This window comes from Hydrogenophaga sp. BPS33, from assembly GCF_009859475.1.
Taxonomy (GTDB): domain Bacteria; phylum Pseudomonadota; class Gammaproteobacteria; order Burkholderiales; family Burkholderiaceae_C; genus Hydrogenophaga.
Genome location: NZ_CP044549.1, coordinates 4,197,210 through 4,658,582 on the forward strand (window position 1 = coordinate 4,197,210; position 461,373 = coordinate 4,658,582).

The 461,373-nt window shown below is 63.7% G+C and carries 381 protein-coding genes, 2 tRNA genes, 1 other RNA gene, 5 pseudogenes and 2 other annotated features (2 of these 391 running past the window's edge); of the genes and pseudogenes, 212 read left to right on the top strand and 177 right to left on the bottom strand.

Translation table 11 applies throughout. From position 1 onward, the window contains the following. A protein-coding gene (locus F9K07_RS19460; RefSeq protein ID WP_159594997.1) for an Ivy family c-type lysozyme inhibitor crosses the window boundary here: on the bottom strand, positions 1-73 show its 5' portion. The gene continues 767 nt to the left of window position 1, outside the view; the window shows 73 of its 840 coding nt (coding positions 1-73); the start codon lies at positions 71-73; the stop codon falls past the left edge of the window. A gap of 121 nt (positions 74-194) precedes the next feature. Between F9K07_RS19460 and F9K07_RS19465 the strand changes: the two genes are divergently transcribed. Next, a complete protein-coding gene (locus F9K07_RS19465; protein WP_159594998.1) occupies positions 195-2,132 on the top strand; it encodes a B12-binding domain-containing radical SAM protein in 1,938 nt (645 codons plus the stop codon). Positions 2,133-2,748: 616 nt separating this feature from the next. Then, on the top strand, positions 2,749-5,160 hold the full coding sequence (locus tag F9K07_RS19470) for a hypothetical protein (RefSeq protein WP_159594999.1): 2,412 nt from the start codon (positions 2,749-2,751) through the stop codon (positions 5,158-5,160). Between the two features lie 182 nt (positions 5,161-5,342). On the opposite strand, the gene F9K07_RS19475 is transcribed toward F9K07_RS19470, so the two are convergent. Both F9K07_RS19475 and F9K07_RS31930 read right to left on the bottom strand, forming a co-directional pair. Next, positions 5,343-6,356 carry an IS3 family transposase gene (locus F9K07_RS19475; protein WP_236581364.1) on the bottom strand — a complete coding sequence of 338 codons (1,014 nt, stop codon included), beginning with the start codon at positions 6,354-6,356 and terminating at the stop codon, positions 5,343-5,345. Then, positions 6,284-6,433 (bottom strand): annotated as a pseudogene (locus F9K07_RS31930) (transposase); the annotation flags it as partial. The gene F9K07_RS19475 and the pseudogene F9K07_RS31930, both read right to left, overlap by 73 nt. Before the next feature lie 145 nt (positions 6,434-6,578). Between F9K07_RS31930 and F9K07_RS19480 the strand changes: the two are divergent. Then, positions 6,579-7,895, top strand: coding sequence for a hypothetical protein (locus F9K07_RS19480; RefSeq protein WP_159595001.1), 1,317 nt, complete (start codon positions 6,579-6,581; stop codon positions 7,893-7,895). Here F9K07_RS19480 and F9K07_RS19485 read toward each other — a convergent pair. Continuing rightward, positions 7,818-8,987: an IS4 family transposase gene (locus F9K07_RS19485; RefSeq protein WP_159590777.1), complete on the bottom strand. Its 1,170-nt coding sequence runs from the start codon at positions 8,985-8,987 to the stop codon at positions 7,818-7,820. The two genes, F9K07_RS19480 and F9K07_RS19485, sit on opposite strands and share 78 nt — an antisense overlap. Before the next feature lie 149 nt (positions 8,988-9,136). On the opposite strand from F9K07_RS19485, the gene F9K07_RS19490 reads away from it, so the two are divergent. Further along, positions 9,137-9,475 carry a hypothetical protein gene (locus F9K07_RS19490; RefSeq protein WP_159595002.1) on the top strand — a complete coding sequence of 113 codons (339 nt, stop codon included), beginning with the start codon at positions 9,137-9,139 and terminating at the stop codon, positions 9,473-9,475. Here the strand turns inward: F9K07_RS19490 and F9K07_RS19495 are convergent. Together F9K07_RS19495 and F9K07_RS19500 are read right to left on the bottom strand one after the other, a co-directional pair. Beyond that, positions 9,440-10,711 carry a CaiB/BaiF CoA transferase family protein gene (locus tag F9K07_RS19495; protein ID WP_159595003.1) on the bottom strand — a complete coding sequence of 424 codons (1,272 nt, stop codon included), beginning with the start codon at positions 10,709-10,711 and terminating at the stop codon, positions 9,440-9,442. The genes F9K07_RS19490 and F9K07_RS19495 overlap by 36 nt on opposite strands. 14 nt (positions 10,712-10,725) lie before the next feature. Continuing rightward, positions 10,726-11,754 carry a Bug family tripartite tricarboxylate transporter substrate binding protein gene (locus tag F9K07_RS19500; RefSeq protein ID WP_201451454.1) on the bottom strand — a complete coding sequence of 343 codons (1,029 nt, stop codon included), beginning with the start codon at positions 11,752-11,754 and terminating at the stop codon, positions 10,726-10,728. Positions 11,755-11,842: 88 nt separating this feature from the next. On the opposite strand from F9K07_RS19500, the gene F9K07_RS19505 reads away from it, so the two are divergent. From F9K07_RS19505 to F9K07_RS19520, 4 genes are all read left to right on the top strand, one after another. Further along, positions 11,843-12,763: a LysR substrate-binding domain-containing protein gene (locus F9K07_RS19505; protein WP_159595004.1), complete on the top strand. Its 921-nt coding sequence runs from the start codon at positions 11,843-11,845 to the stop codon at positions 12,761-12,763. Positions 12,764-12,840: 77 nt separating this feature from the next. Continuing rightward, positions 12,841-13,083 carry a hypothetical protein gene (locus F9K07_RS19510; RefSeq protein ID WP_159595005.1) on the top strand — a complete coding sequence of 81 codons (243 nt, stop codon included), beginning with the start codon at positions 12,841-12,843 and terminating at the stop codon, positions 13,081-13,083. A gap of 17 nt (positions 13,084-13,100) precedes the next feature. Further along, the gene (locus tag F9K07_RS19515) at positions 13,101-13,268 is read left to right on the top strand and encodes a hypothetical protein (protein WP_159595006.1); all 168 of its coding nucleotides are present in this window, start codon (positions 13,101-13,103) and stop codon (positions 13,266-13,268) included. A 49-nt stretch (positions 13,269-13,317) separates the two neighbouring features. After that, positions 13,318-15,177 carry a hypothetical protein gene (locus F9K07_RS19520; protein ID WP_159595007.1) on the top strand — a complete coding sequence of 620 codons (1,860 nt, stop codon included), beginning with the start codon at positions 13,318-13,320 and terminating at the stop codon, positions 15,175-15,177. 13 nt (positions 15,178-15,190) lie between these two features. On the opposite strand, the gene F9K07_RS19525 is transcribed toward F9K07_RS19520, so the two are convergent. Next, positions 15,191-16,201, bottom strand: a complete 1,011-nt coding sequence (locus F9K07_RS19525; protein ID WP_159595008.1) for a LacI family DNA-binding transcriptional regulator — start codon at positions 16,199-16,201, stop codon at positions 15,191-15,193. 173 nt (positions 16,202-16,374) lie between these two features. On the opposite strand from F9K07_RS19525, the gene F9K07_RS19530 reads away from it, so the two are divergent. From F9K07_RS19530 to F9K07_RS19545, 3 genes are all read left to right on the top strand, one after another. Next, entirely contained in the window at positions 16,375-17,346 is a 972-nt protein-coding gene (locus F9K07_RS19530) for a Bug family tripartite tricarboxylate transporter substrate binding protein (protein ID WP_159595009.1), read from the top strand. Positions 17,347-17,364: 18 nt separating this feature from the next. Next, positions 17,365-18,681: an amidohydrolase family protein gene (locus F9K07_RS19535; protein WP_159595010.1), complete on the top strand. Its 1,317-nt coding sequence runs from the start codon at positions 17,365-17,367 to the stop codon at positions 18,679-18,681. A gap of 642 nt (positions 18,682-19,323) precedes the next feature. Next, positions 19,324-19,833, top strand: coding sequence for a hypothetical protein (locus tag F9K07_RS19545; RefSeq protein WP_159595011.1), 510 nt, complete (start codon positions 19,324-19,326; stop codon positions 19,831-19,833). A gap of 33 nt (positions 19,834-19,866) precedes the next feature. Here F9K07_RS19545 and F9K07_RS19550 read toward each other — a convergent pair whose 3' ends face one another. Beyond that, positions 19,867-20,541, bottom strand: coding sequence for a DsbA family oxidoreductase (locus tag F9K07_RS19550; protein WP_159595012.1), 675 nt, complete (start codon positions 20,539-20,541; stop codon positions 19,867-19,869). 97 nt (positions 20,542-20,638) lie between these two features. On the opposite strand from F9K07_RS19550, the gene aroE reads away from it, so the two are divergent. From aroE to F9K07_RS19570, 4 genes are read left to right on the top strand one after another with little or no spacing between them, the layout of a single operon-like run. Further along, positions 20,639-21,463 (top strand): shikimate dehydrogenase, encoded by an 825-nt coding sequence (gene aroE / locus F9K07_RS19555; protein WP_159597012.1) that lies wholly within the window; start codon positions 20,639-20,641, stop codon positions 21,461-21,463. Between the two features lie 51 nt (positions 21,464-21,514). Beyond that, positions 21,515-21,976 (top strand): type II 3-dehydroquinate dehydratase, encoded by a 462-nt coding sequence (gene aroQ, locus F9K07_RS19560; protein ID WP_159595013.1) that lies wholly within the window; start codon positions 21,515-21,517, stop codon positions 21,974-21,976. 9 nt (positions 21,977-21,985) lie between these two features. Next, entirely contained in the window at positions 21,986-22,876 is an 891-nt protein-coding gene (locus tag F9K07_RS19565) for a DMT family transporter (RefSeq protein ID WP_159595014.1), read from the top strand. Between the two features lie 37 nt (positions 22,877-22,913). After that, positions 22,914-23,618 (top strand): TetR/AcrR family transcriptional regulator, encoded by a 705-nt coding sequence (locus F9K07_RS19570; protein ID WP_159595015.1) that lies wholly within the window; start codon positions 22,914-22,916, stop codon positions 23,616-23,618. Here F9K07_RS19570 and F9K07_RS19575 read toward each other — a convergent pair. Further along, positions 23,579-25,117, bottom strand: coding sequence for a methyl-accepting chemotaxis protein (locus F9K07_RS19575; protein ID WP_159595016.1), 1,539 nt, complete (start codon positions 25,115-25,117; stop codon positions 23,579-23,581). The two genes, F9K07_RS19570 and F9K07_RS19575, sit on opposite strands and share 40 nt — an antisense overlap. A 228-nt stretch (positions 25,118-25,345) precedes the next feature. Between F9K07_RS19575 and F9K07_RS19580 the strand changes: the two genes are divergently transcribed. From F9K07_RS19580 to F9K07_RS19610, 7 genes are all read left to right on the top strand, one after another. Continuing rightward, on the top strand, positions 25,346-25,879 hold the full coding sequence (locus tag F9K07_RS19580) for a TRAP transporter small permease (RefSeq protein ID WP_236581365.1): 534 nt from the start codon (positions 25,346-25,348) through the stop codon (positions 25,877-25,879). Positions 25,880-25,897: 18 nt separating this feature from the next. Next, positions 25,898-27,178, top strand: a complete 1,281-nt coding sequence (locus tag F9K07_RS19585) for a TRAP transporter large permease subunit (RefSeq protein ID WP_159595017.1) — start codon at positions 25,898-25,900, stop codon at positions 27,176-27,178. Between the two features lie 95 nt (positions 27,179-27,273). Continuing rightward, positions 27,274-28,272: a TRAP transporter substrate-binding protein gene (locus F9K07_RS19590; protein WP_159595018.1), complete on the top strand. Its 999-nt coding sequence runs from the start codon at positions 27,274-27,276 to the stop codon at positions 28,270-28,272. 148 nt (positions 28,273-28,420) lie between these two features. Then, positions 28,421-29,467 (top strand): Gfo/Idh/MocA family protein, encoded by a 1,047-nt coding sequence (locus F9K07_RS19595; RefSeq protein ID WP_159595019.1) that lies wholly within the window; start codon positions 28,421-28,423, stop codon positions 29,465-29,467. 31 nt (positions 29,468-29,498) lie between these two features. Next, the gene (aroQ, locus tag F9K07_RS19600) at positions 29,499-29,945 is read left to right on the top strand and encodes a type II 3-dehydroquinate dehydratase (protein WP_159595020.1); all 447 of its coding nucleotides are present in this window, start codon (positions 29,499-29,501) and stop codon (positions 29,943-29,945) included. Between the two features lie 21 nt (positions 29,946-29,966). Beyond that, positions 29,967-30,800 carry a shikimate dehydrogenase family protein gene (locus F9K07_RS19605; protein ID WP_159595021.1) on the top strand — a complete coding sequence of 278 codons (834 nt, stop codon included), beginning with the start codon at positions 29,967-29,969 and terminating at the stop codon, positions 30,798-30,800. Positions 30,801-30,806: 6 nt separating this feature from the next. After that, positions 30,807-31,685, top strand: a complete 879-nt coding sequence (locus F9K07_RS19610) for a DMT family transporter (protein ID WP_159595022.1) — start codon at positions 30,807-30,809, stop codon at positions 31,683-31,685. A gap of 510 nt (positions 31,686-32,195) precedes the next feature. Here the strand turns inward: F9K07_RS19610 and aroC are convergent. Further along, positions 32,196-33,296, bottom strand: coding sequence for a chorismate synthase (aroC, locus tag F9K07_RS19615; protein ID WP_159595023.1), 1,101 nt, complete (start codon positions 33,294-33,296; stop codon positions 32,196-32,198). A 155-nt stretch (positions 33,297-33,451) separates the two neighbouring features. On the opposite strand from aroC, the gene F9K07_RS19620 reads away from it, so the two are divergent. Next, positions 33,452-33,877, top strand: coding sequence for a cupin domain-containing protein (locus F9K07_RS19620; RefSeq protein WP_159595024.1), 426 nt, complete (start codon positions 33,452-33,454; stop codon positions 33,875-33,877). A 433-nt stretch (positions 33,878-34,310) separates the two neighbouring features. Here the strand turns inward: F9K07_RS19620 and F9K07_RS19625 are convergent, their stop codons facing one another. Continuing rightward, positions 34,311-34,967 (bottom strand): glutathione S-transferase, encoded by a 657-nt coding sequence (locus F9K07_RS19625; RefSeq protein ID WP_159595025.1) that lies wholly within the window; start codon positions 34,965-34,967, stop codon positions 34,311-34,313. A 134-nt stretch (positions 34,968-35,101) separates the two neighbouring features. Here F9K07_RS19625 and F9K07_RS19630 point away from each other — a divergent pair, with 134 nt between their 5' ends. From F9K07_RS19630 to map, 3 genes are all read left to right on the top strand, one after another. Then, positions 35,102-36,310: a polyhydroxyalkanoate depolymerase gene (locus tag F9K07_RS19630; protein ID WP_159595026.1), complete on the top strand. Its 1,209-nt coding sequence runs from the start codon at positions 35,102-35,104 to the stop codon at positions 36,308-36,310. A gap of 76 nt (positions 36,311-36,386) precedes the next feature. Next, positions 36,387-36,641, top strand: coding sequence for a ParD-like family protein (locus F9K07_RS19635; protein WP_159595027.1), 255 nt, complete (start codon positions 36,387-36,389; stop codon positions 36,639-36,641). Next, positions 36,641-37,432: a type I methionyl aminopeptidase gene (gene map, locus F9K07_RS19640; RefSeq protein ID WP_159595028.1), complete on the top strand. Its 792-nt coding sequence runs from the start codon at positions 36,641-36,643 to the stop codon at positions 37,430-37,432. The genes F9K07_RS19635 and map overlap by 1 nt, the downstream gene beginning before the upstream one ends. A 64-nt stretch (positions 37,433-37,496) precedes the next feature. Here map and F9K07_RS19645 read toward each other — a convergent pair whose 3' ends face one another. Continuing rightward, a complete protein-coding gene (locus F9K07_RS19645; RefSeq protein ID WP_159595029.1) occupies positions 37,497-37,964 on the bottom strand; it encodes a CBS domain-containing protein in 468 nt (155 codons plus the stop codon). Between the two features lie 213 nt (positions 37,965-38,177). Between F9K07_RS19645 and F9K07_RS19650 the strand changes: the two genes are divergently transcribed. From F9K07_RS19650 to F9K07_RS19675, 6 genes are all read left to right on the top strand, one after another. Then, the gene (locus F9K07_RS19650; RefSeq protein WP_159595030.1) at positions 38,178-39,488 is read left to right on the top strand and encodes an O-acetylhomoserine aminocarboxypropyltransferase; all 1,311 of its coding nucleotides are present in this window, start codon (positions 38,178-38,180) and stop codon (positions 39,486-39,488) included. Positions 39,489-39,490: 2 nt separating this feature from the next. Continuing rightward, positions 39,491-40,309 carry an alpha/beta fold hydrolase gene (locus tag F9K07_RS19655; protein ID WP_159595031.1) on the top strand — a complete coding sequence of 273 codons (819 nt, stop codon included), beginning with the start codon at positions 39,491-39,493 and terminating at the stop codon, positions 40,307-40,309. A 10-nt stretch (positions 40,310-40,319) separates the two neighbouring features. Further along, the gene (locus F9K07_RS19660; RefSeq protein WP_159595032.1) at positions 40,320-41,612 is read left to right on the top strand and encodes a cytochrome P450; all 1,293 of its coding nucleotides are present in this window, start codon (positions 40,320-40,322) and stop codon (positions 41,610-41,612) included. Between the two features lie 82 nt (positions 41,613-41,694). Next, positions 41,695-42,264, top strand: a complete 570-nt coding sequence (locus F9K07_RS19665) for a hypothetical protein (protein ID WP_159595033.1) — start codon at positions 41,695-41,697, stop codon at positions 42,262-42,264. 240 nt (positions 42,265-42,504) lie between these two features. After that, complete coding sequence (locus F9K07_RS19670; protein ID WP_159595034.1) at positions 42,505-44,034, top strand: hypothetical protein; 1,530 nt, start codon at positions 42,505-42,507, stop codon at positions 44,032-44,034. A gap of 226 nt (positions 44,035-44,260) precedes the next feature. Beyond that, entirely contained in the window at positions 44,261-44,587 is a 327-nt protein-coding gene (locus F9K07_RS19675; RefSeq protein WP_159595035.1) for a hypothetical protein, read from the top strand. Positions 44,588-44,590: 3 nt separating this feature from the next. Here the strand turns inward: F9K07_RS19675 and F9K07_RS19680 are convergent, their stop codons facing one another. After that, on the bottom strand, positions 44,591-45,859 hold the full coding sequence (locus F9K07_RS19680; protein ID WP_159595036.1) for a YihY family inner membrane protein: 1,269 nt from the start codon (positions 45,857-45,859) through the stop codon (positions 44,591-44,593). Positions 45,860-45,895: 36 nt separating this feature from the next. Here F9K07_RS19680 and F9K07_RS19685 point away from each other — a divergent pair, with 36 nt between their 5' ends. From F9K07_RS19685 to F9K07_RS19735, 11 genes are all read left to right on the top strand, one after another. Further along, positions 45,896-46,342, top strand: coding sequence for a DUF2069 domain-containing protein (locus F9K07_RS19685; RefSeq protein WP_159595037.1), 447 nt, complete (start codon positions 45,896-45,898; stop codon positions 46,340-46,342). 31 nt (positions 46,343-46,373) lie between these two features. Then, positions 46,374-47,804, top strand: coding sequence for an FAD-binding oxidoreductase (locus tag F9K07_RS19690; protein WP_159595038.1), 1,431 nt, complete (start codon positions 46,374-46,376; stop codon positions 47,802-47,804). Then, a complete protein-coding gene (locus tag F9K07_RS19695; protein ID WP_159595039.1) occupies positions 47,801-48,739 on the top strand; it encodes a transglycosylase SLT domain-containing protein in 939 nt (312 codons plus the stop codon). Before F9K07_RS19690 ends, F9K07_RS19695 begins: the two co-directional genes overlap by 4 nt. A gap of 130 nt (positions 48,740-48,869) precedes the next feature. Further along, positions 48,870-50,399 carry a class I adenylate-forming enzyme family protein gene (locus tag F9K07_RS19700; RefSeq protein WP_159595040.1) on the top strand — a complete coding sequence of 510 codons (1,530 nt, stop codon included), beginning with the start codon at positions 48,870-48,872 and terminating at the stop codon, positions 50,397-50,399. Beyond that, positions 50,396-51,334 carry a fumarylacetoacetate hydrolase family protein gene (locus tag F9K07_RS19705; protein ID WP_159595041.1) on the top strand — a complete coding sequence of 313 codons (939 nt, stop codon included), beginning with the start codon at positions 50,396-50,398 and terminating at the stop codon, positions 51,332-51,334. The genes F9K07_RS19700 and F9K07_RS19705 overlap by 4 nt, the downstream gene beginning before the upstream one ends. Before the next feature lie 40 nt (positions 51,335-51,374). Then, on the top strand, positions 51,375-52,322 hold the full coding sequence (locus F9K07_RS19710) for an ABC transporter substrate-binding protein (RefSeq protein ID WP_159595042.1): 948 nt from the start codon (positions 51,375-51,377) through the stop codon (positions 52,320-52,322). A gap of 34 nt (positions 52,323-52,356) precedes the next feature. Next, positions 52,357-53,190, top strand: coding sequence for an ABC transporter ATP-binding protein (locus F9K07_RS19715; protein WP_159595043.1), 834 nt, complete (start codon positions 52,357-52,359; stop codon positions 53,188-53,190). A gap of 142 nt (positions 53,191-53,332) precedes the next feature. Then, complete coding sequence (locus tag F9K07_RS19720) at positions 53,333-54,097, top strand: ABC transporter permease (protein ID WP_159595044.1); 765 nt, start codon at positions 53,333-53,335, stop codon at positions 54,095-54,097. Next, positions 54,094-54,858 (top strand): ABC transporter permease, encoded by a 765-nt coding sequence (locus tag F9K07_RS19725; protein WP_159595045.1) that lies wholly within the window; start codon positions 54,094-54,096, stop codon positions 54,856-54,858. Before F9K07_RS19720 ends, F9K07_RS19725 begins: the two co-directional genes overlap by 4 nt. 32 nt (positions 54,859-54,890) lie before the next feature. Continuing rightward, positions 54,891-55,907 (top strand): MBL fold metallo-hydrolase, encoded by a 1,017-nt coding sequence (locus F9K07_RS19730; protein WP_159595046.1) that lies wholly within the window; start codon positions 54,891-54,893, stop codon positions 55,905-55,907. A 30-nt stretch (positions 55,908-55,937) separates the two neighbouring features. Then, positions 55,938-56,468 carry a cupin domain-containing protein gene (locus F9K07_RS19735; RefSeq protein ID WP_159595047.1) on the top strand — a complete coding sequence of 177 codons (531 nt, stop codon included), beginning with the start codon at positions 55,938-55,940 and terminating at the stop codon, positions 56,466-56,468. Positions 56,469-56,471: 3 nt separating this feature from the next. Here F9K07_RS19735 and F9K07_RS19740 read toward each other — a convergent pair whose 3' ends face one another. After that, the gene (locus tag F9K07_RS19740) at positions 56,472-57,050 is read right to left on the bottom strand and encodes a PAS and helix-turn-helix domain-containing protein (protein ID WP_159595048.1); all 579 of its coding nucleotides are present in this window, start codon (positions 57,048-57,050) and stop codon (positions 56,472-56,474) included. A 127-nt stretch (positions 57,051-57,177) separates the two neighbouring features. Here F9K07_RS19740 and F9K07_RS19745 point away from each other — a divergent pair, with 127 nt between their 5' ends. Genes F9K07_RS19745 through xth form a run of 6 tightly spaced genes read left to right on the top strand, consistent with a single transcriptional unit; the run spans position 57,178 to position 61,241 of the window. Continuing rightward, the gene (locus tag F9K07_RS19745) at positions 57,178-57,990 is read left to right on the top strand and encodes a thymidylate synthase (protein ID WP_159595049.1); all 813 of its coding nucleotides are present in this window, start codon (positions 57,178-57,180) and stop codon (positions 57,988-57,990) included. After that, positions 57,987-58,907, top strand: a complete 921-nt coding sequence (locus F9K07_RS19750) for a DMT family transporter (RefSeq protein WP_159595050.1) — start codon at positions 57,987-57,989, stop codon at positions 58,905-58,907. The genes F9K07_RS19745 and F9K07_RS19750 overlap by 4 nt, the downstream gene beginning before the upstream one ends. 4 nt (positions 58,908-58,911) lie before the next feature. After that, positions 58,912-59,427 (top strand): dihydrofolate reductase, encoded by a 516-nt coding sequence (locus tag F9K07_RS19755; RefSeq protein ID WP_159595051.1) that lies wholly within the window; start codon positions 58,912-58,914, stop codon positions 59,425-59,427. 6 nt (positions 59,428-59,433) lie between these two features. Beyond that, positions 59,434-60,075: a 7-carboxy-7-deazaguanine synthase gene (gene queE / locus F9K07_RS19760; RefSeq protein WP_159595052.1), complete on the top strand. Its 642-nt coding sequence runs from the start codon at positions 59,434-59,436 to the stop codon at positions 60,073-60,075. Then, positions 60,072-60,449 carry a 6-carboxytetrahydropterin synthase gene (locus F9K07_RS19765; RefSeq protein WP_159595053.1) on the top strand — a complete coding sequence of 126 codons (378 nt, stop codon included), beginning with the start codon at positions 60,072-60,074 and terminating at the stop codon, positions 60,447-60,449. Before queE ends, F9K07_RS19765 begins: the two co-directional genes overlap by 4 nt. A gap of 15 nt (positions 60,450-60,464) precedes the next feature. Further along, positions 60,465-61,241 (top strand): exodeoxyribonuclease III, encoded by a 777-nt coding sequence (gene xth, locus F9K07_RS19770; protein ID WP_159595054.1) that lies wholly within the window; start codon positions 60,465-60,467, stop codon positions 61,239-61,241. Between the two features lie 7 nt (positions 61,242-61,248). On the opposite strand, the gene ntrC is transcribed toward xth, so the two are convergent. The 6 genes from ntrC to F9K07_RS19800 form a co-directional block, all read right to left on the bottom strand. Continuing rightward, the gene (gene ntrC, locus F9K07_RS19775) at positions 61,249-62,793 is read right to left on the bottom strand and encodes a nitrogen regulation protein NR(I) (RefSeq protein WP_159595055.1); all 1,545 of its coding nucleotides are present in this window, start codon (positions 62,791-62,793) and stop codon (positions 61,249-61,251) included. A gap of 48 nt (positions 62,794-62,841) precedes the next feature. Then, entirely contained in the window at positions 62,842-63,897 is a 1,056-nt protein-coding gene (glnL, locus tag F9K07_RS19780; protein WP_159597014.1) for a nitrogen regulation protein NR(II), read from the bottom strand. A gap of 95 nt (positions 63,898-63,992) precedes the next feature. Further along, positions 63,993-64,520 (bottom strand): hypothetical protein, encoded by a 528-nt coding sequence (locus F9K07_RS19785; protein ID WP_201451592.1) that lies wholly within the window; start codon positions 64,518-64,520, stop codon positions 63,993-63,995. A 205-nt stretch (positions 64,521-64,725) separates the two neighbouring features. After that, a complete protein-coding gene (gene glnA / locus F9K07_RS19790; RefSeq protein ID WP_159595056.1) occupies positions 64,726-66,141 on the bottom strand; it encodes a type I glutamate--ammonia ligase in 1,416 nt (471 codons plus the stop codon). A gap of 256 nt (positions 66,142-66,397) precedes the next feature. Next, positions 66,398-67,213: a competence/damage-inducible protein A gene (locus F9K07_RS19795; protein WP_159595057.1), complete on the bottom strand. Its 816-nt coding sequence runs from the start codon at positions 67,211-67,213 to the stop codon at positions 66,398-66,400. Further along, positions 67,210-68,097, bottom strand: a complete 888-nt coding sequence (locus tag F9K07_RS19800) for an EI24 domain-containing protein (protein ID WP_159595058.1) — start codon at positions 68,095-68,097, stop codon at positions 67,210-67,212. Before F9K07_RS19800 ends, F9K07_RS19795 begins: the two co-directional genes overlap by 4 nt. Positions 68,098-68,173: 76 nt before the next feature. Here F9K07_RS19800 and F9K07_RS19805 point away from each other — a divergent pair, with 76 nt between their 5' ends. Next, on the top strand, positions 68,174-68,986 hold the full coding sequence (locus F9K07_RS19805) for an alpha/beta fold hydrolase (RefSeq protein ID WP_159595059.1): 813 nt from the start codon (positions 68,174-68,176) through the stop codon (positions 68,984-68,986). A gap of 235 nt (positions 68,987-69,221) precedes the next feature. Continuing rightward, positions 69,222-69,950, top strand: coding sequence for a DUF2726 domain-containing protein (locus F9K07_RS19810; RefSeq protein WP_159595060.1), 729 nt, complete (start codon positions 69,222-69,224; stop codon positions 69,948-69,950). A gap of 38 nt (positions 69,951-69,988) precedes the next feature. Here F9K07_RS19810 and F9K07_RS19815 read toward each other — a convergent pair whose 3' ends face one another. From F9K07_RS19815 to ompA, 5 genes are all read right to left on the bottom strand, one after another. After that, positions 69,989-70,735: a 16S rRNA pseudouridine(516) synthase gene (locus tag F9K07_RS19815; RefSeq protein WP_159597016.1), complete on the bottom strand. Its 747-nt coding sequence runs from the start codon at positions 70,733-70,735 to the stop codon at positions 69,989-69,991. Positions 70,736-70,808: 73 nt separating this feature from the next. Then, positions 70,809-71,185: a transfer-messenger RNA gene (gene ssrA / locus F9K07_RS19820) on the bottom strand. A 12-nt stretch (positions 71,186-71,197) separates the two neighbouring features. Further along, complete coding sequence (gene gph, locus F9K07_RS19825; protein ID WP_159595061.1) at positions 71,198-71,872, bottom strand: phosphoglycolate phosphatase; 675 nt, start codon at positions 71,870-71,872, stop codon at positions 71,198-71,200. Then, entirely contained in the window at positions 71,869-72,576 is a 708-nt protein-coding gene (gene ubiG / locus F9K07_RS19830) for a bifunctional 2-polyprenyl-6-hydroxyphenol methylase/3-demethylubiquinol 3-O-methyltransferase UbiG (RefSeq protein WP_159595062.1), read from the bottom strand. The genes gph and ubiG overlap by 4 nt, the downstream gene beginning before the upstream one ends. Positions 72,577-72,644: 68 nt before the next feature. Continuing rightward, positions 72,645-73,295, bottom strand: a complete 651-nt coding sequence (ompA, locus tag F9K07_RS19835; protein ID WP_159595063.1) for an outer membrane protein OmpA — start codon at positions 73,293-73,295, stop codon at positions 72,645-72,647. Positions 73,296-73,555: 260 nt separating this feature from the next. Here ompA and gyrA point away from each other — a divergent pair, with 260 nt between their 5' ends. From gyrA to lapB, 9 genes are all read left to right on the top strand, one after another. Then, a complete protein-coding gene (gene gyrA, locus F9K07_RS19840; RefSeq protein WP_159595064.1) occupies positions 73,556-76,204 on the top strand; it encodes a DNA gyrase subunit A in 2,649 nt (882 codons plus the stop codon). After that, positions 76,204-77,310 (top strand): 3-phosphoserine/phosphohydroxythreonine transaminase, encoded by a 1,107-nt coding sequence (gene serC / locus F9K07_RS19845; protein ID WP_159595065.1) that lies wholly within the window; start codon positions 76,204-76,206, stop codon positions 77,308-77,310. Before gyrA ends, serC begins: the two co-directional genes overlap by 1 nt. A gap of 4 nt (positions 77,311-77,314) precedes the next feature. Next, positions 77,315-78,412, top strand: coding sequence for a prephenate dehydratase (gene pheA, locus F9K07_RS19850; protein WP_159595066.1), 1,098 nt, complete (start codon positions 77,315-77,317; stop codon positions 78,410-78,412). Beyond that, on the top strand, positions 78,412-79,290 hold the full coding sequence (locus F9K07_RS19855) for a prephenate dehydrogenase (RefSeq protein WP_159597017.1): 879 nt from the start codon (positions 78,412-78,414) through the stop codon (positions 79,288-79,290). The genes pheA and F9K07_RS19855 overlap by 1 nt, the downstream gene beginning before the upstream one ends. 34 nt (positions 79,291-79,324) lie before the next feature. Continuing rightward, complete coding sequence (locus F9K07_RS19860; RefSeq protein WP_159595067.1) at positions 79,325-81,376, top strand: bifunctional 3-phosphoshikimate 1-carboxyvinyltransferase/cytidylate kinase; 2,052 nt, start codon at positions 79,325-79,327, stop codon at positions 81,374-81,376. Between the two features lie 181 nt (positions 81,377-81,557). After that, positions 81,558-83,243: a 30S ribosomal protein S1 gene (rpsA, locus tag F9K07_RS19865; protein ID WP_159595068.1), complete on the top strand. Its 1,686-nt coding sequence runs from the start codon at positions 81,558-81,560 to the stop codon at positions 83,241-83,243. A gap of 91 nt (positions 83,244-83,334) precedes the next feature. Beyond that, positions 83,335-83,655: an integration host factor subunit beta gene (locus F9K07_RS19870; RefSeq protein ID WP_159595069.1), complete on the top strand. Its 321-nt coding sequence runs from the start codon at positions 83,335-83,337 to the stop codon at positions 83,653-83,655. Between the two features lie 46 nt (positions 83,656-83,701). Continuing rightward, the gene (locus F9K07_RS19875; RefSeq protein ID WP_159595070.1) at positions 83,702-84,019 is read left to right on the top strand and encodes a LapA family protein; all 318 of its coding nucleotides are present in this window, start codon (positions 83,702-83,704) and stop codon (positions 84,017-84,019) included. After that, the gene (gene lapB / locus F9K07_RS19880) at positions 84,009-85,154 is read left to right on the top strand and encodes a lipopolysaccharide assembly protein LapB (RefSeq protein WP_159595071.1); all 1,146 of its coding nucleotides are present in this window, start codon (positions 84,009-84,011) and stop codon (positions 85,152-85,154) included. The genes F9K07_RS19875 and lapB overlap by 11 nt, the downstream gene beginning before the upstream one ends. Here lapB and F9K07_RS19885 read toward each other — a convergent pair. Then, positions 85,124-88,855: a hydantoinase B/oxoprolinase family protein gene (locus F9K07_RS19885; protein ID WP_159595072.1), complete on the bottom strand. Its 3,732-nt coding sequence runs from the start codon at positions 88,853-88,855 to the stop codon at positions 85,124-85,126. The two genes, lapB and F9K07_RS19885, sit on opposite strands and share 31 nt — an antisense overlap. A gap of 104 nt (positions 88,856-88,959) precedes the next feature. On the opposite strand from F9K07_RS19885, the gene F9K07_RS19890 reads away from it, so the two are divergent. The 3 genes from F9K07_RS19890 (at position 88,960) to F9K07_RS19900 (ending at position 90,615) form a co-directional block, all read left to right on the top strand. Next, positions 88,960-89,946: a recombination-associated protein RdgC gene (locus F9K07_RS19890; RefSeq protein WP_159595073.1), complete on the top strand. Its 987-nt coding sequence runs from the start codon at positions 88,960-88,962 to the stop codon at positions 89,944-89,946. 25 nt (positions 89,947-89,971) lie between these two features. After that, on the top strand, positions 89,972-90,355 hold the full coding sequence (gene crcB, locus F9K07_RS19895; RefSeq protein ID WP_159595074.1) for a fluoride efflux transporter CrcB: 384 nt from the start codon (positions 89,972-89,974) through the stop codon (positions 90,353-90,355). An 83-nt stretch (positions 90,356-90,438) separates the two neighbouring features. Continuing rightward, entirely contained in the window at positions 90,439-90,615 is a 177-nt protein-coding gene (locus F9K07_RS19900; protein ID WP_159595075.1) for a hypothetical protein, read from the top strand. Here F9K07_RS19900 and F9K07_RS19905 read toward each other — a convergent pair. Then, positions 90,612-91,697 (bottom strand): alpha/beta fold hydrolase, encoded by a 1,086-nt coding sequence (locus F9K07_RS19905; RefSeq protein ID WP_159595076.1) that lies wholly within the window; start codon positions 91,695-91,697, stop codon positions 90,612-90,614. The genes F9K07_RS19900 and F9K07_RS19905 overlap by 4 nt on opposite strands. Positions 91,698-91,855: 158 nt before the next feature. Here F9K07_RS19905 and F9K07_RS19910 point away from each other — a divergent pair, with 158 nt between their 5' ends. Then, the gene (locus F9K07_RS19910) at positions 91,856-92,848 is read left to right on the top strand and encodes a hypothetical protein (protein WP_159595077.1); all 993 of its coding nucleotides are present in this window, start codon (positions 91,856-91,858) and stop codon (positions 92,846-92,848) included. 4 nt (positions 92,849-92,852) lie between these two features. Here F9K07_RS19910 and F9K07_RS19915 read toward each other — a convergent pair whose 3' ends face one another. After that, a complete protein-coding gene (locus F9K07_RS19915; RefSeq protein ID WP_159595078.1) occupies positions 92,853-93,542 on the bottom strand; it encodes a glutathione S-transferase family protein in 690 nt (229 codons plus the stop codon). Positions 93,543-93,698: 156 nt separating this feature from the next. On the opposite strand from F9K07_RS19915, the gene F9K07_RS19920 reads away from it, so the two are divergent. From F9K07_RS19920 to F9K07_RS19970, 11 genes are all read left to right on the top strand, one after another. Beyond that, a complete protein-coding gene (locus tag F9K07_RS19920; protein WP_159595079.1) occupies positions 93,699-94,769 on the top strand; it encodes a flavodoxin family protein in 1,071 nt (356 codons plus the stop codon). Positions 94,770-94,883: 114 nt separating this feature from the next. After that, positions 94,884-95,384 carry a hypothetical protein gene (locus F9K07_RS19925; RefSeq protein ID WP_159595080.1) on the top strand — a complete coding sequence of 167 codons (501 nt, stop codon included), beginning with the start codon at positions 94,884-94,886 and terminating at the stop codon, positions 95,382-95,384. 121 nt (positions 95,385-95,505) lie between these two features. After that, entirely contained in the window at positions 95,506-95,973 is a 468-nt protein-coding gene (locus F9K07_RS19930; protein WP_159595081.1) for a (2Fe-2S)-binding protein, read from the top strand. 10 nt (positions 95,974-95,983) lie between these two features. Next, the gene (locus F9K07_RS19935; protein WP_159595082.1) at positions 95,984-98,365 is read left to right on the top strand and encodes a xanthine dehydrogenase family protein molybdopterin-binding subunit; all 2,382 of its coding nucleotides are present in this window, start codon (positions 95,984-95,986) and stop codon (positions 98,363-98,365) included. Positions 98,366-98,376: 11 nt separating this feature from the next. Continuing rightward, the gene (locus F9K07_RS19940; protein ID WP_159595083.1) at positions 98,377-99,171 is read left to right on the top strand and encodes an FAD binding domain-containing protein; all 795 of its coding nucleotides are present in this window, start codon (positions 98,377-98,379) and stop codon (positions 99,169-99,171) included. Then, positions 99,168-100,073: an AAA family ATPase gene (locus tag F9K07_RS19945; RefSeq protein ID WP_159595084.1), complete on the top strand. Its 906-nt coding sequence runs from the start codon at positions 99,168-99,170 to the stop codon at positions 100,071-100,073. The genes F9K07_RS19940 and F9K07_RS19945 overlap by 4 nt, the downstream gene beginning before the upstream one ends. 519 nt (positions 100,074-100,592) lie before the next feature. Beyond that, complete coding sequence (locus F9K07_RS19950) at positions 100,593-101,768, top strand: vWA domain-containing protein (RefSeq protein ID WP_159595085.1); 1,176 nt, start codon at positions 100,593-100,595, stop codon at positions 101,766-101,768. A 43-nt stretch (positions 101,769-101,811) separates the two neighbouring features. Further along, positions 101,812-102,393, top strand: coding sequence for a CoxG family protein (locus tag F9K07_RS19955; RefSeq protein ID WP_159595086.1), 582 nt, complete (start codon positions 101,812-101,814; stop codon positions 102,391-102,393). 5 nt (positions 102,394-102,398) lie between these two features. Next, complete coding sequence (locus F9K07_RS19960) at positions 102,399-103,475, top strand: XdhC family protein (RefSeq protein ID WP_159595087.1); 1,077 nt, start codon at positions 102,399-102,401, stop codon at positions 103,473-103,475. Then, positions 103,472-104,110: a nucleotidyltransferase family protein gene (locus tag F9K07_RS19965; protein ID WP_159595088.1), complete on the top strand. Its 639-nt coding sequence runs from the start codon at positions 103,472-103,474 to the stop codon at positions 104,108-104,110. The genes F9K07_RS19960 and F9K07_RS19965 overlap by 4 nt, the downstream gene beginning before the upstream one ends. A gap of 109 nt (positions 104,111-104,219) precedes the next feature. Beyond that, a complete protein-coding gene (locus tag F9K07_RS19970; RefSeq protein ID WP_236581368.1) occupies positions 104,220-105,338 on the top strand; it encodes a sigma-54-dependent Fis family transcriptional regulator in 1,119 nt (372 codons plus the stop codon). A gap of 40 nt (positions 105,339-105,378) precedes the next feature. Here F9K07_RS19970 and F9K07_RS19975 read toward each other — a convergent pair whose 3' ends face one another. Then, positions 105,379-106,170 (bottom strand): TOBE domain-containing protein, encoded by a 792-nt coding sequence (locus F9K07_RS19975; protein WP_159595090.1) that lies wholly within the window; start codon positions 106,168-106,170, stop codon positions 105,379-105,381. Between the two features lie 74 nt (positions 106,171-106,244). Here F9K07_RS19975 and modA point away from each other — a divergent pair, with 74 nt between their 5' ends. From modA to F9K07_RS19995, 4 genes are all read left to right on the top strand, one after another. Next, positions 106,245-107,000 carry a molybdate ABC transporter substrate-binding protein gene (gene modA / locus F9K07_RS19980; RefSeq protein ID WP_159595091.1) on the top strand — a complete coding sequence of 252 codons (756 nt, stop codon included), beginning with the start codon at positions 106,245-106,247 and terminating at the stop codon, positions 106,998-107,000. Positions 107,001-107,025: 25 nt separating this feature from the next. Continuing rightward, a complete protein-coding gene (gene modB / locus F9K07_RS19985; protein ID WP_159595092.1) occupies positions 107,026-107,709 on the top strand; it encodes a molybdate ABC transporter permease subunit in 684 nt (227 codons plus the stop codon). Positions 107,710-107,770: 61 nt separating this feature from the next. Then, on the top strand, positions 107,771-108,868 hold the full coding sequence (gene modC, locus F9K07_RS19990) for a molybdenum ABC transporter ATP-binding protein (protein ID WP_236581369.1): 1,098 nt from the start codon (positions 107,771-107,773) through the stop codon (positions 108,866-108,868). A 97-nt stretch (positions 108,869-108,965) separates the two neighbouring features. Beyond that, complete coding sequence (locus F9K07_RS19995; protein WP_159595094.1) at positions 108,966-109,412, top strand: CHRD domain-containing protein; 447 nt, start codon at positions 108,966-108,968, stop codon at positions 109,410-109,412. Between the two features lie 74 nt (positions 109,413-109,486). Here the strand turns inward: F9K07_RS19995 and F9K07_RS20000 are convergent, their stop codons facing one another. After that, the gene (locus tag F9K07_RS20000; RefSeq protein ID WP_159595095.1) at positions 109,487-109,897 is read right to left on the bottom strand and encodes a DUF3597 family protein; all 411 of its coding nucleotides are present in this window, start codon (positions 109,895-109,897) and stop codon (positions 109,487-109,489) included. Between the two features lie 109 nt (positions 109,898-110,006). Between F9K07_RS20000 and F9K07_RS20005 the strand changes: the two genes are divergently transcribed. Genes F9K07_RS20005 through F9K07_RS20010 form a run of 3 tightly spaced genes read left to right on the top strand, consistent with a single transcriptional unit; the run spans position 110,007 to position 111,078 of the window. Next, complete coding sequence (locus F9K07_RS20005) at positions 110,007-110,162, top strand: hypothetical protein (RefSeq protein ID WP_159595096.1); 156 nt, start codon at positions 110,007-110,009, stop codon at positions 110,160-110,162. Between the two features lies 1 nt (position 110,163). Continuing rightward, positions 110,164-110,439, top strand: a complete 276-nt coding sequence (locus F9K07_RS31935) for a hypothetical protein (protein ID WP_236581370.1) — start codon at positions 110,164-110,166, stop codon at positions 110,437-110,439. 39 nt (positions 110,440-110,478) lie between these two features. Then, complete coding sequence (locus F9K07_RS20010) at positions 110,479-111,078, top strand: hypothetical protein (RefSeq protein ID WP_159595097.1); 600 nt, start codon at positions 110,479-110,481, stop codon at positions 111,076-111,078. 25 nt (positions 111,079-111,103) lie between these two features. On the opposite strand, the gene F9K07_RS20015 is transcribed toward F9K07_RS20010, so the two are convergent. Together F9K07_RS20015 and coaBC are read right to left on the bottom strand one after the other, a co-directional pair. Beyond that, a complete protein-coding gene (locus F9K07_RS20015) occupies positions 111,104-111,691 on the bottom strand; it encodes a nitroreductase family protein (protein WP_159595098.1) in 588 nt (195 codons plus the stop codon). Beyond that, the gene (coaBC, locus tag F9K07_RS20020) at positions 111,688-112,914 is read right to left on the bottom strand and encodes a bifunctional phosphopantothenoylcysteine decarboxylase/phosphopantothenate--cysteine ligase CoaBC (protein ID WP_159595099.1); all 1,227 of its coding nucleotides are present in this window, start codon (positions 112,912-112,914) and stop codon (positions 111,688-111,690) included. The genes F9K07_RS20015 and coaBC overlap by 4 nt, the downstream gene beginning before the upstream one ends. Before the next feature lie 105 nt (positions 112,915-113,019). On the opposite strand from coaBC, the gene F9K07_RS20025 reads away from it, so the two are divergent. Genes F9K07_RS20025 through F9K07_RS20045 form a run of 5 tightly spaced genes read left to right on the top strand, consistent with a single transcriptional unit; the run spans position 113,020 to position 117,860 of the window. Continuing rightward, positions 113,020-114,693 carry a CTP synthase gene (locus F9K07_RS20025; RefSeq protein WP_159595100.1) on the top strand — a complete coding sequence of 558 codons (1,674 nt, stop codon included), beginning with the start codon at positions 113,020-113,022 and terminating at the stop codon, positions 114,691-114,693. Between the two features lie 26 nt (positions 114,694-114,719). Further along, positions 114,720-115,577: a 3-deoxy-8-phosphooctulonate synthase gene (kdsA, locus tag F9K07_RS20030; protein ID WP_159595101.1), complete on the top strand. Its 858-nt coding sequence runs from the start codon at positions 114,720-114,722 to the stop codon at positions 115,575-115,577. A gap of 49 nt (positions 115,578-115,626) precedes the next feature. Then, positions 115,627-116,910, top strand: a complete 1,284-nt coding sequence (gene eno / locus F9K07_RS20035) for a phosphopyruvate hydratase (RefSeq protein WP_159595102.1) — start codon at positions 115,627-115,629, stop codon at positions 116,908-116,910. Positions 116,911-116,919: 9 nt separating this feature from the next. Next, positions 116,920-117,204 (top strand): septum formation initiator family protein, encoded by a 285-nt coding sequence (locus F9K07_RS20040; protein ID WP_159595103.1) that lies wholly within the window; start codon positions 116,920-116,922, stop codon positions 117,202-117,204. Beyond that, positions 117,201-117,860 (top strand): AAA family ATPase, encoded by a 660-nt coding sequence (locus F9K07_RS20045; protein ID WP_236581372.1) that lies wholly within the window; start codon positions 117,201-117,203, stop codon positions 117,858-117,860. Before F9K07_RS20040 ends, F9K07_RS20045 begins: the two co-directional genes overlap by 4 nt. Before the next feature lie 26 nt (positions 117,861-117,886). Here the strand turns inward: F9K07_RS20045 and hslO are convergent, their stop codons facing one another. Both hslO and F9K07_RS20055 read right to left on the bottom strand, forming a co-directional pair. Then, complete coding sequence (gene hslO, locus F9K07_RS20050; RefSeq protein ID WP_159595104.1) at positions 117,887-118,864, bottom strand: Hsp33 family molecular chaperone HslO; 978 nt, start codon at positions 118,862-118,864, stop codon at positions 117,887-117,889. A gap of 51 nt (positions 118,865-118,915) precedes the next feature. Beyond that, entirely contained in the window at positions 118,916-119,440 is a 525-nt protein-coding gene (locus tag F9K07_RS20055) for a gamma carbonic anhydrase family protein (protein WP_159595105.1), read from the bottom strand. Positions 119,441-119,489: 49 nt separating this feature from the next. On the opposite strand from F9K07_RS20055, the gene F9K07_RS20060 reads away from it, so the two are divergent. The 4 genes from F9K07_RS20060 (at position 119,490) to dbpA (ending at position 124,733) form a co-directional block, all read left to right on the top strand. Continuing rightward, the gene (locus F9K07_RS20060; protein ID WP_159595106.1) at positions 119,490-120,347 is read left to right on the top strand and encodes a ferritin-like domain-containing protein; all 858 of its coding nucleotides are present in this window, start codon (positions 119,490-119,492) and stop codon (positions 120,345-120,347) included. A gap of 247 nt (positions 120,348-120,594) precedes the next feature. Beyond that, positions 120,595-121,620 (top strand): sensor histidine kinase, encoded by a 1,026-nt coding sequence (locus F9K07_RS20065; RefSeq protein ID WP_159595107.1) that lies wholly within the window; start codon positions 120,595-120,597, stop codon positions 121,618-121,620. Next, the gene (locus F9K07_RS20070; RefSeq protein WP_159595108.1) at positions 121,617-123,104 is read left to right on the top strand and encodes a sensor histidine kinase; all 1,488 of its coding nucleotides are present in this window, start codon (positions 121,617-121,619) and stop codon (positions 123,102-123,104) included. The genes F9K07_RS20065 and F9K07_RS20070 overlap by 4 nt, the downstream gene beginning before the upstream one ends. A gap of 234 nt (positions 123,105-123,338) precedes the next feature. Continuing rightward, on the top strand, positions 123,339-124,733 hold the full coding sequence (dbpA, locus tag F9K07_RS20075; RefSeq protein WP_159595109.1) for an ATP-dependent RNA helicase DbpA: 1,395 nt from the start codon (positions 123,339-123,341) through the stop codon (positions 124,731-124,733). Positions 124,734-125,003: 270 nt separating this feature from the next. Here dbpA and F9K07_RS20080 read toward each other — a convergent pair whose 3' ends face one another. Further along, complete coding sequence (locus F9K07_RS20080; protein ID WP_159595110.1) at positions 125,004-125,432, bottom strand: VOC family protein; 429 nt, start codon at positions 125,430-125,432, stop codon at positions 125,004-125,006. 67 nt (positions 125,433-125,499) lie between these two features. Here F9K07_RS20080 and F9K07_RS20085 point away from each other — a divergent pair, with 67 nt between their 5' ends. Genes F9K07_RS20085 through F9K07_RS20095 form a run of 3 tightly spaced genes read left to right on the top strand, consistent with a single transcriptional unit; the run spans position 125,500 to position 127,451 of the window. After that, on the top strand, positions 125,500-126,417 hold the full coding sequence (locus tag F9K07_RS20085) for an SdiA-regulated domain-containing protein (protein WP_159595111.1): 918 nt from the start codon (positions 125,500-125,502) through the stop codon (positions 126,415-126,417). Between the two features lie 32 nt (positions 126,418-126,449). Beyond that, the gene (locus tag F9K07_RS20090; protein WP_159595112.1) at positions 126,450-127,163 is read left to right on the top strand and encodes a YebC/PmpR family DNA-binding transcriptional regulator; all 714 of its coding nucleotides are present in this window, start codon (positions 126,450-126,452) and stop codon (positions 127,161-127,163) included. 33 nt (positions 127,164-127,196) lie between these two features. Continuing rightward, a complete protein-coding gene (locus F9K07_RS20095; RefSeq protein WP_159595113.1) occupies positions 127,197-127,451 on the top strand; it encodes a DUF3297 family protein in 255 nt (84 codons plus the stop codon). 10 nt (positions 127,452-127,461) lie between these two features. On the opposite strand, the gene F9K07_RS20100 is transcribed toward F9K07_RS20095, so the two are convergent. Genes F9K07_RS20100 through F9K07_RS20110 form a run of 3 tightly spaced genes read right to left on the bottom strand, consistent with a single transcriptional unit; the run spans position 127,462 to position 131,089 of the window. Then, complete coding sequence (locus F9K07_RS20100; RefSeq protein WP_159595114.1) at positions 127,462-128,286, bottom strand: enoyl-CoA hydratase-related protein; 825 nt, start codon at positions 128,284-128,286, stop codon at positions 127,462-127,464. Further along, positions 128,283-130,097, bottom strand: a complete 1,815-nt coding sequence (locus tag F9K07_RS20105) for an acyclic terpene utilization AtuA family protein (protein ID WP_159595115.1) — start codon at positions 130,095-130,097, stop codon at positions 128,283-128,285. The genes F9K07_RS20100 and F9K07_RS20105 overlap by 4 nt, the downstream gene beginning before the upstream one ends. A gap of 8 nt (positions 130,098-130,105) precedes the next feature. Next, positions 130,106-131,089 carry a Bug family tripartite tricarboxylate transporter substrate binding protein gene (locus F9K07_RS20110; RefSeq protein ID WP_159595116.1) on the bottom strand — a complete coding sequence of 328 codons (984 nt, stop codon included), beginning with the start codon at positions 131,087-131,089 and terminating at the stop codon, positions 130,106-130,108. Positions 131,090-131,259: 170 nt separating this feature from the next. Between F9K07_RS20110 and F9K07_RS20115 the strand changes: the two genes are divergently transcribed. The 4 genes from F9K07_RS20115 (at position 131,260) to F9K07_RS20130 (ending at position 134,757) form a co-directional block, all read left to right on the top strand. Next, a complete protein-coding gene (locus F9K07_RS20115) occupies positions 131,260-132,504 on the top strand; it encodes a CaiB/BaiF CoA transferase family protein (protein ID WP_159595117.1) in 1,245 nt (414 codons plus the stop codon). Between the two features lie 8 nt (positions 132,505-132,512). Then, positions 132,513-133,319 carry an enoyl-CoA hydratase/isomerase family protein gene (locus F9K07_RS20120; RefSeq protein WP_159595118.1) on the top strand — a complete coding sequence of 269 codons (807 nt, stop codon included), beginning with the start codon at positions 132,513-132,515 and terminating at the stop codon, positions 133,317-133,319. Positions 133,320-133,347: 28 nt separating this feature from the next. Next, positions 133,348-134,133 (top strand): IclR family transcriptional regulator, encoded by a 786-nt coding sequence (locus F9K07_RS20125; RefSeq protein ID WP_159595119.1) that lies wholly within the window; start codon positions 133,348-133,350, stop codon positions 134,131-134,133. Positions 134,134-134,229: 96 nt separating this feature from the next. Next, positions 134,230-134,757, top strand: a complete 528-nt coding sequence (locus F9K07_RS20130; protein ID WP_236581374.1) for a DUF1439 domain-containing protein — start codon at positions 134,230-134,232, stop codon at positions 134,755-134,757. Positions 134,758-134,772: 15 nt separating this feature from the next. Here the strand turns inward: F9K07_RS20130 and xerD are convergent, their stop codons facing one another. After that, positions 134,773-135,693, bottom strand: coding sequence for a site-specific tyrosine recombinase XerD (xerD, locus tag F9K07_RS20135; RefSeq protein ID WP_442907338.1), 921 nt, complete (start codon positions 135,691-135,693; stop codon positions 134,773-134,775). After that, complete coding sequence (locus F9K07_RS20140) at positions 135,690-136,664, bottom strand: tripartite tricarboxylate transporter substrate binding protein BugE (protein WP_159597020.1); 975 nt, start codon at positions 136,662-136,664, stop codon at positions 135,690-135,692. The genes xerD and F9K07_RS20140 overlap by 4 nt, the downstream gene beginning before the upstream one ends. 263 nt (positions 136,665-136,927) lie before the next feature. On the opposite strand from F9K07_RS20140, the gene F9K07_RS20145 reads away from it, so the two are divergent. The 5 genes from F9K07_RS20145 (at position 136,928) to F9K07_RS20165 (ending at position 142,806) form a co-directional block, all read left to right on the top strand. After that, complete coding sequence (locus F9K07_RS20145; RefSeq protein WP_159595121.1) at positions 136,928-137,887, top strand: TAXI family TRAP transporter solute-binding subunit; 960 nt, start codon at positions 136,928-136,930, stop codon at positions 137,885-137,887. A gap of 85 nt (positions 137,888-137,972) precedes the next feature. After that, positions 137,973-140,012, top strand: coding sequence for a TRAP transporter permease (locus F9K07_RS20150; RefSeq protein ID WP_159595122.1), 2,040 nt, complete (start codon positions 137,973-137,975; stop codon positions 140,010-140,012). A gap of 12 nt (positions 140,013-140,024) precedes the next feature. Beyond that, entirely contained in the window at positions 140,025-140,450 is a 426-nt protein-coding gene (locus F9K07_RS20155) for a DUF1850 domain-containing protein (protein ID WP_159595123.1), read from the top strand. Positions 140,451-140,471: 21 nt separating this feature from the next. Next, complete coding sequence (locus tag F9K07_RS20160) at positions 140,472-141,386, top strand: AEC family transporter (protein ID WP_159595124.1); 915 nt, start codon at positions 140,472-140,474, stop codon at positions 141,384-141,386. Positions 141,387-141,444: 58 nt separating this feature from the next. Further along, entirely contained in the window at positions 141,445-142,806 is a 1,362-nt protein-coding gene (locus F9K07_RS20165; RefSeq protein WP_159595125.1) for a chloride channel protein, read from the top strand. Here F9K07_RS20165 and F9K07_RS20170 read toward each other — a convergent pair whose 3' ends face one another. Genes F9K07_RS20170 through F9K07_RS20190 form a run of 5 tightly spaced genes read right to left on the bottom strand, consistent with a single transcriptional unit; the run spans position 142,807 to position 146,665 of the window. Beyond that, positions 142,807-143,244, bottom strand: a complete 438-nt coding sequence (locus F9K07_RS20170) for an SRPBCC family protein (RefSeq protein WP_159595126.1) — start codon at positions 143,242-143,244, stop codon at positions 142,807-142,809. It lies immediately after the preceding gene. Positions 143,245-143,302: 58 nt separating this feature from the next. After that, positions 143,303-143,977 (bottom strand): hypothetical protein, encoded by a 675-nt coding sequence (locus F9K07_RS20175; RefSeq protein ID WP_159595127.1) that lies wholly within the window; start codon positions 143,975-143,977, stop codon positions 143,303-143,305. Beyond that, positions 143,974-144,978, bottom strand: a complete 1,005-nt coding sequence (locus tag F9K07_RS20180) for an MlaD family protein (protein WP_159595128.1) — start codon at positions 144,976-144,978, stop codon at positions 143,974-143,976. Before F9K07_RS20180 ends, F9K07_RS20175 begins: the two co-directional genes overlap by 4 nt. A gap of 22 nt (positions 144,979-145,000) precedes the next feature. Continuing rightward, entirely contained in the window at positions 145,001-145,807 is an 807-nt protein-coding gene (locus tag F9K07_RS20185) for an ABC transporter permease (protein WP_159595129.1), read from the bottom strand. A gap of 42 nt (positions 145,808-145,849) precedes the next feature. Beyond that, the gene (locus F9K07_RS20190; protein ID WP_159595130.1) at positions 145,850-146,665 is read right to left on the bottom strand and encodes a siderophore-interacting protein; all 816 of its coding nucleotides are present in this window, start codon (positions 146,663-146,665) and stop codon (positions 145,850-145,852) included. Positions 146,666-146,739: 74 nt separating this feature from the next. On the opposite strand from F9K07_RS20190, the gene F9K07_RS20195 reads away from it, so the two are divergent. After that, positions 146,740-147,174, top strand: coding sequence for a MarR family winged helix-turn-helix transcriptional regulator (locus tag F9K07_RS20195; protein ID WP_159595131.1), 435 nt, complete (start codon positions 146,740-146,742; stop codon positions 147,172-147,174). A gap of 2 nt (positions 147,175-147,176) precedes the next feature. On the opposite strand, the gene queG is transcribed toward F9K07_RS20195, so the two are convergent. Beyond that, positions 147,177-148,256 (bottom strand): tRNA epoxyqueuosine(34) reductase QueG, encoded by a 1,080-nt coding sequence (gene queG, locus F9K07_RS20200; RefSeq protein WP_236581377.1) that lies wholly within the window; start codon positions 148,254-148,256, stop codon positions 147,177-147,179. A 9-nt stretch (positions 148,257-148,265) separates the two neighbouring features. Between queG and tsaE the strand changes: the two genes are divergently transcribed. Together tsaE and F9K07_RS20210 are read left to right on the top strand one after the other, a co-directional pair. Further along, on the top strand, positions 148,266-148,832 hold the full coding sequence (tsaE, locus tag F9K07_RS20205) for a tRNA (adenosine(37)-N6)-threonylcarbamoyltransferase complex ATPase subunit type 1 TsaE (RefSeq protein ID WP_236582037.1): 567 nt from the start codon (positions 148,266-148,268) through the stop codon (positions 148,830-148,832). Beyond that, complete coding sequence (locus F9K07_RS20210; protein WP_159595132.1) at positions 148,829-150,277, top strand: N-acetylmuramoyl-L-alanine amidase; 1,449 nt, start codon at positions 148,829-148,831, stop codon at positions 150,275-150,277. Before tsaE ends, F9K07_RS20210 begins: the two co-directional genes overlap by 4 nt. A 100-nt stretch (positions 150,278-150,377) precedes the next feature. Here F9K07_RS20210 and F9K07_RS20215 read toward each other — a convergent pair whose 3' ends face one another. Continuing rightward, a complete protein-coding gene (locus tag F9K07_RS20215) occupies positions 150,378-151,031 on the bottom strand; it encodes a DedA family protein (RefSeq protein ID WP_159595133.1) in 654 nt (217 codons plus the stop codon). Between the two features lie 48 nt (positions 151,032-151,079). Between F9K07_RS20215 and mutL the strand changes: the two genes are divergently transcribed. The 15 genes from mutL (at position 151,080) to F9K07_RS20290 (ending at position 166,908) form a co-directional block, all read left to right on the top strand. Continuing rightward, on the top strand, positions 151,080-153,008 hold the full coding sequence (gene mutL / locus F9K07_RS20220; protein WP_201451593.1) for a DNA mismatch repair endonuclease MutL: 1,929 nt from the start codon (positions 151,080-151,082) through the stop codon (positions 153,006-153,008). A 184-nt stretch (positions 153,009-153,192) separates the two neighbouring features. Next, positions 153,193-154,536, top strand: coding sequence for an NADP-specific glutamate dehydrogenase (gene gdhA, locus F9K07_RS20225; protein ID WP_159595135.1), 1,344 nt, complete (start codon positions 153,193-153,195; stop codon positions 154,534-154,536). Between the two features lie 43 nt (positions 154,537-154,579). Continuing rightward, on the top strand, positions 154,580-155,515 hold the full coding sequence (locus tag F9K07_RS20230; RefSeq protein WP_159595136.1) for a M23 family metallopeptidase: 936 nt from the start codon (positions 154,580-154,582) through the stop codon (positions 155,513-155,515). 103 nt (positions 155,516-155,618) lie between these two features. Continuing rightward, positions 155,619-156,503 carry an alpha/beta hydrolase gene (locus F9K07_RS20235; protein WP_159595137.1) on the top strand — a complete coding sequence of 295 codons (885 nt, stop codon included), beginning with the start codon at positions 155,619-155,621 and terminating at the stop codon, positions 156,501-156,503. A gap of 57 nt (positions 156,504-156,560) precedes the next feature. After that, the gene (locus F9K07_RS20240; protein WP_159595138.1) at positions 156,561-157,829 is read left to right on the top strand and encodes a multidrug effflux MFS transporter; all 1,269 of its coding nucleotides are present in this window, start codon (positions 156,561-156,563) and stop codon (positions 157,827-157,829) included. Beyond that, positions 157,826-158,797 (top strand): tRNA (adenosine(37)-N6)-dimethylallyltransferase MiaA, encoded by a 972-nt coding sequence (gene miaA, locus F9K07_RS20245; RefSeq protein ID WP_159595139.1) that lies wholly within the window; start codon positions 157,826-157,828, stop codon positions 158,795-158,797. The genes F9K07_RS20240 and miaA overlap by 4 nt, the downstream gene beginning before the upstream one ends. After that, positions 158,794-159,456: an ABC transporter ATP-binding protein gene (locus F9K07_RS20250; RefSeq protein ID WP_159595140.1), complete on the top strand. Its 663-nt coding sequence runs from the start codon at positions 158,794-158,796 to the stop codon at positions 159,454-159,456. The genes miaA and F9K07_RS20250 overlap by 4 nt, the downstream gene beginning before the upstream one ends. 145 nt (positions 159,457-159,601) lie before the next feature. Then, positions 159,602-161,086 carry a glucose-6-phosphate dehydrogenase gene (gene zwf / locus F9K07_RS20255; RefSeq protein ID WP_159595141.1) on the top strand — a complete coding sequence of 495 codons (1,485 nt, stop codon included), beginning with the start codon at positions 159,602-159,604 and terminating at the stop codon, positions 161,084-161,086. 2 nt (positions 161,087-161,088) lie between these two features. Next, positions 161,089-161,826 carry a 6-phosphogluconolactonase gene (gene pgl / locus F9K07_RS20260; RefSeq protein ID WP_159595142.1) on the top strand — a complete coding sequence of 246 codons (738 nt, stop codon included), beginning with the start codon at positions 161,089-161,091 and terminating at the stop codon, positions 161,824-161,826. 17 nt (positions 161,827-161,843) lie between these two features. Continuing rightward, positions 161,844-163,682: a phosphogluconate dehydratase gene (edd, locus tag F9K07_RS20265; protein WP_159595143.1), complete on the top strand. Its 1,839-nt coding sequence runs from the start codon at positions 161,844-161,846 to the stop codon at positions 163,680-163,682. Between the two features lie 13 nt (positions 163,683-163,695). Next, positions 163,696-164,337, top strand: a complete 642-nt coding sequence (eda, locus tag F9K07_RS20270) for a bifunctional 4-hydroxy-2-oxoglutarate aldolase/2-dehydro-3-deoxy-phosphogluconate aldolase (RefSeq protein ID WP_159595144.1) — start codon at positions 163,696-163,698, stop codon at positions 164,335-164,337. Between the two features lie 33 nt (positions 164,338-164,370). Further along, positions 164,371-165,942, top strand: a complete 1,572-nt coding sequence (gene pgi, locus F9K07_RS20275) for a glucose-6-phosphate isomerase (RefSeq protein ID WP_159595145.1) — start codon at positions 164,371-164,373, stop codon at positions 165,940-165,942. A 191-nt stretch (positions 165,943-166,133) separates the two neighbouring features. After that, a complete protein-coding gene (locus F9K07_RS20280) occupies positions 166,134-166,505 on the top strand; it encodes a hypothetical protein (protein WP_159595146.1) in 372 nt (123 codons plus the stop codon). Positions 166,506-166,531: 26 nt separating this feature from the next. Then, positions 166,532-166,786, top strand: coding sequence for a DUF6691 family protein (locus F9K07_RS20285; protein WP_159595147.1), 255 nt, complete (start codon positions 166,532-166,534; stop codon positions 166,784-166,786). Positions 166,787-166,831: 45 nt separating this feature from the next. Further along, positions 166,832-166,908: transfer RNA gene (locus F9K07_RS20290), tRNA-Ile, on the top strand. A 7-nt stretch (positions 166,909-166,915) separates the two neighbouring features. Here the strand turns inward: F9K07_RS20290 and hrcA are convergent. Further along, complete coding sequence (hrcA, locus tag F9K07_RS20295; protein WP_159595148.1) at positions 166,916-167,935, bottom strand: heat-inducible transcriptional repressor HrcA; 1,020 nt, start codon at positions 167,933-167,935, stop codon at positions 166,916-166,918. Positions 167,936-168,030: 95 nt separating this feature from the next. On the opposite strand from hrcA, the gene F9K07_RS20300 reads away from it, so the two are divergent. The 3 genes from F9K07_RS20300 to rapZ are packed head-to-tail and all read left to right on the top strand — an operon-like array spanning position 168,031 to position 171,576. Then, positions 168,031-168,948 carry an NAD kinase gene (locus tag F9K07_RS20300; RefSeq protein ID WP_159595149.1) on the top strand — a complete coding sequence of 306 codons (918 nt, stop codon included), beginning with the start codon at positions 168,031-168,033 and terminating at the stop codon, positions 168,946-168,948. A 55-nt stretch (positions 168,949-169,003) separates the two neighbouring features. Continuing rightward, positions 169,004-170,647 (top strand): DNA repair protein RecN, encoded by a 1,644-nt coding sequence (gene recN, locus F9K07_RS20305; RefSeq protein ID WP_159595150.1) that lies wholly within the window; start codon positions 169,004-169,006, stop codon positions 170,645-170,647. An 11-nt stretch (positions 170,648-170,658) separates the two neighbouring features. Further along, positions 170,659-171,576, top strand: a complete 918-nt coding sequence (rapZ, locus tag F9K07_RS20310; protein ID WP_159595151.1) for an RNase adapter RapZ — start codon at positions 170,659-170,661, stop codon at positions 171,574-171,576. A 39-nt stretch (positions 171,577-171,615) separates the two neighbouring features. Here the strand turns inward: rapZ and mutY are convergent, their stop codons facing one another. From mutY to mutM, 3 genes are all read right to left on the bottom strand, one after another. Then, positions 171,616-172,716: an A/G-specific adenine glycosylase gene (gene mutY / locus F9K07_RS20315; RefSeq protein WP_159595152.1), complete on the bottom strand. Its 1,101-nt coding sequence runs from the start codon at positions 172,714-172,716 to the stop codon at positions 171,616-171,618. Then, positions 172,713-174,662, bottom strand: a complete 1,950-nt coding sequence (locus F9K07_RS20320) for a dynamin family protein (protein ID WP_159595153.1) — start codon at positions 174,660-174,662, stop codon at positions 172,713-172,715. The genes mutY and F9K07_RS20320 overlap by 4 nt, the downstream gene beginning before the upstream one ends. A gap of 103 nt (positions 174,663-174,765) precedes the next feature. After that, entirely contained in the window at positions 174,766-175,581 is an 816-nt protein-coding gene (mutM, locus tag F9K07_RS20325; protein WP_159595154.1) for a bifunctional DNA-formamidopyrimidine glycosylase/DNA-(apurinic or apyrimidinic site) lyase, read from the bottom strand. A gap of 1,078 nt (positions 175,582-176,659) precedes the next feature. On the opposite strand from mutM, the gene ltrA reads away from it, so the two are divergent. The 8 genes from ltrA (at position 176,660) to pth (ending at position 184,330) form a co-directional block, all read left to right on the top strand. Further along, positions 176,660-178,366: a group II intron reverse transcriptase/maturase gene (gene ltrA, locus F9K07_RS20330; RefSeq protein ID WP_159595155.1), complete on the top strand. Its 1,707-nt coding sequence runs from the start codon at positions 176,660-176,662 to the stop codon at positions 178,364-178,366. Positions 178,367-178,489: 123 nt separating this feature from the next. Continuing rightward, entirely contained in the window at positions 178,490-180,262 is a 1,773-nt protein-coding gene (locus tag F9K07_RS20335; protein WP_236581378.1) for a tetratricopeptide repeat protein, read from the top strand. Further along, a complete protein-coding gene (locus tag F9K07_RS20340; RefSeq protein ID WP_236581380.1) occupies positions 180,259-180,759 on the top strand; it encodes a lipoprotein insertase outer membrane protein LolB in 501 nt (166 codons plus the stop codon). Before F9K07_RS20335 ends, F9K07_RS20340 begins: the two co-directional genes overlap by 4 nt. An 11-nt stretch (positions 180,760-180,770) precedes the next feature. After that, positions 180,771-181,649 carry a 4-(cytidine 5'-diphospho)-2-C-methyl-D-erythritol kinase gene (locus F9K07_RS20345; RefSeq protein ID WP_159597025.1) on the top strand — a complete coding sequence of 293 codons (879 nt, stop codon included), beginning with the start codon at positions 180,771-180,773 and terminating at the stop codon, positions 181,647-181,649. 91 nt (positions 181,650-181,740) lie between these two features. After that, a tRNA-Gln gene (locus F9K07_RS20350) sits at positions 181,741-181,817 on the top strand. A 96-nt stretch (positions 181,818-181,913) separates the two neighbouring features. Beyond that, positions 181,914-182,888, top strand: a complete 975-nt coding sequence (locus F9K07_RS20355) for a ribose-phosphate pyrophosphokinase (RefSeq protein ID WP_159595156.1) — start codon at positions 181,914-181,916, stop codon at positions 182,886-182,888. An 89-nt stretch (positions 182,889-182,977) separates the two neighbouring features. Beyond that, positions 182,978-183,607: a 50S ribosomal protein L25/general stress protein Ctc gene (locus F9K07_RS20360; RefSeq protein WP_159595157.1), complete on the top strand. Its 630-nt coding sequence runs from the start codon at positions 182,978-182,980 to the stop codon at positions 183,605-183,607. Between the two features lie 69 nt (positions 183,608-183,676). Next, complete coding sequence (gene pth, locus F9K07_RS20365) at positions 183,677-184,330, top strand: aminoacyl-tRNA hydrolase (protein ID WP_159595158.1); 654 nt, start codon at positions 183,677-183,679, stop codon at positions 184,328-184,330. On the opposite strand, the gene F9K07_RS20370 is transcribed toward pth, so the two are convergent. The 5 genes from F9K07_RS20370 to F9K07_RS20390 are packed head-to-tail and all read right to left on the bottom strand — an operon-like array spanning position 184,285 to position 188,587. After that, positions 184,285-184,578 carry a YfhL family 4Fe-4S dicluster ferredoxin gene (locus F9K07_RS20370; protein WP_159595159.1) on the bottom strand — a complete coding sequence of 98 codons (294 nt, stop codon included), beginning with the start codon at positions 184,576-184,578 and terminating at the stop codon, positions 184,285-184,287. The two genes, pth and F9K07_RS20370, sit on opposite strands and share 46 nt — an antisense overlap. A gap of 12 nt (positions 184,579-184,590) precedes the next feature. Beyond that, entirely contained in the window at positions 184,591-185,109 is a 519-nt protein-coding gene (gene coaD, locus F9K07_RS20375) for a pantetheine-phosphate adenylyltransferase (protein ID WP_159595160.1), read from the bottom strand. A gap of 36 nt (positions 185,110-185,145) precedes the next feature. Next, positions 185,146-185,760: a 16S rRNA (guanine(966)-N(2))-methyltransferase RsmD gene (rsmD, locus tag F9K07_RS20380; protein ID WP_159595161.1), complete on the bottom strand. Its 615-nt coding sequence runs from the start codon at positions 185,758-185,760 to the stop codon at positions 185,146-185,148. Positions 185,761-185,784: 24 nt separating this feature from the next. Next, positions 185,785-187,143, bottom strand: coding sequence for a M16 family metallopeptidase (locus tag F9K07_RS20385; protein ID WP_159595162.1), 1,359 nt, complete (start codon positions 187,141-187,143; stop codon positions 185,785-185,787). A 13-nt stretch (positions 187,144-187,156) separates the two neighbouring features. Continuing rightward, the gene (locus F9K07_RS20390; protein ID WP_159595163.1) at positions 187,157-188,587 is read right to left on the bottom strand and encodes a M16 family metallopeptidase; all 1,431 of its coding nucleotides are present in this window, start codon (positions 188,585-188,587) and stop codon (positions 187,157-187,159) included. A gap of 41 nt (positions 188,588-188,628) precedes the next feature. Between F9K07_RS20390 and ftsY the strand changes: the two genes are divergently transcribed. Further along, complete coding sequence (gene ftsY / locus F9K07_RS20395) at positions 188,629-189,684, top strand: signal recognition particle-docking protein FtsY (protein ID WP_159595164.1); 1,056 nt, start codon at positions 188,629-188,631, stop codon at positions 189,682-189,684. Continuing rightward, entirely contained in the window at positions 189,681-190,520 is an 840-nt protein-coding gene (locus F9K07_RS20400; protein ID WP_159595165.1) for an undecaprenyl-diphosphate phosphatase, read from the top strand. Before ftsY ends, F9K07_RS20400 begins: the two co-directional genes overlap by 4 nt. A gap of 182 nt (positions 190,521-190,702) precedes the next feature. Here F9K07_RS20400 and creD read toward each other — a convergent pair whose 3' ends face one another. From creD to creB, 3 genes are all read right to left on the bottom strand, one after another. Next, on the bottom strand, positions 190,703-192,016 hold the full coding sequence (gene creD / locus F9K07_RS20405; RefSeq protein WP_159595166.1) for a cell envelope integrity protein CreD: 1,314 nt from the start codon (positions 192,014-192,016) through the stop codon (positions 190,703-190,705). 94 nt (positions 192,017-192,110) lie between these two features. After that, positions 192,111-193,550, bottom strand: coding sequence for a two-component system sensor histidine kinase CreC (creC, locus tag F9K07_RS20410; RefSeq protein ID WP_159595167.1), 1,440 nt, complete (start codon positions 193,548-193,550; stop codon positions 192,111-192,113). Between the two features lie 18 nt (positions 193,551-193,568). Beyond that, the gene (creB, locus tag F9K07_RS20415; protein WP_159595168.1) at positions 193,569-194,276 is read right to left on the bottom strand and encodes a two-component system response regulator CreB; all 708 of its coding nucleotides are present in this window, start codon (positions 194,274-194,276) and stop codon (positions 193,569-193,571) included. Between the two features lie 140 nt (positions 194,277-194,416). Here creB and F9K07_RS20420 point away from each other — a divergent pair, with 140 nt between their 5' ends. Next, positions 194,417-196,735 (top strand): penicillin-binding protein 1A, encoded by a 2,319-nt coding sequence (locus F9K07_RS20420; protein ID WP_159595169.1) that lies wholly within the window; start codon positions 194,417-194,419, stop codon positions 196,733-196,735. Between the two features lie 10 nt (positions 196,736-196,745). Here the strand turns inward: F9K07_RS20420 and F9K07_RS20425 are convergent, their stop codons facing one another. From F9K07_RS20425 to F9K07_RS20445, 5 genes are read right to left on the bottom strand one after another with little or no spacing between them, the layout of a single operon-like run. Beyond that, on the bottom strand, positions 196,746-197,471 hold the full coding sequence (locus tag F9K07_RS20425; protein ID WP_159595170.1) for a GntR family transcriptional regulator: 726 nt from the start codon (positions 197,469-197,471) through the stop codon (positions 196,746-196,748). Positions 197,472-197,510: 39 nt separating this feature from the next. Then, on the bottom strand, positions 197,511-199,640 hold the full coding sequence (locus F9K07_RS20430; protein ID WP_159595171.1) for an acetate--CoA ligase family protein: 2,130 nt from the start codon (positions 199,638-199,640) through the stop codon (positions 197,511-197,513). 40 nt (positions 199,641-199,680) lie between these two features. Next, positions 199,681-200,781, bottom strand: a complete 1,101-nt coding sequence (locus F9K07_RS20435) for an MBL fold metallo-hydrolase (protein ID WP_159595172.1) — start codon at positions 200,779-200,781, stop codon at positions 199,681-199,683. Then, positions 200,782-201,927 (bottom strand): acyl-CoA dehydrogenase family protein, encoded by a 1,146-nt coding sequence (locus tag F9K07_RS20440; protein ID WP_159595173.1) that lies wholly within the window; start codon positions 201,925-201,927, stop codon positions 200,782-200,784. A gap of 28 nt (positions 201,928-201,955) precedes the next feature. Beyond that, the gene (locus tag F9K07_RS20445) at positions 201,956-202,771 is read right to left on the bottom strand and encodes an enoyl-CoA hydratase/isomerase family protein (RefSeq protein WP_159595174.1); all 816 of its coding nucleotides are present in this window, start codon (positions 202,769-202,771) and stop codon (positions 201,956-201,958) included. Between the two features lie 203 nt (positions 202,772-202,974). Here F9K07_RS20445 and F9K07_RS20450 point away from each other — a divergent pair, with 203 nt between their 5' ends. Continuing rightward, positions 202,975-203,946 carry a Bug family tripartite tricarboxylate transporter substrate binding protein gene (locus F9K07_RS20450; protein WP_159595175.1) on the top strand — a complete coding sequence of 324 codons (972 nt, stop codon included), beginning with the start codon at positions 202,975-202,977 and terminating at the stop codon, positions 203,944-203,946. Between the two features lie 95 nt (positions 203,947-204,041). Here the strand turns inward: F9K07_RS20450 and F9K07_RS20455 are convergent, their stop codons facing one another. The 11 genes from F9K07_RS20455 to F9K07_RS20505 all read right to left on the bottom strand — a co-directional run bounded on the left by F9K07_RS20455 (position 204,042) and on the right by F9K07_RS20505 (position 213,799). Beyond that, on the bottom strand, positions 204,042-205,010 hold the full coding sequence (locus F9K07_RS20455) for a Bug family tripartite tricarboxylate transporter substrate binding protein (protein WP_159595176.1): 969 nt from the start codon (positions 205,008-205,010) through the stop codon (positions 204,042-204,044). Positions 205,011-205,045: 35 nt separating this feature from the next. Next, positions 205,046-205,846 carry a DUF169 domain-containing protein gene (locus F9K07_RS20460; RefSeq protein ID WP_236581382.1) on the bottom strand — a complete coding sequence of 267 codons (801 nt, stop codon included), beginning with the start codon at positions 205,844-205,846 and terminating at the stop codon, positions 205,046-205,048. Further along, a complete protein-coding gene (locus tag F9K07_RS20465; protein ID WP_159595177.1) occupies positions 205,839-206,495 on the bottom strand; it encodes a UbiX family flavin prenyltransferase in 657 nt (218 codons plus the stop codon). The genes F9K07_RS20460 and F9K07_RS20465 overlap by 8 nt, the downstream gene beginning before the upstream one ends. Then, positions 206,492-206,920 carry a hypothetical protein gene (locus F9K07_RS20470; RefSeq protein WP_159595178.1) on the bottom strand — a complete coding sequence of 143 codons (429 nt, stop codon included), beginning with the start codon at positions 206,918-206,920 and terminating at the stop codon, positions 206,492-206,494. Before F9K07_RS20470 ends, F9K07_RS20465 begins: the two co-directional genes overlap by 4 nt. 47 nt (positions 206,921-206,967) lie before the next feature. Continuing rightward, a complete protein-coding gene (locus tag F9K07_RS20475; protein ID WP_159595179.1) occupies positions 206,968-208,440 on the bottom strand; it encodes a UbiD family decarboxylase in 1,473 nt (490 codons plus the stop codon). Between the two features lie 246 nt (positions 208,441-208,686). Further along, positions 208,687-208,950, bottom strand: a complete 264-nt coding sequence (locus F9K07_RS20480; protein ID WP_159595180.1) for a hypothetical protein — start codon at positions 208,948-208,950, stop codon at positions 208,687-208,689. After that, the gene (locus tag F9K07_RS20485) at positions 208,917-209,207 is read right to left on the bottom strand and encodes a TIGR02444 family protein (RefSeq protein WP_159595181.1); all 291 of its coding nucleotides are present in this window, start codon (positions 209,205-209,207) and stop codon (positions 208,917-208,919) included. Before F9K07_RS20485 ends, F9K07_RS20480 begins: the two co-directional genes overlap by 34 nt. Positions 209,208-209,233: 26 nt before the next feature. After that, positions 209,234-210,214: an NAD(P)H-dependent flavin oxidoreductase gene (locus F9K07_RS20490; RefSeq protein WP_159595182.1), complete on the bottom strand. Its 981-nt coding sequence runs from the start codon at positions 210,212-210,214 to the stop codon at positions 209,234-209,236. A 22-nt stretch (positions 210,215-210,236) separates the two neighbouring features. Further along, positions 210,237-212,027 carry an acyl-CoA dehydrogenase gene (locus F9K07_RS20495; protein WP_159595183.1) on the bottom strand — a complete coding sequence of 597 codons (1,791 nt, stop codon included), beginning with the start codon at positions 212,025-212,027 and terminating at the stop codon, positions 210,237-210,239. 77 nt (positions 212,028-212,104) lie between these two features. After that, on the bottom strand, positions 212,105-213,037 hold the full coding sequence (locus tag F9K07_RS20500; RefSeq protein WP_159595184.1) for an electron transfer flavoprotein subunit alpha/FixB family protein: 933 nt from the start codon (positions 213,035-213,037) through the stop codon (positions 212,105-212,107). A gap of 12 nt (positions 213,038-213,049) precedes the next feature. Further along, positions 213,050-213,799 carry an electron transfer flavoprotein subunit beta/FixA family protein gene (locus tag F9K07_RS20505; RefSeq protein ID WP_159595185.1) on the bottom strand — a complete coding sequence of 250 codons (750 nt, stop codon included), beginning with the start codon at positions 213,797-213,799 and terminating at the stop codon, positions 213,050-213,052. 331 nt (positions 213,800-214,130) lie between these two features. Here F9K07_RS20505 and F9K07_RS20510 point away from each other — a divergent pair, with 331 nt between their 5' ends. From F9K07_RS20510 to F9K07_RS20540, 7 genes are all read left to right on the top strand, one after another. Then, positions 214,131-214,850: a response regulator transcription factor gene (locus F9K07_RS20510; RefSeq protein ID WP_159595186.1), complete on the top strand. Its 720-nt coding sequence runs from the start codon at positions 214,131-214,133 to the stop codon at positions 214,848-214,850. Positions 214,851-214,911: 61 nt separating this feature from the next. Next, positions 214,912-216,594, top strand: a complete 1,683-nt coding sequence (locus F9K07_RS20515; protein WP_159595187.1) for a FecR domain-containing protein — start codon at positions 214,912-214,914, stop codon at positions 216,592-216,594. Positions 216,595-216,601: 7 nt separating this feature from the next. Then, positions 216,602-218,992 (top strand): CHASE2 domain-containing protein, encoded by a 2,391-nt coding sequence (locus F9K07_RS20520; protein WP_159595188.1) that lies wholly within the window; start codon positions 216,602-216,604, stop codon positions 218,990-218,992. A gap of 119 nt (positions 218,993-219,111) precedes the next feature. Then, positions 219,112-219,831 (top strand): hypothetical protein, encoded by a 720-nt coding sequence (locus tag F9K07_RS20525; protein ID WP_159595189.1) that lies wholly within the window; start codon positions 219,112-219,114, stop codon positions 219,829-219,831. Between the two features lie 140 nt (positions 219,832-219,971). Further along, positions 219,972-220,985: a TRAP transporter substrate-binding protein gene (locus F9K07_RS20530; RefSeq protein ID WP_159595190.1), complete on the top strand. Its 1,014-nt coding sequence runs from the start codon at positions 219,972-219,974 to the stop codon at positions 220,983-220,985. Positions 220,986-221,064: 79 nt separating this feature from the next. After that, on the top strand, positions 221,065-221,589 hold the full coding sequence (locus F9K07_RS20535; RefSeq protein WP_159595191.1) for a TRAP transporter small permease: 525 nt from the start codon (positions 221,065-221,067) through the stop codon (positions 221,587-221,589). Beyond that, positions 221,586-222,881 (top strand): TRAP transporter large permease, encoded by a 1,296-nt coding sequence (locus F9K07_RS20540; RefSeq protein WP_159595192.1) that lies wholly within the window; start codon positions 221,586-221,588, stop codon positions 222,879-222,881. The genes F9K07_RS20535 and F9K07_RS20540 overlap by 4 nt, the downstream gene beginning before the upstream one ends. Here F9K07_RS20540 and F9K07_RS20545 read toward each other — a convergent pair. Genes F9K07_RS20545 through F9K07_RS20555 form a run of 3 tightly spaced genes read right to left on the bottom strand, consistent with a single transcriptional unit; the run spans position 222,858 to position 226,016 of the window. Beyond that, the gene (locus F9K07_RS20545) at positions 222,858-224,186 is read right to left on the bottom strand and encodes a mechanosensitive ion channel family protein (protein ID WP_159595193.1); all 1,329 of its coding nucleotides are present in this window, start codon (positions 224,184-224,186) and stop codon (positions 222,858-222,860) included. The genes F9K07_RS20540 and F9K07_RS20545 overlap by 24 nt on opposite strands. Before the next feature lie 43 nt (positions 224,187-224,229). Further along, the gene (locus F9K07_RS20550) at positions 224,230-225,039 is read right to left on the bottom strand and encodes an enoyl-CoA hydratase (RefSeq protein WP_159595194.1); all 810 of its coding nucleotides are present in this window, start codon (positions 225,037-225,039) and stop codon (positions 224,230-224,232) included. 23 nt (positions 225,040-225,062) lie between these two features. Further along, the gene (locus tag F9K07_RS20555) at positions 225,063-226,016 is read right to left on the bottom strand and encodes a histone deacetylase family protein (RefSeq protein ID WP_159595195.1); all 954 of its coding nucleotides are present in this window, start codon (positions 226,014-226,016) and stop codon (positions 225,063-225,065) included. Positions 226,017-226,042: 26 nt separating this feature from the next. On the opposite strand from F9K07_RS20555, the gene F9K07_RS20560 reads away from it, so the two are divergent. The 4 genes from F9K07_RS20560 to mltB are packed head-to-tail and all read left to right on the top strand — an operon-like array spanning position 226,043 to position 231,025. Then, entirely contained in the window at positions 226,043-226,963 is a 921-nt protein-coding gene (locus F9K07_RS20560) for an AAA family ATPase (protein WP_159595196.1), read from the top strand. Continuing rightward, complete coding sequence (locus tag F9K07_RS20565) at positions 226,960-227,931, top strand: DUF58 domain-containing protein (protein ID WP_159595197.1); 972 nt, start codon at positions 226,960-226,962, stop codon at positions 227,929-227,931. The genes F9K07_RS20560 and F9K07_RS20565 overlap by 4 nt, the downstream gene beginning before the upstream one ends. Beyond that, complete coding sequence (locus F9K07_RS20570; protein ID WP_442907339.1) at positions 227,925-229,946, top strand: transglutaminase family protein; 2,022 nt, start codon at positions 227,925-227,927, stop codon at positions 229,944-229,946. The genes F9K07_RS20565 and F9K07_RS20570 overlap by 7 nt, the downstream gene beginning before the upstream one ends. Further along, positions 229,943-231,025, top strand: coding sequence for a lytic murein transglycosylase B (mltB, locus tag F9K07_RS20575; RefSeq protein ID WP_201451611.1), 1,083 nt, complete (start codon positions 229,943-229,945; stop codon positions 231,023-231,025). Before F9K07_RS20570 ends, mltB begins: the two co-directional genes overlap by 4 nt. Positions 231,026-231,049: 24 nt before the next feature. Here mltB and F9K07_RS20580 read toward each other — a convergent pair whose 3' ends face one another. Then, positions 231,050-231,745, bottom strand: coding sequence for a hypothetical protein (locus F9K07_RS20580; protein ID WP_159595199.1), 696 nt, complete (start codon positions 231,743-231,745; stop codon positions 231,050-231,052). 124 nt (positions 231,746-231,869) lie between these two features. Between F9K07_RS20580 and F9K07_RS20585 the strand changes: the two genes are divergently transcribed. Together F9K07_RS20585 and F9K07_RS20590 are read left to right on the top strand one after the other, a co-directional pair. Continuing rightward, positions 231,870-233,390 (top strand): ATPase domain-containing protein, encoded by a 1,521-nt coding sequence (locus tag F9K07_RS20585; protein WP_159595200.1) that lies wholly within the window; start codon positions 231,870-231,872, stop codon positions 233,388-233,390. Next, entirely contained in the window at positions 233,387-234,934 is a 1,548-nt protein-coding gene (locus tag F9K07_RS20590) for an ATP-binding protein (RefSeq protein WP_236581385.1), read from the top strand. Before F9K07_RS20585 ends, F9K07_RS20590 begins: the two co-directional genes overlap by 4 nt. Here the strand turns inward: F9K07_RS20590 and F9K07_RS20595 are convergent. The 5 genes from F9K07_RS20595 to F9K07_RS20615 form a co-directional block, all read right to left on the bottom strand. Next, a complete protein-coding gene (locus F9K07_RS20595) occupies positions 234,927-237,347 on the bottom strand; it encodes a catalase (protein ID WP_159595201.1) in 2,421 nt (806 codons plus the stop codon). The two genes, F9K07_RS20590 and F9K07_RS20595, sit on opposite strands and share 8 nt — an antisense overlap. Positions 237,348-237,384: 37 nt before the next feature. Continuing rightward, positions 237,385-237,867, bottom strand: coding sequence for a hemerythrin domain-containing protein (locus tag F9K07_RS20600; protein ID WP_159595202.1), 483 nt, complete (start codon positions 237,865-237,867; stop codon positions 237,385-237,387). Between the two features lie 101 nt (positions 237,868-237,968). Beyond that, entirely contained in the window at positions 237,969-238,310 is a 342-nt protein-coding gene (locus F9K07_RS20605) for a hypothetical protein (protein ID WP_159595203.1), read from the bottom strand. Between the two features lie 81 nt (positions 238,311-238,391). Further along, positions 238,392-238,961, bottom strand: a complete 570-nt coding sequence (locus F9K07_RS20610; RefSeq protein WP_159595204.1) for a cysteine hydrolase family protein — start codon at positions 238,959-238,961, stop codon at positions 238,392-238,394. After that, the gene (locus tag F9K07_RS20615) at positions 238,954-239,451 is read right to left on the bottom strand and encodes a DUF421 domain-containing protein (RefSeq protein WP_159595205.1); all 498 of its coding nucleotides are present in this window, start codon (positions 239,449-239,451) and stop codon (positions 238,954-238,956) included. Before F9K07_RS20615 ends, F9K07_RS20610 begins: the two co-directional genes overlap by 8 nt. Before the next feature lie 201 nt (positions 239,452-239,652). On the opposite strand from F9K07_RS20615, the gene F9K07_RS20620 reads away from it, so the two are divergent. Further along, entirely contained in the window at positions 239,653-239,892 is a 240-nt protein-coding gene (locus F9K07_RS20620; protein WP_159595206.1) for a hypothetical protein, read from the top strand. Positions 239,893-239,921: 29 nt separating this feature from the next. On the opposite strand, the gene F9K07_RS20625 is transcribed toward F9K07_RS20620, so the two are convergent. The 13 genes from F9K07_RS20625 to F9K07_RS20685 all read right to left on the bottom strand — a co-directional run bounded on the left by F9K07_RS20625 (position 239,922) and on the right by F9K07_RS20685 (position 253,792). Beyond that, complete coding sequence (locus F9K07_RS20625; RefSeq protein ID WP_159595207.1) at positions 239,922-240,401, bottom strand: VOC family protein; 480 nt, start codon at positions 240,399-240,401, stop codon at positions 239,922-239,924. 129 nt (positions 240,402-240,530) lie between these two features. Then, complete coding sequence (locus F9K07_RS20630; RefSeq protein WP_159597029.1) at positions 240,531-241,334, bottom strand: ABC transporter permease; 804 nt, start codon at positions 241,332-241,334, stop codon at positions 240,531-240,533. An 11-nt stretch (positions 241,335-241,345) separates the two neighbouring features. After that, the gene (locus F9K07_RS20635) at positions 241,346-242,182 is read right to left on the bottom strand and encodes an ABC transporter permease (protein WP_159595208.1); all 837 of its coding nucleotides are present in this window, start codon (positions 242,180-242,182) and stop codon (positions 241,346-241,348) included. Positions 242,183-242,195: 13 nt separating this feature from the next. Continuing rightward, positions 242,196-243,053, bottom strand: a complete 858-nt coding sequence (locus F9K07_RS20640) for an ABC transporter ATP-binding protein (RefSeq protein WP_159597030.1) — start codon at positions 243,051-243,053, stop codon at positions 242,196-242,198. A 240-nt stretch (positions 243,054-243,293) separates the two neighbouring features. Further along, positions 243,294-244,154: a hypothetical protein gene (locus F9K07_RS20645; protein WP_159595209.1), complete on the bottom strand. Its 861-nt coding sequence runs from the start codon at positions 244,152-244,154 to the stop codon at positions 243,294-243,296. A 334-nt stretch (positions 244,155-244,488) separates the two neighbouring features. Beyond that, a complete protein-coding gene (locus F9K07_RS20650; protein WP_159595210.1) occupies positions 244,489-245,448 on the bottom strand; it encodes an alpha-E domain-containing protein in 960 nt (319 codons plus the stop codon). A 1-nt stretch (position 245,449) separates the two neighbouring features. After that, positions 245,450-246,889, bottom strand: coding sequence for a circularly permuted type 2 ATP-grasp protein (locus tag F9K07_RS20655; protein ID WP_159595211.1), 1,440 nt, complete (start codon positions 246,887-246,889; stop codon positions 245,450-245,452). A 50-nt stretch (positions 246,890-246,939) separates the two neighbouring features. Continuing rightward, complete coding sequence (locus tag F9K07_RS20660; protein WP_159595212.1) at positions 246,940-248,241, bottom strand: type II toxin-antitoxin system HipA family toxin; 1,302 nt, start codon at positions 248,239-248,241, stop codon at positions 246,940-246,942. Next, positions 248,238-248,552, bottom strand: coding sequence for a helix-turn-helix domain-containing protein (locus F9K07_RS20665; RefSeq protein ID WP_159595213.1), 315 nt, complete (start codon positions 248,550-248,552; stop codon positions 248,238-248,240). The genes F9K07_RS20660 and F9K07_RS20665 overlap by 4 nt, the downstream gene beginning before the upstream one ends. Before the next feature lie 100 nt (positions 248,553-248,652). Next, positions 248,653-250,326 carry a DNA internalization-related competence protein ComEC/Rec2 gene (locus tag F9K07_RS20670; RefSeq protein WP_159597031.1) on the bottom strand — a complete coding sequence of 558 codons (1,674 nt, stop codon included), beginning with the start codon at positions 250,324-250,326 and terminating at the stop codon, positions 248,653-248,655. A 1,036-nt stretch (positions 250,327-251,362) separates the two neighbouring features. After that, entirely contained in the window at positions 251,363-251,770 is a 408-nt protein-coding gene (locus F9K07_RS20675; RefSeq protein WP_159595214.1) for a hypothetical protein, read from the bottom strand. A 62-nt stretch (positions 251,771-251,832) separates the two neighbouring features. Beyond that, entirely contained in the window at positions 251,833-252,186 is a 354-nt protein-coding gene (locus F9K07_RS20680) for a DUF6471 domain-containing protein (RefSeq protein WP_159595215.1), read from the bottom strand. A gap of 374 nt (positions 252,187-252,560) precedes the next feature. Continuing rightward, positions 252,561-253,792, bottom strand: a protein-coding gene (locus F9K07_RS20685; RefSeq protein ID WP_442907340.1) for an IS3 family transposase whose coding sequence is annotated in 2 segments (ribosomal slippage) — positions 252,561-253,501 and positions 253,501-253,792 — 1,233 coding nt in all. Because the reading frame shifts where the segments join, the coding sequence is not laid out codon by codon here. Next, positions 253,398-253,514, bottom strand: a sequence feature (AL1L pseudoknot). Its footprint overlaps the gene before it by 117 nt. Before the next feature lie 81 nt (positions 253,793-253,873). On the opposite strand from F9K07_RS20685, the gene F9K07_RS20690 reads away from it, so the two are divergent. From F9K07_RS20690 to F9K07_RS20725, 8 genes are all read left to right on the top strand, one after another. Then, positions 253,874-254,500, top strand: a complete 627-nt coding sequence (locus tag F9K07_RS20690) for a TnsA endonuclease N-terminal domain-containing protein (RefSeq protein ID WP_159595216.1) — start codon at positions 253,874-253,876, stop codon at positions 254,498-254,500. After that, the gene (locus F9K07_RS20695; protein WP_159595217.1) at positions 254,497-256,857 is read left to right on the top strand and encodes a hypothetical protein; all 2,361 of its coding nucleotides are present in this window, start codon (positions 254,497-254,499) and stop codon (positions 256,855-256,857) included. Before F9K07_RS20690 ends, F9K07_RS20695 begins: the two co-directional genes overlap by 4 nt. Positions 256,858-256,925: 68 nt before the next feature. Continuing rightward, a complete protein-coding gene (locus F9K07_RS20700) occupies positions 256,926-258,539 on the top strand; it encodes an ATP-binding protein (protein WP_159595218.1) in 1,614 nt (537 codons plus the stop codon). Between the two features lie 14 nt (positions 258,540-258,553). Then, complete coding sequence (locus tag F9K07_RS20705) at positions 258,554-258,781, top strand: hypothetical protein (RefSeq protein ID WP_159595219.1); 228 nt, start codon at positions 258,554-258,556, stop codon at positions 258,779-258,781. Positions 258,782-258,813: 32 nt separating this feature from the next. Further along, a protein-coding gene (locus tag F9K07_RS20710) for an IS3 family transposase (RefSeq protein WP_159590482.1) occupies positions 258,814-259,901 on the top strand; the annotation gives its coding sequence in 2 pieces (ribosomal slippage) (positions 258,814-259,066 and positions 259,066-259,901; 1,089 coding nt in all). A 47-nt stretch (positions 259,902-259,948) separates the two neighbouring features. Next, positions 259,949-260,467: a hypothetical protein gene (locus tag F9K07_RS20715; protein WP_159595220.1), complete on the top strand. Its 519-nt coding sequence runs from the start codon at positions 259,949-259,951 to the stop codon at positions 260,465-260,467. A 99-nt stretch (positions 260,468-260,566) separates the two neighbouring features. Continuing rightward, positions 260,567-261,847 (top strand): RES family NAD+ phosphorylase, encoded by a 1,281-nt coding sequence (locus F9K07_RS20720; RefSeq protein ID WP_159595221.1) that lies wholly within the window; start codon positions 260,567-260,569, stop codon positions 261,845-261,847. A gap of 148 nt (positions 261,848-261,995) precedes the next feature. Continuing rightward, on the top strand, positions 261,996-262,745 hold the full coding sequence (locus F9K07_RS20725) for a hypothetical protein (protein ID WP_159595222.1): 750 nt from the start codon (positions 261,996-261,998) through the stop codon (positions 262,743-262,745). A 13-nt stretch (positions 262,746-262,758) separates the two neighbouring features. On the opposite strand, the gene F9K07_RS20730 is transcribed toward F9K07_RS20725, so the two are convergent. From F9K07_RS20730 to F9K07_RS20745, 4 genes are read right to left on the bottom strand one after another with little or no spacing between them, the layout of a single operon-like run. Further along, positions 262,759-264,051, bottom strand: a complete 1,293-nt coding sequence (locus tag F9K07_RS20730; RefSeq protein WP_159595223.1) for a Wadjet anti-phage system protein JetD domain-containing protein — start codon at positions 264,049-264,051, stop codon at positions 262,759-262,761. Between the two features lie 4 nt (positions 264,052-264,055). Next, the gene (locus tag F9K07_RS20735; protein ID WP_159595224.1) at positions 264,056-267,634 is read right to left on the bottom strand and encodes an ATP-binding protein; all 3,579 of its coding nucleotides are present in this window, start codon (positions 267,632-267,634) and stop codon (positions 264,056-264,058) included. Then, positions 267,631-268,344: a DUF4194 domain-containing protein gene (locus tag F9K07_RS20740; protein WP_159595225.1), complete on the bottom strand. Its 714-nt coding sequence runs from the start codon at positions 268,342-268,344 to the stop codon at positions 267,631-267,633. Before F9K07_RS20740 ends, F9K07_RS20735 begins: the two co-directional genes overlap by 4 nt. After that, positions 268,328-269,803 (bottom strand): DUF3375 domain-containing protein, encoded by a 1,476-nt coding sequence (locus F9K07_RS20745; RefSeq protein ID WP_159595226.1) that lies wholly within the window; start codon positions 269,801-269,803, stop codon positions 268,328-268,330. Before F9K07_RS20745 ends, F9K07_RS20740 begins: the two co-directional genes overlap by 17 nt. Before the next feature lie 582 nt (positions 269,804-270,385). Here F9K07_RS20745 and F9K07_RS20750 point away from each other — a divergent pair. After that, positions 270,386-270,526, top strand: a complete 141-nt coding sequence (locus tag F9K07_RS20750) for a hypothetical protein (protein ID WP_159595227.1) — start codon at positions 270,386-270,388, stop codon at positions 270,524-270,526. A 4-nt stretch (positions 270,527-270,530) separates the two neighbouring features. On the opposite strand, the gene F9K07_RS20755 is transcribed toward F9K07_RS20750, so the two are convergent. The 7 genes from F9K07_RS20755 to F9K07_RS20785 all read right to left on the bottom strand — a co-directional run bounded on the left by F9K07_RS20755 (position 270,531) and on the right by F9K07_RS20785 (position 277,037). Then, positions 270,531-270,914, bottom strand: a complete 384-nt coding sequence (locus F9K07_RS20755; protein ID WP_159595228.1) for a hypothetical protein — start codon at positions 270,912-270,914, stop codon at positions 270,531-270,533. Positions 270,915-270,948: 34 nt separating this feature from the next. Beyond that, positions 270,949-272,547: a transposase gene (locus F9K07_RS20760; protein WP_159595229.1), complete on the bottom strand. Its 1,599-nt coding sequence runs from the start codon at positions 272,545-272,547 to the stop codon at positions 270,949-270,951. Between the two features lie 9 nt (positions 272,548-272,556). Further along, a complete protein-coding gene (locus tag F9K07_RS20765; protein WP_159595230.1) occupies positions 272,557-273,120 on the bottom strand; it encodes an IS607 family transposase in 564 nt (187 codons plus the stop codon). Positions 273,121-273,579: 459 nt separating this feature from the next. After that, entirely contained in the window at positions 273,580-274,539 is a 960-nt protein-coding gene (locus tag F9K07_RS20770; RefSeq protein WP_442907341.1) for a succinylglutamate desuccinylase, read from the bottom strand. 8 nt (positions 274,540-274,547) lie between these two features. Further along, entirely contained in the window at positions 274,548-275,528 is a 981-nt protein-coding gene (locus F9K07_RS20775; RefSeq protein WP_159595232.1) for a Bug family tripartite tricarboxylate transporter substrate binding protein, read from the bottom strand. A 94-nt stretch (positions 275,529-275,622) separates the two neighbouring features. Further along, positions 275,623-276,516 carry a LysR family transcriptional regulator gene (locus tag F9K07_RS20780; RefSeq protein ID WP_159595233.1) on the bottom strand — a complete coding sequence of 298 codons (894 nt, stop codon included), beginning with the start codon at positions 276,514-276,516 and terminating at the stop codon, positions 275,623-275,625. Positions 276,517-276,704: 188 nt separating this feature from the next. After that, entirely contained in the window at positions 276,705-277,037 is a 333-nt protein-coding gene (locus tag F9K07_RS20785; protein WP_159595234.1) for a hypothetical protein, read from the bottom strand. A gap of 140 nt (positions 277,038-277,177) precedes the next feature. On the opposite strand from F9K07_RS20785, the gene F9K07_RS20790 reads away from it, so the two are divergent. The 5 genes from F9K07_RS20790 (at position 277,178) to F9K07_RS20810 (ending at position 283,232) form a co-directional block, all read left to right on the top strand. After that, positions 277,178-277,708, top strand: coding sequence for a hypothetical protein (locus tag F9K07_RS20790; RefSeq protein WP_159595235.1), 531 nt, complete (start codon positions 277,178-277,180; stop codon positions 277,706-277,708). 166 nt (positions 277,709-277,874) lie between these two features. Beyond that, complete coding sequence (locus F9K07_RS20795) at positions 277,875-278,396, top strand: sigma-70 family RNA polymerase sigma factor (protein WP_159595236.1); 522 nt, start codon at positions 277,875-277,877, stop codon at positions 278,394-278,396. A 2-nt stretch (positions 278,397-278,398) separates the two neighbouring features. Beyond that, entirely contained in the window at positions 278,399-279,424 is a 1,026-nt protein-coding gene (locus F9K07_RS20800; RefSeq protein ID WP_159595237.1) for a FecR domain-containing protein, read from the top strand. Positions 279,425-279,517: 93 nt separating this feature from the next. Further along, the gene (locus F9K07_RS20805; protein WP_159595238.1) at positions 279,518-282,046 is read left to right on the top strand and encodes a TonB-dependent siderophore receptor; all 2,529 of its coding nucleotides are present in this window, start codon (positions 279,518-279,520) and stop codon (positions 282,044-282,046) included. 22 nt (positions 282,047-282,068) lie between these two features. Continuing rightward, positions 282,069-283,232, top strand: coding sequence for a PepSY-associated TM helix domain-containing protein (locus F9K07_RS20810; RefSeq protein ID WP_159595239.1), 1,164 nt, complete (start codon positions 282,069-282,071; stop codon positions 283,230-283,232). Between the two features lie 166 nt (positions 283,233-283,398). On the opposite strand, the gene F9K07_RS20815 is transcribed toward F9K07_RS20810, so the two are convergent. Further along, a protein-coding gene (locus F9K07_RS20815) for an IS3 family transposase (protein WP_159590482.1) occupies positions 283,399-284,486 on the bottom strand; the annotation gives its coding sequence in 2 pieces (ribosomal slippage) (positions 283,399-284,234 and positions 284,234-284,486; 1,089 coding nt in all). Between the two features lie 440 nt (positions 284,487-284,926). Continuing rightward, the gene (locus tag F9K07_RS20820; RefSeq protein WP_159595240.1) at positions 284,927-285,514 is read right to left on the bottom strand and encodes a response regulator; all 588 of its coding nucleotides are present in this window, start codon (positions 285,512-285,514) and stop codon (positions 284,927-284,929) included. Between the two features lie 270 nt (positions 285,515-285,784). Here F9K07_RS20820 and F9K07_RS20825 point away from each other — a divergent pair, with 270 nt between their 5' ends. Continuing rightward, complete coding sequence (locus tag F9K07_RS20825; protein WP_159595241.1) at positions 285,785-286,183, top strand: hypothetical protein; 399 nt, start codon at positions 285,785-285,787, stop codon at positions 286,181-286,183. Between the two features lie 1,315 nt (positions 286,184-287,498). Here the strand turns inward: F9K07_RS20825 and F9K07_RS20830 are convergent. The 18 genes from F9K07_RS20830 to F9K07_RS20910 all read right to left on the bottom strand — a co-directional run bounded on the left by F9K07_RS20830 (position 287,499) and on the right by F9K07_RS20910 (position 319,678). Then, positions 287,499-288,311, bottom strand: a complete 813-nt coding sequence (locus F9K07_RS20830) for a glycosyltransferase (protein WP_159595242.1) — start codon at positions 288,309-288,311, stop codon at positions 287,499-287,501. Continuing rightward, positions 288,308-289,300, bottom strand: coding sequence for an NAD-dependent epimerase/dehydratase family protein (locus F9K07_RS20835; protein ID WP_159595243.1), 993 nt, complete (start codon positions 289,298-289,300; stop codon positions 288,308-288,310). Before F9K07_RS20835 ends, F9K07_RS20830 begins: the two co-directional genes overlap by 4 nt. Before the next feature lie 17 nt (positions 289,301-289,317). After that, positions 289,318-290,097, bottom strand: a complete 780-nt coding sequence (locus F9K07_RS20840; protein ID WP_159595244.1) for an undecaprenyl diphosphate synthase family protein — start codon at positions 290,095-290,097, stop codon at positions 289,318-289,320. Between the two features lie 226 nt (positions 290,098-290,323). Continuing rightward, entirely contained in the window at positions 290,324-292,375 is a 2,052-nt protein-coding gene (locus F9K07_RS20845; RefSeq protein WP_159595245.1) for a PAS domain-containing hybrid sensor histidine kinase/response regulator, read from the bottom strand. A gap of 735 nt (positions 292,376-293,110) precedes the next feature. Beyond that, positions 293,111-293,419: a transposase gene (locus tag F9K07_RS32310; protein ID WP_236581389.1), complete on the bottom strand. Its 309-nt coding sequence runs from the start codon at positions 293,417-293,419 to the stop codon at positions 293,111-293,113. Then, positions 293,329-294,312: an RNA-guided endonuclease InsQ/TnpB family protein gene (locus tag F9K07_RS31945; protein ID WP_236581395.1), complete on the bottom strand. Its 984-nt coding sequence runs from the start codon at positions 294,310-294,312 to the stop codon at positions 293,329-293,331. The genes F9K07_RS32310 and F9K07_RS31945 overlap by 91 nt, the downstream gene beginning before the upstream one ends. Positions 294,313-294,463: 151 nt before the next feature. Continuing rightward, positions 294,464-296,248 carry an ATP-grasp domain-containing protein gene (locus F9K07_RS20855; RefSeq protein WP_159595246.1) on the bottom strand — a complete coding sequence of 595 codons (1,785 nt, stop codon included), beginning with the start codon at positions 296,246-296,248 and terminating at the stop codon, positions 294,464-294,466. Then, a complete protein-coding gene (locus tag F9K07_RS20860) occupies positions 296,241-298,871 on the bottom strand; it encodes a Mur ligase family protein (protein WP_159595247.1) in 2,631 nt (876 codons plus the stop codon). The genes F9K07_RS20855 and F9K07_RS20860 overlap by 8 nt, the downstream gene beginning before the upstream one ends. A gap of 29 nt (positions 298,872-298,900) precedes the next feature. Beyond that, positions 298,901-299,596, bottom strand: a complete 696-nt coding sequence (locus tag F9K07_RS20865) for a SapC family protein (protein WP_159595248.1) — start codon at positions 299,594-299,596, stop codon at positions 298,901-298,903. A 114-nt stretch (positions 299,597-299,710) separates the two neighbouring features. Beyond that, the gene (locus tag F9K07_RS20870; RefSeq protein ID WP_159595249.1) at positions 299,711-309,550 is read right to left on the bottom strand and encodes a hypothetical protein; all 9,840 of its coding nucleotides are present in this window, start codon (positions 309,548-309,550) and stop codon (positions 299,711-299,713) included. 1,566 nt (positions 309,551-311,116) lie between these two features. Further along, entirely contained in the window at positions 311,117-311,482 is a 366-nt protein-coding gene (locus tag F9K07_RS20875; protein WP_268894723.1) for a sensor histidine kinase, read from the bottom strand. Positions 311,483-311,702: 220 nt separating this feature from the next. Then, positions 311,703-312,248 carry a PAS domain-containing protein gene (locus F9K07_RS32315; RefSeq protein WP_159595251.1) on the bottom strand — a complete coding sequence of 182 codons (546 nt, stop codon included), beginning with the start codon at positions 312,246-312,248 and terminating at the stop codon, positions 311,703-311,705. A 781-nt stretch (positions 312,249-313,029) separates the two neighbouring features. After that, positions 313,030-314,235, bottom strand: a complete 1,206-nt coding sequence (locus F9K07_RS20885; protein ID WP_159595252.1) for an HlyD family type I secretion periplasmic adaptor subunit — start codon at positions 314,233-314,235, stop codon at positions 313,030-313,032. Continuing rightward, positions 314,232-316,442 carry a type I secretion system permease/ATPase gene (locus F9K07_RS20890; RefSeq protein ID WP_159595253.1) on the bottom strand — a complete coding sequence of 737 codons (2,211 nt, stop codon included), beginning with the start codon at positions 316,440-316,442 and terminating at the stop codon, positions 314,232-314,234. The genes F9K07_RS20885 and F9K07_RS20890 overlap by 4 nt, the downstream gene beginning before the upstream one ends. Continuing rightward, on the bottom strand, positions 316,432-317,580 hold the full coding sequence (locus F9K07_RS20895; RefSeq protein WP_236581403.1) for a TolC family protein: 1,149 nt from the start codon (positions 317,578-317,580) through the stop codon (positions 316,432-316,434). The genes F9K07_RS20890 and F9K07_RS20895 overlap by 11 nt, the downstream gene beginning before the upstream one ends. Positions 317,581-317,766: 186 nt before the next feature. After that, positions 317,767-318,216 (bottom strand): bactofilin family protein, encoded by a 450-nt coding sequence (locus F9K07_RS20900; protein WP_159595255.1) that lies wholly within the window; start codon positions 318,214-318,216, stop codon positions 317,767-317,769. Then, positions 318,194-319,237 (bottom strand): M23 family metallopeptidase, encoded by a 1,044-nt coding sequence (locus tag F9K07_RS20905; protein WP_159595256.1) that lies wholly within the window; start codon positions 319,235-319,237, stop codon positions 318,194-318,196. The genes F9K07_RS20900 and F9K07_RS20905 overlap by 23 nt, the downstream gene beginning before the upstream one ends. Before the next feature lie 15 nt (positions 319,238-319,252). Continuing rightward, positions 319,253-319,678, bottom strand: coding sequence for a bactofilin family protein (locus F9K07_RS20910; protein WP_159595257.1), 426 nt, complete (start codon positions 319,676-319,678; stop codon positions 319,253-319,255). A gap of 454 nt (positions 319,679-320,132) precedes the next feature. Here F9K07_RS20910 and F9K07_RS20915 point away from each other — a divergent pair, with 454 nt between their 5' ends. Together F9K07_RS20915 and F9K07_RS20920 are read left to right on the top strand one after the other, a co-directional pair. Beyond that, positions 320,133-320,969 (top strand): response regulator, encoded by an 837-nt coding sequence (locus F9K07_RS20915; RefSeq protein WP_159595258.1) that lies wholly within the window; start codon positions 320,133-320,135, stop codon positions 320,967-320,969. Between the two features lie 184 nt (positions 320,970-321,153). Then, the gene (locus F9K07_RS20920; RefSeq protein WP_201451457.1) at positions 321,154-322,365 is read left to right on the top strand and encodes an RNA-guided endonuclease InsQ/TnpB family protein; all 1,212 of its coding nucleotides are present in this window, start codon (positions 321,154-321,156) and stop codon (positions 322,363-322,365) included. A 1,017-nt stretch (positions 322,366-323,382) separates the two neighbouring features. Here F9K07_RS20920 and F9K07_RS20930 read toward each other — a convergent pair. After that, positions 323,383-323,763 carry a hypothetical protein gene (locus F9K07_RS20930; RefSeq protein ID WP_159595260.1) on the bottom strand — a complete coding sequence of 127 codons (381 nt, stop codon included), beginning with the start codon at positions 323,761-323,763 and terminating at the stop codon, positions 323,383-323,385. 494 nt (positions 323,764-324,257) lie between these two features. Here F9K07_RS20930 and F9K07_RS20935 point away from each other — a divergent pair, with 494 nt between their 5' ends. After that, on the top strand, positions 324,258-324,590 hold the full coding sequence (locus F9K07_RS20935) for an integration host factor subunit alpha (protein WP_236581406.1): 333 nt from the start codon (positions 324,258-324,260) through the stop codon (positions 324,588-324,590). 54 nt (positions 324,591-324,644) lie between these two features. On the opposite strand, the gene F9K07_RS20940 is transcribed toward F9K07_RS20935, so the two are convergent. Next, positions 324,645-325,643, bottom strand: a complete 999-nt coding sequence (locus F9K07_RS20940; RefSeq protein WP_159595261.1) for a ParA family protein — start codon at positions 325,641-325,643, stop codon at positions 324,645-324,647. Positions 325,644-326,009: 366 nt separating this feature from the next. Between F9K07_RS20940 and F9K07_RS20945 the strand changes: the two genes are divergently transcribed. From F9K07_RS20945 to F9K07_RS20985, 9 genes are all read left to right on the top strand, one after another. Beyond that, positions 326,010-326,537: a spore coat protein U domain-containing protein gene (locus F9K07_RS20945; RefSeq protein WP_159595262.1), complete on the top strand. Its 528-nt coding sequence runs from the start codon at positions 326,010-326,012 to the stop codon at positions 326,535-326,537. 13 nt (positions 326,538-326,550) lie between these two features. Continuing rightward, on the top strand, positions 326,551-327,387 hold the full coding sequence (locus F9K07_RS20950) for a fimbrial biogenesis chaperone (protein ID WP_159595263.1): 837 nt from the start codon (positions 326,551-326,553) through the stop codon (positions 327,385-327,387). 118 nt (positions 327,388-327,505) lie between these two features. After that, positions 327,506-329,914: a fimbria/pilus outer membrane usher protein gene (locus tag F9K07_RS20955; protein WP_159595264.1), complete on the top strand. Its 2,409-nt coding sequence runs from the start codon at positions 327,506-327,508 to the stop codon at positions 329,912-329,914. Next, the gene (locus F9K07_RS20960; protein ID WP_159595265.1) at positions 329,911-330,465 is read left to right on the top strand and encodes a Csu type fimbrial protein; all 555 of its coding nucleotides are present in this window, start codon (positions 329,911-329,913) and stop codon (positions 330,463-330,465) included. The genes F9K07_RS20955 and F9K07_RS20960 overlap by 4 nt, the downstream gene beginning before the upstream one ends. A gap of 136 nt (positions 330,466-330,601) precedes the next feature. Next, entirely contained in the window at positions 330,602-332,668 is a 2,067-nt protein-coding gene (locus F9K07_RS20965) for a hypothetical protein (protein WP_159595266.1), read from the top strand. Positions 332,669-332,810: 142 nt separating this feature from the next. Next, positions 332,811-334,052 carry an RNA-guided endonuclease InsQ/TnpB family protein gene (locus F9K07_RS20970; protein WP_201451458.1) on the top strand — a complete coding sequence of 414 codons (1,242 nt, stop codon included), beginning with the start codon at positions 332,811-332,813 and terminating at the stop codon, positions 334,050-334,052. Positions 334,053-334,292: 240 nt separating this feature from the next. After that, entirely contained in the window at positions 334,293-334,775 is a 483-nt protein-coding gene (locus F9K07_RS20975) for a hypothetical protein (RefSeq protein WP_159595267.1), read from the top strand. A gap of 188 nt (positions 334,776-334,963) precedes the next feature. After that, positions 334,964-335,194 (top strand): hypothetical protein, encoded by a 231-nt coding sequence (locus tag F9K07_RS20980; RefSeq protein WP_159595268.1) that lies wholly within the window; start codon positions 334,964-334,966, stop codon positions 335,192-335,194. 12 nt (positions 335,195-335,206) lie between these two features. Further along, positions 335,207-335,710 carry a hypothetical protein gene (locus F9K07_RS20985; protein WP_159595269.1) on the top strand — a complete coding sequence of 168 codons (504 nt, stop codon included), beginning with the start codon at positions 335,207-335,209 and terminating at the stop codon, positions 335,708-335,710. 287 nt (positions 335,711-335,997) lie between these two features. Here F9K07_RS20985 and F9K07_RS20990 read toward each other — a convergent pair whose 3' ends face one another. From F9K07_RS20990 to F9K07_RS21025, 8 genes are all read right to left on the bottom strand, one after another. Beyond that, positions 335,998-336,570 carry a hypothetical protein gene (locus F9K07_RS20990; protein WP_159595270.1) on the bottom strand — a complete coding sequence of 191 codons (573 nt, stop codon included), beginning with the start codon at positions 336,568-336,570 and terminating at the stop codon, positions 335,998-336,000. Positions 336,571-336,669: 99 nt separating this feature from the next. After that, positions 336,670-337,488, bottom strand: a complete 819-nt coding sequence (locus tag F9K07_RS20995) for a peptidylprolyl isomerase (protein WP_159595271.1) — start codon at positions 337,486-337,488, stop codon at positions 336,670-336,672. 51 nt (positions 337,489-337,539) lie between these two features. Beyond that, complete coding sequence (locus tag F9K07_RS21000) at positions 337,540-355,602, bottom strand: leukotoxin LktA family filamentous adhesin (RefSeq protein ID WP_159595272.1); 18,063 nt, start codon at positions 355,600-355,602, stop codon at positions 337,540-337,542. A gap of 66 nt (positions 355,603-355,668) precedes the next feature. Further along, on the bottom strand, positions 355,669-356,490 hold the full coding sequence (locus tag F9K07_RS21005; RefSeq protein ID WP_159595273.1) for a SapC family protein: 822 nt from the start codon (positions 356,488-356,490) through the stop codon (positions 355,669-355,671). A gap of 61 nt (positions 356,491-356,551) precedes the next feature. Beyond that, positions 356,552-358,243: a POTRA domain-containing protein gene (locus tag F9K07_RS21010; protein ID WP_159595274.1), complete on the bottom strand. Its 1,692-nt coding sequence runs from the start codon at positions 358,241-358,243 to the stop codon at positions 356,552-356,554. Positions 358,244-358,391: 148 nt separating this feature from the next. Beyond that, complete coding sequence (locus F9K07_RS21015) at positions 358,392-363,062, bottom strand: beta strand repeat-containing protein (protein WP_159595275.1); 4,671 nt, start codon at positions 363,060-363,062, stop codon at positions 358,392-358,394. Between the two features lie 87 nt (positions 363,063-363,149). Further along, the gene (locus F9K07_RS21020; protein WP_159595276.1) at positions 363,150-364,517 is read right to left on the bottom strand and encodes a CsgG/HfaB family protein; all 1,368 of its coding nucleotides are present in this window, start codon (positions 364,515-364,517) and stop codon (positions 363,150-363,152) included. A gap of 15 nt (positions 364,518-364,532) precedes the next feature. Then, positions 364,533-365,105 (bottom strand): hypothetical protein, encoded by a 573-nt coding sequence (locus tag F9K07_RS21025; protein ID WP_236581407.1) that lies wholly within the window; start codon positions 365,103-365,105, stop codon positions 364,533-364,535. A 1,190-nt stretch (positions 365,106-366,295) separates the two neighbouring features. Between F9K07_RS21025 and F9K07_RS21030 the strand changes: the two genes are divergently transcribed. Then, the gene (locus tag F9K07_RS21030; RefSeq protein WP_236581408.1) at positions 366,296-367,498 is read left to right on the top strand and encodes a hypothetical protein; all 1,203 of its coding nucleotides are present in this window, start codon (positions 366,296-366,298) and stop codon (positions 367,496-367,498) included. Between the two features lie 136 nt (positions 367,499-367,634). Here F9K07_RS21030 and F9K07_RS21035 read toward each other — a convergent pair. Next, a protein-coding gene (locus F9K07_RS21035; protein ID WP_201451459.1) for an IS3 family transposase occupies positions 367,635-368,770 on the bottom strand; the annotation gives its coding sequence in 2 pieces (ribosomal slippage) (positions 367,635-368,518 and positions 368,518-368,770; 1,137 coding nt in all). Between the two features lie 130 nt (positions 368,771-368,900). Here F9K07_RS21035 and F9K07_RS21045 point away from each other — a divergent pair. Further along, on the top strand, positions 368,901-369,950 hold the full coding sequence (locus F9K07_RS21045; RefSeq protein WP_159595279.1) for an NAD-dependent epimerase/dehydratase family protein: 1,050 nt from the start codon (positions 368,901-368,903) through the stop codon (positions 369,948-369,950). Between the two features lie 285 nt (positions 369,951-370,235). Here F9K07_RS21045 and F9K07_RS21050 read toward each other — a convergent pair whose 3' ends face one another. Next, complete coding sequence (locus F9K07_RS21050; RefSeq protein WP_159595280.1) at positions 370,236-371,075, bottom strand: response regulator; 840 nt, start codon at positions 371,073-371,075, stop codon at positions 370,236-370,238. Further along, positions 371,075-375,148 (bottom strand): PAS domain-containing protein, encoded by a 4,074-nt coding sequence (locus tag F9K07_RS21055; RefSeq protein ID WP_159595281.1) that lies wholly within the window; start codon positions 375,146-375,148, stop codon positions 371,075-371,077. The genes F9K07_RS21050 and F9K07_RS21055 overlap by 1 nt, the downstream gene beginning before the upstream one ends. Positions 375,149-376,086: 938 nt before the next feature. On the opposite strand from F9K07_RS21055, the gene F9K07_RS21060 reads away from it, so the two are divergent. Together F9K07_RS21060 and F9K07_RS21065 are read left to right on the top strand one after the other, a co-directional pair. Next, the gene (locus F9K07_RS21060) at positions 376,087-377,976 is read left to right on the top strand and encodes a cold-shock protein (RefSeq protein ID WP_159595282.1); all 1,890 of its coding nucleotides are present in this window, start codon (positions 376,087-376,089) and stop codon (positions 377,974-377,976) included. 109 nt (positions 377,977-378,085) lie between these two features. Beyond that, positions 378,086-378,538 carry a helix-turn-helix domain-containing protein gene (locus F9K07_RS21065; protein WP_236581411.1) on the top strand — a complete coding sequence of 151 codons (453 nt, stop codon included), beginning with the start codon at positions 378,086-378,088 and terminating at the stop codon, positions 378,536-378,538. Positions 378,539-378,689: 151 nt separating this feature from the next. Here the strand turns inward: F9K07_RS21065 and F9K07_RS21070 are convergent, their stop codons facing one another. Both F9K07_RS21070 and F9K07_RS21075 read right to left on the bottom strand, forming a co-directional pair. Continuing rightward, entirely contained in the window at positions 378,690-379,118 is a 429-nt protein-coding gene (locus tag F9K07_RS21070; protein ID WP_159595283.1) for an HU family DNA-binding protein, read from the bottom strand. A gap of 268 nt (positions 379,119-379,386) precedes the next feature. After that, positions 379,387-380,109: a hypothetical protein gene (locus F9K07_RS21075; protein WP_159595284.1), complete on the bottom strand. Its 723-nt coding sequence runs from the start codon at positions 380,107-380,109 to the stop codon at positions 379,387-379,389. Positions 380,110-380,293: 184 nt separating this feature from the next. Between F9K07_RS21075 and F9K07_RS21080 the strand changes: the two genes are divergently transcribed. Then, positions 380,294-381,516, top strand: a protein-coding gene (locus F9K07_RS21080; protein ID WP_159591368.1) for an IS3 family transposase whose coding sequence is annotated in 2 segments (ribosomal slippage) — positions 380,294-380,561 and positions 380,561-381,516 — 1,224 coding nt in all. Because the reading frame shifts where the segments join, the coding sequence is not laid out codon by codon here. Between the two features lie 274 nt (positions 381,517-381,790). Here F9K07_RS21080 and F9K07_RS21085 read toward each other — a convergent pair. The 3 genes from F9K07_RS21085 to F9K07_RS21095 all read right to left on the bottom strand — a co-directional run bounded on the left by F9K07_RS21085 (position 381,791) and on the right by F9K07_RS21095 (position 387,889). Next, the gene (locus tag F9K07_RS21085) at positions 381,791-382,366 is read right to left on the bottom strand and encodes a hypothetical protein (protein ID WP_159595285.1); all 576 of its coding nucleotides are present in this window, start codon (positions 382,364-382,366) and stop codon (positions 381,791-381,793) included. Between the two features lie 105 nt (positions 382,367-382,471). Next, complete coding sequence (locus F9K07_RS21090; RefSeq protein WP_201451460.1) at positions 382,472-383,683, bottom strand: RNA-guided endonuclease InsQ/TnpB family protein; 1,212 nt, start codon at positions 383,681-383,683, stop codon at positions 382,472-382,474. A 600-nt stretch (positions 383,684-384,283) separates the two neighbouring features. After that, on the bottom strand, positions 384,284-387,889 hold the full coding sequence (locus F9K07_RS21095) for a hypothetical protein (RefSeq protein ID WP_159595286.1): 3,606 nt from the start codon (positions 387,887-387,889) through the stop codon (positions 384,284-384,286). Positions 387,890-388,202: 313 nt separating this feature from the next. Here F9K07_RS21095 and F9K07_RS21100 point away from each other — a divergent pair, with 313 nt between their 5' ends. Next, on the top strand, positions 388,203-389,126 hold the full coding sequence (locus F9K07_RS21100; RefSeq protein WP_159595287.1) for a DUF4238 domain-containing protein: 924 nt from the start codon (positions 388,203-388,205) through the stop codon (positions 389,124-389,126). A gap of 24 nt (positions 389,127-389,150) precedes the next feature. Here F9K07_RS21100 and F9K07_RS21105 read toward each other — a convergent pair whose 3' ends face one another. Further along, a complete protein-coding gene (locus F9K07_RS21105; protein ID WP_159595288.1) occupies positions 389,151-389,339 on the bottom strand; it encodes a hypothetical protein in 189 nt (62 codons plus the stop codon). Between the two features lies 1 nt (position 389,340). Next, on the bottom strand, positions 389,341-389,772 hold the full coding sequence (locus F9K07_RS21110) for an HAD domain-containing protein (RefSeq protein WP_159595289.1): 432 nt from the start codon (positions 389,770-389,772) through the stop codon (positions 389,341-389,343). 113 nt (positions 389,773-389,885) lie between these two features. Here F9K07_RS21110 and F9K07_RS21115 point away from each other — a divergent pair, with 113 nt between their 5' ends. Next, the gene (locus tag F9K07_RS21115; protein ID WP_159595290.1) at positions 389,886-390,431 is read left to right on the top strand and encodes an HAD domain-containing protein; all 546 of its coding nucleotides are present in this window, start codon (positions 389,886-389,888) and stop codon (positions 390,429-390,431) included. 183 nt (positions 390,432-390,614) lie between these two features. Next, complete coding sequence (locus tag F9K07_RS21120) at positions 390,615-391,058, top strand: hypothetical protein (protein WP_159595291.1); 444 nt, start codon at positions 390,615-390,617, stop codon at positions 391,056-391,058. A 91-nt stretch (positions 391,059-391,149) separates the two neighbouring features. Here F9K07_RS21120 and F9K07_RS21125 read toward each other — a convergent pair whose 3' ends face one another. Continuing rightward, positions 391,150-391,986 carry a DNA adenine methylase gene (locus F9K07_RS21125; protein WP_159595292.1) on the bottom strand — a complete coding sequence of 279 codons (837 nt, stop codon included), beginning with the start codon at positions 391,984-391,986 and terminating at the stop codon, positions 391,150-391,152. Positions 391,987-392,406: 420 nt separating this feature from the next. Between F9K07_RS21125 and F9K07_RS21130 the strand changes: the two genes are divergently transcribed. Further along, positions 392,407-395,208 (top strand): UvrD-helicase domain-containing protein, encoded by a 2,802-nt coding sequence (locus tag F9K07_RS21130; RefSeq protein ID WP_159595293.1) that lies wholly within the window; start codon positions 392,407-392,409, stop codon positions 395,206-395,208. Here the strand turns inward: F9K07_RS21130 and F9K07_RS21135 are convergent. From F9K07_RS21135 to F9K07_RS21155, 5 genes are read right to left on the bottom strand one after another with little or no spacing between them, the layout of a single operon-like run. Then, positions 395,205-396,536, bottom strand: coding sequence for a hypothetical protein (locus F9K07_RS21135; RefSeq protein ID WP_159595294.1), 1,332 nt, complete (start codon positions 396,534-396,536; stop codon positions 395,205-395,207). The two genes, F9K07_RS21130 and F9K07_RS21135, sit on opposite strands and share 4 nt — an antisense overlap. Further along, complete coding sequence (locus tag F9K07_RS21140; protein ID WP_159595295.1) at positions 396,533-402,799, bottom strand: AAA domain-containing protein; 6,267 nt, start codon at positions 402,797-402,799, stop codon at positions 396,533-396,535. The genes F9K07_RS21135 and F9K07_RS21140 overlap by 4 nt, the downstream gene beginning before the upstream one ends. Continuing rightward, a complete protein-coding gene (locus tag F9K07_RS21145) occupies positions 402,796-403,431 on the bottom strand; it encodes a 4Fe-4S cluster-binding domain-containing protein (protein WP_159595296.1) in 636 nt (211 codons plus the stop codon). The genes F9K07_RS21140 and F9K07_RS21145 overlap by 4 nt, the downstream gene beginning before the upstream one ends. Beyond that, a complete protein-coding gene (locus tag F9K07_RS21150; RefSeq protein ID WP_159595297.1) occupies positions 403,428-405,236 on the bottom strand; it encodes an AAA family ATPase in 1,809 nt (602 codons plus the stop codon). The genes F9K07_RS21145 and F9K07_RS21150 overlap by 4 nt, the downstream gene beginning before the upstream one ends. Before the next feature lie 29 nt (positions 405,237-405,265). Beyond that, positions 405,266-406,378, bottom strand: coding sequence for a DUF4236 domain-containing protein (locus F9K07_RS21155; protein WP_159595298.1), 1,113 nt, complete (start codon positions 406,376-406,378; stop codon positions 405,266-405,268). A gap of 186 nt (positions 406,379-406,564) precedes the next feature. On the opposite strand from F9K07_RS21155, the pseudogene F9K07_RS32320 reads away from it, so the two are divergent. The 5 genes and pseudogenes from F9K07_RS32320 to F9K07_RS21180 all read left to right on the top strand — a co-directional run. After that, positions 406,565-406,826: pseudogene (locus tag F9K07_RS32320) on the top strand (IS3 family transposase); the annotation flags it as partial. Between the two features lie 460 nt (positions 406,827-407,286). Continuing rightward, the gene (locus F9K07_RS21165; RefSeq protein WP_159595299.1) at positions 407,287-408,897 is read left to right on the top strand and encodes a hypothetical protein; all 1,611 of its coding nucleotides are present in this window, start codon (positions 407,287-407,289) and stop codon (positions 408,895-408,897) included. Then, positions 408,839-409,519: a helix-turn-helix domain-containing protein gene (locus F9K07_RS21170; RefSeq protein WP_159595300.1), complete on the top strand. Its 681-nt coding sequence runs from the start codon at positions 408,839-408,841 to the stop codon at positions 409,517-409,519. Before F9K07_RS21165 ends, F9K07_RS21170 begins: the two co-directional genes overlap by 59 nt. 3 nt (positions 409,520-409,522) lie before the next feature. Beyond that, complete coding sequence (locus tag F9K07_RS21175) at positions 409,523-410,386, top strand: ubiquinol-cytochrome C chaperone family protein (RefSeq protein WP_159595301.1); 864 nt, start codon at positions 409,523-409,525, stop codon at positions 410,384-410,386. A gap of 180 nt (positions 410,387-410,566) precedes the next feature. Further along, positions 410,567-410,797 (top strand): annotated as a pseudogene (locus tag F9K07_RS21180) (IS3 family transposase); the annotation flags it as partial. A gap of 259 nt (positions 410,798-411,056) precedes the next feature. On the opposite strand, the gene F9K07_RS21185 reads toward F9K07_RS21180, so the two are convergent. Beyond that, on the bottom strand, positions 411,057-411,629 hold the full coding sequence (locus tag F9K07_RS21185) for a hypothetical protein (protein WP_159595302.1): 573 nt from the start codon (positions 411,627-411,629) through the stop codon (positions 411,057-411,059). Between the two features lie 396 nt (positions 411,630-412,025). Beyond that, a protein-coding gene (locus F9K07_RS21190) for an IS3 family transposase (RefSeq protein WP_159590482.1) occupies positions 412,026-413,113 on the bottom strand; the annotation gives its coding sequence in 2 pieces (ribosomal slippage) (positions 412,026-412,861 and positions 412,861-413,113; 1,089 coding nt in all). A gap of 1,052 nt (positions 413,114-414,165) precedes the next feature. Between F9K07_RS21190 and F9K07_RS21195 the strand changes: the two genes are divergently transcribed. The 7 genes and pseudogenes from F9K07_RS21195 to F9K07_RS21225 all read left to right on the top strand — a co-directional run. Continuing rightward, positions 414,166-414,654 carry a hypothetical protein gene (locus tag F9K07_RS21195; protein ID WP_159595303.1) on the top strand — a complete coding sequence of 163 codons (489 nt, stop codon included), beginning with the start codon at positions 414,166-414,168 and terminating at the stop codon, positions 414,652-414,654. Between the two features lie 368 nt (positions 414,655-415,022). Further along, positions 415,023-416,003 (top strand): IS5 family transposase, encoded by a 981-nt coding sequence (locus F9K07_RS21200; protein WP_159597035.1) that lies wholly within the window; start codon positions 415,023-415,025, stop codon positions 416,001-416,003. 300 nt (positions 416,004-416,303) lie between these two features. After that, positions 416,304-419,813 (top strand): hypothetical protein, encoded by a 3,510-nt coding sequence (locus F9K07_RS21205; RefSeq protein ID WP_159595304.1) that lies wholly within the window; start codon positions 416,304-416,306, stop codon positions 419,811-419,813. Further along, the gene (locus tag F9K07_RS21210) at positions 419,806-420,276 is read left to right on the top strand and encodes a response regulator (protein ID WP_159595305.1); all 471 of its coding nucleotides are present in this window, start codon (positions 419,806-419,808) and stop codon (positions 420,274-420,276) included. Before F9K07_RS21205 ends, F9K07_RS21210 begins: the two co-directional genes overlap by 8 nt. Then, complete coding sequence (locus tag F9K07_RS21215) at positions 420,273-421,520, top strand: phosphorylase family protein (protein ID WP_159595306.1); 1,248 nt, start codon at positions 420,273-420,275, stop codon at positions 421,518-421,520. The genes F9K07_RS21210 and F9K07_RS21215 overlap by 4 nt, the downstream gene beginning before the upstream one ends. Before the next feature lie 46 nt (positions 421,521-421,566). Further along, positions 421,567-422,028, top strand: a complete 462-nt coding sequence (locus F9K07_RS21220; protein ID WP_159595307.1) for a hypothetical protein — start codon at positions 421,567-421,569, stop codon at positions 422,026-422,028. A gap of 341 nt (positions 422,029-422,369) precedes the next feature. After that, a pseudogene (locus F9K07_RS21225) lies at positions 422,370-422,591 on the top strand (IS3 family transposase); the annotation flags it as partial. 214 nt (positions 422,592-422,805) lie between these two features. Here the strand turns inward: F9K07_RS21225 and F9K07_RS21230 are convergent. Continuing rightward, positions 422,806-423,000, bottom strand: a pseudogene (locus tag F9K07_RS21230) (IS3 family transposase); the annotation flags it as partial. 311 nt (positions 423,001-423,311) lie between these two features. Here F9K07_RS21230 and F9K07_RS21235 point away from each other — a divergent pair. The 3 genes from F9K07_RS21235 to F9K07_RS21245 are packed head-to-tail and all read left to right on the top strand — an operon-like array spanning position 423,312 to position 425,911. Then, positions 423,312-424,088: an ABC-three component system protein gene (locus F9K07_RS21235; RefSeq protein WP_159595308.1), complete on the top strand. Its 777-nt coding sequence runs from the start codon at positions 423,312-423,314 to the stop codon at positions 424,086-424,088. Positions 424,089-424,137: 49 nt separating this feature from the next. Next, the gene (locus F9K07_RS21240) at positions 424,138-424,296 is read left to right on the top strand and encodes an ABC-three component system middle component 7 (RefSeq protein ID WP_201451461.1); all 159 of its coding nucleotides are present in this window, start codon (positions 424,138-424,140) and stop codon (positions 424,294-424,296) included. Continuing rightward, entirely contained in the window at positions 424,289-425,911 is a 1,623-nt protein-coding gene (locus F9K07_RS21245; RefSeq protein ID WP_159595310.1) for a DUF2326 domain-containing protein, read from the top strand. The genes F9K07_RS21240 and F9K07_RS21245 overlap by 8 nt, the downstream gene beginning before the upstream one ends. Positions 425,912-426,139: 228 nt before the next feature. On the opposite strand, the gene F9K07_RS21250 is transcribed toward F9K07_RS21245, so the two are convergent. From F9K07_RS21250 to F9K07_RS21290, 9 genes are all read right to left on the bottom strand, one after another. After that, a protein-coding gene (locus tag F9K07_RS21250; RefSeq protein ID WP_442907340.1) for an IS3 family transposase occupies positions 426,140-427,371 on the bottom strand; the annotation gives its coding sequence in 2 pieces (ribosomal slippage) (positions 426,140-427,080 and positions 427,080-427,371; 1,233 coding nt in all). After that, positions 426,977-427,093 (bottom strand) — a sequence feature (AL1L pseudoknot). (Overlaps the previous gene by 117 nt.) Positions 427,372-427,560: 189 nt before the next feature. Beyond that, positions 427,561-428,364 carry a ComEC/Rec2 family competence protein gene (locus F9K07_RS21255; protein ID WP_159595311.1) on the bottom strand — a complete coding sequence of 268 codons (804 nt, stop codon included), beginning with the start codon at positions 428,362-428,364 and terminating at the stop codon, positions 427,561-427,563. Next, entirely contained in the window at positions 428,361-429,752 is a 1,392-nt protein-coding gene (locus tag F9K07_RS21260; RefSeq protein ID WP_159595312.1) for an MFS transporter, read from the bottom strand. Before F9K07_RS21260 ends, F9K07_RS21255 begins: the two co-directional genes overlap by 4 nt. 171 nt (positions 429,753-429,923) lie before the next feature. Continuing rightward, positions 429,924-430,451, bottom strand: a complete 528-nt coding sequence (locus F9K07_RS21265) for a DUF6714 family protein (RefSeq protein WP_159595313.1) — start codon at positions 430,449-430,451, stop codon at positions 429,924-429,926. Positions 430,452-430,729: 278 nt separating this feature from the next. Next, positions 430,730-430,978, bottom strand: coding sequence for a hypothetical protein (locus F9K07_RS21270; RefSeq protein WP_159595314.1), 249 nt, complete (start codon positions 430,976-430,978; stop codon positions 430,730-430,732). After that, entirely contained in the window at positions 430,938-431,495 is a 558-nt protein-coding gene (locus F9K07_RS21275; RefSeq protein WP_159595315.1) for a DUF6714 family protein, read from the bottom strand. Before F9K07_RS21275 ends, F9K07_RS21270 begins: the two co-directional genes overlap by 41 nt. Then, entirely contained in the window at positions 431,492-434,191 is a 2,700-nt protein-coding gene (locus F9K07_RS21280; protein ID WP_159595316.1) for a hypothetical protein, read from the bottom strand. Before F9K07_RS21280 ends, F9K07_RS21275 begins: the two co-directional genes overlap by 4 nt. 305 nt (positions 434,192-434,496) lie before the next feature. Beyond that, entirely contained in the window at positions 434,497-436,752 is a 2,256-nt protein-coding gene (locus tag F9K07_RS21285) for a PhoX family protein (RefSeq protein ID WP_159595317.1), read from the bottom strand. A 117-nt stretch (positions 436,753-436,869) separates the two neighbouring features. Next, entirely contained in the window at positions 436,870-438,063 is a 1,194-nt protein-coding gene (locus F9K07_RS21290; protein ID WP_159595318.1) for a glycosyltransferase family 4 protein, read from the bottom strand. Between the two features lie 124 nt (positions 438,064-438,187). Here F9K07_RS21290 and F9K07_RS21295 point away from each other — a divergent pair, with 124 nt between their 5' ends. Continuing rightward, positions 438,188-438,793, top strand: a complete 606-nt coding sequence (locus F9K07_RS21295) for a hypothetical protein (RefSeq protein WP_159595319.1) — start codon at positions 438,188-438,190, stop codon at positions 438,791-438,793. On the opposite strand, the gene F9K07_RS21300 is transcribed toward F9K07_RS21295, so the two are convergent. Then, a complete protein-coding gene (locus F9K07_RS21300; RefSeq protein ID WP_159595320.1) occupies positions 438,781-440,424 on the bottom strand; it encodes an aminotransferase class III-fold pyridoxal phosphate-dependent enzyme in 1,644 nt (547 codons plus the stop codon). The genes F9K07_RS21295 and F9K07_RS21300 overlap by 13 nt on opposite strands. Positions 440,425-440,485: 61 nt before the next feature. Here F9K07_RS21300 and asd point away from each other — a divergent pair, with 61 nt between their 5' ends. Then, entirely contained in the window at positions 440,486-441,376 is an 891-nt protein-coding gene (gene asd, locus F9K07_RS21305; protein ID WP_159595321.1) for an archaetidylserine decarboxylase, read from the top strand. A gap of 76 nt (positions 441,377-441,452) precedes the next feature. Further along, the gene (locus F9K07_RS21310; RefSeq protein WP_159595322.1) at positions 441,453-443,606 is read left to right on the top strand and encodes a PhoX family protein; all 2,154 of its coding nucleotides are present in this window, start codon (positions 441,453-441,455) and stop codon (positions 443,604-443,606) included. A gap of 132 nt (positions 443,607-443,738) precedes the next feature. Here the strand turns inward: F9K07_RS21310 and F9K07_RS21315 are convergent, their stop codons facing one another. Further along, the gene (locus F9K07_RS21315) at positions 443,739-446,156 is read right to left on the bottom strand and encodes a UvrD-helicase domain-containing protein (RefSeq protein WP_159595323.1); all 2,418 of its coding nucleotides are present in this window, start codon (positions 446,154-446,156) and stop codon (positions 443,739-443,741) included. A gap of 228 nt (positions 446,157-446,384) precedes the next feature. On the opposite strand from F9K07_RS21315, the gene F9K07_RS21320 reads away from it, so the two are divergent. Then, positions 446,385-447,362 carry a GMP reductase gene (locus tag F9K07_RS21320; protein WP_159595324.1) on the top strand — a complete coding sequence of 326 codons (978 nt, stop codon included), beginning with the start codon at positions 446,385-446,387 and terminating at the stop codon, positions 447,360-447,362. A gap of 339 nt (positions 447,363-447,701) precedes the next feature. On the opposite strand, the gene F9K07_RS21325 is transcribed toward F9K07_RS21320, so the two are convergent. After that, on the bottom strand, positions 447,702-448,589 hold the full coding sequence (locus F9K07_RS21325; RefSeq protein WP_159595325.1) for an alpha/beta hydrolase: 888 nt from the start codon (positions 448,587-448,589) through the stop codon (positions 447,702-447,704). Positions 448,590-448,681: 92 nt separating this feature from the next. Here F9K07_RS21325 and F9K07_RS21330 point away from each other — a divergent pair, with 92 nt between their 5' ends. Next, a complete protein-coding gene (locus F9K07_RS21330) occupies positions 448,682-449,596 on the top strand; it encodes an NAD(P)-dependent oxidoreductase (RefSeq protein ID WP_159595326.1) in 915 nt (304 codons plus the stop codon). Positions 449,597-449,629: 33 nt separating this feature from the next. Continuing rightward, positions 449,630-450,460 carry a phosphatase PAP2 family protein gene (locus F9K07_RS21335; protein ID WP_159595327.1) on the top strand — a complete coding sequence of 277 codons (831 nt, stop codon included), beginning with the start codon at positions 449,630-449,632 and terminating at the stop codon, positions 450,458-450,460. A gap of 6 nt (positions 450,461-450,466) precedes the next feature. Here F9K07_RS21335 and F9K07_RS21340 read toward each other — a convergent pair whose 3' ends face one another. Continuing rightward, entirely contained in the window at positions 450,467-451,429 is a 963-nt protein-coding gene (locus F9K07_RS21340) for a Bug family tripartite tricarboxylate transporter substrate binding protein (protein WP_236581413.1), read from the bottom strand. Positions 451,430-451,575: 146 nt separating this feature from the next. Further along, positions 451,576-452,478: a LysR substrate-binding domain-containing protein gene (locus tag F9K07_RS21345; protein WP_159595329.1), complete on the bottom strand. Its 903-nt coding sequence runs from the start codon at positions 452,476-452,478 to the stop codon at positions 451,576-451,578. A 134-nt stretch (positions 452,479-452,612) separates the two neighbouring features. Here F9K07_RS21345 and F9K07_RS21350 point away from each other — a divergent pair, with 134 nt between their 5' ends. The 5 genes from F9K07_RS21350 (at position 452,613) to F9K07_RS21370 (ending at position 456,350) form a co-directional block, all read left to right on the top strand. Further along, a complete protein-coding gene (locus tag F9K07_RS21350) occupies positions 452,613-453,521 on the top strand; it encodes a hypothetical protein (RefSeq protein ID WP_159595330.1) in 909 nt (302 codons plus the stop codon). Positions 453,522-453,526: 5 nt separating this feature from the next. Further along, entirely contained in the window at positions 453,527-453,922 is a 396-nt protein-coding gene (locus F9K07_RS21355; protein ID WP_159595331.1) for a RidA family protein, read from the top strand. 5 nt (positions 453,923-453,927) lie between these two features. Beyond that, positions 453,928-454,830, top strand: a complete 903-nt coding sequence (locus tag F9K07_RS21360) for an alpha/beta hydrolase (RefSeq protein ID WP_159595332.1) — start codon at positions 453,928-453,930, stop codon at positions 454,828-454,830. 88 nt (positions 454,831-454,918) lie between these two features. Further along, entirely contained in the window at positions 454,919-455,290 is a 372-nt protein-coding gene (locus F9K07_RS21365) for a VOC family protein (RefSeq protein ID WP_159595333.1), read from the top strand. Positions 455,291-455,372: 82 nt separating this feature from the next. After that, positions 455,373-456,350 (top strand): SDR family oxidoreductase, encoded by a 978-nt coding sequence (locus tag F9K07_RS21370; protein ID WP_159595334.1) that lies wholly within the window; start codon positions 455,373-455,375, stop codon positions 456,348-456,350. 67 nt (positions 456,351-456,417) lie between these two features. On the opposite strand, the gene F9K07_RS21375 is transcribed toward F9K07_RS21370, so the two are convergent. From F9K07_RS21375 to F9K07_RS21400, 6 genes are all read right to left on the bottom strand, one after another. Then, entirely contained in the window at positions 456,418-457,179 is a 762-nt protein-coding gene (locus F9K07_RS21375; protein WP_159595335.1) for a hypothetical protein, read from the bottom strand. Positions 457,180-457,288: 109 nt separating this feature from the next. Continuing rightward, on the bottom strand, positions 457,289-457,468 hold the full coding sequence (locus F9K07_RS21380) for a DUF6496 domain-containing protein (RefSeq protein ID WP_159595336.1): 180 nt from the start codon (positions 457,466-457,468) through the stop codon (positions 457,289-457,291). A gap of 114 nt (positions 457,469-457,582) precedes the next feature. Beyond that, a complete protein-coding gene (locus tag F9K07_RS21385; protein ID WP_159595337.1) occupies positions 457,583-458,563 on the bottom strand; it encodes a lysylphosphatidylglycerol synthase domain-containing protein in 981 nt (326 codons plus the stop codon). A gap of 28 nt (positions 458,564-458,591) precedes the next feature. Then, the gene (gene clsB / locus F9K07_RS21390; RefSeq protein WP_159595338.1) at positions 458,592-459,803 is read right to left on the bottom strand and encodes a cardiolipin synthase ClsB; all 1,212 of its coding nucleotides are present in this window, start codon (positions 459,801-459,803) and stop codon (positions 458,592-458,594) included. Beyond that, on the bottom strand, positions 459,800-460,519 hold the full coding sequence (locus F9K07_RS21395; protein ID WP_159595339.1) for an endonuclease/exonuclease/phosphatase family protein: 720 nt from the start codon (positions 460,517-460,519) through the stop codon (positions 459,800-459,802). Before F9K07_RS21395 ends, clsB begins: the two co-directional genes overlap by 4 nt. Before the next feature lie 90 nt (positions 460,520-460,609). Then, positions 460,610-461,373 carry the 3' portion of an Hsp70 family protein gene (locus F9K07_RS21400; RefSeq protein WP_159595340.1) on the bottom strand. The gene runs 493 nt beyond the window's last position, so the window shows 764 of its 1,257 coding nt (coding positions 494-1,257); its start codon lies beyond the right edge, outside the window — the gene reads right to left on this strand; it ends in the stop codon at positions 460,610-460,612.

The following is a 461,373-nucleotide window of genomic DNA, read 5'->3' on the forward strand; positions in this document are numbered from 1 at the left end:
GGCCTTGCGCGCCCGCCGTCGCGGCGAGAACAGCCCAGATTCCCGACACCACCCAGTGCTTGCCATGTGCCATGGTCATCTCCTGCCCGATCTGCCACCAGACCGTCTGCGCATGCTAGGCCGGCGCAAGCCCCTCGTCCACTCCCCCGTGGCATTGGGCGACTAAGATCACCCCAGCCCCATTGCCTTGCCCCATGACCACCCACGCCCTGCGCGTGCTGAGCCTCATCCCGCCGATGACGCAGCTCAACACGCCCTACCCCTCCACCGCGTACATCACCGGCTTTCTGCGCTCGCGCGGCGTGGACGCCGTGCAGGCTGACCTGGCCCTCGCGCTGGTGCTGAAACTCTTCACACCTCAAGGTCTTGAGGCCGTTCGCGAGCGCGCGCTAGCGCAGCCCGAAGCCGAGCGCAGCGCCAGCGTGCACGCCTTCCTGGACCAGTTCACGCGCTACCGTCACACCATTGCGCCTGTCATCCGCTTCCTGCAGGGTGGCGACTCCACCCTGGCGCACCGCATCGCCGCGCGCGAACTGCTGCCCGAAGGCCCGCGCTTCCAGTCGCTGGAAGCCTATGTGGACCCGAACTTCGGCGGCGACGAAGGCGGTGACCCACTGGCCTGGGCCTTTGGCGCGCTCGGCGTGCAAGACAAGGCACGCCACCTCGCCACGCTGTACCTGAACGACCTGGCCGACGTGCTGCGCGACGCGGTGGACGAGCGCTTTGCCTTCGTGCGCTACGCCGAATCCCTCGCCAGCAGCCAACCCAGCTTCGACCCCATGGGCAACGCCCTCGCCGCGCCCTTCACCTTGGTAGACGAACTGCTGCACGGCCTCACGCTCGCCACACTGGCCGAGCACCAGCCCGACGTGGTGCTGCTCTCCGTGCCCTTTCCTGGCGCGCTGTACGCCGCGCTGCGCATCGCGCAGACCATCAAGGCGCACCACCCGACGATCACCATTGCCCTGGGTGGTGGCTTCGTCAACACCGAGCTGCGCGAACTGGCCGAGCCGCGATTGTTCGACTTCGTGGATTACGTGACGCTGGATGCCGGGGAGCGGCCCCTGCTCGCGCTGCTGGAGCACTTGCAAGGCAAGCGGTCAAAGCAAAGGCTGGTGCGCAGCTTCGTGCGCGAAGACAGCGCGGTGCGTTACATCAACTTCGTCGAACCCGACGTACCGTTCGAAGACGTGGGCACCCCCACCTGGGACGGCCTGCCGCTCGACAAATACCTGAGCCTGCTCGACATGCTCAACCCCATGCACCGCCTCTGGAGCGACGGGCGCTGGAACAAGCTCACTGTGGCGCACGGTTGCTACTGGAAGAAGTGCAGCTTCTGCGACGTGAGCCTGGACTACATCAGCCGCTACGAAACCGCGTCGGCGTCCACCCTGGCCGACCGCATGGAAGCCATCGTCGAAGAAACCGGCCAGACCGGCTTCCACTTCGTCGACGAAGCCGCGCCGCCAAAGGCACTCAAGGCCCTGGCCGAAGAACTGCAACGCCGGCAACTGCCCGTTTCGTGGTGGGGCAACATCCGCTTCGAAAAAACCTTCACGCCCGAGCTGTGCCAACTGCTCGCCGACAGCGGCTGCATCGCCATGAGCGGCGGCCTCGAAGTGGCGAGCGACCGGCTGTTGACGCTGATGAAGAAAGGCGTGTCCGTCGAACAGGTGGCGCGCGTCACCAAAGGGTTTTCGGACGCGGGCATTCTGGTGCACGCGTACCTCATGTACGGCTTCCCGACGCAGACCGTGCAAGACACGGTAGACGCGCTGGAATACGTGCGGCAACTGTTCGAGAACGGTTGCATCCAGAGCGGCTTCTTCCACCGCTTCTCGTGCACCGTGCACTCACCGGTGGGGCTGGACCCGACGGCCTACGGCATCGAATTGATTCCCCTGCCCGAAGTGACCTTCGCCAAGAACGACATCGGCTTCATCGACCCCACCGGCGTGGACCACGACGCACTGGGCATCGGCCTGCGCAAGGCGATCTACAACTACATGCACGGGATCGGGCTGGACGAGGATGTGCGGGGGTGGTTCAGTCACCTGAGCGACCCTGTGCCCAAAACGCGGGTGAAGCGGCACGTCATTGCACGCGCTCTGGAGCGCAACGAACGGGTCTGAAGCGCGTTGGCCCCGTGCTGCGCGCATGGGTGCGGCCGGCGGAAAGGGAACCGAATACTGGGGAGGGCTACTCAGCATCAGCGCGCTACAACCAGGATTCGCCATGAGAACGTCCACCTCCTCGACCGAAATCCGGCCCCTGCCCCAAAGACCCAAGAGCCCACCTCCCACCGAGATCCCGATTTGGAAGCACGGGCAAGGCAGAAGCGTGCAGGTCACGACTGCACGGTCTCCCACCGAGAAGTCAGTGGACGGGGATGGGAAAAGCGTTCGCCGAAGTTCCACGGAAAAAGTTGACGTATCAGATGGCGGGGATGGGAAAAGCGTTCCCCCCTCTTTCACGGAAATATTTCACACACTACCGTTTACGGCCCATGAGATCGAAGTCACGCCCGCCAATCCTCCGCGCACTCGGCAGGAGGTTCGTGATGCACTGAAGGCGGCAGACAAGGCGCTGCGCAACGTCATACTGGCAACGAGGAGCAAAGCGCCCAATGCCGTTGCGCTAGCCAGCCAAGAGCTCCGATACACACTGAACTCACTTGTCGGAAAAAAGCAAAACGATCTAGACGCCTCGGAACTTCTGGGCACGCGTTTGTGCAGGTGCATCCCAGACATGAATCTGCTCCATCTCCAGGCATTGGACAAGGCCCTGGACGCTCTCCTGAACGATCCCCAAAAGCAGCATGCGAAAGACTCTGTCCTCAACCACCTTGCCTTTGCGGTCAAGGCGGAACTTCTGAAGCGCCAGTCGGACGCGAGCGGCTGGGCGCAGGCAGCACCTCTTGGCACGGGCAAATTGCCCATGACCCCGTCGCGCATCGCGCACCTGCGCCAGCTGAGCGACCTTCGAAAGTCCGTCCAGGAATTGTCGGCGTTGATGCCGACCCACAAAAACGCAGACACAGGGCCACGACCACTCACGGGTACGAACAAGCAGGGGCAGGTTGAAGGCGCGCTGCCCGGAACACGGCTCACGCGCCAGCATCTGGAACACATCGAGAAACTGGCCAATGATGCGGCAAACCAACTGAACATTCATGCGCTTGAGTTGGCGGCAGACGCAGTCCATGACCTGGTGCCGAAAAAGGTCACGCAGGCATCGATGGACAAGCTGAAACAAACGTACGAAGCGGTTGCCTGGCTCAAGCAGGAGCAGGGCGGCTTCAAAACCGGGAGCGATTTGGAGCATGTACACAACGCGATCGAAACATTCATCAAGAAGACCGACCTCGCCATCGTTGACAGCCTTATCGGCGAGGCGCGTCCCATCACGGTGACCGCCTTGAAAGATTGGGAACTTATCGGTCTGAAGCAGAGAATCGGCGCGCAAGACTACAAGCCGGATTTGCTCTTGTCCGTATGTGAAATGGTGGAGATGGAAATCTCCACCCACAAAGGAAGATTGTTCAAAAACTTCAGTCCCGACCTAGGTGAATCGATCAAAAGGGCGGCTGAAGAAACCGACGCGGAGGGCTTGCTCAACTGCCTCCTGCGTGAAGCCATGCACACCCACGCAGCCGTGACGGCATTGGCCCCCATGGGCAAATCTATGAGCGACGAAGAGCTCACTGGACACTTGCGCACAGCGCTGAGGGGCTCTCCATTTGTAAAAGGCCTCGCGAATGCACAAAGTTTGCACCGATGCTTGAACAGCGGTGATGGCAAGCTCATGCGCGAGCTGCTGTCACCGGCGGCTTCAAATCCACAAGCGGCATTTGCCGCCCGTTTTCTGAATCTGTTGGATACCGCTCTCAATGCGTGGCTTCCTGTGCAGCAAGCGCCATCGCAACAAACGCCTAGAAACGTAAAGCAGCTGACACCCGCTGGCGTCGTAGCATTGCGCACCATCCTGCAACTGGATATCAATAAAAGCGCGAAGACCCCTGAAACCAGGTTCAAGGACCTCGGTCCACGCATCATGCTCTACAAGGGCATCCTAGCGAGGGCTACAGCACAAGCCTCTAATCCCAGGAAAGTGCTCGACGCCATCTCGTTCATGCTCACAGTGACCAGCGATGCCACCGGGTTGATGGAGCTACAGATGGCGAACGCGCCCATGCTCAAGAGCACCGACGCAAGCGTGAAGCTTCGAGCCAAGAAGCTGGCCGAAGCATTGGAACCGGCGCTGCTGCAGGCCACAACACCCGGCACCATCGCCGAAATGCTGCTCGACGAATTGCAGGAGTTTGACGCGCTGCTGAAAAAACGCGTGACGCTCGCCACACCGGATCCCAAACACACCCGGTTGCGCACAGCCGTGGATGCCCAGATCCGCCTGCGCATAGGCCGAGCGAAGACCGAGTTTCAAGCCGCGTTGCGTGCAGCGATTGCCGAACCCAAGGCGAGCCAGTTGCCAGCCAGACTGCTGCACTCCTCAAACCAGGCACATGCGGCCGCAAAAACCTTCGCAAGCTTGAACAATCCGTTCGACGACACGGTACTTGACCAGTGGATCAGCGAGGTCGTTCAAAGCACGAACCCCAGCAATACCACGGCCTTGCAGCGCGACCTGACCCATGGGCAGGGACGCCGGATTATCCAGGGCCTGACGAATCGCAAACAACTTCGGCAAGCCAATCCCAGGGCGCAGTTCGCCTTCAACTACCTGGAAAAGCTGGCCGCAACTGTCAACACCCACCTGGGACCGCTCGACACCACGGCAGATAAACAGCCAAATCCTCCCACGAAGGCCTCGACCCAAGTTGCGCTGAGGCGCTACCTTCACATCGGCGTTCAGAAAGCAGGCAATGTCGTCAAGTACTTCGACTTGCAGCCGGCCATTCTCGACGCCAGGGCCGCGGTGGCCCAGGCAAGCGGCCGTGACTTGAAGGCGATCGGGATCGATGAGGAAAAGGCGTTGAAAGCGCAGTGTGCGCTGTTGCTGGACACCACGATCGACATCCAGGAGCTGCAAGGTTTGCAGACTGTCGTCCGTGGCTTGGACAACAGCACGGCAAAGGACGGGCTTCCCCAAATGGCGGAAGACGCATTGGCATACGCCAAACTGCACCACCCCATTGCGTAAAGCCGCGTCCGTACCGCTTGCGCCCACCCCAACGGGCCACCGGCTTGTTCAACGCTGGTGGTACCCAGCTGAAATGGGCGATAGGAGAAGCAAACTCTGTGGATGAACGAACGCCTTCTGGGCATTCTTCTGGACACCGACGTCCCCCCGTTTTCAGTAGCACTGGGCTTTGGAGTCCGGGGTTAATTTAACTGGCTTTTCATCAACGTCTTGGCGTAGGCCGCCGGGGTCAATCCGCCAAGGGACTTCTTGGGTCGCTCATCGTTATATTCACGGCGCCAAGCCTCGACGACCACACGGGCATGTGCCAAGCTAGTGAACCAGTGCTCGTTCAGGCATTCATCACGGAATCGCCCGTTGAATGATTCGATGTACGCGTTCTGGTTGGGCTTGCCTGGCTCGATCAGGAACAGTTGCACGCCCCGCGCATGCGCCCAAGTCAGCATGGCGCGGCCGCAGAACTCCTTGCCGTTATCGGTCCGAATCGCTTTGGGAAGACCCCTTGAGCTGGCGAGCTGCTCCAAGATTCGCACCAGTTGATTGCCGCCCAGTGCACGCTCCGACACGATGGCCACCGCTTCATGCGTTGCGCCATCGACCACCGTCAAGTTCTTGATGCTGCGCCCCTCGGCTGTGCGGTCAAATACAAAGTCCATCGACCACACCTGGTTGGCCTGCGTCGGCCGCTCCAATGGATGTCGCTGCGCCAGCGGGATCTTCTTGCGCTTGCGCTTCTTCACCTGCAGTCCGGCTTCGGCGTACAGGCGATCCACTCGCTTATGGTTGACGATCTCGCCGGCCTGGCGCAGCTTCAGATAGATCATCTCAGCGCCATAGCGGCGGTGGCGCTGCGCCAGGGCGATGATCTTGGCCTTGAGTGCGCAGTTTCGGTCTGAAGCAGGCTCGTAGCGGTAGGCGCTGGCGCTCATGCCAATGACGCGCAGCGAGCGCCGCTCGCTCAGTCCATGGTCAACCATGTGGCGCACCAGCTCCCGCCTTGCCGGTGCGCTCACCACTTTTTTCTCAAGGCTTCTTTCGTCACCTCGTTCTCCAGCATGGCTTCGGCCAACAGTCGCTTGAGCCGCCCGTTCTCTGCTTCCAGCTCTTTGAGCCGCTTGGCGTCCGAGACGCTCATGCCGCCGAACTTGCTGCGCCAGAGGTAGTAGCTGGCCTCGGAGAAGCCGTGCCGCCGGCACAGCTCCGCCACCGGCAAACCCGATTCCGCCTCCCGCAGAAAGCCAATGATCTGTTCTTCCGTAAATCGCTTCTTCACGTCCAATCTCCTATCGTTGGGGATTGGACTCCAAGCTCAGTCGCTACTCAAATCCGGGGGGACGTCGACGACACACGTATGGAACCCGATTGGATTTGCGCCCACTCACGATTGGGCAAGACATGCCCCCTCAAAGGATTCCAACATGCTCGCAGCGACCACCTTCGCCAAATTCATCAAGCGTCACCTGCACACAGAAGAGTCCGGCCCCCAAGAGCAGACAAGAACCAGGCGAAGTGCTCAGACCCAAGCACCCAGGTCTTCGTCTTCGAATGACCGCCACATTCAGCCACAGACCGCAAATTCTCCCAAGGCCACAATTCAACAAGAGGTTCGCCAAGCACTGGCAGACGCAAACAAGAACCTATCCAACGTGTTCCAGGCTGTGCTGTTTGACGAGGAGAACGATGTCACGCAGCGTTTGAATGAACTCGTCAACACGTTGAAGCCCTTGGGTACCAAGCTCGCACAAGAAGCCGGCCGCGGGAAAGGCAACCCAATTGACGATGCATCCAAAGCAAAAGAGGCTCAAAAAGCGCTTGAAGGAAAAGCCATGTTCAACGTAGTCGCGCGGCTTGTTCGCGAGCGAGTCTGCGGCGTGGAGCCGAGTCCAGGTATGCAACCGAAGGAGCTGGAAGTCCTGAGCAACAGGCTGCAAAAACTGGAGAAACCCGCTCCAGAAGGAGACGGCAGGATTGATTTTCTTGCGTACGCGGTTCGTGCCGCCCAGCTGATGCAGCAGGCTGACGCGGTGGAGTCTGGTGGTACGAAGTTCCAAGGAACACAAAACTTGGATCTGAGCAATCACGACCTTGCAGAACTGCGCGAGCTCTCCGAATTGAAGGGCCTTGCAGATAAAGTCGATGGGTACTTCGACAACTCCAGGGCCCAAGGAAAATGGCTTCCAGGCACAAAGCTCACACCAGCAAGGCTGAAGGCCATTCAGACGATGGGCAGCGCAGCCGACAACGCAATATCCAAACGCGCACAACAGCTGACCTCCGATCTGCGGGCCGCGTTGGGTAGGAAGCTGCAGCGAAGCGAACTCATGAAGTTGGACGAGGCGTTGAAAGATTGGCTGGCCGCGTTTCCGTCCGACGACAACCTGAAGGGGGCCAAGAAAACGATCGACGCACGGCTCAAAGCCCTTGACGACAAGATCACCAAGGACGTTATCGGTTCTGCGGATGTGCCCAATCTACAAAAAATGACGGAGCAAGAACTGGTAAAACTGAGAAACAAGATCGCTAAACGGCAGTACTTGCCTCCAGCGCTTGTGCACGCCAAGGGCGTGGTCGAGGGCGTCATCGCGCAGCGAAAGACTGCTGCAGAACACAAGGCCAGGGACGAATTTCAAAGTTCACTCTTGGCCACTACTGTCCGGTTAAAAGTCGAACAAATTCAATTGGTTAACGGCGTCGGGCATATCGGTCTGGGACGCGTCGGCCTGCAAGGCGCATGAAATCTCGGTTTTCTCGAAGACCGACACCGACAAGATCTGTAGACATGTGTAAAGCGAGACATCGAGTTGAAGCTCCTTCTTGACGATGGCAATGAGCACGTAGGTGGCCACGGCACACCACACCTGCGTCTTCACGGCGTTCTCGCTGTTGCCGAGAAACTTCTTGATGCGCAGATGCTGCTTGATCCATTTGAAGAACAGCTCGACTCGCCAGCGGCTCTTGTACAGCGCGGCGATCGTCAGCGCCGGCAGCGCCGTGTTGTTGGTCAGGAAGATCAGTGTTTTGCCGGACTCGGGATCCTTGAATCGCACACGCCGCAAATGCTCGGGATACTTCTTGGCCGAGTAGTGACCGTTGAGCATGACCTGCTGGTCGCTGATGACGCCAGTGCTGCGGTCGGTGGGTGCCGAGTAGACACGTCTGGCATCCATCGGCGACTTCGCGCGCGTAACGAAGAAGGCGCCAGCCTGGTGCAGCGCATACAGCCGTGCGAAGTCCACATAGCCGCGATCCATCACGTAGAACGCACCGGCCTCGAAACTCAGCATGTCCAGCACGTTCACGTCGTGCAGCTTGCCATCGCTGATGTGGATGAAGGCCGGGATAGCGCCGCGCAGATCCAGCAGCGTGTGCAGCTTGATGGCCGCCTTGGTCGATCGAAACGGTGCCCAGTCGAACAGGCTCAAGCACAGATCGATGGTGCTGGAGTCCAGCGCATAGACCGTGTTGTCCAAGTCGACGCCGAGCGCATCGTTCGCGTACAGCTTGCGTGCGCGCCGGATCAGCAAGGCAGCCAGGTCCGACCAGATGCGCCAGTCGCGCGATTCGTTGGCGTCGGCCAGCGTGGAGCGCTTGACCGCCGAGCGAAACCCCATCGCATACAGCTTGCCGGCATTGGCCGACAAGCTGGCCTCGATGTCGCGCAGACTCTCTCGCCAAGTCAGCTGCGCGAAGGCCATCGCCCGGAACTGCTCGGCGCACGACAGCGCTCGCACACCCGAGTTGCCTCCATGGCGCTGCACGATGCGCGCGAAGCTGGTCCATGGGACGAACTCCATGATCTGAGAAAACAAGGTCTTGCCGATGTGCACGCGCTTCCCCAGAGACAGTCAAGCCCGGGAAAGTACGCGGTTTTGGAAGAGCGAAGTTCAAATCGGCACCAAACGAAATCGGTCTGCAACCCGCGCCAATGCTTGATCTCAGGCTCGGCGCGGACCATTTAACCGGACAGTAGTGACTCTTGGCTGCCGTTCAAGTGACCGACGCGGACGAGATGCGGCTAAAACTCGTGGCCTGCGCGAAGCCATTGCGAGAGTGCACGAAGATGTTGCAGACGCTTGGCGAAGAATTGGAACCAGCAAACACCACTCTATGGATCGGGCAGGCTTTGCGCAACGTAGACGTTGCGCAGTTGGAGACCGTGCACGAGGCCCTGACCGAGCCAGAAGGCAAAGCATTTCTAGCGGATATTTCAAGTAGCAAGATCGCCTCTTCGAAACTGGCTTCTCAATACATGGGTCTTTTGGGCAATTACCTCGACGCGCTATTTCGAGGCAATCAAACGCCCCGGCGAAGCTGACCAAGCGGCTGCGGATTTGGCGATACCAGCACGTTCCAACGCAGCGATCGCATCCTCCCCCAACCCAGCCCGGGCCAACACGGCCCGGCTGTTCTCCCCCAACGCCGGCGCGCCCGCATCCGTCGCGCCGCCGTCGTGCTTTGCCGAGAAGCCGATGCCCCGCGTGCGCACCTCCCGCGTTCCCTGGCGGAAGCGGTAGTCGGGCAGGTTCACGCAGCCGGTATCGTCCACTTCCTTCAAAAACTCCTCCAGCTTGCGCACCCGCCCTGCGGGCACGCCGGCAGCGGCCAGGGCTTCTTCCAGTGGTGCGGCATGGCGCTGCGCGAAGGCGGCGCGCAGGCGTGCCGAGACGTACTCGCGGTCATTGGGCACCACGAAGCCGTTGGGTGCGTTGAAGGCGGTGAGGTCGAGCGCGCGCGCGTCGTCGCACAGGGCTTCGATGCCGAGCGCCGCCGCCAGCCGCCGAAACTGCGCCGGGGTGTTGGCCGCCACGGCGATCCAGCCGTCCGCACAGCGATACGTGTCGGCCGCAGGACTGCCGGTGTAGCCCCGGTTGCCGACGCGCCGGGTTTCGGTGCCGTCGGTGAGGTAGGCGCAGGCGTTGGGGTACATGAGCATCAACGAGGCCTGCACCATGGACGCATCGATGTACTGGCCAGCACCGTCGCGCGCCTTGCGGTGCAGTGCGGCCACGATGGAGAGCGCACCCAGCATGCCGACCGCCACGTCGATCACGGGGAAGCCGACCTTGAGCGGCGGCGCGTCGTCGCCCTCGCCGGACATCATCATCATGCCGGTGAGTGCCTGCACCACGTGGTCGTAGGCGCCACGCTGCGCCCAGTTGCCTTCCTGTCCAAAGCCGGAGATGGAGCAATAGACGATGTCCTGCTTCACGGCCTGGATGGATGCGTAGTCCAGGCCGTAGCGCGCCACCACGCCGGGGCGGAAGTTTTCGATGAAGACGTCGGTCGACGCGGCCAGTGAGCGGATGAGCTCGGCGCCAGCGGGCGTGCGAATGTCCAGCGCGAGGGACTGTTTGCCAGCGTTGATGGCGGCGAAGCCCGTGGGCGTGTCGGTGTCTTCACCGCCCTTCATGGAACGCATCACTTCGCCGGAAACCGGTGGCTCCACCTTGATCACTTCGGCACCGAGCTGGGCCAGGTAGAACGACGTGAGAGGCCCGGCGATGACGTGCGACAGGTCGAGCACGCGGATGCCTTCGAGTGGCTTGGACATGGTGTCTCTTTGGCTTAACCAGCGGTGACGCCGGTGAGTTTGATGATGTCGGCCCACTTGCGGTATTCACGGCGCACGAAGGCCGCGTCGGCCTGCGGGCTCGCGCTCTGGGTCACGCTGTTGCCCGACGCCTCGAACAGCGGCGCCACGGCGGGCAGCTTGAGCGCCTGCGTGGTGGCGGAGAAAAGCTTGTTCACCGCCTCGGCTGGCGACTTGACCGGTAGCCACAGGCCGAACCAGAACTCCTGCACGGCGAGGTCGCTGCGCAGCACGGACTGCAAGGTGGGCACCTGCGGCAGTTGCGCCATGGGCGCCGCGCTGGTGACGGCCAGCGCGCGCAGCTTGCCACCCTTGACCTGCGGAATCGCGGTGCCGGCGATGGTGAAGGCGAAGGCGGTGTCGCCACGCAGCAGGGAAAGCGGAATTTCCACCGAACCCTTGAGTGGCACATGCACGGCACTGGCGCGCAGCAGCGACACCAGCGTGGCGCCGCCCAGGTGGGCCGCGGAGCCAACGCCGCCCGAGGCGTAGTTCAGCTGGCCGGGCTGGGCATGCAGCGCGGCCATGAGGTCTTGCACGGTGCGGTAAGGCGAATCGGCCGCGACCACAAGCACGCTGGGCGAGGTGCCGATGACCGTGACGGGCGTGAAGTCGTTGACCGGATCGAACTTGAGATGGGGCTGCAATGCCTTCTGGATCAGGTGCGAGTTGGAGCCCATCAGCACGGTGTAGCCGTCGGCCGGTTGATGGGCCACGTACTGCGCCGCGAGCACGCCGCCGGCGCCCACCTTGTTCTCCACCACGATGGGCTGGCCCAGGGCTTCACCGAGCGAGGGGGCGAACTGGCGCATGAGCACGTCGGGTCCACCGCCCGCGGCGTAGGGCACGACGGCTCGCACCGGTCGGGATGGGTAGGGATCTGCCGCGCGCGCCATGCCGCTGGCCAGGAGGCCGCCGGTGCCGAGGGTGCTCGTCGCACCCAAGGCGCCCAGGGTGCGCAGGCAGAACCGGCGCCGTTGCTGGAAGTCAAGCTTCGTGGTCATCTTGTCTCCTGGTGGTTGTGACGAGATCGTAGGCACGCCGCCCATAATCTGGAAATATCCAATACGAAACTGGCCATTCGGATCCGATATGACAACTTCCACGCGCATCAACCGCTTGCAGATACGGCATCTGCAGTTGCTGGACCACATCGTCCGGCTGGGCTCCTTGAGCGCGGCCGCCGCCGGCATCGGAGTGAGCCAGCCGCGTGCCACCAACATGCTGCGGGAAATGGAAGACGCCTTTGGTTGCGCGCTGCTGGAGCGTTCATCGCGTGGCGCGCGGTTGAATGCCGCAGGCGTGGTCGCACTGGAGCGCCTGCGCATCGCCTTGGGCGCGCTGGACGCGGCCTGCATCGCGCTGCAGCATCGCCAACCCCGACCCGTGGTGCGACTGGGCGTTCTGCCCCTGGTGGGCATCGACCGGCTCAGCCGCCTCGTGGCCCAGCTCGAAGCCGACGACACGCTGCCCCGGCTGGTGCTGCGGGTGGGCACAGTGGGCGAGCTGCTGGCCATGCTGCAAGCCGGTGAGGTGGACGCAGCGATCTGCAGCCTGGACACCAGTCGCGCCAACTTGCCCGACGGCGATCGCCTGCACATGGTGAACCTGTGGGAAGAACAGGTGCTGATCGTGGCGGCCAAGAACAACCCGCTCACCCGACGCCGCCGAGTGAGCTTGAAGGATCTGCTGCAGCACCCCTGGTTGCTGATGGCCGGGCAAAGCGCCAACCGCCAGGCGCTGGAGCGCAAGTTCCTGCAGGCCGGGTTGATCCCGCCCGAGCCTCAAGTGCAAACCGATTCGCCGCACATCTGCCTCGCGCTGGTGGGCGCCAGCCGGATGGTGGCGGCGGTGCCCGAGAGCGCCTACCGCCAGGCCGCAGACCGCGTGCGCCGTGTGCGGGTGGACTGCGTGTTTCCCTCGTCGTGGATCAACCTGATCACCTTGCGCGACGTGCCGGTGCTGCCTTTTGTGAATGAGCTTGCGAGAAGACTGTTGAATACAGCGCGGTAACGGGCGTGGCTGGCAGCATCCGAGGAACTCGGTGTGTGGCCATGGTACTTATGGGGCAACAGCCCAAAGGATCGACCATGGCCATCATCGCCAGCCTCGCACGCAAGATTCTTAACAAGAAGCACGAACAAGAGCCGAAGGCGCCAAAGGAGACGTACGTCCAACAAACGTCCGCCAAGCAGCGCGTTCCCTGTGGCAGAACCGAGCGCCCCCCCATCGTGAGCGGGCGTGCCATCGAGAAGGAAGACGCCAGCCCTGCTCGCGCGCACATCGATCGCGTCTACCCACAGCGCTTGATGACGTCAAGCAACGGCAGTTGAAGATGGCGCGAGAGAGCTTGAACGACCAGGAAGGCAAGCAGATCCGAAAAGATCTTCTGGACAAGAAGAGCTTGGCCGCTGCACAGCAACAGGATCCTCAAAAGTTGAAGACTTACAAGTTTGATTCCGAACAGGACCTTCGGTACGTGGAGCTGTTGAGCAAGCACCTCGATGGATGGGTGTGACTTGAAGCGCTGGCGCAGCCCCTAAGGCCAAATCTGCAAAGGAATGGTTTTGTCACAAGCTTCCTCTTCCTCCTCCCGAAACTCCCTCACGGGCAACGACGTCGACAACTTCGCTCCGCTCAGCGCCACCACCAAAACCACCAAAAAAGAAAGCACGAAACGCAGCGGTAGCACAGGCCGCACCGCCGACAACCTTCCCGCCCCACCGCGCCCCTTGGCGACCCGCGTGATCCAGGTGCTGCTGCCCAAAAAGAACTTCGCCGCATGGGAGAAAAGAAGCGCCCTGAGAACGGCGGACAAGCACTTGTTCGCGACCCTTCGGGCCGTCAAATCCAAAGACCCCCAGGCCGCGACAGACGCCTGCGCAAAGGTGCGGGCGGCACTGGATCCGCTCACCCGGCATTCAGACACCCCCGACGCGGATTTCCAAGACATTTGCGGCCGGCATTTCTTGAAGTACGTGCCCAAGCTTTCCGACGACAATCTCGAGCGCCTGGACAGGCTCCTGGAACAGCAGACAAAGAGCCATTCAAACGACGCGATTCGGCTCATGCAGTTCTCGGTCAAGGCCGAGCGGCTGAAACGCAAGACCGATGACGTGCAACAGAACCTCACCGACCTGAGCGGCCCGAAGAAGGTGTCCATCATGGAACTGAAGGCGGGGGAACTGGGCGGCTTGGCGGACCTGCAACCCCTCGCGGACGAACTGGTGGATATGCTGCCCATGCTGGCGGACACGGACGGTGCGCTTCCTGGAACACAGTTCAACAAGGACGAACTGTTCGATATCCAGCACCATGCCACCGATGCCGCGAACGCATACCGGAGCGTCACGACGGATGCCGCCCAGTTGCTGAAAGCAACGCCGGCCAGCGTCTCGACCATGCAGGTCGACATGCTCAGGAAGCTGTACGCAGCGCTGGACTTGGAAGGCGCATTCGGGGACACGCCCGACCCCACGCATGTGCCGCTGCGGGAAGCGGTACAGGCGCGGTTCGAGGTCCTCACGAACGCGGGCGCCGAGACCGTGGTGGGTCCGTTGGCCGGATTCAAGGTGGATCGGCTGACGAACGACCAACTCGCCACGGCCAGGGACCGGATCGAAGCGCTACCGCTGCGCCCCATCGAAGTCGCGAAGACCATCCACGACCAAATCGCCTCCCGCAAGAACAAGGCCAGACGCGAGTTCCAAGCGGCGCTGCGTGCAATTGAAGGTGCCGCCCCGAGCAATGTGCCAGAAGGACTGCTGCAGTCCGCCACCAAGGCACAAGTGGCCGTCCACACCCACCAATTGTTCGACGGCCCATTCGATCCCCCGGAGCTGGGCGATTGGATCGGCACCGCGCTTCAACAATCTCGTTTGAAGAACTTGCAGCAGAGCCTGGCCACCGGCCAGGGCCGCTTGATCCACGTCGCGTTGATCAACAGCGCACAAACCCGACAGAGCAGCGAAAGAGCGGCCTTCGCCTTCGACTACCTGAACACGTTGAACAACGCGTTCCATGCCGCCGAGCCCCGTCCCTCGGGCCGAAAAGCACCCATGGCCGTAGAACCGGTGGCTGTGCATGCGTTCACCCATGTTGCGTTGGCGCGCCACCTGCATCTCCAAGTCAAGGCAGGCACCTCACCGCTCGAACTCGACGACATGACACCGTCCATCGATGCCGCCAGGAGGTTTCTGGACCAGGCGGGCAAAGGCTCCGTATCTGTGAAGGAGCTGATCACGCACGTCGAGCTGCTGTTGAGCGCCTCGCCCGACACCGAAGAACTGGAGAAGATGAAGCTGGCGATCGAAGGGGCGATCAAAACACCTGTCGACCAGGGCGACCGCACGAGGCTGAACAGCCTGCTCAAGCGGATGAACTTTGAACTGCGCCCACGCCAAGCGCCCTCCACGCCGTCCACCTGAAGAGCCCCGAACGCTACAGGCTGTGCCGGATGACGAGCTCGTACGGAATGCGGCGTGTCAACGCGTCGATTTCGCCGGTCTCGATCTTCTGAACCAGCATCTCCCCCGCCGCCCGGCCCAGCTCCACGCCGTTTGTTTTCACGGTGGTGAGGCCCGGCGGCACTTCGGCCGCAATTTCATAGTCACCCCAGCCGGCCACGGCGAAGCGCTCGGGCACGCTCCATCCCCGGCGCATGCATTCGAACAGCGCGCCTGCGGCCATCACGTCGGTGATGCAGCACAGGCCTTGCAGCTTCGGCTCCTGGCGCAACAAGGCTTCCATGGCCAGGCGGCCGCCCGCGAAGCCGGCGGACTCTGGCGCGAGGAAGATCAGGTCGCTGCGCAGCCCGCCGTCTTCCATGGCTTGCTGGAATCCCCGCTGGCGTTGCAGATAGCGTTCGCTGTTCGGCTCGTCGTGCCCGGCCCAGCCGATGTGGCGCAAGCCTTTGCGAACCATCAGCTGTGCCATGTCGCGCGACGCGTCGAACAGGGAGAATCCCACAGCCATATCCAGGTTGGGTGATGCATCGCGCCAGGTTTCGACAACGGCCACGCCCGATTGGCGGATCAGCTCCAGGCTCAAGGGGCTGTGCTCGCCATCGGTCAGCACGATGCCGGCCGGCCGGCGCCCGAGCAGTCCCCGCAGCACCTTCTCTTCGCGCTCCATGTTGTCGGTCTCGGCGAGCAGCAGCTCGTAGCCACGGGTGTGCAGGTAGTCGCCCAGGCCCTTGAGGGTGCGGGCGTAGTTCGAATTGCGCAGCGAAGGCACCAGGGCCGCGATCATGCGGCTGTTGCCCGATGCCAGGCTGCTGGCGATGAGGTTGGGCACATAGCCCAGGGCGGCAGCCACTTCCAGCACCTTCTTGCGCGTGGCGGGCTGCACGCGCTGCGGATGCTTGAAACAGTTGGACACCGTCATGGGCGAAACGCCCGCGGCAGCGGCCAGGTCGGCCATGGTGGCTTTCGCGCGGCGCTCGCTCTTCATGTCGCGAACGCTTGCATTACAGGAAATTGTAGCGCTACAATTTGCCTGTCTATCCGGTTTGACAACTTCATCCGTGCCTCTAGTCGTGTGTGGATCTTGCCATGTTCATTGAAAGCAAGATTTTATAGCGCAACAAAAGGGCACGTTCCGCCACCCCTGCCTTGTCACGAGCCATGAAACCTTTCGTCCATCTTGCGGCGCTGTGCGCGCTCACCTTTTCCATGCTGTCCCATGCGGACACCTTTCCCAACAGACTGATCAAGATCGTGGTGCCCTTCCCGGCCGGCAGCGACCTGGACCCGATCGCGCGTGGCCTGGGCGAGCACTTCCGCGCCACGTGGGGACAGCCATACATCGTCGAGAATCGCGCCGGTGCCAGCGCCCAGATCGGCACTGGCCACGTGGCCAAGCAGCCCGCCGACGGCCACACCTTGCTGATCTGCTCGCCCGGTCCGATCACCATCAACCCGGGTCTCTACCCCAAGCTGCCCTACACGGTCGGCAAGGACATCGTGCCCGTGGCCCAGCTCGGCACGACGTCGATGGTGCTGGTGGCCAGCAAGCGCATGCCGGTGCGCACGTACCCCGAGTTCGCCGCGTACGCCAAGGCCAACCCCGAGAAGATCTTCTATGCGTCGGCCGGCGCCGGCAATCTCACGCATCTGACGGCGGAGTTGTTCTTGCGCCAGGCGGGTCTCACCGCGCTGCACACGCCCTACAAGGGCGGGCAGGCGGCCATCAACGACCTGCTCGGTGGCCACGTCGACCTGTACTTCAACCCCTTGCCGTCGGCGCGCGGCTATATCCAGGCGCAGAGCGACAAAGTGACGGCGCTGGCGGTCACGTCGCTGGAACGCTCGCCCTTTCTGCCCGAGGTTCCCACGCTGAACGAGCTGGGGCTCAAGGGGTTCGATGTCTCCTCCTGGTATGGCCTGTGCGTCCACGGCGATACGCCGCGCGACATCGTGGAGAAGCTGAGCAAGGAAAGCGCCCGCGCCCTGGCCGGCCCGGAGCTGCAGGAACGCCTGCGCGCCGTGGGCACGACGCCGAGCACCCTGACCAGCGCGCAGTTCGGCGAGCAGGTGCGACGTGAGAGCGCCAAGTGGGCGGCGATCATCAAGGAAAAAGACATCAAGGCCGATTGATCGAAAGCGCCGCGCACCATGACGATCCCCGACATCGCCGGTGGCCTGCCGGCCATCGACCACCACTCCCACGCCTCGATGGCGCGGTTTCGCACCGTCGAGCAGATCGAGCGGCATTTCTCCACGGCGCATCTGGAAGCCAACGTGCCAGCCGAGGTATACGACCAATACATCGGCGCGCGCAACCAGGGCGACACCGCCACGCTGGAGCGCTTGCAGGCCGAACACGGCACCGAGACGCTGATGCAGAAGGGCGTGGAGTTTCGTTCGACCACCTTCTTCTCGCGCGCCCTGCGCGATGGCAGCCGTGCGCTGTACGGGTCCGAAGGCGACTGGGACTCGCTGATGGAACGGGCGCGCGACTGGGGCACGCGCGAACCCTGCTACGCCTACGACCAGGCGGCGCGCGTGGCCAACACGCCCGTGGTGCTGACCGACGTACCGCGCATCGACCGCACGCTGTGGGACCCGAAACGCTACCGCCAGATCATGCGCATCGACGGTTATGTCTACCCATTCCACAGCGGCCAGACCCGCGCCTTGCGCGGCACCGAGTTCCAGCGCTTTCACGCAGGATTTGATGCGGTGCTGCGCGCCGAGTTGGCGCGGGATGGCATGGACGCGCCGCCACCCACCTTCGATGCGTACATCCAGTTCATGGACGCTTCGTTGGAGCGGCGCGTGCGCGAGGGCGTGGTAGGCCTCAAGATCGCATCCGCCTATGTACGCCCCATCGACTTCCAGCCTGTGGACACGGCAAAGGCGGCCACCACCTACGAAGCGCTGGCCGCCGGGCGCGAGGTGGACCGCCGGCCGTTCGAAGACTTCGTGGTGCGCCGCTGCGCGCAATACGCCGCCGACCATAAGCTGCCCATGCAGATCCACGTCGGCATGGGCCACCCGGAACCCGGCATGCTGGTGTCCAACAGCGGCCCTCTGTTGCTCGAGACCTTCCTCAACATCCGTTCGCTCAACCGTTTGCAGGTCACGCTGCTGCATGGCGGGTATCCGTTCTCCAGCCAGGTCGCGTCGTTGGTGCAGACCTACGGCAACGTCTTCCTCGATTTCTCGTGGATGCCCTACCTGCACCACTTCTACCTGCGCCAAAAGCTCACCGAGTGGCTGGAGATCTTGCCGGCCAACAAGCTGCTCTACGGCTCGGATGCGGGGGCACCCGAATTCCACGTGGCCGCGGCGCACCACGCGCGACAGGCGCTCAACGAGGTGCTGAGCGACGGGCACCGACGCGGGGTCTGGAGCGGCCGTCAGGTGGAGTGGCTGGCGCAACGGGTGCTGTGGGACAACGCTGCCGACCTGTACGGGATCGAGGACTGAGCACCGAAGCCCCCGCGAAACGACGACAGCACCGCGCCCGGCATGCCGGGCAACGCGGCCTTCACACCCCACCGCGAACTATTCGAGAGCGCCAACAGCGGGTTCGCGCTCGAATGCTGACCCCGCTGTAGCGCTCGGAACCCGGCACCCCCAGGGGTTACGCAGCGTCCTCTCCACCACGAAAGGACGATCCATGCGCCCCACAAACCCAACTCCAAAAAACCTCAACACATCATCCACCCAGGACACCAAAGAATCGGGGTCTTCCAGCGGCAAGTCTGTCGAGAAGGAAAGGCCAACGGCAATGTCCTCAAAGTCAAGTTTGCCAAACACTTCGAATCGGCGAGCCGTCTGATCACCCAGATAAGCCCCAGAGGCAAACGCGCAGCCAAAGCAGAAAAGAATGCTGCCAGCGCAGATGCCCAGGAACATCCGGACAAAGCCGGCAAGCCGCAGTCGGCACCCACCACCACCACGACGACATCAACAGGGCAGCTGGGGACCACAACGACCACCACCACAGCAACGACAACCCACACCAACACCACGACGACGCTGGCGGGCTATACGGCAGCGCCCGCCGACGCCAGCAAAGTCTTGAAGGCCCTGGTGGATGCGCTTCAACAGCCCACCCCAGCAGGCTTGGACTCCGTCGCAGTGCGCGGCGCGTTTTTGAGCCAGCAGATCCCGGGCATGGACCACACCGAACTCGACGCGTTGAACCGCCACCTGGACCAGTTGAGCGCGGATGATCTGCAAGATCCGGCCATCGCCCATCTCACCGTATCCGTGAAAGCCACGCTTCTGGACAGGCATGTGCGCTCGAATCCCATGCTGAGCGACGCGCTGGATCCGAACACCACTATCAAACTCTCGAACTTGAGCGCGCCCGACCTGGCCGCACTCGTCGGGCTGCAACAGGATGCCCAGAACCTCAGCCGTCCCCTGAATTTCAGCCAGATCTACCTGTCTCAGACCGACGATGAACCCACAGGCCTCATACCGGGCACGAAGGACTTCAGCTTCGAAAGATTGAACCACATCGAAGCCACTGGCAAGGCAGCCAAGGAACAGCTTCTCGATCGCGAGTACGCTGGAGATTCGGCCGCCAAGCAGGCCCTTCAAAACATGAGCGTGCGAGACGACGAATAGGTGAGATGCGCACGCGCCTGACGCGCCAAGGCTTCAGGCGCTGGCCTCACCCGCAATCTGCCGCAATGCCTGCTCGAACACCGCCGCCGGTTGCCCGCCCGAGATCAGGTGGCGGTCGTTGATGATCACCGCCGGCACGGAGCGGATGCCGTGCCCCTGGTAGAAGGCTTCGCGTTCGCGCACGTCCTGCGCGAATTCGTCGCTGCTCAGAATCGCTTGGGCGCGGGCCTCGTCCAAACCGGCTTCGCGCACACAGGCGAGCAGCACGTCGTGGTGCCCCATGGCTTCGCTGCGGGTGTGGCAGGCCGCCATCAAGGCCTTCTTCAATGCATGCTGTTGGCCGGGCGCTCCCTCCTCGTCGGCCCAGTGCAGCAGGCGGTGCGCATCGAAGGTGTTCCAGATGCGGCCGCGCCCTTCGGGGTTGAAGGCGAAGCCTACTTCCGCACCGCGCGCGCGGATGGTGTTGCGGATCTGCGCCTGCTGTTCGGGCGTGGAGCCGTACTTTTCCGCAAGGTGTTCGCCGATGTCCTGGCCGCCGGGGCCCATCTGCGGGTTGAGTTCGAAGGGTTGGAAATGCAGCTCGGCGCTCACGTGGTCGCGCTGGAGGGTCTGCAAGGCCTCTTCGAGCGCGCCCAGGCCCACGGCGCACCAGGGGCAGGAAACGTCGGACACGAAATCGATCTTGAGGGGGGTGGTGGAGGTGTTCATGGAGGCGATGGTAGGCCGGCTCCCAAGCCCGCAGGCGCGCCAGGGACTCCCGAAGGCCTTGGGCCACAATGTCGGCTTCCCCAACGCAACGCCGCCCATGACCGACCGCTACGCCGTGATTGGCCACCCCATTGGCCACAGCAAGTCCCCCCTGATCCACGCCATGTTCGCCCGCGCCAGCGGCCAGGACATGGCATACACCGCCATCGAAGCGCCGCTGGACGGTTTTGCCGACACGGTGCACGCGTTTCGCGCCAGCGGCGGGCGCGGGGTGAACGTGACCCTGCCTTTCAAATTGCAGGCCTGTGAAATGGCCACCGAGCCGACCGCGCGCGCGCGTCTGGCCGGCGCGGCGAATTGCCTGAAGTTCGAAGAAGGCGGTCGCACCCTTGCGGACAACTTCGATGGCGTGGGGCTGGTGAACGACATCCAGCGCAATCTGGCTTGCCCGATCGCGGGCAAGCGCGTGCTGCTGTTGGGCGCGGGCGGCGCCACGCGCGGCGCGCTGCAGCCGATCGCGGCCGAACGCCCGGCCCTGCTGGCCGTGGCCAACCGCACGCCCGAGAAGGCGCACCAGTTGCGACACGACTTCGCTGCCCACGCACCGTTGCAGACCGGTGGCTACGAGACGCTGCTCGGCCAGTCGTTCGATGTGGTGATCAACGCCACGTCGACCGGCCTTTCACAGGACCGCCTGCCATTGCCCGAAGGCCTGTTCGCACCCGGTGCGCTGGCCTATGAGATGGTGTACGGCAAGGGCCTCACGCCCTTCCTGAAGCAGGCGCAGGCGGCTGGCGTGGCACGCGTGGCCGACGGCGTGGGCATGCTGGTGGAACAGGCGGCCGAGGCTTTCCTGTGGTGGCGCGGCATGCGACCCGACACCGGCCCCGCACTCACCACCCTGACCGTGCCGCTGGTCTGAGCCAGACCACGATTTCACCCCACCACCTCCCACGAAAGACCCGAGAGACCCATGCCCACCTTGCTGCTGCTCAATGGCCCCAACCTCAACCTGCTGGGCACCCGCGAACCGGGCATCTACGGTGCGACCACACTGGCCGATGTGGAGGAACAGGCCCGCGCCACGGCGCAGCGCCTGGGCTACGGGCTGGAAGCTTTCCAAAGCAACCACGAAGGCGCCCTGATCGACAAGATCCACGAAGCCGGCCGCCGCTTCAAGGACGGCGACGTGGCCGGCGTGGTGTTCAACCCCGGCGCGTTCACGCACACCTCGGTGGCGATCTTCGACGCCATCAGCGGCGTGAAGCCCTTGCCGGTGATCGAGATCCACATTTCCAACGTGCACACACGCGAGGCCTTCCGCCACCATTCCTATGTGTCGCCGGCAGCGGCCGGCATCGTGGTGGGCTTCGGCACCGACGGCTACACCCTGGCCATCGAAGGCCTGGTGCGCAAGCTCAAGGTCAGCGCCTGAGCGCCACCGGTGCAGAGCCGCCAGTTCGTCCAGATCGTCGCGCTCTCTGCGCTGTGGGGCGCGTCGTTCATGTTCATCCGCATCGCCGTGCCGCTGATGGGGTCGATGGTGGTGGCCGGCCTGCGCGCGGCACTGGCCAGCCTCACCCTGGTGATCATCATGGCCGCGATGCGCGAGCCGTGGCCTTGGCGCCATTGGCGCGAACTGCTGCTGCTGGGCACGACTTCGGTGGCCGCGCCGTTCCTGCTGTACTCCTGGGCCGGGCTGCACCTGCCTTCGGGCTACGGCGCGCTGCTGAACACCACGGCGGTGATCTTCGGCATGCTGGCCGCCGCCTGGACGAAGGAAGACACGATCACACCGCGCAAGCTGCTGGGCTGCGTGTGCGGCTTCGTGGGCATCGCCCTGATCGTGCAACTGGGTCCGGTGCAGATCACCACCACCACGCTCGCCGCAGCCCTGGCTTGCGTGTTCGGTTCGTTCTGCTACGGCGTGTCCACGCCGCTGATGAAGCGTGCCACCACGCGCATGCAGCCGCTGGCCATCGCGGCCGGCCTGCACCTGGCCGCCATGCTCCTGCTGTTGCCCGGCAGCCTGTGGGCACTGCCGCAGGCGCGGTTCACGCCGGGCGCCGTGGCCGCCGTGGTGGTCATGGGCATGCTCACCTCGGGCGTGGCCTATTGGGTGCACCTGCGCATCATCCGCGTCGTGTCGCCGGTGGCGGCGATGAGCCCGATTTTTCTGATCCCCGTCTTCGGCGTGACCTGGGGCCATCTCTTCCTGGGCGAGGCCCTGTCCTCGGGCATCTTCCTGGGCGGCGCGCTGGTGCTGCTGGCCGCGGCACTGGTGACCGGCTTCAACCCCTTGCGGCGATGGTGGCCCGGCACGCCCCCACTCTGAAGCTGACGCGCGCGGTGGTCCGGCCTATACTGCACAAATGAACGAAACGGTACATTCCAGACGGCGCAGCGCCCGCAACGCCGCGCCCGCGAAGGAACCCACCCGCACCAACGACCCGGAGCGAACCATGGCCAACATCATGGAAGTAGCCATTGCCGAGTTCGCGGAGAAGGGACTGGCGGGCGCGCGCATCGACGAGATCGCCGCCGCGACGCAGACCAGCAAGCGAATGATCTACTACTACTTCGGCAGCAAGGAGGGCCTGTACCTGGCCGTGCTCGAAGAGTCGTACCGGCAGATGCGCGAGATCGAAAGCCAGCAGCACCTCGAGGACCTGGAACCCGAGGCCGCGCTGCGCAAACTGGTCGAGTTCACGTTCGACCACCACGCCACGCACGAGAACTACATCCGGGTGGTGATGTCGGAGAACATGAACCGCGGCCAGTACCTGGCGCAGAGCCAGACCATCCAGCAGCTCAACGTGCCGGCGATCTCGTCCATCCGCAAGCTGTACCAGCGCGGCGTGGCTGCGGGCGTGTTCCGCCCCGGGCTTGACGCGATCGACATCCACGCGTCGATCTCGGCCTTGACGTTCTTCAATGTGTCCAACCGCCACACCTTCGGCCTGATCTTCAAGCGCGACCCGAGCGAGCCCAAGGCCGCCGCCGCGCGGCGCGCGGCCATCACCGAGATGGTGGTGCGCTATGTGAGCTTGAACACGGCCACCGCGTCCACCATCTGAGCCGCCTGCGACTTCAGGCTGGAGGCGGCTGCGGCGCTCTGCTCCACCAGCGCCGCGTTCTGCTGCGTGGCCTGGTCCATCTGCGTCACGGCCTCGCCCACCTGGGCCACACCGGAACTCTGTTCGACGCTGGCCGCGCTGATCTCGCCCATGATGTCGGTCACGCGTTGGATCGAACCCACCACTTCGGCCATGGTCACGCCCGCCTGGTCGACCAGGGCGGCGCCCTGCTCCACGCGGCCCACGCTGGCGGTGATGAGCTCCTTGATCTCCTTGGCGGCCTGCGCGCTGCGTTGCGCCAGGTTGCGCACTTCACCCGCCACCACCGCGAATCCACGGCCTTGCTCGCCGGCGCGCGCGGCTTCCACCGCCGCGTTGAGCGCCAGGATGTTGGTCTGGAAGGCGATGCCGTCGATCACGCTGATGATGTCGGCGATCTGGCGCGAGCTGTCGTTGATGCCCTTCATGGTGTTCACCACCTGCGCCACCACTTCACCCCCCTGGATCGCCACGGTGGACGCGCTCTTGGCGAGCTGGTTGGCCTGCTGGGCGTTGTCGGCGTTCTGCCGCACGGTGGAGCTCAACTCTTCCATGGACGCGGCGGTTTCTTCCAGCGCGCTGGCCTGCTGCTCGGTGCGCGCGGACAGGTCGTTGTTGCCCTGCGAGATTTCGGCGCTGGCGCTGGCCACGCTCTCGGCGTTGCCGCGCACGTTGGCCACCACGCGCACCAGGCTCTCGCGCATGGTGCCCAGGGCCTGCAGCAGCTGGGCGGCTTCGTCGCGGCCCTCGGCTTCGATGCGGTGGGTCAGGTCGCCGTCGGCGATGCGGCGCGCGTTCTCGGCAGCCTGGCGCAGCGGCAGGGTGATGGAGCGGGACAGCACGAAGGCGGCAGCCGCGCCGAGCAGCAGGGCCAACACGCCACCCACGATCAGGATGGTGCGGCCATAGGCGGCCTTTTCTTCCGCCTCCTTCAGCGCGTCCGCGAATAGGCCCTTCTGCCGCTCCTCGAGTTTGAAGATGGTGTTGATGTAGGTTTCGGCCAGGGGTTTGAGGTCGCGGTCGAGTGCGCCGCTCACGTCTTCGCCGGCCAGCCGCGCTTTCATCACGGTGGCGCGCGGCGTGCGATAGCCCTCGCGCGCGGCGTCGATGTCGGCGATCAGCTTCTTGCCGGTGTCCGAGTGCACCAGCTCCACCATGCGATCGCGCGAAGCCTGCGAGATCTTGGACGTCTCGTCCATGGCGGCCTGCCAGGTCGGGATGCGGCTGGTGTCCGAATCGAGAAGCGCGGCACGGGTACGGACCCAGTTGATGTCGATGGTGTTGCGCCAGCGCTCGGCCAGCTGCAGTTTCTCGCTCTCGGTCGTGGCGAGCCTGCGCGTGGTGTCGACCAGTTCCTGCAGCCGCCAGATGCCGATACCGGCCATGAGCGCGGTGATGAGCAGCACGAGTCCAAAAGCAAGGGCCAGGCGGCTGCCGACCTTGATGTCATTGAGTTTCATAGGGGAAGTTGGAGGTCGAAAACAGGAACCGCACGAAGGGCTGGAAGCATGGACGGCAACGCCTCGCGTGCGGTGCCGTGTGAACCTGCTGTGACATCGGCGGCTCCTGCCCGATCTTGAGCCATGGCACGGCGACAACCGGTCGCTTCACCTAGGGTAATTACCGATTCTTGTAAAACTAACCAGTTCGTACATTACAAAAAACAAACGGAAACCCAGGAGACACGCGTGATCCAGAAACTCATCAACGCCTACTGCCGGCTGCTCGCCTGGCTGATGGTGGCGGCCCTGGCCCTCATGGTGCTCATGGTGTTTGGCAACGTCGTCATGCGCTACGGCTTCAATTCCGGCATCACCTTGTCCGAGGAGCTGTCGCGCTGGCTCTTCGTGTGGATGACCTTCATGGGCGCCATCGTGGCGCTCAACGAGCGCGCCCACCTCGGCACCGATTCGCTCGTCTCGCGCCTGCCGGTGCTGGGCCGCAAGCTGTGCCTGGCCGCGAGCCTGGCACTGATGCTCTACGTGTGCTGGTTGATCTACCAGGGCGGCTGGGAGCAGGTGAAGATCAACTGGGACACCACCAGCGCGGTGATGGAAACCTCCATGGGCTACTTCTACGCCAGCGGCGTTCTATTCGCGGTGCTGGCTGCGCCGATCCTGCTGGCGCAGCTGGCGCGCCTGCTGAGCGGACGCATGAGCGAAGGCGAACTCGTGGGCATTCGCGAGTCCGAAGACGCGCCGCACAGCAATGCCCAACCCTGAGGCGCAGGAAGAACGACCATGACCATCGTGATTTTCCTGGGCTCCTTGCTGGCCGCCATGGCCATCGGCGTTCCTATTTCCTTTGCCCTGTTGCTCAGCGGTGCCGCACTGATGTGGCATCTGGGCATGTTCGATGCGCAGATCCTGGCGCAGAACCTGATCGAGGGTTCCAACAGCTTCCCCCTGCTGGCTGTGCCGTTCTTCATGTTGGCGGGCGAGATCATGAACGCGGGCGGCCTGTCGCGGCGCATCGTGAGCTTCGCGATGGCGCTGGTGGGCCATGTGCGCGGGGGCTTGGGCTATGTCGGCATCATGGCGGCGGTGTTCATGGCCGCGCTCTCGGGTTCGGCGGTGGCCGACGCGGCCGCCCTCTCCGCCCTGCTGCTGCCAATGATGGTGCACGCGGGTCACGACAAGGCGCGCTCCGCGGGCCTGCTGGCCTCGGCAAGCATCATCGCGCCCATCATTCCGCCGAGTATCGGCTTCGTGATCTTCGGCGTGGCAGCCAACGTCTCCATCTCCAAGTTGTTCCTGGCCGGCATCGCGCCGGGCGTCCTGCTGGGTGTCGCGCTGTGCTTCACCTGGTGGTATGTGGCACGCAAGGAAATGGTCGCGCCGCCAGGGCGCAAGACCCGCCGCGAGATCCTGGCCGCGCTGAAAGACGCGCTGTTTGCCCTGGGCCTGCCCCTCATCGTGGTGGTGGGCCTGAAGTTCGGCGTGTTCACGCCGACCGAGGCGGCGGTGGTGGCCGCGGTGTATGCACTGGTGATCTCCCTGTTCGTCTACCGCGAACTCAAACTCAACCAGTTGTTCGACCTGTTTCTCGCGGCGGCAAAAACCACGGCCGTCATCATGTTCCTGGTGGCCGCTGCCATGGTCTCGGCCTGGCTGATCACCGTGGCCCAACTGCCCGACCAGCTGGTGGCTCTGCTGGAGCCCCTTCTGGAGCACCCCCGCCTGCTGATGGCCGCCATCATGGTGCTGGTGATCGTGGTGGGCACAGCCATGGACATGACGCCCACCATCCTGATCCTCACCCCGGTGCTGATGCCGATCGTGAAGGCGGCGGGGATCGACCCGGTGTACTTCGGTGTGCTCTTCATCATGAACAACGCCATCGGCCTGATCACGCCGCCGGTGGGCACGGTGCTCAACACCGTCGCAGGCGTGGGCAAGGTCAGCATGGACGACGTCACCAAGGGTGTATGGCCTTTCATGGCGGCGCAGTTCGCCCTGATGTTCCTGATGGTGATGTTCCCGCAGATCGTCATGATCCCGGCGCGTTGGCTGGCGGGCTGAATCCGCTTCGCTTCCCCAGCCTGGCTTGTGCGTGGTGCGCCACGGCCGAGGTTCCCAGATTCCCGCGCACTGCCTCTTTACCCATTGGAGACACCATGAAACGCCTGATGCTCAAGACCCTCGTTGCCGCGCTCGCCGTGACCGCCTTTGGCGCCGTGCACGCGCAGGACAAGACCATCAAGTTCGCGACCCAGAACCCCAAGGGCCACCCGATCGTGATGGGCATGGAGAAATTCGCCGAGATCGTGGCGGCCAAATCGGGCGGCAAGATCAAGGTCAACCTGTTCCCCGGCGGCACGCTGGGCAGTGACCAGGCCAATGTGTCGGCCATCCAGGGTGGCACGCTGGAGATGGCCTCGATGAACTCGGGCATCTTCGCCAACCAGGTCAAGGAATTCGCGATCTACGACTTCCCCTTCATGTTCGCGAACTCCAAGGAAGCCGATGCCGTGGTCGACGGCCCCTTCGGCAAGAAGCTGCACGACAAGCTGCAGGAGAAAGGCCTGATCGGCCTGGCCTACTACGAGCTGGGCTTTCGCACCATCACCAACAGCAAGCGGCCCATCACCAAGGCGGACGACCTCGAAGGCCTGAAGCTGCGCGTGATCCCCAACCCGATCAACGTGGACTGGGTCAAGGCCTTGGGCGCCAACCCCACGCCCCTGCCCTTCCCCGAGGTGTACGCCGCGCTGGAGCAAAAGGCGATCGACGGCCAGGAGAACCCGCTCACCGTGATCAACGCCAACAAGTTCTACGAAGTGCAGAAGCACGTGGTGCTGAGCAACCACCAGTACAACCCGCAGTCGGTGATCATCAGCAAGAAGTTCTGGGACACGCTGGACGCGGCACAGAAGAAGATCATTGCCGACGCCGCGCAGGAATCGGCCAAGTACCAGCGCGAGCAGGCGCGTGGCCAGGTGGCCTCGGCGCTGGACAACATGAAGAAGGGCGGCATGCAGGTGACCGAGCTCTCGCCCGCCGAAACCGACAAGCTGCTCGACAAGCTGCGCCCGGTGATCGCCAAGTACGCGGTGGCGGTGGGGCAGGAGACGGTGCAGAGCCTGCAGGCCGAACTCGCAAAGGTCCGGAAGTAGGCCCACCCCCGCGCCGGCCCGATGCTCGGGCCGTCACCCCCTCAAGGGGGCCCACCCGGGGACCGGCAAAGCCAGATCCTCGGGTGCTCTGGATGAGGCGCGTCGCTTCGAGCGCACCTCCCACCCACCTCTTGCGTTTCGCCTCACCATGTCCAAGACCCGCATTGCCGTTGCCGGTGCCGGCCTGATCGGCCAGGCCCACATCCGCGTGCTGCAAGCCAGCCCGATGTGCGCCTTGTCCGCCGTGGTGGACCCCTCGCCCGCCGCCGCGACGCTAGCGGCACAAGCGGGTGTGCCGCTGTTCGCCTCGCTCGACCAACTGCTCGCGCAGAACCGGCCCGATGGCGTGCTGCTCGCCACGCCCAATGCGCTGCATGTGCCGCAGGCGCTGCAGTGCATCGCGGCGGGTTTGCCGACCCTGGTGGAGAAGCCGATCGCCACCACCGTGGCCGATGCACAGGCGCTGGTGGACGCCACGGAGAACGTCGGCGCCAAAGTGCTCATCGGCCACCACCGCGCGCACAGCCCCATCATGGCCAAGGCCCGCGAGGTGATCGCCTCCGGCCGCCTGGGTCGGCTGGTCGGCGTGATGGGCAGCGCCACCTTCTTCAAGCCCGACCACTATTTCGACGACAGCCCGTGGCGCCGCGAGATCGGCGGCGGCCCGATCCTCATCAACATGATCCATGAGGTGCACAACCTGCGCATGCTCTGCGGCGAGATCGTGTCGCTGCAGGCCATCGCGTCCAGCGCCACGCGGGGTTTCCCGGTGGAAGACACCGTCGCCATCAACCTGCGTTTTGCCAACGGCACGCTTGGCAGCTTCATGCTCAGCGACACCGCCGCCTGCGCGCGCAGCTGGGAGCAAACCTCGCAGGAGAACACGGCCTACCCGAGCCACGGCGACGAAGACTGCTATGTGATTGCGGGCACCCACGGCAGCCTCTCGGTGCCGACCATGCGCCTCAAAAGCTACCCGCGCGACGAAGACCGTTCGTGGTGGAAACCGTTTGAAGAATGCACCGTGGACATGGTCCGCGACGACCCGCTGAAGCTGCAGATCGAACACTTCGGCGCGGTGGTGCGCGGCGAAGCCCCGCCCCTGGTGAGCGCGCGCGACGGGCTGCAGAACCTGAAGGTCACCGATGCCATTTCTCAAGCCGTGCGCAGCGGTGGCGTGGTGGAAGTGTGCTGAACCTCTTTTTTGTTTTTCGACAGGAGCCCCGATGAAAGTCCTCATGCTGCACGGCATCAACCACAACATGTTCGGCAAACGCGACCCGAAGCAGTACGGCACGATCACGCTCGACCAGATCAACGAGCAACTGAGCATGCTCGGCGGGGAAATGGACGTGGAGGTGCAGAACTTCCAGACCAACTTCGAGGGCGCGATGTGCGAGCGCATCCACCAGGCCTACCTCGACAACGTGGACGCGGTGCTGATCAACGCCGGCGCGTGGACGCACTACAGCTACGGCATCCGCGACGCGCTGGCCATCCTGACCTGTCCCATCGTGGAACTGCACATGTCCAACATCCATGCGCGCGAGCCGTTCCGCCACGTCTCGGTTTTCGCCGAGATCGTGCAAGGCCAGGTTGCCGGCTTCGGCGTCGACAGCTACCTGCTGGCCCTGCGCACCGCAGTGAACCACGCCCGCGCGCGCAAACCCTGACCCCCCTACCCGGCCCGCACCATGATCAACGGCACCACCGAACTCATCGCCCACATCGGCTACCCGACGCACACCTTCAAGTCGCCAATGATCTACAACCCCTATTTCGAGCACGTGGGGGTGAATGCGGTCGTGGTGCCCATGGGCTGCCAGCCGCGCGACTACCCGGCATTTCTGCAGTCGGTGTTCACGCTCAGCAACATCCGTGGCGCGCTCATCACCATGCCGCACAAGGTCGTCACCGTGGGCCTGCTCGACGACGTCACACCCACGGTGCGCGTGGCCGGAGCGTGCAACGCGGTCAAGCGCACCTCGGAAGGCCGGCTGGTAGGCGACATGTTCGACGGTGCGGGCTTTGTGCGCGGCGTGCAGCGCAAAGGGTTGAACCTGCAAGGCGCGCGCGTGCTGGTGGTGGGCAGCGGCGGCGTGGGTTGTGCCATCGCGGCCTCACTGGCGGGCGCGGGCATTGCCTCCATCGCGCTGTACGACGTGAACAGTGCCTCGGCCGAAGCCCTGGGCCAGCGCATCCGGGCCAGCTACCCGGAGATCGAGGTGGGCACCGGAAGCAACGACCCCGCCGGCCTGGACCTGGTGGTCAACGCCACGCCCATGGGAATGAACGAAGGCGATCCGCTGCCGCTGGACGTGTCCCGGCTGGACCCGCGCACGTTCGTGGGCGAGGTGGTGATGCGCACCGAGATGACGGCCTTTCTGCTGGCCGCGCAGGCGCGCGGTTGCCGCGTGCAGGTGGGCTCGGACATGCTGTTCGAGCAGATCCCGGCGTATCTGGAATACTTCGGCCTGCCCACCACCACCGCCGAGGTCTTGCGCTCGGTGGCGCGGCTGAGCTACTAAGGCCATGTGAACCCAGACCCTGCCCATCCTTCCTCGCGCCGCACCGCTCTGGGCATCGCGCTGCTGGTCACCGCGACGCTGTGTTTCGCGCTGCTGGACACCACGTCACAGTACGTGGGGCCGGCTGTGCCGGTGGTGATGGCGGTGTGGCTGCGCTACCTCACCCAGACGCTGATGACCACCGCGCTGCTCTGGCCGCAACGCGGGCGCAGCTTGCTGCACACGCACGCGCCGGGCTGGCAGTTGTTCCGAGGGGTGTTGATGATGGGCTCCAGCGTCATCGCCTACATGGCGCTGCGCCACGTGCCGGTGGGCGAATTCACCGCCATCATGATGCTGGTGCCCCTGGCCGTCACGCTGTTGGCCGCCTGGATGTTGCGAGAGCGCGTGTCGGCGCTGACCTGGGCCTTGGTGGCCGGTGGACTGACCGGGGCGCTGATCGTGGTGCGGCCCAAGGGCAGCGATTTTCACGGGGCGATGTTGCTGCCCTTGTTGCTGGTGTTCATCAACGCCAGCTACCAGATCCTGACCAGCCGTATGGTGCGCACGGAAGACCCCGGCACCATGCATTTCTACACCGGCTTGCTGGGCCTGGCCTGCTGCTCGCTGCTGCTGCCCTGGGGCTGGGCGCCCATGGCGGATGCGAAGCTGTGGGCGCTGGCGGGCCTGCTGGGCGTGTTCGGCTCGATCGGGCACTACCTGCTGATCCAGGCCTACCACCACGCGCCGGCCTCGCGCCTCACGCCCTACCTGTACGCGCAGATCGCCTTCGCCACGTTGGCCGGCTGGATGGTGTTCGGCCACGCACCCGATGCCTGGACGGTGGCCGGCATCGGGCTGATTGCGCTGTGCGGCTGGCTCGGGACGCGTCTGCGCAGCGGCTGAGTCACTTGCGGTGCGCCAAGGGGGAGCCGCCCGCACCTCGAGCTGGCGGCTGGCGTGCCTCTGTTTCATGCTTGCGCCTCGCGCTGACGGCTGGCGTGGTCCGCGTTCTCCGGCGCACCTCTCGGTCGGATGCCCGTGCACGCCTTCTCTCCTTCGTCAACACCGCATGCAGCACGCCCCCGTGCAGGCAACCGCGAATGGCGCCTGCGCCCGCGAACCCCACCATCCGTCGAGATTGGCAGGGTGGCACACATCGGGTTTTCTCCGGCCCCCGATCCCTCGGTCCTCCGGTGGTACGCCCACGTGCTACTGGGGTCGATGGTGTGGGTGTCCGGGCGCAGGCGCCATTCGCGGTTGCCACAGAGCTTGCGTGCAAACCACGGTGTTGACGCCAGGGTTTTTGAGCGCACGGGTATCCGACCGAGAGGTGCGCCGGAGAACGGGCACACGCACCAGCGGCCCGGAGGAAACCCATGCCAGCAAGGACCTCGAATTCAGGCGGAGGTCGCGTCAAATCCTCGACTTCGCCGCGATGTCGGGCGTGGGCAACTGCACGTCGCCGCACTGCGCACGCTGCAGCAGCACGTGGTCCATCACCACCAAGGCCAACAGCGCCTCGGCGATCGGCGTGGCGCGGATGCCCACGCAGGGGTCGTGGCGGCCCTTGGTAATGACTTCGGTGGATTCCCCGGCAATGTTGATGCTCTCGCGCGGCACGAGGATGGAGCTGGTGGGTTTGATGGCGATCTGCACCTCCAGGTCCTGCCCGGTGCTGATGCCCCCGAGCACGCCGCCGGCGTTGTTGCCCTTGAAGCCTTCGGGCGAGAGGCTGTCGCCATGGGTGCTGCCCTTGTGCGCCACGCTGGCGAAGCCGGCCCCGATCTCCACGCCCTTGACGGCGTTGAGGCCCATCATGGCGTAGGCGATGTCGGCGTCGAGCCGGTCGTACAGTGGCTGGCCCAGGCCTACAGGCATGCCTTGTGCGGTTACGCGCAGACGCGCGCCGCACGAGTCGCCACTCTTGCGCAGTTCGTTCATGTAGCCCTCGATGGCGGACACGTCGGCCACCGGGGCGAAGAAGGGGTTGTTGGGCACGTGTTCCCAGCTTTCGAAGGGAATGGCGAGCTCGCCCACTTGCGTCATGTGGCCGCGAAAGCTGACGCCATAGCGTTCCTTGAGCCACTTTCTGGCCACCGCACCCGCGGCCACGGTGGGCGCGGTGAGGCGCGCCGAGCTGCGTCCGCCGCCGCGCGGGTCGCGGATGCCGAATTTCTGCCAGTAGGTGTAGTCGGCGTGGCCGGGGCGGAAGGTCTGCAGGATGTCGCCGTAGTCCTTGCTGCGCTGGTTGGTGTTGCGGATCAGCAGGGCGATGGGGGTGCCGGTGGTCTTGCCTTCGTAGATGCCGCTGAGGATTTCCACCGTGTCGGGTTCGTTGCGCTGGGTGACGAACTTGCTGGTGCCGGGGCGACGGCGGTCCAGGTCACCCTGGATGTCGGCTTCGCTCAGTTCCATGCCCGGGGGGCAGCCGTCGATGACGCAGCCGATGGCCGGGCCGTGGGATTCACCGAAGTTGGTGACGCAAAACAGGTTTCCGAAGGTGTTTCCGCTCATAGGAGGGCGATTATCCCCGAGGCATGGCGGTGCGTCCGTGGGCCACTCTGGTGCATGGCTTGGGCCCATGGGGCGGCGCGGGCGACGGGAACATTTTGTGCTTGGTGCTGCGCCGCAGCAAATGGTTGCTGCGCTTCACCTGAAAGGGGCGTCCCATGCTCGACCGAACCTCCACGCTGTTTTCACACCTCAAGGGCGATCAAGGCGACTACGTGAGCGGTGGCCTGCGCGATTTCTTCCTCTACCGCGACCTCGGCATTGCCGCCGCCACGCACGGCAAGGTGATCGCGCACCTGGTCAAGGCCAACATGCCGCCGGACGAGGGCACGGGCTGGCACCGGCACGAGGCGGACTTCCAGATCGTGATCATGCTCAAGGGCTGGGCGCGCTTCATGTACGAGGACCAGGACACCCTGGTGCAGGCCGGTGACTGTGTGCACCAGCGCCCGGGCATTTCGCATTTTCTGTTCGACTATTCGCCGGATATGGAGTACCTGGAGATCGTGTCGCCAGCGGATTTCAAGTCGATCGATGTGGAGCCGGTTTGCGAGGTGCCGAAGCCTGTTCCTTGGACGTCTTGAATTCGGGGTCCTTGCTGGCGTGGGCTTCTTCCAGGCCGCTGGTGCGTGTGCCCGTTCTCCGGCGCACGCTCGCGGTCGGATGCCCGAGCGCTCAAGAACCCTCGCATCAATACCGCATGCAGCACGCCCCCGTGCACGCAACCGCGAATGGCGCCTGCGCCCGGACACCCACACCATCGACCCCAGTAGCACCTGGGCGCACCACCGGAGGGGCCGGAGAAAACCCGAGGTGTGCCACCCTGCCACTCTCGACGGATGGTGGGGTTCGCGGGCGCAGGCGCCATTCGCGGTTGCCTGCACGGATGCGTCATGCATGCGGTGTTGACGAAGGGGTGAAGGCTTGCATAGGTATGCGACCGAGAGGTGCGCCGGAGAACGCGGACCACGCCAGCCGTCAGCGCGAGGCGCGGGCATGAAACGGCATGGAAGGGCCCTAGAACTCCGCCTCCAACTCATCGATATCGTCCGGCTCCGCTTCCGCCGCCGCCACCCATTCCCGCATCGCCGGCAGCGCCATGATGGTGTCGCAGTAGGCCACGCAACGGTTGTCGATCGGCACCTGGTAGGTGATGAAGCGCGTGACCACCGGCGCGAACATGGCGTCCGCCATGCAAGGACGCGATCCGAACAGGTAGGGCCCGCCATAGGCCTGCAGGCACTCGATCCAGATGGTCTCGATGCGATCGATGTCCGTCTGCGCCCGCGACCAGAGCTTGAAGTTGGGAAAGGATGCCTTGATGTTCATCGGCAACGACGAACGCAGCACCGAAAAACCCGAATGCATCTCACCGCAGATCGCGCGGCAGTGCGCCCGCGCCGCGCGATCGGCCGGCAACAAGCCTGCCTTGGGCTTGACCTCGTTGAGGTATTCGCCGATCGCCAGCGTGTCCCACACGTGGACGCCCTCGTGCTCCAGCGCGGGCACCCGCATCGAAGCCGAGAGCAGCAACATCTCGGCCCTCATCGCCGGGTCGTCGGGCGAGATCACATGCTCGGTGAAGTCCAGCCGGGCCAGCCGCGCCATCAACCAGCCCCGCAGGGCCCAGGCACCATAGTTCTTGCTGCTGATCGTGAGTACCGCTTTGGACATGACATGCTCCTCTAGGGCCTGCGTACAGCAAGGGCTGTGCCATCGCTGTGCGCCCCTCGCGCACCGCACCGGTGCAAGGCGTAGCTGGCCCACAACTTGCCTGCCATGCGACACGTTGACTCAGGAACAGAACGATGCTGTACCAGGCCTACCAACTCCAGTCCGACCTGCTCTCACCGTTGCGCCTGGCGGCCCAGCACCTGAGCGCATCGCTCTGGCTGAGCGACACCGAAGGCAGCCTGCTGCGCAAGGTATCCGCCGCCTGCGATGTGGTCTCCCGCCTGCGCCTCACCCACACGCGCCCGCCCTACCAGATCACATCGGTCGCGGTCGGCGAACAGGTGCACCCGGTGGTCGAAGAAGCCACGCTCACCCTGCCCTTCGGCACCCTGCTGCACTTCCGAAAGATCGGCGCCGAGCCGCAACCCAAGGTACTGCTCGTGGCGCCGCTCTCGGGCCACTTCGCCACCTTGCTGCGCGAAACTGCGCGCACCCTGCTGCTAGACCACGACGTCTACATCACCGACTGGCATAACGCGCGCGACGTCGCGCTGCACCACGGCGCCTTCGGACTGGACGACTACATCCGCTACATGATCCGCTTCACCGAAACCATCGGAACGGGCGTGCACATGGTCGCGGTATGCCAGCCCTGCGTGGCCGCACTCGCCGCCACCGCCCTCATGGCAGAGGACGACCACCCCGCCCAGCCGCGCAGCCTCACCCTGATGGCCGGGCCGGTGGACTGCCGCGTCAACCCCACCGAGGTCAACAAGCTCGCCACCAGCCAACCGATCGAATGGTTCGAGAAAAACCTCATCAGCCACGTGCCGTTCCCGCACGCCGGCATGATGCGCCGCGTCTACCCCGGCTTCGTGCAGCTCACCGCCTTCATGAGCATGAACCCGGACCGCCACAAACAGTCCTTGCGCCACATCTACGACCACCTGGAAGCGGGCCGCACCGAAGAGGCCGGCGTGATCCAGGCCTTCTACGAGGAATACCTCGCGGTCAACGACCTGCCCGCCGAGTTCTACCTGGAGACGGTGGAGAAAGTGTTCCAGACCTACGACCTGCCGCGCGGCGTGCTCACCTGGAACGGCCGCACCGTGAACCCGGGCGCCATCCGCCGCACCGCGCTCATGACCGTGGAAGGCGAGCGCGACGACATCTGCTCGGTCGGCCAGACCGTGGCCGCGCTGGACCTGTGCAGCAGCGTGCGCCCTTACCTCAAGACACACCACGTGCAGACCGGCGTGGGCCACTACGGCGTGTTCAGTGGAAGGCGCTGGAACCAGCAGATCTATCCCAGGGTGCGCGAGATGATCCACAGCATGTCTTGACCCTTCTGGGCCAACGCCCTTTCGGGCGAAATATGAAACGCATACAATTCATATACGTTTCATATAAAGTCAATCCATGGGCATCGTCAAGATTTCGGACCTCATGCACGAAAACCTGCGGGTAGCGGGCAACGCGCTCAGCCGCTCCATCAATGCGCAGGCCGAGCACTGGATGCGGGTGGGCATGCTGGCCGAGATGCACCCGGCGCTCAACCTCCACGAGATCAGCCAGATGCTGGTGCGGGCCGAGCTCGACGGCGGCCTGGACATTGCCGTGGCGCTGAACGCGGCGGCCGCCCCGCCGCGCGCGGCCTCGGGAGGGAAGCGCTGATGGCGCGCGGCATCACCCTCAAGACGGCCGAAGACCTGGCAAAGTCCCGGCGCGCGGCCCAGCTCGCCGCCGAGGTGCTCGCCATGATCGAACCGCACGTGCTGCCCGGGGTCAGCACCGAAGCGCTGGACCGCCTGTGCCATGACCACATCGTGAAGGTGCAGAGCGCCATACCTGCCAACGTCGGCTACCAGGGCTATCCCAAGACCATCCTCACTTCGGTCAACCACGTGGTGTGCCACGGCATCCCCTCTCCCGAAAAGATCCTGAAGAAGGGCGACATCGTGAACATCGATGTCGCCGTCATCCAGGACGGCTGGTTCGGCGACACCAGCCGCATGTTCTGCGTCGGCACGCCCTCCCCGCTGGCCCGCCGGCTGGTGGAGACCACCTATGAAGCCATGGTGGCCGGCATCCACCAGGTGCGGCCTGGCGCGACGCTGGGCGACATCGGCCATGCGATCCAGTCGGTCGCGCACCGCGAACACTTTTCGGTCGTGCGCGAGTACTGCGGGCACGGCATCGGCCGCGTGTACCACGAAGACCCGAACGTGCTGCACTATGGCCGGCGCGGTGAAGGCATGGCCCTGGTGCCGGGCATGGTGTTCACCATCGAGCCCATGCTCAACGCCGGCAAGCGCGAAACGCGCCTGTTGGCCGACGGCTGGACCGTCGTCACCCGGGACCGCTCGCTGTCCGCGCAATGGGAGCACATGGTGGCCGTCACGCCCACCGGCTACGAGGTGCTGACCACCTGGCCCGGCGGCACCGGGGCCTACGCGCCGATCTGACGCCTCCCCGCGCCCCAAGCAAAACGCCCCGGCAGGCGGGGCGTTGGACGGACCTGGCCGAGGCTCAGGGGAAGTTCGGCTCGCTCTTGCCGGTTTCCTCTTCCGGCCAGTCGCGGATGTAGGCCTTGAGCATCTTGTTCTCGAAGTTCTGGCTGTCCACCACGGCCTTGGCCACGTCGTAGAAGCTGATCACGCCCATGAGCATCTTGTTGTCCATCACCGGCATGTAGCGGGTATGGCGCTCCAGCATCATGGGGCGCACCTGCTCCAGCTCGGTCTCGGGGGTGCAGGTCATGGGGTGGTCGTCCATCACGCTGCGCACGCTCTTGCCGCCCAGCGAGCCGCCGTTCTGCGCCAGGGTGTGGATGACCTCGCGGAAGGTGAGCATGCCCACCAGTTCGCCGTGGTCCATCACGGCGAGCGAGCCAATGTCGAACTGCGACATGGTTTCGATCGCGCGCTCCAGGGATTCCTGGGGTTGGATGGTGTAAAGGGTGCCGCCCTTCAAACGCATGATGTCGCTGACTTTCATGGCCGTTCTCCTCAGTGTCTGTCTGTCTCCAGCGGGGCTGGCGTTCGTGCAATATAGCCCACAATCGCGGGAGTTGGTCCCCCCGCGCTCCACCGCTGCGCGGGTCGCTGCCCCCAGGGGCTGACCCGCCTTGGGGCGGCCCGGCGGCGAGTCGTTTTGGTCCCCGCGCCGACGGCGCGTCGGTTCAGAACCTTTTTCGAGGAGAGACACCCCATGCCCGGCTATTCCGACCCCGGTTTCGACACGCTGGCCCTGCACGCTGGCGCCGCGCCCGACCCCGCCACCGGCGCGCGCGCCGTGCCGATCCACCTCACGACCTCGTTCGTCTTCGAGTCCAGCGACCACGCTGCCGCCCTGTTCAACCTGGAGCGCGCGGGCCACGTCTACAGCCGCATCAGCAACCCCACCAACGCGGTGTTCGAGCAGCGCATGGCCGCGCTGGAAGGCGGCATCGGCGCCATCGCCACGGCCAGCGGCCAGGCCGCGCTGCACCTCTCGGTGGCCACGCTCATGGGCACGGGCGCGCACATCGTCGCCAGCACCGCGCTCTACGGCGGCAGCCAGAACCTGCTGCACTACACGATGCGCCGCTTCGGCATCGAGACCACCTTCGTCAAACCCGGCGATATCGACGGCTGGCGCGCCGCGGTGCGGCCGAACACCAAACTGTTCTTCGGTGAGACCGTCGGCAACCCGGGCCTGGACGTGCTGGACATTCCCACCATCGCCCAGATCGCGCACGAGTCCGGCGCGCCCCTGCTGGTGGACTCCACGCTCACCACGCCCTACCTCATCAAACCCTTCGAGCTCGGTGCCGACATCGTCTACCACTCGGCCACCAAGTTCCTGAGCGGCCACGGCACGGTCATCGGCGGCGTGGTGGTCGACGCGGGCAGTTTCGACTGGGAGCGCGCCGGCAAATTCCCCGAACTCACCGAAGCCTACGAGGGCTTTCACAACATGGTGTTCAGCGAAGAGAGCACGGTGGGCGCGTTCCTGCTGCGCGCGCGCCGCGAAGGCCTGCGCGACTTCGGCGCCTGCATGAGTCCGCACAGCGCCTGGCTGATCCTGCAGGGCATCGAGACGCTGTCCCTGCGCATGGACCGCCACATGGCCAACACCGAGAAAGTGGTGCAATTCCTCGCCAGCCACCCGATGGTGGGCCGCGTGGGCCACCCGCTGCTGGACACGCACCCCAGCCACGCGCTGGCCGAGAAGCTGCTGCGCTTTGGCGCCCGGGGCGCGGGCTCGGTGTTCAGCTTCGACATCCGGGGCAGCCGCGCGCAGGGCAAGGCCTTCATCGAAGCACTCAAGGTCTTCAGCCACCTGGCCAACGTGGGCGACTGCCGCTCCCTGGTGATCCACCCCGCCAGCACCACACACTTCCGCATGAGCGACGAGGCGCTGGCGGCAGGTGGTATCGGGCCGGGGACCATTCGCTTGTCGATCGGCCTGGAAGACGCGGACGACTTGATCGACGACTTGAAACGCGCCTTGAAGGCCGCCGAGAAAGCGGGGGCCTGACCATGTTCCTTCAAGTCAATGGCGCCCCCACCTATTGCTACACCGGCGGCAAGCCCTTCGACGCCGCCAAGCCCACCGTGGTCTTCATCCACGGCGTGCTCAACGACCACAGCGTCTGGATCCTGCAAAGCCGCTACCTCGCGCACCACGGCTGGAACGTGCTGGCGCTCGACCTGCCCGGCCACTGCAAGAGCGAAGGCGAAGCGCCCGCCTCGGTGGAAGCCGCGGCCGACTTCATCGCCGCGCTGCTCGATGCCGCGGGCGTGCGCACGGCCGCGCTGGTCGGCCACAGCTGGGGCTCGTTGATCGCGCTCGAAGCGGCGGCACGCCTGAAAGAGCGCGTGAGCCACCTGGTGCTGGTGGGCACGGCCTACCCCATGAAGGTCTCGCCCGCGCTGATCGACGCCGCGCTCCACGCACCCGAAAAGGGTTTGCAGATGATCAATGTGTTCTCGCGCAGCACACTGGCCGCGCCACCCTCGGCGCTGGGCCCGGGCACCTGGGTGTACGGGTCGAGCCTGGCCCTGGGCCGCCGCGTGCTGCGCAGCAATGCCCAGGTCAACGTGTTCCACCGTGGCTTCGTGGCCTGCGACAGCTACACCGGTGGCGAGGCCGCCATCGCGGCCATCACCTGCCCGGTGCTGTTCCTGCTCGGCGGGCTGGACCAGATGACGCAGGCCAAGGCGGCGCAGCCGCTCATCCAGGCGGCACAGGCCAGCGGCAAGGCGGTGAGCACGGTCACGCTGCCGGTCGGCCACCACCAGATGACCGAGACGCCCGACGCCACGCTGTTCGCGATCCGCGATTTCCTGGCCTGTTAGACCACGCACCATGAGCCTCTTGCGCGACGCGATCACCCCACCCATGAGCGCGGCGCGCGCGCAGGCGATTGCCCAGAGCTTCGACCTGCGCGCCCTGCCTGCCGATTTCCTCGCCAACCCCTACCCGGTCTACGCCGCGCTGCGCGAGGCGCAACCGGTGCGGTGCATGCCCGATGGCTCGGTGTTCCTCACGCGCTCTTCCGACCTGGTGGCGGTGTACCGCGACGCGCAGTCCTTCAGCTCGGACAAGCACGTCGAGTTCGCGCCGAAATACGGCGAAGGCTCGCCCCTGTTCGAGCACCACACCACCAGCCTGGTGTTCAACGACCCGCCCTTGCACACGCGGGTGCGTGGACTCATCATGGGCGCGCTCACGCGCCGCGCCATCGCCGCGATGGAGCCGGGCCTGACCATGCTGGTGGACGGCCTGCTCGACGAGATGGACGCGCGCGGCGGCGGCGACCTGATCGAGGACTTCGCCTCGGCCATTCCCGTGGAGATCATCGGCAACCTGCTCAACGTGCCGCACGCAGACCGGGGCCCGCTGCGCGCCTGGTCGCTCGCCATCCTGGGCGCCCTGGAACCCACGCTCACAGCGCAACAGCAGGCCGATGGCAATCAGGCCGTGAGCGAGATGACCGCTTACCTGCGCACCCTGGTGGCCGAGCGCCGCCGACGCCCCGGCGACCCCGAGCACGACGTGCTCACGCGGCTGATCCAGGGTGAGGCCGGTGGCGAGCAACTCCGCGAGGTGGAGCTGCTGCAGAACTGCATCTTCCTGCTCAACGCGGGGCACGAGACCACCACCAACCTGATCGGCAACGGGTTGATCCTGCTGCAGGAATTCCCCGAGGCGCGTGCCGGCTTGCTGCACGCCCTGCGGGAAACCGCGGGCGATGCGGCCGCGCAAGAAGCCGTGCTGGGCCGTGCGGTGGACGAGTTCCTGCGCTTCGAATCTTCCAACCAGTTGGGCAACCGGCGCGCCGTGAAAGACACGCAGGTCGGCGGCGTGGACCTGCCAGCCGGCACGCTGGTCACACTGTGCATCGGCGCGGCCAACCGCGACCCGGCGCAGTTTGCCGAACCCGACGTGTTGAACCTTGCGCGCGAAGGCAACAAGCACCTGGCGTTCGGTTTCGGCATCCACCAGTGCGCGGGCCTGAGCCTGGCGCGACTCGAAGGGCGCATTGCGATCGGGCGCTTCCTGCAGCGCTTTCCCCACTTCCGTCTCAGCGATGCGCCCACGCGCGGCGGACGGGCGCGGTTCCGGGGATTCCTGCGGGCCCCTTTCCTTCTGGTCTGAAGCGCGCGACCTCGCGCGGAACCCGGAGATATGGCCCGGTACTGAGCAGCGTCAGAGCGCCTTCGCGCTCAGGAACTGAACCATGGACCTGCGCCACCTCCTCAACCCATCGAAGTCCAAGCCTCTACAAACCTCTGTTCAGAATCCAACCACCGAGCCAGCACCTACCCCCGTCGAGTCGCCGCTCACCATTGCGGATCGGGTGGGCAGGGAAGCCAAAAAATTCGAAGGCCTTTGGAAGCGCACCACGCTGGACAGCTTCGAGGCCACGCCCAAGTGGCTGAAGCCGTCCCAGCGAGCTCGCTTGCGCAAGATCGACAGGAACGCAGGTGCCGAACTCTTCCTATCCAGCGACGGGCTGCCGCGCAAGGAACAAGCAGGCGATCTATCGCTCGCTGGCGTCTCGGCGGGCACCAAACGGGGAACAGACGAAGTTCGTGGCAAAGACGATGACGAGGAACATCCTTCGAAGCGGTTCAAGCCCATTGAACAGCCGCGGACCGGCCTGTCTGCGGTCGCGCCGCCGCCACTGGCAATACCACCGGCCTCGGTAGTGTTCACCATTGCGCCCACCCGACAAGGCCGTGCGAAGAGCGGTGTCTCATCAACCTCGCGGAGGTGCGCGCGGTGCTGGGCAACCCAGGTGCATTGACCCTGGAAGCGATTCGCATGGCCTACAGCAGGGCGCAAAGCAAGACCATCGCCAGCAACAACACCGTGTCCACGGCCATCCTCGATTTGCTGGAGATGGCCGGGCAACACCGATCTGGCCCACCCATCCACAAACGGACGGACCTAGATCCAGCAACCTGAGCCCGGCGACGCTCCGCACGGCGGCTCCTGTTGCGACCGCGATACCTGTTCGAACCGAACGCCTTCACCGGACCCTCCCATGAAAATCAGCGACCTTGTCCATCCCACCAACCAGCCGACCACGCAACACCATGCAAACGGCTCGCCCGCGTCAACGCCAAAGTCAACGCCAGTCACCACCCATTCGCCCATCGCAGAAACTTTGGCGCCGGGTGCGGCTCCGGGCTTGCCGATTCCCACCCACCGGCTTCAACAACGGCTCGAGTCGCAACTTTCCGTGCCCGCCTTCTATACGATACCGCCCACAGAAGCTCCGCCCCGGTCGCAGCAGCCTCCTGTCGAGATCGCCACGGCGCGCTCCGCCGTCATCACCCTCCCGACGACGATCGGGCCGATCCCTCTGCGGATGATCCCGGCCGAGCTAGCGGAGCGGGTTCGGGCAACTGCCGCCGACTTCCACAAGTTGTGGCTGAACGGGGAATGGGCCGCGGCTCACGAGCAACTGCGGTTGCTGGGAAAGACATACCCGAAGTGCGGCCCCATAGAGCTGTTGCCCGAACTGAGCGAGGCGAACAAGGCCATCGGCAAGCTCAAAACCGTTGTCGGCTGCTTCCTCAGGGGAAGCGGCCATTACCACTGCAACAGCACCCCAGCCTCGGCGTGGAAGCGCGTGCTGCGTTACCAGACGGCTTCAGGTCAGGATGCCTCCAGCATGGACAACGTCGTCACGAACGACGCCATGCGTCAAGCCACCCCACAGACCATGCCTGCGGCCATCAAAGGGACGATGGTGCATCTCAGTTGGTTGTTGCCCGACTGGAAGCTCATGGGAGGCACCACCCAGCAGCATGAAAAACGCATCGCAAAGGCCCTGGGCCTGCTGTTCAAACGCCTGGATGAGATACACAAGGAGTGGCAGCGGAGTTCGCCACCCGACGAGCTTCTTCCTCACGTACTGAACGCCGTCAAACCCGGCTATTGCTCTCCTCAATTGCGCGCCACCCTGAAATCGTTCAGCGATGTCCCGGACTGGCTGAAAGAACCATTGCACCTGCATTTGGACAGCATCGCCAAAGACAAGGGCGCAGAGCTCTTCCCACCGAACGAATTGCCACAAGTTCATCACGCCATCGAATCACCAGCCCGGGTCATTCAGGGCGTCAACGCGACGCCGAACGGCGGTGGAACGAAGCGCTCGCACGACGAGATGCGCCGCGACAGCGCCAGCGACGAACCCGCGCCGCAGTACATGCGGTCAGATGCACCGCCACACATGCCGCCAGGGCACGGACCGCGCAGTGCATTCACACGGCCGCGCCCCCTGGCTTCCACGCCATTCGTCATTCCAGGTATTGAGACCAGGAACGCCCCGCCCGAATCCCCGACGCGGAGCCTGCTGAAGGCCATCGAATCGCAGCAGATCGCGGCGGTCGAACTCGCGTTGATGCAGCCGGGCGCGTGGACCAACCGGGCACTGGCGCTTGCGCAATCGATGGCCGGGTCCCGCAACAACAACATGGCCTACACCATTCTCCAGTCGCTCACCAACGCGACGCCAGCGGCAGGGGCGGTCAGCGAAGAGGCCGATCCGCGCAATCAAGACACCTGACGCCCTCGCAACCCCTCTCGTTTCGCCACAGCTTCGACCATTCGGCGTTCACCACATGAGTGAAATCACGAATACCCCACCCAGACCGATGCCGCCGGCCGCTTCATCGGAACAGCGTCAGGCGTCGGCGTCGACCAGCAACACCACAAGCTTCTCCGCCACGCCCACGCCTCTGCCCACGCTGCCAGCCACACCGCTGGCCAGCTCCCCAAAGCCCGGCGGGGACATGGTGTCTCCCGGCATCTCCCCCCATCTCGCGCCACTGACCGTCGCCCAGCAGATGTTCACCATTCCCGGCGCCGTGCACGCCATCATCATGACGGAAGAACCGCCCTCTTTGCTGCCGGGCGTCACCAACATGGCCACACCGCTTGCCGCCGAGGTGCTTGCGCCTCCACAGGCGCTCGCGCAAAACATGGTGAGCGACACAGTGCGTGTAGACAAAAAGCGGCCGCCAGAAGGTGCGCCGGACGCCTCCGACGCGCAGGCTCACCGAGACAAGCGCTCGCGGCTCGACAAGACCGCATCGAATGGAGACGAGCATTCCACTTGAGCGTCAGTCCATCCACCGCCCGCCCTGCTCGCTGGAAAGGGTTGCCACCCCCAACGCCTGCGCCACGGACATATCCATCCACCGGCTCTCGGTCCAGAAGCGCGCGGTGTGCGGCTGGTGCGCGAGCAGCAAGCGTTCGACCAGTGGGGCCACCGGCGTCATGGCCGGGTCGATCAAAAGCACATAACGCTCGCCGTCTTCGTCCAGTCGGCCGAGCCAGTCCAGGCGCACCATCACCGCCACCGGCTCTTCCAGTTGCAGCGCGTCCACACGCAGCACCTGGGCCAAAGCCTCCAGGCTCAAGCCCTTGGGAGCGGCGTGGCGCGCGGCCTGCAACTGGTAGAGCAATTCCAGCGCGAGCTGAAACGGCCAGCCCGGCGTGTCACCCCGCCGCGCCACGCCCGACCGCAGGCTGGGCATGTAGGCCGCCACCACCGCGCCCAGCAGCAGGATCACCCAGGCCACGTAGAACCACACCAGCAGGATCGGCACGGTAGCGAAGGTGCCGTAGACCACCGAGTAGGTCGGCACCTGCGCGAGGTACCAGGCCAGCACCTTCTTCGCCACCTCCAGCCCCGCGCCCACGAACAGCGCGCCGAGCAAAGCGTGGCTCCAGCGCACCCGCGTGTTGGGCACATACCGGTACAGCGCCGCGATGCCACCGGTCAGCAACGAGAATTGCACCGCTTCCAGCAGAAAACGCACACCGCCCGGCAGCGCCGAGACGACGCCGCGCGATGCCGTCACCAGGTACGAGGTCACCGTGAGGCTGCCCGCCAGCAGCAGCGGTCCCAGCGTGAGAACGGCCCAGTACACCAGCACGCGCTGGGTCAGCGAACGGGCCTGGCGCACGCGCCAGATGTCGTTGAGCTTGCGGTCGATCGTCAAGATCAAGGCGAGCGCGGTCACCAGCAACACCAACGCGCCGGCCCATCCCATCTGCCCGGCCTTGCTGGCGAACTGGTTGAGGTAGCTGAACACCTGCTTGGCGATGTCGGGCGGCACCAGGCTTTGCACCAGCCAGCGCTGCAGCGTGACCTGCAGCCGGTCGAACATCGGAAAGGCGCTGAAGATGGCCAGCGCCACGGTGAACAGCGGCACCAGCGAGATCGTGGTGGTGAAGGTCAGGCTGCTGGCGGTCACGCCCAGGCGGTCTTCTCGGAAGCGCTCGCGCAGCGTGAGCGCGGTGGTGTGCCACGGAAAGTTCAGGGCATCGCGCCACAGGTCGCGGGCCAGGGATTCAAGTGCCCGCAGGCGCTCTTGGAAGGTCATGCCGGTATCATGCCACCCTGTTTTTCTCGCCCTGCCATGCCCACCTCTCCCCCCTCTGGCGCACCCGCCGCCGCCCCTTTGAGCGCGCCCTCCTTCGCGGTGCGCGGCACACGCTGGCTCGCGGTGGCAAGCCTCATCGGCCTGATCGTGCTGGGCCTGGCCTGGGAACTCTGGCTCGCGCCCCTGCGCGAAGGCGGCTCGTGGTGGGCCCTCAAGGTGCTGCCGCTGACGATTCCGCTGGCCGGCCTGCTGAAGAACCGCATGTACACCTACCGCTGGGTGAGCCTGCTGGTGTGGCTGTATTTCACCGAAGGCGTGGTGCGCGCCACCAGCGAGTCGGGCACCTCGGCCTGGCTGGCCGCGCTCGAAGTGCTGCTGTGCATCGCCTTGTTCGTCGCCTGCGCGCTGCACGTGCGCATGCGCCTGCGCGCCGCCGGCCAGGAAGCCGTAGCGGCCGACGTGGCCCGCAACGTTCGCCCCTGAACGCGACGCTGCGTCGCACGGAGGTTTTTGAATGACAACCGAACTGCTGACGGCGCTGCGCAACGCGGTGGGACCGTCCCACGTGCTCACGCACGACGACCCGAAAGCCGACCTCTCCGCCTGGGAGAACGACTGGCGCAAACGCGCCTTCGGCCGCGCGCTGGCCGTGGTGCGCCCGGGCAGCACGCAGGAAGTCGCTGCCGTGGTGCGCGCCTGCGCGGCGGCGGGCGCGGGCCTCGTGCCGCAAGGCGGCAACACCGGCCTGGTGGTGGGCTCGGTGCCCGACGGCTCGGGCACCCAGGTGGTGCTGAGCCTGACCCGCATGAACGCGGTGCGCCACATCGACCCGGCCAACCTCACCTTCACCGTGGAAGCCGGCTGCGTGCTGCAGGCGCTGCAGGAGGCCGCTGAGAAGGCCGGCTTTCTGTTTCCGCTGAGCCTGGCGGCCGAAGGCAGCTGCACCATCGGCGGCAACCTGGCCACCAACGCCGGCGGCACCCAGGTGCTGCGCTATGGCAACGCGCGCGAACTCTGCCTGGGCCTGGAGGTGGTGACCGCCCAGGGCGAGGTGTGGAACGGTCTGACCGGGCTGCGCAAGGACAACACCGGCTACGACCTGCGCGACCTGTTCATCGGCAGCGAAGGCACGCTGGGCGTGATCACGGCGGCCACCTTGAAGCTCTACCCGCAACCTGCCGCGCAGCTCACCGCCTGGGCCGCCGTGCCCACGCTGGAGGCCGCCGTGGCACTCCTGGGCATGGCACAGCAGCACCTGGGCGCCGGGCTCACCGGCTTCGAGGTCATGGGCCAGTTCGCGCTGAGCCTGGTGGACAAGCACTTCCCCGAGCTGCGCGTGCCCTTGTGGCAAACCTCGCCGTATTGCGTGCTCCTGGAGAACAGCGACAACGAGTCTGAAGCCCATGCGCGCGGCCAGTTCGAGCGCCTGCTGGAAACCGCTTTGGAACAGGAACTGGTGAGCGACGCCGTGGTGGCCGAGAGCCTGGCGCAGGCGCACGGCCTGTGGCACATACGCGAGAGCATTCCGCTGGCGCAGTCCGAAGAAGGGCTGAACATCAAGCACGACATCAGCATTCCCGTTTCGCGCATCCCGGCCTTCTGCGCCGAGACGGACGCCTTGCTGCAGTGCAGCATGCCGGGGGTGCAGCTGGTGAACTTTGGTCATCTGGGCGATGGCAATTTGCATTACAACGTTCAAGCTCCAGCCGGCGTTGATGCCAAAAAGTTCCTGATTGAGCAGGAAAAACGGGTGAACGATCTGGTGTTCGAGGCAGTGGCTCGCTACGATGGCTCCATCAGTGCCGAGCACGGTGTTGGCAGCCTCAAAGCCGACCATCTGCCCCACTACAAAGACCCGGTGGCCCTGGGTCTGATGCGGTCCATCAAACAAGCGCTGGATCCCCACAACCTCATGAACCCAGGCCGCGTGCTCACCGTCCCATGAAGCTTCGCCCTCTCGCCGTCCGCTGTGTGTTCGCCCTGGCCCTGGCCGGCGCGGCATCGGCGCATGCGGCGGAGATCGACGCCGCGCAGCGCCAGGCCTGGCGCGAGCAGGCCCGGTGGCTGGAACATGGTGAAGGTGTGCCGCGCGACACCGACGCCGCCATCGCGCTGTACTGCCGTGCCGCGCTCGCGGGCGACGCCGACTCGGCCTACAACCTGGGCTGGATCTACGCCAACGGCCGGGGCACGCCGCGCCACGACGGCTACGCCGCGCATTGGTTCGCGCGCGCCGCGCTGCTGGGCGACACGCAGGCCGAAGCCATGTTCAAACGCATGGATGCGCCAGCGGAGAAGCCCAACTGCGTGTTGCAAGCCGAGCGCGTCGAACAGCAGTTGGCCGAGCAGACCGCCAAGGCCGCGGCCGAAGCGGCCGAGACCGAAGCGCTGACCACGCGCTACCGCGAATGGGTGAACACGCCCGAGCAGCAGCGCATCATGAAGATCGTCTACAAGCTCGCGCCGCAGTTCGGCATCGAGCCTGGTCTGGCGTTCGCGGTGATCCGCGCCGAGTCCAACTTCAACGTCAACGCCCTCTCCGACAAGAACGCGCAGGGCCTGATGCAATTGATTCCCGAAACCGCCGCACGCTTCGCGGTGCGCAAGCCCTTCGATGCGGAGCAGAACATCCGTGGCGGCCTGTCCTACCTGCGCTGGCTGCTGGCCTACTTCAAGGGCAACGTGCCGCTGGTACTGGCCGCCTACAACGCCGGCGAAGGCACCGTGGAGCGCTACAAGGGCGTGCCGCCTTTTCCTGAGACGCAGGGCTACATCAAGCGCATCCAGCAGGTCTTCTCCCTGCAGACGCATCCCTTCGACGAGCGCGTGACCGCACCGTCGCCGGTGGTGGGCCGCGTCACCGCCACCATCGGCCACTGAGCCCCCGAATCGGTAGTAACCCCATGAGGTAGTCATACGACTATCACGCGCCGCGCTGCGTTCCTAGAATTTTTGAAACCACCCGCCCCGAGTTGCAACGCAACGCAGCGGCCACAGGAGACAAAGTTCCATGAATGTTGCTCGACTGCTCACGCGCTCGGCCAGAACGTTCCCTGAACAGGACGCGGTGCTGGTAGGCACGCGTGTGTGGTGCAACTACCGCGAGCTGGCACGCCGCGCGGGCGCGCTGGGCCGCGGCCTGACCGAGCGCATGGGACTGCAGCCGGGCGATCGCGTGGCGCTGCTGCTGCACAACTGCCCGCAATACCTGGAAATCCTGTACGGCGCCTGGGCCGCCGGGCTGGTGGTGGTGCCGATCAACCACAAGCTGCATGCGCGCGAGGTCGAGTACATCCTGAGCGACAGTGGCGCGCAAGCCTTGTTCACCTCGGTCGACCTCGGCGCCGATCTGCGGCTGGATGCCCGCCTCGCGGCGATCGACGTGGGCACCACCGACTACAGCGCCCTGCTCACGGGCGAGGTGCTGTCGCCGCTGCAACGCGCGCCCGACGACATCGCCTGGCTGTTCTACACCTCGGGCACCACCGGCCGCCCCAAGGGCGTGATGCAGACGCACCGCAACCTGCTCTCGATGGGCTTGTGCTACTTCGCCGACGTGGACCCGGTGCAGCGCGGCGACGCGAGCCTTTACGCCGCGCCCATGTCGCACGGCGCGGGCCTCTACAACCTGCCGCACGTCATGGCCGCTGCACGCCATGTGATTCCCGAGTCCGGCGGATTCGATCCCGACGAGATCCTCTCGCTCGCCAGCCGCCTGCGCGACGTGTCCCTGTTCGCCGCGCCCACCATGGTCAAGCGCCTGGTGGAGCGTGCCATGGCGCGTGGCCTGGATGGCGATGGCATCAAGACCATCGTCTACGGCGGCGGGCCGATGTACGCTGCCGACATCGAACAGGCCATTGCTGTGATGGGGCCGCGTTTCGTGCAGATCTACGGCCAGGGCGAGTGCCCCATGGCGATCACCGCGCTCTCGCGCGACCACCTCATGAACCGCACGCACCCGCGCCATGCACAGCGCATGGGTTCGGTCGGCGTGGCGCAGAGCAGCGTGGAGATCCGCGTCGCGCAGCCCGACGGCACACCGCTGCCCTTCGGTGAGATCGGCGAAATCCTGGTGCGCGGCGACCCGGTGATGTCGGGCTACTGGGGCAACCTGGAAGCCACGGGCCAGACCCTGCGCGACGGCTGGCTGCACACCGGCGACATCGGTGAACTCGATGCCGACGGTTTTCTCTCGCTCAAGGACCGCTCCAAGGACATGATCATCAGCGGCGGCTCCAACATCTACCCGCGCGAGGTCGAGGAGGTGTTGTTGCGCCACCCCTGCGTGCGCGAAGTCGCGGTGATCGGCCGCCCGCACGGCGAGTGGGGCGAGGAAGTGGTGGCGTATGTGGTGCCACGCCCCGGGCAAGCGCTGGACACGGATGAGCTCGACGCGCTGTGCCTGGCCCACATCGCGCGCTTCAAGCGCCCGCGCCAGTACCGGCTGATCGACGAACTGCCCAAGAACAGCTACGGCAAGGTGCTCAAGACCGCCTTGCGCGAGCTCACACTCAACGACAGGAGACAACCCACATGAAACTGGTGACATTCGACTTGCCCGGCGGCCAACGCCACATCGGCGCCATGCTCGCGGGCGAACAGCGGGTGGTGGACTTCACCGCGTCCTCCACCTCGCCCGCCATGCGCGACATGCTGGCGCTGATCGATGGCGGCGAAGCGGCCTTGAAGGAAGCGCGGCAGCTGCTGGAGCGCGCCACGGTGACGCATGGCCTGGCCGACGTGAAGCTGGCCGCGCCGCTGCCCGAGCCGCGCCAGATGCGCGACTTCCTGTGCTTCGAAAAACACTTCCGGCAAGCGCGCGCCAACCGCCACTTGTTCGGCGCCACCGACGGCGAACGCGACCCCGCCAAGGTGGAGATTCCAGCCGTCTGGTACCAGGAGCCGATCTACTACAAGTGCAACCGCTTCTCGGTGGTGGGCACGGGGACCGACATCGTCAACCCGGCCTATTGCCAGATGCTGGACTACGAACTGGAGTTCGCCGCCATCCTGGGCAAGGGCGGCAAGAACATCCGCAAGGAAGACGCCCGCTCGCACATCTTCGGCTACCTGATCTTCAACGACGTGAGCGCACGCGACCAGCAGATGAAGGAAATGGGCGGCTCGCTCGGCCCCACCAAGGGCAAGGACTTCGACACCGGCAACGTGCTCGGCCCCTGGCTCGTCACCGCCGACGAGGTGGGCGACCCCTACAACCTGACCATGCTCGCGCGCGTCAACGGCGAGGAATGGTCGCGCGGCAACAGTGGCGAGATGCACCACCGCTTCGAGGACGTGCTGGTCCATGCGTCGAAAGACGAGACTCTGCACGCGGGCGAGTTTTTCGGTTCGGGCACGGTCGGCAACGGATGCGGACTGGAACTGGGCCGATTCCTGAAACACGGCGATGTCGTCGAGCTGGAGATTCAGAAGCTCGGCGTGCTGAAGAACCGTGTCGTGTTCCGTCAGTGACGGTGTTCGTTCCCCAACTGAAAACCAACTGGAGACAACCATGCGCCTCTTTCCCGTGACCTTGCGCTCCCTCGCGCGCACCCTGGCGGCGGCCACGCTGCTGAGCGCCGCCGCCGCCCCCGTGTGGGCCCAGAAGATCGTCTATGGCTTCTCGGCGTCCACGGCGTTCGCCAACGCCTTCGTCGCCGCCAACGAAGGCATCTTCAAGAAACACGGCCTGGATGTGGAGATGAAGCTGGTGCCGAACTCGGCCACCACGCCGGCCGCGCTCATGGCCGGCAGCCTGCAGATCGCCACGCCGACCGCGCCCAACACCATGCAAGCCGTCGAACAAGGGCTGGACCTGGTGGTGCTGGCCGGTGGCGGCTACTACACCAAGGGCATGGAAGACGTGGCCATCATGGTGCAGCCCAACAGCCCCATCAAGACCGCCAAGGACTTCGAAGGCAAGCGCGTCTCCACCCCCGGCCTCAACGCCTTCTTGCACGTGCTGTTCCGCAAATGGATGGCCGAGAACGGCGGCGACTACAAGAAGGTGACCTTCACCGAGAACGCCTTTGCGCAGTCGGTGGACGTGCTGCGCAACGGCCAGGTCGACGGCATCCTGGCAGTGCAACCCTTCCTCGCGCGCGCGCTGGAAACCAACGCGGGCCGGGTGGTCGCCTACTACATCGCCGCGCTCGAAGGCGAAGTGCAGTCGGGCTGGCACGTGGCCAACCGCAAGTGGGCCGACGCGAACCCCAAGCAGGTCGCCGCCTTCCGCGCCGCCATCGAGGAAGCCTCGGCGCTGGCCGCGAAAGACCCGGCCGTGGTGCGCAAGGCCAACCTGGTCTACATCCCGTTCCCGGCCGAAGTGCAGGCCAAGTTCCCGGATCCCAAGTTCCGCCCGGTGATCACGCCCGACGTCGTGCAGAACTGGAACAAGATCATGATGGACCAGGACATGTTGAAGAAGCCGATCGATCCGGCCAAGCTGATCTACAAGTGACGCGCGTCTTTCTCCACCCGGACCCACTCTCTGCATGAGCGCCGCGCCGGGCCGCCCCAAGCAAGCTCGCACCGCAGGCGAAGCCGAAGGTACAACAGTGACACAAGCCAACGCCCCCGTCCTGTCCGTGAACGGACTGGATTTCACCGTGGGCTCCCTCAACATCCTGAGCGACATCTCGCTCACGGTGCACGAGAAGGAGTTCGTCTGCATCGTCGGCGCCTCGGGCTGCGGCAAGACCACACTGCTGCGCCTGATGGGGGGCTTGCTCAGTCCCACCCAGGGCCAGGTGCAATACCGCGGCCGCACCGTCGACGGCCCCAGCCCGGAACTGGCGGTGGTGTTCCAGGACTACGGCCGCGCGCTGCTGCCCTGGCGCACCGTGGCGGGCAATGTGGAGCTGGCGCTGGAGGCGCGGCGTGTGCCCAAGGGCGAGCGCGCGCCCATCATCCGCGACATGCTGGAACGCGTGGGCCTGGCCGAGCGGGCCGACGCCTACCCGATCCAGCTCTCCGGCGGCATGCAGCAGCGCCTGCAGATCGCGCGCTGCATGGCGCAGGCGCCGCAGGTGCTGCTCATGGACGAACCCTTCGGCGCGCTCGACGCGATGACGCGGCAGACCTTGCAGGACGAAGTGGCGCGCCTGTGTGCAGATGCGGGCGTGACCGTCGTCTTCATCACGCACGACCTGGAAGAGGCGATCTACCTGGGCGACCGCGTGATTTCGATGGACAAGCACCCGGGACGCCTGTCCGAGACGCTCACCATCGATCTGGAACGCCCGCGCAACCAGCTCACGACGCGCGAGGACGCGCGCTTCCTGGCGTACCGGCACCGTCTGTTCAACCTGCTCCCCCCTGGACACTAGATGAATCACCCCCTGCGCCGCTGCGCGGCTTCCCCCTCTCTCGCCTGCGGCGGGAGGGGGACGACATCTGGGGCCGGCAAAGCCGGACCCTCGATGCCCCTGGATGGGCGCTTCTTCATGCGCAATTGATATGCACCCGACCATGACCCGTGTGTTCAAGGGCCTGCTGTTTCCCGCAGCGGTCCTCATCTTCTGGGAGTTCGCGGCGCGCTCGGGCTACCTCAAGGCCGAGAGCCTGTCCTCGCCGAGCGCGATCTTCCTGGCGGCGGTGGGCGTGGTGGCCGATGGCAGCCTGTTCAAGGCGGCGCTGGAGACCTTCGGCGGTGCGGTCGGCGGCCTGGCTGTGGGCGCGAGCGCCGGCATTCTGGTGGGCATCGCCTTCGGCTTGTCGCAAGTGACCTCGCAACTCATGCGCGTGTCCACCGAAGCGCTGCGGCCCATTCCCTCGGTGGCGCTGATTCCGCTGGCGCTGCTGATCCATGGCTACGGCTTCAAGATGGAGAGCAGCGTCGTGGCCTTCTCCTGCTTCTGGCCCTTGCTCATCATCACCGAGAGCGCGGTGCGCGGTATCGAACCGCGCCTGCTGGAAGTGGCGCGCGTGCTGAACTTCGGTTTGCGCGAGCGTGTGACCAAGATCATCCTGCCGGCCGCGCTGCCGCGCATCTTCGTCGGCCTGCGGCTGGCGGCGGCCATCTCGCTGGTGGTGGCAGTCACCGTGGAGATCACCGCCAATCCCATGGGCCTGGGCTATGCGCTCATCGTCGCGCAGGAAAGCATGCGGCCCGACCGCGTGTTCGCCTTCATCGGCTGGATCGGCCTCATCGGCTGGGCGCTCAATGCCTCGCTGCTGCGCGCGCAGCAGCGCTGGTTCGGACGCATGGGCAACTGGGCGGAGCAATCGTCATGAAACGACCCTACGGCATCCTGATGTGGCTGGCCAGCCTGGGCGTGCTCGCCGCGCTGGTGGGCCTGTGGCAGCTCGCCGCCCATCTCGAACTGGTCTCGCCGGTGTTCTTCCCGGCCCCGATGCGCAGTTTCGAATCGCTGTGGGACCAGATGGGCACGGCCGACTTCTGGCTGGCGTTTCGCGAAACGCTCTCGCGCATGGCCATGGGCTTCGTCACCGCGTCGATCGCCGGCGTGGCGCTGGGTGCGGTGATCGGCCTGTCGCCCCGGTTGCGCGCCTACATCGAGCCCACGCTGGAGCTCATCCGCCCGCTGCCGGCCTCCGCCATGATCCCGGTGTTCGTGCTGCTGATCGGCCTGAACGACCGCATGATCGTGACCGCCATCGCGTTCTCCTCGCTCTGGCCGGTGCTGCTCAACACGGTGCACGGCTTCAAGACGGTGGAGCCTCGGCTGCTGGAGGTGGCGCGCATCCTGCGCCTCTCGCGGCTGGAGATGGTGTGGAAGATCGCCTTGCCCAACGCCATGCCCGACATCTTTGCGGGCCTGCGGCTGGCGCTGACCGTCTCGCTGATCCTCGCGGTGGTGGCCGAAATGCTGGCCGGCACCATTGGCCTGGGACAGAACATCACGCTGGCCGCGCGCTCGTTCCGCAGTGCCGACCTCTACGCCGGGATCATCGTGCTCGGCGCCATCGGCTACGTCACCAACATCGTGCTGCAGCGCGCCGAGCAATACCTGCTGCGCTGGCGCACGCCCTGAACCCGTTCCCCCTCAACGACAGGAGACAACCCATGAAGAAGTGGCAATACACCAAAGGCCTGCACGACATCGGCAACGGCAACTACGCCTGGCTGCTGCCCGACGGCACCTGGGGCTGGAGCAACGCCGGCCTGGTGACCGACAGCGGCGAGTCGCTGCTGGTCGACACCCTGTTCGACCTCAAGCTCACCCGCGAGATGCTGCACGCCATGCGCAACGCCGTGCCCTCGGCACTGGAGATCGGCCAGGTGGTGAACACCCACGCCAACGGCGACCACTACTTCGGCAACCAGCTCGTGGCCGATTCCGAGATCATCGTCTCGCAGGCCTGCGCCGACGAGATGCGCGAACACCCGCCGGAGAAATTGATCGACCGCTTCCGCAACTACAAGGAGCTGGGCGACGGCGGCGAATTTCTCATGAAAGCCATGGGGCGCGTGTTCGACTTCCGCGGCATCGTCTACACCCCGCCCACCAAGACCTTCAGTGGCGAGATCGACCTGAAGGTGGGCAACAAGACAGTGAAGCTGGTGGAAGTGGGACCTGCACACACCAAGGGTGACGTGCTGGCCTACATCCCGGAAGACAAGATCGTCTACACCGGTGACATTCTGTTCAACGGCGGCCACCCCATCGTGTGGGCCGGCCCGGTGGACAACTGGATCCGCGCCTGCGACCTCATGCTCGGCTGGGACGTGGAGGTGGTCGTGCCCGGCCATGGCCCGATCACCGACAAATCTGGCGTGCGCGCGCTCAAGCACTACCTGGAATACGTGAAGGCCGAAGCGCGCAAGCGCTACGACCAGGGCATGACGCTGGAGCAGGCGGTGGACGACATCTCGCTCAAGGAATTCAACTCCTGGACCGACGCCGAGCGCATCTACGTCACGGTGAACAACCTGTTCCAGGAATTCAGCGGCGACAAATCGCCCCCGGACAGCATCAAGCTCTTCGGCCTGATGGCGCACTACGAAGAGCGCCAACGCCAGTTGCACGGCAACGTGATCGGCTGCGGCCCGAACTGCAACCACGCGGGCCACCAACACTGATCCCGTCATTCACCTTCGAGGAGACAAACCATGGCCTGGAGAATCCGCCGCGTCGTCACCGGGCACGACGCACAAGGTCGCTCGACCTTCATCATGGACGGGCTCGCGCCCAACATCAAAGAGATGGCGTCGATGCCCGGTGTGGCCTTGACCGACCTGTGGGAAACCACCACCGCGCCCGCCGACAACACCGGCACGGCCGATGCGGCCGGGCGACCCGTGAAGCTCGAACCGCCGGAAGTGGGCAGCATCCTTCGCATCGTCGAGTTTCCGCCCGACACAATGTGGCAGGGCGCGGACGCGGCCAAGGCGTTCGAATCGATCGGCGCCGGCCACGCGCCCGACAAGCATTCTGACGACCCGATGCGCCACAAGACCAGCACGATCGACTACATCATCGTGCTCAAGGGCGAGATCCACGCCATTCTGGACACCGGTGAAACGCTGCTCAAGGCCGGCGACATCCTGGTGCAGCGCGGCACCATGCATTCCTGGAGCGTGCGCGGCACCGAGCCCTGCATCGTGGCGGCCATCCTGATCGGCGCGACGCCGCACGCTTGACGTTCAAGGCGAGGGCGGCATGCCCAGGATGCGGGCAATCAGCTCGCCGGTGGAGTTCACCTCGAGCTTGCGCATCAGCCGCAGGCGGTGCGCCTCCACCGTGCGGTGGCTGACGTTGAGGTCCTTGGCGATCTGCTTGCTGGTCAGGCCTTCGATGACGCGCGCGGCGATCTCGCGTTCCCGAGCGGTCAGCGGCGCACTCATCGGCCGCGTGTCGCTGATGTCGTCGAACACCCAGATCACCGAGGCAAAGGGCGATTCCGGCGTGAAGGAGCGGCCCGAGACCGAACACCAGAACATGCGCCCATCGGCGTGCCGCATGATGCGCTGGTCGCGGTGGTTGCCGGTCTGGCGCATGCTGGCGACCCAGGTCTCGCCGATGTGCTCGAACTCCTCGTGCGAGGGATAGAGCATTTCCGTCGATTGCCCGACCAGCGCGCTGACCGGATAGCCGAACATCGCCGACATGGCCCGGTTGCAGCGCTGGATGATGCGTTGGTGGGTCACCATCAGCCCCACCGGTGCGAACTCGAAGATCATTTGCGGCTCGGCAATCGAGTCCGCCAGGGTCTTTTCGGTCATGGGTCCTTGGAAGTGTTGCGAGATGATGGGTGTGGGGATTCACGGCGGGGGTCACGCCTGGGACAGCCGATGCGGGCACAATTCCCCCTTTCGCCCTCGCCTGCGTGCCTGCCTCGCCGCCCCCACCATGACCCAACGCCCCATCCGTTCCCAGTACGAAGACTTCATGCGCCACGTGTTCACCACGGGCGTGCAGAAAACCGATCGCACCGGCACCGGCACGACCAGCGTATTCGGCCATCAGATGCGCTTCGACCTCAACGAGGGCTTTCCCTTGGTGACCACCAAGAAAGTATTCACCAAGGCCATCATCGTCGAACTGCTGTGGTTCCTGCGCGGCGACAGCAATGTGCAATGGCTGCAGGAACGCGGCTGCACCATCTGGGACGAATGGGCGCGCGAAGACGGTGACCTCGGCCCGGTGTACGGCGTGCAATGGCGCAACTGGCCCGCGCCCGACGGCCGCCACATCGACCAGATCGCCGAGGTGGTGAAACAGCTCAAGACCAACCCCGACTCGCGCCGCATCATCGTGAGCGCCTGGAACGTGGCCGACCTGGACAAGATGGCGCTCATGCCCTGCCACGCCTTCTTCCAGTTCTACGTGGCCGACGGCAAGCTCAGTTGCCAGCTCTACCAGCGCAGCGCCGACATCTTCCTGGGCGTGCCGTTCAACATCGCCAGCTACGCCCTGCTCACCCACATGCTCGCGCAGCAATGCGACCTGCAAGTGGGCGAGTTCATCTGGACCGGCGGCGACTGCCACATCTACAGCAACCACCACGAGCAGGTGCAAACCCAGCTCGCGCGCGCCCCCCACCCTTACCCCACGCTGCGCATCAAGCGCCGCCCGGCGTCGATCTTCGACTACGAACTCGACGACTTCGAGATCCTGGACTACCAGCACCACCCGGCCATCAAAGCCCCGGTCGCGGTGTGATCAACCGCCGCCAGCTCTGGGCCCTGCTCGCGCTCACGCTGATGTGGGGCGTGAACTGGCCCATGATGAAGCTCTCGCTGCAGGAGATCACGCCGCTGTACTTCCGCGCCGCCACCATGGTGCTGGGAGCGGCCTGGCTGTTCGTCTACGTGGCGCGCAAGGGCGAACGCATGCGCCCGAGCCGCGCGGAATGGGCCACCATCGCCTGGCTCTGCCTGCCCAACGTGCTGGCCTGGCACACGTTCTCCATCTTCGGCGTGCGCGAGCTCGCCTCGGGCCGGGCCGCCATCCTGGGCTTCACCATGCCGATCTTCACCGTGCTGATCGGCGCGGCCTTTTTTGGTGAGCGCATCACGCCACGTGTGCGCCTGGCAGTGGTATGCGCGGCCATCGCCATCGGCCTGCTGCTGTGGCACGAACTGCAAAGTCTGAGCGGGCGCCCGGTGGGCATCGCCTGGATGCTCGGCGCCGCCTTTTGCTGGGGCCTGGGCACGCTGCTGTTCCGCCGCGCCAGCTTCGCGCTTTCTCCCATGGTGGTCACGGTCTGGATGCTGCTGCTGGGCAGTGCGGTGGTGTGGGTGCTGGCGATCGCCTTGGAGCCCGTGCCTCAGCCCGCGCGCTTCTCAGTGCCGATGTGGATCAGCCTGGCCTATGGCGTGTTCATCAACTACGGCTTCTCCCAGCTGATCTGGTTCGGCATGGCGCGCGACCTGCCACCGGCCACCAGCGCCATGAGCGTGATGGCAATTCCCCTGGTGGGCACGCTCAGCGCCACCTTCATCGTGGGCGAAGTGCCGCACTGGCAGGACTGGGTGGCCATCGCCTTCGTGATGGTGGCGATCGCCAGCGTGCTGTGGCCCTCGCCTGCCGCAGGTGCCGCTGCACGGGCGGCACGGGCGGCACGGACGGCACAATAGGCGCATGCTTTCTTCTCCATCGCACCCCACACGGCTGCACCTCATCTTCGCCCGCGCCGCCAACGGCGTGATCGGCAAGGACAACGCCCTGCCCTGGCACCTGCCGGAGGACATGGCTCACTTCAAGCGCACCACGCTGGGCCACCCGGTGATCATGGGGCGCAAGACCTGGGACTCCCTGCCACCGAAGTTTCGACCGCTGCCGGGCAGGCTCAACATCGTCGTCACGCGCGACCCCAGCTGGCAGGCCGACGGCGCCTCCCGCGCGAATTCGCTGCAGGAGGCGGCCTCGCTGTGCCCGGCGGGCTCGGACGCCTGGGTGATCGGTGGCGCGCAGATCTACGCCGCGGCCCTGCCGCTGGCGCAGAGCGCCGTGGTGACGGAAATCGCGCAGAACTTCGAGGGCGATGCGTTCGCACCCGCCTTCGGCGCGGACTGGGCGGAGACCGCGCGCGAAACCCATGTGGCGGCCAACGGCTTGCCGTACGCCTTCGTCACGCTGGAGCGCCCCGCGCGCTGACCTGCCATGGGCTACGCCGTCAAGGAAGTGTTCTACACGCTGCAAGGCGAGGGCTTGCGCGCGGGCCGCCCGGCCGTGTTCTGCCGCTTTGCCGGCTGCAACCTCTGGAGCGGACGCGAGGAAGACCGCGAGCGCGCCGTCTGCCGGTTCTGCGACACCGACTTCGTGGGCACCGACGGTGTGCGCGGCGGCAAATTCGCCGATGCCACCCAGGTTGCGGCATTGGCGGCATCGCTCTGGCCCGTGGGCGAAGGCCACCGCTACATCGTGCTCACCGGCGGCGAGCCGATGCTGCAGGTGGACGCCGCCCTGATCGACGCGCTGCATGCCGAAGGCTTCGAAATCGCCGTGGAAACCAACGGCAGCCTGCCCGTGCCCGAAGGCATCGACTGGATCTGCGTGAGCCCCAAGGCCGGCGCCGACTGGGTGCAACGCAGCGGCAACGAGCTCAAGCTCGTGTGGCCGCAACCCGATCTGCTGCCGGGGGATGTGCAAGCCCTGGACGAACTGCGCTTCGACCATTGGCTGCTGCAACCCATGGACAGCCCACAACGCGCGGCCCACACCCGCAGCGCCATTCACTTCTGCCAGCAACACCCGCGCTGGCGCCTGTGCCTGCAGACACACAAGATTCTGGACATTCCATGAACACCCCCGCCACCGCGCTGCACGAGCTGTCGCAGCGCTTCTACTTTGAATCGGCGCACACCTTGCGCCGCGAGCTCGAAGCCGAAGGCAGCCGCCGCGTGCACGGCCACACCTACGAGGCCGAGGTCACCGTTCGCGGCACGCCCAACGCAGCGGGCATGGTGATAGACCTCGCCTTGCTGCGCGCCGAAATCGCCCGCGTGCGCGACCGCCTCGACCACCACTTCCTCGACGAGGTGGCGGACCTGGGCATTCCCACGCTCGAAAACCTCTGCAGCTTCATCCGCGCACAACTCGCGCCCACCGTGCCCGGGCTGTGCGCCGTTACGATCGAACGCCGCGCCAGCGGCGACCGCTGCGCCCTGCGCTGGTAACAAGGACATCCCACCATGCAACTCGCCACCTGGAACATCAACTCCCTCTCCGTGCGCCTGCCGCAGGTGCTCGACTGGCTGGCCGCCAACCCGGTCGACGCACTCGGCCTGCAGGAGCTCAAACTCGTCGACGAGAAGTTCCCGTACGACGCCCTGAAGGAAGCCGGCTACCACGCGGCGGTCTTCGGCCAGAAAACCTACAACGGTGTGGCTATCCTCAGCCGCACGCCGGTGACAGATGTGGTGCGCAATATTCCCCAACACAGCGACGACCAGTCGCGCGTGATTGCCGGCACGCTGGACACACCCGAAGGTCCGCTGCGGTTGGTGAACTGCTACTTCGTCAACGGCCAGGCGCCGGGCACCGAGAAGTTCGCCTACAAGATGCAATGGCTCGAAGCCCTGCACCGCTGGCTGGTAGAGGAACTGAAGGTGCATTCGCGCCTGGTGCTGATGGGGGACTTCAACGTCGCGCCCGAAGACCGCGACTCGTTCGACCCCGTCGGCCTGAAAGACACCATCCACCACACGGTGGAGGAGCGCCAGCATTTCCAGGCCTTGATCCAGCTGGGCCTGACGGACAGCTACCGCATGTTCGAGCAACCCGAAAAAAGCTATTCGTGGTGGGACTACCGCATGCTCGGCTTCCAGAAGAACCGCGGGCTGCGCATCGACCACATCCTGGTCAGCGAAGCCCTGCGCGGCAGCGTCACCGCCTGCCACATAGACCGCGCGCCGCGCAAGAACCAGCAGCCCAGCGACCACGCGCCGGTAGTCGTAACGCTGGGCTGAAACGGCGCTAATCCAGGTTCAATTCCTGGATCTTGCGCGTGATCGTGTTGCGCCCGATGCCGAGCTTGTGCGCGGCCTCGATGCGGCGACCACGGGTGTTGGCCAGCGCGGTCTGGATCAGACGGGTCTCGAAGCGGCGCGTCAAGACGTCCCACACGTCCGTGCGACCCTCTTCCAGCAAGGCCCGAGCCTCGGCTTGCAGCCCGCTCTCCCACGCCTGCGCTCCCGCGCCGACGGCCACGCTGGCGACCTCGGCCAGGTTCGCAACGGCTGCGCTGCTGTGGACGGCCGCGGGCTCGGGCATGGCCGTCGTTGCCATGGGCGACAAGCCGAACCCGGCGGGCGGCAGGGCGGGCGCCGTCGTGGCGTCGGTGCCCGAGGGGTGCAGCGCCGACAGCACTTCAGGCGGCAGGTCCTTGACCTCGATCACCTGGGCCGGCGCCATCACCGTGAGCCAGTGGCACACGTTCTCGAGTTGCCGCACGTTGCCTGGAAAATCGAACGTACCAAGCAGCCTCAGCGCGGCCTCCGAAATGCGCTTGGGCTCCACCCCCAGTTGCTTCGCGCTTTGCTGCAGGAAGAAGCGCGTGAGCATGGGCACATCTTCGCGCCGCTCGCGCAAGGCAGGCAGGCGCAAGCGGATCACGTTGAGGCGGTGGAACAGATCTTCACGGAACACGCCATCCTTGACGCGCTGCTCCAGGTTCTGGTGCGTGGCCGCGATCACGCGAACATTCGCGCGCACCGCGCTGTGCCCCCCCACACGGTAGAAGTGGCCATCGGACAACACGCGCAGCAAACGCGTCTGCAGGTCGAACGGCATATCGCCGATTTCATCGAGGAACAGCGTGCCGCCATCGGCCTGCTCGAAGCGGCCGCGCCGTGCGGTCTGCGCGCCGGTGAAGGCACCGCGCTCGTGACCGAACAGTTCGCTCTCCAGCAGATCCTTGGGAATCGCGGCGGTGTTGATCGCCACGAAGGGCCCCGCCGACCGCGGTGAATGCTTGTGCAGCGCGCGCGCCACCAGCTCCTTGCCGGAGCCGGATTCGCCCGTGATCAGCACGGTCACCTGGCTTTGGCTCAGGCGGCCGATCGCACGGAACACGTCCTGCATGGCCGGTGCCTGTCCGAGCATTTCGGGCGCGGCACTCATGCGCTCTTCGGCCACTTCCTCGCGCAGACTTTCCTCCACCGCGCGGTGAATCAACTCCACCGCCTTGGGCAGATCGAAAGGCTTGGGCAGGTACTCGAACGCGCCGCCTTGGAAGGCCGAGACGGCGCTGTCCAGATCGGAGAACGCGGTCATGATGATGACCGGCAAGCCCGGCAGCTTCTCCTTCACCTTCTCGAGCAACTCCAGCCCCGATCCGCCAGGCATGCGAATGTCGCTCACCAGGATCTGCGGACCTTCCTGGTCCGGCGTGTCGATCAAGGCCTTGAGCACATCTTGCGGGTTCGTGAAGCTGCGCGTGGGCAGGTTCTCGCGCAGCAGCGCCTTTTCGAGCACAAAGCGGATCGACTGATCGTCGTCCACTATCCAGATCGGCTTCATTGCGTTGTCATCCCTTCTTGTGGCGCGGCGTTCAAATGTCGGTGGCGGCTAGGGCAACGGAATCAAGATCTTGAAGTCCGTCTCGTTCGGCACGCTCTCACACTCGATCAGGCCATGGTGTTGCTGCACGAAGGTTTGAGCCAACGTCAGCCCCAGGCCGGATCCACCATCGCGCCCCGACACCAGCGGGAAAAAGATGCGGTCCTTGATCGAGTCTGGAACGCCAGGCCCGTTGTCGATCACATGCAATTCCAGTGCCAGCCGATAGCGCTGCTTACCAAACGTCACTTGTCGGCCGATGCGCGTGCGAAACACGATGCGCGCATCGCCCGCTGCGATGCGTTCGTGCAGCGCCTGCGCCGCGTTGTGCGCGATGTTGAGCACCGCCTGAATGAGCTGTTCGCGATCGCCGCGAAACTCGGGGATGGACGTGTCGTAGTCGCGCACGACTTTCAAGCCCTTGGGAAACTCGGCCAGGATCAACGAACGCACGCGCTCACAGACCTCGTGGATGTTCACGTCGCCCACGACGTGTGGACGTCGGTGCGGTGCGAGCAGCCGGTCCACCAAAGATTGCAGCCGGTCCGCTTCGTGGATGATGACCTGCGTGTACTCGATCAGCTCACGCGACTCCAAGTCCATCTGCAGCAACTGAGCCGCGCCGCGAATGCCTCCCAGCGGGTTCTTGATTTCGTGCGCGAGGTTGCGGATGAGCTCCTTGTTCGCCTGCGCCTGGTCGATCAACCGCTCTTCGCGTTCCTGCCGCGTCTGCTGCTCCAGCGGCAGCAGCTCCACGATCACTTCACCGGGGTTGTCCGTCTGCGCCACCACCACGTGCACGGGCAAGGTGTCGTGGTTCAGCCGCTTGAGCCAGGCGTCATAGCGCAGCGCGGCGAACTGGTTGCCACTGGCGCCCACCAGGGCACTTTCCAGCAGCGCAGGTTCCGTGAAACAAGCTTGCAGCATGGACCCCGCGATGCTGCGGCGTGACATGCCCAGGGCGTCTTCCAACGCCGCGTTGGCAAACAGCACGCGGCCTTGCGAATCCACCACGGCCACGAGCGTGGCGAGCAGGTCGAGCGCCTGGAATTGCGAAGGAGCCAGAGACTTGCGCGCCGCCGCCGCGAGGCCGTGCGGGTGGGCAGAGACGCGCTGGGGAGCGGCAGGGGATGGGGGAGCGTTGGGCTTTTTCAAGCCACTTATTTTGCGGCAGAACCGCCGGGGCTGGCCGAACCTGGCAGGCGGCTGAGTTCACGCTGAAGGCCCGCAACGTCGCTTTCAGCCCGCCCCACCGCGGCCTTGAGTTCGGCCACACGGTCCAGGTAGCGCTGGTAGTTGCGCGATTCAATGCCCTGCTTCTCGGGCTCGCCGTTGGCGTATTCCTTGCGCGCCTGCGCAAGACGTTCCTCGGCCTTGCGCATTTCGGCTTCGAGAATGGCGCGGGCGTCGCTGTCGCGCGCGCGTTGCGCCGCAGGATCGACCCGTTCGTTGCCGCTGCTGCTGCGGGCCGCCGCCACGGGTGTGCTGCTGCGAGCAGGGGCAGGCTTCGTGCCCTCGATGACGGTGATGTTGCCGCCCTCCATCACGTTGCAACCCTTGGCCTTGGCCACCAGGGGATCGTTCGTGTACTCGTTGCCGCAGCGGTAGATGCGACCCTGCGCATGCGCCTGCAGGACGCACGAGGCCAAGGCGACCAGAGCAAGCGAGCGAATCATGGGCAAAGGCATCGGGTTCAAGGTGACATCCACTCCAACAGGCATTTCGAGAGGGGCACGCACCCCGGCAAAGGCTTTTCAGTATGACCGAAAAGCCTCACAAAAGTGCCGCGCCAGCCCCTCAGCGGTGGCAATGGCCCGCTCGAATACCCAAGAAAAGGGCCGCTTGCGCGGCCCTTGTGTCAATCTGGAAACTGCCCGGCAAGCCGGGCATGCCTCACAGGCTGTAGTACATGTCGAACTCGACCGGGTGCGGCGCCATGCGGAAACGCGTGACCTCGCCCATCTTGAGCTCGATGTAGGCGTCCAGCATGGAGTCGGTGAAAACGCCACCCTTGGTCAGGAAGCTGCGGTCCTTGTCGAGGTATTCCAGCGCCTGGTCGAGGCTGTGGCAGACGGTCGGCACCAACTTGTCTTCTTCGGGCGGGAGGTGGTAGAGATCCTTGGTGGCGGCTTCGCCCGGATGGATCTTGTTTTCCACGCCGTCAAGGCCCGCCATCATGAGGGCGGAGAACGCCAGGTAGGGGTTGGCCGAAGGATCGGGGAAGCGCGCTTCGATGCGGCGGCCCTTGGGGTTCGCCACATAGGGAATGCGGATCGAGGCCGAGCGGTTGCGCGCCGAATAGGCCAGCTTCACGGGAGCCTCGAAGCCGGGCACCAGGCGCTTGTACGAGTTCGTGCCGGGGTTGGTGATGGCGTTGAGTGCGCGGGCGTGCTTGATGATGCCGCCGACGTAATACAGCGCGAAGTCGCTCAGGCCGGCATAGCCGTCGCCAGCGAACAGGTTCTTGCCGTCCTTCCAGATCGACTGGTGCACGTGCATGCCGCTGCCGTTATCGCCCGCGTAGGGCTTGGGCATGAAGGTCGCGGTCTTGCCGTAGGCGTTGGCCACGTTCCACACCACGTACTTGAGCACCTGCGTCCAGTCGGCGCGTTCGACCAGCGTGCTGAACTTGGTGCCGATTTCGTTCTGGCCTGCGCCGGCCACTTCGTGGTGGAACACCTCCACAGGAATGCCCAGCGATTCGAGGATCAGGGACATCTCCGCGCGCATGTCTTGCGTGCTGTCGACCGGGGGCACGGGGAAATAGCCGCCCTTCACGGTGGGGCGGTGGCCTCGGTTGCCGCCTTCGAGCTTGGCGCCGCTGTTCCAGGGCGCTTCGTACTCTTCGATCTCGCACATCACGCGACCGGGCTCATTGCTCCAACGCACGCCGTCGAAGATGAAGAATTCGGGCTCCGGTCCGAAGAAGGCGGTGTCGCCCAGACCGGACGCCTTCAGGTAGGCTTCGGCGCGCTTGGCGATGGAGCGCGGATCGCGGTCATAAGCCTTGCCGTCACCCGGCTCGATCACGTCGCACTGAAGGTAGAGCGTGGTTTCTTCGAAGAACGGGTCGATATTGGCGGTGTTCGGGTCGGGCATGAGCTGCATGTCCGAGGCTTCAATGCCCTTCCAGCCCGCCACCGAAGAACCGTCGAACGCGTGGCCCGAGCTGAATTTGTCTTCGTCGAAGTGAGACACGGGCACGGTGACGTGCTGTTCCTTGCCTCGGGTGTCGGTGAAACGGAAGTCAACGAATTTCACTTCGTTGTCTTTCACCATTTGCATCACGTCTGCGACGGTCTTGGCCATCAAAAATACTCCTGTAGCTGGGTGAGTGAAAACTGAAATCGACGCGGGTGACAAGCAGAATGTGTGCCACAGGATGGTTCACGCGCCTGCGAACGCATCACCCACAGAACGCGGACGGCGGGATTATGGCGCAGCCCATGCGCCAGAAAGGGTCAGAAGAGGCCTTCTTGCCCCTGCAAGGCGCTTGCAGCACGAAGTTGACCCGTGGCATTGCTCGCATTTGGTGCAATCTTGAGAGGCACCAACTTGGTGCAACTCAAGGACGCACCATCTCGGGGCCCAGTTGAGCCCCATGCTCGGCCAACCCGGCGATCAACTGCGCATAGGCGATGGACACCCCCTCCGACGCGCCTTTGACGCCCAGTTCGATGTGGCGCCCGAACGTCGGATGGTCGACGCTGGGCAAACTGAAGACCTTGACCGGATGGTCGCGTTCGATCTGCTCCATCAGCGGCGTCAGCAAGGCCTCCATCGCGCCAAACACGATCACCGACCGTTCCTGCCAGGTACCTTGGCCGTGCAGATGCGCGTATTGCGTGTCGAGCACACCTTCAATCATGGGCCACGCCATGACAGGAAAACCCGGCACGAAATGCACCTGCCCGCCGCCCGCGCCATCGCAGGTGAAGCCGGGGATGCGGTTGTAGGGGTTGGGGATGATGCGTGCGCCCACCGGAAACACGCCCATGTTGAATCGGTGGACGTTGTCGGCGCGATCTGGCTCGAACACTTCGCCTCGCTCGGCCGCCGTGTCGCGCATGCGGGCCTCGATCAACAGCTTGGCTTGCGGGTGCAGAGCGAGGTCCACGCCCAGTGCCGCGGCGGCGCATTGGCGGGTATGGTCGTCGGGCGTGGCGCCAATGCCCCCACAGCAGAACACCACATCATCGCCAGCGAAGGCATCGCGAAGCGCCGAAGTGATGCGCTCACGGTCGTCGCCCACCAGCCGCATCCAGGACAGCGACAGCCCCCGTTGCGCCAGCAGCTCGATGACTTTGGGCAGGTGCTTGTCGCTGCGTTTGCCAGAAAGGATTTCGTCGCCAACGATGATCAGGCCGAATGCACGCGTCATGTTTGAGAGGGAGGCAAATGGTGGGAGGAATCCAGGGAGGGCGATTCGAGCGCTTCGACCACAGGAGCCGACGTGCGCGCGTTGGGCGCGGCATGCGCCCTCAGGCGCTGCAGCTGCGCGAGCGCGAAGTGCGCGAACCACAGGGACGCAAAAGCAAACACCAGGGTATAGATCCAGATCGCCACCGGAATCAACAAGGGCGCCAGCGCGATGAACATGGCGCCAGACGCCCACAGGAGGCTGGGCGCCGCGCCCAGATAGCCACAGAGCACCCCCATGAGTAGCAAGCTGCCGCGGTGCTGGCGCACGATGCTTTTTCGCTCGTCGGGGCTGGCGTGCGCAGCCAGGGCGTCAAAGGCAAACACGCGGTAGGTCAGCCACCCCCAGATCAGCGGCGGCAGGATCAGAACCAAAGGCGGCACAAGCCACAGCGGCATGGACAGGACCAGCGCCACCACCGCCAGCAAGGTCGAGCCCAGCGACCACAACACGCTGGCGACCCACGTGCCCCCCTTCTTGCGCTCCAGGCTCGGGAAGCGCCGCTGCCCGACCAAATCCACCATGAACGGCGTCATGAACATGGCCACCAGCAGCAGACACAGCAGCACGATCACGGGTGTGGCCATCACCAGCACCAACAGCGGTGCGAACACCGTGCGCAGAGACCCCAGGCCCAGGCGCTCGAGCCAGCCCAGAAACGCCTGCAGAAGATCGAACGCATCCAACCAGGACGCCACCCCTGCCACGGCCGCGTCCCAGAAAAAGTAGCCCAGGCCGAACGACAGCAGGACCATCAAGATGAGCGGCAGAAACGAAAGCGCGATCACCCGCGGGTGAACGCAATACGCGACGGCTCGCCAAAAGGAATCGAACAACTGCGACATGGCGACGAGAATACATCCAATCCCGCCGAGCAACCCGACGCACGCAGGCCGGCTGGCGCGGCGATAGGATGGCCGCATGAACCGCATCGACATCGCAGGTATCGGCCTCGAAGTGGCCCATGTTCCAGGCGCCACCGACAAAGCCCCGTTGGTTTTTCTGCACGAGGGTCTGGGCAGCGTTGCCATGTGGCAGCAACGCGATCGGCACTGGCCCACCGAACTGTGCGCGGCCACGCAGCGGACCGGCTGGCTCTTCTCGCGTCGGGGCTACGGGCAATCCGATCCCGTGGTGGATGTGCGCGGCGAGCCGCGCTGGAGCGGCGAATGGCACATCGGGCGCCACGAGCCAGACTACATGCACCACGAAGCGTGGTGGGTCCTGCCACAGCTGTTGGAGCGCCTGAACATTTCCGAACCGATCCTCGTCGGGCATTCGGACGGCGCCACCATTGCACTGCTGCACGCCAGCCGCCATGCGGTCACAGCGTGCGTGGCCATCGCACCCCACGTGTTCGTGGAAGACGTATCGGTACACGCCATCACACAAGCCAAGGCCGCGTATGAAAGTCCCGAGAGCCCCTTGCGACAGCGTTTGAGCCGTTACCACGCGGATGTCGACAACGCATTCTGGCAATGGAACGACGTCTGGCTGAGCCGCGCCTTCCGCGGGTTTGACATGCGAGCGCAATGCCGCACCATCACAGCCCCGCTGCTGCTGGTGCAAGGTGCCGAGGACGAATATGGCACGCTGGCGCAACTGCGGGACATCGCACGCGAAGTCTCCCACGCTCAACAGCTTGAATTGCCCCACTGCGGCCACAGTCCACACCGCGATCAACCGCTCATGCTGACCGACGCCCTCACGCGATTCATGGGCGAACTCCGCTGATTCCACCGATGTGGGATAGCTGACATGCAACAGCCCGGGCACAATTGAGCGCTATCGAACGGCATGTCGCACGCCCAAAAGCAGGCCTTTCGAATTCATTTCCCAATCAAACATCGCAAAACCGTTCAAAAACCCAAGAAGTTCACGCCAGAGATAAGTCCATAGAAGGACGAGCCGACCGAACGGGCAACGGCAATCTACACTTTGATACAAATCGACCCACCTAGCCTTTCACATGAACCATTTGCTCAATCCATGGCTGCTGGCCGTGCTGGCGCTGGCGCTCCTCGCGCTGGGAGCGTTTCTGCACGGCATGTGGGTTGACAGGCAGACTCGGGAACGGCGCCGCATTCCCAAGCACTGGCCCCTGAGCACGCGCGCATTGGCCAACAGCGAAGAGGCCCGCGTCTGGCACTGGTTGGCGCGGGCGTTCTACGACCATCACATCATGATCAAGCTGCCGGTCACGCGCTTCACGCTTCCGCGCGATCGTGAACAAAGCATGAACTGGTACAAGCTGCTGGGCAGTGTTTACTGCACTTTCACCGTGTGCCGTCCGGACGGGCGCGTGATCGGCTGCCTGGATGTGCCAGGGAGTGCGGGACTGCCGCGCAGCACCCGCACGCTCAAGCATTCACTGCTCACCCAATGCGGACTCCCCTACTGGGTCGTGCGCTCCAACAGCCTGCCCACCGTCGCGGAAATTCGCGCGGAGTTCCTGGGCGAATCGGCCTTGAACCACTCGGGGCGCGAGCGCGAAATGGAAGAGCGTGCCATCGTCGCCGCACAAGCCAATCTGCGCACCGCCCTGACCCGCCAACGCAACAACCGACACAGCGACTTCGGTCCCTTGTCGAACTGGCCCAACAGCACCACAGGCGATCCTCGCAGCGACTTCAACTCCCAGTGGCAGGAAAACTCCTTCCTCATGCCACTGGACAGCCGCCGGGGCGATCTGCTCTGAACGGGCGCAGGTAGTCTCCCCCAGAGGCGAGGACCACGCTACTCGATCGTCGCGCCCGCTTTCTGCGTCAAGGCCTGCACTTCATCCGAGGTCAGCCAACGCCATTGCCCGGGCGGAAGTTCGGGGCCCAGCACGAGGCTGCCCATGGACGATCGGTGCAGCGACTCGACCCGATTGCCCACCGCGGCCACCATGCGCTTGACCTGGTGGTACTTGCCTTCGGTCAGCGTCATCCGCAAATGCAGAGCACTCGGCGCTTCACAAGCCTGGGCCCGCACCGGCCGGGGATCGTCGTCCAGCACCACGCCCGCCAACAGACGCTCGAGCTGCGTCGGCTCCAGCGGGTGTTTGACGCCGACCTCGTACACCTTGGGCACATGGTGACGAGGAGACGTCATGCGGTGGATGAACTTACCATCGTCCGACAGCAGCAGAAGTCCCGTGGTGTCGTGGTCCAGCCGACCGACCGCCTGCACGCCGGCGGCGGCGCCGCCCCCGCGCTGCCGCAGCGGCCCGGGCAACAAGGTATAGACGCTGGGATGCGCCCCGGGCTTGTGCGAGCACTCGAAACCAGCGGGTTTGTGCAACATGAGATAGGCCCGAGCGTGGTACGCCCAGCTTTCGCCTTGCACCTCAAAGGCAAGTCCCTCTTCTTCAAACATTTCGGTCGCATCGGTGCATGGCGTTCTGTCTTTCCCGACGAACACCAACCCTTGCTGCACCAAGCCGCTGCAAATGCGGCGCGTGCCAAAGCCCTGGGTGAAAAGAATGTCCTGCAGTTGCATCATCGTGAGGCAGGCGCTGCGGCGAGCGCGGTAAAAAGCCCGCCCGACGGAGCGCCGGGCGGGCTTATAAGGATGGTGGAGCTGGGGGGATTCGAACCCCCGTCCGCAAGCCTTCTTCGAGCAGTTCTACATGTGTAGCCGTCTGTTTTGAGTCTCGCCGCCCAAGTCGCGCAGTGGCACGCTAAATGGGAAGCCAGCATCCTTGAATCTCACTCTGCGCCAAGGTGCCCGACGCAGAGCCAGCCGATGTGAATGTCCTCGCAGCCGGGAGATCTTGCGATCCCCTTGCCCAGCCCATCGGCCTGCTGTTGCGAGGCTCACCGGTGTTTAAGCGGCGAGTGCGAAACGTTCGTCGTTTGCAGTTGGTTTTTTTCTGCGGATTAACGAGGTGACAGAACCTCGACATGCCCTGCTGCGCGTCCGAACCCACGTCGAAACCGGTGCAGCCCCGGACCAGAGAGTTTAAGGCAGTTCCAACAATTTCAAGACCTGCATCGGAGAAGAAACCATGGCATCCGCACCCCATGTCGCCACATCCGCTCCTGCACCCAGGTATCCGTAACAGGCGGCGACCGTGCGCATGCCGGCGGCTTTGCCCGCCCGAATGTCGCGTTCGTCATCCCCCACATACGCACAGGCATGCGGCGGCAACCCCATTCTGCGGGCCGCCTCCAGCAGCGGTTGTGGATGAGGCTTCGCGTGGGGCGTCGTATCGCCGCTGATGACAACGGCAGCGGTCTTGAAGAGTGCCATCGAGCGGGCAATCGGCGCAGTGAACCGCTCTGCCTTGTTGGTGACGACACCCCAGGGCATCCCTACCGCAACCAGCAAGTCCAGCATGTCCACGACTTCATCGAATGGCAGCGTGCGCTGCGTAAGGCAACTGGCGTACTCGGTGAAGAATTCCTCCTTGAGCAGATCGTACCCATCGTCTTCTGATGCGACATCGAATGCCGCGCGCAACATGCCGCGCGCACCAGATCCGGTAAAGGGCCTGTAGTGATCCAGCGGGAGGGACGCCAAGCCTCGACGCACACGCATGGCGTCGACCGCGGCACCGAGATCGGGCGCACTGTCGATCAGGGTGCCATCCAGATCAAACAGAACGGCGCGAATGCCCTCACACGTCCAGGTCATGGCTTGCGCGTGGCAAACAAGTAATTCACGCTGGTATCGCCACTCAACCAATAGCGCTGTGTGACCGGGTTGTATTCCATGCCACGGGTGCACTCGAGGTCCAGGTTCGCAGCCCGACAATAGCCAGCCAATTCGCTCGGACGAATGAACTTGGCGTACTCGTGCGTGCCTTTGGGCAGCAGCTGGAGCACGTACTCCGCGCCCAGCACCGCAAACAAGAAGGCCTTCGGATTGCGGTTGAGGGTCGACAGGAACACCCACCCCCCAGGCTTGACCAATGTCGAACAGGCTTGCACCACGGAGGCGGGGTCCGGCACATGCTCCAACATCTCCATGCAGGTGACGACGTCAAAAGCCCCAGGCTGGGCCAGCGCCATCGCCTCCGCACTGATCTCCTCGTATCGCACGTCCGGGGTGTTCGCCTCCAAGGCATGCAACTGGGCCACTCTCAGGGCCTTGCTGGCCAAATCGATACCCACCACCCGAGCACCTTTTCGCGCCATCGAGTCGGAAAGAATGCCGCCGCCACAGCCGACGTCCAAAACATCTTTGCCCGCCAGACTGGCAAGTCCGTCGATCCAGTTCAATCGCAATGGGTTGATTTGATGCAATGGACGGAATTCGCTCTCGGGATCCCACCAACGATGGGCTAGATCGGAAAACTTGGCCAATTCGGCCGGATCGGCATTGAGCGTCGGGTTCATGGATTCATTATCGTCAACACAATAAAAAAACCGCGCCGAAGCGCGGTTTTTTGGCAAAGCTGAGTCAATCAGTTCTTGCGGGTACCCACCACTTCAACTTCCACGCGGCGGTTCTTTGCACGACCTTCCTTGGTCTTGTTGTCCGCCACAGGCTGGGTCAGGCCCTTGCCTTCGGTGTAGATGCGGTTGCTTTCAATGCCCTTGCTCACCAGATAGGCCTTCACGGCTTCAGCGCGGCGGACCGACAGCTTCTGGTTGTAGGTGGCAGCACCAGTGGAGTCGGTGTGGCCCACCGCAATCACCACTTCAAGTGCAATGCCGGACACCTTACCAGCCAGATCGTCCAGCTTGGCTTTGCCTTCAGGCTTCAGCACGGCTTTGTCGAAATCGAAGAAAGCGTCAGCAGCGTAGGTGACCTTCGAAGCAACTGGGGCAGGCGCAGGTGCTGGTGCGGGGGCACGAGCCGGAGCCGCTGCAGGAGCAGGAGCCGGCGCGGGGGCAGCGGGAGCCGGAGCTGCCACCGGAACGATGGCGCCGTCGCAACCTTTTGCGGCCGTCGCAGGCGTCCAGTTGGCATCGCGCCAGCAGAGTTCGTTGGTGCCGTTTTTCCAGACCAACTCGCTGGTGCCATTGCGCCAGTTGTCGATCGTTTGAGCGCCAGCGGCGGTCGCCATGGCGGCGGTTGCCAACAGCATTGCCACTTTGTTGAGTTTTTTCATGGTTTTCCTCTATATAAGCCGCAGAGAACTGCGTGACAAAAGACGACGCTTCAAGTGACCACCACTAAAAACGCTGGAATTTATTGTGCCACAAGGAGGGAATGGCCAAGCGCTGGAGCAATGCGGCCCGGGCGAGGGACACAGCGCCTCGCAGCATTCGTTGCTCATGCACAACAAATGCCTCCAACAGGCCCCCAGAGTTCAGGCCCTTAAAATCCCGGGTTGCCTTTCAGGTCCATTCACGCACATCGCCGCCGCTCATGACACAGTTTGCCAAAGAGACCCTGCCTATCAGCCTTGAAGAGGAGATGCGGCGAAGCTACCTCGACTACGCAATGAGCGTGATCGTCGGCCGTGCGCTGCCCGACGCGCGCGACGGACTCAAGCCCGTGCATCGGCGGGTGCTGTTTGCCATGCATGAGCTGAACAACGATTGGAACAGGCCCTATAAAAAGTCTGCACGTATCGTGGGTGATGTGATTGGTAAGTACCACCCGCACGGCGACAGCGCGGTCTACGACACGATCGTCCGCATGGCGCAGGATTTCTCGCTGCGCCACATGCTGGTCGATGGACAGGGCAATTTCGGGTCGGTCGACGGCGACAACGCTGCCGCCATGCGCTACACGGAAATCCGGCTATCCAAGATCGCCCACGAGATGCTGGGCGACATTGACAAGGAGACCGTCAATTTCGGCCCGAACTACGACGGCTCGGAGAAAGAGCCGCTGGTGCTGCCCTCGAGGCTGCCCAATCTGCTCGTCAACGGTTCAGCCGGCATCGCGGTCGGTATGGCGACCAACATTCCGCCGCACAACCTGAACGAAGTGGTCGACGCCTGCCTGCACTTGCTCAAAAGTCCGCAAGCCTCGATCGACGATCTCATGGAGATCATCCCGGCGCCCGACTTTCCCACCGCCGGCATCATCTATGGCATCAGCGGCGTCAAGGACGGATACCGCACGGGGCGTGGCCGTGTCGTCATGCGCGCCAAATGCCATTTCGAGGACATCGACCGAGGCCAGCGCCAAGCCATCATTGTCGACGAGTTGCCCTACCAGGTGAACAAGAAAACGCTGCAGGAGCGTATTGCCGAGCTGGTGCACGAAAAGAAGATCGAGGGCATCAGCCACATTCAAGACGAGTCGGACAAATCGGGCATGCGCCTGGTGATCGAACTCAAGCGTGGCGAAGTACCGGAGGTGGTGCTCAACAACCTGTACAAGCAAACGCAACTGCAGGACACCTTCGGCATCAACATGGTGGCCCTGGTGGATGGCCAGCCTCGCCTGTGCAACCTGAAAGACTTGATCCAGGTGTTCCTGGAGCACCGCCGCGAGGTGGTGACCCGCCGCACCGTTTTCAACCTACGCAAGGCACGCGAGCGTGGCCACGTGCTGGAAGGCCTGGCCGTCGCGCTGGCCAACATCGACGATTTCATCCGCATCATCCGCGAGTCGCCCACGCCACCGGTGGCGAAAGCCGAACTCATGTCCCGGCCCTGGGACAGCCAGCTGGTGCGCGAAATGCTCACCCGAACGCGCGCCGACGGCGGTGTGATCAATGCCGACGACTACCGCCCGGACGGATTGGAAAAAGCCTTTGGCATGGGCGGCGACGGTCTGTACCGCCTCTCCGAAACCCAGGCGCAGGAGATTTTGCAGATGCGTCTGCAACGCCTGACGGGGCTGGAGCAGGACAAGATCGTCGCGGAATACAAGGAGGTCATGGGCGAGATCGACGATCTGCTGGACATACTCGCCAAGCCAGAACGTGTGTCGACCATCATCGGCGACGAGCTGACGATCGTGAAGCAGGAGTTCGGCCAGACCAAGCTGGGCGCGCGCCGAAGCGAGATCGAGCACAACGCGCAGGACTTGGCCACCGAAGACCTGATCACCCCCACCGACATGGTCGTGACACTCAGCCACAGCGGCTACATCAAGAGCCAGCCCCTGTCGGAGTACCGATCGCAAAAGCGCGGTGGGCGTGGCAAGCAGGCCACCGCCACCAAGGAAGACGACTGGATCGACCAGCTCTTCATTGCCAACACGCACGACTACATCCTGTGCTTCTCCAACCGCGGGCGGCTGTATTGGCTCAAGGTATGGGAGGTGCCAGCGGGTTCGCGCGGCTCGCGCGGTCGTCCGATCGTGAACATGTTCCCCTTGCAAGAAGGTGAAAAGATCAACGTGGTCCTGCCTCTGACGGGGGAGATGCGCGCATTCCCGGCCGATCGCTATGTGTTCATGTCCACCAGCATGGGCACGGTCAAGAAGACGGCGCTGGACGAGTTCAGCAATCCGCGCAAGGCCGGCATCATCGCGGTGGACCTGGACGAAGGAGACTTCCTGGTCGGTGCCGCGCTGACCGACGGTGCGCACGATGTCATGTTGTTCAGCGATGGCGGCAAGGCGGTGCGGTTCGACGAGAACGACGTTCGACCGATGGGCCGCAATGCGCGCGGCGTGCGCGGCATGATGATCGAAGACGGTCAAAGCGTGATCGCCATGCTGGTGGCCGAAGACGAGGAGCAAAGCGTCCTGACCGCCACCATCAACGGTTATGGCAAGCGCACGCCCATCGCCGAATACACCCGCCACGGCCGCGGCACCAAGGGGATGATCGCGATCCAGCAAAGCGAACGCAACGGCAAGGTGGTGGCGGCCACGCTGGTGCACAACGACGACGAGATCATGCTGATCACCGACAAGGGCGTGCTGGTGCGCACCCGTGTGTCGGAGATTCGCGAAATGGGTCGGGCCACGCAGGGTGTCACGCTGATCGCGCTGGACGAAGGCGCCGAGCTTTCGGGCTTGCAGCGGATTGTGGAAAACGATGCCAACGCACCGGACGTGGGTGAAGGCGACGACACGGGCGAAGCCGACGCGCCGGGCACCGCAGCGTGATGGCGCGACCCTACAACTTCTCCGCAGGTCCGGCGGCGATGCCGGCCGAGGTGTTGCAGCAAGCCGCTTCCGAGATGCTGGACTGGCACGGCAGCGGCATGAGCGTGATGGAAATGAGCCACCGTGGCCAGGAGTTCGGCGCCATCCTGGAGTCGGCAGAGCGGGACTTTCGCGAGCTCCTCGCGGTGCCCGATCATTTCCGCATCCTTTTCATGCAGGGTGGCGGCTTGGCGGAAAACGCGATCGTGCCCTTGAACCTGTCGCGCGGCGAAACGGTGGACTTCGTGGTCACCGGCAGTTGGAGCCAGAAATCCTTCAAGGAAGCAGGCCGCTACTGTGCGGCACGCATCGCCGCCAGCAACGCGGATGACGGGCACACCACGCTTCCCGAACCGGCCTCCTGGCAGCTGTCCAGCAACGCGCAGTATGTCCACCTATGCAGCAACGAAACCATCAACGGCATCGAGGTGCACGAACTGCCCGATCTCAAGTCGCTCGGCTCCAACGCGCCTCTGGTGATCGATTTTTCATCGCATGTGGCCTCGCGTTCGGTGGATTGGTCGCGCGTGGGTCTGGCCTTCGGGGGGGCCCAGAAAAACCTGGGGCCAGCCGGCCTCACGCTGGTGGTCGTGCGCGAAGACCTGCTGGGACATGCTTTGAAAATCTGCCCCAGCGCGTTCGACTACAAGACCGTGGCCGAAAACCACTCGATGTACAACACGCCTCCCACGTTCGCGATCTACATGGCCGGGCTGACGTTCCAATGGCTCAAGCGCCAGACCGAAGGTGGGCTGACCGGCATTGCGGCCATGGAGGCACGCAACATCGCCAAGGCAGACCTGCTCTACAACTACATTGACCGATCGGCGTTCTACGTCAACAAGGTGGCCGCCAACTGCCGCTCGCGCATGAACGTGCCTTTCTTCCTGCGCGACGAGTCGCGCAACCAGGCGTTCCTGACCGGAGCGAAGGCCGCGGGTCTTCTGCAGCTCAAGGGTCACAAGTCGGTCGGTGGCATGCGCGCCAGCATCTACAACGCCATACCCCTTGAAGGTGTGCAAGCGCTCGTGGCCTACATGCGCGACTTCGAAAAACAACACGCTTGAACCCATGACCGAACCTTCACAGTCAGCCCCCCTCGCCGACCTTCGTGTCCGGATCGATGCGCTGGATCAGCAATTGCTCACCCTGCTCAACGAGCGCGCGCACGTGGCCGAGCAAGTCGGCGACATCAAGCGCGCAGAAGGCTCGCCCTTCTTCCGACCGGATCGCGTGGCCCAGGTCATCGAGAAGATTCAGGGTGCCAACAAGGGCCCTCTTCTCAACCAGCACGTGGCGTCCATCTGGCGCGAGATCATGTCGGCCTGCCTGGCGCTTGAGGCGCCCCAACGCGTCGCGGTGCTCGGCCCTCAAGGCACCTTCTGCGAAGAAGCGGCGATCGAGTTCTTTGGCAGCGCGGCCAATCTGATCCACTGCGCCAACTTCGACGAAGTCTTCCACGCCACCGCCGCCGGGACCGCGCAGTACGGCGTGGTGGGCATGGAAAACTCCACCGAAGGGGTGGTGGCACGCTCCCTCGACCTGTTCCTGCGATCGCCCGTGCATGTGGTGGGTGAGGTCAGCCTGCTGATCCGCCACAACCTGCTGCGCCAGGTGAACAACCTCGAGAACGTTGAAGTGGTCATGGCGCACCCACAGGCGTTGGCGCAATGCCAGAACTGGCTCACGCAGCACCTGCCCCAGGCCGAGCGCCGCGCGGTGTCCAGCAATGCCGAAGGCGCGCGCCTGGCCGCCACCAACCCTCGGTGGGCGGGTATCGCCAGCGAGCGCGCGGCCGCGCAGTTCGGGCTGCACATCGTCTCCCATGCCATCCAGGACGAGGCATACAACCGCACGCGTTTTGCCGTCATCGCCCTGCCGCAGACGATGGCGATGCCACCGGCTTCCGGCCGCGATTGCACGAGCCTGGTCGTCTCGGTCCCCAACCGCCCCGGCGCCGTACACGACCTGCTGGTGCCGCTCAAGAACAACGGCGTTTCGATGACGCGCTTCGAATCGCGCCCCGCCAAGTCCGGGCAATGGGAGTACTACTTCTACATCGACCTGGCCGGCCACCCATCTCAACCCCATGTGGCGGCCGCTCTGAAAGAGCTGCAGGGACTGTGTGCGTTCTACAAGGTGCTGGGTGCCTACCCGGTGGGCGAATGATGTTTGAACAATTGGGCCTGATCGGCTGCGGCCTGATGGGCGGCTCCTTCGCCCTGGCCCTCAAGCGGGCCGGACTGGTCAAGCGGGTGGTCGGTTACAGCAAGTCACCCTCCACCACCGAACGGGCACGCCAACTCGGCGTGATCGACGTCGAGGCGCCGTCCGCACTGCTCGCGGTGTCGGGTGCCGATCTGGTCTTGCTCGCCGTACCGGTCGCCGCCACGGAGGCCACCTTCAAGGCCATACGCCATCTGGTGCGCGGCAATGTGCTGATCATGGACGTCGGCTCCACCAAACGCGACGTGATCGACGCGGCCCGCCGCGTCCTCAAGGATCAGGTCGGCGTGTTCGTTCCCGCGCATCCGATCACGGGCAAGGAAGTGGCCGGCGTCGAGCACGCCGATGCCGATCTCTACCAGGGCCGGCAGGTGATCCTGACGCCCATCGAGCGCACCTTGACGGCCAACCTGGAGAAGGCCGAGCAACTCTGGACGGCGCTGGGGTGCCACGTCAAGCAGATGTCGCCCGAGGCGCACGACGCGGCCTTCGCAGCGGTCAGCCACTTGCCGCACATGGTGGCCTTCGCGCTGATGAACGCCATCCAGGGCCAAAGCACCGGGGCGGAGTTCCTCTCATTGGCCGGGCCAGGCTTCCGCGATTTCACACGCATCGCGGCCAGCGATCCCACGATGTGGCGCGACGTGCTCATGTCCAACCGCGAAGAGCTGCTGGCCCAATCGCGGCATTTCCAGCGCGCCCTTCATGCCCTGGAGACCGCCATCAGCGCGGGCAATCCCGACGCGCTGGAGGCGTTGATCGAACAGGCCAGCGGCGCGCGCGCGCGCTGGCGCATGACCGCCATCAAGCCCAGAAGCTGAGCGTCGTCACCCACGGCGTGGATCTCTACCCCCCATGTTCGCCATCCCTCATCTCGACATTCCCCCGCTGTCCACCGCCGGTGGCACCGTCCACCTGCCGGGCTCCAAGAGCATTTCCAACCGTGTCCTGCTGCTGGCCGCGCTGAGTGCGGGCCACACCGACATCCACGACCTGCTCGACTCCGACGACACCCGCGTGATGCTCGCGGCCCTGTCGCAACTGGGCTGCCGAACCGAACCCCAGCCCCACGGCGCCTTGCGCGTCCATGGCCTGGGTGGCGAACTGCCCATCCGGCAGGCGCAATTGTTCCTGGGCAATGCGGGAACGGCGATGCGCCCTCTCGCCGCCTCGCTGGCCCTGCTCGCCGCGCGGCATGGAGGCCAGTTCGAACTCAGCGGTGTGGCGCGCATGCACGAGCGCCCGATCGGCGATCTGGTGGACGCTCTGCGCCAGCTGGGTTGCCCGGTGACCTCTCTGGCCCACGAGGGATATCCCCCGCTGAAGCTCGGCGATGGTCAGACCCACACACTTCAACTGGGCCAGGCCATCCAGGTGCGAGGCGATGTCTCCAGCCAGTTCCTCACCGCCCTGCTGCTGGCCTTGCCTTTGGTGGCGCAGCACAGAGAGGTGGTGATCGAAGTCGTGGGCGAGCTCATTTCCCGGCCCTACATCGAGATCACGCTCAATCTGCTGGCGCGCTTTGGCGTGGAGGTGCGCAACGAGCATTGGCAGCGCTTTGTCATCCCCGCGGGCAGCATCTACCGCTCGCCGGGGTCCATCGCCGTGGAAGGGGACGCCTCCTCGGCGAGCTACTTCATCGCGCTGGGCGCACTGGCACCCGCCACGCCCGGTACCGATGGCATCACCATCGAAGGCGTGGGCCTGGCCTCGATCCAGGGTGACATCCGTTTCGTCGAGGCGGCGCGGCTCATGGGTGCACAGGTCTTCGGTGAAAACAACCGCCTGCACATCCGGCGCGGTGCCTGGCCGCTCAAGGCCATCGACCTGGATTGCAACCACATCCCAGACGCTGCCATGACGCTGGCGGTGATGGCGCTGTACGCGGACGGCACGACCACGCTGCGCAACATCGCCAGCTGGCGCGTGAAAGAAACCGACCGCATCGCTGCGATGGCCAACGAATGCCGCAAGCTCGGCGCCACGGTGGAAGAAGGCGCGGATTTCATCCGCATCACGCCACCGCGCGACACACAGGACTGGCAATCGGCGTCGATTCACACCTACGACGACCACCGTGTCGCCATGTGTTTTTCGCTCGCCGCCTTCAATCCTGCGGGCGTGCCCGTGCGGATCGAAGATCCCAAATGCGTGGCCAAGACCTTCCCCGACTACTTCGAGACCCTGTTTGACGTGTGCGCCACGCCACCGGCCCACATACCGGTGATCTGCATCGATGGACCCACCGCGTCGGGCAAAGGCACTTTGTCGGCCGAAGTGGCCACCCGTCTGGGCTACCACTTGCTGGATTCGGGCGTTCTGTACCGCCTGGTCGGTCTGGCCGCCGAGAAAGCCGGGCTCTCCACTCAGGAGGAAGCGCTTCAGGACAACGCGCACGCTCAGCGCCTGGGCGATCTTGCAGCGCGTCTGCCGGTCCGGTTCGTGGGCCTGAAGACCCTGCTCGATGGGCAAGACGTGAGCGACGCCGTGCGCACCGAAGCCGCAGGCATGGCCGCCTCCCGCGTCTCGGCCGTTCCCGCCGTGCGCCAAGCCTTGCTGGAACTGCAGCACGCGTTCCGACAGGTCCCAGGCCTGGTCGCCGATGGACGCGACATGGGCACCGTGATCTTTCCAGACGCCGCTCTCAAGGTGTTTCTCACCGCGAGTGCCGAACAAAGGGCCCAGCGGCGGCATAAGCAATTGATTTCAAAGGGGATTGCTGCTAACATCCCCGGTCTTTTGGCCGACCTGAGGGCGCGGGACTTGCGGGATTCTTCTCGCTTGCATGCGCCTCTCAAGCCAGCCGAAGATGCCTTGCAACTGGACAACTCCGGCATGGACATCGAGCAATCGGTGCAGCTGGTGTTGAACTGGTGGCAAGACAAAGCGCCGTTTTCAGGCCACTGAAAACGCGCTCTTGATGGCCCTGACGGCACCGCCGGGCGTTCACAGCCCGCAGGCCCGAAGGTTCTTTTCACTTAACCCCGCGGTGTCACGCACCGCACGTCAACGCCGCCCTCCGTCGATCGCCGCACAGTCCGGGTCTTTCCCGTGGACCGTGCCGACGTTGAGTGGTTTAGGAAATTCAATGTCTGAATCTTTTGCCGCCCTATTCGAAGAGTCCCTGAAACGCGCCGAAATGCGCTCGGGCGAAGTCATCACCGCCGAGGTCGTGCGCATCGAGCACAGCCACGTCGTGGTCAACGCCGGCCTGAAGTCCGAAGCCTACGTGCCGCTGGCCGAGTTCAAGAACGATCAGGGCGAGCTCGAAGTGCAAGTGGGCGACTTCGTGGCCGTTGCCATCGACTCCGTGGAAAACGGCTTCGGCGACACCCTCCTGTCGCGTGACAAAGCCAAGCGCCTGGCCTCCTGGATGTCGCTGGAAAAGGCCCTGGAGTCCGGCGAGTTCGTCACCGGCACGACCTCCAGCAAGGTCAAGGGCGGCCTCAAGGTCATGGTCAACGGCATCAGTGCCTTCCTGCCGGGTTCGCTGGTCGACAGCCGTCCGACCAAGGACCTGACCCCGTACGAAAACAAGACCCTGGAATTCAAGGTCATCAAGCTCGACCGCAAGCGCAACAACGTGGTGCTGAGCCGCCGCGCCGTGGTGGAAGCCTCCATGGGCGAAGAGCGCGCCAAGCTGATGGACACGCTCAAGGAAGGCGCCATCGTGCATGGCGTGGTCAAGAACATCACCGAATACGGTGCGTTCGTGGACCTCGGTGGCATCGACGGCCTGCTGCACATCACCGACATGGCATGGCGCCGCGTGCGCCACCCGAGCGAAGTGGTCACGGCCGGTCAGGAAATCACCGCCAAGATCCTCAAGTTCGACACCGAGAAGCACCGCGTCTCGCTGGGCCTGAAGCAGATGGGCGACGACCCGTGGATGGGCGTTTCGCGCCGCTACCCGCAAGGCACCCGCATGTTCGGCAAGATCACCAACATCGCCGACTACGGCGCGTTCGTGGAACTCGAGCCCGGCATCGAAGGCCTGGTGCACGTCTCCGAAATGGACTGGACCAACAAGAACGTGGCCCCGTCCAAGCTGGTGTCGCTGGGCGACGAAGTCGAAGTCATGGTGCTTGACATCGACGAAGACAAGCGCCGCATCTCGCTGGGCATGAAGCAATGCCGCGCCAACCCCTGGCACGAATTCGCCGAAGCCACCAAGCGCGGCGACCGCGTCAAGGGCCCGATCAAGTCGATCACCGACTTCGGCGTGTTCGTGGGCCTGGCTGCCGGCATCGACGGCCTGGTGCACCTGTCCGACCTGTCCTGGAACGAAACCGGCGAAGCCGCCGTGCGCAACTACAAGAAGGGCCAGGAAGTCGACGCCATCGTGTTGGCCATCGACGTCGAGCGCGAGCGCATCTCCCTGGGCATCAAGCAGCTCGATGGCGACCCGTTCACCACCTTCGTGTCGGTGAATGACAAGGGTTCCATCGTGACCGGCAAGGTCAAGACGGTGGATGCCAAGGGCGCCGAGATCGACCTGGGCGAAGACGTGCTGGGTTACCTGCGCGCCAGCGAGATCAGCCGCGACCGCGTGGAAGATGCGCGCAACGTGCTCAAGGAAGGCGACGAAGTCAACGCCGTGGTGGTGAACGTGGATCGCAAGACCCGCAACATCCAGTTGTCGATCAAGGCCAAGGACGCTGCCGACCAGCAAGAAGCCATGGCTTCGCTGAGCCAGCAGTCGGCCCGCGAAAACGCAGGCACGACCAGCCTGGGTGCTCTGCTGCGCGCCAAGCTGGACAACAACCAGAACTGATCGAAACCGGTTTGGCGCTGGTCGACTTGCATGCCCCGAAGGGGATGCGAGTCGGCCGGTGCCAACGCCTTCTTGCCCCATCAAACCCGACATGACCCGTAGCGACCTCGTTGAAGCGCTGGCCAGCCAGTTTGGCCAGTTGACCCACCGCGATGCAGAATTTGCCGTCAAGGCGATCCTGGATGCGATGGGCGACGCGCTGGTCAAAGGTCACCGCATCGAGATCCGGGGCTTTGGCAGCTTTTCTGTGAACCGCCGTTCTCCCCGCATCGGCCGCAATCCGCGGTCGGGCGAGAGTGTGATGATTCCGGAGAAGCGCGTGCCGCACTTCAAACCCGGCAAGGCCCTGCGAGAAGCGGTCGACAAGAAGACGGCCGAGATCCTGGGTCGCGATACCCAGAAGCGCGCCTGACGCCGGAACCCGATCGGTACAATCGCCCCACCACAAAGGGGACGACATGAAATACCTGATGTGGCTGCTCAATGCAGCCATTTTTTTTGTGCTCTTCGCCTTCGCGTTGAACAACCAGGACAGCGTCACGCTTCATCTGTTCTTCGGCGCCAGCTGGCAGGCGCCGTTGGTGCTGGTGATCCTGATCGCGCTCGTACTGGGCGTGTTCCTGGGCGTTGTCGTCATGCTGCCTTTGTGGTTGCGTGCACACCGCGCACGCCGCCAGCATGGCGCCTCAGCCTCCATGCTGGGCAACACCTCATTTGACGGCGACACCAGCTTGATGCCACCCCCTACACCGCACGGCCGCCGGCATGGACTTTGATTTCACCTGGCTGCTCTGGGGTCTACCCATTGCCTTCGCGCTCGGTTGGGGTGCTTCACGCCTGGATCTGCGGCAATGGCGCCTGGAGAACCGTCAAGCCCCCAAAGCCTATTTTCGCGGACTGAACCACCTGCTCAACGAGCAGCAGGACCAGGCCATCGATGCGTTCATCGAGGCGGTACAAGGTGACCCCGACACGGCCGAGCTGCACTTCGCGCTGGGCAACCTGTTTCGCCGCCGCGGCGACTACGACCGTGCCGTGCGGGTGCATGAGCATCTGCTGTCACGGGCGGACATCGGGCGCAAGGACCGCGATCGCGCTCAGCACGCCCTGGCACTGGATTTCCTCAAGGCCGGTCTGCTCGACCGCGCCGAGTCCGCGCTCCACAAGCTCGAAGGCTCGGAATTCGAAGGCGAGGCACTGCTCGCGCTGCTCGGGATTTGCGAACGTTCCCGCGACTGGCCGAAGGCGCAGCAGATTGCGCAGCGGCTCGAGAAGGCGGAACAAGGCAGCTTCGCCACCCGCCTGGCCCACTACCAATGCGAAGAGGCGGAGCTGGCATTGCGCGCCAATGACACGGGCCGCGCACAGGGCCTGCTCGAAGCGGCCGTTCGGCAATCGCCGCAACTCGCCCGCGGCTGGATGGCGCTGGCGGCCCTCAAGGCCCAAAGCGGAGATGCCATGGGCGCCTTTGACGCCCTGCTCCATTTGAACCGGCACGCACCACAAAGCTTGCCGCTGGCGGCCAAGATGCTCGCCGATCTCGCGCAGACCACGGGCAGACAGGCCGAGGCCGTGCAAGTGCTGGAAGCCGGTCACGCGCGGGTCCCGTCGATGGACGTCACCGAAGCGCTGGCCAGTCTGGACCAGGACCCGATCCAGGCGCGCAACCGGTACATGGAGCACCTGAAACGCGAACCCTCACTGGTCATTGCGGCTCGGTGGATGGCCGGAGAGACCTTGTCCAGCACCACCGCCCAGGAGCGGGTGCAGGCGACGCTCGACAACGCCAGCGCACCGCTCAAGCGCTACCGCTGTGCCGCTTGCGGCTTCGAAGCACGCCAGCACTTCTGGCAGTGCCCCGGGTGCCAGACCTGGGACAGTTACCCGGCAAGACGGGTCGAAGAACTGTGACCAGGCGTCCCCCCGCGCCACGCCTGCGGCGTGTCACCCCCTGAAGGGGGCAACACCTGCGGCCTGGCAAAGCCAGTTCCGCGGTGTTCTTGATGGGTCACTTCGCTAGGGCCTGTTCCGTACCCGCCGCCTCCCGGCGTGTGGACCTCGAAGATGTCACCCGGTTGCATCTCGGATTGCCCGATATGGCCGAGCTCCTCCTTCGACCCGTCCGCACGCACCACGCGGTTGATGCCCACTTGTCCCGGCTGGCCACCGGCCATGCCGAAGGCGCCGTACAGGCGGCCATTGGAAAGAATGCTGGCCGTCATGGCCTCCAGAAACCGGACTCGCCGCACGCCGCCGTGTCCGCCCTGCCAGCGCCCTGAGCCACCGGATCCGCTGCGGATCTCGTAGCTTTCGAGCCGCACGGGGAAACGGAATTCCAGCACCTCGGGGTCGGTCAATCGGGAGTTGGTCATGTGCGTCTGCACCACGCTCGTTCCATCGAAACCCTCGCCCGCGCCACTGCCGCCAGCGATGGTTTCGTAGTACTGATGCGCCGCGTTACCGAAGGTGAAGTTGTTCATCGTGCACTGGCTGGCGGCCATCACGCCCAACGCGCCATACAGGGCATTGGTGATGCAACTCGATGTCTCCACATTGCCCGCCACCACGGATGCGGGCGGATCGGGGTTGAGCATGGAGCCCTTCGGAATGAAGACGTTGAGCGGCTTGAGACACCCCGCGTTCAAGGGAATGTCGTCGTCCACCAGCGTGCGGAACACGTACAGCACGGCCGCCATGCAGACGGCCGTGGGCGCATTGAAGTTGTTGGCCTGTTGGGCCGATGTGCCGGTGAAGTCGATGTCCGCGCTGCGCCGCGCCGCATCCACGCGCACCGACACCTGGATCTGCGCGCCATTGTCCAAGGGCAGCGTGTACGAGCCGTCCTTCAGGCGCGTGATCACGCGGCGCACCGACTCTTCGGCGTTGTCCTGGACGTGGCGCATATAGGCCTGCACCATCTCCAGGCCAAACCGATCCAACATCTTGCGCAGCTCCTGCACACCCTTCTCGTTGGCCGCGATCTGCGCCCGGAGATCGGCCATGTTCTGCTCGGGATTGCGCGACGGAAACTCGCCACTGCGAAGCAAGGCCATCATCTCGGCTTCCCGCAGCACGCCCCGGTCCACCAGCTTCACATTGTTGAGCTGCACGCCCTCCTCTTCGATGCGCGTCGAGAACGGGGGCATCGAGCCTGGCGTCGTGCCCCCGATGTCCGCGTGATGTCCGCGGGAACCCACGTAGAAGGTGGGTTCGTCGCCGTGGTACACCGGTGTGATCACGGTCACGTCCGGCAAATGCGTGCCACCGTGGTACGGGTCGTTGAGCACGTAGACGTCGCCCGGCCGCATCGTGCCCTTGTTCTCTCGAATCACGGTCTTGATGCTCTCGCCCATGGACCCCAGGTGCACCGGCATGTGCGGTGCATTGGCGATCAAGTGGCCTTCGGCATCAAACAGGGCGCAGGAAAAATCGAGCCTCTCTTTGATGTTGACCGAGTACGCCGTGTTCTGCAGCTGCAGCCCCATCTGCTCGGCAATGTTCATGAAGAGGTTGTTGAACACCTCCAGCAACACGGGATCCACCACCGTGCCCACCGCATAGGTCTGCGGGCGCGCAACCCGCCGCTCCAGCACCAGATGGTCCATGGCGGTCAGCACAGCCTCCCAGCCGGGCTCCACCACGGTGGTGGCGTTCTTCTCGGCGATGATCGCCGGACCGGGAATCACGTCGCCCGCACGCAGGTCTTCCCGCACCACCAGGGCGGCATCGAGCCACTGGCCACCGGCGACCATGCGCACGGTCTCGCGGCGGGGCGCTTCGCGTGGTCCATGCGTGTCATGGCATTGCTCGTCGGGCACATCGCCCGCCACCACGGCTTCGACGGAGACCGCCTCCACCACCAGGCCCTTGCCTTCCATCAAGAAGGCGAAGCGTTGCCGGTAAGCGGCTTCGAAGGCCGCCTGGATCGACGCCATGTCGCCGAAGGGCAGTACCAAGGCTGAGTCACTGCCTTCGTAGCGCACGTGCACGCGCCGGTGCACCACGGAGGTCCCCGTGTTGACCTGTTGGCGCACCAACGCCGTCTCGGCGGCCAGAGCCAGCGCGTCGAGTGTTTCAGCGACGGGGGACATGGAAGCGGCCGCCAATGGCAATTCGATCGCCTGCTCGCGTATCACGCTCTGGTCCGCCAAACCCATGCCATACGCGCTGAGAACCCCTGCCAGGGGATGGATGAAAACGCGCGTCATGCCCAACGCGTCCGCCACCAGGCACGCGTGTTGTCCGCCCGCGCCGCCGAAGCATTGCAGCGTGTAGCGGGTGACGTCGTAGCCGCGTGCGACCGAAATCTTCTTGATCGCGTTGGCCATCTGCTGCACCGCGATCTGGATGAAGCCTTCGGCCACTTCCTGCGCCGAGAGACCGGTTTGCATGGCCAAGGCCTCGAACTTCGTCTTCACGGCCTCATAGCTCAAGGCTTCGTCCGCCTTGGGGCCGAACACCTTGGGGAAATGGTTCGGCTGGATCTTGCCCAGCATCACGTTCGCATCGGTCAGCGCCAAGGGCCCGCCACGGCGGTAACTGGCCGGACCCGGGTTGGCGCCCGCGCTCTCGGGGCCGACGCGAAAACGCGAACCATCGTACGACAGGATGGACCCGCCGCCTGCGGCGACGGTGTGGATGCTCATCATGGGCGCGCGCATGCGGACCCCGGCCACCTGGGTCTCGAACTCGCGCTCGAACTGCCCGGCATAGTGCGACACGTCGGTGGAGGTGCCGCCCATGTCAAACCCGATGACCTGGTGCTGGCCTGCGAGACCGGCCGTGCGTGCCATGCCGACAATGCCGCCGGCCGGGCCCGAGAGGATGGCGTCCTTGCCCTGAAACGTCCGCGCATCCGTCAAACCGCCCGAGGACTGCATGAAGAACAATTTGACGCCCGGCATCTCGCCGGCCACCTGCTCGACATACCGCCTCAAGATGGGCGAGAGGTAGGCGTCCACCACGGTCGTATCGCCACGGCTGACGAACTTCATCATCGGGCTGGTTCCGCTCGAGGTGCTCACCTGCGTGAACCCCACCTCGCGCGCCAGGCGCGCGGCGGACCGTTCGTGCGCCGTGAAGCGGTAGCCGTGCATGAAGACAATCGCCACGCTGCGCAGGCCACGGCCATACGCGGCTTGCAACTCGGCGCGCAGGCCTTGTTCGTCCAGGGGCTGCAGCACGTCGCCATGGGCCGCCACGCGCTCCTGTGCCTCGACCACCTCGCAGTACAACAGCTCGGGCAAGGCGATACGGCGGTCGAACAGGCGCGGGCGGTTCTGATAGGCGATGCGCAGCGCGTCGCGAAAGCCCCGCGTGGTCACCAGCAGGGTGGGCTCGCCCTTGCGCTCCAGCAGTGCATTGGTGGCCACCGTGGTGCCCATCTTCACGCATTCCACCAGGGCCGAGGTCACCGCTTCACCGGGCTTCAAGCCCAGCAGATGGCGAATGCCCGCCACGGCCGCATCGCGGTAGTGCTCCGGGTTTTCCGACAGCAGCTTGTGCGTGATCAAGCTGCCATCGGGCCGCTTGGCCACGATGTCGGTGAAGGTGCCGCCACGGTCGACCCAGAATTGCCAGCGCTGGCTTGGAGGAGAGGGTTCGATTTGCATGTCCTGGAGACTTTAGCGTTGAATCCGGCCACCCGGCGGCATCCTCTACACTGCCGTATTCCCGCCGCCGCCCTGCGGCGGTTTGCTTTTCTCAGAGGATTCCCGTGTTCAAGAATGTGACGATCTACCGCATCGCGCCCGGCTGGGCCGCGTCGCTGGAAGACATGGAGGCCGCGCTGGACGCGGCCCGTTTCGTGCCCTGTGCGGCCTCGCAGGACAAATCCGTGGGTTGGGTCGAGCCGCGTGGCGAGGCCCATGGTCCGCTGGTGGAGTCGGTGGCGGGCCAGCGCATCCTGAAGTTCCAGATCGAGACCAAGGGCGTGCCCGGTGCGGTCGTCAAGAAAAAGGCCCAGGAAGAAGCCGACCACATCGAGGCCACCACCGGCCGCAAACCCGGCAAGAAGGAGACCAAGGCATTGCGCGAAGATGCCTTGCTGTCCCTGTTGCCGCAAGCCTTCGCGCGCCAGATGAGTTCGTGGGTCTGGATCGACCTGCAAAATGGCTGGCTGGTCACCGATGCCAGCAGCCAGGGCAAACTCGATGAGCTGGTGACCGCGCTCGTGCGCGCCTTCGACGGCCTGGCCATTACGCTGCTGCAAACCGCGGTGACGCCGCAGACCGCAATGACGCAATGGCTCTCGGCCACCACGCCGGACGAATGGCCGGGTGGCTTCGCGGTGGAACGCGAATGCGAACTCAAGTCGGGCGACGAGGAGAAGTCGGCGGTGAAGTTCACACGCCACAACCTGGCGACGGACGAGGTGCGCAAGCACATCACGGAAGGCAAGCTGCCCACGCGGCTGGCCATGAGCTGGGAGGGCCGCATCGGCTTCATGCTCACCGAGTCGCTGCAGTTGAAGAAAATCAGCTTTCTCGAAGGCGTGTTCGATGGCCGGCCCGAGGAAGGCGAAAACGGTTTCGACACCGATGTGGCCCTGTCCACGGGTGAACTGCAAAAACTCATTCCCGAGCTGATCGAAGCGCTCGGTGGCGAAATGGCCTTCGGTGCCGCCTCGGGCGACAGCGAGGCGACGCCCGCACCGCGCGAAGCTGTCACCGCGGACGCGGACGACGACGGCCCACCGTTCTGATCGACACTGACCCACGGACCGCGCCATGCACAGCGTCATCGCCATCAGCCTGGGCGCCGTGCTGGGCGCGCTCGCACGCTGGCGCCTGAGCCTGTGGCTCAACCAGAGCGCGGCGGTATTGCCATGGGGCACGCTGGCGGCGAACTGGATCGGCGCCTACGTGGTGGGCGTGGCCGTGGTGTTCTTCCAAAGCCAGACGCAGTTCGACCCCGTCTGGCGGCTTGCCGCCATTACCGGCTTCCTGGGTGCGCTCACCACCTTCTCGACGTTCTCGGCCGAAGTCCTGTCCATGCTGCAGCATGGCCGTGTGCTGCTGGCCATCGGCACCACCAGCCTGCATGTGTTCGGCTCCTTGCTGCTGACCTGGCTGGGCATGCGCACCGCCTCGATCTGGTTCACACCGGCATAAGCCAGCGGCGGTTCTGTTCGCCAACGAACAGACGCCGTCATGCGGCCGCGGCAAGCTGAAACACAAGGCCACAGGAGACCGCGATGCCCTTCATTCCCAGCACAAGCCGTCCTCTGCGCAAAGGTCGGATCCCCACACCGCTCTCGCACCTGGAGCGCCAACGGCAACAGCAGTCCCGCATGGTCCGGGAGCAACCGGATGACACACCGCGGGACCAGCGTGCACCCGGCATCCCGCTGGGCGAGCGTCAAATGGGCTAACCCCGGTCGCGCGCGTACACGATCGCCTCCGCGCGCGTGTGCACGCCCAGCTTGTCGAAGATGCTCGACACCTGGTTGCGCACGGTCTTCTCGCTCTTCTTCAGTTGCCGCGCGATGCTCAGGTTGTCCAGGCCCTGGGCCACGAGGCGCAGCACCTCGCGTTCTGCGGCGGTGAGCGTCACTGCGGCAGCTTCTTCGCGCGCATCGGACGGCGCGGGTCTCAGAAACCCACGCAATTCGCACAGAAACAGGGGCCACGCGGGCTCGCTGTCGAGCAGGACATGGTTGTCGCTCTCCAGCGGCACGAAGCGCGCTCCCGGGATCAACGCCGCCAGCCGCACGCCTTCGTCGAACGGCACGCGGGCATCGCCGCGCGCATGCAGCACCAGCGTGTTCACCCGCAACTGGCGCGCCAGTCCGGTCACGTCGACGCGGTGAAATGCATCGAGCGTGCGCGCGGCGTTCTCGGGGCTCGCGGTCAGTCGCTCCAGCTCGTTCCACCATTGGTGCTGGGCCGGTGTGCCCTCCGGAATGAATTGGTTGGTGAACACCTGGCGGAAGGCGGCGTTGTCGCGCCCCCAGCCGAGCCGGATCAGGTTGACCAGGGTCTCGGCCTCCAAGCGCTCCGCATCGCTGGTGGCCCGCTGCAATGCGCCGCGCGCGTACGCACCGTGCAGCACCAGATGCGACACCCGCTCAGGATGTCGCACGGCGTAGGCGATCGCCACGGCGCCACCCTGCGACATGCCGATCAGCGCGAAGCGGCGCAGGCCCAGGCTGTCGACCACCGCCTCCAGATCGCCCACCCAGGCATCGAGTGAAAAATCCGCCACGGTGCTGTCGGACAGCCCGCAGCCACGCTGGTCGTAACGGATGTACTGGTGATCGCGCGCCAGCTCGGTCAGCCAAGGCCGCCAGACCGGGCTTTTCAGGTCGTGTTCGACGTGGCTGAGCCAGTGCGCGGCGCGCAGCAGGGGCGGGCCGGCGCCGATGGACGCGATCGCGATGCGTGTGCCATCGCCTGCTGTGCAGAAACGCAAGTTCTGGCGCAAGTTCGGGGGCGAACGCTGAACAGCGGACATGCGCCATTCTCGCGCGCCTGGGCCTCGCGTCCTACGGCCGGGAGCCCGAAATGTCGCCCCGTGGGCGAACACGGGACATCTGCCCCATGCGCGCCGGCGCGCGGCGGTGAATCCTGGGTTCACGTCGACACGACGGAACCCCATCGAAAGGAATTGCCATGCACACCACGACCACCAGCGCCACCGCGCCACTCGACACCGCACGTTACGCCAAGACCATCGAAGTGTCCAAACGCATCCGCTGGGACATCGACCGGGACGTGATCCGCGAGCGCCGCTTCGACCTGGCCCACACCTTCCTGCCCGACGGGCTGTCGCTGGCCAACGAGCTGGCCTTCCTGAGCGCGGCCGAACACCGCTTTCTGAGCCAGGTGCAGGGCCGCACCTACGCCCACATGTTCGGCCTCGTCGAGCGCTTCATCGGCGCGAAGATGCTGGATGTCAGCCGCGACCATTGGCTCGGCGACCAGACCGCGCTGGAAGCGATCGTGCGCTTCACCGACGAGGAGTTGAAACACCAGGAGCTGTTTCGCCGCATCGAACAGCTGGCGGCCGCTGACATGCCAGCGGGCTACCGCTTCGACATCTCGCCCAACGACGTGGCCGCGTTCGTGCTGGGCAAATGCACCTGGGCCGTGCTGGCCCTCACCTGCCACATCGAGCTGTTCTCGCAGGCCCACTACCGTGCCAGCATCGAAGCCGCTCAGGGCCTGTCGCCGCTCTTCAAGGATGTGTTTCTCTTCCACTGGAAAGAGGAATCGCAGCACGCCATCATCGACGAGTTGGAGTGGGCGCGCGAAGACGCGAAACTTCAGTCGGACGCCGAGCGCGACGCGGCCGTGGACGATCTGATCGCCCTGGTCGTCGGCGTGGACGGCCTTTTGCAGGCCCAGGCCAGTGCCGACGCGGCCTACTTCCTCACTGTCTGCGGCATGGCGGAGGACAGCCCGCGCGCCGAAGCCGTGCAGGGCACGGTGCTCAAGGCCTACCGCTGGCAATACATCGTTTCCGGCACGCTGGAGCCGCGGTTTCAGAAGCAGCTGGGCCAACTCGTCAGCGGCGCTCAGATGGCGCGCATTCAGGCGGCACTGGCGCCACTGAGCTACGCCGTGCCCACGCGCGTGGACGCTGTGACGGCGACCACACACTGAGGCGCTAGGCTGCGGCCGGGTCCCAGAAGCGGCGCGACAGGCCTTGCCGCCCGGGAAAGAACTTGAAGAAGGGCCGGGCCGCGTCGACGGTGCGCGCCACCGACGCCCGTGCCTGCAGGCGCTCGAAGTAGTCCGCCAGGCGTTCGTGCCCGGCCGGCAGCGGCACATAGGCCAAGGCATAGAACAAGGCGGGTGCGGCGGCGCAATCGGCCATGCTGAACGCGCTGCCCGCCACCCAGTTGCGGCCCTCCAGATGGCGGTCGATCATCGCGTAGGACGACAACAGCATCTCCCGGGCCGGGGCCACGTTGAGCGCGTCGCGGTCGGCTTCGGCGCGCAGCAGGTCGGTGGTGAAGGCATTCATCGGGGTCATCACGTACTGGTCGAAGAGGCGGTCCCACAGGCGCACTTCCAGGGCCTGCTCGGCGTCGTTCGGAATGAGCGTGCGACCGGGGGCGGCATGTTTGCGCTGCAGGTATTCGATGATGATGCTGGTCTCGGCCACCGGCTCGCCCTGGTCGACCAGCAGGGGCATCTTGCCGGTTGGCCACAGGGCCCGGAAGGCGGCACGTTGCGCGGGATCGCCCAGGTTGAGCAGGCGTTTTTCCACCGGGACGGCGAGTTCTTCGAGCGCGATCAGCACCTTGTGGCAGTAGGAAGACAGCGGGTGGTAGTGCAAGGTGAGCGCGGTCATGCGGATGGTCCGAGGTTGCCAAGGGCCGCAGTATTGACGATGCCGTTGCGATCGCCAAGCCGGCATCTGCAGGGCGCAAACAACGGTGCGCTGGCGAACAGACGCCCGGGTGCGCCGCTTCCATATTGGCTACCCGCCCCCACGCCCGTCCATCCCATGATCCAGATCCGCAAAGGACAAGCCCCCGCGCCGCTCCAGCGCGAACAGTTCGGCGAACGCTTTCGAGCCCTTTTCATGGACCCGGCGTTCCGCGCCGAGGACGAGAGCATCGAACGCCTCGAAGGAATTGCCTGGGACGCCTACATCGAAGGCCGCAAGGCGCCGCAGACGCAGAAGGCGGGCCCGGGATACGCCGACCCGGACTACGACCTGTCGTCCGAATGGATCGCGACCCGCCAGCGCATCGACGCCGCGCAAGCGCGCTGGTCTGAAGCTGGCACGCCGTCCCGCGTGCTGCTGATCTGCGGCGCAGCACGCAATGACGGCACCTGTCCGGGCGAAATGTCCAAGACCTTCCGATTGACCCAGATCGCGCAAAAGGCGCTGCAAGCCCAGGGCATCGAGGTCGACCTGCTGGACCTGAGCCTGCTCACCTCGTCCTACGCCCTGCACATCCACCCCTGCAAAGGCTGTGTGTCCACCGCCATGCCGCTGTGCCACTGGCCCTGCAGCTGCTACCCCAACCACGCCTTGAACCAGGCGAACGACTGGATGGCCGAGATCTACGAACGCTGGACCGCCGCGCACGCCGTGCTCATCGTCACCCCGGTCTACTGGTACCAGGCCCCCAGCCCGCTCAAACTCATGATCGACCGCCTCGTGTGCGCGGACGGAGGCAACCCCGACCCCACCTCCACCGGCGGCAAGAAGCCGGACAAGGCCAAGGCGCTGGAGATGGCGGGCTGGGACTATCCCCAGCACCTCGCCGGGCGCGCGTACGGCGTGGTGGTGCACGGCGACGTGGCCGGCATCGAAGGCGCGCGCCGTGCGCTGTGCGACTGGCTGGACTGGATGGGCTTCATCGACGCCGGCCCGCAAGCCCGGCTGGACCGCTTCATCGGCTACTACGAACCCTACGCCAACAGCCACGAAACGCTGGACGACGACACCGCTGTGCAGGACGAAACGCGCAACGCGGCGCTGGCCGTGGCCAAGGCGGTGGTGGAGTTGCGCGCCGGCCGGCTGCAGGCGCTGCAGCCCAGGCTGCAGCGCCCACGGCCCAAATAAGCCAGCGCGGAGGGCGCACGCCGGCCCGGGGTATTCTGCGAGGAACACCCGCGCCTCTGGCGCGCAGGGTGAGCCCCATGAACTCCGTGGCGCCCTGGGCGTCCAACCGCCCACATGAAACACTTGCTCCTTTGCACGGCCTTGCTTCTGCTGTCCTCGAACGCATCGGCACAGGCGCTCTGGCGGGGCGTGCCTTCGGGTGCCACACCAGCGGAGGTGAGCGCACTGGTTCCGGAGGCGGTCCCGGTCCCACCGGCCGGCGTGGCGACGGAGGACGGCCAGGTCCGGCTTCGCATCCCGGCCCAGGAACTCGTGGGCACCGACTTCGAGGTGGCCTTCGGCTTCGAGCAGGACAAGCTGCAAACCGTGGTGCTGCGCGCGCGCGGCGCTTCGCCGCAACAAGCGCGCGCCATCGCCGAGCGGCTGACGGCCTCGCTGCGGTCCCAGTACGGGCTGGAGATCAGCACCAAGAGCCGCCGCGAGCCGGTGCTCGCCGGTGTCGACCGCAAGTGGTCCTACCGCCGGACGAGCATGCACCTGCAAGTGGTCGAAGGCTCGGTGGTCCAGCTGCGTTACCGCGCCGAAATCCCCAGGTCGGCGAACCCGCAACTCTGATCACGTCTCAATTTGAGAATGATTGGCGCAGCTGCAGCGTTTTGAGGGTAAACCCGCAAATCACCGACCCAGCGCCGTGCTCAACTTGTTGTGCCCCACCACCACAACAAGGAGACAAACCATGCAGGTTCAACTCACGGTCAACGGCAAACCCGTGACGCTCGACGTGCCGCCGCACACGCTCTTGGTCCAGGCGATCCGCGAACACCTCCGACTCACCGGCACCCATGTGGGTTGCGACACCGCCCAGTGCGGCGCCTGCACGGTGTTGCTCGACGGCATGGCGGTGAAGTCCTGCAATATGCTCCTGGCTCAGGTGGCGGGCCGCGAGGTGACCACCATCGAAGGCCTGGCCGCCGCCGACGGCACCATGCACCCGATGCAGGCCGCGTTCAAGGAGTGCCATGGCCTGCAATGCGGCTTCTGCACGCCGGGCATGGTAATGAGTTCGATGAGCCTGTGCCAATCGAACCCGGGCGCGAGCGCGGGCGAGATCCGCGAACTGCTCGAAGGCAACCTGTGCCGCTGCACGGGCTACCAGAACATCATCAAAGCCGTGCAGCAGGGTGCTGCGAACATGAAAGCCTGAGGAGAATCACATGGGTGCATCCGACTTCTCCAAACTCCCGCACATCGGCGAATCGCTCAAGCGCAAGGAAGACTACCGCTTCCTCACCGGCGCGGGCCAGTACACCGACGACATCGTGCTGCCCAACATGCACCACGCGGTCTTCGTGCGCTCGCCGCACGCGCACGCCAACATCCGCAAGATCGACAAGAGCGCCGCGCTCAAGGCCCCAGGCGTGATCGGCGTGTTCGACGGCGACGACGTCGCGGCCGACAAGATCGGCGGCCTGCCCTGTGGCTGGCTCATCACCGACACCGCCGGCCAGCCGATGAAGGAGCCGCCCCACCCCATCCTCGCGGCCGGCAAGGTGCGCTACGTGGGCGACCACGTCGCCATGGTCGTGGCCGACACGCTGGAGAACGCGAAGAACGCGGCCGAACTGGTGGACGTGGACTACGACCCGTTGCCCGCCGTGGTCGACGTGCGCGACGCCATGAAACCGGGCGCGCCGGCGCTGCACGAGGCCGCCGCCGACAACCACTGCTACAAGTGGGCCATCGGCGACAAGTCCCAGGTGGACGCCGCCTTCGCCAACGCCGCTCACGTGACGAAACTCGACCTGATCAACAACCGCCTCGCGCCCAACCCGATGGAGCCGCGCGCGGCCATCGCGTCGTACAACCGCGCCGGTGACGACTACACGCTCTACGTGGCCAACCAGAACCCGCACGTCGAACGCCTGTTGATGACGGCCTTCGTGATGGGCCTGCCCGAGCACAAGGTGCGCGTGATCGCGCCCGACGTGGGCGGTGGCTTCGGCGCCAAGATCTACCTCTACGCCGAAGACGTCTGCCTCACCTGGGCCTCGAAAAAACTGAACTGCGCGATCAAGTGGACCTGCGACCGTTCCGAGGCCTTCCTGTGCGACGCGCACGGGCGCGACCACGTGACGCACGCCGAAATGGCGCTGGACAAGGACGGTCACTTCCTCGCCTTGCGGGTCCACACCGACGCCAACCTCGGCGCCTACCTCTCCACCTTCTCCACCGCCGTCCCCACCATCCTCTACGCCACGCTGCTCGCGGGCCAGTACAAGACGCCGCAGGTGTACGTGGAGGTCGATGCGTGGTTCACCAACACGTCACCGGTGGACGCCTACCGCGGCGCGGGCCGCCCCGAGGCGACCTATCTGCTCGAACGCATCGTGAGCCGTTGCGCCTGGGAAACCGGCCTGTCGCAAGACGAGATCCGCCGCCGCAACTTCATCACCGAGTTCCCGTACCAGACGCCGGTGGCGCTGCAGTACGACACCGGCGACTTCCCGGCCTGCATGGCCAAGGCGAACGAGCTGGCCGAGATGTCGAGCTTCGAGCAGCGCAAGGCCGCCTCCAAGGCCAAGGGACTGCTGCGCGGCGTCGGCTACAGCAGCTACATCGAAGCCTGCGGCCTGGCGCCGAGCAACATCGCGGGCGCACTCGGTGCGCGCGCCGGCCTGTTCGAATGTGGTGAAGTGCGCGTGCACCCGACGGGCAGCGTCACCGTGTTCACCGGCTCGCACAGCCACGGCCAGGGGCACGAAACCACGTTCGCGCAAGTCGTGGCTTCGCGCCTGGGGCTGGACCCGTCGCAGGTCGACATCGTGCACGGCGACACCGGCCGCGTGCCCTTCGGCATGGGCACCTATGGCTCACGCTCCATCTCGGTGGGCGGCGCGGCCATCATGCGCGCACTCGACAAGATCGAGGCCAAGGCCAAGAAGATCGCCGCCCACCTGATGGAGGCGGGCGATGCCGACGTGGACTTCGCCAACGGCGAGTTCACCGTCAAGGGCACCGACAAAAAGGTCACCTTCGGACAGGTCGCGCTGACCGCCTACGTGCCGCACAACTACCCGCTGGACAAGCTGGAACCAGGCCTGAACGAAACCGCGTTCTACGACCCGACCAACTTCACCTTCCCGGCCGGCACCCACATCTGCGAGGTCGAGATCGACCCCAACACCGGCGTGGTGCGCGTGGACCGCTTCACCGCCGTGGACGACTTCGGCACCATCATCAACCCGATGATCGTCGAGGGCCAGGTGCACGGCGGGCTGGTGCAAGGCATCGGCCAGGCGCTGCTGGAACACTGCATCTACGACCGCGACACCGGCCAGTTGCTCACCGGCACTTTCATGGACTACGCGATGCCACGCGCCGACGACGTGCCCGACTTCCGCCTGGGCCACGTGGTCACGCCCTGCACCACCAACCCGCTGGGCACCAAGGGCTGCGGCGAGGCCGGGGCCATCGGTTCGCCGCCGGCGGTGATCAACGCCGTGCTGGATGCGCTCGCGCCCCTGGGCGTGAAGGACTTCGACATGCCGGCCAGCCCGCACCGCGTGTGGGAAGCCATCCGCGCGGCCAAGCCATAAGGAGTGACACCATGTACGCATTCACCCTGGAACAACCCAAGACACTGGCCGATGCAAAGCGCTTCACCTCGGGCGGCGCAATGGCGCTGGCCGGCGGCCAGACCCTGATCGCCTCGATGAAGCAGCGGCTGAGCCGACCGGAAAACCTGGTCGATCTCGGCGGTATCGCCGAGCTGCGCGGCGTGAAGATGGAAGGGCAAAACCTCGTCATCGGCGCCATGACCTGCCACCAGGACGTGGCCAACAACGCCGACGTGCGAAAGCACATTCCCGGGCTGGCCGCGCTGGCCGGTGGCATTGGCGACCGGCAGGTGCGCGCGCGCGGCACCCTGGGTGGCTCGGTGGCCAACGACGACCCGGCAGCCTGCTACCCCAGTGCGGTGCTGGGCCTCGGAGCCACAGTGGTCACCGACCGGCGCGAGATCGCGGCCGACGACTTCTTCCAGGGCCTGTTCACCACCGCGCTGGAACCGGGCGAGCTCATCACCGCGATCCGTTTTCCGATCCCCCAGAAGGCGGCCTACGCCAAGTTCCGCCAGCCGGCCTCGCGCTTCGCGCTGGTGGGCGTGTTCGTGGCGCAAACCGCCAGCGGTGTGCGCGTGGCCGTCACCGGCACCGGCAGCGGCGTGTTCCGCCACGCGGGGCTGGAAGTGGCGCTGGGCAAGAGCTTCACGCCCGAGGCGGTGGACGGCGTGGCCATCGACGGCGCTGATTTCAGCGGCGATCTGCACGCCAGCGCCGCCTACCGGGCGCATCTGGTGACGGTGCAGACGCAGGCCGCGGTGCGCCAGGCCAACGGCGGATGACACGGGTGCCCGACGACACCCGCAGCATCGACGGCCTGACCCGGGCCCTGCAAGGCGTGGGTTACCACGCACCCCGGCGGCTGGCCACCGCCGTCTTCCTGGCCATGCGCCTGCAACGCCCGCTGCTGCTCGAAGGTGAGCCCGGCGTAGGCAAGACCGAGCTCGCCAAGGCGCTCGCCAAAGTGCTCGGCCGTCCACTCGTGCGCCTGCAGTGCTACGACGGCATGGAGCAACGCGAAGCGCTCTACGAATGGAACCACACGGCGCAACTGCTGCACATGCGCGCGGTGCAGAACACCGCCACGCCCGACGAGATCGAACGCGAGGTGTACCAGGCGCGTTACCTGATCCGCCGGCCCTTGCTGCAGGCGCTGCAGACGCCCGAACCGGGCGCGGTGCTGCTGATCGACGAAGTGGACCGCGCCGACGAGCCGTTCGAAGCCTTTCTACTGGAGTACCTGGGCGAATACCAGGTGAGCATTCCCGAGCTCGGCACCATCCGGGCGGTGGCCGCGCCGCTGACCATTCTCACCAGCAACCGCACGCGCGATTTGAACGACGCGGTGAAGCGGCGCTGTCTGTACCAGTGGCTGGACTACCCGGACCGCGAACGCGAACTGGCCATCGTGCGCAGCCAGGTGCCCGAAGCAAGTGCGGCCCTCACCGAGCAGGTCACGCGTTTTGTCTCGCGGCTGCGCAACCAGCCGTTTGCCAATGCGTTTCAGCGCAGCCCCGGTATCGCGGAGAGCGTTGAGTGGGCCAAGGCATTGGTGGCACTGGACACGCTCACGCTCGACCCCGAGGTGATCCAGGACACGGCAGGCATCCTGTTCAAGCAACGCGAAGATGTGGCGGCCTTGTTGCCGATGCTGGACCAGTTGCTGGCGCCGGAGCCTGTATGAATTCGGGGTCCTCTCTGGCCTGCGTTTCTTCCGGGCCGTTGGTGTGTGTTTGTGAATTCGGGGTCCTTGCTCGCATAGGTTTCCTCCAGGCCGCTGGTGCGTGTGCCCGTTCTCCGGCGCACGCTCGCGGTCGTATACCCGTGCACGCCTTCACCCCTTCGTCAACACCGTGTTGGGCACGCAAACACCCAGGCAACCGCGAATGGCACCTGCGCCCGGACACCCACACCATCGACCCTAGTGGCACCTGGGCGCACCAGCGAGGGGCCGGCGAAAACCCGGTGCGAGCCACCCTGCCACTCTCGACGGATGGTGGGGTTCGTGGGCGCAGGCGCCATTCGCGGTTGCCTGCACGGGGGCGTACTGCATGCGGTGTTGACGAAGGGGTGGTTGAGCGCACGGGTATGCGACCGAGAGGTGCGCCGGAGAACGCGGACCACGCCAGCCGTCAGCGCGAGGTGCAGGCATGAAACGGCGAGGCACAGGCCAACAACCCAGAAGAACACCAGCGGCAAAAACATGATCCTGGGCGACGCCAGAAGCGGGAAACTCCCCGACCACATCACCGCCTTCGGCCGCGCGCTGCGCCGTGCCGGCGTGCCGATGGACAGTGAGCGCATCGCCAACGCCATCATCGCAACCGAACTCGTGGGCATCGAGCACCGGGAAGACCTGCGCGCCGCACTCGAAACCGTGCTGGTCAGCCGCCAGCAAGACCTCGCCGTGTTCGGCGAGATGTTCGAAGCCTTCTTCCGCAACCCCGAACTGGCGCAGCAACTGCTCGCGCAAATGTTGCCCAAGGCCGCCAAAGCCCACCCGGTCAAACGCAAGGCCCGCGTGCAGGAAGCCCTGAGCGTCGCGGGCCTCAAAGCCCGCACACCGAACCAGGGCGAAACCGAACTCAAGTTTGACGCCGCCATGACCGCCAGCGACCAGCACCGCCTGCGCCATGCCGACTTCGCCGGTCTCTCCGCCAGCGAGTTTCGCCTCGTCGAACAACTCGTGCGCGACATCCCCCTGCCCCTGCCGCCCGTGCGCTCGCGCCGCGAACGCGCCGCCGCGCGCGGCCACCGGCCGAACTGGGCGCGTGCTCTGCAGGAAGCCCGCCGGCACGACGGCGAACTGCTGCGCGTGCCCATGATGAGCCGCCGCCCGCAGCCACTGCCACTGCTGATCCTGGTCGACATCTCCGGCTCCATGGAGCGCTATGCCCGCCTGCTCCTGGCCTTCCTGCACCAAGCCACGCGCGGCACCCCGCGCACCGCGTTCGCCTTCGGCACCGAACTCACCGATCTGCGCGCCGCGTTCCGCCACCGCGACACCGACCAGATGCTCGAACTCGCCAACGCCGCCATCGCCGACTTTGCCGGTGGCACGCGCCTGGGGGCCTCGCTGGCGCAGTTGCGCACGCAACACAAACGCAGCCTCGTGGGCCGGCGCACCGTTGTGTTGCTCATCACCGACGGCCTGGACACCGGCGCACCCGAAACGCTGGAAGAGGAACTGCAATGGCTGGGCCGCCACAGCCGCCGCCTGCTCTGGCTCAACCCACTGCTGCGCTTCGACGGCTACGCGCCGCTGGCGCGCGGTGCCAGCGTGCTGCACCGCCACGCCCACGGCATGCTCGCCGTGCACAACCTCAGCCGCCTGGAAGACCTCGCGCGGTCCATGGCTGCGTTGTTGAAATGCGGCTGAAAAACACCCTTTCCTTCATCATCCGACCCGACAGGAGAACCCCATGGACATGCAAGGCAGCCGCACGCTCGCCGTCACCCAGCAACAGGCCTGGGAAGCCCTCAACGACCCCGAGATGCTCAAGGCCTGCATTCCGGGCTGCGAGAAATTCGAAGCCACCGAGCCCAACACCTACGCCGTGACCACCGCCATCAAGATCGGCCCGGTCGCCGCGCGCTTCAGCGGCCGCGTGCTGCTCTCCGACATCGTGCCTCCGCAGTCCTACAAGATCGGTTTTGACGCGCAAGGCGGCGTGGCCGGCTTCGGCAAAGGCGAAGCCGCCGTGCGGCTCGCACCCCAGGACACGGGCTGCGAACTGAGCTACACCGTGCACTCCACCGTGGGTGGGAAAATTGCCCAGCTGGGCCAACGCCTGATCGACGGGGCGGCCAAATCCTTGGCCGAAGACTTCTTCCGCCGCTTCGACGAGGCCCTGCAGAACCGCTACCCCAGCGCAGCAGCCGCCGCCACAGCGGTGGTCCCCACCGCGCCGGAACCTGCGGCCCGCAAAGGCATGCCGAGCTGGGCCTGGGCGGCCATCGCGGTCGTCGTGGCCGTGGTGATTTACCTGACAACGAAAGGATAGAGAGAGTGGAAAACCTGGATGTCACCGTTCTGCGCACCCTGCAAGGCTGGCGCGCGCAAGGACAGCGCGCCCTGCTCGCCACGGTTGTGCGCACCTGGGGCTCGTCGCCGCGCCCGGTAGGTTCGGTGATGGCCCTGTGCGAAACCGGTGCCGTGGTCGGCTCGGTCTCGGGCGGCTGCATCGAAGACGACCTGATCTACCGCTACAGCCGCGCCCATGGCGCCGTGCAAGGCAGCAGCGCGCCCGCCGGCATCACACACGAGATCCCTACCGGCGCGCCCGAGCGCGTGAAGTACGGCGTGAGCGCCGACGAAGCCCACCGCTTCGGCCTGCCCTGCGGTGGCACGCTGGAACTCGTGCTCGAGTTCAACCCCGACGCCACCTCGCTCGCCGAGCTGGTGGGCACGCTGGCCAGTGGCCATCTGGTGGAGCGCCGCACCGAGCTGGCCAGCGGCCGCGTGGAGCTGCGCGCCGCCGCCACGCCGGCCGCGCTGAGCGATGAAGGGGGGTGGCTGAGCAACACCTTCGGCCCCGAATACCGCATGCTGCTCATCGGCGCGGGCCAGCTCACCGAGTACCTCGCCACCATGGCGCTGTTCAACGGCTTCGCGGTCACCGTGTGCGACCCGCGCGAGGAATACCGCGGCGCCTGGGCCGTGCCCGGTGTGGCCATCGCCACCGACATGCCCGACGACGTGGTGCGCGCCTTCAACGTCGACCGCCGCAGTTGCGTGATCGCGCTCACGCACGACCCCAAGCTCGACGACCTGGCCCTGCTCGAAGCGCTGGAAACCGACGCCTTCTACGTCGGCGCGATCGGCTCGCGCCGCAACAACGAAGCGCGCCACGCCCGCATGATCGAGCACTTCGACCAGACACCCGAAAGCCTGGCGCGCCTGCGCGGCCCGATCGGCATCTACATCGGCAGCAAGACGCCCGCCGAGATCGCGGTGAGCGTGATGGCCGAGGTATTGGCGGTGAAGAACGGCGTGCCGCTGCCGCGTGACATGGAAGTGGCGAACGCGAAGAACACGCTGGCGGCGGCCGAAGCCTCGGCCCCCACCTGCTTCGTCTCGCCATGAAAACCGGTTTCGTCATCCTCGCGGCCGGCGCGGGCCGGCGCATGGGCGGCGTCGCCAAATGCCTGCTGGAGCTCGAAGGCCGCAGCCTGCTGGAGCGCCTGCTCACCCACCTGCAGCCGCTGCGCGGCAAGGCACGGCACGACCTGGTGCTGGTGCTCGGCCACCACGCACACGACATCCAGGCCCATGTGGCCCGGTTGCCGCCAGCGATCGAGCCGCTGTGCGTGATCAACCCACGCCCGGAAGACGACACCGCGTCATCGTTGCGCGCCGGCCTGCGCGCCTTGGCGCACGACGTCCAGCAGGTGGTGGTCCTGCTGGCCGACCAGCCCCTGATCGACACGGCCGACGTGCAGGCCGCGCTGGACGCCTTCGCCGCGCGCGGTCCGGGCATCCGTGTGCAGGTGCCCCGGGTGCACGGTCAGCCAGGGCATCCGGTGATCTTCGACGCCCACGTGCGGCAAGCCCTGATCGGCCCACTGCAACCCAGCCTGCGCCAGTGGCGCGCCGCACACCCCGAGGCAGTGCGCCTGTGGGCCGTCGACAACCCCCACTACACGCGCGACCTGGACACCCCGGCCGACCTCAACGAGCTGGTGCGCGAGACCCGCTGGAGTTGGCGCTGGCCGGGCTAGGGCTGGCGGGGGATGCGCGGGCAGCCGAACGCTGCTCTAATGGCAGGCACTCTCTCGCTTCATGCGTCATCTCCAGCCCGGCCCCGGCCCAGCCACCACACAGACGATCGTGACCTCACAGCCCCTGCTCCCGGTGTCCCAGCCCCAGCGGCTTGCCCAGATCGAGCATGCGCGCCAGCTGGTTCTGGAACACCGCGCACCGCAGGCACAGCCGCTGCTGGCGCCCTGGGTGGAGCGCTCGTGGCAGCGCTGCCTGACCATGGGCTTCGAGCCGCGCCAGCACGTCGCCTTCGCACCCGTGAGCACCGGCGCCATGCAGCATGCGCTGGAGGCCAACCAACTGCTGCTGCGCGCTGCGGCGCCGGTGATCCAGTCGCTCACCCGCGCCATGGCGCACACGCGCTACTTCGCCATCCTCACCGACGCGCACGGCGTGGTGATCAATGTCAACGGCCCGGTCGATCGCAACGACCCGCGGGCGGCCAACATCGCGCGCGTGGGCGTGGACCTGTCCGAACGCGCCGTGGGCACCACCGCCATCGGCGCCACGCTGGCCGAGCTGCAGCCGGTGTGGCTGCACCGGGGTGAACACTTCTACGACGACACCAGCATCTACAGTTGCGCGGGCGCGCCCATCTGGGGGCCGGATGGGCAGTGCGTCGGCATGCTCGACCTCACGGGCGTGAACGTGATCGAGCAACCCGCGCTCAAGCACCTCGTCACGCAATCGGCGCGCAGCATCGAAAACGCCCTCACCCTGGCCCAGCCGCACCGCCTGCTGCTGTGCCTGAACTGGCCCGGACGCGTGCATGGCGACGACAGCGATGGCCTGGTCTGCGTCGACAGCGACGGCCTGGTGGCCGCGCTCAACCGCCCCGCGGCGGACATGCTCGGCGTCGTGCCCGGCATGTCGCCCGGCCACTGCAGCGAACTGTTCGCGGTGCCGGTGGAGACGCTGTTCGACGCTGCGCGTGCGCAACGCGGACCGGTGGAAGTCCCCCTGTGGTCGGGCTTGCGCCTGAGCGTGCTGGCGCAACTCAATCCCGGCGGCGAACGCGGCCCTGTGCACAGCCCCCACCGCGGCGCGCCCCTCAAGGACGTGGAGACCGCGCTGATCCGCAAGGCGGTGGACGACGCGCGCGGCAACGTGAAGGAAGCCGCCCGCGCCCTGGGTATCAGCCGCGCCACGGTCTACCGCAAGCTGGGCGCGCAGCGCGAGCGGGGTTAGGGGTTAGCGTCTGGGTCGGGAGACCGACCGGTCCAACGCCTCATTCCGGCAGCGCCACCACCAGCGAAGCGGCGCCCATGCTCGCCGTGGCCACCGCACCCACCCTGGCGGCGAAAGGATGTGGTGCGAAACCCACCCAATGCCCGCCGCCCTTGAGCGCCAGCACCACTTCGTCGCGCACCCCGCCCGCGGTGATGCGCTCGACCTTGCCACCGAGCCGGCACGTGGCGAGGTCATGGGACTCCAGCGGCGCTGAGCCCGTTGCCACGATCACCGCCGTGGCCTTGCACAAGAGCAGCACCGGTCGACCCGGTTCGAGCGCCAGCAGATCCGCGCTTTCCCGCGTGACACTCGCACGCAGCACGGCGCCGCCCGCGCTCTCGGCATGCACCCACACGGTGGGATCGTCGTCGGCCACCGCTTCGCAACGCAGCACGGTGCAGGGCAACTGGTTGCGCATGCTGGTGCGCAGGCCCAGTCCCGCGGCCAGGACGCGTCCCCCCGCAAAGCGCGTCAAGACCTGCTGACGCGCCTGCGCCAGCGCATCGGCCAACGCGAGCAGTTGCTGACCCTGCGCGGTGATCTGCGCGCCACCTCCACCCGCGCCACCCACCGTGCGGTCCACCAACGGCTGCCCGCTCAGGCTGGAGAGCGTGTCGATCGCTTGCCACGCTGCCTTGTAGCTGATGCCCACCTCGCGCGCCGCCTGCGAAATGGAGCAGCCCGCGGCGACCTGGCGCAGCACGTCCAGGCGCTTGTCGGCGCTGCTGTCGACCAGGGCCTGGGGCAGCGCCTGGAGGCCCTTGAGGGCATTGGGTTTTCTGGAAGCCATGAGAGTTCGACGAGCGCTTATACTGCACCGCTATTCTTATTTGGAATAGCGATTTCTGACCCAAGGAGTTCCCGATGTTCGCACGTTCTTTTCTGCGCTGGCAGCTGCTCGCCCTGGCTGCCATGGCCGGTTCGCTGCACGCGGCCGAAGCCAACGTGGCCGTGGCCGCCAACTTTGCCGACCCCATCAAGGCCGTGGCCTCGGTGTTGCAGAAGACCACCGGCCACACGCTGAAAATCACCGTGGGCGCAACCGGTGGCCTGTACGCCCAGATCAAGAACGGCGCGCCGTTCGACGTGATGCTGGCGGCCGACACCAAGACACCGGCCCAACTCGAAACCGATGGTCTGGCGCAACCCCACAGCCGTTTCACCTACGCCACGGGCAAGCTGGTGCTGTGGTCGGCCGACGCCGCCAAGGTCGACGCGCAAGGCAGCGTGCTCAAGGGCGAAGACTTTCGCAAGCTGGCCATCGCCAACCCCAAGACCGCGCCCTATGGCGCGGCGGCCGTGGAGGTGATGAACAAGCTCGGCCTGTCCGCCGCGCTCACGCCCAAGCTCGTGCAGGGCGAGAGCATCGGACAGACCTACAACTTCGCGCACACCGGCAACGCCGAGATCGCCTTCGTGGCCATGTCCCAGGTGTTGAACGAGGGCCGCCTCAAGAACGGCTCGATGTGGGTGGTGCCGCAGAACCTGTACGCGCCCATCCAGCAGGACGCGGTGCTGCTCAAGCGCGCCGCGGACAACGAAGCCGCCGTGGCGCTGATGAAGCTGCTCAAGAGCGACAACATCAAGACGCTGATCCGCTCGTACGGCTACAGTATTTGAACGACCCATTTGACACCAGGGCCCCGTGCTGCTCACCCCGTCCGACCTGCAGGCCATCGGCCTCACGCTCCAAGTCGCCAGCCTGACCACGCTGATCCTGCTGCTGGTGGGCGTGCCGCTGGCGTGGTGGCTGGCGCGCAGCCCGTCGGCGTGGAGCCGGCCCATCGGCGCGCTGGTGTCCATGCCGCTGGTGTTGCCACCCTCGGTGCTGGGGTTCTACCTGCTGGTGCTCATGGGGCCCCATGGCCCGGTGGGCCAATGGACCCAGGCACTCGGCCTGGGCGTGCTCACCTTCAGTTTCCCTGGCCTGGTGATCGCCTCGGTGTTCTACTCGCTGCCCTTCATGGTGCAACCGGTGCAGAACGCCATGCAGTCCCTGGGTGACCGCCCGCTGGAAGCCGCCGCGAGCCTGCGCGCCTCGCCGCTGGACACCTTCCTCACGGTGGTGCTGCCCCTGTGCAAACCGGGCCTGGTCACCGGCGTCATCATGAGCTTTGCGCACACCGTGGGCGAGTTCGGCGTGGTGCTCATGGTGGGTGGCAACATCCCGGGCGTGACACGCGTGATCTCGGTGCAGATCTTCGACCACGTCGAGGCGCTGGAATACGGGGATGCGCACCGCCTCGCGGCCATCATGCTGGGCTTTTCCTTCGTGGTCCTGCTCACCCTGCAGCTCTACAACCGGCGCCAGCGCGTCCGCCAGGCATGAGCGCCGCCCGGCCGCTCCGAAGGCGCTCGGCCCCGCAGTGCACAGCACGGAGGGTAGTCCAGTGAGCGCCGAAGGCTTGCAACTCTGCGCGAAGCTGCAGCGCCCCGGCTTCCTGCTCGACGTCGATCTGCGCCTGCCCGCGCGCGGGGTGAGCGTGCTGTTCGGCCCCTCGGGCTCGGGAAAAACCACCTGCCTGCGCGTGCTCGCCGGCCTGGAGCCCAAGGCCAGCGGCCGGGTGCGCGTGGGCGACGAGCTGTGGCAGGACAGCGCCCAGCGCCTCATGCGCCCGGTGCACCGGCGCGCGCTGGGCTACGTGTTCCAGGAAGCCAGCCTGTTCGACCACCTGAACGTGCAAGGCAACCTGATGTTCGGCTTCAAGCGCACGCCCGTGGCGGAACGCCGCCACCCCTGGGACCATGGGCTCGAATTGCTCGGTATCGCCCACCTGTTGCAACGCTTGCCGCACGAACTCTCGGGTGGTGAGCGCCAGCGTGTGGCCATCGCGCGCGCACTGGCCACGAGCCCGCGCGTGCTGTTGATGGACGAGCCGCTGGCGGCTCTGGACGCCGCGCGCAAGGCCGAGATCCTGCCCTGGCTGGAGCAACTGCACGAGCGGCTCGACATCCCGGTGGTCTACGTCACGCACTCGCCCGACGAACTCGCACGCCTGGGCGACCACGTGGTGCTGCTGGACGCGGGCCGCGTGCGCGCGCAAGGCCCGGTGCTGGACCTGATCACGCGCCTGGACCTGCCGCTGGCGCATGGCGACACGGCCGCCGCGCTCATCGATGCCCGTGCCGTGGGCTTCTCGGCCTGCGACCACCTGGGCGAGTTCGAGTTCGATGGCGGCCGCCTGCTCTTGCCACAGGCCAGTGCCCTGCCCGCGCTGACCCCGGTGCGCATCCGCATCCAGGCGCGCGACGTGAGTCTCTCCTTGCAGATGCCGGAGCAGACCAGCGTGCTCAACGTATTGCCGGCCCGTGTGGCCGACATCGCGAACGACACCCCGGGCCACGTGCTGGTGGGCCTGCAACTGGGCGACGGCTCCCGGCGAGCGCGCCTGCTCTCGCGCATCAGCGAGCTCTCGGCGCGCCGGCTCGGGCTGGCGCCAGGCGTGGCGGTCTTCGCGCAGATCAAAGGCGTGGCGCTCATGCGCTGAGGCCGTGGTCCCGTGGCGCCCTATCGGGAGCAACACCCTTGACCAGACGGTGCACAAGGATCAATGTGAAGGCCCTGTCACCAACGAAAGGCCTTCGATGAACACCTTCTTCCAACGGCGCACGGTTGCCACCCTGTTCGCCGGCGCCGTCATCGCCACCCTGGCGGGCTGCGCCCAGGTCAGCAGCATGGCCAGCAAGGTCACCGGCGGCCTGCCGCTCTCGGGCGCACAGGAAGTGCCACCGGTCAACACCTCGGCCACCGGCACCTCCACCATCGCGATCGCAGGCGATGGCAGCGTTGCCGGCAGCGTCAAGACCACCGGCATCGTGGCGACCATGGCCCATATCCACATGGGCCCTGCCGGGCAGAACGGCCCGGTGATCGTGCCCCTCACGAAGTCGGGCGACAACGAGTGGAGCGTTCCATCGGGAGCAAAGCTCACGCCAGCGCAACTCGCCGCCCACAAGTCGGGCTCGCTATACGTGAACGTGCACTCCGACGCTCACAAGGGCGGCGAGATCCGCGCCCAACTCAAACCCTGACGGCCAGCACAAACCCCAACGCCCCGGATCGGGGCGTTGGGGCTGCGTGCAGGATTCCGCCCAAGATCAGCCCATCAGCTGAACAACTCCTTCGGCACATTGCCACCGTTGGCCGCAATGTGCGCCAGCACGTTCTTGTGCAACCACATGTTCATCTTGGCCGAGTCGCCCATCAGCTCGTCGGGGCAGTAGAGCTCCTTGGCCAGCTGCTTGCGGGCCTCCAGGCTGCTGTCGAGATCGAGCAGCTTGAGCAGATCGACAATGGAGGTCTTCCAGTTGAGCTTCTGGGGATTGGCCTTGGCCTTCTGCTCCATCAGGCTCATCACGTCGACCATGGTGATCGAAGCCACGGCCGGGGCTGCTGCTGGTGCAGGCGCGGCGGCGGGTGCCGAGGCGCTGGGTGCTGGCGCCGCAGGCGTGATGACTGGTGCCGCCGCGGCGGACGACATGCCGAGCTTCTCAAGAATGTTGCTGAAAAATCCCATGGTGTTCTTCTCCGGGTTGGGTTGAAAAAGCCCGCCTGGCCCTCTGAGGTGGCGCGCCTCCCGAGCATAGGCCAAAAGAACCGCCCGCTTTCGTGCAAACTGCGCCCACATGCAGAAGCGAAAGCCCCAGGCCGCATCCCCCTTGCAGAACTGGATCGACACCGCTGCGGTGCGCATCAGGGCTTCCCTGACCGACTTCAGGCTCTCGGGCAGCGTGGACGAGATCCGCAATGTGCGCTGGTTTGCCCGCGGCGCGGCGGCATGACTTGGCCTGGTTCTCCGCCATCGATGCCCTGCTGCTCGCCCACCTCGAAGACGAATGGGCGCATGCCAGGTACTCCGCCCATCTCTTCGCGTTGATCTGGCCGCTGATGGCGCCCGACGAGCAGGTGTTCTTCGGGCCGTCGACGTGCGCCGCAGCTTCACGGCAGCCGGCCTCCTGGACCTCGACCAGGGCCATTGAACCCCCGGGGATACCGTGCGTTCAGCGCACCGAAATTGCGCGAAAAACGGGATCGCCCGAGGCCGGAACCAGACGATAGAGGTCGCCACTCATGGGGACAAAATCACCCGGAGCCGACATGAAGAAACGCACCTCCTCCTCCTCACCGCGTGGCAGTGTCTGGCCCAACGCCAACACGCTCGCGGTCGCGCGGGGGTTGCAAGCGAGAGACGCCCCCTTCCAGGACGAAGAAGAGGCCTTCTTGCTCAACAGCGCCCGCCGAAGCGCCATCTGCGCCCGGTACATCCAAAGGCTCAACGACCTGCAGGGTCTGCTGGTGCAGGACTCGTCCGTGGTCATGGAGCGGATGCTGAAACTGCCGCCCAGAAAGCGCGAGGGCATGGCGCGCGAACTCGGAAAGCGGCACATCCTGCAGAAGCTGCTGCAGCCACGCGGCGGGCAGCCGGGCGCCTGGAAGGTACTGGCCGGACTGGACGAGAGCTTCGATCGACTCAGCGCCGAGCAGCAGGCAGCCCGGTTGATCTGGCGTGAGATGGAACTGTTCGTCAAGAGCGCCACGGACCTGACCAAGACCGAAGCGCAATACAACCTGCTCATCAAGCGGGTGTGGGAGTACAAGAGCGTACTGGGGCCCGAGAGCGCACAACGCGAAGGGGCTGGTGAAAGCCCATGGTCACCCAGGGCAGCGCCGTTCGTCACTCGCGCAACCCACGGCTGAATCGCCTGTCCGATCGCCCTGTTTTTCAGGCCGGCGGCATCCAGTCGCTCAACACCTCGTCAGGCGCGGGCTTCTTGAATTTGGGTGCCCCGGATTTTCCAGCGGTGCCCAACACCACCCATCCCACCAGACGCTCCCCCGGACCGCAGAATGCGGCCACCACGGGCGCCGCGCGCACCTTGGCGCCGGACAGCATCTTGCCCGCATAGCCCAACGCGTGCGCCGCGTTCATGAAGTTGGTGAGCGCCCCCCCCACGGCCATCCACTGCTCGTGCTCCGTGGCCACCGGGTGCCCCGGGTCGATGCGCGCGATCACGGCCACCAGCAGGGGGGCATCCAGGGCACGGCTGCGGTCGCGTTGGGCCTCCTGCGCGTCCTTGCCCGCCAGCAGCGCGGCCTGCTCGTACAGATCGGCCAGGCGGCTGCGCGCGTCGCCACGGATGGCCGCAAAACGAAACGGAACCAGACCGGCATGGTCGGGCGCGCGCAGGGCGGCCTCGGCCATGCGCCGCAGCGCCTCCAGCGAGGGCGCGGGCCGCGCAAGGTGTTTGGGCCCGACCGAAAAACGGGTGAGCAAGCCCGCCAGGGGATCGGTCGTGTCGGCCTGGGTCACGGCTGCAAGCGGCGCGCGATCTCGCCCACCAGCTGGCGCGCCAATGCCAGCTTGGATGCGCGGGGCAACTCGGTCAGGCCGTGCTCGTCGACCAGCAGCAGCGCGTTGTCGTCCTGGCCGAAGGTCGCCGGACCGATGTTGCCCACCAGCAGCGGCACGCCCTTGCGCACGCGCTTGGCCTGGGCATGCTCTTCCAGATCGTGGCTCTCGGCCGCGAAACCCACGCAGTAGAGCTCACCGCTGCGCGCCCGCGCGGAGGCCGCGATGCCGGCCAGGATGTCCGGGTTCTCCACGAACGACAGCGTGGGCACCTGACCCGAGCCGTCTTTCTTGATCTTCTGCTCGGCCGAGGTGGCCGGGCGCCAGTCGGCCACCGCCGCGGCCGACACGAACACCGTCGCGCTGGGCACCAGCAGCTCCAGGCTCTTCTGCATGTTCTGAGCCGACTTCACATTCACCCGCCCGACCCCACGCGGCGTGGGCAAGCCCACGGGGCCCGCCACCAGCGTGACCTGCGCCCCAGCCTCGTGCGCGGCGCGCGCGATGGCAAAGCCCATCTTGCCGCTGGAGAGGTTGGTCAGGCCGCGAACCGGGTCGATCGCCTCGAAGGTCGGGCCGGCGCTCACCAGCACGTGCTGGCCCGCGAGCGGCTTGGGCTGGAAGAAGCGCACGATGTCGTAAAGCATTTCCTCCGGTTCGAGCATGCGGCCGTCGCCGACTTCGCCGCAGGCCTGCTCGCCCGCGCCCACGTCGAGCACGGTCGCGCCGTCGGCGCGCAGCTGCTTCACGTTGCGCTGGGTGGCCGGGTGTGCCCACATCTCGCGGTTCATGGCCGGGGCCAGGATCAAAGGTACCGATTCCAGCGGCCGGGCCAGGCACATCAGGCTGAGCAGGTCGTCGGCCCGGCCGTGCACCAGCTTGGCCATGAAGTCCGCGCTGGCGGGTGCGACCACCACGGCATCGGCCTCGCGGGTGAGGTTGATGTGAGCCATGTTGTTGTCCATGCCGCCCGAGGTGCGCGCGTCCCACTGCGAGGTGAAGACCGGCCGGCCCGAGAGCGCCTGCATGGTCACGGCGGTCATGAATTGTTCGGCCGCCTCCGTCATGACCACCTGCACCGTCGCACCGTCTTTCACCAGTGCCCGGCAGAGTTCGGCGGCCTTGTAGCAGGCAATGCCTCCGCAGAGGCCCAGGACGATGTGTTTTCCAGCAAGGTCGTTCATGGGGCGCAATGTATCAGTCAGCGCTGGCTTTGTCGGCGAGGGGGCAAAGGTGGGCCTTTATAATCGCCATTTCCACCTCCTGCGAGCGACCGGCTCGCCCGAGACATGACCAAATTTGTGTTCGTTACCGGCGGTGTGGTGTCCTCATTGGGCAAGGGCATAGCCTCCGCATCTCTCGCCGCTCTCCTCGAGTCCCGCGGCCTCAAAGTTACCCTCATCAAGCTCGACCCGTACATCAACGTGGACCCGGGCACCATGTCCCCCTTCCAGCACGGCGAGGTCTTCGTGACCGACGACGGCGCCGAAACCGACCTGGACCTGGGCCACTACGAGCGTTTCATCGAAACGCGGATGAAGCAGTCCAACAACTTCACCACCGGCAAGATCTACCAGTCGGTGCTGGAGAAGGAACGCCGGGGCGACTACCTCGGCAAGACGGTGCAGGTGATCCCGCACGTCACCAATGAAATTCAGGAATTCATCCAGCGCGGCGCGGGCATCGGCACGCCCGATGCGGTGGACGTGGCCATTGTGGAAATCGGCGGCACCGTAGGCGACATCGAGTCCCTGCCCTTCCTCGAAGCCGTGCGCCAGATGAGCCTGCGCCTGGGCCCGAACAACTCGGCCTTCCTGCACCTGAGCTACCTGCCCTGGATCGGCGCGGCCGGCGAGCTCAAGACCAAGCCCACGCAGCACACCGCCAAGGAACTACGCGCCATCGGCATCCAGGCCGACGCCCTGCTCTGCCGTGCCGACCGCCGCGTGCCCGATGAAGAGCGCGCCAAGATCTCGCTGTTCTCCAACGTGCCCGAGTGGGGCGTGATCTCCATGTGGGACGTGGACACCATCTACAAGGTGCCGCGCATGCTGCACGAACAGGGCCTGGACGGCCTGATCTGCGACAAGCTGCGCCTGAACACGCCACCGGCCAACCTCAAGCGCTGGGACGATCTGGTGTACGAGGTCGAGCACCCGAAGCACACGGTGAAGATCGCCATGGTCGGCAAATACGTCGACCTGTCGGACAGCTACAAGTCGCTCAACGAAGCGCTGCGCCACGCCGGCATGAAGAACCACGCCAAGGCGCAGATCGAGTACATCGATTCGGAAACCATCGAGCCTGGCAACGTCGCGAAAATTCTCGGCAAGTTCGACGCCATCCTGGTGCCCGGCGGCTTCGGCAAGCGCGGCGTAGAAGGCAAGATCTGCGCGGCGCGCTACGCCCGCGAGAACAAGGTGCCCTACCTCGGCATCTGCCTGGGCATGCAGGTCGCCACCATCGAATACGCCCGCCACGTGGCGGGCCTGAAGGACGCCAACAGCACCGAGTTCGAGGCCCATGCGCCGCACCCGGTGATCGCGCTCATCACCGAATGGAAAGACGCCGACGGCAGCATCCAGCAGCGCAGCGCCAGCTCCGATCTGGGCGGCACCATGCGCCTGGGCGCACAAAGCTCCGACATCGCACCCGGAACCCTGGCACACCAGATCTACGGTCCGGTGGTCACCGAGCGCCACCGCCACCGCTACGAAGCCAACGTGAACTACCTCGACCAGCTGCGCAAGGCCGGCCTGGTGATCTCAGCGCTCACGCAGCGCGAGCACCTGACCGAAATCGTCGAGCTACCGCAGGACGTACACCCCTGGTACATGGGCGTGCAGTTCCACCCCGAGTTCAAGTCCACCCCCTGGGATGGGCACCCGCTCTTCAACGCCTACGTGACGGCCGCCCTGGCCCACCAGGCGCAGACCCGCGCCAAGACGCCCATCGCGGCCTGAACGAGCGTTCTCCCGGAATACCGCCCATGAAACTCTGCGACTTCGACATCGGCCTGGACCGGCCGTTCTTCCTGATCGCCGGTCCTTGTGTGATCGAGTCCGAGCAATTGCAGATGGACGTGGCAGGCCAACTGAAAGAGATCACCGGCAGCCTCGGCATTCCCTTCATCTTCAAAAGCAGTTTCGACAAGGCCAACCGCAGCAGCGGCACCAGCTACCGCGGCCCGGGGCGCGACAAGGGTCTGGAAATTCTGGCCAAGGTCAAGCGCGAACTCGGCGTGCCGGTGCTCACCGACGTGCACAGCGAAGACGACATCGCCGATGCCGCGAAGGTTTGCGACGTGCTGCAGACGCCCGCCTTCCTGTGCCGTCAGACCGACTTCATCCGCGCCGTGGCGCAAAGCGGCAAGCCAGTGAACATCAAGAAGGGCCAGTTCCTCGCGCCGCACGACATGAAGAACGTGATCGACAAGGCGCGCGCGGCCGCCAAAGAAGCCGGCCTGAACGAAGACAACTTCATGGCCTGCGAGCGCGGTGCGAGCTTTGGCTACAACAACCTGGTCTCCGATATGCGCGCCCTGGCCATCATGCGCGAGACCGGCGCGCCGGTGGTGTTCGACGCCACGCACAGCGTGCAGTTGCCCGGCGGGCAAGGCACCAGCAGCGGCGGGCAGCGCGACATGGTGCCGGTGTTGGCGCGCGCGGCGGTCGCCGTGGGCGTGGCGGGCCTGTTCATGGAAACCCACCCCGACCCGGCCAATGCCCTGTCCGACGGCCCCAACGCCGTGCCGCTCAAGCACATGAAAGCGCTGCTGGAAACCCTGCTCGCGCTCGACACCGTCACCAAGAAGAACGGTTTTCTTGAAGACCACTTCAACGCCTGATTTTTCGAGTTTTCACATTTCCTGTTTTTGACGCAAAGGTATTGAGACCATGAGTGCAATCGTTGACATCGTTGGCCGCGAAATCCTCGACAGCCGAGGCAACCCCACCGTCGAATGCGACGTGCTGCTGGAGAGCGGCGTGATGGGCCGCGCGGCCGTGCCCTCGGGCGCCTCCACCGGCAGCCGCGAAGCCATCGAACTGCGCGACGGTGACAAGAGCCGCTACCTGGGCAAGGGCGTGCTCAAGGCGGTGGAGAACATCAACACCGAAATCTCCGAAGCCGTGCTGGGTCTGGACGCGTCCGAGCAGGCCTTCCTGGACAAGACCCTGATCGACCTCGACGGCACCGAGAACAAGGGCCGCCTGGGTGCCAATGCCATGCTCGCCGTCTCCATGGCCGTGGCCCGCGCCGCCGCCGAAGAAGCCGGCCTGCCGCTGTACCGTTACTTCGGCGGCATGAGCGCGGTGCAGATGCCCGTGCCCATGATGAACGTGGTCAACGGCGGCGCGCACGCCAACAACAACCTCGATCTGCAGGAGCTGATGATCATCCCCGTGGGCGCGCCGAGCTTTCGTGAAGCGCTGCGCTGGGGCGCCGAGGTGTTCCATGCACTCAAGAAGATTGTGCACGACAAGGGCATGAGCGTGGCCGTGGGAGACGAAGGCGGTTTCGCACCCAACGTGGAAAACCACGAAGCCGCGATCCAGATGATTCTGCAAGCCATCGCCGACGCCGGCTACACCGCAGGTGAACAGATCGCCCTCGGCCTGGACTGCGCCGCCAGCGAGTTCTACAAGGACGGCAAGTACCACCTCGAAGGCGAAGGCCTGGTGCTCAGCGCCGAGGACTGGACCAACATGCTGGCCACCTGGGTCGACAAATACCCGATCGTCAGCATCGAGGACGGCATGGCCGAAGGCGACTGGGACGGCTGGAAGGTGCTCACCGAGCGCCTGGGCCAGCAGGTGCAGCTGGTGGGCGACGACCTCTTCGTCACCAACACCAAGATCCTGAAGGAAGGCATCGACAAGCGCATCGGCAACTCGATCCTGATCAAGATCAACCAGATCGGCACGCTGACCGAAACCTTCGCCGCGATCGAAATGGCCAAGCGCGCGGGCTACACCGCCGTGATCAGCCACCGCTCGGGCGAAACCGAAGACAGCACCATCGCCGACATCGCCGTGGGCACCAACGCCGGCCAGATCAAGACCGGCTCTCTCTCGCGCTCGGACCGCATGGCCAAGTACAACCAGTTGCTGCGCATCGAGGAAGACCTGGGTGACGTGGCCGTGTACCCCGGCCGTGAAGCGTTCTACAACCTCAGGTAATCTCCGCCCATGGCCCGCCGCTTCATCCCTGCCCTGCTGATCGGACTGCTCGTCATCGTGCATGCGCAGTTGTGGTTCGGGCGCGGCAGCCTGCCCCGTGTAGCGAGCCTGAAGCAGCAGCTCGCCACCCAGGAGCTCGCCAACCGCGACGCGCAACTGCGCAACGACCAATTGGTGAGCGAAGTGCGCGACCTGCAGGAAGGCCTGGGCATGGTGGAGGAGCTGGCCCGGCAGGAGTTGGGCATGGTCAGGCCCAACGAGATCTTCGTGCAGATCGCCAAGGGCAGGCCTTGACCCTGTGCGTGGCGCTGCTGGGCGGAGAGTCCAGCGGCAAGTCTTCGCTGGCAGCGGCCCTGCACACACAACTTCAAAACGTACACGGCCTGCGCGCCGTCGTGGTGCCCGAACATTTGCGCGGCTGGTGCGAAGGTCACGGCCGAGCACCGCAAGCCCAGGAGCAGACGGCCATCGCCGCCGAACAAACCCGGCTCATCCAGGTGGCTCGGCAAACGCTCGGCGTGGACGTGGTGATCGCCGACACCACCGCCTTGGTGGTCGCGGCCTACAGCGCGCTCTACTTCCAGGATGACAGTTTGATCGCGCCCGCGTTGGCCGTGCAGCGCAGCCTCTTCGGTGTACACCTGCTCATGGGCCTGGACCTGCCCTGGGTGCCCGATGGCCTGTTGCGCGACAGCCCTTGCGTGCGCGACGCCACCGATGCGCTGCTGCGTGACGCGCTGCAGGGCGCAGGCATCGGCTTTCAAACCGTGTATGGGCAGGGCGAGGCGCGTGCGCAGCAGGCGCTGCGCGCGGTGGGCACCGCGCTGGGCCGCCCGCTCGTGTGGCAGGACCCTGCACTGGCCAACGGCCTGCGGCCCTGGTCCTGTGAGAACTGCAGCGATCCCGAATGCGAACACCGGCTGTTCACCGGGCTCCTGAGCAACCGATAACCAGGAATACGGCGAACGGTGAGCGTTCAGTGCTTCTGGTCGCTCGCCGGCACCTGCTGCGCCGGCTGCAGAAACACCTGCGCCGCGTCCACCGGATCGAACCGGTACTTCGCACCACAGAACTCGCAACCCACCTCCACCTGGCCCTGCTCGCTCAGGATCGATTCGACTTCGTCGCGCCCCAGACTGCGCAGCATGTTGCTCACGCGATCGCGTGAACACGTGCAGGCAAAGCGCGGGCCGCTCTCGCCCGTGAGTGGCTCGAACCGGCGCACATCCTCTTCCCAGAACAGGCGGCGCAGGATGGTGTCGGCGTCCAGGCCCAGCAGCTCCTCGCGCTTGAGGCTGGACGCCAGGATCGCGATGCGGTTGTAGTCCTCATTCACGCCAATCTGGTCTTCGTCGCGCGCGCCCGACTGGCCCGCCAGGTTGTCCTGGCCTTGCAGCGGCAGGCGCTGGATCAGCAGGCCTGCGGCCATTTTGTCGTCGGCCGCGAGCACCAGCCGCGTGTCGAGCTGCTCGCTCTGCAGCATGTAGTGCTCGATCACCTCGCTGAGTTTCTCGAGCTTTTCGCGCTTGTCGCCAAACAACGGCACCACGCCCTGGTAAGGCTGCTGGCCCGGCAGGCGGTCCGTGGGGTCGAGCGTGATGGCGCAACGGCCCTGGTTGGTCACGTTGACCATGTGCGAGAGCGGCGCATCGGCCGCCACCTCGCCCACCACGGTGGCGGTGGCGCGCAGGCGCAGGTCGGGCTGCACTTCGGCCACGGCCAGCTTCACCGGGCCATCGCCCATGATCTGCATGATCAGCGCGCCGTTGAATTTGATGTTGGCCTGCATCAGCGTGGCCGCCGCCGTCATTTCACCCAGCAGCTCCGTGACGGCCTCGGGGTAGCCGCCCGCTTCGCGATGGCGCTGCAGGATTTCCTGCCAGGCGTCGGTCAGGCGCACGAGCATGCCGCGCACGGGCAGGCCTTCGAAGACGAATTTGTGGAGTTCGGACACGCGGTGCTTTCTGGGGCGTTCAAAAAAAATGCGAAGCGGTTCAGATGGGATTCAACCGACCTTTTTCAAGCCCTTGCGGTAGCGCGCGGCATTGGCGATATAGCTGCGCGCGCTGCGGCGCAGGCCTTCGATTTGTTCAGGAGAGAGCGACTTCACCACCCGCGCCGGGCTGCCGAGGATCATGCTGCCGTCGGGGAACTCCTTGCCTTCGGTGACCAGCGCGCCCGCGCCCACCAGGCAGTTCTTGCCGATCTTCGCGCCGTTGAGCACGGTAGCGCCAATGCCGATCAGCGATTCATCGCCGATGGTGCAGCCGTGCAGCATCACCTGGTGGCCTACGGTCACGTTGTCGCCCACGGTGGTGGGCACGCCAACGTCCGCGTGAAGCACGCTGCCGTCCTGGATGTTGGAGCCACGCCCGATCGTGATGGTCGCTGTATCGCCCCGTATCACCGCGCCGAACCAGACGCTGCTGTCTTCGGCCATCACCACGTCGCCGATCACCGAGGCGCAGTCGGCAACCCAGGCGGAGTCGGCCATGCGGGGAGCGGTTCCATCGAGTTCGTAAAGGGCCATCGGGCGTTCTCCTGTGGGGTCTGCATTCTCAAAACCTAGAATTGTAGGGATGCAAGCGCCCGCTCACCCGACACCTCCGCCCTTGACCTCGCTGCGCGCACGAGCATTGGGGGCGCTGTGCACCGCCGACCCGGGTGCCAAGGTCGCGGCGACCCACGCCTTGTTCGGGTCCCAACAGGCGGGCCGGTTGCGGATCGACCCGACCGAGCACCTGCAAGCCGATGCCACAGCGCCACTGCCCGGGCGGCCGGCGCGGCCGCTGCTGGTGGCGCCGGTGGACGTGCCGCAGCGCTCGCCCTTCACGCCCGAGGGCCTGGCCATGCTGCTGCACGCGGTGGCGCACATCGAATTCAACGCCATCGACCTGGCGCTGGACGCAGTCTGGCGCTTTCCCGACATGCCGGCCGACTACTACACCGACTGGCTGCGCGTGGCCCACGAAGAAGCCACGCACTTCCACTTGCTGCGCACGCACCTGCAAAGCCTGGGGCACGACTACGGCGATTTCGTGGCGCACAACAGCCTCTGGGAGATGTGCCTGCGCACGCAGCACGATGCGACGGCGCGCATGGCGCTCGTGCCACGCACCATGGAAGCACGCGGCCTGGACGCCACGCCGCCGATGCAGGCGCGTCTGCGCAAGGTCGGCACACCAGCAGCTTTGCGCGCGGTCGAGATCCTGGACGTGATCCTGCGCGACGAGATCGGCCATGTGGCGGTGGGCAACCGCTGGTATGGGTGGTTGTGTGCGCAGCAAGACATCGAACCGCTGGGCCACTACCGCCGTCTGGCGCGCGCGCACTCGGCACCGCGCCTGCGGCCACCCTTCAACGATACGGCGCGGCTGGCGGCCGGGTTCAGCCAGCCCGAGCTGGACGATCTGCTCGCGGCCGCATCGCGCTCGTGAGAGTCGGAAGTCTTCCCGCACATTCGCTGCGATAGATCACGGGCAAGGGCGCGCGGCCGGCCACTGCAGCAGCGCATCTGCATGCGCATCTGCACCGGCAGGTGCGACGCTCTCTGCCCAAGGGAGATGGTCCTTTTGGCCGCAGGGTCTAGAGGTCGGACAGGCAGCGACGGGCGCAGCACAAGGGTGCGGCGAAGACGGATGCGATCGACGTGCATGCTCCAGCAAGAGGCAGTACATTCGCGAGATGGAGAAGAGGATCGAACTGAACGAATACCTTGGGCAGGCGTTTGATCGCATCCCGGTAGCCATGATCGTGGTCAATCAGCGGGGCGAAATCACCCGCCTCAACCAACTCGCAGAGACCACCTTCGGCTACGAAAGCGCCGAACTCATTGGGCGCCCTGTCGAGATATTGATTCCCTCGCGCTACCGACACGCCCATCCAAGCTATAGACAAGGTTTCCTCGCAGAAACCAGCGCAAGACCCATGGGCGCTGGGCGCGATCTCAGTGGACTGCGCAAGGACGGCAGCGAGTTTCCGGTCGAGATCGGCATCAACCCGGTGCAGACGGGGGAAGGGCCGATGATCCTCTCCGTGATCCTGGACCTCAGTGAACGCAAGCTGAACGAGAAGCGCATCCAGGACGCGCTGCAACAGAAGGATCTGCTGCTGCGCGAGGTGCACCACCGCGTAAAGAACAACCTGCAAGTGATCCACAGCCTGCTGGATCTCCAGGCACTCAAGAGCAAGGACAGCGAACTCATCGGCATGTTGCGCGACAGCCGGAACCGCGTGCGCTCCATGTCGCTCATCCACCAGACCTTGTACCAGTCGCAGAACTTTGCGCAGGTGGACTTTCAGCGCTTTCTCGGTGAGTTATTGCCTCGCCTGACCGAAGCGTACGGATCGACATCCCACCTGATCGCGATCGAAATCAATGCGCACGACGTCAAGCTCCCCATCAACGAAGCCATTCCCTGCGGACTCATCGTCAACGAACTGGTGAGCAATGCGCTCAAGCATGGCTTTCTCGGCCGGCAACGCGGCAAGATTGTGGTGGACATTCGGGAGCTGGACGACAAGCACGTGGTGCTTTCGATCAGTGACGACGGCCGGGGCATCCAGGAGGACCTCGATCTCGATCGCACCGGCTCGCTTGGCTTGCAGCTCGTCAATCTTCTGACCCAGCAGTTGCACGGAGAGCTGACGATCCAGCGCGCCAACCCCACCCGGTTTTCGCTGCGTTTCCAACTTGGAACAAGCCCATGAAACAACCTGCCAGGATCATGATCGTGGAAGACGAAAGCATCGTCGCCTTCAACCTCAAGCAGCGCCTGTCCCAACTGGGTTACGACGTGCCGCATGTGGCCGTCTCGGGACAGCAGAGCCTTGAGATGATTTCTCGCTCTCGGCCCGACCTCGTGCTGATGGACATCCACATCGAAGGTGAGATGGATGGCATCGAAGTGGCCTCCCGGCTCAACCAGGACAACCCGGTACCGGTGATCTACCTCACCGCGTATTCCGAAGATTCCACGCTGGAGCGGGCGCGCAAGACGCGTCCCTATGGCTACCTGATCAAGCCGTTTTCCGAGCGCGAGCTGCATGCCACTATCCAGATGGCGCTGGAGCGCCACGCCGTTGAAGAAGCCCTGGGGGAAAACCGCCGGCTGCTGCAACAGGCGCTGGACGCCGCCAGCCTCGGCATCCTGGAGCTGGACACCTCGACCGATGCCATGGCCGTCAACTCGCGCACGGCGGAACTGCTCGGGCGGCCGGCAGAGCAAGCCATGAGGCTCGACGATTTTCTGACTGGCATCGATGAGAAAGACAGGGCCAACGTCGCCCTGCGGCTCAAAGAAGCACTCGACCCGCTCAAGAGATTCAGCGAAGAGTTTCGCCTGCAGACCAACAGCAAGCCCGAACGCTGGATCAAGCTGGATGCCCGTGCGATGCCCTGCCACCGCATCAGCGGCGTCTTACAAGACATATCGGCGCGCAAACACGCGGAAATCCGCCTGCGCAGACTGAACACCGACCTGGAAAGCCTGGTGAGTGAGCGCACCAACGAACTGCGCGAGAGTTTGAAGGAACTTGAAACTTTCAGCTATTCGGTCGCGCACGACCTGCGCTCGCCCATCCGTGCGATTGCAGGCCTGAGCAACGTGCTGCTGGAAGACCACCGGGCCCAGCTCGATGACGAGGGTCTCAATCTGATCGCGCGCATTGCCTCCAAGAGCGCCCAGATGGGCACCCTCATTGATGCCCTTCTGAACCTGTCTCACCTGTCCTCTGTGAAGCCGCAGATGAGTGAAGTGAATTTGAGCGGCATCGCCGCCGACATCATCGAACAACAGATGGAGACGGAACCCCAGCGGGTGGCCGATGTGCGCATTGCACCGAATCTGGTGGCACATGGCGACCCTGTTCTGGTGCGCAGCGTGCTAGACAACCTGCTGCGCAACGCCTGGAAGTTCTGCGCCAAACGGGACGTCACCCGCATCGAGGTCGGCCGCGCCTCAGCGGAGGGACGGGACGCCTTCTATGTGCGGGACAACGGCTGCGGGTTCGACATGGCCCAGGCCGATCAGCTGTTCAGCCCGTTCCGGCGGTTGCACAGCGACACCGAATTCAAAGGGACCGGCATCGGCCTGAGTATCGTGCAGCGCATCGCGGCAAGACACGGCGGTCGCGTCTGGGTGCAGGCCGAGCAGAACAAGGGCGCCACGTTCTACTTCACGCTCACGGCCTGACATGAAACACCCCCCTGCGCCGCTGACGCGGCTTCCCCCCTCTTTGGCGCGCCTTCGGCGCTTCGAGGGGGGACGGCATCTTGGGCCGGCGTAGCCGTCCCTCGATGCCTTTGGATGGGGGCACGCGCGCCGGAGGGGCAACACCTGGGGCAGGACCCTCGATACCTCTGGGCGCGGTGGAAAACTGAGATGCCGCGGCTGCGCGCGCCACGGGCCCGGCGCCGATAATCGGTGATGACTTCCGCACCCTCGACCGCCTTCAGCACACTCCCCCTCTCCCCCGCCACCCTGGCCAACCTGGAGCAACTGGGCTACACGGCCATGACGCCGATCCAGGCCGCGGCCCTGCCACCGGCCTTGCTGGGCAAAGACATCATTGCCCAGGCCAAGACCGGCAGCGGCAAAACAGCGGCCTTCGCCCTCGCCCTGCTCGCCAACCTGAATCCGCGCCGCTTCGCCGTGCAGACGCTGGTGCTGTGCCCCACGCGCGAACTGGCCGACCAGGTGACCACCGAGATCCGCCGCCTGGCGCGCGCCGAAGACAACATCAAGGTCGTCACGCTGTGCGGCGGCGTGCCGCTGCGCGGGCAGCTCGCCACGCTGGAGCATGGCGCGCACATCGTGGTCGGTACGCCGGGCCGCCTCATGGACCACCTGGAGCGCGGCAGCCTGCAGCTCGAAGCGCTCAACACGCTGGTGCTTGACGAGGCGGATCGCATGCTCGACATGGGCTTCTTCGACGACATCGTCACCGTTGCCCGGCAGTGTCCCAAGGCGCGCCAGACGCTGCTGTTCTCCGCCACTTACCCGGAAGCCATCGCCAAGTTGAGCGCGCAATTCATGCGCGAGCCCATCACCGTGAAGGTGGAAACGCAGCACGCGGGTGCGCAGATCGAGCAGCGCTGGTACGAGGTGAGCGAGAACGAACGGCTGGATGCGGTCAGCAAGCTGCTGGCCCACTTCAGGCCCGCGAGCACACTGGCCTTCTGCAACACCAAGGCGCAGTGCCGCGACCTCGTCGCCGTGTTGCAGGCGCAAGGCATCAGCGCGCTGGCGCTGTTTGGCGAACTGGAGCAGCGCGAGCGCGACCAGGTGCTGGTGCGTTTTGCCAACCGCAGTTGCTCGGTGCTCGTGGCCACCGACGTGGCCGCGCGCGGCCTGGACATTGCCAGCCTGGCCGCCGTGATCAACGTGGACGTGACGCCCGACCCCGAGGTGCACATCCACCGCATCGGCCGCACCGGGCGCGCGGGCGAAAGCGGCCTGGCGCTCAACCTCGCCAGCCTCGACGAGATGGGCAGCGTGGGCAAGATCGAACAGTTGCAGGGCCGCGAATCCACCTGGCACCCGTTGGGCGAACTCAGGCCCACGAGCCACGAACCACTGGTGCCTCCCATGGTCACGCTGCACATCCAGGGTGGCCGCAAGGAGAAGATCCGCCCGGGCGACGTGCTGGGCGCGCTCACGGCCGACCTGGGCTACACCCGCGAGCAGGTGGGCAAGATCAACGTGAACGAATGGTCGACCTACGTGGCGGTGGACCGCGCCATTGCCCAGCAGGCCGCGAGCCGGCTCAACGCCGGGCGCATCAAGGGCAAGAGCGTGAAGGTGCGGGTGCTGGAAGACTGAGCTAAGGCCTGTTCACACTATTTTTCCAAGTGCGAAGGGGTTGAACACTGCGCCCATCTAGGCGCGCGACGACGGCCAGACTGGGCGTCTGGCCTAGGAGTGCAACGACGAGGGGCGCTGTGTTCAACCCCTTCCCTTCGGGTTGCGGATCCAAAAGGCCGTGCGCCGCGTTGCGAAGCCTCGCCGGGCCACCGGCCCGTCTGCGTTTCGCGCCTTGCGCATGGCCTTTTGGATCCGCAACGCATCTTGGAAAAATAGTGTGAACAGGCCCTAGAAAGTCACCACCACCGAGGCCGCGCTGCGTTTGGCCTCGCCATGGAACACCGCCTCGATGTTGTTGCCATCGGGGTCGATGACGAAGGCACCGTAGTAACCCGGGTGGTACTTCCGGATGCCTGGGGCGCCGTTGTCCTTTCCACCCGCGTCCAAAGCGGCCTTGTAAAACGCATCGACCATCGCCTTGTCCTGCGCCTGGAAGGCCAGATGGTGGCGGCCCGTCAGCTCGCCGTTCGCAGCCTCGCTGTCGGCCGTGGACACGAACAGCTCATCGGCCCAGAAATAGTCGTCGCCACTGCCACTCAGGGGAATGTCCAGCGCCTTGAACACGGCGGTGTAGAACACCTTGCTGGCGGGCAGGTCCTTCACCACCAATTGAATATGGTCGATCAGACGACCGCGGTGCAGTTCGTGTGTTTCCATGGGCACTCCTGTTTCAGGACGAGGAAGGGAAACCATCCTAGCGGTACCCAGCACTAAACTCCAACCGATGCCTGGCGTAAAAATCTGCAAACCCTGTCTCTGGACCGCGCTGCTGGCGGCGGGGTTCCTCTTCATCTGGTACTTCAAAGTCCTGGCACTGGGTTTCTACTGGCTCACCACCACCCTCAACGCGGCGCAGTGGAAGGACACGGCACTGTGGCTGCCCGACTACCGCGTGGCGGTGGAGGGCTTGCCGATCCAGGGCTTGACGCGCAACACCTCGGGGCTGACCTTCAACGAGGAAACCGGCACCCTGTTCACCGTGATCAACCGCCCGCCGCAAGTCGCTGAACTCACCACCGATGGCCGCCTGCTGCGCGTGATCGACATCGACGGCCTGAAAGACCCCGAGGGCATCACCTACGTGGAGCGGGACACCTACGTCATTTCCGACGAAGCCAGCCACAGCATGTACTGGGTGCGGATCGGCCCCGACACCCAGCGCGTCTCGGTCACAGGCGCGTCCAGCCTGGGCCTGAGCATCGACACCGTGCACAACGCCAGTTTTGAAGGCGTGTCCTGGGACAGTCTGGAGCACCGGCTGTTCGTGGTGAAGGAGAAGATGCCGCTGCGCGTGCTGGTCATCAGCGGGCTGGACGTGTTCAACGAATCCATGGGTTTCAACATCGACATCAGCGAATGGCAGTCGTCCAGCGCGGCCTCGCTGTTCATGAGCGACCTGTCCTCGCTCACGCTGCACGAGCCGACCGGGCAGTTGCTGTTGCTCAGCGACGAGTCCGCGCTGATCGTGGCCTACGGGCCCGATGGCCACCCGATCAGCATGCTGCCCTTGTGGCGCGGGTTTCATGGCCTGAGCAAGAAGGTTCCCCAACCCGAAGGTGTTGCCGTGGGCCCCGACGGTGCCATCTACGTGCTGTCCGAGCCCAATCTGTTCTACCGCTTCGAACGCAAGACGAGCCCGTAGACTATCCCCCTCACACAGACAGGAGCACCACCATGGGCGCGCAATGGAAAGCCAAACACAAGGACCTCGCCGCGAACGCCAGGGGCAGGCTCTTCGGCAAACTCGCCAAAGACATCATGATCGCCGCGCGGCATGGCGCCGACCCGGCCTCGAACGCGCGGCTGCGCCTGGTGGTGGAGCAGGCGCGCAAGGTCTCCATGCCCAAGGACACGCTGGACCGCGCCATCAAGAAGGGCGCCGGCCTCACCGGCGAGACGGTGCACTTCGAGCACGTGGTCTACGAAGGCTTCGCGCCGCACCGCGTGCCGGTGATAGTGGAATGCCTGACCGACAACCTGAACCGCGCGGCCTCCGAGATGCGCGTGCTGTTTCGCAAGGGCCAGTTGGGCACCTCGGGTTCGGTGGCCTGGGATTTTGACCACGTGGGCATGATCGAGGCCGAACCCAGCTCAAAGGACGCGGACCCGGAGCTGGCCGCCATCGAAGCCGGCGCGCAGGACTTTCACCCGGCACACGACGAAGGCGTGACCCTGTTCCTGACCGACCCCACCGACCTCGACCTGGTCGGCCGCGCGCTGCCCGCGCAGGGCTTCACCGTGCTCTCCTCCAAGCTGGGCTACAGGCCCAAGAACCCGATAGACCCCGGCAGCCTGAGCGCCGAACACCTGGAAGAGGTGGAGGCGTTTCTCGCCGCGCTGGACGCGAACGAAGACGTGCAGAATGTCTTCGCCGGCCTGGGGGGCTGAGTCGCCCACCGCTTCTCACCGACAATCGCAGCCATGAACGACACCACCAGCCCTTCCCGCCCGCCCCTGCCCGACCACCTGTCCATCGATGCCCGCAGCCCACACCACGTGGCCGCCGTGTTCGAGCACGACATCGGCATCCACTTCAACGGCAAGGAGCGCTTCGATGTGGTCGAGTACTGCATCAGCGAAGGCTGGGTGAAAGTGCCTTCGGGCAAGACGCTGGACCGCAAGGGCAATCCCTTGCTGATCAAGCTCAAGGGCCAGGTGGAGGCGTTCTACAAATAGCGTCCCTTGCTCACGCCGAGCGCTGCCGCCAGTTCGCTGGCCGGCGCTCGGCGAAAGCACGAAAGCCTTCCTGCGCATCGGCGCTTTGCGCCAACAGCGGCAGCAGGGCCTGCGTGTAGTTCAGCGCATCGGCATACGACAAGTCCGACGCTGCGTTCAGCGCCCGCCGGCCGATCTGCAACGCCGTGGGCGCACACAGCCGCAGCCTGGCAATGGCTTGATCGACCGCCGCATCCAGCTCCTCGGGCGGCACGGCGCTGTTCAACAAGCCGATGTGGACCGCCTTCTCGGTGCCGAACCGCTCGGCGTAGAAGCACATCTCGATCAGCGCCCGGCGCGGAATCACGCGCTGCAGCGCGGGCAGGATCATCATGGGAAACAGGCCTACGCGGCCTTCGGTGGTGCCGAACAACGCGCCCGTTGCGCCAATGGCGATGTCGCACGCGCAGACCAAGCCCACGCCCCCGCCGAAGGCACTGCCGTTGATGCGCCCCACCACCGGATGCGGGCAACGCTCGATGGCGCGAAACAGGTCGGCCACGGGGTGGTCGAAGCGCTCGGCATCGAGATCGAACGGCCGGCCTTCCTGGCTCGACGTCAGTTGCCCGCCCGCGCAGAAGGTCTTGCTGCCCGCGCCGGTGAGCACCACGGCATCGAGATCGCGCCGCTGCCCTGCGCTATCGAAAGCCTGCGCCAGTTGCCGGAGCATCTCCTGCGTCATGGTGTTGTGCCGCTCGGGGCGGTTGATCGTGATGTGCAAGACGCCGTCGCGCACTTCGCACAACACGCCGTCGGGTGCCACACCCGGGGCGCTGCTGGTTGTGTTCGATGTCATGGGATTTCGATGCTCCATGTGGCGGGCACGTGCAAGGGTGCTTCAAGCAGCATCTGCGCATGGCTCTTGCCCTGGGGGTCGTAGCGAAGGGATGCGACACCGCCGCCCCCGAGCGCGCGTTCGATCAGGAAGTTGAAGGCGTTGAGGCCTGGCCAGTCAAAGCGCGTCACGGGCCCTTCGGCCAGATGGCGCAGATGATCGGCGACGCGTTCGGCGGTCAATTGCGCGGCGATCACCGGGAGGTACTCCGGCTTGCGCGCGATCACGGCGATGTTCGAAGCGTCCCCCTTGTCGCCGCTGCGCGCGTAGGCGAGATCGATCAGCCGAACCGTTCGAGTGCCGTCCGGCGCGGCACGGGTCGCGGGTGCATCGGCAGTGACCGGTGGCGCCTGCCGCGCGGGCAGTGCGGCCCATGCGCTGGCGGGTGGCCCGGCCACGTCGTCCAACACGTGCTCACCGACATGCACGCGAACCTGCGCGGACGATCGGGGCAGCAACACCGAGTACAAGCGCATGACGGGTTGGACTTTGGGCCGGCCACCGAAGATGCCCGAGATGCCGGGGGCCATCGCCGTGGCGCTGGGGAAGATTTCGCGCGAAAAAAGCTCCAGCGCCGCCGCCTCGGTGTGGCGAGCGGCCACTTTGAGCACCACCTCGCGCCAGGCACGGGTGGCCGCGTGCGGACCGTAGCTTTCTTCCGCGCCCAGGATCTCGACCGAGGTTTCCGCGAAGTCGGCCCAGCCGTTCTGATCGAACATCCGGCGGCAACGCGCCAGGATCGCCTCGCCCATGGCCCTGGCCTTCGCGGCCGCGTCGATGCCCCGCACCATCATGGTGGCGAGACAACGGTAGCCCTCGGGCGCGGTCACCGACACCTTGTACGTGGGCGTGCACGGCTTGCCGCGCGCGCCGCTCACGCGCACCTGGTCGGGGCCGACCTGCTCGACGCGCACCTGGGACAGGTCGCACACCACGTCGGGCAACACATAGTTCTGCGGGTCGCCGGTTTCGTAGGTCACCTGTTCGCTGATCACATCCACGTCGACACGCCCGCCGGTCTGCGCCGGCTTGGTCACGGTGAAGCTGCCGTCGCGGCGGCACACCGCAATCGGGAAACCCATGTCGGCCCAGTCTTTCGCGGTGGCTTTCCAGTCGGTGGCATAGCCCCCCGTGGCCTGCACGCCGCACTCGATGACGTGGCCAGCCAGCGAGCCCGCGGCCAGCAGGTTCCAGTCGGTGGGCGACCAGCCGAACTCGTGCACCAAGGGACCGAGCACCAGCGCGCTGTCGGCGCAGCGGCCGGTGATGACGATGTCCGCCCCAGCGGCCAGGGCGCGCGCGATCGGAAACGCACCCAGGTAGGCGTTGGCGGTGGCCATGCGTTCGGGCAGCGGCTCACCGCTCCACATCTCCCGCCACGTGCCGGCAGCAGCCCGCACCTCGCCCAGCACGTCGTCCCCGGTCACCGCCGCCACCTTCAGCGCAATGCCCTGCCTGGCCAATTCACGTTCCAGCGCCTGCTGGCAGGCCAGCGGATTGCAGCCGCCCGCGTTGGCCACGACCTTGACGCCTTTGGACACCAACTCCTTCGCCAGCGGGGCGATGACGTGCGTCACGAAATCCGTCGCGTAACCCGCTTGCGGATGGCGCTCCATGGCCCGCGCCATGATCGACAACGTGATCTCGGCCAGGTAGTCCAGCACCAGGTAGTGGATGTCGCCCTGGCGCACCAGCTGCGCGGGCCCATCGGGCGAATCGCCCCAAAAGCCGGCTCCTGCGCCGATGCGCAGCTCTTCTCGTCCTGGGTTCATGGACCTTGTCACTCCATCGTCGCGCCAGACACGCGCACCACCTCGCCCCAGCGCGTGATCTCCGAATTCATGAAGGCCTTGAACTCCGCGGGCGGCAACGGTATGGCCTCCTGTCCCTGCGTGGCCAGGGTCTTGCGCAGGCCCGGGTCGTCCAAGGCCAGCTTCAAGGCAGCGTAGAGCTTGTCGCGGATCGGCGTCGACAACCCGGCCGGCGCGAGCACACCCACCCAGCCGCTGGACGTCACGTTCTCGAAGCCCTGCTCGCGCGCGGTCGGCACTTCCGGCGCGAAGCTGGCCCGCTGGTCCGACAGCACCGCCAATGCGCGCAGGTCGCCCTTGCGCACGTGGGGCAACAGGGGGGCGTAGTAGATCATCATCTTCACGTGGCCCGCGATCAAGTCGGTGATCGCCTGGCCCACGTTTTTGTAGGGCACCTGCACCAGCTTGGCCCCGGTCTTCATGGTCAACAGCTCGGCCGTGAGGTGGCCCGAGGAGCCTACGCCTGAGGAGCCATAGCTCACGCCTTGCGGCTGCGTGCGCGACCACTCGACAAACTCCTTGAGGTTGCGCGCCGGCACCGAGGGATGCACGACGAAAAACGCGGGTGGCGCCACGGCCAGGCCGATCGGCGTGAAGTCGCGGTTCACGTCGTAGGGCAGCTTCTTCATCAACGAGACCAGCGTGCCGTGGGAGGTCACACCGCCCATCACGAGCGTGTAGCCGTCAGGGGCGGCCTTGGCCGCGGTTTCGCTGCCGATGATGCCGCTGGCCCCGGCAATGTTCTCCACCACGATGGTGCCCTTGAGCGCCTCGGCCATTCTGGGCGCGAACAGGCGCGCGGTGCCGTCGGTCAGCGAACCGGGACTGAACGGCACGATGAGCTTGATCGGCCTGGAAGGGTAGGCCTCCACCGACTCGTTCGCCCGCACGTGCGGGGCCACACCAGCGGCCAGGCAAGCACCGCTCAGTTGAAGAAGTTTCCGTCTGCGCATGGTTGTCTCCTGTAAATTTCATATACATGAACCACAAGTCATGTTCATGAACTTAATTTTAAGAAGCGTCGAGACCCGACATCGATAGGAAATTACCCTAATCATTTGCCACTTGACATCGCGATGGCCTTCTGGAAAATGAACCCATCCATGATCCATAGTTCTCATTTATGAACCAAAAAACAAAAAACCCAGGAGATGGGCCGCTGGCCGGTGTGCGCGTGCTGGATCTGTCGGCCGTGATTTCCGGGCCGTTCGCCGGTCAGATGCTGGCCGAGCTCGGTGCCGACGTGGTGAAGATCGAGCCCCCCGATGGCGACAGCCAGCGCCGCATCGGGCCTGCGCGCGGCGAGGGCATGGGTCACATCTACATGAACTCCAACCGAGGCAAACGCGCGCTGGGTCTGGACTTGAAAAAGCCGGCCGGCCGCGCGGTATTGCTGCGCCTGGCGCGCACGGCCGACGTGCTGCTCTACAACATGCGGGCCCGCGCCATGGAGCGCCTGGGCCTGAGCCACGCCGTGCTCGCCGAAACGAACCCACGCCTGATCTTCGTGGGCCTGTTCGGCTTCGGGCAGGACGGCCCTTATGCCGACAAGCCCGCCTACGACGATCTGATCCAGTCGGCAGCCGGTGTAGCGCACATCATGAGCCGCAAGCTCTCGTCCGCGCCGCAGTACGTGCCGTTGGCACTCGCCGATCGCAACGCCTCGTTCAATGCGGCGCTGGCGATCTGCGCGGCGCTATACGAGCGCGAGCGCAGCGGGCTGGGACAACGGATCGACATTCCGATGTTCGAGAACACGGTGTCGATGGTGATGGCCGACCACCTGGGCGGCCTGAGCTTCGAACCTGCCTTGGGCGAAGGGGGCTACGCGCGCCTGCTCGCGGCCGGCCGCAAACCCTATCGCACGCAGGACGGCTACATCGCGGCCATGCCCTTCACCGACCGCCACTGGCGCCGTCTCTACGAGGTCATCGGACGCGCCGACGACTTCGAGCGCGACACCCGCCTGCACACCATGCAGTCCCGCAACCAGCACGTGGACGCCATCTACGCCGAGTTCGAACAGTTGCTGGCGGGCCGGCCCTCGGCGCATTGGTTGCGTGTGTTCGAAGAGGCCGACGTTCCCAACATGCCAGTGCACGACCTGCACAGCCTGCTCGAAGACGAACACCTGAGAGCGGTGAACTTCTTTCCGAAGGAATCACACCCGAGCGAAGGCGTGTTGCGGCGCACGCGCCACCCCAACCACTGGTCCCGCACGCCACCCCAGCCCACGCGACCCGCGCCCCGTGTGGGCGAGCACAGCGACGAGGTGCTGCGCGAAGCCGGCTTCGACGCCGCGGAAATCGCCGCACTGGTGCAGGACGGCATCGTCGCGCAGGCACGCATGCCCGAGGCGCAGTGGTGAGTCCGAGCGTGCAAGCTTCGCCTCTGGACGGCGTGCGCTGGACGGTCGAGCGTCACGTGGGCGAGTTGACGCTCGCCGAGCCCGACACACGCAATGCCTTCTCGACCTCCTTGCTGCGTGGCGTGCACCGCGGGCTGGACCTTGCGCAACAGAACCCTGAGGTGCGCGTGCTGCTCATCCTGGCCGAGGGTCCGCATTTCTCGGCAGGTGCGGATCTGAAGAGCCTGATGCAGGCCCACGCACATGACGAAGAAACCCTGGTGGCGCACGCACAACCCATTGCAGACTTGTTCCGGCGCGTGGGCGACTTTCCCAAGCCCGTGGTCGTGGGCATACAGGGCGCGGCCATCGGCGGAGGCTTCGGACTGGCGTGCGCCGCCGACCTGGTGGTGGCCGCCAGCAACGCGCGCTTCAGCTGCCCCGAGGTGCGCCTGGGGTTGTTTCCATTCCTGCTCATGCCCGCCTTGCGCAAGGCGCTGGGCGATCGGCGCGCGCTGCAACTGGCCCTCACCGGCGAAGAACTCAACGCAGAACAGGCACTGGCGGCCGGCGTCGTGGGCGACGTCGTGGCGCCTTCGTCCCTGGACGCCCAAGCCCGCGCGCTGGCGCAGCAGGTCGCACGCGCCAGCCCGCGCGCGCTGGACCTGGGCATGCGGGCGTTTCGCGCCACCACCGGCCACCCGTGGGAGCAGGCTCTTCAGACGCAACTGCGTCTGCGCTCGCGGTGTCTGCGCGGGACCGATGTGCGCGAAGGTGTCTCGGCCTTTCTGGAGAAGCGCGAGCCGCAGTGGGCACCTCGACAGCCCACTGGATAGAATCCGCCGCATTCAAACGGTGGATGACATGGTCGAACAAACGCCCTCCCTTTCAGGCGAAGAAGGCAGCAACGTCAAGAGCGCCTTGCGGGTGCTCAAGGTGCTGGAGTTCTTCGCCCAGACCCGCAAACCCGCCACCGCCGCCGACCTGCGCCGCCACCTCGACCTGCCCAAGTCCAGTTGCTCGGCCTTGATGGAGACCCTGCGCCGCGCGGGCTTTCTCTATCCGGTGGGACGCGAAAGCGGCTACTACCCCACGCGGCGCTGGCTGGAGCTGGCGCACGCGGTGTCGGAGAACGACCCGGTGCTGCAGGCACTCGAGCCCATGCTCGAAGAAGTGCGCGACGGCTCGGGCGAAACCGTGATCCTCTCCAAGATGATGGACCAGCAGGTGCTGTACCTCGATGTGGTCGAGTGCACGCACGAGGTGCGCATCGCGGCCCGATCGGGCGAACTCAAGCCGCTGTACGCGTCGGCTGCGGGCCGTGCGCTGCTGTCCACCCTGCCCGACGAAGAAAGGGCGGTGCTGATCAAGAGCCTGGACTACAAGCCGTACACCTCGGCCACGAGCAAAGGACCGGCGGAACTGGAAGCGCGCATCCAGGCCGGCTTGGCACAAGGCTGGTTCCTGGCGATCGGTGAACACCGCGACGACACCATTTCCCTGTCGATGCCCTTGCAGTTGGGCAGCCAGCACTACGCCGTGACCATCGGCATTCCGCGCTACCGCATGGACACCAAGCTGGAGCAGAGCCGCCTGGTGTTGGGCAAGGCTGTCCAGGCCTTCCAACGCCAGCACCAGGGCAAGGTGTAAGCAGGCGTGGCGCACGCGGAACCCGGCGCACGCGTGCGCGTCCAACGCCCCATGCAACGCAGAATCCTCCTCGCCCTCCTCCCGCTCGCATGGAGCTTGCCTCTGCACGCCCGGGCGGACAATGGCGAAGTCCCCGAGCGCGCCACGCCGCAGGGCTATCCGGTCTCGCTGGCCCAAATGCAACAAGAGGTCGGCAAGCGTTTTCCGCGCCGCTACCCCGTGCAAGGCATCCTCGATCTGGACCTGCAGACACCGCGCCTGCAGGTGCTGCCCGACGAAAACCGCCTGCGCGCCGCCATGGAAGTGCAAGCCACGGGGCCGGCGCTCAACCGATTGCACCAGGGCAGCTTCGACCTCGATTTCAAGCTGCGCTACGAAGCCAGCGACCGCACGCTGCGCGCGCACGAGCTGCGCCTGGCACGCTTGAAGTTCCCCACACTGCAGCCGCGCGTGGAAGAGATGCTCAACCTGTACGCACCGCGCCTGGCCGACCAGTCGATGCGCGAAGTGGTGCTGCACGAACTCGAGCCCAAGGACCTGGCCATGCTGGACCGCATGAACATGCAACCCAGCACGATCACCGTGACGCCCAAGGGCCTGGTGATCGGGGTGGAACTGAAGTAACGCGGCAGCGCCGCATCACCCGCGCGGGTGGTGCTGCGCCACGATGGTCTTGAGCCGCTCGCGCGCCACGTGCGTGTAGATCGTGGTGGTGGAAATGTCCGCATGGCCCAGCAGCATCTGCACCGCGCGCAGGTCCGCGCCGTGGTTGAGCAAATGCGTGGCGAACGCATGGCGCAAGGTGTGCGGTGACAGCGGCACGGTGATACCGGCCTGCGCCGCGTATTTCTTCACCAGTTGCCAGAACATGGCACGCGTCATGGCCTCCCCCGCGCGCGAGCCACGCGAGGTGACGAACAGGTCTTCGCTCTGCAGTCCATTGAGGATCTCGCCGCGCGACGTGCCCATATAGCGTTGCAACCATTGCCCCGCCAGCTGGCCAAAGGGCACCAGGCGTTCCTTGTTGCCCTTGCCGGTGATGCGCAGCACGTGTTCGTTCATGCCCACGTGCCAGGTCTTCAGGCTCACCAACTCGCTCACGCGCAGGCCGCTGGCGTAGATCAGTTCGAGCATGCAACGGTCGCGCAAACCCAGTGGCGTGCCCACATCGGGCGCGTTGAGCAGGGCCTCCACCTGCGCTTCGGACATGGTCTTGGGCACACGCAACGGTTGGCGCGCGGGCGAAAGGCGCAGCGTCGGGTCGACGACGACGAAACGCTCGCGCAGCGCCCAACGAAAATAGCGCTTGAACACCGTGAGGCGCCGGTTGGCCGTGGTGGCGCGGGTCTGGGCGTGGCGTTCGCTGAAGTACGCGTTGAGATCGGCTTCCGAGGTCTCGGGCAGCGTCTTGCCGTGCCCCGCCAGCCACTGCCCGAGCAACACGAGATCGCGCCGGTACGCATCGAGCGTGTTGCGCGAAAGCCCCTCTTCCAGCCAGAGGCTGTCGACAAAGGCCCCAGCGAGGTTTTCGCTGGTCGACGCCAGGGCCTGGTCCATCATTCCAGAGACAGCTTCTGCTTGGCCACCACCTGCTTGTAGACCTCGTACTCGGCCTTGATCTGGGCGGTGAACTCGGTCGGCGAGTTGCCCACCACCAGCGAGCCGGTGTCCTCGATCCTCTTCTTCACGGCCGGGTCGTTGAGCGCCTGCTTGGTGGCGTTGTAGACCTTGTCCACCACGTCCTGCGGCAAGCCCTTGGGTCCGATCAGGCCGTAGTAGGCCATGCGGTTCACCGGCTCCAGGCCGACTTCCTTGAAGGTCGGGATGTCGGGCAGCACGGCCAGGCGTTGCGGCGCGGCCACCACGATGGCGATGAGGCGGCCCGACTTGATGAAGGGCAGCGCCGAGGGCAGGTTGTCGAAGATGATCGGCACCTGACCACCCACGGTGTCGTTGAGCGCGGGGCCAGCGCCGCGGTACGGAATGTGGGTGATGAAGGTGTTGGTCAAGCTCTTGAAGAGTTCGGTCTGCAGGTGGCCGATACCGCCCGTGCCCGAACTGGCGTAGCTGTATTTGCCCGGGTTCTTCTTGATCTCGGCCAGGAACGACTTGAAGTCCTTCGCCGGAAAGCTCGGGTGCACCGCGATCACGTTGGGCGTGGCCGCGATGTTGATGATGGGCGTGAAGTCGGTCAGCGTGTTGTACGGAATCTTGGGGTTGATGGCCGGGTTGGCCGCCGTGGTGGACACCGTGGCCATGCCCAGCACGTAGCCATCGGGCGCGGTGCGCGCGAGTTCGGTCGCACCCACCACACCGCCGCCACCGGACTTGTTCTCCACCACCATGCTCTGGCCCAGGGCTTTGCCCAATGCATCAGACATGACCCGCGCCACGATATCGGTGGTGCCGCCCGGTGCGAACGGCACCTGCAACTTGATGAGCTTGTTCGGGTAGGCCTGTGCCCACGCGCTGCCCGCTGCGGTCACAGCGACGGCAAGCAGACCTATTGAAACCATCTGACGACGAAACATCATGAGAGCCCTCCTTGAATGCGATGACGATGACAAACATGCAAACCCGACGCCAATGTAACCTCGACTGGCTCCGCGCCCAGGGAGCAATGGCGCCCCGGGTGTCGGCCCGTACGCGCCGATCACTCGCCGCACGAAGCCTGCGCCATCTGATGCCTCGGGGAAAACCCGCCCCATCCGGTGTCTCGGACCGGAGGCCCATTCGCGGCAAGTTGCGGTATTCTGGCCGCTCGCTTTTTTAACGACGACAGGAGACATTGACCATGCGTCTGATTCACAAAGTGGGCTTGAGCCTCAGCCTGGGCGCCGCGCTTATCGCGGGTGCCGCCACCGCGCAGCAACAACAATTCGTCAACGTGTTGACTGGCGGCCAAAGCGGTGTGTATTACCCCATGGGCGTCGCCCTCTCGCAAATCTACGCCAAAGGCATTCCCAACGTGCGCTCCACCGCGCAAGTGACCAAGGCCTCCGCCGAAAACCTCAACCTGCTGCAAGCCGGTCGCGGAGAACTGGCCTTCACGCTGGCCGATGCCCTGTCCGACGCCTGGAAGGGCAACGCTGAGGCCGGCTTCCCGAACAAGCTCGACAAGCTGCGCGGGATTTCCGCCACTTACAACAACTACATCCAGATCGTGGCCAGCGCCGACTCCGGCATCAAGACGCTTGCCGACCTGAAGGGCAAGCGTATTTCGGTGGGTGCCGCCAAGTCGGGTACCGAGCTGAACGCACGCGCCATCTTCAAGGCGGCGGGGCTCTCCTACAGCGACCTGTCCAAAGTCGAGTACCTGCCGTTCGGCGAGTCGGTCGAGCTCATCAAGAACCGTCAGCTGGACGCCACGCTGCAGTCTGCTGGCCTGGGTGTCGCATCCATCCGAGATCTGGCCACGTCCGTGAAGATCGTGGTCGTGGCGGTGCCTGCCGATGTGGTGGCCAAGGTCGGGGACCCTGCCTACCAGCCCACCGTGATCCCGGCCAACACCTACACCGGACAGACCACCGACGTGGCCACCGCCGCCATCCCCAACTTCCTCGCTACGCACGCTGGCGTATCCAATGAGCTGGCGTACCAGATGACGAAGCAGATATACGAGAACATCGACACGCTCTACGCGGCGCACAACGCGGCCAAGACGATCAAGCGCGAGAACGCCATCAAAGGCATGCCGGTGCCCCTGCATCCTGGCGCCGAGCGCTACTACAAAGAAGTGGGCCTGATCAAATAAGGCAAAGGCGTCCCGCCTTGGGCCTTCATTGACCCGAAACGGCCCCACCGAGGGGCCGTTTTTGTTTCCGACTCTCGAGGTCTTCATGCACAACGACAACGAAATCCAGCACCTTCGTCCGAGCCACGCGATCTTCTGGATCGCCATTGCTTTCTCCAGCTTTCAGCTGATCACCGCCTCGTTCAGTCCGCTCAGCAGCCAGGTGGTGCGCGCCATCCATGTCGGCTTCGTGTTGCTGATGGTGTTTGCGTTGTATCCCCCATTTGCCCACCGAACGGGAGGATGGGCCACCTTCGGCAAGGTGCTGGGCTGGACACTGGGCATCGTCGGCTTTGCGTTCAGCCTGTACCACTGGTACTACGAGGCCGATCTCACGCAACGCGCGGGCGAACTCATCGCTTCGGACTGGGTGATTGGCGTGGTCACGATCGCACTGGTCTTCGAGGCCGCACGCCGCGCCATGGGTTGGGGACTGCCCCTGATCTGCGGGATCTTTCTCGCATACGCGCTCTTCGGCAATCATCTGCCGGGCATGCTGGCTCACCGCGGCTTTGGCGCAGACCAGGTAGTCAGCGCGCTGGGCTTCGGTACGGAAGGCATCTACGGCACCCCCACCTATGTGTCGTCCACCTACATCTTCCTGTTCATTCTGTTCGGCTCCTTTCTGGAACAGGCCGGCATGATCCGCCTGTTCAACGACTTCGCCATGGGCACCGTGGGCCACACGCGTGGTGGACCGGCCAAGGTGTCGGTGATCTCGTCGGCCCTCATGGGCACCATCAACGGGTCTGGCGTGGCCAACGTGGTGACCACCGGCCAATTCACGATCCCGCTCATGAAGCGCTTTGGCTACAGCCCGGCGTTCGCCGGTGGCGTCGAGGCCACGTCGAGCATGGGCGGGCAAATCATGCCGCCGGTGATGGGGGCCGTCGCCTTCATCATGGCCGAGACCATCAACGTGCCTTACATCGACATCGTGCAGGCGGCCGTGATTCCCGCCTTCCTGTACTTCGCCACGGCCTTCTGGATGGTGCATCTCGAGGCAGGACGCAAGGGTCTGCTCGGTCTGCCCAAGGAAGAATGCCCCAACCCCTGGACCGCCGTGCGTGAGCGCTGGTATTTGCTGTTGCCACTGATCGGCCTCGTGGCCCTGCTCTTCTCCGGATACACGCCGCTGTTCTCCGGCACCATCGGCCTGGGCCTCACGGTCATCCTGATCTTCGGCGCGGCGGTGATCAGCGGCGTGAAGGGCGTCGCGCTGCGTGGCCTGGCCTGGGCGCTGCTGGGCTTCGCGTGCGCAGGCTTCTACGAGTTCGGCGTCGGCACCTTCTTCGTGCTGGCGGCGCTGCTCGTGGCACTCACCTACATTCTTCGCCGGGGCGAAGACGCGCGCGCGCTGGCCGTCAAGAGTCTTGTGGACGGCGCGCGCCATGCGCTGCCCGTGGCCATTGCGTGCGCGCTGGTGGGCGTCATCATTGGCGTGATCAACCTCACCGGTGTCGCCGCCGAACTGGGTGGGTACGTCATCGCCGTCGGCAAGGACAACCTGTTCCTCGCCCTGCTTTTGACGATGGTCACCTGCCTGGTACTGGGCATGGGCATTCCCACCATTCCCAACTACATCATCACCAGCTCGCTGGCCGCGCCGGTGCTGCTGCAACTGGGCGTGCCGCTGATCGTCTCGCACATGTTCGTTTTCTATTTCGGCATCATGGCCGACCTCACTCCACCGGTCGCGCTGGCGGCTTTCGCGGCCGCGCCGATCGCGAAAGAGACCGGCTTGAAGATCAGCGTGCAGGCCATCCGTGTGGCCATCGCAGGCTTCATCGTGCCGTTCATGGCGGTGTACAGCCCTGCGCTGATGCTGCAAAGCGGCGACTGGCTCGATACCGCATGGATCGTGTTCAAGGCACTGGTCGCCATTGCCATGTGGGGTGCGGGTGCTATCGGTTTCCTCATCGGCCCGTTGAACTGGATCGAGCGCGTCGTGGTCATCGTGGCGGCGAGCTTCCTGGTGGTGGCGCTCCCGCTCACCGACGAGATCGGCCTGGGCGCAGTGGTCTTGTTCGTGGCCTGGCACGTCTGGCGCACGCGGCAGCCGCGCGCTGCCGGCGCCCTGCGCTGAGGCCCACGCGCCATGGCATTGCTGGGCCTGTGCCTGGTGCTGGCTGCGGCCGGCACCGGTGCGCCGCCCACCTTCGTCGCCGGTGAGCGCTTCACCCTGGCCTGGACACATTCCATCGAGAAGGTGCGCTGGGAAGAAGACTACGTGGTGAAGCCCGGCGCCACCGTCGGCGACGCACCTGTGCTGTACGCAATGGCCGCCCGGGTGCGCGGGTCTGCGGCCGGCATGGAGCCGCCGCCCGACGCGGTGCTGCGCGATGGCTGGTACACCTACACGCCCACCCAGCGCAGCCCGAGCCAATTGCCACTCATGCGATCGACATACACCGCCGACTTCGACCTGTGCACCCCGGACGGCTGTCACCCCATGTCGGCCTGGCTGAAGTCCGACGGCGGCGTCACGCTGCTGCGTCCCTGCCTCGGCACCGCCCCGCGTTGAACCAGCCGTTATGCTCGCCGCGTGAATTTCGCCCAACTCCTCTTCCCCGACTTCTCGCTGATCCTCTGCGGCTACCTGGTCTGCCGCTTCACCGTGCTCAACCGCAAGGTCTGGGAGCAGGTGGAAAGCCTGGTCTATTACTTTCTCTTTCCGGTGTTGCTGTTCCATTCCATCGTGAAGAGTCCGCTGGACCTGGGCGCGGCCTCCAGCCTGGTGGGTGCGGGGCTGTCGTTGGGCGTGTGCGGCATCCTGCTGAGCTACTCCTTGCCGCATTGGCCCTGGATCGGCCGACGTCTGGACGTGCGCATGCACGCGGCCAGCGCGCAGGTGGCGTTCCGTTTCAACTCGTTCATCGCGCTGGCGCTGGCCGAGAAGGTGGCCGGCCCGCAAGGCCTGCTGATGATCTCCGTGCTCATCGGTGTGTGCGTACCGCTGTTCAACGTGGGTGCGGTGTGGCCCATGGCCCGGCACGCCAACCGTGGCTTCGGGCGCGAGTTGCTGCGCAACCCCTTGATCGTGGCCACGCTCTCGGGCCTGGTCGCCAACCTGCTGGGTTTTTCCATTCCGGTCTGGGCGGAGCCCACCGTCAACCGCATCGGGCAAGCCTCCCTGGCGCTGGGGCTGCTGGCCGCGGGCGCGGGCATGCAGTTCGGCATGCTGGCCAGCGCCAAGACGCTGGGCGGGTTGATCCTGGCCTGCAAGCACCTGGGCATGCCTTTGATCGCCTTGGGCATGGCCCACCTGTTCCGCCTGGACCCGACGCAGACCACCATCCTGCTGATGTTCTCGGCGGTGCCCACCGCGTCGAGCTGCTATGTGCTGGCCGCGCGCATGGGGTACAACGGGCCGTACGTGGCAGGGCTGGTGACGCTGTCGACCGTGCTGGGCGTGGTGAGTTTGCCGTTTGCGCTGGGGGTGCTGGGGCCGATGCGTTGAGCCGGTGTGGTTCTCACGCACAGGCAGCGTGCGCAGGTAAGGGCAAAATACCTGCGACGTGACGCGCCTCGACCCCGACTTTCTCCAAGCCATCCGCAACGAGTTCTCCAGCACCCGACACTGGATCGACCGTGCCATCGTGCTCGCCTACGCCACGGCGGCCGGCTTGGCCGTGGTCGGCTTCACCATCCTCTCCGAATGGGCCTTTGGCGGCTTCCACGCCTTGCAGTCGATCAGCCCCTGGCTTGCGCTGATCTGGACGCCCGCGCTCACCGCAGCCATCGTCTGGACTACCCGGCGCTGGTTCTCGGGCGCCGGTGGCTCGGGCATTCCACAGGTGATGGCGGCGTTGGACCCGGTGATGCCGCCCGAAGGTGGCTCACGCTTCGTGTCGTTGCGGCTCTCGCTGGGCAAGATCGGCCTGTCCTCGGCGGGCTTGCTGGCCGGCCTTTCGCTGGGCCGCGAAGGACCGTCGGTTCAGGTGGCGGCCGGTGTGATGCAGCATGCGCAACGCTGGTTGGGGCCACGTTCGGGCATCGATCGCCGCGCCCTGCTGGTGGCCGGAGGCGCGGCCGGCATCGCCGCGGCCTTCAATGCGCCGCTGGCCGGCGTGGTGTTCGCCATCGAAGAGCTCTCGCGCAAACTCGAGTCGCGCAGCAGCGGTCTGATCCTCGCGGCTATCGTGCTGGCGGGCCTGATGGGCGTCTCGGTCTTCGGCAACCTGACCTATTTCGGCCGCATCGCCGTGCCACGGCTGGGCTGGGACGCATTGCTGCCCGGGCTGGCGGTGGCCCTGCTCTGCGGCCTGCTGGGCGGGCTGTTCTCGCGCTTGCTGATCGCTTCGATGACCGGTGGTTCGGCCGAGCGGCTCACCCGCTGGCGAGCGCGCCGTCCGGTCGCGTTTGCCGCGGCGTGCGGCTTGCTCATCGCGGTGATCGGGCTGGCCAGCGGCGGCGACACCTTCGGCGCCGGGTCCGAAACGGTCAAGCTCATGCTGGCCGGCCAGGCCGAGGTGCCGCCCCTTTACGTGCTGCTCAAGTTCGCGGCCACCTGGCTCACGAGCTGGTCGGGCGTGCCCGCGGGCATCTTTGCGCCATCGCTGTCGATCGGCGCCGGCGTAGGCCACGATGTGGCCCGCATCGCCGGGGGCGACATTGGTCCGGCACTGATCGCCATGGGCATGGCCGCGTTTCTGGCGGCGGTGACGCAGGCCCCCCTCACCGCGTTCATCATCGTCATGGAGATGGTCGATGGCCACGCCATGGTGCTCAGCCTCATGACGGCGGCCATGATCGCCAGCCTGGTCTCGCGCATGGTCAGCCGCTCGCTCTATGCGACGCTGGCCGAAGCCATGGTGGATTCGGTCATCGGCCAGCGGCATCCCGAGGCCGTCTCACACAAGCGGCCAGACGAGGGGTGATCATTTCTCGCACAAGGCCTTGAGCGCCGCCAGCGCCTTGGGCCACACGGCCTCTATCATCGCCGCATGCTCTTCCTGCATGTCCTGCTCGATGGTGAGCTGTGTCCCACCACCCACCGCCTCGAAGCGGTAGTTCTCGTAAGCCGGCGCCCAGGCCGTGACAGCGTCGCTCGTGGTGTCGTCCTTGCCATTGGCCGTGAAGCCCAGATGCTTGATCGAGATGAACGCATGCGGTTCGTTGCGCGCGATCATCGCCACCATGCCTTCGCCATTCGGGGCAAGGAAACGGATAGTGCAACCTTCGTCCCAAGAACCTTCGAAATACGATCCTTCCATGAACGGTTTCGTCCATTCGCGGTAGCTCTGGGGATCGAGCATGGTGCTCCACACCACCTCGCGTGGCGCGTGGATGGTGATGTTGAAAGTCAGGTGTTTCATGGCGATTTCTCCTGTGTCGTCCAGACAAGGACCCAGGCAATCCACGTGCCCGGGCGGTTCAGCGCAGCAGATCGATGCGCCGTTGCAGCCGTGCCACCTCGCCAGTGGCGCCCGCCGTCTGGGCACGCTGCTGTTGCACCAGCAACCAGGCGCGCAACGGTGTGCGCCAACCGCGGGCGGACGCCGTGACAACCGCGCGTTCGGCCACCGCAGCGCTGGCGCGCCCGCTGCGCTGCAAGACGCCCGCCGCCACCAGTTGCGACAAGGGATCCTGGATGGCGTTGAGCGCCGCATCGGGCACGGCATCTGGGCCCAGCATGGCGCGGTGCGCCTCGGGCAACAAGGCGGCATCCGCGGCGGTGGCCGTGCCAGCAAGGTAACGCGCATAGGCTTGCTCGGCCGCAGCGGCATCTTGCGCCAGCGCCTCGAAACCGGCGCACGGCTCGAACACCAGCGAGGCGACCCGCGTGGCGCAGCGCAGCAGCTCGGCGCGCGCCAGCAGCGCCGGTTGGCCGGTGCTCGCCAGCGCGCTGCGCACCCGCGCGAACTCGACCGCTTCGATGCGCGCATCACCGCGCAGCCAGGCCTCGGTCGCGCGGTCGGCGCTGCCCTTGGCGTTCACCTGCCATTCGGGTACGGGCGGCGAACTGGAACATGCCGTCAACGCCCATGCGGCCATGAACACAGACACACCCCGCCAGACACTTCGCGCAACGGGTATGGGCTTTTTCATGGCAGTTTGATCTCGGATTCTCGGGTGAAGGGCCACCGGCGGTTGATGTCGTTGATGAGCGACTCCACCTTGCGCAGACTCGCTTCGACCTCGCCACGCAGCGTGCCCAGATCGCCCGTGGCATCGCGCGTGTTGCTCGCCACGCCCTGCACTTCGACCAGCACCGCGTCCACCTTCTGCAAGCTGGTGCGCGCCTGACCCAGCAGTTGGGTGAGCTGTTGCACCGTGGCGCGCGCGTCACCCACCATGCTGCCTTCGCCGGGCGCGGCACCCTGGCCAAACACCTGGCGATCGGCGTTGGCCGCCAGACTGTCCAGGCGCCGGGTCAGCGCATCGGCGCGCAGCAGCAAGGCGTTGGCGCGGTCCACCGCCAGCACGAGCTTCTTCGCGTCCTCGTCGTTGCCCATCAACAGGCCCAGGCCGCCTTGCGGCCCCTTCAAGCGATCGGTCGCCACACCCACACCGGTGAGCGCGCCGGCCAGCGCGCCGTCGCTTTTTGTCAGTGCGGCCAGGTTGTCGAGCACCTCGCGAGCACTGGCCGCAAGCTTGGGGATTTCGGCCGCCGTGTCGCCGCGCAACACCGTGCGCTCTGCGCCATCGGGCAAGGGCGGGTCTTCGAGAATGCCGCTGAAGGCACGGATGCGCGTGCCGCCCACCAGGCCGCGTTCCATGGTGAAGATGCTCGAGGTGCGCAGCCACTTGGCGTCGGCGGTCGGCACGTCCACCAGGATGCGCACGTTTCCGTCGTCCGCCAGTTCGATGCGCGACACGCGGCCGATCGGAAAGCCGGCGAAGGTCACGTCCAGCCCCACGACCACACCCTCGGAATCGTCCGAAATCAGCACCAGCCGCTGCGTGGGTTCGAGCACGCCGCGCGCATACAGGATGTAGGCCACCGAGCCCACCAGCAACACGGCCATGAGCATCAGCAACAGGCCGGCCTTGAACTCCAGGTTCTTGATCGGCCGTGTCTCGGGTGGCGGCGGTGGCGTGGGCGTCATGGGTTTGTCGGGATCCAGTCCATCAATAGTAGTTGCCCACCAGCGACGCCACTTCGATCAGCAGCACCACCGAGAACAGGCGCGCGAATTCGCTCATGTCGCCGCGCCGGCTGAAGCGGCTATCGTGGTCAGGCAGCGACGCCGCGGCCAACGGCACCACCGCCACCGCAAGGGCGAAGAAGAAGGTCTTGAGCGCGAAGATCAACGCCACGGCCGGCGAGAACACGCTGCCCACCGCGCGCGTATAGCCTGGAAAGCCCCAGGGCGAAAAACCGTAGACGGTGAGGTAGGTGAGCACCAGCGCCACCACCGAACTCAGGCCTGCCAGCAACAGCACCGAGAACATGCTGCCCAGCGCCCGTGGCAACAACTGGTCGGCCAGCAGCATCTGCCGCTCGGGCAATTCGCCTTCGCGCTGCTGCAGCGCGAGCTGCTTGCGCACCTCCTGCGCGCCGGGCATGGCATAGCGCACGGCCACGAACATGGCCACGTACAGCGGAATCAGTTCGAGGACCAGCGTGCGCACCAGCACCTCGAGCGCGTATTGCGAGAGGCCGTAGCTGTAGGCTGTGGCCACCACGATGCGGATCAACACCAGGCTGACCAGCGCCGAGAGCACCAGGAACCAGGTGAGCAGCGGCGCGGTGGCGCGGTACAGGCTGCTCAGCACGCGCTGGCGGTGGGTCCCGGCTCCATAGCTCGAAGGCGTGAGGGCCAGCACCAGGATCTGCGCGCCCACGAACATCGTGTGCCACCAGGCGCGCCAGGCCAGGCGCAGGCTGCGGCTCCATCGTCCCAAGGCTTCGTGTGCGGCGTTCACCGGATGCATGGGGCCATGATAGCCCCGGGCTCAACGCGGGCGAACCGCGCTTTAGCCGCCGAGCGTTTCGTGGTGGCCGACGCTGCCGCGCTTCCAGTAGGCCGAGGCGCGCACACGCGACTTGTCCAGCCCGTGACCATCCGGATTCACCAGCGCCTGCCGCACCGCCACCATGCTGGCGGCCTCGCCGCCGGCCCATGCGAAGCCCTCGCCCGTGGGCAGTTTCAGGCCGGCCACCACTTTCGCCAGGGCGTCGGTGGCGCCGGTGTCGACCCAGTGGGCCTGCAACGTCGCACGGCTGGTGAAGTCGCGCCGATCGGCCGCGTCGGCGGTCTCGATCACCGTGATGGCCTGCGCCGTCTCGGGCAGTTCCTCCAGCCGCCGCGCGATCGCGGGAATGGCGGACTCGTCGCCCACCAGCAGGTGCCAGTCGAAACCCGTGGGCACCACGAAGGAGCCTCGCGGCCCGCCCAGGCCGACCTCGTCGCCGGTCTGGGCGGCCTCGGCCCAGAGAGAGGCCACGCCCTCGCCGTGCAGCACGAACTCGATGTCGAGCGTGCCCGCGGCCGGGTCGAACTGGCGCGGCGTGTAGTCGCGCATCATCGATTTCTGTGCGCCGGGCGGCAGGGCCAGGCCATCGGGCCCGGGCTGGGGCAGCACGAGAGGCTGGCCGGGCTGGGCCGGCAGCATGAGCTTGGCGTGGTCGTCGAACGAGGCACTGATGAAGTCGCGCAGCGCATCGCTGGCGAAGCGGATGCGCACGAAATGCGGGCTGATGCGATCGAAGCGCTGCACCTGCAGGCGGCGCACCTTGATCTCGTGGCGCACGCGCTCCACGGCAAGGGTTGGGTGGGTGCTTGTGTTCATGGTCTTCATTGGTTGATAATAACAACCATCATGCCGCCATTGGATGACACTGTCAACCTTAGGGACAATCCAGAATGAAAAGATCCACGAACACCGAGGTGCTGGACCGCATCCACGCCCTCATGCATGGCCTGCGCCGCCACCTTCAGGACGCCACGCGCCAGGACGGCGAGGGACTGGGGCCGATGGAGGCGCGCTGCCTCGGATTCTTCATGCGCAATGAAGGCGCGACGCAAAGCGATCTGGTGCAGCACGCGGGGCGTGACAAGGCGCAGATCGCGCGCATCGTCAAGGCGCTGCACGAGCGCGGCTTGCTGCAGAGCCACCCGGACCCGGACGACCGCCGCAGCCAGCGCGTGAGCGTGACGGCCGAGGGACAGGCGCTGCAACGCAAGATGCAGCAGCACCGTGTGCGTTTCGAGAAGACGATGGTGGCGGGCCTGAGCGACAGCGAGCGCAACACCCTGCTCGCCCTGCTGGACCGCCTGGAGGCCAACGTCGGCGAATAGGATCAGCCCACCTGCGAGAGCGCCCAGTCGACGTGCTCGCGCACCAGTGCACTGGGATGCTCGGCGCGGCTTTGCAAGGCACACAGAAGGTCTTCGTCCGGGCCGACGCGCAGGGCATTGCCCATCGCCACCGCGATGTTGCGCAACCACCGCTCGTGCCCGATGCGCCGGATCGGACCGCCTTCGGTGCGGCGCAGGAACTCGGCTTCGCTCCAGCCGAACAAGGTGACCAGCGTGGCGCCGCTCAGACCTTCGCGCGCGTCGAAGTCGGGCAATGGGCTGCGCTGCGCGAACTTGTTCCAGGGGCAGATCGTCTGGCAATCGTCGCAGCCATAGATGCGGTTGCCGATCAGGGGTCGCAGCGCCTCGGGAATCGCCCCTGCATGTTCGATCGTGAGGTAACTGATGCAACGGCGTGCGTCCAGCCGGTGCGGCGCAGTGATGGCCTGGGTGGGGCAGATGTCGATGCAGGCGCTGCAGCCTCCGCAGTGTGCGCTGACGGGCTCGGTGGGCGGCAGCGCGAGATCGGTGTAGATCTCGCCCAGGAAGAACATCGATCCGGCCTCGCGGTTGAGCAGCAGGGTGTGCTTGCCGCGCCATCCCTGGCCGCTGCGCTGCGCGAGCTCTTCTTCCAGCACCGGTGCCGAATCCGTGAACACGCGGTGGCCCATCGGCCCCACGGTCGCCTGGATGCGCTCGGCCAGCGCCTGCAGGCGGTTGCGCAGCACCTTGTGGTAGTCGCGGCCTCGGGCATAGACCGAGACGATCGCCTCACTAGGACGCCGCAGGCGTTCCAGCTCGACCGCCTGCCATTCAGAGGGGGTGTCGCGCGGCAGGTAGTCCATGCGCGCGGTGATCACGCTCAAGGTGCCCGGCACCAGCTCGGCCGGGCGGGCGCGTTTCATGCCGTGCGTGGCCATGTAGGCCATGTCACCGTGCCATCCAGCCGACAACCAGGCCTGCAAACCGGGCTCCGCGGCCGACAAATCCACACCGGCCACGCCAATTTGGGAAAATGCGAGCTCCTGGCCCCAAGCCTGAATCTGCGAGACGAGTTGAGCGGCATCAAAAGCGAACTTCATGTGAAGCCCATTGTAGGAACCGAGCCGGCTCCTGCGGGCCTTGCGCCCTCTGGCGAACGCTGGCAGGGCCATTGGAATTCCGAGGAGGACACCGAGTCCTTCGCCCGCCAGCTCGCCAGTTCGCCCGCCATTGCCCATGCCACCCTGACGCTGCAGGGCGATCTGGGCGCGGGCAAGACCACGCTGGTGCGCCACCTGCTGCGCGCGCTGGGTGTGCGCGGCCGCATCAAGAGCCCGACCTATGCGGTGGTCGAACCGCACAGCGCCATCGGTTGCGCGGCGATGCCCGAAGGCGAGCCGCTGCCCATCTGGCACTTCGACTTCTACCGCTTCAACGACCCGCGCGAATGGGAAGATGCGGGCTTTCGCGAACTTTTTGCCAGCCCCGGCCTCAAGCTGGTGGAATGGCCTGAGCGTGCCGGTGATTTTCTGCCGGTGGTCGATCTGCAGATCGACATTCAACCCGACGACATGACACCAGAACGTTTGACCGACCCCGACCAGGTCCCGCGCCGAACCGTGCTGGCCACGGCGCTCACACCCACCGGCCGGCGACTGCTTGAGGTGCTGAAATGAGTGGGACGCTCAACCGGCGCACCCTCCTGCAAACCGGCTCGCTGGTGCTGCTGCTCGGCGCACAGCAGATCGCGCGGGGCGCCAGCGTGCTGGCCGTGCGCATCTGGCCGGCCGAAGACTACACGCGCGTGACGATCGAGTCCGATGCCCTGCTGCAGGCCCGGCACCAATTCGTGGGCGAGCCGCCGCGCCTGGCGGTCGACATCGAGGGCATGGACCTGCTGCCCGGCCTGCGCGAGCTGGTCGGCAAGCTCAAGTCGGACGACCCCAACATCGCCGGCATCCGCGTGGGGCAGAACGCTCCGAACGTGGTGCGGCTGGTGATCGACCTGAAGAAGCCGATCAAGCCGCAGGTGTTCAGCCTGCAGCCGGTGGCGGCCTACCAGCATCGGCTGGTGTTCGACCTCTACCCCTCCACGCCGCCCGATCCGCTCGACCAGTTGATCGCCCAGCGCATGAAGGACCTGGACGAGTCCAGCGAACGCGCGGCGCGCCTGCTGGGCCTGGAGGCCGAGAAGGTCACGCGCCCGGCCCCGCTGCAGAACGACCCGTTGGGCGATCTGATCGCCGGGCGGGACCGTCCGGCCAAGACCGAAGCCAAACCGGATGCGCCAGCGGCCAAGCCCGCCCCCAAGGACGAGGACACGGCCGTGGCCAACGCCGAGCCCAAGGGCAGCTCGGCCAAGCAGGTACCCGCGACCGGCAAGGGAAAGGGCAAGACCGAACGCCTGATCATCGTCGCCCTCGACCCCGGCCATGGCGGCGAAGACCCGGGCGCGATCGGCCCGAGCGGCACGCACGAGAAGAAGGTGGTGTTGCAGATCGCGCAGAAACTGCGCGACCGCATCAACGACACGCGCGTCAACGGCAACCCCATGCGCGCCTACATGACGCGCGACAAGGATTTCTTCGTGCCCTTGCAGGTGCGCGTGCAAAAAGCCCAGCGCGTGCAGGCCGATCTCTTCATCAGCATCCATGCCGACGCGTTCATGACTCCCAAGCCCCAAGGGGCCAGCGTGTTTGCCCTGAGCACACGGGGCGCCAGCAGCGCGGCCGCGCGCTGGATGGCCGACAAGGAGAACGCCGCCGACCTGGTGGGCGGCATGAACAGCAAGGCCGCCGATGCCACGGTGCACCGCGCCTTGCTCGACATGAGCACCACCGCGCAGATCAACGACAGCCTCAAGCTCGGCACGGCCATGCTGGGCCACGTGAAGAAGATCGGCAAGCTGCACAAGCCGCGCGTGGAGCAGGCCAACTTTGCCGTGCTGCGCGCGCCGGACATTCCCAGCGTTCTGGTGGAAACGGCGTTCATCAGCAACCCGGACGAAGAGAAACGCCTGAACGACCCCAATTACCAGGACGACCTGGCCGACGCGCTGCTGCGCGGCATCGTCGCCTACTTCAGCCGGAACCCGCCGCTGGCGCGCAACCGGCAGATATAGAGAGGCACCCCCGCCGCGCTGCGCGCGTCCCCCTCAAGGGGGCGCACTCTTGGACCGGCGAAGCCGGTTCCTCGAGTGCCCTGGAGGGCGTGCTTGGCACTCAAGCGGGGTTTTGCTTTGCTTCTCGGCTGGCCTTCCAGGCACCGAAGATCGCAATGACGCCGGGCACCAGGATGAGCGCCCAGATGAGGACGCTCAGGTTCTCCTGCACCCAGGGAAGGTTGCCGAACAGGTAGCCCGCGCCGGTCAGGCCCACCACCCAGATGAGCGCGCCGATCACGTTGTAGGCGGTGAACTTGGCGCGCGTCATCTCGGCGACGCCGGCCACGAAGGGCGCGAACGTGCGGATGAAGGGCATGAAGCGCGCCAGGATGATGGTGATGCCGCCGTACTTCTCGTAGAAGGCATGCGCCTGATTGAAAGCATTGCGGTTGAAGAGCCGCGAGTTCTCCCACTGGAACACCTTGGGTCCGAAGTAGCGGCCGATGGTGTAGTTGGTCTGGTCGCCCAGGACGGCCGCCACCACCAGCAAGGCCATGGCCAGTGGCAGGCTCATCAGACCCACACCGCACAGGGCGCCGACCACGAACAGCAGCGAGTCACCGGGGAGGAAGGGCATGACCACCACGCCGGTCTCGGTAAAGATGATCAGAAACAGCAGCGCATAGACCCAGGCGCCATAGTTCTGCACGAAGGTCTGCAGGTGCTGGTCGATGTTCAGAATGAAGTCGATGAGAAAGGCGATGAGTTCCATGGGGGCATTATCCCTGCCACCTACAATTTGCCCGTGACAAGCCTACCCATGCTCAGCGCCCTTACCCGCCGCCCCATCCGCGAACTGCCCGACGAGCTGATCAGCCAGATCGCCGCGGGCGAAGTGGTGGAGCGGCCGGCCTCGGTGGTGCGCGAACTCGTGGACAACGCGCTGGACGCCGGCGCCACGCAGATCACGCTGCGCCTGCAGGCCGGCGGTGTGCGGCTCATCAGCGTGGAGGACAACGGCTGCGGCATCCTGCGCAGCGAGTTGCCCAATGCCTTGAAGCGGCACGCCACGAGCAAGATCGCCAGTCTCTCGGAGCTCGAATCGGTCGGCACCATGGGCTTTCGCGGTGAGGCGCTGGCCGCCATTTGCTCGATTGCGGAGGTCTCGGTGCTCACGCGCGTAGACACTCCCGACGAAACGCACGGCTGGCTGCTCGATGGCCGCAGCGGCGAACTGCAACCCACGGCGCGCGCGCCCGGCACCACCGTGGAAGTGCGCGAGCTGTTCTACGCCACGCCCGCGCGGCGCAAGTTCCTCAAGACCGATGCCACCGAACTGGGCCATTGCATGGAAGCGGTACGCCGCCATGCGCTTGCCCGGCCCGACGTGGGCTTTGCCATCTGGCACGAGGGCAAGCTGGCCGCCCAATGGCGCGCCGTGGCCGGCGATGGCATGGACGCCTTGCGCCAGCGCCTGGCCGACGTGCTGGGCGAAGACTTCGTGCAACAGGCCGTGGCAGTGAGCTGGCCCATCGACCCGCCAGACGACGGCATGGAACGCCTGCGCGTCTGGGGCTTCGCCGGCATCCCCGACGCCGCGCGCTCGCGCGCCGACTGGCAATTCGCCTATGTGAACGGGCGCTATGTGCGCGACAAGGTCATCACCCACGCCGCGCGCAGCGCCTATGAAGACGTGTTGCATGGCCACCGCCAGCCGGTCTACGCGCTCTTCGTCTCGCTCGACCCTGCGCGGGTGGACGTGAACGTGCACCCCACCAAGATCGAGGTGCGCTTTCGCGACAGCCGCGAGGTGCACCAGGGCGTGCGGCATGCGGTGGAAGGCGCGCTGGCGGTGCCGCGCTCGGGTAGCCATACCGCGGAGGCCAGCACGCCGGTGGCCGCACCGGTGGCACCCGCGTGGACGCCGCCCGCGCGGCAAGCACCTTTCTCGTTCGCGCCGCGCGAGCCGGAGGTGGGGCATCGGGTCAGCGACGTGGGTGCGTTGTGGGGCACCGGGTCTGGCGGGGCTTCGATCCTCCGACAAGCTCAGGATGAGCGGATTTCAGTCGGAACAGATGTTTTCGCTGTCTCAGCACCCACACCCAACGCCGTTCGGGCTGAGCCTGTCGAAGCCCTCGCCAACCCCACACCGCTGCCCGACGGCGAATGGCCACTGGGCCGTGCCATCGCCCAACTGCAAGGCGTTTACATCCTGGCCGAAAACGCCCACGGCCTGGTCGTCGTGGACATGCACGCGGCGCACGAACGCATCGTGTACGAACGCCTCAAGCAGCAACTGGACGACCGGCAGGTCACCAGCCAGCCGCTGCTGATTCCCGCCACGTTCGCCGCCACACCCGACGAGGTGGCCACCGCCGAAGACGGCGCCGAGGTGTTGGCCGAACTGGGCCTGGAAGTGAGCGCGTTGTCGCCCAAGACGCTCGCCGTGCGTGCCGTGCCCACCACCCTCGCGCAGGGCGATCCTGTGGAACTGGCGCGCAGCGTGCTCGCCGAACTGGGCCAGCACGAAGCCAGCACGGTGGTGCAACGCGCGCGCAACGAATTGCTCGCCACCATGGCCTGCCACGGCGCGGTGCGCGCCAACCGCCGCCTCACGCTGGACGAGATGAACGCGCTGCTGCGCCAGATGGAAGTGACCGAGCGTTCCGACCAGTGCAACCACGGCCGGCCGACTTGGCGCCAGATGGGCATGAAGGAACTGGACGCCCTGTTCCTGCGCGGACGCTGAAGCCCACCCAGCCGCCACGCCGCCATCACGGCGGCTTTTTTCTGCACCAAAAAAGCAAACACCGCCCCGCAATGGGCGGTTTTGCCGGCCAGAGCGCGCCAAAAACGGGCGTTTTGCGACACGAAATGCCGGTTGCGCATAATCTCATGCACTTTTTTGAAGCACACCTCCCACACAGACGGCAATGAAATACACCTCGGCCCATCACTTCCTGGAACACGTCGCACAACAAAACCCCGGACAACCTGAGTTCCACCAGGCCGTCTCGGAAGTGATGGAAAGCCTCTGGCCCTTCATTGCCGCCCACCCGAAGTACGCCGAACACGGCCTGCTGGACCGCCTGGTCGAGCCCGAACGGGTGGTGATGTTCCGCATCTCCTGGGTCAACGACCACGGCGACGTGCAGGTCAACCGCGGCTACCGCATCCAGCACAGCTCGGCCATCGGCCCATACAAGGGCGGCATGCGCTTTCACCCTTCGGTGAACCTGTCGATCCTGAAATTCCTGGCCTTCGAGCAGACCTTCAAGAACGCACTGACCACCTTGCCCATGGGCGGCGGCAAGGGCGGCTCCGACTTCGACCCCAAGGGCAAGAGCCCGGGTGAGGTGATGCGTTTCTGCCAGGCGCTGGTGACCGAGTTGTTCCGCCACGTGGGCAGCGACACCGACGTGCCGGCCGGCGATATCGGCGTGGGCGGGCGCGAAGTCGGCTTCATGGCCGGCATGATGAAAAAGCTCAGCAATCGCGCCGACTGCGTGTTCACCGGCAAGGGCCTGGCCTTCGGCGGCTCGCTGATCCGCCCCGAAGCCACCGGCTACGGCACGGTCTACTTCGCCGAGGAGATGCTCAAGCAACGCGGGGTGAGCTTCCAGGGCCTGCGCGTGAGCGTGTCGGGCTCGGGCAATGTGGCGCAGTACGCAGTGGAGAAGGCCATGGCGCTGGGTGCCAAGGTGGTCACGGTGTCCGACTCCAGCGGCACGGTGGTCGACGAGGATGGCTTCAGCCCCGCCAAGCTGGCCGAGCTGATGGAAGTGAAAAACCACCTCTACGGCCGCGTGAGCGACTACGCCGCACGCACCAAGACGCGCTTCGAAGCCGGCCAGACGCCCTGGAGCGTGCCGGTGGACGTGGCCCTGCCCTGCGCCACGCAGAACGAGCTGAACGCGGACGACGCCGCCACGCTGATCAAGAACGGTGTGATTTGCGTGGCCGAGGGCGCGAACATGCCGACCACGATGGAGGCCGTGGAGCGCTTCGAGAGCGCCGGTGTGCTGTACGCGCCGGGCAAGGCCAGCAACGCCGGTGGCGTGGCCACCTCGGGGCTGGAGATGAGCCAGAACGCGATGCGCCTGTCGTGGCCGCGCGACGAGGTCGATGCGCGCCTGCACACCATCATGTGCGGCATTCACGAGGCCTGCCTGCAACACGGGCGCCGCGCCGATGGCACGGTGAGCTATGTCGATGGGGCCAACATCGCCGGCTTCGTGAAGGTAGCCGACGCGATGCTGGCGCAAGGCGTCATTTAACTTTTGAAACAGGGCGCGGGCGTGCGCGGGCTAGACTGGCCGCATGCCCGCCGACCTGCCCGACCTGCCGTATCCCCGCGACCTTTCTTTTTTGCTGCAGCGCCGGTACGGCTTGCTGGCCACCGCCGCCGCACTGACCGTCCCCACGGCTTCGCTGTTCGCGGCCGACACGCCGCCTCCCCCGCCATCCTCCCCGCCATCCCCCAGCGAGAGCGTGCGCCCCCGTGCCCTGGCCGTGCCGGGCGGCATCGTCCGGCTCTCACTCGGTCCGGCGGCCATGCGCCCGATGGCTCGGCAAGGCGACATGCCCCTGCTGGTGCTGGGCGACCCCATCGAGTGGACGGCGGTGGTGGGCATCCCCCTGAGTGCCGAGCCTGGCATGGGCCGCATCACGGTATCGGCGCCCGGCACCCCGCGCGACATCCCCTACCCCATCCAGGCCAAACGCTACGCGGAGCAGCGGCTCAAGGTCGCGCCGGGCCAGGTCGACCTGTCACCCGAAGACGAAGCGCGCTACAACCGCGAGCGCGCGCACCTGGCCACGGTCATGGCCACCTTCAGCGAGCCGCCGCCACCCTCGCACGATCTTGCGATGCGCGCACCGGTCGAAGGCCGGCGCTCGGGGCCTTTCGGCCTGCGCCGCGTGTTCAACGGCCAGTCGCGCAATCCGCACAGCGGCATGGACATCGCCGCCCCCACCGGCACGCCGGTGCGAGCGCCCCTGGCGGGACGCGTGATCGACACGGGCGACTACTTCTTCAACGGCCAGACGGTCTGGCTCGACCATGGCAGCGGCCTGCTCACCATGGTGTGCCACCTGAGTGCGAGCGATGTGAAACCGGGTGACAGCGTGTCCGCCGGAGACGTGTTTGCCGCCGTCGGCGCCACCGGGCGGGTGACCGGGCCGCACCTGCATTGGTCGGTGATGCTCAACCGCGCGATGGTCGACCCGGCCCTGTTTCTGCGGGACGGTTCTTGACGCGGCCCCACCGCGCCAGCGTTCTGGCATGGAATCTGCACCGGGGGAAACCCCCAAGCGTTCGGGATGAACTTTTCCCGGCCGCAGGGCATCCATTACCGCCATGACCCGTCTTCTTGTTGCCGCGTTCACCGCTTTGGCCCTGTTGGCCGGGTGCGCCACGCTGGACGAGAAGCAACGGGTCTGGATCTTCCAACCCTCCGACCGCACCTGGGCCGGTGGCCTGGCCGCCGCCGAAGGCATGGAAGACGTCTGGATCGATTTCGAATCCCCCAAGTCCGGCAAGCCGGTGAAGCTGCACGGCCTGTGGGCTGCGCACGAGAACTTCGAACAGCGCAAGGACGCGCCCGTGCTGCTCTACCTGCACGGCGCGCGCTTCAACGTCACTGGCTCGGCCTTTCGCGCCCGCCGCATGGAGGAGCTGGGTTTCTCGGTGTTGGCAATCGACTACCGCGGCTTTGGCAAGAGCACGAACGAACTGCCCTCGGAAACCACCGCCTACGAAGACGCGCGCGCGGCGTGGGACTGGATCGGCCAGAAATACCCGGGGCGCCCGCGCTACATCTTCGGCCACTCGCTGGGTGGCGCCATCGCCATCGAGCTCGCGGCGCAGGTAAACGACGAAGCCGGCACGGTCGTCGAAGGCACCTTCACCTCCATCCCCGACGTGGTCAGCACCTTCAAGTGGGGCTGGCTGCCTATCTCGTTGTTGATCACCCAGCGCTTCGAAGCGGTCAAGCGCGTGGCCGACATCGGCTCGCCGCTGCTGGTGGTCCACGGCGGCGAAGACCGCCTGATCCAGCCCGAGCTCGGGCGCAAGCTGTACGAAGCGGCCCAAGGTCGCAAGGCCTTCGTGCTGGTCGATGGGGGCTCGCACCACAACACCAACTCGGTCGGACAGGCGCAGTACCGCACCGCGCTCTCCAGCCTGTTCGGCCTGCGCGACGACGCAGCGAGTGGTGTCAACGTGAAGATGGTCGAGCGGTAGCCGCGCTTGCCCGCGCGCAAGCCGCACCCGCTGCGGCGTTCTGCTACCCTCGAACGGATGCCCGCCGCCACGCCCTCTTCGTCTGCCATGTCGCCCGGCCTGATCGTGCTGGTGCTCTCCCTGCTGCTGGGCCTGCAGCCGATTGCGACCGACCTGTACCTGCCCGCACTGCCCGCGCTCACCGCCGGCTTCGGCGCGTCCATGTCGCAGGCGCAACTCACGCTCACCGCGCTGTTGCTGTGTTTCGGCCTGTCGCAGCTCGTGTGGGGTCCGCTGTCGGACCGCTTCGGCCGCCGCCCGGTGTTGCTCGTGGGCCTGTCTGCCTTCGTGGTGTCCTCGGTGTGCGCGACGTTTGCCGCGACGATGGAGCAGCTCATCGCCTGGCGTGCCCTGCAGGGCGTGGCCATGGGCGCGGGCGTGATGTGCGCACGCGCCATCGTGCGCGATCTGTACGCACCTGCCGATGGCGCGCGCGTCATGTCCAAGGGACTGACGGGGCTGGGCCTGATCGCCTGTACCGCCTCGCCCGTGGGTGGCCTGTTGGCCGGCTGGCTCGGGTGGCGCGTCTCGCTCCTGGCGCTGGCGGTGTTCGGCGCGGTGGCGCTGGCGGTGGTGGCCTGGCGTTTTCAGGAAACGCTGTCGCACAAGAACCCGCGCGCGCTGGCGCCACGCACCCTGCTGCACAACTGGATGGAGATCGCGCGCCACCCCACGTTCTGGGCCTTCGCGCTGCTGTCGACCGCATCCTACGGCGGCTTGTTCACCTATCTGGCGGCCTCGTCCTTCGTGTTCATCCGCGTGCTCGGCGTCTCCACCACGGTCTATGGCTTGCTGATGTTCAGCATGTCGCTGCTCTACATCGTCGGCACCTTCCTGTGCCGCTACCTGCTGCCGCGCCACGGGCTGCGGCGCACCGTGGCCATTGCGGGCGCCATCACGCTCACCGCCGGCACGGTCATGGGCGTGCTCGGCCTGCTGGGCGTGCACAAGGTCTGGGCCATCCTGCTGCCGTTCTGGCTGTTCATGCTGGCCCACGGCGTGCACCAGCCCTGCGGCCAGAGCGGCGCGGTGGGCCCGTTTCCGCAAGCCGCGGGCGCGGCCTCGGCGCTCAGCGGATTCCTCTCGATGGCCGCCGCGTTCGCCATGGGCGGCTGGCTCGGCTGGAGCATGGCGGGGGCCGACAGCGTGTTGCCCTTGACCCATGGCGTGTGGTTCTGGAGCGTGCTCATTGCCATCGTCGCGTGGACGCTGGTGCAGCGCCACGGCGAGGCCCGTGGCGCACCCCAGCGCGTCGACACCGCGGCACAGCCCGAGCCACGCGCGTGACGAAGCCGGCCCCGCGTTGCATCGCCCTGGCCGGGCCGACGGCCAGCGGCAAGAGTGCCGCTTCGCTGGCCATCGCCGCGCGCTGGCCGGTGGAGATCGTCAGCGTCGACTCGGCCCTGGTCTACCGCGGCTTGGACATCGGCAGCGCCAAGCCCACCGCCGCCGAACGCGCCCAGGTGCCGCACCACTTGATCGACATCCTCGACCCCTTGCAGAGCTACAGCGCGGCCGACTTCGTGCGCGACACGCTGCGCCTGGTGGACGACATCGCCGAGCGCGGCCGCACGGCCTTGCTGGTGGGCGGCACCATGCTGTACTTCAAGGCGCTGCTGGTCGGGCTGGACGAGATGCCGCAAGCCGACGCGGCGGTGCGCGAACGCATCGAGGAACGTGCGCTCGCGCTCGGCTGGCCCGCCTTGCACGGCGAACTCGCGCGCGTGGACCCGGCCACCGCCGCGCGCCTGCCGCCCAACGATTCGCAGCGCATCCAGCGCGCGCTCGAGGTCTACGAAGTGTCGGGCCAACCGATCTCCAGCTTTCAAACCGGGCGCAGCCACAACCCGGCCAGCCCGCTCGCGCCCGAGCACCTGATCTCGCTGGAGCCGCAGGAACGCAGCTGGCTGCACGCGCGCATCGCGCAACGTTTCGACGACATGCTCGCCGCTGGATTTCTCGAGGAGATGCGCACCCTGCGCGCACGGGGCGATCTCTCCACTGCACTGCCCTCCATGCGCTGCGTGGGCTACCGCCAGGCGTGGGAATCGATGGACGCGCACGGTGATGCGCTCACACCCGAACAGATCGACGAACTGCGGCTCCTGGGCAGCGCGGCCACGCGCCAGCTCGGCAAACGCCAGCTCACCTGGCTGCGCTCGATGCCGCAGCGCCGCGTGATCGCCTGCGATGCACCCGACGCGCTGGCACAGGTACTGCACGCCGTCGAGCAACGCTTGGGCAGCTCTGCATGAACACGACAAAGGCCCTCGAGGTGGACCAGTTGGGCAAGCGCTACGGCAGCACCCCCGTGTTCAGCGGCGTGAGCCTGGACGTGGCGCCGGGCGAATTCGTCGCGATCGTGGGCGAATCGGGCGTGGGCAAGAGCAGCCTGCTCAATTGCCTGGCCGCGCTCGACGATTGGAGCGAGGGCCGCATCGTGCACCACGGCGTCGACCTGGGCACCCTGGACGAAACCCAACGCGCGCACTGGCGGCGCGAGCACCTGGGCTTCGTGTTCCAGGCCTTCCACGTGCTGCCGCATCTCGATGTGGCGCAGAACGTCGGCCTGCCCCTGTTGCTGCTGGGCCGGCCCGACGCCATGCGCGTGCAGCAGATGCTGGACGCGGTCGGCCTGGGTGGTCTGGCTGCGCGGCTACCGGCCGAGTTGTCCGGAGGGCAACTGCAACGCGTGGCCATCGCGCGCGCGCTGGTGCACCGCCCCAGCCTGCTCCTGGCCGACGAGCCTACAGGCAATCTCGACCCCACCACCGCCACCCAGGTCATGGACGTGTTGCAGCAACAGGCCGCCGACAGTAGCGCGGCGCTGGTGCTGGTCACGCACTCAAGCGCGGCCGCCGCGCGTGCCCAGCGCATGCTCCATCTCACCGCTTCGGGTCTGCGGGCCGGCTGAAACGCTCAGGACGTGCTCACGCCCTGACACGTTTTCCCCGTGCGCACGATGGCGCATCGGGGTAAGGTCGGCACTGTGGCACAAAGAACCAAGCATGTAACTTTGTGGCGTTAACATCCACAAAAACAAGTAACTAAATTAGATCATGCCCTTTTCGCTCTCATCGAACCCCGATCCCGCCATCGCAGGGCCCATCGACCTGGTGATCTTCGGTGGCGCGGGCGATCTCTCGGTGCGCAAGCTGCTGCCCGCGCTCTACATGGCGCATCTGCACCACAACCTGCCCGAGGCCACGCGCATCCACGCGCTGGGCCGCCAGCCCTGGGACCGGGACACCTTCACCGCCTTCGTTCACGACAAGGTGCGCGGCTTCATCGCCCCCGACACATTGGACGAGACCGCCTGGCAGAACTTCCTGGCGCGCCTGAACTACGTGTGCCTCGACGCCACCCAGGCCAGCGACTTCGCCCACCTGGCCGCCGCATTGCAACCGGCCTCGCTGCGCGTGTTCTACCTGGCCACCGCGCCCACGCTGTTCACCGCCACCTGCGCGAACCTGCATGGCGCGGGCCTGATCGACGAGCGCTCGCGCGTGGTGCTCGAAAAGCCGCTGGGCCACGACCTGGCTTCCGCGCGCGCCATCAACCACGAGGTCGGCCGCTACTTCAGCGAAGCCCAGACCTTCCGCATCGACCACTACCTCGGCAAGGAAACAGTGCAGAACCTGATGGTGCTGCGCTTTGGCAACACCATCTTCGAGCCGCTGTGGCGCAGTCCTTACATCAAGAGCGTGCAGATCACGGTGGCCGAATCGGTCGGCGTGGGCAGCCGCGCCGGTTTCTACGACGGCACCGGCGCGCTGCGCGACATGGTGCAGAACCACTTGCTGCAACTGCTGTGCATCGTGGCCATGGAGCCCCCGGTGTCGCTCGACCCCGATGCGGTGCGCGACGAGAAGCTCAAAGTGCTGCGCTCGCTGCGCCCCATGACCGAAGCCGACGTCGCGCGCGACACCGTGCGCGGCCAATACACCGCCGGCGCCGCCAACGGCGACAAGGCCGTGGGCTATCTGCAGGAAGCCAATGTGCCCCCCGACAGCGCCACCGAAACCTTCGTGGCCCTGCGCGCGCACATCAACAACTGGCGTTGGGCCAACGTGCCGATCTTCCTGCGCACCGGCAAGCGCATGGCCGAGCGGCGCTCGGAAATCGTCATCGAATTCGCCGATCTCCCGTTCACCATCTTCCCCGACGCGCCGCGCCAGCCGGTCAACCGCCTGATGATCCGCCTGCAGCCCGAAGAGCACGTGCAACTGCAGATGATGGCCAAGGAGCCCGGCAGTGGCATGCGCCTGCGCCCGGTGAGCCTGGACCTGGACCTCGAATCGGCCTTCAGCACACGCCGCGCCGAGGCCTATGAACGCCTGCTGATCGACGTGATCAAGGGCCGCCTCACCCACTTCATGCGGCGCGATGAACTGGAAGCGGCGTGGACCTGGGTGGAGCCGATCATCGAAGGCTGGAACAACCTGCGCGAGAAACCCCGGGCGTACACCGCCGGCAGCTGGGGCCCTGCGGCTTCATCCGCACTGATGGCACGTGAAGGCTCGGCCTGGGCGGAGGAAGCATAGCCATGAACCTGCGCGACGATGGCCCACCACCGCCGAGCCTGCTGCAAGTACACGCCGCCGACAGCGTGGAGCAGCTCGCGCAGCAACTGGCCCGGCACATCGCGCGCCGTTTGCGCAAAGCCATCACGCAGCGCGGCCATGCGGTGCTGGCGGTCTCGGGGGGCAAGTCGCCCGTCGCGATGTTCGAACAACTGCGCCAGCAACCCCTGGAATGGTCGCACCTGACCGTGCTGTTGGTGGACGAGCGCTGTGTGCCACACGACCACGCCGACAGCAACACCGCGCTGGTCCACACCCACTTGCTGCAGGGCGAGGCCGCGCAGGCCAGCTTCGTGCCTTTTTTCGACCACCTGCCCGACGTGCTGGACGATGTGGCGCTGGAAACCCTGGCCGACAACGCCAATGCGCGCCTGGCCGCGCAGCCCTGGCCCATCGACGTCGCGGTGCTCGGCATGGGCGAAGACGGCCACACCGCCTCGCTGTTCCCGGGTGCCGCGCAGTTGCCCAGAGCCTTGCACAGCAGCGGTCCGGTGACCTGGCTGCGCCCCCCCGCCGCGCCCCACGCGCGCCTCACGCTCACACTGCCCGCCTTGCTCACCACGCACGAGCTGATGCTCTCGATCACCGGCGCGACCAAGCTGGCCGTGTACCAGCAGGCCCGCCTGGCCGCAGACGAAAGCCTGCCGGTCTCGCTGGTGCTGAACCAATATTCCACGCCGGTCAGCATCTGGCTGGCTTGAAGAAAAGAACCCACGACATGACCACGACCGCTCCTCTCCACCCCGTGCTGGACCGCGTCACGCGGCGCATCACCGAACGCAGCGCCGACACCCGCGCCACCTACCTCGCCGCGATGGCCGCACAGCGCAAGAACGGCACGCAACGCACCGGCATGGGCTGCGCCAACATGGCCCACACCACGGCCGCGCTGCCGATGGCCGACAAGCTCAAGATCCACGCCGAGCGCGCGCCGCACTTGGGGCTGGTCACCGCCTACAACGACATGCTCTCGGCGCACCAGCCCTACGAGACCTACCCGCAGAAGATCCGCGAACACGCGCACGCGCTGGGCGCCACCGTGCAGGTGGCCGGCGGTGTTCCCGCCATGTGCGACGGCATCACCCAAGGTGCGGCCGGCATGGAGCTCTCGCTGTTCTCGCGCGACGTGATCGCGCTGGCCACCGCCGTGGCGCTCTCGCACAACGTGTTCGACGCGGCGCTGTACCTCGGCATTTGCGACAAGATCGTGCCCGGCCTCTTCATGGGCGCGCTGCAATTCGGCCACTTGAGCGCGGTGTTCGTGCCCGCCGGCCCCATGACCTCGGGCCTGTCGAACGACGCCAAGGCCAAGGTGCGCCAGCAGTACGCGCAAGGCCTGGTCGGGCGCGAGGCGCTGCTCGAATCCGAAGCCCAGGCCTACCACAGCCCCGGCACCTGCACCTTCTACGGCACGGCCAACAGCAACCAGATGCTGATGGAGATCATGGGCCTGCACCTGCCCGGCGCTTCCTTCGTGAACCCCGGCACGCCCTTGCGCGAGGCCTTCACGCGCGGCGCGGTCAAGCGCGCGGTGGCCAACACCGGGCGCACCGGCGAGCCCGCGCTGTGCCTGGCCGACATCGTGACCGAGAAGAGCCTGGTCAACGCCATCGTCGGCCTGCTAGCCACCGGCGGCTCGACCAACCACACCCTGCACCTGGTGGCCATGTCGCGCGCGGCCGGCGTGCTGATCGACTGGGACGACCTTGCCGAACTTTCGCACGCGGTGCCGCTGCTGGCGCGCGTCTACCCCAACGGCAGCGCCGACGTGAACCACTTCCACGCCGCTGGCGGCATGGGCTTTCTCATGAAGGAGCTGCTGGGCGCCGGCCTGCTGCACCCCGATGTGAACACCGTCATGGGCCACGGCTTGGAGGCCTACACGCGCGAGGCCTGGCTCGACAACGGCCAGCTCGCCTGGCGTCCGGCCCCCGAACAGAGCGGCGATCTCGCGGTGCTGCGCCCAGTGAGCGCACCCTTCAGCGCCGACGGCGGCCTGCGCCTGCTGCAAGGCAACCTGGGGCGCAGCGTGGTCAAGGTCTCGGCCGTGCAACCGGAGCACCGCGTGGTGCGGGCCCAGGCCGTGGTGGTACAGGACCAGCAGGACCTGCTCACGCTGTTCAACGAAGGCAAGCTCGAGCGCGACCTGGTGGCCGTGGTGCGCTACCAGGGACCGCGCGCCAACGGCATGCCCGAGTTGCACAAGCTCACCCCTCCGCTGGCCGTGCTGCAGGACAAGGGCTTCAAGGTGGCCCTGGTCACCGACGGGCGCATGTCCGGCGCTTCGGGCAAGGTGCCGGCCGCCATCCATCTCACACCCGAAGCCTTGTCCGACGGCCCGATCGCGCGCGTGCGCGACGGTGACTGGATCACGCTCGATTGCGAACGCGGCGTGCTCGAACTGGAAGTGGATGCGCGCACGCTGGCGCGGCGCAAACTGCGCCACCCCGACCTCAGCGCCAACGCGCACGGCTGCGGGCGCGAGTTGTTCGGCCTGTTCCGCCAACAGGCCAGCGCGGCGGAGCTGGGCGCATCGCCGTTGCTGGGAACGCTTTGACGATGGACCTTTCATGACCACCACCTCCTGCTTCACCCCTCCCCGCTTCAAGACCCGTGTCCTGCCGGTCATCGTCCTGAGCGACGAGGCCCAGGCCATTCCCCTGGCGCATGCGCTGCTCGAAGGCGGCATCGACGCGATGGAAATCACCTTGCGCTCGGGCGTGGCGCTGCGCGCCATCGAAGCGGTCGCGCGCGCCGTGCCGCAGATGCACCTGGGCGCGGGCACCGTCACCCGCGCCGCCGAGGTAGCGCAGGTGGTCGATGCGGGCGCGACCTTCGCGCTCTCGCCGGGCTGCACCGACGCCCTGGTGGATGCCGTGCGCGCGGCGCGGCTGCCCTTCATCCCGGGCGTGATGACGGCCAGCGAAGTGATGCGCGCCCGCGACCATGGCTTCACCCTGATGAAGCTCTTCCCCTCCGCACAGGCTGGCGGCATCAGCATGCTGAAAGCCTTGGGCGCGCCCTTGCCCGACGTGCGCTTCTGCCCCACCGGCGGCGTGAGCATGCTCAACCTGCGCGACCTGCTCGCCGAACCCAACGTGGCCATGGCCGGCGGCTCCTGGCTCACCCCGGCCGATGCGCTGCAAGATGGTGACTGGAAGCGCGTGGCCCGCCTCGCGCGCGAGGCCAGCACGCTGGCCGCTGGCGTCTAACCTCTGGCCAACCCGGACCGAACACCCCAAGACATGACCCCACCGACTTCCTTGCCCGCCTGGGCCCAACTGCAGGCGCTGGCCGCAGCACCCCAAACCCACCTGCGCGACATGCTGGCCGCCGACGCTGGCCGTTCCAGTCACATGACCCTCACGGCCGCCGGCATCGAGCTCGACGCCAGCCGCCAGCGCGTCTCGCCCGCCATCCAGCAGGCCTTGCTGGACCTGGCCGAACAGGCCGCTGTCGCCCCGCAGCGCGACGCCATGTTCAAGGGCGAACACATCAACCTCACCGAAGACCGGCCCGTGCTGCATGTGGCACTGCGCGCCGACCCCATGCACACGGGCCCCTGGGGTCCAGCGGTACAGGCCGAGGTGCAACGCGAACTCGCCCGCATCTGCGACTTCGCCGAAGCCTTGCGCGCGGGCACGGTGCGCGGCCATGCGGGCGACGCCATCACCGACGTGGTGAACATCGGCATCGGCGGCTCCGACCTCGGCCCGCGCATGGCGGCCGACGCCCTGGCCCATCTGGCCCACCCCGGCGTTCGCGTGCACTACGTCTCCAACCCCGATGCCTGGGCGCTGTGGAGTGTGCTGCGCACGCTGGACGCCAAACGCACCTTGCTGATCGTCTCCAGCAAGACTTTCACCACGCAGGAAACGCTCACCAACGCCGCCAGCGCGCAACGCTGGCTGACCGACAACGGCTGCCCGGCCGATGCGCTGGCGCAGCACCTGGTGGCCATCACCGCCTCTCCCCAGCAGGCGGCCCGGCTCGGCTACCCCAGCGAGCGCACGTTCCTCTTCTGGGACTGGGTGGGCGGGCGCTACTCGGTCTGGTCGGCGCTGGGCCTGCCGCTGGCCATCGCCATCGGTGCCGAGCATTTCCGCCTGTTCCTGGCGGGCGCGCGCGCGATGGACGAGCACTTCTGCCACACACCGCTGGCGCAGAACCTGCCCGTGCAGATGGCGCTGCACGGCATCTGGAACCGCAACTTCCTCAGATTGCCGACGCACCTCATCGTGCCGTATGCCTCGCGCCTGGCGCGCTTCACGCCGTTCGTGCAACAGATGGACATGGAGTCCAACGGCAAGCGCACCCACACCGACGGCACCCCCGCCGCCGTGGCGACCGGACCGATCGTCTGGGGCGGCCTGGGCATCGACGGGCAACACGCCTATTTCCAGCTCATCCACCAAGGCATGCACACGGTGCCGGTGGATTTCATCGGGGTGGAGAACGAAGACACCCCCTTGCCCATGGCCGCCACGCACCACGAGGTGGTGAACCTCAACTTGCGCGCCCAGGCCGAAGCCATGGCCCGAGGCCGTTCGCAGGCCGACACGCAGGCGATGTTGCAAAAGGAAGGCCTGAGCGCCGCCGAAGCCCGGACCCTGGCACCACACCGCAGTTTCGAGGGCAACATTCCCAGCCACATCCTGTGGCTGGATCGGCTGGACCCCGCGCGCCTGGGCGCGTTGATCGCGCTGTACGAACACAAGGTGTTCACGCAAGCGGCCATCTGGCGCATCAACGCCTACGACCAATGGGGCGTGGAACTCGGCAAGACCATGGCCAAGGCCCTGGCGAAAACGGCGTGAAACCAGGCGGCACGAACGCCTGCACCGCCAATTCAGGCCCAAATACCTTGCACTGCAGCATTTTCAGGAGCGAAGCCCTGTTGACGCCGCACGGCTTTCCGCGAGCGCAAGTGCTATCGCATAGGGTATAAATCTGCATCTCAAAAGACTCTCCCAGCACATTCGGCACGATCCGCAAGGCATCCCAAAGCATGCAAAGAGTCAGAACCTTTTTCAGCACCTTGACGTCGATCATTTCGCCGAATGCGGAGACGCCGGCCAGCGCGCCCGATCCGCAGGCGATGCTGCTGATCCAGAAGTCGATGTTGCGCGTGCTGGGCGTGCGTGGCGCAGAGCTGAACCCCCAACTGGAACACCGCATCCGCTTCGCGCCGAGCATTGAAGCACTGTGGTTCCTGCGTGCCGATCTGGCCCAGGCGCTGTGCCTGCAGCGCGACGAGAACAGTGCCCTGCAAGCGGTCACCGACCTCACGCCCTTGTTCGACGGCCATATCGCCAAGTCCCAGTTGCAAGCCTTCCAACTCGGACATCGGGGGCCAAGGCGCATTGCCGAGCGCAAGTAGGGCCAACGCCCGCAGGCATCCGCCGTATGCTCCAGCCTCCCCTGGAGACTCAACGCACCACCTACCTGCCGGGGGGCATGCTTTACCTGCCCAAGGCGCAGCAGATCGACCGGAGGCTGGTGGTGGGCGGCCTGGTCTTTCGTGTGGGCTGGGGCCTGGCGGGCTTCTGCCCGGGGCCGGCACTGGTGGCTGGGGCGGCGGGCGAAACCAATACACTGGTGTTCGTCGCCGCGATGGTCGTCGGCATGCTGGTGCACAGCGCAGTCGACCGGCGCACTTGAGGCCGTGCTGGAGGCAGAAGCAAGCCGTCTACAATTCCGCGCTTCGGGCCGTTAGCTCAGTTGGTTAGAGCAGAGGACTCATAATCCTTTGGTCGTTGGTTCAAGTCCAACACGGCCTACCAGACACCCCTACTTGTGGTGGCTCAACGCATTCCCCACCAGCTTGGAGGTGACGTCGACGATCTGGATCATGCGCTCGTACGACATGCGCTGCGGGCCGATCACCCCCAGCGTGCCCACCACTTGGCCGTCCACCTCGTAGGGCGCGGTGACCACCGAGAGTTCTTCGTACGGCACGACCTGGCTCTCGCCGCCGATGTAGATGCGCACCCCATCGGCCTGCGCCGACACGTCGAGCAGGCGGATCAGCTGGGTCTTCTGCTCGAACAGGTCGAACAGGCGGCGCAGGTTGCCCATGTCGCTGGAGAACTCGCTCACCGACAGCAGGTTGCGCTCGCCCGAGACCACCACCGCGTCCTGCTCTTCGCCCCCCTCGGCGCCAATGTCCACCGCGGCCTTCATGAGATCGGCGATCTCGCCGCGCAACCGGTCCACTTCGGTTTTCAGACGCTCGCGCACCGCTTCCATGGTGAGCCCGGGGTAGTGCGCATTGAGGAAGTTGGCCGCCTCCAGCAACTGCGGCTGGGTGAAATTGACCTGGGTGTGGATGATGCGGTTCTGCACCGTGCCGTCGGGCGAAACGATGATGACCAGCACGCGCCGCTCGGACAGGCTCAGGAACTCGATATGGCGAAACACCGAGGCGCGCCGCGGCGCCGTGACCACGCCCACGAACTGCGAGAGGTTCGACAACATCTGCGCCGCGTTGCTGATCACCCGGTGCGGCTGGCCCGCATCGATGACCGGCCCGCCCATCTCGTTCACACCGGTGAGGTTCTCACGCCGCACCGTCAGCATGGTGTCGACGAACAGGCGATAGCCGCGCGCGGTCGGAATGCGGCCGGCCGAGGTGTGCGGACTGGCAATCAGTCCGAGCTCCTCCAGGTCGCTCATGACGTTGCGGATCGTGGCCGGCGACAGGTCCATGCCACCGGCCTTGGCCAGCGTGCGCGAACCCACGGGCTGCCCGTCGGCGATGTATCGCTCGACGAGCGCTTTCAGCAGCAACTTGGCGCGGTCATCCAACATGGCTTCATTCTAAGGAGGGATGGGCCTGCGCGCAGCGCAGCCGACGCGGGTTTTGCGCCATTCCGCCACAAAGAAGCTGTGCTGTAATGCGCCGCATGACCCTGACCACGGACGCCAGGTCCGCACCCTCCCGTTCGATCCGGCCACTGCGTTTTGCGCATGTCGTCATCGTGGGCAAGTACCACGCACCCGGTTCCCGCAACGCGGTCGACGAGATCGCGCACTTCCTGCACGACGAAGGTTGCGACGTGTCGCTGGAACAGGAAACCGCCGCCAACACCGGCCTGAGCCAATACCCCGCGCTGGCGGTGCCCGCGATCGGCAAGACCTGCGATCTGGCGCTGGTGGTCGGCGGCGACGGCACGATGCTGGGCATCGGCCGTCAGTTGGCGCGCTATGGCGTGCCGCTGGTGGGCATCAACCAGGGGCGCCTGGGCTTCATCACCGACATTCCCTTCGACTGTTACCGCGAAACGCTGCGCCCCATGCTGCGCGGTGAATTCACCGAAGACGCCCGCACGCTGATGGCGGGCACGGTCTGGCGCGACGGGCACTGCGTCTTCGAGGCCACCGCGCTCAACGACGTGGTGGTCAACCGCGGCGGCGTGGCCAGCATGATCGAGCTGCGGGTGGAGGTCGACGGCCATTTCGTGGCCAACCAGCGCGCCGATGGCCTGATCATCGCGTCGCCCACCGGCTCCACCGCCTATGCACTCTCGGCTGGCGGCCCGTTGCTGCACCCCGGCATCGACGGTTTCGTGATGGTGCCGATCGCGCCGCACACGCTGTCCAACCGTCCCGTCGTGATTCCTTCCCACAGCGAGATCGCTCTGGAAATTGTTTCCGGCCGCGACGCGAGCGCCAATTTCGACATGCAGTCGCTCACCAGCCTGCTGCACGGCGACCGCATCGTGGTGCGCCGCTCCGAGCACGCGCTGCGCCTGTTGCATCCCGTGGGCTGGAGTTACTTCGACACCTTGCGCAAGAAGCTCCACTGGAACGAGGGCGGGTGAAAGGCCGGGCACAATACGGCCGCCTCCTTCATCACCTGCCGCACCGCCCATTGCCATGAGCCTCCGACGCATCGTTCTGCGCGACTTCGTCATCGTCGAGTCGCTGGACCTCGAACTCGACCCCGGTTTCGGTGTGTTGACCGGTGAGACGGGCGCCGGCAAATCCATCCTGATCGACGCCCTGCAACTCGCGCTGGGCGCGCGCGCCGACAGCGGCGTGGTGCGCGAAGGCACGGCCCGCTGCGACATCGCAGCCGAATTCGACGTACCCGCCTCGCTCATGCCGTGGCTGGAAGAACAGGGCTTCTCGGCCGACGACAGCCTGCTGCTGCGCCGCACGGTCGACACCGACGGGCGCAGCCGCGCCTGGATCAACGGCAGCGCGGCCACCATCGCCCAGCTCAAGACCCTGGCCGATGGCCTGGTCGACATCCACGGGCAACACGCCTGGCAGAGCCTCACGCGCGCCGACGCGGTGCGCGACCTGCTCGACGCCTACGCCGGCATCGACACCGAGCCCGCCGCCAAGGCCTGGGCGCAATGGCGGCAGCGGCGCAAGGCGCTCGATGCCGCCACCGAAAAGCAGAACACGCTGCAGCAGGAAAGCGAGCGTCTGTCCTGGCAGATCGCCGAGCTCGACAAACTGGCGCCCCAGGCCGGGGAGTGGGCAGAGCTCAATGCGCAGCACGGCCGCCTGGCGCACGCACAAGCCTTGCTCGATGCCGCGCAGACCGCGGCCAACGCGCTGGACGATGACGAAGCGAATGCGGCCGCGCTGATCCACCGCGCGCTCAGTGCCTTGCAGGCGCAGGCGCACATCGAGCCGCAGTTTGCCAGCACCATCGAGGCGCTCGACGCCGCGCTGGCACAGGTACAGGACACCGTGCACGCCCTGCACCAGTACGCCCGCCACACCGAACAGGACCCCGCCAGCCTCGAAGCGCTGGACCAGCGGCTCTCTCTGTGGATGTCGCTGGCGCGGCGCTACCGCCGCGCCCCCGAAGAACTGGCCGAGGTGCACGCGCAATGGAAGGCCGAACTCGCCCAAGTGGACCAGGCCCTGGATCTGGACAGCTTGCAAAAAGCCGAACGCGCCGACCGCAAAGCCTTCACCGCCGCGCTGGTGGTGATCACGAAGGAACGCCAGAAGGCCGCCCCGAAACTCTCCAAGGCCGTCACCGCCACCATGCAGACACTGGGCATGCAAGGCGGCGTGTTCGAAGTCGCGCTGGTGGCACTGGAAGAACCGCAGGCCCACGGCGCGGAGCAGGTGGAGTTCCGCGTGGCGGGGCACGCCGGCGCCACACCCAAGCCGGTGGGCAAAGTCGCTTCGGGCGGAGAGCTCTCGCGCATCGCACTGGCCATTTCGGTCGTCACCAGCCGCCTGGGCCAGGCCCCCACGCTGATCTTCGACGAGGTCGACTCGGGCATCGGTGGCGCCGTCGCCCACACGGTGGGCCAACTGCTGCGCCAGCTCGGACGGGACCGCCAGGTGCTGGCCGTGACCCACCTGCCCCAGGTGGCCGCCTGTGCCGACCACCATCTGCTGGTCAGCAAGCAGGCCAATGGCCGGCAGACGCAGAGCACGGTGTCGCCGATTGCCGAAGACGCGCGCGTGCGCGAACTCGCGCGCATGCTCGGTGGCGGCGAGCAGTCCGAGATTTCGCTGGCCCATGCCCGCGAAATGCTGGCGGCCTGAGCGATTCGCGCATGAACACGACCACGCCCTACTCCACGCAACTCGTCCTGATCACCGGCATGTCCGGCTCGGGCAAGTCGGTCGCGCTGACGGCCCTCGAGGACGTCGGCTTCTACTGCGTCGACAACCTGCCGCCCGAGTTGCTGGAATCTTTCGTCGATCTGCAGCGCACCAATGGCACGCCCAAGATTGCGATCGCCATGGACGTGCGCAGCGCGGCGTCACTGCCAGGCCTGCCTCGCCGTCTGGAAAAGCTCAAGGCGCACACCAGAGGCACCGTGCAGCTCACAACCGTGTTTCTCGACGCCACCACCGACACGCTGGTGCGCCGCTTTTCCGAAACGCGCCGCCTGCACCCGCTTTCGCTCAAACAGGAGCGGGATCAGCACCGAGCGCTCACGGAAGCCATCGAACACGAACGCGAACTGCTGGGCGAGTTGCGCGAGCAGGCCCTGGTGCTCGACACCAGCCTGATCCGACCCACCCGCCTGCGCAGCCAGGTCAAGGAATTGATCGGTGCCGGACCATCACCGTTGACGCTGGTGTTCGAGTCCTTCGCGTTCAAGCGCGGCATTCCCATGGACGCGGACTACGTGTTCGACGTGCGCATGCTGCCCAACCCGCACTACGAGCCCGAGCTGAGACCCCTCACCGGCCTGGACGGGCCGGTGGCCAAGTTCCTCGCGGCGCAGCCCGACGTGCAGCAGATGGAACAGCAGATCACCGCGTTCCTGCGCCAGTGGCTGCCGCACATGCTGCGCGACCACCGCAGCTACGTCACGGTGGCCATCGGCTGCACCGGCGGGCAACACCGCTCGGTGTACCTGGTCGAGCAACTGTCCTATGCGTTCGCCACCGAGTGGTTCACGCGCGTGCGGCACCGCGAAAGCGACCAGTGGCCCGGCCCGGACAGCCGGATACACGCATAAGCGAACGGCCGGGCAGCGCGAAGCCGGTCTTGCCGACCCTCAGACGGTTTTGCTCAGCGCCTGCAGCAGCAACTTGACGGGCGCCGGCAGACCACGGGCCTCCAGATCAGCAGCCCCCACCCACTGTCCTGGCGGCAGGTGTTGCGCCCGCTCGGGGGAGACGTCCAACAACAAGGGGTGCAAACGCAACTCGCGGTGCGTGAGGCTGTGCGCCACGGCGTCGAGGGTCTCCAGCCGATCCTGCATGGCCGCGGGCACCGCGGCCCGCAGAGCCGCTTCATCCGCGTACACCGGCGGGCAGTACAACCCCGCCCAGATGCCGCTGGAAGGCCGGCGCTCAAGCCAGAAGCGCGGCGCCTGTGCACTCGCATCGCGCCCCAGCAAAAGCCACCAGTTCTCGAAACGGCGCACCAGGCGCCGTGACTTGACCGGGAAACGTTGCGTCTGCCCGATCGCGTGCGCCTGGCAGAGGGGTTGAACCGGACAACGGTCGCATAGGGGCTTGGAGCGCAGGCAAACGGTTGCGCCCAAGTCCATCAAGCCCTGGGTGTACGCGGTCATGTCATCGGGTTCAGGCGCCTGCGGCAGCAGTTCCTGCGCCAACGCCCAGAGTTCGCGCTGCGGGCCCTGCTGGGCAAGATCGCCCTCGAACGCCAGCAGACGCGACAACACGCGCCGCACGTTGCCATCCAGAATCGAAATGCGCTCGCCGTAGCAAAAGGCTGCGATCGCCGCGGCGGTCGATGCCCCGATGCCCGGCAAGGTCTGCAAGGCTTCGGCGGTGCGCGGAAAGACACCGCCGTGCTCGTCCACAACGACCTGCGCGCAACGGTGCAGGTTGCGCGCGCGGCTGTAGTAGCCCAGGCCACTCCAGAGCGCCATCACCTCGTCGGACGAGGCGCGGGCCAGGGCCTGTACATCTGGGCAGCGCGCGAGGAACCGAGGGTAGTACGACAGCACCGAGCTGACCTGGGTCTGCTGCAACATGACCTCGGACAACCACACCAGGTAGGGGTCGCGGGTGTTCTGCCAAGGCAAGCCGCTGCGCCCCGCGTGGCGTTGCCACCGAATGAGCAGGAGCGCGAATGGGTTCGGCTGCGCCACGTCAAGCGCGCACGCTTTCACAGCGGCGCGCGTCATGCCACCAGGGCTTCGTCGGCTTGGTCCTCTTCGGAAGAAGACTGCAGCAGGTGGTCTGTCAGTTCACCGAGTTTGGCATCCAACAGATTGAGCTGATCCTGCTGCGCCTGCAATTCGTGGATGCGCTCGTCAAGGCCACCGGCGGCCTGCTGAATCCGCGACACCGCCTCGATGCGCCGGCCAAAATTGCGCCGGCGTTCGCGCAACTGCGCATCCAGTTGTGCGGCGGCCGACTTGTTCCAGAGTTCCACTTCGTTCACGGCGGTGTCGTAGACGACACGCAGGCGGCTCATGAGCGCACGCGCCAGACGCTCGGCGAACTCGGGCTGGGCCAGGCGCAAGGCGTTGCCCAGGCTGAGGTACTGAAGGTGGCTCTTTTCGATCAGATCCAGGTCCCGGGCGTATTGCGCCAGCTTGGGCGATGCGGGCGCCTGCAATGAGAAGCCGTACTCCGCGTTCAGGTTCTTGAAACTGCCTTCGAGCATGGACTGGATGTCGCCGGCCATGCGATCGGCCTTGGCGAGGTCGCTGCGCAAACGCTCGAACGTCTGGTTGTAGGCACGGCGCACGCCCAGCTTGATGCCGGGTTGCTTCAACAGCTTGCCCAGCGCGCCCACCTCGGCCTTGAGGTGCGACGCACTGAGCATGGCAAACAGATCCTTGAGCAGGCGAAGATGCACCGAGCGCACGGCCTGGATCTTGGCACCGCTGGCATCGAATTCGGCCTGTTCCTGCTCGATGCGCAAGCGCATCTGCTTGATCACACCGGCGTTCTTGCCGCGCAGCCCTTCCAACTCCTGGATCTGCTCCACCAGGTCGCGCGCGCGTGTATGAACCTGTCGGCCGGTTTCCGCCCGCAAGGCCTGGATGCCGCTGGCCACCACGGCGCCCAGGATCTTGCGGCGCTGCCCCAGGAGGTCCTCGCCCAAGGCGGTTTCCAGTTCCAGCAGCTTGCTCGCTTCGAGCAATTTCTTGTCGCGATGCACCTTGGCCAGCAAGCCCTTTTGCGCCGACACCGCCAGCACCTGGCGCGGCGACACGCCAAGAATCTCGGCCGAGTCGGCGCGTTGCGACGCGATCTGCGCCTCCACCTGTTCGGGTGAACTCAGCGCGTCCCACATCGTGTCGATCTTGTTGAGCACGACCAGGCGCGACTCGCGCCCTTCGCCCAGCACGGAGAGATGCTGCCGCCAGATCGTCAGGTCGGACTTGGTCACGCCGGTGTCCGCCGCCAGGATGAACACAACCGCATGGGCTTGCGGCAGCAAGCTCACCGTCAACTCGGGCTCGGCTCCAATGGCGTTGAGGCCCGGCGTGTCAAGGATCACCAAGCCCTGTTTGAGCAAAGGGTGCGCCATGTTGACGAGCGCGTGGCGCCACTTCGGCACCTCGATCAAGCCGTCAGGGCCGGGCAAGGGATTGTCGTCGTGGGCCTCGTCGTGCCAGAAGCCCAGCGCAGCAGCCTCATCGCGAGAGACCCGGCGCACTTCGGCCACCTTGTGGATCATGCGCGCCAGCTGCTTGGGGTCGTTCACGTCCAGATCCACGCGCTCCCATTTGTCGGGTGCATTGCGCCAGTCCTGCAGCGACTGCGGCTGCAGGCGCGTTTCGATGGGCAAGAGACGCAGGCAAGGCGGCACATCGGGGTCGTACGCCAGTTCGGTCGGGCACATGGTGGTGCGGCCCGCACTGGCCGGCATGATGCGCCGGCCATAACCCGCAAAAAACACGGCGTTGATCAGTTCGGACTTGCCACGGGAGAACTCGGCCACGAAGGCCACCGTGATCTTGTCGTTCTTGACCTGGGCGTGAAGCTGGTCCAGCCGCTCGCGAATGCCGGGTTCCATCAGGTCGTGATCGGTCAGCCACTCGGACAACAGCTTCAGACGCAAGGCAAACTGCTTGCGCCACGCACCGTGCTGATCAAATTCCTGATTGAAACTCATGGGCTGATTTTTCGAGAATGGACCAATATAGCATCGGCAACGGCACGCAGACCCACCGGTGCCGGAGCCCGACAGCCGGCCCGTCGGGTGCGATCGCGCCGCGTCATTTCTTTTGGCACACCGGACAGAAGAAGGTGGACCGTTGCCCTTGCCGCATCGCACGAACAGGCGTCCCGCAGGCCCGGCAAGGCAGGCCTTCGCGGCCATAAACCATGGCATCGAGCTGAAAGTACCCGCTCTGCCCTTCGGCGCTTGAGAAGTCGCGCAACGTGCTGCCGCCCAGGGCCACGGCGCGTTGCAGCACCGACACGATGGCCTGGTGCAGCCGCGCCGCCCGGGGCTTGCTCAGGCGATCCGCGCGCAGCGCGGGGTGGATGCCTGCCATGAACAAGGCTTCGGACGCGTAGATGTTGCCCACGCCTACCACCACGTCCCCCATCAACAACACCTGCTTGACGGCCGCGCGCCTCAACTTCAGTGCGCGGTGAAAGTCCAATGGGTCGAAACCCGCTTCCAGCGGCTCCACCCCCAGCCCGCTCAGCAACTTGAGTGCGCGCGCGTCGTCCGGCGACGCCGCGTACACCACTGCGCCGAAGCGCCGGGGATCGTGCAGACGCAGCATCCCCTGGCTGGTGGAGAGCTCAAAGTGGTCGTGTACACCGCGCGGCGGCAGTTCCAGCGCAAACTGCAGACTGCCCGACATGCCCAGGTGCAACAGCAACAGCCCTTCGTCAAAATGCACCAGCAGGTACTTGCCGCGGCGCGCAACCGAACACACCCGCTTACCCATCAACAGGGCCGGGGCGCAACCCAACGGCCAACGCAGGGGTTTGCCCATGAAGACGGCCTGCACCTGCGCGCCAGAGATGCGATCGGCAAAGCTGCGCCGCGTGACTTCCACTTCGGGCAATTCGGGCATGTATGGGCTTCTTTCTGAAGATGGCCGGAACGCCCGCGCGATCTCACGATCACACCCGGACGCCCCTGTGTCCTTCCCATTATCATGAGCCGATGGTGCGACTCGAAGTCGCTTCATAGTCGTCTACACGACGACATAAAACGATAGCCCGTTTCCTCTATGGAGAAGGCGGGAAACGCCCCCTGAAATGGGGCGAATTTGTGCAGCCGAAAGGCCCTCTCTCGGCTGCAACAGACGGACCCCCACAAGGGCATCCGAACGTTCGATTGGGCTCCTCCGGGACCTGATTCGTAGCTGAAAAGAGACACAAATCTCCGCTCGGAGGTTAAATTGCGCGCGTTTTACAAATCGTTGCAATTGACCAAGGAGCGGGATATCGATTGAGCGACACCTCTCAAGGTGTCTTGTTCTCAACCAGAACCACGTCTGGAACGACGTGTCCTCGTCCGCACATGCGTCTGGAGTAATCCGGGAGTGTGAAGCTGTGGATAAACATCCTGAGCCGCAAGGCTCACAGGCCATGCGCGAGCATGGTCCAACCTTCGAAGCAAGCCAGAAGGAGGATGACGAGGAATAGGGTATGGGAAGCGTAATGTCAACTCACGCTTGAACCGCCGTAATCATGAAACAGCTAACGCTTGTCTCCACCCGCTCGCGGGTGGGAGCTGTGGCCAAAAGGCATGATGCTCGGGAGCCGAAGATCATCGACGGAGGCTCGTTCCCCGATGAGTATCCGGCGGATAGTGAGTCCCTAACCCCATCTGTCGGTCTGCCGACCGACTGGGCACCTTGGGAAACGAGGTAAACCCGATGCACCGCCACAGCCCATCCGGGCCGTGGCAACCCAAACGCAAGTGCGGGCCATGGTGCAGCGGGCAGAGGACGTGACAAAAAGCGAACGGCCGCCTGTAATGGGTGGCATAGGGGTTCAAGATTTGCCCCGGGGTGAAAGCCCGCTGACTTGTCATAGGCATCTGAGACCGCGCGAGCCGTGCGCGTCTTTCAACAACCGACCCGGAGGGCATCGTCCCTCCGGGGAAGGTGCCTTCAACCGGGTCCTAACCGAACCGGAGAAGGTATGGATTACACCGAAAGCGATTTCGATGCTGCGTCTCCGGACGAGGTGAGCGAATGGCACTCCATTGACTGGAAGGCCGTCCAATACTTCGTAGGGAAAGCGCAATCGAGAATCGCGCAGGCAGAACTGGAGAAGGACTTCCGCAGAGTCAAACGACTCCAACGAAGCCTGATCCGATCCTGGCAGGCCAAGGCATTGGCCGTCAGGAAAGTGACCGAGAACCAAGGGAAGCGGACCAGTGGCGTGGACCGCGAACTTTGGGATACGCCGCAGAAGAAGTGGAACGCAATCAGTCGATTGAATCTCGTCGGGTACCGGGCCAAACCGCTTAGGCGGACCTGGATCCCTAAGGCGGATGGAAGGGAGCGCCCCCTGGGCATCCCGACCATGCACGACCGAGCCATGCAGGCCTTGTTCCTGCTGGCGCTGGAGCCGGCCGCGGAATGCCACGCCGACCCGAACTCGTATGGGTTCAGAAAGGGTCGGTCGACGCACGATGCACGGCAACAGTTGTTCGTGTCCCTTGCCAAGCAAGCCTCGGCGCGTTGGGTGCTGGATGCGGACATCACGGGGTTCTTCGACAACATCAACCACGACTGGCTGCTCGCCAATGTTCGTATGAACAAACGGGTGCTGGGGCAGTGGTTGCGTTGCGGAGTGGTGGACAAACAGCAGCTTCAGAAAACGGAAGCGGGGACGCCCCAAGGGGGGATCATCTCGCCGCTGCTGGCGAACCTGACGCTGGACGGACTTGAAGCGGGTCTCACGCGGTTCTTACACGACCAAATGGGAACCGTCAGAGTCAAGAAAGCCAAGGTGCATCTGGTGCGGTATGCCGATGACTTCGTGGTGACGGGCGACTCGAAAGAGGTGCTTGAAACCGTGGTCAGACCGTGGGTGGAAGCATTCTTGCGCGAGCGAGGATTGCAACTGCACGCAGGGAAGACGCGCATCGTGCATATCGACGAAGGGTTTGATTTCCTAGGGTGGAATTTCCGGAAATACTCGGAAAAACTGCTCATCAAGCCAAGTCAGAAGAACGTGAAAGCGTTCTATGGCAAGGTCAGGGAAGTCATCGCAAGACATCTCTCGAAAAAGAAGGCGGTATTGATCGCGAAGCTGAACCCAATCCTGCGGGGTTGGACTCGATACCATCAAGGCGTAGTGGCTAAGGCGACGTTCACCAAGCTCAACCACCTGATTGTCTGGCGGTTGTGGCGATGGGGGATGCGCCGACACCCACGATGGACCCGAGGCAAAGTATTCCGGCACTACTGGAATCACGACTCGGGCCGCTGGGAGTTTGAAGCCACAGTGCTCAACCGATGGAAAGAGGAGATGCGGCTGCGGCTGTACACGCTGGCGGACACGAAAATTGTCCGCCACAAGAAGGTCAAGGGGGAATACAACCCCTTTGATCCTGCATGGGAAGCCTATGGAGAACGCCTCAAACGCGACAGAATGGTGCAAGCCATCTGGAGTGGACAGAGGCTGGAACTGTGGATGAACCAGAACGGCAAATGTGCGCACTGTGGAACAGAGATGGACCACGACGATAGCGGGCTCGACAACCACCACATCGTCCCAGTACGGTGGGGTGGCACGGACAGTCTGCAGAATCGTGTGTTGCTACACCCATGGTGTCACCGGCGTATCCACGCCCTAGGTTTGGAGGTCACCAAGCCGGTCCCAGCACGGGGACTTTAATCTGACAGAAACAGGTAAGGACCAATGCAGTCCTGTGATCCTGCGGAGTTAGAGGTCGTGCATGAGCCGTATGCGTTGAAAGGCGCACGTACGGTTCTCAGGGGGGGATATAGTGGAAACACTATGTCCCTACCCTCCAATACATTGCACCGAACCGCAGCCTTGGTCTTGATGAGCCTGGCGTTCGGAGCGGCCGCGCAGCCCACCGCCACGGCGGCCGACACCAAGCCCGCCGCAGAACCAGCCTTCGTCAACTCAGACCTGAACGCCCCCCTCCTCTACCAGCTTTTGCTGGGCGAGCTCAACGTCAGTGCGGGCGAGCCGGGTACCGGCTACTCGCTCATTCTGGATGCGGCACGCAAAGAGAAGAATCCCGAGCTCTACCGGCGAGCGGTCGATGTGGCCTTGCAGGCCCGCTCCGGCGAGGCCGCGCTGACCGCGGCACGCGCCTGGGCCGACGAACTGCCCGCCAGCTCGGAAGGCAACCGTTTCGTTCTGCAGATCCTCCTTGCACTGAACCGCGTCAGCGAAAGCGGACCGGTCCTGCAGAAAATCCTGCAAAACGCCCCCGCGGGCGGGCGCAACGACATCATCAACGCCATTCCGCAGACCTACGCCCGGATCACGGACAAGGCCTTGACCGCGACGGTGGTTCGAAACGCCTTGGAGCCCTGGCTCAAGCAACCCGCCCATGCCGCCGCAGCCTGGACCACGGTCGGTCGTCTTGACCTGGAACAAGACCGGCTACCCCAGGCCCTGGTGGCGGCGCGCGAGGGCCACACCATCGAGCCCGCATCACCCTTTCCGGCGCTGTTGGCGCTGGAGCTGATGGAGCGCGGACAACCCGAGGCCGAGGCCGTGGTGCGCCAACAGCAAGCCGTCCAGAAGGTGCCTTCCAATACAAACACCGCAGTGGCGCTGTCCTATGCCCGCATCCTCATCGACCAGCACCGCAACGGCGAAGCGCGTGCGCAACTCCAGACACTGACCTCGCGCCAGTCCGAACTGGCCGATCCCTGGCTCCTGCTGGGCACCTTGCAGGCGCAAGACAACGATCTGCCAGGCGCATCCGCCTCGCTCGAAAAATACATGGCAATGGCGCGCAAGAGCAGCGATGAGCGAAGCGCGCGCGGCCTGACCCAGGCCTACTTGTTGATGGCGCAGATCGCAGAAAAGCAGAAGGACTTCCCCGCCGCCAATGCTTGGCTGGACCGCATCGAGAACGCCGACGACATCATGGCCGCCCAGTTGCGGCGGGCCTCCCTGCTGGCCCGCCAGGGACAGATGGCGCAAGCCCGCACCTTGCTGCGCAACCAACCCGACCGCCGCCCCGAAGACGCCCGCCTCAAGCTGGTGGCCGAAGCGCAGCTGTTGCGCGATTTCAAGCAATGGCAGCAGTCGTACGAGGTCTACAGCGAAGCATCCGCCCGATTCCCCAACGACACCGACCTGCTCTACGACCAGGCGATGATGGCCGAGAAGGCCGGCAAACTGGCCGACATGGAGCGCTTGCTGCGCCAACTCATCGCGGCCAAACCCGACTACCACCACGCCTACAACGCGCTCGGCTACTCCCTGGCCGATCGCAACCTCCGACTGCCCGAGGCCAAGCAACTGATCGAAAAGGCGGTTGAACTCGAACCCGGCGATGCGTACATCCAGGACAGCCTGGGCTGGGTCGAGTTCCGCATGGGCAACACCGCGCGCGCCTTGTCGATCCTGCAAGCGGCCTATTCGAAGCGCCCAGACCCCGAAATCGCGGCTCACCTGGGTGAGGTGCTTTGGGCCGGGGGTCAGCGCGAGCAAGCGCTCAAGATCTGGCGCGAAGGCCTGCTGATGTCGGCCGACAACGAAACGCTGCAGGGAACCCTGAAGCGCCTGCAAGTTCGGCCATGATGCGGTGGCCCGTGCGACGGCTCCATGCTCGGTGGACCGTGCTGGCATGCGCCACCGTGCTCGCGGCCTGCGCCACGCCCCCGCGCCCCGCCGAGGTGGGTGAGGACGTGTGGAGCGGCCGTCTGGCATTGCAGATCGACAGCGCCTCTCCACAGTCGTTCTCGGCCGCCTTTGACTTGCGCGGCGCGCCCACAGCGGGCGAACTCCAGTTGACATCCCCATTGGGCAACACCCTGGCCACGGTGGTGTGGACGCCCGCAGGCGCCGAGCTGAGGCAGGGCAGCCGCGTGACCCGGCGCGGCAGCCTGGACGAACTCACACGTGAGCTCAGTGGCACGGAAGTACCGGTCGCCGCCTTGTTCGGCTGGCTGCGCGGCCAAGCCGGTGACGTGCCCGGTTGGCAGGCCGATCTTTCGCGCCAAACCGAAGGGCGGATCACGGCGCGGCGCACCTGGCCGCTGCCGACCGCCGAATTGCGTGTCGTGTTTCAACCATGACCTGTCCGCCGTTGAAGCGGCTGCTGGACGTACCCGCCCCAGCCAAACTCAATCTGTTCCTGCACATCACCGGGCGCCGAGCCGACGGCTACCACCTGCTGCAATCGATCTTCATGCTGGTGGACTGGTGCGACCACTTGCATTTCGAACTGCGCCCAGACAGCGACATCAGCCGCGAAGACCTCACGGGCGGTGATCTGCCCACGCAGGACCTGTGCGTGCGCGCCGCCCGGGCACTCCAACAAGCCACAGGCTGCCGCCATGGCGTGCACATCGGACTGGAAAAACGCCTGCCGGCTGAGGCCGGCATGGGCGGCGGCTCCTCGGACGCCGCCAGTACGCTGATCGCGCTCAACCGCCTCTGGGGCCTCGGACTGGCACGGTCTCAATTGGCCTCGATAGGACTGCAACTGGGCGCCGACGTGCCGTTTTTCATCGGCGGACGCAATGCCTGGGTCGAAGGCGTGGGCGAGCAGCTCACACCTGTGGCCATTCCTGCGGCCCGCTTCGTCGTGGTCAAACCGCCCACCGGCGCGTCGACGCAGCGCATCTTTGGCTCGACGGAGCTAAAACGCGATTCAAGAACTGCTACAATCCGAGGCTTTGCTGCAAACGATACGTGTGAAGACGCAGTGATCGATCTCCAGAAAGTTCTGGCGGCCGGACACAACGACCTTCAACCCGTCGCGCAGGCGCTGTGCCCCGATATAGGGCGTTGCATTCAGTGGCTCCAGAGCCATGGTTTGCAAGGGCGCATGACCGGCTCGGGAACCGCGGTGTTTGCGCAATTGCCGCATGCGATGGACTTGACAGACGCCCCTGGCGACTGGACGGTTCGAGAATGCGGCAACATGGATGCACATCCATTGCTCGACTGGTGCACCGGTTAGAATCCGAGACGCACAGCCCAGGCAGTGGTTGCGCAACCTGCGACGTTTTTGTGGTGGTTTGTTGGGCGTGAGCCGAACAGGCCTCCTGCGTAGGGGAGTCGCCAAGTTGGTTAAGGCACTGGATTTTGATTCCAGCATGCGAAGGTTCGAATCCTTCTTCCCCTGCCACCCGTTTACACACAAGGTGTACTGGAACGGCCATCCCCGGATGGCCTTTTTTCATGACGATCCTCCGGGGTCAACGTTCAGATCGCTGGGAACGCCATGCAAGTTCAGCCCCCGGATTTCATGATCTTCACCGGCAACGCCAATCCGGTGCTGGCCTCCGAAATCGCCCAACACCTGGGCACGCAACTCGGCGCGGCCAATGTGGGTCGTTTTTCTGACGGTGAAGTCACGGTCGAGATCACACAGAACGTGCGCGCACGCCATGTGTTCGTGATCCAGTCCACCTGCGCGCCGACCAACGAAAACCTGATGGAGCTGCTCATCATGGTCGACGCGCTCAAGCGCGCTTCGGCCGAACGCATCTCCGCCGTCATTCCCTACTTCGGTTATGCCCGCCAGGACCGCCGCCCGCGTTCGGCGCGCGTGCCGATCTCGGCCAAGGTCGTGGCCAACCTGCTGCAGACCGTGGGCGTGAGCCGCGTGCTGACCATGGACCTGCACGCCGACCAGATCCAGGGCTTCTTCGACATTCCGGTCGACAACATCTACGCCTCGCCCGTCTTGCTGGGCGACCTGCGCCAGAAGAACTACCCCGATGTGCTGATCGTCTCGCCCGACGTGGGCGGTGTGGTGCGTGCCCGTGCGCTGGCCAAGCAGCTCAACTGCGACATGGCCATCATCGACAAGCGCCGTCCGAAGGCCAACGTGTCGGAAGTGATGCACGTGATCGGCGACATCGAAGGGCGCAACTGCGTGATCATGGACGACATGATCGACACCGCAGGCACGCTGGTGAAAGCCGCCGAGGTGCTCAAGGAGCGTGGCGCCAAGAACGTGTACGCCTATTGCACGCACCCGATCTTCTCGGGCCCGGCCATCGAACGCATCGCCAAGGGCTCGGCCCTGGACGAGGTGGTCGTGACCAACACCATTCCTCTTTCGCAGGCCGCGCAGGCCTGCACCAAGATCCGCCAACTCTCCGTGGCGCCGCTGATGGCCGAGACCATCGCGCGCATTGCCTCGGGTGAGTCGGTCATGAGTTTGTTTGCCGATCAGGACAACCTTTTCTAGGCAGCAAAGCGTGGGCGGCCTCCATGGTGGGGGCAGCTCTTTTCAAACCGAGGCGTTCTGGTCGCGGAACCCCTCATCAGGAGTAAGTCATGCAATTTGTCGCTTTTGAGCGCGCCAAGCAGGGTACGGGTGCGAGCCGCCGTCTGCGCAACACCGGTCGCGCGCCCGGTATCGTCTTCGGCGGTGAGAAGCCGGCCGACACGATCGAACTCGATCACAACGCCCTGTGGCACGCCCTGAAGAAGGAAGCGTTCCACTCGTCCATCCTCGACATGGAACTCGCCGGCAAGGTGCACAAGGTTCTGCTGCGCGATGTGCAATACCACCCGTACAAGCCGCAAGTGCTGCACGTGGACTTCCAGCGCGTGGACGAGAAGACCCGCCTGCGCAAGAAGGTGCCCCTGCACTTCGTGAACGCCGAGAACTCGCCTGCGGTGAAGACCGACAAGTGCGTGATCAGCCACGTGCTCAACGACATCGAAATCGAATGCCTGGCCACCCAGTTGCCCGAGTTCATCGAAGTGGATCTGGGCGAAGTCGTCAAGGGTGCAACCGTGCACACTGGCGATATCAAGCTGGCCAAGGGCGTCAAGCTCGTGACGCATGGCCGCAAGAACATCACCGTGGCCACCGTGGTCGAGCCGGTGGAAGAAGTGGTGGCCGCTCCAGTGGCTGCTGCGCCTGCCGACGACAAGAAGGGCAAGAAGGGCAAGAAGTAATTCTTTGCTGCCTCGCCAGAAGGGCCCGCTCACGCGGGCCTTTTTGTTTTCGCCTCGATAATCCCGACCATGATCCGACTCATCGCAGGCCTGGGCAATCCCGGCCCCGAATACGAACACACGCGCCACAACGCCGGCTTCTGGTGGGTGGACGAGGCCGCGCGCCTGCTCAAGGTGTCGCTGCAGATGGAGCGCGCCCACTTCGGTCTGGTCGCACGCGCCAACGTCGCGGGCCAGAGCGTCTGGTTGGTGGAGCCGCAGACCTACATGAACCTGTCGGGCAAAGCGGTGGGCTCGATCGCCCGCTTCTTCAAGATCGCACCCGAAGAGATGCTGGTGGTGCACGACGAACTGGACCTGCCCCCCGGCGAGGTCAAACTCAAGAAGGGTGGCGGCCACGCGGGCCACAACGGTCTGCGCGATATCCATGCGCAACTGGGCAGCCCGGACTATTGGCGTCTGCGCGTGGGCATTGGCCACCCCGGCAACAAGAACGAAGTGGCCAACTGGGTGTTGAAAAAACCCTCACCCGACGACCGCATCGCGATCGCGCAAGCGCTGGACCGGTCTCTCAAGGCGCTGCCGAATCTGATCGCAGGCGAGATGGACAAGGCCACCGCGCTGATCCACACCAGCAAGCTCCCGCGGCCCAAACCACCCCGGCCTGCGGCCGACCCTCAGGCCGCAGGCGGCTCGGCGCCATCCGCCGACGACAAGGGCTGACCCGCGCTCTGCAGGCGCTGGTACTTCTGCCACAACGTCTCTCGCGATTCGATGTGGTTCGGATCGACCGGAATGCATTCCACCGGGCAGACCTGCACGCACTGCGGCTCGTCGAAATGCCCCACGCATTCGGTGCAACGCGAGGGGTCGATTTCGTAGAACGCTTCGCCCATGTGAATGGCCTGGTTCGGGCACTCGGGCTCGCACACATCGCAGTTGATGCATTCGTCGGTGATCAGCAGCGCCACGGCAACCGCTCCCTAGGCCTGCACGGGCCGTGGCTTGAGGTTCTGCGCCACAGACGCACTCACCATCTGCGAGATGTCCCCGCCGAGCTGCGAGATTTCGCGCACCAGCGTGCTGGAGATGCACTGCAGATCCGCTTGCGGCAGCAAGAACACCGTTTCCACCGCGGGGTTCAGCTTGCGGTTCATCGCGGCCATCTGGGCTTCGTAATCGAAGTCGGTGAGGTTGCGGATGCCACGCACGACCGCAGTGGCGTTGTGCTGGCGGCAGAAATCCATGATGAGGCCGTCGAACGGCAGCACGCGCACCCGCCCGGGCATGCGCGAGGCGGCAACGGCTGCCATGTCCAGACGCTCCTGCAGCGTGAATCGGGTCTTCTTGTGGTGCGCGATAGCCACCGCGATGATCACGTCTTCGAACAGCTGCGAGGCGCGGCGCGCCACGTCCTCATGGCCCAGGGTGATGGGATCGAAGGTGCCGCTGTAGACCGCCACGCGGCCGTTGCCACCGGTTGAAGCAAGGGCTGAACTCATGCCGGCGATTATGCGCGAGGGGCCCCTCGCCCCGCCTCACTGCGCGGGCAATGGCCGCAACAGATGAAAGGCCACCGCGCCGGCTTTGCCTTGGCGGTGGATCTGCAGGCCCATCTGGGCCAACTCGTCCTCGCTCCAGGTGCGCGGGGCTTCCAGGTAGATCCAGCCATCGCGGCGCACCGCCTGCCGCGCGGCGGCCAGCGCGGCCATGTACAAGGCTTCGTTCTGGCCATCGCCGAAAGGCGGGTCGAGAAACACCGCGTCCACCCCCTGCCCGCTGCGCTGGCGCAATGCGGCCACCCCGTCGCCACGCTCCACGCGCACACCCGAGGCCTTGAGCTGGGTGGTGATGCGGCCGAGGTTGGCCAGCAAGGCGCTGTCCTGCTCCACCAGTACCACCTCCGTCGCGCCGCGCGAGGCAGCTTCCAGTCCGAGCGCGCCAGTGCCTGCGAAGGCGTCGATGCAACGCCAGCCGCTGAGGTCCTGCCCCAACCAGTTGAACACCGTCTCGCGCACCCGCGAGGGCGTGGGACGCAGGCCCGATTTGTCGGCCACCGGCAATTTGGTGCGCTTCCAGAGGCCGCCGATGATGCGCACCTCGTGCGGGGCGTTCGCGGCGGTGCGGGGAACTTTGGGGGTTGGCTTCTTCATGGAGGCTGCGAGCTTACGCGTTCCTCAGGGCTGCTTCGCCCCCACCACCACCGTGACCATGCGCTCGGGCTGCAAAACACGCGCAAAGGCGCGCCGGATGTCCTCGACGCGCAGGCGCTCCACCTGTTGCGTCCAGGTCTCCAGATAGTCCAGCGGCAGATCGTTCCAGGCGATGTTGGCGACGTTGTCGAGCAGCTTGCGGTTGCTGTCCAGGCGCAGCGCTTCACCGTTGATGAGGAAATCCTTCGCGGCCTGCAGCTCGGCCTCGGTCGGGCCTTGCGCCACGAACCCGCGCACCACCTCGCGCACCACGTCGACCGCCTGCGCGGCCTGATCGGGTCGCGTGGTCAGGCTGATCTGGAACGACCCGGCCTGGCGGCCGGTCACGAAATAACTGGACACGCCGTAGGTCAAGCCACGCTTCTCGCGCACCTCGTTCATGAGTCGCGAGACGAAGCCGCCGCCACCAAGCACGTAGTTGCCCACGAAGAGCGCCAGGAAATCGGGGTCGGTGCGCGGAACGCCCGGTTGGCCGATGAGCACCTGTGCCTGCGCCGCCGCGAAAGGCAGGCGTTCGTCCACGGCCTGCTTCAGCGGCTGCACCAGGGGCAGCGCCGGCAAGGCGCTGCAGCCGTGGTCCTTCACCGCCGCCATGAGCTGGTCGACGATGCGGTCGGCCTGGGCGCGGTCGATGGCGCCCACCATCGACACCTGCGCACGGCAGGCCGCGGCGTGGCGGCGGTAGAAGGCGCGCATGTCGGCCACGGAGATGGCTTTGTAGGTGCTGGCCTCGGGCCGCAGCCCATAGGGATGCGCGCCGTACACGGCCTTGGAAAACGCGCGGCTGGCATGGGTGCCCGGGCGGTTCTCGGCTTCCTTGAGTGCGGCCAGCAGGCGCTCGCGGTCGCGTTGCCACACGTGCTCGGGCCAGGCCGGCGCGGCGAGCTGGCGAGCGGCCAGCGCCACCGCGCGCTCCAGCAAATCGGGCTCGGTCAGGCTGCGCAGGCTGAGGCTGAAACGGTCCAAGGTCGATTGCGCGCCGAATTGCGCGCCGAGGTCCGCCCAGGCTTCGCTGAGTTGGTTTTCGTCCAGGGCCGGCTGGCCATTTCGAGCGGCCACGCCGCCCGACAGCAAGCCGGCCGTGACACCGGCCAGCCCTGCCCGGTCCGCCGTCTCGCGGCGGCGACCGCCGTCGAAATCGATCTGCACGTCGAGCATGGGGATCGATGGACTGGTCACGAGATGCACGCGCGCGCCACTGGCGTGCGTCCAGCGCTCGATGGGAATGGTGGCATGGGCTGCCGTGGCCATCACCGCCGCGAGCGGCCAGGCCAGCAACGCGGGACGTGCCAGGGGTTTGAGCAGGGCGAACAGATTCAGCATGGCGTGTGTGGGCTCAATGGCGCGTGAGCGCGGGGCGCTGGCCAGCGGCCGGTGCGGCTTCGCGGCGCGAGGGGTCGGGCACGAGCACGCCGGTGGTGAGCTGGTCATCGGTGAAATAGCGCTGCGCCACCGATTGCACCTGTGCTGCGGTGACGGCGCGCAAGCGTGCGATGAGACGGTCGCCCGTGTCCAGGCCCAGGCCCTGGATCCAGTAGCTGCCGAGTTCGCGCGCCTGGTAGGCCAGCGAATCGAGCTTGTAGATTTCGCCAGCGGTCCACTGCGTCTTCACGCGCCGCAACTCCGCTTCGCTGATCCCCTCGCGGGCAATGCGCGAGATCTCTGCCTTGAGTGCGGTCTCTACCGCTTCGGTGGTCACACCGGCGGCGGGCACTCCGGTCAGCATGAACAGCTGCGGCCCTCGGCCCATGAGGCCGTACGAGGAGCCCGCGCTGTCGGCGATGCGTTGGCCGCTCGCCCCGCCCTGCACCAAGGCACGGTCGAGCCGCGCGCCATCGTAGCCATCGAGCACGGCCGAGAGCACGGTCAACGCGAGTGCATCGCGGTCGGTGTCGTTGTCGACCTCGGCGCCACGCCACTGGGGCACCTTGTACGCCAATGCAATCAGCGCCTGGTCGGCCACTGCGCGGTATTCCAGGCGGCGCGGCCCGGCCTGGGGCGGCTCTTCGCGCGGTTTGCGCGCGGGCACGGCGCGCGCGGGAATCGAGCCGAAGTGTTTCTCGGCCAGCGCGCGTGTCTGCTCCACGTCCACGTCACCCGCGATCACCAGCGCGGCGTTGGCCGGCACGTACCAGCGTTGGTAGAAGGCCCGCAGGTCCTCGGGCGTCATGGCGTCGAGGTCGCTCATCCAGCCGACGTTGGGCCGGCGGTACGGGCTGGCCTGGAACACCATGGCGTTGAGCGCTTCGAACATGCGCGCGCGTGGCGACTCTTCGGTGCGTTGGCGCCGTTCTTCCTTGACCACCTCGATCTCGCGCTTGAACTCGTCGTCGGCCCACTGGTTGCGCGCGAAGCGGTCGGCCTCGAGCTGCATGACGGCCTCCAGGCGCCGCACGGGCACCTGCGTGTGGTACGCCGTGGCGTCGCGCATGGTGAAGGCGTTGTCGATGCCACCGATCGCGGCCACACGGCGCGAGAACTCACCGGGCGGCACGTCGGGCGTGCCTTTGAACATCATGTGTTCGAGTGCATGGGCCACGCCGGTGGTGCCGTCGACCTCGTCCATCGAGCCCACGCGCACCCAGAGCATCTGCACCGCCGTCGGAGCCCGCCGGTCGGGTTGCACGATGAGCGTCATGCCATTGCGCAATATGAAGCTGTGGGGCTGGTTGTCCTTGGCGGGGGGTGAGGACTGCCCCCATGCGCCTGGGGCCAGCAGACACAGCGCCATCAGAAGCGCGGGCAGACGTGTGGAGATCAAGGGCATGCGGCGTTTCATAGAATGCAATGGATTCTAGAGATGGAAAAATGTTCTCGTTCTTTCGAAAAAAGCCCCCCGCTCCCCCCGCCGAGCCCGCGCCGGATCTGACCGAGCCCCCTGCTCCCGTCCCCGAGGCACCCACGCCGCCCACGGTCGCCGCGCCGGTTGCGATGGCCGTGGCCGTGGCCGTGGCCGCGCCGCCCGAGCGCAAGGGTTGGCTCGACAAGCTCAAGTCCGGCCTGCGCAAGACCGGCTCCAGCATCGCCACGGTGTTCACCGGCACGCAGATCGACGAAGCGCTGTACGAGGAGCTGGAAGCGGCCCTGCTCATGGCCGACACGGGCGTGAAGGCCACGACCGATCTGCTGGTCGACCTCAAGCGCCGCGTGAAAGAGAACAAGACCACCGACCCGAAAGCCGTCAAGGGCCTGCTGGCCGATGCCATCACCGACCTGCTCGCGCCGCTGCAAAAGCCGCTGGTGATCGGCGAGCACAAACCCACCGTGGTCATGGTGGCCGGCGTCAACGGCGCGGGCAAGACGACCTCCATCGGCAAACTGACACGCCACTTGGCCGATGAGGGCGCGACCGTGCTGCTGGCCGCTGCCGACACCTTCCGCGCGGCCGCGCGCGAGCAGCTCGCCGTCTGGGCCGACCGCAACACGGTGGAGATCATCACCCAGCAAGGCGGCGACCCTGCGGCCGTGAGCTTCGACGCGGTCACCGCGGGCAAGGCGCGCGGGCGCGACGTGGTGCTGGTCGACACCGCCGGGCGCCTGCCCACCCAACTGCACCTGATGGAAGAGCTGCGCAAGATCAAGCGCGTGGTGCAAAAGGCCGAGGCCAGCGCGCCGCACGAAGTGCTGCTGGTGATCGATGGCAACACCGGGCAGAACGCGCTCAACCAGGTGAAGGCGTTCGACGACGCGCTGCAGCTCACCGGCCTCATCATCACCAAACTCGACGGCACGGCCAAAGGCGGCGTGCTCTGCGCCATCGCACGCGAGAAACCGGTACCGGTCTATTTCATCGGCGTGGGCGAAAAGCTCGAAGATCTCGAAACCTTCGACGCACGCGAATTCGCCCAGGCATTGCTCTCATGAACACCACCACTCTCTGGCTGGAAGCCGCGTTTCTCGGCCTGATCCAGGGCCTGACCGAGTTCCTGCCGGTCTCCTCCAGCGCCCACCTGCGCATCATCGGCCCGCTGCTGCCCTCGGGCGGTGACCCGGGCGCGGCCTTCACCGCCATCACGCAGATCGGCACGGAAGCGGCGGTGCTGCTTTATTTCCGCCACGACATCGTGCGCATCTTCCTGGCCTGGTGGGCCTCGCTCACCCAGCCCGCGAAACGGCAGGACCCGGACGCGCGCATGGGCTGGCTGATCATCATCGGCTCGGTGCCGATCGTGGTGCTGGGCCTGCTGTTCAAGGACGCCATCGAACATTCGCTGCGCAACCTGTACATCACCGCCACCATGCTGATCGTGTTCGCGGTCATCCTGGGCCTGGCCGACCGCTTCGGCCGGCGCGAGCGCCCGCTGAGCCAGCTCACCTGGGGCCACGGCCTGCTGTTCGGCCTGGCGCAGGCGATGGCGCTGATCCCCGGCGTGTCGCGCTCCGGCGGCACCATCACCGCAGGGTTGATGATGGGTTACACGCGCGAGGCGGCGGCGCGTTACTCGTTCCTGCTCGCCATTCCGGCCGTGATGGGCTCGGGCTTCTACCAGTTGCTGCGCAGCATCCAGCACGGCAGCCCCATCGCCCCCGGGCCCACCGCCCTGGCCACCTTGATCGCCTTTGGCGTGGGCTACGGCGTGATCGTGGTGTTCCTCAAGCTGGTGTCCACACGCAGCTACATGGTCTTCGTGGTCTACCGCATCCTGTTGGGCCTGCTGGTCTTCGGCTTGCTCGGTGGGGGTGTTCTGAGCGCGCTCTGAGCCCTCCATCCAGAGGCATCGAGGGACGGCTGCGCCACCGAAATGCCCCGCTCTCTCCGGCGGGCATGCCCCATCCAGAGGCATCGAGGGACGGCTGCGCCGGCCCAAGATGCCGTCCCCCCTCCAAGCGCCGAAGGCGCGCTAGAGAGGGGGGAAGCCGCGTCAGCGGCGCAGGGGGGTGTTCACTTCATCACGCTATACCAGTCGACCTTGCGCGTGGCGACCATGATCGATGCGAGCACGCCGAAGAGCAGCAGCGAGCCCATCATCAAGGCGTTGTCCTCCGACATCAGGATGCCGTAGAGCACGCCGTACAAGGCCACCAGCAGGCCGCTCATGAGCAGGCCCGGCTTCCATCCGCCCAGCACGTGCCGCAGGTAGTGCGCCAGCAACCCGATGCAGGCGGCGCTGGCCGACAGGTAGGCCGGCAGGAAGCCCAGGTGCTCGGCGATCGACAGCAACAGCAGGAAGAACAGCACCAGCGCCGCGCCAATCATGAGGTACTGCATCGGGTGGATGCGCCAGCGCTTGACCATCTCCAGCACGAAGAAGGCGGCGAACGTGAGCAGGATGAACATCGCGCCGTACTTGGTGGCGCGATCGGTCAGGCGGTAGACGTCGACCGGATCGTCCAGCGACACCGAGAAGCTTTCGGGCGTCTCGGGCCGTTCGCCGGTCTGCGCGAACTGCCGCTGCGCCTGCGTCGACAGGGACGGCACGCTCCAGGAGGCCTCGAAGCCCTGCGCGCTCACGGATCGCGTGCGCGGCAGAAAGTCACCCCCGAAGCTCGGGTGCGGCCAGCTCGACTGCAGGTGCACGCGGTTCTCGTCGGCCAGGGGCACCCAGCCGATGCGGCCCGTGCCGGCCAGTTCGAGCTGCAGCGAAAACGGCAGGACCGCGCCCGCGCGCAACTGCGCAAGGTTCAACGGCGCCACCAGAGGCAAGGGAAGGCGCTGCGCCGCGCGGGCCGGCGCCACCGCGATCGCGCGGCCCTCCACCTTGAGCTGCGGCGCGTTCAACAGGCCGCGCAGATCGCTCACGCCCAGCAGCAGGCTCGGTTGGCCCAGTGTGATCTGGCTGTTCTTTTCCTTGGGCTCCACGTCGCTCCAGACGAACTGGCCCGTGCTTTCGTTGACGCTGGTGAAGACCTTGACCGGGAACACGCCGCGCCAGCGCGTCTCGGTCTGCAGGCGGCTGCGCGTCTCCATCACGCTGGGAAAGCGGATCGCGACGTGCGACTGCGTCACCAGTTCTTCGCGCGTCTGGCCACCGTCTAGCACGACCTTGCGCAAAAAGGTTTCGGTGTATGGCACGTACAGCACCGGACCGGTGAGGGTCTGTTCGCCGGCGTGGGCGCGCGCCACGTCCTGGGTGGCGGCCTCGCGGTTCATGCTGCGTTCCTCGATGGCACCGCGCACCATCAGCAGCGGGATCGACAGCAAAAGCATCAAGAGGCCGATGACCATTACTTTGCTGAGCAGGGGATATTTGTTCAAGGCAGGCTCCGTTGTGAGAACGGGGTCAGTCTGCGTGTGCCCTGTGCAGCGGGCGTGCGCCGCCGCGGTGTTTTGTGAAACGGGCGTGAAATGCTCAGGCGGGCAGGCGCCAGCGCGCCAGGCAGCCGCGAGACTCGCTCACGTTTTCTACTCGCAACTCACCGCCATGGAGCTGGCTCACCTCCTGCACCAGACACAGCCCCAGGCCCGAACCCTTGTCCTGCCCTTCACCGCGCGGCAACGAGTAGAAGCGCTCGAAGATGCGTTCGCGCGCGTAGTCGGGAATGCCGCTGCCCTGGTCGCGCACCGACCACTCGAGCCACGCGCCATCGCGGCGCAAGCCGACCTCCAACTCACCGTGCGGCGGTGAAAAATCGATCGCGTTGTCCAGCAGGTTCTGCAAGGCCTGGCCGATCAGAAACGGATCGCCCTGCACGGTCTGGCCCTCGCCCAGTGCGTCGCGCACACGCAGCGATTTCAGGCGCAGGCGCGGCTCCAGGCGCTGCAGCAGTTCGCGCGTGAGCGCGCTCAGATTCACAGGCTCGCGCGTGACCAGGCCCTGCATTTGCTCGACATGGGCGAGGTTGAGCAACTTGTCCACCAACTGGTGCAGGCGCTCGGCCTGGCGCTGGATGTTGCCGGCGAAGCGTTGCCGGTCCTGCGCCGGCATCTCTTCCTGCAACAGCTCCGAGGCGCCGCGGATGGCCGCCAGCGGGCTCTTGAGTTCGTGCGTGAGCGTGTGCACGTAGCGCTCGACATAGGCCTTGTCTTCGAGCTGCACGCGCATGCGCTCCAGCGCCTGGGCCAGCTCGCTGAATTCGGTGCTGCCGCTCATGCGCCCGAGCACCGGCAAGGGCACGCGTTCACCGCGGGCCACCGCGTTGGCATAACCGCGCAAGCGCGACAGCGAACTGGCGATCCACCAACTGAACAGCACGCCGATACCGAGCGACAGGCCCAGCAGCACCCAGGACCAGCGCAGGATGCGCGTTTCGCTGCGCTGGATGTACGGCTCCAGGCGCGCATTGGGCCGCGAGACGCTCAAGACACCGATGACGCGATCGCCATCGCGGATCGGCGCGGCCACGTGCATCACGGTGCTGTCGGGCGCGTAGGGACTGGCCGGGCTGGAGCGTGCGCCGTATTCGCCGCGCAGCGTGCGGGCCACGTCGTTCCAGCGCGAGAAGTCCTGCCCCACGGCTTCGTGCCGGGAGTCGTAGCGCACGATGCCCTGGGCGTCGGCCACCACGATTCGGTAGTCCACGCCGTCCTTGCGAAAACCCGAGATGTTCGCGCCCGGCTGGGCATCGTTCAGGCCTTGCAAGGACTGGGCGAAGCTGCCGTTGGCGATCGCACCGGCTTTCATGTCGGGCGTGGCCAGCAAAGCCAGGGTGTAGGCCGCATCCACCAGGCTGTCTTCCATGGCCAGACGGGTGCCGGGCTTGACCTCGTCGAGCAGCACCCGCAGCACGACGAACAGGGCCAGGCCCAGCACCAGGAAAAAGCCCAGCAGCAGTCGCAGGCCGATGCGCATGGTTAGAGCCTGTTCACACTAGCCCGCCAGGCGCAGGGAATAGCCCATGTGCCGATGGGTCTGGATCACCTCGGTCTTCACACCGTGTTCGCGCAGCTTGGCACGCAGCAGCTTCACATGCGCGTCGACGGTGCGATCGGCGGTGTGCGGCGCGTCGCCCCACACCAGGTCCATGAGTTCGGTGCGCGAAAAAATGCGCTCGGGCCGGCGCATCAGCGTAGCGAGCAACAGATATTCGTAACGTGTGAGCGGCAGCAACGCATTTCCGACGCGAAAGCGTTGCGCCGCCTCGTCCAGGATGAGCCCATCAGATGCTTCGGCTGCGGTGGTCAGGACCGGGAACGGTGCCGTGGACATGGCAGCCGCACTGCGGCGCAGGATCGCGCGTACGCGGGCGCATACCTCCCGGGGCGAAAACGGCTTGACCACGTAATCGTCCGCACCCAGCTCCAGACCGAGCACGCGGTCGATCTCTTCGCTGCGCGCGGTCAGGAAGACGATGGGCAGTTCACTGGTCCTGCGCATGGTGCGGCACACCTCGAAGCCGTTGCCATCGGGCAGGCCCACGTCGAGGATGGCCAGATCGGGCGGGTTGTCCTGAAAGGCTTCGAGCGCCTGGCGGGCCAGCGCCACGTGCCGCACCTCGAAGCCCTCGCTTTGCAGCGCATAGAGCAGCGTGTCGGCAATGGCCTGTTCGTCTTCGAGCAGCAGGATGCGCTTGCGCATGGGGGTCTGGAGGGACGGATGGGGCGGTCATCTTACCTTCGCGCTCCTGGAGAAAGGGGCCTGCGCGCCGTCACAGCTGGTTACCTGCACGACGCCTGAGCACACTTTCGCTTCACACGGGCGCGGGATAATCCAGCCCCATGCTTCAAAAGCCCATCCTGCGCCGCACGGCGCTTGCCCTGGCAGTGACCGCCGCCGTGGTCGTTGCGCTCCCGGTGCCCGCGTCCACGTTCGACATGCCGTCGCTCGAGCGCATCGTCCACTACCAGCCCAAACTGCCGCTGCAGGTCTTCACCGCCGACGGCGTGGAGATCGCCCAGTTCGGCACCGAGCGGCGCGAATACATGCCAATCTCGCGCATCCCGAAACAGATGCAGCAAGCCGTGCTGGCGGTGGAAGACGCGCGCTTTCGCGAACACTCGGGCGTGGACCCCAAGGGCATGGCGCGCGCGGTGGTCGCGGCCATCACCGGCGGGCGCCGCCAAGGCGCATCGACCATCACCCAGCAGTTGGTGCGCACCATGCTGCTCACGCACCAGTTCTCGGCCGAACGCAAGGCCAAGGAAATCTGGCTGGCGCTCAAGCTCGAAGACGAGATCTCCAAGGACCGCATCCTGGAGATCTACATGAACGAGATCTTCCTGGGCCAGCGCGCATACGGCTTTGCAGCGGCTTCGCAGATCTACTTCGGCAAACCGCTGGACAAGCTCTCGTTGGCCGAGACCGCGATGCTCGCGGGGCTGCCGCAGAACCCCTATTACGCCAACCCGGTGGCCAACTTCGAACGTGCCACGCAACGCCAGCGCGTGGTGCTCGATCGCATGCGCGCCACCGAGGCCATCAACGACCAGCAACTGGCCACCGCACGCGCCGAAAAGCTCGTGATCCGCGCCCCCGGCTCGCGCAGCGTGCACGCGGCCCACGTGGCCGAAATGGCGCGCCTGGCGGTGGTGGAGCGCTTCGGCACGGAGGCCTATTCATCGGGCATCCGCGTGACCACATCCTTGCGCGCAGCGGACCAGCGCGCCGCGCACAACGCGGTGCAAAAGGGCGTGCTCGCGCTCGACCGCCGTGGCGCCTGGCGCGGCCCCGAGGATCTGGAAACGCTGCCTTCGGACAACGGTGCGGAACTCGAACGCGCGGCCGCCGAAGCCCTGAAGGACCACCGCGACGACGAGGACCTGCGCGTGGGCATCGTGCTCTCCGCCAGCCCCAAGGCGGTGCAGGTGCAGCTGGCCAGTGGCGAACGTGTGACCGTGCAGGGCGCCGGCCTGCAGTGGGTGCAACGCGCGCTCGATGCGAAGGCCAAAACCCCGGTGAAGATCGTGCGTGGCTCGATCGTGCGCGTGGTCACCACCGGCAAGACCAAAGACAAGAAGAGCGACGTGTGGGCCATTTCCCAATGGCCCGAGATCGAAGCGGCCATGGTGTCGCTCGATCCGCAGACGGGCCGCGTGCGCGCACTGGTCGGCGGCTTCGATTTCGCCAAGCAGCCGTTCAACCACGTCACGCAGGGATGGCGCCAGCCCGGCTCCGCCCTCAAGCCCTTGCTGTACTCGGCCGCGCTGGAAGCGCGCGTGATGCCTGCCACCCTGGTCGACGACCTGCCCTTCACCGCCGCCAATGGCTGGAGTCCCACCAACAGCAATGGGCAATACGAAGGCCCGATCACCCTGCGCCACGCGCTCATGAAATCGAGCAACTTGGCCAGCGTGCGTGTGCTGCAGCACACCGGCACCCGAGCGGCCCGCGACTGGACCGCACGCTTCGGTCTCGACCCGGCGCGCCAGCCCGATGATCTTTCGCTCGCTCTGGGCACGGGCAGCGTCACCCCCCTGCAGATGGCGCAGGCCTATGCCACGGTGGCCAATGGAGGCTGGCAGGTGGCGCCGGTGGTCATTGAGAAGATCACCGATGCGCAAGGCAAGGTGCTGTTCGAGGCGCCGCCTGCTGCCCCCCTGAGCGAAGAGTCGCGCGCGATTCCCGCGCGCAACGCCTTCGTGCTCGGCAGCCTGCTCAACGACGTCACGCGCTCGGGCACCGCGGCGCGCGCGCAGGCCTTGCTCAAGCGCCCGGACATCTATGGCAAGACCGGCACCACCAACGACGCGGTGGACGCCTGGTTCGCCGGCTACCAGCCCTCGTTGGCGGCCGCGGTGTGGGTGGGCTACGACAAGCCGCGCAGCCTGGGTGGTGGCGAGTCGGGTGGCCGCATCGCGCTGCCGATCTGGATCGACTACATGGGCGCCGCGCTCAAGGGCGTGCCGGTGGCGCAAACGCCCGCGCCACCGGATGGCCTGGTGCGCGAAGGTGACGACTGGCTGTATGCCGAATGGCGTGACGGCGGCTGGGTGTCGGCGATTTCGGACAGCGCGGGTGTGCAGTACCAGACCAACGTCGGCGCCGAGATCGGCAAGGTGTTCAATTCGTTTGGCGCCTGGTTGCGGGGCGAGCGCTAGATAGACATGCTTACCTGTCGCGCCGCATGGTGTGCGTGAGACGAAAGCGGCCTTCGGGGTACAAGCCAATGGCCACATAGAAACGGCCTTCGTCGCCGTCACTGTAGAGCCGGTAGATCGCGCGCAGCGCCGGGCTCTTGGGCGGCACACCCAGCACCTCGGCCACCGCCTTCGGGATCTTGCAAGCCTCCACCGTCTGCTCGATGCACTCGATCGGGCGCTGCTGCAGTTCGTTCATGAACTGCCACACCGAGCCGCGCTTGTGCCCGATCAGCGGCACCAGGCTGCGGTGCTCGGGGCGCAGGTAGAAGTCGGTCCAGGAGGCGGCCTGCTTGGTCTCTGGCGAGTCGCGGTAGGTGGCGACCTTGATCCAGGGCTCGCCCACCTCACAGCCCAGGTCGGCCGCGAGTGCGGCGTCGGCCACCACGTCTTCGGTGCTCACGTGGTGCAGTTCGGAGATGGACGAGAAGCGCAGCACGTCGCCTGCGCTGTCGGTCTGCACCAGGTACGAGCGCTGCGGGTTCTTGGCCTGCACCACGCTGCCGATGCGCGGGCGCCGCGTGACGTAGCCTTGCCGCTGCAGAGCGGCCAGCGCGGCACGGGCGGTGAAACGGCTCACGCCGTGGATCTCGCAGAGCATGACTTCCGGTGGCAAGGTGGAGCCAACAGGGTATTGACCCGATGCGATCTGCTGCTGCAAGGTTTCCGCCAGCTCAACGTAAATAGGCTTGCCCAATCTCACCCTCAATCGGTTGTTGCGCTCTGCGTTCTCCGGCTAAGCATCGCAGGCCATGATGGCATCCAGAGCGATCACGCCCTGGCCTTGGGGCAAGACGATAACAGGGTTGATGTCCATCTCCGCCAGGCGCCCGGCATGGTGCGCGGCGAACTGCGAGAGGCGCACCATTGCCTCGACGAGAGCGTCTTCATCGGCCGGCGGCTGCCCGCGAAAACCGCGCAACAGGGCGGCCGCACGCGTCATGCCGATCAGCGCGCGTGCGCGCTCCGGGCTGAGCGGGCAGGCGCCAAAGGCCACGTCCTTGAACAGTTCCACCGCCACACCGCCCAGCCCGAACATGAGCATGGGCCCGAAGGCCGGGTCGCGCTGGATGCCAAGCGCCACCTCCACGCCGCGCGGTGCCATCTGCTCAACCAGAAAGCCTTGAAAGTCCAGCTCGGGTGCACGCTGGCACATGGCCTGGGCGGCGGCCTCGGCGGCCTGCGGCGTGCCCAGGTTCAGCGCCACCAAGCCGTGTTCGCTCTTGTGTGCAATGCTGCGCGCCATGCCTTTGACCACCACTGCGCCCGACAGCTGCTGCGCCGCGGCCGCCACCTCGCTCACCGCCCGCACCACCCGCGACTCAGGCACGCGCAGCCCCAAGGCCTTGAGCAGTGCCTTGGACTGCACCTCGTCCACCAGACCGCCTGGCGCGGGCAGCGGCGGCATGCCCTCGCCAGCCATCCCGGCGGGCAGCACCGGTTGCTGCACCGCTCGCGCCTGCCCGATCATGCGGGCCGCCGCACGCAGGCTGCGCGCCACCGGCAGACCCAGGCCACGCGCGCGCTCGAAGCCCGGCTCCTGCACATAGCCCGACACCGGGATGACCATGCCCGGCTTGTCGCTCTGTCCCAGCACGTCCAGCGCCTGGTTGAGCCAGAGCTGGGAGCGCTCGTCGCGCGGTGCGCCCACGCCGACCCACAGCACCGCATCGACCGCGTCGTCTTCCAGCGCGATGGCCAAGGCATGGCGCGGCAGCTCGGGGTCGCTGAACACCGCGCCGCCCACGTCCAGCGGGTTGGACGCTTTCACGTACGACGGCAGGATCGCCTCAAGCCTGGCGAGTGTGGTCGCGGACAGCGCGGGCAACGGCACGCCGGCATCCGCGCATTCATCGGCCAGGATGGACGCTGCGCCGCCGGAGAGCGTGAACACCAGCAACCCACCCTGCCCCACCGGCCGCTTGTGTTTCCATTGCGCCAGCATCGCGGCCGAGGGCAACAGGTCTTCGCTCTCCTGCACGCGCAACACGCCGTGCTCGCGGCAGACGGTGGAGAAGATCGCGTCCGACCCGGCCAGTGCGCCGGTGTGCGACATCACCGCCTGCTGCCCCAGCTCGGACGCCCCGGCCTTGAACACGACCAGGGGTTTGCCCAATGCCTGGGCGCGCCGCGCGGCTTGCACGAACCGCTGGGGCTGTCGCAAGCCTTCGACCATCAGCGCCACCACGTCGATCTGCGGGTCGTCCAGCATGTACTCGACGGTCTCTTCCATGCCGATGTCCATGGCATTGCCCACGTGCGCATAGAGCCCCACGTCGGCACCGGCGTCTTCGCCGTTGAGCAGCAGACCGCCCATCATGGCGCCGCTCTGCGTGACCAGGCCGACACGGCCGGTGCGCGCGTGCGCCATGGATTCGAAGCTGCTGTTGTAGCCCAGGCACAAGCCGGCGGCCGGGTTGCCCGCGCCCAGACAGTTCGGGCCGAGCATGCGCATGGGCGTGTCGGCCAGCAGGGCCTTCAAGCGCTCCGCGCGCTCCACGCCTTCGGGTCCTTGCTCTTCCCAACCCGCGCTGCACACCACGACGGCTTTCACACCGGCGGCCTTGCAGTCGGCCACGGCGTTCAGGCTCATCTCGGCGCTGAGCGCGATCATGACGAGCTCGGGCACTTCGGGCAGCTCGGCCAATGAGGCGTAGCAGCGCACGCCGAACAGCGTGGGGTACTTGGGGTTGATGGGATAGAGCCCGCCCGCAAAACCGTGGCGCAGGCAGTTGCGCAACCCGCGCGAGGCTGGGGTATTGGGGCGCTCCGAGGCGCCGATGAAGGCGATCGACCGGGGATGAAACAGGGAAGACAGTCTGCCTGCGGCAGACGCCAGCATGGCGTGGTCGGTGAAGGTGTTCATGGTGGGGTGGTAGGCGCTCGGGTGAAACGGGAGGACGCACTCAGGTGCGCATGAAGCGGCGGCAGCCGTGGGAGTCCAGCGAGGACGCGAGCAGCCCCTCGTCCTCCAGAAAGTTCAGGTGCGCGATGGCCTCGCCCAGACCGAAGCCGATTTCCTCGTGGCGCAAGGCGCGGCCGAACAGCGTGGGCAGAAACTCGTAGCCCGTCATCGGGCGCTCGCAGGCTTGCAGCAGCGTGAGCAGGCGCTCTTCGTGATGCGCGCGAATCTCGTCGACCCGGGTGGCAATGCCATAGGCGGGTTGCCGGTGCGAGGGAAGCAACAGCGTGGACGCGTCAAAGCCTTCGAAGCGCTGCAACGAGGCGAGGTACGACCGCAATGGGTTCTGGTCGCCGCCCGGCCACACGGCGATGTTGGGCGTGATCTCGGGCAACACCTGGTCGCCGCCGATCAGCACCTGGCCGTCGTCACGCAACAGGCTCAGATGGTCGGGCGAATGGCCCTGGCCGATCACCGGCGTCCACCAGCGCTCGCCCAATGCCAGGGGGCGCGTGGGATCGATGTCCGCCACCTGCGCGGGCAAGGCGCACACCTGCACACCATAGCGCGGCATGTGCCGGTACAGGCCCTGTGCCACGTCGGCGGGCAGGCCGTGTTCGTTCCACAGCGGTGTGCGCTCGGCCACCACGTCGCGTGCGGGGTCGGCATAGCGGCCCGCCACCTCAAGTTCACCGCGCGTCATGAGCACCGGCGCGCCACAGCGCTCGGCCAACCAGCCGGCCAGACCGATGTGGTCCGGGTGGTGGTGCGTGACCACGATGCGGCGCAGCGTGCGGCCGGCAAACCGCGGGTGCTGGAAAACCCGCTCCCACACGGCACGGCTGGCCTCGGTGTCGATGCCGGTGTCGACCACCGACCAGCCGTCGGCCTCGGGCAACAGATACACATTGATGTGCTTGAGCGCAAATGGCAGTGGCAAGCGCAGCAGAAACACACCCTCGGCGATCTCGTGCGGCACGCCGATTTCGATGCGCGCCGCGTGGTACCGCAACGGTGGCAGCGCGTCGCGCCGCGTCCACAGCCAGGGTCCGATGGGCGAGGGCGTGGGCCGCGTGGGGGACGGCGCGTCGTGCAGCGGCTGCATTCAGAGCCCCATCTGTTTGGCAATGATGGTGCGCTGGATCTCCGACGCGCCCGCGCCGATCATGCCGATGCGCGAGTCGCGGAAGAACAGCTCCATGTCGTACTCCTTGAGCACGCCATAGCCCCCCATGATCTGCACCCCGTGGTTGGCGATCTCGAACATGGCTTCACTGGCCCAGAGTTTGGCCATGGACATTTCCTTGAAGCACGGCAAGCCTTGCTCCAGCATCCACGCCACGCGGTAGCCGAGCAGGCGCGCCACGTCGGTCTTGATCTGCATGTCGGCCAGCTTGTGCTGCACCGCCTGGAACTTGGAGATGGACTGCCCGAACTGGCGGCGCTGCTTCGCGTAGTTCATCACATAGTCGATCATGGCCTGCGAGGTGCCCGCGTACATCATGGCCACGCTCAGGCGCTCCATGCCCAGGCCGCTGTTCAGGTTGGCCCAGCCCTCGTGCAGCTGGCCCATCATGCGGGTGCGCGGTACCTTCACGTCGCGGAAGAACACCTCGTTGGTGTGCGTCGCTGAGCGACCCATCTGTTTGAGCGGGCGGATCTCGATGCCGGGCGCGTCCGCGTCCACGAGAAAAATGGTGATGCCGTGGTGCTTCTTCTCGGGTTTGCGCAGGGTGCGCGTGACCACCACGATCTGGTTCGCCACGTGGGCGTTGGTGGTAAACATCTTCTGGCCGTTGAGCACGAAGTGGTCGCCCTGCTCCTGCGCGAACAGCTCGACCGCGGCCGCATCCGACCCCACATTGGGCTCGCTGAGCGCGAAGGCCAGTTTGGTCTCGCCCGCGATCACTTTGGGCAGGAACTCCTGCTTCTGCGCCTCGGTGCCATAGGTGAGGATGTTGTAGGCGCCCAGCACCACGGTCGTGAAGTAGGCCGTGCCAGCGCCGTACCAGCCATAGCCCGCCTCTTCCAGAAATATGGCGAGCTCCATCGGCCCCAGGCCGGCGCCGCCGTACTGTTCGGGAAATGGAATCCCCATCCAGCCTTGCCGCGCCATGTTGGCGTACAGCTCGTGCGGGAAGCGGTCGTTGTCGCTGCAGGCGCGGATGTACTCGCGCGTGCATTCCTTGGCCATGAAGCGGCGCACCGATTCGCGAAACAGTTGCTGGTCTGGGGTGAAGCCGAAATCCATGGTGGGGTGTCTCCTGGTTGACGGGGCCTCAGGCCTTCGAGGCCGTGGCCTTGCGCTGCAAGAACTGCTCGACCGCAGCGCGGTGCTCGATCGAGGTGAACGATTCGCCCAGCGCGAGGGCTTCCTGCTCGAGCGTGGCCGCCAGATCGTGCTGGCGCGCGAAGTGCATCAGGTGCTTGAGGCGCGCGACGGCCGGCGCGGGCAACGAGGCCAGGTGATCGGCCCACTGCCGCGTCGCGCTGGCCAGCGCTGCGTGCTCGACCACGCGGTTCACCAGGCCGTGCTGCAACGCCGTCGCCGCGTCGATGAATTCACCGAGCAGCAACCACTCCATCGCCCGGCCCACGCCCACCACCCGCTGCAACAGGTAGGAGCAACCGAACTCGGGTGTGATGCCAAGGCGCGCGAAGGGAAAGCCGAAGCGCGCACCGTCCGAGGCGATGCGCAGGTCGCACGCCAGCGCGATCGTGGCCCCACCGCCCACGGCCAGGCCGTTGACCGAGGCGATCACCGGCTTGCCCATCGTCTGGATCGCCAGCGCCAAGGCGTTCGGCCCCTCGCGGATGCGGTCGCTCCACTGCCGGGCGTCCATCGATGCACCGCGCTGAAAGGTGTCTTCCATGTCGCCACCCGCGCAGAAGGCGTCACCCTGCCCCTGGATAACCACCACCTTCACCGCCGGGTCGTGCGCCGCGCGTTGACACAAGCACACGAGTTGGCGCGTGGTGGTGTCGCCCAGCGCATGGCGCCGCGCAGGCCGGTTGAAGGTGATCCACGCCACCGCGTTCTCGACCCCGTACAGCAGGTCGGTGATCGCCATGTCGGGTCGTGTGTTCGATTTCATATGTCCGGACAATAAATCAATCCAGACAAAATCTCAATCTTCAAAATCGTCAGACTTATAGGTGAATACGCTAGGCGAAATCGCATTGACACGCCCACGACCCGGGAATATTGTCCGCACCAGCACATGTGCATCTCAAACCCGATCCGAAGAACCTGCGGTGCATCGCGGGTGTTCTCGACCCTATCCACTGAGGAGTTGTGATGAACCGCCGTCTTGTCTTTCTCGCTTCGCTGGCCGCGCTGGCCGCCAGTCCGTTCGCGCACAGCGACGTGGCTTTCCCCAACAAAGCCGTCACCTTCGTCGTGCCGCTGGCCGTGGGTGGGGGCACCGACATCCTGGCGCGCAAGCTGGCGCAGAACCTCTCGACCTTGTGGAGCCAGTCGATCGTGGTCGAGAACGTGAGCGGCGCGAGTTCGATCATTGGCACGCAGCGCGTGGCACGCTCGCAGCCCGATGCGCACACGCTGCTGGTCACCACCAACGGCGCCATCGTGGGCAACCGTTTCCTCTTCAAATCGCTGCCTTACGATCCCGACAAAGACCTGGTGCCGGTGGCGCAGCTGGCCGACATCGACATGGTCTTGCTGGCCCACCAATCGCTGGCGGCCAAGAACCTGAAGGAACTGGTGGCGCAAGCGAGGAAGGACCCGGGCAGCGTGACCTACGCCTCCTACGGCATCGGTTCGCAGCCCCACCTGTTGATGGAGCTGTTCAACAAACGCGAAGGCATCCAGATCACGCACGTGCCCTACAAGGGCCTGGGACCTGCGCTCACGTCGGTGATGGCGGGCGAGACCATGCTCACCTTGACCGGCCGTGGCTCGGGGGACGCGGCCATTCGCTCGGGCAAGACCAAGGTGCTCAACTACAACGCCGACAAGCGCGACCCGCTGCACCCCGACGTGCCGGTGTCTGCCGAATCGGGCTACCCCTACTTCCGCGTGGCCACCTGGCACGGTGTGTTTGCACCGCGTGGCACACCCAAGGAGGTGGTGGCGAAGATCCACAAGGACATCCTCACGGTGCTCAACCAGCCGGAGTTCCGCGAGGACATGGTCAAGCGCGGCTACGGCGTGCCCACGCGCAGCCCGGACGAGTTCGCCGCCGTGATCCAGGAAGAAGTGCGCGCCACCGGGGATATGGTGAAGGCGGCGGGATTGAAGCCGGAGTAAGGCCGGCATCGGTGAGGGGGCGTTCGCCCCCCTCCAAGCGCCTCAGGCGCGCCAGAGAGGGGGAAGCCGCGTCAGCGGCGCAGGGGGTGTACCCTTCAGATCGTCGCGCCCGTCACCCGCACCACCTCGGTCCACTTCTTCAACTCATCGGCGATGAAGGCCGACGATTGCTCCGCGCTCAAGGGCAACGGTTCCATGCCCATGGCCAGCAACTTGTCGCGCGAGCCCGGATCCGAGAGGTAGGCCAGGACGCTGGCGTTGAGCCGCTTGACGATGGCGTCCGGCGTCTTGGCCGGCGCCAGCACGCCGTACCAGGCCTTGAGGTCGAACTGCGGCAGCCCCTGTTGCGCCAGGGGCACCACATCGGGCAAGGCCGGCGACGGTTGCGCAGCGGTCAAACCCAGCGCGTGCAGCTTGCCGGAACGAACGTAGGGCGCCGCGGTCGGGATGTCGGTGAACATCATGGTCAGCTGCCCACCGAGCAGATCCTGCATGGCCGGCGCACTGCCTTTGTAGGGCACGTGGATCATGTCCACCTTGGCGAGTTGCTTGAACAGCTCGCCGCTCAGGTGCTGCGAGGTGCCCGCGCCCGAAGAGCCGTACGACAACTTGCCAGGCTGGGCGCGCGCCAGGGCGATCAGCTCCTGCACGTTGCGCGCGGCCACCGTGGGGTTCACCACCAACACGTTCTTCTGCACCACCGTGGCCGACACGGCGCTGAAGTCCTTCAAGGCGTCGAAGGGCAAGCGCGGGCCGTACATGCTGGGTGCAATGCCGTGTGTGGCACTGGAGCCCATCACCAGCGTGTAGCCATCGGGCGCGCTGCGCGCCACGAATTCCGCACCGATGTTGCCGCTGGCGCCGGTCTTGTTTTCGACCACCACCGGTTGGCCGAGCTGCTCGCTGATGTGTTGCCCCAGCAGGCGCGCGAGCTGGTCGAGCGCGCCGCCGGCCGCAAACGGGTTGATCAGGCGGATCGGCCGCGCTGGATAGGCCTGGGACCAGGCCCACCCGGGCGCGAGCGCGCCGGCGGCCAGGGTTTGAATCACGTGGCGTCTTTGCATGGTTGTCTCCTGGGTCGTTGTCGAAAGGCTTGAGGTCAGAGCTTGCCCGCGTAGCTGACCTGGAACGCGGCCGCCGGGTCGCACTGGATGCCATACGGCGCGATGGGGTAACGGATGCCATTGCCCGCCAGCCAGTCCAGCCCGGTGGCGATTTCCTGCAGGTGCGAGACCTGCAGCGCGATGAGCATTTCGTCGTCCTGCACACCGCCGAACTTGCGTTCCGCAAAACAGGGAATGGCCAGGCTCGGCTCCTTGGTGGCCAGACCCGCGCCCCAGCTGTCCGCGCAGGCCGACTCGCCGGTGGTGCCGAACTGGTAGCGCACATAGCTTCGGTGCTGCAAGGCGTTGATGAGCGTGACCATCTGGCCCGGCGTGGCGTAGATCAGCACCGTGTCGGGCTTCTTCAAACGACCCGTGGCCAGCGGTGAGAGCACCACGCCCACGTACTTGCCGTGCGGCACGCGCGGCATGCTCGCCTGGTGCTCGCGCGACGCTTCGATCGTGGCGAACCACACGCCATGGAACATGCTGCCATCGAGGTACTTGGTGCCCGGCGCGTTCAGGCCCATCACGCCACCGCAGTTGCTGTTGGCCGGCACGTTCTCGTGCGTCACGCCCAGCGTCCAACCCAACCAGCGCGCCTGCCCAACGAGTTGGCACATCGACAAGCGCACACCGGCCGCAGGCCAGCGAATGCCCTTGATGCTTTTCATCTCGTCCACGGTTTCGAACAACTGCAGGGCCAGCGGCGCGGTGCGCAGACGTAGGCGCTGGGTGAGCCGGTTCACCAGGTCGTCGTAGTCGATCGCGGGGCTCTCTTCGCACACGTCATTCATGGGGCAGTCCTTGGGTGGTGTTGTCGGTGATCGGTCGTGTGGCGGCGGCCAGCAGCGCGCGGCTGGTTTCGCCCCAGCGCGGCGCGGCTTCGCAGTCGATGTCGATGAGGTCGAGGCAGCGCATCACGCTGTGGTCCACGATGTCGGCCACGCTCTGCGGCCGGTTGTAGAACGCCGGAACCGGCGGGAACACGATCGCGCCGGCCTGCGAGACGCGCAACATGCTCTCGATGTGCCCCACGTGCAGGGGGGTCTCGCGCAGCATCAGCACCACGCGGCGGCGCTCCTTCAAAGCCACATCGGCCGCGCGCGCCAGCAGCTCGCCGGTGTTGCCCCAGGCGAGGTTGGACATGGTCTTGATCGAGCACGGTGCGATCACCATGGCATGGATGCGAAACGAGCCCGAGGAGATCGACGCGCCGATGTCCACGCTGGAATGCACCACGTCTGCCAGCGCTTCCACCTGCTCGATCGACATCGAGGTTTCCAGCTGCATCGTCTGGCGCGCCGAGCGGCTGACCACCAGGTGCGTTTCCACATCGGGCACCGCGCGCAGCATCTCCAGCAAGCGGATGCCATAGGCGCTGCCGCTGGCCCCGGAGATGCCGACCACGACGCGCCGCCTGACGCTGGCACGGGTCGCCGTCATTCGACGCTGACCTTGAAGCTGACCTGCCCCCAACTGCCGTTGCAGAAACCCGCGTCCTGGCAGCTGAAGGAGTTGAACCACATGCCGTCGGGATTCAAGCCTTCGGTGATGCGGTCGTGCGCCATCGCGGCGTGAATGGTCATGGGCGCCACGGCGTAGATGCAGACGTTGCAGGACTTCACCACACCGGCCGCACTCACCTCGATGCGGTCGCCTTCCTTGAAGCCGGCTGCGCAACCATGGCTGGCCACGACGGTGGCGACCACGGTGCGGCGGTTGGCCTCCGGCAGAGCTTCGGCGGCACGGCGGCGGCGGTCGTCGGCGCGAAACTCGGCCATCTGCTCGTCGGTGTAGCCCATGTTCCCCTGGAACTTGTCCCAGTTGAACGGCTTGGCTGGCTTTGAGGGGTTGGAGGGATCGCTCATGTGCTTGCCTTTCGGGTTGCGGATGCGTCGGCCGACGCGGGACGGGTTCAGTAGCGGCGCGCGAGCAGCGACGAGACGTAGTCGGGCTGGCGCGCGCGCAGTTGGGCGGCGGCCTCGGCGCCGATCCAGTCTTCGATCGCCACGTTCTCGAACACGCCACGCTGGTAGCGGTCCGATTTGGTGAAGGGCGCGGTGGCGTCGATGTAGACCTTGCGCCCGGTGCCGGCGGCATCGCCCTCGGCCAGCATGCCGCTGACCTTGGCGCGCGGCGAGAGCATGAGGCCCTCGCGCATGTCGGAGCGGGTGATCACGGCCCACATCACGTCGTCGGCGTTGGTCAGATCGATGTCGTGGTCCACCGCGATCACCCAGCCCAGATCGGAGTGGGCCGAGAGCGCGCCGAAAGCCAGGTTGTTCTGCAGGCCCTCGTCGCGAAAGCTCTTGCGGTTGATGCGGATCACCACGCCCAGGCAACCGCGCATGCCCTGCAACACGTGGCAGGTGTCGAACACGCGCGGGCTGATGCGCTGGCACGCGTCGAACACCGAGGCTTCGGCCGGCAGCGCCATCAGGTTGGTGGTCTCGGCGTTCACCGCCAACGGGAACCAGTACACCGGGTTGTGCCGGTGGGTGATGGCGGTCACGTTGAATTCCCACACGCGCCAGGCCCGCCCCATGTAGCCCCCGGCCTCGGGCATCATGCCTTTCTCGCCGTCCTTGCCCGAGTCTTCTTCGGAGGTCAGCCGGTCGGTGTCGATGTAGCCCTCCAGCACGTACTCGGCTTCGGCCAGGCTCCAGGCTCCTTCTTGGGTCTTGCAAGGCGCTACTTCCACCGCCTGCCCTTGCAGGGCGCCGCCCATGCCGAGTTCGTCGTAGCCCAGGGGCGTCAAGGTCTGTTGGGTGCTGCCAGAGCAGGCCAACAGCACCGCCGGACTGGCGCCGATGTTCACGCTGATGGGAATGTGCCGCTCGCCACGCGCGCGCAACTTGCGCGCGATCTCCAACAAATGGCGGCCCGCCTGAATCGTGATGCAGGTGAGGTTCGGGCCCAGCACGCGCATGCGGTGGTAGGAGCCGTTGAAGGCGCCGGTGTCGGGGTCGCGCACCAGGGCCAGGCCGCCGGTGATGACGCAGCCCGCGTCGTCCTTGGTCTGCTGCGCCAGGGGCAAGGTTTTGAACAGGTCGATGCCGCTTGTGATCACGTTCTGCTGGCTCGCGGCTTGGTCCGTGATGCGCGAGGGAATCGGGTTCAGCGCGGCGTGTGCGATGCGGCGCGGCAGATCCACCGCCTCGACACCGCACCAGCGCGCAATGCGCTTGCGGTCAGAGAACACGTTGGTGACGATGCGTTGGCCTTCATGGCCGCGCAATCTGTCGAACACCACCACCGGGCCCGCATCGGTGGTGCGCGCAATGGCAGCCACTTCGAGGTAGGGATCGGCCTCGCGCGTGATGCGCAGCAGATCGTCGTGGGCCTGGGCTTCTTCAATCGCAGCCGAGAGGCTGGTCACACCTTGCATGTCGTCTCCGTCAGTATTTAATTGTCCGGACTATACAAGTTGAAAAAAGCTTGTCAATGGGGCGAACGCGCGCCTGGAAGCGGCTTCGATGGAGGGTGGGAATGCTTTTCCATCAATAGCCATCGCAGGGCGGGAGACACCAGGACACGCTCACAGAAGGCGCCTTTGAAACTGCGAAGAAGGGGAGGTCTTTGTGCAGACAAATATGGACCTCTTGCCCCAAGAGGTCCCTGCACCAGCCGCGGGTTACGGACGGCTGTCCGCCCAGGCCCGTTCCCGCGACCGAATGGCGGGCTGCACCTCGGCCCGGTGCGCATCCGCGCTTCGGCCACCGCGTTGCGCGTAGGCCATCACGACCAACCGGGTCGCGGAAACGCCCTCTGCGGGCACTGGCGCATCGGCCCCGACCGGCATCGCGGCCAGGAGGGAAAACGCCTGCTGCTCAGCGGCCAGCTCGGCTTTTTGAATGGCCGCTCTCAGCGCCTGCGTCCGAGGATCGTCCTTGGCCATCGCGCGACGCGCCGCAGCGGACGCAGCACCTGCTCGCGCCAATCCCGCACCACCGCATCGGCGGCGTTGACATGGCTTGCCTGCAAAGGGCATTGGCGCTGCCTCTCCACATACCCGAGATGCAGCAGCACCACGACATCCACGCCCAGTCGGTCCTGCAGCAGCAGGCAGGCCTGTGCGACGCCAGGGCGGCCGTAGAGCGCCAGCACGTGGCGCCATTCATCGCTGCGCAGAAATGCCGGCTCTGCCGTGGCCATCGCGTCTGTCGCGCGGCTCGGGCAGGTCAGCTGGCGCAGATTCGCGCCTTGGCCGCGGCGTATTCGCGTTTGAAGCGCGCGATCAGATCGGCGGCGGGCAAGACCTCCTGAATCGCACCAATGCCCTGGCCGCAGCCCCAGATGTCGCGCCAGGCCTTGGCCGCGTTGGCACCTTCGCCGGTGGAAAAGTTCATCTTGCTCGGGTCGCTCTGGGGCAGGTTGTCCGGATCCATGCCGGCGTTCTTGATGCTGCCCTTGAGGTAGTTGCCGTGCACGCCGGTGTAGAAGTTGCTGTAGACGATTTCGTCGGAATCCGAGGCCACGATCATTTCCTTGTAGCCCTCCACAGCGCGCGCTTCCTCGGTGGCGATGAAGGCCGAACCGATGTAGGCCAGGTCCGCGCCCATGGCCTGGGCAGCGAGGATCGCGCCGCCGGAGGCGATCGCTCCCGAGAGCGCGATCGGACCGCCGAACCATTGGCGCAGCTCCTGCACCATCGCAAACGGACTCTTCACGCTGGCGTGTCCTCCCGCGCCGGCGGCCACGGGAATCAGGCCGTCGGCCCCCTTCTCGATCGCCTTGTGCGCGAACAGGTTGTTGATCACGTCGTGCAGCACGATGCCGCCCCAGCTGTGCACGCCCTGGTTCACGTCTTCGCGCGCGCCCAGGCTGGTGATGACGATCGGCACCTTGTACTTGGCGCACAGCTGCATGTCGTGCTCGAGGCGGTCGTTGCTCTTGTGCACGATCTGGTTGATGGCAAAAGGCGCGGCCTTGTTGTCCGGGTGCGCCTTGTCGTGCGCGGCGAGCGCCTCGGTGATCTCGGCCAGCCACTCGTCGAGCTGCGATGCGGGACGCGCGTTGAGTGCGGGCATCGAGCCCACCACACCGGCCTTGCACTGCGCGATCACCAGCGCAGGCGTGCTGATGATGAACATCGGCGAGCCGATCACCGGGAACTTCAGGTTCTTGAGAACGGGTGGCAGGCTGCGAGCGGGTGCGGTCATGGGGTCTCCGGTGGGGGGCAGATCAGAACGATTCGATGGCCAGTGCGGTCACCGCCTCGGCGCCGTCCACGATGGCGTCGCGCACACCCGGCGCGCGGCTGAGGATGTGGTCGGCGTAGAAACGGGCGGTGGTGATCTTGGCGTCCATGAAGGCCTTGTCCTGTCCCTTGGCGGACAGGTCTTCCGCCACCATGAGCGCGCGCGCCATCTGCCAGCCCGCCACAAGGTTGCCGGCGAGCATCAGGTACGGCACGCTGCCCGCGAACGCCGCGTTGGGATTGGACTTGGTGTTCGCGGCGATGAACTCGACCACGTCCACGAAGGCCAGGCGCGCGGCCTTCAGACGCTTCAGCACGGCCTTGGCGTTGGCGCTGCTGCGCTGGGCCAGTTCGCTTTCGGTCTTCTCGATCTGCGCCGCGATCGCCTTGGCGCCGGTGCCGCCGTCGCGCGCGGTCTTGCGCCCGACCAGATCGTTGGCCTGGATCGCGGTCGTGCCTTCGTAGATGGTGAGAATCTTGGCGTCGCGGTAGTACTGCGCCGCGCCCGTCTCCTCGATGAAGCCCATGCCGCCGTGCACCTGCACGCCCAGGCTGGTGACTTCCAGGCTCATCTCGGTGCTGTAGCCCTTGATCAGCGGCACCAGGAATTCGTAGAACGCGGCGTTCTGTTTGCGCACATCGGCATCGGCGTGGTGGTGGGAAGCGTCGTAGGCGGCGGCGGCCACGCTGGCCATGGCGCGGCAGCCTTCGGTGAAGGCGCGCATCGTCATCAGCATGCGCTTGACATCGGGGTGGTGGATGATGGGTGCGGCCGCGCTCAGCGAGCCGTCGACCGGGCGGCTTTGCACGCGGTCCTTCGCGTATGCCACGGCCTTCTGGTACGCGCGCTCGGCGATCGCGATGCCTTGCACGCCTACCGCGTAACGCGCCGCGTTCATCATGATGAACATGTACTCCAGGCCGCGGTTTTCCTGGCCTACGAGGTAGCCCACAGCGCCACCACCGTCACCGTATTGCAGCACCGCCGTCGGACTGGCCTTGATGCCCATCTTGTGTTCGATGCTCACGCAATGCACGTCGTTGCGCGCGCCGACCGAGCCGTCCTTGTTCACCAGGAACTTCGGCACCACGAACAGGCTGATGCCCTTCACGCCTTCGGGCGCGCCGCTCACGCGCGCGAGCACCAGGTGCACGATGTTCTCGGCCATGTCGTGCTCACCGTAGGTGATGAAGATCTTGGTGCCGAACACCTTGTAGCTGCCATCGGGCTGCGGCTCGGCGCGGCTGCGCACCGCCGCGAGATCGGACCCAGCCTGTGGCTCGGTGAGGTTCATGGTGCCGGTCCATTGGCCGCTCACCAGCTTCTCCAGGTAGGTGGCCTTGAGCTCGTCACTGCCCGCCGTCATCAGCGCTTCGATCGCGCCATCGGTCAGCATGGGGCACAGCGCAAAGCTCATGTTGGCGCTGTTGATCACTTCGCCGCAGGCCGCGCCGATGGTCTTGGGCAGACCTTGGCCACCGAAGTCCGTCGGGTGCTGCAGGCCCTGCCAACCACCATCGACATATTGTTGGTACGCGTCCCTGAAGCCCGGGGTGGTGGTGACCACACCATCCTTGAAAGACGAAGGGTTGGTGTCACCGTCCACATTCAACGGCGCGATCACGCCTTCGTTGAGTCTGGCGCATTCCTCCAGAACGGCTTGCGCGGTTTCCAGACCCGCCTCTTCGAAGCCAGGCAATTGCGCCACCTGGTCGATGCGGGCCAGGTGTTCGATGTTGAACAACATGTCTTTGAGGGGGGCGGTGTAGCTCATGATCGTCTCGTATTCGCGGATTTCAGGAAGGCAGACAAAAGGGCATCGCGAACGATGCCCTTGTGGTTTTCAAGAGCTCAGAGCGCTTTGACCAATTCCGGCACGGCCGTGAACAGGTCGGCCTCCAGGCCGTAGTCGGCCACCGAGAAGATCGGTGCCTCCGGGTCCTTGTTGATCGCCACGATCACCTTGCTGTCCTTCATGCCCGCCAGATGCTGGATGGCACCGGAGATGCCGGCGGCGATGTAGAGCTGCGGCGCCACGATCTTGCCGGTCTGGCCCACTTGCAAGTCGTTGGGCGCATAGCCCGCGTCCACCGCAGCGCGGCTGGCACCGATGGCCGCACCGAGCTTGTCGGCCAAGGGCGTCATCACTTCGTTGAACTTCTCGCTGCTGCCCAGCGCACGGCCACCGGAGACGATGATCTTCGCGGCGGTGAGTTCGGGGCGGTCGTTCTTCGCGATCTCGCTGCCCAAGAAGGAGCTCTTGCCTTCGCCCAGTGCGGCCGTGGCGGTTTCCACCGCCGCGCTGCCACCGCTGGCCGCGGCCGGGTCGAAGCCGGTCGTGCGCACCGTGATCACCTTCTTCTCGTCGGTGGCCTGCACCGTGGCGATGGCGTTGCCCGCGTAGATCGGGCGCTCGAAGGTGTCGGCGCTGATGACCTTGGTGATGTCGCTGACCTGCCCCACGTCCAGCGCAGCGGCCACGCGCGGGGCCACGTTCTTGCCACTCGCCGTGGCCGGGAACAGGATGTGGCTGTAGTTGGCCGCGAGTGCCAGCACCTGCGCGGCCACGTTCTCGGCCAGGCCGTGTTCGAAGCCCGGCGCATCGGCGTGGATCACCTTGGCCACGCCAGCGATGGCCGCGGCCGCCTTGGCCGCTTCGGCCGCGTTGTGCCCGGCCACGAGCACGTGCACGTCGCCACCGCATTGGGCTGCGGCGGTCACGGTGTTGAGGGTCGCGCCTTTGATCGAGGCGTTGTCGTGTTCAGCAATAACGAGTGCGGTCATTTCTTTCTGTCCTCAGATCACTTTGGCTTCGGTCTTCAACTTGTTCACCAGGGTGGCCACATCGGGCACCTTGATGCCCGCACCGCGCTTGGGCGGCTCGCTCACCGTCAAGGTCTTGATGCGCGGCTTCACATCCACGCCCAGGTCTTCGGGTTTCACAATGTCCAGCTGCTTCTTCTTCGCCTTCATGATGTTGGGCAGCGTCACGTAACGTGGCTCGTTCAACCGCAGGTCGGTGGTGATGACCGCCGGCAGCGTGATCGCCAGCGTCTCCAGCCCGCCGTCGACTTCGCGCGTCACGTTGGCCTTGCCGTCGGCCACTTCGACCTTGGACGCAAACGTGGCTTGCGGCAGACCGGCCAGCGCCGCCAGCATCTGCCCCGTCTGGTTGCAGTCGTCATCAATGGCTTGCTTGCCCAGGATGATGAGTTGCGGTTGTTCTTTGTCGACCAAGGCCTTCAAGAGCTTGGCCACGGCCAGCGGTTGCAGTTCTTCGGTGGTCTCCACCAGGATCGCGCGGTCCGCACCAATGGCCATCGCCGTGCGCAGCGTTTCCTGGCATTGCGCCACGCCGCAGGAAACGGCGATCACCTCGGTCACCACGCCCTTCTCCTTCAGACGCACCGCCTCTTCGACCGCAATCTCGTCGAACGGGTTCATGCTCATCTTGACGTTGGCGATGTCCACACCGCTGCCGTCGCTCTTCACGCGCACCTTGACGTTGTAATCCACCACGCGCTTGACGGGGACGATGACCTTCATGTTGGCTAGCTCCTGCTGTTTGAAAAATGGCTTGTCGAATTGACGTGCACGTCAACTCAAAGATTGTATGTCGGCGATCTCTGCCCCCCGGACCCCCTGCCAAAGCCGGGCGCCACAGGGCATCTTAATCGAACGATCGTGCTTTTTTGATTCACCCGTGGTCCGCCATTCGGCGAAGATTGCACATTGCAAAACACACATGCACGAAGCAGCGGCCGTTCGGGCAAGTCAATTCTTAATAGATTGTCAAATCGGCTGTGCTTCAATGGAAGCATCGATATATTCGTACAAACAATTTCATACTCTTACTCCTTGCCTTACTGTCCCTCCCATGCGCATTGCCGCCGTAGATGACGACCCCGCGCAACTGGATCTGCTCAAAGCTGTCGTCGTGTCCATGGGCCACGACTGCCATTTGTTCGAAAACGCGAACGCGCTGATGCGCGTGCTGCCGCGCGAAACGTTTGATCTGTTCATCGTGGACTGGGAACTGCCTGACATTCCCGGACCCGATGTGATCCGTGCCATCCGCGGCATGGCCCTGGCGCCCGTGCCGATCCTCATGATGACCAACCGCAGCGACGAGCGCGACATCATCGAAGGCCTGAGCAGCGGCGCCGACGACTACATGGTGAAGTCCGCCCGCGTCGGCGAACTGTGCGCGCGCATCATGGCCTTGTTGCGCCGGGGCGGCCACACGCCTCCCCCGTCGGAAATCGCCTGGGGTCCGTACCGCTTCCAGCTCCAGGACCGCCGCGTGTGGCTCGAGGAGGAGGAGATCGTCTCCCTTACGACCAAGGAATACGACCTCGCGCTCACGATGTTCCGCAACCTCGGACGCTTGCTGTCGCGCGCGCATCTGATCGAGGGCGTCTGGGGGATGGGCGCGGACATTTCCTCGCGCTCGCTCGATGTCTACATGTCGCATGTGCGCAGCAAGCTGCGCCTGCGCGCCGACACCGGCTACAAACTGGTGTCGGTCTACAACCACGGGTACCGCCTCGAAGACCTGGCACAGGAGGCCTCTCCCACGGAGCGGCGATCGCCATGAGCGCCGCACAGCCGCTCCGAAGGCGCTCAGCCCCGCAGTGCGCAGCGCGTAGGGTAGTCCAGTGATCCGCGTCCCGCCTCACCGTTTCTCGGGCCTGCTGGCCCTGGCCCTTCTCGGCGTCGCCCTGCCGGCCCTGGCGCAATCGCCGGACCGCATCCATACCGTGCAACCGGGCGACAACCTCTACAGCCTCGCGCAACGCTATCTGGACGACCCCGCCCAATGGCGCGCGCTGCAGCGGCACAACCAGGTGGCCGACCCGCGCCGGCTGGTGCTGGGTAGCGTATTGCGCATCCCGGCCGCGCTGCTGCGCGCGGAGCCGGCGCCAGCCGAGGTGCTGCATGTGGCAGGACAGGCCCGCGTGCGCGGCCAGGCCGCACCGCTCGCGGTGGGCGCTCGGGTGGACGAAGGCGCGCACGTCGATGTGGGGGACGACGGCTTCGTGACCTTGCGCCTGGCCGATGGCTCGGTCGTGCGCCTGGCCGCAGGCACACAGGTTCAGCTTCGCGAGTTGCGCCACGCGCCCGGCTCGGGGCAGGGGCAGACCGAACTGCAACTCGAACGCGGCCGTGTCGATGCGACCGCCAAGCCGCAGCGCGCCAAGGGCAGCCGCTTTGAAGTGCGCACGCCATTGGCCGTCGGGGGGGTGCGCGGCACCACGTTTGGCGTGGCCGTGGGGGAAGGCGGTGCGTTCATCGGCGATGTGCGCGAAGGCGCCATCCAGGTCCGCTCGCTGGCAGCAGCACAGGAACAGGCGATGGTGCAGGCCGGTGAAGGCGCGCATCTGGCGAACACGCCGGGGTCGCGCTTCTCCGTCATGCCCTTGCTCGCGGCCCCCGACCTGTCCGGCCTGCCGGACGTGCTGGAAGACATCTCCATCATCGAGCTTCGCTGGCCGCAGGATGCCCACGCGAGCGCATGGCAGGTGCGCATCGCCAGCGGTGACGTGGCCGATGGCGTCGTGCGCAATGCGAGCTTCGCGCAACCCCTGGCCCGGTTCACCGCGCTGGACGATGGTGACTACCTGCTGGCCGTGCGCGCCGTGGACGGCCGGGGCATCCCGGGCCAGGAAGCCGTGCGCCGGGTCGTGGTCAATGCGCGCCCGCAAGCACCGCTGCTGCGCGAGCCGCCGTCCGGCGCCCGGCCAAGCTCGCCCGACGTGGTCTTGCAATGCACCCAGGGCGATGTGCAGCTGCGCTACCGTTTCCAGGTCGCGCGCGACGCGGCCTTCACCGATCTGGTCGCGCAGTCCGCCGACCTCGGCACGTGCAGCCACACGGTATCGGTCCCGGTGCCGGGCACCTACTTCTGGCGCGTGGCAGCGGTCGATCGCGATGCCAAAGGCGCACGTGACCAGGGTCCGTTCAGCGCGCCGCTGTCGTTCCAGCGGGTCGCCCTGCCCCCCGTGCCAGCCGCTCCCCGTCTGCGCAGTGGCGACACCTCCACCTTGCACATCGTCTGGGGCGCAAGCACTGGCGGCCCATGGCGGCACCAGATCCAGGTGGCGCGCGATGCCGCGTTCGCCCAGTTGGTGGACGAGCGCCAACTGAGCGAGCCGGTGTACACGCGGGCCATGCCGCCCGCGGGCACGTACCATGTGCGGGTGCGGCAGATCGCCGCCGATGGACTGGAAGGCCGATGGACCGATCCGCAGCGCTTCGAGGTACACCGCCACATCGCGACCACGGACGCCCAGCCGCTGACCTCATCCGATGGACAGCCCGTGCAACCGGGCGCTCGTTGATGCCCGTTTGAACACACAACCGACCGACTCCACACAGTCCCAGTGGCAAGATCCACCCGCACGCGCGCAACGCCCGCGAAAGCGCTGGCTCGAGTGGGGTCTGCTGGCGGCCGTGTTGCTGGCCCTGGTCGTGGCCTTGAGCAGCTCGCGCACCCTCGAACACATCGACCTCGCGCTCACCGACCAGTTGGCCCGGCTGAGCCAGCAAGACGTGTCGCCCGACATCGTGATCGTGGCGATCGACGACAAGAGTCTCACCGACATCGGCCGCTGGCCCTGGCGGCGCGCCTTCCATGCCGCCGTGCTCGACCGCATCACCGCCGCGCAACCACGCGCGGTGGGGCTGGACCTGATCCTCGTCGAGCCCAGCCCATCCGACACGGCCGATGACGCGCTGCTGGCCGCAGCCATCGCGCGCAACGGCAAAGTGGTGCTGCCCCTGGCGTTGATGGACCAGCAGGGCGCGGGCACGCTCACGCGCATGAAACCGGCGCCCATCCTGGCCGAACAGGCGGCCGCGATCGGCCACATCCACCTCGAAATCGACAACGACGGCATCGCGCGCAGCAGCTTCCTGCGCGAAGGCCACGGCTCGGAATGGTGGGAGCACTTCGCCGTCGCGCTGCTGCGCGTGGGCGGTGCCACCTTGCCCGAACCTTTGCCCGGCACGCGCGCGCCCGCCCCGCAATACGCCGACACCTGGCAGCGCGACCACTGGCTGCAGATTCCGTTCGCCGGCCCGCCCGGCAGCTTCGAACATGTCTCGTACGTCGACGTGCTCAAGGGCCGGGTGCCGCCCGAGAAACTCGCCGGCAAGTACGTGCTGGTGGGCGCCACCGCGGCCGGCATGGGAGACGCCTATGCCACGCCCCGCTCGGGCGAAGGCGAGCTGATGGACGGCGTGGAAATCGCGGCCAATCTGATGAACACGCTGCTGCAGGGCCAGCGGCTGGAGCGCGCCAACGGGTGGCAGAACGCCTTGTTCTGCGTGGTGCCGGTGGCCTTCGCGCTGCTGGCGGTGCTGCTGCTGGCACCCACCGCATCGCTGTTGACCTGCGCCGGCCTGTGGGTGCTGACGCTGGCGGGGGCGGCCGTGGCGCCGTCGCTGGTGGGGCTGCAAGTCGCCCCCATCGCCGGCTTGCTCGGCGTGCTGCTCACCTACCCCTTGTGGGTGTGGCGACGCCTGCGCGCCGCCATGGGCTACCTGATCGAAGAGTTCCAGCGCATGGAGACGCGCCGCGAACTGCCCACCATGATGCCCACCGCGCGCTCGGGCGACGTGCTCGACCGCCATATCGACGCGCTGGAAAACGCGTCGCAGCAGTTGCGCAACCTGAACCGTTTCGTGAGCGAGACGCTCAACAGCCTGCCCGACGCCACGCTCATCGCCGACCCCCAGGGCCACGTGCTGGTGGCCAACCAGGCGGCCTACCGCTACTTCCACAAGCAAAGCGTGACCCGTTTGCGCTGCGCCCCTTTGAGCGCGTTGCTCGACGGCGTGCACCGCGTGGGCACGCAAACACCGGTGTTCGATCTGGCCCGATTGCACGGCCCCCCCCAACCCTGGGGCTCGGAGGCGAGCGATGCGTCCGGGCGCGACCTGCTGGTGCGTTTCGTGCCGTGCTTCAACACCGACGGCACGGCCACGAGCTGGATCGCAAGCCTGGTTGACATCACGCCGATTCGCGAAGCCGAGCGCCAGCGCGACGTGGCGCTGCGCTTCATCTCGCACGACATGCGTTCGCCCCAGGCTTCCATCCTGGCGCTGCTGGAGTTGCAGCGCCTGCAGCCCGGACAACCCATGCCCGCCGAGACCCTGGGGCGCATCGAGCGCCACGCGCGCCGCACCCTGGACCTGGCCGAGGAATTCGTGCAATTGGCCAGGGCCGAGTCCAGCGCGTACCGCCTGCAGACGGTAAACCTCACCGATCTGCTCGATGAGGCCGTGGACGAAGTGTGGCCGCAGGCACAGGCGCGCCAGGTGCGGCTGGACGTGCAGCGGCCCGACCAAGCCGCCCTGTGCGAGGCCGACCGCGGCCTGCTGACCCGCGCCATCGTCAATCTGCTGGACAACGCGGTGAAGTACGGCGGCGCGCAAACGCGCGTGCAATGCGCCGTGCAACACACCCCGGACGGCTGGCAGCTCAGCGTGAGCGACGAGGGACCGGGCATGACGCAGGAACAGCAACACGCGCTGTTCCAGCAGTTCGCGCGCCTGGAGCCCCACCAGCGCACCACGCGCGGGGTGGGCCTGGGCCTGGTGTTCGTGCGCACCGTGATCGAGCGGCACGGCGCGCGCATCGGGGTGCGCAGCCAGCCGGGGCATGGCGCCACGTTCCATTTCACGCTCGCGCAGAGCCCGTACCCGGCGCCCGCCGAGCAGGCCGCCCACGGCTGAACGTGAACCCTGCCGCACGCGCGGCAGGCACTCTGTTAAGCCACTGTTAAAGCGTTTGAGCCGCGCGGTGCACGCCGCTAACCTGCCCTCACGTTTTGAATCCCCTACGCAGAAGTCCCATGAATGCCTCCCCCGTCGCCAGAACCGAAACCCACCTGCCCAGCACGTGGTGCAGGACGGTCGCGACCGTCTCTGACGCGCCAGAACCCGCGGGCCGCCCCGACCTCGCACCGCCCGTTCTGACCCACGACGAGTACCGCAGCATGACGACCCCGCGCGACGCCGAGCACCTGATCACCTCGATGCGCCAGATCGGCGGCGCCGTGCGCATGCTGTTCAGCCGCCAGGAACCCGAGCGCGTGCAAGCGGTGGCGGTCGAACTGGCCGCGGCCACGTCGACCCACGCCGGCCTGGACGATCCGGTGCGGGCCTGGGAGCCCGCGCTGCAGACCGATCGCGGCCTGGGCCGCGCGCGGCGCCTGCAGCGCCTCATCCACAGCCCGGTCTGGCACAGCGAACACCGGACCTCTCGCGCCGACAAGTCGCTCGACAACAGCGCGGCGGACTACCTGTTCACCGCCGTCATGAACCTGCTCCCCCAGGCGCCCTTGCCGGACGAGCTGCACATCTTTCGCCTGTGGTACATCGCCGCGCGCGCGGTCAACCCGCCGGAGAACGCGCTGCGCCTGTTCGGCGACCTGCGCGAGTTGCCGCCCCACCAGCAACTGGCCGCCGGCGCGCGCATGCTGTTCACGCTCGAGTCGGGTCTGGCACCCAGGGGCACACCCCGCCACCGACTGGGCACGCCCCATGGGGTGGCGCTGCCGGCGCGCAAGTGAAGCCGCGTTTACCCAACGGCCGCCACCACAGCCATTGACAAACCAGGTGGTCGGCGAATTCGGGTAAGTCTGGGGATCGCGATGGGGGCGAGTTCCGTATATTGGGCCGCGTCAGCATTCCACCACCACGGAGTCACCGCATGAAAACCCGCCCTGTGTTCGCTGCCGCCCTGTCCACCGCCGTGCTGTTCTCGGGCGCGGCGTCGGCCCAGACCGTGTTCACCGCCTCCAGCTGGGTGCCGCCTACCCACACGCTGAGCATGGCGCAGAAGAGCTGGTGCGACCTGCTGGAGAAGGAAAGCGCGGGGCGCATGAAATGCAACATCCTGCCCAAGGGCGTGGCCGCCGCGCCCGGCACCTTCGACGCGGTGCGTGACGGCCTGGCCGACATTTCGTACACCGTGGACGGCTACACGCCGGGGCGCTTCATCAACACGCAGGTGGCCGAGTTCCCCTTCCTGGGCAACAGCGCCACCGCCACCTCGCTGGCCTACCAGCGCATCTACAGCAAGCACTTCGCACCGCTAGGTGAGCACCGCGGCGTGAAGACACTGGCCGTGTTCACCCACGGCCCCGGCATCATCTTCACCGTCAAGCAGCCGGTGACCAGCGCGGCCGATGCGGCCAAGCTGAAGTTCCGCATCGGCGGGGGCAACATCAACGAGCTCTCCAAGGCCATGGGCTGGAACACCACGCTCAAGCCCGCGCCCGAGTCGTTCGAAATGCTCTCCACCGGCGTGATGGACGGCACCTTCTTCCCCGACGAGTCGGTGGCCTCGTTCAAGCTCAGCATGGTCAAGCACGCCACCACGTTTCCGGGCGGCCTCTACAACACCAGCTTCGTCTTCATGATGAACGAGGACAAGTACAAGGCGCTGTCCGCGCAGGACAAGGCCGTGGTCGACAAGATCTCCGGCGAGACCGCCACGCGCATCTTCGGCGAGGGTTGGGACCGCGTGGATGCCTCCAGCCGCGAACTGCAGAAAACCCAGGGTGTCACGCGCATCGAGGCCAACGCGGCCTTCGTGCAGGCGGTGAAAGACAAGCAGGCCGCGCTCGAAAACAAGTGGGCCGAAGCCGCACAGGCCAAGGGCCTGAAGGACCCCAAGGCGGTGCTGGCCGAGTTCCGCGCCGAAATCGCGAAGGTGAAGTAAACACGCCAGGCAGCAGGGCCGGCGGGGCAGTCCATCGCGCACTGCCCCGCCGGCCTTTTCACATCAAGGCGCCCCCTTCATGCTCAAGACACTGGAACGCATCCTGCTCTGGTCCGCGGGTCTCATGGCCGCCATGGCCCTCTTCGCCATCATGTGGCTCACCCTGGTCGACGTCACCGGCCGGCGCTTCTTCAACCACTCGGTGCCCGGTGGCCTGGAGCTCACCGAGATCCTCATGGTCATCGTGATTTTCGGCGCGCTGCCCATGGTGTCGTGGCGCAATGAGCACGTGGTGTTCGATTCGCTCGACAGCTTCCTGCCCGACTGGGTGCGCGACATCCAGGCGCGTGTGGTGCACCTGGTCTGCGCGCTGGGCTTCGGTTTTCTGGGCTACCTCATGACCACCCGTGCCGACCGCCTGGCCGAGTACGGTGATACCACCGTGCACCTGCAACTCTCCATCGCCCCCGTGGCCTGGATGATGGCCGTCATGCTGGGCGTCACCGCCCTGGTGCATCTGCTGTTCGTGTTCTTCCCGGTGCCGGTTCCCTCGCCGCACCACCCGCCGCCAGCCCGGTTCGACGACCCGGGGGCCGCACCATGATCGAAGCCACCCTGGGCTTCCTCGCCGTCTTCGCGCTCGCCTTTCTGCGCGTTCCGCTGGCCTTGGCCATGAGCATCGCGGGTCTGGTCGGCCTGGGTCTCATGCGCGGCTGGCATCCAGCCTTCGCCAGCACCAGCCAGGTGATCTTCGAGACCGGTTTTGCCTATGTGCTCTCGGTCATCCCGCTGTTCGTGCTCATGGGCAACTTCGTCGCGCGCGCCGGCATGGCGCGCCAACTGTACGGCGCGGCCAATGCCTTCGTGGGCCACCGCAAGGGCGGGCTGGCCATGGCCAGCGTCATCGCCTCTGGCGGCTTCGGCTGCATCTGCGGCTCCTCGATCGCCACCGCCGCCACCATGACGCGTGTGGCCTTCCCAGAGATGAAGCGCCACGGCTACAAGGACACCCTGGCCACCGGCTCCATCGCCGCGGGCGGCACGCTGGGCATCCTGATTCCGCCCTCGACCATCATGGTGATCTACGGGATCATCACCGAGACAGACATCGGCAAGCTGTTCATCGCGGGCGTCCTGCCTGGCCTGGTGGCCGTTGCCTGCCTGTGCCTGGCCGTGGTCTACGTCACCTGGCGCGACCCGCTGGCCGGCCCGCCCGCGAAACGCAACAGCTGGGCACAACGCCTCGCGGCCATTCGCGGCATCTGGGCGGTGGCGGTGCTGTTCGCGCTCGTGATCGGCGGCATCTACGGCGGCTTCTTCACCGCCACCGAGGGCGCGGGCGTGGGCGCCTGCGGGGCCTTCTTCTTCGCGCTCTTTCGCGGCGCGCTCACGCCGCGCGTGCTGATGGACATCCTGGTGGAGAGCACGCGCACCACCGCCATGCTGTTCACCATCCTGATCGGCGCGATGATCTTCACCAGCTTCATCAACTTCACCAGCATGCCGGGCGACCTGCGCGACTTCCTGCTGCAGTTCAGCCCGCACCCGATCCTGGTGGTGGTCGTGATGATGGCGATCTACGTCACGCTCGGCCTGGTGATGGAAGAGCTGTCGATGGTGCTGCTGACCATTCCGGTGTTCTTCCCCGTCATCACCGGACTGGGCTTCGACCCGGTGTGGTTCGGCGTGCTGATCGTGACCATCGTGGAGATCGGCATGATCTCGCCGCCCGTGGGCATGAACCTTTTCGTGATGAACTCGCTGCTGCCGCAGGTGAAGCTCAAGCACATCTTCCAGGGCGTGTGGCCCTTCGTGATGGCCGACGTCGTGCGCCTGGGCATCCTGATCGCGTTTCCAGCGCTCTCGCTTTGGCTACCCAGCCTCATGGCCCGCTGAAGCCTGCGCGGCAGCGAGCGCCGGCATGTCCTTGACGTGCAGCACGCGCTGGGGATACGGCATCTCGATCCCGTTCTCCTGCAGCATCTGCAACACGCGGTTGTTGATCTGCGACAGCAGGCGAAGTTGCACCGGCGCGTCGCCCGAGTTGATCCAGTAGGCCATGGTGAATTCCAGGCCGTTGGCACCGAAGGCCGAGAGCGAGGCCTGCGGCGCCGGTTCCTTCAGTGCGGCCTCCTGCTCGTCGATCGCCTGCAGCAGCAAGCGGCTCACCAGCTCCGCATCGCTGCCATAGGCCACGGTGACCACCGAGGTCTGCCACACCCGCGTGATCGCCGTGGACAGATTCTCCACCCGGTTGATCACCATCAACTCGTTGGGCACGATGGACTCGCGGCCCGCCGCCGAACGGATCACGCTGTAGCGTGTGTTGATGTCCAGGATGCGGCCCTCGAACGAATCCACCTTCACGTTGTCGCCAATGCGCAGCCGGCGCTCGGCCAGGATCACGAAACCGCTGACGTAGTTGGAGGCGAGCTTCTGCAGGCCGAAACCAATGCCCACGCCGATCGCGCCGCTGAACACCGAGAGCGCGGTCAGGTCGATGCCCACCGCCGAGAGCGCGACGATGAGGCCCACGAAAAGCAGCAGGGCGCGCGTGGCGTTGCTCACCGCCTTGCGCATGGACAGGTCACCTCCGGTGGCCTTGCGCAGCAAGCGCTTCTCGATCGCAGCCGACAACCACAGCGCCAGGATCATCACCGCGCCCGCCGTGACCGAACCTTCGATCAGCGTGCGCAGGCTCAAGGTGGTGGAGCCGATCTTCCAGGTGATCTCGCCCAACTCGGCCAGCACCACCGGCAGCAGCCCACTGACCCACAGCACCATCGCCAGCCAGGCGACCCAGGAGATGGTGCGCTCCATCACGCGCACCCACGGTGCGGTGGTGAAGGCCGCCTGCAGCACCTTCACGCCCACGCGGATGACCACCAGCGCGACGAGCACCGGAATCGCCACCTTGAACGCCGTCATCGGCAGGAACTTGAAGACGATGGCACGCGCCACATAGGCCAGCAGCAGCAACACCAGCGGGAACATCGCGCCATCGACCACGCTACGCCCGAAGAGCACCGAAGACGGGTCGTCCTGCATGCGCAAGGCATTGCGCAGCAGCTTGCTGAAGCCCCAGGCCAGCGCGACGCACACCGCCAAGGCCGCGATCTCCACCAGGACGCCGGGTTGCTTGAAGCCCTCGATCCAGAGTCCGAAATCGTCGATGGGTTGGGGGCGGCGGTATGCGGTCATGTCGGAAAGAAGAAAGACGTGGACTCGGAGCGAAAGTCGTGCGTCAGCTGCGCCAGTGCGGCGCGCGCTTCTCGATGAAGGCCTGCACGCCCTCTTGCGCCACGCCGTGCGCCATGTTGCAGGCCATGGTCTGGCCCGCGAGCTGGTAGGCCGATTCGATGCCGGTTTCCAGCTGTCGGTAGAACAGGGTCTTGCCCAGGGCAATGGCCTCGCGCGGCTTGCTCAGGATGCGATCGACGAGCGCGGCCACTTCGGCATCGAGCGCCTCGGGGGACACCACGCGATTGACCAGGCCCCGCGCGCGCGCCTCGTCGGCCGGGATGAAGTCGCCCGTGAGCAGCATTTCCATGGCCTGCTTGGGCAGGATGTTGCGCGAAAGCGCCACACCCGGCGTGGCACAGAACAGTCCCACGTCGATGCCGTTGACGCCAAACGTGGCGTTGTCGCTCGCCACCGCGAGATCGCACTGCGCCACGAGCTGGCAGCCCGCTGCGGTCGCCAGGCCGTGCACACGCGCGATCACCGGCACTTCGAGCTTGCGGATGGCGAGCATGAGGCGCGAGCACTGCGCGAACAGCGCCTGGTAGTAGCCCAGCTCGGGCGTGGCGCGCATCTGCTTGAGGTCGTGGCCGGCGCAGAAGGCGCGGCCGTGGGCGGCGATGACCACCAGCCGCGCCTGCGGGTCGGCCGCCACCGCGTCCACCGCCTGCTGCAGCGCACTCAGCATGGCCTCGGACAACACGTTGAAGCTGCGCGGCGTGTTCAGCGTGAGGGTGTGCACGCCGCGCGCATCGCGCGAGGACAGCAGCACCGGCTCGGCGGACGGTGGGGTTGGCGTGGTCGGCTCGGTCATCGGAACATTATCCGGCGATGCGATCACACCCCGGCCAACACCCTCACATGCGCCTCCACGCTGCGCCCGAGCGCGCTGAGCGCATAACCCCCTTCGAGGCAGCTCACGATGCGGCCCTGGGCGTGGCGCTGCGCCACTTCCCGGATGCGCTCGGTGATCCAGGCGTAGTCCTGCTCCACCAGGCCCATCTGCGCCATGTCGTCCTCGCGGTGCGCGTCGAAGCCCGCGCTCACGAAAATCATCTGCGGTTGGTGGGCTTCCAGGCGGGGCATCCACATCATGTCGATCAGCTCGCGGATCTCCATGCCCTTGGTGTAGGCCGGCACCGGCAGGTTGCACAGGTTGCTGGCGGCCGAGTGTTCGCCCATTGGATAGAACGGGTGCTGGTAGAAGCTGCACATGAGAATGCGCTCGTCGCCGGCCACGATGTCTTCGGTGCCGTTGCCGTGGTGCACGTCGAAGTCGACGATGGCCACGCGCTTCAAGCCATGGCGCTCCAGCGCGTACTTGGCGGCCACAGCCACGTTGTTCACGAAGCAGAAGCCCATGGCCTTGTCGCGCATGGCGTGGTGGCCCGGTGGGCGCACGGCGCAGAACGCATTGGCCAGTTCGCCGGCTATCACGGCATCGGTCGCATCCAGGGCCGCGCCCGCGGCCAGCAGGACCGCCTCCCAGCTGTGGGTGTTGATGGACGTGTCGGGGTCGACCTGCGCGTGGCTCGGGCCACCGGCGGCCATGTCCTCGCGCAGCTGTTCGCTCAAGCCCCGCAGCGCCGCGAGGTACATGCGGCCGTGGGCGAGTTCGAGGTCGCTCAAGGCGGCGGGCGTGGGTTCGCGGCGCTCCAGCGCGATGTCCAACCCGCTGATGAGCAGGCGGTCTTCGATGGCGTCGAGCCGCGCGGGGCATTCCGGGTGACCGGTGCCCATTTCGTGCTTCCAGAACGCCTTGTGCGTGAAGTACCCGGTGGCCTGGCCCATGGCGGTTTTACGGTATGGTTCGCGGCATGCAAGCCGACACAAGAATCCAACTGCTGCTGAGCCAGCTTAACACGGTGATCGTGGGCAAACCGCAGCAGGTCTCGGACTGCGTGGCCTGCCTGCTCGCGGGAGGGCACCTGTTGATCGAGGACGTGCCCGGCGTGGGCAAGACCACGCTCGCGCACGCACTGGCACGCTCTTTCGGGCTGCAGTTCTCGCGCGTGCAGTTCACCGCCGACCTCATGCCCAGCGACCTGGTGGGCGTGTCGATCTACGAACGCGGCCGCGAAGATTTCGTGTTCCACCCCGGCCCGGTGTTCGCCCAGGTGCTGCTCGCCGACGAGATCAACCGCGCCAGCCCCAAGACGCAAAGCGCGCTGCTCGAAGCCATGGAAGAAAAGCAGGTGACGGTGGAAGGCGAGACGCGCCACCTGCCCGAGCCCTTCTTCGTGATCGCCACGCAGAACCCGCACGATCAGCTGGGCACCTACGCCTTGCCCGAGTCGCAGCTGGACCGCTTCCACATGCGCCTCTCGCTCGGGTACCCGGACCGTGCGGCCGAGCGCGAACTGCTGCGCGGCCAGGACCGGCGCGACATGCTCGACCACCTGCGCCCCGCGCTCACGCCCGCCGACCTGGCCTCGCTGCAGCACACGGTGAGCCAGGTGCACACCGCCGACCCGGTGCTCGAATACCTGCAGGACATCGTGGCCGCCACGCGCAGCGGGCGCTGGTTCGCGCAGGGCCTGTCGCCGCGCGCGGCGCTGGCCGTGGTGCGCTCGGCCAAGGCGCAGGCCTACCTGAGCGGGCGCGACTATGTGGCACCGGACGACATCGCCGCCATCCTGCCGCAGACGGTGGCGCACCGTTTGACGCCGGTTCGAGACGCGGGGCGCGGCCCGGTGGAACAAGTGCGCGCTCTGATCGAGGCTGTGCCTCTACCGTGAACAAGTTCCGCGCGCGTTTGCGGACCTGGTGGCACAACCGCCTGCCGCGCCGCGACACGCTCACCCTGACCCAGCGCAACGTCTACATCCTGCCCACGCGAGCAGGCTGGATGCTCGCGCTCACGCTCTTGCTGCTGCTCGTGGCCAGCATCAACTACCAGCTCAACCTGGGCTACCTGCTCACCTTTCTGCTCGCCGGCAGCGCGGTGGCGGGCATGCACATGTGCCACGCCAATCTGCGCGGCCTCACCTTGCACCTGAACCCGCCCGAGCCGGTGCACGCGGGCCAGGCCGCCGTGCTGGAGATCCGCCTGAGCAGCGAGCGCAAGCGCACGCGCCATGGCATCGGCATGGGCGTGATCGGTGCGAACCTCGCGCACGCGCCTCTGGCCTGGACGGACGTGCCCGCGCAAGCCAGCACGACCTTGCAGGTGAGCTGGCCGGTGCCCGCGCGCGGCCAGCACGCGCTGCCCGCGCTCCACGCGTTCACCCTGTTTCCGCTGGGCACCTTCCGCGTCTGGACGGTCTGGCGCCCCGCGTCCACCGTGCTGGTCTACCCAGAACCGGAAAGCGCGCCCCCGCCACTGCCGCCGGGCGAACCGCAGGCCGGCAGCTCGGGCAGCGCGCGCGTGCAGAGCACGGGCGAGTTCGACGGCGTGCGCGCCTACCGCCGGGGCGACCCGATCAAGGCGGTGGTGTGGAAGAAGGCCGCGCAGGCTTTTGCCGCCGGGCGCGACGAACTCGTGAGCCGCGACGCACTCTCCACCCAGCGCCAGCAACTCTGGCTCGACCATGCGCAATGCGGAGCCGGCGACCTCGAAGGGCGGCTCTCCCGCCTGACCGCCTGGGTGCTGATGGCGGATCGACTTGGACTGGACTTCGGCCTGCGCGTGCCGGGTCGTGAGATCGCGCCGGACCAGGGCCCAACCCACCGCGCTCGCTGCCTGGAAACTCTCGCGCTGTGCTGAAAACCGCCCTCTCCGCCCTGCCGCGCGACACGCGCGACACGCTGTTCCTGCTGGCCGTCGTGGCCTGGGTGGCCGTGATGCAGATCCCCCATGTGCCCTGGTGGTGCAGCACGCTCACCGCGGGCGTGCTGCTCTGGCGCACCACGCTCACGCTGCGCGGCCGGCCACTGCCCAACTGGCCCTGGCGCCTGGGCCTGCTGCTCATCACGCTGATGGCCACCTGGGCCACGCACGGCACCTTGCTCGGGCAGGACGCGGGTGTCACGCTCGTGGTCGTGCTGCTCGCGCTCAAGACGCTGGAGATGCGCGCGCGGCGCGACGCCTTCGTGGTGTTCTTCCTCGCCTTCTTCACACTGCTCACACACTTCTTCTACTCCCAGTCGCTGCTCACGGCGGCGGGCATTCTGATCGCGCTGCTGGGCCTGCTCACCGCGCTGGTGAATGCCCACATGCCGGTGGGCCGGCCTTCGCTGTGGCAGGCCGCGCGCATCGCCGCGGGCATGGCCGCGATGGGCGCCCCGATCATGCTGGTGCTGTTCCTGCTGTTCCCGCGCTTCTCGCCGCTGTGGGGCGTGCCGGGCGAAGACCGGGGCCGCAGCGGCCTCTCCAGCACCATGCGCGTGGGCCAGATCGCCGAACTCGTGCTGGACGACGGCATTGCCTTGCGCGTGCGCTTCGAAGGCGACCCGCCACCCCAGGCCGAGCTCTACTTCCGTGGCCCGGTACTGAGCCGCTTCGATGGCGTCGAATGGCGCCCCAGCCGCGCCGAGTTTCCCGGGCGCCGGGCGCTGCAAAGCGAGCTGTCCGTGGCGGGAGACCCCATCCGCTACGAAGTGACGATGGAGCCCAGCCAACGCCCCTGGCTGTTCCTGCTCGAAGCCGCTGAGCAGGCACCCCAGGTGCCCGGCATGAACGTGCGCATGACGCCCGAACTGCAATGGCTGACCGACCGGCCCATTGGCCAACTGGTGCGCTACGGCGCGATCAGCCACACCACGTTTCGCCACGGCCCGCTCGAGCCGGTGCTGGCGCTGCAGGAACAGGTGGCCCTGCCCCCCGGCTTCAACCCGCGCACGCTCGAACTCGCGCAACAGCTGCGGCGCGAACACGGCCGCGGCCCCGAGGCCACGCCCCGCCTCGTCCAGGCGGTGATGGAGCGCCTGCGCACCGGCGGCTACCTCTACACCCTGGAGCCGGGCGTGTACGGCCAGCACACAGCCGACGAGTTCTGGTTCGACCGCCGCCAGGGCTTCTGCGAGCACATCGCCAGCAGCTTCGTGATCCTCATGCGCGCGCTCGACATCCCCGCGCGCATCGTCACTGGCTACCAGGGTGGCGAGCTCAATGGCATCGATGGCTTCTGGACGGTCCGCCAGCGCGATGCTCATGCCTGGGCCGAGGTGTGGCAACAAGGCCTGGGCTGGGTGCGCGTGGACCCGACCTCGGCCGTGGCGCCCGGGCGCACCGGCTCGCTGCAACGCCTGAGCGCTGCCGAAGGCGCTTTCGCGGGCGCGATCCGCAACTTCAACCCCACCCTCGCAGCGCAGCTGCGCGCGGCCTGGGAGGCCATGAACAACCGCTGGAACCAGTGGGTGCTGAACTACACCCAGGGCAGCCAGCTCGACCTGCTGAAGAACCTCGGCTTCAAGTCGCCGAGCTGGACCGACCTGGCCTATGTGCTCATCGGCGTGGTGGTCCTCGTGAGCCTGCTCGGCGCGGCCTGGACGTTGTGGGAGCGCCAGCAGCACGACCCCTGGCTGCGCCTGCTGCGGCGCGCCCGCACCCGGCTCGCCGACCTGGGCGTGGCCAGTGCCGACCACACGCCACCGCGCGAACTCGCGCAACGCGTGCGCCAGCGCTGGGGCGAGACCGAAGCCGCGCGGCGCATTGCACAATGGCTGCTGCAACTCGAAGCCCAGCGGTATGCCCGCCCGGGCGCCGCCCCATCCCCTTCCCTGGCCACGCTGCAACGCGAGTTCCGGCAGTTGGCCTGGCCTCGAAAAGATCCCCGTTGAAAAACGCCATCGCACTCCTCTTCACATCTTCGGCCCTGGCGCTGTGCCTGCACGCCCCGGCGCTTGCGCAGTCCGCCGCGAAGACACGCCCCGCGTCCATCAAGACACCCGCTTACAGCTACGCGCAAAGCGCCACCGCCATGGCCTTTGCCACCGACCTGGCCGAGCGCCGCGACCTGGACCCGGCCTGGGTGCGCCAGCACATCGGCGCGGCCCAGCGCGTGCCCACCGTCATCCGCCTCATGCAACCCGCGCCCAGCGGCACGCCCAAGAACTGGGCCGCGTACCGCGCGCGTTTCATCGAACCCGTGCGCCTGCGCGCCGGCCAGCGCTTCTGGGAGGCCAACCGCGAGGCGCTGGCGCGCGCGGAGCTGGAATACGGTGTGCCCGCCAGCCTCATCGTGGGGGTGATCGGCGTGGAGTCGCTGTACGGCCAGCACACCGGCAACTTTCGCGTGATGGACGCGCTCACCACACTGGCCTTCGACTTTCCGGCCAGCCACCCGCGCGCGGCCGCGCGCAGCGAATTCTTTCGCGGCGAACTCGAACAATTCCTGAGCCTGGCCGAACGCACCAGCACCGACCCGCAGAGCTACCTCGGCAGCTACGCCGGCGCCATGGGCTGGCCGCAGTTCATGCCCAGCAGCTGGGTGAAATACGCGATCGACTTCGACGGTGATGGCAAGGTCGACCTGTTCAACAGCCAGGCCGACGTGATCGGTTCGGTGGCCAACTACTTCAAAGCCTTCGGCTGGCAGACCGGCGTGCCCACGCACTACCCGGTGCGCCTGGACACCGCACAGACCCGGGAACAGCTCGACGAACTGCTCGCCCCCGACATCCTGCCCAGCTTCGGCGTGGCGAGCTTCACCGCCAAGGGCGCGGTGCTCGAAGGCCCCGCGCTGGAACACACCGGCAAGCTGGCGCTGGTGGAGCTGGAGAACGCGGGCGCGCCGTCCAGCTACGTGGCCGGCACCGACAACTTCTACGTGGTCACGCGCTACAACTGGAGCAGCTACTACGCGCTGGCGGTGATCGAGCTGGGCGAGGCGGTGAAGGCCTCGATGGGCGAACGCTGAGCCGCGTTTGAAGCCCTCAGGCGCTCAAGATCTGTCCGACGCCTCACTCGCGCCGACGCCCATCCCCATCCCCATCCCCATTCCCAGGCCGGCGCCACCGCCACCTCCACCTCCACCACGCGCGCCACCCGCGCGCGCGCCCGAAGCGTCGGCACCGCGCCGACCCGCGGCACCCGAGCTTGCGCCAGACACGCGCAATGGCCCCTGGTTCGGCACGGCAAGCGTCGCGGGAATCGGCGTGAGATCCAGCGCTGCGCGGATGAAATGGCGCAGCGACACCACCAAGGCCGCGGTGTCCACGTTACGACCGGCCACCATGTCGTTCGCGGCCCGCGCGGCGAGCTCCACCTGCTCAGGCGTGCCCAACAGGATCACGTCCGAGAGCGCAGCCTCCACGGCATCGCGGATGCGGCGGCGGCGCTCGGCCACGGTGCCAGGGGCGTCGGCATCGCCCCCCTCCTCGGCGGCCTCGTGCCGCCTCTCGCGCAGGTGCGTGGGGTCCACGCGCAAGTCCCCGGTGAAAGAACCGCCGAGTGTCTTGTAGGCCGCGATCAGCACCTTGAGACGCTCGTTGATCTGCCGGTTCTCGCGCTCGCGCCGGCGCTGGAACGTCTGCATGAACACCAGCCGGATACCCACCAGCACCAGGGAGGCGAACACCAGCCCGAGGAGCGTGGTCGCCACGGTCGACCAAGAACTGAAATCCAGCATGCCGCGCATGGTCCAAGTCCTTTGGAGAAGAGGGGCCACGAGTATGGCACCGCAAGCCGCCGGGATTTCCGAGCCTCCTGGGTGGCGGATGATCGCGCGTATAGTGGCCTTTCCATCCGAAAACGAGAGGACCATGAGCACGGTGACCCCACACGCTTCAGCTCCCCCATCCCCCAGCGCGCCGCTCGGCACGGGCGTTGCCGGTCTGGACGACATCCTGGGCGGTGGCCTCACACCGGGCCGCCTGTATCTGGTGGAAGGCACACCCGGCTCGGGCAAGACCACCATCGCGATGCAATTCCTGATGGAGGGTGTGCGGCAAGGCGAGCCGGTGCTCTACATCACCCTGTCGGAAACCGCCGACGAACTGGAGGGAGTTGCGCATTCCCACGGCTGGCATCTGGACGGCATCGAGATCCGCGAAATGCTGCCTGCCGCGGACGCGCTGTCGCCCGACGAGCAGTACACCGTCTTTCACCCCTCCGAAGTGGAGCTGGGCGAGACCACGGTCCGCATCCTCGCCGACGTGGAACGCATCAACCCGACCCGCGTGGTATTCGACTCCTTGTCCGAGCTGCGCCTGCTGGCGGGCAGTTCCTTGCGCTACCGGCGCCAGATCCTGGCGCTCAAGCAGTTCTTCGCGGGACGCCACTGCACCGTGATGCTGCTGGACGACATGACCGCCACCGAACACGACCTGCAGGTGCAGAGCATCTCGCACGCGGTGCTGCGCATGGAGCAGATCACCCCCGACTATGGCAACTCCCGGCGCCGCCTCACCGTGCTCAAGTACCGCGGCCAGGCGTTTCGCGGCGGCTACCACGACTACAAGATCGTGCGCGGCGGCCTGACCGTGTTCCCGCGCCTCGTGGCGGCTGAGCACGTCGAGCCCGTGCGCCAGACCAAACTGCCCAGCGGCCTGCAGGAACTCGACGACCTGCTGGGCGGCGGCATCGAACGCGGCACCAGCACGCTGTTCGTCGGTGCACCGGGCACGGGCAAATCCAGCGTGGCGATGCAGTTCGCCCTGGCCGCGGCCGAACGCGGCGAGACAGCGGCCCTGTTCATCTTCGACGAAAGCGTCGCCACCTTGCGCACCCGCTGCGAGGGCATGGGCATGCCGATCGGGGGACTCATAGACTCGGGCCTCATCCGCGTGCGCCAGATCGACCCGGCCGAACTCTCTCCCGGCGAATTCGTCCATGAAATCCGGCAGGCGGTCCAGGAGCACCACGCGAGCGTGGTGGTGATCGACAGCCTGAACGGCTATCTCAATGCCATGCCCGATGAGCGCTTCCTCATCGTGCAGCTGCACGAATTGCTGACCTTCCTCGGCCAGGCCGGCGTGGCCACCCTGTTGATCGGCGCGCAGCACGGCCTCATAGGATCGCAGATGCACTCCCCCGTGGACGCGAGCTACCTGGCCGACGCCATCGTGCTGATGCGCTACTTCGAAGCCGACGGCGAGGTGCACCAGGCCATCTCGGTGCTGAAGAAGCGCAGTGGCCTGCACGAGCGCAGCATTCGGAGCTTCACCATGGGTGCCCGGGGAATTCTGCTGGGCCCGCCTTTGCGGCAATTCCGCGGCATTCTCACCGGCGTACCGGTGCCGCTGCAAGGCCCGGGAGCGGGCACCGACTCCCCATCGGCATGACGGAGGGGAGCGCGCCGTCGCACGAGTTGCGTGTGCTGCTGCGCATGGTGACGGCGAAAGACGCGGCCATGACCACGCAGTTGTTGGCGCGCTCGGACATCGAGGCCGAGAGCTGCGCCGACGCCGCCATGCTGGCCAGCGAGATGGCGCGCGGCGCGGGCGCCGTGTTGATCGCGGAAGAAGTCCTGAGCGACCAGGGTTTTGGCCGGGTGATGCTGGCTCTGCGCGCGCAGGCGCCCTGGTCCGACATTCCCGTGATCGTCGTGGCGCGCTCGGGCCTGGAGTCGCTGGTGATCTCTGAAGCTGTCGAGCAACTGGCCAACCTCACCGTGCTCGAACGGCCGATGCGCGTGTCCTCGCTGGTGAGCGCGGTGCGCACCGCGTTGGCCGCACGGCGGCGGCAGTACCAGTTGCGGGCCACGCTGGAAGGTCTGCGCGAAGCGGACCAGCGCAAGACCGAGTTCCTGGCCACGCTGGCGCACGAACTGCGCAACCCGCTCGCGCCGCTGCGCACCGCCCTGAGCATCCTTTCGGAAAAGCAGCCGCCACCGGAGACAGCGAAACCGCTGTACGCCATGATGGACCGACAGGTGACGCACATGGTGCGGCTCATCGACGATCTCATGGAAGTCTCGCGCATCACGCGCGGCAAGGTCGAATTGCAGCTGGCCCCGGTCGCCCTGGACCGCGTGCTGCGGGACGCGGCCGAAGTCAGCAAGCCGCTGCTGGCCTCGGCGCGGCACGAACTGGTGATGGACCTCTCCACCGCGCCCTGCGCGGTGCAAGGCGATGCGGTCCGTCTGACCCAGGTGTTCGCCAACCTGATCAACAACGCCGCGAAGTTCACGCCGGCGCAAGGACGCATCGTGGTGTCGATGCGGCCGCACGGCGACACCGTGTGCGTGCAAGTCGCCGACTCAGGCATCGGCATCCCCGCGGACATGCTGGATTCGGTGTTCGACATGTTCGTGCAGATGAGCGACACCTCGCGCCACGCACAGGGGGGCCTGGGCATCGGCCTCACGCTGGTGCGCAGCCTCGTGGAGCTGCACGGCGGCACGGTCACCGCGGCCAGCCCGGGCCGCGAAGGTGGGGCCACGATCACGGTAGCGTTGCCCCTTCAGGCGTCGCGCGCGCCACAACCCGAAGAGCCATCCATCCGCGCGGTCGAACAGGTGGCTCGGGGCCAACGCATCCTCGTGGTCGACGACAACCGCGACGCGGCCGACTCGCTGGCCGAACTGCTGCGGCTGATGGGGGGCAGTGCATCGGTCGCCTACGGGGGCGAAGAAGCACTGTCCGCCCTGGCGGCCTGCCCGCCCACCGTCGCCTTCGTCGATATCGGCATGCCCTTGATCGATGGGTATGCGCTGGCCGCGCGCATCCGCGCCGACCCAGCCACCGCCGGGGTAGTGCTGGTCGCGCTGACCGGGTGGGGGCAGTCGACCGACCGCGAACGCATCATGGCCGCGGGTTTTGACCACCACATCATCAAACCCGCGGACCTCCAGCAACTGAGCGACGTGTTCAAGACCGTCAGCTGACGCCCACCTGCGGATCGGTCTCGCGCTCGGGGTGGCGGCGCACAGCCAAGGCGGCGACGAATGCGCCGATGTCAAGCCCTGTCACCAGCCCCGGATCGGGGTCGCCCGAGGGCAGTACGCGCGGGATGTCGCTCAGGTCGAGCAGCGCTTGCGAGGCCGGCAGCGCCATGATGGGCTTGCAATGGCGGTACTGGTCCAGGATGAACTCGCGCGTATGGCCGTCCCCGGACAACGCGGCGACGCCATCGGCGCCATCGGGCAGCACCAGCGCGTCGAACAGAAAGCCCGGCTCGTTTTCCAGCGATGCGTCGGCATCGATCGGCACGCCATCCGCGGTCTTCACGGCCCCGATGCGCGGCGCGACGAAGCGAGGCACGGCGCCCTGCTCGAACAAGGCCGCATGCACCTGCCGCGCCGACTGGCCCTCTACGCCGTCGGCCACCAGCAGTGCCACCTTGCACCCCTTGATGGAGCCGTCGCCCGGGCGCGCCTTGAGCGAGAGCGCGGGCGAGTGCATCACTTCCGCGGGCGCCGGCTCCTCCAGCACACGCGGCATGGCGGGCGGCAATTCGCGCATGCCCAGCCCGGCCGCCACCTGCGCGGCAAGCGCCTCGGACGCATTGCGCAAGGACGACACCATGCGCTCGCGGATCGCCGGCACCGTGACCTTGGACAGTTCGAAACGGAATGCCGCGGCAATGTGCGCCTGCTCCACGGGCGTCTGGCTTTCGTAGAACAGCGTGGCCTGCGTGTAGTGGTCGGCGAACTTCTCGGGTTTGGCGCGCACCTTGCCTTGCTCGTCGCGCGCCGCGATGCGCGCGGGCACCGACACGAAGCCTTGTGCGGCACCCGCCTGGAAAGGGCAACCGCCACCCAGCGAGTTGGGCTCGTAGTTCACGCGGCCCCGGTGGATCGCCTGCCGGTGCATGCCGTCGCGCTGGTTGTTGTGCACCGGTGCCAGTGGCGCGTTGATCGGGATCTCGTGGAAGTTCGGACCGCCAAGGCGGCTGATCTGCGTGTCCACGTAGGAATGGATGCGACCCGCCAGCAAAGGGTCGTTGGAGAAATCGAGGCCGGGAACGATGTGGGCCGCACAGAACGCCACCTGCTCGGTTTCGGCGAAGAAGTTGTCGGGGTTGCGGTTGAGCACCATGCGCCCCACCTTGCGCACCGGCACGAGTTCTTCGGGCACGATCTTGGTCGCATCGAGGATGTCGAAACTGAAGGCATCGGCCTGTTCTTCGGTGAAGACCTGGATACCCAATTCCCATTCCGGGTACACCCCGGCCTCGATGCGCTCCCACAGGTCGCGGCGGTGGTAGTCCGGATCGGCGCCCGAGATCTTCACGGCTTCGTCCCACACCAGCGAATGCGTGCCGTACACCGGCTCCCAATGGAACTTGACGAAGACCGAATCGCCTTCGGCGTTGACCATGCGGAAGGTGTGCACGCCAAAGCCCTGCATGGTGGCGTAGCTGCGCGGTATCGCGCGGTCGGACATGACCCACATCAGCATGTGCGTGGACTCGGGCATGAGCGAGACGAAGTCCCAGAACGTGTCGTGCGCGCTGGCCGCCTGCGGCATCTGGTGGTGCGCCTCAGGCTTGACCGCGTGCACCAGGTCCGGGAACTTCATCGCGTCCTGGATGAAGAACACCGGCATGTTGTTGCCCACCAGGTCCCAGTTGCCTTCGTCGGTGTAGAACTTCACCGCGAAGCCACGCACGTCGCGCGCGGTGTCCTTGGAGCCGCGCTCGCCCTGCACGGTGGAGAAGCGCACGAACACCGGCGTGACCTTGCCCGCCTCCTGGAAGGGCGCCGCGCGGGTGAGCTCGGTCAGCGGTTCATAACATTCGAAATAGCCATGGGCGCCCGAACCCCGGGCGTGCACGATGCGCTCGGGAATGCGCTCGTGGTCGAAGTGCGTGATCTTCTCGCGCAGGATGAAGTCTTCGAGCAGCGCCGGGCCGCGCAGACCGACCTTGAGCGAGTTCTGGTTGTCGGCGATGGGCACGCCCTGGTTGGTCGTGAGCCTCTGGCCCGACGAATCGACGCGCGCGCGGTCCAGCGACTCGATGGTCCAGTTCATGCCATCGGCGGCAGAACTGCCGGTCTTCTCCGAGTGGTTCTCCTCCGACAGGGTGCTGCCCGTGGGCAGACGGGACTCGGGCTCGACGGTGGCGCCGGCTTCCACCGCCACACCCTGGTCAAAGCCATGCTCGCCCGCCTTGTTGGCGTTGAACGGCATGGCTTCAGCCAGATGACCCGCCTGCAGTGCTTTGACGGCGGCGGGGTCCTCGGCAGGCGTCACTTTGGAGGGTCCACTGTCCGTGTTGCGCGCGGCCGCCCGCGGCGCCGCGCTCTTCAAGGACTTCTCGGGATTGCTGTTATTGGATGAATTGGGAGGTGTCATGGGAAAGCTCCAAAGTGCGGATTCACGCCGTTGCCACTCAGGCCACTTCCACGCCCATCAGGGCGTCCTTGCGCGCCTGCAGCTCATCACGCATGGCCACCAAATCGAGCTTGCGCGCAGCCCGTGCCTTCGGAAAGATCTCGTTGCGCTCTTCCTTCACGTGGTGGTCGATGTATTCGCCCAGCACCGTCACCTTGGCATCGAACATTTCGTCCGCCGTGTCCATGGCCTCGATCTGGGCGATGAGGTCCTTCGCGCTGGCGTGCTCGACTTCGGCCTCGGCCAAGAGGTCGGTCTCGCTCAAGGCCTCGCGCAAGGCCGGGTAGAAGATCTCTTCTTCAATCTGGGCGTGAACCGTCAGTTCCTGGCAGATCTGTTGCGCCAGTTCCAGCTTTTTCTTTTCGGTGCCGCGTGCCTTGGATTGCGTCAGTTCCTCGTATGCCTTGAACATCTTCTTGACGGCTTTGTGGTCGTTGTCCAGAAGGGTGCAGGCGTCTGCCGTCGTGCGGGTGGTGCTCATTGAAATTCTCCTGATGCGTCGTGGGGGTACGTGTGTGTTCTATCGTGGCCGGTCGCCCTGCCCGCTGACGCTGCAGCCGGGCAAAGCAACCGGCGCGTTCGTCATTCGCCGTCTTCGACGCGCTGGCGGTCGGTATTTCCGCCTTGCTGCTGACGCGCACCGCTGCGGTCGTTGTCCTGCTGAATGGAAGGGTTCAGGGTATTGCGACCCTGTTGATCGGAGCCGCCCGGGTTGCTTTGCTCGCGTTGTCCGGGCTGCTTGTTCTGGTCACCCTGCTGCCCCTGGCGCTGCTGGCCCTGGTCTTGCTGGCTCTGGCCTGGTCGCCCTTGTTGACCCTGCTGATTCGGGCGCTGCTGACCTTGGTCTTGCTGACCCTGACCTTGTTGGCCTTGTTGGCCTTGTTGGCCTTGTTCACTCTGCTGACTCTGGTTGCTCGATGCCATGGAGTTTCTCCTGCGTATGTGTGGAAAGGAAAGCAGCCGTCGCGATGGACCGACCGCTCCTGCACATGGCAAAGCGCGTGCCTACGCCCACCAGCGCGAGCGCTGCCACGGTCGCGTGTCGCACTTGAGGATGTCGCGCATGTAGGCCAGGGCCGCTTCTTTTTTCTGCGGCGACTCGGCCGCGGTGCAGTCTTCGGGGGCATGCACCGACAGGCGCCGCAAAAACGCATCGGCGGCGCTCAACTGGATGCAGATGTCCGTGGCCAGGCCCGCGATGATCAGAGAACGCACACCGATCTGGTCCAGGAGGATGTCCAGCGGCGTACCGAAGAACGCCGAATGCATCGGCTTGAGCAGTGTGAGGTCGCCGCGTTGGGGCCGCAGCAGACGAGCGATGGACGCGCTGGGGCTGTGGCCTTTGCTCAGGCGCACCACCAGGGTGGAAAAGTCCGAGCGCCAGCGGCCAAAGTTGTCGTTGGCGTAGATCACGGGGATGTTGCGATCGCGCGCGGCACGGGCCAGCCTGCTCGCCGCCTTCGCGGCAGTCAAGGCCGAGGGGGCCAGGTCAGGCGCTTGCGGAAAGTCCAGCGGGTTGATGAAGTCGATCAGCAGCAGCGCTCGGCGGCTGCGAGGCAGGTCGGACTCATCCATCGGGGCCACCTACTGGCCGCACCGAGGCCGACGACTCTTTCAGCACGCTGATCCCCCCATCGGCCTCCAGGAACGCGTATTGCATGTCTTTCAAGTCGCAATCGGCTTCGCGCAGGGCCCGCTCCACATCCAGCCGCGGCACGTGGTTGCGCCGCAGCGTCTGGTCGAAAATCCTGCCATCGCGCCCGATCAGCACCGGCGCGCCTTCCACGAGCGTCTGCATGCGCATGCTGCGTGCACTGACCAGTGCGACCAACGCGTTGAGCCCGACCAAGGTGGCGGCCGCGAGCAGACCTCCCGTCACCGAATCTTCCCCGCCGCTGAGGCCCGAGGACACGGACTCGCTCAGCAACATGACCACGAGCAGATCGAACGGTGTGAACTGGCCCACCGTGCGCTTGCCCGAGACGCGCACCAGCACCAGCAGCACCAGGTAGATGATGGCGGCCCTGACAGGCAACTCCCACCAGGGACCGTAGAGCGCAAACATGACGCACCTCGCCTTGGGTGATCGAAGACCCGCACGTGGCAATCCGCGCGCCCGCCCGGCACCGCTCTTCGTGGCAGGGTCCCGGCTTTACCGCTTCTTGTTTCTTGCGGCAAATTTTTCCATCCGCCTGTGTGCCGTGTCGAACAGTCGGCGCGTGCAGATGCCGGCACCATCCGGCACGCACCACTTCAAACTCGCACGATGGATCTGCTCAATGCCCTGCAATGGCCTGCCATGCTGGTCACGCTGCTGGCGTCCTGGCTGGTGGCATCCCGCCACGCCCCACGGCGCAACGCCGGCTTCTGGCTGTTTCTGGCCAGCAATGTCCTGTGGGTGGTCTGGGGCTGGCATGCGGGAGCGCATGCGCTCATCGCCTTGCAGGTGGGGCTGGCGGCCTTGAATCTGCGCGGCACCCGGAAAACCGAAGATCGCAGTGGGTAGGCGCGTGCTGGTTGCGCTGTGGGAGGCGATCAGCCGCGCCGTGCGGCCTCGATCGTCGCGATGTCGATCTTCGCCATTTTCTGCATTGCGTCGAACACGCGCCTGGCCGCGGCGCGATCGGGGCCCGCCATGGTCTCGGTGAGCACACGCGGCGTGATCTGCCAGGAGACGCCCCAGCGGTCCTTGCACCAGCCGCACACGCTCTCCTGCCCACCGTTGCCCACGATGGCGTTCCACAGGCGGTCGGTTTCGTTCTGGTCGTCGGTCGCGATCTGAAAGGAAAACGCTTCGCTTTGCTTGAACTGCGGGCCACCGTTGAGCCCCACGCAGGGAATGCCCATGACGGTGAACTCGACCGTCAGCACATCGCCTTCCTTGCCATCGGGGTAGTCGCCCGGCGCGCGCATGACCGCGCCCACCGAACTGTCCGCAAACGTCTTCGCATAGAACTGCGCCGCTTCAACAGCGCCACCCTCGTACCAGATGCACACGGTATTTGCCCGGGTCATATGCATTCTCCGAAGTTTTGTTGCACCCCCGGCTCAAGAACCGGTCACAGCCTCCATCGTAATACCGGACGTGCCTGAACCCGTCGGACGAACCGGATGGTGTCGTAGGTTTGCACCGACAGGCAACCTTCAACTGCCCGTCGAAGCGTAACGGCGCAACCCGATGCGCCACGCACCAAAAGCGAGCGCGAGGAACACGAATCCGGCCACGGGCGACACCCCACCCACCCAGCCCGGTGCGCCCAGCGGATCGGCTTTGCCGAGGATGGCCAGCGCGGGGTAGTACGCCACACAGGCCAGCGGCACCGCGAAGGTAAGCACCGCGCGGAACCAGCGTTCGTACAAGGCCAGCGGGTACTGCGCCGCCTGCACGCCACCGTAGGTCAACACATTGGCGACCTCCAGGCTCTCCACGGTCCAGAACGACAGCGTGCCCTGCAGCACCAGAATGCCGAGGAACAAGGCCACGCCGCCAGCCAGCGCGAACAACGCGATGGCGACCGTGGACGGGGTCCACACGATGCCTGCCGCGGACGTCGCAAAAGCGAGCACCAACAGCCCCTGCGCCAGGCGGCCGAGGCGGCTGATGCGCACGTCGTGCCCCATCAGCTGCAGCGCCAGCGGGCGCGGGCGCAGCAGCAGGCGGTCGAACGCACCGGTGCGCAGAAACTCGGTGCCCAGCGTATCAAAGCCGCGCCCCAGGGCATCGGCGACGGCGAACATGCAGTTCACCAACCCGTAGAACAAGGCCACCTCGCCCAGGCGCCAGCCCTGCACGTCGCCGAAGCGGTGGAACAGCGCCCACACCGCGACCACCTCGATGCCGGTGGCCAGGAACTGGCCCAGGGTGAGCATCAGCGCCGAGGCCGGGTAGCGCGCCTGGCCACTCAACGAGGCCACGGCGAGGCGGGTGAACATGCCCAGCGAGCCCATGCCCATGCGCTTCATCCGCCCTGCACTTCCAGCCGGCGCATGGTGCGGCCCATGGCCACCCGGCCCACCAGCACGATCACGGCCATCCACGCCGCCTGCAGCGCCAACCCGCCCAGCACGGCCGCACCCGAGAACTCCCCAAAATAGATGCGCGCGGGAATGTCCATCACGCCCGCCAGGGGCTGCAGGAGCAATGCGGTCTGCCATGCGTCGGGCAGCAGCGCCAGCGGCAGCAGGTTGCCGGAGAACACGATGACCAGGGGCGCGGCCAGCGCATTGATGCCGCGCTCGCTGAGCGCCGACACCGTGGCGATGTTGAGCAACATCACCATCGAGGTCGACAACAGCAGGGCGAGCAACACCGACAAGGTGAAGCCGATGCCCGCGGCCATGCCGGCCGGCGGTTGCCACGCCCACTCGCCCAGACCTGCCAGCGGCAAGGCCACGCCCGCGAACGCCAGCATCAGCGCCGCGCGCGGCAGCACGCGTGCCGCCGCCCAGCCCGCCGAGCGCACGAACCAGAACCCATAGGCGTCGACCGGCCGCAGGCGGTCGTAGGCCACGGCGCCCGTGCGCACGGCCTGCGCCACCTCGGGGTCGCCCAACCATGGCAGCAGCGCCAACAGGCCCTGCGCGAGCCAGGTGTAGGTGATGGCCTGTGCCAGGGACATCGGCGCATCCGCCTCCGAGGCGCCGTTGTAGAACGCCATCAGCACCATGACCTTGATGCCGCCCCACCAGCACTGTGTGACAAAGCCCGCATAGGCCGCGGTGCGGTATTGCAGCATCTGCAGGAAGCGGGAGGCAAAGGCCGCGCCATACGGGCGCAGAAGATCGCGGGGAGCCATGGGAGAAGCGCTCTCAGGGTTCGGTCGCGCCGTGCATGGCGTAGAAGCGCGCGATCACGGCCTCGATGGTCATGCCTTCGTCTTCCGCGTCTTCGGGCAGGCCATCGTTCAAGCGCCGCGCGGCCACCACCTGGGCGCGCAGCGCCTCGACCGCGCCATCGGCCAGCACGCGGCCGTGCCCGATCACGATCACGCGCTCGGCCAAGGCTTCGATGTCGTGCATGTCGTGCGTGGTCAGCAGCACGGTGGTGCCGCGCTCGCGGTTGGCGCGGCGCACGAAGTCGCGCACGGCGAGCTTGGAGGGGGCATCGAGCCCGATGGTGGGTTCGTCGAGAAACAGAATCTCGGGCTCGTGCAGCAGCGCCGCCGCGATCTCGGCCCGCATGCGCTGGCCCAGCGACAACTGGCGCACCGGCTGGTCGAGCAGGCGATCGAGCTGGAGCAGCGCCACCAGCTCGTCGCGCGTGCGGGCGAAGCGCACCGGCTCGATGCGGTAGATGTCGCGCAGCAGCGCGAAGCCATCGCCCACCGGCAGGTCCCACCACAGCTGGGTACGCTGGCCGAAGACCACGCCGATGCGCGCCACGTGTGCCTGCCGGTCGGTGAAGGGGTCGCGCCCGTTGACCTCGACGCGCCCGCCGTCGGGCCGCAGGATGCCCGCCAGGATCTTGATGGTGGTGGACTTGCCCGCCCCATTGGGCCCGATGAAGCCCAGCAGCTCGCCGCGCTGCAGCTCGAAGGACACGCCCGACAGCGCCTCGACCGTGCGGTAGCGCGGCCGCGCCAGGGCACGCAAAGCCCCGAGCACGCCCGGGTCGCGCTCGTGGATGCGGTAGGTCTTGCGGAGTTGGTGAACGGCGATCTGGGGCATGGCGCGGCGGGGGGCGGATTCTACACAGGCGCTCAGCGGGTACTTCATGCGTGCCCCTCACCCCAACCCTCTCCCCAGAAGGGCGAGGGAGCAAGGCACGGCCTCCGGAGAGCAGTGCCTCATCCAGGGGCATCAATGGTCCGGCTCCGCCGGCCCGAGATGCCGTCCCACCTCCAAGCGCCGAAGGCGCGCAATAGAGGGGGGAAGCCGCGTCAGCGGCGCAGGGGGGTGTTCTCTATTTCAATGCGCCGGCAGGCTCTCCACCGGAAAGTCGTAGTGCGCATCCACCACCCGCGCGGCCATGGTCGGCAGCATGCGGTCGATAAACACCTCGCCGATCCAGCGTCGCAACGCGGGATTGCTCATCGAACCGGCGCCTTGGAGGGTCATGGCGCTGAAGGTGTTGATGCCGTCTTCCATCAGCAGGCCCATGGGCACGGGCGGCAGGCGCTCGGCGGACGCCGCGGTGGTGGCCTGGTGCCAGGCGCTGAGGAAGCGGTCGAAGCCGCCCACAGTGCCGTTGCGCCAGACCTCGGCGACATAGAACAACCAGGCGCCCTGGTCTTCCACCACAAAGCCCCAGGAAAATTCGTGAATGCCGTCGGGCGCCTGGGCAAAGACGCCGATCTCGCGCACGTCCTCGCGCGCCATGAACTCAAGGAACAAGGGGCCGGGGCCGGAGAGTTCGCCGCGCACGAACTGGCGCACGAGGCCGGGGTCGGAACTGAACAAAGGCAAGGGGTCGCTCCATTCGCGCTTGGCGCGGTTGATGAGGCGCGCGGTCGCGTCCGAACTTTTCTGGGCCTGGATGCAGCTGTCCATGAAGGTCTTGCGCCCCTCGGGCGTGGCGATGAGTTCGATGGTCTTGTCGAAGGCCGCGTCCTGCTTGAGGTAACCGTCCTCGCGCAGGCGCAGCACGATGTCGAGCATGGAGCTGCGGGTGATGTGTTCGAGCATGTAGGCCATGTCGCCATCGGGGTGGTCGGACATTGACTGCGCCACCCAGGCCATGGTCTCTTCGTGCGAGAGGCCCTGCGGCGCCCGAGGCATGTCGTTGAACAGGGCACGCAGCACCCTTACCGTATCCAGATCGCTGGCCATTCTTACTCCGTGATGGGCTGATCGGCCGATCCGGAAAAAACAGGGCCCGGCCGACCTGTCGCGCAGGATAGGCGCTGACGACCCCGGCCCGGCCAGCGCCCAGGCGATGACCGTGATTTTTGCTAGCGATGGCGCGGTTTTGCGTGCCGTTCAGGCCGTTTTTTTGCACCCGGCCACCTGCCCCTGCCGGCCCAAGATGCGTCCCGCTCCGGCGCGCGTGCCGTCATCCAGAGGCATCGAGGGACGGCTGCGCCGGCCCAAGATGCCGTCCCCCCTCGAAGCGCCGAAGGCGCGCTACGGATGGGGGAAGCCGCGAAGCGGCGCAGGGGGGAGTTCAATGACTCGGGACCAGGAAGTCCTGGCTGATGCGGCCGCCGAGCTCGTTGATCCGATCGAGGAACTGCGTCAGGAAGGCGTGCAAGCCTGTCGCCAGGATCTCGTCGATGCGCGCGAACTGCAGATCGGCCTTGAGCTTGCCCGCACGCCGCAGCGTTTCACCGCTGTGCTCGTTGGACACCACGGCGAGGTTGTTCACCACTTCGTTCAAGCTGGCGGCCAGGCTGCGCGGCATGTCGGCGCGCAGCATCAGCAACTCGGCCACGCGCTCGGGCGTGATCACGTCGCGGTACACCTTGCGGTAGACCTCGAAGCCGCTCACGCTGCGCAGGATCGCGCTCCAGTGGTAGAAGTCGTATTCCTGGTCCAGCTCACTGGCGGCACCGAAGAAGTCGCTGTGCACGGCGTGGAACTTCACGTCGAGCAGACGCGCGGTGTTGTCCGCGCGCTCCAGGAAGGTGCCCATGCGGTAGAAGTGGAAAGCCTCGTCCTGCAGCATGGTGCCGATGGCCACGCCGCGCGAGAGGTGCGAGCGGAACTTGACCCACTCGAAGAACTCGCTCGGGTCGCGCTCGAAGTTCTTGCTCTTGAGCGTGCGGTTGAGCTCCAGCCAGGTCTGGTTCTGCGTTTCCCAGAACTCGGTGGTGAGCGCGCCGCGCACCGCACGGGCGTTCTCGCGCGCGGCCCGCAAGCAGGAAAAGATGCTCGACGGGTTGTTCTCGTCGCGCACCATGAAGTCGACCACATTGCGTGGCGTGATCTCCTTGCCGTATTTCTGCGTATAGGCGTGGGTGAGCTCGCTGATGGCCAGCAGCCCCTCCCAGCCCACCTGCGCCACGGCGGCGGACTGGGGCAGCAACGAGGTCTGGTAGTTGACGTCCAGCATGCGCGCGGTGTTCTCGGCGCGCTCGGTGTAGCGGGACATCCAGAAAAGGTGATCGGCGGTGCGCGAAAGCATGTCAGTCCTCCAAGATCCAAGTATCTTTCGTGCCACCGCCTTGTGACGAGTTGACAACCAGCGAGCCCTCCTTCAACGCCACACGCGTCAGGCCGCCCGGCACCATCTGCACCTCCTTGCCGCTCAGCACGAAGGGGCGCAGGTCGATGTGGCGCGGTGCCACGCCGCTCTGCACATAAGTGGGGCACGTGGAGAGCGACAAGGTGGGCTGGGCGATGTAGCCCGTGGGGTTGGCGGCCACGGCCTGGCGGAATTCCTCGACCTCGGCCTTCGTCGAGGCCGGCCCGACCAGCATGCCGTAGCCGCCCGCGCCATGCACCTCTTTCACCACCAGCTCTTCCATGTGGGCCATGATGTATTTGAGGTCTTCGGGCTCGCGGCCCATGTAGGTCGGCACGTTGTTGAGGATCGGTTTCTGCCCGAGGTAGAACTCGATCATCTTGGGCACGTAGGGATAGATCGATTTGTCGTCGGCCACGCCCGTGCCCACCGCGTTGCAGATCGCCACATTGCCGCTGCGGTACACACCCAGCAGGCCAGCGCAGCCCAGCGTGGAGGTGGGTCGAAACACCAGAGGGTCGAGGAAATCGTCGTCCACGCGGCGGTAGATCACGTCGACGCGCCGGGGGCCGCGCGTGGTGCGCATGTAGACGAAGTTGTCCTTCACGAACAGGTCCTGGCCCTCCACGAGTTCCACGCCCATCTGCTGCGCCAGGAAGGCGTGCTCGAAGTAGGCGCTGTTGTACATGCCGGGCGTGAGCACCACCACGGTGGGTTCGGCCGTGGTGGCCGGGCTGCTGGCGCGCAGGGTCTCCAACAGCAGGTCGGGATAGTGCGCCACCGGCGCGACCCGGTTCTCACCGAAGAGTTCGGGGAACAGGCGCATCATCATCTTGCGGTCTTCGAGCATGTAGCTCACGCCGCTGGGCACGCGCAGGTTGTCTTCGAGCACGTAGTACTCGCCCACACCGTCGGCGTTGGGCGCGCGCACGATGTCGATGCCGGAGATGTGCGAGTAGATCTGATGCGGTACGTCCACGCCCATCATCTCGGGGCGGAACTGCGCGTTCTGGAAGATCTGGTCGGCCGGCACGATGCCGGCCTTGATGATGTCCTGGCCGTGGTAGACGTCGTGGATGAAGCGGTTGAGCGCGGTCACGCGCTGCACCAGCCCTTCCTCCATGCTGCGCCATTCGTGGGCCGGAATGATGCGGGGGATCAGGTCGAAGGGAATGAGCCGCTCGGTGCCCGAGCCGTCTTCGTCCTTGGCGCCGTACACCGCGAAGGTGATGCCCACGCGGCGGAAGATCATTTCGGCTTCTTCGCGCCGGGCCGCCATCACGTCTTCGGGTTGTTGTGCAAGCCACCGCGCGTAGTTGAGGTAGTGGGCCCGGACCTCGCTGGGCGAGGCGTTCATTTCGTCAAACATCGGTCTGCTCATGGGCTTTTTCTCCTGAGCACAGCATAGCAAGGAGTAGGCCAGGGTTGTCCCTAGGCAGTCGTCAGGGCGACGCCACCGCGCAGGCGGGCATGGACCTCTTCTCTCACGCTCGCGGGCGCGTCCGTCAGCAGCGCTGGCCAGTCGGCCTGTGCCGCTTGAACCAGCGCCTTGCAATGCCGCAGCACCACGCCTTTGCGCAACAGGCCCGCGCTCTCGATCAGCGCTTCGAGCTGCGCCCAGGTGAAGGCGCGCTGCGTGCGGTCGATGGCGCGGTTCACGCCATAGTCCGTCGGCGGCAGGCCGGCAAAGAACGCGCTCACGCACACCGGGTCGTACAGCGGTGCCAGTTGCGGCTCGACGCCGTCGGGGTACATCAGCGCCCAGTTCTTCAGGTGCGCGTCGGTGTTGCCCATGAGGATGAAGGCGACGAGGCGGCCGAGGAACTCGCGCGTGTCGCGCGCGGGCTGGGTGGAGTAGCGGTTGAGCAGGCGCAGCATCTGGCCAAAGTCGCGTTCGATGCCTTTGCCGTACTTGTGCCTGGGTGCGTAACCCAGCACTTGCGCAAACTCTTCCATGTGCACGCGCAGGCCGTGCCGGCGGTCGAAGCGCTCCACCGCCAGGATGTGCGGGAACTCGACCGGTTCGGGCAGTTGCGCCTGTTCACGCGTGATGACCGTGGCGCGCGCGCAGTCCAGCCCGAGCGCGCCGCACAAGCGGTAGCCCGTGGCCTCGTTCTCGACCAGATCGGGATGCCGCGTGCTCGGCAGCTTGAGAATGTGGCTGCCCACCACGCCGTGCCGCTGCACCACGTAGCGCCGCCCCTCCTGCACGGCGGAGAACTTCGTCACCATGCCGGGCAGCGAGGCCGCGTCCTCCACGGGCAGCTCGACGAAGCCAGGCTCCAGCACGTCCAACCCCAGCGCCGCATGCCAGTGGCGCACCACGTGCGGGATCGCCTCATCGGCGGGCACCGGTTCGACTTCGAGCGCGCCCATCAGGTCGTGGCCAGCGGCGGCCAGCAGCTCGAATTCGTCTTCGGTGGTGCAGCCGCGTTGCGCCGCGAGCCGCTCCCGGTTGTGGCCTTCGGGCAGCAGGTTCTGGAAGAACACCGGCCATCGGCCATCGTTGCGCACCAGGCGCTCGTCGCGCGTGGCGCGCAGGATCTGCTGGGTCGACGCGTCGTCCACGCCGCGCAGACTCATGGAGAGCGTGGGCCTGCGCGCGTCCTGGATATACGACTCGTCGAAGGACAGGCGCAGGATGTCGCCGTACTGCGAGAGATAACCCATCGCCCGCCGCTCCCCCGTGGGGATGTGCATGAACAGGCGCAGGTAGCGGATGGAGGTGCTCAAGGCCCGCGCCCTCGGGACGGCTTGTCCAGCAGGTCGACCACGGACTTGGGCGCCCCCGCACCCGCGGGCTGCCCCAGCACGCGTCCGCCGGAGCGGACGAAGTCCTCCACCTCGGCCCGCAGCGCGCGCGGCACCAGCATGAGTTCCATGCCCATGGCCCGGGCCAGCTCCTGCAGGGTGGACAGGCGCGGGTCCATGCCGGCCTCGATGCGCGAGACGGTCATGCGGCTCACACCGGCGCGCTGCGCAAGCCCGTCCTGCGTCAGTGACGCGGCTTTGCGGCTGCTTTCAAGCTCGTCGACAATGCTCATTGAGTAGATCTTTTTCAGCCATTTGATAAGCAAATTTATCACAACCGCAGAAGACCCGCATCATTTTGATCAATATAACGATCATTTTTTATATTTTGATCTATTTATTGATCAATGCATGCCAATACCGCCGAGCGACCTCGCGCTGGCACACCACCGCCTCGGGCTCGGCGCTGCGCCAGGCCGCCGCACCACAGGCCGGTGAGTTCACCCAGGGAATCTGCCGCTGTGCATACCGTTCCAGCACCACGGGCGCCGGGTGGTTGAAGCGGTTGCGGTAGCCCGACTGCACGACCACGAGACGGGGTTGCAACGTGTTCAGCAGCACCGGGCTGCTCGAGGTCTGGCTACCGTGGTGCGGTGCGAGCATCACCGTGGCGCGTTCGTCGGGCCGCGCCAGCGCCAGCCGCACTTCGTGGGCGGCATCGATGTCACCACCGAGCCAGGCGCTGTGCGCGCCGTTGGACACGCGCAGCACGCAGGACATGGCATTGCTGGAGAGCCGGCCCTGGCCGTTCTCCGCATAGTCGCCGGGCTGCGGGTGGAGCACTTCGAAGTCCACACCGTCCCACTGCCAGCGCTGGCCGGCCACGCAGCGGCGCGCAGGGTCGGCGTCGAACGAGGACAACCACCGTGCCTGCGGCTGGTCGGCCTGCACCGTGGCGGCACCGCCCGCGTGGTCGCTGTCGCTGTGGCTCACCACCACGGCATCCAGCCGTTCGCCCAGCGCGCGCAACAGGGGCAACACCACGCGATCGCCCGCGTCCGCCGCATCGGGCTGCGCTCCGTAGCGTGGGCCGGTGTCGTACAGCAGGCTGTGGTGCGCGGTGCGCAGCAGCACGGCGCTGCCCTGCCCCACGTCCAGCGCGAGCAATTCGAATTGCCCCTGTACCGGGCGCGGCGGCTCGTAGAACACCGCCGGCCACAGCAACAGCACACCCGCGAGCCGCACGACCCAGGGTGCGCGCAGCACCAGCAACACCCCGCCCAGCACCGCCGGCAGTGCCAAGGTCCAGGGTGCGACGGGCCGGAACAGCGCGGCCCAGGGCCATTGCGCGAACCACTGCAACACGAAGGACATGGCCTGCACCGCCCAGGCCGCCACATCCCACAGCGGGGACACGGCCACGCCGAGCAGCGCCAGCGGCGTGACGAGCAGGGTCACCCACGGGATCGCCACCAGGTTGGCCGCCAGTCCCACGACCGAGAACTGCCCGAACAGCAGCAGCGTGAGCGGCGCGAGCGCCACCGTGACCACGCCCTGCTCGCGCACCAGCGACACCACCGCGCGCGCCGCGCGCCGTGGCCACGGCCGCAGGTCTTCGGCCTGCGCACGCTGACGCCGGCCGGGGTCGGTGGCGAACAGAATGCCCACGGCCACGAAGCTGAGCCAGAAGCCCGCCTGCAGCAGCGCCCACGGGTCGAGCAACAGCACCGCCGCCATGGCCAGCAGCCACACCATCGGCCAGGGCCAATGGCGCACGGACAGGCGCAAACCCACCACCACCGCGAGCATGAGCACGGTGCGCTGCGAAGGCACGCCCCAGCCGGAGAACAGCGCGTAGGCCGTGGCCAGGGCCACACCGCCCAAGCCGGCGGCCCACGGCACGGGCACGGCCAGCAGCGCACCCGGCACCTGTTGGCCGAGCCGCCGCCAGCCAGCGCCGATCAGGGCGATGGCGATCCAAGCAAACAAGGTCACGTGCAAGCCTGAGATGCTCATCAAATGCGCCGTGCCCGTGGTGCGGAACAGGTCCCAGTCGCCGCGCTCGATTGCTTCTGGGTAAAAGAGTCGTTCGCTCGGTTTTAAGTCGTTCGCTTTGAATTACCCATTGAAAGTCGTTCGCTTTCGAAGCACTTGCGAGCTCGACCCTGGGTAAAAGAGTCGTTCGCTTTGAACCTAAGCTGTTGATTTTTATTAGATTCTTCGCAACGTATAGCTGACCGATCCTGTCCAAGCAAAGACAGCCTCAGAAGGTGGGTCCACCTCGTCTAAACGTGTCTAAGAAAATACCGGCTGGAAGACTCCAAGGACCGACCCTTGATTTCAAAGGAGATTTTCTTTTGATGGGTAAAGAGTCGTTCGCTTTGACCACCACAACCACTTGCGCGCGGACCACTTGCTCGACGTGGCAGTTCCATCTATCGTTGGAGCGATGTCAACACCACAGCCGCCCCCAGAAGCAAAGAATGGCGAAGTGTCGTCCCGCGCCGAACGACTTGACTTAGATGCCTTGCAGACAATCAAGTGCGTGCCCACAGAGGTCCTCATGACCTTCGCCAAAATTTCCGACCCGAGGAATAGGCACCTGTTCACAGCCGAAGCAGCTTGCAAGGCTTTTGGAAGCGTCAAGCTCTGAGCTCAAGATCTACCGGCTGGATGTTGGCTACGCTTGTATTCGAAGGCTAGCCGTCAAATTCGAACAGCAACCCTCGCAGGCGATTTTTCCAATCTCGAAGAGCGCCTTTGTATATAGAAGGGCGGCTATGCGAGGCCCTCGAGGTATTCGACGAGCATGTCGCGAGCCGCCCGAAGGCTATCTTCAGAGGTCAATACGGACTGGACTTGCTCGTGCCGCAAAGGCCGCAGGAAGAGCACTACCTCGAACTCGACCTGCGGATGCTCCGCCCTTAACTCAACATAGGCCTGCAGCAACTGCAAGAGTTCTTCTGGCGACTCAGGCCAAGCCGTTAAAGACCTGCGAAGTTTCGGCGCGCGCATGCCTACATTTTCACCCCCTCGGCACAGAGTCACGTACAGAGCGCGTTGCGCCTACGTGCGATGAGCACATCGCCCCAACCTGGTCGGGCTATGTCTTCATTGACTCCCAGACAGAGGTCCGAGCATGCACAGCGAAAGCACGCTTGGTTGCGCCCATCTTGCTCTTCCTCGACCAAGTCTCCCCTGTAGGCAACTGATAGGTGACGCCTACCTCCGGCGGTTTGCCGTGGCTGTCCAGGTCCGAGCGCTCCTTCATCGGCGTACGGGTACCACCAACAAGATCGGCCAGCGTCGACTCCATCTCGGCCGCGCGCATCATCTTCAAAAGATGGATGACCGCATCCTTTTTCGTGCGCCCCATGCGGACCAATTTGTCTGACAAGAAGTTCATTGTGCTTTCGAACTCCTTTACAGACTGCTCCTCGGCTTGCTTCATCAGCACCGCAGCCATGGCGCGGAGCTCCTCGGAACTCATTTTTGAGGTGTCTTGGTTCATGGTCTTTAGATGGTTGTAGGGACCGCCTTCAGCTGCCAAAGCCACTTTCACCTTTGGCGAACTTACTCGTCCGCGTCGTCAACAATGATGTCTCTGCCCGTGTAGCCCATCAGCTTCGATGCCTCCACCCAGCTGGCGCCCAGCTTGATGTGCTTGATGCTTAGCTCTGTTTCGCCCATAGCTCGAAGCATGAGGAGGGCATAACCTAAATTAAATGAGCCCCTGTTTACGCGCAGACCGAGGGCCTTCTCCGATATTGGGTAGCCCAACGCCTCGAGGCGGGCGGCAAGCGTTTTAAACCTAAAACCGCGGGTGGCCATCACCCCCTTTATCAAGTTGCGCGCCTGAACATCCCACTCATCGGGCGAGCGATCCTCGACTTTTTCGGCCTTTGGCCCTTGGTTGCCCACTTGCATTTTCCTGTACTTGAGGTCGAGAACACCCGATTTACCTCCTATCGGATGCAAATAACTTCATTTTTGATCCAGACGACCGATAGATCCCTGTAGGTGATGAGCGTCTCGATAGGCGAGGCGCGCAAAGGATCAGTTATGGGTCGTAGACGCTTACCGTGGACAGAAGCTTACATCGCACGCCGCATTCGTGAAGGTATAGGACAAGGCGAGGGCTATGACTATCAGCCGTGGATAACCACACAGTCTTTCGCATCTCGGGGCACGCAAAGCCGCATCCCCAATCCCGGCATCGGCAGTGCCGTGCATGTGATGTCGAACATCGAGCGGCACATGTTTGAATCGCCCCGGGATTCGCGGAGGCTGTTTGGTTTAAGTCAGGCCACCACCTCGGTGTTCTGACTGGCGAGTTGCCGGTAGTAGTTTGCCTCAGCCTCTGCTGGCGGTATGTACCCGATGGGTTCGAGCAGGCGATGGTGGTTGAACCAGGACACCCATTCAAGGGTCGCCAGCTCCACCGCCTCCTTGGTCTTCCATGGCGCTCGACGGTGAATCAACTCGGCCTTGTAGAGCCCGTTGATGGTCTCTGCCAAGGCGTTGTCGTAGCTGTCGCCCTTGCTGCCCACAGACGGCTCGATGCCGGCCTCAGCCAGCCGTTCGGAGTATCGGATGCTGACGTATTGAGAGCCCCTGTCGCTGTGGCATATCAGGCTTCCATCGCGCTCTGGCTGCCGGGCGTACAGGGCCTGCTCCAGCGCATCGAGCACGAAGTCCGTACGCATTGAACTGCTCACCCGCCAACCCACGATGCGTCGGGCAAACACGTCGATGACAAAGGCCACATAGAGCCAGCCCTGCCAGGTCGAGACATAGGTGAAGTCGCTGACCCAAAGCTGGTTGGGCCGCTCGGCCCGGAACTGCCGGTTCACGCGGTCCAGCGGGCAAGGTGCCTTGGCATCACTGATGGTGGTGCGCACGACCTTGCCACGCATCACACCGCGCAGCCCGAGCTTGCGCATCAAGCGCTCGACCGTGCAGCGAGCCACAGACACGCCTTCGCGGGCCAGTTGCCGCCACACCTTGTCGGCACCATAGACCTGCATGTTGGCCTGCCAGACACGTTCAATCTGTGGCATTAGCATCTCGTCGCGCTGCGCCCGGGCGCAGCGCTTGTGGGGCTCTCGCTGTTGCGCAGCGTGCCTTCGATATGCCGATGGGGCGACCTGCAAGACCTTGCAGAGCGGCTCGACCCCGAAGGCATCGCGATGCTTGTCGATGAAGTCCTTCAGGACTTGAGCCGGCGGTCGAGCTCCGCTTGGGCGAAAAACGCGCTGGCCAGCTTCAATATCTCATTGGCCCGGCGCAGCTCCTTGACCTCGCGCTCCAGCTCCTTCATCCGCTGAGCCTCGCTGGTCGTGACGCCCTCACGCACACCGGCATCGACCTCGGCGCGCTTGACCCATTCGTTCAAGGTCTGCGGCACGCAGCCAATCTTGGGCGCAATGGACTCAATGGCCGCCCACAGCGACGGGTACTCTCTACGGTGCTCTTGCACCATCCTCACTGCCCGCTCACGCACCTCGGGCGAAAACTTGTTCGACTTGCTCATGGCTCAATCCTCTCAGAGTGTTGAGCCTCCTCAAAACCCGGGGCGATTCAGTTCTTGCTGCACCGCCACAGGGGCGGTTTGGTGGACTACCTTTCCCAGTTCCCCTTGCCACGTGACATTACGCTGGCTGTCGCCAGGGAGCTGGGAATTCGACACCCCATCTATCCCAAGACGAGAGTTCCAGTCGTGATGACGCTGGACGCGCTAGTTACCACTCGCACAGTGGAAAACCAACTGCTCAGGTGTGCGTGGGACGCCAAACCCCACTCCGAGCTCGACAACAAGCGCACCCTAGAGAAGCTCTCATTGGTCAGGGGTGCTTGCGCTTTGCTGGGCTATCCCCACCAAGTCTTCACTGACAAGACCGTACCTCGCACCACCATCCGGAGCATCGAATGGCTGTCTGCGGCGCGCAATCGGGCTGGAGAGTGCCAAGTCGAGACCGAGATGCTGAGAGCGCACAAGGTGACGCTCGTGGCAGACCTGTGGAACAAACGTCCACGCAAGACCATCGACCAGTACTGCACGCGCAGTGACGCATCCAACAACCTCCCACCTGGCCTGAGCCTGCGCGCGCTCAAGCAACTGGTTCTTGAAGACGTCCTCAGCGTCGACATCACCAAGGAGCCATACGAAATCATGGCGTCGCGCATCCCGTTCCCTGTCTCGCCGCTGCTCTTGCAACCAAACGGCGAGGAGAGCCCATGAACCACTTTTACCTCAACGACGTCTTCTCTCTCGACGGGAAGCGGTACCGCGTGATCGGCGTCAAGCCGAAGGTCACGATTTATGGCTACCCCATTGATGATGCGAACGGTATGCCGGTAGGGTGGGAACTGGAAAAGTTCAGCTCGTTGCCCTCAACCAGGTTGACTCTCGTGGAGGCGCCAGAGCTCAAGCGGCCGTTGGTAGCCTCTGTGCAGTCGCAGCAAGTGGCAGACAGTCGATGGCTCGACGTCAAGCCGCTCCTTGACGCGTGCCAGCTTGAACTTCTGGAGCGGAAATCTCGCGCCCAGACCATCCTGCGCTACTGCGATGAGGTTGGGAAGTCCGACCGCTACGTGATGAAACTCCTGCGCCTGCTCTGGCGCTTCGGCATTCACAAGTCATCTCTGGTCGCTGACTTCACGAACTGCGGACGAGTCACCGTCATCACAGACGGTGCGCTCGTTGTGGAAGCGCACCCGCCAACCGGCTCTCAGCAAATTGTCTTCGCGCCCCCTTCACAGCGCTCGCGCGGGCGACGCCCGGTCTTCGAGGACTACGAGCCATACAGTTACCCACCGAAGTTCAAAGAGAAGCTCATCGAAGAGATTCGCTCGATGTACCTCAAGGATGAAACTGTCTCGGTGCGGGCTGTAGAGGAAGAGGTACTGGCCAAATACTTTGCGAAGAGGGACTCCAGCGGCGCAGTCATACGCACGAAGAACGGTAGGGCTTCGCTCTTTCCAATGGGAAAGAGGCCGAGCCCAGACCAAGTCAAGTACCTCATCAAAAAGGCAGTCCCGATCCACGAGGCGCATGCTGCGCGCGTGGGGGATGCCGACTACCGCAACAACATCTCCAAAAGCGACGGGACTGTTCACGACGACTGCGTGGGCCCGGGCGACGTCTATGAGATTGACGCGACCATTGTCGACCTATGGCTGGTCAGCCGGTATGAGCGTAGCGTCATCATTGGCAAGGCAACCCTCTACCTGGTCGTTGACAGGAGCACCGGCCTCATCGTCGGCTTCTATCTGTCCTTGGGTAAGCCGAGCTGGGAAGGCGCCAAGCGCGCCATATTGAGCATCGCGTCTGACTGGGAAGCGCTGTGCAAGATGGCCGGAGTCAGGTACGACGAAGACGACTGGCCAGCGAGACGCGTCTTCCCGAATCGCTTCTTCGCCGACCAAGGTGAGGGGGCCTCCAAGAAAAGCGATGTCGTCGTCGAAGTGGGCGGCATTGAGGTGTCAGCAGCACCAGGCGCGTCCCCTCGCAGGAAGGGTCTCGTCGAATGTAGCTTCGCGATGGTTCAGGTGCCCATCAAGGACCACATGGGTGGCTACGAACCTCAGAAAAACGTAAGGAAGCGTCTGGGGAAAAAGTATCACAAAGACGCCTGCTACTCGCTGGACGAAATGGTCAAGCCATTTCTTCAAATCATCATCAAGCACAACCACACGATCCGCGAGAACGCGGTTCTGGACCCTCGCCTGGTCTATCAAGGCTTTGAAGCCTCCCCAATCAACATCTGGAACCACAACATCGCCCACTCGATGGGTCGCCCTTCTCGTCACGACTTCGAGTACATGCGCGAAAGGCTCCTGCCTACCAGCAAAGGTGTGGTGAAACAAAGCGGGGTTGCCTACGGCGGCTTGCTCTACTCGTTCGATGCTCCTCGCTATCACGTGCTCACCGCCTACGCAGGGCGCGGTCGCGAATCTGAGGTCATCGTCCAATACGACCCGGCTCGCGCCGGAGACTTGTGGGTCAGCGAGAAGTCGGCCCCTGACGTCATCTACCGAGCTTCACTTACCAGCACCTTCTCGCGCTTGGAAGAGCTTTCTTGGGAAGAGGTTGCTCACCTCCAGCAGACGGCCTCCGCGCTGACCTATAAGGGAAAACAAGCCAATAAAGAGCTGCGTGTCGGCCACGTGCTAGACGTCGCGGAATACAACCAGGAGTTGGCGCAACGAGCTAAGCAAGCATCGCGGGGCATTCCCATGGGTACCCGGCTTGCGGTCGGGAAGAAGGCTCGCGTGCTTGAGGCCGAGGTTCGCGAGTATGACCACCAGACGTCGATGACCGCGGCCACCGTTGCTGTTCAGGGCTACCAGGCGCCTGCCGTGGAGGAACCCATCGAACTCGACGTCGCTGGCACTGGAGACATCGACGGCGGCCTCGACCCTGAGCCAGCGAACCATGGAGCCGCAGAAAGACCAATGGATGCAGACGCCACAGCCTGCTTTCCTCCGAACGAAGTGGTGCCGGAGAAGGCGCAATCCGAATCCAAGCCCAAGTCGCCTTCGTCGGGCCTGCTCTCCAACCTCCTCGGAATGCTTGACGAGGAGAAGGATTCTTGAACCTGTAGCACGTCCCCCGCCCCGATCTGCGCGGCCCCACCCAGCAACTGACTCAGACCCCAAACATCATGAAACCTAAGAAACCCGCACCCGCACCCGCACCCGCACCCGCACCCCAAAACATAACCGGACTTCCTCACAACGCATCGGCGCCGTTCGTGGAAGCCGTATACCGAAAAGAGCTTGACCCGGACCTGAAGGGCAACCCCTTTGTAGAGGCCCTGCCTGCCTTGCACACCCTCGAGGAGTACCAACGCAAGCTGATGCGTCATCTCAAAGTCAGTCCGGAGGAACGCTCCCTAAGCGCAGTCCAACGGCTCGTTCGGCTTGGCACCCTAGGTGAGATTTGCATCCCTCTTCCCCGGGTGGTCGCCCTCGCTCAGTCAATTCACATGATGTTGTTCGAAGGGTATAGAACACGCAGTCCGTATACGCCAGAGGACCAGAAAAACGCCCAACGTCTCTACGAGGCGCAGCAGGCCGGAGAGCTGACTTCACCTGGCGACCACCATCACGCCAGTCAGCTTTCGATGGCGCTTGTTGGCGTACCTGGCGCTGGCAAGAGCTTCATCCTGAAGAAGATTGGCAACATGTTCCCCCCCGTCATCTTTCACAGAGAACTGGGGAGATGGCAGATTCCGTTTCTCTTCGTCGAGATGCCGTATGAGGGGGAGAGCCGGCTCGCGCTCGCTTCCCACATCTTCACAGAACTCGACCGGCTCATGCCGAACAGCAACTTCAGCAGCCATATGGAAACCAAACGCCCGAATGCCGAGCGTTTGCTCGCGCAGGCGCTAAACATCGCATACCAGCTGGGCGTTGGCCTGATTGTTGTGGACGAGGCACAGAACAGCCGCTCTATCGGCAACGAACTGGACATGGCGCGCAAGCCACTGTCTTCCGCTGATGTCAAACGAAAGGAGACGAGCCTGAAGAAGCTGCTTATCTCCGCTTCCAACGTTGGTCACATGCCTATTTTGTTCACCGGCACGATGGAACTGGAGTCCACGCTGACAGAACGTGCGTCGCTTGGACGCCGCAAGTCCGGTCACGGATCTGCCACCTGGCAGCCGCTCAGCCCAGTCGCAGTTACTGCGGGAATCCCATCAGAGTTCGACACCTTCATGAGCATCCTGTTTTCAATGCAGTGGCTGCCCAAACCGGTCGCGTATGCCACGAAAGATGGGCCGGACTGGTCCAAGCTCTTCTTTAAGCACACCGAAGGCATTCCGGACTTGATGGTCAAGCTGTTCCGCTCAACCCAAGTGGCGGCCATCCGGGCCAAGGCTGAGTCGATTGATGAGACGCATGTCGAAGAAGCCCTCGCAGAGTTCCGCTCCGCAAGGCCTATCGTCGAAGGCCTGGCCAATCTCGACGAAGCCTCTCTCGCGTCTCTCACCGACCTCTTTGGAATCAGGGCGATTCAGGTCGCGCAAGCCCCGGCCCCGCGTACTGTCGCGAAGACAGTAAAAATCACGAGGGGAGAGAAGGCGGCAGAACTCCTTGAGCTCATCGACAGGAAGGTGACGGCCAAGAGAAACAGACCGGCCTATCGAGAGGCACCAGGCGCAAGTCCTTCAGCCGCCGAGATTCCCTCTGAGCTGCTCGATTCGCTGGCTCAAGCCGACGTCAGGAAAGCCCCGCCCGTGGCGACCAGCCCCTTGAGTCGCCCAGCAGCCTGAGATGGAAAGCTGCTATGCGCTATCTCCTGCAGAGACCTCTCCCCGACGAGATCCTGACCAGCGCGCTGGTCAGGACCTGCGTTCAATTCGATGTCGCCATCAAGCCGCTGCTCAAGGCATTGGACGTCAATCCGAGCTCGCCCAGCTTCTTTCACATGTCGAACATTGTGGTGTATGCAGAGGTGCTGCGGATGGACCCCACACTTCTACTCGGTAATCCCCCCGCAAAACCATTGAGCTGAGAAGTAGAGACTCTGACAGGAGAATCTCTACCATGAAGAAATCGCGATTTACCGACAGCCAGATCATCGACGCACTCAAGCGGGCGGAGGCGGGGCTAACGGTGCCTGAGCTTTGCCGAGAGCTGGGGATCAGCTCGGCGACGTTCTACAAGTGGCGGGCCAAGTTCGGCGGCATGGATGCCTCACTGATGGCGCGCATGAAGGAGCTGGAGGCGGAGAACGCGCGGCTGCGCAAGATGTATGTCGAGGAGAAGCTCAAAGCCGAGGTCGTGGCGGAGGCACTCGCAAAAAAGTGGTGAAGCCATCTCGCCGACGCGAGATGGCACAACAAGCTGTGCGCCAGCGCGGGCTGTCGATCAGGGCTGCTTGTCAGGCATTCCAGATCAGCCAGGCCTGCTACCGCTACGAGGCCCGTCGCGGCCTTGAGGACGACGAGATCGCCCAATGGCTGCTGCGCTTGACCGACAACAACCGCAACTGGGGCTTTGGCCTGTGCTTCCTGCACCTGCGCAACGTGCGCGGCTTGCCCTGGAACCACAAGCGCGTGTATCGGGTTTACCGGGAGCTGGAGCTCAACCTTCGCATCAAGCCGCGCAAGCGCCTGGTGCGCGAGAAGCCCGAGCCTCTGACGGTGCCCAAGCACAGCAACGAGGTCTGGTCGATGGACTTCATGCACGACCAACTGGAGGACGGTCGCAGCATCCGGCTGCTCAACGTGATCGACGACTTCAATCGCGAGGCCCTGGGCATGGAGGTGGACTTCTCGCTGCCCTCGCAGCGTGTGATCCGCACCCTGGCGCAGATCATGGCTTGGCGCGGCAGGCCCAACGTGATTCGCTGTGACAACGGGCCGGAGTACATCAGTGCCACGTTGCTGAACTGGGCCAGTGCCAGAGGCATTCATATCGAGCACATCCAGCCGGGCAAGCCCCAACAGAATGCCTACGTCGAGCGCTTCAACAGAACGGTGCGCTACGAGTGGCTGTCCCAGTACCATTGGAGCGACCTCGACGAGGTTCGCGAGTACGCCACGCAGTGGATGTGGCGCTACAACCATGAGCGCCCAAACATGGCCTTGGGCGGCATCACCCCGAAACAGCGGCTGGCCATGGCCGCATAGCTCTACTTCTCGGAGCCGTGGAATTCGGGGGGATTACCACTGGACTGGTGAGCGAAGACCGGCAGGTAAACGCCGGCGCTGCGCGCGAATGGATAGCGGGCCACCTGAAGGGTATGGCTGGCTCCAATGGGCTGCTTCAGGTCGACCCAACCCTCTCCTGGGTAGACCTCATCTTGCGTGAGCGACCCGGGATCCCGTTCCCTGCATGCAAGCATCTGATCATTCAGGCTGCGCTCGCTACCACCCCACGACCGAATTCTCCCAGCCTCGACCACAAGTCCACTGGCTACAGCGGCAAAGACGTAAGGGAGCTCGATCTGAGCAAGGCCAAGGAGCTCGATGCTCAACTGCAGCAACGGCTCGCCGTTGAGGAAAGGTTTTCGCTGCAGACGGAACTCCAAGCCCTAGGAGTCTGGCACGGGTTTCGTCACAACCGCGCGAAGTATCCGGCCATCTCAAGAGTCATCGAACGGCATCGGCCAGCGATGTTGCGTCTGAAGAATCGACGCGATCGCTCACCCAACGTCTCTGAATTACAAGCGCAAAGTGTCGCACGATACATATAGCCTGACGATGGTGGTTCGACTCCAACTAGCGCGCCAGTCGCGCTATCCCACCTGACGCGACGGCCGTCCCTACTTCAATGCAATATCCTTCAAGGGCACATGGAACTGAATTTCGTTCAGCGCCAAGGCACCTATCCAATGAATCCAGGCCACCTACTCAACATGCCAGAGACCCTAGTCGACCCAATCATATGTGAGCACTGCCTCGTCAACAATGAACTGAAGTGGGAGTTGCAGGAACGAGGAACTGCCATTGAAGAGTGCCCAATCTGCCATCGAAGCGGTGGCCGTTCGCTCTCAGCAACTGATCCCAAAGTGAAGCGAATCTTCCGCGCGTTGATCCGTCTAAATTTCTCCGAATGGGACTACAACACTCACCTTGGCGGTGAACCCCTTCAAGGCTTGGTTATGGAAAGTCAAGTCATTTTCAATCTCGGCCAAGATGCCTCAGCCGATGCGTTTGAAGATGCCTACCTCCAGATGGAGGCCAGTTGGTATCCAGATGAGGACGAAGGCATCTCTCTTGGCGGAGGTTACTGGGACGGCGGAATTCTGGATGGACTACGGGATCGCAGGGACTCCTCCGTCGAAGGGGTAATCCAAGCGGCTTTGGAGAAGAACTGGTTTGAAACGGAAGCCGCAGCGGCTGAACTCGTAGAGAAGCTGCGCGACGACATCACCACTGTCATCCCTGCTGGTGAGCAATTCTTCCGCGGCCGCATAGGGGTGAGGTCTCGCCTCTCACCGCGCCTAGCGATGCCAACGGAAGGTCGGAATTTTCGCTACGTTCCTTACACGGGCACGGACATCGACCGCCCGCCGTTGAAGCTTGCGACCGAGGGCCGGTTCAATCGAGCTCGGGTATCACTCCTGTACCTGGCGTCAGACGCAGAGACCGCCGTGGCAGAGCTTCGCCCTCATCCAGGCCACCTGGTGTCAACGGCTATGTTCCGTCTCAAACGGGACATCACAATCGCGAACTTCGCCATCCAAGATATTCGGAATTACCTCTCAGATAGCAGACTGGAGCAACTGCGCCGTATCCTTTCCATCGCAGATGTGCTTGACGTTCCTGTTCAACCTGAACACCGCGTGCTGTATGCCGTCACCCAGCTTTTGGCCGACTCGCTTCGCACCGCCGGCTTCGAAGGCGTCACTTTCAACTCCAGTGTCGGGCAGGGAATCAACTTGACTTCATTCGTGGGCGATGCGTTTGAACTGGTTCTGGGCAGCGAAGACGTTCAGGACGTCTTAGCCTTGTCGTACCGGATGAAGCCTTCGCAGGCAATCCGTCCTGACTACGATTCAGAAGACTGGAAGGAAGACGATGACAGCCCACTCGCAACTCTCCTTCATGGAATGGCCCGACGTCGCAAATGATTGAGCCAGCAGTGCCAGGGCCCGGTAGCCTCGCTGGCCATTGCATGCGCAACATCGTGACCACTCGTCGGATATAAGCGTCCACATGCCTCGACGTCTTCAACCACACACACAACCCAGGTTCCGGGAGCTCGATGCAGAGGAATGCGTGTTCTACCGTGACCGCTTTCGAGAGGCTCGCTACGCGGCCCTCGCTGACGCCGAAGGTTTCGGTGCGATCTGCTTCGCACTTGAGTCTCTAGGCCTTCGGCTGTGGGGCAAGCAGGCCACGCTAGAACGATATAGCCACCGAATTGCAGAGCGGTCAGAAAGATCACCTGTCTTGACGAGTCTGGCGGAACGCTTCCCTTCTACGTTCAAGCCATTCTGGGCACTTTTCAGAACGGTACAAGCCGCTCGCAATGATGCGATGCACATCGGCGCCTATGCGCGCCACGCAACCGAGGCCGCCATCGAGCTGTGCATCGGACTGGAGGAAGCCTTGATGTCTGACGTGGAACGAATAGTTGGCAATTTTATGGTCGCATCGCCCGTAGCTGTTCAGCTCTGGCAACCGGTGGCTCACGCTCGGCAACTCATGCTCATGCACTCGTTCTCCTTTCTACCAGTACGACTCGGAAAGTCCTGGTACTTGGTTTCCGAGCTCGGCCTTGCAAAGTTTCTGAGCGCGAACAGCGAAACCAAAAAGGCTCGCCTGGGTGAATCCGTCGAAACTGCCAAATCCTCTGGCTTGCAATTGGTAAAGGTTCGAGACACAGACTTGCTACGAGTGAGTACGCCAATTAACGAAGTTCTGCAACGATCCAAAGTTCAGAAAGGACCGATGCTCTGGTTGGTGGTTGATGAGGCCCACCCTGAGTATCTCGCTGGCGTCTTGTCGCCTTTTGAACTGATGTAAGCCTGCGCGAAGCTCACTCAAGAGCTTCTTGCAGGGCTCGGAGACATCTTGGCCATGCTAGCCGCTCCTGCTCCAGCCGTACACGCACGCCGTGTGTCTGTGCCCTGAGTGCGCTGTAGACCCGATGCTCGTCCTCACTGAGACGCTCAAGCCGCTCCACCTTCGCCTGCACGGCCTCTTGGACCCACTGCTCTCGGCCGCTGACCAACGTTTCCTCATCCATGAGCACCGATTGCAGATCAGGAAACAGCCCTCGCGCCCTGGCCAAGATGACAAACCCATGGGTGTCGAGGTCTCCCCAATAGAGCAAACGACTGGGTCGCCCCGATCCGGCTGCATCCCCAAACAACCAAGGAATGTGGGCACGGTCAGAGATGGCGTGGCCCAGTTTCATGAATGCGACGGTACCTGGCATAGGCGGCAGCGCCAGACCTGTGGCCAGGTTCTCTACCACTAGAAGAGTTTTCGGGCGCAGTTTGAGTTGTGCGAGATCTTCAATGGGAGCTTCGATATCGGACAGGCCGCCCACCGTTTGCCGCAACAAAGGGCACAGCACCCGCATGCGTAGGGTCGCCGGCGCCCGGCGCAAGCCGCAAACGTCGTGAAAGTCCCCGCCTGCTCGAAGGCCTTGTGTGGCCAGGAGGAAGTCTCTGATGAGAGCACGGCGTGGCTCTACCCATTTGGTGTCTATGCCCGGAACGGGGAGCTGCCGCAGATAGAGCTGACTGCTCGGGTTCTTCTGGAGCCATGCCAGAAGATCCATCAAGCGGCTCACATCTTCGATTCCCCATGAGGTTGCCACTTCCTCATATCGGCTCCAGGGCGACGCTGCGCGCATTGACGGGAATCGCTCTTCAAAGACCTCACGACGTGCGCACGCTTGCCCCCAGCTCTTGGCGTGGCCCGTCCACAAAGCCAAAGCATTCGCGTCCTGAACGACAACTGCCACGGGAACCTGCTGCTGTCCGAGAAGGGGCCACTGCCGCGGTTCCCATAGCACTTGCACACCGTCAGGCAAATCTCCTTGAGCCCGATGCCATGACTGAACCCATTGCAGCACTGCGCTGACGTCCTTCATTGCTCTTGCCTCAGTCAGCGCGCCCAGACTGAAACGCATCGGCCAGGTCCTGCCTTGATCGTCCGCAACCGTCTCAAGCTCGGCGCTGTCAGGCACGAGCTGGGGTGTTCCCTGACGACAGAGCCAGGCTCCCAGCCGCTCGGCCATGCGTCGCTCGAATGTCTGCTTGACCTCCTTTGGCGTAACGAGTTCGCCGCTCGACGAACGCCGCGAGATAGTGGAAGCCATTGAGTCAGGCCCCTCGTTGCGCCAGCGCACGCTCGCTGTCAGAGAACGCCAAGCCTTGCCTCTCAGAGTCGTATTGCACCAGCGAAAAACGCGAGTACTTCAGGTCGGCGATGTGCACAACGGCCGCTCCGCCCACAAAAGGCTCCAGTGTCATGACCGAGCGCATGGGCGTGGCGATGATCGTTTGGAAACCGAAATTGTTGAAGATGGTCATGGCGGCTGCGGTGAACTGCGGATCGGCCTTGTCAAAGGCCTCATCCAGCACGACTGTCGAGTAGCTGGGAACGCTCTTGTCCTGTCCCCCCAGCTGATATCTCAACGCAGCGGCCAAGCAGGCTGCAGCGAGCTTTTGGCGCTGGCCTCCTGATTTGCCGGCGCCACTGTTGTAAACCTCTCGCTCAACGCCTTCGCCATCGAACTCGCGTACCAGGAACTCGACCTGAAGCCTGACATCCAGAACGAGCGACTTCCAGTTCCGGTCAGCGGCCTCCTGACTGGAGAAGCGCTTGACCAGGGCACTTAGAACCGCGAAGCGGCGTTCGGCCAGTTCCTTGTCGGGGCTGAATGCCTGCGAAAGAGCTTCCTTCAGCTGCTCCCTGAAGGCTCGCACTTCTTCACCAATGCGGTCGTATGGGTCGATGAAAAGATAAGTGCCGGGGTTGTAGGCGGCCGTACGCAATGTGCCATTGACTTGATCGAGCCGGTCATAGATGCGTTTTCGCTCATCGCTCAGCCTGTGCTGCAGTGCCACCAGGTTCTCAGTGCTCTGCTTTTGCAGCAACTTAAAGAAATTCTCTTCTACCCGAGGTAGATCGTCAGTCTCCAAGCTCTCAAGCTTTGCGAAGAAGTCCATTGCGCTGTCAAGCTTGGCGTCCAGGCCGCCCGCCTGCGCCGGCCAATGCCGTATGTACTCAGCGAACACTTTTTCGATATCAGCTTTCAGTTCTGCAGACTCACTTTGCAATCGAGACCGGTCGTGTGAGAACAGTTGGGTAAGCCTCAGCTGGATGCTTGGGAGCGTCTCCAGACTGACAGTCTTGTCCAGTTTGGCCACGCGCTGACCAAGAGAGTCCCGGATTTCTTGCGTACAAGGTTTCGGCACACGCAAGTTGGCGAGCTTGACCCGCATCTCTTCACGGCTATCCCGAACCCCGCGCTCATGGGCTTCCTTGTCCTGCCGAGCACCGACTGCCTTGTCATAGTGCACCTTCTGATTTCCGAGCTGCTCTTGCAGCTTGGCCAAGTCCGGTCGAGCCTGAGTCTCTAAGTCCAGACTTTGCTCAAGCCGCGAGATCTCGAGCAACAAGCTGTTGATGTCGACGTCCGCCCAGCTCAGATTGACCAGGGTGTTTGCGTTGCGACGGCGCTTGTCCAGAACGTCACGCTCTGATTTGAACGCCGCCAGATCTTTGTTCAGAACCGCAATTCGCTTCTCCACCGACTGCGCGTCGGCTTGAAAGTCCGCAAGCTTTCCGAGGTTGTCCAGACCCAACACCCATCCCTGCCGGTCATCCACCGAACGACGATCGTCTTTCTCATGTCGCGTAGCGCTGTGTTTGACTTGGCCTTTGATGGTTACGGCTCGTGTGGCACTTCGGAACTCCATCATGTCCTCTGCGCAGACATAGTCGAAATGCGAGCGCAGCTGCTGGCTCACAAACTCCTTGAATGGCCCCGTGGTGACCTCAATCTTGCGCACCAATGAGTTCTCGCCAGGGACGTGGCGAGGAGCGTCAGAAGCCGTCAGCGCACGCAAGTATGTGACGCGCAGGCCTGTATGGCGAGCATCCAGGGCGTTCGCAAACTCGGCATAGAGTTCTGGCTTGAGAACAAACGACAAGGAAAACGAACGGAGTACACGCTCGACTGCACCTGTCCAACGAGCTTCATCCCGGCGAACACCCATGAGCTCGCCGGCAAAGGGCAGCTCCTGAGGCTCTACCCCCATGTCCTGCGCAAGTACCAGCCGCAGTCGCAAGTAGTCCCGGGGAATGTTGGAGGGATTGAGTTTGAGGGACTCGATCTCATCTTCAATTTTCGCCAGACGTTCAGCGGCCTTGTTGCGTTCGAAGAGAACTGGGTCTCGCCGTTTCTCGATGTCTTCCGAGTCAGAGGTGTCATCAATCACAGCTCGAGCCTCCCTTTGGAGTGCAAGAAAGTCTGTAGCGGACTTTGGCGCCTCGATTTCAAGTTCGCGACATGCCAGCTCCATGCCTGCGACGCGCTGGAGAATGGGGTCTCGGCGACCTTTGGCGTCCAGGATTTGTTTGCGAATCGTCTCCAGAAACTGACCGCCCTCGCCCTGGAGTTGGGTAAAGAGTTGCTGCCACCTACCTTTCTCGTGGTCCTCATCGGCAAGGGCTTTGGTGACCGCAAGCTCCGCCTTCTGGGACTCTTGAAAGAGGTGGGCTATTTCCTTTTCGAGCTCCTTGGCACGCAATTCCAGGATGTAGCTCTCAAGGTGCTCGTCGAGCAGATTGAGCTTTGAACGCTCCACCTCAATCGAGCTGCGCTGTTCAAAGAGCTCACGTGCCGGACGCAGTGTCTCGATCTGCCGGCGCGCGGAGACCACCTCGGTATGCGCTTCATTGAGTTCTTGAAAGTCGCGCACCAGATTGTCCGCATCGTCGAACGTCTCTGGTGGGTCGAGCATGAAGTCTCGCAAGAAGACGTTGATATCACCAAGATCCTTGGTGGACTGCGTCTTGTGCAGCAGGCGCAGTGCGCGGTCGCTCTCAATGCCAAGAAGCCGGCAAAAGCGCTCTTGGTAGGCGGAGAACTCCTCGCGAATGAAGGCATCGGGAAAGGCCGCTTTGAGAGGACGGACCTCCAGGTTGGCGGCTAAAAACGTGTCTTTGAGCTCAAGGAGGTCGAACTCGCGCTCGAGGACCATGTACTGATGACGCACGTCGCGCTGATTGCTCGAGCTCCCCCGTATCCAAAGCACCATGGCCAGCGTGACCACTTGGCCCTGCATGTTGCGGTAAGTGGCTGCGAGCGCAGTGAGCGTGGTCTCCGATCGCAAGAACTTCTGAACGGATTCCCGTTCGGAGTTACTTTGTCGCGCCCAGGCACCTCGGATATAGGTCACCAGATTTCGGTCTGTTCCCCGGCGCTCTGTCCCCATTGCGGCAGCGTTGAAGTGCCGATAGCTGCCAGGGGTTGTCAAGGCTGCGAGCGCGTCAAGCACGGTGCTCTTACCAGAGCCAGAACTACCCACAAAGAGATGGCCCTTTGCTGCGATTGGGAAGTCGGCTAGGCCGTGAAAGGTGCCCCAGTTGTAGACCTGCATGCGGCGAAGGCGAAACTGAGCGCGAACATCTGGGTCACTCGGCTCTTCGAGCGCGTCGTCCATCGGAGTCGCGACCAACTTTGGAAATCCCGTTGTGGTTTGGCTAGTTGCATCTGCGGCGATGACCTGAACGCCCACGTCCGCACGGCCAGTTGGAGCTACAACTTCAACGTCCGAAGGTTCTTTCAAGGGCTGACGCAACAGGAAGGCGGGAACCGTCGAGGCGAAGAGGTCCACGTCGGCCGCCGAGGCCTCAGACATCCCCAAGGCAGGGTTTTCTTGATCGCTCACGCGTCGTCCTCCAATTCCTCATCACCCGAACCGCCTTCCAGGGCGACGCCTTCCTGCTTGCTCGCAGCCTCATAAGCCGCTGTCAAACGCTCTATCTCCTCCGCAGGGAAGAGCAGTTTGAGAGCGGACGAGACCTCCATGCGCTCATTGGAGCCAGCCAGCTTGCGCAGCAGCCCCAACTTCTTGGCCTTTTCCACGGCGGCTTCGCACTGGCGGCCAAACCTTGCCTGGTCGACGTTGTCGGATCGTTCGTAGACCTTCAGATGCTCGAGCATCTCCTGGGGACTGAGCACCGCACGCTCGCCTTGGCTGTCTGCTTCCGTGAGCCGCAGCCGAAGAAAGAGAAGTAGAGCGGTCTCGATGAAGGTCAGCGTGTTGCGGCGCAGCAAGATAGGCACATCCACTTCGTCACTGACGACTTGCCGCAAGAATGCGACCTGGTGATCGCGGTCAAGCACCAGGTCCAGAAACAGGTCATGCAGGCGGCTTCTCAGGACCGCCTCATCTCGAAGCACAACTTCCCAGGACTTGGTATGTCGCTGCCCATCCACAACGGGTCCGGCGAGCAACTGCACCAGAACACGCCGAGTCTCCAAGGTCAACTGGCCTGTATCGCCCTCGAAGCGCGTTTGCTGACTTTCTTGTAGGGCTTGGATGGACTGTACGACGGCGTCGCCGCCCTCATCCAAAGGCTCAGAGCTCGAGTTCATGAATGTCCTTGCGGAGAAAGAAGATACTTGGTGCCTGAGCGCGACGACGCTCTCCATCGCTGCCGGTCCACTCGATTTGGCAAGGGGTCGCATCCACGACCTGTCCGTGCTGCTGCGCCAGTGAGATGTACCCCACCACACTGCCAAGCCCCTGCTCCGCGTCGTAGCGCTCAAGCAAGTCGTTCAGGCTCACCACGTCCCTCTCGCCGAGCAAGCTGACGATGTTGTGCTTGAGCCCTCGGATGTCGATTTCCGACTGCCGCACCATGCTCGCGAAGTCCTCCAGCGAGAGATCGCTCTCCGGGATGAGGTCCATGTCTGTCGACGCGATACGCGAAGCAGGGTCCAATGCGCCCCATTGCGCGATCGAAGAGACTTTTGCACCCGTGAAGGTGAGCGTGTACCCGATGCCCCCGTTTGCGCGAAGCTTCTCCTTCGCATCCAAGGCTCCCCTCATCCCGTTGCGAATCAGCCCATGCAAGCGCCGGTTTTCTCGGAACTCACGGCTCTTGACGAAGCTCTTCAGGCTACGCGCGAAGGTCTGTTGCGTCTCATGTACCTCTGAACCCTCATCGAGCAAAGAAGATGTGAGGTTGCGAAGCTGTCGCCGCTCGGTGGTGTTGAGAGACCGTGAAAACGCGCGAGAACTCACAGCGTCGATAGCTTCGTGGAGTACTGCGGACTGTTCGGGGTCGTTGAGCAGGCGCCAGAATGCGTTAAAGGTCTTTCCTGCCTCGCTCTCTCCGATGAGATCCACCCCTGCAAACACTTTTTCCAGGAGAGCACCACGGCTGCCTTCAAAGTCCATGAGTTGCTCACGAAGACCTCGATTGAGGTCGTAGAATTCTTCCCGAACTACCCGAAAATCCGACACCAACTCCTCGGCCAAGTGCAGGATTTCGCGGGCACGCTCCAGCGCTCGATCCTCTGGGAGCACCTGGATGTCGCCGCTGTTGACCCTCGCAATTTCTTCGTCAAGACGAGCGCGCTGCTCCAGCAATGAGGCGAGCCGACTTTGGCGGTCGCCGTCAGTCTCGTCGGCCAGGCTCCGTAGCTGAGAGATGACGATAGCCAAGTGACTCTCTGTGGCACTGCGTCTAGGTTGGGAGCTGCTCATCAGGAATCGCACGGCGGAGGCCGCATCACTGGTGAGCGTGTATTCCTCCTCCGATGCACCAGCAGGCAGTCGGCGGGAAAGCCAGCCTGAGTTGAGCCACTCGTTCAGATAACCAGTGGCCTCGTGTGGCAAGTCGTTCCCGGCGGCACGAAGCGCTTGCAAATCCCGAGTAAGCCTTTCCTCCATCACCGAAGCGGAAAGAGCCTTGTCTGCACCCAGAAGCAAATTGTTCAGCAGGGCAGCAATCAAAGGCGCGCGATCTGCCTGCAACAGCTTCCACGTCGGTAGCTCTCGTTGATTTCTCAGCGTTGCGGCGACGCGAACAAGCGCGGCGCCGCTCACTGAGCGTCCTTAGTGTTGCGGGTCATCTCCCCTCCTGGGCCGGGTCCAACATACGGGTGGAAAAACACCCTAAATGTAACGGGGAGCTGCTGAGGTGGGACGAGCGCCTTGAGCGTGAAAAAACCCATACCACTTCCGACTTCGTCGGCCTTGTGCGGCGAATTCTTTGCGCTGCAGAAGCTCGAGCGAGCGAATGGTGTCCCGCACGCTCCAAGTGGAGACGCTCCAGACGCAGAGCGAAGCACAGGCGCCCATCTCAAGGAATTCGGCTATCACGCACCGACTGCTCGCAGAGGTCAAGTGCCGGATCCACAGGCTCTCTGTTGACATATGCAACACAATCAATCATGTAGATGGCGATGACTACGAATTGACTCTCCCACACGTAGCGCATTTAACTTTCAGCCTCAACGGCGTCGTCGTGCGGCAGCCGTGCGTTCCCCTCAGTCATTCGGAGACGGTCGATTCAAGCCATGTCGCGAATTCCAGCTGATACAAAACACAGAAAGCCCCTGAGTTCGCCGAGAAGCCACGAGGACGCAGGTACTTGGCCACGTCATGCGCCGTTGCCCGAGGCGGTGAATGGCGCTGGAAGACGTCGACGACGGATGTCCTGCAGAACGCTCACAGATCATCACCACCGACGAGCGCCTGGGCATCAGTGCTTCTGGCACCGCAGGTCTAGTGCGAGCGGTGCCGGAGAGCATGCACGACGGTGCTTGAGACTTCATGAGGGCGACCTCACTTGCCCGGTGAGCAACTGGTACTGCTCACCACTGTCTCCTCGTATCTGCGCATCTAGGCGCGCAGCGAGTGCGGCGGCTGCTCTCCAAACGGGATGGCCTGTCTGAGTGGATTCGAAGCGCAACGCGAAGCGGGCGCTGTTCTCCGCCCAGCGAAACACGGGCTGCCAGGAGCCGTCCGGAAACAGCACCTCCACATCCCCTACGCCGACGCCGAAGCGCATGACGTCGGCGACGTTTGGATTCGTGAGCGCGTGTGAGGTCCTGTCTGCCAAGCGAATGCCACGCTCGCTGGCCACTGCTGCCTGCCATTCTGTGAAAGCGATCAGACGCCCGCTCGGTCTTTCAATGTGTAGCTCGTATGCCATGGCGGTACTTTAATACTGCACAAGTGTGCACCGTTCAAATTCCGTGGACATTTGTTCCACGCACGCCAGCCAAACGGTGAAGCTGACGATTCGGAGGACGGGCTCTCACCGCGCCAGCATCGGATTGACCTCTCGAAGCGACACGAGCGGCGTTGACCACCTGTACAGCTTCAAGGGCTGCGATTCTTCGCAACCGATGCCACCCTGCAAGGGTTCCTTGAACCTTGGAGCGCACCTTCGCCCAGTGCGACCACTCATGCATCGAACGATTCCTCGCGGGTAGCTCGATGATGAGATGGTCGCCCCTGCCGTCCGGAATGACCGGTCGACGGGGCGCGGCTTCTCCAAAGCCCATGCCACGACGCGCGATTGCCATCGCCGCGGCCTGATGTACTGAGACGCCGAGGGGCTTGGCGTACTTCACCCGTCCGATGACGGACGTGTATGCGGGGTTGACCTCCAGGCTTGCCACGCGCATCAAGAGCGCGTTGCTCTGCAGCGACTGGATGAAGCCCGAATAGGCAAAGCTGGACAGTGCACGTGAAAGCTGGGCGTTTCGCCTGTCGCCGGCGAGTTCCTGCTTGCGACGGCTGAAGTCCAGTTTCTCGTGTACAAGCGGCTTGCCCACCTTCGCCGCGTAGCCGACCACAGCCTTCGCGGCAGATCGAACAACTTCCTGGCGCTGCCGGGCAGTCTTGCCGTGGGTGACACAAGGTACCGAGAACCGATGCACCAGGTTGCCGAAGCGGTCGACCTCGGAGACAGCCAGGTGCTCGGCGTTGATGTCCACGCCCACCGTGCCGAGCTGCAGGTCGGGCTTGCTGCGGTAGTCTGCTCTCGCGGTGCTGGCGAAGACACGCCAGCCCTTGTCATCGCGCAGGAAGCGGTAGCTGATGGCCTGCTTCTCATCCAGCGCCGCCAACAGCTCCCACTGGCCGTGTTCGAACCAGACGTTGTGAAGCATGAGGTACTTCTCGCCCGGGTGCTCAATGAGTGCATCCGGCAGACGCAGGCGCAGGGAGAAGGTCCCGTTCTCGGCCACCGCTGCGGTGCAGCTCTGGTTGCCGGATGCTTCGTCCTTGGAACCCACCAGGCAGAACTGGCTGGATCGGGCGTCGCGCCAGGCAGATAGCCACTCGGCGTGGTCCCTGAAGCCGCTGGCGGCCAGGTCGAACTGAGCTCGGAAGAGCTTGCGGCTGCCGAAGCACAATGCCACCCGCCCAGTCGACAGTTCGAGCTCCTTGGCCTCCAGGCGGGCTAGTCGACGCTTCTTGGCCGCCCAGGACCGGCGCTGGGTCGCGTCCAGCGGCCCGGCGCACTTAAGCAGCTTGGCCAGCGACCGACGCACGGCCTTCAGGTCTTCGCGGACTTGGGCGAGAGCGGATTTGTTGACCTCCTGGCGTGAGGATATCTTGCCCTTGAGGAATACGGAGACGGCGTTGAACTGGCGGGCTGTGATGCGGTGCTTGGCGCAGATGGTGCTCTTGAGCTTGTCCATCGCACGCACCTCGCCCGTGCGGCTATAGGCCGCGAAGAGCTCGTGCTCCACAAGCGCGTACAGACCCGCAAAGCGATTGAGCACCGCCATGTCGTGTCCGCCCAGCTGCACCCGGGTTTGAAAGGTCGCTTGCATGGCCAGGTCTCAGGCCTCGTGGGCCCGAGCAACCGTGGCCGCGGCCTTGCGCTTTGCGCTGCGGCGCCCGTAGAGCCTGGCGCAGAACGAGGTGAGCACCTCGCACATGTCGCGCACCAGGTCGTCTTCGAACTCCTTCTGCTCAACAGCCTGAACGCGTCGCCCAGAGACCGTCAGCGCCGCCTCGAGATAGTCGAATCCAAAGCGGCTCAGTCGCTCACGATGCTCAACAACCAGGACATCAAAGTCTCCGCGGCGCAGCAACGAAAGGAGTTTCGGGCGACTGCCGTTCATCCCAGATCCGACTTCGGCCACCACCGTGGCCACGCGCATACCCTGCCCGACCGCGTGCTGGGTCAGGCGGGCAACCTGGCGGTCCAGGTCCGCTCGCTGGTCGGAGGACGATACCCGCGCATAGATGGCGGCGCCTCGCTCGGTGCGATGAGCGGCTTCCACCAGGATGCTGCCCGATGCGACCTGGTGCGCTGGCACGGGCAATGTCCCCTGGTGGAACCACCGCCATGCCGTCCTGTACGAAATTCCGTTGAGCTTGGCCCAGTCTTTGAGCTTCATTGACGCCTACCACATTGAACATGTTTGTTCAACGTATAGGCACCTGTTTATTACCCTATCCGCATCTCAAAGGAGTTACGACCTAGGGCTACCCACCACACCTAGCACCTTTTTCACGTACTCTCTGGCCCCGGGACCCGCGGCCACCGTTCCCGAACGGTCGGCCAATGAATCTTCCACCCGGAATGAAGCTCGCTGGTGATGGGCCTGTCGTGATTCGAGATGGCCGTCACAGCGCCGCGATCTACCGCCGACAGCGCGGGCTCGCTGAGCTCCAGATGCCGGCCATACCCAAACCCATCCAAGGTAGACGCAATTCGAACTCTTATGAGCCGCAAGCGACCAGCAACTACCTACTGTGCAAGCGAAACCTTACTGCTTTGATATGAGTTCGGGCTTTCGAGAAACTCGCGGTGCAAACCACCACCGTGCAGGCATCGAAGCACCTTAACGATCTTGTCAAGATAGCGCTAGTCGGCGCGCCAGCCGCACCACAGTCACGCCTTTGCGAGCCTGCCGCGTCGAAGGCATCACGAGCACGCAGTTGTCATATGGCGTCTTCACAGGTTCGCCGTCGTTGTCCCCGATCGCCGTGCCTGCATGGGGAATGACCTCCAAACCCTGGAAGGCCTCCGTGAAAGCGAAGTTCTGGCTTCTTGCCACCACGGCGTCGGTCACATGCAGGGCCCACTGGATAGGAGCGTCCGGCATCTTCCAGCCCGGCAACGAGCGCTGCGCAGATGATGCCGTGAGCGTGCCCGCGGCTACCAGAAAGCGCGCGCACTGGTCCCGCGCCACGCCGGCGCTCGCAGGGTCACGGTGGTACCCGCACTCGATCAGCAGCGAGCGCGTGTCGGGCTGTTCTGTATCAGGTTCGTCAAAACGGCCGTAGTCGCGCATACGCACGCCGTCCCGGTGGCCGGCATCCACCACCACGTGGACCGGGGCGCGCAATTCGCGGGCCAGCGCCAAGTTGCGCGCATGGGTGCCTACCAGCGAGAGTGGCAGGCCGGGCTCGTGCATGGAATGAAGATCCAGCAGCCAGTCGGCGCGCTGAACGAACGGTGCCAGCGCGGCGGCACGCCGGCGTTCGCACGTGTTGCCCATGGCCAGACGCCCCTGCACCCATTGCCGGTTCATGTCTTCATCGACGAAGCGCGATGCGTCGCCGTGGTTCGGGTCGAACCGGTCAAACGCGTCAAGGTTGCAGAACGCCAGGGTGAGCGAGCCGCAAGCCGGCCGCACACCGGCCTCCAGCAACTCCTTCAGGGCCCATGCTCCGCAGAGTTCGTTGCCGTGCACCAGTGCGCTCAACATCACGCGGCGCCCCGGTACATCGCTTTGAAAATGCCACACGCCTTCAACGCCGGTATTTCCGGCGCGCCACGGGCCGAGATCGGGAGGGGTCAGCGAAAACACGATGCCTCTCACTCCTTGATGTTCGCGAACTCGACGATCTTCTGGTACTTCGCCGTTTCATCCATCAGGAACTTGCCCATCTCCACGTTGAGCGGCGCCACGGTGGAACCGCTGTCCTCCATCTTCTTGCGAAACTCCGGCGTCTGCAGCGACTCGGCCAGCGCCCTGCGCAGGCGGGCCGTGACGGCCTCCGGCAGGTTGGGCGGCGCCATCAGCGCGAACCACACGCTGATGTCCATGTTGCTGAGCGCCGGGTGATCGGCCAGCGGTGCGATGTCTGGCGCCACGGCGGAGCGCTTCTTCTCGGTGATGCCGAGTGCGACCACCTTGCCACTGCGGATGTGTGACAGCCCGCTGGACAGCACATACACGCCGAAATCCACCGTGCCGCCATACAGGTCCGTCGTCAGCGGGCCAACGCCCCGATACGGAATATGCGACATGAACAGGCCGGCCTGCTGCTTCGCCATTTCAGCAGACAGGTGCAGCGCGGTGCCCACGCCCGAGCTGCCATAGATGTATTTGCCCGGTTTTGCCTTCACCGTGCTGACGAACTGGTCCGCCGTCTTGATGCCGCTCTGCGTGGAAGCGACCAGCACCATGGGTGTGGAGGCGACCAGCCCGATCGGTGTGAAGTCCTTGTAGCTGTACTTCACCGAAGTCGATATGAGGCGGTTGATCGCGATCTCGTTGTTGGCCCCGAGCAGCAGCGTGTAGCCATCTGGCGTCGCACGCGACACCTTGTGTGCGCCAATGGCCCCACCGGCACCACCCACGTTTTCCACGATCACCGGCACGCCCAGCTTCTTGGACAGCTGGTCGGCCACGGCCCGGCCGGTGAGGTCGGTACTGCCGCCGGGCGGATAGCCGACCACCACCGTGACCGGGCGATCGGGGTAGGCCTCAGTCTGGGCATGGGCCAAGGAAACCAGGCCCGTGGCCAAGGCCATGGACAGGAAGGATTGAATGTGGACGGGGGTGAATCGCATGTATGTCTCCTGCTTTGAATAGCTGCGATTCTTGGGGCAACGCTTTTCGGCGAATGTGCCAAAACGGCACCGATGCGTGCTTTTTGCGAAATGGTCAGTGCAACGTGGACATGTCCCACAGAGTCTCAGCCAATGGGGACAGGCGCCGCTTGGTTCGAACCATGCGCACCTCGAAAGCAACTTCAAGCGCCTTCCCGGCGAGCGGCGCGAGCTTGCCCTCCTTGTGAGCGCCAACGGCCAGCGACCACGGCAACCAGGCCACACCCATCCCCTTGAGCACGTATTCCAGCAGCGCGTCGGCGGAGTCGCATTGCAAGATCGGCTTCAGGCGAGGCGCTTGAGCGTGGTTCGAGAGATGGTCGGACACCAGTTGTCCCAGCGCCAGGGTGTTGGCATAGGCCAGGTACGGCACTGGCTTGTTGGGGGAAAAGCGAAAGAGCGTCTTTCCGCCTGCGCTGGCGCGCGACACCGGCACCAGCCGGTCATGCGCCATGGTGTGCTGCAGGTACAGAGACGGTTGCAGGCGAGTGGTCACCGCCGGGTGGTAGTAGGTGAGCATGAAATCGGCCTCGCCGCGCTCAAAGCGCTGCAGTGTCTCGGCCATAGAGCCGGTGCGCACCTGCACCCGCGCAGCGGCGGTGTGCGCTCTCATGCGCCACAGCCAGTCTGCGGCCAAGGTTCTGGCCAGTGTGCGGCCGGTGGCCAGCGTAAGAACGCTTTGACCCGGCAAAGCTTGGTCTTGGATTTCACTCCGCGCGGAGGCGAGCGCCTCCACCGCCTGACGGGCGTGCTGAAGCAGACTCTCTCCCGACTCGGTGAGCTTCACCGGTCCACTGCCTCTGTCCACCAGAGTTGCGCCGGCCCATTCTTCAAGGCTCCTAATTCGGCGGCCGAAGGCGGGATGGGTGACATGTCGTTGTGCCGCAGCCCGCACGAAGCTCTTTGTCTCGGCCAGAGCAATCAGGTCTTCCAGCCATTTAATCTGCATCGTTCGTCCTTCGTTGAACCAGGCCTCAGCGTGGCGATGCACAGCATACGCATCCTCGGTTCTCTCAAAGAGAAAGCTGAAAGGCTACCTTAAGCACTTCCAACAATCACGCGCCCTCTTGCTTTGACTTCAGATCCGATCAGAGGTCAGCTTCAATCTAGCGGCAGCCTCGCTAGACAACATGAGCATCAGTCGAGCGGCGACACACCGTCTACGGCGCGAGCGGCGTCCCCGAGAGTTACGAGGCTGTCAAGCACACATCTTGAATGTGCTTGGTCATCATCACTCTTCGACTCCATCAACACCCAGTAGGAGAGCCGCCACAGTGCAAGGGTCACAGCTTCCATAAGAGCGGGTGCTGCAGCGAAAACTTCCGCTGACTTCATGTCGGCAATCTCGGAGGCGACGACCTTGCCACCCTCCGTGGTCACTTCGTACATCCCAGGGTCACGCGATGACTCGCGGACGTAGAGGCCATACGACAGGTGGCGATGTTCAGCTTTGAGATGGTTTGGCGTCATGGCGATACTCGAGAGGGTTCACACGTACATCTCAAATAGGAATGCGATTTAAACGGGTGAGGTGGCTTCAAGACCGGGCCGCCGCATCGTCTTCGACCCACAAGACATCCTCGAGAATTTCACAACCACCTGGCTTCACTATGGAACGCATCACCAAGCTGGATCAAGAGCTCACAAACCTCTTCCATGACTTCTCCGCGCTGGCCAAGACCATCGAAATTCCATACATTTGCGACCTGGCGGATGAAGCCAAGATTGCATCACTGAGCTATCCGGGAATCTATCGAATTGACGTGTGTTCCACAGGGACAACTCCAGACTTCAAACCATGGGTTGACGAATTTCGCGCTGAGTGGGAGCACGAGGACTTTCTGAAGAAGTTCACGGCAAACTTCAAGGTCAAGCGCATCGCTCAACACAAGGCGCTTCAGGAGTGGATGCCGCTGTACCTGGGAAAGTCAAAAAACGTCGGCAAGCGAGTGCTCGAGCACCTGAATCTTCCATTGAATAAGTCCACCTTTGCGCTCAAGATCAAGGCAAGGCCTGAAAGCTCAAAGCGGAAGTTCCGCCTGCATGCGCTTCACATGCCAGTGGTCAACTACAACGTGCTTGCGATGATGTTGGAGTCTTCCCTCCGGGAGCGATTTCATCCATTGGTTGGGAAGCAGTGAGGCACTCGCTCGGCATAGGCAGCGCGATGAAACGGGACAGACATCCGAGCACAGAAGGGAAGCTCCATTGATGAAAAATCACTTGAGTCAACCTGTAGAATGAGAATTATTCTCATTTTTAAGGGATCAGGCGCCGATCCCTGGACGCCCGGTTCAGGAGTTCGTCTTGTCCACCGCCAACTGCCCTCATTCGCTCCATCAACAAATCGAGGTTTTGTACAGCCATCACCATGGTTGGTTACGGCGTTGGCTAAGCAGAAAGCTCGGCGACTCGCAACAAGCCTCCGACTTGGCGCATGACACGTTCATCCGCCTGTTGACAAGAGAGGAAGCCATTGCAATTCAGGAGCCACGCGCGTTCCTAACCACCGTAGCGCAACGCGTACTGGCCAATCACTGGCGACGCCAGCAATTGGAGCGCGCATACCTGGAGGCGCTGACCGCCGTGCCAGACGCGCTCGCGCCCTCCGAGGAGGAGCGCGCCATGCTGCTGCAGGTACTGGTTGAAATCGACCGCTTACTCGACGGCCTACCTGCGCCGGTCAAGCGTGCGTTCCTGCTGACGCAGCTTGATGACATGACGCACGCCGAGGTGGCGCAGCTGATGCAGATCTCTGTCACCACCGTCAAACGGTACCTCGTCAAAGCGACAGGGCACTGCTATTTCGCCGATGTCCTTCCAGCGTGACGATGACCGCCAACTCGCACGACAGTCCCCCAGCCTCGATTCCAGCGGAGGTGGCACAACGCGCCGTGGAATGGCTGGTGGAACTCCAGTCCGATCACGTGTCTCCGGCCGTTCAAGCCAACTGGCAGGCCTGGCGCCTGGCCCATCCAGATCACGAGCTTGCATGGCGACACATCGAAGCCATGGAAGGCCAGATCTTCGGCAAGCTGCGGCATCTGGCTTCTCCAGTGAAATCCGCTATGGCGCAGGCCAGCTTGACGCCACCACGATCTCTCGCGCGCCGACGCGCCATCACGACGCTTGCCGTGATGCTGTTCGCTGGCGGGGCGGCCTGGTCGGTCCGGCAAGACGGCCGCTGGAGCACTTTCGTGGCCGACTACGGAACCGCTACGGGCGAGCGCCGAACCGTGGTGCTGGACGATGGAAGCACGCTGGAGCTCAACACCGCCAGCGCTGTGAACGTGGCGTTCAGCGAAACCGAGCGGCGCGTGCGCCTCGTCGCAGGCGAGGTGCTGATAACGACCGCCAGCGACAAGGCAGCGCGACCGTTCCTGATCGAAACCGCGCAAGGCGAAGCCGAAGCACTGGGCACGCAGTACATCGTTCGGCTGCACGAAGCGACTTCCGATGTGGCCGTGTTTGAGGGCGCGGTGCGCCTCACTCCCCGCGAAGCATCGGCGCGGCCGCACCTCTTGCAGGCGGGCCGAAGGGCACGCTTCAACACGCACGCGGTGACAGCGGAGCAAATGGCGGACCGCGACAGCGCGGCTTGGACCGATGGGATCATCGTCGCCAAGGGTATGCGTCTGGCCGACTTCCTCACTGAGCTCGCTCGGTACAGCCAACGCCCTCTCTGGTGTGACCCAGCTGTGGCCGATCTTCGCATCTCTGGCTCGTACCCCTTGGCCGACATCGACAAAGTGCTCGACACCCTGTCGGCCATGCTTTCCTTACAGGTCGAGACCGTCACCCGCTTCTGGGGCCTGCAGACGGTGCGCGTCCAACTCGGGCCGCGACGACCTGCCTGAGAGAAAAATTTCGAGCCAGGGTGGTCCGTTTTGGATTCTCGCGTGACAAGGAAGGTGAGAGCGCTCATCTTCTTCATCCGCGAAGGTCAAATCATGCACCACCGTCCCTACAGACTGCCACAGCAACCCACTGCCCGAATCGCGCGGGTATTCCACTGCGGAGCGCTGGCCTACGCCGCCGGGCCCGCCCTAGCGGTCAAAGGCGTGGCCATCGCAGCGGCCCTGATGGCGGCGACCGCGCCCACTTTGGTGTTGGCCCAAGCGGCGGACACGCAGACCCGCGACTACAGCATCCCAGCAGGCCCACTGGAGAACGCGCTGAACCGCTTCGGCCGCGAGACAGGCATTCTGCTGTCGTTTACTCCCGAGACCGCCGAGGACCTGCATAGCGGCGGCCTGCAAGGCCGCCATTCCGTGCAAAGTGGCTTGAATGCGCTCTTGGCCGGAACCGGCGTTCAGGCCATCCGTCAGCCCAATGGCAGCTACCTGCTGGTCAAGTCAGCCGCGCCGCCTTCGCCGGCGCCAGCCGCCTCCGGACCTGCAGCCACACTGCAGACCGTGACCGTCACGGCCGAACGCTTCGAAGAACAGGCCACCGGTCCCGTGGGTGGCCTAGTCGCCCGACGCAGTACCCTCGCGACCAAAACCGACACGCCTCTACTGGAAACGCCGCAGACGATCAGCGTTGTTTCACGAGAGCAGGTGGAGCTGCAGGACGCGCAGAGCGTTACCCGCGCACTGGAGTACACACCCGGCGCCGTGGCCGCTTTTGGTGGCACAAACAGCCTGTTCGACGTCGTGCAGACCCGCGGCTTCTTTGCTCGCGACCACCTCGATGGCCTGCGCCTGCCCTTCAGCGCCTACAGCGTGGCGGTGCCGCAATTCGACCCTTACATGCTCGAACGCATCGAATTACTCCAAGGCCCAGCCTCGGTGCTGTTTGGCCAGTCTTCGCCTGGCGGTGTGCTCAATATGGTCAGCCGCCGCCCTCAGACTGAGACCGCGCATGAAGTATTGCTGCAGACCGGCAGCCACAACCGTACCCAGTTGGCGTTCGACAGCACTGGCGCCATTGGTGAGGATGGGAAGCTGTTCCATCGCTTGACCGGACTTGCTCGCCAGAACGACGGACAAGTCGACTTCTCGAACGAGAAGCGTGAGCTGATCGCTCCGTCGTTCACTTGGAGGCCGTCGGCCGACACATCGTTGACGCTGCTCACGCACTACCAGCGCGACGAGCAGTTGCCCCAGTACCAAGCGGTTCCTGCCGCAGGCTCACTGCGACCCAACCCGAACGGCCCGATCCCGCGCACCCTCATGACGGGCGATCCGGGATGGGACCACATCGCGCGGGACCAGTACGGGGTCGGCTACGCCCTCGAACACAGCATCAACGAAGGCTGGACACTGCGCCAGAACATGCGCCATACCGAGGTGAAAGTCGACAGTCGCGCCCTGCCGGGTTACATGCTGGCGGCAGACAATCGCACCTTGATGCGTGTGGCGTCGGCCAGCCAGGCTGAGGGCAGCATCTTCGCGATCGACAACCAGGCGCAAATGCGCTTCTCCAGCGGTACCTGGGCGCACACGCTTCTGATGGGCCTTGACTACATGCGGCAACATGACGACTACCGGTTCGCGTCGCAGCTTGCCCCCTCCATCGACCTCTATGCACCGGTGTACGGCGTCACCATTCCCGCGCTCATCCCGCGCCTTTCCACGCGGCACACCATGGAGCAGACCGGGCTGTACGTACAGGATCAGATGCGCAGCGGTCGGTGGGTGTTGACCATGGGTGGTAGATACGACGAAGCGGATTCCAATACCGCCAACCGACAAGCCGGGACCTCGGTGCGCAAGTCCGATGGTGCGTTCACTTGGCGCATGGGCGTGAACCACGTATACGACAACGGCCTGGCGCCCTATGCCAGCTACTCCACTTCGTTCGAACCCCTTGGCGGCACCGACTTCACAGGTGCACCCTTCCTACCCACGGAAGGCCGGCAACTGGAAGCCGGGATCAAGTACCAACCGGCTGGCGGCAGTACGCAACTCTCACTCTCAGCGTACCGTCTGACCCAGGAAAACGTGTTGACACCTGACACCACGCCCGGCCGTGCCAGCTTCAGCATCCAGACCGGCGAAGTTCAGTCGCAGGGCATCAGCGCCGAGGCCCGGATGCGGCCCCTACGCAACGTGGACCTAGTGGCGACCTACGCGTACACCGACTCCCAAGTCACGCGCGCAAATCCCAGCGCGCCGGGCGTGTCGCTGCTCGGCAAACCGCTCTCGCGCACACCCCGGCACCTTGCTTCTCTGTGGCTTGGCTACCGTTTCACGCAGAGCTCGTTCAAAGGGTTCACCGCCGGCTTGGGAGTGCGCCACATCGGCGAGAACTACGCGGATACGGCCATCACCATGAAGCTGCCCGCCGTCACCCTCTTCGACATCGCGCTGCACTACGACTTCGGTGCCTCGCGTCGGCAGATGGACGTTTGGCGCCTCTCGCTGGGCGTATCAAACCTCGCGGGGAAAGACTTCATCAGCTACTGCCTCAACACCACGCAATGCTTCTACGGTCAGCCGCGCACCACCCAGGTGACGCTGCGCAAACGCTGGTGACCAGTAGGAAGGCCACAGCGCCATGAAGGCCGCCACGCTGCGCGCATGGTCGTGGGTTCATAAATGGAGCAGTCTGGTCTCGACCGTGTTCCTGCTGCTTCTGTGCATCACCGGCCTGCCGCTCATCTTCCATGAGGAGATAGAGCACGCTTTCGAACCTGCACCTCAAGCCACCGGTGAGTTCGTCGCCGGGACGCAAGCGGGCGAGGCACCGTCGCTGGACAGCGTTGTGGCACATGCGCTCCAGCAGGCGCGCGGCGGGCACGTGAACTTCGTGTTGATCCAAAGGGAAGAGTCGCTGGTCCAGGTGGGCACGTCCCCATCACGGCAGCCCTCACCGGACGAAAGCCGCACCCACTTGTATGACCTGCATACCGGTGCAGTGCTGCAGGCACCGTCGGCCGGCGACGATGGATTCATGGACGTCATGCTGCGCCTCCACACCGACCTGTACATGGGCCTGGGAGGCACGCTGTTCCTCGGGTTCATGGGCTTACTCGTGGCTGTGGCAGTAGTGTCGGGCGTGTTGCTCTACGCGCCCTTCATGAGCAAGCTCCCCTTCGGCACCGTGCGCCACGACCATGCTCGCCGCACCCGCTGGCTGGACATGCACAACCTGCTGGGCATCGGAACAGTCGTCTGGCTGACCGTGGTAAGTCTCACCGGCACCATCAACACCCTGGAGGTGCCCCTGGGCCATCTGTGGCGCAACAACGACCTGGCGGCCATGAGGCAACGCCATGCAGGTGCCCCACCTGCGCAGGCCTTTGCATCCTTGCACCAAGTGCTGGCGGCGGCGCGCGAGACGGCGCCGAAGTCCCAGGTGGACAGCATCATCTTTCCTGGCATGAAGATCAGCGGGCCCCGCCATCACCTCGTCATTCTTCGAGGGGACAAACCAGCCACGCGGCAATTGGTGCAGGTGATGCTGGTTGATGCTGAATCCGGTCGTGTCAGCGATCATGCGTCCATGCCCTGGTACGTCCAAGCCCTGTCGATGTCGCAGCCACTGCACTTCGGGGACTACGGTGGCATCCCTCTGAAGGTTCTCTGGGCTGTATTGACACTTACCAGCATCGCGGTGTTAGGCAGTGGGCTCTATCTGTGGTTAACCAAGCCCTCGAAGGCGCGCATCAAGAGCAGAGCGCCGATAGACGATATAAGGAGTGGAGACCTGCGGCCATGAAGCGCTCCAAGGTTTCGAACAACGGCCAAACCCTACACCTCTGGCAGGTCTTTCGCCTACCGGGGTTGCTGGCGATGTCGAGCATCGTTGGGTTAGTGTCAGCCCTCTTGGGCGACGGCAACTGGGATGGTAATCCCCCCGAATTCCACGGCTCCGAGAAGTAGAGCTATGCGGCCATGGCCAGCCGCTGTTTCGGGGTGATGCCGCCCAAGGCCATGTTTGGGCGCTCATGGTTGTAGCGCCACATCCACTGCGTGGCGTACTCGCGAACCTCGTCGAGGTCGCTCCAATGGTACTGGGACAGCCACTCGTAGCGCACCGTTCTGTTGAAGCGCTCGACGTAGGCATTCTGTTGGGGCTTGCCCGGCTGGATGTGCTCGATATGAATGCCTCTGGCACTGGCCCAGTTCAGCAACGTGGCACTGATGTACTCCGGCCCGTTGTCACAGCGAATCACGTTGGGCCTGCCGCGCCAAGCCATGATCTGCGCCAGGGTGCGGATCACACGCTGCGAGGGCAGCGAGAAGTCCACCTCCATGCCCAGGGCCTCGCGATTGAAGTCGTCGATCACGTTGAGCAGCCGGATGCTGCGACCGTCCTCCAGTTGGTCGTGCATGAAGTCCATCGACCAGACCTCGTTGCTGTGCTTGGGCACCGTCAGAGGCTCGGGCTTCTCGCGCACCAGGCGCTTGCGCGGCTTGATGCGAAGGTTGAGCTCCAGCTCCCGGTAAACCCGATACACGCGCTTGTGGTTCCAGGGCAAGCCGCGCACGTTGCGCAGGTGCAGGAAGCACAGGCCAAAGCCCCAGTTGCGGTTGTTGTCGGTCAAGCGCAGCAGCCATTGGGCGATCTCGTCGTCCTCAAGGCCGCGACGGGCCTCGTAGCGGTAGCAGGCCTGGCTGATCTGGAATGCCTGACAAGCAGCCCTGATCGACAGCCCGCGCTGGCGCACAGCTTGTTGTGCCATCTCGCGTCGGCGAGATGGCTTCACCACTTTTTTGCGAGTGCCTCCGCCACGACCTCGGCTTTGAGCTTCTCCTCGACATACATCTTGCGCAGCCGCGCGTTCTCCGCCTCCAGCTCCTTCATGCGCGCCATCAGTGAGGCATCCATGCCGCCGAACTTGGCCCGCCACTTGTAGAACGTCGCCGAGCTGATCCCCAGCTCTCGGCAAAGCTCAGGCACCGTTAGCCCCGCCTCCGCCCGCTTGAGTGCGTCGATGATCTGGCTGTCGGTAAATCGCGATTTCTTCATGGTAGAGATTCTCCTGTCAGAGTCTCTACTTCTCAGCTCAATGGTTTTGCGGGGGGATTACCGGATCTTCTGTCTTGGATCGCGCTAGGAGTTCCCTGCGCGCTCTTGGGGTGGCATATTCGGCCAAGGTACTCACCTGACCAAAGGCCTGCCAAAAAGTAGTTCAAGGAGTTGGGCGGAACTGAGCAAGAAGCTTGTCAGGCGCGGCGCTTGTGTGAAGTTCGCAGAGCAACGGCGTGGCCGAGAGCTTCGTCAACACACCGACTCCAGCTTATAGGCCAGCCGGATCTCCACGAGCTTGCGGAGGACGCGCGCTCTAAAGCAAGTCTCAAATGGCATCTGCCGTGCCATGAGCGCAGAGCCCAAGACGCGCGGCGGTGGCGCTTAACTGTGAACGCCTACACATTCAACGATTTGAATGCGTCACCAATGACGACCCCTCAAGATTGGCGAAGCGCAACCAACGCGGCGACAAAGCCGTTGAACCACCTCATGTCAACTGGCTTCTGAACAGTGACGGTTTGAGCGGGAAGACCGCCCTGCTCCGTGACTTCTGCTGGCGACAGACCGGTCATTGCCACCAGGACCATGGAAGAGAAACTGGCGTTCGCACGCAGCGTGCGCAACAACTCGAACCCGTCTACGCCCGGCATGTTCAGATCCGTGATAAGCACGTCCGGCTTGAGCGTGTTGATGTCAATCAAAGCCTCCATGGCGGAGGACATCAGCGAGACGTCGATAGGCAACGTCCAGCTGTCGATCGTCGACTTGAACATCTCCAAAGTGGCAGGGTCATCCTCCACCACCAGGACTTTAAGAAACTTAGCCTTTTCGGCAGTTTCCGCCAATCCATGTTTTCGCTGGTACTTGCGGATGGACTCCATCGAAATTCGACGGTGGCCACCCTTCGTCTTCCAAGCGGTCAGCTCATTTTTCTCGACCAGTGCTTGGATAGTCCCGACTGAGAGCCCAAGCAGCTTGGCTGCAAAAAAAGTCCCGCAGTAGTCTTCAGGAGTAGTCGCATTCATGTACTTTGCACTCTCATTTTTCTTAGTTTAACTGGAAATTTCATAAAAATTTGTTAAGACAACACTCCGACACATCTATAGGAAGATAAGTCTAGAGCAATATAGACTTGACATTTTTATCATTTATGGCATATTTATCATATTTACAATAAGACCGATAACTCTCTCGCTTACATCCAGCAGTATTAGGACGAAAGAAAGCCAGCAGATCACAACTCCACGTGTGCGGTGTAGGGGCGACGTGTTGCCGCGAACCAAGAAAGCACCTACATGAGACTTCCAGCCATCAAAACCACTGCCGACTCGATAAAGGAATTCTTCGGTACCCGCGGCAATTTGGATGCGCCCGGTGTGACCTCTCCCGCGCTTGTAATGCTTGAGTTTTATAATATCGAGCCAACGGGACAACTGTTGATGGTTTGCGAGACCTCGCCGCTGGCCGCCGGAGATTGGATAAGAATCGACGATCTGGAGTTTTCGGTGGACGAGCAGTTGTCGCAAGATGAAGTAGCCCAGTGCATTTTTGTCGTCTCGGGCGGAGCCCTCGACGAGGTTGCTGCAGTCGGCGAAACCGCCAACTATCAGGTGTATTACAGCGAAGAACTGAAGGGCAAGCTAGGGCTCGTACCTAAACGGATGACCTTAAACAATGATATTTATCATGCCTAGTGCCAACAACATCAATTTGGCGCCTAGCAAACACCGTCGGACCAGCTTGCCAACTGTTGGGGAAATCCACCAACAAGGTGGCGATCACGCCTCCGATGACAGCGCGGTGACAGATGCTGCGCCGCTCGACTCAGTACCGAGCTCGACTGGACTATTCAGCGCCAGCATGGGCTCCGTTGGGCTGTTTTGTGTCACCCTTGCCGCGCTCTACTTCGTCATTCTGTAGGTCTTTTCGAAGTCGTTACAGCCTCCAACGCTTGAAAGCCTGCGTATTCCGGCCTTGCTGAGCAGTTGGTCCGACGCCCTGATCAGGCGGTCCAGCGTTCATGATTAAAAGAATCTGAACTCGACGCGGGCGTTGGCGGCGAGGGAGTCGGGGGCTAGACTTCCGGTATCGGCCGAGGCTGTGTGAAAACGCTTCCCGGCACGTCGGTTGGAAATAATCGCCTAATGCGCTGGTGAACCTGCATCTGCAATTTTCAGGACGTGGGTGCAACAGTCAGCGCTAGTTGAAAAAGGTAGCTATGGGTGACTTCGAGCGAACATTTGGGGCGGGTGCCAACGCCGACTCAATCATTGATCACTACAGTAAAGCCTATTCGCGTAAGACACGACGAGATGCGGGCCTTCAGTCGCGAGCCAAAAATTTCTCGTCGTTTCAGGAGGCTGCAGCGTGGGCCAAGAGGAATCCTGGCAGATCCATAGTCCGAGTTCCTGGGACCGACGAGTTCATGATCAAGGAACCTAATCACGCGCCTGAAAAAAATTGGTTTGCCGAATCAATTGCAGCTTACGAGCAAGAGAACCGAGCTCTTATGGGGAGGAGACCGGAAGAAAGCAAGCGCTAATCTTCGGCTCGAGTCGACCCGCCGACGGCTCATTCTGGCCGGTAGCCGAAGTCTAGCCGCCGCGCACGCTGCGGCCAACATCTGGAGACGATGCGGGCTGTGGCTTAGCGGGGCTTGATCAAATTGATCGGTCTGCCTGTGCAGCTCGAACAAGACTGCTTGGTCAAATCGTACTGGACCGGCCGATCACGAAGGAGTGGAATACGCAAAGCCCACCAGAACTCCGATTCACGGCAAAAGGTGATAAGTGTAAAAGCCCAGTCCGGTCCTGACCGTAGGTAAGGCCATGCTTAGCCATCAAGCACCGACAAACCGAGACCTAGGTCGCGCAGAGCTGCATCACCTAGCGCTCAAGCTCGGGACAATCAGCGTTAAACCGCAGTGTTGTTCCGCAGGAAAGTGCAAGCAGCGAGAAGTGGGGGAATTAGTCCAACGGTCAGGGGCGCTTAAGTTTTGGGGATGGTGGCTCAGAGCCAGCGACCCACTTTTGAGAGGTTGTGCCAGGCCAGTGCTTTCCAGCCACCCACGCGAGCGCTCCGTAGCGATCTCAATTCCTCTATGGGTATCCGCAGCGCGTTGGGCAGTTGCCGGACTTCAGGAAACACCAGCCTTTGCCGCACCACTGGCCGCTCCAAATACACCGCTTTGAAAAACTGATGTGAAAACAAGCGCAGCGAAGCGTCGTAATCTGCAGCCAGTTTAAGCTCAGGCGCAAAACCCCCAATACGTCTATACCAAGACCTTCGAACGAAGAGCGCGGTCGTCGGAGGAACCAGTCCAAGTGACAGCCGCTCGCGACTACATGCACCAACATTGTGATGTCTGACCACGTGCCTGGCATCTTGGGCATCTACGCAGAGGATGTCACCGTATACAGCAGACACCCACGGATTAGCAAACGCTTGAGCCACTCTTTCAAGCACATCTGGACTTGCCAACTCGTCAGCGGCATCGACAAAGCCCAGTACGTCCCCGGTTGCCTGCCCTATGCCCCTGTTCCATGCCTCGAAGCGTGTTTCACCAACACCACCATAAACAATACTGAGCCGGTCGCGCTGGGCGTAGATTAGTTCGGGAGAATCGTCCTTGCTATGGCGGTCAACCACCACATGCTCAACATTGCGAAATGTTTGCCCTGCTACCGACGACAGACAGCCTTCTATCGTTGATGCGTTGTCTCTGCACCCAGTAACGATGCTGATTTTCAAAGAAGGGGCGGTCTCCAAGACGCACGTTTCGTCCGGTATGTGGAGGGCAAGATCGAGTTGTCCCAGAGTCATGATGCCGCCGCCAGTCTTTGCTCCTGCTGCCTATAGTCTCGGTACATGTGCGCAAGTCCCGTCTCGAGTTCTATCTGCGGTGCCCAGCCCGTACTACGCATGCGATGCGTGTCCAGGTAGAAGTCTGCGCCCTCATCAGCGACGTCACCATCGACATTCAAGCATCCCCTATATCCCACAACCTTCGCCACGGCCTGAGCAAGTTCCAAGGTCGTGCTTGCCCGGCCACTGCCCAGATTGACGTGCGGTCGACGCTCATCCGTGAGGAGACGGTACGAGCGATCGGGAAGGTCGAGAAGCCCAATGCACGCCTCAGCCATATCGTCAACATAGAGCCAGTCGGCCCGTCTGAACCCATTGCATCGAAGGTTCACCGACGAGAGTTTGAACGTCTTCGCTTGGTGGATGTGGCGCATCAGTGTCAAGAGCTCCCCAGCCGTCGATGGCTGCAAGTCATCACCTGGTCCATAGAGGTTTCCCACCACGACTGACCGATAGGTCAGGCCAAGGAGTTCACCAAACTCATGCGTGTAGGCCTCACAAAGCCGAATTCCAGCCATGTGCGCAATCGCCAGCGGTTCGCGTGCACGGTCAGGACGCGCAAAGGCCAGGTCTTCCTCCGCCATCGGCAGCACAGGACATCCCCCGTAGACTTGATGCGAGGCGATGAAAAGAAGCTTTCGCACACCGGCATACATGGCCTCGTGGATCAGCTGAACCGGCCCCAAAAGCGCGTCCCCCATGTAGGTACCTCGCCGTGAGCTGTTATCGCTTGGATTTCCCCAGGGCCCAACTGCAACGTAGATGTGGTCTGGCGTCGAATCACGCAGGTAGGAGCGCACGGCGGCTTGGTCATACAGGCTGTGATCAGACTCATCCCACGTGTCAATCTGGTCGGCCACAAAGCCACTGGCCATCAGGCGTCTCACAATCGCCTGGCGTGCCGCACTGGCAGGACCGGCCACAAATACTTTGCGAATGGCATTCATGATGTTCTACACAAGAGTCAATGGCGACGCTCTTGAAACGCGAGAGGGGGAGTCAACTGGATCCCGACGCTACGCTGCACCTCACCGTACCAGTCAAGTGCTGCATGCAGCGATTTGGCATCGAAGGCCGGCCAATGAAGGTCCGTGAAATACAAGGCCGTCTTTCTCGTTTCCCACAGCATGGTGCGATGCACGGGCATGTGTCCCCCAGTGCGAATCACGAAGTCCGGAGCGCTGTCCAGCATCACTCGGGCTGCATCTGCGACCTGCGAGTCGTCCGGCGTCCCATTTAGGCCTAGCGATGGCTTGGGGTCCACAAGACCGTTGATGGCCACAATCAACTGCATGCCCTTGTTCAAATTCGTACGCCGTGCGACGTGGTTCAACAAGCCTCGAGTGATGGCATCCAACCCGTCCAACGCGCCCTCAATTTGCAGCCGCACGTCGTTGCGGTGGAGGTTTTGGGCCCCAGCGGTGATGTAACGCATGAACGAGCCAAATGCATCACCTTGACCTCCCTGGGGTAGAAGCAAGAGGTCATCAGTGAAGACGCACAAGGTGACCTTCTTTATTGACCACATGGCGCAAAAGTCGATCAGTTCGAGGATGCGCCCCGCTCCTGCGTTCACCGCATCTGAATAAGAGAGCGAATGGTCATGAGCCCATTGCCTATGTCCCTGAAGAACAATGGTGAGATGCTCTGGCTTGCGCTCATATTCCTCGCTTACGGCTGCGTTACTGTGCAATCGCATTGGTACCGTCGCAGGCAACGCAGGTACACGTTCTTCTCTCACCATGTCGAACCTCCAAACTGAACATTGACTGACCGAAGTGCGACAAACCTAGCAAAGCTCCGCCAGGATCCGCACTTTTAAGTCGAACGACCCGATTCAGGTCAGAAATTCAATAATAGATGGTTAAACTGATAAATGATATTAATTTTGACGATTTTCTCGAAATGTCGTGACTTTTTATCAGTTTTTGATGGCACGTTTGATGAAGCCCTTCTTCAATCACCGCGGTTCACGTGCCGCCGACCGTGCCGCTGCCCAGTTGGCCGATCAGCGCGGCGATTTCTGCCTCGAGCAAGGGGAACGCTCTGGCAAACAGCCCCCACTCGCCTGCATGCCTCGCCATTTCGAGACCGCGGCAAATGCGCAAGACCCGCTCCGCTCTCAGCGCAGAGAGAGCCTCCACTAGAGCCTCGAGCTCCAGTTGCGCAGCAGTCGGATCGCGTCGAGCAAGTGCGCTCTGAAGACTCTTCGTTTTTCTTTCGAGTGTTTGTTGGATGTGTGCGTTGCGTTTTCGCGTTGAGGCCGGATAAATTGCGTGCCCCTCTGAAGGTTGCGTGTCGCGCACCTCACCCGAGGCGCGGGTTTCAAGGGCCTTCGACATGGTTTGAAATAGCCTCGGAAAATCCACAGGTTTAGATACATATCCCGACATGCCAGCAGCTAGGTAAGCTTCTTGGTCGCCGGCCATGGCGTTTGCGGTGACCGCAAGGATCGGCACGGGCGGACGTTGCATGCGACGTTCAAGCTCCCGAATCCGTGCGGTCGCTTCGAGCCCACTCACCCCGGGCATCTGCACATCCATCAGCACCAGGTCAGCGGTCCACTCGCGCCACTGCTTGATTGCCTCATCCCCGTTTCTTGCAACACGCACTTCGCAGCCAATCTGCCTGAGGGCATCGCGCATCAGCCGCACATTGACAGTGTTGTCTTCAGCCACTATCACACGAATGTTTTCGAACCTTCTGTCTGTGAGAACGTCCGCCTTTGCCACAGTCTGTGGCGCCATTTTCTGGTCGCTCTTTGGGAGCGATATATCCTTGACTGGAAGTTCTACTTCGAACTTGCAACCTTGACCAAGAGAGCTTTCAAGCCGAATGCGCCCTCCCATCGCCTTGACGAGCGTGGCGCAAATGGCTAGGCCCAAGCCGCTCCCTCCGTGCTGGCGTGCAGTGGAACTGTCGGCCTGAGTAAACGCTTCAAACATGGCCTTATGTTGCTCGGGTGCGATGCCAATACCGCTGTCAGCAACCTTAAAGATCAGCCTCTTTACCAGGCCTGCTTCACGAGATGCATCGACCGAGAGAGAAATCTGCCCACCTGCTGGGGTGAACTTCACTGCGTTGGACAGCAAGTTCGTCAGCACTTGGCGAATCCTCAAGGGGTCTCCCAACATAGAGGACGGAAGTTCGGGCGACATGTAGACTTTCATGTCCACCGACTTGAGCCGTGCCTGCTCCAAATATGTCTTAGAGGTACTTTCGAAGAGCGGCCTGAGGGGGAAGGCAATGTTTTCGAGGTGTAGCTTCCCGGCCTCAATGCGTGCGAAGTCCAAAACATCGTTGAGCAGGTTCAACAGCACGCGCGACGAGTCATCCATCAATTGAAGCCATTGCCGATGCTCGTTGCTCTGCTGGGATCCCAGCAGCAACTGATTGAGCCCCATGATGGCATTGAGAGGAGTACGAATCTCGTGGCTTATGTTGGCAAGAAACTCGCTCTTGGCTCGACTGGCCTGCTCTGCCATAAGCAGCGCTTGGGTAGCCTTCTCCTCGATTTGCTTACGCTTGGTGATGTTGGCCTGGGTACCCATCAGGCGAGTCACTCGACCCCGCAAGTCAACTTCGGCCACCATCGCATGCGCTTCAAGCCAGACCCATTCTTCTCCGGCTTTGAATCGGTACTCCACTGAAGTACGCTGAACCTCTCCATCGAGCACTCGACGAAGCTGTCTCCTCAGCCCATCCAACTCTTCTGGATGCAGTCGTTCGACCAAATCTGCCGCACGCCAATTGCCTTCCAATGCAATGTCTCCCAACAACTCTCCCCATCGAGCAGAAAGGTAGACATCGGTAAATGGATATCGGCAGTCCCATAACGCTAGGCCAGCGGCATCCAAGGCAAGTTGTAAGCGCTCCTGAGACTCTCCGAGCGCTACCTCCGCTTGCAGCCGGCTATCGGTCTCAAGGGTTGCAGAACTCTTCACACGCGAGAGTTCACTCTGTGTGCGGTTCAATTCTGCGAGCAATTCAACCGAGCGTTTTCTCTCAGCTAGGACTTCCAAGTTGGCCCGTTGTAGGTCACGTGCCAAGCGATGGGGAGAGTTGGCGTCACTGTCTCGGTTCATAGATCTAGCAAAGTCACAACCAAGGCTGTGCTCACAATCAGTCATAAACAGTACATCACGCCCCCGACCCAAGAACCCCAAGCCAGGTTGTTTTGTGCAGTGACATGCCCGAACGCGACAAAGACTTGGCAATTGAAGGAAAACGACGCTCGTACCACGTCGTCACATCTTGTTCGGCCCATTGAAGCCAAGTGCGGCTTCACTGAAACCGCCGCTACGCAGAAGTCAGAGTGTCAGAAGACTTGCAAACACCTAAGACATCAACTTATAGAGGCGGTACATCCACAGGGATGGTATTCCGCAAAACTGACATTGGCAAACACAAAGTGATACAAATGTGAGTTTATTCACAAGTATCACTTAAAATGACAATTCGGCAATTTCTGTGAGAATCGTGTCAATGGCAAGAGTGGCTTAGTCAGCCTGCACGAGTGCAAACAATCGCATGCAGCGTGAAAGCCAGATACCAACGGTCGTGCAGGGGCACCCTTAGCCTGTACTACGATTGAAGCGTGCCGCTCAGGCAACCGGCGAAGTCGTTGCCAAATTCTTGCCTTGAGGTATATCGACATGCGCGCACCGTTTTTAACATTTTGTTAACACTCTGTGGTGCGCGTAAGGAGCGAAAGTGACTTTCCCCCGTGAAATCATTGACTTGACATCCTCCCCGTCCTAAAGGACGGGGATTCCCACAACTGGACGGTCATGCCCGACCGCGCACAGGCCTGAAAGCCCATGCTCATTCACGACGGGTTCCTCGGCTCTCGCCTCCCCCGCCGTGGAAAATTCGTTCTCCAGCCAAGCCAACCCTCGCGCTCGAATCACGAGCGCGCTGTTCACGTCTCGGTGGTGGTGCGCGCCACAGGCGCTGCACTCCCAGCTGCGTTCGCTTAGGCCTGCCAGGCCCTTCGGTCCGGTGCGCGCGCCACAGGCGCTGCACTCCTGGGTGGAGAACTTCTCGTCAACCTCCTTGAACCACACGCCTGCGTCATCGCACTTGTACTGCAGCATGGTTCGAAACTCGCTCCACCCGGCGTCCAGGACGGACTTGGCCGGGTGAGCGCCTGGGCGTTGACGTTGCCCACGAAGACCGCTTGGTGCGTGCGCACCAGATCGGTCGAGAGTTTGTGCAGGTGGTCCTTCCTGCGGTTCGAAATTTTGACGTTGATAGCTCTCACGCGGCACTTGCGGCCGGCGCGTTGCGCTACCGCCAGCCGGGGCTCCAGGCCGCGATAGAAGCCTTGTGCCGGTACGAACTCGCCTTCGCTGGTGGTCAGCAGGTCTTTCAGCCCCAGGTCGATGCCCACGGCGTCGACCTTCACCTCAGCTGCAGGGCGAAGGAGTGTCTCTTTCCTCACCTTGACGCAGACGTTGAGATACCAGCGACCGCGGCTGTCTTCGCAGAGGTTGCCCGCGCCGAGCTCGTAGTCGGCCAGGCCGTAGCTGTCCCACAGGGAGAGCTTCATCCCCTGGAAGGACACCTGGCCGGCCTTGTAGCTCAGCGAGCGGGCCTTGAATGGAATCCAGCCCAGGCTGCGCCTGGTGCCGCGCGAGACGCGCCAGCGCAGCTTTACGCGCTTGGCGGCCCGGCGCTTCTTGGCGAACTCCTCGGAGACTTCCTGGAACACGGCCGATCCAATGCTCAGGCCCTCCTTGGAGGCGCCTCGGGTGTACGGGCTGAAGTCGAAGCCGCTCATGAAGCGGCGTTCGCGTTCCCAGACCTTGAACGAAAGCTCGTTGCAGTAGTTCCAGACGAAGTTCACGTCAGCCGCCATCGTCAAAAGCGTGGGGGCATGCCTGTCCTTGAGCCGCAGGTGCAGCACGCGCGTGGTGTGCGACGCTTCGGACGAAGGAAGACAGGAACGTTTGGGCATCCCTGTGTCTAGGCACAGCGTTTAGCCCTCTCCAGAGAAAAGAGTTCACGCCATTCCTCCCGGACCTGAAGGACCGGGTCTCCTGGCGTTTTGGGATGATGACAAACGGCAGTCTCTCAGGGTGATGTGCAAGAGCAGCGTATGGTGTCGCTTACATGCCATCTATGCGTTTAACGTAGCCGTCCCAGTCGTCAAGGTGCTCAACCTCTGCGACGCATCGTTGCAGCACACCTTGCCAGTCCAGAGGCAGCTCGGCGCCGCAAATCACGGCTCTCTCCATCTTGTCCACAGGCAGACCATTGCGGATCAGATCTGTGGGAGTGCTCACGATTACAAGAGCCTCCAGTCCGCGATGACGCAGCGCGGCGCGAACGGCGGACCACGCCTCCTTGTTTATGCCTTGCAATGACAACCCACCAATGCCGCCCTGTGCGCCACATACCCAGCCTATGGTCGGATCTGCCGAATGCTTTAGCAGGTCGTCCGTTGCTTTCGCCACCGTCGCCTCCGGCAAGACGACCAGCGTCACGGGAATACGGCCAGGCCGTTCACCCAGCACCGCCTCCGCAATAGTCTCCGGCGCCCAACCTGCGGCGATGACGGCATCCAAGCCAGGGATTGTGTTGGCCTCAATCAGGCGGCCCCCAGTCAGGCTCGGCGCTCCGCCGATGTCGGTGGTGATGTAGTCCAACCCGGCCGTGCCTAGACCGAACGCCTGCACCACCGCTTCGGCAAGCTGGCGGACCATCGGGTGCACCTGCGCCGTCACGTCCACGCAGACACCGCCGCTGGACAAGTTCGCGTTGCTGCGCAAAGTCACGCGCTGCCCCGCCGCCAGCATCGTCTCAAGCGTCAGCCCCTGGCCAGCCAAGTGCTCTGCCAGCACCGTGTCGGACGCGATCGTGCGCAGATACCGGCTCTTGACCATATTGGATGACCGCTGCGAGTTAAGCGCCTGCACCAGTTCGCGCAGCGTGCGCTGGCCATCGCCCACTACGCTCGAAGGCTCCCGGCGGATTGCAGCCATCAGGCGCCCCTCCACGACCATCAGGCGATGGTCGTCCCCGGGGACAAAGGCCTCCACCATCACGGGGCCCTGGGTGTAGCGACGCGCGTGTGCAAACGCCTTGTGCAGTGAACCCGACGAGGCGATGCCCGCAGTCACCCCCCGACCGCCGCCTTGATCCATCGGCTTAACCACACAGGGCCATCCAACCACATCGGCCGCAGCCTCCAGTTCGCTGGGCTGACTCACAAGACGGTGCTTGGGCGTTGGCACACCAAGGCTGGTGAACACTGCGTGGCTCAGCACCTTGGACTTCTGCCACTGACTGCCCAGGAAGCCGTCTGTGTTCGACGCCGATTCCATGAACACTCTCGAGCGAGTGCCCCACCCGTACTGCCAGTAACGGCTACCGTTCACGAAGGGAAGCACTGGCACACCCCGAGCCCGCGCACCCTCCATCAGGATTCGGGCCTGGTAGTCAGGGTGGTACTTTCGACAGAGTGCCCAAAATCGTTGCAGTGGGACCTCCATCGCCTCGCGCGAAAAGCCCACACCGGGCCGCGCCGCTTCGGCCAACGCCCGCTGGGCCAGCTCCAGCGCCATCTTGGTCACACCAACGTGATGAAATCCCACCCATAGCCGCGCCCCGCCGGGCACGGCTTGGGCCCCAGCGTCATGGAGAAAGCCGCGCACTTCGTTGAGAGCACCCAACGCCCAAGCTGCCAGCAGTCTGGCTGCCTCAGTCTCCTCGTCCGTTGCAGGCCCATCCTGATTCAGCCATTCGGGCCAAAGCGCACGCAGGCGGGCGCAGCTCGTAGCTAGCGCGCCGGGTGGTAAAGACCGGGAGAAGCGCACCCGCGCTGCAAGCACCGGTCCCAGCGCGCACACATTCGGCCCGTGAAACACAGCCTCATAGGCAAACTCAAACACAGGACACGGCCACCGCGGCTTCTCGTTCGCGCAAGGCCTGCCGTATAACCGGCAAGGCTCCTTCACCCACTAGGAGCACGAGCAGGTCGCCTGCTTCTGCGGTTTGCAGACCTTGGCGAACGGCTTCCAGGACATCGGCAATGATCGTCACGTTCGCCCCATCCATGCCCGCCTCGCACAGCGACTGCTCAAGCTGAGCCAAATGTTGCACCTCAGGGTGCTCTCCTGTCCAGTCACTCTTGTGGCGAACGAACCATGCATCCTGCGAAATGACTGCGTCATCGAATACCGCCGCCACATCGGGTGCCAGAAGCGCGACGTGGCTTCGATGTCTGTTGCCGATGTGAGACGTGACAAGTCGCCGCCGACCAGCCACGGACCAGCGGCGCGCCACATTACAGATTTCTCGTATCCCGTCGGGGTTGTGACCAAAGTCAAGCAACACCGTGAATGGGAATCCCCCGATGACGTTGTAACGTCCGGGATTGTGCTCCAGCGTGTTGGCAAAGGTGCCCAGTGCGGCGCGCACCGTGTCCAACGGAATACCTTGAGCCCAGGCCAAAGCCGCTGCACTCAGCGCATTGGCCTCGTTAAAGCGCAGCAGCCCGTTCATGGTCGCCGGGATTTCGTTCAACGGCATCAGTGGCGTGCGTGTCTCCCCCTGCGCCATCACGATCCACTCGGCGCCTGCGTGCCATGCCACGAGCACGGCGTCCTTACCTTCGGCCAAGTGGGCACCCACCGCCGGATTTGCATCACCTACTCGCGATACCAGCACTTGGCGCGTTGCGCCAGCTTGCCCTCGCACCGACAGGCATAAGGCGTCGTCGGCGTTGATAACCACGGCTTGGCTCGCGCGCTCCAGCACCTGGGCCTTGAAGCGCGCCATCGCTTCCATGGAGTCGATGCCGTTGACGCCGATATGGTCATCCTGCACATTGAGCAGCGCAGCTACGTCGTAATGGTCACAGGGGTGGCCCAGAGTGATCAATCCTAGCCTCGGCAGTTCGAGCACCACCGCCTCCACGCCCGGATCGTCCAGCAGCATGCGCGCGCCCGTTACGCCCACTGGGGCCTTCTCTAGCATCCGGTCGGACCCGACCCACACGCCTGAACTAGAGCTCAATCCTGCGCAGCGACCTGTTGCCAACCAGATGTGGTGCAGCATTCGCGCTGTCGTGCTCTTTCCATTGGTTCCGGTGATTGCCGCTGTTGGCACGCGAGTACCTCCACGGCACAGCCATTCGACAATCTCAGCATTCACGTCACGCGCGGGGTCGCCCAGCCAATGCGGGCGGAAACCCGGCTGCGCGTTGACCTCGCAGATCGCGCCACCCACCTTGCGCCAGGAACGCGCGATGTCCGGGCAGAGCAAGTCGATGCCTGCGATATCCAGCCCCACCACCCGCGCCGCACGCTCGGCCAGCCAACGGTTGTCTGGATGCACTTGGTCCGTCACATCCAACGCCGTGCCCCCGGTGCTTATGTTTGCTGTGCGACGCATTGTCACGAAGCGGCCTAGCTCGACCACGCTGTCCGCGTTCAGACCTTGCTCGGCCAATCGGGTAGCAGCTTCTTCATCGAGCTCAATCGTCTTGAGCAGGCTGCGCTGGTCGGTGCCTCGGCGCGGGTCGGCGTTGAGCTTCGCGAGCAATTGCGCCACAGTGTGATGACCGTCACCCGTTACCCCACCGGGCAGACGCCGTGTGGCAACCAACAGCCGCCCGCCAACCACCAATAGACGGTGATCCGCGCCTTCCACGTGCTTCTCCACTAACACCCGGCCCGAGCTGAGTGCCGCAGCCCGTTCGAAGGACCGGCGCAACAAATCTTCATCGTGGATGTCGGGCACCACGCCCTGTCCTTGGTCCAAGTTGGCGGGCTTCACTACGACCGGCCAGCCCAGTTCCTGGGCGACCTTCAGCGCCTGGTCCCAATTGCTCACCAACGCAGAGCGTGGCACCGGGAGACCGGCACGCGCCAGCAACGCGTTCGCGAGCGGCTTGTTCTTCGCGATGCGGGTCGCCAGTACACTCGTCTGCCCGGTGAAGCTGCTCTCCATGCGCTGTTGCCGGGAGCCCCAGCCCAGCTGGATGACGCCGTAGCCAATGGTCGATACCGGATGGCCGAGTTCGCGTGCTGCTAGCGCAAAGCGCAGGGTGTTGGGTGCAAGACTTCCACCCTGAACACCGCGCAACCATTGGCTCGTCGCCTCGGCCAGCTTTTTTTGAGCCGCTGGTGCGATTGCCTGTTTTATCCAGAGCCGAAAATGATCCAACATCAGTGGCAGGCCCGAGTGCAGCACCTCACGCCGGTGGTAAGGCAGCGCCAGCACCCATGCCCCCTTGCTGGCTGACACCACGCGAGCCAGCCCCACGGCATCGCGCGCTGCTCGCTGAAATGCCACGCATAGCGCGGCCAGCATGGACGCGGCCGCCATTTCCACTCCGCCCCTCAGATGAGGACCGGAAAGAAGTGCTTCAGGCAAGCCCTCAGCGGGAATCCCATCAGCATGCGCAAAATTTGCACGCGCTCGAGACACCAGCCGCTGCACGGCGTCCCCATCAATGCGGCCCTCGATCTGCAAAGTCAACACCGCCGTCGGATCTGACAGACCGTGCATCTGGCCAATATGGAATTGCAGCTTGATGGCTAGGCCCTCCCAATCGGACCTTGCCGGAAGTTCGCCCAGGACAACAGATGGGCGTAGACCAAAGGCAACGCCCCGCTCTTGCGCAAGGCGTTGAATGCTTCGTCGCTCAGCGCGTTGAACGCCTTTTCATCCACCGCCCTCAAACCCGAGACGCGGGCATCGGGATGTCCAGGGCGTTTTACACGCACCGTACGCTCCACAAAAAGCCCTGCTGCCGCAATCGCTTGCACCATAGCTCGCGTCGTAACCTGGCGGCGTGACATGGCACGCAGCAGGTCGACAGAGCGCTGAGCCACAGGTGTAAGCGACTCACCATCGAAGACAGGCTCGCCTTCTATTTTTGACCACAGCGGTGAGTCGGCATCCATCATCACCACGTGATCTTGGCCATCACCCTTTCCCGGCAATCGGGTCAACATGAATGGGTAGTGGCGAATGTGGGCTGGCACATAGCTGGCCAGCCACTGACCGTTATCGCCGACATAAGCATTTCGTCCGCGCTGGACTCCCAACAAAACTGCGGGTAGAGCTGCATCGCGTGGAAACACGATCGGATACTCTCGCGCGGCTTCGGCCAATTCATCAACGACGATTGGAGCCAGCATCAGCTCACTGGCGAAGTCGTAGTTGCTCACCGGCAGCAAACGCAGTCCTGCGTGCTCTGTGTGACGCAGTGGAACCAGGTTCTTGTACATGCTCATGATTCAAAAATCGTAGAAGGCAAGCGGCAACCAGGGGATGGCCGCAAGAAAGGGGAGAAAGGACATGCTCCCTCCTCCCCTTGCTGTCGAACCGCGACTACCTAAACATCAAGCAAAGATGATGCTGTTGGTCACGTTCGTGATCACGTCGGTAGAGGTGCTGTACTGGTCGCCAACGCCCACCAAGAGAATCGAGGAGTCCTCCATCCCAGCAGTGTTGAAGGTGATCAGCACGTCCGAAAAGTAGCCCTGATCGTCGTTCACCACCGAAATGGTCAGGTCATTCGCACCTCCCATCCCCGAGGCATCGCCGTTCAGGTCGAACTGGCTAAAGTCCAGCCTGTCGCCCCAGCGCAACGTTCCATCCACGTTGTCGGCACCCACCGGCTTGGCGAAGAATCCGCCAATCACTACGTCGCCAATCTCGTCACCGACGAACTGGAAGACCTCCTGCACCGCATTGCCAATGCCATCGGTGGCCACCTTCCCCGGAATGTTTTCCACTTCCATAGGCTGGTTCACCGTGTCGTTGTTGTCCACAACCATCGTTGCAGTCGTAACTGGCTTGAGCGCACTTCCGTCTGACGGGCCCGTCAAAATGAAGCGGTCTACGCCGTTCCACTCAAAGCTAGCCACGCCCAGCGACTCCTCGAATGCCTCCAGGCCTACATCGGTATCGCTCAACCCGATGTGGAAGTCGTCCATCCGGTAGCTGAAGATGTCCTCTCCGTGGGTGTCCTCTCCCGAAATGTACTTCTCAATCGCCACGGAGTACGACGTGCCGTCCACCGTGAACTTGTAAACGTCTTGGTTCTCTGTGCTGGACGGCGCTCCCCATGTCTCGATGTAGATCTCGTGCGGGGTTGGCGCGAGGTAGTTGTCGCCGCTCTCGCCCAGCGAGTACCAGCCCGAACTGCTGCCGTTCCAGTCACCGTGGAAGTTCCCGTTTGTGCCAGCGTCCTGCACGAGTGAGCCGGTAAACCCGCGGCCGATACCCTGCTCGTCGCGAACGCCGTACATCGCGTTGTACTGCAGGTCCCCGGTGCCAATCTTCACCACGATGTGATCCGACAGCTTGAGCTCATCAGACCCATTGCTGAAGTCCGCACCCCAAGTCTCCACATAAGCGAAGTCCGTGACACCCGACAGATCCAGCGTAGCAAAGTCGTCCATCTCCCCTTCGAGGAAGACGTTTGCATCGGCGCCGGAAATTACCAACGAATGAACGTCAGGCGTGTCGATGAGCGTGGCGTACACGGTGTTGTCAGCATCTGCGCCGTTAGAGCCATCCAACACGATAGAAATGCCGTCTTCCAACGCATTCAGGAAGGCCTCCGTCGCCTCGACCTCTGCCTCGGCCGTTTCAAGCGCTTCCTGTGCCAGCGCAAGAGCAACGTCGTCACTGCCAGCGTCTTGCACAGCGATGTTCGCGGCCTCGACTGCCGCCAGGGCATTACCCAGATGGTCGGCCGCATCTTCGCCGACGGCACTGTTGAGCGTGACATCGTTCATGTAGAAGAAGATGTTGCCGCTCACCGCGCCCTCTGCCGTTGCCGACGTGACGTGGATATTTCCGACTGCCAGCGAACCATGGGAATCAGCGGACAGCAAGACGGCTGCATCGTTGCCAGCGCTCACTGCAATGTTCCCGAGAGCGACATCGGTTTCATAGTTGGCATCGGTCGCCGCAGGCGTGTACTGCAGTCCAACACTAAAGTAGTCCACTCCTTGGTTTGTACCCGTGAGGTAGCTATAGCCTTGGTTGCTGTAAGCGCCCACCGCGACACCTGCAAGGCCACGCGCTCCAGTCGTTTGCACCCTGATGTCACCTGCCGACACATCCACGTTGCTCTGGTCAACGATAGAGAAGCCCGCGAAGTCAAATCCCGTCTTCGCATCTGCGCTCAGACTCACGTCGCCGAACTCAAAGCTCGAGTCCGTGTTCTCGTCCAGATGGAAAACCGCCACCGCCTCAGAGTCCTCGCCACCGGTGGCGGCAGCGCTGACGTCCACATCTCCGACCTTGACATGCAGCTCTTCGTTCTCCATGAGCACGAAAGCCGCACGAGCTTCGCTGATAGTCATGGGCACGGACATCGGAGTGAATTCATCCTCCCCAATAGGGTTGGTGTTGGCCGTGATTGTGACGTCACCCATCTCGATCCACGAGTCATCTTCTCCACCGATGTCCTCACCACCGATGTTGCCGAGAACAGCCACTCCAGCACCAGCATAGGCAGCGCCATAGGTCGAAGTTGCTGAGGCGCTGGAAGACACGTCTCCCAGCTTGATTCGGACGTTCTCGTTGGCAGACAGCTCGACGTATGCCAAGCCGGTAGCTTCATCAAAGACGGTCGTCGCATTGCTCTCCAGGGACACGTCGCCCATCACTATTGCAACAGTCTCGTTTCCTTGAACGCCATTGCTGCCGCTCGCACCAAAGAAGCCGGTCTCGCCAATGTACAGGCCTGTCTCGGCGTAGGCATCTTCGCCGCTAGAAGTGGCATCCGCAGACATCTGCAGATCGCCAGCAACGATGATCGTCTGCTCGTTTCCGAGAATCGACATCCTGGCATCTGCATGGGCATCGACATCGTTTGTGTCTTTAGCAGTAAGAGCCGTGGACCCGAGTAGCACAACGTTGAAGTCATCTTGGAAGTCTTCTCCCGAGGTGAAGTTGTTCTCGATCTCGAAATCAATAGAGGTAGCGTCCACCTCGATGCCTGGCCCAGCGCTCGAAAGCGCTTGCTGAATGCCATCCATGTTCTCAAGGATCTGGCCGGCCAAGCCGCTGAAGACCCCCTCGACTCCTTCCGTCACTGCGCTTGCCGGCAAGCCAACTGCAATCAGCGAATTCTCATTGCCGTTGATCTTGACTTTTGCCTCGTCCTTGGCGTCAATGTCCACGGCACCAAGAACAGCCGCGAAACCGTTGAAGCTGTCTTGTGAATCCTCACCGCCGTTGTCCTTGATATAGAGACGAACGTCGCCGTCTGTCGACTCAAGTTTGATTGCGGGCGAGGCCTCGGAGTCTTCTCCTTCTGCGCTGCCAGGCATGAACACCAAAGTAGCCTTGTTGTCGCTCAGCTCGAAACGGACATCATCCGCAGCTTTCAGCGACACATCGCCCATAACTCCAAACTGAACCCCGCTGTTGCCCTTGAAGCTCAAAGTTGCATCGTCCTCTTGTGACGCAATGGTGATGTCGCCGTCGACGAGCATTTGGAGGCCTGGGCCTTCGTCTTCACCAGCTACGTTGGAACGAATCACAAGCGCAGCGTCATCAAGTGCAGACAAGGCGACGCTACCGAGGCTGAATTGCGTGTCCTGGTTGTCCTTGATGTAGAGGCGAACGTCATCCGTGTAGGAGGTCATCGCCACATCGCCAAGACTGATGTCCACCACGACGTTGTCTTTCATCCAAAGATTGACGTCATCGTTTGCGGTTGCCGAGAAGTCCCCGATTGATACGCTGGAGAGATACAGATCTTCCGAATCCGTCACGTTGCCGCTGACGGATGCACTGATGCGGTCCGCCGAATTCAGCGTGACTCCACCCATTGCCACATTCACATTGGTGTTGTCTTTGACCTTGAACTCAATGTCATTGCGAGCCGAGATGTCAATGCCCTCGTCTTCCCCAGTGGCGAGCTCCACCTTTGCCCAGGTGTTTCCTTCGATTGCCAAACTGGCCTCATCACCCGCATCCATAGCGATGGCGCCAGAGTTCAAAGTCGACCAGTCCACACTGGCGCTCATTCCCTCTTCGTAGTCCAGGCCGCTGTTGTTGGCCACGCGGAAGGAGGTGTCTTCTTCACAAGAGACCATGTCCACCGCCCCGAGGGTGATGGTATTGGCTACGTTGTTTTCAATCGTGACCAGCGCGTCTTCGCCTGCGTACATGCTCAGGTCACCCAGCGTGATCACCTGGTCGGCTTCGAGTTTGTCGTCTCCGTTGCCGCTGATAGAGACAGTTGCCTCGTATTCGCCGCGCAGCGTCACACCACCCAACGCGCCGACGCTGATGTCCGTGTTGGTGTTGTCGTAAATGGCCAGACGTGCATCGCTATCTGCCTCAGCCGACAAGGAACCTACGGTCACCGAGCCGTCCGTATTGTCACGAATCGTGAACTTTGCATCGTCACCGCGACCTTCAAGAGATGCCTCACCAATTGTCACAGTCCGATTGACACCGTCGCGCACATAAACAGAGGCTTCATCGTCCCTGGAGACCACCGACAAAGTGTTGAGCGCATCGTTGCCAAGCGCAAACGTAACGTCGCCCAATCCACGAACACTCAGGTCCGTCACGCCAACAGCGGTGAGTACGCCAGTGTCCTGCAGGTCAAGGTCACCCTCCGATGCCTCCAGAAGCAAGCTGGCGGCGGTCCCAGAGATGGTGAGGTCGATATCTTCTCCCGTCACGGTCACGGCCCAGAGGTCGATCTCTTCGACCGTATTGGGCACGGATGTCTCCATCATGCTCAAGGTCGCATCTTCGCCCAGCACCACGCCGTTGAGCATATTCAGGCGATGCAGTTGCGTGAGGCCTTCAATTTCGGAAACACGCGCCAGGTCGGCTCCGGCAATCGTCCGAGGAACGGCGTCACCGCAGTCCTCCACCCAGCCCCAGCCCAGCGAAAGGGTGTTTTTCCCCGTCCCCAGGTCAACTGAGCTGCCTTCATTGACCAGCGCCCACGCGTTGGTAATGAGGTGGTCGTCGCCGCTCCCCGTGCTGACGTTAACAACAGCATCCTCACCCACCAGAGCATTCTGCAGGTCGGTATCGTACTGTTCCACCGTGAGATTGGCCTCGGAGGTGGAATTCACATCCGCTGCCCGGATGTTGTCCAGGTAGATGGAGGCCCCGGCTGCGCCGCCAGTGAGCACGATGCTCTCGCTGAAGTTCCCTTGGTGGCCGTTCGTGTTGATGTAGTGGCTGAATTCATCCACGACGTTCAGGTCGAGGTGTTCGTACTGGCCAACTCCGTCGCCCACGATCTCCAAGTCAAACGCGCCGTAGCCGTCTACCGTGAGGTCCATCGTGTCGTTGTCGGTGTTCTCCGCAAGAGTCGCCTTGGCGGTCACGTCGATGTCGCTGTCGTCTTCCGCATCGCTGGCTTGCACAAACTCCGCGAATGTCTTGTTGACGTAGCTGCTCTCCATGCGGGTGACCGACCACGATGCTTCCAATTCACCGCCCAAGGTCACCACGCCGAAGAATGCGCGCACGCCAGTGTTGCCGGCGCCATTGACTGCTGCAGCAACTTTCTCAGCGATTACATCGCCGATATGACGGTCGCAGCACGCATCCAAGTCTTCTTGAAGGACGGTGTAGGTGATGAGCTCTTCGCCAACTTGCAGACTGATGACGTCGCCCGTCTGGATCGAGTCCAAGCAATTGAAGTCGATCCGGTCCTCGAATGAGCCCTCGGACCCATACAGCGGACTCGGGCTAGCATTCGGCCGGGTATGACTGACAGATATCTCGGTCGAGAGGGAAGAGTCTGTTCCGATGAGCGTGATGTGCCTCCCATCTACCGCCACAGAGAAGGGCCAATCTTCGTTGTTGGCCTCCTGCAGGATACCGGCCAAGCGGGTAGCAATGGCATTTGCGTCAGCCACCGCACTTTCCCCGTCCAAGTCCTCAGGCGTGATCACCATAGAGTACGTCTGACCGCCAAGGGAAACAGAAATCACGTCGCCAACATGGTGGTCGCCATCTTGGTCACCGATTTGAATTCCGTCGACCTGCTTGCTCCCCGTGGCAGTCACTTCGTGACCGCGAACAGTGATCGCCTCGCCACCCTTTAGATTGAGCAGATTGAATTCCGTGGTTCCGTCAATGTCGCAATTGTCTGCGTACTCGTCGGTCCGCTCGTAGGCCCCATTCACCAACTCTTGTTCACCGATAACGTCCACGACGGTGACCGCGTCAATCTTGACCTGGCTGTCAAGCACGATGTTCTGAACACCGGAGATGTAGGAGAAGTCGGCAGTGATCTCGCGTGCGGTGAGGCCCGTGTCCTCTCCCACGTTGTTGAGAATCTCGAGCTTGAGAGTCTCGAAACCACTGATGCTGGCATCAGCGAGTTGCTCAGTGGTGATAGCGCCATCCACTTCGGCCTCGTTGAGCCAAAGGCTGGCGCTGACATCGGCTGCGATGGCGCAACCGTTGCCCGTGAGAACAATCTTTCCGTCCACGATGCTCGCAGAGAAGGTCGTGCTTTCGCAATCGACCAGCGCCTCCAGCGCAGAAGCGACCTCTTCAGCCGTCTGAACCGTGCGGTCTGCACCGTCGGCACCCGCGGCAGCCGAGTGACTCGACGAGGCATCGACGTTTTCGGCGTCAGCAGAAGTTCCCGTCAGCGACAGTGTGTAGGTACCCTCGACCTCACCTGCAACGACATTGATAGAACCAAAACCTTCGATGGAAGGATCTGCGCTGTCGATAGCAGCCTTAATGCCATCCGCAACCGCCTGCGCAGCCGCGCCTGGACCCCCTTGAGCACCGGGGAACAGGAACGAGTAGGTCTCGCCGCCAACGGTCACCGAGTAGGTCTGATTGGCACTGTAGGAATATGAGCCACCGAACGTAAACTCGAGCACCTGCGCCGTTGTGTACTCGACGGTGTGAGTGAACTCTTCTTCTCCAACCTTCAGGGTCACTACATCGCCAACGTCGTAGCTTTCAGCCAATTCAACCGACAACTCTTGATGCTCGGTACGGCCCACAACGTTCACGTCGGAAGTTGCCTTGATGGTCAACGTGTCATTACCCTGCCCGCCCTCGAGCGCACCGCCCGAGCGAACCAGCGTATTGCCGTAATGCTTCGAACCGATGAGCGTCACTTGGTCATCGCCAGCGCCGACGTCAATACGGGCCGCTTGGCCGCCGTCGCCACCCACGCTGCCTTGCTTGTGCTCATTGCTGCCAACGGTGACAGTGTCCGCGCCGCCGCCCAAATTGATTTGGCTTCCATCGGATACCTTGCCGCCCACGACAACGGTGTTGTCGCCACCCGTTGCGCTAATGAGTGCGCCGTCGTCGAGCTCACCACCGACATTCACCGAGTTGCCACCGTCGCCTAGAGCGACGGTCGAGTTGTCCAGGTCGTCACCAATGCTCACAACGCTGCCGCCGCCGGCAAGGGTGATTTCCGATTCCTCTTCGACATCACCGCCAATGGTGACCGTGTTGCCGCCCGCGGCAAAGCTCAATGAAGAGCCTTCAACGTCATCGCCCACGGAGAGAACGTTCCCGGCGCCAGCGAAGCTCACCGTGGACTCGACGATGTCGTCGCCCACAGAAAGCGTGTCTTCGCCCGCCTCGCCCGTCAGAGAAATCGCGGATTCGTTGACGTCTTCACCGACGTAAACGATGTTATTTCCACCACCGACCGTGATGCTGGATGCATCGACATCGCCCAAGACGAAGACCCCCGCGTCGTCAGGCGCATCTTCGCCAACTGCAGCCATTTGGCCGCTGTTGCCACCGCCGGCAATACTGATGCTGGAGCCCTCGACATCGCCGCCAACATAGATTCGGCTGCCGCCGCCGATCATGGAGATGCTGGAGCCGTCCTCCAGATCATCAGAGATTTCCACCCGGTTGGCGCCAGCCCCAAAGCTCAGTTGGGAAGCCGTGACGTCATCGCCGACTTCAACCGTACTCGCCGCACCAAAGAAGGCGACCTGCGAGTTTCGAATGTCGTTGCCGACATACAGACCGTTGCCCGCGCCACCCGTGCTGTCTTCGCCACCGAAGGTCACGCTGGACTGCTGCAGATTTTTGTCGATCCCGACGTTGTTTGCACTGCCTTCACCAAACGAAATGTCTGCCAACTGAACGCTGCCGTTGCGAACCAGGAGAGTGTTATTGCCGCCAGCTCCAAAGTCGACGTTTACACGGACCTCTTCGATCACCATGTCTTCGCCGACGATGGTTGTGAGTTCATGTCCTTCGATGCCGTTCGAATCTTCTCCACCGAACGCGTTCACATCCATCGTGTTGCCGTCACCGGCGAACGAGAATTCGGACACGACGCCGTCACCACTGGTGACTTGCCCAGCAATGTTCGCGTCAGCAGAACCACCAGCGAAGCTCACTGACGTGTTATGGGCTCCACCGCTCACCAACAGCATGTTGTCTTCACCCGCACCAAATGCCACGGTCGAGTCGCTCAGATCTTCGCCAACGTACATGACGTTGCCGCTGCCGGCGCCAAAACTGGTCGAGGAGTCTGCGACACCACCGTAGACGGTCAGCTCATTTTCGTTTCCGTTTTCGAACGTAATGGTCGACTCAAAAACGTCATTTCCCGTGGCCAGAACGTTTCCGTCACCGCTGCCAAAACTAACACTGGAGCCCTCAAGATCGCTCCTAATGAGGACAGCGTTTTGACCGTCACCAGAGCTCACCGACGAGTCCCGCACATCCTCCACCACCTGCAGGATGTTGTCTCCATCGCCGAAAGTGACACTCGAGTTGACGACCTGCGTCGCGACATCCATGCGATTGTCGCCATCGCCAAACACAATGTTGGCGTGGCCCACACCCGCTCCACCAACGGGCACATCCTCACCGTCGAACTCGGTGGCAACCAGGAAACTGTTGTTACCATCACCGAACGTAATGGACACACCCGTTTCGGAGTCTTCGCCTACTACCCCATTGACACCACCCGTGGTGTGGACGGAGTTGTTTCCATCACCCAGCGTGAGGCTTGCACCCTCACCGATACCGTGTGCACCGACGATGACTTCGTTGTCGCCGTCACCCAGGCTCACCACTGCATTTCCCTCGATGCCGTCCACCGTAATGGAGTCGGCGCCCGCGCCGGACGTGATGGAGCCTTCAACGACACCTGCTGTGAGCGTGTTGCTGCCCGCACCCATGTCAATGGAGGCCCCTTCATTCACGGACCCCGAGATGGAGATGGTGTCGTTACCGGCACCGGCATTGACAGAGCCGCCGACCGTGCCGGAGACATTCAAGCTGTTGTTGCCCTGGCCCAGGTCATACACGGCGTCCGATTGATAGATGCCGCTGGTCGACGTAACGACATCGTCACCCGCCCCGGTGGTCAATGTCTTGAGATTGGAGCCGGCATTGAGCGTCAGGTTTCCGACAAACTCTGAACTGTCCAGCGATGCTGCGCTGCCGTCCTCACCAGTAAGCGTGAGTCCAAAGCCTTGTCCAGAACGGCCACCCACAATCGTGGTCGATGAAAGAGCATTGATGCTCATGTTGCTGGCATTCGGCGAACCGGCGTCATCGTCCACGGAAAGGCGCACACCCTCGACCTGGTCGTCAATAGTCAAACCGCCCTTAAACGCATTGACCGAGACATTGAGTTCGTCATCTTCACCCGCCGTAACATTCGGCTCATAGGCCAGCGCGACGTTTTTGCTGCTCTTGGTGATGCTCACATCGGCCAGGGTCTGCTGATCGCGCACTGCGACGTCTTGCTTGGCCTCGATGATGTTGAGCTTCGCAAGGCTGTCATCCCAGTCCGTCAGATACAGATTAACGGCACCAGAGTCGCCAGCCAAGGCCCGAACGTCGAGGGCCTCGATGTTGCTCACGATGGCTCCATCGCCGTACGTGCCGCCGGTGAGCTGCAGCTGCAGCGTGTCAATACCTTCGCCGCCGTTGACCACGTCAGCCGGCTGGAACGTCGTGGAACTGCCGATGATGCGATCTACACCACACCGCTTGACATTGTCCAGGCCGGTCGTGAGTTGATGGACAGTCTCAGTAGGTTCCGGTTCTGGTTGGGGAGCAGGGGCCGGAGGAGAAATAGGCGCTGGCGCAGGTGCAGCAGGAGGCGTAGAACCACCACTGCTACCACCCGCGCCCGCCACGGCTGCAACACCAGCGCCGACCGTGCAATAGTGCCCACGAATCCGCGGCGGCAGCCCCACCAGCTGCACCGGCGGCACCAAACCTGAAGCCCCGATAGTTACCGGCGCGACAGAAGGCGCTATCACCGCTGAAGCGCCGCCCGCGCCAGGCAGAACGGCGGGCCTGCTTGCGCGAGCAACACATCCGTTTCAGCGACCGGAAGGCGTCTGACTGCGCCACCACCTCAGCTGAGTGGCCTCTTCTTGAAGGGCGCCTCTTCTCTTGAGGCTCAGGCCTTTTTCTTCCCGCCACGCATCGGGCGCTACCAACGCGGGTTGCACACCCAGAGGCGAACGGCTTTCGCGGACAGCACAGAGCCACGGCTTCGCACCAGCGGCGACGGCTGCACGAGTGGTTGTTGCACGTCAACAGGGTTGGCAGAGGGGGTTTTAGCCATGTTCAAGACTTCCTTTGGGTGTTAACTGGGTGTTTGCGCATCCGGGGCGGCCCGGGATGTGATCTCCGGTCCGGATACTATCATTTGATTGTGCATTTTCATTTTGAAATGATAGAAGTTATTTTTTATAGATTTTTCGATAAAAATGCCACAAACTGATGGCCTCGTTCTACCAAGCGGAGTCGCCGTGGACTTCGCCTCTCATGGTCAGACGCTTCAACTCGCACGTCTGTGGCAACTTGATTGATGGCGCCGGGGTTTGGAAATAGGTGTGGCGGCCTCTGCCGCTGGCATGAGCCTTGGAAAAAGAAACGCCGATCGTCCGCTCGTACCGGATGACTGGCGCGACCACCTCATCGCGGAGTTACGCGAGTGAAATCGCTAGATACAAGCGCGCTCGCACTGTGTGAAGGTGTGCTCTCCTGCCTGAGGCCCCTTCCTGTCGAGTGACCAAGAAACGATGCTGGAGAGACACCTTGCCCCGCTCCGGCAAGGTGCTCATTTGCCAAAACATCAGCCCCAAGCGTCAAGCTTTTGCCGAGGTCCCACCGTAACCGCCTCATTGCAATCCGTTCAACACGCTGCAGATCTGACCGCGACCGTCCAGTCCGACCTGCTTGCCATTGCCGCAGCGGCTGGCATGGGGGGTCCATTCGGGTCTCCCAGACTTCCGCTGTGAATTCCACCGACCTCAGATTTTGAGGGTTTGCCGTGCCGAAATACTCGCGCGCCTAGCCTCCAATGGCGCCGTCGGACCTGCGGGTGTGAGGCCAGTTCGGGAAACAAAAATTCAGTCAATACAGCCGAGCGCGATCAGCATCGTGGCCATCGAGTTGGGTGAGATGTTCTTCTTCGGTCGAGCCGGCAGCGCCTTCACGCTGGACGAACCGTCCGGGACTACGGTAAACACATCTTCAAAGTAGTAACCTCCGCCCACCTCCTGCTACTACGACACGAAGCTGTAGCCGGTTCTCGCGCGCGGGAGAATTCAGTTCCTGCACCATTTCCGTGTAGTGCTTCATGCCTTTGCCGCGGCGTAGGCGTGGACGAACGAGGACGTTGATTCTGCCGGCCATACCCCAACCCTTGGCAGCGTGCAGCGCTTTTGGGCGGAGAAAACTCCGCCTAGCTTTGGTGTGTGAGCTCAACCTTTTGCGGTGTAGCTTGGCCTGAAGGATTACTTTTCGCACCCTAGGTGTCCGCACAACTGCTAAGGCGCCTTCAGTTCTGCCCCTGAGAGTTCGAATCGGAAGACGCTTCCCAAACCGCGTCCTTCGCTCGCTCCCGAAATTACACCGCCGTGCATCTCAACGATCATGCGTGACAGTGCCAAACCGATACCCAGTCCAGGCTGATGGGTTTCACGCTGTGCTTGCCCTTGGGCAAAAAGAAGGAAAAGGTCATCGACCGTTGCCGGGTCCATGCCAAGTCCGTCGTCCTTCACCTCCACGTGCAGACGGCTGCCACAGACCTCCACGCGTACCTCGACATGCCCGCCTGGCAAGGTGAACTTCATCGCATTCGATAAAAGGTTCTGGACACCTGCGTGATTCGAAGCTCGTCTGCGTTCACCCATATCTCCCCCTCGGGTAGAAGACTTCCAAGTCCCGCTCGCGACGCTCAATGTCGGACGAAAAGGTCTCGACAGCTTGTTCGATGACCTTTTTGAATGGAATCTGGGTGGGCGAAATGCGGAGTTTTCCGCTTGTAACCCGACCTACATCCAACAGCTCGTCCAGCAGTCGGTCAGAGGGCCAACTGACGGTCGTGGATGCCCACGCAATGTTCTCCTCGTGTCAAGCTACCGTGCTCCTGAATGAAGGTTGACGCATAGCGAATCGGCCCCAGCGGGTTGCGCAATTCGTGGCCAAGCATGCAATGAACTCGTCCATTCGTTTGAGCGAGCGCTCAAGCTCTCGAAGCCGCCTCCGTTCGGTTACGTCCCGCGTGATCTTGGCTAGCGAGGAGGGTGCCATCATCGTCAAGGATTCGACTGATGATATGTTGGCCCAAAAAACAGAGCCGTCCTTGCGCACCCGCCAGCCTTCTTCCTCGGTTTTGCCGTGCAAGCGCGCTCGTGACAGTTGCCATTCCGGCACGCCCTCTGCCACGTCCTGAGAGCGAAAGAAAATGCTGTAAGACTTACCCAACACCTCAGTGGCTCGGTATCCCTTGAGCCGTTCTGCACCTGGGCTCCACGACTCTATGAGCCCATCCGGGCCCAGCATGTAGATCGCGTAGTCGTCGATTGCCTCCACGACAAGCTGGAAACGATCAGCACTTGATAGAGCCGGACGTACTGGAGGAGGCACGTTGGCCCCGCCAGCCGATGATGTAGACATTTCGTTCCATGGTAGGTGCTCGCACCCCGCAGCTGCGATGGGCGAGCTAGCAATGTCGTTCGGATCAGAGCGTGCAATCTATCACGAAAGCCAATTCACACGCGGAAAAACGGTTGCACTTTGAAGGGCGGGCAAGGGGGATCTACTCACGCACTTTGTCTGAGAGGCACCCTCTAGCTATTGGTTCCACGATGTTTCGTCAGCGACGGCCGAAAAGGGCGGAAACGGTCGCTTAAAACGCAAAATGTTTGGATGCGTTTTCTACTAGAAACAGCTTCCACCTGCCTCCAACCGCCTGGAATGTCTGCACTGCTCGTCACACAAATCAGCGGACTCTAACGACGTGGAACCGGGTCCCACGTCAATGCCCGCTGCGCGGGCATTGATGACGGTCATCCCCCGGCTTAGTACTGTTTTGACACATCATCCTCGGAATGCTGAGCACGCCGGACGGGACTCAATCAGATCAACTGCCCAACAGAGTCGCACGAAGACTCCACCACAGTTGGTTCGCAGCTTCCCTAGCCCAGGTCTTTTTGCGGGTTCGAAGCCTTCAAAAGCTGTCGGCCCTGCCAGACGCAGGATGCAGTTTAGTCCGTAAAAGAAGCAGCACGGGGCGTGCGATGCCGTTGGGATGTCGCGTCACTGGTCACGCGAAGCATTCGCGTTGCAAGCGCTCCACGCCGTGGCCGCCCTACTACGAAGTGGTCGTCCGGCCTGAGGTCTAACTCCCCACCGCGTTTCTGTACCCCTACGCCTAACGTAGCGTCACCGGCATTCTTTATCGCTCGCCCAAAGAGTCACCAAGAGTTTTCACGATTGGCTTGGCAAGGTACTGCAATACCGTTCGCTGACCAGTTTTGACCTCGATGGTGGCCGTCATGCCCGGTTGAATCTCCAGCACACTATGTGCCCGTTTGCTGAACTCACGTGAGGTGGTGCGCACCTGCACACGGTAGTACGGGTCCTCACCTTGACGAAGGTTTTCGCTCAAGGTGTCTGCACTGATAAAAATGAGTTTTCCAGGCAGGCCCCCGTAGACGGTGTAGTCGTAGGCATCTATCTTGACGGTCGCATCGAGGCCAAGGGTGAGAAAGGCAATATCCGCAGGTGAAACTTTTGCTTCGATGACCAGGTCATCTTCAAGCGGCACGATTTGCATCACCTCCTCCCCGGGTCGGATGACGCCCCCTTGAGTGGTGATACGCACGTTTTTCACCACACCGCGCAAAGGAGCTCGCAGCTCGGTCTGGTCAAGCTGATTTCGGCGCTGCGCAAGGATCTGCTGTACCCCAGCAAGCTCCTCTTGCGTCTTGTTGAACTCAGCTTGCGCATCTTGGAAGTACTTGTTGCGCTTGTTCGTCATCTGTGCCTGCATATCGGCCACTTGCCGCTGCAGACGCAAAACCTCAGTGCGACTCACGTCACCTGATTGCACCAACGGAAGGTTGAGCGAAAGTTCTTCTTCGACCAGGGATTTCATGCGCCGAATTGCAGTGAGGTCTTCATCAAGCGCAGCCCTCCTCTTGCGAAGCAGATCGTTCTGGCTGCGGCTGAAATCAGGGTAATTCTTTAGCTCTGCCGCATATCGTGGCTGCCCTCCAAAGACCTCTGCTTGCAACCTGGCGAGGGATGCGCTCAGTGCTGCGGCCTTCGCTCTGGTCTCGAGAAACGCAGACTCCGCGCGAGTGCGCTCAATGCGAGCCAGTAGTTGCCCCGCCTCGACTTTGTCACCTTCGCGCACAAGCATTTCCTCAAGCGTCCCACCATCTTGTGACTGAATGAGCTGCGTACGTGAGCTTGCGATGACAGAGCCAGGTGCGCGCGTGACTTGGTCCAGCTCTGCATGCCAGGCCCAGGCGACAAACAATCCGATGCTGAGGAATGTGACCCACATCACCCAACGGGAGCCCCGCAACTGCTCAGACAGCGGCCCCTGGTCGCTTTTCGACCGCTTGTTTGGTTCGAGAAACCAAAGAATTTTCATGACGAGATCTCTTTATGGGTATGCGGGGCAGCCGCAGCGCGTCCGGTAATGGCGTTAGGCGTCTGGCCGCTCAGGCGAGCGAGCACCTGGTCGCGCGGCCCATCCATGACGATTCGGCCTTTGTCAACAACGATGATTCGATGCACATGCGGCAGCATGCCCACCTTGTGCGTTACGACGACCAGAACAGACTCGGGAGGAGCTTCCTGGAACAGGTGTTTCATCACTCGAGACTCAAGCTGCACATCCATGGAGGCCGTAGGTTCATCAAGCAACATCACGCTGGACCGAGCAAGCAATAGGCGAGTGAGGCCCACGAGCTGACGCTGCCCGCCAGAGAGCCCTCGGCCGCCTTCGGTGATCTCCAGCTCCAAACCCTTAGGGTGGCTCTGGATAGCTTGGTCCAGCCCCGTCAGGCGCGCCGCGTTGAAAATCACGCTGTCACTGGGTGTGGGAAGGCCAAGTGTGAGGTTCTCTCGCAGAGTGCCACTAAACAAGCGCACGTCCTGCGGCAAGTAGCCAATGTGCTCTCGCACAAATTCAGGAGCCAGCTGGTCCATGTCCACGCCATCGAGGTACGCGGCTCCGGTCTTTGGCTTGTAGAGACCGGAGAGCATCTTCACAAGCGTCGACTTACCAGACCCTACGGCGCCGAGCACGGCAATGCGCTCTCCCGGCTGTATACGCAAGTCAGCGATTTCCAGAATAGGCTTGTCTTCCCGATACCCAAACGTCGCGCTCTCCAGCCGCAACTGCCCTGCGCACCGCTCGGGTACCACCAAGCGCTGATGGCTGGAACGGTCACTGGGCATTGCCATGATGGCGTCAAGCGACTTCAAGGCAATCTTGGCGTGCTTCCACTGCACCACCAACTGAGGAATTTGAGCCAGCGGGGAGAGTGCGCGCCCACTGATGATGGAGCATGCAATGAGTCCCCCCATGGAGAGTTGGCCTGAACTGATGGCGTAGGCGCCAGCGGCGATTAGACCCACGTAGTTCAGCTGCTGAATCGTCTGCGCGAGGTTTGTGGAGCGGGTGGAAAGGGCCTTGAGCTGAAGCTCACTTGCTGCAATGGTGGCTGTCAGGTCGCGGTAACGGTCCAGCATCTTCCACTCGCCGCCGGCGGCCTTGACTGATTCGATACCGTCCACCGCTTCAATGAGAAGACCGTTCTTACGATTGGACTCTTGCATGTTCTCAGCAGAGAGCCGCTCGATAGACCCCCGAAAGAACAATCCAGCGATCACGGCGACGGGGACCATGACGAGAGGCACGAGCGCCACGGGCCCAGCGATCATGGCCATGACCCCGATGAACATCAAGGCGAACGGGGCATCCGCCAGAATGAACAGGGTTGTCGATGTCATGAAATTCCGCACCGACTCGAAATGCCGAATCTGAGAAGCGAAAGTACCCACCGTGCTGGGCCTTGCATCCATGCGAATTGCCAATGCCTTGTCGAAGAACACACTGGAGAGCTCTTGGTCGATGACCTTGGACGCCCGGTCAACCATGTGCGCACGCACTTGTTTCATGGTGAATTCGAGCACGACCGCTAGCAGTACACCGATTGTCAGAACCCACAGGGTCGAGAACCCCTTCGTTGGCACCACACGGTCATACACCTGCATGGTGTAGAGCGACGCGGTGAGTCCGATGGCACTGATCATGAAAGTCGCGAACACGCCGTCCAGGAAGACGCGCCTGTGCTTTCGAATGGCAAAGGCAAACCAATCCGTAGCAGTTTGCGGGCCGTCTTCTCTTGCGCCTTCAGTACTCTCATCTGCACGCAACGCAAGCAAATGCCCATCTCTGACGTTGGCCTCGTCAATCTCTTGCGAGATCCCGTCCATACCTTCAGTGGAAAAGGCGCCATGACTGAGCCGCCCACGCACAATGCGAACATCTACGCCACTCGAACTGATCCAAAGGAGGGGATAGTCGCCACGCTTTACAACCGCCGGGGTGAGCTCACGAATCTGCGCTCCGCTAAATCGGGCCTTCCACATCTCGCGAGCACGCCGGTGTGGTGCAAGCGTTGCCATCTCAATACCGTCCTGGCTGCGCTCGAGCATGCTGAAGCGAAAAGCCGGCACTGCGTGGCCCAGCAGGGATGCAAGTCGTGATAGCAGGCCAGACAATGCCTGGTCTTGCGGCAATGGTGAGGCGGATGCGTCTAAGGCCTCCACCGAAGTGTTAGCGGACATGATTGGGAATCGGGTTTTGTGCGTTCAGTTGGCCAGCGAGCAAGAGGAGCCGAACTTCCGCGTACAGAATGGGAGACTCAAGATCTGCCAGGGCGTAATAGGCCTGGGTCTTTTCACGTAGAGCATTAAGCACATCGAGCCAGTTCTTGCGTCCAACTTGAAACTGGCGAAGATAGGAGGCAACGATCTCATCCGCCCCGCTGAGCAAGGCTCGCACCGGTTCGACTTGTCGGCCCAAGGCTTGCCGCTCGGACCAGATCGAGCGAACTTGTTGAGTTAGGGTGCGTTCAAGGGCGTCAATGGCATCCAGCGCAGCCTGCTTGCGCGATATGGCCACCTGCACACCCGACATGCTGGACAGGCCAGCGCCGGTCTGAAGCTGTAGCGCCACATAGAGTCGTCCTCGGTCTTCACCTGGCAGCAGGTTTCCAAGACGGGATTGGTAACCAGCCACGACCGTGGGCATCAGCTGAGAACGTGCAAGGTCGATTTGGGCATTGGCGACGGCCACCTGCGCTTCAAGCCGTCGACGCTCTGGCGAGAACGAAAGGGCCGCATCAAGCAAGCTGTCTTCGTTCCAATTGCCAAGTCCGATATGCGGGGGGGGTGCAAGCTCTGCGACCTTGCGACCAACCATCTGCTCCAGAGCGAGACGGGCCGCCTCGATCTGACGCTGCGTCTGGATTCTTTCTGTGATTGCCTGATTCAACCGTGCCGCCGCCTGCGTCTGGTCCGTCGCGGGACTGACCTGAGACTGCACACGTCTTTGGATGATGTCGAACAAGCGCTTATGTTCGGTTTCGCTGGCTCGCGCTGCATCCAAGCGTGACTCCAGGCGAAGAATCTCGAAGAAGGCACCAGCAGTCTGACCGAGCACGTTCTGCTCTATCTCCGCAACTGCCGCTTCGGCTTCACCCACCCCTGCGTCGGCCACTCCAATTCGACTGGTGATTCGTCCGCCGGTCCAAAGTGGCTGCTCCACCTTGATCACCGTCTGAGGACCTCCAGACTGGGTCTGGAGTTCGGTCGTGAGACTAGGATAGCGACCCCATCGGGCACCTTCGAGCTCGTAGCCTGCTGCTCTGGCATTGCTCTTTCGGCTCCGCACATCAGGATGCTGCGTCACGGCCTCGCTCATGAGCGTCCCGAGGTCTACAGGAACAGGCTGAGCGCTCGCGGCTAAGTGCGTGCAGAACATCCCGATCCCGCACGCTGCGACCGTCAGTGAGAACATTCGATTCACATGGAACTCCGGAAAGCGCGACCGGTTGAATGAGGTCGCGGAACAAGGGGAAGGGTGCGGATGGCTTGGGAGATCGCGCCGTCAGACGCCTTCGGCTGCCCGCCACTCGACCTCAGCCTCTACCTGCGCTCCTGAACTGATGGTGATGAAGCGGTAGCTCACCTGCCCCTTGACCTGCGCAGAGGCCGCGATGATCAGCTCGTCGCAAATCAGGACGCCATCAAATCGACCCTTGACGGTCAGGCTGCTGCAAACAAGATGCCCTTCGATGAATCCGCCTGCACCGACATTGGCACTGTCGACCTTCACATTTCCAATCACACCGCCTTCAACGTGGAGGACCCCGCTGGAGTCCAAGTCGCCACGCATCACAAGACCTTCACTAATGATGGAAGGCTTCTCGGCAACCGGAATAGCTTTAACAGCCTTTGCGCCCCACCCACTCACTGGGGCGGCACTTTGAGCAGCAGGCAATGGCGCAACGCGCACATCAGACGCGTTGTCGGACTTAGTTTTTGATCTGCTGAACATAGTTGGCCGTGTGGATTACCCGCAAAGGATCCACCGGGAATCCTCCGACTGAAATTTCAAAATGCAGGTGTTTTCCCGTTGAGGCACCGGTGTTTCCTACCAGCCCAAGTACGGTAGTGATGTCGACTTCGTCACCCTCGGCGACGTTTATCCGGTCAAGGTGGCCATAGAGGCTTTCAATGCCGCGGTCATGACGGACCACAACGGTATTCCCGTAGCCACCATTCATTCGCGCCAAGACCACCTTTCCGGCCTTGGTCGGATAAACCCTGTCATCGTTATGCGGCACTAGGTCGACACCAGCATGAAATCGCGGCTGCTTGATCAATGGATGGGCGCGCATTCCATACTTGGACGTGATGTCATGACCTCCGACAGGAACGCGCGATGGCAAGGCCAACATGACTTCTTTGAGTTCACGATTCTTGGAAGCCTCGTCCGCGAACCGTCCGCTTAGCAACGACCGACTCGACTCGGTTGGCTCAGGCCCAAATCCACCGACCGCTCCGCTGGATTGAATGAGTGTGATAGTTCGCGCTGTCAGGCCCGATGCGTCCAGGCGCGATTTGAGCCCATGATTCTCAGAGGCCAGTCCCTCAGTGGCAATATCCACCAGACTCCGGACCTCGAGATCGCGCTCTCGAATAACACGGGCCAGGTTGAACATGTCATCATCATTCATCTCCTGCACTTCGGGAGTTGAAGCGTCAGCTGTTCCCATAAGCAATGCGCTGTAAATCTCGCGATGCGAGTGCTGCAATCGCAACTTTCCATCATGTTGGACCCGGGCATACGCAAGCAGAAACAGCAACACAAACAACAGTACTGTGGCCAGGATCAAACCACCTCGAACAGCGTAGCGCTGCCACCGTCCCGCAATCGCGTAGTAGCGCAGCTCGCCTTCTTGCTCCAGGATGATGCGAACATCAATGAACTCGCGGCGCCACAACGCAAGTGGAATCGCAGGCACACGCAGAACCCAAGCGGCAGTTGATGCGGTCTTCCGGATCGTATTTAGCATCTGGCTCTACCCGACCTACTCAAGCGCCTTCTCACCCTCATTGAGTGAGACAAGCTTGTCGCCCAACAAGAGCAGTCGATCGTTCAACACAGGGACTTCTTTGGCTTCGGGTTTGCCCTGCCGCAACGCGCCTTGAATGTTTCCACCGCGCTCGACTTCGACTTCGCCATACGCCACATGGCCTTGAATGCGACCACTGGCTCGAACAATCAAGTGCCCGGTGACGAGGAGCTCATCGCGAATCTCGCCCTGAACGTCAGCCTTGCCAACATGAGTCTTCCCAGCAATCGTGCCGGCAAGGCCCAAGGTCAACTCTTCGGCGTATAGCTCGCCTTGAAAATCGCCATGGATGACCGCCCTGCCGGGCACCTTGAGGACACCGCTTATGCTGACGCCCTCGCCGATGACGACGGTGCCCTTTTGATCGTTGCGCTCGCTCATACAAACCCGTTGTTCTTGGAAAAAGGGAGATGGATGCGCTGAGAGCCGTCTTCGCAGAAGACGCCATCCAATGGCGCTATGCGCATCCTTGACAGTAGTACACAAAATGACAAATACAGTATAAGCTCAGTTTTGTGATATTTCGCCATCCAATATGACACAACCAGCAAACCAAAGGAGGTTGGATGACATTTATCACATTGCCCTGGGGAGCAAGACTTTATGCGCGGGGGTCGGCGAGGGGGCACTACGACCTCGGAACGGAGTTCAAGCGTCCACTGGCGCAGATCGAAAAGTGGCCGCCCGCCCCACGCGATGACAGCTCGCAAAACGAAGCATGAGGTGGCTTGGACAGATACTTGGTCGACTTCGTGCAACCGCAGATCGCAAGTCGGTCTAGAGACGCGACCGACCTACCAAAGTGGGCCCAGCCGTTCCAAGCACCGGAGCACCTATGAACATCGCGCGTCGATCGCGACTTCGCCTTTTGGTGGCCGACGACAGCCCCATCAACATCAACTACATGGCCCTGCTCCTTGAGAAGATGGGACATGAGGCAACCTTTTGCTCGAACGGGCTCGAAGCGCTTGCGCTGCTTAAGCAAGAATCCTTTGACGCGGTGTTTTTGGATTACCACATGCCGGGGCTGGACGGCCTGTCCACGGCCAAGACCATTCGAGATGCTCCTGGCTTGCCATCGGAGGTCAAAGTCCTGCTCCTGACGGCAGATGTAGCTGGAGACATCCGAAAGCTCGCACTTGAGGCTGGGATTGACCGCTTTGTTAGCAAGCCGTTGACGATGCAGGACCTCAATCATGCGTTGATTGAATGCGGCTTGCTCGATGAAGAAGTCCCCAACAAAGGCGACAGTCTGGCCGGAGATAGCACATCGTCGACCTTGGGGAGTGCAACCAAGCCATCGCCGCCAGCAATAGATGTTGCGATCTACTATCAGCTTCAGCCCTTCACATCTCGCGCAGCGCGCGCTCACATGGCGGCTATGGTTCTGGCCTCGGATACGGGTTCGCTTGATGCACTCATCAACGACATGGAGCGCGGCAACCAGTCCTCCATTGAGGCCGTTGCGCACAAACTCAAGGGCGCGGCCATGCTGTTGGGCTTGGCTAGTATTGCATGCACTGCAGCGGAGATTGAAAGCTTGGCGGGCCAGCGTCTGCTGACGGACCTCCCCAGTTGGACGGCTACGCTCAGGCGACTGGCTGAACAGAGCAAGGACGAGCTCATGACTCTAGAAGTAGTGATGGAGGACACTCCTGACTCAGTTGCCTGAGATACGCCCCCCACTCCGTGCAACGACGCAGGCAGGATCTGAAGCATTTGAGCGGTGACAACGATGCCGGGCACCGAGGACACCCAATCACCCAAAACGCCAGGAAACCCGGTCCTTCAGGTCCGGGAGCAATGGCGAGAACTGCTTCTCAATAGAGGGCTAAAAGCGGTGCCTAGACACAGGAATGCCCAAACGCTCCTGTCGCCCTTCGTCCGAAACATCACACGCCACGCGGGTGCTGCACTTGCGGCTCAAGGACAGGCACACCGCCCAGCTTCTGAGGATGGCCAGCGACGTGAACTTCGTCTGGAACTACTGTAACGAGCTCTCCTTCAAGGTCTGGGAACGCGAACGACGCTTCATGAGCGGCTTCGACTTCAGCCCCTACACCCGAGGCGCCTCCAAGGAGGGCCTGAGCATTGGCTCGGCTGTGTTCCAGGAGGTCTCCGAAGAGTTCGCCAAGAAGCGCCGTGCCGCCAAGCGCGTGAAACTGCGCTGGCGCGTCTCATCCGGTGCCAGGCGCAGCCTGGGCTGGATTCCATTCAAGGCGCGCTCGCTGACCTACAAAGCTGGACAGGTATCCTTCCAGGGGATGAAGCTCTCCTTGTGGGATAGCTACGGCCTGGCCGACTACGAGCTCGGCGCCGGCAACCTCTGCGAAGACAGCCGCGGCCGCTGGTATCTGAACGTCTGCGTCAAGGTGAAGAAGCAACCTCTCGTGCGTGAGCACGCGCAGATCAAGGTCGACGCCGTGGGCATCGACCTGGGTCTGAAGGACCTGCTGACCACCAGCGAAGGCGAGTTCGTACCGGCACAACGCTTCTACCGGGATCTGGAGCCCAGGCTGGCGGTGGCACAACGAGCCGGCCGCAAGCGCCGCGTGAGGGCTATCCACGCCAAGATTGCAAACCGCAGGAAGGACCACCTGCACAAACTCTCGACCGATCTGGTGCGCACGCACCAGGCGGTCTTCGTGGGCAACGTCAACGTCCAGGCGCTCACCCAGACCAGGATGGCCAAGTCCGTCCTGGACGCCGGGTGGAGCGCATTTCGAACCATGCTGCAGTACAAGTGCGATGACGCAGGCGTGTGGTTCAAGGAGATTGATGAGAAGTTCTCCACTCAGGAGTGCAGCGCTTGCGGCGCGCGCACCGGCCCCAAGGGGCTGGCCGGCCTGAACGAGCGAGCCTGGGACTGCAGCGCCTGCGGCGCTCACCACCAGCGCGACGTGAACAGCGCGCTCGTGATTCGAGGGCGCGGGCTGGCTTGGCTGGAGAAAGAGTTTTCCACGGCGGGGGAGGCGAGAGCCATTGAAGCCGTCGTGAATGAGCGCGGGCCTTCAGGCCTGTGCGCGGTCGGGCATGACCGTCCAGCAGTGGGAATCCCCGTCCTTTAGGGCGGGGAGGATGTCAACATGGATGACTCGCCTACTCCGACGGCCTGAGCCCTGCTGCACCTTCGCTCCGCTGGCAAGGGAGTCAACTTAAAGTCGGCCGAACGACCGCGGCGACCGCGCACTGGGTGGTCACAGGACCACCGGTCACTCGAGCAGGACCACGGCGTCTGACTCCTGCACAAACTCAAATGGCTGAAGGCCGCGGAGAACTTGCTCAACGTTAAGTCGCTGACGGTGGCAGTATTCAACGATGTGCTCTTGACTCTCGGCTCGACCTCGAGCACTACGCCGAAGCTCGAATGCGTGAATTGCTTCGGCTTCACTCGGATTGGTCAACAGGTACGGTGTGTTTGGGTGGCTGCAAGAGCGAACGACGAGGAAGGCGTAGGTGAGGCCGCGCTCTGAGGTGTCACCCACCACGATCTGACGAGGTCGTGCCCTGTCCCATGCCACCTGCCCATGGCGCAACTGCAATGGGGCAGGAATGACATGGAGTCTGTGTTGCACACTGGCCCTGAACGCATAGCCCACGGGCGTAGGTGTTTCAAGCACCACTGTAGCCAGAGGCCTCCACCGAGCCACTGATGCAAGGCAGCTCTCAACTGCAGCCATGTCAAAGCGGCCGTTCTCTGCACGAAAGACAGGTTGCTCCGCAACAATAACCAGATCAGCTCCGGCAAGGGCACGCGCATAGCTGTCAGCAAATTCAATGTTCCTCACAGTACGCCTCAAGAGCTGGTCCAGCTCTGGCTCGCCTGGATACATCGGCAGTCCCGTCAGTCGCCTGGTGGCACGATAAGCACCCGCCTCGCCCAAGAGCACACGGTGATGGCGAGACAAACAGATCGCGCTGGCCAAGGCTTTGGGGCCAGCACCCAGCACTGCGACATTGAGACGTGCCAGATTTGGAAGCATGGGTCAGGCTGCGGTCTGTCCGCTCGCATGTATGGTCATCGCGTCGGATGGCAAACGACCGCGGCACACGAAGCGAGAGAGCAAGTTGAGGTCCATGCCAGCTCAACGAAGGGAGTTCAAGCGATAGACCAATCCGATATCGCGACTTATGTTGTAGTCGCCCGCGGCCATCAGACTGCGGAGGAATACTTGCGCGTGAAACGGAATGGACACTTTCGACTCACCAGCGGCAGCAATGACCGTGCTGGTTGAAAAGTCGATTACTTGATAGGCGTTTTTGGGCAACGCTTTGCGCAACGCCCGATCTGAGAACAACTCGACTTGAATTGACGGAGTCGTAGCCTCACCGTTTCGCGCCGCATCACCACCAACCCCCAGCAGGGCAAGCTCCACCACCGAAGGTTTGCCTGACGTGCTGATGCACAGTACGTCAACATGTCCTCGCACATATTCGGGCTCGCTTAGCGGCAAGCTCTTGGCCATCGCTCCGATTTTTACCGACGTGATAGTGCATGTCACTGGGGCGTTGGCAAGTGCCGCCGACGGTATCAGCAGTGGCAGCCAGACTGCCAATTTTGCAAGACGTTGAATGAAGCAGCTCATTGGACTTTGCAATACGCACAAGTAGTAAGGGCGCGCTCTCGGTCGCGAGCCCGCTAGGGCCGCAAGGCCCTCGACGCGACTGACGCTCCCGGTTCACATGGAATCGAGATGGCAAATAAATGCGTCTCTGCTACCGTGTGCGTCGACCTTGAGTCAACTTCAGTTCTTTGCCAGGACACAGGAGCATCAGCAAGAATTGAGTAGGTTACGGCAGTTTTAAATGATAAACAACATTTAAACTATCAAAATCGTCACTCCGTCAAAATAGTCACACTGTATGTTGCTTGTGTCCGTCCAGGCAGGACATTCAGAGTCGACGGTGAATAGAAATAATTGCCTAGTAGAGGTGTTTGGGATTCTTTGTGGTTACTTTCATGGACAGCCTTGAGGTTCCGTCACTCACCAAAGCCATGGTCGTAGAGGTTTTGGCTACTCGCATGGATGTCAATACGCGGGCGTCCGGTGAGCTTGTGGAAGCGTTTTTTGAACTGATCCAGGAACGACTTTGCAGCGGTGAAGATGTGAAGCTCGTTGGATTTGGACACTTCGACGTTAGGAAAAAGGCAGCCAGAGTTGGCCGCAATCCAAGGACAGGTGAGGCCGTCCTCATCTCCCCTCGTCAGGTGGTGACGTTTTCCGCCAGTCCCACACTCAAGAAGCGATTGGCGTCGGGACGCACAACGGAACCGACATCCCACACGTCGTGACTTCAGTTGGGACGATCCTGCACGAGAGCCCGCTCATGCAACTGAAAGGGCCAATCAGCGAGACTTGAAAAATCGAGCCAACCACCCTTTGGGCGTCTTGAGATTGAGGGAGTGCGTTTTCAAACCCGTGGTCAGCGAAACCTCGTATTGGGGGTAGTGCCCGATGACTTTGAAGGCCGCTGACGCCGGGGCCTGTTTGACTGAAGGCGCCTCTTGAACCATGCCATGCCCGCTGTCCGGGACTCCTGCCATGTTCAGATCCGCAGCGCAGATCTCCGCTGGCGGCCGGGTCTCAACGAATGACTCAGCTGAGTACAACTGCGGGTGCGACGGCATGAAACCCTTTATAAAGCGTGCCGCGTGATCGGCTCGCGCTCTATGCAAAAGCGGCCGTTCAACAGTCGGCGGAACAGTCCCCTCAGCACCAACATCTCTGAGCAAATGAGCCAACCAGTCCAACAGCGGCTGCCAATGAAGCAAACGGTCAGGGGACTCTCCATCTGCTCCATCAAAAACGCTGCTTCCAGTCTCCAAGCATGACCGATACACGGGGTCGTCCGGAATGACCGTCAAGAAAGGCAACGGTTTCGGCACCCCATTGGACTGCCACACTTGCGCAGTGTCACCAGGCCAGCGCATCCCAACGACTGCCACCTTGCAGCGACCACTTGCCACTCTAGGGTGCTGGCAGAGCTCCCGGAAAAATTCAACCGAGGTTTCGAGATCGAAGATGGACGGCCCCACCGGCATCACGATCGCGTCCACGCAAGCCAAGAGCTTGGCCAACTCCAAGCCGTGAATGCCTCCTGGTGTGTCGACTACGTGCGTAAGGCCCTGAACGGGTCGAAACGTCTTACCGAAGTCGCTGGGCCAACTGGAAATGGTCGCGTCCGCAAGACTGCGGCGGCCTAACCACGCCTGCGTTGAACGCTGCTTGTCAGTGTTGCCCAGCATGACGCGTCCGCCAGTGCTGGCGCACCAAGCGGCGATATGTGTAGCGAGGGTGCTCTTCCCGCTACCACCCTTGCGGTTCATGACAGCGATGATCGACATGGAACTGGGCGAGTAAGGAGGCTGACAGCTCGAAGAAGGACGTCAAACGCCCAAACGCTGTGCCGCCAATGGAAATGCCAAAAATATCCATTAAATTGATAATAACACCAATTCACATAAAACCCTACGAACACCTGTAGATGTGCATCCCTACTGCTAGGATGCGTCTTTTCCCTATGAAAGAGATAGATTTTCGCTAGACAATCGATCCAATTTTCATCTTGCATGGCTCCATAAATTGTCATTTTTATAGTGACATTTTACATTTTTACCATTTATGATGAGTCACAAGCAGTTACGGCCACTTGTGTGCTTGTCCCGATGGGAGCGATGTTGCTCCGAAGTTTCTTAAAAATGGAGTTCGATATGAAGACGAAGTTGATCCGGCTGGCTTTGGCCATGGGTACTGTGTTTTTCGCGGGCGCAGCGGCCGCGGCAGACGACACATCGGAGATTGAAGTGAGCGCCTCGATCGCGGCCGCATGCTCGGTCGGTGACGGCACAACCATTGACCTTGGTGCGCTGCAGATGATCACGGCCGAGGGTGTGCAAAACACCGCAGACGACGTTGATTCCACAACGTTTTCCGCAATCTGCACAACAGGCACAACCATGCCGACTTTCAAGTACGTGTCGGCCAATACGACCGGGACCGACTTTGTATTGGAAGGCGCCACGGAGTCCATCGTCTACACCCTCCACCAAGACACTACCGGCACGCTAGCGGCGGTCACGCACAACACAGATGCTGCGCATCCGGACTTCGTGGTTGATGGCACTTCGAAAGACTTGCCCATCGCTGTCAAAGTCACGCAGGCACAAAAGGCCGGCAAGCCCACCGGCGCGTATACCGATCTGATCACCGTTACCGTCACGTTCGACGACGGCGTCTGATCGCACCCCAGCCGTGTATCGCTTTTCCCTTGCGCGTTGCACGGCATGCGTCCGTGAGTTGGCGCCTTTCTGTGTCACCGTCTGGGCCGCTGCACTCGTTCTTCCAGTAGGTGTTGCAGCTGCCCAGGTGTTGATTCAACCGGTCGTGGTGGAGCTGAGCGCGCGGCAGCGCGTTGCTTCCGTGGCCATCTCCTTGTCAAGCAAGGCAGCTTCGCCGCTGCGCTTGCAGGCAGACGTCCTGAGCTGGACCCAGGATCTGAACGGCCGCCCGGTGACCGAGTACACGGACGACATCCTGGTCACGCCTCCTCTGGTGGAAATACGCCCGGGCGAACGCCAGGTGTTCCGCTTGGCCTTTCGGGGGCCAAGGACGTCGACCGATGAGCTGGCGTATCGGCTGAAGCTTGAAGACATCTCGGCCGAGAAAGATGCGGCCGAGGTGGTGCCGGGCATGCAGATTAGCTTTCGTTCGAACTACGACCTGCCGGTGCTGGCCGCGCCCGTGGGAACGGCGGCCCCTCTTTTGCGCTGGAAACCCTGCCCCGGTAGCGAAACTGCGGACGTGGCGCTCCCCGGCCAGACCCATTTGAAAGCCCCCACGCCTCGCGCGACCGCCACGTGCATCCGTGTGCTGAACGATGGAACCCGCCGCGTGAAAGTCAACAAGTTGATGCTGTCTGGTGACGGTTGGCAGGAGATGCTCACCTTGAAAAATGGCGAGACAGTACTCGTGGGGACGGAACGTGAGTGGCGGGTGCCACGATCCCCGGGCAGCATCGGTACGCCCTCGGGTGTCCAGATCGAAACGGCGCAAGGGACTACCTTGAAGGCCGAGGCCGGGGGGTTTTGAGTTGCGGCTCGCATTGGCCGTGGTGGTGTTGGTAGCAACGCCACTGGCCAGGAGCGAACAACCGGCACCGGCTGCTGGCGTCCTCACGCGTTCTGACAATGAGACACGCGTCTCTAGCGTGGAGCCCGCCAACCAGCAATCGCCTTCCGTGCGGCCGCGCCGAGTGGCCCTATCAAGCGGCAACGGCAGCGGCAGCGGCAGCGGCAGCGGCAGCGGCAGAAAGAATGGCAGCGACAACGTCAAGGTGTGGTTCGTCGATGTGTCTGTCAACGGACAACGCCTGAAAACCCTGGCTAGGGTCGAGCGCCATTCAGACGGCACCTTCCTGCTGCCTACAACCACTTGGGCCGAAGCACGGCTGGCGCCCCCGCAAAAGTCCCGTGTCCTGGGTGATGGCTCGCCAGCGTTTGCGCTCAACGACGTGACCCGCGCGAACTGGAATCTCAACGCCAAGACGCAAAGCCTTGAGATCAACGTGCCCGCCAAGGCATTCGTCCCGTCCACGCTGGGCGATCGCGGCATGTTGGCAGAGCCGCCGCCAAGGCCTCCGCCGGGCATCCTGCTCAACTACGACGCCGCCGTATCCCAGGTGCAGAATGCGGCGCAGCCGACCGGCGGCGTGGCCTTGGAGGCGGTCTTGTTCAATGGCTTCGGCAGCTTCGTCACGTCCGGTCTCGTGCGATACGACGGACACGCCAACGAGGCCTACCGTCTCGACTCGTTCTGGCGCTACGACTTTCCCCATCGGATGGCCGCCGTGGTGGTCGGCGACACCGTGGGCGCCAGTGGGGGATGGAGCAGGCCGGCGCGGTATGCGGGTGTGCGCTTCGGGCGCGATTTCTCCATGCGCCCCGGCTTCGTGACTGCACCCCAATTGTCTCTCGCCGGCGAAGCCACGCTTCCCTCCACGGTGGATGTGCTCGTCGACAACGCCAGACGCTACAGCCAGCCGGTGCAACCCGGGCCGTTCGATCTGACCAATGTGCCCATGACCAGCGGCGCGGGAGAAGTCAACCTGGTCGTCCGCGACCTGTTGGGACGCGAAACCGTCGTCACGCAAAGCTACTACCAGTCCCCTCGCCTTCTGGCACCCGGCCTGTCCGACTATTCGTTCGAGGCGGGATGGCTTCGCAGAGGCTACGGCGTCAGCGACAGCTACGACAAGGACCCTTTCGGCGCTATCACCTGGCGTCAGGGACTCAACCCCAACTTGACAGGCGAAGTGCGTCTTGAGCTCCAGCCAGACCGCCAGGCCACCGGCATCGACTTGAATGGTTTGCTCGGTCACTGGGCGGCCGCGCGACTAGCCGTGGCCACCTCCAGCCAGAAGATTCCCGGCGGCGGAACCGAGACGGGCCAGATGATGCAGTTCGGGCTAGAACGGTCAGCGGCAGGCAAGGGAATTTCATTGCAATACGAGCGCGCCAGTCGGGATTTCTCGCCTTTCGGCGAAGCGCTCCTGACCTCGGCACACACGGCCGACGTTCTGGGGCAGCGGCCACGGGAGACGCTCTTTCTGGGGGTCGGCGGGACGCTGCAAGGAAAGCTCAGTGGCGGCTTGAACTACGTGCAGAGACTGCGCTGGAGTGGTGAGACCGTCGAAGCGGTCGGCGCTTCGTTGAGTTGGTCCGCCTGGCAACGAGCGAGATTTCACCTGTCCCTGAATAAGCGGCTGGACAACGATCGCGAATGGCGTGCGGCCTTCAGCGTTCACATCCCGTTGGGGAACGGCGTGAGTTCGTCGGCCAGGGTGGAGCGCAATTCCGAAGGCACGACGACGTCGACGGTCACCGCGCAACGCAACCCTCCTGCTGGACCCGGACTTGGCTGGAACATTGAAGCCTCACAACATGACAGTTCGCAAGCCAGAGCCGGGTTGCAATACAACACCAGCAACGCTGAATTGTCAGCGGATGCCAGTACGCGAAGAGGTGGTGATTGGGCACTTCGCCTCGGCGGGCGTGGCTCCGTTGGCTGGCTGGCTGGCGTGCCATTTGCCTCTCGACCAGTGGGCCAAGGTAGCTTTGCAGTCGTCGAGGTGGGTGGTGTGCCGGGGGTACCCGTGAAACGCAGCAACCAGGTCGTCGCCTACACCAACGCAGATGGCAAGGCGTTCATACCCAGGCTGGTGCCTTGGCTGAACAACCAAATCGAGATAGACCCCATCGACCTGCCGCTGAACGTGGAGGTCCATGAAACGACCAAACCGGTGACACCGTACCCCCGCAGTGGAGCGCTGGTGAAGTTCGACTTGCGGCGCACTCGCCAGGCGCTGCTGACGCTGGTGCAACCGGATGGTGAGGCAGTGCCCGCTGGTGCGCGCGTGCGCTTGCTTCCGGACGGCCCGGAGTTTTTGACAGGACGCAGAGGCAAGGTCTGGCTCACCGATCTGAGCAGTGCACGCCAACAGATTCAAGTGCGCTGGAACGGCTCGCATGGCTGCTTGTTGATTCTGGATGTCCCCGAGAGCAAAGATGGCTCCCCTGGTTTGCTCGGGCCTTTGACGTGTACCAGCCCCAAGCCATGACCCATCGTTGCCCAACCCGTGTCGACCAAAAGCTCCCTCGAGGCGCCCTGCGCATCGGTCTGAAAGATGCACTCCGCGCAGCGATCACAGCCGCAATTTGTGTGAGCACGCCGGCTTTATGGGCCGGATCCTGCGAAGTCACCGCAGGTGCCTTGGCCTTTGGGCCGTATCAGCCGCTGACGTTCCAAAGCAAGTTGATGTCGCTCGACAAGGACAGCACGGCCGATATCACGGTGGATTGCATCGCCATAGACCAAGGCGGCGCCTATTCCATCAGCCTTGGAGAAATCAACGGAAGCATCGCCAACCGCACCTTGCGGATTCAGAAGCCGGGCTCTCCAGCGATGAACTTCAATATATTCATCAATCCTGATCGCACCGTGATCTGGGGTGATGGCACCACAGGTGCGGTGTTATCAGGTTCGATCCCTGCAAACAACAGCACCCAGAGCCACACTGTTTTCGGAAGAATCCCTCAGGGACAGCACTCGTTGCACGTTGGGGAGGATTACACCGGCCAGGGGACTGTCACGATTACCTATAACCCTTGATTGGTCGCTCGCGGACAGATCTACTCAGCCCTTGGACGGCTGGGGTGCTCCGGTTGGAGGACGGTAAAGCCGACTTGAGGAGTGGTGCCTATACATGGCTCCACTCATCAGATTTCGGGCTACTCCAATGTTCTCCTTGCTCATCACCATCCTCAGCGTGGCGCTCGTCGGCGCTCTTGCGATGGCTACGCTCTACTACGGTGCGTCCGCCTACACCAAGAGCATGGCCGAAGCTCAGGCCGCAAAACTCATCAACCAAGGCAACCAGCTCCTGGGCGCGGCAGACATGTACTTCGCGCAAAAAGGGATGTATCCCTCATCCTTGCAGGAGATGGTTGATACCGACTTCCTCAAATCCATTCCCGTCGCCTCTCGCGAAGGCGACGGCGCGGGCATGTCGAACGCATTCGCCGACGAAGGCGAGTGGTCCATTGCACCGGGCAAGGCGCTCTTCACCCATGACTCTGCGGCGACCAGGGAAACTTGCGTCTCCTTCAATCAGAAGGTGCCACCTGGCCACGCCGGCATTTTGAAGCAAGCGTACGTCGAGCTCAACTCGCAATGCTTTGGTGAGTCCGGCAGCTACACGGTCCTCGTCAAGAGGTCTGAGGCTACGACTTTTGAAAATGCACCCTTGAATGTGGCCGCGCTCGCGACAGTACCTTTGAGCGCGGCGCTGGGAGACCCGGAAGCTTGGGACATGGAGCCTGAAGCGGACGAAGCGCAAGCTCCGGATGACGAGCCGGCGGCTGAAGACTCCATCGTAATTGCTGCCATCGCTCGCGCTCCCGGCGCATCCTTTTCGACACCCATGAATGTGAGCGGCTCGTCTACGGCTGGCTTTGTAGCCAACTTCCTGGACCCCGGCTCAGCATTTTTGTCCGTTCGCAACATCAGCCCTGAGCCCGTGACCGTCGCGGTACAAGGTGCCACGGTGGATGGCTCCTACTTCCGCACGGCGGAGGACTACTTCGCGCTGGGCCAAACTGCGGAACAGGTAGAAAGCCTCTTTACGTCCACCGGCGCAGAGCCTTGCCGGGCTTCCACTCAGCTCGCGCCCAATGAAGCATGCGCCATCCTGGCCAGCATCACCCAGGGACCGCCTGGCACCGCCTATCCCGTTGCAACCGTAGGTACGACCAGTCTCCAGATGGGATTTACTCCAGATTGGATGCCTCTTGTGGCCTCCAAGATGTGGGCTTCCATCACCCGCAACATCTACGTGGCCAGTGGAGACGGCAACTGGGGCGTTGGTAGCGGCTCTGCATCGACCATGGGGGCATTGCCCGTCACGAACGGCTCTATCAAGACATTTACCCAGACGCAACACAGCTTTGTCGAAATGATGGAAAACAGTTCGGCGGTGCTCCTGGTTAAAGCTGACGGCTCCCTCTGGGGACGTGGCAATAACGTCTATGGAGGTCTCGGCACAGGCAATACCAATGCTGTCTCCACACTGACGCAGCTGAGCATCAATGGCGTGAACAAGGTCTACGTGGATGGGTTCAGAACCTATGTCATCAAATCAGACGGCACTTTGTGGGGCTCGGGCACTGGCACGGGCGCCGGTCGCACCTCAGCAAACAACAACTGGTTTCATCGGCCTCTCCCAGAGTCCGTGGTGGACGGTGCCATCTGGAATAGCGGCATTTTTGCCCGAGCCGCAAACGGCAATCTCTACTATCGAGGGACCGTTTATTACCCAGAGACCCCCAGCGGAACACAGTACGACACGAACACGCCCTTCATGACCGGTGTCGCAAAGGTCGCCAGCCTCGGACGCCATGCGCTTATTCTCAAAACGGACGGAACGGTATTGAGCGCCGGTTACAACGAGTACGGGCAACTCGGCATCGGGAGCAAGGTCGAGTACCGATTCGATTTCCAGCCTGTTTTCTCCGGCGCATCAGATGTGTTCGCAACGAGTCGCCAGAGCTTCGTCATCGGCAATGACGGTCGTCTGTATGCTGCCGGCTCCCCCGGTATCAACACCACGAGCAGCGCACTGGGCTTGGGCGATAGGGAAGAAGCATTGAGTTTCACCCTGGTTCCGGGTCTGGACAACGTAGTGAGCATCGCCAGCACCGAGCAGACCACGCTGGCCCTTCGCCGGGATGGCACTGTCTGGCGCACCGGGGCGGGCACCTATCTTCTGCGCAGCTACTACGGCAATACCACCTTCTTCGTTCCCGCGTACTTTTAGACGCCACCACGAACCGCGCTTTCAGGGCGTCGCGCAAGGAGCGTCATCACAAAACGCCATTCCTCCCGGTCCTTCAGGTCCGGGAGGAATGGCGCGAACTGCTTTCTCAATAGAGGGCTAAAAGCGGTGCTTAGACACAGGAATGCCCAAACGCTCCTGTCGCCCTTCGCACGAAAGACCGCACGCCACGCGCGTGCTGCACCTTCGGCTCAAGGACAGGCACACCGCCCAACTTCTGAAGATGGCGGCTGACGTGAACTTCGTCTGGAATTACTGCAACGAGCTTTCGTTCAAGGTCTGGGAACGCGAACGCCGCTTCATGAGCGGCTTCGACTTCAGCCCGTACACCCGAGGCGCCTCCAAGGAGGGCCTGAGCATTGGATCGGCCGTGTTCCAGGAGGTCTCCGAGGAGTTCGCCAAGAAGCGCCGGGCCGCCAAGCGCGTGAAACTGCGCTGGCGCGTCTCTCGCGGTTCCCGGCGCAGCTTGGGTTGGATTCCATTCAAGGCCCGCTCGCTGAGCTACAAGGCCGGCCAGGTGTCCTTCCAGGGGATGAAGCTCTCCCTGTGGGACAGCTACGGCCTGGCCGACTACGAGCTCGGCGCGGGCAACCTCTGCGAAGATAGTCGCGGTCGCTGGTATCTCAACGTGTGCGTCAAGGTGAAGAAGGAGACGCTGCCTCGCCCTGCGGCTGAGGTCAAGGTCGACGCCGTGGGCATCGACCTGGGGCTGAAGGACCTGCTGACCACCAGCGAGGGTGAGCGGGTCCCCGCCCAGCGCTTCTACCGCGACCTGGAGCCCCGGCTGGCGGTAGCGCAGCGCGCCGGCCGCAAGCAACGCGTGAAGGCCATCCACGCCAAGATTGCGAACCGCAGGAGGGACCACCTGCACAAACTCTCGACCGATCTGGTGCGCATGCACCAGGCGGTCTTCGTGGGCAACGTCAACGCCCAGGCGCTCACCCAGACCAGGATGGCCAAGTCCGTCCTGGACGCCGGGTGGAGTGCGTTTCGAACCATGCTGCAGTACAAGTGCGATGACGCAGGCGTGTGGTTCAAGGAGGTTGACGAGAAGTTCTCCACGCAGGAGTGCAGCGCCTGTGGCGCGCGCACCGGACCGAAGGGCCTGGCGGGCCTAAGCGAACGGAGTTGGGCGTGCGGCGCCTGCGGCGCTCACCACCACCGAGACGTGAACAGCGCGCTCGTGATTCGAGCGCGAGGGTTGGCTTGGCTGGAGAACGAATTTTCCACGGTGGGGGAGGCGAGAGCCGAGGAACCCGTCGTGAATGAGCACGGGCCTTCAGGCCTGTGCGCGGTCGGGCATGACCGTCCAGTTGTGGGAATCCCCGTCCTTCAGGGCGGGGAGGATGTCAACAAAGTGCAATAGCGCTCAGACCAATGCGATCCCACACAGACGGCCACCTCGAGTGGCCTTCTTCACGTTCGAGCTTAAGCGGGCCGCCGCGTTCACCTTCGGCCCCAATGCCAGATCATGCCTCTCGCTCACTGCATGTGAAAACTGACAACTTTTGAGCCAAATTGTCATTTAAAATATCATAAACTATTTTTATCAGTATAAACTGGCGATCAGATTGCAAGCCACAAACCTCACTCAGCACTCTGCGCCATGCCCATCCAGACTTCTCCCACTGCTAACAACGGCGGCACATTCCGTCTCCCGTCTCTGCCACCGGCGAGGCAAGGCACGCGTGTGCTTGTGGTGTTTGAAGGCACTGAACACAGCTTGCCGAGCGAAGTGGCGACCACATTGCTCTCAACGCTTCTCCCCAATGTCGCAGTTGACCAAGCATGCATCGCAGCGCCTGACGCCTATCTCGACATCCTGTCGTCACAACTGATGACGCTCAATCATTACCGACTCATATTGGTGGCCTCCGAGAGACTCCGAATTGCACTTCGCGCCGCGCTACCGAGCCTTTCAGACCGAATCTATCGACTTGACCACTTCGGTGACCTCAGTGCCGAGGGCAGCACGGCGAAGGACAAGGACGACGTCTCTCATGAACTCTCATTGCAACAGGGCTTGAGTCACTGGTCCGTCTGTTTGTCTCAGTTGCTTAACTCGCCATCCTGGTACAGGTTGAACTGACGGTTACGGCAACGTCGACGAGTGGATGAACCTCAAGCTGCTCGCACAGAACATGAAGGTGCAGACCTCCCGGGTGCTGCGTCGCGATGTGCGAGCCAACCTGGCCAAGGTGATCTACACCCCGGATCAAGTATCAACTCGACCCTGCCCACCTGAAGCTGTACCAGCGCATCGCCGAGGAGCGCCTGGTGAGCCTGGGCGACGGGGTGGAGATCGACGCCATGCTCGTCGTCAAGGCTCCGACAACGCCGACACTCTTCACGCAAGTGGTGGCGCGGCTCGATCGAGATGGGCAGGAGGACGTTGTGAACTGTCGAGTCGCGATGGCGCGAGGGACTGCCCAGGTTCGAATGTTCGACGACCTACTGGCCAAGGACGCTCTCGCGCCAACAGCGTTCAGGGCAGTTTCAAAGACCTGAAGGAGGCCATTTTTGGCGACGAGTAACACCCGCACTTTCCTTGACGATGCCGAGAGCCACGATGCAATCATCGACACCATGCCCGAGCGCGAACGGCACGAATACCGCAGCTACGCAGCACTCAGTCTGGAGGCCGTCTTCCCCAACCGGGTGATGGTGGTCTACGACTTAGTTGGCGGCAGACCTCTCAATCCAGAACTGCTCAAGTTCGGAGACATTTCAGTCACGAGGATCCAAGGACCTATCTTCGAATTAGAGTGCGGAGGAAAGCACTTCGATATTGGCCTGACCCCTACCCGCTGGAAGGGCCGAGACGTCTTCCTGCACGTCCCGCAGAACTTCATTTTCAAATGGAAAGGAAAGAAAACCCCTGATAGAGAGGTTCAGTTTGCGCCACACTATGCGGTCCTGATTAGGACCCGGAGCAAAGAGCACCTCCAGGTCGATCAGCACACGTACTGTGTGACGCTGAATAAATTCAGCGAGCGGTTCCCGGAGGTCAAACTCCGGTACTGAATCTCTCGACTGAGCCGTTCAAATTCAATGGACAACTGTTCCATCGACGCCAGCAGAACGGTTGCGCTGACGATTCGGAGGACGGGATCTCACCGCACCGGCATCGGTTTGACCTCTTGAGGCGGCACAGGCGGCGTTGACCACCTGTGCAGCTTCAAGGGCTGCGAGTCTTCGCAACCGATGCCACCCTGCAAGGGTTCCTTGAACCTTGTAGCGGACTTTTGCCCAGTGCGACCACTCATGCCTCGAACGATTCCTCACGGGTATTCGTTGACATCCTCCCCGCCCTAAAGGACGGGGATTCCCACAACTGGACGGTCATGCCCGACCGCGCACAGGCCTGAAGGCCCGCGCTCATTCACGACGGGTTCCTCGGCTCTCGCCTCCCCCGCCGTGGAAAACTCCTTCTCCAACCAGGCCAGCCCGCGCGCCCGAATCACGAGCGCGCTGTTCACGTCTCGGTGGTGGTGCGCGCCGCAGGCGCCGCACGCTTCGAAACGCGCTCCACCCGGCGTCCAGGACGGACTTGGCCATCTTGGTCTGGGTGAGCGCCTGGGCGCGGCTTCTCCAAAGCCGATGCCGCGAAGCGCGATGGCCTTCGCCGCGGCCTGATGTACTGAGACGCCAAGGGGCTTGGCGTACTTCACCCGCCCGATGACGGACGTGTACGCGGGATTCACTTCGATACTGGGCACCTGCATCAGCAGTGCGTTGCTCTGCAGCGCCTGCACGATGCCAGAGTAGGCGAAGCTCGAGAGCGCCCGCGACTGGCGCGCCTGGTCGAGCTTGTCCTTGGTGCTGGCCAGCTCCTGCTTGCGCCGGCTGAAGTCCAGCTTCTCCATCACCAGGGGCTTGCCCACCTTCGCGGCGTGCGCTAGCACCGCCTTGGCGGCCAGGCAGCAGTGGAAATCCCCGTCCTTTTGGGAGGGAAGGATGTCAACGGGAAGCTCACGGAGATGTCAATCCACCTTGGCACTCTCTCGCAGTGCCCTGAGCTGAGCTTGCAGCGTTTTTTTGGCAAGGGCTTGGAGCAGCTGGGGTTTGACCTTGTCTATCGCGGGCGCGACGAAGGCGCGCCGCTCTTCCAGACGCAGCACCTGCCAGCCAGCGGCAGTTTCCACGGGCCCGGCGGCAAGTTGCCCTTTCTCCAGTCCCTGTAGCACCTTCACCACCGCCGGAGAGAGCACGCCCATCGGTATCCATTCGGTCAGACCGCCCGACTCGCGCGTAGCTGCATCGCTGGAAAACTGCGCAACCACCGGCGCGAACGGGGCGCCACCCTTAATCTGCGCATACACCTCCTGCGCCTGCTTTTCGTCGGCTACCAGCACATGGCGCAGCCGCACTTCCTCGGTGCCCAGGGCCAGAACCTGGCGTTGATATTCAGCCTGCAGCTCGGCGTCCGAGGGCTGAACGCCTTGCAGGGTCTGCTGTTGCCACGCTTGTGCCAGGGCATTTTGACGCGCCAGATCGAGCCTGGCCCGGACCTGCGGCTGCTGGTCCAGGCCAGCCTTCACCGCCGCCTGCGCCATCACGGTCTGATTAATCAGCGTCTCGCGCAGCACGGACTGAAGTTGCGGCGTGTTGGCGGCCCCCCGGGCGATCTGCTCCTGCAGCAGCAGCTGACCACGTTCGGGGGGCTGTGCCTCACCGTTGATGTTGACCGCGAACGCGGTGGTCGGCTGCGCCAGACCATGGCTGACAGGCGCCAGACCGGCCACGAGTGCGACGGCCAAGGTGAGCATGGATCGGGTAAAGGAAACAGGTACGGTGTTCATCAAAAAGTTAATCAATGTTCAGTTTGAAAAAGTGAAACGAGTCACCCTGTTTCAGTAGCCCTTCGGCACGGTCTTGGTTCCGCCAGCCACCTCGACAAGGAGTTGGTTCTGGTTCGGAGCCAGTCCAGTGATTTGACTCACTCGGACTGAACCGGCTTGGGTTGTCAGCTTGCTGATTCCGACAGGTCTCGTGACCGACAGGGTGCCGATGTTGATGTCGCCAAATCTTGCAAGCACGTCCACCAGACCGTTGCCCACATACAAGCCGCTGCCCGAAATGGCATTGCCGCCCGACCAGGAAGTTGCGGCATCAAGCGTGATACCGGTGCCGGCCCTGAGGGTTCCGAAAGCCAGCCCTCCGTCGGTGGAGGTTGCGCTGATCTTGCCGCCTGACGAGGTCGTCAGGTTACCCAGCGATGCATGGCCGCCGCTGGTGATCGTGATGTCACCACTTGTCTGGCCGGTGCTCAGCAGCGTGGCTCCGCCCGATTGCAGCACGGCATTGCCGGCCGTCACGTTGAAGCTTCGAATGGTCAGCGCATCGTCGCTGCGGGCGCTGAACGAAGTCTTGGCGGTGGCACCATTGACGGTGACTGAACCAGCGATTGATTCCACATCGACGCTTGAGGTGGTGCTGGTCAGCGAACCGGCTGTCAGCCCGGTGCCGGCCGTCAAGTCCAGCGCGGTGTGCGCCTTGAGGGTGTTGGCCGTCATCGTGCCTGCGGCTTCTGCCGTGATGCTGCCGGCGGTCGAGGTCAGAGTGGCAAAGAGCGCGTCTCCCTCGCTGCGCAGGTCCATGGCCCCGGTGGTCGCGCCGGTGCCGGCAACGGTCAGGCTGGTGCCCGCCTGCAAGCTGGCCGTGGCCGCGTTGAAAGCCTTGACGGTCAGCGAATCGCCGCTGGAGGCATTGAACGCTGTTTTGGCGATGGCGCCGTTGATCAGCATGGAACCACTGTCCGTGGACACATCCACGCTGGACAGCACGCTGGTCAGTGAACCAGCGGTGAGCCCGGTGCCGGCCGACAGGTCCAGCGCGGTTTGCGCCTTGAGGGTGTTGGCCGTCACTGTGCCGGCGGCTTCTGCGGTGATGCTGCCGGTTGTCGAGCTCAGGGTGGCCAGGACGGCATCGCCCTCGCTGCGCAGGTCCATGGCCCCGGTGGTCGCGCCGGTCCCGGCCACGGTCAGGCCGCCGGTGCCCGCCTGCAAGCTGGCCGTGGCCGCGTTGAAAGCTTTGACGGTCAGCGAATCGCCGCTGGTAGCGTTGAACGCGGTCTTGGCGACGACGCTGTTGATCAGCATGGAGCCACTGTCCGTGGACACATCCACGCTGGATAGCACGCTGGTCAGCGTGCCGGCGCTCAGCCCGGTGCCGGCCGACACGGCCAGCGCGTTCTGCGCCCTGAGCGCATTGGCTGTCACCGCGCCTGCGGCTTCTGCCGTGATGCTGCCGGCGGTCGAGGTCAGGTTGCCCAGAAGCGCATCCCCGTTGCTGCGCAGGTCCATGGTCCCGCTGGTCGCAGCAGTGCCCGCAACGGTGAGGCTGGTGCCCGCCTGCAAGCTGGCGGTGGCGGCATTGAAGGAGCCCACCGTCATCGCACCCTGCAGCGCCTGCGCGCCGAACATGGTTTTGGCGATGACCGCACCGGCACTGAGAGACACGCCGGTGGATGCCAGCTCAACCCGCCCTGCGGTCGAGGTCAGCTTGCCGAAATCGGCATTGCCGCCTGCCAGCGCGGTGATGTTGCCTGGCAGGGTTGCCGACGCCACCGCCATGCTGCCGGCTGCCATGAGTGCGAGATCGCCACGCGTAGTGCTCACCGCGCCCGCGCTCAGGTCGCCCGTGGTGGCGGTCAGGGTGACATCCTCGGCGGCGGAGACCTTCTGGATGTCCAGGTTGCCCGCAGCGGTGGTGGCGTCGACGGAAGACGTGGCACTGGTCAGCATGGAAGCTTGCAGACCGGTTCCCGCCGTGACAGTCACCGCTCCCCTGGCCGATCCAGCCAGCAGAGATGCCGCCTGGCCGGCGCTCACGGACAGCAGCCCGTTGCTGCTGGTGGCATTGGTCAGGCTGACGTTGCGCGCGGCATTCAGCGCCACGTTGCCCAGCGCGGTGGTGAAGTCCACCGACAGATCCGCCCCACTGGACATCGTGACGGCTCCGGTGTTGGCGAGCACGCTGGTGGCACCGATGTTGCCCGTTGCCGCTACGTCAATGCCGTTGGCAGCCCGCCAGGACACACCTTGCACGCCGCCGCCCAGCGCGGTCAGGTTCAGTGCGCGACCGGCTGTTGCGGAGGTCAGGCTCATCGAGCCGCCCGCCGTCACGGTCACGTCCTGGTTGGACAACGCGCTGGCCAGGTCGATGTCGTCGCCGGCGGTCAGGCGGATGCTGCCCGTGTTGGCCGTTGCGTTGCTGCCGCTGATGCTGCCGCCCGCCCCGATCACGATCTGGCCGCCCGCGGTATACATCAAGCCAGTGACGTCGCCGTCAATTTCGGCAAAGATGCTGCCACGCGCCTTGACCGAGCCGACGTTGTGCAGATCGCCCGTCGCCGTCGCAAAGAAGTCGAGGCCGGAGTTGACCGCATTGACGGTCAGGCCAGAACCGGCTGCGCCCTGCAGGAAGACCGAATAGCCGAGCGCGGACGTGGCATTGACACCGCCCGAGCCGACCTTGACCACCAACGGATTGCCGCTTTCGCCGACAGCTCCCCCCTGCGCGGTCAGCGTGAGTTCGTTGGCCTCGATCGAGCGAACGGCGCGGTCGCCAGCGGCCGGGTAGTTAGTCACGGCACGGGCATCGTGAATGGCACCCGTGGCTGACAGCGTCGCGCTGCCCGGCGTGTAGATGTCGGCGGCCCGCATGTCGCCGATTTCATGGATCCAGATGCCGTCGTTGGCCCGCGCCACCAGTGTGCCCGTGGCATTGTTGGCCAGGGTGATCTGCAGCGGTTTGGCGGCCGAGCCGATGCTGCCCTGGGCCGCTTCCAGCACGGCCTTCTGGGCTTGGATAACCGAGACGCCGGCGTTGGCGACGCTCAGGATGGAGTCCGTCACCTTGATGCGAACCTCACCGGGTGCCTTGATCAACTCGACATTGGCGGTACCGCCGTTGGTGTAGGTGTCGGTGGTATCGGCGCCCAGGTAGACGAAGCCGTTGGACTCCACGTTCAGGCGGTTCGACAGCACGTTGAAGGTGTCCTTTTTGACCACCGTGAGCGTCCAGTTGTCCCGGTCCAGGACCATGTCGTCGCTCTCGGCTGACATGATGGCCAGGCGCTCGTCGGCCGTCAGCTCAGGCGCCAGACCCTGGGCAATGCGGTCTTCACGCTTGAGCGAAATCACCACCTGCCCGTCGTCGTTGCCGATCTGTCCGCCGGAGCGCAACACCACGCGGTTGCCGACCACGTTGGGCTCTTCGATGCGGGTCTGCGTGTCGGTGCTGCTCTTGCTGAACACCGCGCTGGGCAACGGGCTGTAGAGCTCCGCGTCGGTCCATTCCGCCAGCGCACCGACCTCCGATTTTCCGTTCGCCGCGTTGGCGACGTTGATGGCCGTGATGATGCGGTCGTTGTCGGTCTGGTAGTCGGTGTCGCCGAACTGCGCGTGCAGCGCCTTCATCTCCGTCGTGCGCGCCGCCTCGATCGCCTCGATCTGCGTTTCGCTGAGGCCGCCGTTGAGGTATTGCTCACGCTCTTCGGTGCCGAAGCGGAAGACGTAGGTCGACGGGTCGATGGCATCGGCGTCGTAGCTGGTCACGTTGCCGTTGCCGTCCGTAACCACGTTGCGCACATCGCGCAGGCTCCAGTAGCGGCGGAACTGCGACCGGGTCGTGGTCATCGTCAACTGCCGGCTGTCCTCGGCCGAGCTGCCCTGCAGCGCGGCCTGGTCCCACAGCGCCAGCAACTGGGCTTCGGTGCGCTCGTCGCGCGACTCGTTGCGGTTGTTGTCGATCAGGTCCCCGGCCGTCTCGAGGTACACGTCGCCACCACTGACGACCTGGTTGACCCACAGGTTGCCGGTGCCCTGCTTGATCGCAATGCCGTTGCGAGCCTGCGCCGTAAGGCCGCCGTTGGGCGCGTCCAAGGTCTGGATGTTCAGCGTGGACTTGACGCTGCCGTCGACATTGAATTCACCGATGCCGCCGCGCGGCGCCGACAGGAAGATGCGGTTGCCGATGACATGGACCTTACTGGGATCGAGCCCGACGATGCTGCCATCGCCATCGAGCCAGACATCGCCCTGGGTCGACACCTGGTTGATGCGAAGCGCGCCGCTCATGCCCTTGAAGCTGATCGGACCCGTGTCGGAGACGGCCGTGAACGACCCAGCCCCCGTGATCAGGTTGACCGGTGCGGCCTCTCCCCCAATCCCGGTCTTTGCCCGGAAGTTCAGGTCCACACCCTCCACCACCGCGCCGTTGTTGAGCTGGCTGATGGACCCCTGGGTCGAGGTCAGTGACACCGTGCCGCTGTCGTTGGTGATGTTGCCACCCAGACGGATGTCACCCACGCTGCTGACGTTGAGCACGCCGCTGTCATAACCCACCAACTCGATGTTGATTGGGTGATCGGCCTTGACGCGCTGCGTGAAGACGTCCTTCATGCCGACCTCGGTGCGCCGGTCCACGTAGTAGGTCTTCTTGATGCACAGGAAGCCACACTTCTTCCAGGAGCGGTAGTAGATTTCCTTTTCGACGTCGGTGATGAACCGGTTGGACTGGATGGAGAACGATCCGCCGCCCACGGGCGTGATGGTGCTCACGTAGACATCTTCGGCCAGGGCATTGGCCGTCTTGACGTAGGTGTCGACGCTGTCCCAGTTGGTCGTACCGCCGGGGATGAAGCCGAGCCAGGACGAGGTTTTCAGGTAGTAGCGTTTTTCCGTCGAATAGTCGTAGCCCGCTGACCACGAGTAGGTGCTATTTTCCGCCGGGTTGTAGGTGAAGCGAGCTTTGACGCCGTCAGCCAGGCTGGCCGACGAGGAACCGGTGGTAGAGAGGATCGCGGCACCCACACCCCGCCCAGCCGTCACGGTGGCGCGGAAGACGCCGTCGGCGTCGCGCTGGTAGGTGGTGACCTCAAAAGCCCCGTTGCTGTTGGCCACCGGTTTGCTCATGTCGGTGATGCGGATGACGCCAGCGTCGCCGCCAGTGTCAAGTCCCATCAAATCCAGCCCGTAGCCGGTCTGGTTGTCGATGTTGATGCGCGCATAACCGTCGAGCGCGCGCACCACGCCACCACCGGTGTTGATGATCGAGCCGACGAGTTCGACCAGACCACCCTGGACGTTGGTGGCCGCGACCTGCAGCCGGTTGGTCTGTGCATCGAAATAGACGATGGGTTGCAGCCGCCGCGTCGCCATGGCCTGCAGCATCGTGGTGCGCTGGCTGGCCGAGATCGTGCCGTTGGCAAATTGCTTGTTGACTTCGGCCTCGCTGTCGGTCGGCAGCGCACCCGTCAACTGGACCAGAGACGATTTTCCTTGCGAGAGGTAGAGCCCGCCCTTGTTCTTCCACTCGTTGGCCCAGGCGGTGATCTTGCTGCCCACCGTGCTGTCGCTCAGCACCACGTTGTAGTCGGCCTGGCCGGACTGCACCGTGCCGTTGATGTTCAGGTAGCGGGCACCGATGAAGATGCCACCACTGGCGTACACCCCGCCGGCCCCATTGACCACGCAGTTGGCGTTGTAGGTGGTCTCGGAGGTTCCTGGCCGAGCCGAGCCGCAGGCTGTCACGCCCAGGTTGTCCAGAATCTGTTCCTGGTCGTCGTTGTAATGCACCGCATACAGCGACTCCGGCGAGCCGCCGACCGACTGGCTGATGGTGGGCGAGGACAGCACAAAGTTCTTGCCCGCCGACACCTGGATTTCTTTGCCGTCCAGGCGCGGCGTGTAGCCCGGGTTCTCGGCATAGACCGAGATGCTGCCAGCCGTGTTGATCAGGTCGATTGTTCCCAGCTTGTTGTAGAGCCACCCGTTGACGCGCATCTCGGGCGCGCGCATCTGATCCTCGCGCAGGTCGGCCCAGGTGCCGTCGGCCGCGCTGGCGATCACGGCGATGTCGGGGTTCCACGCCGCTCCGGGCATGTATGTGTTCTTGATCGTCAGCTTCGGTAGTTCCTGCGACGCACCACCGCCGCGCGTGTCGATGCTGTCCACGCTGAGTCCCGTGGTTTTGGCCGTGGTATTGAGCGCGCCAATGTCGGCGGCGCTCATCAGGTAGGTGCCGTTGTACTTGGCAAAGCCGCCGTTGGCGTCGACCACCATGTCGTACACCCGCAGGTTCAGCGGGCTCTGGTTGTCGATGTAGATCTCGGAGTCGGCGCGCGCCATGAGCGACGCAGAGCCGGTCACGTTGTCGCCGAACAGTTCGATGTTGCCGCTGCCCGCGCGCAGGTCTAGTATGTTCAGGAAGTTGGCGGCAACGCCACTGGAGGCCACGATGACCTTGCTGCCATCTTCCATTGTCATCTCTTCGGCCAGCCCTTCGTTGAGCAGCGTGGCGAAATAGAAGGCCAGTTCGGCTTCGACAAAGGCCCTTACCTCGGGCACATCGCCGTAGCGCGCCAGCTGCGCGTACAGCCGGTCGATGTAGGCGCCGGCCGAAGCCGACAGGTCTTCGTTGGTGATGGTGTAGCGAACGTCGCCTTCGCTCTCCAGAATCTGGCCATTGAGGCCGATCACCAGCCGCTGCTTGTTGCCAAAGCCGGCTTCGAACTCGCCGTTGAGGACGGCGGTGTTACTCAGGTTTTTGTTTGAGCTGCCATAGTCGCTGCTGATGCCCATCAGCTCGCCCAGCTCGCGGGTCCAGTCACTGACCTTGCCCTTGCCTTCGACCACCAGGGTGCCTTCGACGCCACCCAGCTTGATGGTGCCGCCGGAGCGGACCGCGTCGGCGTTGACCGTCACCGCGTTATTCAGGTTGAGGGTGGCGTCCGCATCGGGGTTGATCGACACCGGAATCGCAGAGTGGTTGAACAGGTCGGCGCGGGCCGTGACGAAATGTTTGTTGCGGTTGAAATTGCGGTCCTGCCCGGCCAGCAGGCTGAGGTCTTCGGTGCTGCGCAGTTCGCTGCCGGTGCCAAGGGTGACCCGGTTGTTGACGTTGGCCGTGGCGTAGGCATTGCCCTGCGCCGCCGCCGCGAGACCATAGGTCTTGGACACCGAGTTGGCCTCGATGTCGATGTATGACAGCGCGTTGACCGCCGCTTCGCCGTACACGTTGATATCGGTGTTCTGCCCGATGGTGGCATCGGCGTTGGCGTTGGTGCTGATGCGCGTGTTAACCAGCGCAATCGGCACTGCGCCGCCAACGTCCATCTGAGCGCGCGATGAGCCGCGCACTTCGTTGTACGCGCGAAGCTCCAGCAGGTCTTCCAGCAGGATGCTGGCGTTGCTGCCGATGCTTGCCGTGGCATTGCCGTTGAGTTGGGTGACCACGTCGGCGCCGGCGCCGCTGAACACACCGCCGCCGCCACCCACGGCGCTCTGGCCCGTGAGGTTGGTGCGGGCCAGGTCGTTGGTGGCAAGCACACGCAGGCTGCCGCTGTCCAGCGTCGAGCCGTCGAGCAATCGGGCCGTCGCCGAGCCATCGAGCGTGGCCCGCGTGACTGCTCCGGAAGCGCCCACGGCCGCCGCGTTCACGGCTGTCGTCGTGCTGTCGTAGCGCACCTGGCGGCTGGCTTCTACGGTGGTCATGCCACCGACCAGGAGCGCGCTGCCGGCCGTGACGCCGAGGTCGGCCACGACGGACTGGTCGTGGTTGACCGAGGCCTCGGCTCCCGCGCCTGCTACCACACCACCCGAACCGGCCACGGCGTCGCTGTCGATGGACTCGCTGCCGCTGGCCTTGACTTGCAGGCTGCCACCCACCACGCCCCGGATGCCCGCCGCATCGACGGCGACCAAGGTGTCGCTGACGGCACTGGAGAAGGCCATGCCCAGGCCCACGAAGCCGGCGCCGATGCCGACCGCACTGGATTCGATGCGCATCGAATCGGTCGCCGTGATGCCGGCGTCCCCGGTGGTGACGAGCACCGCGCCCTGCGCGAGTTCCACTCTGGAGAGGCCTGTGTTGGTCGCGGTGGCCGAGGCGCCCGTGGCACCGAGCAGCAGCGCGCCCGCGCCGGCCGAGGCCTGGCTGGTGACGGACGAGTCGCCCGATCCCAGCACCGACGAGACGTTCACCGTGTCGCCCTTGAGCGTCAACGCGCCCAGGCTGGTGACCGACACGTCCGAATCGACGTGGGCTTCGGCGACCGAAATGCCCACCGCAGCGCCGCCGGCCACGGCCACACCCACGGCATCGGCTTCGGCATGCGGATTGGAACGGGCCGAAATGGCCAACGCGCCCTGCCCCGCGTCGAGCGCGGCACCGCTGGCCAGCGTGACACGCACCGTGCCGCTGTCGCTGGCGGTCGCGCCGGCACCGCTGCCGGCAAACACGCCGGCCACGCCTCCCACCGCAAGCGCCGACACGCCGCCTTCGCGCCCCGCCGTGATGGCAATCCCGTCACCATTGATGCTGCCACCCACCTGCGTGGCGACACTGCCAGTCTGCTCGGCCGTGGCGACGACCACGCCCACGCTCGCAACGCCGACCGAGGCGCCGAAGGCCTCGCTCAGCATGGATGCCTGGTCGAGCGAGGTCACGCTCACGGTGCCACCCGCATTGACCTGGCCCGACAGCGTGGCCGAGTTGGCGGTCCGGTTGCTGGCGACCGAGACCGCCGCGCCCACGCCGACGAAGCCGCCCGAACCGGCGATGGCGCGGCTCGTGATGGCTGGCGAACCTTGCACCGGGGTGCGGGTGCCCGAAGCGATAGCGATGCCGTCCTGGCTGGTCAACTGGCTGGCACTCACGCTGGCGCTGTTGGCACCGCCCAGAATGGTGACGGCCACACCGGCGCTCACGCCGGCGGCAGTGCCGCCGGCGACGGCACCCGCGTTGTTTTCCACCGAGGTGCGGTCCAGGCTGCTGACCGTCACCGCACCGGCCTGGACGCTGTCTGCGCTCAGGTCGGCCGAGGTCGAATGCTGGCCAGCGGCACCACCGAAAGCGCCCGCGGTGTTGTAGCCCGCACTGGCGTTGAGCGCATCGGCCTCGGCCTGGCTCAGCGAAGAACCGGTGCCCTGCACCTTGTTCGACTCGGTACCGGCGGACACACGGCCGATCGTGCTGCCGCTGCCGCCGTTCAGTTCGGCCGTGGCGTTGCTGTCGGGCGCGCTGCCGAACAGCAGCACACCGACGGCGCCGCTGATGCCGGTGTTTCCGCCGCCGCCCGCGGTGGCCGTGATCATGTCGACCTCGGCTTCCCGCAAGGCCGTCACCGCCAGGTTGCCACCCACGGTGATGGCCGATCCGGATGCACGAGCCGCCACCTGGCTGCGCCCGATCACCACGTTGGCGGCAGACCCCACGCCCGCCACGCCACCGGCACCGATGCCGCCGGCGTTGTGGTTGATGTCCACGGTTTCAAGTGCCGCCACGGACAGCGAATCGACGCCCGCAGCCTTGGTGAACAGCGCTCGGCTCGATGGAGAACCAACGACCGGCGCACCGTCGCTCACGTCGGTGTAGACGATCGCGGTCAACTGACCGTCGCCCAGCGTCGACAGGTCTGCCGAGTAGCTGCCGTCGGCGTTGAGCGTCGCGGTGACTTCCCGGGTGCCGTCGAAGACCTTGACCACCGCCCCCTCGCCCAGCGACGCAGGCTCCTGCGCCACTTCAAAGGTTCCATCCTCAAGCTCCGTGCTGATCTCTCGCGTGAGCACGAACCGAGCTGTACCTTGTTCATCGGCCGTGACGACGCCATCGGTCGAGTCGAGCTGCAGCGTCACGTCCGCACCGCCCGCGAAAGCCACGGTCCCGGTGGCCCGGGTGCGCCGCTCCACGCTGGAGTTGCCGCTCAAGGCGGCTTCGGTGTTGCCTTCGAGCACCGTCACTGCCGCGCCGATGGCCACGCCGGCAATGCCGCCACCGCCCACGGTGGCGGCCACCGCCAGCTCTTCGGTCACGTTGGTGGCATGGATCTTCACGTCGCCATCGGCCTGCAAAAGACTGTCATCGACCAGCGCGCGGACATTCGAGCCCGAGACGTTGACGGTGAAGCTCAAGCCCGCGCCGGTCACACCGCCGCCACCGATCGAACCGGCGATCTGGTTGGTGCGGTTAGCGCCTTCGGCCAGCACGCTCACGTCCCGCGCGGCGATGCTGGAGCCGTCCACCCACGCCCGCGTGTCACCGGCCAGCAGCACCACATTGCCGCTGCCGGCCACACCGGTCGTGCCACCGCCGGCGGCACCGGCGGAGATCTGCGCCACGGTCGCGGTCGACACCGCCTGCACGCTGGCGTCGTTCACGGCCTGGACCGTGGCGCCATCCAGCACCTCGGCATGGCTGCTGCGCGTCACGGTCTCGGTGCCGACCGCACCGGCCACACCCGTGGCCTCCCCACCGGCCACTGTGGCGACGGTGCTGGCGATCAGCGCATGGTCAGCAGCCAGCACCGTGACGTCCTGGGCTTGCGCGCCACCGGCCAGCGCGTTGATGCTGGCACCGTCCACATAGGCGCGGGTGCTGCCCTCGATGCTGTCCACGTTCACGGCAGCGCCGACACCCACCGTGCCGCCGCTGGCCACCGTCGTGAGCGCCGCGATCTGCTCGATGGAGGTCGCCTGAACGGCAACGCCGCGCCGCATGTCCGTGGCAAATACGGGGCGTGACAAGGCCGCGTCGGTGACGGCCGTGATGTTCATCAGGTCCGGGGCGGAAGCAAGCGCAGCCGTGTTTGCGCGCACACCGTCCGCGTTGGCCAGGCCACTGACGGCCGTGTCGGCGCCGTCGATGCCGGCAGTGGTGTGGCTGGTGATCATGTTGACCAGCACGCCACCGGCCACGCCGACGCCCGCCGCGCCCAATGCACCGGCACCGGCCAGGGCCTTGATGCGGACACTGCTGTCGGCCGTGACGGCCACGCTGTCCCAGGCTTCCACCTGGGCTCCGCCGTCGATCAGGGCCGAGGTGTTGGCGCTGAGCATGCTGACGGCGACCGAGCCTTGGACGCCCACCGTGCCGGAGGCGCTCATGCCCACGGCCACCGTGTCGATCTCGGCATCGTTCTGCGCACCGACTTCCACGTCGCCCGTGCGCACATGACCGGCACCCGTGCCCGAGAGCGCGGCGCTGACCTCGGTGGCCACACGGTTGACCGCAGAGGCAGCGCCCACTGCAGCCGTGCCGCCCCCGGCAAAGTTGCCCGCCAGCGACTCGATGCTGGTGGCGTCTTGCGCCTGAATCTTCAGCGACCCGGTGTTCGCGCCGACCAGGCTACTGCCCAACCAGTTCGCGCTGATCGTGTCTTCCAGGATGTTGGTGGTGTTGGAGCCGGTCACCGCGAAGGTGCCACCGCCGCCCGCCGCGACGCCCATCGACTGGATGGTCGAATCCGAGCGTGCCAGCACGTTCACCGCGCCCGTGACCTGGAGGTCGCTGTCGCTGACCTCGGCAAGCACCAGCTTGCTTGCCGCCTCATCGGCCGCCGTGCGGCCCAGGAAGTTGAGCGCGAGCGCAGCGCCCACAGCGGCATTGCCGCCGCCGGACACCGTGCCGGCCAGCGACCGGATGGTCGACTGGTCTTTGGCCAGCACATCGAATGCACTGGACGCCAGGTGCTGGGTCAAGTCCGTCACACTGGCCTTGACGGTCGAGGTCAGGCTGTTGGTCGTGTTTGATCCGTTAACCGCCACCGTGCCGGCACCGCTGCCCGCCGCGGCGATGGACTCGATGGTGCCGGCCATGCCGGCCTCGACCGTCACCGCACCGCTGGTGCGCAGATTCGAACTGTCGAGTTGCGCCGTCACGGTGCTGGCGATGTCGTTCACGGCGATCGCGCCGCCGACCGCGTTCGTGCCCGCGCCGTTGACCACGCCGGCCAGCGAAGCGATGCTGGCGGTCTGGTCGGCCAGCACGTCCAGCGTGCCGCCCGTGGCGGTCTGTGTGACGTGGGACACCAGCGCCGAGACCTCGCCCGCGATCACGTTGCGCGTCACGCTGCCGTTGATGGCGTTGGTGCCCGAGCCGCTGCCCGCCACCGCCACGCTGTCGATGTCTCCGCCGAGCGCGGCCTCCACCCGGACCGAGACCGGGGCGGCAAGCGTGGTGTTGGTCAGACCGGCATGGACACCGAAGTCGTCCGAGCCGTCGCCCATCAGGTTGACGGCCACCGCGCCGCCAATTGCGCCCGCCGCGCTGCCCGATAGCGTACCGGCCAGCGCGTCGATGTTGCCGGACTGCGCCGCATGCACCGTCAGCGAAGACGCCGTGCCTTGCAGGGTCACGCCATCGACCAGGGCCGTGGTGCTGCCGTTGAGCCAGTTGACGCTGGACGACCCGGCCATGGCGTAGCTGGTGCCGGACGCCGCCAGCGTGGCCGACAGCGTCTCGATGCTGCCTTGCGCATCGGCCCGCACCGACACGGCGTCGGACGCGGTGATGGTGGAGGACAGGATCTGCGCCGAGCGGCTCGATTCGATGGTGTTGAAACCGAACGCCAGCGCCGCCGAATAGCCGTTCGACGCGGTCAGGCCGCCCGCCAGCGAGCGAATGCGCGCGCTGCTCGCACCAGTGTCTTCGCCGGCCTGCACATCCACATTGGCAGCGGTCACAGTCGCACCGCTGATGCGCGCATCGGTCACGTCGCCGATCTCGTTCCAGGTGAACGCACCGCCAAAGGCCAGGTTGCCGTCGCTGGCAACGCCCGAGGCAGCTGCGGCCATGGTGTCGCTGGTGTTGTTCGCCCGCACCTCGACGTCGCCGGAACCCACGTTCACTACGGTGTTGCTGACCGAGGCTTCGTTGCCCGCAGCGCGTGTGCTCACCGCGTCGTCCGCGTCGCTGAAGGTTCTGGTGCCGGTCTGGTTGTAGGCCACCGCAGCACCGGCTGCCGATCCGCTGCCGCTGCCGACCGCAAAACTCAGGTTGCCGGCGAGGCTGAAGAGGTTGCCGGTGGTGCCGGATTCGACCCCCAGGGTGGCCGCGTCGACGTTGCCACCGCTCACCCGGGCTTGCGTCTGCTGGCCGATCAGGTTGACCGATGCTGAGCCCATGCCCGAGAACTTGCCTTTGGTGGCGCCCAGGCCGGCCGAGATGCCGATGATGTCGGCATCGCTCACCGCGTCAACACGCACATGTCCTGCCGCCGTCACGGTGCCCTCGAGCTCGGCGCGGTAGCTGGTCTGGATGTTGTTCTGAACGTATGACAGGCCGACGCTGTTGGCGTTGTCGCCCAGCGTGACGCTGAGGGTGCCGGCGACGCCGACAATGCTCTCGCCGCCCACGGCCGACTTGAAGTCGTCGGTGTAGCCGTTGCCGCTGCTCTCCATCTCGTAATCGGTCACATAAGACGTGCGAACCTCGCCCATCATGGCGTCCAGGCTGTCGTCCGACGGTGCGCCGCCGGCCTGCAGGTCAAGGTCGCCCGACAGGTTGACCTGCGCGCCGCCAGTGATGCCTGCAGACACCGTGTTGTTGATCTCATTGAACACGAAGGCGCCCATGAGCTGGCCTTTTGAATCCGAGGCGGTTTGTACGCCGGCCACCGCGCCGATACCCACCACTTTTTGCGATGACAGGGCGGCCACGGTCAGGTCGTGCACCTGGGTGATAGCGCCGCCAATGACCTTGGCCGAAGTGCTGCCTTGCAGATCGACCAGCGAAATCGTTGCGCCGATGCCAGCCGAGCCCTTGCCCGTGCTAAAGGACAGCGCGCCGCCGCCAGCGCCGATTCGGCTGCGGTCGTAAGCCACGACCCGTGCGTCGAGGTTGGCGGGGGTGACCACAGCGCCGGTGAGGGTTGAGCCCTCAATGCTGGCGGCGGTGTCGTCACTGACATGGGTGATGGACGCCGAGCCGGCGACAGACACGCTGGTGGTACTGCCCTGGGACAGGTTGAGTGAAATGCCGGTGGCCACGGCGGTGCGCTCGCCGCTCTTGAGCGCCTCGACCGTCAGGCTGCTTGCCCGGTCGGCCAGGCCGCTCACGGTGGTGTCGACAATACGCGCCGTGGTGTCGTCGTCCGAGTCCTGGATCGCCACCGCGCCGGCAATAGCCGCGCTGAAGGTGGTCGAAGAGTTGTTGGCCATGGCCAGTGCGCCGCCGCCGGCCACGCTGACCTGCGTCAGATCGGACAAGGCCCGAACGCCCACGCCGGTGGTGCCGCCATCCTGGCCCAGCACAACGGCGCGGTCGATCAGGGCCGAGGTGTCGACGTCACTGAAGTTGGTGACGATGGCGCCAGCACCGGCGATGGAGAAGGCCGGCGGCTTGCTTTCGCCCTCGCCTTCCTCTTCCCCTTCACCCCCGCCCTCACCTTCACCGGCTGCGCCCTCGGCAGCGAGTGAATCCCCGACGCCGCTCAGGGCGGCCGTGCCGGAGCCGTCCAGACCGGACTGCGCGCCACCGCCGCCACCACCACTGCTGGCCTTGTCGCCCATGCCCGAGGTGCTGCTGCCCCCGGCCATGGCGCCGGCCACGCCCACCGCCACGATCAGGCCATCGCTGCGCGCGCCCACGTCGAGTTGCCCGGTCTGGATGGAACCGGCGGTGCCCTCGGCGGTGTCAGCCCCGCCACCGTCGGTGTCGTTGTCGCCGATGTAGGCCTTGGTGTTGCCGGTGACTTCGTTCATGGCAACACCGATGCCCACGCCGGAGTTCTCGCTCTTGGTCACGGCGCCCGTGACCGCGAGCACGCCCAGCGACAGGTCAGCGTTCACATTGACGGACTGTGCGTTGACATACGCCTCGCGGCTGATCGACGCCAGTGTGGTCTCGTGGAGTTTGTTGTACGACACCATGCCGTTGGCGGCCACGCCTTCGCCGTCGCCCGAGGTCGGCGACAGGGTCAGCAGCCAGTCGGTTGTGTGCGCCGCCACATCGAGCTGGCGCGTGTTGACCACGGCCGCGTCGGCAATGCCGGCAATGGCCGTGTTGTCCCGGGAGACCATCGAGAAGGTGCCGCCCACTGCGCCGCCATCGCCACCCGCGGTCGAGCCGTCGCCACCAGCCAGGTGCAGCGTCTGCACCAGGTTGCTCGCGCGCACCACGGTGGAAGCATCGAAGCTGCGCGTGAGGTCGATGGCTTCGTCGGGTTCCACGCCGATGTCGTGGACGCTGTAGCTCCAGGGGGCCGCATCGGCCACGGTGGTGGTGATCTGCGCGCCGGTGTCGACCCAGGCGCGCGTGTCGTTCTTCAGGTACGACAGGCTGACCGCGCCCGCCAGGGCCAGCGAAGCATCAGAAGCGGCACTCGCACCCACGCGCGTGTTGAAGCCGTCGTACAACGGGTCGGTTCCACCCATCAGATTCTCATAAGCGCTGAAGGCGTTGCTCCAGTCCAGGTCCAGCCCGGCCGAATAGAACTCGGGGATATCGGTGGCGGCGTTGACCGCCACATGACCGGCCATGATCTGCGCGTTGGCACCCACCCGCGCCTGCGTGGTGAAGGCGTGGTCCGCGTAGTTGAAGGCGACGCTGAGCGCCACGCCCTGCGCCTCCGATTCGGCCGCCGCCTCGGTCACGCTCTGCAGCTGACCGACCAGGGTCTGGGCGTCGACGACGGCATCGCCCCCCGCCGTGATGTGGGCACCGTCGCCCACGGTGGCCCGCGTGGTGTGCGCGGACTCGGACCAGGTCATCACGCCGGCCATGCGCAGGGCCGGCGAGCTCGACTCCCCGCCGGACGCTTCGTCGGACCCCGCGGCCACCTCTTCGGCCATGGCCATGAAGCCTTCAAGCAGCGTCTGCTTGGCATCCTCGACCGCGTCCTCTTCGGTGTATTCGAGCGAAGCGGGCAGCGGCGACTCGGGCTCTTCCTCCGGTGCAATGGCCGAGCTGGCCGAAATGACGTCCTTCGCCGTGGCGTTCAGGGCCAGCACCCGCACGTCGCCACCCGCGTTGACGGTGCCGTCGACCGCCACCGAGGTGTCGGTTTTGTGGAGGGACAAGGCCCCGACCACACCGGCCGCGCCATCGCCGTACACGGTGACTTCGGCCGCGGTTTCGTAGCTGCCGGCATGAAAGGCCTGCACATGGGTGTCGGCACCGCTGAAGAGCATCGCGCCCGCGCCGACCTTGACGGCCGTCGTCACGTCGGACTGGGAACCCGCGAACACCACGGAAGCCACATTGGCCTCACCGGACTCCTCGTCGGTTTCGCCCGCCGCCGCGCTGTTCATCTCGATCGTTGTCTTCGACGCCGCGACCAGCTCGATGTCGCCACCTGCGCTCAACTCCGCACCCGACTGGATGTCGACCAGCGTGGTGCCGGTGACGCGTGCAAAGCCCGCGCTGAGGTTCACGCTGGAGGTGCCACCGGTCTGCAGCTCGGCGCCGGCCTCGCGCTCGGCCAGCGCGATGATGGAAATGTCGTCGGTCGCGTCCAGTACCGCCGTGTCCCGGACCGTCACGGTGGCATCGCCCTTGGCTTCGACGTAGGCCATGCTCAAGGACAGCGGCAGGTCCAGCCCGGCTTTGCCCAGGGTCAGATCGACCAGAGCTTGCTGCACCGCTCCCGCATCGCCGCCGAACACCGCAGACGAATTGACCGAGGCTTCGAGCGTGATGTTGCGGCCCAGGAGCAACCCGGCCACATCGATCGACGCATCGGCATCGGCCAGGCCGACGAGGGTCTGCCCGTTGCTGGTGTTGTGGGCGGTCAGCGTGATGTCGCCGGCGCTGTAGTTGCTGCCGTACTCGTTGACCACCGAGGCGTCCAGCAGGCTGCCCGCCTCCACTGTGATGTGAGGTGCTGCCAGACGGATGTCGCCACTGTCGCCGACCGACGCCACCCCGGGATCGGTGGCGTCACCGGTGCCCACGTCGCGCGTGTTGATGACGGCGCCCGTCTTGACCGTCAGTGTGTCGTCGCCCGCATACTCGAAATCGGCGCCCCCGGTCAGGTTTTCACCCTCGACCGTTGCATGTGCGGGATCGACAAACACCAGGCCCGCCTGCCCCGCATCGCTGCCCGCGTTGAACTTCATGCTGCTCAAAGTCAGATCGCGCAAGCCCGAATACTCGATGGCGCCACCCGCGCCAGCGCCATCGCCCCGCGCGCGCAGCTCGGCACCTTGTTCGTTGGCGATGTCGCGCTGGGCGAACAGCGTCACCTGGCCGCCGGCCTCGCCGGAGCCTGCTGCGCCCGAGGCCGATACGCGCGCGTTCGCGCCCACGCCGATGTCGTTGCCCGCGACCACGCGCACCGCTCCAGCACGGCGCCACAGGGAACTGTCGGAGATCAGCACGCCATCGAGCCGAATGGAGCCCGGCGTCGTGATGTCAATGACACCATCGAGGTCCTGTAGCGGCGCCAGCGATTTCAGATCGCCCAGGTTCACCGCCGAGCCGGCAGCGCGCCCCTGCACCATCACCTGCCCCGTGATGCTCACCGCGGGGCCCACGCCGCCGCCGGCACCCCCCATCAGGCTCACGCCATCCAACGCCGTGATTCGACCCTGGATATCCACCGCGCCGGTGGCCGAGCGTTCGAATTCACCGGCCAGCAGACCGTTGACGGTGGCGCCGGACAACACGCCGCCACCGGCCAGCAGGCCATCGACAAAGGCGGTGGACGGCGCGGCAAACGACAGCCGGCCAACATTGACCTGGCCCGTTGGTCCGACCGCGAAGCCGTGGCTGTCGATGAACATGATGTTGCCGCCGATGCTGCCGTTGGTCAGCCGACTCTCCAGCAGGCCGTTCACGGTCACCCGCGAATCGCGCACGATGTTGACCCACCAGTTCGCGCCCTGAGGCACCGCCATCGTGACGGTGTTGCCCTGTCCAACCTGGAACGCCGAGTAGGTGCTGAACGCGTTCCCGTCCCGCAGGCTTTGGGTGGAGACCACCGTCTGCGCGCCCTGCGTGCTGACCACGGTCGCCGTCTGCCCCGCGCCGGTCAGAGGCGTGATGATGGTTTGCGCATGCACCATCGGCCCGGTCGCGCCCAGCGCGACCGCTGCGGCCAGTGCCATGGGTCGTACCCGCACCAGCAGGCGTCGACGGGCAAGGCGGGCCATCCGGGCGCGGGTACGGATCGTCAGTGCGGAGAGTTTCATGGCGGTGGTCCTGGTAACCGTCGAGCGAGCGACAGCGTGGCAAAGTGAAAAAGGGGGAAAGACGTGTCAGGCCGTCGACGGCTCGGGCTCGACCGGTGCAACCGCAGTCCCCGGCGCAGAAGGCTCCTGCTGCGCCGCGCGCTCCATCAGCGGGCGGAACCGCCGCAGCGACAGCAGGTGCAGGTAGGCCAGCGCCAGCGCGCCCTGACCGTGCAGTTCGCCTGCCTGAGCTGCGTCCAGCGCATTCAGCTTGCTCTCGTCGACGCTGAGGAATCCGGTCAACTCCATCTGGCGTCCGCCGGGCAAGACGACTTGCAGCGTGCGCTCGTGCAACAGCCCGGCGGCATCCAGCGCGGCCACGGTGTCCGAGGTGGTAGAGGCCGCAGCGTCCAGCGCGACCAACTCCTGCAGCACCGCCTGCAGCCAGGGCATTTCCTTGCCCTGGTCGTCAAACAGCGCCTCGCCTTCGCTCAGGCTCAGCGCGGGCTGGTGCACGGCCACCGGCCGGGCGTCTTCGTCGTCGTATTCGTTCAGTAGCCGAAACGGCCAGGTGCGCAGGACCGCTGGCAGGTAGTTGCCCGTCCAGCGTCCCGTGGTTTCGTCCACGTACAGATTGCGCCCGTTCTCCAGACCGGTGATGGCCAGCAGCTTGCCGCCACCGCCGGCCACACGCGTCATGACGCACGGGAATTCGACCGCCGCTGCCGGCATCTCTGCTGCGGCGAGCGCCACGGTGATCTGGCTGCCGACCCAGCGCATGTCGCGCTGGTCGCGCTTCAAGCGCTGATGGCGGTGGGCCTCGCGGTGAAGGATGGTGAACTGGGATGCGGCCGCCGCCCCCGGCGCGGTGGTGAACGCGGGAACAGATGCGCTTTTGGCTTTTTTCATGAGAAGGTCATTTCGACGGTGAAAAGGTGATGAAGGGGCTTATGGCAAACGCGTCGGGCGGCTACCAGCTCGCGCTCGCGCGCAGCGACAGACGCGTACGGTCGCCCTGGAAACCGGCGGTCTGTTGGGCCAGGGTGGCGTCGACCGCGAGGTGTCGGTTCACCTGAAACTGCACGCCCGCACCGGCCGAGGCGATGCGGCGCGACCAGCCTTTGCTGTAGACACGGGCGTGGTCGGCAAACACATACAGTTCGGTTGCCTCCAGGCCTGGGACGGTGACGGGCTGGTAGAGCGCCATCTGCACGGCATAGCCGCGCTCGCCCATCGCGGTGCCGCTGTCGAAGCCGCGCACCGAGTTGCTGCCGCCGGCCAGCCAGGCGTCGATCACGTCCGGCGTGTCGTGCGCGGTCAGCCGCGCCTGGCCGTTGATGCGGAACAAGGGTCCCGAAGCCCCGAGCCGTTGCGCGAACATGCCTGCCACTTCGGCAAAGCTGTAGGAGTTCACCGGCCCGCGCGCCGTGGTGACCGAGGCGCGCAGCGACGCGGGCGAAACCTCGCCGGGCTCGCGAGCCGGCCAGTCGGTCGATGCCGTCAGCGTCAGTTTGTCGACGGTGCGGTCGCTGAGCTCGAAGCCGCTGATGGTCGAGCGGGACTTGATCTGCGTGGCGGAGCCGGAGAGCAGCAGCAACTGGCGCGCGCTGACGGGCACATGGCGACCGACCTCCACCGCCACCGAGCTGGACGCCCCGTGGATGACCAGGTCGGGCACGCCGGGCACCGAGGACGCGAAGCTGGTGCGCGAGCGCGAGCCCGAGGCGCTGGCACCGAGCCGCCAGCCCTGGTGGCCCAGCGGCAGGCTGCCGGACAGACTGAGCGTGGCGGCGTTCGAGCCGGCAATGGCCATGACATCGAAGCGGCCGCCCCGAAGACCGAGCGGGAGCAGGCGCAAGCCGGCGATCACGCTGGAGCGCGCGGACGAGCCGGTGTCGGGCATATCCACCAGGCCCCAGAGCTGCTCCTTCGAGCGCTCCGGCACGTGGACCAGCAGATCGCTGCGGCCGAACTCGGCGCCGGGCACATATGCGGCCTGGGCCGCAAAGTCGCTGGCTACGTTGAACACGCCGAGCCGGCGCTCGAGTTCCTCGGGCCTGATCACGGAGCCGGCGGCCAGGTCGAACCATTGCCCGACCCAGGCCGGGTCAATGCCGGACGCACCCTCGACCTTGACCGCGCCGAGCCGGCCTTCGACCAGAAGCACCCGCAGGGTGCCGCTGCGCAGATCCTGCTGCGGCAGCACCGGCACTGCGGTCGTCACGCCCTTGCTCAGGTACAGCGTCTGGATAGCACGCAGAAACGCGTTGAGGTCCTGGCTGGACACGTCGCGCCCAAGATAAGGCTGGGCCAGGGCGCGCAGCTCGTCGTCGCCGAGCAGCTCGCTGGGCGAGAACAGCACCTCGTTGAGCAACACGGTGCTCGCGAGGGTCGGCGCCTCGGGCACGGGCGGGGGCGCCGCTGGCGTGGCGCGGGGCGCCGCCGGCAGCTGCGGCGCAGCGTTGTCGGCGCGGCGCAGCTCGTCCTGCAGGCGCGCGGCCGGGTCGAGCACGGGGAGGTCGGCCGCGATAGACCGGCCACACACCAGCGCGAGGATCGCAGCGCCCAGCGCCAGGCGGCGCGCGGCGGCCAGGGGCTTCGAGAAATGGAGATAAGCCGCTCTGTCCTTGTCGGACCAGCCTGCCGTGCGGAATGCGCTCATGAGTTTCTTTGACCCTTTCGACGGAACCGTTCTTTTTTCGCAGCAGCCTGCACACCACTAACTGCTCTGAAAAAAGACCCGCACGGCAAAAAGAAGTACGGGCCGAAAACCCAGGCGGGCGGGAAGCCTGCCTGGGCCAGGGGGTTGCTCAGCGAGGCGCGGCCATGATCGAAGAGGCCACCGAGTTGCCGACGGCTGAGGCCGATATCTGGTTGCCGCTCACGTTCACCGTGCTGCCCGACATCGCGCCGGAAATGCCGGCACCGAAGTTCACGCTGGTGACCGTGGCGGTGATCGCGCCGCTGTTGCGCTGGTAGTTGGCCACCGCCGAGGTTGGGGTGCCGGTGTTCAGCGCGTTGAGCGTCAACTGGTTGACCGCGCTGTTGCCGTAGGCTTGCGCTGCCACCTGGTTGCCCGTCACGGCCATGTTGCTGGCAGTAGAACCACCCGCGTTCAGGGCGACCTGGTAGCTCACCGCCGTGCTAGATGCCGAAACCGCGCCGGTGTTGTGCTGGCTGTTCAGGATGCCGGCGTTGGCGTTGACGGCGAAGCCCGTGAGAGCATCACCCGCGTTGACCAAACCACCCGTTGCCGGACCATAGTTGGCGCCGGCCAGCGAGTTCAGCACGTTGCTCGCGCTGTTGCCGCGGGCCAGTGCCGTCGTGCTGTTGCCGTCCAGCGCCACACTGCTGTTGTTGAGCGCGCTCGATGCCAGCGGTGCCAGCGATACACGGGCGGCGCTGGTGGCGCTAGCCGTCACATTGGCACTGCTGTCCTGCATGTTGCGCAACGCCACGCTGGCCGCCTGGCTGGCCGTGCCGGTGACCGACGCCGAATTGAGCGCCTGGTTGGCGGTCGCTTCGGCAGCCGTGGTGTTGCCCAGGATGGACAGCGTGCTGCGAACCGCGCTGCCGGTCTCGCTGACCATTGCTTCCTGGTTATTCAGCGTGGTGGTGGCAGTGCTGGTGACCGCGCTGCTGGCTGCCTGCTGGTTGGCCAGCACGTGTTCGGCCGTCAGTGTGTCGTCGAAGGTCCCGCCGACGCTGATGTCTGCGGCCTGGCCGGTTCCGACCTGGCTGCCCTTGACGGTCACGGTGTTCGTGGCGTCGTTCATCACGGCCAGTGCGATGTTGCTGTTGTTGGACAGCAGCACGCTGGTGTCGGTGACCGCGCCCGGGGCGAACAGGTTGAGGCTGGACGCCGCGCTGACCGCCGAGGAGCTCATCTGTGCGGATTGCAGCGCAGACACCGCCGTCACGCCCGTGCCGTCCAACACCAGGCTGCTGGTCCCGGTGTTGGCCCTGGCCTCAGCCATCTGTGTGTTGCCCGACACACTCAACGAGGAACCGCTGATGGCCGCGCCCGGCTGGGCGTCGATGAAGAAGCTGCCGTAGACGTTGCTTTCAATGGCGGCTCCGGCGGCCTGCTGCAGGTTGGCCAGCGAGTGGTCGGCCACCGTCTCCAGTCCCTCACCCGTGAAGGATGCACCAGCGCTCGCCACGGTGCTGCTGCTGCCGGAAGCGATTGCGTTGCCCTTGACTTCCGTGCGGTTGGACGCCACGTTGCCGCGGGCCAGACCGTAGGTGGTGTTGCCGCTGACGGACAGCGCGGACTCGGTGACCATGCCGCCGACAGCCATGTTCACGCCGCCGAGATGGGGCGTGCCGTCGATGGGCGATGCGACTCCTGACCCGGGCAACGTGCCACCATTCATGAAGTCAAGGTATTCCTGACCAGACATGGCGTAGCCAACTGCGCTCTTTTCGACCGAATCTGCACCAGCGGAAGTCCAGCCATCTCCCAGCAAATAAGCGCGTTCCGCAGCACTCAGCGCTGTCGTGTCAACGGTCAGCGTGCCAGCTGTAAGCTGACCCGCACCGTCGCCCAGATCTTGGTGACCAAGACCACTGCCCGTGATGACGAAGTCGAATGGACCGCCAGCCGAAGCGGCAAGACCCGCCTGTCCGACGAGCGCATTCACGCCTGCGGTAGTCATCTGCACGTTCTGTTGCGCACTGCTGCTGGCCAGTTGGCCGGAGGCATTGATGGCGAGCGCGTTGGAGGCGTTGTTGCTGGTGGCGGCGGCCCTGGCGGTATTGCCGTCAGCGACCACACTGGAGCGCATCACGTCGCCGACGATGCCGACGCGCACGTCGGACGCCAGCGAAGCATTGTCTGCGTCCCGCAAGGTGGCGGTCACGCTGCCTTGGCCGGTCTGCACGTTCTGCAGGCTGAACGACGCAGTGGTGGTCAGTTCGCCGTCCGTGGTGGTCCCGAGCGGCCCTTCAGCCGCTGTTGCGATGTTGGTCGCGCTCACGCCCATTGTGTTGTTCACGCGGCTGCCGGTGGCCTGTGCGTCGATCCGGTTGCCCGAAGCCGACACGCTGGAGGCGGTGTCGACGGAGCCGACGTTGCCGTTCACGGTGGTCAGTGCGACCGCCCCTGTGACGGACTGGGCCGTGATGGCGGCGTCGACCGCTTGCAGACTGGTCAGGTTGGCCACGCTGGAGAAGTCGCCACTGGTCACGTTGGTGGCGTTGAGCGACAGGCCACTCTGACCATAGTTGCCGTAGGCCTCGGTGGACAGGGTGTTGGCATCGTTGAGCGCGGTACTGTTGTCCAGGGAACCGCTCACCGCGATGTGGGCCGACGCATCGTTGCTGGTGGCATGAGAACTCACATCAGAAAGCACCGACTGGTCATTGAGCAAGCCGTAAGCGGCTACAACTTGGCCGTCCAGCGCTTTCACCGCGTTGTTGTCGATGCTGACGGTGGATGCCACGCCCAGAGTGCCAGGTGCAGCCACCGTGGTGCCCGAAACCACCATGGCATTGTTGCCCAGGTTCCCATAACCAATGGCTTCCTGCAGGTTGTCGGTCACGGCCAGCGTGCTGCCCGACACGCCACCGCCTTCGATGAAAGCGCGGGCGCCAACGAGCGAAGCGGAGACAGCGGAATTGGGAAGGTCGTCTTCTGGATCAACCCGTTGCTGGTTCAGGATGCCAGCGCCGCTGCCCACCGTGGTGCCAGTGAGCGTGAGCTTGTTCGAAGCGTTGTTGGACAGTGCCACGGCGTCCTGGATGTTGCCGGTGACCGACAGCGTCGTGCCGGTGACGGCCACGGCGCTTTGGCCGATCAACGATCCGGCGTTCAGGGAGGTCACAGGTGCGCCGGTGTTGACCTGGCGGTTGCTGACCGTGGCAGCGCCGGTGGCTTCCAACAGCTCGTCGAGGCTGCTGAGGCTGACCGTCTCACCCAGCGCAAGCGTGGTGGCATTGAGCGACAGGCTCTGGCCCACCTCGTTGCCGCGCGCGCTGGCGCTGCTCTTGTTGTCGGCCACCGCGACGCTGCTGTTCTGCACGGCGCCTGCCGTGGCTTCGATACTGGAGCCGAGGTTGCTGGCCGTGACAGACACGTTGGTGTTGTCTTGCTGGTTGGCCAGCGCCGTGCTACCGGAGAAGGACGCGGCATTGGCGCCGCTGCTCAGGGCGCTGCGGGCGGCGTTGCCGGTGGCGCTGGAGCCGATGCTGTTGGTCGACAGGGCGACCGCACCGTTCACCAGGGTTTCCACCGCGGCGGCCACAACACCATTGCTGGTGACGGCGTCCACGTCCGACCCCAACAGGCTGGTATTGGTCTGCAGGTTGGAGATCACCAGGTCGGCATTGACCGCCGTGCCGTCTGCATAGCCGTTGAGGGTGGCGCCAGAGGGCACGATGCTGCCGCTAGGACCCGCAAACGACAGGCCGTCGGCCAGCAGGATGCGGTTGCCCACCGGCGACGTGCCGCTGCCCAACGCTTCGTTGCCCATAGCGGCGCTGCTGATGCTGTTGCCCGACACGGCCAGCGAGCCGCCCAATGCGCTGGTGCCCTCAAAGCCTGTCACGGTGGCTTGGACGCTGCCGTTGATGTTGTTGGCCGCTGCGGAGGCGTTCGTGCCGAGCTGGGTGTTGCTGACCACGGCCGAGCCGGTGAAGGTGGGAGCACCTTCGACCGCCTGAATGTCGATGGTATTGGCGCTGCTGTTGCCCTTCATGCTGGCGACGATCTTGTTGCCGGTGACCGCTGCGCCGGCTTCGAGGGCGTCGGCCAGGAGGTCTGCGCTCAAGGTCAGTGCGACGGCATTGTCAGCAGCGCTTGCGCTGGAGGTCACTCCACTGGTTTGCTGCGCCGTGGTCACGACGATGCTGCCCGCCGATGTGGATTCCATCGGGCCAAAGGTCGAGCTCACACTCGTGGAGCCCGGGGTGACGGAGGTGTAGCCGACCGGCACGGCACCAGCAATGGAAGAGGTGCCCTGGTTGACGACGGTGCTGGCGGAAATGGTGTTGTCCTTGTTGACCGCACTGCCACTTTCAAAGCCGGTCAGGACGATGGACAGGCCGTTGTCATCCACCAGGCTGCTCACGACACCCGTATTGGTCGAGTACAGCAGCGAAGCGAGGCCCGTATTGCCACCGGCGGTGTCGCTGATCAGGGAAAGGTCGATCGACGTGTCGACAGGCTCGGCAAGGTTGCCAACGGCGCTGGCGCCCATGGCGTTGCCCGTGAGGAAGGTCGAATTGGCGGTCTGGGCGCCATTGGCGCCGATGTTGCCCTGGCCGTTCTGCAGCGTGGCATTGATCAAACCGGAGTTGTTCAACAGCAGGTTTTGGGTCTGGTGACCATTGGCGACCGCGGTGATACCGTCAAAGACGAAGCTGGTGTCGGCGGCGTGGGCGCCGCTGGCGATCAGGGTGGCAACAACGGCCACGCCGATGCTGCTGAGGGCCGGCTTGCGGCCGATGTGGTTGCGGTTGCGGTATTGACTGTTTTTCATAAAAACTCCTCAGGCTATAGGTGCCAGTGACGGCGATAAATGACTTAAAACAACGAACGAAAAAACGGAAAACGCGCGAAATCCAGGTCAGCCGCCGATGCGCAGCTTGGCGATCTCCTGAAGGCCGGGACCGTCCCGGTGGATGGAACTGTCGGCCGCATCGGGCCGCCAGATCACATTGACAGCAGCCGGCGCAACGCCCCGGTTGGCAAGTGCAGATGTGAATGCGGCAACGCGTTGGTTGATCAGGTCGTCGCGCTTGCCGGCATCCCAGTTCTCGCTGTCGCGCGCCACCAGCATCACGTCGACGGAGCCTTGCTTGGCAGCCGCCGCGATCTGGTCCACGAGCGCCATCGTCGACCCGCCCAGTTGCGTCGCCCCGAATTCGAACGGCAGCTGCACGACGCTGCCGGTGGGCGCCGCGCCGGTCTGGCTCGACGCATTGACCGCCGTGCCCCGCTGGCCGGTTTGCACCGGCTCACCGGTCACATCGACCAGGGGGTTCTCCACCTTGCGCAGCATGGCGGCTGGCGTGGTCTGGATGCTTTTTCCCGCGCCGGGCAGCAACGGCAGGCAGGGCGCGTGGTCGACCTGGGTGACCGCACCAACCAGACGCACCACGCCCTCTTCGAGCGCCGCGCGCACGCCGAGCTGCACTGGCTCCTGGCCCTTCGCGCCAAAGTCGATGTCGAACAGGTTGCTGTTGAAGAAGCGGAACACATTGAGGCCCACTTCGTAGCCGGTGAACTGCTTGGTCAGGCTGATGGTGCGCACGACCATCAGGGTCTTGGTGTCGACGATGCGCAGATCTACACCCACCGACTGGCTGAAGGTGCGGGCCTTGACCGAGACCTGGTCGACGCCGATTTCACCGCCGCCCGAGTTGATGTTGTAGTTCAGCTCGGTGATGCCGCCGACGATGAAGTAGTCGGACTTGTTGATGGTGCCGCCGAAATACGGCATCCAGGGCACGTTCTGGCCGGCACCGCCATTGGCACCCGCGAGCACATGGTTGCGGCCGTCGCCGAGTTGTCGGCGGTCGGCGTAGCCCAGCTCGCGCTCCGCAATCATGGGATCGAAGCGTTCGGCGATGCGCACTGCGCCGCTGAGCTTGCCGAGCGCCGAATACACCATGAGCGCGCCGCCCTGAGTGATGGCGTTGCCCTCGTTAATGTTGTATTTGCCGGTGTAGTCCTTGACATCGCCGACAGCCACCACCACGGGCGTGCGTCCGGTGGCCGCCACACGGTCGGCAAAGCAGGCCATCAAGGGCTCCATCGGCGTGATGTTGTCGCGCACGGAAGGCCCGAGGACGGTCGGCATCTCACCGGGTGCCATGCGCTGCATGGACGGGGTGGCGCAACCGGCGAGCAGCGCGGCGGCCGAGGCGGCCAGCACCAGCCGCAGTCCGGGCGTGGCGAGGGCAGCAGCAAAAGAATTCGGTTTGGTGATCATGTCTGTGTCCGCCGCTCAGTTCAGTACGCCGAACGAGCAACCGGTGCTGCCGGCCAGGCTGGCGCTTTGGGTTCCGCTGTTGCCTTGCTGGTTGTTCAGCGCCTGGTCGGCGGAACCCCTCACTTCGGTCGTGGTGTTGCCGTTGACATTGGAGCCGACGCTGCCGCTGTTGCCCTGGTCGCTGTTCGAGGTGCCGCCCGCGGCACCACCCGAGTTGTTGTTGGCGTTTCCGGTAGCGTCTGAGGTGGCGCCGCTGTTGGAGGGCGACAGGGCGGCGGCGCCCTGGCTGCTCTCATTGCCCACGGCGCTGGCGGTCTGGTTGCAGTTGATCTGCCGAGCGATGTTGGTCGTGTAGACCGGCGCCGTGTAGTAACCCATGTTCCGCTTCTGGATCATGTCTTGGATCACGGCCTGGTTGACCTTGTCGGCACTGCTCTGGAACTGCCAGGCGGCGTTTTCCCCCGGGCCGTTGGCCAGCGCGAAAGGGACGGCGATGACAGCGAGCACGACAGCCAGCAGGCCATTTCGGCAGGCAGCGCACCGCAGGGCTGCGAGGCGCGAAGGAGCAGGAAATAGTTGGGTTTTCATGAAGAAATGAATCCTGGGTTGGGAAGGCCCTGACGGCGTTGGGTCGGGGCGGGCCACGGCTTGAAACTGGAACAAATGGCGTCTGGGCTTGGCTGGAGATGTTTTCATCTCGGGTAGCCGTCACATTGAGCTCAATTCGAATACTAGCGGTTTTAATGATAAAAACGATATTCAAATGATAGAAATGAGATTTTACGGGCCTGCGCGTAAAAAAAGCCACACGCTGAGCGTGTGGCTTTGAGTTCAACGGGGGGAGGCGAGCCGTTGAAGCCGTCGTGAATGAGCACGGGCCTTCAGGCCTGTGCGGGGTCGGGCATGACCGTCCAGCAGTGTGAATCCCCGCCCTTTAGGGCGGGGAGGATGTCAACCGTATCGCGCACCTTCCAGCTCACGATCCTGCGGCTGTACAGGTCCAGGCAGGTGGCGATGGAGTCAGCGGTCGAGTGCTGTGCCGGCAGATAAGTCACCCCGGCCCCCATCTGCAAGGGCGCGGCTGCAATGTGCATGGTGGGCGGGCGCACGGCTCTGGGTGCCTTGACGCCAATCCCTCTTAAGCAGGTCCAGCATCCTTGCTGTAGTTAAACGCACTTCAAAATGCTATTGTACTTTTAATGATATTTTTCACATTCAATATGGTATTGTCAGTGTATAACCGAGACATCGACCACGATCTTCTTTGTCGCCACTCGAGCGGACAGGATGAGGGCAGGGGTGGATTGCAGCTTGGTGGGTCAACTCGTCCCACAAGCCAGAACTGCTAAGGCGGAGGCTCTGCCCTCCCAAGTCACCCCAAAGCCCCCTGTTGTCCCCAGCGACAGAGGAGCACGGGCGATGCGTTTGGCCTTCAACGTGGCCTTCCACATACACCTTCAAAGGAGTTCAAGGTGAGTTTTCAGTATTCAAAATTGACAAAACTACTCGCAGGAGCTGCGACAGCGCTGGTAGTAGCAGGTTGCGGCGGTAGCGGAAGTGGTGGTTTTGCAGAGACCCCGCCTTCCCCTGCCGGCGACAAAGTGAGCGGCCTCGCAGCTGTAGGGGCACCCGTTGCCGGTGCACAGGTCATCTTGCGCTGCGCAAACGACGTTACCGGTCAAACGACGACGGATAGCGAAGGCCGGTGGACACTTGAACTCAGCAATCCACAGTACCCGTGCTTGGCAACGCTCTCGAATAGCACGTCGCACCCTGGTGTGACGCTGCGTTCAATCGCGCAGTCGACCGGACATGTGAATATCACGCCTCTGACAGAACTTGTCCTGGCCCGCGCTGCGAAGCAGGCATCTTCATCACTGGATGACGTCGACGGCCTTGCCCTTTTGGAACTGGCTTCTTTCCTAGAGGTAGCTCAGTCAGAAGTGATCACCATCTTGGTTGCCCAAGGTTTCCCTGCCAGCGACCTTGCCGTATTCACGGGACAATTCCAGGCGACCAAGGGCGATAGCTACGACGATTTGCTTGAGCACATTGCGCTGTCGCTGGCCGACGACGGAAAAACACTTGATGACCTCATCGAAGTGATTTCTGAGGCGGATCCAGAAGACGTTCCACCATTGCCCAACACCGCAATCCTGAGTGCTGCAGCCGTGGGCACCATGCCTCAAATCAACAAGGCGTCTTTGAGCATCGAAGAGGGTCTCTTGAAGATGTCTCTTGAGGCAGGTTCGAACACGGTTGGCGGGTTCGTCGGCGGCGGAGCCGGAAACAAAGCTGTTCTTCAGTTGGCAGGCTTGAACGGCATGAAGTTGCGCGACTTCCACTCGATGACCGTCGAGCTTCAGGGCGATGAAGCAGGCGTCACGTCTCAACCAGTTTCACCGTATGTAGCCATCAATCTGACGATCGACCCGCAGTGCAGCGCAGACCCTATCCCTAGCGATGCGACGCTGAATCAACTGCGCGAGCGTCGCCGGATTTTGAGCTTTGACCCCTACTACCACTTCATCCAGCCCGCACCTCACCTCTCCAGCGAAGAGCTTAGGGTGATGACCGTCACTCCGGCCACGCCAGGATGGCGCCCTTCGGCAGGGACCGCCATTCTCGGCAAGAGCCAACCGGACTTCAATCCGAATAACCACGCGGGAAGGCTTGAAGAGTTTGACTTCGAGTCGTACCCAGAGGCCTGCATTGTTGACGGTGCGACGGGCGACGCGGGCATGTACCGCGACGTGACGGACGAGACCTGCGCAACAAGCAATGCACTTGACGGGACCGCGTCGGCTCGATGTGGTCTTCCATACAGCGGAGCGCTCCTCTTCCTGGGCAGCAGCTCAGCCACGCAAGTGTCGAACTGGCTTGTGAAAGAGATCAAGGTCTTCCGCAAAGAGAACGTCAACGGTGGCGGTACGCCGGACGACTCCGTGGAGCAAGCCATTCGGACCTATCGCTTCCAGTGATGGAGCCGTTGAGGGGGCGCATGTGCGCCCCCTCATCTCTCACACCCCCTTGAGGACCGGCGACCGAACACACCCTGTGAGGGCGATTGCCAACGGCTCCGTGGACTGCCCCCGGTCTAGTAGACAAACCGTCGCCTCAAGCCGAAGCGCGTTCAAACGCTTCGGGACTGACGCCGCCCAGGTGGCTGTGGCGGCGGGTTCGGTTGTAGAACGCTTCGATGTAGTCGAAGACATCGGAGCGTGCCAGGTCCCTGGTCTTGTAAATGCGCTTCTGGATGCGCTCTTTCTTCAGGCTGCTGAAGAAGGACTCGGCAACGGCATTGTCCCAGCAGTTCCCCCGTCTGCTCATGCTCGGCTCGAGGTCGTGGGCTGAACAAAACCGCTTGAAGTCGTCACTTCCGTACTGGCTGCCCTGGTCGCTGTGCACAATGACCCGCTGTTGGGGCTTTCGACGCCACACGGCCATCAGCACAGCGTCCAACGCGAGCTCTCTGCTCAACGAGGGCTTCATGGACCAGCCCACTACCTTGCGGGCGTAGAGGTCCAAGACCACCGCCAGATACAGCCAGCCTTGCCAGGTCCGGATGTAGGTGATGTCGGTGACCCAGACCTTGTTGGGCGCGTCCACCGTGAATTCGCGTTGCAGGTGGTTTGGCGCAATGAGGGAGGGTCTTCCTGCAATCGATCGAGGCTTCTTGTAGCCACGCACAGCCTTGATCTTGTGGCGCTGCATGAGGCGCTCCACACGATGCAGGCCGCAGGTTTCACCCGCCTCGCGAAGATCTGCAAACACCCGCCGAGCACCATAGACGCCGTGACTTGCTGCGTATGAATTTCGAATCATTTCAAGCAGCCGAGCGTCGTCTTTGGCCCGCTCGGACTGCGGGCATTGCAGCCATGCATAGAAGCCTGCGCGCGCCACCTGCAGCACCCTGCACATCAGGCTCAGGGCAAATTCATGACGATGTTCGATCATGAAGCGGTACTTCACTCGGGCTCCCTGGCAAAGTACCGCGCGGCTTTTTTTAGTAGGTCGCGCTCCTCTTCAATGCGGCGCATCTGGGCACGCAGCCGAAGAATTTCGCTCTTGGCCTCCAGCAACTCCTTGGATTGCTGCTCGGACTTGTCTGGCGCAACGGCCTTGACCCACTTGTACAGACTGTGTGCTGACACGCCTAAACGGGCGGCCACATCGGGCACGGTGTAACCGCGTTCGACGACCTGTTTGACTGCCTCTTCCTTGAATTCTGGTGAAAACCTTTGGGTGCTCATCGCACTTCCTCCTATGCTCAAAGGATAGGCGGGGTTTGTCTACCGGACCAGGGGCAGTCCACCGACCTCCAACAACCGTGTGAACGGTTCAAGGCACCTTCAGGCTAAGCACCCCCAGGCGGAAGATGAGATGACCTACAAGACTGATCGCATATTCGTCGCGAATCATCAATCGGTAGTCGGCTCCGCAATCGTTCGACGTCTGACGCAACTGGGACACCGCAGCACCCACATTGTGTCCTGTCCGCCTGGGCAAGTCTGTTGGCAGAACTACTCGTCCATTCGAGCATTCTTCGCCAAGGAGAGGCCAGACCAAGTCTATCTCTGGGCGATGAGCGATCTTCTTGCCGCATCAGCACCTGGGACATACGCCGCCCCACGTAGTGAGGGCATCGCACAAGAGCCAGTCGGCACCGCTCATATTGTCGAAGCGGCCTTCCGCTCAGGCATCAAAAGGCTCATCAATGTCGCCACCCATGCGGAGTTGGGTGAGGCCGGTGGCAACAGACTCGGCGCACTCCAGGTCGAGAATGACGTTGATACCCGATCTTCTTTGCTCGACGGCATGTTGCTGTGCCAAGAGTTGACCATAGCCTACGGTGCGACCCAAGGCGTCGACTATCGTGCCGTGCAGGTATGTGAATCCTATGGACCGGGTTGGCCTGCTTCCAAAGACTGGTTGCACAGTCCGGGTGACCCCTCAAACCGCATCATTGCAGAACCACTTCATGCCTTCGAGCGAGCGATGGAGACAGCAAGCGGGCGAGCAAGCCTGTCCATAGCCAAATCGGAGCTCTTTGACCTGATGTATAGCGACGATGTCGCCGATGCGGTGATCTTTCTGAAGGAGCTTGCGCTTCCCAAGTATCTCTCAGGCCTCGGGGCAGAAGGTTCCCACATCTTTGTGAACTCGAGTGCGCGCATCAACGGTGAGCATCTCGCGCAGGCTCTTTCAACTGCATTAGGGTTCCGGGGACAAGTTGAATTTGAATCCGATCCTCGCGCGCTACGTGGCCTCTCCACTCAGATCCCATGGCCAAACGCTCGCGACTTTGGCTGGAGCCCCTCCATCGACGTCAATACAGGACTGGAGCTTACGGCGCTGGCCTACCGCATCTCCCAAGTCGCACGACGCAAAAGAATCACCGCGCCCCTGGCGCTACGCAGTATCCGGTGTTAGCTAACCGCGCACGGCACGAAAGTGATATTCGATCGTATGAATATGGCAATTTTGTCAAAGAATATGGCATTTATCATTTTTGAGCTACCATTGCCTCGGCTGGTCGCTTAGCGGTCACCAGCCATCCTCCCCTCCTTGTGTTGCAAAGACACAGGTTCAGCTCGCGCCTCGCGAGCTTTTTTTTGCCCTCATTGGGAACTAGGCGGTTGAGACGCGTTTACCGATATTCGACTGGAGCCCCTTCGCTCATATGCGCGGCGCACCTCTAACACCCGACAGGGAGCTTCAAAACGAACGACCCGACAGCCGGGTAGTCGCATGGCCAAGTGCTTTTTCGATGAGCGCCACGCGATGGTGCACCTCGGCTCTTCCGCAGGCCAGGTCGCCTAAAAGACCGTCACAGCAGGCAGCCAGCGACACGGCGCCGATGGTTTGCGCGGACGACTGGAGACGGCGCGTCAATTCAGCTAGGGACGCACAGTCGCCGCGGTTGGCCGCGCGGCGCATGTCTTCCATGGAGCTGTAGGCGGAGGTCACGAACATGTTGCGAAAGTCAGCCCGCAGTGTGGCGTCATCACCCGCCAATTGTTCAAGCGCCAGATCGTCATATACATAGTCCAACTCGACGTCCCTGCTAAGCGGATTCTCCAGGTCCTTTGGATCACTCGGCGCGGTGGCTGATGCCTCGTCGGACGGAAACCAGCGCTCGATCATGTCGCCCAGCTGTTCGGTCCGTACCGGTTTGGTCAGGAAGTCGTCCATACCGGCAAAGCGATAGCGGTCGATGTCGCCGCGCAGAGCGCTTCCCGACAACGCCACGATCGGGATACGCGCACCGGCCAGTTCCTCGCTGCGGATAGTGGAAGCCAAGGTGTAGCCATCCATGCCCGGCATGCGCAGGTCGGTGAGTAGCAAGACATACCGCTGAGTGGCCTGCCCAGCGCGCCAGAGGGCCAACGCCTCGAGTCCGTCGCTAGCCATGTCCACCGACACGCCCAGAGTGCTCAGTTGGTGACCAATGACTTTCTGGTTGATGGCATCGTCTTCGGCCAGCAGCACCCGGCCGTTGTGCTGGCGCTTCTGTTCGTCGGCCCGATGCCCCTGTCGTGTGCCGTGGTCATTCATCACTGTTCTATACGTCTATCGAGAAAATGGTGAACCGCGTTCAACTCGGCCTCAAAGACTTCTACCAGAGATTCAAGCGTGGCAGCGGGTGTCTTGCTGGCGGCGGCTTCTTCAATGTCGGCGCAGATTTGGCCAAGGCGCACCGCACCGATGGCACGCGCAGCTGATTTCAGCTTGTGAGCGGCATCGGACATCGCCTGGAGCGCACCCCCGGCATGGGCATTTTCCATGGCCCGGGCTGAGTCCACCGTGCCAGTGCGAAACGCCATCAGAACGTCCTGTATCACATTTGGGTCCTCTCCGAGGAGATCGACGAGCATATCGAGGTCGACCGGACTCGGTGCAGTGGATGACAATGGTTCAACCACGGCCACGCTTGGCCGGGTCGGCACCGCCTGCAGCCAAGAAGCGATTGCGGACTTCAGTTGCGCCAGACGCACGGGTTTCGTCAGATAGGTGTCCATGCCGGCCTCGCGGCAGCGCTGCTCCTCGCCGCGCAAGGCGTTGGCGGTCAGAGCAATGATGGGCAGGCGCGATCCCACCTCTTCTTCAGCACGCACGGCTGCCGCCAGCATGTAGCCGTCCATGGCAGGCATGTGCAGGTCGGTCAACAGCAAAGCATGGCCCCCGCGGCGCCAGCTGGCCAGGGCCTCCAGGCCGTTGTTGACCATCTCGGCGCGGTAGCCAAGCAGCGCGAGTTGCTTTGTGAGCACTTGCTGGTTGACCTTGTTGTCTTCCGCGACAAGGATCAGTGGGCCCGCATCGGTGCCCAGGGCAGACGCCGACACCGCCTTACGTGTCTCGACCGCACCAGGAACGTCCACGTTTTCCCCCAGCCCGGCAGCGAATTCCACAGCGCGCAGGAATGTCGCACAGTCCAGGCCGTCGCCGTCCACGTCCACCTGGTCAGATTGCTGCCGATGGGGCCGGCGTCGCCGGCCGGCCTGCACTACGACGAAGGCCAACACCAGTTCGGTGCGCTCCCGCGCGACAGCACGGCAGGCCGCAAGAACCTCCTCGATGCCCTCCGCCGGGCCTGCGACCACGACGACACAACGACCCGGGGCGGCAGCTTGCAACCATGCCAAGGCCTCGCCCAACGTCGCCGCGCGTTGCACTGCACAGCCTTCGTAGTTGAGGTAGTCAGCCAGGTCGGCGACCACGTCGGCTGCACCCAACATCAGGCAAGGCAGCCCGGACAGCGACTGCGCAACGCAAGTTACGTCGGTCGATTCCTCCACAGGCAGGCGCACCGTGAAGGTCGAGCCCTGGTCGACAGTACTCGTCACCGTGATCTCGCCGCCCATCAATGCCACGAGGCGGTGCGAGATGCTCAGCCCCAGGCCCGTGCCTCCGAAGCGCCGCGTCGTACTGGCATCAGCCTGTGTGAAAGGTAAGAACAGACGGTTCAACGTGTTGGCGTCCATGCCGACACCGTTGTCGGTCACCTGGAGCACCAGTGTGTCCTTGCCAGCTCCATCGACGAGGCGTTCCGCCCGCAAAGACACTAACCCCGATTGTGTCTGGCCACCGCTGAACTTGATCGCGTTGCCCACAAGGTTCATCAGCACCTGACGCAACCGCCCCGCATCCCCGAGCATCCGAGAGGGCAGCCTTGGATCTGCGTACACGCTCAGCGCAACGCCCTGGTTATCGGCCAGTCTACGCAAGACATCACCAACCCCTGCAACCACTGCGGTCACGTCTGTAGGGAGACGATCTATCATGAACTGCCCGGTCTCGATCTTGGAGAAATCGAGTACGTCATCGACGATGGTCAGCAAGGCGAATGCTGACTCTCGCACGGTTTTCACCATGTCACGCTGGTCGCGCCGCAAGGGACTCTCCTCCAGCACCTCGATCATGCCGACGACACCGTTCATCGGAGTGCGAATTTCATGGCTCATCGTCGCCAGGAATGCCGACTTGGCTCGATTGGCCTGCTCCGCGAGTTCACGTGCACGCTCCAGTTCAAGCGTGCGTTGATGCACCCGGTCTTCGAGACCGGCATTGAGCTCGCGCAACGCCTCTTCGCTCCGGCGCCGTTCGCTAATGTCGCGCATGACGAAGACAAAGTGAGACACTCCTTCGCCGCCAGCGGCAACCGGCGTGAGGTCGAGCTCTATCGGGTGCTGTCGGCCGTCCTTGGTGTATTGCACCAGCTCGACGAAAACTGGCACGGAACGTTCAACAGCAGAGCGTACGCGGGCCAGCTCTGCAGCACCCGTTAAAGGCCCGTCTAGCAGCGCGGGTGACTGGCCTATCACTTCATCCCGCTCGTAGCCGCTCAGGCGCACGAAGGCATCGTTGACGAACACGATGCGAAGGCCATGCGGCAACTCAGCTGCCGGCTCGGTAATGACAACGACGTCGTTCAATTGCGCCACGCTGGCCTCGAGCAACTTCAGTTGCAAACGCACCGCCCGAGCTTCGGTAACGTCGCGAAAATACACAGCGAGGCCGTCATCCACTGGATGACAGTCAACGCCGAACCACCGCTGCCAAGGCGCGAAAAAAGCTTCGCGCCCGATGCCCGTCTCGCCATCCATGGCCCGACGGTAAGCGTCTTCGAAGACGGTGCCCACAGCCTCAGGGAAGACCGCCCAGAGGACATGCCCCAGCATGGTGTCCCGCTCGCGCCCCCACAACCGCTCGGCCTCCAGGTTAATGTAGGTAAAGCGCCAGTCGCTGTCGACGGTGAAGAATCCGTCGGTAAGACATTCAAGCGTGTTGCTAAGCCGATCTGCCAACTTCTGAGTCTGCAGCGCCGCCTGCTTCCGCTCGGTTATATCTTGCAGCGCGCCCTGGATGCGCACGATGCTACCTGCTGTGTCGCGCGCGGCTTCTCCGATGAAGCGCACCCAGTGGCGGCGTCCGGTCGCTGATACTTTCTCGGCCTCTAGGTCAAACGGAATGCCTAGCTGGATGCAGCGCTCCAGGGCGTCGCGGACGGCTGTACGGTGCTCGGGGGTGTACGCCGCCAGGATCTGCTCCATCGTGGGCGAGTGGCCTGCCGGTCCGCCGTTCAGACTGGCGATCATGTCAGACCATATTAGGCGCCGCTCGGTCAGGTCGAAGGTCCAGCCGCCGACCTTGGCGCTCCGACTGGCGAGGTCGAGCATCGCCTTGCTGTCGCGCAGCGCCTGCTCGGCGTGCCATTCATCGGTTATGTCGCGGCAGATACCGATGACACCAATCACGCCATCATCGCCGTCGCGATACGGCGTCTGTGTCAAGCGAAAGAGCCGCCGCCCGCTTACTCCCGTTAGCCAGAGCTCAGTGGGGTGACCGGAGCGGGCTTCGTACATGACAGGGTCATGGTCGCGCAGCGATCCGGCCTCATCCGTGTTGTACAGAGCGAGGTCGTCGCAGCCCAGAATCTGTTCCAAAGGGCGCCCCGTGAATTCAGCTAACGCCCTATTGCACAGCAGGTAGCGACCATCAAGGTCCTTGATGTAGACGAGGTCTGCAATGCCATTGACGACCGCCTGCAACAGTTCCGAGCTGCGCTGCATAGCTAGCTCCGCCCGCGCTCTTGCGCTGACGTTGATGTGCATCACCACTGCGCCTGCCTGACGGACCGTCGATAGAGGTGTAGCTTGCATCATGAACCACCGTTGCTCGTGCGGCGAGTCGCATGAGTACTCGATGGAAAAGCTGCTCCGCTCCCCCGTGAGCACGGCCCGCAAGCCAGCAGCTACAGCCCAAGCACCCGCCCCAGTCACATCGCTACCCGGGGCTGGCTCGCATGCCTCTAGGTAGTTTCGGCCGACGCTGTAATCTGCATCGCTCAGACCGTTTTCTTCAGCGAAGTCGCGCCATGCATCATTGACGGTGACAATTACCCCTTCGGGATCAAGCACCGCAATGTGTGCAGGCATCGCGTTAAGCAGCGCAATCTGGTCGCCAACCGCCCACCCCCTAGTGGAACCAGACGGAAAAACTTGATGTTTCTCGTCGCCCTTTTCAGAGGTCAGCATCTTCAGTTCTCGCTCGGCCTCGCGCAGGGTTTCAAGCAGTGCGGCAATGCGTGCTTGGCGTTCCAGTTGTGTGCCTTGTGATTCCGAACTCATAGTTTGCCCTGCCATAGCCTAAAAACTGCGTCTATCCGCTTTCGGCGCACTTGGGCAGTCGTGGCAAGGAGGCGCCCTTTTCAGAATCCGATTTTGCCAGCTCGCTTGCGAAGTCGCGGGTTTGTACTGAATAACACAGCATCTGGTCCTAGATAAATTGCAGTGGCAAAAGCGACTCCTGAGGCCTTGCAACACCACGAAGGAGCGCAACTACTCAACCTTGTCGGCATTTCCTGGCCACTCTCACACCCGAAATTTTGAAGCGTGACAGGCGCGAAACCGGATCAGGGAAAGCGACAAGCCGCCTGCCTCAATGATCCCGCTGCCGCCTTTGCGAGGCTATGAAACGCGAATGCGTACCGAGCCATCAGGTACTTGGTAGGCCTCGAGAAATGCTGGCGCGGGCCAGCATAAAAAGCGATCACGTTGGCTGCCGGACGTCTTCGGGCCATGGGCCAGCTAAACGGCGAGTCGCAAGGCTCGTGAAAGAAGCGGCGGAATGAGGTTGCCTTCAGGCGGCCGCTCCCTCGAAAGAGGCCCTCGCGATATTCCGAAATGCTTCCCATGTGGAGGCATTTCATTTTCTGGCGCAGCGCCATGTGCAATCCAAGTTGCGTCACCAGCGCACACAGGTTTCGCCCGCGCGCTGCGGTGACGGTGTATTTACTGCGTGCGCTCGTGCGACTGCGTGAGCTTGCCCTCCGAGCGTCAAGCTCGCCAAGCTGTGAGGGAGAACTCGAGGCAAATCTTCGATGCATGCGCTAACTCCTGACGCCGCACCATCTTCCCCAAGCAGGCCACCCGTTGCTCAGCAGGTTAAGACCGACTGAAGACGCCTCTGACTGCTGTCCGCGGGGAGGCTGCACGTAGTCGTACGCGCGACCCAATGTACTGATGTCTTAGACTGCTCAGTAGACAAGATGACCAGGAGAAATCAAATGAGATCCGAAGTGGCGTTTCGGCAGGCCGGGCTGTTGCGCGGTTACGGTACCGTCAAATGGTTTGGTGGCATAAACAACAAGACTGGCCGGGAGAATCGCTTCGGATTCATTGAAGATCTCAGCGGCAAGAGCGTTTTCTTGCACACGGGCGAGTGGCGGGGAAAGTCTCAGCCTGCGGAGGGCCAGTTGGTTACGTATCTGGAAGAAGAACGAGATGGAAAGTCCAGCGCCCGCCAAGCGGAAAGCCTGGACACCTGCGAAATGCGTGCGCCGGAATTGTATTCAGCACTGTGCACGCCGCCCCTGAATGCGGTCGAGCCGGCCTCCTCAGAGCTCCACAAGGCGATAGAGGAGAAGCTGCGGCGAAGCCTAGCCAACAGCGGATTTTCGGACTTGCGCCAAGTGCTCGAAGCGTCGCAGCAACCCCAAACCCCCTCGATCTTCCGCCTTGTGGCCACCGGCATAGATGCAGCGAAGAACTACGTTGTTCTGATGGACGCTGCCGGCCTACGCATCACTGACGCTGCTCCATGGGAAAGCCTATCGCACCCGGTGGCGAGCCATTTCGAGGCCGAGATCGCAACCTACCTAGGTAGTTTAGAACCTCAGGTAGCACGAGACAAATGCTCAGATCACCTGACAGTCCTTCCGTTGTCTCTCCTTACATATCTGCTCACGAGAGGAGTCTTCACAACCACCGACCAGCTTGAGCCGGCGTGGGTGAAGAATATCTACCGCTATTTGAGTTCGGTGATTGTCCGCGGCACTGCGACTTTCCCGGGCTACTTGCGAACCAGCTTCGATGCGAGTCTGGTCGCGCCTGACGGTCTACCTTCCAACCTGATACTCCGCGACATTGTGGACAATCTGCGTTTCAAGAAGAGTCTTTTTGAGAAGAATACTGACTTCATCGACATCTACAACGCGTCGGCCCGCCTGCACCGCAACGTCGAGACCTTCATCCTCAACCACCTACTGAGGCTTGTTGTCGCCGGGAATGATCATCAAGTGGTGTACAGCACGTTCATGCAGCGCCTTTGGGAGGCCCTGACGTCAAAGGTCCTGCCACTTGAACATCGGAAAGCGCAATTTCAGTCCCTCTTTCCTTCGTGCACGACGATGGGCCCCAAGCTGTCCTGCGAGGCAGTTCATTGGCCCAAGAAAAACCTCTTCCTGTGCCGAGGCAGGATATGTTCATCCCCCAAGATTCTGCCGACCCCTGCCCACCACTTCCTAGACTTCAACATATACGATTGGTTGAATCACTACGGCATCACCTACATGGCAAGCGAACGGCCACAGGCCAAAGATTTTCCGATCAAGCTGGCCAGCTACTTCAACCGTTTACGGGAAATCTTGCCAGTGTTGCACTGCCGCGCTTGCGGCGAACTACTGCTGCCAAACATGAAGTACGCTCGGACTCAATACAAGGAACTGGTAAGGGGAGCTATCGAGGTCAAGGAGATGGCTGCGGCCTATCGGCTCACTGTGTTTCACTGCAACAGTCAAGACTGCGAAGAGTTCGACATCGGCCACTACATTAGTCATTGCGTCGGATTTGGGTGCTACCACATCATTGATTCGCGCGACATGAAGCAGCGATGTAATGAAGGCCGCTATGTCTGCAAGGGCTGTGGAAGTTGCTGCCCGAGGCATGCGCAATCGCATCCCGTGGGGCTCTGCGCCGAGTGCGGTGACGAACTCGAGGTCTTCCGCGAGACAGTGCGTGGGAAACACGGGATCTACACAAAAAAACACGCGAAGTGCCAGTCGGCGTCGTGCAGCTTCACGATCGCCGGCGACGACTTGCCCCCCAAGTTCAGTCACCTCCCTACGAAGAACGATGCCGACATCACCACGGCCAATGAATTCTTTGATCTTGACTAGACGCGGATAGGTTCCTCATCTATTTGAAGCGGCTTGTGTAAAGTCTTCGGGTTCAGTGCTCTGCCAAATCGAAACCTATACTACGTGTATAGAAAACGAAGGAACTCGAATGACTACTTTTGCCGAATCCCTCAAGAAGGAGATGTCTCGCCTCGCGAAGAAGGAGCAGAAGGGAGAACTCACGGCTTTGCGCAAGGCCGTGACTGCTCACCGGTCCGAGATCGCGGGACTGAAACGACAGGTGAAAGGGCTGCTATCCGCACATAAAGCTCTAGCGAAGGGCCTGTCCAGGCCGGCGGCCTCACCTTCAGGGGACAACAAAGAGAACACCGCAAAAAGTCGCCCTGGCCGAAAACGCATCTTCAACGCGGAGGCATTCGCCGCCAAGCGCGCCTCCTTTGGAATCACCCAGGGACAGATGGCCAAGTTAGTCGACTCGTCGTCACTCTCTGTCTACAAGTGGGAAAGCGGCCAGGTCACCCCGCGCGCCGCACAGCTCGAGCGCATCTTCGCGGTGATGCAGATGGGCAAACGTGAAGCAAGGGCCGTACTCGAGCAGTAGCGCTTCTGAGGATCACCAACCGCCTGGCAGTGACAGTTGGTCGAGCAGGATGCTGCCCTGTACGAGCCGTTTTGAACATGAAAAAGGGCCGCAATTGCGGCCCTTCCTTTGCACTGTTCGCGTGGGAACCAAACTCCCTAAGGTTGAACCATCAAAGCGCGGCGTCCTTCACCTTCTTGAAGAAGCGTGCTTTGACTTTGACCGAGGCTGGCTTGGCAGCAAACATGCGCTCCACCTTGGTGAACGGATCAATGCCTTTGCGCGCCTTCTTGGCAGGCACCTGAAGGGCAGTGACCTTCACGACGCTGGGCCACGTGAATTCGCCGGCGCCTTTCTTATTGATAGACGCCAACAGCGTGGACTCGAGAGCTGCAAGGACGGCTTTCACCACTTTGGGCTCTTGGCCAGACGCCTGGGCAACGTGAGCCAGCAGGGACGTTTTGTTGAAGATCGTCTTGATGGGCTTGAGGGGAGGGGTCGCAGCCGGAGCAGGCTTCTCAACAGCCGCCTTCGTCAGTACTTTCTTTGCAGCGACCTTCTTGGTTGCAGTCTTTGCGGATGCCTTCTTTGCAGTTGCCATGAGTGAGATGTTCAGTTGTTGAAGTGGTGGGTCGCATGCAAGCGACGGAGCGGTTTTACGACGCAAGCAGGCCAGATCGTCTGCAACACGCTTCGGACTGTGTATACCAGCGGTGGCTGAGCAGTTGTTCTGGTCTCCTGATCACGGAGTCCAGTGTTCATTATCAACAGCGGCTCCTCGAAGTCTGCATTCGTTGCGTGACGGCAAGTGCGTGCGGCGATTACACGTTGCAGACGACGCGTCGCGCACCTCGGTGCGAAGCGATATTTCAGCTGCCAAAGATCGCTGCCAACGCGAAGAGAAGGAGCCAGTATCCGAGCATCGACGAGAATGCGAACCCAAATCTCAACTTGAGTCTTTGCCACCAACTTTGGTGGTACTTGGCTGAGTTCGCTTGAAAATACTTTGGATAAAGCCAGAACGCAGCGATCCCAACAAGGGGAAAGACTAACAATGCAATGGCCTCAATAAGTTTCGAGTTGGTCGAGGAGGACTGCTTCACTGCGGAAACGGACTCAGTTTTAGGATTGACCGGCTCGGTAGAGATGAGAGATGTCGAAGCGGGTACTGAGGTCGTCGAGGCGGTGCTTTCCGAGACTGGAGGCGTGGTAGGTGAAATTTCGCCGGCGATTTGAGGTCGCGAAGTGGCCAGCATCCATCCGTCGAGACTTCCAGACTTTTTGGCCTCATCAAATTCAACTACTGCCTTCTGCAGTTTGCTGAGTAAATTTCTTTGTGCCTCGTCAAAGGTCGTTGGCTGCGGGGAACCCGCGTTCTCAAACCAAACAGTAAAACGTTCTTGAAGTTCGTTCACTTGCTTTGGATCATCAACCGAACCCTCTATCTTTCCTTGGATGCGATGAAACTCTGCACCCACTTCAGGGGACATTTCAAGCACGGAAGTCGGAAGATGAACCTGAGGTGTCTCTTGCGCATGCAAGCTGAGGTGCAGACAGCAAGCAAGGACACCTGCAATAAGCTGACGATACATACGAGTGCTTTCAAACTAAGGTAGCTGCAAAATTGGATCAATTGGCGTCTAGGCTGACTTTCCGCTTCCGCCGATAACCGAAGTCTAGCTGCCTCGCGCGCTGCGGCCAATGTTCAGGAGAAGGATGTTGTGGAGTTGACCCGAGTCCGTGGACACATCATTCTTTGTGTTCAAGGAGTCGCAAATGTCCAAAGTCAGACCGCCGTACCCGGCGGAGTTCCGTCAGCAAATGGTCGAGCTCGTTCGAGCGGGTCGCTCACCAACGGAGCTCTCGCGCGAGTTCAATGTCACCGCGCAGTCCATCACCAACTGGGTCGGCCAAGCCGCCATTGACAGCGGCAAGCCGTTGCCCGGCAAGGAGGGCTTGACCAGCGCCGAGCGCGAGGAGTTGGTACGGCTGCGTCGTCAACTGCGTCAGGTTCAGCAGGAGCGCGACATCCTGGCAAAGGCTACGGCCTGGTTTGCCGGTCGCAGCGATGCGACTTCAACGAAGTCTTCGGACTCGTGATGGCGAACCAGGCCGACTTCCCTGTGCGCACCATGTGCCGCGTCCTGGGTGTGTCCGCCAGCGGCTTCTATGCCTGGCGGGAGCGCGCGCCCTCCCAGCGCAGCATCACCAACGCGGTGATGACCGAACGGATACGCCAGATTCACAAGGACTCCTACGAGTCCTACGGTATGCCGCGCGTGAGGGCCGAGCTCATCGAGCAAGGTGTGTGCATCAGCCGCCAGCGCGTGGCGCGTCTCATGCGTTTGGCCCACATCCGGGGCATCAGCCGCCGCCGTGGCTTCACGGTGACCACGCGCCGTGACAAACGCAACTCGCCAGCCAACGACCTGGTCAAGCGTCAGTTCAGGGCCAGCGGCCCCAATCAGCTCTGGGTGGCCGACATGACCTACGTGCCCACCTGGACAGGGTTCCTGTACCTGGCGGTGGTCATCGATGTGTGGAGTCGTCGTGTGGTGGGTTGGTCCATGGGCGAGCGCATGACGGCCGACCTGGTGCTCTCGGCACTCAACATGGCGTTGACCCAGCGCAAGCCGCAAGACGTCATCCACCACAGCGACCAGGGCAGCCAGTACACCAGCCTGGCCTTCGGCGAGCGATGCAGGCAGATGGGCGTTCGCCCCTCCATGGGAACGGTGGGCGATGCCTACGACAACGCGATGGCCGAGAGCTTCTTCGCCAGCCTTGAGGTCGAACTCATCGAGCGCCACAGCTTCGAGTCCAAGGCCCAGGCCCGCATGGCTGTCTTCACCTGGATTGAAGGTTGGTACAACCCCAGGCGCCGCCACAGCGGCCTAGGCTACCTCTCACCCCTGAACTTTGAAAGGAGCCAGCAGTCCCGATTCAATGCCCGCGAGCATGACCAACAACATGCAGACAAAGCATCCCAGACGGTTTGAGAATCAAACTGGAAACCGTCCACCGAACCGGGTCAACTCCAGTTGGCAGTGGATGGGCAGGGCTTGATCAAAACGATCGGTCTGCCGTGCTGCTTTGAAGCAGGCACCTAGTCATGTCGTACTGGACTAGCCGATCACGAAGGAATACGCACGGGCCCCGACCAACAACTTGGATTCGTCGACACAGAAGTCCGATGTCTCTACAAAAGAGAAGGCCGCTTTCGCGGCCTTCTAAATCAATCAGTCTTGCTGAACTCCCGGCAAGTCCGAGCCCTCAGTGCACATGCTCCAGCGCTGGTTGCGTATGCACCGTCGCCAGGAAGCCAACCTGAACCTCGTAAAAGTTGAGGCCAGTCCGAGAAGCCACCACGGCTTCCACAACACCAGGCTCAAGAATCTTGTTGAATCGCGTCTGCAGGTCCGTCAGGTAGCCCTTGCGGTCGCTGTCTTCGAAGGCCTGCCTGTAAATCTCGTTGAGCTGAAACTGGTGGCGCACCAGGCCACACGGTCCTTCGGTCGTTTCCAACCACACTGGCATCACGCCAGTCGCCCCCCAATACCGCATGGCTGCAATTACCTTCGGGTCACCGGCGCTTGCGACGTTGCAGAAGTACTTGCCTCCCGCCTGAACATCGAAGAAGAGCATGTCACAGCCGTCGATGGCAGTGATGCCAAAGTGAGCCGACAGGTCAATGGGTGGGGAGTCGATAGGGATGACCAGAATCGGGCCCTTTGGAAGGGTGTTGGGGCCGACCACTTTGCGTGCGAGCTTGCAGGAGTCCACCAGCTTTACGCGACTCACGCGGCGCGTGAACGGGATTGCGAATGATGAAGGAGGGTTTTGTGTCATGTAGAGGTCCTAAGAAGAAGGCAGATCGCCTGCCTGTCAGGATGTGTAGCAACAGCCTTCCCAAGCGTGCATCAGCGTCTCAACCCGCTTGACATCCTCCCCGCCCTAAAGGACGGGGATTCCCACAACTGGACGGTCATGCCCGACCGCGCACAGGCCTGAAGGCCCATGCTCATTCACGACGGGTTCCTCGGCTCTCGCCTCCCCCACCGTGGAAAACTCCTTCTCCAACCAGGCCAGCCCGCGCGCCCGAATCACGAGCGCGCTGTTCACGTCTCGGTGGTGGTGCGCGCCGCAGGCGCCGCACGCCCAACTCCGTTCGCTTAGGCCGGCCAGGCCCTTCGGTCCGGTGCGCGCGCCACAGGCGCTGCACTCCTGGGTGGAGAACTTCTCGTCAACCTCCTTGAACCACACGCCTGCGTCATCGCACTTGTACTGCAGCATGGTTCGAAACGCGCTCCACCCGGCGTCCAGGACGGACTTGGCCATCCTGGTCTGGGTGAGCGCCTGGGCGTTGACGTTGCCCACGAAGACCGCCTGGTGCATGCGCACCAGGTCGGTCGATAGTTTGTGCAGGTGGTCCTTCCTGCGGTTCGAAATTTTGGCGTGGATAGCTCTCACGCGGCACTTGCGGCCGGCGCGCTGCGCTACCACCAGCCGGGACTCCAGGTCGCGGTAGAAGCGCTGGGCGGGGACCAGCTCACCCTCGCTGGTGGTTAGCAAATCCTTCAGCCCCAGGTCGATGCCCACGGCGTCGACCTTCACCTCAGCTGCAGGGCGAAGGAGTGTTTCTTTCCTCACCTTGACGCAGACGTTGAGATACCAGCGACCGCGGCTGTCTTCGCAGAGGTTGCCCGCGCCGAGCTCGTAGTCGGCCAGGCCGTAGCTGTCCCACAGGGAGAGCTTCATCCCCTGGAAGGACACCTGGCCGGCCTTGTAGCTCAGCGAGCGGGCCTTGAATGGAATCCAGCCCAGGCTGCGCCTGGTGCCGCGCGAGACGCGCCAGCGCAGCTTTACGCGCTTGGCGGCCCGGCGCTTCTTGGCGAACTCCTCGGAGACTTCCTGGAACACGGCCGATCCAATGCTCAGGCCCTCCTTGGAGGCGCCTCGGGTGTACGGGCTGAAGTCGAAGCCGCTCATGAAGCGGCGTTCGCGTTCCCAGACCTTGAACGAAAGCTCGTTGCAGTAGTTCCAGACGAAGTTCACGTCAGCCGCCATCGTCAAAAGCGTGGGGGCATGCCTGTCCTTGAGCCGCAGGTGCAGCACGCGCGTGGTGTGCGACGCTTCGGACGAAGGAAGACAGGAACGTTTGGGCATTCCTGTGTCTAGGCACAGCGTTTAGCCCTCTCCAGAGAAAAGAGTTCACGCCATTCCTCCCGGACCTGAAGGACCGGGTTTCTCCTGGCGTTTTGGGATGACTTAAGGCCGTGCGGCGCCCAGACGGCAAAGACAAACCAGCGCCCCCTCCAACAGAAAGCCGGAGCTCCGCCCTTTCGCTTCCTCAAACCGCTCCTCGCCAACCTCACGAACAGCGTTGTAGTGCGGCCCAGTTGTGTCCATCGCGACCTGGCACCCGATAACGTAGCCGTCCAGGTCGTCACCTGTGAGCAGGTGCCGCATGTCCACGACCCAATCGCTTCCAATGAAGACGACTCGTACGGTGCTTTGACTCTCAGAAGCTCTGAGGCACTTCGTGTACCACAGGGGTTGAGAACTGGTGCCTACACATTGAACAAACATGTTCAACGGTAGGCGTCAATGAAACTCAAAGACTGGGCCAAGCTCAACGGAATCTCGTATAGAACGGCGTGGCGATGGTTCCACCAAGGAACGCTGCCCGTGGCAGCCCGGCAAATGAGCTCGGGCACTATCCTCGTCGATGCGACGCTCAGCGCCGCGCATGGTGTGGCTCTACTGCTATAGAGCTGGCTCTCCGTTCTCATCAGAATCGACCACGACGCGCAGAGCATCTTGCGCCATCATGGTGGCTGTGAGCTGCTCCAGCTGCATGACAGCCTCGCTGCGTTCCCCAGCAAGCACACGGGCTGCATCTGCGGCCATGTTGAGCTCACCATTCAGAATGGCCGCGAAGGTCCGTTCAGCATCCTCCATTACCTCCGGTTGAATCGGGAGAGTTCCAAAGTCGGTTCTCTTGTGGTCGACCTCAATCCGCAGCTGATCGTACGCGGTGCGCTCCTGTGCAATGCGACGGCCCCGAAAGCTCCAGTAGGCATCAACGCCATTGAGTTCAATCAAAGGCCTGGTGACTGCCGTAAATGCATCGACAGTAGGGGTCGGCAACGCCCTTACGCCCGCAACTTCACACCACTTCAGAGCCTCGACTTGTGCAGCAAACGGAACTTCATGCCCGGCCACGGCCCACAATGTGAGCCCGTATCCATCCAGAACAGGCAGGATGCATATCCTGCGCCCCTCGCCAAGCGCTGCTCGAAAATCGGCCCAGCTCGCAGACAAATCAGAAATGCCGTCTGCAGGCAATACCAAAAGGACATCGGCGGGAGGCCAAGCAAGGGAGTCGGCTTTACTGTCAAGGAGATACAGGCTGCGACCGTTCTCCGCAGAGCAAAGTTGAGATCGCAATGCGGACTCGACCTGTGCAACTCGGGCTTCCTTAAAGGTCGCTGCCGCCCGGCAGGCCCCATCGAACAAGGCACCCTTCTTTGCGGTGTGGCGAGTATGCGTTCGTATTGGTGACCGCTGACGGACTGACGCCTCCCGTGCCAGCGCTTGCATGCCTTCGAGAATGCGGGTCCATTCCATTAATTCTCCGGGAGCCTGAGTGCCAATCAGATCCCATGATTCTTCCGACACAGCGCTTTTCACATTGTCCAGGATGGAGCCTACCCAGCCAATGTATGACGCACTCTCCTCAGGCAGTCCGGCAAACCGGCGCAGAAGCTCTGCTGAACAGTCAAACAGAAGAGATTGGAGCGTTGAGTACCGTTGCGAAAGTGTTCCGTCAGCATTGAGCTCCGGAGGGGGCACTGTCTCCAGCGATGCTTCATGCACCTTTCCCAGAGTTGCGATCGCACCTGCTTCTTCCCGCCCCCGGAGTGCTGCATCCAAGTAGATTTTCAGGCAGCGATTGACCACTCGTATGTGATCTAAGAATTGCGACAAATAGGCGGTCCTGGAGACTGACGACAGGTGAGAGCTCACTGCCTGAAGCCATCTCCGATTGCTACTGACAGCTGCCGACCCTGGGGAGAAGCGACGCGGGATGCGCTTCTGGGCAGATGGTCGACCAGCGCTCATCATTTGAACTCGGCCGTCTGCTCCCAGAACGTCGCACGCCCCGATGTCGGCGTCCGGCGCAATTGCAAGCAGGGTCTCTACCGTACGCACAGCAGCGTCGTTGGCGTCCTGGGTGGGCTCCGAGACAACGGCCCAAAAGTTGGCTCGAACTTCGATTCCCTCTTCGCAAGGAGACAAAGTTGGCACGGACGTCCACGCAACGGACTCAGCGAACCTTGCAAACAACTCATCCTGGCTCACCCGATCTACCCACCTGCGGGCAATTAGCGGGCTCGCTGCGTGAGCCGCTGCAAGCAGCTCCACGACTTCGCCAAAGGCCAATTCTCGCGTAGGCGGGTTAATCTGAGAGAGCATCTCCACCACGTCATCAGGCAAGGCCTGGTCATTTAGTGATGCCAACATCAGCGTCAGTTCGCCCGTCCCCCCTGCTGCCGCAATGCTGCGTATCCCGGCGACCCCCAGTAGGGCGATGAGCCTCTGCGTAAGGCTGCTAAGTGCACTGGCATTTCGGAGCTCGGTAAGGCGTCGGCTAGCTGGTGCGAACTCACTAGACCCGCCTAAGACAGGCGCGTCGACGCCACTTACTCCGAAAATTCCGGCCAAACCCAGGTGCGCCCGGGGGATGCCCGAAGCCTCGGGACTCGCTAGCCAGTCGCGCACGATGCGGTGCGCTTGAGCGAGGTCCAGTCCTTTCACCACTTGACTAAACATGATGGCACTGGGTTCCGCCATAACTCGCCTGGATACCGCCTCCAGTAGCGCTTCATCGTAGGACGCGCAGGCCGTCAACGTTCTCTCGAGAAATCGCCCGAGATCTCGCCCTGGTACGACATATACAGCGGCAGCGACTGTCGAAGACATCAACGGCGGAGGGAAGCGATGCGACAGCCGCAGGATTTCAGCAGACCTGAGCTCGTGAAGGCCCACCACCTGCCCCTCCTCGGCTCCAAAAACCATGTGCTCGTCGATGAGTCTAGTCAACGCCAAGGAGACATTCGAGCTCGACTTCCCGAGAACTTCCGGCAGACGAACGACCTCCGCGCTGCATCCAGTGGCGTTTGCGCATGCAACAACGCGCAAGACATCGAGTTCGTCGTGGCGATTGCGGTCGTTCTGTCTTGCAGACACTTGCTCGTCCAATGTCTCACTAAGTCGACGGCCCTGGGTCAGTATGTGGGTGTACTCCAGGAGATGGCCGTTTGACATCACCCAAGGCTCTCTCCATCCCTGCCAACTTGTCTGTCCGCGCTCGCGAAGCTCTTTCCAGATTCGTTCAGCCAAGCCTGCGTCGCTTTCGACCTGCACGTGATGCGCCTGGCCTCTATCCTCAAGCGGGTACCGATCCTCTTCTCGCACAGAGCCGAGTAAAAGGAGCCCCGGAGTCCTACGGACCTCTTCGGCGAGAGCGGTCCACGCGTCGGAAAAACCGCGGCCGACATCGTCAATGATGAAGCCAATCGGAGCATCAAGGGAGGCTCGCCTGGAACGAGCCAACATTGCGATTCGACCTACGTCTTCCAACGTCAGCTGTCTGATTTGGAACCAGCGAACTGAATGTCGGCTGTAGTAGGCGACATCCCAAAGAATCGCGGACTTTCCGGAGCCAGATGGTCCATGAATAAGCACATTCCTGCGGTCGTTCAGACCGTCCATGGCGGCAGCACGCAACTCGGGGCGTTCGACCACCAAGCCGGCTGCGACGTGCGAAGCCTGCGCATCAACCCCCATGTAGAACAGTCGATCCTCATCCGCGGTGAGGAAGTCGACAGCTACGCAAAGACCTGTGGTGAGAGCCTCTTCGACCAATGCGGAGGAAAGCAACGGCCGCAAAGAGTCAAAGCGTTGCTGGACATCAGACACGGCAAGGCCACGGTAGTCCTCAGGTGCGCGCATCCCGTTGTCATCGGCCGCGGCTCCGACTATGCCGAGCAGATCTGAAAAGTACAGATCGGCCTCTTGGAGGGTGCACTGTTGAATTGCCGACACATCCAACAAAGCATCTGTGCGTGGACTGGGGAGCACGTACACCTCCGTCCTCGCCACGTCGGCCGCCAGACCACGCCGGCCTTTGAGCGCAGCCAAGACTTTTGGATAGTTGTTGAGGTTTTGACGGCTGCTTTGTGTACTGCTGCGCTCATCAACACCACTCTCAAGAACCAACAGGAAACAGTCCTCTGGCCGGCGGGCCTTGTTGTCCCACATTTTCTTGAGGAAGCCAGCAACGGCACTTGCGTTGAATTGCCCCATGTGGTCCCGGCGAGACTTTACCTGGCAGAGGGTCCGAAACTCCGGTCCACGAAGCTCCAGGTCGTCGCGTCCTTCGGGAAAGACCATTCCGCCCGGATACCGATTCGCCAATCCCATCACGGCTAGATGCGCTGCCACTACATCTTGGTACCTGAATCCTCTTCCTGCGTGCGATCCCGCTCTAGACGACATAATTTCTCCAACACTCTCTTCTTAGAACATCATTGTTGTTCATGACTCAAGGCAACTGCAATCTTCGGCAGATGCGCGCCAATCCCGCGACCAGAATAGACCCTCTTCCAGCAGTCAGCTTGTGGACACCAGATCAGTTGCCCGTAAACATCACTATGTGCCGCAGGGCTACCTTGCGGCATTCACGGACACTGGCGCCAAGGATGGTCAGTTCCACGTGCTGGACGTGCAGAGTGGTCATGCGTTTCGTACCTCTCCAGGCAACGTGGCTGCGCAGCGAGATTTCAACAGAGTCGACATTGAGGGCCGATCTCCGGATGCAGTAGAGAACGCTCTAGCTCCCTTCGAGGGCCAAGCGATTGCAGCCATCAGGCGCGTCATTGAAACTCGATCCTATCCTCGCGACAAGGACTGGAATCTGATTGTGAACCTGCTCACTTTGATAGCCGTTCGTAACCCACGACTACGAGAGTCGTTCAATCGTTCGAGGGAGCAAGTTATCCGACGGACCAGTGAGCTGCTCGTCTCTGAAAGAAGCCTCTGGGAGCGGCATGCGGAAAAGGCGAAAAAGGCAGGCGAGGAGTTGCCTGACGTTTCTTACGAGAGAGCCAAGGCCTTCATCGAAGAGGGACAGTACGACATTGTGTTCTCGCCAGAAGGAAACCTGCGCATCGAGTTCGACACATTTGACAAGGTTCTTCCGCTACTGGGCAGCAGGCACTGGTCGGTGCTCGTTGCCCCAGACGACGGACCTGAGTTCATTTGTTGCGATTATCCCGTGGCGCTCACCTGGAAAGGGGCGCGAAGCGGCCCCATCGGTTACGGCCTTGAACACACCGAGGTGTTCTTTCCCTTAGGCCGCAGAGTCGGCCTTTATGGCGTCTTCGAGTCACCGATAAATGAGGTGGTCCACTGCCAGCCAAAGAACGTAGGCATCATGAACCGGCACGTTCTTGAAAGCGCTGAAAGGCATTTGTACTCCGCTCACGACACATTCGTCGTATGGGCAGAAGGTGACTTGCGCGAAGTCCAGTGCCAATCATGATTCGAAGCATGCGCGTGCTTCAACTCATGCTTCGCCCGAGCTTGAACTTGAAGGCAACGGCGCCGACGCCGGCTCAACACGCTCGCCGTTGACGTAGGCGACACCATCAACGATGTCGATTTTGATCATCCCGAAGCGACTCTGCCACTCGAAGTGAACCGGCAATTCGACTTCCTCGAGATCGCGCTCTGTTTGCGGCAATCGAGCGCTCATCTCACTTGTCCTTTGGTGGCGCTGTCTTGAGCAGCCAAGTCAAAAGGTCCAGTTGCTGCGACACAGAGCCAAGCCCCTGGATACCGTTGATGAAAAGTGTGTTGAGCGTCCCCTCAGGGAACTCGTGCGGCGCGTCATCGAGCACAAGGTAGTCAGTGAACTTCCCCTTGTTCGCCTGCAGCACCATTTGAATCACTTGCTCACGCGGCCCACGCGGCGCACTGCCGACAAAGCGCTCGCCCAGTTCGCCAAGAAGCTCGCGCAGCTCATTGTCCGTGTGGTCGTAGCGCCATGTGCTGTGAACAACGATCTTCACGTCAGGGAAGTTCGCCAACAGCTTCACCAGCGCTGGCAGCCAGCGGAAGTACTTGCCGTCGAGCTCAGCGCGGCTTGAGTGGAGGACTCCATCGAAGTCTAGGAAGAGGATGCGCACGATGAGCTTTCGAGAGTGAAACGAAGGGCAGTCTCCCGCCGATGGATGCTGTACGTTCATACAGTATAATGAGGCTCATGTCGAAACGCTAGCCCCCTCTTCCATCGAACCCCATGACGAGCACAAGCCACCTTCCGCATTCGCCTCGCTCGGCGACCGTTTTGCCTCGCGGATATGGCGGACTGCTCCTCTACCTCGACTACGATGGAGTACTGCATCACCACAATGTGCTGTGGCACCCGGAGAGAGGTCCATACGATGGTCCGCCGGGATTCCAGCTCTTTGAACATGTCGCGTTGCTGGAGCGATTGCTCGAGCCCCATCCAGATGTCCAGATTGTTCTCAGCACGGCATGGGTGCGCCGATATGGTGTCTACACGACGTCCAAGCGCCTTCCCCCCAAGCTGCGCAGCCGGGTCATCGGCGCCACCTATCACAGCAAAATGGACGAGGCTGAGTTCATCGCAAAGCCGCGGGGCGTTCAGGTGCAGGAAGACACCATGCGCCGCCAACCTCTTAGATGGGTTGCACTGGACGATGTAGATGAGGGATGGCCGGGAGAGCGCTCGCACATCTTCATCGCCGACGAGGCTCTCGGCTTGGGCGCGCCAGGAGCCGCAGACAGCGTACGCACGCTCCTGCAGAGCGTCTTCGGATAAAACGCCAATCGCCACTGCCGGGGGGGGCCGAGCAAGAACGGGCATGGCACCCAGCGATAGGCGGCTTGGATTTCGTGGTCACTTCTAAAAGGTCTGAAGGAGGGATAAATGGCGGGCGCTACACCCTAGATCACGGGAAATGAAGTCGTGGGTCAGATCAACGCGCATCACAAGGACCTATCCATGCCAGCCGTCACGCATTTCGAACTGAGCCACGCAATCGGCGAGTCAGTCCCTTTTCTATCGCACTGGCATATCCGCGCATTCGAGGGCGACGGCCGCACTCTGTACGAGGTCCGGGACTCAAGCGGGACTTTGGTGGCAGGTGACATCACGAGCCTCGAGCACGCACGCCTCTTTGCATTGGCTCCGCTCGTGTTCCACAACTTCAAACTGCTAGAGGTAGAAGCAGTACGGGCGCTTTGGCATATGGTCGACTCCAACCAAGGCACAGTTGACGTTAAGGATGTCGCAGAAGACTTCGAAGGCGAGTTCGAGAAGGCAAGTCCCGGTGCACCTGAGCATGCGCAATGGTTGATGGAGGTCAGCGCTCTTCGCGAAGCCGTCGGTGAACAGGATTTCCCCCCGACAGGCATTCCCCGGCAGCAAGGTCTCTTTGTCAATTGAAGATGGCAGGTCAACTGCCCGCGTACCCTGCGAGGCCTAGAGAGCTCACATTTGCTCGTGGCCCGATCTGTCAGAGGTCAGATTGGGCCACTTATCCAAGGCAAGCCACGAGTTCCCCGGCGATGCCTCGTGCGCCGGCATCTGCTGAAACACTGCGCCGCACTCTGACCTCACGGATGTCCCAACCGGCATAGAGCGCGCGCGTGGTTGCCGTGTCGTGGTTCGAGATGAGCACTGTCGCTCCGCGCTCCACCGCGGCTTCGCACGCTTGCACCAGCTCATACTGCTGGTCGATACCGAAGCGTGCCGAGGTGTACTGCGTGAAACTGGGCGCCGAGTCATCTACATACGGCGGGTCGCAATACACCACGTCCCCCTCCTCGGCCATCTCGATGGCAGCCCGAAACCCGCCGTTCAGAATCAAGCAGCGCTCGAGCTTTCGAGAAGCGGCTTCCATCTGGTTCCATGGGAAATTCGGAAGGACCTTGGGCTGCCCGTATGGAACGTTGAACGCACCCTTCGCGTTGACCCGGAAGAGACCGTTGAAGCCAAATCGGTTGAGATAGGGCAGTAGAACCGCGCGCTCAAACGAGTCGACCTCTGCATTGAAGCGTGCGCGGATTGAAGCGTAGGCATCCGGAGATTGGTTCTCATCCACGAAGAGTTCGGCCGCGCGCTCCATGTACTCACGCGGACGAGCCTGGAGCGCGGACCACGTTGCCACGAGGTCTGGATTCGCGTCGTTGATGACGCTGCAGTCGTAGCCGGTGGCGAGGAAGATGGAGCCAGCACCCACGAATGGCTCGATAAGCCGATGCTTTCCAACGGGAAGAAGTGGAAGCAGTTGGGAGAGGAGACGCTGCTTGCCTCCGGTCCACTTGAGAAAGGGCTTGGATGCGGCGGCTGTCGTGGCTAGATGTGTGTACATCCAGCCTGTAGCTAGGCAATTTATTTAGGTCGAGACGCGGACCTTTGGGTGGCAATTTAGATAGCGATGGTCAGTTTGATTTCCGGTGCAAACGTTCGCTTGCAAATGCCATAGCGATAGCCAGCAGGTTGAGCAGTTGAACCGCACCCAACACGAATAAGCGGGCGGCATTGCGTATCGGCCGTGTTGGAGCTGCAAGGCAAGATCATCTTCTGCCGCCCCGCCAACATGGATCGGCCTTCACTTGCACTCTGCCCCAGTGTGGCGGACCTGCATATCCGCATGCGGTAACGGGCTCACGTCATCGACCTGACAGGAATCGACGAGCTAAGCTTGACCGCGGCTGCTGCGATTACCATAGGGGAAACCGGTACGGTGGCGCGACCCCGCGGGCGTTTCCATGGCAATGCAGGACAAGAAATGGCAAAGGAATGGGCCCCCTCGCGGTGGGGCATGCATCTAACCGGGTCATCGGATTGGCGCTTGCGCCTGAAGGGACTGGATCTCGCCCTGACGCTGCTGGGCCACTCCCACCGAGTCAACGTTGAGGACGAGACTACCTACCGCGTCCAAGCCGGGACGTTCTGGACGGATATCACGTTCTATCCTGGGCAGGAGCGTGAGGTGAAGGCCGATGGGCTGCCTAACGCCCAAGGCGCAACTCTCGTTCAAGCGTTGAATGTCGCCTTGACAGAGCAGCGTCTGCGCAGAGATCTATGGTTTCTCCAGGGCGAGCAGCAAAAAATTGACCGCTGGCTGGAGCAAAAGGCCGATCAGGAACGGGCCTGCGCAGAGCAGCGGCGCTGGCTCACCCACGAGCAGCAGGACATCGTCTTGGCGGCCCGGCCGACCGTTAACCCCACCGCCGTCCGATCCCGCCTGCAGAAGGCTGGCGTGGTGGTCCGGTTGGGCGCGCAGGCGAAGGCAATCGAGCGCGCGCTGACCGCGTGGGAGGCCGACTACCGCCCCGCATGGGCCGCGCTCAACGCCGCCCACGTCGCACGCGAGCTGGTAGCCTGCAAGAATCTGCTCGACCGGGTCGAGAGCAAGCCGCTGACCGAGGAGCAAGCCCGGGCCGTGGTCTACTTCGACAACCGTGTGCAGGTCGTGGCCTCGGCCGGCTCCGGCAAGACCTCCACCATGGTGGCGAAGGCGGCCTACGCCATCCACCGAGGCTTCGTGACGCCCGAACGCATCCTTCTGCTGGCCTTCAACAAGCAAGCAGCAGAGGAACTCAAGGAGCGCGCGGCCCAAGCGTTTGAACGCCTGGGTATGGAAGGCGTGACTGTGGAGGCTTCCACTTTCCACGCCTTGGGCTTGCGCCTCATCGGCAAGGCCACAAAGGAAAAGCCCGACATTCCCGACTGGGCGACCGACGCGACAAGTGGGGTGCGAAAGCTCACCGAGATCGTCGACCAGTTGAAGGATGGTTCCCTCGCGTTCCGTCGCCAGTGGGATCTGTTCCGCTTCGTCTTCGGACGAAACCTCCCTGCCTTTGGTTCTCCGGAGCCCGCCGACGTGTGGGACGCTCAAGGCAAAGGCGCGTTGGTCACAAACCGGGGCGAGCGGGTTAAGAGCCTAGAAGAGGTGATGATCGCCAACTTCCTGTTCTTGAACGGGGTCGAATACCACTACGAGGCACCTTACCCGCACCGTACCGCGGACGAAGCGCACCGGCAATATCGCCCGGACTTCTACTATCCCGATCTGGACCTGTTCCACGAACACTTCGCGCTCGACGCCCACGGCGTGCCTCCACCCCATTTCGAGAACTACCTGGAAGGGGTGCTCTGGAAACGGCAGTTGCACGCGGAGAAGGGCACGACGTTGTTCGAGACCACCTCACACGGCCTGCGCCACGGTGACGACTTCGAGCGACTGGAGCGCGAGTTGACCGCTCGTGGGGTATTGCTCGATCCCAACCCAGACCGTGAGATTCCCGAAGGTGGGCAAAAGCCCATGGAGTCTATCGAGTTGATCGGGCTGATCCGCACCTTCATGAGCCACGCCAAGAGCAACGGCTTGAGCATTCCCGCCCTGCAGCAGCAGTTGGACGCGATGCCCCAGGATATCTTCAAGCACCGCCACCAGAGGTTCCTGGACATCGCCGCCCCCATCCTGGCAGCCTGGGACCAAGCACTGGCGGCCGAGGGTGGAATTGACTTTGAGGACATGCTCAACCTTGCCGCCGGGCATCTGGAGAGTGGCCGCGTGGAGTCGCCTTACGATCTGGTGATGGCCGATGAGTTCCAGGATGCCTCGCGTGCCAGGGCTCGCTTGTGTCGCGCCTTGGTTCAGCCGCCTGGCCGGTTCTTCTTCGCGGTGGGCGACGACTGGCAATCTATAAACCGGTTCGCTGGCGCGGACGTGGGGGTGATGACGGGTTTCCGCGAGTGGTTTGGCCACGGCCAGGTGCTCAAGCTCGAACAAACCTTCCGCTGCCCGCAAGCGTTGTGCGACGTCTCCAGCGCGTTTGTCTCGAAAAACCCCGCTCAAATCCCCAAACGCGTGCATTCCGCCACCCCGGCCCAAGGCCCGGTGCTTCAGGCGTTCCAGGTACACAGCAAAGACCAACTGGCTGATGCTATCGACCGGTTCGTGATGACCCTTGCAGAGGGGGTGCGCGAGGGCACCATCCCAACGGGCCGCAGTGGCAAGGTTTCCGTCTACGTGCTCGGGCGATACAACACTGACAAGCAATACGTTACAGCGAACCAACGTCGCCTCAACCGCTGGGTGGACATTTCGTTCCTGACCATCCACCGCTCCAAGGGCAGCGAGGCGGACTACGTCATCCTGCCGGAGATGCTCAGTGTCCTGAAGGGGCGCAGCTTCCCCAACACGCGCACCGACGACCCCGTCTTGGCCTTGGCCATGCCCGATGGGGACAACTTCCCACTGGGGGAAGAACGTCGCCTGTTCTACGTAGCCCTGACCCGGGCCCGGCGCACGGTGGCGATGTTCACGGTTAAAGGGCGATGCTCAACGTTCCTTCGAGAACTTGAAGATCAGGGAGCCCTGGTGCTCACCGACACCGACGGCAAGGCCGTCAAAGAGGATGCCTGTCCGGCTTGCAAGCAAGGCGTTCTGGTGCTGCGCTCGGGGCCTTATGGGGAGTTTCGCTCCTGCTCAAACTACCCCTCGTGCCACTACAAACCACGCCGGCATTGGTCGACGCCTGCGCCTGTCGTTCCTCGAAAAGGAAAACGTTGGTTGGGCTAGCTTGCCCTCTTAGAGACAGACGCGACCTTTCTGCGCACTTCCTCGGCCGGCGCCACTATCACTATTTCGCGCAAGGGCGTTGCCCCTACACCCAGGGCTTTTTCGACTACTAGCTGGCCTCCCAGAGAAGCAATATGCTCCTGGAGATTGCTGAAATCACCGCACCATGTCTCTTCCTCCGCGCGGTCCTTCGTCATATCGCGTCCCTTGTGAAACGCAACGGATCGCACCTGCATTCGAGACAGGTCTCCAGCCCCCATGACCTGCACTCCATAGCCAGGCCGATTCGGACTCTTCATCACCAGACCTCCATTTTCAGTGGCAGCAGTGCCCAAGCCCTCATGCAGCGTGTATCCGAGTTGCCTTAGCCCATCGAGAACAGCGCGCCTCCTGGCTGATGCTGCGTGAGACTTCTGAACCTCGAGAAGCTCCTCCCTAGCCGATACGAGGATGCCCTCTAAGTCTCCGAGCCCCAACGTCATGTCAGCGCCCTTGAGGCGACCCAACAGTGCAGCGTTGGACGACCGATCTGAGAGCTGAGTGGCCAGGTGCTCTGCCTCAGCCAGCGCACTGGCCTTTTGACGCGCAACAGTCTTGCTGTGTCGAATCGCCATCTGCAAGCTGTCCATCCTCATGCTCCGTTCTGCTGAAGCTGGACTGAGCAACAACTGATCGAGCTTGCTCTGAGTGGAGGCTGCCCCTTCCACATCCCGCAGAAGCTCCAGCTCAGCGATGTCCGTAAGCACTTCTTGTAGACGCTTGTCGGTCTCAATATGCTGAGCACGCCAACTCTCAACAGTTGCTCCAGCGCCAGCACCGAGTCGAGTTGCAAGTTGCTTCTGCTCCTCGGTCAACCCTTCATCCGACAACGTCGCAAGAGAACGATTCGCCTCAGAGAGCACGCGATCCAAGTCATCAAGCGCGAGCTCTCCTCTTGAAGCCATCTCAAGACGTCGCTGTAAGTCGGCGGCGAATCCTGAGGATGCTGCCAGCAAGGCAGTGGCGATTCCCTTGCCATTGAGAGCGCGGGCGCGAGCAACGGCCTTGGCCTGGGCAGCAGCTTCTCGCCTCCTCGTTGCATCCGCATTCAGAAAGACAACCTCTGCAGTGGCAGCTCGCTCAAAATCCGCGAACTTGTCTTCACGCAGCAGCGTCTCGAGTTTGTCACGTCGCTGCTTGGTACTGTCCTGCTCGGCATTGCTCACGCCCGAAGTGCCCTGAGAACGCTGCCAATCGACAACGGCCTGATTCAGTCTGGAGAGCAACGTTTCCCCTGCCGCGACGAGTTCTTCCCGCGTCACCACGCGGACGACTTTAGGACCGCTCATACTCCCTCCTGGATGGTCAGCGCAACCCGGACGGCGCCGACAAGGTTCTGACGTTCGCGCTCGCCGTCGTGGTACCACCCATGACACGAGACGCGGTGCAGCACCCGCAATGACCGCTGCAGGACCTGGGGGCGCCAAACCTCGCGTGCTCGCGCATGCTCCAAGAGCGGGTGTCTGGGTGCGTCGCACTCAATGCCGATGGCGAAGAGCCCAGTATCCGGATGCTCAATCGCGTAATCAAGACCGAACGCGTCAGAGTCTGCTGAACTTTTAACTAAATGGCCTAGCGACCGCAGGAACTCCCCCACGGCCTGGTGGAATGCGTCATGTGACCTCTCGCCATGGACAGAGCGAGCCGCTTCGCGTCGGACGGTAAGCCTGGAGAGCAAGGACCTCGAGGTCAAGAGTTCTCCGGAGGATACGAGACGGGCGTATTCCATATAGCCTTGCAGGAAGTCCCGAGGCGTTGCCGGTGGACGCCGCGTACTCAGAAGGTCGCTGATCTCCGCGATAGGCATGGAGGTCACCATGTAGACCTTGCGACGAGAGCGCGTCACAGCCACATTCAGGCGCCGCTCGCCGCCCTTTTGCCCGAGCACTCCGAAGGCACGGCGGAAAGTGCCTTGCTCATTCCTGCCGAATGTGGATGAAAACACGATGACATCGCGCTCGTCGCCTTGCACGTTTTCTACGTTCTTAACGAAGACGCCCATGTCCTCGCCTTGCTCGGAGCGCTCACACTCCTGGCCATAGGCTTCTCTGAAGACCGGATCGGCCTCGGCTCGACTCTCGATGACCTCCTGAATCAGATCCGCCTGCTTACGGTTGAATGTCACAACGCCAACAGACGGGCGGTCAACATATGGCGCGCGCCATATCTCCTGAAGCACATCGACGACACGCTCGGCCTCTGCCTGATTGGTCTGCTCGCGATAGACGCCATCAACGCGAATCATCTCGATGGGACGCACTCTCTTCACAGTTTCATCGGGAACAGTGACGGGGACGCTCAGGTCGTTTCCGTAAAAGGCGGCGTTTGAGTACCCAATGAGCTCTCGGTAGGCAGACCGGTAGTGAATCTGCAATCGCTCGCTCGGAAGGTTGGCACGTGCCAAAAGAAGGAGGTCGGGGCAATCCTTGATCTCGCGCCGATTCCATGTTTCCTCAAAGACATCGCGCTCTTCCTCGCTGGCGCCCTCCTCCAGCATTTCGCCATCGAACTCCGCAGCCTCGTCGCTCTCCACCTTGCTCGCAAAAAAGGCGGTTGGCGGCATCTGTTTCTCGTCTCCACTGACCACCGTGACCTTGCCGCGAAAGAGTGTCGGAAGCGCATACTCCACGGGCATTTGAGACGCCTCGTCGTAAATAACGGTGTCAAAGAGGCCTGGCTTTAGAGGCAACAGTCGGCTGGCGACATCGGGGTTCATGAGCCAGACGGGGCGCAGCTTCATCAGTCCCAGTCCTGCACCGAGTTCCACAAATTCGCGAAGCCGTCTGGCTCGCTGCCCTGTAAGCCGGGTGATGTCCTCCCAATCCCGGATGGGTCGAATGCTTGACGAGTCGAAGTGAACCTTCAGAAACTCGCGATTGAGCTGGCGCATCTCCTGATCGAACTGCTCCAGCGACGCAACCTTGCTTTCAAGCTCAGGCCGCTCAAGCATGAGATCTGGACAGCTTTGCTCCAAGGCACCCTTCCATGCTAGACGGGCCTCTCGATTTAGTATCCGCCGCGCGGCCTTCTCAAGCTCAGATGGGGTAATCGCGTCGAGCTGGTCTTCTTTGATTCGCAGGATCCCTAGCAAGCTGATGGCCAGTTGGCTGAGTTGCTTGGCGCGACCTCGGAACAGTTGGTAAGCGGCCAGAGTCGGGAGAGCCCGCTCCAACGGAGCAATGCGAGCGCCGTTACCGAGATTGCTGCCGATGGCCGTTTCACATTCCTGCACCCACAAAGCTGTCATCCAGCTCTTGAGCCTTCCCAGGGAGGTGCAACTGTCAGTTCTGACTTGGTGCCTCGCGAATGCGGCGTCAAATTCTGTGAAGAGGTGGATGAATGCATCGCGACTACCCTGCTGCGCCACATTGTCCAGCTTTGCAAACCAGGGCGATGCCTGTAGATGGGCGGCATGGCGCGCAACCGTCTGCAGCATCGAGAAAACCGTGTTCGCCGTGGCCAGAAGGGTGGGCCCACTGCTTTCTTCAAGCGCCGGAAGCCCGAGGTGGCCGTGAAGTTCGGAGAGCTCCTTGCGTAACGGCCGCCATGCCAGCTCAAGATCTGCGGCTCTAAGCAATGCCTCCAATCTTGGATGAGATGGCGTGTCCCCCACTGATTGCAAGAACTTCAAAACCCTGCGCTTGCGACTCCACTTGAACAAGTTGAGAGACGACCAGAAACCACTCACTTCTACCGTCTCAGCTGTGAGCTTGCGCAGTTCCGCGAGCTTGCCCGGATTGATGCGACAGAGAAGCGGGGAAAGCTTTGGGTCGCAGTCCTGAGAACGACATCCGCTCAACGCGTCCCGCGTCCGTCGAAGTCCATCCAGATACGCCATGCCCACCATGTCCCCACCAGGCGACGCTTCTCGGAACAGCTTTAACCACTTCGCCAGCGGTTTACGCTGCTCCTCGGGCATCTGCAGAAATTCGTTGCCGTAGGAGCTCAACCAAGTCGCATGGGGAGCAGGGTCGTCCACTTCGAAGCTGGTGGGCTTGGTGGTCAGCACCTGATGGCGCACGTCCTCAGCACTTGTGAAAGCATTGAAGGCCTCCCGGAAGTCATTCAAAGTAGCCAGATCCGCAGAGAACGCCTCGGTACTCGCGAGCGCACTGCCCTCGTAGCGCGCGGGCAGCCAGTATCGAACCACTGGAGCCAGCTCTTCCTCCAACGTCGCAAGTTCCGCAATGTTCAATCTTTGGAGCATTGGTCGCAAGGCTGGCACTTCCAGGGGAGTGTCTGGTGTCTCGAGCTCAATGAGCTCCCCGATGAGCGCGCGGTAGCTCAGACCTACCGCTCCATCAATCCTGTGTAGGGCAGCGTGATGGTTGTCCAATGTGGCTTCATGCGCTTCAATACGCGCGGCCTTCATCTCCCGCTTGCGCTGGATCTGGTCAACGATACCGGTGGGGCGACGGGTCAAGGCTTCAAGCTGCTCGCGCACTGCCTTGATGATGGGCTGGCGGTCCTTGTTGACATCATTCACAAGGACGACGCGGTCGCCCAAGTCCTCTGCGACGAGCCGTTTGTAGACCACCTCGAGTGCGGCGTGCTTCTGACAGATGATGAGCACGCTACGGCCCTGCCCGATGGCGTCCCCCACCATGTTCACAATGGTCTGGCTCTTACCCGTTCCTGGTGGACCCTCGACGAGCAGCCCGGGTGCAGTTCGTGCCTGCAGAACTGCCTTCTCCTGTGATGGGTCACTGAACACGGTAAAGAACCGATCCACCTCTTTTGGGCGTGCAGTCTCTGCCAGCATAGGCTCGTTCTGGCGCAGCCTCAAAGCAGTCTCAAGTCCGGTGCCAATCGGGCTTTGCGTTTGGAGTTGCCGAATCTCCTCGCCAATTGCTTGACCCATAAAGGTCATGTGAAACAGCACTGCAGCACATTCCAGCTGCAAGCTTCGAACAGGAACATCTACCTTTGGCCCTGGGAGGACAACGAGCGACCTGTTGCGAGGTACGGCCAGCGAGCCGAATGCGTCAATCACATCTACTGCGCGCAGCGACGATCGCCCGAGCAACTCTTCTGTAGCCCGCACCCACTTCTTGTAGGTTTCCTGGCCGACGAGAGTCTCAAGTGCCGGGTTCAGTCGTATTTCCTCGCGCTCGCTGTCAAACGAGACCTGGACGTTGGTCCTCGCCCCTACCTCATGGTGAACGCGCACGGGCCACAGCAGTACGGGGGCAATCCGGACGGCGGTTGTGGCCTTTGCATCCTTCGTCAACAGGAATGGGAACCCCAAATACAAGCCGTCAATGCCAGTATCTCTCTTGTAGAGCTGGCTATGGCGCTCCAGGGAATGCAGCCTATGTGCTGTCGTTCCCTCCGCAAGAAGAGGCGTGGGGTCAAGAACGATGGGGTTCGAGTTGCGCTGGAGCAGGTGATCCAGCAGCCCTGCAGCGTCCAACCTTGGTGCGTGGAGCTCTTGAAGGTCAACCCGCGGCGTACTCTTGCCAATCGTCATGCGCACCAGCGGTCCGCGCAAAACTGTCGTCACAACCTTCTTCTCGAAGAATGTGAGTATCTGGGAAACATACTGCTGCTTGTGAGGCTCCTGCCATTGTTGCTGTGGCACGGCCAGAAGAACCAGCGCCTGCGCCAAAGGCAAGCGGCGCTCAAGACGAAACTCATCCGCCCAACCGTTGACAACAACGTGGCCGCACCGCGCGAATCCCTCGATGCGCTCTGCCACCGCTTGAAATTGCTCGCTCCTTGGCCAGGTCACCTGGTCCCGCGCGACCTCGTCTTCAAATGTGGCGACGTTGTTGGCTTCAGCCAGCTGCCTCGCCTCCTCCACAATCGCATCGCACGAGCGGAACAACGTGGGTGCGGCAGAGAGGACGACAATGAGATCCTCTTCACTCAGGCTTCTGCGCTCGATCAAGCTCAGCAGGCCCATGTGCTCAGAGTCCGGGAACACTCGTCTGCGCGTATCCCATTCCGCACTCAGTCTTGCGCGAGAGGCGCTCAGCAGATAAAGGCGCAGGGTCGCCTCGTCGAGTTCGACATTGAGGTTGGCCGCCCGCTCGCGCACGGCCTGTGCTCGTGACTTGAGGCGTGAGAGCCAACTATCCTGGCCCAAATCTTGAAGTAGGTCGGGTACCGTCCCTGTCACCAGCTCGTACCCTTCGACAGGACTCTCGAGCAACCAACGGGGGCTCACGATGACGCCCCGCATCACCGGAGGCATGTCAGGATTCAGTACCTTCAGGCCCAATAGCAAACGGCTGTCGTTCGATAGCGACTCGTCCCTGACAACTCGGCGCAGGTCGGCCAACTGTTGAGGCGGCACATTCAGCGTTTGCGCCCAGGCTGTCACCACTCCGCGTGCGAGCTGGTCTCGTCCCTCCTCCCACCCACTTTGGCTCGCGGCCGCGAGTGCATAAGATGACAGTGTGAAGAAGCGCTGCCCCCCAAGCGATACGGATGGACCAGAAGGCTGCGATGTGCCTTCACCGAGTCCATCAAAGACTTCCGGAGCTTTGCCGTCAAGCCACTCCTGCACCTGCGTCCACTTCCAGCGGCGCTGTCTATCGCGCGTGAGGAGGCCGCGCAAAAGCAGCGCAACATCAGAAGGAATATCCTTAGGGACGGGAACCCCGTTGGTCAGGACGTGTATGAGAAACGCCTGTGGCTCAATGCCCTCAAAGCACTTTCCACCTGTAATCTGCTCCAGGAGCACGATACCGAGACTCCACCAGTCCGAAGCTGCGGCAACCCCACCAGCAACGGCCTCCGGAGCGGTGTATCTGGTGATTTCCAATGGGGCCACAATGTCGAGGTCGTACTCCGACAACCTGGCGGACCCGAAACCGCTGACTACCAAGTCCAAGGGGTCGCGATTGCGCACCAGCAACGTTCCTGGACGGATATCGCGATGTCGCAACCCCACTTCGGCCAATGCGTCCAACGCCTTGCCCAGTTCGTACGCAATGCGACGAATACCTGTCGAGTCGACGACTACCGTACCCAAGTCCGCGAGTGTTCCGGCAGTGAGTTCCTCAGCAACCTCGAAGGCTCGCTCTTCCCATCGACCGAAGGCAAACGTTCGGGGAACATGTTCGTTGGATACACGCTCCAGCGTTTCGTACACAAGCGGATCCGGCTCCCATCCATGGTGATACAGCGTGAGGACTCCCCGGCGTCCAGCACCATCCTCCTCCACAAGATACCGGTCACGCCTGCCAGTCGTAGAACTAATTTGCTGCAGTACGTGCCAGCCGCCAATGACGGTTTCCGACGCAGGCTGCTCGACTTCCGGTGCGTCTCCTGGTGCAGCGACATCTGCACCGCATTCAAGGCAGAGCAGGTCGCCGTCAGCAACAGGATGACCGTTGGTGCACACCGCCCCCTCTGAAGCTCCGGGCTCCGTTGGCGCAATGGATACAGCGGCGATGACCGGCGCAGGGCGCCAGCCTGAGGGAGAGATAGGAATGCCACTCAGGTCCCAGTTGCAATTCGAATCACCTGCTTGTCCCTCGCATGTCATCTCAAAAAGAGGACGCTCGGTCGTACAGCTCGGACAGACACGCACGAGCTCAGTCATTGACGCCCCTCAGTAACCGAAATGACATGTCCTTGGCTGGCAAGGAGCGCCTGAAGCTTTCTCATATCTCCCCTCTGCGGGATGCCGGCTAACCAGACGGCGCCATCGTTGTCCACCATGAAATCGAGATTCTTTGTATCGCCACTGTCGTCTCGTTCGAAGCAAGAAAACTCAGCCTTGCCTTTCTCAGTCAGCAGGTGCAACCGTTGGTTGTCGCTGCCTCGAAGCAATAGCGTCTGTCTTTCGTCAAGCATGAACGGCTCGGACATGAGCGCGTCTATGAGCCCCTCTGCCACTGCTGGATGGGAGCAGATCGAACTATAAGAATGTCCGCTGTAGACGAATACTGAACCATGTGTGAGATGCCGCACCCCCTCCACTACCGCCATAAGCGCGTCGGGCTGGTCAAATGGCTCTCCACCAGAAATGGTCACGCCGTCGCTCTCGGCGAGCCACCCTCGAATGGACTCCAGCAGCATTGATACCTCCACATCCGCTTGCCGTGGGTGCCAAGTGTCCATGGATATGCAGCCTGGACAGCGCACTGAGCACCCCTGGAACCAGATTCCTACACGTCGCCCAGGCCCCAGAGTGGTCACCGGGAAGTGCACCCGGGACAATGCGACTTTCATGTCTGCACGCGCCTGAGACTCAGCGCGCCAGCGCTTAGCTCAACCACTTCAAACTGCTCGCCGGCCCGGGCGTCCGTATCAAAGAGCTCACGAGCCAACGGGTTGAGCAGATGGGCCTCGACGTGATTGCGGATGCCCCGTCCGCCGTTCGAGAGATCCTGAAGGCACAGTACCCGAAGACTTCCCAGAGCATCTGGAAGTACTGTCACTGTCAGTTGCTGCGCGGAAAGGTCCGAAAGGGTGCTGCTGACCATTTGATCGAAGATTTGACCTGCCACGTCTTCACGAATGAAGTCAAATACGATGACGTTTTCACCCATGCGGTTCAGAATCTCGGGGCGATTCAGCACGTACTTGAAGTGACGGTCAATCTCGTGCTCGACCTTGTGCTTGACCGCAGCGTAGGGCTCATCTGGTGACACGTTGAGCACTCTCTCGCCGTGCTCGCCCAGCTTGTAAATGCCAAGATTCGAGGTGAAGACAATGAGCGCTTCTGAGAAGTAGACACGGTCGCCTCGGCCCGAAGTGAGGACGCCGTCATCAAGAATCTGAAGAAACTTATCCAGCACCCTTGGGTGTGCCTTCTCGATCTCGTCGAAGAGGACCACACTGAAGGGCTTCTCCCGTATCGCGTTGGTAAGCTCGCCGCCCGCGTCGTAGCCGATGTAGCCGGGTGGCGCTCCAATAAGGCGCTGGTCTGCGTGCTCCGCGCTGAACTCGGACATGTCGAAGCGGATGTATGCACTTTCGTCGCCGAACAGAAGACTGGTAACGGTCTTGGCAAGCTCCGTTTTTCCAACCCCGGTTGGTCCCGCCAGGAACGCCACACCTCGTGGACGGCCGCCCCTGCGTCCCCCTCCAACGCCAGTCATAGCGCGCTTAACCATATCGAGCATATGCACGACGGCATCTGGCTGCCCTTTGACGCGCTGCCGAATGAACGCATCAGCGTTCTTGATTTTCTCCCTGTCGATGCCCTGCCAGGGATCCTCGGTGACGCCGACCTTGTATCTCCTTACTGCGTCACCGATGCGGTCCAGAGGCACGGCTTCGACCCGTGAAAGAACTGCGATGGAGTTGAGGTCAATGAGCAGCATGCCTTCGGTGCCGTCGACGAACTCGTTCAGAGCCTTTTGCACAACTTCGGGGGTAGCCTTTGCGGCCAACGGCCGAAGCAAAGCCGGAGCAAGAGCCCTACGCACCCGGTTATCAGGACGGGGCACCGGAATGTGGCGCACCCGTGGATTCCCAACCAAGAACCAATCGGGAAGGTCTCCCTCCTTGTCAACAACCCACACCACTGTGTTGAAGAAAGGCTTACGTGCTTCACCGACGGGTCGAGCTCTAGCTTGGTGAGACAACATCAACGCCCTGGTAAAGAGCTGGTGCTCCTGCGCACTGAGATCTGTCGGACGAGTGAGAAGGCGGGCCGCAAAGTCAATGACGAGGGCAACTGGTGCGCCTTGGCGTTCAATCAGTCTATGCAAGCATGACGAGAGACCTTCGGCTCCTGCTCCACCTTCCATCAAAGTCCCAAGGTCAGAACCTGCTTCTCCAGCAGGAAACCCGGGAGCTTGCAGTCGACTGAATCCTGTCAACGGGGCGTAGTGCAGCGTCTCCGCATAGCCCGCCTGTCTCAAAGTCAATGCCAGGGTTTCTGCGAGGGGCTGAGTGGTGACGATGCCCTCAGTAATCTGGACAGCCTGAAAATCGCGCACGTTTCCGGAGAGCACGAACTGGCTCTTAAGTGGCAGAAAGCGCTCCAAGTCTCGCTGCCACCTGGGCACCTCAAAACCTGCTGACATCGACTGATCTCCTTTCTGCGACTTTTTGGTTACGCGCGGACCGTGCCTCGATTCGCTGCCGACATGACCCTGACCGCACCGGCAAGGGAGTCGAACCCTCCGTCCTTTGAAATCATGAGCCGGATATCAAGGCCCTCAGAGGTTGCCATGTTCAATTGGTGGTATGCGCAGAGCGGATACTCGCGGTTGTCTTTGAAGCGCCGGTCGGGTCCCCCGGACTTGTTGACGTACTTCCATGTTCTTCCCACCACCGTCGCATCACTTGGAACAGAGCCAGTCTCCACAAACTGTGTCCTCTGTGCGACGGCTTGAAGTCTCTCATACAAGATAGCGCCAACCGCCTTCCCCTGAAAGGCAAGGATTCTGTCTGGGTAGAACGCGAGTGTCGTTCGCCCGGCTTGCAAGATGGGGACATCAATGTTCGCCTTCACACCGGGCACCTGACCCAACTTCAATGTAGCCCCTGAGAACTTCAGTCCCTGGCTTGCACCAGCGGAATACTTGAAGTCTGCATAACGAGACGTGCTCGAGATGGCCTTGACCATCTTTGAAGAGCCGGCAGATCTCGCGGCATCGCAGATAGCTTCAAAGTCAGCCTTGGCAGCGGAATCGGGATCGAAGAACAGAACTGTGAGCTTCTGCATCGAGTCTCGCCAATACAGCCACGCGACAACGGACATGAGGACAACTGCGAGCAAAATTCGCCACACCCCGGATTCCGCTCCTATGAGCGATGAGAACCAGAAATACACCACGACTGCGATGGCAACAGCGACAGGCCAGGTAGATGACTTCTTGCGCTGCTCGTTAATGCTCAGTAGCAGGCCGTCGCTATTTGAATCGGTCAGCTGCAAAACGCATGTGGTGTCGTGTTCTGTCGTAGCGACGACGTTTGGTTGTGGTGCTTGCGTTGCGCTGGACTCAAGTGGCTGCGTTGTGGCCGCGAGCGCCTGTCGCCGAGTCGTCCTGCCACTCAGGCTACTGCGATATCTAAAGCCGCCTGCTCCGCCGCTTATGTAAGCGCCACGCGGCCCCGTACCGACGCGCAGACCTGGCACGCCCACGGACATGCCGATCCCTGAGCCGGAGAAATTGAAGCGCACCGCGCCGAAGCGAACGCTCTTGGCAAACGTAAGTCCCATCAGGCCTCCTCCACTTGGCTATGTTCAACACACGCTCGCTGTGTCGCGATCGCAAGACGGCAGCTACGGCTGTCAATTCATCGTAACATTCTGTCGCATTTGCACATTTAGCAATGGTGCCCACGGAGTGCGCCGAACCCTCGTGTGAGATCGTTCATGCGTCTGCGTCACCTGAATTGATCCGGCGCAGGTGTATCCGCCGGCGAGGCGGTGGTGCCAGCCTCCGAATTGGCCGCGGCCCGGGCCGAGATTGCAGAGCTGCAGCGCGTGCTGGGTGAGAAGACGCTGGAGAACGAGATCCTCAAAGAGGCCGTGGAGTGCGCCGCTAAAAAAAGTGGATTGCGCGCTCGCCCTTGTTGTCTGGGGACGGCCAATGATGGCTGTGTGCCAAGCACTCGGTCTGGCGCGCTCGAACGTTCACGAGCTGCGCAGCCGGCCGGCCTCTTGGGTCGAGGGCCGAACTGCACACGCGCCGCATGGCGACGCTCAATTGCTACAGACATCCGTGAGCAGATCACAGGGTTGCCCAGCGAAGGCTACCGGCGCGCGTGCGCGCTGGTCAATCGCAAGCGCGCAGCCACGTGTGCGCCGCGTGTGAACACGAAATGGACGTCCACGGCTTCCACCCAGATCGCGGGAAGGGCCAGGCTCCGAGCGCACGCGGGAAGAAGTGAAGCGCGGCATGGCGTGGACTGTAGGGCGGGATGGTTTTTCCGCATGCTTTCGGGTACTCAGATTAAAGAGTGCGCGATTCCTGCCGATCAACAAACGGGGGGATCTACCTTCGCCAACCTACGAGGCGATTCACTCCGTTTAAATGGAGTGAAGCTTGCTGTGTCGCTTCGTCACAGATCTCGCGTTGCCTAGAATTCGGTCAACTTCAACGTCATGTTCAGGAGGCAAAAAAAATGCGCGAAGAATCCATCAAATCCGATACCGAAAATGGGCCTGGGCAATCAAAACGACTGCACATACCGGAGGCCGCTATTCCGCCTTATGTGGCCACGCAGATGGAGTCAACCCAGCTCGGCAGATTTTCAGCCAAAGGCGGCACGGGGTTCGCTGCCGAAGACGTCAACGCATTGGCTGATGAACGATTGGGCCGTGTCGTTGAAAAGACCGGGTCGGACAATTTGAAGAATGGAGCGGATCGCATAGCGGACGGCATCTCTATTCAGACGAAGTATTTTGATACTGCAAGCCGCACGGTTGGAGCGGCGTTCGACGATACAACTGGACTGTATCGCTACAACGGCATGCAGTTGGAGGTGCCGAAAGATCAGTATGAAGCGGCCGTCAAACTGATGGAAAAACGCATTGAAGACGGGAAAGTTCCGGGTGTTGCTGATCCGGCAGACGCGGGCAAGCTGATCAAAGAGGGCAGTGTCACCTATCAGCAGGCCAAAAACATTGCACGTGCCGGCAACATCGACAGCTTGAGCTACGACGTGCGAAATAGCGCCGTGGTTTGCGGCGCTGCCTTTGGGCTGGGTTTCGTCATGGACTACGGCACGGCAATCTGGAGCGGCGAGAGCCAGACAAACGCCTTGAAGGGCGCTGCGCTCCAAGGCCTCAAAACTTCAGGCGTCGCGTTCTTCACCAGCGTGGGCAGTGCGCAACTGTTGAGAACACAAACCTCCCGCGCGAGCACCATTTTGGTCAGAAGCGGCCTGAAGAGCGTCGCCAAGACGGGCTTGGGGAAAACTGCCATCGAAAAGGTTGCCCATGCTTCTCTAGGAAAGGCCGTGCATGGCGCCTCGGCGGTCAATCATGTGTCCAAGTTGCTCCGAAGCAACGCCATCACAGGAGTCGTCACAGTCACCGTGCTCACGCTGCCGGACATTTACAGAGCAACGATCACCGGCAGCGCATCCTGGGCACAGGTAGGGAAGAACCTCGTTGTCAATGCCACGGGAGTTGCGGCAGGCACAGCGGGCTGGCTCGGCGGGGCCGCCCTTGGTGCCGCTGCAGGCAGTGCAGTCCCCGTTGTGGGCACAGTCGTCGGTGGGGTCGTTGGGGGACTGGCCGGAGCTCTTGGTGCAGGCGCTGCGGGCGGCATGATCGCCGCAGCGGCGATGGACCGCCTTGTCGACGACGACGCAATTCAAATGCAGGCGCTTCTTGATAAAGAGCTCAGGGTCATCGCCGAGGAATATGTGATGAGCAAGGAGGAGTTCAAAACCTTTTTGAGCTTCATTGGCGCGTCCATTCCCGGTGGATTTCTGGAGGCCTTGTATGCCTCCAAGGGCCGATCGCAGTTCATTCGAGACCATTACGAAGCGTATGCGTTCGAGATCGTCAAGAACCGCAAAACCATCACCCCTCCGCAAGATCAGAAAGTTCTCGATTTCATCGAAAAATTGCTCGAAGACGCGGAGGCAGGCGAAATTTCTGAGGAACAGGATGAGGTCTACGATCCCAGCGCCTACGTTCCGAATTTCGTCCTCGACTCCCATCCCCATGGCGATGAAGCCATTGCGGCCAAAGAAGCAGTTTCGATGGTCTATCGCCATGCGTGATGAGCCAGATGCGCCCGCTAAAAGTGAGTTGTTCCTCAAAAGCTCGAATCAGTTTCGCCGAGCTTTGCGAAGGATGATCAACCAATCTGGCACCGCCCCCAATGGTGAGGTCAAGTCGGTTTCACGGCAGGCTTTGAGCGCAAGTGCTGGCATCGCCGCCTCCACCTTGAACAAATTGCTCGTCAGCGACGAAAAAGCTAAAGAGGAGCCTCCCAATCCTACGCTTGAGGTGATATGCAAATTGGCAGCCGCGTTGAATGTGTCTCCTGGCCTGCTGCTGCTGACCGAAGACGACTGGAAAAAGCTGGGCTCGTCCGTCGCCACCTACATGGCCCTGGAGAGAGCAGATAACTTCCGTGAGTTTGTATCCGACACCGTGCTAAGCAATGAATACAGCGGTGTCGCCTCGGATGTTGCTCGGGACGCCCAGCAGATTGCCCAGATGTGTGGGTTTGGGTCTCGTGCGACAGAAGCAGCCAGAACCAACATCGCAGCCACCAGCCAAGTCCTTTCTTTTCGCGGGCTCAATCCCGAACATCGCCCTTTGTTGATGGTGATTTGCGCCATTTTTGCTCTGTCTGCAACTCCGCCTCGCACTTCACCAGAATCCAACCCAAGCTGACAAATGTCCAAATACAGCCCTCTGCTCAACAATCCCGGTAGCTTGCACACACTGCTGTCCGTGGCGGACTCGGAAGATCTCGCTCTGCTGGCCGACTACATCTCTGACAACGGGTCGGGCCGGTTGTCGCTGAGCAACGATGCTTGTAAACGGTTGACCGCATGCAGTAACCACAAACTTTTCACGCCAGGCGACCGCTCGCTCGTAGCCAATGAAATTCTCCTGTTTGGTGGAAACTCCATCGCCAATGTCTATCGTGGATTCTTCAAGAAAAGTGCTGACAACGCGGGCGCGACGGCAACGATTGACTATGCCGAGTTGGTGAGCGATGTAGCGAAGAAGGTGGATGCTTCCTTCGGGGAGGGCGCGTCCGTGCCTGAAATCGAAGACGCCATACTGTTGCGAATTTTCAAGCAGGCGTTCGACAAGATGCCGGAAGCTGAGCGAAAAAAGGTACTAGAGGAGCTGGGCGTGACAAGCTTTGGAGCGCTTCGCGGTGTGGGCGCAGGCGCAGTGGTCAGCGCAGCGCTGTCCATGGCTAGCTTGAATGTCGCCTCCTCCGTCGCTTCCGCTGTTTCGGCCCAAGTCTTGGGCCGGGCAGCCATGACCTCTGCATCGTTGGTGGGCTCGCGAGGCCTGGCGGCGATCGCCGGGCCTGTTGGCATCGCTGTCGCCACACTCTGGACACTGGCCGATCTTTCGAGCCCGGCTTATCGCGTGACGCTGCCTTGCGTGGTGCAAGTGGCCTACATGCGCAAGAGGTATCTGGCAGAGCTTTACGCAAACAAGTGCCCTCACTGCTCTCACGACAACCATGCTGCCGCCAAGTTTTGCGGCGAGTGCGGCAAGGCTCTGGAAGCTTCCTGAGATCGCCACAGACAACGGCCTTTCGCCGGACGTCCGGGCGTATGCTGTGTGCGAGGTTATCTTCGCAACCCTTTTGCCTCGATCAGGTTCCCAATGTCACGGCGCGCGGTTGCTCAATATCGGACGTAGCCCGATGAGCCCGAGCAGCGGGCCAGGCAACAGCACCCACGACACGGCACCCGCTCGATGTCTCGCAAGGCATGCTCACCTGACAACGCCGCTTGTGAAGGCTTCTTCGGTCGGCTGAAGAACGAGCTGTTGTATCCTCGGCACTGGAAGAACGCCACCATTGAGCAATTCATCGAGGCGGTCGACTCCTACATCCGCTGCTACAACGAGAAGCGGATCAAGATCTCTCTTGGCTCTCTCAGCCCTACCGAATACCGGGTGAGCCTTGGACTTGCGGCATAAAACCGGTCCAAGTTTTTATCCGCCCCCCCCGACGGAGCATTTTTACATGCTCGCCGAACCGATCGCACGCAACGTGCGCTGGCCTCCGCCGCCAGACTTACGCTTTCAACGAACTCGTGTGAGAGCGCCCCAAAGAAAAAGGCCACGTGCGCGGCCTTCGTCAATCATAGGGGGCAGTTGCGTACTCAATGCGTTTCGTCCCAGTGGAATGGCTTCAACGCAGGCTGCGTGTGCACGGTTACCGCAGGGCCATGTCAGCTCAATGGCGCTCGGTCCCAGCGCGACGTAGAAGCACCACCTCTCCCGGTATTGAAAAACCAGCTCTCCGTCCTTTGACCTCCTCAAACTCGGCATCGGAGTGTTCTATACAGGCGTTGTAGTTCGGACCCGAGGTGTTCGTCAGGGCCTGCCATCCGACTAGGTAGCCGTCCAGGTCGTCACCGCTGAGATGGTGACGCATGTCGATTACCCAATCGCGTCCAATGAAGACGATTCGCACGACGCTCTGTCCCTCACAGATGTTGAGGCACTCGACGTGCCAAAGGGGAATGTAGATGGCGTCGTCCTCCGGACCCAAGAAGGCGAAAGACTCCTTGTATTCAAGGTTCTCCGACTTCAGGTTGATGTCCTGCAACGGGAGGGAGCATTTGCTCAAGAGTTCGGCCTTTTCGTAGTGGTCAGCACGTACGAAGAGCACATGATGTGAGGCCGGGCACGAATCGCTCGGACCTGGAAGCCAGACCTCAGCGCCATACAGAGTTCCCCAGTCGTTCTCTGGCAGACCGGCCTTCAGGTCGAAGATTCCTCTAAAGCGGTCCTCAGCTTCGGACATGGACAAGATTTGGTTCGTGATTGCGTACATGGGTAGTCAGTGGTGGGTCTTGCGACGCCAGGGTGGCGACAACTCATATAGCGACCGTCTGCCTAAATTTTTACCCGTTTCAGGCTTTCTTCTTCTCGAGACCCGAACGACCGGTCTAAAGCAACAGATCAGACACAAAATCCCGAGCATCCGACGTCAACGGCTGAGAGCGACAACGCGTGCCGTGAAGGGATAAACCAGGTTCATATATTTGTAGATCACGGGAAAGCCGTGAGAAGCAACACCAAAGGACCTCAGCGTGAACACATCCGACATTGCCCCTCTTCGCCCCATTCAAGGAGAACACGTTCCCTTTGACGCCCGCTGGGGTAATCCCCCCGAATTCCACGGCTCCGAGAAGTAGAGCTATGCGGCCATGGCCAGCCGCTGTTTCGGGGTGATGCCGCCCAAGGCCATGTTTGGGCGCTCATGGTTGTAGCGCCACATCCACTGCGTGGCGTACTCGCGAACCTCGTCGAGGTCGCTCCAATGGTACTGGGACAGCCACTCGTAGCGCACCGTTCTGTTGAAGCGCTCGACGTAGGCATTCTGTTGGGGCTTGCCCGGCTGGATGTGCTCGATATGAATGCCTCTGGCACTGGCCCAGTTCAGCAACGTGGCACTGATGTACTCCGGCCCGTTGTCACAGCGAATCACGTTGGGCCTGCCGCGCCAAGCCATGATCTGCGCCAGGGTGCGGATCACACGCTGCGAGGGCAGCGAGAAGTCCACCTCCATGCCCAGGGCCTCGCGATTGAAGTCGTCGATCACGTTGAGCAGCCGGATGCTGCGACCGTCCTCCAGTTGGTCGTGCATGAAGTCCATCGACCAGACCTCGTTGCTGTGCTTGGGCACCGTCAGAGGCTCGGGCTTCTCGCGCACCAGGCGCTTGCGCGGCTTGATGCGAAGGTTGAGCTCCAGCTCCCGGTAAACCCGATACACGCGCTTGTGGTTCCAGGGCAAGCCGCGCACGTTGCGCAGGTGCAGGAAGCACAGGCCAAAGCCCCAGTTGCGGTTGTTGTCGGTCAAGCGCAGCAGCCATTGGGCGATCTCGTCGTCCTCAAGGCCGCGACGGGCCTCGTAGCGGTAGCAGGCCTGGCTGATCTGGAATGCCTGACAAGCAGCCCTGATCGACAGCCCGCGCTGGCGCACAGCTTGTTGTGCCATCTCGCGTCGGCGAGATGGCTTCACCACTTTTTTGCGAGTGCCTCCGCCACGACCTCGGCTTTGAGCTTCTCCTCGACATACATCTTGCGCAGCCGCGCGTTCTCCGCCTCCAGCTCCTTCATGCGCGCCATCAGTGAGGCATCCATGCCGCCGAACTTGGCCCGCCACTTGTAGAACGTCGCCGAGCTGATCCCCAGCTCTCGGCAAAGCTCAGGCACCGTTAGCCCCGCCTCCGCCCGCTTGAGTGCGTCGATGATCTGGCTGTCGGTAAATCGCGATTTCTTCATGGTAGAGATTCTCCTGTCAGAGTCTCTACTTCTCAGCTCAATGGTTTTGCGGGGGGATTACCCTGGCACATTCGCCAATTTGATACAGCCGAAGGCACCCACTATGAGGTCAGGGACTCACGCGGCGAAGTTGTTGCAGGAAACATCAAGTGCCTCGAGCATGCACGGCTCTTCGCTCTCTCGCCGTCATTGCTCTCAGACTTCGACCGTCTCACGAACGAAGCGCAACGGGTCCTGCACTTCATGGTGGACGAGCAAGAAGGCAACCTGGACCTCCGAGAGGTAGCGGAGGACGTAAACGGCCAGTGGGAAAGCGTCTCTGACGGAGCGCCCAAGTTCGCGCAATGGCTACTGGACATTGAGGACCTGCGAGCGACCATTGGTCCTCAATCGCCGGTTGAGGGCGTGGCGAGGCAAGGCGTGCTCGACCTCGACCATGAGGATTGAAGAGGCTTACCGGAGGAATGAATAAATGCCAGTGTCTACAGAGCAGGAAGGAGCCTACTCAAATGACCTGGATCAGCCACATCTCAAAAAGCGCCGCAGATGGCCACCTGCACTGCCACACCCAGGGCCTTGACGGTCTTCAGTCCGTCCTGCCAATCCATCAAATCCCTGAACGACTAAAACTTGGTGGAACTAGCCTTGCAGCCACATTGGACTCAAAGGCTCATTCTCTCGACAACATCTCGCTTTACTTGAATCTGATGGGTTGGGAAGAGCTCCCACCTCAAGGTCAAGCACTCCACCGTTTCACCACTCCAAGCCAGGAGATTTGGGTACCCAGCCAGCTCCTCGTTCAGTCGCTTCACTGCAAAACACCTCCACTTTCCAACTGGCTCTTGAGCCCGAGACCACCCACTGAGTCCTGCCGACCTATCTACGGGTCTCCGACGAGCCAGGTCGATACCTTGCCAACTCTTCGGCGAACATCCATTTGGGCTAGCGGTACTGCGCAGCAACGTCTGGGTTGGTTGGTTCACAGCAGATCTGCGATGCGAAGCTGGGCAAGCACATACAGGCACGCGCTTGATGGCCGCCTAGACTGCGCCATGCCAGATGCCGTGCTTGAGTGCTGGGTTCGTGGCACTGCCTTCAAAGACATCTTCTGCGTCACGTCTTTAAAGGTGGCGAGTATTTCCTGCGAGGATATCTACACGCGCGACCATGAGCGCTCGCAAGTATTTCACTGGAGTCTAAAAGCTCAACGTCTAAGAGACTACGTCGATGCTGTCCAACAGAGGTCAAAGATTCATCTTTCCAGCGCAAGCGAAGTCTCAGACGCCGAGGTCGGTGAGATTCTTGACGTGCTGTACGCGGGCAACCTGCTGAAGTGCCGCGCCACACGTCTCAACGAAACTGCGGCTCTTAAACGGCAGCTGAACGCCCTAAAAATCAAACTGCAAACTTATTGTCGATGGTCTGAGTTGCCAGGAGAGAAGGCGGACATGCAGTACGCGCGCAGACGCGTCGCAAGCCTCACTAAGGCAGGTAAATGGGAGGCTGTTCGCGACATCCTCTTGAAGGAAACTCGCTCCTGAAGCGCTTCAAGGTGTGATACCGATGCTGACCCGACGGAAGCGCGCTCTTCAAATCGTCAGGATCTCTGGCCGGTTGACTTGCATGGAGCAGGTGTCCATGGATTTGAACGAAGAGAGCGAGCCACGCCACACTCGGTGTGTTTGTGCGCCCGCGCCGACCGCCCGACCAAGAAAGACTTGAGCACATCACCCATTCTCTTTGGCTCCGCCTCAGAGATCGCCTCGTGCTGTTCAGGCGTAAGCGGCTTGAGCGTGTCGAACCTTTATCCGGTTTCGTCCGGGTAGCGGTTCGAGGCAACAAGCTCTGCAGGTTGCATATCCATTTCACTCGTCATTTCGCCTCCACGATCTCGAGTAGGAGCTACATCATCGCACCAGCTAGACGCGTCAACGTCTACGAGCGCAAGACGAGGAGGACGCGCAAGCGCGAGTTCCTTGATGAGATGAACCTGGTGGTGCCGTGGGCCGAGCTGGTGTCGTTGATTGCCCCGCATGCACCTGGCACTGGCGCCAAAGGCGGTCGCCCGCCGTTTGCGGTCGAGACGATGCTGCGCATCCACTTTCTGCAGCAGTGGTTCAAACTGTCGGACCCTTCGATGGAAGAGGCGCTGTACGACACGCCGATGTTTCGGGAATTCACCGGGTTGGATATGGGCGAGGAGAACCTGCCTGACGAGAGCACCATTCTTCGGTTCCGTCACCTGCTGGAGAAGAACAACCTGAGCCTGCAGATGCTGGCCACGGTCAACGCCACCCTCACGGCCAAGGGCCTGTTGCTCAAGCAGGGCACAGTGGTTGATGCCACGCTGATAGCCGCGCCCAGTTCGACCAAGAACGCCAGCGGCGAGCGCGACCCTGAGATGCACCAGACGAAGAAGGGCAACCAGTGGCACTTCGGGATGAAGGCTCACATCGGTGTTGATGCCGATTCGGGCTTGGTGCACACAGTGGTGGGCACAGCGGCCAACGTCAACGACGTGACGCAGGCCAGTGCGCTGGTGCATGGAGAAGAAACAGATGTGTTCGCCGACGCGGGCTACCAGGGCGCTGCCAAGCGCGAAGAGACGCAAGGCATTGATGTGAACTGGCATGTGGCGCTGCGCCCGGGCAAACGCCGGGCCCTGGACACGAGCACACCGTTGGGCGCGGTCGTGGACAAGCTCGAACACGTGAAGGCCAGCATCCGGGCCAAGGTCGAGCACCCGTTCCGGGTCATCAAGCGCCAGTTCGGGCATGTGAAGGTGCGCTATCGAGGGCTTGCCAAGAACACGGCGCAGTTACACACGCTGTTTGCGCTCTCCAATCTGTGGATGGTGCGCCGAACGCTTTTGCAAGAGGTCCGGGGATGAGTGCGCCCAAAGGAGACAAGAGGCCGCCAACGGGACGAAAACCGGCCCTGAAATGACCCGCGTCGCGTTGCGGCTTCCGCCATCTGAAACATCGCGCATCAGGGCGCATTGCGGCGAGCGTTGTGCAGACCTTCCCTAGTGAGTGCACCAAGCATTCGCCTCCTCCGTGACCAATTTCTGGCATCTGTGGCCACGTCTCTGTTAGGCTCAATCGCTTAAAAACCATAACGTCAAGCCGGGGATGAATCTCAGTATACGGTAGTGACTAAATAACAATCGCTATTGAGGAAGGCAATATAAATGAAGAGCTTGGGAAAAGAAGACCACGCCACAACCACAATACAAAACAAAGTGAGGGGACTGGTTTCAGCCTACAGATCAAAAAAGTTCATTATAGACCGTAGAGACGACCCACTGCGAGACTTACGGATTGGTATCAGACATCAGTTCCTAGATGCAAGAGCGGTCTTGAGTCAAACGCAGTTCGAACCATTCATTCAATGGGTCGATACGCAATTGACAGCTCAGGCCACGGACTATTTTCGCACTTCAAGTTCCTACGATGATCTAGCAGGTGTGCATGATGCTCCTGTTGTGCCGCTTGAGCGCGAGTTGACGTGGCTCACGGCGCGCCTCAAAGCCCTCAAGGATAGAGTCAACACCTTCCTGCAATTGAAGGAGCTCGTCGAGCTATCCACGATGGCGCGTGGATATGAAGATGCCATCAGATGTATCTCTCAAATCGAAAAATTTCTTGGCTGCTCCATGTGGTCGGTGCAAATGCGCATCGCCCTCGAACACCAGGCCGGTGGGCTGGAGCGACAAAAAAAGTATGTAAGCGAAGTCCGTTCTGTTTTTCGCAGCGGGCTGCTAGGCTTCGTCGCTTACCACACGAGTGTGAGAAATGAAGACAAAACGACCTCAGGCAAGTTTATCGACGACATCTGCGGCCGTATAGAGAGAAACCCCAAGTACAGCGATGGAGTAAAGACTTACCTGAAATGCATCTTGGCGCAAGAGTGGCCGCAATCAGAGGACAAACTATCAGAAATTCTCAGAGTCGCGCAGAGTCATTCGTTTGCTGACATGTATGAATCGCTGATAGGCGTGTCTCAGGTACTGATTCGAAATGGGGTGTCGGGCGGCACTCGCACGACTTTGCTTCGTTGCCTGAGCGAACTGAGCCGACATGTCAGGGACGTGCGTATTGGAAAAGCTCTGTTCATTCTCACAGAGGGAGACCACGAAGGCACTCTTCACCAGCGCAATACAACGCTTTCCGATTCGCTTTTTCTCGCGAATACTGGCAGGCGTGTCCGCAAACCATTTGCGCCACCGCATTTTGCCGACCCTTGGTTCTGGATCTACTCAGGCTTTCAGAGGGCCATTATTGGAGCATCTCGAAATCGAGTACTCCGGCAACCTGCAGATCTTCCATTGTTGCTCGGACGCGTCTTAAATCAGCGAAATCAGGAAGAGGACTCCCTAGCCCACATCTCAAAACTAAATCTCAACTTTTCAGGTTTAAGGGTGATAACGGGCCTTTCAGAATTTTCACAGATTCTTCGAGTGCTAGATGTGGATCAAATCTTGAGCCCACATTTCGTTGGCCTTAACAGCCCAACTTTTGGGATCGAAGATGTGCCATTGGGCGCGCAGTCTTGGAGCGCATACCGGCAAAGGATAGACGCCATCGAGGATACCCCTACGAAACAGGCGTGGCAAATCTATCTAGATGGGACCGCTGGAGAGGAAGGGACGCCAGAAGAGAAGCCGGAGACTTCAGCGGTCACGCTGCTTCGTGCAATAAGGCTTTTCAACACTAAGGACTTTTCGAGAGCTTCTGACGTGCTGCAGCGACTCACGAACGATAAGAGAGCGATCGACGCCCACTCCCTAGTGACAACACTGCAATTGCGTGCCCTCAGCAATTATGGCGCAAGAAAGAAACTCATTGAGCTAGTCGCTTATGAAGGGACAAAGGGTCATCAATCCGCTTCTATTCTTCCAATAAACCAGCTATTTGAAAGATATCAATGGGAAGACTTTGCCTCATGCTCTGATTCTGTGAGTGCATCCATCGCCCTCCAATTGTGGCTCGCCGAACGAGATAACGAGGAAGTATTGAGCTGGCTTAGATTTGCCACAGCGAAATTCTTGAAAATATCAGATTGCAGGCTACCTTCGCGCTTGATAGATTCTGCAGAGCGACCACCTTCCTGCCAACTAATATACTTCCTGAAAAACGTTTGCACCACTTCCATTTTGGATGTGTCGCGCGTTTTGAAGGGGACGCGACAAGTGCTTGAAGAGCGACAAGCCATTTTCGCAGCGCTTAGAGAACTGGACCCACAGTCCAAGGAAGAGTACCAAGACGAGATTTCCTCTATTGGCAATGATTTGGCCTTGCAAGAGGGTCAATCTATCGTAGATCAGTCAAGAATTCACGTCGACGCCATCGCACTTAAGAAATGGGCGGTCCGAGAGTTGGCAGAAGACTTTGAACGCTACTTAGATTTACTGAAAGTCGACCTAAGACAGACCAAAGACTTTGACGAAATTGTCAAAGAACTGCTCGATGGCAATCTCCCACGCGACACGTTCACACCCGAAAACGAAGCCGATGCCCTTCTCTACTCGATGCTGCGAAGAATCGCGGAAGAGTTTCTATTAAATCCAACATTTGGCTTTGACTTCTACCTCAGCAAACGTGTGAGGCATCAGTCTTTCATCGGACTAATCAGAGGTCCACTGGAATTCTCAAATCTCATCACCACCCGCGAATCTGAGGGAAGCAAGTATCGAGACAATACTTACTGGATGGAGAAATTTGTAGAAATTGGGACATCCGGCGCAGACCAGATCAACGAGTTGCTGCTGCGATTTGGAGCGCGATTCGATGATATTCTATTTAATGCCAAAAACAACTTGTTTCACGTCAGATCAGCAGAGAAACCAATAGGGCTGCTTGGCGTTGAGCTAACGTCTCAACACATCATGGTTGTTCGAGCGCTGGTTCACCCAGATGAAGAGGTTGGCGATTTCGTTGATACAGCATTAGCCATGATATGGGCCTCGTTAGAACACAGCCTAATCGCCGTTCGCAAACTGATTGCGGATGATATTCAGATAAAGATTGCAGCATACTTTGATGAGTTGAAAGCTGGCGTGAGGAAAATCGCTGACACCGGTGAGAGCTTAGTCGAGTTTAACGCCCAGGTCGGACAGAGTTCAGCTGAGGTCCAGCGGGCTCTCGATGACGCGTCTCGTTGGTTCGCGCGTGCGAGTCACGAGGCACAAATGCGACTGTTTAGTTTAGAGCAAGTGGTAAAGGTTGGAGTTGACTCCGCCCTAAAAGCTCAGCGTGCTTTCAACCCGGAGATCGAAACTTCTGTTCATGGATCAATGTCACTGCGCGCCAGTGCACTTGTCTTCGTACATGATGTGTTCTTGGTTGCTTTGGATAATGTGCGCAGCTATTCCGGCCTAAAGCAACCAAAGGTCAAGATACTTGTTGAGATAGGACCTTCGGGCGATGAGCTGCGCATTGAGGTTCGCAGCCAGACCAAAGGAAACAACCGATCGGAAAACGAAAGAAGGATGGGAGACATTCGCCAAGCCATCGCAAGTCAAGCCATTGGGCAACGCACTAGGAAAGAGGGGTTGTCAGGATTTATTAAAATCGCTGCAGTGACAAGCCAATCGTCAAAGGGCCGAATCTCTTTCGGGTATGCGAGCGACGAGGAATTTGTTATGAGCGTAACTTACTCACTCGTGGTAATTGCTGAGGAAGGTGATGAAGATGTCTGATAACTTCACCATTCTTCTAGTCGAAGATGAAGCGCCCAAACGCGCTCACATTGAACGATTCGTCTTAGAGGTAGTGTCTACGGCTCGAGTATTCTTTGCGCGTTCAGTAAATGCTGCGATGGATGCTTTAGATGCCTCCTTACCGGACCTCATGCTTCTCGACATGTCTCTTCCAACTTTCGATATCGACAAGAATGAGGCTGGAGGCCGCCCCCAAGGCTTTGGAGGCAAGGAAGTCATGCGCTACATGAAGCTTTCGGGAATTTCCTGTCCTGTAATTGTTATTACGGGATATGAGGCGTTCCCAAGGGAGGCAGGCAAGCCCGTGGACCTGGATCAGATCCGAAAGGAACTTGCGGCAGAGTTCCCTTCTATGCTCGTCGGCCTTCTGCACTACAACTCGACTTACGAAGAGTGGAAGAATGAGCTTAGAGAGAGCTTGAGCAAGCGGGGAATCCAATGAAAATTCTTATTGCGGACGATCAAACAAGGCGATATGAAAGACTCATCGCCCAGCTTTTAAACGAGGGGTTCTCACGTTCAAACATTCATCTTGTGGCCAGTGCAAATGACGCTCGCGACAAGATGGAGAGCATTACATTTGACTTGCTTGTTTTAGATTTTATGCTACCGCTTTGGCCGGACCAAGAGCCGAACGTGCAGCATTCGATAGACCTGCTTTTTGAGCTGCAAAACGGTGATGCGCTAAAGCGACCACGAAAAATCCTAGGGATTACCGGAGACATATCGCTGATGCCCGATGCAAAAGCGAACTTCGAACGAATGACTTGGAACGTGCTTGAGTTCTCAGAGCGGGATGATGCATGGTCAAACTCCATACTTGCCAGTGCAAAGTATCTCGGAGTGACAGGTCAACGCACCGCTGTTGAGGGCGCTGATGTGGTCGTAGTATGCGCACTGCGAAGCCCCGAGCTAGATCAAATTCTGAAGCTCCCTTGGAAATGGGGTCCCTCTGAGCCGATTGATGACCATACCTTTGTTCATCGTGGGACTTTTTCTTCCGGAACGAGGACTTACTCTGTCGCGGCGGCATTTGCACCGAGGATGGGAATGGTTGCCACAGCGCTGCTGTCTGCGCGTCTGATTGCAGCACTGAGGCCTAAGCTGGTAGCGATGTGTGGGATCTGCGCTGGCGTACGCGACAAGACGAACTTTGGTGACGTGCTGATTGCTGACCCTGCGTGGGACTTTCAAAGTGGCAAGCAACAGCAGCAAGGCGATTCCGCTTCGTTAGCGTTTGCACCTCATCAGATTCCATGCACACCTCTGGTTCGATCTCATCTTGAGCAACTTCGAGATGACAACGCTGCACTTTATGAAATCCACACTCACTTTGAAGGCACCTCGCCAGGCAACGTCCCGCGGATCGTGGTTGGGCCCGTAGCATCCGGTTCAGCGGTGATAGCGAACGGAAACATCGTTGAGGAAATCAAAAAGCAGCACAGAAATCTTGTGGGTGTAGAGATGGAGGGATATGGGCTGTACGCTGCAGCACAAGACGCAGCAACCCCACAGCCTAGTTTCGTGTCTCTAAAGTCAGTCTGCGACTTTGGAGACGCCCACAAGGGCGACGACTACCAGCGGTATGCAGCTTATACGAGTGCACGAGTGTTTCAGCTCCTCATGGAGCGCTTCGGCACTCGACTACTTTCAAGTGAGCAGCCGCAAAGCAAGCGTGGCAGGTGACAGGTGTACTGCGCACGTATCAGTCAATGGCATGTAGGACAAGTCGATGTCCATCCTTATTCCCTCGTTCAATTCTCCGGGTTCCGACTTTGAAAAGCTCGTAAGTCAATGCCCCAATAAGATAGCTCGCGGCTCCACACGCGACGTGTTCGAGATCCCGGACCATCCCGACAAGGTGCTCAAGTCGGCGAATGTGCCTACCAACTACGCAAACTGGGCGGAGATGGTTGTCTACCACTCGGCGGACGAGAACCAGCGCTTCTTCGCCAAGGTTCACAGCATCAGTTGGTCCGGCAAGTTCTTGGTCATGGAACGTCTCTCGAGGGTCACCTTTGCCGAGGTCTCGCCCGTGCTTCACACCTTTCCAAGATTTATCAACGACCGCAAGCCTGTCAACTTTGGAAAGGACTCGGAAGGCAATATCAAGATGCTTGACTATGCGCTCGTGAATCTTGGCCCGCCGCCCGAGACTTTTGCTCCATCTATTCTTTCACCCTTGGGGGGCTAGCTTCTCACGCGTCCAACCAATCCTTTCTCGACGGCCGATGTTCACAGAAGTTGGTCAGCCGTTCTACTAGGGACGCTAGCTACACCACTCTTTTTATTGAGATCAACTTGAAAGATGTCGGGCTCGAATAGCTTTCTATTGAAGCGACACATCTGCGTCCGCGTACTCTCCGGGTACCGCGCAGTCACCTCAGTCTTTATTCGAAGGTGCTGATTCCACGAGCCAAGTGGCAATCACCAGCTGCTGTGACGTTGGACGGATCCCTACGCCATACGACGGTCCGACAGGGTTCAAGCTCTTCGAACACGTCGCGCTACTTGAGGAATTGCTCGAGCCTTGTCTTGGCCCGCTGCACGGTCGAGCGCTTGATGCGCCAGCTCGGGCTGCACGGTGTGATGCGAGGCAAGGTCGTGCGCACCACCATCAGCGATGCCAAGGCGCCGTGCCCACTGGACCGTGTGAACCTGCAGTTCCGGGCCGAGCGACCCAATCAGCTGTGGGTCAGCGACTTCACCTACGTCTCGACCTGGCAGGGCTGGCTCTTCGATTTCGTCGTCCTTGATGAGACAGGCTTCCAGCTCATTCCGAACCCGCGAGAAGACATGCTTGATTTGGCTGGGGAGCACTGGGTAGTCTGGAGACACTTGGAGAACAAACAGAGCTGAGGCAGCCTCTACGGACTAGCCCCGCCCAAGGTACGCCACCATCAAAAAGCTGAAGGCCGCAATTGCGGCCTTCAGCTTTACAGCGTCGAAAGACGCACGCCACCCACTTAAAGCGCTGCTCCTGCGAGAACTTGGGCTTCCGGCCCGCGTAGCCCGCTGGCAAGTCGAGCTTCTGCTGGTATTCGTTGTACCAGCCCTTCAATGAATTCTTTGTTGGATAACACAGCTGGCGGACGGTGGGTCTGACGCGTTTGCCCAGCTTGATGTAGAGCGCAACGGCTCGAAGCCGATCTTCGTAGGAATACATGAACTACCTCCTGATAGTCCAAGTTTTCGTCCGCACCCCCACTGGGTCAGTTTTCAGTGAAAGACGACGAGCGCACGCACAGCAGACGATCAAGCCATTGCCCCCCACTTCGCCCAGAATTCAGGAAACTCAAAGTAGGCGCAAGCTCAGTTGCTTGAAATCCATCGGGCACGGCAGTCTGGCTTAGGACATTTGCGGCTCCTTGTCCAGAAAGATCGTATGTCCAGCGAACGGGTCAACTACACTTCGTGGCAAACGAACACCCTTGGTAATTCGGCCCAGGGTCTCCGCTATCGCAGCAAGGTCCTCGAATGGCAACTGCAAGAAAAGACTACGGCGATAACGAGCACAGCATCCTGTATGGCGAGACAAACGGATGTTGTCCTCTTTGCTCAAAGCCGATCCTGTTTCGCAAGCCAAACTCAGGCAGGCTTAGCAAGGGCTATGAAGTGGCTCACATCTATCCGCTTAATCCGACCACTGCTCAAATCAAAGCTCTAGTCGACAGGCCCCCTCCTGCGAACATCAACGGCTTGCAAAACGTCATCGCCTTGTGCCCCAACTGTCATACAACATACGACACGGACTTCCAGCTTGACGAGATGGACAAGCTCAGAGGAATCAAAGACCGCTTTCTAGCTGATGCGCGGGCCAACGCTACGATCTCCGACTACACAATTCAGCAAGAGGTCTATGCCATCCTGGATAGCATCTCTTCCTTGACCAGCAGTGAGCTTGATATCCCCCCGGCTAACTTTGACGCCACGACAGTTGACAAAAAACTCCATACGGGCATGAGCCCTTTGCAAAGACTCGAGATCAAAACCTACGCAGTCACCTTCTATGTTCGCATTCGGGACCAGATCCGGATGCTGGAGCAGAACGACCAAGCCGCCATTCGCTTGCTGCAGAACCAGATCAACACCTACTACCTAGCGATGCAGCAGCAGAACCCTGACAACAAGGACGCCGTCTTCAACTTCGTAGCGCAGTGGATCAGCACTCGGACTAGACGGCCTTTGTTGGCAGCGAAGGTACTGACATCGTTCTTCGTCCAGAACTGCGAGGTCTTCGATGCTAGTTCCTAGTAAGTTCACTCGCCTTGAGGAGTCGACGTTGTTCAAAATGAGAAAGGTCTTGGCCGAAAGATCAGATGGTGAGACGGTGCACGACGTTTACCGACGCACGCAGGGCGTCTTCCGGGACGCGACTGAGTTTCTGCATGCGCTGGACGTGCTGTACGTGCTCGGTGTATTGACCATTGAAGAAGAGACGGGTTCGATTAGCTATGCTTAAGGAAATCCGCTGCGCTCGCTTCAGCCATTCTCCAATCATTTTCCACCCTGGCCTCAATGTCATCCTGGGTGACGATGATGCCAAGAACTCCATCGGCAAATCGACGGTCTTGATGGTTATAGACTTTGTGCTTGGCGGCTCGACTTTTACGGAAAAAGACGATGCGGGCGCAATCCGCGAGCTGGGTCCGCATCGCTATGACTACTCTTTCCAGTTCGGCTCTGAGCGCATGTACTTCTCGCGCGCCACCGACAGTCCTGACTTGGTTCAAGAATGCAATGAAGCCTATGAGGCGCAACGCGAACTTGGGCTCGACGACTACAACAGATTGTTGAAACGCATGTATGGACTGGACGGGTTGGACGGTACGTTCCGAAGTACCGTCGGCCCGTTTGCACGGATCTGGAAGAAAGGCGGGCTAAATCCAAGCCACCCATTTATCGCGGCGGACAAGGAAACAGTTGCAGTCGCTATCAGCCGCTTGGTTGATCTCTTCGGCCGCAGCTCAGACGTCGCACATGAGCGCAAGACTTTAGACGGCCTTAAAGGCCGCAAGAAGTTGATCAATGAGTCGATGGCTGCCAGCATAATTCCAAAGATCACCAAGAAGCAGTACGAAGAGAATGTGCGGTCCATCGAGACCAATCGAGCTCAAATTGAGCAACTCAAGGACGGCTTCGCTGGCGCCCTCAACGTCTATGAGTCCCTGTTTGATGAAAATCTGCAAACGAAGCAGCGGCGCAAGGTGGAGCTCGGAGGTCATCGCGTCGAGCTGCAAAACAAGATTCATCGCTTGGAGCGGGAGATATCAGGAATCACGCCGCGTCTCGCAGCCAACATAGCCCTCATAGCAGACTTCTTTCCGACCGTCGACGTACAGCGTCTGGAACAGGTGGAAGTTTTTCACCAGAAGATTGGGGGCATCGTCAAAAGGGAACTGAAGGACGAGCTGATCGGCACAGTCGAACAGGAACGCGTGGTCGCGGCGGAGGTTGCCCAACTTGAGACGGAAATCCAAGCCTCTTTAAGGTCGAAAGGGATGCCCGACGACGTCTTCAATCAAGTGTTCGAGCTAAAAGGTGCTGTCGACAAGGCAAGCAACGAAAACGCGCATTTTGAAAGCAAGGTCAACATCGACGTGACCATAAAAAGCGCCAATGAACGCCTTGAGAACATTTATTCAGGAATCTTCTTGACTATCGAGAGCCAAGTAAACAGCAAGCTTCGCTCCTTCAACAAGGTGGTCTACGGTGCCTTGCGAGTTCCTTCGGAACTGCGCATAAAAAGTGCTACTTCATATCTTTTTACTTCGCCAGATGACACTGGAACTGGTAAGTCCTACGCGGGCTTGGTTGGCTTTGATCTGGCAATGCTTTCATTGACCAAGCTTCCTTTGGTGCTCCACGACTCAGTTATCTACAAGAACATTGAGGTGCCGGCGACATCTCGGATTCTTCGCATCATGGCTGCGATGCGGTCGAAGCAGGTATTCCTGTCGTTCGACGAAGCAAAGAAGTTTGGACCTGACATTGAGCAACTCCTAAATCGTTTCACCGTGCTCAAACTGGCTCACGATGACCTCCTCTACGACAAAGATTGGCGTACCCGGAAGTAGCGACAAGCCACGACCTTCACATACGTGCTGAACGTCGTTGGCACACCTCTGAGGCAGTGCTAACCGCCTTTGCAGCTTCAGGGGCTGCGATCCTTCGCAACCGAATGCGACCCTGCAAGGGCTCCTTGAACCTTGGGGCGGACCTTTGCCCAATGCGACTACTCATGCGCCGAACGACTGCTCACGGATTGAATCGCCCCGGGATTCGCGGAGGCTGTTTGGTTTAAGTCAGGCCACCACCTCGGTGTTCTGACTGGCGAGTTGCCGGTAGTAGTTTGCCTCAGCCTCTGCTGGCGGTATGTACCCGATGGGTTCGAGCAGGCGATGGTGGTTGAACCAGGACACCCATTCAAGGGTCGCCAGCTCCACCGCCTCCTTGGTCTTCCATGGCGCTCGACGGTGAATCAACTCGGCCTTGTAGAGCCCGTTGATGGTCTCTGCCAAGGCGTTGTCGTAGCTGTCGCCCTTGCTGCCCACAGACGGCTCGATGCCGGCCTCAGCCAGCCGTTCGGAGTATCGGATGCTGACGTATTGAGAGCCCCTGTCGCTGTGGCATATCAGGCTTCCATCGCGCTCTGGCTGCCGGGCGTACAGGGCCTGCTCCAGCGCATCGAGCACGAAGTCCGTACGCATTGAACTGCTCACCCGCCAACCCACGATGCGTCGGGCAAACACGTCGATGACAAAGGCCACATAGAGCCAGCCCTGCCAGGTCGAGACATAGGTGAAGTCGCTGACCCAAAGCTGGTTGGGCCGCTCGGCCCGGAACTGCCGGTTCACGCGGTCCAGCGGGCAAGGTGCCTTGGCATCACTGATGGTGGTGCGCACGACCTTGCCACGCATCACACCGCGCAGCCCGAGCTTGCGCATCAAGCGCTCGACCGTGCAGCGAGCCACAGACACGCCTTCGCGGGCCAGTTGCCGCCACACCTTGTCGGCACCATAGACCTGCATGTTGGCCTGCCAGACACGTTCAATCTGTGGCATTAGCATCTCGTCGCGCTGCGCCCGGGCGCAGCGCTTGTGGGGCTCTCGCTGTTGCGCAGCGTGCCTTCGATATGCCGATGGGGCGACCTGCAAGACCTTGCAGAGCGGCTCGACCCCGAAGGCATCGCGATGCTTGTCGATGAAGTCCTTCAGGACTTGAGCCGGCGGTCGAGCTCCGCTTGGGCGAAAAACGCGCTGGCCAGCTTCAATATCTCATTGGCCCGGCGCAGCTCCTTGACCTCGCGCTCCAGCTCCTTCATCCGCTGAGCCTCGCTGGTCGTGACGCCCTCACGCACACCGGCATCGACCTCGGCGCGCTTGACCCATTCGTTCAAGGTCTGCGGCACGCAGCCAATCTTGGGCGCAATGGACTCAATGGCCGCCCACAGCGACGGGTACTCTCTACGGTGCTCTTGCACCATCCTCACTGCCCGCTCACGCACCTCGGGCGAAAACTTGTTCGACTTGCTCATGGCTCAATCCTCTCAGAGTGTTGAGCCTCCTCAAAACCCGGGGCGATTCAGATAGCTTGACGACGAGGTAGTTCGAAAGCGAACGACTCTTTTACCTAGTTGACAGAACATGTCTTTCTGGAACCCGAACGACTTAATTACCCAGCCGGTCGTGGTGCTTGAGCGAGAGTGTTGATTTTCCTCACTTTTTCAGCGAACGACTCTTTTACCCAAAACCACGATGGCCGACTGGTCGCCCACCACCAGCGCGGCGAGCACACCCGCGCTGCGGCTGTCCGCCACGCGCTCACCGATGCGCTCGCTCACCGCCTGGCGCAGCGTGTCCAGCGGGTGCCACCCGGTGTGGCCGAGGCGCTCGGGCACCGGGTCGCGCGGGCCGCTGCGCACATAGCCCGTGGCCTGGATGCCTTGTTCCCAGAGCCAGCGCTCCCGGTCAAACCCATGCGGGTTCGCGTTGCCGTGCGGGCTGCGCAGGCGCACCTGGAAACGCCAGCGGTCGCCCGCGCGCAGGCCGGGACTGGCGCTGGACCGCGTGGCGCTTTCGATAGGAGCGGCAAAACCGTTGGTCCAGCCCAGTTGCAGGCGCTCGGGAATGTGCACGGCCAGGCCGGCGTGCCGCGCCGACTCGACCACGAACTCGAACCGTTCGCCCTGCGCGCCGCGTTGCGGCAACGAAGCCACGCGGCCCGTCACCTCGATGTCCAGGCCCTGCAAGGCGGGGTCGAGCGCGCGAGAAGCGAAATGCGCCGCGCGCAGGCCGGTGAGCCCCACGCCGAGGCATGCACCCGCCAGCAACGCCAGCGCGAGCACCACGGAGGTCTTTCTGGCGCGCAGCAGAACCGCCCCGCCCACCACGCCCATGACACCGGCCAGGAGCAGCACCGCGTACCCCCGCACGGGCCAGAGCGCGGCCTGCTGCAACTGCAGGCCGACGCCGAGCACCCAGCCGGCGAGCAACACGAAGCCGCGATGGCCCATGGCGTCGGGCTTCACCGCAATTGCGCCCCATCCTCCGGCTTCAAGCGCCGGAAGCCCCGCACGCACAGCAGGGTGAACGCGCCGATGGCGAAGAACACCCACGTGAAGTCGCCCGCCTGCAACACCGCGTCGGGTCCGCCACGCCAGCGGCTGGCCAACGCCAGCAGGCTGGAGCCCACCACCACGCCGAACGTGACGGACAACTGCTGCACCATCGTGGCGGCCGTGGTGGCATGGCTGGCCTTGTCGCGCGCGATCTCGCTGTAGCCCAGCGTGTTGAGCGCGACCATCGCGCACGCGTTGAACAGGCCACCGAGCAACATCACACCGAACATCAGCGCGTGCGGCGTGGCGGCGGTGAACAGCCCATAGCCCGCGTAACACAGGCTGGCGCCCACGGTGCCCGCGATCAGCACCGCGCGAAAGCCGAAGCGGCGCAGCATCCACGACAAGGTCGTGCGGCTGGAGAGCGAACCAATGGCGCCTGCAAACGTCATGAAGCCCGATTGCAGCGGCGACAGGCCAAAGCCCACCTGCATCAGCAAGGGCAGCAAGAAGGGCGCGGCGCCAATGGCCACGCGCAGGGGAATCGCGCCCAGCGTGGCGGTGCGGTAGGTGAAATGGCGAAAGATCCGCAGATCGATCAAGGCGTGCTTCGACCGTGCGCTGTGCCGTGTGTAGAGCCACAACGCCAGCAGGCCGGTGCCGATCAACGCGGCCGTCATGCCCGGCGACACCAGGCTCTTGCCACCCAGCTCCAACCCGGCGATCAGCGTGAGCAGACCGACGGCCAGCAGCGCGAACCCGATCGCGTCCAGCGACGTTCGGGGGCCACGGTGCTCGGCCGGCGCATCGGCCGGGATCATGCGCCAGGCCAAGGCCATGCCCAGCAGGCCCAGAGGCAGCTGGACCACGAAGATCCAGCGCCAGGACACCAGGGTGACAACGCCGCCGCCGATCAGCGGGCCGGTCAAACGCGCCACCGTGCCCGGTACCGTGAACCACATCATGGCGCGGATCATGTCGGCGGGTTGCACATTGCGCAGCAGGATGAGGCGCGCCACCGGCACCATCATGGCGCCACCCACGCCTTGCAGCAGGCGGCTGGCCACCAGTTCGCGCAGGTTGTGCGACAGGCCGCACAGCAAGGAGCCCAGCGTGAAGAGCGCGATGGCGATGCAAAACAGGCGCTTGGCGCCCCAGCGTTCGGCCAGCCAACCGCTGACGGGCAGGAACAGCGCCAGGCTGAGGAGATAGGCCGTGATCGCCAGGTTCAGGTGCAGCACCGGAACGCCCAGCGCGGTGGACATGGACGGCAAGGCGGTGGCCAGGATGGTGGAGTCCATGTTCTGCAGAAACATGGGCCAGGCGACCACCAGAGGGAGCCAGCGGGACGCGCTCATGGGATGGCGCGGGATTCGGGGGGGTGGGTGGTCTGGGGCACGCGGTAGTTTAGGGGCGGGTGGGGGTGCTCCGCGCCCGCCCAATGGCTTGTTCACGCCTCAGCTTCCTACGCCCCGAATGGCTCTGCGGCTTGCATTAGCCGAGTGGCAATAGCTTCCTCAATCGCTCCCTCATGTCTCGGCATTCTTCCGTTGATGAGATGTTTCCGGTAGAAACTGGCCCCAAAAAAACTGCAGAGCGTTCAGCGCAGGGTCCTTTTCCAGTATGGGATACGGGTCTATGCGAGCGATTTCTGCGAGGAATTTTGCTATCGCGCCCAACTGTTCTCTGTTGTATGTATCGACGATGGGCTGGAGACGGTAGTTCATCTCACCTTTGGCCATCTTCAAGAGTGTGTTGACCAGTGAATCGCCGAGCAACGCCGATTGGTCAGAATCTCGGTTTTCGAGTGTTAGTCGGATGAGACCTGGAAGAAAGAACGAGAAAGCCTCGTCGGTTAGCAAGTGGTGACATGACGAATAGTCGTACGGAAATTCATCGAAGGCAGATTGCAGCAGATCAGCGTTCGACTTTCCTTCAAAAAATTGGGCCGTTCCATCACTCTCCCATTCATCACCTCGTCTTGCCGGATCCACCACGGGTTTATCAGCGGGGTAGGGGCGTTGGCCGAACAAGCTCAGATCGATAGATTCGCTCATGGCAATCGTGTCGGCTCAGCCATCGTTGTGATCGGTCTTTGGCAGATAGCTACCCCAGAATCGCTCTAGTGCAGGTGTGGCGTTGTCTTGATCCCCAGTAACTGCGTAGCGCTCCTCAGCCATGCAACGAAGAAATCGGCCAAAGAAACCCATTTGACTGTCTGTGTATTGCGTCATTGCCGCTCTTGTTCTCGGGTCGTCTTTGTTGAATGACATGGACCAAAGGCTCAGTACAAGGCTATCAGCCAACTGATCCACGAACGGCCGCTCGTACTTCGTTAGCGCGACATCCACGAGCGCCGGCAAAAAAATACAAACGCGCCCGGCAGCAGAAAGTTGTGACCGCTCCACCAGCCCCGCCCATATTCGCTGGAAAGGGAGTCGTAAGTGACCTTGTCCAAGGAGCGCAGCCGGTAGTAATGCTGAGCATCGTGTCTGTCGGTATCTCGATGCATCTTGTCGCCCAGCAACTGAGGGTCGACAACATCACCACGGTAGACCTCGTTTGAGAAAATTTCCAAGCTCATCGCGAACGTCCGAGGGTGTTTCGCCGACGAAGGGATTTTTGAACTGATGCCAGAACAGGTTTAGAGCCATTGCTGCATCGTTGTCACTGCCAAGCGCATGGTAGTAGCGGTCATTGACCTCTTGTAGGTAGGTGGCAATGAATGAAAGCTGCGCACTGGTAAACGTTCTCAAGATGGGCAGCAATCGGCTGTCCAGCTCTCCGCGAGCCATCTCCAGAAAATCACTGATCACAGTGACGGTCAGTGTGGGCGTCTCGCCCTGCTCATAGTCCTCAAGAGCAATCTTCATGAATGCAGGAAGAAAGAACAGGTAGGCATCTTCGTTCAAAAGGCATGGAGCAATGGACCAATCCTTTCTGTACTCTTCTGAGAGTGACTGGTAGTTGACGTCTTTAGAGTGTCTGCCTCGAAAGAAGCGCTCCGCCTCATCGCCCTCCCAGCTGTCACCGATTCTTGACTCCTGTGCGGCCGGTTTGTCCTGGGGATATCGGCCTCGATGGAAGATTTCGAAGTTCATGGAATTCTCGACAAAATTGATTCACAGTTGGCAACGGATTTCCAGGCTTTCACGGCCTCGTTGCGATGGTTCATGTCGCCTCCAGCAAAGCATTTTTTATTTATTTTGTCGCGCGCGACACCGCAGGCTCTGCCATTTTTTATTCTGTCCAATAGATCATTCTTGGTCATGCCGACGCGGCAAGCACGAGGTGACTCCTTGCATTGCTGATCTACCTCGTTCTGAAGTTGATCATGATCGCCGGGAGTGCAGTTCCCCGACTTTGTAAGAGTGCACGCCACAGGGCTAACCAACAATCCTGCTTGATCGTATGCAGGAGCAGCAGGTGTCGAAGAAGACTGCATTTGCCCAGACAGCAAGACCCCGATCTGCGTGAGCCATCCAACGGTAGCCACTGACGGTACGGAAGCAGCAGCGCCGCCTTTGCACGCGGCCCCGCAGCTTAGGGCGCCAACGCCTTGAGCGGCCGCCACATTCTTCTTCTGCGCCTCAGCCACCGCCATGATCCCCAGCACGATGCCAGCCGGCACCAGCACCACCACCGGATTGGCCCGGGCTTGCGGGACCAGCATCTGCGAGATGCGGTCTCCGCGATCCCCCAGCCATTGCGCCACCCGGTGCATGAGCCGTTGAGGATCCAGCCCCTCGGCGTCATTGCTCGCGATCTGCTCAACCAGGCCGGAACTGTCTCGAATCTCGATGAGCTTCTGTGCGGCGTTGTAGGAGTAGCGCACCCAGCGCCCATCGCTGAAGCGGATCTCATGGATGAGATTGCGCGCGTCGTAGGTGTAGTCCACGTTCCCGCGAGGCGTGTAGGCAGCCGTCATCTGGCCACGGCTGTTGGCCACGAAACTGGCCACGGCACCATTGCTGGCGCTGATGCGCGTGAGACGCCCCTGTGCATCGTGGGTCAGCGCGGCACTTTGGTTGCCCGCTGTGACGTCGGTGATGCTGGCCAGATCACCCCTGGCGTTGTAGTCCAGTGTCCAGCGCTGCGTCTCCACACCGTCAGCCAACTCGACGATGGCGGTGTTGAGTCCACTGTCGTTGTAGGCATAGCCTGTGGCCAGAACAGCGCTGCCGATGGTGGCGTTGAACGCGGCCGCGCCGGTGGCATCGGAGGTCTGCGCCGTGCTGTGGCCCACGATGCCGTAAGGACCGTAGGCGTAGGAGGTGATGCGTTCGGGTTCGGCGATCTGGATGGGCAGGTTCCAGCTCGGATGCCACTGGGTCGAGGTGACGGACGTCGCGTGTGCGAGGCTCGGGCGCGTGGTGGCGTTGGCCAGGGTGGCGGGGAAACTGGCGCGTTCGATCTCCTGGCCGCGCTCGTTGTAGCGGTAGAAGGTGATGGAGCCTTCGTGCTGGCGTTCGCGCAGCTTTCTTCCCGCGTCGTCGTACGCAATCTCCTGTGCCGTGCCACCGCACAGCGCACAGGGCGCGCTCGCACCCGCAGGGCGCAGCATGCGGCCCTGCTGTGTGAAGCGGTGGGTGCGGGTGGTGGGCACACCCGAGCCCGAGCCGAAGTCGGTGATGGTGGTGTTTGGTGCGCCACTGGCATCGGTGCCGTAGCCGAACTGCACACGGTCCACGCCGTTGGCACGCTGGGTTTCGGCCACGCGGCCTTGCGCGTCGTAGCGGTACGTGCCGATGCGTTGCCCCGTCTCGTCGGTGATGCCGGTGAGCGCGTGCGGGTGGCGCGGATCTTCGTAGTGGTAGCGCTTCGTGTGGCCGTCGGGCCAGGTCACGGACAGCAGCTTGCCCTGCGGGTCGTGACCAAAACGGGTGATCTCCCCGCCCGGGGCAGTGAGGCTGGCGAGGTGGCCGTAGGCGTCGAAGCTCAGGGCGAGCTGTCGACCGAAGGCGTTGGAGACCGTTTGCAGGAAGCCCGCGCCGTCGTACGTCAGCGAGGTCGTCCAACCGTTGCGAGCCGTGATCTGGAGCAGCTTTCCACTGTGGTCGTAGGTTTCCTTCTGATGGGTCTGGTGGCGAAGCAATACCCAGCGCACGGCGGCCGGCTCGCTGGAGGGGACTCGGGTCAAGGTGTCGCCCGACTCCTTCGATGCCCAGTTCTGCGCGGTGTTGCTGGGAGCGAAGTGCAGTACGCTGCCGTCGGCCGCCAGCGCCTGCACGTCATTGACCCAGGGGTCGATGTGCAGACGGCCCGAATAGCTGTGCAGCCAGGTGCCACCGCGCAAGATCGAACGGCCCGAATACCGGGAGCGGTAGTTCAGCTCAAACGCCAACGGCGCAGAGAAGCTGGCGGCGTAGATCGGTTCGTTGTGGGTCTTGGTACCCGTGCCGGGCAAGGTGGGGTTGCCCACCGAGCAGGAGGTCTCTTCGGCCTGGTATTGACAGCTGCGCTCCTTGAACCAGCCCACGTCCTGCTGTGCGATCAGGCCCCTATTGCCGTTGCTGCACACGAAGCTGCCCTTGCGTTCGCAGATCAAACCATTGGCCGACAGGGTGCCGACGTAGTCCACCACGCAGGGGTAGCCCTCGTTCACCTTGCCTTGGTACAGCTCGGCCGATGCGGCGCAGGCCTCTGCCTTGGAGCTGTACCAGTCGGTGTAAGAGGTGTTGAAAGATAGGGTCTGGTACTCCAGGCACTGGGCGTAAACCCCACTCCCTGTCGCCAGACCCGTGCCAAGCGCGATGCACCACAAAATGCATGTGCGCACCCCTCCCCAACGCTTCATATCTGTTCCCCCCTGTTGGGTCCACGTCGGACTCAATGGGGCGGGAATGTAGCGTGAAAGTGCTTGCGGGCGCAGCCAGTCTCGTGGCGGGTTGACAGTGTCGCGAATGCTTTTCGAGAGGACTTCAGCGTGTGTGTGTCAGCCGCGCTCTGCGGCAGCCATGCGTTGCCGCAAGGCGTTCGACATCCGCCGCGCGGCCTTCTCACCGGTCATCTCGACATGCAGCAGCGGCACCGGCCAGGCTTCAGCGGCGCACGAAAAAGCCCGGCAGTGCCGGGCTCTTCAAGGTGCAGGATCGCGAAGCGTCAGACCCCGATCACGCCCCCGTCGGTGCGCGTGATCACGATCGTGGCCGAACGTGGGCGGCCCAGCGGGCCATACGCCGCGCTGGTGGAATTGCCCGGCCACTGGCTCTGGAACACGAACGGACCGGCACCCAGCGCGGGCGTGTTCTCCCCCGGGTGTTGGATGTTCACGAAGATCGCGCGGCCGTCGGCCGACTCGGTGATGCCTGTGACTTCCGCGCCTCGCGGCGACACCATGAAGCGACGCAACCGGGCTTCGCCCAGCGCCGCACCGATGAAGGTGTCCTGCGTGCCGCTCGCGCCTCCCAGGCTGTTGTTCACGGTGATCGGCCCGCCGTCGCCCACCGCGCCGGGAATGGCGGCCAGCAACATGCAATTGCTCTGGTCGGTATAGGCCCCATCGTCGGTCTGGATCCAGCAGATGCCCGTGGCCTTGCTGAACCACAGGCCATCGGGCGAGGAAAAGTCGTTCTTCGCGGTCAGGCCCGAGAGGTTGATGTCGGCGCCGGCGTCTTCCTCTGCACCGAAGAGGAAGATGTCCCAGGTGAAGCTGGTCGCGGTCGACACACCGGCCGTTTCCTTGAAGCGGATGATGTGGCCGTTGGGGTTGCCGCTCTGGTTGCGGCCATCGTTGTCGGCGTACGAACGCGGGTTGGCCGCGTCGGTGCCGGCCACCGGGCGGCTGGCGGCGTTGCTGTTGGTCATGGTGAAGTAGACCTCGCCATTGGCCGGGTTCACCGCGCCCCACTCCGGGCGGTCCATCTTGGTGCCGCCCACGGCGTCAGCGGCGTGGCGGGCGTTGACCAGCACGTCGGCCTGGTTGGCGAAGACATAGGTGGCGTAGCCGCTGATGAGCGGGTTGGCGATGTTCAGCTCGATCCACTCGCCATCACCGGTGTCGTTGAACTTCGCCACGTACAGCTTGCCTTCGTCGAGGTACTTGTTGCCGGCGGCCATGCCACCGCCCACGTCGGAGGCGTCCCACACCGCGGCGGAGACGAACTTGTAGATGTACTCGTTGCGCGAGTCGCAGCCCATGTAGAAGGCCAGCGGCTGGCCTGCCACCGGCAGCGCACACACCGCGGCTTCGTGCGCGAAGCGGCCCAGCGCCACGCGCTTGGTGGGCGTGCCGCTGACCACGGGGTCGATCTCGACGATGTAGCCGAAGGTGTTGGGCTCGTTGCGAAAGTCCTGCGCGGCGGTGGCCCCCGGTGCCGATACGTCCCAGCGGCCGAAGCGGTCGTCGGTCGCGGCGGTGGCGGTGTGGGACCAGCCCTGCGAGCCAGCCGTGGCACCCGCATGGGGCGCGCGCATCACGCCATAACGCTGGCGCGAGGCCTTGGTCTTCGCATCCACGTCGACCGAACCACCGGGCATGAAGAAATAGGCAGCCCAGTTTTCTTCGCACGCGAGGTAGGTGCCCCAGGGCGTTTTGCCATGGCCGCAGTTGTTGAGCGTGCCGCGCGAGGTGGCGCCGCTGGTGTCGTGTGCCGTCACCATGAAGCTGTGGATGTCGCCGAGGTGGGCGGCCGGGCCGGCGATGCGCATGGGCGACTGGCCGGTGACGCGGCGGTTGTAGATGGAGTCGAGCTTGTACTCCCATTGGCCCGCGCCGTTCTTGCCGACCTCGGCCACCGACACGCCGTGGTGGTTGATTTCCTTGAGCACTTCGAGTTCGGGGCGCAGCCCCAAGTCCCAGCTGTCGAACTGGCTGAATTTCTTGCCCGAGACGCCGCCCGAGGTCTGTCCATTGGCGTGGAAGAAATGCGCGTCGGCCGAACTCTCGTGGTTCATCACCAGCAAGGCCCGAGGGGTTTCGGTCGGCGAGTAGTTGCCAGCGCCGTCGACGTAGAACAGGTCCATGCCGTCGTGGTGATCGCCCACGCGCATGGTCCATTCGTCGGCCTCGGCGCCGGTGTTGCTGTAGGCCGCAATGCTGGAGACGAGGCGGTCGCCGGTGGCATGCACCACGCGGTAGGTGTAGCCGGCGGGCAGGACCACGTCGTCCAGCAGGCTCTTGTCGATGGCGGCGAAGCCCAGCGCCTTCTCGGCCGGTGTGCCCGGCACGGGTGGGGGCGTTGCGTTGCTGCCACCACCGCCACCGCATGCCGCCAGGAACGGAATGGAGGACAGCGCGGCAAGACCGACGCCACCGCGGATCAGGTTGCGGCGCGAGAGCCTGGCGCGGTCGAGCACCTCGTTGAAATGTTCGTTGGCGGAGTCGTTGAGGTTTTCTTCGGGATCGTGGTGAGACATGGTGGCTCCGGGAAGTTGAACAAAAAGCCTGCGCAGTCTCTCGTGGGCAGATGACCTGCGCGTGACCTGCGCAATGGCCGAGCAACGCGCTTCGGTACACGCGTTTTCATCAAAGGGTCATGCCGTGCCCGCGGTCTGCAGGAACAGCGTCTCCACCTGCTGCGCGACCTGCTGCCAGTCGAGTTGGGCCACCTGCGTGCGCGCCAGCAGGCTGGCTTGCCCGATGCGTTCGGAGTCCTGCGCCAGGCTGGCGGCGATGGCGGGATAGGCGTCGTCCTCGCCCAACGGCACCAGCCAGCCGTTCGCGCCGTGGCGCACCCAATCGGCTGCCGCGGCGGTGTCGAAGGCCAGCACCGGCAGGCCGCTGGCCAGCGCCTCGACGGTCACGTTGCCGAAGGTCTCGGTGAGGCTGGGGAACAGGAACAGGTCCGCCGATGCGTAGTGCTCGGCCAGCGCTTCCTGCCGTTGCGTGCCGGCGAACACCGCCGACGGACAACGCTGGCGCAGGCTCTCGCGCAGGGGGCCATCGCCGACGAAGACCAGCTTCACGTCGGGGTGGACCGCGCGCATGGCCTCGAAGGCGCGCAGCACCATGTCCAGGTTCTTCTCGGGCGCCAGGCGGCCGACCGCCAGCAGCACCAGGCTGTTGGGCGAAGCGCCCCACTGCGCGCGCAGATCGGCGCTGCGCCGCTCGGGCCGGAACAGCTGCGTGTCCACGCCGCGGGCGACCACGTGCACATCGCGAAAACCGCCGGCCAGCAACTCGGCGCGCAAGGCTTGTGTGGGCACCATGGTAAGCCGCGTGAGGTTGTGGAACTTGCGCAGGTAGGCCACGATGGGTTTGCGCAACCAGCCCAGGCCGTAGTGTTGGCTGTAGGCGTGGAAGTTGGTGCGAAAGTCGGACGTGACCGGCAGGCGCAAGCGGCGCGCGGCCTGCAGTGCGGACCAGCCCAGCGGGCCTTCGGTGGCAATGTGCACCAGGTCCGGCCGCTTGAGCGTCCAGGCCTGCACCAGCGCGCGCTTGCCCGGCAGACCGAGCTTGAGTTCGGGGTAGCGCGGGATCGGCATGCCGCGCATGAGCATTTCTTCAAAGCCGCTGTCGCGGCTGGCCTGGTCGGCCTGCGTCTGGCGCGGCCGGATCAACTGCACCTGGTGGTTGCGCGCGCACAGGCCCTGCACCAGGCGCGACAGCGTGAGCGACACGCCATTGATTTCAGGTGGCCAGGTCTCGGTCACCACCGACAGGCGCAGCGACGGCCGGTTGGCGGGAAACTCCTCCAGCACGATCTGGTCCGATTGCAGGATTGTCATGCGGCCATCTTCAGCAGCCATTGCAACAGCCAGATGACAGCGCGCACCTGTCACCGGGTTTTCACACACCCCCACCAACATGACACGCGTTTGATGCGCCCCCTTCCCCCCACCGGAGCACCCCTTGAACGCATTCTTCAAAGCCCTTGCCGTCCAGCGCTGGGACGACCACCGCTACTACCACCACAGCCGCATCAACCAGACGTTGCACCTGATCAGCGCGCTGAGCTTCGTGACCGCCTACGCGCTGCTGTGGACCGACCCGGTGCTGGCCGCGCTGGTGGCCTGGCTGATCTCGATGACCAGCCGACAGGCCGGTCATTTCTTCTTCGAGCCCAAGGGCTACGACCACGTGAACCAGGCCACGCACGAACACAAGGAAGACATCAAGGTCGGCTACAACCTGCGCCGCAAGGTGGTGCTGATGGCCCTGTGGGCCGGCACGCCGCTGCTGGTGTGGGCGCAACCCGGGGTGTTCGGCCTGTTCGAGGCACACACCACCGGCACCGAATTCATCCGCCAGGTCGGCACGCTGTGGCTGGGGCTGGGCGTGGGTGGCTTGCTGTTTCGCACCGTGCACCTGTTCTTCATTGCCGACGTGCGCACCGGCCTGGTGTGGATGACCAAGATCCTCACCGACCCGTTCCACGACATCATGCTGTACCACAAGGCCCCGTTCTACCTGCTGCGGGGCCAGCTGATCGACCCCGGTGTCGCTCAGCGCAGCTGAGCCAGCATCTCCCGCAGCAACTGCCGCCGGATCGCCTTGCGCGTGAGTTGCGGCGAGGCCCACCACCAGCCCTGCGCCTGCATGTCCTTCGCGGCGGCCACGCAACGGCGCAACACCTCTTCGAACTCGTCGTCGTGCAGGTTCAGGCCGAAGATCAGCCGACCGGTGCCCACCCAGCTCAGCGCCAGGCCGTGCCAGCGCAGAAAGAATTGGTACATCCAGTGATAGCGACCGGGCTGCGTGTAGTTCAGCGTCCAGATGCTTTGCAGATTCGCCGCGCGCACCGGGAATCCGTGTTCGGACATCGCGTCGTTGAAGCGCTGCGCGCGGGCATTCCAGACCGCGTCCTGGTCCACGTACAGCGCCTGCAGGGACGGCGTCTCCCACTGGCGCAAGAACGCGTTCATGCCGCCCATCACGTAGGGGTGCGCATTGAAGGTGCCGCGCGCGAAGCACACGTCGGCCGGGCGCTCGGGGCGAAAGCGTTGCATCAGGTCGGCGCGGCCGCAGACCACGCCCACGGGAAAACCACCGGCCAGGGTCTTTCCGTAGGTGACGAGGTCGGCGCGCACGCCGAAGTATTCCTGCGCCCCGCCCGGAGCCAGACGGAAGCCGAGAAACACCTCGTCGAAGATCAGCACGATGCCGCGCTCGGTGCACACCTGGCGCAGCTGTCGCAACCACGCGGTGTAGGCCGCGCGGTCGTAGCCCGCAACGCGGCTGCCGTCGACCAGGGTGGAGTCGCCCGGCGCATTGCGGTTGGGATGAAGGGCCTGCAGCGGATTCACCAGCACGCATGCGATGTCGCGCCGCGTGCGCAGCACGGCCAGGCTCTTCTCGTCCATGTCCTTGAGCGTGTAGGTCTCGCGCGGTGGCAGCGGGTTGCCCGGGCCGGGCTGCACGTCTTCCCACCAGCCGTGGTACGCGCCACAGAAGCGCACCAGGTGTTTGCGCCGCGTGTGGTAGCGCGCCAGGCGCACGGCCTGCATCACCGCTTCGGTGCCCGACATGTGGAAGGACACCTGGTCCTGGCCCGAGATCGCTTTCAGGCGCGCGATGTTGTCGGCCACGCAAGGGTGGTAGGCACCGAGCACCGGCCCCAGCGACGCGCCGATCTGCGCGCCCTCGGTCATGCAAGCCTTGTAGAAGTCCGCGCCGAACACGTTCACACCGTAGGACCCGGTGAGATCGATGAAGGTGTTGCCGTCCAGGTCGGTCACGGTGTTGCCCTGTGCGGATTGCACGAAGGCCCCGACCGGGAGGTGCTCGCGCAGATACGGGCTGAACGGGAACGGCACGCGGTAGCGGCCGGTGAACTGCAAGTCCGCCAGCCCCTTGCGGGCTTCGGCGGTCAGTGCCAGGCTCTTCGCGTAGCGCTGGGCAAAGCCGGACGCCAGCATCTCCAGCGAGTGCCGGCGCCGCAAAGCCACGTCGACTGGCGCACCGTCGGCATCGAAGAAGCGGTCATCGGCGTAGGCATAACCCGGCAGCCAGGTGGCCAGGCGCTTGGCCATGCGCGAATGGCCGGCCAGCGACCGGTGCTTGGCGCGCGAGAGCTGCAGCCGCTGCCGCAGGTACGGCAGGGCCAGCACCAGCGAGCCCAGTGGCAAGGCATAGGAAAGGTAGGACATGTGGCAAGCGCTCCAGAGCGGTTGGTGTGTGTCGTTTGTAGGTCGCTCACATGACGCTCACATGAACATTGCAAGACAACTGCGGCGCATCGCGCTCAACGAAGACATCAACTTCCTGCTCACCAACCGCGTGCCGCGCGCGGCGCTCACGCGCTTCATGGGCTGGTTCAGCCGCATCAGGCATCCGTGGGTGCGGGGAGCGTCGATGGCGGTATGGCGCACCTTCACCGACCTGGACTTGAGCGAAGCCAGAAAGACCTCCTTCGAGAGCCTGCACGACTGCTTCGTGCGCGAACTCAAGCCCGGCATGCGCCCGATCGACCCACGTGCGGACGTGCTGGTCAGCCCCTGCGATGCGATCGTGGGCGCGTGCGGCCGCATCGGCGACGACCCGCTCGCGCAGGTGTTCCAGGCCAAGGGTTTTCCGTATCCGCTGGCCGACCTTCTGGACCACGACACGCGCGGACGCGCACTGCTCGGCACCTTGCGTGGCGGCCACTACGCCACCCTGCGACTGACCTCCAGCATGTACCACCGTTTTCACGCGCCCGGCGCCCTCACGCTGGAGCACGTGACCTACATCAGCGGCGACACCTGGAACGTGAACCCGATCGCCTTGAAGCGCATCGAGAAGCTGTTCTGCAAGAACGAGCGCGCGGTGCTGCACCTGCGACTGGCCGATGGCACGCCCTTGCTGCTCGTGCCGGTGGCTGCCATCCTGGTGGCAAGCATGCGGCTCAAGGCCGTGCCCGATGTGGCTTTGAATTTGCAGTACCGTGGCCCCAATCAAATCCCTTGCCAGGCTGCGTACCAGAAGGGCGAGGAAATGGGCTGGTTCGAACACGGCTCCACCATCCTCGTGTTCACACCGCCGGGCTTTGCCCTGTGTGACGGCATCGTGACAGGTCACCGCATTCGCATGGGCGAGGCCTTGATGTCACGCAGCGCGTAACTGTCATGAAAATTTCACGCGGCTTGCACATGATCCGCTGCATCCGTCACCAACGCCCCACGAAGGCAGCAGCAGCATGTCCAACCAGCCCTACTTCAACAACGAAGATTCCAACACCAGCGCCAACACCCACTTTGACAGCGTGCTCAGCGCGCGCCTGAGCCGGCGCAACCTGTTGCGCGGCTCGGCCTCGGTCGCCGGTGTGGGCGCACTCGGCAGCGCCGCCGCCCTGGGCGGTTGTGCCACGTTCTCGCCGGTGTCGCCGGTCAATACCCTGGGCTTCGCACCCGTGGCCAAGACCATGGCCGACCAGGTCAGCGTACCCGCCGGCTACACCGCGCGCGTGATCTGCGCCCTGGGCGATCCGTTGAACGCCGCCACGCCGGCCTACAAGAACGACGGCACCGACACCGACTTCGGCAACCGCGCTGGCGACCACCACGACGGCATCGAATGGTTCGGGCTGGACGCGTCGGGCCAAGCCTCCGACACCTTCTCCTCGCGCGGCCTGCTGGCCATGAACCACGAGGCCACCACCGACGAGAAGCTCAGCTCCTTCTTCATCCACGCCAACGGCGGCACTTCCACGCTGCCACGCCCCGCGGCCGAGATCGACAAGGAACTGATGATCCACGGCATCGCCGTCGTCGAAGTGCAGACCGATGGCAAGGCCTGGGCCGCCAAGCCGGGCTCGGCCTTCAACCGCCGTGTGACCACGATGACGCCGACGGTCATCCACGGCCCGGCGCGTGGCAGCGAACACCTGGTGACGAAGTACAGTGCCGACGGCACGCAGGCGCGCGGCACGCTCAACAACTGCGGCACCGGCCGCACGCCCTGGGGCACCTTCATCTCAGGCGAAGAGAACTGGTTCGGCTATTTCTTCCGCGATGCCAAGGACGACGACGCGCGCAAGAAGGACAAACAGGTGCAGGCCCTCAACCGCTACGGCCGCAAGGCCGGCGCGGCCAGCCGCCACGGCTGGGAGAGCGGCGGCGCGAGCGACACCTACGCGCGCTGGAACAACAGCGCCATCGGCGCCAGCGCGAAGGACGACTTCCGCAACGAGATGAACACCTTCGGCTATATCGTGGAGATCGATCCCTACGACAAGAGCCAGGCCTTGCGCAAGCGCTCGGCGCTCGGCCGCCTGGGACACGAGAACGCCACCTTCGCGCGCGTGTCCGCCGGTCAGCCGGTGGTGGCCTACATGGGCGACGATTCGCGGGGCGAATACATCTACAAGTTCGTCTCCGACGCGAAATGGGACACGGCCGACGCCAAGCCGGGCAACCGCCTGGCCGCGGGCGACAAGTACCTCGACAAGGGCACGCTGTACGTGGCGCGGTTCAAGGACGATGGCAGCGGCGAATGGATCAAGCTGTCGATGGACAACCCTGTGATCGCCAACAGCTCGTACTTCGAGTTCAAGAACGATGCCGACATCGCCATCTTCACGCGCCTGGCCGCCGACGCGGTGGGCGCGACCAAGATGGACCGCCCCGAATGGGCCGGTGTGAACCCGAAGAACGGCGAGGTCTACATCACGCTGACCAACAACAGCAACCGCACGCCCGCCAGCGCCGATGCGGCCAATCCGCGTTCGTACACGGATCTCAAAGCCGGCAAGGAACAGAAGGGCAACGTGAACGGCCACATCGTGCGCCTGGCCGAGAAGAACCCGGCCGATGCCGCCTTTCAGTGGGACATCTACCTGTTCGGCGCGCAAGCCGACGCCGACAGGTCGACCATCAACCTCTCCAACCTGAGCGACGAGAACGACCTCTCCTCCCCCGATGGCCTGGTGTTCAGCAAGGCCACTGGCGTGTGCTGGATCCAGACCGACGACGGCGCCTACACCGACACCACCAACTGCATGCTGCTCGCCGCGCTGCCCGGGCAGCGCGGCGACGGCGGCAGCAAGGCCTTGAAGCACGGCGAGCGCACGGTGACGACCCACGTGGGCAAACCACAGACGCCGGCCACGCTCAAGCGCTTCCTGGTCGGCCCGAAGGGCGCGGAAATCACCGGCATCACCGAAACGCCGGACGGCCGCGCGATCTTCGTGAACATCCAGCACGCCGGTGAGAACACCAAGATGGCCGACGTGAACGACCCGTCGAAGTTCGAGAGCCAGTGGCCATCGAACGCGGGTTACGGCGCGGGCCGGCGGCCACGTTCGGCCACCATCGTGATCACCAAGAACGACGGTGGTGTCATTGGGAGCTAACCCCCTGCGTCGCCTTCGGCGCCTCCCCCCTTGAAAGGGGGGCGACACCTGGGGCCGGCGGAGCCGGACCCTCGGTGTCTCTGGAAGGGCTGCCTCACTCGGTACCGATCACGCTTCGAGGGTGCTCCGCACTCAAGTGATCGGTGTTAGTTTGGCCACGCTGAGCGCCAGCCACTTGGTGCCGTGGCGCGTGAAGCTGACCTGCGCGCGCGCATCGTCGCCCGCGCCTTCCACCGCCAGCACCTTGCCCTCGCCGAACTTGTTGTGAAACACGGCAAGACCTGCGCGGATCTCGGTGCCGCGGTCGGGGTCGGGCGCCTTTTGGCCCAGGCCCTTGGGGTCGCCCTGCTCCTTGAAGCCGGGTGACCACGACGGCTGCAGCGCGGCCGGTGCGCCGTATGCACGCCGCCCGTTCTGCCACTGGCCACCACCGCCACCGCCCATGGGCGCGGACCAGGCCGGCTGCGGTGGCGTGAGCCACTTCAGGCAGGCCTCGGGCAGCTCGTCGAAGAAGCGGCTCTTGAGGTTGTAGCGCGTCTGGCCGTGCAGCATGCGCGTCTGCGAATGGCTCAGGTAGAGCCGCTTGCGCGCACGCGTGATCGCCACATACATCAGACGCCGCTCTTCCTCCAGGCTTTCGCGATCGTTCATCGAGTTCTCGTGCGGGAACAGGCCCTCTTCCATGCCGGTGATGAACACGCAATCGAATTCCAGGCCTTTGGCGGCGTGCACAGTCATGAGCTGCACGGCGTCCTGACCGGCTTGCGCCTGGTTGTCACCGGACTCGAGCGCGGCGTGGGTGAGGAACGCGGCGAGCGGACTCATGGTTTCGCCGGTTTCGGCATCGGGCGCGAGCGGTTCGTCCACCACCGGCAGGTTCGGGTCCAGCCCCTGGCTGGCCGGACTCTGCGTCAACGGCTGGCCCTTCGCGTCCACGGTGCGCGCCACCGCGTCGCGGCCAAAACCCTCGATGCCGACAAAGCTCTTGGCCGCGCTCACCAGTTCTTCCAGGTTTTCCACGCGGTCCTGCCCTTCGCGCTCTGCCCGGAAGTGCTCCAGCAACCCGCTGTGCTCGATCACCAGCTCGATGATCTCGCTCAGCGTCATGCCGTCGGAGCGTTCGCGCAGCACATCGAGCTTGGCCACGAAACCACCAATGGCCACACCCGCGCGGCCGGTGACCGCGCTCACCGCGTCGTGCAGCGAACAGCCCGAGGCGCGCGCCACGTCCTGCAACTGTTCGATGCTGCGCGCGCCAATGCCGCGCGGCGGAAAGTTCACCACGCGCAGAAAACTGGTGTCGTCGTGCGGGTTCTCCAGCAGGCGCAGGTAAGCCAGCGCGTGCTTGATTTCGGCGCGCTCGAAGAAGCGCAGGCCGCCGTACACGCGGTACGGCAGGCCGGCGTTGAACAAGGCCGTTTCCACCACACGGCTTTGCGCGTTGCTGCGGTAGAGCACGGCCATTTCGCTGCGCGGCACGTCTTCGCGCGCGAGCTGCTTCATCTCGTCGACCATCCACTGCGCTTCGGCGAAATCGCTGGTGGCTTCAAACACGCGCACCGGTTCACCCGCGCCCGCGTCGGTGCGCAGGTTCTTGCCCAGGCGCTTCGTGTTGTGGCTGATGAGCTCGTTGGCCGAGTCCAGGATGTTGCTCGCGCTGCGGTAGTTCTGCTCCAGCTTGATCTGGTGGCGCACGTGGAACTCGCGCACGAAGTCGGCCATGTTGCCCACACGCGCACCGCGAAAGGCGTAGATGCTCTGGTCGTCATCGCCCACTGCGAACACCGCGTTGCCCGACGACGGCAGGCCTTCGAGCGGTGGCGCACTGAACATCTTGATCCACGCGTACTGCAGGCGGTTGGTGTCCTGGAACTCGTCGATCAGGATGTGCCGGAAGCGCCGCTGGTAGTGCTCGCGCACCGGGTCGTTGTCGCGCAGCACCTCAAAACTGCGCAGCATGAGCTCACCGAAGTCGACCACGCCTTCGCGCTGGCACTGCTCTTCGTAGAGCCCGTACAGCTCGATCTTCTTGCGGGTTTCCTCATCGCGCGCTACCACGTCGCGCGGGCGCTGCCCGTCTTCCTTGCAGCCGCTGATGAAGTACTGCAGTTGCTTGGGCGGAAAGCGCTCGTCGTCGACGTTGAACTGTTTGCACAGCCGCTTGATGGCGGAGAGCTGGTCCTGCGTGTCCAGGATCTGGAAGGTGGCCGGCAGATTCGCCAGCTTGTGGTGCGCGCGCAAAAAGCGGTTGCACAAGCCGTGGAAGGTGCCGATCCACATGCCGCGAACGTTGATCGGCAACATCGCGGAGAGCCGCGTCATCATTTCCTTGGCGGCCTTGTTGGTGAAGGTCACGGCCAGGATGCCGCCGGGCGACACCTGCCCGGTCTGCAGCAGCCAGGCGATGCGCGTGGTGAGCACCCGCGTCTTGCCCGAACCGGCGCCGGCCAGAATGAGCGCGTGCTCGGGCGGCAGCGCCACGGCGGCGCCCTGTTCGGCATTGAGGCCCGCGAGCAGCGGGGACGGGGCAACGGGATCTTCAAACAGCATGGCGTCGATTGTAGAAAGCACGAGCGCGCGGTATGCGGATAGCCATATAGCGCTCATATGACAAGGCATACCCCATGGGCCAGGGGGGCATTGCGGGTGCGTCTAGAATCGGGCACCGGGCCCAAGCTTCTTGCGCCCGGTTTTTTTTGGCATGCTGCATGTGCCACCAAGACCGGCCAGACCAAGCGCTCACCTGTTCAACAACAGCTTTCTGGAGCTTGGTTTCTCATGGAAATTTTTGACTACGACAACATCCTGCTGCTGCCGCGCAAGTGCCGCGTGGAGAGCCGTTCGGAGTGCGACGCGAGCGTGGAGCTCGGTGGCCGCCAGTTCCGCCTGCCGGTGGTACCGGCCAACATGAAGACGGTGGTGGACGTGCCGATCTGCACGCAATTGGCCAAGGACGGGTATTTCTACGTCATGCACCGCTTCGACCTGGACAACGTGCAGTTCGTGCGCGACATGCACGCGGCTGGCGTGTTCGCCTCCATCTCGCTGGGCGTGAAGGCGCCCGACTACGCCACGGTGGACCAACTGGTGGCCGAAGGCCTGGTGCCCCAGTACATCACGATCGACATTGCGCACGGCCATGCGGACAGCGTGAAGAACATGATCGGCTACCTCAAGCAGAAGCTGCCCGCATCGTTCGTGATCGCGGGCAACGTGGCCACGCCGGAAGCGGTGATCGATCTGGAAAACTGGGGCGCGGACGCCACCAAGGTGGGCGTGGGCCCGGGCAAGGTCTGCATCACCAAGCTCAAGACCGGCTTTGGCACCGGCGGCTGGCAGCTCTCGGCGCTCAAGTGGTGCGCGCGCGTGGCGACCAAGCCCATCATTGCCGACGGCGGCATTCGCAGCCACGGCGACATCGCCAAGAGCATCCGTTTCGGCGCATCGATGGTGATGATCGGTTCGCTGTTCGCCGGCCACGAGGAGTCGCCGGGCCTGACCGTTGAAGAGAACGGCCAGCGCTTCAAGGAGTACTACGGCTCGGCCAGCGACTTCAACAAGGGCGAGTACAAGCACGTCGAAGGCAAGCGCATCCTGGAGCCGATCAAGGGCTCGCTGGCGCACACGCTGATCGAAATGGAGCAGGACGTGCAAAGCTCGATCAGCTATGCGGGCGGCACGAAGCTGATGGACATCCGCAAGGTGAACTACGTGATCCTGGGCGGGGACAACGCGGGAGAGCATCTGCTGATGTGAGGTTTTGGGGCCGCAACGCTGTGGTCTTTTTTGGCGCGGCGTTTCTTGTCTTGCCCGCACCTCGCGAGCGCGTGAGCGATGGGCGCTCTGCTCCGCGGGTGTCCCCCGCCGCCGGGAGGGCGGCTCCTCCTTCACCCCGCTGCGCAGAACGCCCATCGCTCACGCGCAGAAGGACCGCAGGCGTGCCTACGGACCGAGTGCCCACGAGGTCATCGGTGGCCATGGGGTGTGGCGCAGCGGGGCAAAGGAGGAGCACGGGGCGAAGCCCCGGGCGGGGGACACCCGCGGAGCCGCGCCCCGTGGCCGCCGATGACCGGAGCCTCCGGCCACAAAGCAAGCTCAGTCCAACAACAAGGACAACACCATCCGGTGCAAAGGCTGCGAAGGGTCCGCCAACGCATTGACGATGCTGAAGTGGTGCAAGCCCGGCAAGGCTTCGCTCACCGGCACCGCCCGCGTTCCCCAGGCCTGCTGGATCAGGCGGTTCTGGCGCAGGAACTCGCTGCTCTCCAACGCGCCCACCACCGCCGACAAGCGCCCCCGATCGCGCTCGCGCTGCGGCGGCGCGGGCAACCACGCCGGGCTGGCCATCTTCACCTGCTCATCGGTCAGATGCAGCGCAGCCTGCAACGAAGGTGTGTGCTGGATCGGCTCCAGATCGAACAACCCGGACATCGCCAGCGCATTTTTCACCAGGGAGGCCGGCAGATCGTCGCCCACCTGGGTCCAGTCGCACGCCGCCATCATGGCCGTGAGGTGGCCTCCCGCCGAATGCCCCACCACCGTGATGCGATCCCGATCGCCCCCGTGCGCACCGATGTGCCGGTACACCCAGGCCAGCGCCTTCACCATCTGCAAGGTGATCTCCGGCACCGTCACCGCCGGACACAACGCGTAGTTCGGCACCACCACGCACGCGCCCTGCTGCACGAACGGCGGAGCGACGAACGAATGGTCCGCCTTGTCCAGGCTGCGCCACCAACCGCCATGGATGAACACCAGCACCGGCGCAGGCGGTGAACCCGGCTTGCGCGGCGCGGGGAACACGTCCAGCGTCTCACCCGCGCCGTGGCCGTAGCGCACATCGATCAACACGGGGCCTTGGGCACGCGCCTGGGCCGAGTCATGGGCCCAGCGCTCAAAAATCGCAGCAGACTCTGGCACCCGGGCGCGGTTGTTGTGCTCGCGCTCCAGCCAGGCGGGATCAAAACGGGGAGTGTTTTTCATGGTGCACGCATTGTGTCATGGGCTCTTTTTGACCTACATTGCCCAGCAGCCACGCACGGCGCGGCGCTCGCCACCGACCCACCCGGCCTTTCATGAACACCACCTCCTCGCCACCACCCAACGCTCCCCTTTCCTCGACCCGCGTCGCCGTGCTCGGCATCGGCATGATGGGTTTTCCCACCGCGCGCCGCCTGCGCGAAGCGGGCCTGCAGGTCAGCGCCTGGAACCGTTCGCGCAGCAAGGCCGAACGCCTGCTGCCCATGGGCGCGACCGTGGCCGACAGTCCCGCGCAAGCGGTGGCCGAGGCCGACGTGGTGATCCTGCTGCTGGAGGATGGTGGCGTGGTGGAAGACGTGCTGTTCCGACAAGGCGCGGCGCAAGCCATGCGCGCGGGCACGCTGGTGTTGGACATGTCGTCGATCCAGCCGCGCCAGTCGCGCGACCACGCCACGCGCCTGTCCGCCTTGGGCATGCACCACCTGGACGCGCCGGTCTCGGGCGGCCCCATGGGCGCAGAGCAAGGCACGCTGGCCATCATGGTCGGTGGCAAACCGGCACCCTTCGAGCGCGTGCGCCCCCTGCTGGAGCTGCTCGGCAAGCCCGTGCACGTGGGCTCGCATGGCGCGGGACAACTCGCCAAGCTGGCCAACCAGATGATCGTGGGCATCACCATCGGTGCCGTCGCCGAGGCCTTGCTGCTGTGCGAAAAGGGCGGCGCCGACATGGGCAAGGTCAAGCAGGCCATCACCGGCGGCTTCGCCGACAGCCGCATCCTGCAGGTGCACGGCCAACGCATGATCGAGCGCGACTTCACCAAGCACGGCGCGGTGGCCGTGCAACTCAAGGACATGCGCAACGCCCTGACCACGGCACAAGAGGTGGGGTTCGATGCGCCGATCACGCAACTGTTCGAGCAGCTGTACGCGCAGGCCGTCGACCACGGGCTGGCCGACCTGGATCACTCGGCGCTGTTCGTCGAACTGGCCAGCCGCAATGGCATGACCTGAGGCTGGCTTCATTGCCGGTCAAGCTCGGACCCTATGTCACAAAGCCCCGCACATCCCCTCGTCCTGAGCCTGGCGCAATGGGCCGGCACCCACGCGCTGGCGCTGTTCATTGCGTCCATGCTCGGCTGGCTGCTGCTCACCTGGTGGTTCTGGCGCAGCGTGGGCAGCTACGCGCGCCCTCGCAACACGCTCCATGCGTTTTCCTGGATGGCCTTGCTGGTGCGTATGGCCATCGCTTTTGCGCTGATCGTCGCCGGGGCCGCGCTGTTCACCGAGATCGCCGAGGCCTTGCACGGCGAACAGGCGCTGGGCGCCATGGACGACGCCTTCACCACCGCGCTCGCGCAGAGCGTGCCCGCTGCCGCGCTGCAGGTGTTCGCGGCCGTCACGCGCCTGGGCGATCCCGCCACCCTGACGGTGCTGTGCGCCGTGATGGCCATCGGCCTGCTCTGGCGCGGCCACCGCTGGCTCGCGGGGGCGTGGGTGGCCTCGGTGGCCGGCATGGGGCTGCTCAACGCCTCGCTCAAGCTGGTGTTTTCCCGCGTGCGCCCCGTGCACGACGATGGCCTGGTGCAGGCCACGGGATTCAGTTTTCCCAGTGGCCACAGTTCGGTGTCGGTGGTGGCCTACGGCATGCTGGCCTATTTGGCCCTGCGCCTGCTGCCCAGGGCGTACCACCTGCCGGTGGCACTGGCGATGACCTTGCTGGCGGGCACCATCGGCGCGAGCCGCCTGTTTCTTCGCGTGCATTTCGCCAGCGATGTGGCGGCCGGTTTCTCCATCGGCGTGGTGTGGCTGGCGTGTTGCGTGGCCTGCATCGAACTGGCCCGCCACTGGAGCTGGTGGCGGGCCTCCAAGGGCTGAGCGTCCCTATCTGTCCAGGCCCGCGGCCTTGACGGTCTGTGCGTACCGTGTGATTTCGGACTTCACGTAACCGGCGAAGGCCTGTGCATCGCGCGTATCGGGTTCCGCGCCGATGTCCCGCAGGCGTTGCGCCATGGTGGGGCTTTGCAGAATCTGGGCCATGGCGGTGGAGAGTTGGCGCACCACCGGTTCGGGCACCTGGGCGGGCGCGAACAGCCCGAACCAGGCGCCGACCTCGAAGCCCGGCAGGCCACTCTCGGCCACCGTGGGCACGTCGGGCAGCAACGGGCTGCGCTGCAAGCCGGTGACCGCCAAGGGCTTGACCTTCTGCGCCTTGATGTTGGGCAGGGCGGTGGTCTGCAGATCGAACATCAGCGGCACATGGTTGGCCAGCACGTCGGCCAGCGCGGGCGCGCTGCCTCGGTAGGGCACGTGCAACAGGGAAATCTTGGCCGCGTGGGCCAGCATCTCACCGGCCAGGTGGTTGGAGGTGCCAGGGCCAGCCGACGCGTAGCTGATGCGGTTGCCCTCGCGCTTGGCCGCCGCGATCAGTTCGGCCACCGTGCTGTAGGGCGCGGCCGGGTTGGCCACCAGCACGAAGGGAATCGAGGTCAGTGCGCTGACCGCCACGAAGTCCTTGCCAGGGTCGTAGCCCACCTTGCTCATGGCCGGGTTGATGGCCTGCGAACTCACCGTGCCCATCAGCAGGGTGTAGCCATCGGGCTTGGCCTCGGCGACGAAGCGCGCGCCGATCGCAGTGCCCGCACCGGCCTTGTTCTCGATGATGACCGGCTGGCCCAGCCGGGTGCCCAGTTGTTCGCCCATGGTGCGGGCCAGGATGTCGGCCGAACCGCCCGGTGGATAGGGCACCACCATGGTGATGGGACGGGTGGGATAGGTTTGTGCCGATACGGAAACGGCGCACAGGGCGGTGGCCAGCAGCAGCGCGGCGGCGGGCAGCTTGTTCATGAAAGGCATCGTGGGCTCCTGGTTGAAATCGGGCTTTTTCACCCGTCGTCAAGGCCGCATGGTGCAAACGGCCAAGCCCCCTGTCCAATACCGACTGCAGCGCAAACCCATACATGGATCGAATCACCAAGCCGTCTCGTCCCGTTTCAGCGCGACGGTGCCACCACCTTGTTCGCCACCGAGAGGAACGACTGGATCACCGGGTTGTCGTTGTCGTGGCTGTAGGCGAAGGTCAATGGGTAGGTGGGCGGCGAGCGCTGGCCGGCGACGTCGAGAAACGCCACGTCCTTCATGGCCAGCATGCGCATGGACGCGGGCACCAGCGCAATGCCCAGGCCGCCGGCCACCAGCGTGAGCACGGCCTGCATCTGCGAAGCCTCCTGCACCACCTTGGGCGAGAAGCCCGCGGCCTTGCAGGCGCTCAGCAGCGCGGCCACGAAGCCCGCGCCTTCGGCCGCCGGGAAGGCGATGAAGCGCTCGGCCGCCAGCGCCTTGATGCGCACCGCCTTCTGCCCGGCCAGCGCATGGCTGCGCGGCACGGCGATGACGAAGTCCTGCGCCTTGAGGTCGACCAGGACCAGGTCGGGCACGTCCTGCAGCGGCCCGACCAGCAGGGCCAGATCCACCTCGGCGCGCCGCAGCGCTTCGACCTGCCGGCTGGTGGTGTCGGCGGTGACCTGCAGGTGCACGGTGGGATAGTCGTGCTGGAAGCGCTTGAAGATGTCGGGCAGCAGGTCGATGGCGGCGCTCGGCACGAACGACAGGCTGAGCGATCCTTCCTCACCTTGCGCGGCACGGCGCGCCCGTTCGGTGGCCACCTGGGCCTGCACCAGCAGGCGGCGCGCGTCCTTCAGGAACACCTTGCCCGCGGGCGTGAGGCGAACGTGGTGCCGGCTGCGATCGATCAGCAAGGTGCCGACCGTGTGCTCCAGGTTGCGGATGGCCACGCTCAGGGGTGGCTGGGACATGTGCAGCTTCTCTGCGGCGCGACCGAAGTTGAGTTCTTCGGCCACCACCACGAATTGGCGCAGTTGCCGGAATTCGATCATCGTGGGTCCTCGCGTGGGATGTCCGGTCTTTATATCGAAATCGGATCACCACCGCATTCCATCGGTATTGGATGTATCAACGCAGGCTGCATAGCATTGCCACCGTTGCCCATCCCACGCATTCAGGAGCCCACATGCAGCCCTCCCTTCTCGAAGAAATCCCCGCCGTTCCGAACCCCTATCCGGTCGTCTCCAAGATCGAGTACCCGGAGGTGTGGCGCCTGTGCACGCAAGCCCGCGACCTGGCCTGGGATCCGATCAAGGACATCGACTACTCGGATCTGAAGGACGCCGACCTCCCGCCCGAGGTGCGCACCGCCGGCGCCGAATGGTGGAGCCTGCGCGCCTGGATGGAGCACGGCGCCACGCCCTATGGCGCCGAGCGGTTGCGCGATGCCATCTTCCAGCACCAGCCGTTCGAGGTGAAGCAGCACATCACCAACTTCATCGCCGAGGAGTTCCGCCACCACGAAGCGAGTTTTCGCATCGCCGATGGCCTGGCCGCGTACGAACCGATGCCACGCTCGGACTACTTCAAGGACATCATCCCGCGCTTTCACGACGAGTCGGACGAGAAGGCCATGAGCTTCTTCGCCGGTCTCTCGGTCAACACGCTGTTCGAACAGCTCTCGGGCGACCTGCTGCAGGCGCGCTACGAAAACGCCCGCTTTGCCTCGATCAAGGAAGTGTGCCGGCTGATCCTGCGCGACGAGGCGCGCCACATCCAGTTCGGCCGCATCATCATGCGGCGCTTCTTCACCGAGCTGTCGGCCGAGGAAAAACGCCTGATCGGCCTGAAGGTGGCCAAGAAGTTGCGCGGCAGCCTGCTCAACGGCGTGTACGCCGTGGTCAACCTGCCCGACGCGGAACGCGCACGCTCGGGCCGCAACCGCGCGCTCGCGGCCGACCATGGCCTGGGCGCCACGCATCCCGACGAGGAGATCGGCATCATCCGCATGGGCGTGAACAAGATCCGCGAAGACATCGGCGTGTATGGCGTGGAGATCCCGACCATCCCCGAGATCGACCAGGTGGTGCACTGATGGCCATGACCCGCTCCCAATGCATCGCGCCCGACACCGTGGCGCCTCCGGCGGGCCTGTACAGCCACGCGGTGTTGACCCACGGAACGGGCCGCTGGCTGCACATTGCCGGGCAGATCGGCACCGACCGCGCGGGCCAGCTGGCCCAGGGCTTCGAGGCCCAGGCGCACCAGGCCTGGACCAATCTGGTGGGCGTGCTGCAGGCCGCCGGCATGGAGGTGTCCGACCTCGTGAAGGTGACCACCTACCTGACCGATGCCACCGACCTGCCCAAGCTGGGCGCGGTGCGCGCGGGCTATCTCGGCTCGGCGCGGCCGGCGTCCACCCTGGTGGTGGCCGCTGCGCTGGCCCACCCCGACTGGTGCTTCGAAGTCGAGGCCATAGCCTTCCGCCCCGACTGATGCCCATGCACACCGTGCCACGCCCACCGGCGATCGAGCGGCTGCTGCGCGAAGTCGGGCCGGTGTGGCACCACGACATCCGCAGCGCCGGTGACCGTGTCAAAGAGGCCTACCTGCCCTTGTTGCTGGCCGCGCCACGCGAAGGCGTGAACGTCCACCGCGACCTGCCCTACGGACCGCATACGCGCCAGGTGCTCGACGTCTACCAGCCCGACGGAGCTCGCCAGGCGCCGGTGGTCGTCTTCGTGCACGGCGGCGCTTTCGTTCGCGGGAACAAGGACATCAACGCCGCCATGTACGGCAACGTGCTGACCTGGTTCGCGCGCCAGGGTTGCGTGGGCGTGAACGTGGAATACCGCCTGGCTCCGGAAGCGGCGCACCCCCACGGCGCACTGGACGTGGCCGCGGCCTGCTCCTGGGTGGGCGAACACATCGGCGCATTCGGCGGCGACCCGGCCAGCGTGTGCCTGGTGGGGCACTCGGCCGGCGGCACCCATGCCGCCACCTACGCCTGCGACCCGGCGCTGGACGCGCAGCGGCGCGACATCGCGTGCGTGGTGCTGGTGTCGGCGCGCCTGGCCGCCGATACCTTGCCGGAAAACCCCAACGCCGCGGGCGTGCGGGCGTACTACGGCGACGATGAACAGCGCTACGCCGCCCACGCTCCCATGACGCATGCGGCACGCCTGGCGCTGCCGGTGTTCGTGGTCAACGCGCAATACGAGAACCCGCTGCTCGACGTGTACGCGGCCGAGTTCACGCACCGCATCGCCCAGGCCCGCCGCGCTGCGCCGCGCCACATGAGCGTGGCCGACCACAACCACGTCTCGGTGATGGCGCACTTCAACAGTGGCGAGCAACTGCTGGGCGAGCAGATCCTGGACTTCTTCGAGGCAGCGCGCCGCTGAACGCGCTGCTTGAGTGGTTGTCTACTGTCAACCTGCAACGGTATAACCGCTGTGCCGGCGATCTTGCCGACGCAACCGGAGAGATCGCATGAAAGCCAATCCCGTCGGCTGGTTCGAGATCTATGTGCAGGATGCCGCAAAGGCACGCGCGTTCTACGAAAAGGTGCTGGGCACCCAGCTCGCAGCCTTGCCGGGTACGGACATCGAAATGTGGGCGTTCCCCATGGCGCAAGGCGCATCGGGTGCGGCCGGAGCGCTCGTGAAGATGGACGGTTTCCCCTCGGGAGGAAACAGCACGCTCGTGTACTTCGCGTGCGACGACTGCGCCACCGAAGAAGCACGCGTGGTCGCCAACGGCGGACGCGTCGAGAAGCCCAAGTTTTCCATCGGCGAATACGGCTTCATCACCCTGGCCATCGACACCGAAGGCAACATGTTCGGCCTGCACTCGATGAAGTAACGCAACCCGCGGTGTGGCGGGAGCGGGCACGCGATGTGCCCCGCACAGGGTTCGTCAACCCCCTCTCGCACGGGAGCATGCCATGCCACACAACAACACCCTCGATCAGCAGAAGTCCATCCACGAAACGCAGGACCAACGCGACGCGCGCAAGCGCAAATCGGGCGCCTCTGCCGAGAAGAAGCCACCCCCTCGCACTGGCGCCCGTTCACAGCCCAGCCGGTTGCCTGCGCAGCACCTGAGCGTGGACGAGCAGGAATCGGACCTCGAAGTCCGCCCCCGTTTTCTCGCCCCCGACTACTTTGGCAGCCAGAAGTTGCAAGGCCAGGCCGCCCTCATCACGGGTGGCGACTCGGGCATCGGCCGGGCTGTGGCCATTCTGTTCGCCCGTGAAGGGGCGGACGTGGCCATCACCTACCTGTCTTCCGACGACGACGCCCGGGAAACCCAGCGCTGCGTGGAAGCCGAAGGCCGACAGTGCCTGGTGCTGCAATGCGATGTGAAGAGCGCCGCCGCGTGCAAGAAGGCGGTGGCCGCGACGGTGAAAACCTTTGGCCACCTGGATGTTCTGGTGAACAACGCGGCCTTTCAGAAACACGCGGACAGCCTGGACGACATCGACGATGAGCGCCTGCAGGAAACCTGGGACACCAACCTGGGCGGCTACTTCCGCATGACGCGCGCGGCCCTGCCCCACCTGGCGGCGGGCGCCTGCGTCATCAACACGGGCTCGGTGGTGGGCCTGCGCGGCAGCGCGCACCTGCTCGACTACGCCGCCACCAAGGGCGCGATCCACGCGTTCACCAAATCGCTGGCGAGCAACCTGCTGCCGCGCGGCATCCGCGTCAACGCGGTCGCGCCGGGCCCGGTATGGACGCCGCTCAACCCAGCTGACCTGCCGGCGGAAAAGGTCGCGGAGTTCGGCAAGAAAACCGACTTCCAGCGCGCCGCGCAACCCGAGGAGCTCTCGCCTGCCTATGTGTTTCTCGCATCGTCCACCTGCTCGGGCTACATCACCGGCATCGTGCTGCCCGTCACCGGCAGCGTGGGTGCGATCTGACGTGCCCTAGAAAACGGGAAGGTGCGCAGCCTTCCCGTTGATCTTGAGAGGTCCGTGTCGAACAGGATCAGCTGTTGTCCTTGTTCGACTTGCCAGGCGTCGAGCCGGCCTCGGTCTTGCCCGATGCGCCCGTGCGCTGGCCCCGGTTGTTGCGCCAGGTGGAGAACTCGTCGGAGAACTTCTTGAAGCGGTCTTCGCGCCACTGGTTGTAGTCCTCGTCCAGCGCTCTCACCTGCTCACGCCGCCACTGGTCGTAGTCGGGGTCGAACTGCTGGTGTTGTTGGCCGCCGCCATAGCGTCCACGGTCCTGGCCACCATAGTCCTGCCCACCGTAGCCGCCGCCATAACCCCCAGGGCCGGCGTAGCCTGCGCCGCGGTAGTCGCGGTCCAGACCGCCAGCGCGCTCGAAGGGGCTGCGTCCCGGGTCGCGCAGGCCATACTGGCCATACTCGCGTCGGCCGTATTCACGGTCCTGGTCGCCGTAGTCACTCCATTGCGACGGTTGCCCACCGCCGTACGAGCCACCCCGCGTGTGGGGCTCGTCCCACTCGCGCTGGCCCGATGCCTGGCGGTAGCCATAGCGGTCCTGCTCGCTGCGTGAGCGCCAGTTCTGGGAGCTCTGGTCGTCCTGGTAGCCGCCGCGGTAGTCCTGCTCGCGGCGCCAGTCACCACTTACGCCGGTGGGATGTCCACGGTCTCTGTAATGGTTGCCGTAGTCGCCCTGCTGCTGGCGCGGCGACTCGCTGCCGCCCTGCTGGCGCGAGGGTTGGCTGTAGGCCTCTTGTTGAGAACCGCCCTGTTGACGGTTCCGATGGTCCTGATGGTTCATGAGAATGTCCTTCCGGTGATAGGTCGAAGATTGCAGACAGATGCCAGGGCCGCGCAAACGCCTTGGGCATCTGCCGGCGTGCGGCAATGCATGTGCCTGGTCATCTCGCTCACTTGGACGCACGCTTGGGGACCTTGCCCCCCGCCTCCCGCGCCTCCGACAGACCGATGGCAACGGCCTGCTTGCGGCTCGTCACCTTCTTGCCCGAGCCGCTTTTCAGCGTGCCCTCCTTCATTTCGTGCACCGCCTTCTCCACCTTCTCAGCCGCCTTGGGTCCGTACTTCGTCATGCCGATCTCCTGCAACGAAGACCTCCGAGAGCAATCGGGATGCCCAAGCCCTGCCGACAGGACGCCCCATCCATGGCGGGTCTTGCCGCAGAGCTTGCCGCAAGCGCCAGACGCTCACCGGCGTGGTGCGAGAGGTGCACGCCCTGCGGCCTGCGTGGGCATCCTCTTGCGCCGTGCGGCCATCTCGCTCCACCCATAGGCCGGCAGCGCAAAGGCCAGCGGCAACAGGTAGTACACGGCGCGGTAGGCCAGCACCACCGCCACCACTTCGCTGGTGGGCAAGCGGCCCGCGAGCACGGCCACAAAAACCGCTTCGAGCACCCCCAGGCCGGCGGGCACGTGCGTGATCACGCCGGCCATTGCCGCCATCAGCAACGCGCCCAGCGCCTCGGGGTAGGCCACGCGCCCGCCGAACAACACCCAGATGATGGCGCCCATCAGCATCCAGCTGGCCGCGCCCGCCAAGACCTGCAGGAGTGCCAGGCGCCCACCGGGCAATGCGAGCGTGTGCTCGCGCCAGCGCAGGGTGCGCCGCTTCGACATCGCACACAGGACGAGATAGGCCAGGCTCAGCGCGATCATCAGCGCGCCGGCGCCGCGCAACAGCGCTTCGTTCACAGCCCAGACTTCGGGAAGCCGCGGCGGCCACCCCAGCAAGACCACACCACCCAACGCCAGATAGCCGGTCCAATTCGTCACCATGCTCAGCGCGATCACTTTCGCCACGGAGGGCGCGTCCAGGCCACCGCGCAGGTAGAGGCGCAGCCGCATCGCGAAGCCGCCCACCAGCGCGCCGAAGTTCAGGTTGAAGACATAGCAGGTGGCCGCCGTGGCCAGGGTGCGCGGCACCGAAAGTGGATGACCGGTGAGGTAACGGCCCACGAGGTCGAAGCTGGCGTACACGCCATACCCCACCACCGCGAGCGCCACGGCCCAGACGAGCCGTGCCGCCGGCAGATCCCGCAACGCCTGCCACACCGCCGGCCAGTCAACCGCGCGCGCCTGCTGAGCGACCAATGCCAACACCACGGCCGCCAGGACCCAGGGCGCGATGCGCTTGAACCACCGCCATGCGCCCCGCGCCGCCGGGCTCATGGCGGGGTTCCAGGCGCCGCGCGCTGGGTCACGGCGCGGTCTCCGGCTCGATGGCCACCACCCGCGGCGCCTTGGCCGAGGACTGCCGAGTCCAGTCCGGAAAACGGCGCAGCGCGTGGAACACCACCATGCTGCGCACCGCGATCCAGGCCGAGTGCAGGCGCCCCGGCGTGGGCAGCTCCACCCGGTCGCAGCAAGTCTCCAGCAGGTCGTCGATGCGCGCTCGCAAGTGCTGCGCGAAGGCCTCGTCGCGCACCACCACGTTGGCCTCCAGGTTCAGGCTGAGGCTGGTGGGATCCAGGTTGCTCGATCCCACGGTGGCCCACTGGTCATCGATCACCGCCACCTTGCCGTGCAGAGGCCGCTCTTTGTATTCGTAGATCCGCACGCCCGCGCGGATGAGGTGGCGGTACAGGAGTTCACTCGCGCGCTTGACCCACAGCATGTCGGGCCGGCCCTGCAAGAACAGGTCGACCTGCACGCCCCGGCGCGCCGCGCGCCTCAGGTCACGCAGGAAGCGGTAACCCGGAAAGAAGTACGCGTTGGCGATGAGGATGCGCTTGCGGGCGCTGCGAATGGCGGCACGGTAATGGCGCTCGATGTCGGTGCGGTGCTCGTTGTTGTCGCGCGTGACGAAGGCGGCCAGCGCGCTGTCGCCGCTGGCTTCGACCACGCCCTGGCGGCGCAGGCTCGCACGCCAGCGGCGCAGCCATTGGCCACGCGAGGGTTGTGGTGTCTCGATGTTGGCGCGGCAGAAGGCCTGGATCTGCCCCACCAGGGGGCCGGTGATCTCCACCGCGTAGTCCTGCTTGGACAGATCGCCGAATTCGACCAGGTGGTCGATGGAATAGTTGATGCCGCCCACGAAGGCCACGCGGCCGTCCACCACCACGATCTTGTTGTGCATGCGGCGCAGCAGGTTGACGCGCGCGCCCAGCACGCGCTGCACCGGCTCGAACGCGCGCAAGCGCACGCCGGCTTCCAACAGGGGCTCGGTGAACGAGGCGGGCAGGTCCGGCGAGCCCCAACCGTCCACCAACACGTGCACCTGGGCACCTCGCTGCGCGGCCTTGAGCAAGGCCTCGTGCAATTGCCGGCCTACCTTGTCGTCGAACAGGATGAAGGTTTCCAGCAGCACTTCCTTCTCGGCGTTGGCGATCGCTTCGAAGACGCGCGGGTAATAGCCCTCGCCGTTTTCCAGCAGCGTGAGCTGGTTGCCAGGGACCCAATGCGAGTTCATGCCGCAGCCTCCAGGGCGATGTCGGCGGCCAGCGGCGCATGGTCGGAGAGCCGGTCCCACGGCTGGCGCGCCAGGGGCACGGGCGCGGCATAGGCCACGTCTCTCACGTAGATGCGGTCCAGCCGCAGCAGCGGCCAGCGCGAGGGAAAGCTGCGCGCATGTTGGCCATGCGCCAGCCGGAACACCTCGTTCAAGCCGCTGGGGGCCAGCAGCCCGTCGGCTTTCAGGCGCCAGTCGTTGAAGTCACCGGCGACCACCAGGGGCGCGCCATCCGGCACGTGCTTGCCCACGATGTCGCAGATCTTCTCCAATTGCTGGCGGCGGTGCGATTCGCGCAAGCCCAGGTGCGCGCACATCACATGCATCTCGGGTCCATGGCCAGGCACGTCCAGCACACAGTGCAGCATGCCGCGGGGTTCGAAGCCGGGGATGGACAGGTCGTGGTTCTCGTTGTGCAGCACCGGGTAGCGCGACAGGATGGCGTTGCCATGGTTCAGGCCTTCGGCCACAGCGTTGCGGCCATAGGCATGCTGCGGCCAGATCTGGTCGGCCAGAAACTCGTACTGCGCGGCGGTCGCGCTGGTGCCACCATCCACCTCCTGCAGGAAGACGATGTCGCTGCCGACCTCCCGCACCGCTTCCCGCAAACCGTGGAGTACATAGCGGGTGTTGAACACGTCGTAGCCTTTGTGGATATTCACTGTCAGAACCTGCATGCTGCATGCTAGGTTCGCCACCCGGCCTCACCGTGTCAGACAAACGCGCATTCCCGCGTGGGCCAAATGCGGCCGGGTACGTGGCTTGCCTCAGAGGCGCGAATACGCAAGCCCGGCGGCCACGCCGCCGAACAAGTCGCCTTCCACCAGCGGCACGCCTGCGAACGCCTGCTGCAGAGCCTGTTGAAACGGCCGCAATGCGGACGAGCCGCCGGTGAGGTAGATCGCATCCAGGCCGCTGCCCTGCAGACCGGCGCGCTGCACGCATTCGCGCGCGCATTGCACGGTGCGCGCCAGCAAGGCGTGCAGATGCTGCGCCATGTCGGCCGGGGCCAGGGTCGCGGCCAGCGCCGGCTCCACGTCGGCCAGGTCCACCACCGCCTCGGTGCCATCTTGAGAACAGCGGATCTTGGCCTGCTCCACCGCGTGCGCGATGCGGTGACCGTCGTGCTGTTGCAGCACCCGCATCAGGCGCTGGTGCAAGCGCGGATCGCTGTAGTTGGTGCGCAGCGCCTGGGCCTGTGCGATCGCGCGCGGCAGGTACAGCCATTGGATCAAGTGCCAGGTCGACAAGTCCATGAAAACACGGTGAGGTACCTCGCGGCCATCCGGGCCGTGGTGGCGGTAGCCCAGCAGCGGCATCACCCGCGCCAGGCTCAGGCGCTGGTCGAAATCCGTGCCCCCGATGTGCACACCCGCCGTCGCCAGCACGTCCCGGCCCCGCTCGCTCTGCGCCATGCGCTGCGGCCCCAGCCGCACCACGGTGAAGTCCGACGTGCCGCCGCCCAGGTCGACCACCAGCACCACGTTCTCGCGGGTGAGTCGGCGCTCGAAGTCCAGCGCCGCGGCGATCG

Bases quoted from the DNA above. Each gene is read 5' to 3' on its own strand.
- F9K07_RS20195 (WP_159595131.1), top strand. From the start codon at position 146,740: ATGAAAAGATCCACGAACACCGAGGTGCTGGACCGCATCCACGCCCTC.
- aroQ (WP_159595020.1), top strand. From the start codon at position 29,499: ATGAAAGTCCTCATGCTGCACGGCATCAACCACAACATGTTCGGCAAA.
- F9K07_RS20180 (WP_159595128.1), bottom strand. From the start codon at position 144,978: ATGACGCCCACGCCACCGCCGCCACCCGAGACACGGCCGATCAAGAAC.
- F9K07_RS20510 (WP_159595186.1), top strand. From the start codon at position 214,131: ATGCGCATTGCCGCCGTAGATGACGACCCCGCGCAACTGGATCTGCTC.
- asd (WP_159595321.1), top strand. From the start codon at position 440,486: ATGAACATTGCAAGACAACTGCGGCGCATCGCGCTCAACGAAGACATC.
- F9K07_RS19690 (WP_159595038.1), top strand. From the start codon at position 46,374: ATGACAACCGAACTGCTGACGGCGCTGCGCAACGCGGTGGGACCGTCC.
- F9K07_RS20060 (WP_159595106.1), top strand. From the start codon at position 119,490: ATGCAAGCGCCCGCTCACCCGACACCTCCGCCCTTGACCTCGCTGCGC.
- F9K07_RS19785 (WP_201451592.1), bottom strand. From the start codon at position 64,520: ATGCCTTTGCCCATGATTCGCTCGCTTGCTCTGGTCGCCTTGGCCTCG.
- F9K07_RS20765 (WP_159595230.1), bottom strand. From the start codon at position 273,120: ATGAAGCTCAAAGACTGGGCCAAGCTCAACGGAATTTCGTACAGGACG.
- F9K07_RS20450 (WP_159595175.1), top strand. From the start codon at position 202,975: ATGAACCGCCGTCTTGTCTTTCTCGCTTCGCTGGCCGCGCTGGCCGCC.
- F9K07_RS19755 (WP_159595051.1), top strand. From the start codon at position 58,912: ATGCTTTCTTCTCCATCGCACCCCACACGGCTGCACCTCATCTTCGCC.
- F9K07_RS19735 (WP_159595047.1), top strand. From the start codon at position 55,938: ATGGCCTGGAGAATCCGCCGCGTCGTCACCGGGCACGACGCACAAGGT.
- F9K07_RS21220 (WP_159595307.1), top strand. From the start codon at position 421,567: ATGTCCATCCTTATTCCCTCGTTCAATTCTCCGGGTTCCGACTTTGAA.
- F9K07_RS20500 (WP_159595184.1), bottom strand. From the start codon at position 213,037: ATGACCGCACTCGTTATTGCTGAACACGACAACGCCTCGATCAAAGGC.
- F9K07_RS20920 (WP_201451457.1), top strand. From the start codon at position 321,154: ATGCCCAAACGCTCCTGTCGCCCTTCGTCCGAAACATCACACGCCACG.
- pgl (WP_159595142.1), top strand. From the start codon at position 161,089: ATGAACCTGCGCGACGATGGCCCACCACCGCCGAGCCTGCTGCAAGTA.
- F9K07_RS20945 (WP_159595262.1), top strand. From the start codon at position 326,010: ATGAAGACGAAGTTGATCCGGCTGGCTTTGGCCATGGGTACTGTGTTT.
- F9K07_RS19590 (WP_159595018.1), top strand. From the start codon at position 27,274: ATGAAACGCCTGATGCTCAAGACCCTCGTTGCCGCGCTCGCCGTGACC.
- F9K07_RS21245 (WP_159595310.1), top strand. From the start codon at position 424,289: ATGCTTAAGGAAATCCGCTGCGCTCGCTTCAGCCATTCTCCAATCATT.
- F9K07_RS19945 (WP_159595084.1), top strand. From the start codon at position 99,168: ATGACACGGGTGCCCGACGACACCCGCAGCATCGACGGCCTGACCCGG.
- F9K07_RS20080 (WP_159595110.1), bottom strand. From the start codon at position 125,432: ATGGAAACACACGAACTGCACCGCGGTCGTCTGATCGACCATATTCAA.
- F9K07_RS20445 (WP_159595174.1), bottom strand. From the start codon at position 202,771: ATGAAATCGAACACACGACCCGACATGGCGATCACCGACCTGCTGTAC.
- F9K07_RS21070 (WP_159595283.1), bottom strand. From the start codon at position 379,118: ATGGCAACTGCAAAGAAGGCATCCGCAAAGACTGCAACCAAGAAGGTC.
- coaBC (WP_159595099.1), bottom strand. From the start codon at position 112,914: ATGAACGACCTTGCTGGAAAACACATCGTCCTGGGCCTCTGCGGAGGC.
- F9K07_RS21285 (WP_159595317.1), bottom strand. From the start codon at position 436,752: ATGTCTCACCACGATCCCGAAGAAAACCTCAACGACTCCGCCAACGAA.
- F9K07_RS20700 (WP_159595218.1), top strand. From the start codon at position 256,926: ATGAAACCTAAGAAACCCGCACCCGCACCCGCACCCGCACCCGCACCC.
- F9K07_RS20935 (WP_236581406.1), top strand. From the start codon at position 324,258: ATGGACAGCCTTGAGGTTCCGTCACTCACCAAAGCCATGGTCGTAGAG.
- F9K07_RS19625 (WP_159595025.1), bottom strand. From the start codon at position 34,967: ATGTCCAAAGCGGTACTCACGATCAGCAGCAAGAACTATGGTGCCTGG.
- F9K07_RS20090 (WP_159595112.1), top strand. From the start codon at position 126,450: ATGGGCGCGCAATGGAAAGCCAAACACAAGGACCTCGCCGCGAACGCC.
- F9K07_RS20215 (WP_159595133.1), bottom strand. From the start codon at position 151,031: ATGGAACTCATCGCCTTTCTCATCGACTTCATTCTGAACATCGACCAG.
- F9K07_RS21320 (WP_159595324.1), top strand. From the start codon at position 446,385: ATGGAAATTTTTGACTACGACAACATCCTGCTGCTGCCGCGCAAGTGC.
- F9K07_RS19650 (WP_159595030.1), top strand. From the start codon at position 38,178: ATGCCCGGCTATTCCGACCCCGGTTTCGACACGCTGGCCCTGCACGCT.
- F9K07_RS20490 (WP_159595182.1), bottom strand. From the start codon at position 210,214: ATGACCGCACCCGCTCGCAGCCTGCCACCCGTTCTCAAGAACCTGAAG.
- F9K07_RS20665 (WP_159595213.1), bottom strand. From the start codon at position 248,552: ATGAGCATTGTCGACGAGCTTGAAAGCAGCCGCAAAGCCGCGTCACTG.
- F9K07_RS20885 (WP_159595252.1), bottom strand. From the start codon at position 314,235: ATGAAAATTCTTTGGTTTCTCGAACCAAACAAGCGGTCGAAAAGCGAC.
- F9K07_RS21210 (WP_159595305.1), top strand. From the start codon at position 419,806: ATGTCTGATAACTTCACCATTCTTCTAGTCGAAGATGAAGCGCCCAAA.
- F9K07_RS21140 (WP_159595295.1), bottom strand. From the start codon at position 402,799: ATGACTGAGCTCGTGCGTGTCTGTCCGAGCTGTACGACCGAGCGTCCT.
- F9K07_RS20875 (WP_268894723.1), bottom strand. From the start codon at position 311,482: ATGGGTGAACGCAGACGAGCTTCGAATCACGCAGGTGTCCAGAACCTT.
- F9K07_RS19765 (WP_159595053.1), top strand. From the start codon at position 60,072: ATGAACACCCCCGCCACCGCGCTGCACGAGCTGTCGCAGCGCTTCTAC.
- F9K07_RS21185 (WP_159595302.1), bottom strand. From the start codon at position 411,629: ATGTCCGAAGCTGAGGACCGCTTTAGAGGAATCTTCGACCTGAAGGCC.
- F9K07_RS20235 (WP_159595137.1), top strand. From the start codon at position 155,619: ATGACCCGTCTTCTTGTTGCCGCGTTCACCGCTTTGGCCCTGTTGGCC.
- F9K07_RS19815 (WP_159597016.1), bottom strand. From the start codon at position 70,735: ATGCAACTGCAGGACATTCTTTTCACCCAGGGCTTTGGCACGCGCCGC.
- F9K07_RS21270 (WP_159595314.1), bottom strand. From the start codon at position 430,978: ATGAGCTTGGAAATTTTCTCAAACGAGGTCTACCGTGGTGATGTTGTC.
- F9K07_RS21335 (WP_159595327.1), top strand. From the start codon at position 449,630: ATGTCACAAAGCCCCGCACATCCCCTCGTCCTGAGCCTGGCGCAATGG.
- F9K07_RS20860 (WP_159595247.1), bottom strand. From the start codon at position 298,871: ATGCACGGTCTGTCAGATCCGACGGCGGTGTTGACTTTGCAGATCGAG.
- F9K07_RS21010 (WP_159595274.1), bottom strand. From the start codon at position 358,243: ATGAGCGCATTCCGCACGGCAGGCTGGTCCGACAAGGACAGAGCGGCT.
- F9K07_RS21275 (WP_159595315.1), bottom strand. From the start codon at position 431,495: ATGAACTTCGAAATCTTCCATCGAGGCCGATATCCCCAGGACAAACCG.
- eno (WP_159595102.1), top strand. From the start codon at position 115,627: ATGAGTGCAATCGTTGACATCGTTGGCCGCGAAATCCTCGACAGCCGA.
- gdhA (WP_159595135.1), top strand. From the start codon at position 153,193: ATGAAATACACCTCGGCCCATCACTTCCTGGAACACGTCGCACAACAA.
- F9K07_RS20185 (WP_159595129.1), bottom strand. From the start codon at position 145,807: ATGCATCCGGTGAACGCCGCACACGAAGCCTTGGGACGATGGAGCCGC.
- aroE (WP_159597012.1), top strand. From the start codon at position 20,639: ATGACCGACCGCTACGCCGTGATTGGCCACCCCATTGGCCACAGCAAG.
- F9K07_RS19500 (WP_201451454.1), bottom strand. From the start codon at position 11,754: ATGACCACGAAGCTTGACTTCCAGCAACGGCGCCGGTTCTGCCTGCGC.
- F9K07_RS20485 (WP_159595181.1), bottom strand. From the start codon at position 209,207: ATGGCCACGGCAGAGCCGGCATTTCTGCGCAGCGATGAATGGCGCCAC.
- F9K07_RS21020 (WP_159595276.1), bottom strand. From the start codon at position 364,517: ATGATCACCAAACCGAATTCTTTTGCTGCTGCCCTCGCCACGCCCGGA.
- F9K07_RS20005 (WP_159595096.1), top strand. From the start codon at position 110,007: ATGCAGAAGCGAAAGCCCCAGGCCGCATCCCCCTTGCAGAACTGGATC.
- F9K07_RS20900 (WP_159595255.1), bottom strand. From the start codon at position 318,216: ATGTTCAGCAGATCAAAAACTAAGTCCGACAACGCGTCTGATGTGCGC.
- aroQ (WP_159595013.1), top strand. From the start codon at position 21,515: ATGCCCACCTTGCTGCTGCTCAATGGCCCCAACCTCAACCTGCTGGGC.
- F9K07_RS19885 (WP_159595072.1), bottom strand. From the start codon at position 88,855: ATGCAAATCGAACCCTCTCCTCCAAGCCAGCGCTGGCAATTCTGGGTC.
- F9K07_RS21215 (WP_159595306.1), top strand. From the start codon at position 420,273: ATGAAAATTCTTATTGCGGACGATCAAACAAGGCGATATGAAAGACTC.
- F9K07_RS20470 (WP_159595178.1), bottom strand. From the start codon at position 206,920: ATGAGCGATCCCTCCAACCCCTCAAAGCCAGCCAAGCCGTTCAACTGG.
- F9K07_RS19795 (WP_159595057.1), bottom strand. From the start codon at position 67,213: ATGACGCGTGCATTCGGCCTGATCATCGTTGGCGACGAAATCCTTTCT.
- F9K07_RS20110 (WP_159595116.1), bottom strand. From the start codon at position 131,089: ATGCGCAGACGGAAACTTCTTCAACTGAGCGGTGCTTGCCTGGCCGCT.
- F9K07_RS20630 (WP_159597029.1), bottom strand. From the start codon at position 241,334: ATGGGCTCGCTGGGCATGTTCACCCGCCTCGCCGTGGCCTCGTTGAGT.
- F9K07_RS20940 (WP_159595261.1), bottom strand. From the start codon at position 325,643: ATGTCGATCATCGCTGTCATGAACCGCAAGGGTGGTAGCGGGAAGAGC.
- F9K07_RS19870 (WP_159595069.1), top strand. From the start codon at position 83,335: ATGACCCGTAGCGACCTCGTTGAAGCGCTGGCCAGCCAGTTTGGCCAG.
- F9K07_RS20010 (WP_159595097.1), top strand. From the start codon at position 110,479: ATGAAGAAACGCACCTCCTCCTCCTCACCGCGTGGCAGTGTCTGGCCC.
- F9K07_RS19725 (WP_159595045.1), top strand. From the start codon at position 54,094: ATGAAACGACCCTACGGCATCCTGATGTGGCTGGCCAGCCTGGGCGTG.
- gph (WP_159595061.1), bottom strand. From the start codon at position 71,872: ATGACCTGGACGTGTGAGGGCATTCGCGCCGTTCTGTTTGATCTGGAT.
- F9K07_RS19860 (WP_159595067.1), top strand. From the start codon at position 79,325: ATGTTCGCCATCCCTCATCTCGACATTCCCCCGCTGTCCACCGCCGGT.
- F9K07_RS19800 (WP_159595058.1), bottom strand. From the start codon at position 68,097: ATGTCGCAGTTGTTCGATTCCTTTTGGCGAGCCGTCGCGTATTGCGTT.
- F9K07_RS21130 (WP_159595293.1), top strand. From the start codon at position 392,407: ATGGCAAAGGAATGGGCCCCCTCGCGGTGGGGCATGCATCTAACCGGG.
- F9K07_RS21105 (WP_159595288.1), bottom strand. From the start codon at position 389,339: ATGAGCGCTCGATTGCCGCAAACAGAGCGCGATCTCGAGGAAGTCGAA.
- F9K07_RS19730 (WP_159595046.1), top strand. From the start codon at position 54,891: ATGAAGAAGTGGCAATACACCAAAGGCCTGCACGACATCGGCAACGGC.
- F9K07_RS21075 (WP_159595284.1), bottom strand. From the start codon at position 380,109: ATGTATCGTCAGCTTATTGCAGGTGTCCTTGCTTGCTGTCTGCACCTC.
- F9K07_RS20840 (WP_159595244.1), bottom strand. From the start codon at position 290,097: ATGGTGAGAGAAGAACGTGTACCTGCGTTGCCTGCGACGGTACCAATG.
- F9K07_RS21055 (WP_159595281.1), bottom strand. From the start codon at position 375,148: ATGAGTTCGGAATCACAAGGCACACAACTGGAACGCCAAGCACGCATT.
- F9K07_RS20800 (WP_159595237.1), top strand. From the start codon at position 278,399: ATGACCGCCAACTCGCACGACAGTCCCCCAGCCTCGATTCCAGCGGAG.
- F9K07_RS21375 (WP_159595335.1), bottom strand. From the start codon at position 457,179: ATGAACCATCAGGACCATCGGAACCGTCAACAGGGCGGTTCTCAACAA.
- map (WP_159595028.1), top strand. From the start codon at position 36,641: ATGGCGCGCGGCATCACCCTCAAGACGGCCGAAGACCTGGCAAAGTCC.
- F9K07_RS19470 (WP_159594999.1), top strand. From the start codon at position 2,749: ATGAATCTGCTCCATCTCCAGGCATTGGACAAGGCCCTGGACGCTCTC.
- F9K07_RS20835 (WP_159595243.1), bottom strand. From the start codon at position 289,300: ATGAATGCCATTCGCAAAGTATTTGTGGCCGGTCCTGCCAGTGCGGCA.
- F9K07_RS21290 (WP_159595318.1), bottom strand. From the start codon at position 438,063: ATGACAATCCTGCAATCGGACCAGATCGTGCTGGAGGAGTTTCCCGCC.
- F9K07_RS19660 (WP_159595032.1), top strand. From the start codon at position 40,320: ATGAGCCTCTTGCGCGACGCGATCACCCCACCCATGAGCGCGGCGCGC.
- F9K07_RS19710 (WP_159595042.1), top strand. From the start codon at position 51,375: ATGCGCCTCTTTCCCGTGACCTTGCGCTCCCTCGCGCGCACCCTGGCG.
- F9K07_RS20495 (WP_159595183.1), bottom strand. From the start codon at position 212,027: ATGAGCTACACCGCCCCCCTCAAAGACATGTTGTTCAACATCGAACAC.
- edd (WP_159595143.1), top strand. From the start codon at position 161,844: ATGACCACGACCGCTCCTCTCCACCCCGTGCTGGACCGCGTCACGCGG.
- serC (WP_159595065.1), top strand. From the start codon at position 76,204: ATGGCGCGACCCTACAACTTCTCCGCAGGTCCGGCGGCGATGCCGGCC.
- F9K07_RS19465 (WP_159594998.1), top strand. From the start codon at position 195: ATGACCACCCACGCCCTGCGCGTGCTGAGCCTCATCCCGCCGATGACG.
- F9K07_RS19680 (WP_159595036.1), bottom strand. From the start codon at position 45,859: ATGACCTTCCAAGAGCGCCTGCGGGCACTTGAATCCCTGGCCCGCGAC.
- F9K07_RS20650 (WP_159595210.1), bottom strand. From the start codon at position 245,448: ATGCTTTCGCGCACCGCCGATCACCTTTTCTGGATGTCCCGCTACACC.
- F9K07_RS21045 (WP_159595279.1), top strand. From the start codon at position 368,901: ATGACCTACAAGACTGATCGCATATTCGTCGCGAATCATCAATCGGTA.
- F9K07_RS20625 (WP_159595207.1), bottom strand. From the start codon at position 240,401: ATGACCCGGGCAAATACCGTGTGCATCTGGTACGAGGGTGGCGCTGTT.
- F9K07_RS21195 (WP_159595303.1), top strand. From the start codon at position 414,166: ATGCCAGATGCCGTGCTTGAGTGCTGGGTTCGTGGCACTGCCTTCAAA.
- F9K07_RS32315 (WP_159595251.1), bottom strand. From the start codon at position 312,248: ATGTCTACATCATCGGCTGGCGGGGCCAACGTGCCTCCTCCAGTACGT.
- F9K07_RS20555 (WP_159595195.1), bottom strand. From the start codon at position 226,016: ATGGGCCAGGCCACCGGGTACTTCACGCACAAGGCGTTCTGGAAGCAC.
- F9K07_RS21265 (WP_159595313.1), bottom strand. From the start codon at position 430,451: ATGAGCGAATCTATCGATCTGAGCTTGTTCGGCCAACGCCCCTACCCC.
- F9K07_RS20790 (WP_159595235.1), top strand. From the start codon at position 277,178: ATGGAACGCATCACCAAGCTGGATCAAGAGCTCACAAACCTCTTCCAT.
- F9K07_RS21280 (WP_159595316.1), bottom strand. From the start codon at position 434,191: ATGAAGCGTTGGGGAGGGGTGCGCACATGCATTTTGTGGTGCATCGCG.
- F9K07_RS20895 (WP_236581403.1), bottom strand. From the start codon at position 317,580: ATGAGCGAGGCCGTGACGCAGCATCCTGATGTGCGGAGCCGAAAGAGC.
- F9K07_RS20475 (WP_159595179.1), bottom strand. From the start codon at position 208,440: ATGCAAGGTGTGACCAGCCTCTCGGCTGCGATTGAAGAAGCCCAGGCC.
- F9K07_RS20340 (WP_236581380.1), top strand. From the start codon at position 180,259: ATGATGCGGTGGCCCGTGCGACGGCTCCATGCTCGGTGGACCGTGCTG.
- F9K07_RS21145 (WP_159595296.1), bottom strand. From the start codon at position 403,431: ATGAAAGTCGCATTGTCCCGGGTGCACTTCCCGGTGACCACTCTGGGG.
- F9K07_RS20645 (WP_159595209.1), bottom strand. From the start codon at position 244,154: ATGGCCAGCGATCTGGATACGGTAAGGGTGCTGCGTGCCCTGTTCAAC.
- F9K07_RS19935 (WP_159595082.1), top strand. From the start codon at position 95,984: ATGGGTGCATCCGACTTCTCCAAACTCCCGCACATCGGCGAATCGCTC.
- F9K07_RS20140 (WP_159597020.1), bottom strand. From the start codon at position 136,664: ATGTTTCGTCGTCAGATGGTTTCAATAGGTCTGCTTGCCGTCGCTGTG.
- F9K07_RS19705 (WP_159595041.1), top strand. From the start codon at position 50,396: ATGAAACTGGTGACATTCGACTTGCCCGGCGGCCAACGCCACATCGGC.
- pheA (WP_159595066.1), top strand. From the start codon at position 77,315: ATGACCGAACCTTCACAGTCAGCCCCCCTCGCCGACCTTCGTGTCCGG.
- F9K07_RS20430 (WP_159595171.1), bottom strand. From the start codon at position 199,640: ATGAACACCTTCACCGACCACGCCATGCTGGCGTCTGCCGCAGGCAGA.
- F9K07_RS21060 (WP_159595282.1), top strand. From the start codon at position 376,087: ATGAGATCCGAAGTGGCGTTTCGGCAGGCCGGGCTGTTGCGCGGTTAC.
- F9K07_RS20810 (WP_159595239.1), top strand. From the start codon at position 282,069: ATGAAGGCCGCCACGCTGCGCGCATGGTCGTGGGTTCATAAATGGAGC.
- F9K07_RS19910 (WP_159595077.1), top strand. From the start codon at position 91,856: ATGCACACCACGACCACCAGCGCCACCGCGCCACTCGACACCGCACGT.
- F9K07_RS20530 (WP_159595190.1), top strand. From the start codon at position 219,972: ATGAAAACCCGCCCTGTGTTCGCTGCCGCCCTGTCCACCGCCGTGCTG.
- F9K07_RS20070 (WP_159595108.1), top strand. From the start codon at position 121,617: ATGAAACAACCTGCCAGGATCATGATCGTGGAAGACGAAAGCATCGTC.
- F9K07_RS19920 (WP_159595079.1), top strand. From the start codon at position 93,699: ATGATCCAGATCCGCAAAGGACAAGCCCCCGCGCCGCTCCAGCGCGAA.
- F9K07_RS21380 (WP_159595336.1), bottom strand. From the start codon at position 457,468: ATGACGAAGTACGGACCCAAGGCGGCTGAGAAGGTGGAGAAGGCGGTG.
- F9K07_RS20535 (WP_159595191.1), top strand. From the start codon at position 221,065: ATGCTCAAGACACTGGAACGCATCCTGCTCTGGTCCGCGGGTCTCATG.
- ftsY (WP_159595164.1), top strand. From the start codon at position 188,629: ATGTTCTCGTTCTTTCGAAAAAAGCCCCCCGCTCCCCCCGCCGAGCCC.
- F9K07_RS20465 (WP_159595177.1), bottom strand. From the start codon at position 206,495: ATGACGGCGACCCGTGCCAGCGTCAGGCGGCGCGTCGTGGTCGGCATC.
- F9K07_RS20705 (WP_159595219.1), top strand. From the start codon at position 258,554: ATGCGCTATCTCCTGCAGAGACCTCTCCCCGACGAGATCCTGACCAGC.
- F9K07_RS21395 (WP_159595339.1), bottom strand. From the start codon at position 460,519: ATGCAGGTTCTGACAGTGAATATCCACAAAGGCTACGACGTGTTCAAC.
- F9K07_RS21365 (WP_159595333.1), top strand. From the start codon at position 454,919: ATGAAAGCCAATCCCGTCGGCTGGTTCGAGATCTATGTGCAGGATGCC.
- F9K07_RS20250 (WP_159595140.1), top strand. From the start codon at position 158,794: ATGAACACGACAAAGGCCCTCGAGGTGGACCAGTTGGGCAAGCGCTAC.
- F9K07_RS21065 (WP_236581411.1), top strand. From the start codon at position 378,086: ATGACTACTTTTGCCGAATCCCTCAAGAAGGAGATGTCTCGCCTCGCG.
- F9K07_RS20385 (WP_159595162.1), bottom strand. From the start codon at position 187,143: ATGCTGAATCTGTTCGCCCTGCTCAAACCCCTGGCACGTCCCGCGTTG.
- F9K07_RS21205 (WP_159595304.1), top strand. From the start codon at position 416,304: ATGAAGAGCTTGGGAAAAGAAGACCACGCCACAACCACAATACAAAAC.
- F9K07_RS21170 (WP_159595300.1), top strand. From the start codon at position 408,839: ATGGCGATGAAGCCATTGCGGCCAAAGAAGCAGTTTCGATGGTCTATC.
- F9K07_RS20095 (WP_159595113.1), top strand. From the start codon at position 127,197: ATGAACGACACCACCAGCCCTTCCCGCCCGCCCCTGCCCGACCACCTG.
- mutM (WP_159595154.1), bottom strand. From the start codon at position 175,581: ATGCCCGAATTGCCCGAAGTGGAAGTCACGCGGCGCAGCTTTGCCGAT.
- mutY (WP_159595152.1), bottom strand. From the start codon at position 172,716: ATGACGCGCGCCGCTGTGAAAGCGTGCGCGCTTGACGTGGCGCAGCCG.
- F9K07_RS19995 (WP_159595094.1), top strand. From the start codon at position 108,966: ATGAACACCTTCTTCCAACGGCGCACGGTTGCCACCCTGTTCGCCGGC.
- F9K07_RS21165 (WP_159595299.1), top strand. From the start codon at position 407,287: ATGCGCGAAGAATCCATCAAATCCGATACCGAAAATGGGCCTGGGCAA.
- modA (WP_159595091.1), top strand. From the start codon at position 106,245: ATGTTCGCACGTTCTTTTCTGCGCTGGCAGCTGCTCGCCCTGGCTGCC.
- F9K07_RS19740 (WP_159595048.1), bottom strand. From the start codon at position 57,050: ATGACCGAAAAGACCCTGGCGGACTCGATTGCCGAGCCGCAAATGATC.
- F9K07_RS19525 (WP_159595008.1), bottom strand. From the start codon at position 16,201: ATGAAGAGCGAGCGCCGCGCGAAAGCCACCATGGCCGACCTGGCCGCT.
- F9K07_RS20730 (WP_159595223.1), bottom strand. From the start codon at position 264,051: ATGGCTTCCACTATCTCGCGGCGTTCGTCGAGCGGCGAACTCGTTACG.
- F9K07_RS19620 (WP_159595024.1), top strand. From the start codon at position 33,452: ATGCTCGACCGAACCTCCACGCTGTTTTCACACCTCAAGGGCGATCAA.
- F9K07_RS20170 (WP_159595126.1), bottom strand. From the start codon at position 143,244: ATGAAACACCTGACTTTCAACATCACCATCCACGCGCCACGCGAGGTG.
- F9K07_RS21090 (WP_201451460.1), bottom strand. From the start codon at position 383,683: ATGCCCAAACGTTCCTGTCTTCCTTCGTCCGAAGCGTCGCACACCACG.
- F9K07_RS20285 (WP_159595147.1), top strand. From the start codon at position 166,532: ATGCTCCAGCCTCCCCTGGAGACTCAACGCACCACCTACCTGCCGGGG.
- F9K07_RS20720 (WP_159595221.1), top strand. From the start codon at position 260,567: ATGGAACTGAATTTCGTTCAGCGCCAAGGCACCTATCCAATGAATCCA.
- F9K07_RS20355 (WP_159595156.1), top strand. From the start codon at position 181,914: ATGCAAGTTCAGCCCCCGGATTTCATGATCTTCACCGGCAACGCCAAT.
- creC (WP_159595167.1), bottom strand. From the start codon at position 193,550: ATGCGCATCGGCCTGCGACTGCTGCTGGGCTTTTTCCTGGTGCTGGGC.
- F9K07_RS20825 (WP_159595241.1), top strand. From the start codon at position 285,785: ATGAGACTTCCAGCCATCAAAACCACTGCCGACTCGATAAAGGAATTC.
- crcB (WP_159595074.1), top strand. From the start codon at position 89,972: ATGCACAGCGTCATCGCCATCAGCCTGGGCGCCGTGCTGGGCGCGCTC.
- F9K07_RS19575 (WP_159595016.1), bottom strand. From the start codon at position 25,117: ATGAAACTCAATGACATCAAGGTCGGCAGCCGCCTGGCCCTTGCTTTT.
- F9K07_RS20600 (WP_159595202.1), bottom strand. From the start codon at position 237,867: ATGAGCACCACCCGCACGACGGCAGACGCCTGCACCCTTCTGGACAAC.
- F9K07_RS21315 (WP_159595323.1), bottom strand. From the start codon at position 446,156: ATGCTGTTTGAAGATCCCGTTGCCCCGTCCCCGCTGCTCGCGGGCCTC.
- F9K07_RS19530 (WP_159595009.1), top strand. From the start codon at position 16,375: ATGAAACCTTTCGTCCATCTTGCGGCGCTGTGCGCGCTCACCTTTTCC.
- F9K07_RS21350 (WP_159595330.1), top strand. From the start codon at position 452,613: ATGCAGCCCTCCCTTCTCGAAGAAATCCCCGCCGTTCCGAACCCCTAT.
- F9K07_RS20595 (WP_159595201.1), bottom strand. From the start codon at position 237,347: ATGACACCTCCCAATTCATCCAATAACAGCAATCCCGAGAAGTCCTTG.
- F9K07_RS21005 (WP_159595273.1), bottom strand. From the start codon at position 356,490: ATGAAAAAAGCCAAAAGCGCATCTGTTCCCGCGTTCACCACCGCGCCG.
- F9K07_RS19665 (WP_159595033.1), top strand. From the start codon at position 41,695: ATGGACCTGCGCCACCTCCTCAACCCATCGAAGTCCAAGCCTCTACAA.
- F9K07_RS20970 (WP_201451458.1), top strand. From the start codon at position 332,811: ATGCCCAAACGCTCCTGTCGCCCTTCGCACGAAAGACCGCACGCCACG.
- F9K07_RS19505 (WP_159595004.1), top strand. From the start codon at position 11,843: ATGACAACTTCCACGCGCATCAACCGCTTGCAGATACGGCATCTGCAG.
- F9K07_RS20435 (WP_159595172.1), bottom strand. From the start codon at position 200,781: ATGCAGCCGCTGCACGACGCGCCGTCCCCCACGCGGCCCACGCCCTCG.
- F9K07_RS20740 (WP_159595225.1), bottom strand. From the start codon at position 268,344: ATGAACTCGAGCTCTGAGCCTTTGGATGAGGGCGGCGACGCCGTCGTA.
- F9K07_RS19855 (WP_159597017.1), top strand. From the start codon at position 78,412: ATGTTTGAACAATTGGGCCTGATCGGCTGCGGCCTGATGGGCGGCTCC.
- F9K07_RS19635 (WP_159595027.1), top strand. From the start codon at position 36,387: ATGGGCATCGTCAAGATTTCGGACCTCATGCACGAAAACCTGCGGGTA.
- F9K07_RS20190 (WP_159595130.1), bottom strand. From the start codon at position 146,665: ATGAACACAAGCACCCACCCAACCCTTGCCGTGGAGCGCGTGCGCCAC.
- F9K07_RS20620 (WP_159595206.1), top strand. From the start codon at position 239,653: ATGGATCTGCTCAATGCCCTGCAATGGCCTGCCATGCTGGTCACGCTG.
- F9K07_RS20910 (WP_159595257.1), bottom strand. From the start codon at position 319,678: ATGAGCGAGCGCAACGATCAAAAGGGCACCGTCGTCATCGGCGAGGGC.
- F9K07_RS20400 (WP_159595165.1), top strand. From the start codon at position 189,681: ATGAACACCACCACTCTCTGGCTGGAAGCCGCGTTTCTCGGCCTGATC.
- F9K07_RS19570 (WP_159595015.1), top strand. From the start codon at position 22,914: ATGAACGAAACGGTACATTCCAGACGGCGCAGCGCCCGCAACGCCGCG.
- F9K07_RS19655 (WP_159595031.1), top strand. From the start codon at position 39,491: ATGTTCCTTCAAGTCAATGGCGCCCCCACCTATTGCTACACCGGCGGC.
- F9K07_RS19605 (WP_159595021.1), top strand. From the start codon at position 29,967: ATGATCAACGGCACCACCGAACTCATCGCCCACATCGGCTACCCGACG.
- F9K07_RS21115 (WP_159595290.1), top strand. From the start codon at position 389,886: ATGACGAGCACAAGCCACCTTCCGCATTCGCCTCGCTCGGCGACCGTT.
- F9K07_RS19915 (WP_159595078.1), bottom strand. From the start codon at position 93,542: ATGACCGCGCTCACCTTGCACTACCACCCGCTGTCTTCCTACTGCCAC.
- rsmD (WP_159595161.1), bottom strand. From the start codon at position 185,760: ATGAAGAAGCCAACCCCCAAAGTTCCCCGCACCGCCGCGAACGCCCCG.
- F9K07_RS20545 (WP_159595193.1), bottom strand. From the start codon at position 224,186: ATGACCGCATACCGCCGCCCCCAACCCATCGACGATTTCGGACTCTGG.
- F9K07_RS19810 (WP_159595060.1), top strand. From the start codon at position 69,222: ATGAACCATTTGCTCAATCCATGGCTGCTGGCCGTGCTGGCGCTGGCG.
- F9K07_RS20890 (WP_159595253.1), bottom strand. From the start codon at position 316,442: ATGTCCGCTAACACTTCGGTGGAGGCCTTAGACGCATCCGCCTCACCA.
- F9K07_RS19805 (WP_159595059.1), top strand. From the start codon at position 68,174: ATGAACCGCATCGACATCGCAGGTATCGGCCTCGAAGTGGCCCATGTT.
- F9K07_RS20210 (WP_159595132.1), top strand. From the start codon at position 148,829: ATGAGTGGGACGCTCAACCGGCGCACCCTCCTGCAAACCGGCTCGCTG.
- F9K07_RS20780 (WP_159595233.1), bottom strand. From the start codon at position 276,516: ATGCAGATTAAATGGCTGGAAGACCTGATTGCTCTGGCCGAGACAAAG.
- gyrA (WP_159595064.1), top strand. From the start codon at position 73,556: ATGACACAGTTTGCCAAAGAGACCCTGCCTATCAGCCTTGAAGAGGAG.
- lapB (WP_159595071.1), top strand. From the start codon at position 84,009: ATGGACTTTGATTTCACCTGGCTGCTCTGGGGTCTACCCATTGCCTTC.
- kdsA (WP_159595101.1), top strand. From the start codon at position 114,720: ATGAAACTCTGCGACTTCGACATCGGCCTGGACCGGCCGTTCTTCCTG.
- pgi (WP_159595145.1), top strand. From the start codon at position 164,371: ATGACCCCACCGACTTCCTTGCCCGCCTGGGCCCAACTGCAGGCGCTG.
- F9K07_RS20805 (WP_159595238.1), top strand. From the start codon at position 279,518: ATGCACCACCGTCCCTACAGACTGCCACAGCAACCCACTGCCCGAATC.
- F9K07_RS20865 (WP_159595248.1), bottom strand. From the start codon at position 299,596: ATGTACAAGAACCTGGTTCCACTGCGTCACACAGAGCACGCAGGACTG.
- F9K07_RS20150 (WP_159595122.1), top strand. From the start codon at position 137,973: ATGCACAACGACAACGAAATCCAGCACCTTCGTCCGAGCCACGCGATC.
- F9K07_RS20635 (WP_159595208.1), bottom strand. From the start codon at position 242,182: ATGGCTCCCCGCGATCTTCTGCGCCCGTATGGCGCGGCCTTTGCCTCC.
- F9K07_RS20975 (WP_159595267.1), top strand. From the start codon at position 334,293: ATGCCCATCCAGACTTCTCCCACTGCTAACAACGGCGGCACATTCCGT.
- F9K07_RS20830 (WP_159595242.1), bottom strand. From the start codon at position 288,311: ATGACTCTGGGACAACTCGATCTTGCCCTCCACATACCGGACGAAACG.
- F9K07_RS20760 (WP_159595229.1), bottom strand. From the start codon at position 272,547: ATGCAAGCGACCTTTCAAACCCGGGTGCAGCTGGGCGGACACGACATG.
- ubiG (WP_159595062.1), bottom strand. From the start codon at position 72,576: ATGAACCCGACGCTCAATGCCGATCCGGCCGAATTGGCCAAGTTTTCC.
- ntrC (WP_159595055.1), bottom strand. From the start codon at position 62,793: ATGAAGCCGATCTGGATAGTGGACGACGATCAGTCGATCCGCTTTGTG.
- F9K07_RS20590 (WP_236581385.1), top strand. From the start codon at position 233,387: ATGACGGAGGGGAGCGCGCCGTCGCACGAGTTGCGTGTGCTGCTGCGC.
- F9K07_RS19745 (WP_159595049.1), top strand. From the start codon at position 57,178: ATGACCCAACGCCCCATCCGTTCCCAGTACGAAGACTTCATGCGCCAC.
- F9K07_RS20695 (WP_159595217.1), top strand. From the start codon at position 254,497: ATGAACCACTTTTACCTCAACGACGTCTTCTCTCTCGACGGGAAGCGG.
- F9K07_RS20605 (WP_159595203.1), bottom strand. From the start codon at position 238,310: ATGGCATCGAGCAACCAGAGTCAGCAGAGTGAACAAGGCCAACAAGGC.
- F9K07_RS20440 (WP_159595173.1), bottom strand. From the start codon at position 201,927: ATGGATTTCGGCTTCACCCCAGACCAGCAACTGTTTCGCGAATCGGTG.
- creB (WP_159595168.1), bottom strand. From the start codon at position 194,276: ATGCGCAAGCGCATCCTGCTGCTCGAAGACGAACAGGCCATTGCCGAC.
- recN (WP_159595150.1), top strand. From the start codon at position 169,004: ATGAGCCTCCGACGCATCGTTCTGCGCGACTTCGTCATCGTCGAGTCG.
- F9K07_RS21120 (WP_159595291.1), top strand. From the start codon at position 390,615: ATGCCAGCCGTCACGCATTTCGAACTGAGCCACGCAATCGGCGAGTCA.
- F9K07_RS20540 (WP_159595192.1), top strand. From the start codon at position 221,586: ATGATCGAAGCCACCCTGGGCTTCCTCGCCGTCTTCGCGCTCGCCTTT.
- F9K07_RS21340 (WP_236581413.1), bottom strand. From the start codon at position 451,429: ATGAACAAGCTGCCCGCCGCCGCGCTGCTGCTGGCCACCGCCCTGTGC.
- F9K07_RS21175 (WP_159595301.1), top strand. From the start codon at position 409,523: ATGTCCAAATACAGCCCTCTGCTCAACAATCCCGGTAGCTTGCACACA.
- eda (WP_159595144.1), top strand. From the start codon at position 163,696: ATGACCACCACCTCCTGCTTCACCCCTCCCCGCTTCAAGACCCGTGTC.
- F9K07_RS19955 (WP_159595086.1), top strand. From the start codon at position 101,812: ATGGACATGCAAGGCAGCCGCACGCTCGCCGTCACCCAGCAACAGGCC.
- F9K07_RS20675 (WP_159595214.1), bottom strand. From the start codon at position 251,770: ATGAACCAAGACACCTCAAAAATGAGTTCCGAGGAGCTCCGCGCCATG.
- F9K07_RS21150 (WP_159595297.1), bottom strand. From the start codon at position 405,236: ATGTCAGCAGGTTTTGAGGTGCCCAGGTGGCAGCGAGACTTGGAGCGC.
- F9K07_RS19495 (WP_159595003.1), bottom strand. From the start codon at position 10,711: ATGTCCAAGCCACTCGAAGGCATCCGCGTGCTCGACCTGTCGCACGTC.
- F9K07_RS20105 (WP_159595115.1), bottom strand. From the start codon at position 130,097: ATGAACCCAGGACGAGAAGAGCTGCGCATCGGCGCAGGAGCCGGCTTT.
- F9K07_RS20115 (WP_159595117.1), top strand. From the start codon at position 131,260: ATGAACCAAAAAACAAAAAACCCAGGAGATGGGCCGCTGGCCGGTGTG.
- F9K07_RS21260 (WP_159595312.1), bottom strand. From the start codon at position 429,752: ATGAGCGCGTCCCGCTGGCTCCCTCTGGTGGTCGCCTGGCCCATGTTT.
- hrcA (WP_159595148.1), bottom strand. From the start codon at position 167,935: ATGTTGGATGACCGCGCCAAGTTGCTGCTGAAAGCGCTCGTCGAGCGA.
- F9K07_RS20655 (WP_159595211.1), bottom strand. From the start codon at position 246,889: ATGAGCAGACCGATGTTTGACGAAATGAACGCCTCGCCCAGCGAGGTC.
- F9K07_RS21015 (WP_159595275.1), bottom strand. From the start codon at position 363,062: ATGAAAAACAGTCAATACCGCAACCGCAACCACATCGGCCGCAAGCCG.
- F9K07_RS20460 (WP_236581382.1), bottom strand. From the start codon at position 205,846: ATGAATGACGTGTGCGAAGAGAGCCCCGCGATCGACTACGACGACCTG.
- F9K07_RS21355 (WP_159595331.1), top strand. From the start codon at position 453,527: ATGACCCGCTCCCAATGCATCGCGCCCGACACCGTGGCGCCTCCGGCG.
- F9K07_RS21360 (WP_159595332.1), top strand. From the start codon at position 453,928: ATGCACACCGTGCCACGCCCACCGGCGATCGAGCGGCTGCTGCGCGAA.
- F9K07_RS20360 (WP_159595157.1), top strand. From the start codon at position 182,978: ATGCAATTTGTCGCTTTTGAGCGCGCCAAGCAGGGTACGGGTGCGAGC.
- F9K07_RS20335 (WP_236581378.1), top strand. From the start codon at position 178,490: ATGTCCCTACCCTCCAATACATTGCACCGAACCGCAGCCTTGGTCTTG.
- queE (WP_159595052.1), top strand. From the start codon at position 59,434: ATGGGCTACGCCGTCAAGGAAGTGTTCTACACGCTGCAAGGCGAGGGC.
- F9K07_RS20930 (WP_159595260.1), bottom strand. From the start codon at position 323,763: ATGGCCAAGAGCTTGCCGCTAAGCGAGCCCGAATATGTGCGAGGACAT.
- F9K07_RS20390 (WP_159595163.1), bottom strand. From the start codon at position 188,587: ATGCCCTTGATCTCCACACGTCTGCCCGCGCTTCTGATGGCGCTGTGT.
- F9K07_RS20085 (WP_159595111.1), top strand. From the start codon at position 125,500: ATGCCTGGCGTAAAAATCTGCAAACCCTGTCTCTGGACCGCGCTGCTG.
- F9K07_RS21385 (WP_159595337.1), bottom strand. From the start codon at position 458,563: ATGAGCCCGGCGGCGCGGGGCGCATGGCGGTGGTTCAAGCGCATCGCG.
- F9K07_RS19900 (WP_159595075.1), top strand. From the start codon at position 90,439: ATGCCCTTCATTCCCAGCACAAGCCGTCCTCTGCGCAAAGGTCGGATC.
- xerD (WP_442907338.1), bottom strand. From the start codon at position 135,693: ATGATGGACCAGGCCCTGGCGTCGACCAGCGAAAACCTCGCTGGGGCC.
- F9K07_RS19585 (WP_159595017.1), top strand. From the start codon at position 25,898: ATGACCATCGTGATTTTCCTGGGCTCCTTGCTGGCCGCCATGGCCATC.
- rapZ (WP_159595151.1), top strand. From the start codon at position 170,659: ATGAACACGACCACGCCCTACTCCACGCAACTCGTCCTGATCACCGGC.
- F9K07_RS20320 (WP_159595153.1), bottom strand. From the start codon at position 174,662: ATGAGTTTCAATCAGGAATTTGATCAGCACGGTGCGTGGCGCAAGCAG.
- F9K07_RS20125 (WP_159595119.1), top strand. From the start codon at position 133,348: ATGGTCGAACAAACGCCCTCCCTTTCAGGCGAAGAAGGCAGCAACGTC.
- F9K07_RS19595 (WP_159595019.1), top strand. From the start codon at position 28,421: ATGTCCAAGACCCGCATTGCCGTTGCCGGTGCCGGCCTGATCGGCCAG.
- F9K07_RS19645 (WP_159595029.1), bottom strand. From the start codon at position 37,964: ATGAAAGTCAGCGACATCATGCGTTTGAAGGGCGGCACCCTTTACACC.
- F9K07_RS19875 (WP_159595070.1), top strand. From the start codon at position 83,702: ATGAAATACCTGATGTGGCTGCTCAATGCAGCCATTTTTTTTGTGCTC.
- F9K07_RS21125 (WP_159595292.1), bottom strand. From the start codon at position 391,986: ATGTACACACATCTAGCCACGACAGCCGCCGCATCCAAGCCCTTTCTC.
- F9K07_RS20915 (WP_159595258.1), top strand. From the start codon at position 320,133: ATGAACATCGCGCGTCGATCGCGACTTCGCCTTTTGGTGGCCGACGAC.
- F9K07_RS20550 (WP_159595194.1), bottom strand. From the start codon at position 225,039: ATGACCGAGCCGACCACGCCAACCCCACCGTCCGCCGAGCCGGTGCTG.
- F9K07_RS19510 (WP_159595005.1), top strand. From the start codon at position 12,841: ATGGCCATCATCGCCAGCCTCGCACGCAAGATTCTTAACAAGAAGCAC.
- F9K07_RS20040 (WP_159595103.1), top strand. From the start codon at position 116,920: ATGGCCCGCCGCTTCATCCCTGCCCTGCTGATCGGACTGCTCGTCATC.
- F9K07_RS20100 (WP_159595114.1), bottom strand. From the start codon at position 128,286: ATGACATCGAACACAACCAGCAGCGCCCCGGGTGTGGCACCCGACGGC.
- zwf (WP_159595141.1), top strand. From the start codon at position 159,602: ATGCCCTTTTCGCTCTCATCGAACCCCGATCCCGCCATCGCAGGGCCC.
- F9K07_RS21310 (WP_159595322.1), top strand. From the start codon at position 441,453: ATGTCCAACCAGCCCTACTTCAACAACGAAGATTCCAACACCAGCGCC.
- glnA (WP_159595056.1), bottom strand. From the start codon at position 66,141: ATGGCCAAGACCGTCGCAGACGTGATGCAAATGGTGAAAGACAACGAA.
- coaD (WP_159595160.1), bottom strand. From the start codon at position 185,109: ATGAGTTCAGCCCTTGCTTCAACCGGTGGCAACGGCCGCGTGGCGGTC.
- F9K07_RS20505 (WP_159595185.1), bottom strand. From the start codon at position 213,799: ATGAAGGTCATCGTCCCCGTCAAGCGCGTGGTGGATTACAACGTCAAG.
- F9K07_RS19715 (WP_159595043.1), top strand. From the start codon at position 52,357: ATGAGCGCCGCGCCGGGCCGCCCCAAGCAAGCTCGCACCGCAGGCGAA.
- F9K07_RS20995 (WP_159595271.1), bottom strand. From the start codon at position 337,488: ATGAACACCGTACCTGTTTCCTTTACCCGATCCATGCTCACCTTGGCC.
- F9K07_RS20755 (WP_159595228.1), bottom strand. From the start codon at position 270,914: ATGGCATACGAGCTACACATTGAAAGACCGAGCGGGCGTCTGATCGCT.
- F9K07_RS21345 (WP_159595329.1), bottom strand. From the start codon at position 452,478: ATGATCGAATTCCGGCAACTGCGCCAATTCGTGGTGGTGGCCGAAGAA.
- F9K07_RS21370 (WP_159595334.1), top strand. From the start codon at position 455,373: ATGCCACACAACAACACCCTCGATCAGCAGAAGTCCATCCACGAAACG.
- F9K07_RS21050 (WP_159595280.1), bottom strand. From the start codon at position 371,075: ATGAATGACCACGGCACACGACAGGGGCATCGGGCCGACGAACAGAAG.
- F9K07_RS20775 (WP_159595232.1), bottom strand. From the start codon at position 275,528: ATGCGATTCACCCCCGTCCACATTCAATCCTTCCTGTCCATGGCCTTG.
- dbpA (WP_159595109.1), top strand. From the start codon at position 123,339: ATGACTTCCGCACCCTCGACCGCCTTCAGCACACTCCCCCTCTCCCCC.
- F9K07_RS19670 (WP_159595034.1), top strand. From the start codon at position 42,505: ATGAAAATCAGCGACCTTGTCCATCCCACCAACCAGCCGACCACGCAA.
- F9K07_RS19940 (WP_159595083.1), top strand. From the start codon at position 98,377: ATGTACGCATTCACCCTGGAACAACCCAAGACACTGGCCGATGCAAAG.
- F9K07_RS19905 (WP_159595076.1), bottom strand. From the start codon at position 91,697: ATGTCCGCTGTTCAGCGTTCGCCCCCGAACTTGCGCCAGAACTTGCGT.
- F9K07_RS20420 (WP_159595169.1), top strand. From the start codon at position 194,417: ATGCTTCAAAAGCCCATCCTGCGCCGCACGGCGCTTGCCCTGGCAGTG.
- F9K07_RS20230 (WP_159595136.1), top strand. From the start codon at position 154,580: ATGCCCGCCGACCTGCCCGACCTGCCGTATCCCCGCGACCTTTCTTTT.
- F9K07_RS20960 (WP_159595265.1), top strand. From the start codon at position 329,911: ATGACCCATCGTTGCCCAACCCGTGTCGACCAAAAGCTCCCTCGAGGC.
- F9K07_RS20640 (WP_159597030.1), bottom strand. From the start codon at position 243,053: ATGCCCCAGATCGCCGTTCACCAACTCCGCAAGACCTACCGCATCCAC.
- F9K07_RS20480 (WP_159595180.1), bottom strand. From the start codon at position 208,950: ATGGCCAAGGACGATCCTCGGACGCAGGCGCTGAGAGCGGCCATTCAA.
- F9K07_RS20175 (WP_159595127.1), bottom strand. From the start codon at position 143,977: ATGAAAAAGCCCATACCCGTTGCGCGAAGTGTCTGGCGGGGTGTGTCT.
- F9K07_RS19720 (WP_159595044.1), top strand. From the start codon at position 53,333: ATGACCCGTGTGTTCAAGGGCCTGCTGTTTCCCGCAGCGGTCCTCATC.
- F9K07_RS19535 (WP_159595010.1), top strand. From the start codon at position 17,365: ATGACGATCCCCGACATCGCCGGTGGCCTGCCGGCCATCGACCACCAC.
- F9K07_RS20065 (WP_159595107.1), top strand. From the start codon at position 120,595: ATGGAGAAGAGGATCGAACTGAACGAATACCTTGGGCAGGCGTTTGAT.
- F9K07_RS19950 (WP_159595085.1), top strand. From the start codon at position 100,593: ATGATCCTGGGCGACGCCAGAAGCGGGAAACTCCCCGACCACATCACC.
- F9K07_RS21085 (WP_159595285.1), bottom strand. From the start codon at position 382,366: ATGACACAAAACCCTCCTTCATCATTCGCAATCCCGTTCACGCGCCGC.
- clsB (WP_159595338.1), bottom strand. From the start codon at position 459,803: ATGAACTCGCATTGGGTCCCTGGCAACCAGCTCACGCTGCTGGAAAAC.
- F9K07_RS20615 (WP_159595205.1), bottom strand. From the start codon at position 239,451: ATGTTTGCGCTCTACGGTCCCTGGTGGGAGTTGCCTGTCAGGGCCGCC.
- F9K07_RS20055 (WP_159595105.1), bottom strand. From the start codon at position 119,440: ATGGCCCTTTACGAACTCGATGGAACCGCTCCCCGCATGGCCGACTCC.
- xth (WP_159595054.1), top strand. From the start codon at position 60,465: ATGCAACTCGCCACCTGGAACATCAACTCCCTCTCCGTGCGCCTGCCG.
- F9K07_RS21325 (WP_159595325.1), bottom strand. From the start codon at position 448,589: ATGAAAAACACTCCCCGTTTTGATCCCGCCTGGCTGGAGCGCGAGCAC.
- rpsA (WP_159595068.1), top strand. From the start codon at position 81,558: ATGTCTGAATCTTTTGCCGCCCTATTCGAAGAGTCCCTGAAACGCGCC.
- F9K07_RS20300 (WP_159595149.1), top strand. From the start codon at position 168,031: ATGACCCTGACCACGGACGCCAGGTCCGCACCCTCCCGTTCGATCCGG.
- pth (WP_159595158.1), top strand. From the start codon at position 183,677: ATGATCCGACTCATCGCAGGCCTGGGCAATCCCGGCCCCGAATACGAA.
- F9K07_RS21025 (WP_236581407.1), bottom strand. From the start codon at position 365,105: ATGAAAACCCAACTATTTCCTGCTCCTTCGCGCCTCGCAGCCCTGCGG.
- queG (WP_236581377.1), bottom strand. From the start codon at position 148,256: ATGAAGTTCGCTTTTGATGCCGCTCAACTCGTCTCGCAGATTCAGGCT.
- F9K07_RS19675 (WP_159595035.1), top strand. From the start codon at position 44,261: ATGGTGTCTCCCGGCATCTCCCCCCATCTCGCGCCACTGACCGTCGCC.
- F9K07_RS20525 (WP_159595189.1), top strand. From the start codon at position 219,112: ATGAATGCCTCCCCCGTCGCCAGAACCGAAACCCACCTGCCCAGCACG.
- F9K07_RS19930 (WP_159595081.1), top strand. From the start codon at position 95,506: ATGCAGGTTCAACTCACGGTCAACGGCAAACCCGTGACGCTCGACGTG.
- F9K07_RS19550 (WP_159595012.1), bottom strand. From the start codon at position 20,541: ATGAACACCTCCACCACCCCCCTCAAGATCGATTTCGTGTCCGACGTT.
- F9K07_RS21235 (WP_159595308.1), top strand. From the start codon at position 423,312: ATGGCAACTGCAAGAAAAGACTACGGCGATAACGAGCACAGCATCCTG.
- F9K07_RS20905 (WP_159595256.1), bottom strand. From the start codon at position 319,237: ATGCTAAATACGATCCGGAAGACCGCATCAACTGCCGCTTGGGTTCTG.
- F9K07_RS20585 (WP_159595200.1), top strand. From the start codon at position 231,870: ATGAGCACGGTGACCCCACACGCTTCAGCTCCCCCATCCCCCAGCGCG.
- mutL (WP_201451593.1), top strand. From the start codon at position 151,080: ATGCTCAGCGCCCTTACCCGCCGCCCCATCCGCGAACTGCCCGACGAG.
- F9K07_RS19695 (WP_159595039.1), top strand. From the start codon at position 47,801: ATGAAGCTTCGCCCTCTCGCCGTCCGCTGTGTGTTCGCCCTGGCCCTG.
- F9K07_RS21135 (WP_159595294.1), bottom strand. From the start codon at position 396,536: ATGAGCGGTCCTAAAGTCGTCCGCGTGGTGACGCGGGAAGAACTCGTC.
- F9K07_RS20820 (WP_159595240.1), bottom strand. From the start codon at position 285,514: ATGAATGCGACTACTCCTGAAGACTACTGCGGGACTTTTTTTGCAGCC.
- F9K07_RS21095 (WP_159595286.1), bottom strand. From the start codon at position 387,889: ATGGGGCAATTCAACGCAAGTGCCGTTGCTGGCTTCCTCAAGAAAATG.
- F9K07_RS20455 (WP_159595176.1), bottom strand. From the start codon at position 205,010: ATGCAAAGACGCCACGTGATTCAAACCCTGGCCGCCGGCGCGCTCGCG.
- F9K07_RS20785 (WP_159595234.1), bottom strand. From the start codon at position 277,037: ATGACGCCAAACCATCTCAAAGCTGAACATCGCCACCTGTCGTATGGC.
- F9K07_RS20240 (WP_159595138.1), top strand. From the start codon at position 156,561: ATGCCCGCCGCCACGCCCTCTTCGTCTGCCATGTCGCCCGGCCTGATC.
- F9K07_RS19975 (WP_159595090.1), bottom strand. From the start codon at position 106,170: ATGGCTTCCAGAAAACCCAATGCCCTCAAGGGCCTCCAGGCGCTGCCC.
- F9K07_RS19480 (WP_159595001.1), top strand. From the start codon at position 6,579: ATGCTCGCAGCGACCACCTTCGCCAAATTCATCAAGCGTCACCTGCAC.
- F9K07_RS20000 (WP_159595095.1), bottom strand. From the start codon at position 109,897: ATGGGATTTTTCAGCAACATTCTTGAGAAGCTCGGCATGTCGTCCGCC.
- F9K07_RS19700 (WP_159595040.1), top strand. From the start codon at position 48,870: ATGAATGTTGCTCGACTGCTCACGCGCTCGGCCAGAACGTTCCCTGAA.
- F9K07_RS20680 (WP_159595215.1), bottom strand. From the start codon at position 252,186: ATGCAAGTGGGCAACCAAGGGCCAAAGGCCGAAAAAGTCGAGGATCGC.
- aroC (WP_159595023.1), bottom strand. From the start codon at position 33,296: ATGAGCGGAAACACCTTCGGAAACCTGTTTTGCGTCACCAACTTCGGT.
- F9K07_RS20580 (WP_159595199.1), bottom strand. From the start codon at position 231,745: ATGCGCGGCATGCTGGATTTCAGTTCTTGGTCGACCGTGGCGACCACG.
- ltrA (WP_159595155.1), top strand. From the start codon at position 176,660: ATGGATTACACCGAAAGCGATTTCGATGCTGCGTCTCCGGACGAGGTG.
- F9K07_RS20145 (WP_159595121.1), top strand. From the start codon at position 136,928: ATGCGTCTGATTCACAAAGTGGGCTTGAGCCTCAGCCTGGGCGCCGCG.
- F9K07_RS19925 (WP_159595080.1), top strand. From the start codon at position 94,884: ATGAAACACTTGCTCCTTTGCACGGCCTTGCTTCTGCTGTCCTCGAAC.
- F9K07_RS19965 (WP_159595088.1), top strand. From the start codon at position 103,472: ATGAAAACCGGTTTCGTCATCCTCGCGGCCGGCGCGGGCCGGCGCATG.
- F9K07_RS21330 (WP_159595326.1), top strand. From the start codon at position 448,682: ATGAACACCACCTCCTCGCCACCACCCAACGCTCCCCTTTCCTCGACC.
- F9K07_RS20560 (WP_159595196.1), top strand. From the start codon at position 226,043: ATGCAAGCCGACACAAGAATCCAACTGCTGCTGAGCCAGCTTAACACG.
- F9K07_RS31945 (WP_236581395.1), bottom strand. From the start codon at position 294,312: ATGCCCAAACGTTCCTGTCTTCCTTCGTCCGAAGCGTCGCACACCACG.
- F9K07_RS19685 (WP_159595037.1), top strand. From the start codon at position 45,896: ATGCCCACCTCTCCCCCCTCTGGCGCACCCGCCGCCGCCCCTTTGAGC.
- F9K07_RS20155 (WP_159595123.1), top strand. From the start codon at position 140,025: ATGGCATTGCTGGGCCTGTGCCTGGTGCTGGCTGCGGCCGGCACCGGT.
- F9K07_RS20280 (WP_159595146.1), top strand. From the start codon at position 166,134: ATGCAAAGAGTCAGAACCTTTTTCAGCACCTTGACGTCGATCATTTCG.
- F9K07_RS20750 (WP_159595227.1), top strand. From the start codon at position 270,386: ATGGCGCTGGAAGACGTCGACGACGGATGTCCTGCAGAACGCTCACAG.
- F9K07_RS21300 (WP_159595320.1), bottom strand. From the start codon at position 440,424: ATGTCCTACCTTTCCTATGCCTTGCCACTGGGCTCGCTGGTGCTGGCC.
- F9K07_RS21155 (WP_159595298.1), bottom strand. From the start codon at position 406,378: ATGGGACTTACGTTTGCCAAGAGCGTTCGCTTCGGCGCGGTGCGCTTC.
- F9K07_RS21000 (WP_159595272.1), bottom strand. From the start codon at position 355,602: ATGAAACTCTCCGCACTGACGATCCGTACCCGCGCCCGGATGGCCCGC.
- F9K07_RS19630 (WP_159595026.1), top strand. From the start codon at position 35,102: ATGCTGTACCAGGCCTACCAACTCCAGTCCGACCTGCTCTCACCGTTG.
- F9K07_RS20025 (WP_159595100.1), top strand. From the start codon at position 113,020: ATGACCAAATTTGTGTTCGTTACCGGCGGTGTGGTGTCCTCATTGGGC.
- ompA (WP_159595063.1), bottom strand. From the start codon at position 73,295: ATGAAAAAACTCAACAAAGTGGCAATGCTGTTGGCAACCGCCGCCATG.
- F9K07_RS20610 (WP_159595204.1), bottom strand. From the start codon at position 238,961: ATGGATGAGTCCGACCTGCCTCGCAGCCGCCGAGCGCTGCTGCTGATC.